Annotated in this window: 377 protein-coding genes, 11 tRNA genes, 3 rRNA genes, 2 other RNA genes, 5 pseudogenes and 1 other annotated feature (2 of these 399 cut by a window edge); of the genes and pseudogenes, 139 read left to right on the forward strand and 259 right to left on the reverse strand. The window is 54.5% G+C overall.

Annotated features, from left to right (window positions below; all coding sequences use genetic code 11):
• A protein-coding gene (gene ptsI, locus WH298_RS03750; RefSeq protein ID WP_007889058.1) for a phosphoenolpyruvate-protein phosphotransferase PtsI crosses the window boundary here: on the forward strand, positions 1-444 show its end. It extends 1,284 nt beyond the left edge of the window; only the last 444 of its 1,728 coding nucleotides appear in the window; its start codon lies off the left edge, out of view; the stop codon is at positions 442-444.
• Between the two features lie 41 nt (positions 445-485).
• Entirely contained in the window at positions 486-989 is a 504-nt protein-coding gene (gene crr / locus WH298_RS03755; protein WP_007889056.1) for a PTS glucose transporter subunit IIA, read from the forward strand.
• Between the two features lie 137 nt (positions 990-1,126).
• On the opposite strand, the gene WH298_RS03760 is transcribed toward crr, so the two are convergent.
• From WH298_RS03760 to WH298_RS03805, 10 genes are all read right to left on the reverse strand, one after another.
• Positions 1,127-2,488 carry an ATP-binding protein gene (locus WH298_RS03760; protein ID WP_049852945.1) on the reverse strand — a complete coding sequence of 454 codons (1,362 nt, stop codon included), beginning with the start codon at positions 2,486-2,488 and terminating at the stop codon, positions 1,127-1,129.
• Positions 2,485-3,165 (reverse strand): response regulator transcription factor, encoded by a 681-nt coding sequence (locus WH298_RS03765; protein ID WP_007889049.1) that lies wholly within the window; start codon positions 3,163-3,165, stop codon positions 2,485-2,487. The genes WH298_RS03760 and WH298_RS03765 overlap by 4 nt, the downstream gene beginning before the upstream one ends.
• Positions 3,166-3,341: 176 nt before the next feature.
• On the reverse strand, positions 3,342-4,223 hold the full coding sequence (cysM, locus tag WH298_RS03770; RefSeq protein WP_180822253.1) for a cysteine synthase CysM: 882 nt from the start codon (positions 4,221-4,223) through the stop codon (positions 3,342-3,344).
• 72 nt (positions 4,224-4,295) lie between these two features.
• The gene (gene cysA, locus WH298_RS03775) at positions 4,296-5,384 is read right to left on the reverse strand and encodes a sulfate/thiosulfate ABC transporter ATP-binding protein CysA (protein WP_007889043.1); all 1,089 of its coding nucleotides are present in this window, start codon (positions 5,382-5,384) and stop codon (positions 4,296-4,298) included.
• Entirely contained in the window at positions 5,374-6,246 is an 873-nt protein-coding gene (gene cysW, locus WH298_RS03780) for a sulfate/thiosulfate ABC transporter permease CysW (RefSeq protein WP_007889041.1), read from the reverse strand. Before cysW ends, cysA begins: the two co-directional genes overlap by 11 nt.
• The gene (gene cysT, locus WH298_RS03785; RefSeq protein ID WP_007889038.1) at positions 6,246-7,079 is read right to left on the reverse strand and encodes a sulfate/thiosulfate ABC transporter permease CysT; all 834 of its coding nucleotides are present in this window, start codon (positions 7,077-7,079) and stop codon (positions 6,246-6,248) included. Before cysT ends, cysW begins: the two co-directional genes overlap by 1 nt.
• A complete protein-coding gene (locus tag WH298_RS03790) occupies positions 7,079-8,095 on the reverse strand; it encodes a sulfate ABC transporter substrate-binding protein (RefSeq protein WP_007889036.1) in 1,017 nt (338 codons plus the stop codon). The genes cysT and WH298_RS03790 overlap by 1 nt, the downstream gene beginning before the upstream one ends.
• Positions 8,096-8,287: 192 nt before the next feature.
• On the reverse strand, positions 8,288-8,902 hold the full coding sequence (locus tag WH298_RS03795; protein WP_180822254.1) for an RpoE-regulated lipoprotein: 615 nt from the start codon (positions 8,900-8,902) through the stop codon (positions 8,288-8,290).
• Between the two features lie 63 nt (positions 8,903-8,965).
• Complete coding sequence (locus WH298_RS03800; protein ID WP_180822255.1) at positions 8,966-9,427, reverse strand: DUF2919 domain-containing protein; 462 nt, start codon at positions 9,425-9,427, stop codon at positions 8,966-8,968.
• Positions 9,427-9,852, reverse strand: coding sequence for a GNAT family acetyltransferase (locus WH298_RS03805; RefSeq protein ID WP_007889032.1), 426 nt, complete (start codon positions 9,850-9,852; stop codon positions 9,427-9,429). The genes WH298_RS03800 and WH298_RS03805 overlap by 1 nt, the downstream gene beginning before the upstream one ends.
• Positions 9,853-10,063: 211 nt before the next feature.
• Between WH298_RS03805 and amiA the strand changes: the two genes are divergently transcribed.
• From amiA to WH298_RS03820, 3 genes are all read left to right on the forward strand, one after another.
• On the forward strand, positions 10,064-10,921 hold the full coding sequence (gene amiA / locus WH298_RS03810) for an N-acetylmuramoyl-L-alanine amidase AmiA (RefSeq protein WP_180822256.1): 858 nt from the start codon (positions 10,064-10,066) through the stop codon (positions 10,919-10,921).
• A 48-nt stretch (positions 10,922-10,969) separates the two neighbouring features.
• Positions 10,970-11,881 (forward strand): oxygen-dependent coproporphyrinogen oxidase, encoded by a 912-nt coding sequence (gene hemF / locus WH298_RS03815; RefSeq protein ID WP_180822257.1) that lies wholly within the window; start codon positions 10,970-10,972, stop codon positions 11,879-11,881.
• A gap of 384 nt (positions 11,882-12,265) precedes the next feature.
• Positions 12,266-13,614, forward strand: a protein-coding gene (locus WH298_RS03820) for an IS3 family transposase (RefSeq protein ID WP_180822258.1) whose coding sequence is annotated in 2 segments (ribosomal slippage) — positions 12,266-12,722 and positions 12,722-13,614 — 1,350 coding nt in all. Because the reading frame shifts where the segments join, the coding sequence is not laid out codon by codon here.
• 147 nt (positions 13,615-13,761) lie between these two features.
• Here the strand turns inward: WH298_RS03820 and maeB are convergent.
• Positions 13,762-16,041 (reverse strand): NADP-dependent oxaloacetate-decarboxylating malate dehydrogenase, encoded by a 2,280-nt coding sequence (gene maeB / locus WH298_RS03825; RefSeq protein WP_049852950.1) that lies wholly within the window; start codon positions 16,039-16,041, stop codon positions 13,762-13,764.
• Positions 16,042-16,383: 342 nt separating this feature from the next.
• Here maeB and tal point away from each other — a divergent pair, with 342 nt between their 5' ends.
• The 3 genes from tal (at position 16,384) to ampH (ending at position 20,729) form a co-directional block, all read left to right on the forward strand.
• Positions 16,384-17,334, forward strand: a complete 951-nt coding sequence (tal, locus tag WH298_RS03830; RefSeq protein WP_007890880.1) for a transaldolase — start codon at positions 16,384-16,386, stop codon at positions 17,332-17,334.
• A 69-nt stretch (positions 17,335-17,403) separates the two neighbouring features.
• Positions 17,404-19,413 carry a transketolase gene (tkt, locus tag WH298_RS03835; protein ID WP_180822259.1) on the forward strand — a complete coding sequence of 670 codons (2,010 nt, stop codon included), beginning with the start codon at positions 17,404-17,406 and terminating at the stop codon, positions 19,411-19,413.
• 146 nt (positions 19,414-19,559) lie between these two features.
• On the forward strand, positions 19,560-20,729 hold the full coding sequence (gene ampH, locus WH298_RS03840) for a D-alanyl-D-alanine-carboxypeptidase/endopeptidase AmpH (RefSeq protein ID WP_007890873.1): 1,170 nt from the start codon (positions 19,560-19,562) through the stop codon (positions 20,727-20,729).
• A gap of 232 nt (positions 20,730-20,961) precedes the next feature.
• Here ampH and WH298_RS03845 read toward each other — a convergent pair whose 3' ends face one another.
• The gene (locus WH298_RS03845) at positions 20,962-22,035 is read right to left on the reverse strand and encodes a DUF1176 domain-containing protein (protein ID WP_049852951.1); all 1,074 of its coding nucleotides are present in this window, start codon (positions 22,033-22,035) and stop codon (positions 20,962-20,964) included.
• 491 nt (positions 22,036-22,526) lie between these two features.
• Between WH298_RS03845 and WH298_RS03850 the strand changes: the two genes are divergently transcribed.
• Genes WH298_RS03850 through WH298_RS03885 form a run of 8 tightly spaced genes read left to right on the forward strand, consistent with a single transcriptional unit; the run spans position 22,527 to position 30,454 of the window.
• A complete protein-coding gene (locus WH298_RS03850) occupies positions 22,527-23,357 on the forward strand; it encodes a DeoR/GlpR family DNA-binding transcription regulator (protein ID WP_007890868.1) in 831 nt (276 codons plus the stop codon).
• A gap of 12 nt (positions 23,358-23,369) precedes the next feature.
• Positions 23,370-24,353 carry a substrate-binding domain-containing protein gene (locus tag WH298_RS03855; protein WP_180822260.1) on the forward strand — a complete coding sequence of 328 codons (984 nt, stop codon included), beginning with the start codon at positions 23,370-23,372 and terminating at the stop codon, positions 24,351-24,353.
• Between the two features lie 2 nt (positions 24,354-24,355).
• Complete coding sequence (locus WH298_RS03860) at positions 24,356-25,861, forward strand: sugar ABC transporter ATP-binding protein (RefSeq protein WP_180823685.1); 1,506 nt, start codon at positions 24,356-24,358, stop codon at positions 25,859-25,861.
• Positions 25,854-26,843 (forward strand): ABC transporter permease, encoded by a 990-nt coding sequence (locus WH298_RS03865; RefSeq protein ID WP_180822261.1) that lies wholly within the window; start codon positions 25,854-25,856, stop codon positions 26,841-26,843. The genes WH298_RS03860 and WH298_RS03865 overlap by 8 nt, the downstream gene beginning before the upstream one ends.
• A gap of 17 nt (positions 26,844-26,860) precedes the next feature.
• Positions 26,861-27,910, forward strand: coding sequence for an ABC transporter permease (locus WH298_RS03870; RefSeq protein ID WP_180822262.1), 1,050 nt, complete (start codon positions 26,861-26,863; stop codon positions 27,908-27,910).
• The gene (gene alsE, locus WH298_RS03875; RefSeq protein ID WP_007890856.1) at positions 27,910-28,602 is read left to right on the forward strand and encodes a D-allulose 6-phosphate 3-epimerase; all 693 of its coding nucleotides are present in this window, start codon (positions 27,910-27,912) and stop codon (positions 28,600-28,602) included. The genes WH298_RS03870 and alsE overlap by 1 nt, the downstream gene beginning before the upstream one ends.
• Entirely contained in the window at positions 28,599-29,492 is an 894-nt protein-coding gene (alsK, locus tag WH298_RS03880) for an allose kinase (RefSeq protein ID WP_007890854.1), read from the forward strand. The genes alsE and alsK overlap by 4 nt, the downstream gene beginning before the upstream one ends.
• Positions 29,492-30,454 (forward strand): ribokinase, encoded by a 963-nt coding sequence (locus WH298_RS03885; RefSeq protein WP_180822263.1) that lies wholly within the window; start codon positions 29,492-29,494, stop codon positions 30,452-30,454. The genes alsK and WH298_RS03885 overlap by 1 nt, the downstream gene beginning before the upstream one ends.
• 88 nt (positions 30,455-30,542) lie before the next feature.
• Here the strand turns inward: WH298_RS03885 and nudK are convergent, their stop codons facing one another.
• From nudK to WH298_RS03925, 8 genes are all read right to left on the reverse strand, one after another.
• Positions 30,543-31,121 carry a GDP-mannose pyrophosphatase NudK gene (gene nudK / locus WH298_RS03890; protein WP_007890851.1) on the reverse strand — a complete coding sequence of 193 codons (579 nt, stop codon included), beginning with the start codon at positions 31,119-31,121 and terminating at the stop codon, positions 30,543-30,545.
• A 147-nt stretch (positions 31,122-31,268) separates the two neighbouring features.
• Positions 31,269-31,853 carry a cytochrome c-type protein NapC gene (gene napC, locus WH298_RS03895; protein WP_007890847.1) on the reverse strand — a complete coding sequence of 195 codons (585 nt, stop codon included), beginning with the start codon at positions 31,851-31,853 and terminating at the stop codon, positions 31,269-31,271.
• Between the two features lie 7 nt (positions 31,854-31,860).
• Complete coding sequence (napB, locus tag WH298_RS03900) at positions 31,861-32,292, reverse strand: nitrate reductase cytochrome c-type subunit (RefSeq protein WP_007890846.1); 432 nt, start codon at positions 32,290-32,292, stop codon at positions 31,861-31,863.
• An 11-nt stretch (positions 32,293-32,303) separates the two neighbouring features.
• A complete protein-coding gene (gene napA / locus WH298_RS03905) occupies positions 32,304-34,790 on the reverse strand; it encodes a nitrate reductase catalytic subunit NapA (protein WP_180822264.1) in 2,487 nt (828 codons plus the stop codon).
• Positions 34,787-35,065 (reverse strand): chaperone NapD, encoded by a 279-nt coding sequence (locus WH298_RS03910; RefSeq protein WP_180822265.1) that lies wholly within the window; start codon positions 35,063-35,065, stop codon positions 34,787-34,789. Before WH298_RS03910 ends, napA begins: the two co-directional genes overlap by 4 nt.
• On the reverse strand, positions 35,055-35,525 hold the full coding sequence (gene napF, locus WH298_RS03915) for a ferredoxin-type protein NapF (RefSeq protein ID WP_180822266.1): 471 nt from the start codon (positions 35,523-35,525) through the stop codon (positions 35,055-35,057). The genes WH298_RS03910 and napF overlap by 11 nt, the downstream gene beginning before the upstream one ends.
• A gap of 163 nt (positions 35,526-35,688) precedes the next feature.
• Positions 35,689-37,191, reverse strand: a complete 1,503-nt coding sequence (ansP, locus tag WH298_RS03920) for an L-asparagine permease (RefSeq protein WP_049852957.1) — start codon at positions 37,189-37,191, stop codon at positions 35,689-35,691.
• Positions 37,192-37,469: 278 nt separating this feature from the next.
• Positions 37,470-37,742 carry a YdgH/BhsA/McbA-like domain containing protein gene (locus WH298_RS03925; protein WP_049852958.1) on the reverse strand — a complete coding sequence of 91 codons (273 nt, stop codon included), beginning with the start codon at positions 37,740-37,742 and terminating at the stop codon, positions 37,470-37,472.
• 243 nt (positions 37,743-37,985) lie between these two features.
• On the opposite strand from WH298_RS03925, the gene narQ reads away from it, so the two are divergent.
• The 3 genes from narQ (at position 37,986) to acrD (ending at position 43,676) form a co-directional block, all read left to right on the forward strand.
• Positions 37,986-39,674 carry a nitrate/nitrite two-component system sensor histidine kinase NarQ gene (gene narQ, locus WH298_RS03930; RefSeq protein ID WP_180822267.1) on the forward strand — a complete coding sequence of 563 codons (1,689 nt, stop codon included), beginning with the start codon at positions 37,986-37,988 and terminating at the stop codon, positions 39,672-39,674.
• Between the two features lie 58 nt (positions 39,675-39,732).
• On the forward strand, positions 39,733-40,365 hold the full coding sequence (locus WH298_RS03935; RefSeq protein ID WP_007890835.1) for a response regulator: 633 nt from the start codon (positions 39,733-39,735) through the stop codon (positions 40,363-40,365).
• 194 nt (positions 40,366-40,559) lie between these two features.
• The gene (gene acrD, locus WH298_RS03940; RefSeq protein ID WP_180822268.1) at positions 40,560-43,676 is read left to right on the forward strand and encodes a multidrug efflux RND transporter permease AcrD; all 3,117 of its coding nucleotides are present in this window, start codon (positions 40,560-40,562) and stop codon (positions 43,674-43,676) included.
• Positions 43,677-43,870: 194 nt separating this feature from the next.
• Here the strand turns inward: acrD and ypfM are convergent, their stop codons facing one another.
• Positions 43,871-44,002, reverse strand: a complete 132-nt coding sequence (gene ypfM, locus WH298_RS23695) for a protein YpfM (protein WP_369410889.1) — start codon at positions 44,000-44,002, stop codon at positions 43,871-43,873.
• A 321-nt stretch (positions 44,003-44,323) separates the two neighbouring features.
• Here ypfM and WH298_RS03945 point away from each other — a divergent pair, with 321 nt between their 5' ends.
• The 3 genes from WH298_RS03945 to WH298_RS03955 are packed head-to-tail and all read left to right on the forward strand — an operon-like array spanning position 44,324 to position 46,030.
• Positions 44,324-44,692: an ArsC family reductase gene (locus WH298_RS03945; RefSeq protein ID WP_007884815.1), complete on the forward strand. Its 369-nt coding sequence runs from the start codon at positions 44,324-44,326 to the stop codon at positions 44,690-44,692.
• Position 44,693: 1 nt separating this feature from the next.
• Positions 44,694-45,821, forward strand: coding sequence for a succinyl-diaminopimelate desuccinylase (dapE, locus tag WH298_RS03950; RefSeq protein WP_180822269.1), 1,128 nt, complete (start codon positions 44,694-44,696; stop codon positions 45,819-45,821).
• A 20-nt stretch (positions 45,822-45,841) separates the two neighbouring features.
• On the forward strand, positions 45,842-46,030 hold the full coding sequence (locus WH298_RS03955; protein WP_007884817.1) for a YpfN family protein: 189 nt from the start codon (positions 45,842-45,844) through the stop codon (positions 46,028-46,030).
• A 118-nt stretch (positions 46,031-46,148) separates the two neighbouring features.
• On the opposite strand, the gene ypfH is transcribed toward WH298_RS03955, so the two are convergent.
• From ypfH to dapA, 6 genes are all read right to left on the reverse strand, one after another.
• Complete coding sequence (gene ypfH, locus WH298_RS03960; RefSeq protein ID WP_180822270.1) at positions 46,149-46,847, reverse strand: esterase; 699 nt, start codon at positions 46,845-46,847, stop codon at positions 46,149-46,151.
• A gap of 73 nt (positions 46,848-46,920) precedes the next feature.
• Entirely contained in the window at positions 46,921-48,879 is a 1,959-nt protein-coding gene (locus tag WH298_RS03965) for a tRNA(Met) cytidine acetyltransferase TmcA (RefSeq protein ID WP_180822271.1), read from the reverse strand.
• Complete coding sequence (ypfJ, locus tag WH298_RS03970) at positions 48,879-49,748, reverse strand: KPN_02809 family neutral zinc metallopeptidase (protein ID WP_049852966.1); 870 nt, start codon at positions 49,746-49,748, stop codon at positions 48,879-48,881. The genes WH298_RS03965 and ypfJ overlap by 1 nt, the downstream gene beginning before the upstream one ends.
• 166 nt (positions 49,749-49,914) lie before the next feature.
• Positions 49,915-50,628 (reverse strand): phosphoribosylaminoimidazolesuccinocarboxamide synthase, encoded by a 714-nt coding sequence (purC, locus tag WH298_RS03975; RefSeq protein WP_007884822.1) that lies wholly within the window; start codon positions 50,626-50,628, stop codon positions 49,915-49,917.
• Positions 50,629-50,964: 336 nt separating this feature from the next.
• Positions 50,965-51,993 (reverse strand): outer membrane protein assembly factor BamC, encoded by a 1,029-nt coding sequence (gene bamC / locus WH298_RS03980; RefSeq protein ID WP_007884823.1) that lies wholly within the window; start codon positions 51,991-51,993, stop codon positions 50,965-50,967.
• Positions 51,994-52,007: 14 nt separating this feature from the next.
• Positions 52,008-52,886, reverse strand: a complete 879-nt coding sequence (dapA, locus tag WH298_RS03985) for a 4-hydroxy-tetrahydrodipicolinate synthase (protein WP_007884824.1) — start codon at positions 52,884-52,886, stop codon at positions 52,008-52,010.
• Positions 52,887-53,029: 143 nt separating this feature from the next.
• Here dapA and WH298_RS03990 point away from each other — a divergent pair, with 143 nt between their 5' ends.
• Positions 53,030-53,596: a glycine cleavage system transcriptional repressor gene (locus WH298_RS03990; protein ID WP_036619762.1), complete on the forward strand. Its 567-nt coding sequence runs from the start codon at positions 53,030-53,032 to the stop codon at positions 53,594-53,596.
• 142 nt (positions 53,597-53,738) lie between these two features.
• Positions 53,739-54,206, forward strand: a complete 468-nt coding sequence (bcp, locus tag WH298_RS03995) for a thioredoxin-dependent thiol peroxidase (protein ID WP_007884826.1) — start codon at positions 53,739-53,741, stop codon at positions 54,204-54,206.
• Positions 54,207-54,240: 34 nt separating this feature from the next.
• Here bcp and WH298_RS04000 read toward each other — a convergent pair whose 3' ends face one another.
• The 4 genes from WH298_RS04000 to WH298_RS04015 all read right to left on the reverse strand — a co-directional run bounded on the left by WH298_RS04000 (position 54,241) and on the right by WH298_RS04015 (position 58,628).
• Positions 54,241-55,314, reverse strand: coding sequence for an AI-2E family transporter (locus tag WH298_RS04000; RefSeq protein ID WP_180822273.1), 1,074 nt, complete (start codon positions 55,312-55,314; stop codon positions 54,241-54,243).
• 91 nt (positions 55,315-55,405) lie between these two features.
• A complete protein-coding gene (locus WH298_RS04005) occupies positions 55,406-56,998 on the reverse strand; it encodes a sensor domain-containing diguanylate cyclase (protein ID WP_049852970.1) in 1,593 nt (530 codons plus the stop codon).
• 392 nt (positions 56,999-57,390) lie between these two features.
• Positions 57,391-57,999 carry a DsrE family protein gene (locus WH298_RS04010; protein ID WP_007884832.1) on the reverse strand — a complete coding sequence of 203 codons (609 nt, stop codon included), beginning with the start codon at positions 57,997-57,999 and terminating at the stop codon, positions 57,391-57,393.
• Between the two features lie 23 nt (positions 58,000-58,022).
• Positions 58,023-58,628 carry a DsrE family protein gene (locus WH298_RS04015; protein ID WP_007884834.1) on the reverse strand — a complete coding sequence of 202 codons (606 nt, stop codon included), beginning with the start codon at positions 58,626-58,628 and terminating at the stop codon, positions 58,023-58,025.
• Positions 58,629-59,269: 641 nt separating this feature from the next.
• Between WH298_RS04015 and bepA the strand changes: the two genes are divergently transcribed.
• Both bepA and arsC read left to right on the forward strand, forming a co-directional pair.
• The gene (gene bepA, locus WH298_RS04020) at positions 59,270-60,733 is read left to right on the forward strand and encodes a beta-barrel assembly-enhancing protease (RefSeq protein WP_049852971.1); all 1,464 of its coding nucleotides are present in this window, start codon (positions 59,270-59,272) and stop codon (positions 60,731-60,733) included.
• Between the two features lie 5 nt (positions 60,734-60,738).
• The gene (gene arsC, locus WH298_RS04025; protein ID WP_191322094.1) at positions 60,739-61,086 is read left to right on the forward strand and encodes an arsenate reductase (glutaredoxin); all 348 of its coding nucleotides are present in this window, start codon (positions 60,739-60,741) and stop codon (positions 61,084-61,086) included.
• Here arsC and hda read toward each other — a convergent pair.
• From hda to upp, 3 genes are all read right to left on the reverse strand, one after another.
• Complete coding sequence (gene hda / locus WH298_RS04030) at positions 61,083-61,784, reverse strand: DnaA inactivator Hda (protein ID WP_036619769.1); 702 nt, start codon at positions 61,782-61,784, stop codon at positions 61,083-61,085. The genes arsC and hda overlap by 4 nt on opposite strands.
• A 93-nt stretch (positions 61,785-61,877) precedes the next feature.
• Positions 61,878-63,161, reverse strand: a complete 1,284-nt coding sequence (gene uraA / locus WH298_RS04035; protein ID WP_180822274.1) for a uracil permease — start codon at positions 63,159-63,161, stop codon at positions 61,878-61,880.
• A gap of 123 nt (positions 63,162-63,284) precedes the next feature.
• Positions 63,285-63,911, reverse strand: coding sequence for a uracil phosphoribosyltransferase (gene upp / locus WH298_RS04040; RefSeq protein ID WP_007884850.1), 627 nt, complete (start codon positions 63,909-63,911; stop codon positions 63,285-63,287).
• A 241-nt stretch (positions 63,912-64,152) separates the two neighbouring features.
• Between upp and purM the strand changes: the two genes are divergently transcribed.
• Both purM and purN read left to right on the forward strand, forming a co-directional pair.
• On the forward strand, positions 64,153-65,193 hold the full coding sequence (purM, locus tag WH298_RS04045; RefSeq protein WP_007884851.1) for a phosphoribosylformylglycinamidine cyclo-ligase: 1,041 nt from the start codon (positions 64,153-64,155) through the stop codon (positions 65,191-65,193).
• A complete protein-coding gene (gene purN, locus WH298_RS04050; RefSeq protein WP_180822275.1) occupies positions 65,190-65,828 on the forward strand; it encodes a phosphoribosylglycinamide formyltransferase in 639 nt (212 codons plus the stop codon). The genes purM and purN overlap by 4 nt, the downstream gene beginning before the upstream one ends.
• Positions 65,829-65,973: 145 nt before the next feature.
• On the opposite strand, the gene pstB is transcribed toward purN, so the two are convergent.
• From pstB to WH298_RS04065, 3 genes are read right to left on the reverse strand one after another with little or no spacing between them, the layout of a single operon-like run.
• Positions 65,974-66,741, reverse strand: coding sequence for a phosphate ABC transporter ATP-binding protein PstB (gene pstB / locus WH298_RS04055; protein WP_007884855.1), 768 nt, complete (start codon positions 66,739-66,741; stop codon positions 65,974-65,976).
• Between the two features lie 12 nt (positions 66,742-66,753).
• Positions 66,754-68,352: a phosphate ABC transporter permease PstA gene (gene pstA / locus WH298_RS04060; RefSeq protein WP_180822276.1), complete on the reverse strand. Its 1,599-nt coding sequence runs from the start codon at positions 68,350-68,352 to the stop codon at positions 66,754-66,756.
• A complete protein-coding gene (locus WH298_RS04065; protein WP_180822277.1) occupies positions 68,349-70,442 on the reverse strand; it encodes an ABC transporter permease subunit in 2,094 nt (697 codons plus the stop codon). The genes pstA and WH298_RS04065 overlap by 4 nt, the downstream gene beginning before the upstream one ends.
• A gap of 182 nt (positions 70,443-70,624) precedes the next feature.
• Here WH298_RS04065 and ppk1 point away from each other — a divergent pair, with 182 nt between their 5' ends.
• The 6 genes from ppk1 to WH298_RS04095 all read left to right on the forward strand — a co-directional run bounded on the left by ppk1 (position 70,625) and on the right by WH298_RS04095 (position 76,988).
• Entirely contained in the window at positions 70,625-72,685 is a 2,061-nt protein-coding gene (ppk1, locus tag WH298_RS04070; RefSeq protein ID WP_049852975.1) for a polyphosphate kinase 1, read from the forward strand.
• 5 nt (positions 72,686-72,690) lie between these two features.
• Positions 72,691-74,214 (forward strand): exopolyphosphatase, encoded by a 1,524-nt coding sequence (gene ppx, locus WH298_RS04075; RefSeq protein ID WP_007884860.1) that lies wholly within the window; start codon positions 72,691-72,693, stop codon positions 74,212-74,214.
• Positions 74,215-74,241: 27 nt separating this feature from the next.
• The gene (tehB, locus tag WH298_RS04080) at positions 74,242-74,841 is read left to right on the forward strand and encodes a tellurite resistance methyltransferase TehB (RefSeq protein WP_007884861.1); all 600 of its coding nucleotides are present in this window, start codon (positions 74,242-74,244) and stop codon (positions 74,839-74,841) included.
• 152 nt (positions 74,842-74,993) lie between these two features.
• Entirely contained in the window at positions 74,994-75,179 is a 186-nt protein-coding gene (locus WH298_RS04085; RefSeq protein WP_007884862.1) for a YfgG family protein, read from the forward strand.
• Between the two features lie 120 nt (positions 75,180-75,299).
• Positions 75,300-76,733: a magnesium transporter gene (gene mgtE, locus WH298_RS04090; RefSeq protein ID WP_180822278.1), complete on the forward strand. Its 1,434-nt coding sequence runs from the start codon at positions 75,300-75,302 to the stop codon at positions 76,731-76,733.
• Between the two features lie 75 nt (positions 76,734-76,808).
• On the forward strand, positions 76,809-76,988 hold the full coding sequence (locus WH298_RS04095) for a hypothetical protein (protein WP_007884864.1): 180 nt from the start codon (positions 76,809-76,811) through the stop codon (positions 76,986-76,988).
• A gap of 27 nt (positions 76,989-77,015) precedes the next feature.
• On the opposite strand, the gene WH298_RS04100 is transcribed toward WH298_RS04095, so the two are convergent.
• The 3 genes from WH298_RS04100 to guaB form a co-directional block, all read right to left on the reverse strand.
• The gene (locus tag WH298_RS04100) at positions 77,016-77,792 is read right to left on the reverse strand and encodes a DUF3750 domain-containing protein (protein WP_180822279.1); all 777 of its coding nucleotides are present in this window, start codon (positions 77,790-77,792) and stop codon (positions 77,016-77,018) included.
• Between the two features lie 179 nt (positions 77,793-77,971).
• Entirely contained in the window at positions 77,972-79,552 is a 1,581-nt protein-coding gene (gene guaA, locus WH298_RS04105) for a glutamine-hydrolyzing GMP synthase (protein WP_007884870.1), read from the reverse strand.
• A 72-nt stretch (positions 79,553-79,624) separates the two neighbouring features.
• Entirely contained in the window at positions 79,625-81,091 is a 1,467-nt protein-coding gene (gene guaB, locus WH298_RS04110) for an IMP dehydrogenase (RefSeq protein ID WP_007884873.1), read from the reverse strand.
• Positions 81,092-81,260: 169 nt separating this feature from the next.
• Between guaB and xseA the strand changes: the two genes are divergently transcribed.
• The 4 genes from xseA (at position 81,261) to WH298_RS04130 (ending at position 84,304) form a co-directional block, all read left to right on the forward strand.
• Positions 81,261-82,631 (forward strand): exodeoxyribonuclease VII large subunit, encoded by a 1,371-nt coding sequence (gene xseA, locus WH298_RS04115; protein WP_180822280.1) that lies wholly within the window; start codon positions 81,261-81,263, stop codon positions 82,629-82,631.
• Between the two features lie 50 nt (positions 82,632-82,681).
• The gene (locus WH298_RS04120) at positions 82,682-83,707 is read left to right on the forward strand and encodes a M4 family metallopeptidase (RefSeq protein ID WP_180822281.1); all 1,026 of its coding nucleotides are present in this window, start codon (positions 82,682-82,684) and stop codon (positions 83,705-83,707) included.
• Complete coding sequence (locus WH298_RS04125; RefSeq protein ID WP_007884879.1) at positions 83,692-84,018, forward strand: protealysin inhibitor emfourin; 327 nt, start codon at positions 83,692-83,694, stop codon at positions 84,016-84,018. Before WH298_RS04120 ends, WH298_RS04125 begins: the two co-directional genes overlap by 16 nt.
• A gap of 103 nt (positions 84,019-84,121) precedes the next feature.
• Complete coding sequence (locus WH298_RS04130; protein ID WP_045814915.1) at positions 84,122-84,304, forward strand: con-10 family general stress protein; 183 nt, start codon at positions 84,122-84,124, stop codon at positions 84,302-84,304.
• Between the two features lie 84 nt (positions 84,305-84,388).
• Here WH298_RS04130 and WH298_RS04135 read toward each other — a convergent pair whose 3' ends face one another.
• The 13 genes from WH298_RS04135 to WH298_RS04195 all read right to left on the reverse strand — a co-directional run bounded on the left by WH298_RS04135 (position 84,389) and on the right by WH298_RS04195 (position 104,489).
• On the reverse strand, positions 84,389-86,827 hold the full coding sequence (locus WH298_RS04135) for a glucose/quinate/shikimate family membrane-bound PQQ-dependent dehydrogenase (protein WP_180822282.1): 2,439 nt from the start codon (positions 86,825-86,827) through the stop codon (positions 84,389-84,391).
• 327 nt (positions 86,828-87,154) lie between these two features.
• Positions 87,155-87,382, reverse strand: coding sequence for a zinc ribbon domain-containing protein (locus tag WH298_RS04140; protein WP_180822283.1), 228 nt, complete (start codon positions 87,380-87,382; stop codon positions 87,155-87,157).
• 45 nt (positions 87,383-87,427) lie between these two features.
• On the reverse strand, positions 87,428-88,918 hold the full coding sequence (der, locus tag WH298_RS04145; protein WP_007884883.1) for a ribosome biogenesis GTPase Der: 1,491 nt from the start codon (positions 88,916-88,918) through the stop codon (positions 87,428-87,430).
• Between the two features lie 178 nt (positions 88,919-89,096).
• On the reverse strand, positions 89,097-90,278 hold the full coding sequence (gene bamB / locus WH298_RS04150) for an outer membrane protein assembly factor BamB (protein WP_007884884.1): 1,182 nt from the start codon (positions 90,276-90,278) through the stop codon (positions 89,097-89,099).
• A gap of 19 nt (positions 90,279-90,297) precedes the next feature.
• Complete coding sequence (locus tag WH298_RS04155; RefSeq protein WP_007884886.1) at positions 90,298-90,915, reverse strand: YfgM family protein; 618 nt, start codon at positions 90,913-90,915, stop codon at positions 90,298-90,300.
• Positions 90,916-90,954: 39 nt separating this feature from the next.
• Complete coding sequence (hisS, locus tag WH298_RS04160; RefSeq protein WP_180822284.1) at positions 90,955-92,229, reverse strand: histidine--tRNA ligase; 1,275 nt, start codon at positions 92,227-92,229, stop codon at positions 90,955-90,957.
• Positions 92,230-92,335: 106 nt separating this feature from the next.
• Entirely contained in the window at positions 92,336-93,457 is a 1,122-nt protein-coding gene (ispG, locus tag WH298_RS04165) for a flavodoxin-dependent (E)-4-hydroxy-3-methylbut-2-enyl-diphosphate synthase (RefSeq protein WP_007884889.1), read from the reverse strand.
• Positions 93,458-93,495: 38 nt separating this feature from the next.
• The gene (gene rodZ, locus WH298_RS04170; protein WP_007884890.1) at positions 93,496-94,515 is read right to left on the reverse strand and encodes a cytoskeleton protein RodZ; all 1,020 of its coding nucleotides are present in this window, start codon (positions 94,513-94,515) and stop codon (positions 93,496-93,498) included.
• A complete protein-coding gene (gene pilW, locus WH298_RS04175) occupies positions 94,505-95,239 on the reverse strand; it encodes a type IV pilus biogenesis/stability protein PilW (RefSeq protein WP_007884897.1) in 735 nt (244 codons plus the stop codon). The genes rodZ and pilW overlap by 11 nt, the downstream gene beginning before the upstream one ends.
• A 75-nt stretch (positions 95,240-95,314) precedes the next feature.
• Positions 95,315-96,484, reverse strand: a complete 1,170-nt coding sequence (rlmN, locus tag WH298_RS04180) for a dual-specificity RNA methyltransferase RlmN (protein WP_007884898.1) — start codon at positions 96,482-96,484, stop codon at positions 95,315-95,317.
• Between the two features lie 186 nt (positions 96,485-96,670).
• On the reverse strand, positions 96,671-97,102 hold the full coding sequence (gene ndk, locus WH298_RS04185; RefSeq protein WP_007884899.1) for a nucleoside-diphosphate kinase: 432 nt from the start codon (positions 97,100-97,102) through the stop codon (positions 96,671-96,673).
• Between the two features lie 169 nt (positions 97,103-97,271).
• Positions 97,272-99,596 carry a peptidoglycan glycosyltransferase PbpC gene (pbpC, locus tag WH298_RS04190; RefSeq protein ID WP_180822285.1) on the reverse strand — a complete coding sequence of 775 codons (2,325 nt, stop codon included), beginning with the start codon at positions 99,594-99,596 and terminating at the stop codon, positions 97,272-97,274.
• 6 nt (positions 99,597-99,602) lie between these two features.
• Positions 99,603-104,489, reverse strand: a complete 4,887-nt coding sequence (locus WH298_RS04195) for an alpha-2-macroglobulin family protein (RefSeq protein WP_180822286.1) — start codon at positions 104,487-104,489, stop codon at positions 99,603-99,605.
• Between the two features lie 137 nt (positions 104,490-104,626).
• On the opposite strand from WH298_RS04195, the gene sseA reads away from it, so the two are divergent.
• Positions 104,627-105,466, forward strand: coding sequence for a 3-mercaptopyruvate sulfurtransferase (gene sseA, locus WH298_RS04200; protein ID WP_180822287.1), 840 nt, complete (start codon positions 104,627-104,629; stop codon positions 105,464-105,466).
• Between the two features lie 61 nt (positions 105,467-105,527).
• Here sseA and sseB read toward each other — a convergent pair whose 3' ends face one another.
• The 5 genes from sseB to trmJ form a co-directional block, all read right to left on the reverse strand.
• On the reverse strand, positions 105,528-106,295 hold the full coding sequence (gene sseB, locus WH298_RS04205) for an enhanced serine sensitivity protein SseB (protein WP_007886231.1): 768 nt from the start codon (positions 106,293-106,295) through the stop codon (positions 105,528-105,530).
• Between the two features lie 46 nt (positions 106,296-106,341).
• Positions 106,342-107,628: an aminopeptidase PepB gene (gene pepB / locus WH298_RS04210; protein ID WP_007886230.1), complete on the reverse strand. Its 1,287-nt coding sequence runs from the start codon at positions 107,626-107,628 to the stop codon at positions 106,342-106,344.
• Between the two features lie 62 nt (positions 107,629-107,690).
• Positions 107,691-108,863: an IscS subfamily cysteine desulfurase gene (locus WH298_RS04215; RefSeq protein WP_180822288.1), complete on the reverse strand. Its 1,173-nt coding sequence runs from the start codon at positions 108,861-108,863 to the stop codon at positions 107,691-107,693.
• An 89-nt stretch (positions 108,864-108,952) separates the two neighbouring features.
• Positions 108,953-109,450, reverse strand: coding sequence for a Fe-S cluster assembly transcriptional regulator IscR (gene iscR, locus WH298_RS04220; RefSeq protein WP_007886228.1), 498 nt, complete (start codon positions 109,448-109,450; stop codon positions 108,953-108,955).
• Positions 109,451-109,585: 135 nt separating this feature from the next.
• Positions 109,586-110,329 (reverse strand): tRNA (cytosine(32)/uridine(32)-2'-O)-methyltransferase TrmJ, encoded by a 744-nt coding sequence (gene trmJ / locus WH298_RS04225; protein ID WP_007886227.1) that lies wholly within the window; start codon positions 110,327-110,329, stop codon positions 109,586-109,588.
• Positions 110,330-110,450: 121 nt separating this feature from the next.
• Here trmJ and suhB point away from each other — a divergent pair, with 121 nt between their 5' ends.
• Entirely contained in the window at positions 110,451-111,254 is an 804-nt protein-coding gene (suhB, locus tag WH298_RS04230) for an inositol-1-monophosphatase (protein ID WP_036620143.1), read from the forward strand.
• A 36-nt stretch (positions 111,255-111,290) separates the two neighbouring features.
• Here suhB and WH298_RS04235 read toward each other — a convergent pair whose 3' ends face one another.
• The 3 genes from WH298_RS04235 to WH298_RS04245 all read right to left on the reverse strand — a co-directional run bounded on the left by WH298_RS04235 (position 111,291) and on the right by WH298_RS04245 (position 114,098).
• Positions 111,291-112,304: an MFS transporter gene (locus tag WH298_RS04235; protein ID WP_180822289.1), complete on the reverse strand. Its 1,014-nt coding sequence runs from the start codon at positions 112,302-112,304 to the stop codon at positions 111,291-111,293.
• A 193-nt stretch (positions 112,305-112,497) separates the two neighbouring features.
• Positions 112,498-113,481: a nickel/cobalt transporter gene (locus WH298_RS04240; RefSeq protein WP_180822290.1), complete on the reverse strand. Its 984-nt coding sequence runs from the start codon at positions 113,479-113,481 to the stop codon at positions 112,498-112,500.
• The gene (locus WH298_RS04245) at positions 113,472-114,098 is read right to left on the reverse strand and encodes a DUF1007 family protein (RefSeq protein WP_007886223.1); all 627 of its coding nucleotides are present in this window, start codon (positions 114,096-114,098) and stop codon (positions 113,472-113,474) included. Before WH298_RS04245 ends, WH298_RS04240 begins: the two co-directional genes overlap by 10 nt.
• 155 nt (positions 114,099-114,253) lie before the next feature.
• On the opposite strand from WH298_RS04245, the gene csiE reads away from it, so the two are divergent.
• Entirely contained in the window at positions 114,254-115,522 is a 1,269-nt protein-coding gene (csiE, locus tag WH298_RS04250; protein WP_049852998.1) for a stationary phase inducible protein CsiE, read from the forward strand.
• On the opposite strand, the gene WH298_RS04255 is transcribed toward csiE, so the two are convergent.
• Complete coding sequence (locus tag WH298_RS04255; RefSeq protein WP_049852999.1) at positions 115,519-116,658, reverse strand: 3-phenylpropionate MFS transporter; 1,140 nt, start codon at positions 116,656-116,658, stop codon at positions 115,519-115,521. The two genes, csiE and WH298_RS04255, sit on opposite strands and share 4 nt — an antisense overlap.
• A gap of 129 nt (positions 116,659-116,787) precedes the next feature.
• On the reverse strand, positions 116,788-118,041 hold the full coding sequence (gene glyA, locus WH298_RS04260) for a serine hydroxymethyltransferase (protein WP_007886219.1): 1,254 nt from the start codon (positions 118,039-118,041) through the stop codon (positions 116,788-116,790).
• Between the two features lie 339 nt (positions 118,042-118,380).
• Here glyA and hmpA point away from each other — a divergent pair, with 339 nt between their 5' ends.
• Positions 118,381-119,565 (forward strand): NO-inducible flavohemoprotein, encoded by a 1,185-nt coding sequence (hmpA, locus tag WH298_RS04265; RefSeq protein ID WP_180822291.1) that lies wholly within the window; start codon positions 118,381-118,383, stop codon positions 119,563-119,565.
• A gap of 50 nt (positions 119,566-119,615) precedes the next feature.
• Here hmpA and glnB read toward each other — a convergent pair whose 3' ends face one another.
• From glnB to purL, 6 genes are all read right to left on the reverse strand, one after another.
• On the reverse strand, positions 119,616-119,954 hold the full coding sequence (glnB, locus tag WH298_RS04270; protein ID WP_007886217.1) for a nitrogen regulatory protein P-II: 339 nt from the start codon (positions 119,952-119,954) through the stop codon (positions 119,616-119,618).
• Positions 119,955-120,029: 75 nt separating this feature from the next.
• Positions 120,030-121,361 carry a two-component system response regulator GlrR gene (gene glrR / locus WH298_RS04275; RefSeq protein ID WP_180822292.1) on the reverse strand — a complete coding sequence of 444 codons (1,332 nt, stop codon included), beginning with the start codon at positions 121,359-121,361 and terminating at the stop codon, positions 120,030-120,032.
• 2 nt (positions 121,362-121,363) lie between these two features.
• Positions 121,364-122,035, reverse strand: coding sequence for a two-component system QseEF-associated lipoprotein QseG (gene qseG, locus WH298_RS04280; protein ID WP_180822293.1), 672 nt, complete (start codon positions 122,033-122,035; stop codon positions 121,364-121,366).
• Between the two features lie 3 nt (positions 122,036-122,038).
• Positions 122,039-123,466: a sensor histidine kinase gene (locus WH298_RS04285; protein WP_049853002.1), complete on the reverse strand. Its 1,428-nt coding sequence runs from the start codon at positions 123,464-123,466 to the stop codon at positions 122,039-122,041.
• Positions 123,467-123,923: 457 nt separating this feature from the next.
• Complete coding sequence (locus WH298_RS04290) at positions 123,924-124,091, reverse strand: hypothetical protein (protein WP_180822294.1); 168 nt, start codon at positions 124,089-124,091, stop codon at positions 123,924-123,926.
• Between the two features lie 19 nt (positions 124,092-124,110).
• Positions 124,111-128,001, reverse strand: a complete 3,891-nt coding sequence (purL, locus tag WH298_RS04295; RefSeq protein ID WP_180822295.1) for a phosphoribosylformylglycinamidine synthase — start codon at positions 127,999-128,001, stop codon at positions 124,111-124,113.
• A gap of 270 nt (positions 128,002-128,271) precedes the next feature.
• Between purL and mltF the strand changes: the two genes are divergently transcribed.
• The gene (gene mltF / locus WH298_RS04300) at positions 128,272-129,729 is read left to right on the forward strand and encodes a membrane-bound lytic murein transglycosylase MltF (RefSeq protein WP_007886192.1); all 1,458 of its coding nucleotides are present in this window, start codon (positions 128,272-128,274) and stop codon (positions 129,727-129,729) included.
• On the opposite strand, the gene tadA is transcribed toward mltF, so the two are convergent.
• Both tadA and yfhb read right to left on the reverse strand, forming a co-directional pair.
• Positions 129,726-130,220 (reverse strand): tRNA adenosine(34) deaminase TadA, encoded by a 495-nt coding sequence (gene tadA / locus WH298_RS04305; protein ID WP_072093462.1) that lies wholly within the window; start codon positions 130,218-130,220, stop codon positions 129,726-129,728. The two genes, mltF and tadA, sit on opposite strands and share 4 nt — an antisense overlap.
• Before the next feature lie 65 nt (positions 130,221-130,285).
• A complete protein-coding gene (gene yfhb, locus WH298_RS04310; protein ID WP_180822296.1) occupies positions 130,286-130,924 on the reverse strand; it encodes a phosphatidylglycerophosphatase C in 639 nt (212 codons plus the stop codon).
• Between the two features lie 216 nt (positions 130,925-131,140).
• Here yfhb and WH298_RS04315 point away from each other — a divergent pair, with 216 nt between their 5' ends.
• Positions 131,141-131,980 (forward strand): MurR/RpiR family transcriptional regulator, encoded by an 840-nt coding sequence (locus WH298_RS04315; RefSeq protein WP_007886185.1) that lies wholly within the window; start codon positions 131,141-131,143, stop codon positions 131,978-131,980.
• A 55-nt stretch (positions 131,981-132,035) separates the two neighbouring features.
• Positions 132,036-132,284, forward strand: a complete 249-nt coding sequence (locus WH298_RS04320; RefSeq protein WP_007886183.1) for a YfhL family 4Fe-4S dicluster ferredoxin — start codon at positions 132,036-132,038, stop codon at positions 132,282-132,284.
• Here the strand turns inward: WH298_RS04320 and acpS are convergent.
• From acpS to rpoE, 11 genes are all read right to left on the reverse strand, one after another.
• Positions 132,281-132,661 carry a holo-ACP synthase gene (gene acpS, locus WH298_RS04325; protein WP_007886180.1) on the reverse strand — a complete coding sequence of 127 codons (381 nt, stop codon included), beginning with the start codon at positions 132,659-132,661 and terminating at the stop codon, positions 132,281-132,283. The two genes, WH298_RS04320 and acpS, sit on opposite strands and share 4 nt — an antisense overlap.
• Positions 132,661-133,392, reverse strand: coding sequence for a pyridoxine 5'-phosphate synthase (gene pdxJ, locus WH298_RS04330; protein WP_007886179.1), 732 nt, complete (start codon positions 133,390-133,392; stop codon positions 132,661-132,663). The genes acpS and pdxJ overlap by 1 nt, the downstream gene beginning before the upstream one ends.
• A gap of 70 nt (positions 133,393-133,462) precedes the next feature.
• A complete protein-coding gene (gene recO / locus WH298_RS04335; RefSeq protein ID WP_049853006.1) occupies positions 133,463-134,191 on the reverse strand; it encodes a DNA repair protein RecO in 729 nt (242 codons plus the stop codon).
• A gap of 3 nt (positions 134,192-134,194) precedes the next feature.
• Entirely contained in the window at positions 134,195-135,100 is a 906-nt protein-coding gene (gene era / locus WH298_RS04340) for a GTPase Era (protein WP_007886176.1), read from the reverse strand.
• Positions 135,101-135,149: 49 nt separating this feature from the next.
• The gene (gene rnc, locus WH298_RS04345) at positions 135,150-135,830 is read right to left on the reverse strand and encodes a ribonuclease III (protein WP_036620136.1); all 681 of its coding nucleotides are present in this window, start codon (positions 135,828-135,830) and stop codon (positions 135,150-135,152) included.
• A gap of 138 nt (positions 135,831-135,968) precedes the next feature.
• Positions 135,969-136,940 (reverse strand): signal peptidase I, encoded by a 972-nt coding sequence (gene lepB / locus WH298_RS04350; RefSeq protein WP_007886174.1) that lies wholly within the window; start codon positions 136,938-136,940, stop codon positions 135,969-135,971.
• A 9-nt stretch (positions 136,941-136,949) separates the two neighbouring features.
• Positions 136,950-138,749: a translation elongation factor 4 gene (lepA, locus tag WH298_RS04355; protein WP_007886170.1), complete on the reverse strand. Its 1,800-nt coding sequence runs from the start codon at positions 138,747-138,749 to the stop codon at positions 136,950-136,952.
• A 218-nt stretch (positions 138,750-138,967) separates the two neighbouring features.
• The gene (gene rseC, locus WH298_RS04360; protein WP_007886167.1) at positions 138,968-139,432 is read right to left on the reverse strand and encodes a SoxR-reducing system protein RseC; all 465 of its coding nucleotides are present in this window, start codon (positions 139,430-139,432) and stop codon (positions 138,968-138,970) included.
• Complete coding sequence (gene rseB, locus WH298_RS04365) at positions 139,429-140,385, reverse strand: sigma-E factor regulatory protein RseB (RefSeq protein ID WP_007886165.1); 957 nt, start codon at positions 140,383-140,385, stop codon at positions 139,429-139,431. Before rseB ends, rseC begins: the two co-directional genes overlap by 4 nt.
• Positions 140,385-141,041 carry an anti-sigma-E factor RseA gene (gene rseA, locus WH298_RS04370; protein WP_007886163.1) on the reverse strand — a complete coding sequence of 219 codons (657 nt, stop codon included), beginning with the start codon at positions 141,039-141,041 and terminating at the stop codon, positions 140,385-140,387. Before rseA ends, rseB begins: the two co-directional genes overlap by 1 nt.
• Positions 141,042-141,068: 27 nt before the next feature.
• Entirely contained in the window at positions 141,069-141,647 is a 579-nt protein-coding gene (rpoE, locus tag WH298_RS04375) for an RNA polymerase sigma factor RpoE (protein ID WP_007886161.1), read from the reverse strand.
• 441 nt (positions 141,648-142,088) lie between these two features.
• Here rpoE and nadB point away from each other — a divergent pair, with 441 nt between their 5' ends.
• A complete protein-coding gene (gene nadB / locus WH298_RS04380) occupies positions 142,089-143,702 on the forward strand; it encodes an L-aspartate oxidase (RefSeq protein WP_007886160.1) in 1,614 nt (537 codons plus the stop codon).
• On the opposite strand, the gene trmN is transcribed toward nadB, so the two are convergent.
• Entirely contained in the window at positions 143,691-144,440 is a 750-nt protein-coding gene (gene trmN / locus WH298_RS04385; protein ID WP_180822297.1) for a tRNA(1)(Val) (adenine(37)-N(6))-methyltransferase TrmN, read from the reverse strand. The genes nadB and trmN overlap by 12 nt on opposite strands.
• Before the next feature lie 141 nt (positions 144,441-144,581).
• Here trmN and srmB point away from each other — a divergent pair, with 141 nt between their 5' ends.
• The gene (gene srmB, locus WH298_RS04390) at positions 144,582-145,910 is read left to right on the forward strand and encodes an ATP-dependent RNA helicase SrmB (protein WP_007886155.1); all 1,329 of its coding nucleotides are present in this window, start codon (positions 144,582-144,584) and stop codon (positions 145,908-145,910) included.
• Positions 145,911-146,097: 187 nt separating this feature from the next.
• Here srmB and grcA read toward each other — a convergent pair whose 3' ends face one another.
• Complete coding sequence (gene grcA / locus WH298_RS04395) at positions 146,098-146,481, reverse strand: autonomous glycyl radical cofactor GrcA (RefSeq protein ID WP_007886153.1); 384 nt, start codon at positions 146,479-146,481, stop codon at positions 146,098-146,100.
• Between the two features lie 265 nt (positions 146,482-146,746).
• Here grcA and ung point away from each other — a divergent pair, with 265 nt between their 5' ends.
• Entirely contained in the window at positions 146,747-147,424 is a 678-nt protein-coding gene (ung, locus tag WH298_RS04400) for a uracil-DNA glycosylase (RefSeq protein ID WP_180822298.1), read from the forward strand.
• Between the two features lie 45 nt (positions 147,425-147,469).
• Here ung and grpE read toward each other — a convergent pair whose 3' ends face one another.
• Complete coding sequence (grpE, locus tag WH298_RS04405) at positions 147,470-148,048, reverse strand: nucleotide exchange factor GrpE (RefSeq protein WP_007886149.1); 579 nt, start codon at positions 148,046-148,048, stop codon at positions 147,470-147,472.
• 122 nt (positions 148,049-148,170) lie between these two features.
• Here grpE and nadK point away from each other — a divergent pair, with 122 nt between their 5' ends.
• From nadK to bamE, 3 genes are all read left to right on the forward strand, one after another.
• Complete coding sequence (gene nadK / locus WH298_RS04410; RefSeq protein WP_008101540.1) at positions 148,171-149,049, forward strand: NAD(+) kinase; 879 nt, start codon at positions 148,171-148,173, stop codon at positions 149,047-149,049.
• An 85-nt stretch (positions 149,050-149,134) separates the two neighbouring features.
• Entirely contained in the window at positions 149,135-150,796 is a 1,662-nt protein-coding gene (gene recN, locus WH298_RS04415) for a DNA repair protein RecN (RefSeq protein ID WP_180822299.1), read from the forward strand.
• A gap of 187 nt (positions 150,797-150,983) precedes the next feature.
• Entirely contained in the window at positions 150,984-151,331 is a 348-nt protein-coding gene (gene bamE / locus WH298_RS04420) for an outer membrane protein assembly factor BamE (RefSeq protein ID WP_007886144.1), read from the forward strand.
• A gap of 53 nt (positions 151,332-151,384) precedes the next feature.
• Here the strand turns inward: bamE and WH298_RS04425 are convergent, their stop codons facing one another.
• Both WH298_RS04425 and WH298_RS04430 read right to left on the reverse strand, forming a co-directional pair.
• Positions 151,385-151,675: an RnfH family protein gene (locus WH298_RS04425; RefSeq protein WP_180822300.1), complete on the reverse strand. Its 291-nt coding sequence runs from the start codon at positions 151,673-151,675 to the stop codon at positions 151,385-151,387.
• Positions 151,668-152,102: a type II toxin-antitoxin system RatA family toxin gene (locus tag WH298_RS04430; RefSeq protein ID WP_007886142.1), complete on the reverse strand. Its 435-nt coding sequence runs from the start codon at positions 152,100-152,102 to the stop codon at positions 151,668-151,670. The genes WH298_RS04425 and WH298_RS04430 overlap by 8 nt, the downstream gene beginning before the upstream one ends.
• Positions 152,103-152,261: 159 nt before the next feature.
• Between WH298_RS04430 and smpB the strand changes: the two genes are divergently transcribed.
• From smpB to WH298_RS04445, 3 genes are all read left to right on the forward strand, one after another.
• Positions 152,262-152,744, forward strand: a complete 483-nt coding sequence (gene smpB / locus WH298_RS04435) for an SsrA-binding protein SmpB (RefSeq protein WP_007886141.1) — start codon at positions 152,262-152,264, stop codon at positions 152,742-152,744.
• A gap of 44 nt (positions 152,745-152,788) precedes the next feature.
• Positions 152,789-153,151: a transfer-messenger RNA gene (ssrA, locus tag WH298_RS04440) on the forward strand.
• A 192-nt stretch (positions 153,152-153,343) separates the two neighbouring features.
• On the forward strand, positions 153,344-154,540 hold the full coding sequence (locus WH298_RS04445; RefSeq protein ID WP_180822301.1) for an integrase domain-containing protein: 1,197 nt from the start codon (positions 153,344-153,346) through the stop codon (positions 154,538-154,540).
• Between the two features lie 33 nt (positions 154,541-154,573).
• On the opposite strand, the gene WH298_RS04450 is transcribed toward WH298_RS04445, so the two are convergent.
• The 4 genes from WH298_RS04450 to WH298_RS04465 all read right to left on the reverse strand — a co-directional run bounded on the left by WH298_RS04450 (position 154,574) and on the right by WH298_RS04465 (position 159,557).
• Positions 154,574-156,472, reverse strand: coding sequence for an ATP-dependent helicase (locus WH298_RS04450; protein ID WP_180822302.1), 1,899 nt, complete (start codon positions 156,470-156,472; stop codon positions 154,574-154,576).
• The gene (locus tag WH298_RS04455; RefSeq protein ID WP_180822303.1) at positions 156,469-158,244 is read right to left on the reverse strand and encodes an ATP-dependent nuclease; all 1,776 of its coding nucleotides are present in this window, start codon (positions 158,242-158,244) and stop codon (positions 156,469-156,471) included. The genes WH298_RS04450 and WH298_RS04455 overlap by 4 nt, the downstream gene beginning before the upstream one ends.
• A 348-nt stretch (positions 158,245-158,592) precedes the next feature.
• Positions 158,593-158,844: an ogr/Delta-like zinc finger family protein gene (locus tag WH298_RS04460; RefSeq protein ID WP_180822304.1), complete on the reverse strand. Its 252-nt coding sequence runs from the start codon at positions 158,842-158,844 to the stop codon at positions 158,593-158,595.
• Positions 158,841-159,557 carry a hypothetical protein gene (locus WH298_RS04465; protein WP_180822305.1) on the reverse strand — a complete coding sequence of 239 codons (717 nt, stop codon included), beginning with the start codon at positions 159,555-159,557 and terminating at the stop codon, positions 158,841-158,843. The genes WH298_RS04460 and WH298_RS04465 overlap by 4 nt, the downstream gene beginning before the upstream one ends.
• Before the next feature lie 541 nt (positions 159,558-160,098).
• On the opposite strand from WH298_RS04465, the gene WH298_RS04470 reads away from it, so the two are divergent.
• Genes WH298_RS04470 through WH298_RS04495 form a run of 6 tightly spaced genes read left to right on the forward strand, consistent with a single transcriptional unit; the run spans position 160,099 to position 164,060 of the window.
• The gene (locus tag WH298_RS04470) at positions 160,099-160,356 is read left to right on the forward strand and encodes a helix-turn-helix transcriptional regulator (protein WP_180822306.1); all 258 of its coding nucleotides are present in this window, start codon (positions 160,099-160,101) and stop codon (positions 160,354-160,356) included.
• Positions 160,353-160,601: a hypothetical protein gene (locus WH298_RS04475; RefSeq protein ID WP_180822307.1), complete on the forward strand. Its 249-nt coding sequence runs from the start codon at positions 160,353-160,355 to the stop codon at positions 160,599-160,601. The genes WH298_RS04470 and WH298_RS04475 overlap by 4 nt, the downstream gene beginning before the upstream one ends.
• A 13-nt stretch (positions 160,602-160,614) precedes the next feature.
• On the forward strand, positions 160,615-161,142 hold the full coding sequence (locus WH298_RS04480; RefSeq protein WP_180822308.1) for a host cell division inhibitor Icd-like protein: 528 nt from the start codon (positions 160,615-160,617) through the stop codon (positions 161,140-161,142).
• Positions 161,139-161,405 carry a hypothetical protein gene (locus WH298_RS04485; RefSeq protein ID WP_180822309.1) on the forward strand — a complete coding sequence of 89 codons (267 nt, stop codon included), beginning with the start codon at positions 161,139-161,141 and terminating at the stop codon, positions 161,403-161,405. The genes WH298_RS04480 and WH298_RS04485 overlap by 4 nt, the downstream gene beginning before the upstream one ends.
• Positions 161,392-161,733, forward strand: coding sequence for a DUF5375 family protein (locus tag WH298_RS04490; RefSeq protein WP_180823687.1), 342 nt, complete (start codon positions 161,392-161,394; stop codon positions 161,731-161,733). Before WH298_RS04485 ends, WH298_RS04490 begins: the two co-directional genes overlap by 14 nt.
• Positions 161,734-161,747: 14 nt before the next feature.
• Positions 161,748-164,060 (forward strand): primase-like DNA-binding domain-containing protein, encoded by a 2,313-nt coding sequence (locus WH298_RS04495; protein WP_180822310.1) that lies wholly within the window; start codon positions 161,748-161,750, stop codon positions 164,058-164,060.
• Between the two features lie 99 nt (positions 164,061-164,159).
• On the opposite strand, the gene WH298_RS04500 is transcribed toward WH298_RS04495, so the two are convergent.
• Positions 164,160-164,966 carry a hypothetical protein gene (locus tag WH298_RS04500; protein ID WP_180822311.1) on the reverse strand — a complete coding sequence of 269 codons (807 nt, stop codon included), beginning with the start codon at positions 164,964-164,966 and terminating at the stop codon, positions 164,160-164,162.
• Between the two features lie 580 nt (positions 164,967-165,546).
• Here WH298_RS04500 and WH298_RS04505 point away from each other — a divergent pair.
• The 3 genes from WH298_RS04505 (at position 165,547) to WH298_RS04515 (ending at position 167,838) form a co-directional block, all read left to right on the forward strand.
• The gene (locus tag WH298_RS04505; protein WP_007886139.1) at positions 165,547-166,401 is read left to right on the forward strand and encodes a PA4780 family RIO1-like protein kinase; all 855 of its coding nucleotides are present in this window, start codon (positions 165,547-165,549) and stop codon (positions 166,399-166,401) included.
• Positions 166,402-166,698: 297 nt separating this feature from the next.
• Positions 166,699-167,055 carry a hypothetical protein gene (locus WH298_RS04510; protein ID WP_007886138.1) on the forward strand — a complete coding sequence of 119 codons (357 nt, stop codon included), beginning with the start codon at positions 166,699-166,701 and terminating at the stop codon, positions 167,053-167,055.
• A gap of 123 nt (positions 167,056-167,178) precedes the next feature.
• Positions 167,179-167,838, forward strand: a complete 660-nt coding sequence (locus WH298_RS04515) for an epoxyqueuosine reductase QueH (protein WP_007886137.1) — start codon at positions 167,179-167,181, stop codon at positions 167,836-167,838.
• 135 nt (positions 167,839-167,973) lie between these two features.
• Here the strand turns inward: WH298_RS04515 and mgtA are convergent, their stop codons facing one another.
• The gene (gene mgtA, locus WH298_RS04520; protein WP_007886136.1) at positions 167,974-170,697 is read right to left on the reverse strand and encodes a magnesium-translocating P-type ATPase; all 2,724 of its coding nucleotides are present in this window, start codon (positions 170,695-170,697) and stop codon (positions 167,974-167,976) included.
• Between the two features lie 797 nt (positions 170,698-171,494).
• Here mgtA and WH298_RS04525 point away from each other — a divergent pair.
• From WH298_RS04525 to speG, 6 genes are read left to right on the forward strand one after another with little or no spacing between them, the layout of a single operon-like run.
• A complete protein-coding gene (locus WH298_RS04525; RefSeq protein ID WP_049853015.1) occupies positions 171,495-173,063 on the forward strand; it encodes an ABC transporter substrate-binding protein in 1,569 nt (522 codons plus the stop codon).
• On the forward strand, positions 173,063-174,115 hold the full coding sequence (locus WH298_RS04530) for an ABC transporter permease (protein ID WP_007886439.1): 1,053 nt from the start codon (positions 173,063-173,065) through the stop codon (positions 174,113-174,115). Before WH298_RS04525 ends, WH298_RS04530 begins: the two co-directional genes overlap by 1 nt.
• A complete protein-coding gene (locus WH298_RS04535; protein WP_007886437.1) occupies positions 174,112-174,969 on the forward strand; it encodes an ABC transporter permease in 858 nt (285 codons plus the stop codon). The genes WH298_RS04530 and WH298_RS04535 overlap by 4 nt, the downstream gene beginning before the upstream one ends.
• Positions 174,959-175,792: an ABC transporter ATP-binding protein gene (locus tag WH298_RS04540; protein ID WP_049853016.1), complete on the forward strand. Its 834-nt coding sequence runs from the start codon at positions 174,959-174,961 to the stop codon at positions 175,790-175,792. Before WH298_RS04535 ends, WH298_RS04540 begins: the two co-directional genes overlap by 11 nt.
• Positions 175,785-176,477, forward strand: coding sequence for an ABC transporter ATP-binding protein (locus WH298_RS04545; RefSeq protein ID WP_007886433.1), 693 nt, complete (start codon positions 175,785-175,787; stop codon positions 176,475-176,477). The genes WH298_RS04540 and WH298_RS04545 overlap by 8 nt, the downstream gene beginning before the upstream one ends.
• Positions 176,474-177,019 (forward strand): spermidine N1-acetyltransferase, encoded by a 546-nt coding sequence (gene speG / locus WH298_RS04550; RefSeq protein ID WP_180822312.1) that lies wholly within the window; start codon positions 176,474-176,476, stop codon positions 177,017-177,019. Before WH298_RS04545 ends, speG begins: the two co-directional genes overlap by 4 nt.
• Before the next feature lie 83 nt (positions 177,020-177,102).
• Here the strand turns inward: speG and WH298_RS04555 are convergent, their stop codons facing one another.
• The 4 genes from WH298_RS04555 to WH298_RS04570 form a co-directional block, all read right to left on the reverse strand.
• Positions 177,103-177,522, reverse strand: a complete 420-nt coding sequence (locus WH298_RS04555) for a peptidase associated/transthyretin-like domain-containing protein (protein ID WP_049853018.1) — start codon at positions 177,520-177,522, stop codon at positions 177,103-177,105.
• 84 nt (positions 177,523-177,606) lie between these two features.
• Positions 177,607-178,542, reverse strand: a complete 936-nt coding sequence (gene mmuM, locus WH298_RS04560; RefSeq protein WP_180822313.1) for a homocysteine S-methyltransferase — start codon at positions 178,540-178,542, stop codon at positions 177,607-177,609.
• Complete coding sequence (mmuP, locus tag WH298_RS04565; RefSeq protein WP_180822314.1) at positions 178,532-179,947, reverse strand: S-methylmethionine permease; 1,416 nt, start codon at positions 179,945-179,947, stop codon at positions 178,532-178,534. The genes mmuM and mmuP overlap by 11 nt, the downstream gene beginning before the upstream one ends.
• A gap of 132 nt (positions 179,948-180,079) precedes the next feature.
• Positions 180,080-180,418 (reverse strand): DUF2002 family protein, encoded by a 339-nt coding sequence (locus tag WH298_RS04570; RefSeq protein WP_007886422.1) that lies wholly within the window; start codon positions 180,416-180,418, stop codon positions 180,080-180,082.
• 150 nt (positions 180,419-180,568) lie between these two features.
• On the opposite strand from WH298_RS04570, the gene WH298_RS04575 reads away from it, so the two are divergent.
• Positions 180,569-180,889 (forward strand): DUF883 family protein, encoded by a 321-nt coding sequence (locus tag WH298_RS04575; protein WP_180822315.1) that lies wholly within the window; start codon positions 180,569-180,571, stop codon positions 180,887-180,889.
• Positions 180,890-181,087: 198 nt separating this feature from the next.
• Here WH298_RS04575 and WH298_RS04580 read toward each other — a convergent pair whose 3' ends face one another.
• Positions 181,088-182,251 (reverse strand): IS481 family transposase, encoded by a 1,164-nt coding sequence (locus WH298_RS04580; protein WP_422616021.1) that lies wholly within the window; start codon positions 182,249-182,251, stop codon positions 181,088-181,090.
• Positions 182,252-182,638: 387 nt separating this feature from the next.
• On the opposite strand from WH298_RS04580, the gene nrdH reads away from it, so the two are divergent.
• From nrdH to emrB, 10 genes are all read left to right on the forward strand, one after another.
• Entirely contained in the window at positions 182,639-182,881 is a 243-nt protein-coding gene (gene nrdH, locus WH298_RS04585; RefSeq protein ID WP_007886413.1) for a glutaredoxin-like protein NrdH, read from the forward strand.
• A gap of 3 nt (positions 182,882-182,884) precedes the next feature.
• The gene (gene nrdI / locus WH298_RS04590; RefSeq protein WP_007886412.1) at positions 182,885-183,289 is read left to right on the forward strand and encodes a class Ib ribonucleoside-diphosphate reductase assembly flavoprotein NrdI; all 405 of its coding nucleotides are present in this window, start codon (positions 182,885-182,887) and stop codon (positions 183,287-183,289) included.
• The gene (nrdE, locus tag WH298_RS04595; protein WP_180822317.1) at positions 183,268-185,406 is read left to right on the forward strand and encodes a class 1b ribonucleoside-diphosphate reductase subunit alpha; all 2,139 of its coding nucleotides are present in this window, start codon (positions 183,268-183,270) and stop codon (positions 185,404-185,406) included. Before nrdI ends, nrdE begins: the two co-directional genes overlap by 22 nt.
• A gap of 8 nt (positions 185,407-185,414) precedes the next feature.
• Positions 185,415-186,374 carry a class 1b ribonucleoside-diphosphate reductase subunit beta gene (nrdF, locus tag WH298_RS04600; RefSeq protein ID WP_180822318.1) on the forward strand — a complete coding sequence of 320 codons (960 nt, stop codon included), beginning with the start codon at positions 185,415-185,417 and terminating at the stop codon, positions 186,372-186,374.
• A 459-nt stretch (positions 186,375-186,833) separates the two neighbouring features.
• Positions 186,834-188,024, forward strand: coding sequence for a glycine betaine/L-proline ABC transporter ATP-binding protein ProV (gene proV, locus WH298_RS04605; protein WP_007886409.1), 1,191 nt, complete (start codon positions 186,834-186,836; stop codon positions 188,022-188,024).
• Between the two features lie 2 nt (positions 188,025-188,026).
• On the forward strand, positions 188,027-189,211 hold the full coding sequence (gene proW, locus WH298_RS04610; RefSeq protein ID WP_007886399.1) for a glycine betaine/L-proline ABC transporter permease ProW: 1,185 nt from the start codon (positions 188,027-188,029) through the stop codon (positions 189,209-189,211).
• A gap of 63 nt (positions 189,212-189,274) precedes the next feature.
• The gene (gene proX / locus WH298_RS04615) at positions 189,275-190,270 is read left to right on the forward strand and encodes a glycine betaine/L-proline ABC transporter substrate-binding protein ProX (RefSeq protein ID WP_008101636.1); all 996 of its coding nucleotides are present in this window, start codon (positions 189,275-189,277) and stop codon (positions 190,268-190,270) included.
• 718 nt (positions 190,271-190,988) lie between these two features.
• Positions 190,989-191,519, forward strand: a complete 531-nt coding sequence (mprA, locus tag WH298_RS04620) for a transcriptional repressor MprA (RefSeq protein WP_007886395.1) — start codon at positions 190,989-190,991, stop codon at positions 191,517-191,519.
• Positions 191,520-191,667: 148 nt separating this feature from the next.
• Positions 191,668-192,840: a multidrug efflux MFS transporter periplasmic adaptor subunit EmrA gene (emrA, locus tag WH298_RS04625; RefSeq protein ID WP_007886393.1), complete on the forward strand. Its 1,173-nt coding sequence runs from the start codon at positions 191,668-191,670 to the stop codon at positions 192,838-192,840.
• 17 nt (positions 192,841-192,857) lie between these two features.
• Positions 192,858-194,393 (forward strand): multidrug efflux MFS transporter permease subunit EmrB, encoded by a 1,536-nt coding sequence (emrB, locus tag WH298_RS04630; RefSeq protein ID WP_007886391.1) that lies wholly within the window; start codon positions 192,858-192,860, stop codon positions 194,391-194,393.
• A gap of 36 nt (positions 194,394-194,429) precedes the next feature.
• Here emrB and WH298_RS04635 read toward each other — a convergent pair whose 3' ends face one another.
• A complete protein-coding gene (locus tag WH298_RS04635) occupies positions 194,430-195,572 on the reverse strand; it encodes a tRNA/rRNA methyltransferase (RefSeq protein ID WP_007886389.1) in 1,143 nt (380 codons plus the stop codon).
• A 156-nt stretch (positions 195,573-195,728) separates the two neighbouring features.
• Here WH298_RS04635 and trxC point away from each other — a divergent pair, with 156 nt between their 5' ends.
• The 6 genes from trxC to WH298_RS04670 all read left to right on the forward strand — a co-directional run bounded on the left by trxC (position 195,729) and on the right by WH298_RS04670 (position 202,286).
• Positions 195,729-196,148, forward strand: a complete 420-nt coding sequence (gene trxC, locus WH298_RS04640; protein WP_007886387.1) for a thioredoxin TrxC — start codon at positions 195,729-195,731, stop codon at positions 196,146-196,148.
• A gap of 94 nt (positions 196,149-196,242) precedes the next feature.
• Positions 196,243-196,935 carry a tRNA-uridine aminocarboxypropyltransferase gene (locus tag WH298_RS04645; RefSeq protein ID WP_180822319.1) on the forward strand — a complete coding sequence of 231 codons (693 nt, stop codon included), beginning with the start codon at positions 196,243-196,245 and terminating at the stop codon, positions 196,933-196,935.
• An 83-nt stretch (positions 196,936-197,018) separates the two neighbouring features.
• Entirely contained in the window at positions 197,019-197,789 is a 771-nt protein-coding gene (locus WH298_RS04650) for a YaeF family permuted papain-like enzyme (RefSeq protein WP_049853024.1), read from the forward strand.
• A 43-nt stretch (positions 197,790-197,832) separates the two neighbouring features.
• Positions 197,833-200,490 carry a bifunctional acetate--CoA ligase family protein/GNAT family N-acetyltransferase gene (locus WH298_RS04655; RefSeq protein WP_180822320.1) on the forward strand — a complete coding sequence of 886 codons (2,658 nt, stop codon included), beginning with the start codon at positions 197,833-197,835 and terminating at the stop codon, positions 200,488-200,490.
• A 116-nt stretch (positions 200,491-200,606) separates the two neighbouring features.
• Complete coding sequence (gene pssA / locus WH298_RS04665) at positions 200,607-201,962, forward strand: CDP-diacylglycerol--serine O-phosphatidyltransferase (protein WP_007886380.1); 1,356 nt, start codon at positions 200,607-200,609, stop codon at positions 201,960-201,962.
• A gap of 3 nt (positions 201,963-201,965) precedes the next feature.
• Positions 201,966-202,286, forward strand: a complete 321-nt coding sequence (locus tag WH298_RS04670; RefSeq protein ID WP_180822321.1) for a YfiM family lipoprotein — start codon at positions 201,966-201,968, stop codon at positions 202,284-202,286.
• On the opposite strand, the gene WH298_RS04675 is transcribed toward WH298_RS04670, so the two are convergent.
• The 9 genes from WH298_RS04675 to rluD all read right to left on the reverse strand — a co-directional run bounded on the left by WH298_RS04675 (position 202,287) and on the right by rluD (position 213,954).
• Positions 202,287-203,591 carry an MFS family transporter gene (locus WH298_RS04675; protein ID WP_180823688.1) on the reverse strand — a complete coding sequence of 435 codons (1,305 nt, stop codon included), beginning with the start codon at positions 203,589-203,591 and terminating at the stop codon, positions 202,287-202,289.
• Between the two features lie 245 nt (positions 203,592-203,836).
• Positions 203,837-203,952, reverse strand: a 5S ribosomal RNA gene (rrf, locus tag WH298_RS04680).
• Between the two features lie 100 nt (positions 203,953-204,052).
• Positions 204,053-206,959, reverse strand: a 23S ribosomal RNA gene (locus tag WH298_RS04685).
• Between the two features lie 201 nt (positions 206,960-207,160).
• Positions 207,161-207,236 (reverse strand) — tRNA-Ala (locus WH298_RS04690).
• Positions 207,237-207,384: 148 nt separating this feature from the next.
• Positions 207,385-207,461, reverse strand: a tRNA-Ile gene (locus WH298_RS04695).
• 73 nt (positions 207,462-207,534) lie between these two features.
• Positions 207,535-209,074, reverse strand: a 16S ribosomal RNA gene (locus WH298_RS04700).
• The 16S, 23S and 5S rRNA genes sit together here with 2 tRNA genes alongside, the layout of an rRNA operon.
• Before the next feature lie 474 nt (positions 209,075-209,548).
• Entirely contained in the window at positions 209,549-212,122 is a 2,574-nt protein-coding gene (gene clpB, locus WH298_RS04705) for an ATP-dependent chaperone ClpB (protein WP_180822322.1), read from the reverse strand.
• Between the two features lie 126 nt (positions 212,123-212,248).
• A complete protein-coding gene (gene yfiH, locus WH298_RS04710; RefSeq protein WP_180822323.1) occupies positions 212,249-212,977 on the reverse strand; it encodes a purine nucleoside phosphorylase YfiH in 729 nt (242 codons plus the stop codon).
• A complete protein-coding gene (gene rluD, locus WH298_RS04715) occupies positions 212,974-213,954 on the reverse strand; it encodes a 23S rRNA pseudouridine(1911/1915/1917) synthase RluD (protein WP_180822324.1) in 981 nt (326 codons plus the stop codon). The genes yfiH and rluD overlap by 4 nt, the downstream gene beginning before the upstream one ends.
• A gap of 130 nt (positions 213,955-214,084) precedes the next feature.
• On the opposite strand from rluD, the gene bamD reads away from it, so the two are divergent.
• The 4 genes from bamD (at position 214,085) to pheA (ending at position 216,836) form a co-directional block, all read left to right on the forward strand.
• Positions 214,085-214,825 (forward strand): outer membrane protein assembly factor BamD, encoded by a 741-nt coding sequence (gene bamD / locus WH298_RS04720; protein ID WP_180822325.1) that lies wholly within the window; start codon positions 214,085-214,087, stop codon positions 214,823-214,825.
• 277 nt (positions 214,826-215,102) lie between these two features.
• A complete protein-coding gene (gene raiA / locus WH298_RS04725; protein ID WP_007893325.1) occupies positions 215,103-215,429 on the forward strand; it encodes a ribosome-associated translation inhibitor RaiA in 327 nt (108 codons plus the stop codon).
• Positions 215,430-215,525: 96 nt separating this feature from the next.
• Positions 215,526-215,650: a sequence feature (Phe leader region), on the forward strand.
• Positions 215,527-215,574, forward strand: coding sequence for a pheA operon leader peptide PheL (gene pheL / locus WH298_RS04730; RefSeq protein ID WP_100703679.1), 48 nt, complete (start codon positions 215,527-215,529; stop codon positions 215,572-215,574). It overlaps the preceding feature by 48 nt.
• Before the next feature lie 22 nt (positions 215,651-215,672).
• Positions 215,673-216,836: a bifunctional chorismate mutase/prephenate dehydratase gene (pheA, locus tag WH298_RS04735; protein ID WP_007893323.1), complete on the forward strand. Its 1,164-nt coding sequence runs from the start codon at positions 215,673-215,675 to the stop codon at positions 216,834-216,836.
• Positions 216,837-216,869: 33 nt separating this feature from the next.
• Here the strand turns inward: pheA and tyrA are convergent, their stop codons facing one another.
• Both tyrA and WH298_RS04745 read right to left on the reverse strand, forming a co-directional pair.
• Positions 216,870-217,991: a bifunctional chorismate mutase/prephenate dehydrogenase gene (gene tyrA, locus WH298_RS04740; protein WP_007893321.1), complete on the reverse strand. Its 1,122-nt coding sequence runs from the start codon at positions 217,989-217,991 to the stop codon at positions 216,870-216,872.
• A 6-nt stretch (positions 217,992-217,997) separates the two neighbouring features.
• A complete protein-coding gene (locus WH298_RS04745) occupies positions 217,998-219,077 on the reverse strand; it encodes a 3-deoxy-7-phosphoheptulonate synthase (RefSeq protein ID WP_007893319.1) in 1,080 nt (359 codons plus the stop codon).
• A gap of 288 nt (positions 219,078-219,365) precedes the next feature.
• On the opposite strand from WH298_RS04745, the gene WH298_RS04750 reads away from it, so the two are divergent.
• On the forward strand, positions 219,366-219,887 hold the full coding sequence (locus tag WH298_RS04750; RefSeq protein WP_049852676.1) for a GNAT family N-acetyltransferase: 522 nt from the start codon (positions 219,366-219,368) through the stop codon (positions 219,885-219,887).
• A 56-nt stretch (positions 219,888-219,943) separates the two neighbouring features.
• Here WH298_RS04750 and rplS read toward each other — a convergent pair whose 3' ends face one another.
• From rplS to ffh, 5 genes are all read right to left on the reverse strand, one after another.
• On the reverse strand, positions 219,944-220,294 hold the full coding sequence (gene rplS, locus WH298_RS04755; RefSeq protein ID WP_007893316.1) for a 50S ribosomal protein L19: 351 nt from the start codon (positions 220,292-220,294) through the stop codon (positions 219,944-219,946).
• Positions 220,295-220,336: 42 nt separating this feature from the next.
• Positions 220,337-221,101, reverse strand: coding sequence for a tRNA (guanosine(37)-N1)-methyltransferase TrmD (trmD, locus tag WH298_RS04760; protein ID WP_049852675.1), 765 nt, complete (start codon positions 221,099-221,101; stop codon positions 220,337-220,339).
• A 35-nt stretch (positions 221,102-221,136) separates the two neighbouring features.
• On the reverse strand, positions 221,137-221,685 hold the full coding sequence (gene rimM, locus WH298_RS04765) for a ribosome maturation factor RimM (protein WP_007893314.1): 549 nt from the start codon (positions 221,683-221,685) through the stop codon (positions 221,137-221,139).
• 18 nt (positions 221,686-221,703) lie between these two features.
• Positions 221,704-221,952: a 30S ribosomal protein S16 gene (gene rpsP / locus WH298_RS04770; RefSeq protein WP_007893313.1), complete on the reverse strand. Its 249-nt coding sequence runs from the start codon at positions 221,950-221,952 to the stop codon at positions 221,704-221,706.
• A gap of 142 nt (positions 221,953-222,094) precedes the next feature.
• The gene (ffh, locus tag WH298_RS04775; RefSeq protein ID WP_007893312.1) at positions 222,095-223,456 is read right to left on the reverse strand and encodes a signal recognition particle protein; all 1,362 of its coding nucleotides are present in this window, start codon (positions 223,454-223,456) and stop codon (positions 222,095-222,097) included.
• 167 nt (positions 223,457-223,623) lie between these two features.
• Between ffh and WH298_RS04780 the strand changes: the two genes are divergently transcribed.
• Both WH298_RS04780 and WH298_RS04785 read left to right on the forward strand, forming a co-directional pair.
• Positions 223,624-224,418, forward strand: coding sequence for a cytochrome C assembly family protein (locus tag WH298_RS04780; protein WP_007893311.1), 795 nt, complete (start codon positions 223,624-223,626; stop codon positions 224,416-224,418).
• 10 nt (positions 224,419-224,428) lie between these two features.
• On the forward strand, positions 224,429-225,715 hold the full coding sequence (locus WH298_RS04785; protein WP_007893309.1) for an HlyC/CorC family transporter: 1,287 nt from the start codon (positions 224,429-224,431) through the stop codon (positions 225,713-225,715).
• 64 nt (positions 225,716-225,779) lie between these two features.
• Here WH298_RS04785 and luxS read toward each other — a convergent pair whose 3' ends face one another.
• From luxS to tam, 16 genes are all read right to left on the reverse strand, one after another.
• Positions 225,780-226,295, reverse strand: a complete 516-nt coding sequence (gene luxS, locus WH298_RS04790; RefSeq protein ID WP_007893307.1) for an S-ribosylhomocysteine lyase — start codon at positions 226,293-226,295, stop codon at positions 225,780-225,782.
• 150 nt (positions 226,296-226,445) lie between these two features.
• Positions 226,446-228,053 carry a glutamate--cysteine ligase gene (gene gshA / locus WH298_RS04795; RefSeq protein WP_180822326.1) on the reverse strand — a complete coding sequence of 536 codons (1,608 nt, stop codon included), beginning with the start codon at positions 228,051-228,053 and terminating at the stop codon, positions 226,446-226,448.
• Positions 228,054-228,084: 31 nt separating this feature from the next.
• Entirely contained in the window at positions 228,085-228,513 is a 429-nt protein-coding gene (locus WH298_RS04800; RefSeq protein WP_180822327.1) for a DedA family protein, read from the reverse strand.
• Positions 228,510-229,076, reverse strand: coding sequence for a fructose-1-phosphate/6-phosphogluconate phosphatase (gene yqaB, locus WH298_RS04805; protein ID WP_049852673.1), 567 nt, complete (start codon positions 229,074-229,076; stop codon positions 228,510-228,512). Before yqaB ends, WH298_RS04800 begins: the two co-directional genes overlap by 4 nt.
• Before the next feature lie 242 nt (positions 229,077-229,318).
• Positions 229,319-229,395, reverse strand: a tRNA-Arg gene (locus WH298_RS04810).
• Positions 229,396-229,439: 44 nt separating this feature from the next.
• Positions 229,440-229,516, reverse strand: a tRNA-Arg gene (locus tag WH298_RS04815).
• Between the two features lie 44 nt (positions 229,517-229,560).
• Positions 229,561-229,637 (reverse strand) — tRNA-Arg (locus tag WH298_RS04820).
• 189 nt (positions 229,638-229,826) lie between these two features.
• A tRNA-Arg gene (locus WH298_RS04825) sits at positions 229,827-229,903 on the reverse strand.
• Between the two features lie 85 nt (positions 229,904-229,988).
• Positions 229,989-230,065: transfer RNA gene (locus WH298_RS04830), tRNA-Arg, on the reverse strand.
• An 8-nt stretch (positions 230,066-230,073) separates the two neighbouring features.
• Positions 230,074-230,166, reverse strand: a tRNA-Ser gene (locus WH298_RS04835).
• A gap of 306 nt (positions 230,167-230,472) precedes the next feature.
• Positions 230,473-230,658 carry a carbon storage regulator CsrA gene (csrA, locus tag WH298_RS04840; protein ID WP_004155916.1) on the reverse strand — a complete coding sequence of 62 codons (186 nt, stop codon included), beginning with the start codon at positions 230,656-230,658 and terminating at the stop codon, positions 230,473-230,475.
• Positions 230,659-230,907: 249 nt separating this feature from the next.
• Complete coding sequence (gene alaS / locus WH298_RS04845; RefSeq protein WP_007893276.1) at positions 230,908-233,535, reverse strand: alanine--tRNA ligase; 2,628 nt, start codon at positions 233,533-233,535, stop codon at positions 230,908-230,910.
• A 135-nt stretch (positions 233,536-233,670) separates the two neighbouring features.
• Positions 233,671-234,126, reverse strand: a complete 456-nt coding sequence (locus WH298_RS04850; RefSeq protein WP_180822328.1) for a regulatory protein RecX — start codon at positions 234,124-234,126, stop codon at positions 233,671-233,673.
• 175 nt (positions 234,127-234,301) lie between these two features.
• On the reverse strand, positions 234,302-235,372 hold the full coding sequence (gene recA / locus WH298_RS04855) for a recombinase RecA (protein ID WP_007893274.1): 1,071 nt from the start codon (positions 235,370-235,372) through the stop codon (positions 234,302-234,304).
• A 92-nt stretch (positions 235,373-235,464) separates the two neighbouring features.
• Positions 235,465-235,959 carry a nicotinamide-nucleotide amidase gene (gene pncC / locus WH298_RS04860; RefSeq protein WP_180822329.1) on the reverse strand — a complete coding sequence of 165 codons (495 nt, stop codon included), beginning with the start codon at positions 235,957-235,959 and terminating at the stop codon, positions 235,465-235,467.
• Positions 235,960-236,061: 102 nt separating this feature from the next.
• Complete coding sequence (gene tam / locus WH298_RS04865) at positions 236,062-236,838, reverse strand: trans-aconitate 2-methyltransferase (RefSeq protein ID WP_180822330.1); 777 nt, start codon at positions 236,836-236,838, stop codon at positions 236,062-236,064.
• A gap of 169 nt (positions 236,839-237,007) precedes the next feature.
• Here tam and WH298_RS04870 point away from each other — a divergent pair, with 169 nt between their 5' ends.
• Positions 237,008-237,895 (forward strand): dihydrodipicolinate synthase family protein, encoded by an 888-nt coding sequence (locus WH298_RS04870; protein WP_180822331.1) that lies wholly within the window; start codon positions 237,008-237,010, stop codon positions 237,893-237,895.
• A 38-nt stretch (positions 237,896-237,933) separates the two neighbouring features.
• Here the strand turns inward: WH298_RS04870 and WH298_RS04875 are convergent, their stop codons facing one another.
• Together WH298_RS04875 and mltB are read right to left on the reverse strand one after the other, a co-directional pair.
• Positions 237,934-238,269, reverse strand: coding sequence for a zinc ribbon domain-containing protein YjdM (locus WH298_RS04875; RefSeq protein ID WP_007893266.1), 336 nt, complete (start codon positions 238,267-238,269; stop codon positions 237,934-237,936).
• Positions 238,270-238,354: 85 nt separating this feature from the next.
• Positions 238,355-239,437, reverse strand: coding sequence for a lytic murein transglycosylase B (gene mltB, locus WH298_RS04880; RefSeq protein ID WP_007893263.1), 1,083 nt, complete (start codon positions 239,435-239,437; stop codon positions 238,355-238,357).
• A gap of 563 nt (positions 239,438-240,000) precedes the next feature.
• On the opposite strand from mltB, the pseudogene WH298_RS04885 reads away from it, so the two are divergent.
• A pseudogene (locus WH298_RS04885) lies at positions 240,001-240,613 on the forward strand (Fic/DOC family protein).
• A gap of 285 nt (positions 240,614-240,898) precedes the next feature.
• Here the strand turns inward: WH298_RS04885 and WH298_RS04890 are convergent.
• The 5 genes from WH298_RS04890 to WH298_RS04910 all read right to left on the reverse strand — a co-directional run bounded on the left by WH298_RS04890 (position 240,899) and on the right by WH298_RS04910 (position 246,998).
• On the reverse strand, positions 240,899-241,066 hold the full coding sequence (locus WH298_RS04890; protein ID WP_180822332.1) for a hypothetical protein: 168 nt from the start codon (positions 241,064-241,066) through the stop codon (positions 240,899-240,901).
• Positions 241,067-241,303: 237 nt separating this feature from the next.
• A complete protein-coding gene (locus WH298_RS04895) occupies positions 241,304-242,113 on the reverse strand; it encodes an HNH endonuclease family protein (protein WP_180822333.1) in 810 nt (269 codons plus the stop codon).
• Positions 242,113-243,714 carry an AAA family ATPase gene (locus WH298_RS04900; RefSeq protein ID WP_180822334.1) on the reverse strand — a complete coding sequence of 534 codons (1,602 nt, stop codon included), beginning with the start codon at positions 243,712-243,714 and terminating at the stop codon, positions 242,113-242,115. The genes WH298_RS04895 and WH298_RS04900 overlap by 1 nt, the downstream gene beginning before the upstream one ends.
• Positions 243,715-243,723: 9 nt before the next feature.
• Positions 243,724-245,463: a restriction endonuclease subunit S gene (locus WH298_RS04905; RefSeq protein WP_180822335.1), complete on the reverse strand. Its 1,740-nt coding sequence runs from the start codon at positions 245,461-245,463 to the stop codon at positions 243,724-243,726.
• Positions 245,463-246,998: a class I SAM-dependent DNA methyltransferase gene (locus tag WH298_RS04910; protein ID WP_180822336.1), complete on the reverse strand. Its 1,536-nt coding sequence runs from the start codon at positions 246,996-246,998 to the stop codon at positions 245,463-245,465. Before WH298_RS04910 ends, WH298_RS04905 begins: the two co-directional genes overlap by 1 nt.
• 345 nt (positions 246,999-247,343) lie before the next feature.
• Between WH298_RS04910 and WH298_RS04915 the strand changes: the two genes are divergently transcribed.
• Complete coding sequence (locus WH298_RS04915; RefSeq protein ID WP_180822337.1) at positions 247,344-249,473, forward strand: helix-turn-helix domain-containing protein; 2,130 nt, start codon at positions 247,344-247,346, stop codon at positions 249,471-249,473.
• A gap of 66 nt (positions 249,474-249,539) precedes the next feature.
• Here WH298_RS04915 and WH298_RS04920 read toward each other — a convergent pair whose 3' ends face one another.
• Both WH298_RS04920 and WH298_RS04925 read right to left on the reverse strand, forming a co-directional pair.
• Positions 249,540-250,739 carry a hypothetical protein gene (locus WH298_RS04920; protein WP_180822338.1) on the reverse strand — a complete coding sequence of 400 codons (1,200 nt, stop codon included), beginning with the start codon at positions 250,737-250,739 and terminating at the stop codon, positions 249,540-249,542.
• Positions 250,740-251,055: 316 nt separating this feature from the next.
• Complete coding sequence (locus tag WH298_RS04925; protein ID WP_180822339.1) at positions 251,056-251,241, reverse strand: helix-turn-helix transcriptional regulator; 186 nt, start codon at positions 251,239-251,241, stop codon at positions 251,056-251,058.
• A gap of 376 nt (positions 251,242-251,617) precedes the next feature.
• On the opposite strand from WH298_RS04925, the gene WH298_RS04930 reads away from it, so the two are divergent.
• Positions 251,618-252,103, forward strand: coding sequence for a hypothetical protein (locus tag WH298_RS04930; RefSeq protein ID WP_180822340.1), 486 nt, complete (start codon positions 251,618-251,620; stop codon positions 252,101-252,103).
• Between the two features lie 20 nt (positions 252,104-252,123).
• Here WH298_RS04930 and WH298_RS04935 read toward each other — a convergent pair whose 3' ends face one another.
• From WH298_RS04935 to WH298_RS04955, 5 genes are all read right to left on the reverse strand, one after another.
• The gene (locus tag WH298_RS04935; protein WP_180822341.1) at positions 252,124-253,053 is read right to left on the reverse strand and encodes a tyrosine-type recombinase/integrase; all 930 of its coding nucleotides are present in this window, start codon (positions 253,051-253,053) and stop codon (positions 252,124-252,126) included.
• Between the two features lie 46 nt (positions 253,054-253,099).
• Positions 253,100-253,552: a RadC family protein gene (radC, locus tag WH298_RS04940; protein ID WP_180822342.1), complete on the reverse strand. Its 453-nt coding sequence runs from the start codon at positions 253,550-253,552 to the stop codon at positions 253,100-253,102.
• A gap of 1 nt (position 253,553) precedes the next feature.
• Positions 253,554-254,015 carry a hypothetical protein gene (locus WH298_RS04945; protein ID WP_180823689.1) on the reverse strand — a complete coding sequence of 154 codons (462 nt, stop codon included), beginning with the start codon at positions 254,013-254,015 and terminating at the stop codon, positions 253,554-253,556.
• A gap of 119 nt (positions 254,016-254,134) precedes the next feature.
• Complete coding sequence (locus WH298_RS04950; protein WP_180822343.1) at positions 254,135-254,557, reverse strand: DUF2787 family protein; 423 nt, start codon at positions 254,555-254,557, stop codon at positions 254,135-254,137.
• 462 nt (positions 254,558-255,019) lie between these two features.
• Positions 255,020-255,589: a hypothetical protein gene (locus WH298_RS04955; protein ID WP_238344410.1), complete on the reverse strand. Its 570-nt coding sequence runs from the start codon at positions 255,587-255,589 to the stop codon at positions 255,020-255,022.
• Positions 255,590-255,625: 36 nt separating this feature from the next.
• Here WH298_RS04955 and WH298_RS04960 point away from each other — a divergent pair, with 36 nt between their 5' ends.
• From WH298_RS04960 to WH298_RS04985, 6 genes and pseudogenes are all read left to right on the forward strand, one after another.
• Complete coding sequence (locus WH298_RS04960) at positions 255,626-255,904, forward strand: helix-turn-helix domain-containing protein (protein WP_180822344.1); 279 nt, start codon at positions 255,626-255,628, stop codon at positions 255,902-255,904.
• A 2-nt stretch (positions 255,905-255,906) separates the two neighbouring features.
• A pseudogene (locus WH298_RS04965) lies at positions 255,907-256,434 on the forward strand (hypothetical protein).
• Positions 256,435-256,446: 12 nt separating this feature from the next.
• Positions 256,447-256,806, forward strand: coding sequence for an acyl-CoA dehydrogenase (locus WH298_RS04970; protein WP_180822345.1), 360 nt, complete (start codon positions 256,447-256,449; stop codon positions 256,804-256,806).
• A gap of 24 nt (positions 256,807-256,830) precedes the next feature.
• Positions 256,831-257,040: a DNA translocase FtsK gene (locus WH298_RS04975; protein ID WP_180822346.1), complete on the forward strand. Its 210-nt coding sequence runs from the start codon at positions 256,831-256,833 to the stop codon at positions 257,038-257,040.
• 446 nt (positions 257,041-257,486) lie between these two features.
• Positions 257,487-257,711 carry a hypothetical protein gene (locus WH298_RS04980; RefSeq protein ID WP_180822347.1) on the forward strand — a complete coding sequence of 75 codons (225 nt, stop codon included), beginning with the start codon at positions 257,487-257,489 and terminating at the stop codon, positions 257,709-257,711.
• A gap of 277 nt (positions 257,712-257,988) precedes the next feature.
• Positions 257,989-258,912, forward strand: a pseudogene (locus WH298_RS04985) (IS5 family transposase).
• Between the two features lie 335 nt (positions 258,913-259,247).
• On the opposite strand, the gene WH298_RS04990 reads toward WH298_RS04985, so the two are convergent.
• Both WH298_RS04990 and WH298_RS04995 read right to left on the reverse strand, forming a co-directional pair.
• The gene (locus WH298_RS04990; protein WP_180822348.1) at positions 259,248-260,360 is read right to left on the reverse strand and encodes a hypothetical protein; all 1,113 of its coding nucleotides are present in this window, start codon (positions 260,358-260,360) and stop codon (positions 259,248-259,250) included.
• A gap of 30 nt (positions 260,361-260,390) precedes the next feature.
• Complete coding sequence (locus WH298_RS04995; protein ID WP_180822349.1) at positions 260,391-261,884, reverse strand: hypothetical protein; 1,494 nt, start codon at positions 261,882-261,884, stop codon at positions 260,391-260,393.
• Between the two features lie 464 nt (positions 261,885-262,348).
• Between WH298_RS04995 and rdrA the strand changes: the two genes are divergently transcribed.
• Entirely contained in the window at positions 262,349-264,970 is a 2,622-nt protein-coding gene (gene rdrA / locus WH298_RS05000; RefSeq protein ID WP_180822350.1) for an antiviral RADAR system adenosine triphosphatase RdrA, read from the forward strand.
• A complete protein-coding gene (gene rdrB / locus WH298_RS05005) occupies positions 264,970-267,717 on the forward strand; it encodes an antiviral RADAR system adenosine deaminase RdrB (RefSeq protein WP_180822351.1) in 2,748 nt (915 codons plus the stop codon). The genes rdrA and rdrB overlap by 1 nt, the downstream gene beginning before the upstream one ends.
• A 198-nt stretch (positions 267,718-267,915) precedes the next feature.
• Here rdrB and WH298_RS05010 read toward each other — a convergent pair.
• Positions 267,916-268,169 (reverse strand): annotated as a pseudogene (locus tag WH298_RS05010) (IS110 family transposase); the annotation flags it as partial.
• 82 nt (positions 268,170-268,251) lie between these two features.
• Here WH298_RS05010 and WH298_RS05015 point away from each other — a divergent pair.
• Positions 268,252-268,556: pseudogene (locus WH298_RS05015) on the forward strand (integrase core domain-containing protein); the annotation flags it as partial.
• A 93-nt stretch (positions 268,557-268,649) separates the two neighbouring features.
• Here WH298_RS05015 and WH298_RS05020 read toward each other — a convergent pair.
• Positions 268,650-269,930: a tyrosine-type recombinase/integrase gene (locus WH298_RS05020; RefSeq protein WP_180822352.1), complete on the reverse strand. Its 1,281-nt coding sequence runs from the start codon at positions 269,928-269,930 to the stop codon at positions 268,650-268,652.
• Between the two features lie 217 nt (positions 269,931-270,147).
• Here WH298_RS05020 and mutS point away from each other — a divergent pair, with 217 nt between their 5' ends.
• Entirely contained in the window at positions 270,148-272,703 is a 2,556-nt protein-coding gene (gene mutS / locus WH298_RS05025; protein WP_180822353.1) for a DNA mismatch repair protein MutS, read from the forward strand.
• A 112-nt stretch (positions 272,704-272,815) separates the two neighbouring features.
• On the opposite strand, the gene rpoS is transcribed toward mutS, so the two are convergent.
• From rpoS to cysG, 18 genes are all read right to left on the reverse strand, one after another.
• Positions 272,816-273,814 carry an RNA polymerase sigma factor RpoS gene (gene rpoS, locus WH298_RS05030; RefSeq protein WP_007893257.1) on the reverse strand — a complete coding sequence of 333 codons (999 nt, stop codon included), beginning with the start codon at positions 273,812-273,814 and terminating at the stop codon, positions 272,816-272,818.
• A 48-nt stretch (positions 273,815-273,862) separates the two neighbouring features.
• Positions 273,863-274,978: a murein hydrolase activator NlpD gene (gene nlpD / locus WH298_RS05035; RefSeq protein WP_007893255.1), complete on the reverse strand. Its 1,116-nt coding sequence runs from the start codon at positions 274,976-274,978 to the stop codon at positions 273,863-273,865.
• A gap of 172 nt (positions 274,979-275,150) precedes the next feature.
• On the reverse strand, positions 275,151-275,777 hold the full coding sequence (locus tag WH298_RS05040) for a protein-L-isoaspartate(D-aspartate) O-methyltransferase (RefSeq protein WP_007893253.1): 627 nt from the start codon (positions 275,775-275,777) through the stop codon (positions 275,151-275,153).
• Positions 275,774-276,532 (reverse strand): 5'/3'-nucleotidase SurE, encoded by a 759-nt coding sequence (gene surE / locus WH298_RS05045; protein ID WP_180822354.1) that lies wholly within the window; start codon positions 276,530-276,532, stop codon positions 275,774-275,776. The genes WH298_RS05040 and surE overlap by 4 nt, the downstream gene beginning before the upstream one ends.
• 230 nt (positions 276,533-276,762) lie before the next feature.
• Positions 276,763-278,607, reverse strand: coding sequence for a glycoside hydrolase family 9 protein (locus WH298_RS05050; RefSeq protein ID WP_180822355.1), 1,845 nt, complete (start codon positions 278,605-278,607; stop codon positions 276,763-276,765).
• 27 nt (positions 278,608-278,634) lie between these two features.
• Complete coding sequence (locus WH298_RS05055; RefSeq protein WP_180822356.1) at positions 278,635-280,014, reverse strand: OprD family outer membrane porin; 1,380 nt, start codon at positions 280,012-280,014, stop codon at positions 278,635-278,637.
• A gap of 80 nt (positions 280,015-280,094) precedes the next feature.
• Complete coding sequence (locus tag WH298_RS05060; protein WP_180822357.1) at positions 280,095-281,462, reverse strand: PTS transporter subunit EIIC; 1,368 nt, start codon at positions 281,460-281,462, stop codon at positions 280,095-280,097.
• A gap of 30 nt (positions 281,463-281,492) precedes the next feature.
• Positions 281,493-282,563, reverse strand: coding sequence for an SIS domain-containing protein (locus WH298_RS05065; protein WP_180822358.1), 1,071 nt, complete (start codon positions 282,561-282,563; stop codon positions 281,493-281,495).
• 157 nt (positions 282,564-282,720) lie between these two features.
• Positions 282,721-283,764 carry a LacI family DNA-binding transcriptional regulator gene (locus WH298_RS05070; RefSeq protein ID WP_180822359.1) on the reverse strand — a complete coding sequence of 348 codons (1,044 nt, stop codon included), beginning with the start codon at positions 283,762-283,764 and terminating at the stop codon, positions 282,721-282,723.
• 15 nt (positions 283,765-283,779) lie between these two features.
• A complete protein-coding gene (gene truD / locus WH298_RS05075; RefSeq protein ID WP_180822360.1) occupies positions 283,780-284,823 on the reverse strand; it encodes a tRNA pseudouridine(13) synthase TruD in 1,044 nt (347 codons plus the stop codon).
• Positions 284,820-285,302, reverse strand: coding sequence for a 2-C-methyl-D-erythritol 2,4-cyclodiphosphate synthase (gene ispF, locus WH298_RS05080; protein ID WP_049852682.1), 483 nt, complete (start codon positions 285,300-285,302; stop codon positions 284,820-284,822). Before ispF ends, truD begins: the two co-directional genes overlap by 4 nt.
• Positions 285,302-286,018, reverse strand: a complete 717-nt coding sequence (gene ispD, locus WH298_RS05085; protein ID WP_049852660.1) for a 2-C-methyl-D-erythritol 4-phosphate cytidylyltransferase — start codon at positions 286,016-286,018, stop codon at positions 285,302-285,304. Before ispD ends, ispF begins: the two co-directional genes overlap by 1 nt.
• A 3-nt stretch (positions 286,019-286,021) precedes the next feature.
• On the reverse strand, positions 286,022-286,339 hold the full coding sequence (gene ftsB, locus WH298_RS05090; RefSeq protein WP_007893240.1) for a cell division protein FtsB: 318 nt from the start codon (positions 286,337-286,339) through the stop codon (positions 286,022-286,024).
• Positions 286,340-286,510: 171 nt separating this feature from the next.
• Positions 286,511-286,831 carry a DUF3561 family protein gene (locus tag WH298_RS05095; RefSeq protein ID WP_007893238.1) on the reverse strand — a complete coding sequence of 107 codons (321 nt, stop codon included), beginning with the start codon at positions 286,829-286,831 and terminating at the stop codon, positions 286,511-286,513.
• Between the two features lie 55 nt (positions 286,832-286,886).
• Positions 286,887-287,492, reverse strand: a complete 606-nt coding sequence (gene cysC, locus WH298_RS05100; RefSeq protein WP_007893235.1) for an adenylyl-sulfate kinase — start codon at positions 287,490-287,492, stop codon at positions 286,887-286,889.
• Positions 287,492-288,919: a sulfate adenylyltransferase subunit CysN gene (gene cysN, locus WH298_RS05105; RefSeq protein ID WP_049852659.1), complete on the reverse strand. Its 1,428-nt coding sequence runs from the start codon at positions 288,917-288,919 to the stop codon at positions 287,492-287,494. The genes cysC and cysN overlap by 1 nt, the downstream gene beginning before the upstream one ends.
• 10 nt (positions 288,920-288,929) lie before the next feature.
• Positions 288,930-289,838, reverse strand: coding sequence for a sulfate adenylyltransferase subunit CysD (gene cysD / locus WH298_RS05110; protein ID WP_007893231.1), 909 nt, complete (start codon positions 289,836-289,838; stop codon positions 288,930-288,932).
• Between the two features lie 9 nt (positions 289,839-289,847).
• On the reverse strand, positions 289,848-291,263 hold the full coding sequence (gene cysG, locus WH298_RS05115) for a siroheme synthase CysG (RefSeq protein WP_180822362.1): 1,416 nt from the start codon (positions 291,261-291,263) through the stop codon (positions 289,848-289,850).
• 248 nt (positions 291,264-291,511) lie between these two features.
• Here cysG and WH298_RS05120 point away from each other — a divergent pair, with 248 nt between their 5' ends.
• Complete coding sequence (locus tag WH298_RS05120; protein ID WP_180822363.1) at positions 291,512-292,534, forward strand: aminopeptidase; 1,023 nt, start codon at positions 291,512-291,514, stop codon at positions 292,532-292,534.
• 9 nt (positions 292,535-292,543) lie between these two features.
• Positions 292,544-292,828 carry a YciI family protein gene (locus tag WH298_RS05125; protein WP_180822364.1) on the forward strand — a complete coding sequence of 95 codons (285 nt, stop codon included), beginning with the start codon at positions 292,544-292,546 and terminating at the stop codon, positions 292,826-292,828.
• A gap of 174 nt (positions 292,829-293,002) precedes the next feature.
• Here WH298_RS05125 and WH298_RS05130 read toward each other — a convergent pair whose 3' ends face one another.
• Genes WH298_RS05130 through cysJ form a run of 3 tightly spaced genes read right to left on the reverse strand, consistent with a single transcriptional unit; the run spans position 293,003 to position 297,260 of the window.
• Complete coding sequence (locus WH298_RS05130; RefSeq protein ID WP_007893224.1) at positions 293,003-293,737, reverse strand: phosphoadenylyl-sulfate reductase; 735 nt, start codon at positions 293,735-293,737, stop codon at positions 293,003-293,005.
• Positions 293,734-295,458 carry an assimilatory sulfite reductase (NADPH) hemoprotein subunit gene (gene cysI, locus WH298_RS05135; RefSeq protein WP_007893223.1) on the reverse strand — a complete coding sequence of 575 codons (1,725 nt, stop codon included), beginning with the start codon at positions 295,456-295,458 and terminating at the stop codon, positions 293,734-293,736. The genes WH298_RS05130 and cysI overlap by 4 nt, the downstream gene beginning before the upstream one ends.
• Positions 295,458-297,260, reverse strand: coding sequence for an NADPH-dependent assimilatory sulfite reductase flavoprotein subunit (gene cysJ, locus WH298_RS05140; protein ID WP_180822365.1), 1,803 nt, complete (start codon positions 297,258-297,260; stop codon positions 295,458-295,460). Before cysJ ends, cysI begins: the two co-directional genes overlap by 1 nt.
• A 297-nt stretch (positions 297,261-297,557) precedes the next feature.
• Here cysJ and queD point away from each other — a divergent pair, with 297 nt between their 5' ends.
• Positions 297,558-297,917, forward strand: a complete 360-nt coding sequence (gene queD, locus WH298_RS05145) for a 6-carboxytetrahydropterin synthase QueD (RefSeq protein ID WP_007893219.1) — start codon at positions 297,558-297,560, stop codon at positions 297,915-297,917.
• Positions 297,918-298,000: 83 nt separating this feature from the next.
• Here queD and queE read toward each other — a convergent pair whose 3' ends face one another.
• The 6 genes from queE to rlmD form a co-directional block, all read right to left on the reverse strand.
• The gene (gene queE, locus WH298_RS05150; RefSeq protein WP_007893217.1) at positions 298,001-298,672 is read right to left on the reverse strand and encodes a 7-carboxy-7-deazaguanine synthase QueE; all 672 of its coding nucleotides are present in this window, start codon (positions 298,670-298,672) and stop codon (positions 298,001-298,003) included.
• Between the two features lie 149 nt (positions 298,673-298,821).
• Positions 298,822-300,120 carry a phosphopyruvate hydratase gene (eno, locus tag WH298_RS05155; protein WP_049852653.1) on the reverse strand — a complete coding sequence of 433 codons (1,299 nt, stop codon included), beginning with the start codon at positions 300,118-300,120 and terminating at the stop codon, positions 298,822-298,824.
• A gap of 75 nt (positions 300,121-300,195) precedes the next feature.
• Complete coding sequence (gene pyrG, locus WH298_RS05160; RefSeq protein WP_007891723.1) at positions 300,196-301,833, reverse strand: glutamine hydrolyzing CTP synthase; 1,638 nt, start codon at positions 301,831-301,833, stop codon at positions 300,196-300,198.
• 241 nt (positions 301,834-302,074) lie between these two features.
• Positions 302,075-302,866 carry a nucleoside triphosphate pyrophosphohydrolase gene (gene mazG / locus WH298_RS05165; RefSeq protein ID WP_180822366.1) on the reverse strand — a complete coding sequence of 264 codons (792 nt, stop codon included), beginning with the start codon at positions 302,864-302,866 and terminating at the stop codon, positions 302,075-302,077.
• 95 nt (positions 302,867-302,961) lie between these two features.
• Complete coding sequence (relA, locus tag WH298_RS05170) at positions 302,962-305,193, reverse strand: GTP diphosphokinase (RefSeq protein WP_007891725.1); 2,232 nt, start codon at positions 305,191-305,193, stop codon at positions 302,962-302,964.
• A gap of 32 nt (positions 305,194-305,225) precedes the next feature.
• Positions 305,226-306,542: a 23S rRNA (uracil(1939)-C(5))-methyltransferase RlmD gene (gene rlmD, locus WH298_RS05175; RefSeq protein WP_180822367.1), complete on the reverse strand. Its 1,317-nt coding sequence runs from the start codon at positions 306,540-306,542 to the stop codon at positions 305,226-305,228.
• 90 nt (positions 306,543-306,632) lie between these two features.
• Here rlmD and barA point away from each other — a divergent pair, with 90 nt between their 5' ends.
• Positions 306,633-309,362: a two-component sensor histidine kinase BarA gene (gene barA / locus WH298_RS05180; protein ID WP_180822368.1), complete on the forward strand. Its 2,730-nt coding sequence runs from the start codon at positions 306,633-306,635 to the stop codon at positions 309,360-309,362.
• 84 nt (positions 309,363-309,446) lie between these two features.
• Here barA and WH298_RS05185 read toward each other — a convergent pair whose 3' ends face one another.
• The 6 genes from WH298_RS05185 to WH298_RS05210 form a co-directional block, all read right to left on the reverse strand.
• Positions 309,447-310,586, reverse strand: coding sequence for a glycerate kinase (locus tag WH298_RS05185; RefSeq protein WP_180822369.1), 1,140 nt, complete (start codon positions 310,584-310,586; stop codon positions 309,447-309,449).
• 84 nt (positions 310,587-310,670) lie between these two features.
• A complete protein-coding gene (gene garR, locus WH298_RS05190) occupies positions 310,671-311,555 on the reverse strand; it encodes a 2-hydroxy-3-oxopropionate reductase (RefSeq protein WP_180822370.1) in 885 nt (294 codons plus the stop codon).
• Positions 311,556-311,574: 19 nt separating this feature from the next.
• Positions 311,575-312,342, reverse strand: coding sequence for a 2-dehydro-3-deoxyglucarate aldolase (gene garL, locus WH298_RS05195; RefSeq protein WP_007891731.1), 768 nt, complete (start codon positions 312,340-312,342; stop codon positions 311,575-311,577).
• A 52-nt stretch (positions 312,343-312,394) separates the two neighbouring features.
• The gene (gudD, locus tag WH298_RS05200; protein ID WP_180822371.1) at positions 312,395-313,726 is read right to left on the reverse strand and encodes a glucarate dehydratase; all 1,332 of its coding nucleotides are present in this window, start codon (positions 313,724-313,726) and stop codon (positions 312,395-312,397) included.
• 16 nt (positions 313,727-313,742) lie between these two features.
• Positions 313,743-315,083 (reverse strand): enolase C-terminal domain-like protein, encoded by a 1,341-nt coding sequence (locus WH298_RS05205; protein WP_049852646.1) that lies wholly within the window; start codon positions 315,081-315,083, stop codon positions 313,743-313,745.
• A 9-nt stretch (positions 315,084-315,092) separates the two neighbouring features.
• Positions 315,093-316,439 carry an MFS transporter gene (locus WH298_RS05210; protein ID WP_007891734.1) on the reverse strand — a complete coding sequence of 449 codons (1,347 nt, stop codon included), beginning with the start codon at positions 316,437-316,439 and terminating at the stop codon, positions 315,093-315,095.
• Positions 316,440-316,946: 507 nt separating this feature from the next.
• On the opposite strand from WH298_RS05210, the gene garD reads away from it, so the two are divergent.
• Positions 316,947-318,506, forward strand: coding sequence for a galactarate dehydratase (garD, locus tag WH298_RS05215; RefSeq protein WP_180822372.1), 1,560 nt, complete (start codon positions 316,947-316,949; stop codon positions 318,504-318,506).
• A 47-nt stretch (positions 318,507-318,553) separates the two neighbouring features.
• On the opposite strand, the gene WH298_RS05220 is transcribed toward garD, so the two are convergent.
• From WH298_RS05220 to syd, 4 genes are all read right to left on the reverse strand, one after another.
• Positions 318,554-319,000, reverse strand: coding sequence for a flavodoxin (locus WH298_RS05220; RefSeq protein ID WP_007891736.1), 447 nt, complete (start codon positions 318,998-319,000; stop codon positions 318,554-318,556).
• Positions 319,001-319,012: 12 nt separating this feature from the next.
• Positions 319,013-319,792, reverse strand: a complete 780-nt coding sequence (truC, locus tag WH298_RS05225; protein WP_007891737.1) for a tRNA pseudouridine(65) synthase TruC — start codon at positions 319,790-319,792, stop codon at positions 319,013-319,015.
• Positions 319,792-320,118 carry a YqcC family protein gene (locus tag WH298_RS05230; protein ID WP_049852643.1) on the reverse strand — a complete coding sequence of 109 codons (327 nt, stop codon included), beginning with the start codon at positions 320,116-320,118 and terminating at the stop codon, positions 319,792-319,794. The genes truC and WH298_RS05230 overlap by 1 nt, the downstream gene beginning before the upstream one ends.
• Positions 320,119-320,708: 590 nt before the next feature.
• Positions 320,709-321,257: a SecY-interacting protein gene (syd, locus tag WH298_RS05235; protein WP_180822373.1), complete on the reverse strand. Its 549-nt coding sequence runs from the start codon at positions 321,255-321,257 to the stop codon at positions 320,709-320,711.
• A gap of 62 nt (positions 321,258-321,319) precedes the next feature.
• Between syd and queF the strand changes: the two genes are divergently transcribed.
• From queF to xni, 3 genes are all read left to right on the forward strand, one after another.
• Complete coding sequence (queF, locus tag WH298_RS05240; RefSeq protein WP_007891740.1) at positions 321,320-322,165, forward strand: NADPH-dependent 7-cyano-7-deazaguanine reductase QueF; 846 nt, start codon at positions 321,320-321,322, stop codon at positions 322,163-322,165.
• Between the two features lie 186 nt (positions 322,166-322,351).
• Positions 322,352-323,716, forward strand: coding sequence for a nucleotide 5'-monophosphate nucleosidase PpnN (ppnN, locus tag WH298_RS05245; protein WP_007891741.1), 1,365 nt, complete (start codon positions 322,352-322,354; stop codon positions 323,714-323,716).
• Positions 323,717-323,754: 38 nt separating this feature from the next.
• On the forward strand, positions 323,755-324,513 hold the full coding sequence (xni, locus tag WH298_RS05250; RefSeq protein ID WP_180822374.1) for a flap endonuclease Xni: 759 nt from the start codon (positions 323,755-323,757) through the stop codon (positions 324,511-324,513).
• A gap of 304 nt (positions 324,514-324,817) precedes the next feature.
• Here the strand turns inward: xni and rlmM are convergent, their stop codons facing one another.
• The 4 genes from rlmM to WH298_RS05270 all read right to left on the reverse strand — a co-directional run bounded on the left by rlmM (position 324,818) and on the right by WH298_RS05270 (position 327,907).
• Positions 324,818-325,918 carry a 23S rRNA (cytidine(2498)-2'-O)-methyltransferase RlmM gene (rlmM, locus tag WH298_RS05255; RefSeq protein ID WP_180822375.1) on the reverse strand — a complete coding sequence of 367 codons (1,101 nt, stop codon included), beginning with the start codon at positions 325,916-325,918 and terminating at the stop codon, positions 324,818-324,820.
• Positions 325,911-326,306: a DUF423 domain-containing protein gene (locus WH298_RS05260; protein ID WP_007891744.1), complete on the reverse strand. Its 396-nt coding sequence runs from the start codon at positions 326,304-326,306 to the stop codon at positions 325,911-325,913. Before WH298_RS05260 ends, rlmM begins: the two co-directional genes overlap by 8 nt.
• A gap of 50 nt (positions 326,307-326,356) precedes the next feature.
• Entirely contained in the window at positions 326,357-327,274 is a 918-nt protein-coding gene (locus WH298_RS05265) for a transcriptional regulator GcvA (RefSeq protein ID WP_007891745.1), read from the reverse strand.
• 408 nt (positions 327,275-327,682) lie between these two features.
• The gene (locus WH298_RS05270) at positions 327,683-327,907 is read right to left on the reverse strand and encodes a YgdI/YgdR family lipoprotein (protein WP_007891746.1); all 225 of its coding nucleotides are present in this window, start codon (positions 327,905-327,907) and stop codon (positions 327,683-327,685) included.
• A gap of 205 nt (positions 327,908-328,112) precedes the next feature.
• Between WH298_RS05270 and csdA the strand changes: the two genes are divergently transcribed.
• Both csdA and csdE read left to right on the forward strand, forming a co-directional pair.
• Positions 328,113-329,318: a cysteine desulfurase CsdA gene (csdA, locus tag WH298_RS05275; protein WP_180822376.1), complete on the forward strand. Its 1,206-nt coding sequence runs from the start codon at positions 328,113-328,115 to the stop codon at positions 329,316-329,318.
• A 4-nt stretch (positions 329,319-329,322) separates the two neighbouring features.
• Positions 329,323-329,778 (forward strand): cysteine desulfurase sulfur acceptor subunit CsdE, encoded by a 456-nt coding sequence (gene csdE, locus WH298_RS05280; protein ID WP_049852638.1) that lies wholly within the window; start codon positions 329,323-329,325, stop codon positions 329,776-329,778.
• Here the strand turns inward: csdE and tcdA are convergent.
• Positions 329,766-330,572, reverse strand: coding sequence for a tRNA cyclic N6-threonylcarbamoyladenosine(37) synthase TcdA (tcdA, locus tag WH298_RS05285; RefSeq protein ID WP_049852637.1), 807 nt, complete (start codon positions 330,570-330,572; stop codon positions 329,766-329,768). The genes csdE and tcdA overlap by 13 nt on opposite strands.
• A 28-nt stretch (positions 330,573-330,600) precedes the next feature.
• The gene (gene mltA, locus WH298_RS05290) at positions 330,601-331,749 is read right to left on the reverse strand and encodes a murein transglycosylase A (protein ID WP_007891750.1); all 1,149 of its coding nucleotides are present in this window, start codon (positions 331,747-331,749) and stop codon (positions 330,601-330,603) included.
• 204 nt (positions 331,750-331,953) lie between these two features.
• On the opposite strand from mltA, the gene WH298_RS05295 reads away from it, so the two are divergent.
• The 3 genes from WH298_RS05295 (at position 331,954) to WH298_RS05305 (ending at position 332,288) form a co-directional block, all read left to right on the forward strand.
• A tRNA-Met gene (locus tag WH298_RS05295) sits at positions 331,954-332,030 on the forward strand.
• Positions 332,031-332,083: 53 nt separating this feature from the next.
• Positions 332,084-332,160: transfer RNA gene (locus tag WH298_RS05300), tRNA-Met, on the forward strand.
• Positions 332,161-332,211: 51 nt separating this feature from the next.
• Positions 332,212-332,288, forward strand: a tRNA-Met gene (locus WH298_RS05305).
• 73 nt (positions 332,289-332,361) lie between these two features.
• Here the strand turns inward: WH298_RS05305 and amiC are convergent.
• Complete coding sequence (gene amiC / locus WH298_RS05310; protein WP_180822377.1) at positions 332,362-333,597, reverse strand: N-acetylmuramoyl-L-alanine amidase AmiC; 1,236 nt, start codon at positions 333,595-333,597, stop codon at positions 332,362-332,364.
• 233 nt (positions 333,598-333,830) lie between these two features.
• On the opposite strand from amiC, the gene argA reads away from it, so the two are divergent.
• Entirely contained in the window at positions 333,831-335,159 is a 1,329-nt protein-coding gene (argA, locus tag WH298_RS05315; protein WP_007891884.1) for an amino-acid N-acetyltransferase, read from the forward strand.
• Between the two features lie 97 nt (positions 335,160-335,256).
• On the opposite strand, the gene recD is transcribed toward argA, so the two are convergent.
• The 12 genes from recD to rppH form a co-directional block, all read right to left on the reverse strand.
• Positions 335,257-337,095, reverse strand: coding sequence for an exodeoxyribonuclease V subunit alpha (recD, locus tag WH298_RS05320; protein WP_180822378.1), 1,839 nt, complete (start codon positions 337,093-337,095; stop codon positions 335,257-335,259).
• On the reverse strand, positions 337,092-340,631 hold the full coding sequence (gene recB / locus WH298_RS05325; protein ID WP_180822379.1) for an exodeoxyribonuclease V subunit beta: 3,540 nt from the start codon (positions 340,629-340,631) through the stop codon (positions 337,092-337,094). The genes recD and recB overlap by 4 nt, the downstream gene beginning before the upstream one ends.
• Positions 340,628-343,525, reverse strand: a complete 2,898-nt coding sequence (gene ptrA / locus WH298_RS05330; protein WP_180822380.1) for a pitrilysin — start codon at positions 343,523-343,525, stop codon at positions 340,628-340,630. The genes recB and ptrA overlap by 4 nt, the downstream gene beginning before the upstream one ends.
• 107 nt (positions 343,526-343,632) lie before the next feature.
• On the reverse strand, positions 343,633-347,013 hold the full coding sequence (gene recC, locus WH298_RS05335; RefSeq protein WP_180822381.1) for an exodeoxyribonuclease V subunit gamma: 3,381 nt from the start codon (positions 347,011-347,013) through the stop codon (positions 343,633-343,635).
• 115 nt (positions 347,014-347,128) lie between these two features.
• Positions 347,129-347,401: a prepilin-type N-terminal cleavage/methylation domain-containing protein gene (locus WH298_RS05340; protein ID WP_238344411.1), complete on the reverse strand. Its 273-nt coding sequence runs from the start codon at positions 347,399-347,401 to the stop codon at positions 347,129-347,131.
• Position 347,402: 1 nt separating this feature from the next.
• A complete protein-coding gene (locus WH298_RS05345; protein ID WP_049852631.1) occupies positions 347,403-347,822 on the reverse strand; it encodes a DUF2509 family protein in 420 nt (139 codons plus the stop codon).
• On the reverse strand, positions 347,819-348,358 hold the full coding sequence (locus WH298_RS05350) for a prepilin peptidase-dependent protein (protein WP_180822382.1): 540 nt from the start codon (positions 348,356-348,358) through the stop codon (positions 347,819-347,821). The genes WH298_RS05345 and WH298_RS05350 overlap by 4 nt, the downstream gene beginning before the upstream one ends.
• Positions 348,349-348,819 carry a prepilin-type N-terminal cleavage/methylation domain-containing protein gene (locus tag WH298_RS05355; RefSeq protein ID WP_049852629.1) on the reverse strand — a complete coding sequence of 157 codons (471 nt, stop codon included), beginning with the start codon at positions 348,817-348,819 and terminating at the stop codon, positions 348,349-348,351. The genes WH298_RS05350 and WH298_RS05355 overlap by 10 nt, the downstream gene beginning before the upstream one ends.
• A 198-nt stretch (positions 348,820-349,017) precedes the next feature.
• Positions 349,018-349,812 (reverse strand): thymidylate synthase, encoded by a 795-nt coding sequence (gene thyA, locus WH298_RS05360; RefSeq protein WP_180822383.1) that lies wholly within the window; start codon positions 349,810-349,812, stop codon positions 349,018-349,020.
• Positions 349,809-350,690 carry a prolipoprotein diacylglyceryl transferase gene (gene lgt, locus WH298_RS05365; RefSeq protein ID WP_007890935.1) on the reverse strand — a complete coding sequence of 294 codons (882 nt, stop codon included), beginning with the start codon at positions 350,688-350,690 and terminating at the stop codon, positions 349,809-349,811. Before lgt ends, thyA begins: the two co-directional genes overlap by 4 nt.
• Before the next feature lie 112 nt (positions 350,691-350,802).
• Positions 350,803-353,049: a phosphoenolpyruvate--protein phosphotransferase gene (ptsP, locus tag WH298_RS05370; RefSeq protein WP_180822384.1), complete on the reverse strand. Its 2,247-nt coding sequence runs from the start codon at positions 353,047-353,049 to the stop codon at positions 350,803-350,805.
• 12 nt (positions 353,050-353,061) lie between these two features.
• Positions 353,062-353,589: an RNA pyrophosphohydrolase gene (gene rppH / locus WH298_RS05375; protein ID WP_007890933.1), complete on the reverse strand. Its 528-nt coding sequence runs from the start codon at positions 353,587-353,589 to the stop codon at positions 353,062-353,064.
• A gap of 682 nt (positions 353,590-354,271) precedes the next feature.
• Here rppH and mutH point away from each other — a divergent pair.
• From mutH to WH298_RS05390, 3 genes are all read left to right on the forward strand, one after another.
• The gene (gene mutH, locus WH298_RS05380) at positions 354,272-354,958 is read left to right on the forward strand and encodes a DNA mismatch repair endonuclease MutH (protein WP_007890931.1); all 687 of its coding nucleotides are present in this window, start codon (positions 354,272-354,274) and stop codon (positions 354,956-354,958) included.
• A gap of 104 nt (positions 354,959-355,062) precedes the next feature.
• Positions 355,063-355,281, forward strand: a complete 219-nt coding sequence (locus WH298_RS05385; RefSeq protein WP_007890930.1) for a YgdI/YgdR family lipoprotein — start codon at positions 355,063-355,065, stop codon at positions 355,279-355,281.
• Between the two features lie 144 nt (positions 355,282-355,425).
• Positions 355,426-356,466, forward strand: a complete 1,041-nt coding sequence (locus tag WH298_RS05390) for an NADP(H)-dependent aldo-keto reductase (RefSeq protein ID WP_180822385.1) — start codon at positions 355,426-355,428, stop codon at positions 356,464-356,466.
• Between the two features lie 143 nt (positions 356,467-356,609).
• Here the strand turns inward: WH298_RS05390 and lplT are convergent, their stop codons facing one another.
• From lplT to WH298_RS05440, 10 genes are all read right to left on the reverse strand, one after another.
• Positions 356,610-357,800, reverse strand: coding sequence for a lysophospholipid transporter LplT (lplT, locus tag WH298_RS05395; RefSeq protein ID WP_180822386.1), 1,191 nt, complete (start codon positions 357,798-357,800; stop codon positions 356,610-356,612).
• Positions 357,797-359,947, reverse strand: coding sequence for a bifunctional acyl-ACP--phospholipid O-acyltransferase/long-chain-fatty-acid--ACP ligase (gene aas / locus WH298_RS05400; protein ID WP_180822387.1), 2,151 nt, complete (start codon positions 359,945-359,947; stop codon positions 357,797-357,799). The genes lplT and aas overlap by 4 nt, the downstream gene beginning before the upstream one ends.
• 215 nt (positions 359,948-360,162) lie before the next feature.
• Positions 360,163-361,326 (reverse strand): IS481 family transposase, encoded by a 1,164-nt coding sequence (locus WH298_RS05405; RefSeq protein ID WP_422616022.1) that lies wholly within the window; start codon positions 361,324-361,326, stop codon positions 360,163-360,165.
• A 505-nt stretch (positions 361,327-361,831) separates the two neighbouring features.
• The gene (locus tag WH298_RS05410; protein ID WP_180822389.1) at positions 361,832-363,235 is read right to left on the reverse strand and encodes an efflux transporter outer membrane subunit; all 1,404 of its coding nucleotides are present in this window, start codon (positions 363,233-363,235) and stop codon (positions 361,832-361,834) included.
• Positions 363,236-366,340, reverse strand: a complete 3,105-nt coding sequence (locus tag WH298_RS05415; protein WP_180822390.1) for an efflux RND transporter permease subunit — start codon at positions 366,338-366,340, stop codon at positions 363,236-363,238.
• Positions 366,337-369,504: an MdtB/MuxB family multidrug efflux RND transporter permease subunit gene (locus tag WH298_RS05420; protein WP_180822391.1), complete on the reverse strand. Its 3,168-nt coding sequence runs from the start codon at positions 369,502-369,504 to the stop codon at positions 366,337-366,339. The genes WH298_RS05415 and WH298_RS05420 overlap by 4 nt, the downstream gene beginning before the upstream one ends.
• Positions 369,501-370,742, reverse strand: a complete 1,242-nt coding sequence (locus WH298_RS05425; RefSeq protein ID WP_180822392.1) for an MdtA/MuxA family multidrug efflux RND transporter periplasmic adaptor subunit — start codon at positions 370,740-370,742, stop codon at positions 369,501-369,503. The genes WH298_RS05420 and WH298_RS05425 overlap by 4 nt, the downstream gene beginning before the upstream one ends.
• 142 nt (positions 370,743-370,884) lie before the next feature.
• Entirely contained in the window at positions 370,885-372,285 is a 1,401-nt protein-coding gene (locus WH298_RS05430) for an efflux transporter outer membrane subunit (RefSeq protein ID WP_180822393.1), read from the reverse strand.
• Positions 372,286-372,919: 634 nt separating this feature from the next.
• Entirely contained in the window at positions 372,920-376,051 is a 3,132-nt protein-coding gene (locus WH298_RS05435; protein ID WP_180822394.1) for an efflux RND transporter permease subunit, read from the reverse strand.
• A gap of 9 nt (positions 376,052-376,060) precedes the next feature.
• The gene (locus tag WH298_RS05440; RefSeq protein ID WP_180822395.1) at positions 376,061-377,197 is read right to left on the reverse strand and encodes an efflux RND transporter periplasmic adaptor subunit; all 1,137 of its coding nucleotides are present in this window, start codon (positions 377,195-377,197) and stop codon (positions 376,061-376,063) included.
• Positions 377,198-377,807: 610 nt separating this feature from the next.
• On the opposite strand from WH298_RS05440, the gene WH298_RS05445 reads away from it, so the two are divergent.
• Both WH298_RS05445 and WH298_RS05450 read left to right on the forward strand, forming a co-directional pair.
• Positions 377,808-380,366, forward strand: coding sequence for an Ig-like domain-containing protein (locus tag WH298_RS05445; protein WP_191322096.1), 2,559 nt, complete (start codon positions 377,808-377,810; stop codon positions 380,364-380,366).
• 375 nt (positions 380,367-380,741) lie between these two features.
• Complete coding sequence (locus WH298_RS05450) at positions 380,742-383,249, forward strand: Ig-like domain-containing protein (protein WP_180822396.1); 2,508 nt, start codon at positions 380,742-380,744, stop codon at positions 383,247-383,249.
• Between the two features lie 584 nt (positions 383,250-383,833).
• On the opposite strand, the gene WH298_RS05455 is transcribed toward WH298_RS05450, so the two are convergent.
• Both WH298_RS05455 and WH298_RS05460 read right to left on the reverse strand, forming a co-directional pair.
• Positions 383,834-385,564 (reverse strand): penicillin-binding transpeptidase domain-containing protein, encoded by a 1,731-nt coding sequence (locus WH298_RS05455; protein ID WP_180822397.1) that lies wholly within the window; start codon positions 385,562-385,564, stop codon positions 383,834-383,836.
• A gap of 380 nt (positions 385,565-385,944) precedes the next feature.
• On the reverse strand, positions 385,945-388,218 hold the full coding sequence (locus tag WH298_RS05460; protein ID WP_180822398.1) for a molybdopterin-dependent oxidoreductase: 2,274 nt from the start codon (positions 388,216-388,218) through the stop codon (positions 385,945-385,947).
• A 196-nt stretch (positions 388,219-388,414) separates the two neighbouring features.
• Here WH298_RS05460 and galR point away from each other — a divergent pair, with 196 nt between their 5' ends.
• The gene (gene galR / locus WH298_RS05465) at positions 388,415-389,416 is read left to right on the forward strand and encodes an HTH-type transcriptional regulator GalR (RefSeq protein WP_036622264.1); all 1,002 of its coding nucleotides are present in this window, start codon (positions 388,415-388,417) and stop codon (positions 389,414-389,416) included.
• Between the two features lie 83 nt (positions 389,417-389,499).
• Here the strand turns inward: galR and WH298_RS05470 are convergent, their stop codons facing one another.
• Complete coding sequence (locus WH298_RS05470; protein WP_180822399.1) at positions 389,500-389,949, reverse strand: GNAT family N-acetyltransferase; 450 nt, start codon at positions 389,947-389,949, stop codon at positions 389,500-389,502.
• Complete coding sequence (gene lysA / locus WH298_RS05475; RefSeq protein ID WP_180822400.1) at positions 389,949-391,202, reverse strand: diaminopimelate decarboxylase; 1,254 nt, start codon at positions 391,200-391,202, stop codon at positions 389,949-389,951. The genes WH298_RS05470 and lysA overlap by 1 nt, the downstream gene beginning before the upstream one ends.
• 110 nt (positions 391,203-391,312) lie before the next feature.
• Here lysA and WH298_RS05480 point away from each other — a divergent pair, with 110 nt between their 5' ends.
• Positions 391,313-392,233: a LysR family transcriptional regulator gene (locus tag WH298_RS05480; protein ID WP_007894149.1), complete on the forward strand. Its 921-nt coding sequence runs from the start codon at positions 391,313-391,315 to the stop codon at positions 392,231-392,233.
• Here the strand turns inward: WH298_RS05480 and WH298_RS05485 are convergent.
• Positions 392,230-393,393: an MFS transporter gene (locus WH298_RS05485; protein ID WP_049852609.1), complete on the reverse strand. Its 1,164-nt coding sequence runs from the start codon at positions 393,391-393,393 to the stop codon at positions 392,230-392,232. The two genes, WH298_RS05480 and WH298_RS05485, sit on opposite strands and share 4 nt — an antisense overlap.
• Before the next feature lie 363 nt (positions 393,394-393,756).
• Between WH298_RS05485 and WH298_RS05490 the strand changes: the two genes are divergently transcribed.
• On the forward strand, positions 393,757-394,383 hold the full coding sequence (locus WH298_RS05490) for a hypothetical protein (protein ID WP_007894153.1): 627 nt from the start codon (positions 393,757-393,759) through the stop codon (positions 394,381-394,383).
• Positions 394,384-394,574: 191 nt separating this feature from the next.
• Here WH298_RS05490 and WH298_RS05495 read toward each other — a convergent pair whose 3' ends face one another.
• The 9 genes from WH298_RS05495 to prfB form a co-directional block, all read right to left on the reverse strand.
• Positions 394,575-395,246 (reverse strand): DUF1989 domain-containing protein, encoded by a 672-nt coding sequence (locus WH298_RS05495; protein ID WP_007890262.1) that lies wholly within the window; start codon positions 395,244-395,246, stop codon positions 394,575-394,577.
• A 13-nt stretch (positions 395,247-395,259) separates the two neighbouring features.
• A complete protein-coding gene (locus tag WH298_RS05500) occupies positions 395,260-395,925 on the reverse strand; it encodes an amino acid ABC transporter permease (RefSeq protein WP_049852608.1) in 666 nt (221 codons plus the stop codon).
• Positions 395,925-396,575 (reverse strand): amino acid ABC transporter permease, encoded by a 651-nt coding sequence (locus WH298_RS05505; protein ID WP_180822401.1) that lies wholly within the window; start codon positions 396,573-396,575, stop codon positions 395,925-395,927. The genes WH298_RS05500 and WH298_RS05505 overlap by 1 nt, the downstream gene beginning before the upstream one ends.
• Positions 396,576-396,578: 3 nt before the next feature.
• Positions 396,579-397,226, reverse strand: coding sequence for an urea carboxylase-associated family protein (locus WH298_RS05510; RefSeq protein ID WP_180822402.1), 648 nt, complete (start codon positions 397,224-397,226; stop codon positions 396,579-396,581).
• Entirely contained in the window at positions 397,210-397,842 is a 633-nt protein-coding gene (locus tag WH298_RS05515) for a DUF1989 domain-containing protein (protein WP_007890266.1), read from the reverse strand. The genes WH298_RS05510 and WH298_RS05515 overlap by 17 nt, the downstream gene beginning before the upstream one ends.
• Before the next feature lie 2 nt (positions 397,843-397,844).
• The gene (locus tag WH298_RS05520) at positions 397,845-398,681 is read right to left on the reverse strand and encodes a transporter substrate-binding domain-containing protein (RefSeq protein WP_049852605.1); all 837 of its coding nucleotides are present in this window, start codon (positions 398,679-398,681) and stop codon (positions 397,845-397,847) included.
• 262 nt (positions 398,682-398,943) lie between these two features.
• On the reverse strand, positions 398,944-399,795 hold the full coding sequence (locus WH298_RS05525; protein ID WP_180822403.1) for a MurR/RpiR family transcriptional regulator: 852 nt from the start codon (positions 399,793-399,795) through the stop codon (positions 398,944-398,946).
• A gap of 299 nt (positions 399,796-400,094) precedes the next feature.
• Positions 400,095-401,615, reverse strand: a complete 1,521-nt coding sequence (gene lysS / locus WH298_RS05530; protein WP_007890269.1) for a lysine--tRNA ligase — start codon at positions 401,613-401,615, stop codon at positions 400,095-400,097.
• A gap of 9 nt (positions 401,616-401,624) precedes the next feature.
• Positions 401,625-402,723, reverse strand: a protein-coding gene (gene prfB / locus WH298_RS05535; protein WP_152929142.1) for a peptide chain release factor 2 whose coding sequence is annotated in 2 segments (ribosomal slippage) — positions 401,625-402,647 and positions 402,649-402,723 — 1,098 coding nt in all. Because the reading frame shifts where the segments join, the coding sequence is not laid out codon by codon here.
• Positions 402,724-403,275: 552 nt separating this feature from the next.
• Between prfB and WH298_RS05540 the strand changes: the two genes are divergently transcribed.
• Positions 403,276-406,023, forward strand: a complete 2,748-nt coding sequence (locus WH298_RS05540) for an autotransporter domain-containing protein (protein ID WP_180822404.1) — start codon at positions 403,276-403,278, stop codon at positions 406,021-406,023.
• Positions 406,024-406,124: 101 nt separating this feature from the next.
• On the opposite strand, the gene recJ is transcribed toward WH298_RS05540, so the two are convergent.
• The 3 genes from recJ to xerD are packed head-to-tail and all read right to left on the reverse strand — an operon-like array spanning position 406,125 to position 409,488.
• Entirely contained in the window at positions 406,125-407,849 is a 1,725-nt protein-coding gene (gene recJ / locus WH298_RS05545) for a single-stranded-DNA-specific exonuclease RecJ (RefSeq protein WP_007890272.1), read from the reverse strand.
• 9 nt (positions 407,850-407,858) lie between these two features.
• Positions 407,859-408,572 (reverse strand): bifunctional protein-disulfide isomerase/oxidoreductase DsbC, encoded by a 714-nt coding sequence (dsbC, locus tag WH298_RS05550; RefSeq protein ID WP_180822405.1) that lies wholly within the window; start codon positions 408,570-408,572, stop codon positions 407,859-407,861.
• Positions 408,573-408,594: 22 nt separating this feature from the next.
• Positions 408,595-409,488 carry a site-specific tyrosine recombinase XerD gene (xerD, locus tag WH298_RS05555; protein ID WP_007890274.1) on the reverse strand — a complete coding sequence of 298 codons (894 nt, stop codon included), beginning with the start codon at positions 409,486-409,488 and terminating at the stop codon, positions 408,595-408,597.
• A gap of 99 nt (positions 409,489-409,587) precedes the next feature.
• Here xerD and fldB point away from each other — a divergent pair, with 99 nt between their 5' ends.
• Complete coding sequence (fldB, locus tag WH298_RS05560; RefSeq protein ID WP_007890275.1) at positions 409,588-410,106, forward strand: flavodoxin FldB; 519 nt, start codon at positions 409,588-409,590, stop codon at positions 410,104-410,106.
• On the opposite strand, the gene WH298_RS05565 is transcribed toward fldB, so the two are convergent.
• On the reverse strand, positions 410,103-410,495 hold the full coding sequence (locus WH298_RS05565) for a protein YgfX (protein ID WP_191322097.1): 393 nt from the start codon (positions 410,493-410,495) through the stop codon (positions 410,103-410,105). The genes fldB and WH298_RS05565 overlap by 4 nt on opposite strands.
• A gap of 1 nt (position 410,496) precedes the next feature.
• Positions 410,497-410,763 carry an FAD assembly factor SdhE gene (sdhE, locus tag WH298_RS05570; RefSeq protein WP_007890277.1) on the reverse strand — a complete coding sequence of 89 codons (267 nt, stop codon included), beginning with the start codon at positions 410,761-410,763 and terminating at the stop codon, positions 410,497-410,499.
• Positions 410,764-410,981: 218 nt separating this feature from the next.
• Here sdhE and ygfZ point away from each other — a divergent pair, with 218 nt between their 5' ends.
• Positions 410,982-411,965 (forward strand): tRNA-modifying protein YgfZ, encoded by a 984-nt coding sequence (gene ygfZ / locus WH298_RS05575; protein ID WP_180822406.1) that lies wholly within the window; start codon positions 410,982-410,984, stop codon positions 411,963-411,965.
• Between the two features lie 98 nt (positions 411,966-412,063).
• Here ygfZ and trhA read toward each other — a convergent pair whose 3' ends face one another.
• The 9 genes from trhA to WH298_RS05620 form a co-directional block, all read right to left on the reverse strand.
• The gene (trhA, locus tag WH298_RS05580) at positions 412,064-412,717 is read right to left on the reverse strand and encodes a PAQR family membrane homeostasis protein TrhA (RefSeq protein WP_180822407.1); all 654 of its coding nucleotides are present in this window, start codon (positions 412,715-412,717) and stop codon (positions 412,064-412,066) included.
• A 485-nt stretch (positions 412,718-413,202) separates the two neighbouring features.
• Positions 413,203-413,946 carry an SDR family oxidoreductase gene (locus WH298_RS05585; protein ID WP_180822408.1) on the reverse strand — a complete coding sequence of 248 codons (744 nt, stop codon included), beginning with the start codon at positions 413,944-413,946 and terminating at the stop codon, positions 413,203-413,205.
• Positions 413,947-414,133: 187 nt separating this feature from the next.
• Positions 414,134-417,007: an aminomethyl-transferring glycine dehydrogenase gene (gcvP, locus tag WH298_RS05590; RefSeq protein ID WP_180822409.1), complete on the reverse strand. Its 2,874-nt coding sequence runs from the start codon at positions 417,005-417,007 to the stop codon at positions 414,134-414,136.
• Between the two features lie 99 nt (positions 417,008-417,106).
• Positions 417,107-417,493 (reverse strand): glycine cleavage system protein GcvH, encoded by a 387-nt coding sequence (gene gcvH / locus WH298_RS05595; RefSeq protein ID WP_007890282.1) that lies wholly within the window; start codon positions 417,491-417,493, stop codon positions 417,107-417,109.
• A gap of 22 nt (positions 417,494-417,515) precedes the next feature.
• The gene (gene gcvT, locus WH298_RS05600) at positions 417,516-418,613 is read right to left on the reverse strand and encodes a glycine cleavage system aminomethyltransferase GcvT (RefSeq protein ID WP_049852598.1); all 1,098 of its coding nucleotides are present in this window, start codon (positions 418,611-418,613) and stop codon (positions 417,516-417,518) included.
• Between the two features lie 422 nt (positions 418,614-419,035).
• On the reverse strand, positions 419,036-420,238 hold the full coding sequence (ubiI, locus tag WH298_RS05605) for an FAD-dependent 2-octaprenylphenol hydroxylase (RefSeq protein ID WP_049852597.1): 1,203 nt from the start codon (positions 420,236-420,238) through the stop codon (positions 419,036-419,038).
• 20 nt (positions 420,239-420,258) lie between these two features.
• Positions 420,259-421,437 carry a 2-octaprenyl-6-methoxyphenyl hydroxylase gene (ubiH, locus tag WH298_RS05610; protein WP_180822410.1) on the reverse strand — a complete coding sequence of 393 codons (1,179 nt, stop codon included), beginning with the start codon at positions 421,435-421,437 and terminating at the stop codon, positions 420,259-420,261.
• Positions 421,434-422,756, reverse strand: a complete 1,323-nt coding sequence (gene pepP / locus WH298_RS05615; RefSeq protein WP_180822411.1) for a Xaa-Pro aminopeptidase — start codon at positions 422,754-422,756, stop codon at positions 421,434-421,436. The genes ubiH and pepP overlap by 4 nt, the downstream gene beginning before the upstream one ends.
• A 50-nt stretch (positions 422,757-422,806) precedes the next feature.
• Positions 422,807-423,388 (reverse strand): YecA/YgfB family protein, encoded by a 582-nt coding sequence (locus WH298_RS05620; protein ID WP_008108255.1) that lies wholly within the window; start codon positions 423,386-423,388, stop codon positions 422,807-422,809.
• 170 nt (positions 423,389-423,558) lie between these two features.
• Between WH298_RS05620 and zapA the strand changes: the two genes are divergently transcribed.
• From zapA to WH298_RS05635, 3 genes are all read left to right on the forward strand, one after another.
• Positions 423,559-423,888, forward strand: coding sequence for a cell division protein ZapA (gene zapA, locus WH298_RS05625; RefSeq protein WP_007890288.1), 330 nt, complete (start codon positions 423,559-423,561; stop codon positions 423,886-423,888).
• 39 nt (positions 423,889-423,927) lie between these two features.
• A non-coding RNA gene (gene ssrS, locus WH298_RS05630) (6S RNA) lies at positions 423,928-424,111 on the forward strand.
• A gap of 190 nt (positions 424,112-424,301) precedes the next feature.
• Positions 424,302-424,898: a 5-formyltetrahydrofolate cyclo-ligase gene (locus WH298_RS05635; RefSeq protein ID WP_180822412.1), complete on the forward strand. Its 597-nt coding sequence runs from the start codon at positions 424,302-424,304 to the stop codon at positions 424,896-424,898.
• Between the two features lie 34 nt (positions 424,899-424,932).
• Here the strand turns inward: WH298_RS05635 and serA are convergent, their stop codons facing one another.
• Both serA and rpiA read right to left on the reverse strand, forming a co-directional pair.
• Positions 424,933-426,171, reverse strand: a complete 1,239-nt coding sequence (gene serA, locus WH298_RS05640) for a phosphoglycerate dehydrogenase (protein ID WP_007890290.1) — start codon at positions 426,169-426,171, stop codon at positions 424,933-424,935.
• Positions 426,172-426,450: 279 nt separating this feature from the next.
• Entirely contained in the window at positions 426,451-427,110 is a 660-nt protein-coding gene (gene rpiA / locus WH298_RS05645) for a ribose-5-phosphate isomerase RpiA (protein WP_180822413.1), read from the reverse strand.
• Between the two features lie 181 nt (positions 427,111-427,291).
• On the opposite strand from rpiA, the gene WH298_RS05650 reads away from it, so the two are divergent.
• Positions 427,292-428,197 (forward strand): LysR family transcriptional regulator ArgP, encoded by a 906-nt coding sequence (locus tag WH298_RS05650; protein WP_007890292.1) that lies wholly within the window; start codon positions 427,292-427,294, stop codon positions 428,195-428,197.
• A 38-nt stretch (positions 428,198-428,235) separates the two neighbouring features.
• On the opposite strand, the gene WH298_RS05655 is transcribed toward WH298_RS05650, so the two are convergent.
• Entirely contained in the window at positions 428,236-428,964 is a 729-nt protein-coding gene (locus WH298_RS05655; RefSeq protein WP_007890293.1) for an oxidative stress defense protein, read from the reverse strand.
• 219 nt (positions 428,965-429,183) lie between these two features.
• Between WH298_RS05655 and WH298_RS05660 the strand changes: the two genes are divergently transcribed.
• On the forward strand, positions 429,184-430,491 hold the full coding sequence (locus WH298_RS05660; protein ID WP_180822414.1) for an MFS transporter: 1,308 nt from the start codon (positions 429,184-429,186) through the stop codon (positions 430,489-430,491).
• Here the strand turns inward: WH298_RS05660 and WH298_RS05665 are convergent.
• Positions 430,478-431,176 carry an IclR family transcriptional regulator gene (locus WH298_RS05665; protein WP_049852592.1) on the reverse strand — a complete coding sequence of 233 codons (699 nt, stop codon included), beginning with the start codon at positions 431,174-431,176 and terminating at the stop codon, positions 430,478-430,480. The genes WH298_RS05660 and WH298_RS05665 overlap by 14 nt on opposite strands.
• 57 nt (positions 431,177-431,233) lie before the next feature.
• On the opposite strand from WH298_RS05665, the gene WH298_RS05670 reads away from it, so the two are divergent.
• Positions 431,234-433,492, forward strand: a complete 2,259-nt coding sequence (locus tag WH298_RS05670) for an FAD-dependent oxidoreductase (RefSeq protein WP_422616023.1) — start codon at positions 431,234-431,236, stop codon at positions 433,490-433,492.
• Here the strand turns inward: WH298_RS05670 and argO are convergent.
• The 6 genes from argO to tkt (WH298_RS05700) all read right to left on the reverse strand — a co-directional run bounded on the left by argO (position 433,489) and on the right by tkt (WH298_RS05700) (position 441,047).
• A complete protein-coding gene (gene argO, locus WH298_RS05675) occupies positions 433,489-434,112 on the reverse strand; it encodes an arginine exporter ArgO (RefSeq protein WP_007890297.1) in 624 nt (207 codons plus the stop codon). The two genes, WH298_RS05670 and argO, sit on opposite strands and share 4 nt — an antisense overlap.
• Positions 434,113-434,240: 128 nt before the next feature.
• On the reverse strand, positions 434,241-435,116 hold the full coding sequence (mscS, locus tag WH298_RS05680) for a small-conductance mechanosensitive channel MscS (RefSeq protein ID WP_007890298.1): 876 nt from the start codon (positions 435,114-435,116) through the stop codon (positions 434,241-434,243).
• 188 nt (positions 435,117-435,304) lie between these two features.
• Positions 435,305-436,384, reverse strand: coding sequence for a class II fructose-bisphosphate aldolase (fbaA, locus tag WH298_RS05685; protein ID WP_007890299.1), 1,080 nt, complete (start codon positions 436,382-436,384; stop codon positions 435,305-435,307).
• A gap of 104 nt (positions 436,385-436,488) precedes the next feature.
• Positions 436,489-437,652, reverse strand: a complete 1,164-nt coding sequence (pgk, locus tag WH298_RS05690) for a phosphoglycerate kinase (RefSeq protein ID WP_007890300.1) — start codon at positions 437,650-437,652, stop codon at positions 436,489-436,491.
• Between the two features lie 51 nt (positions 437,653-437,703).
• Positions 437,704-438,723, reverse strand: coding sequence for an erythrose-4-phosphate dehydrogenase (gene epd, locus WH298_RS05695; RefSeq protein WP_180822416.1), 1,020 nt, complete (start codon positions 438,721-438,723; stop codon positions 437,704-437,706).
• 332 nt (positions 438,724-439,055) lie between these two features.
• Positions 439,056-441,047 carry a transketolase gene (tkt, locus tag WH298_RS05700; protein ID WP_180822417.1) on the reverse strand — a complete coding sequence of 664 codons (1,992 nt, stop codon included), beginning with the start codon at positions 441,045-441,047 and terminating at the stop codon, positions 439,056-439,058.
• Between the two features lie 273 nt (positions 441,048-441,320).
• On the opposite strand from tkt (WH298_RS05700), the gene loiP reads away from it, so the two are divergent.
• Positions 441,321-442,076 (forward strand): metalloprotease LoiP, encoded by a 756-nt coding sequence (loiP, locus tag WH298_RS05705; RefSeq protein ID WP_007890303.1) that lies wholly within the window; start codon positions 441,321-441,323, stop codon positions 442,074-442,076.
• Positions 442,077-442,225: 149 nt separating this feature from the next.
• Here loiP and WH298_RS05710 read toward each other — a convergent pair whose 3' ends face one another.
• The 6 genes from WH298_RS05710 to WH298_RS05735 all read right to left on the reverse strand — a co-directional run.
• Complete coding sequence (locus WH298_RS05710) at positions 442,226-442,633, reverse strand: YidB family protein (RefSeq protein WP_180822418.1); 408 nt, start codon at positions 442,631-442,633, stop codon at positions 442,226-442,228.
• A 54-nt stretch (positions 442,634-442,687) separates the two neighbouring features.
• Complete coding sequence (gene speB, locus WH298_RS05715) at positions 442,688-443,608, reverse strand: agmatinase (protein WP_007890305.1); 921 nt, start codon at positions 443,606-443,608, stop codon at positions 442,688-442,690.
• Positions 443,609-443,872: 264 nt separating this feature from the next.
• Positions 443,873-445,099: an HlyD family type I secretion periplasmic adaptor subunit gene (locus WH298_RS05720; protein ID WP_049850714.1), complete on the reverse strand. Its 1,227-nt coding sequence runs from the start codon at positions 445,097-445,099 to the stop codon at positions 443,873-443,875.
• Positions 445,096-447,267, reverse strand: a complete 2,172-nt coding sequence (locus tag WH298_RS05725) for a type I secretion system permease/ATPase (RefSeq protein ID WP_049850713.1) — start codon at positions 447,265-447,267, stop codon at positions 445,096-445,098. The genes WH298_RS05720 and WH298_RS05725 overlap by 4 nt, the downstream gene beginning before the upstream one ends.
• Entirely contained in the window at positions 447,264-448,715 is a 1,452-nt protein-coding gene (locus tag WH298_RS05730) for a TolC family outer membrane protein (protein ID WP_180822419.1), read from the reverse strand. Before WH298_RS05730 ends, WH298_RS05725 begins: the two co-directional genes overlap by 4 nt.
• Before the next feature lie 74 nt (positions 448,716-448,789).
• Positions 448,790-461,373: the 3' portion of an Ig-like domain-containing protein gene (locus WH298_RS05735; RefSeq protein WP_180822420.1), read on the reverse strand. The gene runs 2,539 nt beyond the window's last position; only the last 12,584 of its 15,123 coding nucleotides appear in the window; its start codon lies off the right edge, out of view — the gene reads right to left on this strand; the stop codon is at positions 448,790-448,792.

Here is a 461,373-nt window from a genome sequence, read left to right on the forward strand (position 1 = left end):
ATGGTGGAAACGCCAGCCTCCGCAGTGATTGCCCGCCATCTGGCGAAAGAAGTCGACTTCTTTAGTATTGGGACAAATGACCTGACGCAGTATACTCTGGCGGTCGATCGTGGTAATGATTTGATTTCACACCTCTATAACCCAATGACGCCGTCTGTTCTTGGCCTCATTAAGCAAGTGATCGATGCATCACATGCCGAAGGGAAATGGACCGGCATGTGTGGTGAGCTGGCTGGTGATGAACGTGCTACACTACTGTTACTGGGAATGGGGCTGGATGAATTCAGCATGAGCGCCATTTCAATCCCAAGCATCAAGAAGATCATTCGTAATACTAATTTCGAAGATGCGAAGGCATTGGCGGAGCAGGCTCTGGATCAACCGACAGCGGATGATTTGATGAATTTGGTCAACAAGTTCATCAAAGAAAAAACGCTCTGCTGATCCACGGACGCTAGCCTCAAATTACTGCTTAGGAGAAGATCATGGGTTTGTTTTCTAAACTTTTTGGCGAAAAATCAGAGAGCGCGTCAGGCACTATTGATATCGTTGCGCCTCTGTCAGGCGAAATCGTAAATATCGAAGACGTACCTGATGTGGTATTCGCTGAGAAAATTGTTGGCGACGGTATCGCAATCAAACCAACCGGCAACAAAATGGTTGCACCAGTTGATGGTACTATCGGCAAGATTTTCGAAACTAACCACGCATTTTCAATCGAGTCTGATAACGGCATTGAGCTATTTGTTCACTTCGGTATCGATACGGTTGAGCTTAAAGGTGAAGGTTTCAAACGCATCGCTGAAGAAGGCCAGAAGGTTAAGAAAGGCGACGTGGTGATCGAGTTTGATCTGGCATTGCTGGAAGAGAAAGCTAAATCCACGCTGACGCCGGTTGTAATCTCGAACATGGACGAGATTAAAGACCTGATCAAACTCTCCGGTCAGGTAACGGTTGGCGAAACGCCGGTTATCCGTATCAGGAAGTAAGCTTCGGCTGATTCGTGAGAATTAAAAACGGCGCCCATTGGGTGCCGTTTTTGTTTGAGAGAATGGTTGAAGCTACCGGCCTCCTGCCTTTATCAGCAAACAAAATGCCTGAAGAGGTTGAACACCCACGTAAAATATTAATCCTGCTTCCAGCGCGGCAGCCTTAACGTCAACTCTAATCCCCCTTCCGGGCGATTTACCGCCTGTACTTCACCGTGATGCGCCAGAATCACTTTGCGTACGATGGAAAGCCCCAATCCATAGCCTTTACCCATCAGCGGTGAATTGACCCGGACAAAGGGATCAAAAATGCTCGAGAGCTTCTCATCATCCACGCCCGGTCCTTGATCGCGCACGCTAATCGCCAGCCACTGATTTTCCGCTTGTAAGCTCACGTTGATGTGTTGCCCTTTATGCGAGAAACGCAGCGCATTGCGCAGCACATTCTCTACGCCACGGCGGATCAGCTCGGCGTTGCCATGAACGGTATAATCCGCATTTTCATCAACATGAAAATCGACTTTCACACCCGGAATCTGCGCTTCGTAGCGCACATCTGTTACCACCGCATGCAGCAGCCCAGTCAGGTCGAAATACTGCTCGCCCGGCATACTCTCGTGCTCAGCACGCGAAAGTGTCAGCAACTCACCAATCATCTTATCGAGGCGGCGCGCTTCCTCATCAATACGATTGAGTGAAGATGCTACCGATTCTGGTGTCTGGCGCGCCAGTCCGGTCGCCAGCTGCAAACGCGCCAGCGGTGAACGTAGCTCGTGCGAAATATCATGCAGCAGCTCCTCACGCGCTTTTACCAGCGTATCAAGGCGCTCTACCATTGCGTCAAAGTCCTGCGCAACGTTCGAGAGCTCATCATGACGTTTACGCATCACCGGATAGAGTCGCACCGATAAGTCACCGCTGGAGACGCGCGCAAAGCCTTCGCGCAGTTGACGCATCGGACGCGTCAGGTTCCACGCCAGTAGCAGGCTGAACAGCAGCCCGAGCGCACCGGCGAAGGTGAACATCGGTTCAGGAATATTGAGGATACGGCGCGGCCCGCCACCGCCCATCGAACTGTCTTGCCGCAAGCCTTTAACGTCGTAGCGCAGTTCATACTGTTTACCGTCCTGCCCTTTCACCCAACGCACAATGACCTCGGGAAAAGGTCCATGGAAGGGTGCGCTAAAGGTTTCAGGCGGAGCATTACCTGACATGGCAGCAGGTTTATCGTGCTGAATAACAGAAAAGAATTGGCGGTCGTTCGGTTCCCAATCCGCCATCATGTCATCCAGCGAACTGAGTCCACCGCGTTCCAGAACCGAAACCGCTGATGCCATTTGCAGATTAACGATGCGGCGAATGGCGACGATTTCCGGCGGCTCATGACGATTACCCGATAGCGTAAAGCCAAGCCACAACAGTTGGCTGATGATGACAAACACAATCCAGAAGCCCAGCAAAATCTTCCAAAACATGCGGCCGCGGTAGCTGTGTTTCATCGAATGCGGTAACCAATACTGCGCACTGTTTCAATGTTGATGCTATCGGCAGTTAAGGCTGCCAACTTTTGGCGGATGTTACTGATATGCACGTCAACGCTGCGATCGTAGGCTTCGCGCGGACGGCCAAGCCCCTTTTCCGACAGTTCATCCTTTGACACCACGCGATCCGGCGCGCGCAGCAGCAGATCCAGCAAGTTAAACTCAGATGCTGTCAGATCGAACGCTTTACCCTGCCATTCGGTAATGCGTGTCGCGGGATTAAGGCTGAGATCGCCCCAGCGCAGTAGCTCTTTCTTGTCCGGAACCGGCGCCTGATCTTCAAAGCGACGCAGGACGGCGCGCAGACGGGCCACCAGCTCACGCGGGTAGCACGGTTTTGGCATGTAATCGTCAGCACCCATCTCCAGACCAATCACGCGATCGATATTGTCACCTTTAGCCGTGAGCATAATCACCGGCAAACGGCTGTTCTGCCGCACTTGGCGCAGCACATCAATACCGCTCATATCGGGCAGCATGATGTCGAGAATCATAGCGGTATAGTTGCCCGATAACGCGCCTTCCACACCGGCGCTACCGGTTAAAACCAGCTGCGTTTCAAAGCCTTCAGCAATCAGGTATTGGCTCAGCATGGTGCCAAGTTCTACATCATCATCAACAAGCAGAATTTTCATCTTTATCTCTCGCCTAAATTGCCGCTATTTTGTCCTGAGTCCGCAACGAACGCAGCCGATTTTACGCGATCCTTACGTTGCTAACGTCAAATGATTATTACGAAGACTATAGACAAAAATGGCCTGGACGCACCATGACAGTACATGCAGGCCAGATAACAGGCGGGAAAGAGGAATCAGTGGAAAACCCCGGTGGAGAGATAGCGGTCGCCACGATCGCAAATAATCGCCACCACCACGCTGCCAGGCTGCGCTAGCGCAATACGTAATGCGCCAGCAACGGCGCCGCCTGAGCTAACGCCACAGAAAATGCCTTCACGCTGCGCCAGCGCTCGCATGGTTTCTTCCGCTTCTTGCTGCGCCATGTCGATCACGTCATCGACTAAATCAGGACGATAAATGCCGGGCAAATAAGCCTCAGGCCAGCGACGAATACCAGGAATGCTACTGCCCTCTTGCGGCTGCAGGCCAATCACCTGCACCGCTGGCGCGAACTCTTTCAAGTAGCGACCCACGCCGCTTATGGTGCCGGTGGTGCCCATGCTGGAGACAAAATGCGTCATGCGACCGCGGGTTTGCTGCCAGATTTCCGGGCCGGTAGTGAGATAGTGACCCAGCGGATTATCGGGATTGTTGAACTGATCCAACACCCGTCCTTCGCCGCGATCGGCCATTGCCTGGGCGAGATCTCGCGCGCCCTCCATGCCCTGCTCACGCGTCACCAACAGCAATTCAGCACCGTAGGCGCGCATCGCGTCCTGGCGCTCCTGGCTCATGTTATCAGGCATCAGCAAACGCAGTTTGTAGCCTTTCATTGCGGCGATCATCGCCAGCGCAATACCGGTATTACCGCTGGTCGCTTCAATCAAGGTATCGCCCGGTTTAATCTCGCCGCGGAGCTCTGCGTGATGAATCATCGACCAGGCGGCGCGATCTTTTACCGAGCCGGCTGGATTATTGCCTTCCAGCTTTAGCCAGATTTCGCTGCCGTTGTCAGGCGTCAGACGCTGCAACTTTATCAACGGCGTATTGCCGATGGTATTTTCCAGTGTGGTCACGGTTTGATTCCAGACGAAAGAGAGGCAAATAAAACGGGCGGGAAAGTCCCGCCCGAAGGAGTGTCAAAAATATCAGGCGCTTTCGGCAAAGGCAACCGGGCGCAGCGGCGTAGTACCATGGTAAATTCGCGCCTGTTGCAGGCCGATAAATAGACGTTCGCCACGTATTGGCGCGGTATGGTCACCGTCGAACACCACGGAAAACGCTTCACCTTGCCAGCCACTCGGCTGTACCACCAGCTGCCAGAAGTGGCCGCGCGGGCTAATTTCCAGCACCTGCACCGGCAGCGGAGTTTCCAGGCTGCTCTGGCGCGATACATCAATTTCCCATGGACGCAGGAACAGCTCTACCTCGCCCTGATGCGCTGGCGTATAGCCTAGCGGCCAGCGATGCGCGGCAACATGGAACTGCGAGCCGTGCACTTCGCCATCAAAGCGATTCACTTCGCCGAGGAACTCGAGCACAAAGCGGGTAGCCGGATCGCGCCATACGTCATCTGGCGTGCCAACCTGTTCAATATTGCCCTGGCTCATCACTACCACCGTATCGGCCACTTCCATCGCCTCTTCCTGGTCGTGGGTGACGAACACGCTGGTAAACTTCAACTCTTCATGCAGCTGACGCAGCCAGCGACGTAGCTCTTTACGCACCTGCGCATCAAGCGCACCAAACGGCTCATCCAGCAGCAAGATTTGCGGTTCGACGGCCAGCGCACGCGCTAGCGCCACGCGCTGCTTCTGTCCGCCTGAAAGCTGGGCCGGGAAGCGATTGGCCAGATGGGCTAGCTGCACCATCTCCAGCAGACGCGTTACGCGCTTTTTGATCTCTGCCGCATTCGGCCGCTCACGGCGCGGCAGCACCGTCAGACCAAAGGCGATGTTGTCGAACACCGTCATATGGCGGAACAGCGCGTAGTGCTGGAACACAAAGCCGACCTGACGATCGCGCGCATGGATGCGGCTCACATCTTTACCATTAAAATGGATCTGCCCACTATTCTGATGTTCCAGTCCGGCGATAATGCGCAGCAGCGTGGTTTTCCCGGAACCGGACGGTCCCAGCAGCGCCACCATCTTGCCGGAAGGAATATCCAGAGAGATGTCGTTCAGTACCGACGTGCGGTCAAACGCTTTGTTAATCTGTTTAATCTCAATGCTCATGATTTTCCTCCTGTAGGCGCTTCTGCTGATGCTCTAAACGCCACTGCACCACGCTTTTCAGAAACAGCGTTACAATTGCCATCAGGGTCAGCAGCGCGGCGGCGGTAAAAGCGCCTACGGTGTTGTAATCCTGATGCAGTAATTCAACCTGAAGCGGCAAAGTATAGGTTTCGCCGCGAATCGATCCCGAAACTACCGAGACCGCACCAAATTCACCAATGGCACGTGCGTTGGTCAGCACCACGCCATACATCAGTGCCCAGCGGATATTTGGCAGCGTGACGCGACGGAACATCTGCCAGCCGGAGGCGCCAAGCAGCACCGCGGCCTCATCTTCATGACTGCCCTGGCTCAGCATCACCGGCACCAGCTCACGCACCACAAACGGACAGGTGACGAAGATGGTTGCCAGCACCATGCCCGGCCAGGAGAACATAATCTGAATATTGTGCGCATCCAGCCAGCCGCCTGCGGGACCGTTAACGCCCCAGAACAGCAGATACATCAAACCGGCGACCACCGGTGATACGGCAAAGGGGATATCAAACAGCGTTAACAGCAGCTGGCGTCCCGGGAAGGTAAAGCGCGTTACTAACCACGCCAGCAGCGTGCCGAACACCAGATTGACCGGCACGGTAATCAGCGCCACCAGGATGGTCAGCCAGATGGCGTGCAACATATCGCCATCTTTCAGGTTATTCAGCGAGGCAACCAAACCCTGGTTGAGCGCTTCCCAAAAGATCGACACCATCGGCACCACCAGCAGCAGGATGGAAACCAGCGCACCGATACCAATCAGCAGCCACTTGCCCCAGTTGATGGGCTGGCGTTCGGCGTGATTGATGTGTGAAATCTCCGCCATCAGTGACCTCCTAAGCGACGGCCAAAGCGGCTCTGCAAGGTGTTAATAGCGAACAGCAACAGCAGCGACGCTGCCATGATCACGGAAGCAATCGCGCTCGCCGCCGGGTAATCGAACTCCTGCAGGCGGACAAAAATCATCAACGAGGTCACTTCCGTTTTCCAGGCAATGTTGCCGGCGATAAAGATCACCGCGCCAAATTCACCAATGCTGCGGGTAAACGACAGCGCGGTACCGGCTAGCAACGCTGGCGCCACTTCTGGCAGCACCACGCGACGGAAACTCTGCCAGCGGGTTGCTCCCAGGGTTTCTGCCGCCTCTTCATATTCCGGACCAAGCTCTTCCAGTACCGGCTGCACGGTACGCACTACAAACGGGATACTGGTGAACGCCATGGCGACGGCGATGCCGAGCCAGGTGTAAGAAACTTTGATATCAAAATGCGCCAGCCATTGACCGTACCAACCGTTGACCGAAAACAGGCCCGCCAGCGTTAAACCCGCGACTGCGGTGGGCAATGCAAACGGCAGATCCATCAAACCATCCAGCAGCGTGCGGCCCGGGAAGCGATAACGCGTCAGAATCCACGCCATCAACATACCGAACACCGCATTGAACAGCGATGCGACGCCCGCCGCCAGAATCGTCACTTTGTACGCGGCAATCAGCTGCGGATGGGTAATCACATCCCAATACTGCGCCAGCGTCATCTGCGACAGCTGCATCAGCAACGCGCTGATCGGCAGCAGCAGAATCAGGCAGGTGAACAGCAAGCTGGTACCAAGGCTCAGTCCAAAGCCTGGCAAGACACGTTTTTGCGTCAGCGCGAACATTAACCGCGCCCCGCTGCCAGCAATTTATCCAGCTCACCGTCGCTGGCAAAATGCGTTTTCATCACGTTATCCCAACCACCAAACGCATCGTTAACATTGAACAGCTCGGTCTGCGGGAAACGATCTTTCTGTTCGGCCATCAGCTGCGGATTGTTCACGCGATAGTAGTAACGGGTGATAATTTTCTGCGCTTCAGGCGAGTAGAGATAATTAAGATAGGCTTTGGCGGCGTCAGTGGTGCCGTTGTGCTCGACGTTCTTGTCGATCCACGCCACCGGGAACTCCGCCAGAATGTTGTTTTTCGGTACGATGACTTCGTATTCGTCTTTGCCGTACTGATTACGGATGTTATTCACTTCCGATTCAAAGCTGATCAGCACATCCCCCAAACCGCGCTCGGCAAAGGTGGTGGTAGCGCCGCGACCGCCGGTATCAAACACCTCGACGTTTTTGAGGAACTTCGCCATAAAAGCTTCGGTTTTGGCTTTATCTTTGCCATCAGCCTGATCGGCAGCGCCCCACGCGGCAAGATAGGTATAGCGCCCGTTACCTGAGGTTTTGGGATTAGGGAAGATCAGCTTTACGTTGTCGCGCGCCAGATCGGCCCAGCTATGGATCTGCTTCGGATTCCCTTTACGCACCAGGAACGCCATGGTGGAGTAAAAAGGTGAACTGCTGTTGGGCAAGCGTTGTTGCCAGTCCGCCGGAATCAGCTGACCTTTATCATGCAGCACCTGCACATCCGTTACCTGATTGTAGGTCACCACATCGGCGCGCAGGCCTTGCAGAATCGCCAACGCCTGCTTGGAAGAACCGGCGTGCGACTGTTTGATAGTCAGCTTGTCGGTGGGATGCGCGGCGTCCCACTGCTTCTCAAAAGGTGCATTCAGGGCGACGAACAGTTCGCGTGAAACATCATAAGAACTGTTGAGCAATTCGGTCGCTTGCGCCGCACTCGCGATACTCAGCGAGAGCGCGATACCGCCAAGCCATTTTTTCGAAATCGGAAGTGTCATGCAGCACCCTGAAAGACGGCGATTAAGCCAATGTCATTAGATGCTGTCAGTGTATTTATAACTCAGGTGAAAGCTGTAACGGTTTTATATATCGTTTAGGGATTTCAAAGTCTAAAAAGGCATAAGACGGCGGGAGAGTTTATGCAGGAAGTGGAAATATTAGGGACGACCGGGTAGCCGTCCATGTGTCGCTTAGCGTTGCCAGACAAGTTTAGTGATTTTCCAGCTTTTCAAGGTATCGTCCGACGGCATCAAGCCTTCGGGACCATGCCATTCACCGCTATAAATGTAGGAAATGTGCTGGCTGCCCGGCGCACGGCACTCCACATCACGCGCATCCAGACCGCTGACCATTTTGCAGTTATTGAAGGCTTTGCTGAACTTAGCGCTGAACAGATCGCCGATTTTGCTGCCGTCCGCCGCTGTGGCATCGGTATCCTGCACCTCAATACGCTCAACACTGGTGCTGCCGTTAATCACCAATTTAACCTTGTCGCCATCCAGCGCCTGCCAGAAATCGACCACCTGACCATTCTGCGTGCGCATACCCTGACGCAGTTTGTAGTCGCCGTTCAGCGCTTTATTGATGGCCTCTTCCGACATCGAGGTGGTGCTCGTCAGCCCCGCGACGCCTTGTTCGGTCACTTCCAGCGATCCGCCAAACCAGCCCAGCGGGTTGAGCGCTGACCAGTGATAGCTGAGCGGATTGTACCAATGGCTTTCGTTGGCGCTGGTTGAGGAACCTGAACTGGCGCAGCCGGCCAGAACCATGCTGCTAACCAGCAATGCGTGACGAACAACTTTCATGAAAACTCCTTGATCTGCTAAGCCGATTGGCGTGCCTGTTGGAGTCGCAAACCGGCAAAAAGTTTACTCGATGTGCTGATGCTCCGGCAGAAAGCAGTCGCGCAGCCGCTGCTGGGTTTGCAGCCAGAACAGTGCGAGCAAATCGAATAGCGTCAATAACAGTGGCAGCGGGGAATCCGGGAAGGCGCCTTGCAGCAAACTGGAACCCTGCCACAGCAGGCTAATCAGCAACGATGCACTCAATACGTGACGCCAACTCTGCCACAGGCGCGGCCAGCGCTGACGATAGCCGGTCAGCAGCAAACCCATAGCGGCCGGAATGCCTAGCGCCAGTCCTAGCCAGAAGCTTTGGCGATCGGGATAGAACAGCGCCAGCAGATCATTACCCTGCTGACGTGATGCGCCCGCCATCACCAGCAGCAGCCAGGTGCGCGCCTGCAATAATAGAATCAGCCAGAAAAGAAACGGCAGCCGCAGCTGCCCTTTTGCATCGTACTCTTCAGGAAGGTATTTCAAACCGATCATTAATACTCACGATCTTCGATCAAACGTTTGCCCAGCAGCAGCGAATCCACCGGCTCGTACTCAAGCTTTTCATAAAACGCCACCACCTGATCGTTCTCTTCGCGCACCATCAAATTGATTTTTGGACAACCGCGCGCAATCAACTTCTTCTCCAGACGATTCATCAGCGCATTGGCAAAACCACGGCCCTGATAATCGGGGTGCACCGCCAGATAGTAGACGGAACCGCGGTGGCCGTCGTAGCCGCCCATTACCGTGCCGACCACTTCGCCGCCGACTTCCGCCACCAGAAACAGTTCCGGGTCGTGGTTCATTTTACGTTCGATGTCCAACTCTGGATCGTTCCAGGGGCGCAACAAATCGCAACGCTCCCAGAGCGTAATCACTTCTTCAAAATCTTCCTGGCGGAAAGAACGGATTTCCATCGACGTTACCCTGCTGTTAGGCACAATTCGCTGATTATCACGCATTCTTTGCCAGGCGCAACCCTCACGCGTAACAACGGCGCAAAAAAAGCGCGACATGGCTGTTCGTTAGTTGCAATAGAAAGTAAACAGTTGAAATAGTTACGAGGTCGCCGCCTGGCCATTGTTACGCTATAACACTGGGCAGGATTTACCTGCCAGGGACCCATTAATGAAGAAGATTTCACTGCTTAAGCGCCTTACCAATCGTCGCCAACTGATTCTTTCCGGTTTAGCGCTGGCGGTGTTATCGCCGCGCGCCGTGCAGGCAACGGAAGTGAACAGCACTCTGCGCGTCAACTCGCGCCACACGCCACCAAAACCGGCGAGCAGCGGCAAACGCATCGTAATGATTGATCCCGGCCACGGCGGCATTGATTCTGGCGCGGTAGGCGAAGAGGGTTCGGAAGAGAAACACATCGTACTGGCCATCGCTAATACCGTGAAGACGCTGCTGCAGTCGCATCCGCGCATTGAAGTGCGCCTGACGCGCGACAGCGACCACTTTATTCCGCTCTATCAGCGCGTCGAAATTGCCCACCAGCACGGCGCTAACCTGTTTATGTCGATTCACGCCGATGGCTATACCAGCCCGGATGCCAACGGTGCTTCAGTGTTTGCCCTCTCCAATCGCGGTGCCAGCAGCGCAATGGCGCGGTATTTGTCGCAGCGTGAAAACGATGCCGACAAAGTGGGCGGCGCCGAGGTGCAGGACAAAGATCATTACCTTAACCAGATCCTGTTCGATCTGGTGCAGACCGATACCATCCGCAACAGCTTAACGCTCGGCAAACACGTGCTGGATCAGATTCGTCCGGTGCATCATCTGCACAGCCAGCACACCGAACAGGCCGCCTTTGCGGTACTTAAATCGCCGTCGATTCCGTCAGTGCTGGTGGAAACCTCGTTCATTACTAACCCGCGCGAAGAGCAGTTGCTTGGCACTCAGGCGTTCCGCCAGAAAATCGCCAGCGCGATTGCCGATGGTATCGCCCGTTACTTTGATGAGGTCGATCGCCGCGAAGCGTAGCGTTTATCCTGTGGTAGAATCACGGCAAATTTCTGGAACGAGTGACTGATGAGCAATCCCGATATTTCCCGCGTCAAAGCCTTTTTGCTGGCGCTGCAGGATGATATTTGTGCCCAATTAGCGGCGGAAGATGGCAAGGCGAGCTTTGCCGAAGATGCGTGGCAGCGTCCCGGCGGCGGCGGCGGACGCAGCCGCGTGTTGCGCGATGGCGCAGTCTTCGAGCAAGCGGGCGTTAACTTCTCTCACGTGCATGGCGACCAAATGCCGGCTTCTGCCACCGCGCATCGCCCCGAACTGGCGGGCCGCAGCTTTGAAGCGATGGGCGTGTCACTGGTAGTCCATCCCTCCAACCCGTACGTGCCCACCAGCCACGCCAACGTGCGCTTCTTTATTGCGGAAAAGCCGGGCGCCGATCCGGTGTGGTGGTTTGGCGGCGGTTTCGATCTCACGCCCTATTACGGTTTCGAAGAGGATGCGCTGCACTGGCATCAAACCGCGCACGATCTGTGCCAGCCGTTTGGCGAAGATATCTATCCACGCTACAAAAAGTGGTGCGACGATTACTTTTACCTCAAGCATCGTGACGAGCAGCGCGGCATTGGCGGGCTGTTTTATGACGATCTGAACACCCCCGATTTTGACTACTGCTTCGATTTCATGCAGGCGGTCGGCAACGGTTTCGCCCAAGCCTATCTCCCGATTGTGGCGAAGCGCAAAGCGTTACCGTGGGGCGAACGTGAGCGCCAGTTCCAGCTCTATCGTCGCGGTCGCTACGTTGAGTTCAATCTGGTGTGGGACCGCGGCACGCTGTTTGGCCTGCAAACCGGCGGCCGCACCGAATCCATTTTAATGTCGATGCCGCCGCTGGTGCGCTGGGAATATGATTATCAACCGGAAGCCGATTCGCCCGAAGCCGAGTTATACCGCGATTTCCTGCCGGTGAAGGCGTGGTTGAAATAATCCGTGGGTCGCCATTCATGGCGTAATGCTCCTCAGTTAAGCAGCGCACTTGCTCTGCATGGGTTACCTGGTCGCCATGAATGGCGACCCTACAGGCGTTACAGCGATGATGATTCAGGAATAGGTATTGCTGCTGCAGCGCGGGTGTTGAGGCGACATCCCAGCCCGCTGAGCGAGTGAGGGATTCCAGGGCGAGCCGCAGGGATGCGGCGAGAGGCGGCGCTGAGCAGGAGCGAATCGCCGCCGGTCCGTCAGGAATCGCGAGGGAGCGAAGGCACCGCGAAGCGGCGGGATGGGCTGGCGCAGGGCCCGGAGTGCAGAGGGCGTGGCCATGAACTGAACCCCGGATCCTGGACTTATTATCCAGAATCCGGAGATTTAAAAATGAAGCATCCTTTTTCTGTCAGGCTTGCAGCCGTCACAGAGTATCTGTCCGGTAAATCCACTCTTGCCGAAACAGCGCTTCAGTTCAATGTTGGGCAAACACCGCTAAGACGCTGGGTACGTGCTCTCAAGCATCAGGGAGAGGAAGGACTGGTCCCCCGGCGTCCGCGTATTTATCCTCCTGAATTCAGGTTAAGCGTTGTTCGTTATGTTCTTGATAATCGATGCAGCAGCGCGGATGCTGCAGCACACTTTGGTATTCCTAATGAGACAGTGATCCAGAACTGGTTGCGTAAATACCGGGCGGGAGGCAGTGTGGCACTTACTCCATCCAGAACCGGCCCTGCCATGATGAAAAAGAGTGCTCCTGACGACAAACCCCTTACCGAAATGACGCACAAAGAGCTGCTCAAAGAGCTTGAGTACCTGCGGGCAGAGAACGCTGTTCTAAAAAAGTTGAAAGCCCTGAGAGAAGAAAAGGCGCTCGGGGCTCAGCAGAAAAAACAAAAATAGTGTGCTCATTACTGCCTGAACATAGGCTTGCCAGCCTGCTACGGGCTATCGGTCTGCCCCGCAGCTCGTACTACTACCATGTCTCAAAAGACGCTACTGAAACCGACCGGTATGCCGCTGTCATACCGGTGATGACTGCACTTCACAGAAAGCATTCCGCCCGTTACGGCTATCGGCGTATGACGATAATGCTCAGACGAGAAGGCTTCACGCTGAATCACAAAACGGTACGAAAACTCATGAAGCAACATGGGCTGACATGCCAGATTCGCCGCAGAAAATACCGCTCGTGGATGAATGATGGCAACAAATCTTCAGCCAATCTGCTTTCCCGCCACTTTGAGGCAGAAAGAAGTGGTATGAAATGGTGTACTGATGTCACTGAGTTCAGGGCTGGAGGGGAAACGCTGTATCTTTCGGTCGTTCAGGATCTGTTCAACAGGGAAATAGTGGCCTGGGAAATGTCGACAAGGCCAGCCCTTAGTCTGACGTGTAAAATGCTGGAGAAAGCGTTGAAAACAGGCCTCCAGAAAGAGGGGATAATGCTGCACAGCGACCAGGGTTGGCAGTATCGAACGCCGATGTGGCGTTCCATGCTGGCAGAAGGTCAGGTATTGCAGAGCATGTCTCGCAAAGGCAACTGTCTGGATAATGCAGTGATGGAAAACTTCTTCAGCCACCTTAAAGTGGAAATGTATCATCGTAAAAAGTATGAGTCTGTTAATGCACTGAAGCGGGATATAGACAGGTATATCCGGTATTACAACTGTGAACGCATTAATCTTAGGATGGGAATGAGCCCGGCAGAATACCGGGCAATGAAAGAAAACCAGTAAAAGGTGTCCAGGTTTTGGGGTTCAGTTCAGCCAGACGCCCTCTGCTCGGTCGCCGCACGACATAGCTGAAACTGCCACAGCCGATGGCGAACGAAAGTCGCTCAGTGCTTTACTAATCGGCATTATGCCATTCATGGCGACCTGGTTTTATAACGGCTCGGTCTGCGCCTCCACTACCGCTAACGCCACCATATTCACAATGCGCCGCACCGAGGCGATGCGCGTCAACACATGTACCGGCTTGCTAATGCCCATTAACACCGGCCCCACTGTTACGCCTTCGGAACAGGAGACGCGCAGCAGGTTATAGCTGATGCGCGCCGCCTCCACGTTTGGCATGATCAGCAAATTAGCCGTGCCTTTCAGCGGGCTATCAGGCATCAGCTCGCGGCGAATAGTCTCCACCAGCGCAGCATCGCCGTGCATCTCACCATCAATCTCTAAATTCGGCGCACGTTGCTGGATCAGCGCCAGCACTTCGCGCATCTTACGCGCGCCCGGCGCGTTTGAGGTACCAAAGCTGGAGTGAGACAGCAGCGCCACGCGCGGCTCAATACCAAAGCGGCGCACGGTTTCCGCCGCCAGCAGCGTAATATCCGCCAATTGCTCCGCGCTGGGGTCTTCATTGACGTACGTATCAGCGATAAAGGTATTGCCGCTCGGCAGTAACAGCGCATTCATCGCGCCCGCCACTTTCACGTCATCGCGCAGGCCAAACACTTTCTCCACCACGTCATAATGTTCCTGATAATCGCCAATGGTGCCGCAGATCAGCGCATCCGCTTCTCCGCGATGCACCATGATCGCGCCAATCAGCGTCGGATTGCCAATCACCGCACGCTGCGCAGTTTCCGGCGTGACGCCGCGCCGTTTCATGATCTGGTAATACTCGCTCCAGTACGCTTTGAAACGCGGATCGGATTCGTTATTAACGATCTCAAAATCCTTACCCGCTTCGATTTTTAATCCCTGCTTTTGCAGGCGCATAGCGATCACGTTGGGACGACCAATCAAAATCGGCTTCGCCAGCCCGAGCGTCACCAGCTCCTGGGTGGCATGCAGCACGCGCACCTCCTCACCTTCTGCCATCACCACGCGTTTCGGATCTTTACGCGCCTGCGAAAAAATCGGCTTCATAAACAGGTTAGTTTTGTAGACGAACTCGGTGAGCTGCTCGCGATAGGCATCAAAATCACTGATGGGCCGCGTGGCGACGCCCGACTCCATCGCCGCTTTCGCTACCGCTGGCGCAATCTGCACAATTAATCGCGGATCAAAGGGTTTAGGAATCAGATATTCCGGGCCGAAGCTTAAATCCTGATCGTCATACGCTGAGGCCACCACATCGCTCTGTTCCGCCTGCGCCAACGCGGCAATGGCGTGCACCGCCGCCAGCTTCATCTGTTCGTTAATGGCAGTGGCGCCCACGTCTAGCGCGCCACGGAAGATAAACGGGAAGCACAGCACGTTGTTCACCTGATTGGGGAAATCAGAGCGCCCGGTGCAGATAATGGCGTCGGGCCGCACCTGCTTCGCCAACGGCGGCATGATTTCCGGCTCAGGATTGGCCAGCGCCAGAATCAGCGGATCCTGCGCCATCTTCTGCACCATCTCCGGCGTCAGCGCTTTCGGGCCGGAGCAGCCAAGGAAAATATCTGCGCCGCCAATCACCTCATCCAGCGCGCGTGCGCCGCTATCGGCAACCGCATATTCGGCTTTGGTCGGTGTCATATTCGGTTCGCGATCGCGATAGATCACCCCTTTGGAATCGCATACCACAATGTTGTGCTTCTGCATGCCGAGCGCCACCAGCAGATTCAGGCAGGCGATGGCCGAGGCGCCCGCGCCCGATACCACCAGCCGCACATCGCTAATGGCTTTTTTGACGATGGTTAAACCGTTGAGTACCGCGGCGGTGCAGATGATTGCCGTGCCGTGCTGATCGTCATGAAACACCGGAATCTGCATGCGCTGGCGCAGCTGCTGTTCAATGTAAAAACACTCCGGTGCCTTAATATCTTCAAGATTAATGCCACCGAAGGTGGGCTCCAGCGCAGCAATCACCTCAATGAGCTTATCGGGATCGTGCTCATCAATTTCGATATCAAACACGTCAATACCGGCGAACTTCTTAAACAGCACGCCCTTGCCTTCCATCACCGGCTTGCTGGCCAGTGCACCAATGTTGCCGAGCCCCAGCACCGCGGTGCCGTTGGTGATCACCGCCACCAGATTGCCGCGCGCGGTGTATTTCCGCGCCGCCAGCGGGTCGGCAGCAATTTCCAGACAAGGCGCGGCCACGCCGGGCGAATAGGCCAGCGCCAAATCGCGCTGCGTAGCTAACGGCTTGGTGGGTGAAACCTGAATTTTTCCGGGGGTGGGAAATTGGTGAAAATCGAGAGCGCTTTGCTTGAGTTGATCGTCCATTAGGCATCCTGTGGCGCAGCTAAATGAGCGTTCAGTATAGGAATCTACGCCACAAAGAAGGGTGAAGGCGCTCAAAGAACCCGCAGTCTTAAAGGCACGGATTGCTACCGCTTCGCCTGCGGCTTTGCCACAGCCTGCTATCCTTATTGATGGCAAAAAGCGTAGCTGAACCGATTAAGGCCCGTCCTCCTTTCACTATCGCACCTCTTAAGCGCCACGACGGCACAATCAGAGAAAACGCATTTTCTTCGTGCAACGTCTGTAGCACTGTGTTGGACCACGACTTAACAGGAATGGGTGCAACACCTTTGCCCACATTATTGCTAATCAAGGAGTTAAGCGATGAACCAGCTAGACGCACTAAAACAGTACACCACCGTGGTGGCCGACAGCGGCGATATTGAATCTATTCGTAATTATCACCCGCAAGACGCGACCACTAACCCATCACTGATTCTGAAAGCCGCCGGTCTCGAGGGTTACAAACATCTGATTGATGACGCCATCGACTACGCGAAAAAACAGGGCGGCAGCAAAGAGACGCAAATCATCAACGCCAGCGACAAAGTGGCGATCAACCTCGGTATGGAAATTCTGAAAAGCATACCGGGCCGTGTTTCGACCGAAGTGGATGCGCGCCTCTCCTTCGATCGTGGCATGTGTGTCACCAAAGCTGAGAAACTGGTGCGCCTGTACGAAGAGTACGGCATTGACCGCTCACGCATTCTGATCAAACTGGCTTCCACCTGGGAAGGCATCAAAGCCGCTGAGGAGCTGGAGAAGAACGGCATTCAGTGCAACCTGACGCTGCTGTTCTCCTTCGCGCAGGCCCGCGCCTGTGCCGAAGCCGGTGTATTCCTGATTTCACCGTTTGTTGGCCGTATTTATGACTGGTACAACTCACGCAAGCCGATCGACCCGTATGTGGTCGACGAAGATCCAGGCGTGAAATCTGTGCGTCGCATCTACGATTACTACAAAAAGCACCGTTACAGCACCGTCATCATGGGTGCCAGCTTCCGTAAAGTAGAGCAAATTCAGGCGCTGGCCGGCTGCGACCGCCTGACCATTTCGCCTAACCTGCTGGAAGAGCTGGCCAACAGCGATGCGCCGCTGGAACGCAAGCTGGAGCCATCAACTGAAGGCTTCCATCAGCCGGCTTCACTGTCAGAAGCGGAATTCCGCTGGGAACATAATCAGGATCCGATGGCGGTTGAGAAGCTGTCAGACGGCATCCGCCAGTTCGCTATCGACCAGCAGAAGCTGGAAGACGTCCTCTCGTCACGTCTGTAACCCGCAATCACTCTTATGGCGGATGAGCAACGGCTTGTCCGCTATCGCCAAATCACAAGGGAGAACCTTATGTCTTCACGCAGAGAGTTGGCTAACGCCATTCGTGCACTCAGCATGGATGCGGTACAAAAAGCAAATTCCGGCCACCCCGGCATGCCGATGGGTATGGCTGATATCGCCGAAGTGTTATGGCGCGATGTGCTGAAACACAACCCGAATAACCCGGCATGGGCCGACCGTGACCGCTTTATTCTTTCCAACGGTCACGGTTCGATGCTGCTTTACAGTTTGCTACATCTCACCGGTTACGATCTGCCGATGGAAGAGCTGAAGAACTTCCGTCAGCTGCACTCAAAAACGCCGGGCCACCCGGAAATTGGCTATACGCCGGGCGTAGAAACCACCACCGGTCCGCTGGGCCAGGGCTTAGCTAATGCGGTGGGTTTGGCGATTGCCGAACGTACGCTGGCGGCGCAGTTCAACCGTCCCGGTCACGACATTGTTGACCATCACACCTACGTGTTTATGGGCGATGGCTGTTTGATGGAAGGCATCTCGCACGAAGTGAGTTCGCTGGCGGGTACGCTGGGCCTCGGCAAACTGATTGGTTTCTACGATCACAACGGCATCTCAATTGATGGTGAAACCGAAGGCTGGTTCACCGATGACACCCATAAACGCTTCGAAGCCTATAACTGGCATGTTGTGGGCAGCGCCGAAGGCATTGACGGCCACGACTCGGCAGCGATCGCCGCCGCCATCAAAGAAGCGCAAAGCGTCACCGATAAGCCGTCACTGATTATTTGCCGCACCACCATTGGCTTCGGCTCGCCGAATAAAGCCGGTAAAGAGGAGTCGCACGGCGCAGCGCTGGGCGAAGAGGAAGTGGCGCTGACGCGGCAGAAACTGGGCTGGCACTATCCGCCGTTTGAGATCCCAAAAGAGATTTACCAGCAATGGGATGCCAAAGAAGCAGGTGCGCAGCGTGAGAAATCCTGGGATGAGAAATTTGCCGCGTATAAATCGGCGCATCCTGAGCTGGCGCAAGAGTTCTCGCGTCGCCTGAACGGTGAAATGCCGGCGAACTGGGAGAGCGAAGCGCAGAAGTTTGTTGAACAGCTGCAGGCTAACCCGCAAAAAATCGCCAGCCGCAAAGCCTCACAAAACACGCTGGAAGTGTTCGGTAAACTGCTGCCGGAATTCCTTGGCGGTTCAGCCGATCTGGCGCCAAGTAACCTCACCATCTGGTCGGGCTCGAAATCGATCAAAGAGGATACCGCGGGTAACTACATTCACTACGGCGTGCGTGAGTTTGGCATGACGGCGATTGGCAACGGTATCGCCCATCACGGCGGTTTTGTGCCTTACACCGCCACCTTCCTGATGTTCGTTGAGTACGCGCGTAATGCGGTGCGCATGGCGGCGTTGATGAAAGCGCGTCAGGTATTGGTGTATACGCATGACTCGATCGGCCTTGGCGAAGATGGCCCAACCCACCAGCCGGTTGAGCAGATCGCCAGCCTGCGCGTGACGCCAAATCTCAGCCTGTGGCGTCCATGTGACCAGGTAGAAACTGCGGTGGCGTGGAAAGCCGCCGTTGAGCGCCATCATGGCCCAACCGCGCTGATCCTGTCGCGTCAGAACCTGCTGCAGCCGGAACGCAGCCAGGAGCAGGTAGCGAATATCGCACGCGGTGGCTATGTGCTGAAAGACAGCGCAGGCACGCCGGACGCAATCATTATCGCCACCGGTTCGGAGATCGAAATCGCGCTTGGCGCGGCGGAGAAACTGACCGCGGGCGGCCACAACATCCGCGTCGTTTCACTGCCGAGCACCGACGTGTTTGATAAGCAGGATGCGGCGTATCGCGAATCGGTGCTGCCATCCGGCGTGAAGGCGCGCGTGGCGGTGGAAGCCGGCATTGCCGATTACTGGTACAAGTATGTCGGTCTGGACGGCGCGATTGTCGGCATGACCACCTTCGGTGAGTCAGCACCGGCCGGCAAACTGTTCCCGGAATTCGGTTTCACCATGGAGAACATCGTTAGCCACACTGAAGCCTTACTCAAGCCGCACTAATCGATCTGGCCCTGCGTCTTTTTGGCGTAAGGGCCATTTTTTGATCACAGCCTGATACAGAAAAAAATCCGCTCTGCCCCCTTCACGCCTCGCTCAAACTGATTACTATAAGCTTTCCTCCGATTCTCATAGCGGACGCTTTCCCGTTGAAAAAACGTACTCCTTTTTTACTGGCCTTAATGGTTTCAGTGCTTCCATTAAAAAGCATGGCGCAGTCGTCACCCGATCCGCTGCTGGCATCGCAGATTGTTGATCGCTATGCCGAGCACATTTTCTATGGCAGCGGCGCAACCGGCATGGCGCTGGTCGCGATTGATGGCAATCAGCGTGTCTTCGCCAGCTTTGGTGATACGCGTCCTGGCAATAACGTGCGTCCGCAGCAGGATTCGGTGATCCGTATCGCCTCGCTAAGCAAGCTAATGACCAGCGAAGTGATGGTAAAGATGGCCGAGCGCGGTCAAATCCGTCTTGACGATCCGCTAAGCAAATACGCGCCGCCCGGAGCACGCGTGCCAAGCTATAACGGCCAACCGATTCGCCTGATTAACCTGTCAACCCACACCAGCGGCTTGCCGCGCGAGCAGCCTGGCGGCAAACCGCACCGTCCGGTGTTTGTCTGGCCGACCAAATCCGATCGCTGGCAGTGGCTCAGCGGTGCTGAACTGAAAGCAACGCCCGGCTCGCGCGCGGCTTATTCTAATCTGGGATTTGATCTGCTGAGCGATGCTTTAGCCAAAGCGGCGGGCACGCCTTATCCAGCGCTGCTGCAGCAGCTGGTGACGCGTCCGCTCGGTATGAAAGACACCACTTTCACGCCGTCACCGGATCAGTGTCAGCGTTTGATGGTGGCGGAAAAAGGTGCCAGCCCGTGTAACAACACGCTGGCCGCGATTGGCAGCGGTGGCGTTTACTCGACACCAGACGATATGGGGCGCTGGATGCAGCAGTTCCTCAATTCGGCGGTTAATCACCGCACGCCGCAGATCGATCGCCTGCAAACCCTGATTTACCGTCGCGACCAACTAACGAAAGTTGAAGGTATGGATGTACCAGGCCGCGCCGACGCGCTGGGCATGGGTTGGGTGTATATGGGGCCGAAGGAGGGTCGTCCGGGGATTATTCAGAAAACCGGCGGCGGCGGCGGTTTCATCACCTATATGGCGATGGTGCCACAGCACAACGTTGGTGTATTTGTGGTGGTGACGCGTTCGCCACTCACGCGTTTCACCCCGATGAGCGATGGCGTAAACAACATGCTAACCGAACTGGTGGGCAATCAGTCCGGTTCACCGATGACGGTGCAGGCGATTCGCTAATGGGTGAGTGGCGGTCGCCCGCCTTGGTTCGTGCTGGCTGCCCCCCACCTCGGTCCTCCCCCATAAATGGGGGAGGAAGACTCTGCTATATGTAAGTTTTGGAGCTGCATGTGGCAACGTCTCCTTCCCCCATTTATGGGGGAAGGCCGGGATGGGGGACAGCAAGCACATTTTAACTACAGTGAGCAAACTGTTACCCATCTGCACGATTTGTACCTTTATGCGCACCTGGTTAACGCGATTGCACCGGATTCTGCGGTTCGCTGATCCATAACGTAGGCCAATCCTCACTGCTGTGCCACGCATCGCAGGTTTTCTCTTCTGCATATTCTGCCAGCACAAACTCACTGCCGTCATACTGCCAGCGCGTCGCCACGCCGCAATCGCCCAATCCACGTCCTTTACTGAAGGTGTAGAGCAATCCATTGCTGGCATCGAATTCCGCATTCACCAGCTCCAGCTGCGTGTCGCTACGGGAAGGCGGGGTAAACGGCAACGTCAAACTCAAACCTCGCGATACATACGGCGCGCTGCGCGTCACTTCAAATGCCAGATCGATAACGTTGTAAGCGCCGGTTTCGCAGCTGACCAGCAGCAGCGCTTTGCTGTCGGTGAGCGGCGATACGCTCACTTCGCGCCGCAGCGGATCGAGCGAGCAGTTATCGGTATTCACGCGCCAGGTACCGTAATCAATCAATCCGCTGGTCTCTTCCTGGGTTAACGGCGCTGGCGACGGCAACGGTGCAGGGAGCTGCGGCAGCATCGGCTGTGGCGGCACATCCCATTGCACACGGTCGCCACGTTTCACCCAGGCACTGGCACCGTTAACCCTGCCCTGCACGTCATCCATGAGTAACAGCGCTGCCTTCATCCCGCTGAGGGGAACGGTAGCGCTCGCTTTATAGGTTAATTGCAGATTCTGCGCATCCAGCGTCTGCGCCAGGAACTCGTCGATGGCGATAGCATTGCTGGTTGCAAGATGATGGGGTTCCACCGTCCAGTGTTTGAGATCGGGTGTCAGCCGGCGCTGATCGAGCAGCAGGTTATCTTTCAGCGGACCGCCCGACAGATCGCCGCTGTAGGCGCTGCCGTAATCGATGCGCAGCAGCGGGCGATCGTTGACGCCAGCATGACGTGAGAGAGTCATCACCAGGCCATTATCCCCGGGGAAACTGCGAGCCACGCAAAAAGCCGCATTGTTGCAGGTCAGCTGCCAGTCAGAAAATGACTTTTGCAGTGGCTGAGCCTGCACGCACGCGACAAAGAGAAAAGGCAATAAAAGCAGTAATTTCATCCAATACGACATCAAAAAAATCGGTCCCCAAATTCCTGGAAAGAAAATGATAGCGCAACGGGAACGCTGTCAGCAGGCCTAAACTGTGAGCCGGCCCTAATAGTGAGGTTAACTGCTGGAAAAGCAGGCACCTTGTGGCGATCGGGTACTGGATGACGCAATGCCTTCATCATCCGTTTTGACCGATTACTGCTCAATCGGATTCGTCGCACTCTTGGTGCGCAATCACAAAACGGTCAAATACACACAAACGGTCATAACCGGTCATGCCGGCTTAATTGTATGCTGGCAGCGTTCAACGCGCGTAGCGCGTTACTCCCGGCGCTTTAGCGGTGTTTTTGTGATGAATATCACTTAATTTTGATAACCAGACATCTCATTTACATTAAATACAGATCCAAATCACTCTAATCAGCTCAGGCATTTTCACCTCCACGGACTCGTGTGCAGTCCACACTTTCCTGCGGCGCAATCCAGTAATTTATAATCATCGGAGGGCAGTTATGTTGCCGATTGAAAGACAGCAGAGAATTATTGACGAATTAAATTTAAATGGTCGGGTCATTGTCGCTGAATTAGTCACGTTATGTCAGGTTTCACAAGAAACCATTCGTCGTGATTTAACTCAGCTGGAGAAACGTGGGCTGCTGCAACGCAGCCACGGCGGTGCGGTACCAGCAAAACGACAGGCTGCCAACATTCAGGGGAATACACGTGGTGTTAACGAGTTTGAATTATCTTTCCGCCAGAGAATAAATGAACATGTTGATGCCAAGATGGCGATTGCCAAACGCGCACTCGATTTCATTAGCCCCGGCGATTGTATATTACTCGATAGCAGCACCACATGCTGGTATTTAGCGCGACAGCTACCGGATATTGAATTAACGGTATTAACCAATTCCATCAGAATTGTGCAAACCCTTGCGGCGCGGGGCAGTATCCGCACCATCTGTCTGGGGGGAGAATATTCTGACCGTTATGAAGATTTCCACGGCGTAGTCGCCGAGCAACCGCTCAGGGAATTTCAGATTAATAAGATCTTTTTTTCCTGTAGCAGTTTAGGCAATGACGGTTATTTACGTGAAGGTAACGAAAACAACGCACATTTAAAACAGCAAATGTTATTAGCAGCAGAAAGAAAACACCTGCTGCTGGATGGAAGTAAATTCCTGCGGCCCTCATTCGCGCGTATTTGCCACTATCGCGATGTGGACTTTCTCATTACTGACCAATTAAAAGACAAAGAGCTGGAACAAGAATTAGCGTGGAACGGCGTCAATGTTATTGATTGCTCCCAGCGCAGCCATTCTATGCAGCTAATAAAAAATTAAATCGGAGTCTTTATGAAAAAACATCTTATCGCCTGTTCTCTCCTCGCACTGTTTGCCGCCACCGGGGCGCACGCTGCTGACAAATTACGTATGGGCATCGTGGTGAAGATTGGCGGTATCCCGTGGTTCAACGCCATGGAGGCGGGCATCAAGAGTGAAGCGGCCAAGCGCGGTATTGACGCGTGGATGGTGGGTCCAACCGCAGCCGACCCCGCTTTGCAGGTGCGTGCTATCGAAGATTTGATTGCGCAGAAAGTCGACATCATTGGCGTGGTGCCGAATGACCCGAAAGTGCTGGAGCCGGTGCTGAAACGCGCGCGTGATGCCGGCATTGAAGTCATTACCCACGAATCACCAGATCAGAAAGGTGCCAACTGGGACTTTGAACTGGTGGATGCGCCAACGCACGGCATCAACCACATGAAAGCGCTGGCGAAGTGCATGCATGAAGAGGGCAAATATGCCATGTACGTCGGCAGCCTGACCGTGCCGCTGCATCAGCAGTGGACCGACGCCGCGCTGAACTACCAGAAAGAACACTACCCGAAAATGCAGATGGTGACTGACAAGTTCGGCGTGGGCGAATCGCTGGATGACTCGATTCGCACCACCAACGAACTGATGTCTAAGTACCGGGATCTGAAAGGCATTATGGCCTTCGGTTCACAAGGCCCAATTGGCGCCGGCCGCGCGGTAATGAACCGTAACAAGATTGACCAGGTTTGCGTAATTGGCGCCTTCAGCCCGGGCCAGGGCGCATCGCTGGTGCAGCGCGGTGCCATTAAAGGCGGCTATATCTGGAATCCGCAAACCGCTGGCGAAGTGTTTGTGCGCATCGCCGACATGATGCAGAAGAAAGAGGCTATCACCGACGGAATGACCATCGAGGGTTTGGGCAAAGTGAAGGTTGATGAGGCGACGCACACCATCCTCGGCAATAACACCGAAAGCCTGGACAAAGAGAATCTGCCAAAACTGGTGAAAATGGGGCTGTAATGATGAATGAGGTGATCCCACAGACGCTAATTGCGCTCGACAACCTGTCGAAAACATTTGGTGGCAATCGCGCACTGAGCGATATCTCGCTGACCCTACTGGCTGGCGAAGTGCACTGTCTCGCTGGCACCAACGGCTGTGGCAAAAGCACCTTAATCAAAGTCATTTCCGGGGTGCACGCCCCGGATAGCGGCAGCCGTATTACGCTGGGTGAAGGCCCCAGCTTCCCGCGTCTGACCACCCGTCAGGCGCGTGACTTCGGCATCCAGGTGATTTACCAGGATCTGTCGCTGTTCCCCAATCTCAGCGTGGCGGAAAACATCGCCTTTGAGCACAACCTGAATAGCCTGCTCGGCTGGCATCGCCAAGCCAAACTGCGTGCAACGGCACAGCGCATCATTGATGAACTGAAGTTCGAACTCAATCTGGATGAAAAAGTGTCGTCGCTGTCGATTGCGCAGCGCCAGCAGGTGGCGATTTGTCGTGCGCTGGTCGCCGATGCGCGGCTGGTGATTATGGATGAGCCAACGGCATCATTAACGCGTACCGAAGTGAATCAGCTGCTGCGCACCGTACGTTACCTGAAAGACAAAAACATCTGTGTGGTGTTTGTCAGCCATCGTCTGGATGAAGTGCTGGAGATCTCCGACCGCGTTACGGTAATCCGCGATGGGCGCAAAATGGGCTGCTGGCCCGCCAAAGAGATGACGCCGCACCATCTCACCGAACTGATGACCGGGCTGAAGCTCGACTATCAGCTAAAAACGCCGACCCGCAATGACGATCGCTTGATTCTCGAAGTCGAGAAACTGACGCGTGCCGGCCAATATCACGACGTTAATTTCAAACTCTATCAGGGCGAAGTGCTCGGCCTGTGCGGCCTGCTCGGCTCCGGCCGCACCGAACTGGCATTGTCACTGTTTGGCATGACCAAACCGGACAGCGGCAAGATCTGGCTCGACAGCAAACCGGTGCGCTTTCGTGGCCATGAAGATGCCATTAAAGCCGGGATCGGTTATGTCTCCGAAGATCGCCTCACCCTCGGTTTGGTGCAGCAGCAATCGGTGGCCGACAACATGGTGCTGCCGATCCTCGACAAGCTGCAGAACCGTTTTCACATTATTGATGAGTACCGCAAGAACAAGTTGATCCTGCAGTGGATTCAGCAGCTCGGCGTGCGCGTCGCCGATCCCAATCTGGCGATCTCCACGCTCTCCGGCGGTAATCAGCAGAAAATCGTGCTGGCGAAGTGGGTGCTGACGCAGCCACGTATTTTGATTCTTGATTCGCCGACGGTCGGCGTAGATGTCGGCGCTAAAGCCAGTATCTATCAGCTGATTCATGCGCTGGCGAAGGAGGGTCTGTCGATCATTCTGATTTCCGATGAAGTGCCCGAAGTTTGGTACAACTGCGACCGCATCCTGCACTTCCGTGATGGCACCGTTCACGCCGAATACCAACCCGATACCGTTGAGCAACACCAGCTGGCGGAGGTGATTAATGCCTGATTTTTCTTGTTTACGCCCGCACTCCAGCCAGGGCTGGCTCACCTGGGTACTGCTGGCTTTTATCCTGTTCTTCTCCGCCGCCAGCGACCAGTTCCTGACGGTGCAAAACCTGCTCGATCTGGCGGAAAGCTACGCCGTCACCGGCATCTTCGCGCTCGGCCTGTTTGTGGTGCTGGTGACCGGTGGCATCGACATCTCCTTCGCGGCGGTGGCGTCGGTGGTGCAATACCTAATCGCCTCGCTGTTTGTGCAGTTCCAGTTTGATAACGCCGTGCTCAGCATCTTGCTGGCAGTGGTGTGCGGCACGCTGTTTGGCGTGATTAACGCCCTGCTGATTACCACGCTGCGCGTGGTGTCGATCATCATCACCATCAGCATGCAGTCGCTGCTGTTTGGTCTGCTGATGTGGGTGACCGGCGGCAAAAGTCTCTATTCATTGCCGGATTGGTGGATCACCCTGCGCAGCGTGCTGCCGTTTACGTGGCAAGGCAACAGCTTCCAGCTTGGCTTGCCGCTGGTGACCATGTTGGTGATTGCCGGATTGACCGCGCTGCTGCTGAACAAAACCAATCTTGGTCGCCAGCTGTATGCGGTAGGCGGCGATGCCGAATCAGCGCGCCGTATCGGTATTCGCGTGGGTCTGATTCATCTGTTCGCCTACGGCTGGCTGGGTGCGATGGCGGCGATTGGCGGGCTGGTGCAGGTCTATCGCATGGGTGAAGTGGTGCCGAATGCGCTGGTCGGCGGCGAGCTGGATGTGCTGGCGGCCACCGTACTCGGCGGTGCCAGCCTGATGGGCGGCAAAGGCACGGTGAGCGGCACGCTAATGGGCGTCTTCCTTATCGCCATTCTGAAGAACGGCCTCAACCTGATTGGCGTCTCCAACTACTTCATGAACATCGTGGTGGGCGGCGTGATCATGGTGGCCATCGCCGTGACTCACTACAAAAAACGTAAAGAAACTGACGTCAGTTTCGTCTGACCACAGGAGCAAAAAATATGAAATCACTCTCTGCTCTGCGTCCGGACGGCACCAATATCGGCCTGATGCTGCTGATTGCGCTGGCGCTGGCGATCTTCACCGTCATGCTGCCCGGCCGCTTTCTCACCGACTCCACCTTTATGAGCATGGCGTTTCAGCTGCCCGAACTCGGTTTGCTGACGCTGGCGATGTTTATCGCCATTCTCAGCGGCGGCCTCAATCTGGCGATTATTGCCACCGCCAACCTGACGGCGCTGTTTATCGCCTGGACGCTGATGAGCGCCCTGCCCGCCGATGCTGGCACCGGCATGCAGCTGCTGTGGCTACTGATGGCAATTATTGGCGCAATGCTGATCGCCACGGTGATTGGCGTGATTACCGGCGTGATGGTCACGCGCATCGGCGCGCACCCGATTCTGGTGACGCTGGCCACCATGATGACGCTCAACGGTATCGGCATCTGGCTGACCAAAGGCGCGGCGGTGAGCGGCATGCCGTCGGTGGTGCAGGCGCTTGGTTCCGATACGCTGCTCGGCGTCCCGCTGCCGCTGTGGGTATTTTTGATTGCCGCCGCGCTGCTGGCGCTGTTCCTCGGCAAAACCCGCGCCGGTAAATGCATCTACATGGGCGGCAGCAACATCAACGCCACCTGGTTCAGCGGTATTAATACCCATCGTATGGTGATTCTGGTGTACGTCATCTCCAGCCTGCTGTGCGTGTTAGCCGGATTGATCATGATGGCGCGCTTTAATTCGGCGCGTATGGGCTACGGCGACGCTTACCTGCTGTTAACGGTGCTGGCGATCATCCTCGGCGGTACCGATCCCAACGGCGGTTTTGGGCGCGTCACCGGCGTGGTGCTGGCGCTGATCTCGCTGCAAGTGCTCTCCACCGGTTTCAACCTGATGAACATCAGCCAGCACGTCAGCCTGGCGATGTGGGGCGCGGTGCTGATTGTGGTGCTGGCCTTCAAACAATTTAAAACCCGCTTTAACGAACATCGTGCCGTCAAGCTCAGCAAACTGGCTGCGGCGCTTAACCCTTTGACCGAAAAAAAGGAAGTATGATGCGTATTCAAGTCTCCCCGTCGTTGATGTGTATGAATCTGATGGAGATCAAGCACCAGCTCGCCGTGCTGGACTCCCGCGCCGACTTCCTTCACATCGATATTATGGATGGTCACTACGTGAAAAATATCACGCTGTCGCCGTTCTTCATTGAGCAGATTCGCCCGTTTACCAAGGTGGCGCTGGATGTCCATTTGATGGTCGAGCAACCCACCGATTTCATTGAAGTGATTGCGAAAGCCGGTGCGGATTACATCTGCCCGCACGCCGAAACCATCAACCGCGACGCGTTCCGTGTGATCAATATGATCCGCAGCTTCGGCAAAAAAGTCGGCGTAGTGCTGAACCCGGCCACGCCGGTCTCGTTTATCCATCACTACATTCATTTGGTGGATAAGATCACCGTGATGACAGTCGATCCGGGCTATGCCGGACAGCCGTTTATTCCGGAAATGGTGCAGAAGGTGCAAGAGCTGAAAACGCTAAAGCAGACCAACGGTTATCACTATCTGATTGAGATTGACGGCTCCTGCAATACTCGTACTTACAACACGCTGGTTGGCGCTGGCGCAGAAGTGCTGATTGTCGGCACCTCCGGTCTGTTCAATATTCACGACGATCTGGAAACCGCCTGGAACATGATGCGCGAAAGCATTGATGAGGCTCAGGGATTGGCGCAGGTATCCGCATGAAAAAATGCTGGCTCGGTATCGACATTGGCGGCACCGGCACACGTCTGCAGCTGATGGAAGCAGGCCGTATCTGGTCGAGCTTCCGTAAAGTGCCGACGGCCAGCTGGGCGCAGCAGCCCGATGCCTTAAGCGCATTGGGGCAGTTGATCAGTGAAACGCTGGAGCAGCAGCCGGTCAGTGGCGTGATGCTTGGCTTGCCCGGCATTCTCAGCCGCGACCGCCAGCAGGTGATTTCGCTGCCGTTTATCCAGGCGCTGGATCAGCAACCGGTTGCCGCGCTGCTCACCGAGCGGCTTGGCGTACCGGTGGCGATGGACAAAGATGTTAACCACCTGATGCTGTGGGATTTACTGCAGCTGGAGCAGCTGCCGGACAGTGCCGTGGGCTTGTATCCCGGCACCGGCATGGGCAACAGCTTGTGGCTTAACGGCCAGTTTTATCACGGTCAGCACGGCGGTGCCGGTGAACTCGGCCACGTGCCGATTGCCGGTAACCATCTGCCCTGCCCGTGCGGCAATCACGGCTGTGCGGAAACGGTGACCTCCGGCCACTGGCTGAGCCGCTGGGCAGCCAGCAACGTGCCAGAAACCGGCATGTCAGCGCTGTTTAGCCAACATCGTGAACATGCGGAGTTGCAGGCTTTTGTACAGCGGCTGGCGCAGCTGATTGCCACCGAAATGAACATCCTTGATCCGGAATACCTGATTCTCGGCGGCGGCGTGCTGGCCATGGCCGACTTCCCGCTGGCGCAGCTGCGCAGCCAGATTCAGCAGCATTTACGTCCACCCGCTACGCGTGACGGCCTGAAGATCGTGTTTAGCCAATCCACCGATCACACCGGGTGCCGCGGTGCCTGTTTAGCCGCCGAACGTCTGTTCAGGAGTGCATGATGAAAGGAAAAGTGTGTGTGTTTGGCTCGTTCAACCTCGACGTGGTGGCGGTGATGAACCGTTTCCCGATGCCCGGCGAATCGCTCACCGCCCATACCAGCATGATGGGACCGGGCGGCAAAGGCGCCAACCAGGCGACGGCGGCGCTGCGTGCCGGGGCGCGCGTGCACTACATCGGCAAAATAGGTAATGATGACTTCGGCATGTTTGCGCGCCGTCATCTGGAAAAGACCGGTTTCGATGCCATTACCTTGTTTACCTGCAAAGAAAAACCGACTGGCAATGCGCTGATTTACGTGGCGGGCGACGATGCCGAGAACATGATTTCGGTCTATCCTGGCGCCAATACCACCGTGACCGCTGCGGAAGTGGCGCGCTGCCAACCCACGGTGGCTGCCGCCGATATTCTGCTGGTTCAGCTGGAGAATAACCTCAGCGCTATTCAGCGCATGATCGACAATGCGCGCGCCGGCGGCACCTTTGTGATTATGAATCCGGCGCCGTGGCAGAAAGTCACGGATGCGCTGCTGGCGAAGGTGGATTTGCTGACGCCTAACAGCACCGAAGCGATGCAGCTGACTGGCGTGAAGGTAACCGACTTCACCAGCGCGCAGCAGGCCGCAGAAGTGCTGCACCGCAAAGGCGCACGTCAGGTCATCATTACGCTGGGGATTGCGGGTGCCTTGCTCTCTGTTGCCGGACAACAGGCATTACGTATTCCGCTGTTTCCGGCTCAGCCGCTGGATAGCACCGGCGCGGGCGATGCCTTCAATGGCGCATTGGCGGCGCGTCTCGCTTCCGGCGATGAGCTGCCGCAGGCGGCGCTGTTTGCCGCGGCTTATGCTTCGCTGTGTGTGGAGCGTTCTGGTGCGGCACACTCGATGCCCCCTTACGCAGAAGCGCTGGCCAGGTTGCAGGCGTATCCGGATTGCATCCTGGAAGCGTTGGGTGAGTGTGTTTAAGGCAAGATGGCCACACATTCCTGTAGCGGCGCAATTTATTGCGCGATAAATCGCGCCGCTACGAAACTGTGCAATTTGGAGATTGTGTTTACGCCTGCAACCAGCCGGCGATCTGCGCATGCTGCAGCAGCATAATGGCTTTGCCATCGCGAATGCGGCCATCTTTTACCATCATCAGCGCTTCCGGGAAACTCAGCTCCAGCACGGTAATCTCTTCATCTTCGACGCCGCCGCCCTTGTTGGCACGCTGCGCATCGCTGTATTCCGCCGCGAAGAAGTGGATCAGTTCGGTTACGCCGCCCGGCGACATATAGGCTTCAAAAATTTTCTCCACTTTTCCCACTTGATAGCCGGTCTCTTCAATCGCCTCTTTACGAATGCAATCTTCCGGCGAATCGTCATCCAGCAATCCGGCACAGGTTTCAATCAGCTCGCCGCTGGTATTGCCATTAACATAGGTGGCGATGCGGAACTGGCGAACCAGCAGAACGGTATTTTTTTCAGTGTTATACAGCAGGATAGTTGCGCCGTTGCCGCGATCGTAGACTTCGCGTTTATGACGCACGACTTCGCCGTTGTTGCGGGTGAGTTCATAGGTGAAGTTGCGCAGCACAAACCAGTTTTCTGACAACAACTTATCTTTGATGATGTTGATCTTTAACGACATAGCCGCTCCACTGCAGATTTGAGGGAGCCTGAGATAATAGGCCGAAGCGGTACGGAAAACTATCTGAATTGTGAGGTTGGACGTTTGATAAAAAACCAGGTCGCCATAAATGGCGACCCTACGGTTGAAGCTTGCACGGTTTACCTATTAAAAACCGTTGGGCTGGTCTTTCATATCCGGCAAATGGTGGGCAATGCCTTTATGGCAATCGATACAGGTTTTCCCTTCCTCAATGGCTTTGGTGTGCATCTTCGCCGCCACGGTTTTCTGCGCGGTTAAATCCATATAATCGAAGTTGTGGCAGTTACGACACTCCTGCGAGTTGTTGTTTTGCATCCTGCGCCATTCGTTTCTCGCCAGCTCAATGCGATGATCCTCGAACTTTTGCGGCGTATCAATGATGCCGAAAATCTTGGCGTACACCTCTTTGCTCGCCTGAATTTTACGCAACATCTTCGGGCCCCACTCGTGCGGCACGTGACAATCCGGACAGGTGGCACGCACGCCGCTGCGGTTGTTGTAGTGCACCGTCTGCATATACTCCTGGTAGACGTTATTGCGCATCTCATGGCAGCCAATACAGAACTGCTCGCGGTTGGTCATCTCCATCGCGGTGTTGAAGCCGCCCCAGAAAATAATGCCGCCGGCAAAGCCCAGAATCAGCAGCGTGCCCAGCGCCAGACGGCTTGGACGTCGCCACCAGCGCCAGATGCGCAGAAGTTTCTCTTTCATCATTTCCTCACTTACCGAAGCCATCAGCCGGTTTGAAGGTGTTCTCCACCACCGGCTTAGCATCGGTTTGCGGCACGTGACACTGCAGGCAGAAGTAGCGACGCGGCGATACGGTGCTGCTCACCAAACCATCGCGATCGGTGAAGTGCGTTGGGCTAACGCGCGGCGCGCCGGTGGTGAGGTAGCTCTGCGTGCCGTGGCACTGCAGGCAGCGGTTAACGTTTTTCGTCACCTGATAGCCATCCACGCTATGCGGGATAACCGGCGGCTGATTCACGTAGTTGAGCGGCTTACGGCTCTGCTCTTTGGGCTGATGAATGGTGCCCTGCTGCGTAGCGGTCACTTCCGGTGACTGATTGAGATCGACGCCGTTATTAGCGTAGACCGTGCCGCCGAGCATCAGGGCGGCCAACGTAACGAGTGTGATTAAGGGTTTCATTGCATCCTGCCTTAAATTTTAACCAGCTTGACGGCGCATTTTTTGTAATCGGTCTGCTTCGATAGCGGATCGGTAGCATCCAGGGTGACGTTATTCGCCAGCACGCCGGCATCGAAGAACGGCATAAACACCAGGCCTTTTGGCGGCTGATTACGACCGCGCGTTTCGACGGTGGCAATGGTTTCACCACGGCGTGACACCACGCGAACCTTTTCACCGCGACGGAAATTGCGATCTTTGGCATCAAGCGGATGGATATAGAGTAGCGCCTGCGGCACCGCACGGTGCAGTTCAGGTACGCGACGCGTCATGGTGCCGGTGTGCCAATGCTCCAGCACGCGGCCGGTACAGAACCACAGATCGAACTCGTCATCCGGTGATTCCGCTGGCGCTTCGTACGGCAGGGCGAAAATGGTCGCTTTGCCATCCGGCTTGCCGTAGAAACGCACACCTTCACCGGCTTTAACGTAGCTGTCGTAACCTTCGCGATAGCGCCAGCGCGTCTCTTTGCCGTCAACCACCGGCCAGCGCAGACCACGCGCTTCGTGGTAAGCATCAAACGGGGCGAGATCGTGGCCGTGACCCCGACCAAAGCTGGCGTACTCTTCGAACAAGCCTTTCTGGATATAGAAGCCGAACTCGCGGGCTTCGTCATTCAGTCGATCATCCGCCACTTCGCTCAGCGGGAACTGGTTGACCTGGCCGTTGGCGTACAGCACGTCAAACAGTGTTTTGTCGCGCAGTTCCGGATGCTGCTCAATCAGCGCTTGCGGCCAGACTTCAGAGACGTTGAAACGTTTGGAGAAGTTCACCAGCTGCCACAGATCGGATTTCGCCTCGCCCGGCGCCTTCACCTGCTGATGCCAGAACTGGGTACGACGCTCGGCGTTGCCATAGGCGCCCTCTTTCTCTACCCACATGGCGGTAGGCAGAATCAGATCGGCTGACAGCGCGCTCACGGTTGGATAGGGATCGGACACGACAATGAAGTTGCGCTCATCGCGCCAGCCCGGCATACGCTCCTGCGTCAGGTTCGGACCGGCCTGCATGTTGTTGTTGCACATCACCCAGTAAGCGTTGAGCTTGCCATCTTTCAGCGCGCGATCCTGCGCTACGGCGTGCAAACCAATTTTGGCGGGCACGGTGCCCTGCGGCAGCTTCCACAGCTTCTCGGCAGTGGCGCGGTGTTTGTCATTATTGACCACCATGTCAGCTGGCAAGCGGTGCGAGAAAGTACCGACTTCACGCGCCGTGCCGCACGCCGACGGCTGACCGGTGAGCGAGAACGGACCGGTGCCCGGACGCGAAATTTTGCCGGTTAATAAGTGCAGGTTGTAGCACAGATTATTGGCCCACACGCCGCGCGTATGCTGGTTGAAGCCCATGGTCCAGTACGACACCACGTTAACTTTTGGATCGGCATACAGTTGCGCCAGCGCGATCAGCTGATCCTGCTCGACGCCGCTCATTTCGCTGGCTTTTTCGACCGTGTACTCCGAGACAAATTTGGCAAATTCATCAAAGCTCATTGGCGTCGATTCGCCGCTGTCGGGGTTTTTCGCCGCAGCCTGGCGCGGATCGGTTGGACGTAAGCCGTAGCCGATGTCGGTCACGCCTTTGCGCAGCGTCACGTGATTCTGCAGGAAGGCTTTATCGACCTTGTTGTTCTGAATAATGTAGTTGGCGATAAAGTTGAGGATCGCCAGATCGCTCTGCGGCGTGAACACCATGCCATTATCGGCCAGCTCAAAGCTGCGATGACGATAGGTGGAAAGCACTGCGACTTTGACATTGTCACTGCTGAGACGACGCGCCGTAATGCGTGACCAGAGGATCGGATGCATCTCGGCCATGTTGGAGCCCCACAGCACAAAGGCGTCGGCCTGCTCGATATCGTCATAGCAGCCCATCGGCTCATCCATGCCGAAGGTGCGCATAAAGCCCACCACCGCCGAAGCCATGCAGTGACGCGCATTCGGATCGAGGTTGTTGGTGCGGAAACCGGCTTTCATCAGCTTGGATGCGGCGTAGCCTTCCCACACCGTCCACTGGCCAGAACCGAACATGCCAACCGAATCCGGGCCGTTGGCTTTCAGCGCGGCTTTAAACTTCTCTTCCATAATATCGAAGGCCTGATCCCAGCTCACCGGGGTGAATTCGCCATCTTTAGCAAATTTACCGTCGGTCATGCGTAACAACGGCTGAGTCAGACGATCTTTTCCATACATGATCTTCGGCAGGAAATAGCCTTTGATGCAGTTCAGACCCCGGTTCACTTCTGCTTGCGGGTCGCCCTGCGAGGCCACCACGCGGCCATCCTGGGTACCAACAAGCACGCCGCAGCCGGTGCCGCAGAATCGGCATGGCGCTTTTTCCCAGCGTATCGGTGCAGCCAACGACGTAGCGGCTTTGGTGACGGTGGGAATGGTGAGTCCTGCAGCCGTGGCAGCAGCCGCCGCCGCATTGGCCTTCATAAAATCACGACGACTTATGCTCATGATGCTTCCTTACAAGGTTCTTCAATTTCGTCCTGCTGGTGATACACCAGCGATACCGCTAACACGCCAGCGATGTTGCGGCTCTCTTCAATATTGCGCAGCAGCGCGGCGCTATCTGCCGCACCGAGTGTCACCGCCAGCGTGCCGCGTGCGGCGTCTTCGGCCGCAATGTCGCAATCGGCAAAGGCCAGCAGCGCACGTTTTACGCTGGGAATCGACGCCGGTCGCGCCTGAATCACCAGGCCGCAAACGTGCCAACTGTTTTCATGGTTCATGATGTAATCCTGTGGCTGAAACCGGACATGGCGCGATACACGCGCCGCAACCGGTGCAGTGCTGCGGTAAGGTTTCAGGCTGTGCGATGCCGTTGGGCATCAGTTGGAAACGAATAGCTTGCTGCTCACAACTCTCCTGACAGCTGCGGCAATTCACGCCGAGCAGAGTGATGCAGCGATTGTCGATGCGAATACGCTGGGGAAAGGGTGCGGTATTACGTGCGTTGAACAGCGGCTGTGGACAGATTTCCACGCAGGCCGCGCAGAAGGTGCATTCGCCCTGCATAAAATCGAGGTGCGGCTCTTCTGCGCGATTAAGGCGGATAATGTGGGTTTCGCAGGCAGCCACGCATTTACCGCAGCCGTCACACCCTTTCTCTCCCCGCCACCACGGCAAAGCAATGACGTCAGCAGACGCTACGCGCTGCCCGGTAAAGAGTTCACGTCGCGACAGCGCCATCGGTTCACCTTAAACGGAGGAAAGAGAGATGGTGCGTAAAATAACCTGACGCTAATGAGGGCTATATCACCCCAAAGGGTTAAATCCCGATGTGGGATCAAGGGAAGGTGAATTGAAATAAAAACGGGGGCCAAAAGGCCCCCGCAGATGAGAATGGCTACGATTAACGCGCGTTATCGTCCGCCAGCGTTGGCGCTGCATCATCCTGATCGTCAGCATGATGTTCATGCTCTTTCATCGCTTCAGCATTGACGCGTTTACGTACGCCAAACCAACCCAGCACCAGCACCACGGCAATCAGCGGGATCGATGCAATGGTATAAGTGCCGTTCGGATAATCGAATGCCATCAGCACCAATACGCTCACCAGGAACAGCAGCGTTAGCCACGAGGTGAACGGTGCCCACGGCAGTTTGAAGCTGACATCTTCCGCCTTGCCCTCTTTAATCGCCTTGCGCAGACGCATCTGGCACACCACGATAAAGCCCCACGACGAGATGATGCCGAGTGATGCTACGTTCAGTACGATTTCAAACACCTGCGACGGCACGTAGTAGTTCAGCACCACGCCGATAACGTAAACGGCAATGGTCACCAGGATACCGGCAAACGGCACCTGCTGTTTGCTCATCTTCGACATGAACTGTGGCGCAGATCCGCCCATCGACATCGAACGCAGAATACGCCCGGTAGAGTAGAGGCCTGAGTTGAGGCTCGACAGCGCGGCGCTCAGCACCACGATGTTCATTACGCTACCAATATAAGGCACGCCGAGTTTGGAGAAGAAAGTCACGAACGGACTTTGTCCCGCCTGATAAGCATTCCACGGCAGCAGCAACACCAGCAGCACTACGGAGCCAACGTAGAACAGACCGATACGCCAGATAACACTGTTAATGGCTTTCGGCAGCATGGTTTTGGGATCTTTACACTCCCCCGCCGCCGTCCCTACCAGCTCAATCGAGGCGAAGGCGAATACGACGCCCTGCACCAGCACCAGCGCGGGCAGCAAGCCATGCGGGAAGAAACCGCCGTTATCGGTGATCAGATGGAAGCCGGTGGTGTTGCCGTCCAGCGGTTTACCGGTACCGAGGAACACCACACCCACGATCAGGAACACCACGATAGCCAGCACTTTCACCAGGGCGAACCAGAACTCCATTTCGGCAAACCACTTCACGCCAATCATGTTCATGGTACCGACAATCGCCAGCGCGCCGAGGGCAAACACCCACTGCGGTACATCGCCAAACGCGCCCCAATAGTGCATGTAGAGCGCGACCGCGGTGATATCAACGATACCGGTCATCGCCCAGTTAACGAAGTACATCCAGCCCGCAACGTATGACGCTTTTTCCCCAAGGAATTCACGCGCATAAGAGACAAAGCTGCCGCTGGAAGGACGGTGTAACACCAGTTCGCCCAGCGCACGGAGGATAAAGAAGGAGAAGATACCGCACACCAGATAAACCAGTGCCAGTGCCGGACCGGCCATTTGCAGGCGCGCGCCAGCACCGAGGAACAGACCGGTACCGATAGCACCGCCGATGGCGATCATTTGTACCTGACGATTACCCATAGCTTTGTGGTAACCGCTGTCGTGAGAGTTGAGCCAGCGTCTTTTCGCAGCGCGTTGTTCGGCTGCGGTTTTTTTAGTTGATTTCATAGCTATCCTGTTTGTCCTGACCATCAATCACCGCCTAACCAAACGATTGCGTATGGCGGTGCGAAATGGGGTAAAACCCGGTGCCAGCGCGGCGGAACGATGTCGCGAGACGGGGCGGGAATTTACGGCGATGAATCCTACCCGTTCTGCATGAACGAAGCAAAAAATACCGCCAGGCTGCACGAGTTGAATTGTAATAATCCGTCGCGGTGCACAAAAAAACCGGCCAGAGGGCTGGCCGGAAAAGGGATTGCTACAGGGATAACTACTGGAGGGAATTAACGGTAAATCTCTGCGGTGCCGCTCCACAGGCTGGAATCGCCTGGGTTTTGCACACCGATAACGCGATAGTGGCTGGCACCTTGCTCTTCTGCTTTTTGCGACAAATGGCGTGTTGCATCATCCAGCGAACCGCGCACGCCGCTTATGGAAACGGTGCCCGCGCTTTGCAGGTTTTGTGCCTGAGTGGCGCTCAGTGGATCGGCTGCCAGCGTCGAGAAACTTGCGGTGGCAAGCAGTGCAGCAGTCAGAACGGCATAACGTGTCTTCATGAGATGCTCCTGTTGTCTTCCGTAGGGTTTAAGCGTGACAGGACTGATTATCACGCACGCAATGAAAACCAGGTTGAGCATGCGGTAAAGCCGTTCAATAATTCGCCAGCTAACCGCGAGTTTTCCAGGGAAAGGTAAAGAGAACTGGTTTTCTCTGCTAAAAGTAACCTGATGTGACGAGATCTGACTCGCCGTCACCGCGCGGCTGCCCTATAATCCCCCGCTCTTAAAAGGGTTATTACCGTGATTGTGAAACGTCCCGTTACTCGCACCATTGCGCGTGCGCTCAGCGTTATTGTGCTGTTATCGCTGCTGACCACCGGGCTGGCGCTGATGACGCTCTCCAGCAGCCTGCGCGATGCCGAAGCCGTCAACGTTGCCGGCTCGCTGCGCATGCAGATTTACCGCCTGGCGTGGGATAGCGCGCGCGATCCACAGCAATTGGCACTTCACACGCAACTCTATCGGCAAACGCTAGACTCTCCAGCCTTACGGCATCTTGAGCGCTCGTGGGTGCCGCTGGAAGTCAGCAGCCGTTATCGCTACCTGCGCGACAGCTGGCCAATGCTCCAGCAGACATTGCAACCCGAACGGGCGCAGATTTATCAGCAACGCGTTGCCAGCTATGTCAGCGAAATCGACCGCTTTGTGTTGGCTTTACAGCACTATGCTGAGCTGAAAATGCATCTGGTGGCCGCCAGCAGCCTGTTTGGCTTTTTGGCGATTGTCGCACTGGCGCTGTGGACGATTCGCTTCATCCGCCGTAACGTGGTACGACCGCTTAATTCGCTGGTTACCGCCAGCCAATATGTCGAGCAGGCGAATTTCAGTTTTCCGGCGTTGCAGGTGGAACAGCCAAACGAGCTCGGCGTATTGGCGCAGGCTTTCACCACCATGGCGGAGCGGCTGCATTCACACTATCGCCTGCTGGAGTGCGCGGTACGGGAAAAAACTGAAGATCTTACCGCTGCTAATCGCACGCTCTCCCTGCTGTATGAGAGCTCACAAATTCTCACCAGCAGCCCCCCTAATCCGGAACTTTTCCAGGGCCTGCTGCGCCTGGTGCAACGCCGTGAAGCGTTAACGGTGCTGAAAATCTCCAGCGAGGGCATTGAATTTCAGGCCGGCGTGGCGGCGGATGATGTGAGCTGGCAGCGTTTGCCGCTGCTGCAGGAAGAGCAGCGACTGGGCGAGCTCTGCTGGCAAACTCGCCGGGCACCGCCTGCCGATGAGCTGATGCAGAGCCTGGCGAACATGCTGGCGCGCGCACTGTGGATTTGGCAGACGCAGAAACAGTATCAGCAGATGCTATTAATAGAAGAGCGCGCCACCATTGCGCGTGAACTACATGATTCGCTGGCGCAATCCCTCTCCTTCCTGCGCATCCAATTGGCCCTGCTGCGCCGTAATGTTGATGACACGCAGCCGCAGGCCCAGGCGATTATTGCCGATTTTGATCGCGCGCTGTCGGAAGCCTATCAGCAGCTGCGCGAGCTGCTGACCACTTTCCGCCTGACGATCGAGCAAGCAGATTTGGTACAGGCGATGCAGGCGATGATTGCGCCGTTACAAGAGCAGTCGCAGGCGGCGATCGATTTTGATTATCAACCCGGCCTGCAGATGCTGGATGCCCAGCAGCAGGTGCATGTGCTGCAGATTGCGCGCGAAGCGCTGCTCAATGCGATTCGCCATGCCCAGGCGCAGCACATTCAGATTCACTATCAGCGTGTCGCTGAAGAGGACCACTTGCTCACCATTGAAGATGACGGCTGCGGCATTAGCAGCCTCGAAGAGCCGCCGGGACATTATGGTTTGACCATTATGGCGGAACGCGCCGCGCGGCTCTCTGGCACGCTGATGATTACCCCGCAGCCGCAAGGCACGCGGGTTACGCTGCGTTTTCCGCCACGCCCCGCGCACCGGCTGAGTTAACATTGCGCATCAGGTCGCCATGCATGACGACCCTACGAAATTTGATACTGGAGACCTTATGGCTAACCCTTCCCTGACAATTATGATTGTTGACGATCATCCGCTGATGCGCCGAGGTATTCGCCAGCTGCTGGCGCTGGAGCCACGCCTGGAGGTGGTGGCCGAAGCCAACAACGGTACCGAAGCGCTGGCTGAAGCGCGCCGTTTGTCGCCGGATGTTATCCTGCTGGATCTCAACATGAAAGGCATGTCCGGGTTGGATACGCTGAAAGCACTGCGTAATGAAGGCATTGCCGCACGCATTCTGGTGTTGACCGTATCTGATGCGCGCAATGATATTTATGCCATGGTAGATGCGGGCGCCGACGGCTATCTGCTGAAAGACAGCGAACCCGAATGGCTGCTGGCGCAGGTGATGCGCGGCGCGAAAGGTGAGAATGTGTTTAGCGCAGCGGTGGCCGACTATCTCGCTACGCGTCAGCCGACGTCGAATCCGTTTAAACAGCTCACCGAACGTGAACTGGATGTGCTGCAGGAAGTGGCGCGTGGCTTATCCAATAAGGAGATCGCCGCCACGTTGCATATCTCGGAAGAAACGGTGAAAGTGCACATTCGCAATCTGCTGCGCAAACTGGATGTGCGTTCGCGCGTTGCCGCGACGGTACTGTGGCTGGAGAGCCGCCATGTGTAGCTGCGTACAAAAATCCGTCATTGCATTTACACTTTCTCCATAATTTACTCACGATTCTCTAATTTACGCCGCGTAAAGTAACTGCAGCAGGCGTTTTCGAGAGAGCACCTTGCACTCCGCCAGCGTGAAGCCTTCCGTGCATCACGCTCATCATAATAAAAGTAAAAAATACGCAGTTGAGGAGTGTCGGTTCCATGTCGAATTTTTTTATCGACCGCCCCATTTTTGCCTGGGTTCTGTCTATTTTACTCTGCCTGTGCGGCACGCTGGCGATCATCTCGCTACCGATTGAGCAATATCCCGATCTCGCGCCGCCCAACGTGCGCATCACCGCTAACTATCCCGGCGCATCAGCGGAAACGCTGGAGAATACCGTTACGCAGGTTATCGAACAGAACATGACCGGTATCGATAATTTGATGTACATGTCCTCGAACAGCAGCAATACCGGCCAGGCGCAAATCACCCTCACCTTTACCGCCGGCACCAATCCCGACGAAGCGCGTCAGCAGGTGCAAAACCAACTGCAAAGTGCGCTACGCAAACTGCCCGCGGCGGTACAGTCACAGGGCGTGACGGTCAATAAAACCGGTGATAGCAATATCCTGATGATTGCCTTTGTCTCTACCGATGGCAGTATGGACAAACAGGATATTTCAGATTATGTCGCCAGTAACATTCAGGATCCGCTCAGCCGTATCGATGGCGTCGGCCAGGTAGATGCCTACGGCTCACAATATGCGATGCGTATCTGGCTCGATCCTAACAAGCTGATTGCCTACGCGCTGACCACCGAAGATGTGGTGAGCGCCATTGAATCGCAGAATGCGCAGGTTGCGGTCGGCCAGGTCGGTGGCTTGCCGTCGGTGGATAAGCAGGCGCTTAACGCCACCGTGAATGCGCAGTCGATGCTGCAAACCCCCGAACAGTTCAAAGCGGTCACGCTGAAGACCAATAGCGACGGCTCGGTGGTGACGCTCGGCGATGTGGCGGAGGTGGCGATGGGCGCAGAGAAATATGACTTCCTCAGTCGCTACAACGGCCAGGCAGCATCCGGACTCGGCATCAAGCTGGCTTCCGGCGCCAATGAGATGAACACTGACAAACTGGTGCGTGCGCGTATTGCCGAGCTGTCGAACTATTTCCCGCACGGGCTGGAAGCCAAAGTCGCCTACGAAACTACCCCGTTTGTTAAAGCCTCGATTAAAGACGTGGTGAAAACCCTGCTGGAAGCGATCCTGCTGGTTTTCCTGGTGATGTATCTGTTCCTGCAAAACTTCCGCGCCACGCTGATTCCCACCATTGCGGTGCCGGTGGTGCTGCTCGGCACCTTTGCGGTGCTCTACGCCTTTGGCTACAGCATCAACACCTTGACCATGTTCGCGATGGTGCTGGCGATCGGATTATTGGTGGATGATGCCATCGTGGTGGTGGAGAACGTCGAGCGCATCATGAGCGAGGAAGGCCTGTCGCCGCGCGCTGCGACGCGCAAATCGATGGGGCAGATTCAGGGCGCGCTGGTCGGCATTGCGCTGGTGCTGTCGGCGGTGTTTGTGCCGATGGCGTTCTTCGGCGGCACCGTTGGCGCCATCTATCGCCAGTTCTCGATCACCATCGTGTCGGCCATGGTGCTCTCGGTGTTGGTGGCAATGATTCTGACGCCCGCGCTCTGTTCGACGCTACTGAAACCGCTGCAGCAAGGCCATCATCACGGTCATCGCGGTTTCTTCGGCTGGTTCAACCGTACCTTCAACGCCAGCGCAGAGCGCTACGAGCGCGGCGTGGCCAAAATCCTGCGCAAAGGCGGCCGCTGGCTGCTGCTCTATCTCGCGATTATCGGCGTAATGGCCTTTCTGTTTATCCGCCTGCCAACCTCGTTCCTGCCGCTGGAAGATCGCGGTGTGTTCCTGACGCAGGTGCAACTGCCCGCCGGGTCAACGCTGCAGCAAACCTCGGACGTGGTTGCCAAGGTCGAGAATTACTACATGACCGCCGAGAAAGATAACGTGGTTTCGGTGTTCTCCACCATCGGTGCCGGCCCTGGCGGTAACGGCCAGAACGTGGCACGCCTGTTCGTCCGTTTGAAAGATTGGGAAGAGCGTCCAGGTAGCGATCGCACTTCTTTCGCTATCATCGAGCGAGCCACCAAAGCCTTCCACAAAATTAAAGAGGGTCGCGTCATCGCCAGCAGTCCACCGGCGATTACCGGCATGGGCAGCTCGTCCGGCTTCGATATGGAGTTGCAGGATCACGGCGGCATCGGCCACACCCAGCTGATGGCAATGCGCGATAAGCTGCTGGAAATGGCTGACAGCAATCCGGCGCTGTCGCGCGTGCGTCACAACGGCCTCGATGACAGCCCACAGCTGCAGATCGATGTCGATCAGCGCAAAGCGCAGGCGCTTGGCGTGTCGCTGGATACCATCAATGACACCTTAACCACCGCGTGGGGCTCAACGTACGTCAATGATTTCCTCGATCGTGGACGCGTGAAAAAAGTCTACGTGCAGGCTGCCGCAGAGTTCCGCATGCTGCCGGAAGACGTGAATAAATGGTACGTGCGCAATAATAGCGGCGGCATGGTGCCCTTCTCCGCGTTCGCGACCAGCCACTGGCAAACCGGTTCGCCGCGTCTTGAGCGTTACAACGGTTACTCGGCGCTGGAAATTGTGGGCGAAGCGGCTAACGGCGTCAGCAGCGGTACGGCGATGGACGTGATGGAAAAACTGGTGGGCCAGCTGCCGCTCGGGGTTGGCTTCCAGTGGACCGGCGCCTCCTATCAGGAACGTTTGTCCGGCTCGCAGGCACCGGCGCTGTATGCGATTTCGCTGCTGGTGGTGTTCCTGTGCCTGGCGGCGCTGTATGAGAGCTGGTCAATTCCCTTCTCGGTGATGCTGGTGGTGCCGCTCGGCGTGGTCGGTGCGCTGGTGGCGACCTGGATGCGCGGGCTGGAAAACGACGTCTATTTCCAGGTCGGTTTGCTGACGGTCATCGGCTTGTCGGCGAAGAATGCCATTTTGATCGTTGAGTTCGCTAATGAGATCAACAGCAAGGGCCGCGAACTGCTGGAATCGACGCTGGAAGCCTCGCGTCAGCGCCTGCGACCAATTCTGATGACCTCGCTGGCGTTTATCTTCGGCGTGCTGCCGATGGCGATCAGCAGCGGCGCGGGTTCCGGCAGCCAGCATGCGGTCGGCACCGGCGTGATGGGCGGGATGATTTCGGCCACCGTGCTGGCCATTTTCTTCGTACCGCTGTTCTTTGTGGTAGTACGTCGTCGCTTCCCGCTGAAAGAGAAGCCGCACGATTAAGTTTATTAGGTCGTCATAAATGACGCCCCTACGTCCGTGCATACCCCAACCGTAGGGGCGCCATTTATGGCGACCGTTTTAAAGGCCCGTGACGACGCAATAAAAAAGCCGCCATTGCATACATGGCGGCTTTATTGTTGTGTGTGGTAAGAATTACAGCAAGTTGGGAAATGCCCTGCTTTTCTCTTCACGCGTTACTTACGTAACATCGCTTCGATAAATTCTTTCCAGTTTCCCATTTCGGTGTCGACCATAAAACCCTCTCTTATTGTAGTGGCGATTCTACGCCGTTTTTTTCTACAGGTGAATACGCTTCCACCTCTCATCACTATCGGCAAACGCGCGCAAAAGCTGTAATTTTCTGAAATTGCGTAGTGACGCACATTTCAGCAACTGCATAATGCGTCAGGAAAAAAGCCCAACTTAAATCGCGTAGCACAAATTGCCGTTTAGGATAATCCTTAGTGGTCTGATGATGCCGTGGGCAATTACTGATGGGATAGATGAAAGCGTTTTCTGGATCTAAGTAATAAAATTTATAACGGCAAAAGTGTCATGAAAAAAAGCGGCAATCGCCGTCAGCGCTCACGACACTTAGATCGCTGTGGTAAACTCGCGCTTTATTTTTAACAAAATGGGAATAAGCGATGACAGCGCAGTGGGTGATGTACGGAATTAAAAATTGCGACACGATTAAAAAAGCACGCAACTCTTTAGAGGCTTCCGGCATCGACTATCGTTTTCATGATTATCGCGTGGATGGCATTGACGACGCGCTGCTGCAATCGTTCATTGACCAGCTTGGTTATGAAGTGCTGTTAAACACGCGCGGAACCACGTGGCGCAAGCTGCCGGAAGCCGATCGCGCAGCGGTTAACGATGCGGCCAGTGCCAAAGCGGTGATGCTCGCGCAGCCTGCCATCATCAAGCGCCCCGTGTTAGCTGCACCTAATGGCGATCTGCTGGTCGGCTTCAACGATTCTCTTTATTCCGCGTTTATCCAGGAGAAGTCATAACATGTTCTGTCCGGTCATTGAGCTGGCTCAGCAGCTTATCCGTCGCCCCTCTCTCAGCCCAGATGATGCCGGTTGCCAGGCGCTACTGATTGCGCGTCTGGAAGCCATCGGCTTTAAGGTTGAGCCGATGCACATTGGCGATACGCTCAACTTTTGGGCGACGCGCGGCCAGGGCGAAACGCTGGCGTTTGCCGGACATACCGATGTGGTGCCGCCGGGCGACGCCAATCGCTGGATCAGCCCGCCGTTCGAGCCGAGCATCCGCGACGGCATGCTGTTTGGCCGCGGTGCGGCTGACATGAAGGGCTCGCTGGCCGCAATGGTAGTGGCAGCGGAGCGCTTTGTTGCCGCCAATCCACAGCATAAAGGTCGTCTGGCGTTTCTGATTACCTCCGATGAGGAAGCCAGCGCGGTTAACGGTACGGTAAAAGTGGTTGAGCGTTTGATGGCGCGCAACGAGCGCATGGATTACTGCCTGGTCGGCGAACCGTCGAGCACCGAAATCGTTGGCGACGTGGTGAAGAATGGTCGTCGCGGCTCAATGACCGCCAATCTTACCCTTCACGGCGTGCAGGGCCACGTGGCTTATCCGCATCTGGCGGACAATCCGGTACATCGCGCCATGCCTGCGCTGAATGAGCTGGTAGACACCGTGTGGGATGAAGGCAATGAATTCTTCCCGCCAACCAGTATGCAGATCGCCAACGTGCAGGCCGGTACCGGCAGCAATAATGTGATCCCCGGTGAATTCTTTGTGCAGTTCAACTTCCGCTTCAGCACCCAGCTCACCGATCAGATGATCAAAGATCGTGTGGCGGAACTGCTGGATCGTCATCAGCTGCGTTATACGCTGGAGTGGAATGTTTCCGGTCAACCATTCCTGACTTCACGCGGCAAGCTGGTTGATGCCGTGGTAAACGCCGTGGCGCACTATAATGAGATTAAGCCACAGTTGCTGACCACCGGCGGCACTTCGGATGGGCGCTTTATCGCGCGCATGGGGGCGCAAGTGGTGGAACTGGGCCCGGTGAACGCCACCATTCATAAGATTAATGAGTGCGTGAAAGCGTCAGATTTGCAGATGCTGAGCCGTATGTATCAGCGCATCATGGAACAACTGATCGCCTAAACGCGCCGAAGGAGCAAGGGATGGAATTCTTTAAAGAGTACTGGTGGATCCTGGTGATCCTGCTGATGGTCGGTATTTTGATGAATGTTTACAAAGACCTAAAACGTATCGACCATAAAAAGTTCATGGATAACAAACCGACTTTGCCGCCGCATCGAGATTTTAACGATAAGTGGGACGATGAAGAGGATTGGCCGAAGAAGAAATAACCACAGTTAAATCAGTCTCCTTACCCGTAGCGGCGCGATTTATCGCGCGTGTTTAGCAGCAGTCTCGCTGTAACAATGCGCGATAAATCGCGCCGCTACGAAGTGTGCAGATATAAATTTAGATCATCATCACCACATCATCATCGCCGGGCTTAGCGCCGCTCAGCGCTTCATCGAAGTAACGACGCGGCACGGTATAGCGCAGATGATTGAGCGCCAGCTCCATGCTGCGATCGTCAATGGCGTGCGGCAGATCCTCAACCACATCCAGCGTCACATCGCCACCTAGCGACATAAGGCGTTGCTTCGCCTCCTCTGCGTACTTGAGCGGAATCTGCTCATCGTAATCGCCATGAATCAGATGGATAGTGTTGCGGGTAGATGCGCGCTGCGGCAGCGTGGCATAGCGGCCGCTAAACACAATTGCTCGCCCGGCCAAATCTGGCTGCGCCTTAACGCCTTCCAGCACCATGGTGCCGCCCTGTGAAAAACCGACCAGCGCAGTTGCTTCGGCGCGTACCCCGCTTTGCTGCTGCCAGTGACGCACCGATTCCACGAATTCCGGCATCACCGCATCCACGCCCTGCTGCTCCGAGCGATCGTGCGCCGGAATATCGGCAAACCATAGGCGTCCCTGAGGAACGCTGCTGGCAGCGTAAGGTGCGCCAACGGAAATCACCAACGCTTGCGGGAACGCCTTAGCGAACCAGCTGCCAATCTGTGCCATCGAATCCGGGTTGTCGTTTACGCCGTGATACAGCAGGAACAGCTGCGCTGCACTGCTGGGTTGCTGAACAATTACATATCGTAGTGCCATAAGATCCTCCTCAAATCACTATACGCCGCTGCTCGCACAGAGATACCGGGAAAATTTGAATGAGATAATGGATTTATTGCAACGAAGGGGTCTGCGGTGCCGCGTCAGGATTGAGCTGAATCAGGGCCTCGGCAACCTCAGATCGCAGCTTGTGCAGCAACGCCTTGCGCCCGCTAAGTCCCGCATTTTGCGCCGCGCTGCTCAGCGACTGTTTTTGCAGCAGAATGGCATGCAACAAGGGTGTAGAAGCGTGGCGCACCAGACGCTGTAACACCGCATAGCTGGCTTCAAAAGGGCGCTGTGCCCAGGCGAAACCCGCCAGCAGCGCCCAATCGTCATCATTGAGCAATTGGCTGTCATCGTTTGCCAGCGATAACGGCAGTTCAATGATCTGCTGCAGCCACGGCCAGTCGCGCGCCAGGCGCTGCGCTGCCTGCTGTTGTAGCCCTTCGCCTTTTGCAGTCATCGCCAGCATCGCCATCGCGGCATAGCAGCCGCTGCTGGCTTCGCGCTGCGAACCCATCCGCACCAGCGTAAAACCGCAGGCGCGCCAGAAGTGCCACAGGGATTCGGTGTAGCCGAAGCTAACCGAAAGATAATCACAGCCCCGCGCCTGCTGGCGTGCCGTTGCGACTAAAGCTTTGCCGATACCGCACTGGCGCTGTGCCGCCTGCACCGCAATCCGGCTAATGCGTTGTGAACGCAGCGTCGCCGCCTGCGCAAAACCTGCATGCGCCGCCAGCGATTGCGCCACCAGATTGCCACGCGGCCGGCGGTAACCCGCCCATATCGCTTCTGCTAGCGCTTGATCTAATCCGCCCTCCTCCACCAGCCACAGCGCGCCGGTGATGTGTTCACCTTCTCCGGCTAACCAAAAACGCATGCCAGGTGCATCCAGCATGCGGCGTAAATCCAGCGGTGACGTGCGGTAGTGCGCGCTGGCCAGCAGGCGGTAACCCGCTTCCAGCGCAGAAAAGTTTTGCTGTGGTGTCGCCGGGAAAATTGCGACGTCGGCGTTTACGCGGCTTTCCTGCGCATCCTCAAACAGCAACGCCTGAGTGAGCCACTGCTCCAGCGGATCGTTGGGTGCCCAACGCAACGGCTCGTCGAGCTGGAAGTAACGGACATCGGGCAAGGTGGCGCAGAAGCGCAGCATAAAACCGCGTCCGGTGCCTTCATACCCTTGCACGGTGGTGGTGAGCAGCACACGCGGAAAACGCTGCACCAGCTGCTGCAACAGCGGCGTGGGAATCGCTGCCGCTTCATCGACAATCAGCCATTGCGCCGGCGGCGCCTGTTCCAGCGCCAGAATGGCATCCGGTGCCATAAAGCGGAAATGCTCACCCGCAAAATCGGCCAGCACCTCGGTTGAGACTTTGCCGGGCGCCGTTACTAAACAGTGCTGATTCTGCTGCGCCAGCATGCCCGCCAATGCAGATTTGCCGCGACCGCGCGCGGCGGTGATCACCGCGACGCCGGCAGGCATCGTTTCGAGCTGTTGCAGGATTTGCGCCTGCTGCTGTGGTGCCTGGCAGTGCCATTCGGGCAGATCAATGTCGGCGGGATAACGCACAGGTTGATGCTGACGCTGCAACATTACCTGCGCATCGTCGAGCAGAAGAGATTGGAGATGATGGATAAAATGCGGTGTGGCGATCGGTTCGGCGACATCGGCCCAACGCAGGCTGTCAGCGTCCGTTTGCGTTGGCCAGCTTTTCCAGGCGGGCGTCAATAGCAATAACCAGCTGCCTGCACGCAAGGTTCCCGCCAGCGCCGCGAAGGCTTCGGCATGAAAACCTTTACGTGCATCAAATATCGCGTGCTGGAATTCACGGCCCAGTAACGTGCGCAATGCGGTTGGCGCGACCGCATGCGGCAAATCATCGCTATCGCTGAGCGTCAGCCAATCGCCTTGCAACTCCGCTCGCCATTGCGAGGCTTGCTGCCGGGCCCAATCCGCTTCGCCAGCAATCACACTCAGGCGGCGAATGCCTGCACGCTGCATCGCCGCCGTCGGTTCAATCAAGGACATCACTTGCTAGCGAAGGTGTTGCACTGACCGGGATCGCCGCTATCGAAACCGCGCTTCAGCCAGGTGTAACGCTGCTGGGATGTACCGTGCGTGAAGCTGTCCGGCACCACGCGGCCCTGACCTTTTTGCTGCAGGCGATCGTCGCCAATGGCTTCTGCCGCATTTAGCGCTTCCTGCAGATCGCCAACTTCGAGAATATTTTGCTGCTGCATATAATGGCCCCAAACACCAGCAAAGCAGTCAGCCTGCAGCTCCATCTTCACCGACAGTTGATTAGCCTGCGCCTGACTCGCGCCCTGCTGCATCTGGCGTACTTTCGGCTCAATACCGAGCAGTTTTTGTACGTGATGGCCAACTTCGTGGGCAATAACATAGCCCTGCGCAAAATCGCCGCCGGCACCGAGTTTGGTTTTCATATCATCGTAAAACGACAAATCGATATACACGGTTTGATCGGCCGGGCAATAAAACGGCCCCATCGCCGATTGGCCGGTACCACAATTGGTGCGCGTCGCACCGCGATACATCACCAGTTTCGGCGGCACGTACTGTTTGTTCATCTGCTGGAACAACTTGCTCCAGGTATCTTCCGTGGTTGCCAGAATCACCGAGGTGAATTTGGCATCTTCATTACTCTGCGCGGTGTTCACCTGACGCTGCTGCGAAGTTGGCGCGACGCTACCGCCGCCTTCCAGCAGCGCGGTGAGGTCGTAGCCGTAATAGCCTGCAACAGCGACAACCACTAACAAGATTAGGCCACCTTTGCCGCGCGGAATGCGGATTTGCCGTCCGCCACCGCTGCCAATGCCCGGTGAATCATTGCGTCGATCTTCTACATTGTCGCTTTCACGACGCCCTTGCCAGCGCATGGCCTACTCCTTTAAACATGTTTTGGCATGATTTTAGTTGGCGGCGCAGGTTAGCACCAGTGTTGTAGTCACATAACACCGTAGGGTCGTCATTAATGACGACCTCTATTACGGGCATAAAAAAAGGTCGTCATAAATGACGACCCTCCAAGATAGGTGGACAGACTTAATCCAGCTTCACACCCAAACGCTGGGCGACTTCTTCGTACGCTTCAACCAGGCCGCCGAGGCTCTGACGGAAACGGTCTTTGTCCATTTTGTCCATGGTGTTTTTGTCCCACAGGCGCGCGCCGTCTGGCGAGAACTCATCGCCCAGCACCACTTCGCCGTTGAACAGACCAAACTCCAGCTTGAAGTCGACCAGGATTAAGCCCGCGTCATCAAACAGCTTGCTCAGCACGTCGTTGGCTTTAAAGGTCAGCTCTTGCATACGTGCCAGATTGGCTTTGCTCACCCAACCAAAGGTTTCGCAATAGGATTCGTTCACCATCGGGTCGTGTTTGGCGTCATCTTTCAGGAAGAGATCAAACAGCGGTGGATTGAGCACAATGCCCTCTTCCACGCCCAGACGTTTTACCAGCGATCCTGCCGCACGGTTGCGCACCACGCACTCGACCGGCACCATCTCCAGCTTTTTCACCAGCGCTTCGTTATCCGACAGCAGCGCTTCCATCTGGGTCGGAATGCCCGCTTCCTGCAATTTGGTCATGATGAAATGGTTGAACTTATTGTTTACCATCCCTTTGCGATCAAACTGCTCGATTCGTGCACCGTCTCCTGCTGACGTATCGTTGCGGAATTCAAGTACCAGCAGATCCGGATTATCGGTGCTGTATACGGTTTTCGCTTTACCGCGATACAACTCAGCTCGCTTTTGCATCTTGTTAACTCCAAACATGAAAGAACCCGTGTTCAGCGGTGTTTCACCGCGCGCCGACTGCGTGACGCAATCGTTTACTTCGCCGGGCGCTATTATACACAAAATCATTCGAGATGCAGGAAGGCGGCAAACGAATGACAAATCGGCGAGCCGATTTGAACAGCGCTTGCGCTGGCCCACAGGGTGAATCTTCTTAGAAGATTCATAATCCCGATGAGCTTACTCAAGTAAGTGATTCGGGTGAATGAGAGCAGCCAACGCATCTGCAGCTTGAAGGATTTGTGTATATGACAAATCAAAACAAAAAGGCCGGGTAATCTCCGGCCCTTTAGCAATTTATTTCAGCGCGCCTTGAATCACTGATACCAGCGCATCATTCTGCGTCTGGGTTAGCACGTGACCTTTCGGATCGATGAACTGCAGACTGCTGCGGTTATCCAGATCGCCAACCTGCAATTTGTAATCGCCGTTTGGTAATTCCGGATCTTTCGCACCGATCTCATCCCACACGCCGCTGCCCGGCTGTTTGTAGGTGACTTTCAGGCTGCCCTGCGAACGGTTGTCGTCAGTGACTTCCATGCCCACGCGTTTCAGCGCCGCTGGCAAACGCTGCCAGGTCACGTTGAACGGTGCACGCAGAATCAACAGCGGTAAACCGGTATCGTCCGCGCCGCTCTGGACATCAATTTGTCCGGTAGCACGGTTTGCTGCGGCATCCTGGCTGGCAGAATCCACTTTATCCAGACCGGTGCTGATGTCGTTCAGCATCTGGCCGGTATAGCGTTGGATCTGCGCCGGAGAAGTGACGGCCTGACCTGACTGCTGCAGTTCGAGCAGACGTACCGTCAGCACTTGCTGATAGCTCTGATTCTGCACGCTGATCTGATAGCGACCGCGATACTGGTTATCTTCGTCAGCACGGTTCCACTGCACCCAATCGGTAGTCAGCTGCTGTGAAGCATCATCACGCTGCGCAATCGGGAACTTGTAAGACTGGACTACGCCAACCACTTGCGACCAGATCGAACCCCGGCTGCTTTCCACGGCCAGCACACCGGTGTTACCGGTGAACTGCGCACGCGTGCCGTTCAGCAATGCCAGCGGCTGGGCTGGCGGACGAATATCCAGCTCTTTACCAACTGCGCCTTTGGCGACGCTATGCGGAACATCGTAATCACCATTCTGCAGTGGCAGAATCATGCCGGCGGGCGCTTTTAAATCCTGCAGCTCAGGCGCCTGCAGGTAAGATTCGTCGCCGCTGACCTGGCGCTTATAACGCTGATCGTTGGAACACGCTGTTAGCAGCATCAGGGTGGAAAGGCCCACTACCGTTGCCAGCGTCGAGCGCTTAACTGAATAACTCATTGATTCTCCCTAAATTATCGCAGACCCGCTTTAATCAGCGCCTGAGCCGTTTTCGCCTGACCCGCTTCGGTCAGTGGCGTCATTGGCAAGCGCAGCGTGTCATCCGCGATTAATCCTAGCTGTTTTGCTGCCCATTTCACCGGGATTGGATTGGGTTCACAGAAAAGCGTCTGGTGCAAATGCATCAGACGCTGATTCAGGCGACGCGCTTCGGCGAATTTGCCCTGTTGCGCCAACGCACAGAGTTCAACCATTTCACGTGCCGCAATATTAGCCGTTACCGAAATGACGCCTTTGCCGCCCAGTTGCATGGAGTCCAGCGCCGTGGCGTCATCACCGCTGACGATGATGAACTCATCATTAACCAGCTCTTGGATCTGTGAGATGCGCGATAAGTTCCCGGTAGCCTCTTTGATCCCGATAATATTTTTAATTTCGGCCAGACGCGCGACGGTTTCCGGCAGCATGTCGCAACCGGTACGCGAAGGAACGTTATACAGCATCTGCGGCAGATCGGTGCTTTCCGCAATGGCTTTAAAGTGCTGGAACAAGCCTTCCTGGGTTGGACGGTTGTAGTAAGGCGTCACCGTTAAACAGCCCACAACACCGCTGCCGGTAAAGCGTTTTGTCAGGGAGATGCCTTCAGCTGTGGCATTGGCGCCGGTGCCAGCGATAACCGGAATACGGCCATCAGCCAGTTCCAGGGTTTGCATTACTACATCACCGTGCTCGTCATGGCTGAGCGTGGCTGATTCGCCGGTGGTGCCAACAGAAACAATCGCCGCGGTGCCGCTGGCAACATGATAATCAATCAGTTTTTTTAGACTTTCGCGGCAGACATTACCTTTTTCATTCATTGGCGTAATGAGCGCAACAATACTTCCGGTGAACATGGGCTATCCCCTCGACAAACAAGTGCCTCATGTTACGTTTTACATTGAAAGAAAAGCAAGTGAGCCACGCCATTCCCGCGCTTGTCAGCAGTTTTTTTTATGTTTACCTTATAGTTATTAGCGAACGTACAGGAAATGCCATTTTGTCGCAGTCACAGCCTCACCATCTGGTGATCACCGCACTGGGCGTTGATCGTCCGGGTATCGTCAATACCATCACCCGCCACGTCAGTAGCTGCGGCTGTAATATCGAAGACAGTCGTCTGGCGATGCTCGGTGATGAGTTCACCTTCATCATGCTGCTCTCCGGCAGCTGGAATGCGATAACCCTGATTGAATCTACGCTGCCAATGAAAGGTGCCGAGCTGGAGTTGCTGATTGTGATGAAGCGCACCAACGCACGCGCTACGCCACCGATGCCCGCCACCGTGTGGGTGCAGGTTGAAGTCCCGGATTCTCCGCACATCATTGAGCGCTTCACCGATCTGTTCGATAAACACCAGATGAATATCGCCGAATTGGTCTCGCGGATTAAACCGTCGCAGGATGGCGTAGCCCCGACGCTCTATATTCAAATGACGGCGCACAGCCCGGCCAATCCGGTCAGCGCCCCTATCGAGCAGGCTTTCAATCAGCTGTGCGAAGAACTGCATGCACAAGGCTCAATTCGTCTTTATAGTGTGACCGACGATGCCAACAGCAGCGTTTAATCAGGCTCCGGGTTATTTCGCCACACACTCTGCCGCGGCGGCAAACCGTGTAGTGAAATAACCCTGACGGTAAACACCCCCTGGCACTTTTGTTCCTGATGGTGTATTACCCACAGCATGTAAAAAATAATGGAGAGTTGTGATGAATCCACTGAAAGCCGGTGATACCGCACCGAAATTTAGCTTGCCCGATCAGGACGGCGAACAAGTAAATTTGGCCGACTTCCAGGGACAGCGCGTTCTGGTCTATTTCTATCCGAAAGCCATGACGCCGGGTTGCACCGTTCAGGCCTGCGGTCTGCGCGACAACATGGATGAGTTGAAAACTGAGGGTGTCACAGTACTGGGCATCAGCACCGATAAAGCCGAGAAGTTGTCGCGCTTTGCCGATAAAGAGATGCTGAACTTCACGTTGCTATCCGATGAAGATCATCAGGTGTGTGAGCAGTTTGGCGTGTGGGGTGAGAAAACCTTTATGGGTAAAACCTACGACGGCATTCACCGCATCAGCTTCCTGATCGATGGCGAAGGCAAGGTAGAGAAAGTGTTCGACGATTTCAAAACGTCTAACCACCACGACATCGTGTTGGATTATCTGAAATCAGCCTGATAGTAACGGGTGCGCAAGCCGCACCCGTTCTCTTTTACTCTACTCGCGGCCCATCAAGCGCCGGTGTTTCAGGCCAGGCATGCACCACGGCTTTTACCAACGTTGCCAGCGGAATCGCAAAGAACACGCCCCAAAATCCCCACATCCCGCCAAAAATCACCACTGACAGAATGATCACCAGCGGATGCAGATTCACCGCTTCAGAGAACAGAATCGGCACCAGCACGTTGCCATCCAGCGCCTGAATCACCAGATAGATGGCGATCATGGTCCAGAAATCGCTGCCTAGTCCCCACTGGAACAGGCCAACGCCAATCACCGGAAGGGTCACCACCATCGCGCCAATATAGGGAATCAGTACTGAAATTCCTACCAGCACCGCCAGCAACAGCGAATAGTTGAGGCCCAGCATCAGAAACGCCAGCCAGGTTACAAAGCCTACCGCCACCATCTCCAGCACTTTGCCGCGAATGTAGTTCGTGATCTGCTGATTCATCTCTTGCCACACCACGCCCGCCAAACCGCGATTGCGCGGCAGCACGCGACGCACCGCGCTCAGCATCTGCTCTTTATCTTTCAGCAGGAAGAACACCATCAGCGGCACCAGCACCAGATAGATCATCAGCGTCATCAAGCCCACCAGCGACGCTAGTGAATACTTCACCAACGATTCGCCTAAACCAGTCAGGCGGCTGCGCAGATTCTCCACGATGATGTCGATGATGCCAGCATCAACCAGTGCCGGATAACGTTTCGGCAAGCCAGCGGCAAAGAGATAGAGTTTATTCAGCATATTGGGCAAGTCGCGGGTCAGATTAATGCCCTGCTGCCAGGCCACCGGCGCCACAATCAACACCATCACCAATAAGATGCCCGCGAACACCACCAGCACCGCGCTGGTGGCCCAGGTGCGGCTACAACCGGCGCGCTGCAGGCGTACCGTTGGCCACTCAAGCAGGTAGGCGAGCACTAACGCCACCAGCAGCGGCGCCAGTAAACCGCTTAAGAAGAACAGAATACAAAACGCCGCCAGCAGAATCACCAGCAGGCCGATAGCCTGCGGGTCGCTGAAGCGGCGTTTGTACCATTGATAAAGCAGAGCGAGCATGCAAAACATCCTTGAAACGAAAACAGAAAAGCGCACGTTCCGTAGCGGTGCCATAAATTACGTCGCTACGGAACGTGCATGATAGGGAGGGTTAATGCGTAATACTACTCACCAACGCATCCTGACCGGAGATCATTACGCAGTTGCGCCCGGCATTTTTCGCCTGATAGAGCGCGGCATCGGCTTGCTTGAGGCTCTGTTCCTGCGCCCCGCCATCCGGCTGCCAGTCAGCAATCCCCACCGACAGCGTGACATTGCCAACCTGATCAATCCAGTTTTCCGCGATGCTGATACGCACGCGTTCGGCAAGAATGCGCGCATCTTCAACCGAGGTGGCGGGCAACAGCATCAGAAACTCTTCCCCGCCGTTACGGCACACCACATCGGTTTGCCGTGCGCTGTGACGCAAGGTGCGCGCCACGTGTTTGATCACCTCATCACCCACATCATGACCAAAGGTATCGTTGACGCGTTTGAAGTGATCGATATCCAGCGCCAGCACGGAAAACGGTTGGCGCATGGTAGAGAAATAGTCGAGCACGGCGCTTAAACCGCGGCGATTGAGCAGGTTGGTCATCGGATCGGTCTGGACTTCAGATTTCAGCCGGCCAATTTTGTCCTGCACTAAACCAATGCCGGTCAGCAACGCGCGCTTCACCTGCGCCGCTTCAAAATACCAGGCGCGAATGCCGCCAATCTCAGTTGATACGCCCTGCGAATCCATCTGGCTGGCTTTACGCGCCAGCTGCCACAGCGGCAAGGCAATCAGCCGCGCCAAAATCACCGCCACCAGCAAGGTCAGCAACGCGAACGGCACCGAGTTTTTCAGCACTTTTAATAACAAGCCAGAGAGCGGCGCCAGCGTGGCATCGGTCGGTTTCAACGCCACCACCATCCAGCCGGTGGTGGGCACGATGGCATAACCGGCCAGTTTGGCTTTGCCCTCTTCGCTTAACTGCACTTCGCCGTTGGTTTGTTGCTGGCGCTGGCGCTCGCTAATGATGGCTGGCGCACTTTTGCCAATCAGCTGGCTATTCTGGTGATACAGCACCTGATTATTACGATCCATAACGTAAACCTGGGTGCCGTCGCGATAGAACTGTTCGCCGAGCAGCGCGTTCAGGATGCTTTTCTTTTTCAGATAGATAGTACCGCCCACATAGCCAAGATAGCGCCCGTCTTTGCTCCAGATTGGCCAGGAGACAAACACAATCAGGTTGTTAGCGGCGGAAATGCTGGGTCGGCTGACCATCGGCTGACGCTGCGCTAACGCTTCTCGCGAAGACTGGCTGGTCAGACGCATGCCTTTCAGCATCAACGATTCCGGTGAAATCGCCTTCACGATACCGTTACTGTCGACCACCGCAACCGAGTTAAAGCTGTTGGTTTGCTCACGCAGGCGATTCACTTCCTGCTGCGCCAGATCGTCATCATCAAAATCATTGCCTAACTGCGTCGCGCTGTAGTGCAGCTGCGACTGAGCCAGCTGAAAGAAGACTTCCGTGGTGGCGGCCAGTTTGGTGGCGTAAGCGCGATTAGCTTCGAGGGTGCTTTCGATCAGGACCATACGTTGCACGCGCCAGGTGGCGTACAACGCATTGGCGAGCGTGATGACGATGCTGGTGATTGCTAACAGCGCGATCAGCGTGCGCAGGTCAGTTTTTGGCCGCAGGCGCGTTAGCATGGCGCACCTGCTTTAAAGCGTAGATTCATAGATTTGTGTGCCTGACAGTCTTGTTATTGTTGGTTGCACTTGCCCTGGTGAGGGAACGAGCAATTGTACACCCACAACTCAAATTGAGCACGAAGCATCCTGTCAGCCACCGACAATTCTTTCTCACTGCTGGTGCTAATCGATCAAGCCATTGGCATCGTAAAACGGCCACGGGCCGGGATAATCGCCGATGTTTATTTGCGTCAGCTGACATTGCAGACATGCGCTAAGGATATTGAGTGACGAGCCATCAGCCGCAACTCCACTTGCAGCTGGCGCTTAAACCAGACCTAACTGTGACAGCAACATCGCGGAAAAATGACGAAGAGATGACAGCAGCGCGGGCTGCTGTCAGGCAGGCATTACAACATCAGGAAAGCGTAACCTTCGTTTTGCAGCGAAGCCACGGTGGTGCCACTCGACAGCGTGTGGGTAACGCGGGTATCGATCCAGTCGCGCTCCAGCTGATGGAATGCTACCGACTGATCGCAAATGGTTACCTTGACGCCCGCGCTTCTGAGCTCATCAATTAGCTTGAGGTTCGGGTTATCGGTGCCGTAGGTTTTGCGGAACTGTTCATTATTTAGCGCCGCGGGTACCGCATCGCTGTTGATCGACACCACAAACTTCAGCTGATTCAGTGGAACGCCCGCTGCGTAGTAGAGGTTGGTGACGCGCGCAACGCGCTCCAGACCGAGATTCGGCTGGCGAACATCCCCTTCATTACGGTTGATCTGGAAGACGATTTTGTTGCTTAAACCCGGCGTGTTGGCCGGATTGTAGTCCGGCACACTCACAAAGTGGATTTTGCCGTAACCGGCAATGGCGGGCGTGCTCCAGAAATCGGCGGGCTCGCTCTTTTTATCTGCAAACTTGTCGCTGACTTTATCAATCAGTTCCGGAAGCTGTAACACATTACCGCCGACAAAACCTGCCAGTGCCGCGATAACAATATAGGATGCTGGACGCATTTCACTTCTCCTGTGCCTGAGATTTACATCTGTAAGAGTGCATAACCCTGATTTTCCAGCGTCGACACGGTGGTCGGACTGGAGAGCGCATGAATCACCGATTGGTCGATCCACGCTTTCGGGAAGTGATGGAATGCCACCGACTGATCGCACACCGATACCTTCACGCCCAACTTATTCAGTGCGCCTATCAGCGCCAGATTAGGGTTATCTGCTTTATAGAACTGTTGGAAATGCGCGTTATCCAGCATCGCCGGAGTGGCGTCACCGGTGACCGAGACGACAAAGTGCAGGTCATCAGCCGGCACGCCAGAGGCGATATAAAGATTAACCACGCGCGCGACGCGCTCCAGACCGAGGTTCGGCCGCTTCATATCCCCTTCGCTGCGGGTAATCTGGAATACCACTTTGTTACTCAAGCCAATCACCGGCTTAAAGGCGGCGTCCGCTTCATAATGGATTTTGCCGTAGCCCTCCACGGCGGGTGTACTCCAGAAACCGTCCGGATCGGCTGGCTCGGCAGAAAAATGGCTCACAACACGCTGATACAGGTCATCACCCTTGCTCACGGTGGCGCCCACAAATCCACCCACAATGGCGATGAGGGCGTATGTGACAACAGAACGCATAGAAACTCTCCGGCATGCACTGCGCGTCAATTCACAGTCCGTTTGAATAAAGTGCCTTATCTATACCACAGCGTGCGCAGGGCAAAACGCCTGTAGTAACGGGCTGTCCGGCGTTTTGATTGCGCGAAAAATAATTAGCAGGGTTAATTGAATAAGAGTTTCGATTGTTGTGTGGCAGGAAGTGAAGAAATGATTGGCCGTGAAATTGTGACCCCAACTCCAGTAGAATAAGTTGACGTGCGTTTAAAATATAGCCGCCATTTACTGTTCCAGAGGCCATGCGCAGCGTGAGCACGATTAAAATAACTGATGGATAAAGCGGGCCAAACCCGCTGATTTGCCACTGCTTTTCAGAGTAAACCTATAAAAATTCATGCCAAACTCAATAATTTTGAGCAACTTTACGTAACTTTAACTTTTGGCGGCCTACAGCCCGGTTTATGCCGCAATGCCCTATTCAATTTTTTGCTGCATTTTTGCGATGCTGTAACCGATTTTTCATTTATAGACCATTAAGCTTCATCATTTGCTTGTCGCAACAGTGTGGTTAAGATAGAGCGCGCGGTACCCATGCAAAATAAGCGCAGAACATTTGAACAACTTACCTGTCCAATTTCGGGTGACTTTTACAGGATCAAGGCATGTTTAACCGGTTGAAAAAATCAGTACTGGCGGCCCTTATTCCTGCGCTGCTGCTCACGCCTGCGCTGAGTGCGCGCGCCGACATTAGCGATACGCTGCCCGATATGGGCACCACCGCCGGTGCTACGCTGTCGATTAATCAGGAATTGCAGATGGGCGACTTCTATGTGCGCCAGCTGCGCGCCAGTGCGCCTCTGATAAACGACCCGCTGTTGAACCAATATATTAATGAGCTGGGTCAGCGCCTGGTGGCCCACGCCAACTCGGTACGCACGCCGTTTCACTTCTTTCTGATTCAGAACGACGAGCTGAATGCCTTCGCCTTCTTTGGCGGCAATGTGGTGCTGCATTCGTCGCTGTTTCGCTACACCGATAATGAAAGCCAGTTAGCCTCGGTGATGGCGCACGAAATTTCGCACGTTACCCAGCGCCACCTGGCGCGCGCGATGGAAGAGCAGAGACGCAATGCGCCGCTCACCTGGGTGGGAGCACTGGGATCTATTCTGCTGGCGATGGCCAGCCCACAAGCGGGTATGGCGGCATTGACCGGCACGCTGGCGGGCACGCAGCAGGGTATCATCAGCTTTACTCAGGGCAACGAACAGGAAGCCGATCGCATCGGTATTCAGGTACTGCAACGCGCCGGCTTCGATCCGCAAGCAATGCCCACTTTCCTGCAGAAGCTGGCGGATCAGAGCCGTTTCTCCTCCAAGCCGCCGGAAATTTTGCTGACGCACCCGTTACCGGATAGCCGCCTGGCCGATGCGCGTAACCGCGCCAACCAGATGCGTCCAGTGGTGGTGCAGTCGTCGCAGGATTTCTATATGGCGAAAGTGCGTTCACTCGGCATGTATTCCACCGGTCGCAATCAGCTGACCGATGATTTGCTCAACGACTATGCCAAAGGCAACGTGCGCGAACAGCAGGCTGCGCAATATGGCAAAGCGGTGCAGTTCCTGCAGGCCAAAAGCTTTGATAGCGCCAAACGGGTGATCGCCCCGCTGCTGGCGAAGCAGCCGGATAACGTCTGGTTTCTCGATATCATGACCGATATCGACATCGGCCTGAATCAGCCGCAGCAGGCGATCACCATGCTGAGCAGTAATAAAGCCAGCAGCAGCAACCCGGTGCTGCAGTTGAACCTGGCTAACGCCTATGTTGAAGCGAAGCAACCGGCTAACGCCAGCCGCATTCTCAATCGCTACACTTTCGCGCATCCGGACGATCTCAACGCCTGGGATTTGCTGGCGCAGGCCTCCGCAGCCCAGGGTTTACGCGATGAAGAGCTCTCCGCGCGCGCCGAAGGTTTAGCGCTCAACGGACAACTCGATCAGGCGATCTCGACGTTAAGCAGCGCCAGTGCGCAGGTGCCGCTCGGCAGCCTGAAACAGGCGCGTTATGACGCACGCATCGATCAGTTCCGTGAACTACAGAAACGCTTCAAGGTGTATCAAAAAGGATAAGAAACATGGTGAGCATTTATCACAACCCGCGCTGCAGCAAGAGCCGTGAAACGCTAGCGCTGTTGCAGGAAAACGGTGTTGAACCTGAAGTGGTGTTATATCTCGATACGCCGCCCGACGTGCCGACATTGAAGCGCCTGCTACAACAGCTCGGCATGCACAGCGCGCGTGAACTGATGCGTCGCAAAGAAGATCTTTATAAAGCGTTAGCGTTGGCGAATGATGAGCTGAGCGAGGATCACCTGCTGCAGGCGATGGTGGCTCATCCAAAACTGATTGAACGTCCGATTGTGGTTAATGGCGAGCAGGCGCGCATTGGACGTCCGCCCGAAGCGGTGCTGGAGATTATTTAAAGCTCCAGCGCTTCCTTAACAAAGGGAATGGTGAGTTTGCGCTGCGCGCTAATTGAAGCGCGATCGAGGCGATCCAGCGTATCAAACAGCGTGCGCATCTCACGATCGAGGCGTTTCAGCAGGAAGCGCCCAACATCTTCCGGCAGCTCAAAGCCACGCAATCCGGCACGCAGCTGCATCGCCTGTAATTTGTCGTCATCCGACAGCGGCTGTAAGCGGTAAATCTGCCCCCAATCAAGGCGTGAAGCCAGATCCGGTAAGCCAAGATTCAGCTGGCGCGGCGGTCGATCGCCGGTGATCAGCAACCGCGTTTTACCGATTTCCAGAATGCGATTGTAGAGATCAAAGATCGCCATTTCCCACTCCGGATCGCCCGCAATACATTCGATGTTATCGATGCACACCAGCGCCAGATTCTCCATCCCTTCCAGAACTTCCGGCACAAACCACGTGCGTTTATCCAGCGGCACATAGCCCACAGCTTCGCCGCGCGCCGAGAGTTCAGCACAGGCTGCATGCAGCAGATGACTGCGGCCACCGCCTTCGCGCGACCAGAAATAGAGATAGCTGCCGTGTTGCTGTGAGAGTGCGCCTTGCAGCGCCGCCAGCAGAGACGCGTTTTCCCCCGGCCAGAAACTGGCGAAGGTTTCATCATCGGGTAAATAGAGTGGCAGTGAGAGCTGTGCCGGCGTGTTCAGAAGTACCTCAACGGATGAGCGGGCAGAAAACCGCGCAAGTTTATCACGATCTTTGTCGGAGATGAACCGGGCTTCCCTGCCCGGTTTGTCGCCTTAACTTTCGCGCTTCTCTTCCTCATCCAGCACCACTTCTTCTGGACGTAATACGCTGATTAGACGGAAGATCAGAGCCAAGCCAACGCCAACGATGGTCGCCAGCGCCATGCCTTTCAGCTCGGCGGCACCAATGTGCACTTTGGCGCCGCTGACGCCGATGATCAGGATCACCGAGGTCAGGATCAGGTTTTGCGCCTTGTTGTAATCCACTTTGGATTCGATCAGCACACGAATACCCGACGCGCCGATCACCCCGTACAGCAGCAGCGACACGCCGCCCATGACCGGCACAGGAACCGCCTGAATCGCTGCCGCCAGCTTGCCAACGCATGAGAGCAGGATGGCAAAGATTGCCGCGCCGCCAATCACCCAGGTGCTGTACACGCGGGTAATCGCCATTACGCCGATGTTCTCGCCGTAAGTGGTATTGGGCGTTGAGCCGAAGAAGCCGGAGATCATGGTCGACAAACCGTTGGCGAACATGGAGCGGTGCAGGCCAGGATCGCGGATCAGATCTTTCTTCACGATATTGGCGGTGACCACTAAGTGGCCGACGTGCTCGGCAATGACCACCAGCGCGGCCGGCAGAATGGTCAGCATCGCCACCCACTCAAAACGCGGCGTATAGAAGGTTGGCAGCGCAAACCACGGTGCATTTTCCACCGCAGTCCAGTCCACAATTCCCATGCCGTAAGAGAGCGCATAGCCGACCAACACGCCGACTAAAATCGGGATGATGGCGAGGAAACCGCGGAACAGCACCGAACCAAAGACCGTGACCGCCAGCGTCACCATGGAGATGATCACCGTTTTGCTGTCTGGCGAAGTACCGTCAGCAGGCAGCAAGCCAGCCATATTCGCCGCTACGCCCGCCAGTTCCAGACCGATAACCGCCACAATCGCGCCCATCGCCGCCGGAGGGAACATCACGTCAAGCCAGCCGGTACCGGCTTTTTTCACGATCAACGCCACCACGCAGAACAGGAAACCACAGAGGATAAAACCGCCGAGCGCCACTTCATAACCGAGCGGCAACAGCAGCAGCACCGGCGAAATAAAGGCAAAGCTTGAACCGAGATAAGCGGGGATTTTTCCTTTACAGATAAACAGATACAGCAGCGTGCCGACGCCGTTAAACAGCAACACCGTGGCCGGGTTGATGTGAAACAGAATCGGCACCAGCACGGTGGCGCCGAACATGGCGAACAGGTGCTGCAGGCTGAGTGGAATGGTTTGCAGCAGCGGTGGGCGTTCACTAACGCCGATTGCACGACGAGTCATTGTTATCCCCTATCCTCTTCGTTATTCGCGCCATGGCTGCGTTGCCCTGGCGTGAATAACTCAAGGATGACATTGTTGTGTTTTTAGACAAAAAAAAGCCGACTCTCTGGCCGGCTGCTTTCTTTATTTGGTTCCGAAAATCTTGTCGCCGGCATCGCCGAGCCCGGGGATGATGTATCCCTTTTCGTTCAATCCCTGATCGACAGATGCAGTGTACAGCTCCACATCCGGATGCGCTTTTTCTAAAGCCGCAATCCCTTCTGGCGCGGCCACCAGCACCAGCACCTTAATACTGGTACAACCGGCTTTCTTCAGCAGATCGATGGTGGCAATCATCGAACCACCGGTTGCCAGCATCGGATCGACCACCAGCGCCAGGCGCTCTTCAATGTTCGATACCAGCTTCTGGAAATAGGGTACCGGCTCCAGCGTCTCTTCATCACGATACACGCCGACCACGCTGATACGCGCGCTCGGTACGTGCTCAAGCACCCCTTCCATCATGCCGAGGCCAGCACGCAGAATCGGAACAACCGTGATTTTTTTACCTTTGATCTGATCGATTTCGACCGGACCGTTCCAGCCTTCGATGGTGACGCGCTCGGTTTCCAGATCGGCGGTGGCTTCATAGGTCAGCAAGCTGCCCACTTCCGAGGCCAGCTCGCGGAAACGCTTGGTGCTGATATCATGCTCACGCATCAGGCCCAGTTTATGTTTGACCAGCGGGTGTTTGACTTCCACGATCTTCATGATTGTTCTCCCGGAATTGAGTTGAGCTAAAAAAAAATCGCCGGATTATACCGCCTTTTCGCCGCCGCGCCACATGTCATCGGTCAATGGCTTGCCTGAATCTGCTCAAGAGTAAGGATTGGCGAAAATCTGACGCTGTGCAAAGGCAGCGTGAGATGGGACTCGCAAACGTTTGCCTGCGCTGTTAGAATTGCCGCGCTTAATTTTTGCCACCAACCGCAACTCGCGTGGGGATTCCGCAGTGACCGACAAAACCTCTCTCAGCTACAAAGACGCCGGTGTTGATATCGATGCTGGTAACGATCTGGTTGACCGTATTAAAGGCGTAGTGAAAAAAACTCGCCGCCCGGAAGTGATGGGTGGATTGGGTGGATTCGGCGCGCTCTGTGCGCTGCCGCAGAAGTACCGCGAGCCTGTGCTGGTCTCCGGAACCGATGGCGTCGGCACCAAGCTGCGTCTGGCGATGGATCTCAAACGCCATGACAGCATCGGCATCGATCTGGTTGCGATGTGTGTCAACGACCTGATCGTGCAAGGTGCAGAGCCGCTGTTCTTCCTCGATTATTACGCGACCGGCAAGCTGGATGTAGACACGGCTTCCTCGGTGATCACCGGCATTGCCGAAGGCTGCTTGCAGTCTGGCTGTGCGCTGGTGGGCGGCGAAACCGCTGAAATGCCTGGCATGTACCACGGCGAAGATTACGATGTGGCCGGTTTCTGCGTCGGCGTGGTGGAAAAATCAGAAATCATCGACGGTTCGAAAGTGCAGGACGGTGACGTGCTGATCGCGCTGGGTTCCAGCGGTCCACACTCGAACGGTTACTCGCTGGTGCGCAAGATTCTGGAAGTCAGCCAGACCGATCCTGAAACCAAGCAGCTGGAAGGCAAATCATTGGCCGATCACCTGCTGGCGCCGACCCGCATCTACGTGAAAAACATCCTTAGCCTGATTGAACAGGTTGATGTGCATGCGATTTCACATCTGACTGGCGGCGGCTTCTGGGAAAATATCCCACGCGTATTGCCAGACAATACTCAGGCCGTGCTGGAAGAGAGCAGCTGGCAGTGGCCTGCGGTATTCACCTGGATGCAGCAAGCGGGTAATGTTAGCCGCTTTGAAATGTACCGCACCTTTAACTGCGGCGTGGGCATGGTGATTGCGCTGAGCCCGGCAGACGCAGATAAAGCGGTGCAACTGATGAGTGACGCTGGCGAAAAAGCGTGGAAAATCGGTGTGATTAAAGCGTCTGATGCTGAAGAGCGTGTGGTTATCAACCCATGAAAAAACTGGTTGTACTGATCTCCGGCAACGGAAGCAATCTTCAGTCCATCCTCGACGCCTGCGCAAGCGGGCGTATTAACGGCAGCGTCGCTGCCGTTTTCAGTAATAAAGCCAGCGCCTACGGTTTGACGCGTGCGCGGGAAGCCGATGTCGCGCAGCATGCGTTAGCCGCCAGTGATTTTGCCGACCGTGCAGCCTTCGATCACCAGCTAATGCAGGAGATTGACGCGTACGCACCGGATTTGGTGGTGTTGGCTGGCTATATGCGCATCCTCAGCAGCGCTTTTGTCGCGCACTATCACGATCGTTTGGTGAATATCCATCCGTCGCTATTGCCGAAATATCCGGGCTTGCATACCCATCGGCAGGCGCTGGAAAACGGCGACGAGGAGCATGGCACCTCGGTGCATTTTGTGACTGACGAGCTGGATGGCGGACCAATTATTTTGCAGGCGCGCGTGCCGGTGTTTGCGGGCGACAGCGAAGATGAGATCAGTGCGCGCGTGCAGCATCAGGAACACGCGATTTATCCGCTGGTGATCAGCTGGTTTGTCGATGGGCGTTTGCAGATGCGTGAGGGTAAAGCGTGGTTGGATGGTGAACCATTGCCGCCGCAGGGTTACGCCCACGACTGATTTCCCCGTCATACTTCAAGTTTCAGGAGCGTTGGCTTCACTTGCTCACCCCAGTCACTTACTAATGTAAGCTCTTGGAGATTCTCAAGCTTGCCGCCTTCCTGAAACTTGAATTATTTAGGGGAGCGGTTTCGACAAAACGTCATCAACCAAACCTTCCCGTAATGTAATCTTCGGTGCGTCGCGCTTTTGGCGAGGTGAAGATACGATCGGTTTCATCAAACTCCACCAGCTGGCCGTTGTGCATAAACGCGGTGAAATCTGACACGCGCGCCGCCTGCTGCATGTTATGCGTCACCAGCACCAGCGTGAAATGCTGCTTCAGCGTGGTCATCAACTCTTCTATCACCAAGGTTGAAATCGGATCGAGCGCCGATGTCGGCTCATCCAGCAGCAATACCTCGGGTTCAATAGCAATAGCGCGCGCAATCACCAAACGCTGCTGCTGACCGGTAGAGAGCGTTAGCGCATTCTGTCCCAGCTGATCTTTGACTTCGCCCCACAGCGCCGCGGCACGCAGCGCACGTTCGCAGGCTTCATTCAGCACGCGTCGATCGCGCACGCCCTGCAAGCGCAGGCCGTACACCACGTTTTCGTAGATCGATTTCGGGAACGGATTCGGTCGCTGAAACACCATGCCAATGCGGCGACGCAACGCGGGAAGATCCTGGTTGGCCTGCATTACCGCATACCGATCGAGCAGAATTTCACCCTCAATGCGACAGCCATTAATCACGTCATTCATGCGATTAAAGCAGCGCAGCAGCGTCGATTTTCCGCAGCCGGACGGCCCAATCAGCGCCGTGATGCGGTTTTTCGGGATCTGCAGATCAATGTTATTCAGTGCCTGGCGGTCGCCGTACCACAGCGACAGCTGATTCACGCTTAAGGCAATGTCGTAATCGGGCGTCATCAAAAAACCTTTTTAGTGCGTCATGAGCCGGTAACGCTCACGCAACCGATGACGCAGCGCCATGGCCAGCAGATTGAGCGACAGGATGATCACCACCAGCAGCAAGGCGGTGGCGTAAACCAGCGGTCGGTCAGCATCGATGTTGGGACTTTGGAATGCCAAATCGTAGATCTGAAAACCGAGGTGCATGAATTTGCGATCGAGGTGCAGATAAGGGAACACCGCATCAACCGGCAGTTCGGGCACCATTTTCACCACGCCCACCAGCATCAGCGGCGCGGTTTCTCCCGCCGCGCGCGCCACGGCCAGAATCAGACCGGTCAGCATCGCCGGGACCGCCAGCGGCAATACCACGCGCCACAGCGTTTCTGCCTGGGTTGCGCCCAGCGCCAAGGATCCCTGACGCAGATTATCAGGAATACGTGACAATCCCTCTTCGGTGGCGACGATCACCACTGGTAGCGTCAGCAGCGCCAGCGTTAGCGCGGCCCACAGCAAGCCCGGCGTGCCAAAGGTCGGATTGGGTAACGCGCTGGAGAAGAATAACTGATCGAGCGTGCCGCCAATCAGCCAGACAAAGAAACCGAGCCCAAACACGCCGTAAACAATCGACGGCACGCCTGCCAGATTGACCACCGCGATGCGCACCAGCCGCGTCAGCGCATGGCGTCCGGCGTACTCATGCAGCCACACCGCAGCGATAACGCCGAGCGGCATGACGATAATCGACATCAACAACACCATCAGCACGGTGCCAAAAATCGCCGGAAAGGCCCCGCTTTCACCACCACCGGAGGTCGGTGAATCACTGATGAATTGCCAAATCTGACTGAAGAAGTGCAGCGTTTGGGTGGTTAATGTCATGGCATTGGGGTACCAGGCATCCACCACCTGTGCCAGCGGGATAACGTGATCCTGTCCCTGCACATCACGCAGCACCAGCGTATCGCGCTGACTTTCGTGTTGTAGATGAGTTAACTGCTGCGCCAGCGCGTTAAAGCGGCGCTGTAGTGCGCTGCGATTAGCATCAAACTCTGACTGCACTTCGAGGTTGAAGGTGCCGTTACGCTGCTGTTCATCGGCCTGTTGCTGCAGGCTTTCCAGCTGCGCGTTGAGGCGTGCCATCTCAATACGGCGAATTTTACTCGCCTGGCGCAGCTGCTCATGCACCTGCTGCAAACGCTGATGCAGCAAGGCATCGCGGCTGTGCGCCGTCATCACTTCATTATCCTGGCGCAACTCCACCAGCCAGCCATAGGCATTGCCGCCGTTGCGGCGCTGCAGCACTAACACATCTGCAGGACGCCGGGTTTTCGCCTCGCCCTGGCTGTACAGCACGCGGAAATCTGGCGCAGCAAAATCGCGGTTGCCAGTTTTCACTACATAGCGCCACTGCGCGCCCTGCTGCTGCTTTTGCAGCGTTTCACCCAGCACCATCACCGCATGACCTTCCGGCGGCAGGAACTGGTATTGATCAACCGGCTGCGGCCAGAAAGCGCGAACGCCCTGCCAGCCCAGCAAGCCAATCAGCAAGGTAAACGCCAGCAGGCACACCGCAACCGCCCCCGCAGTAAGCCAGCGCCAGCGATCGTTTTGTTGCATCGCCTTCATCCCTGGCCCTCATGCTGGCTGTAGCGTTGGCGTAACCGCTGACGAATCAACTCGGCAATGGTGTTGATCACCAAGGTAAACATCAACAGCAGTAATGCGCTGAGGAACAGAATGCGATAGTGCGCGCTGCCAGCGGCGGCTTCAGGCATCTCAATCGCGATGTTAGCGGAGAGCGCACGCAGGCCAGCAAATAAACCGCCTTCGCTGACGGGCGTGTTGCCCGTCGCCATTAGCACAATCATCGTCTCGCCGACGGCGCGGCCAAAGCCAATCATCAAGGCGGCAAAAATGCCCGCCGAAGCGCCCGGCAGCACGACACGCGTCAGGGTTTGCCATGGCGTAGCGCCCAATGCCAGTGAGCCCTGCCCGAGCGCGCCCGGCACGCTGAATAACGCATCTTCCGATAAGGTGAAAATCAGCGGCACCAGCGCAAAGCCCATCGCCAGCGCGGCCACCAGCAGATTACGCTGTTCGTAATGCGCTAACCGCTCGCCCACGTCCGGCCAAAACAGCGTCGGCAGCCAGAGCGTGAGTAACGTCATGACTAAAAGCACCGGCAGCAGCAGAATCACTTCAAACCCTGGACGTCGCCAGTTGGCCGGCAAACGCGGACTCAGCACGCCACACAATAATAGGGTGGCGGCGAGCACCAGCGGCAATAGCAACACGCCAACCAGCGCGCTGCTGATATGCGGTGCCAGCCAGACGCCCGCGATTAAACCAATCACTACGCTCGGTAGCGCGCCCATCATCTCGATGCCAGGTTTAACCCAACGGCGTAAACCCGGCGACATAAACCACGCGGTGTACATGGCGGCAGCCAACGCTAGCGGGGTGGCGAACAGCAGCGCCAGACTGGCCGCTTTTAGCGTGCCCAGCACCAGCGGCATCAGGCTGAACTTGGCCTGATAGCTGTCACCCGCCGCGGTGGATTGCCACACCCAATCGGGCTGCGGATAGTTTTCATACCAAATCTTCTGCCACAGGTTGCGCCAGGTGAAGTCCGGCCACGGATTATCCAGCGCGAACTGTTGCCATTGCCCGGCACGTTCAATAATCAGGCCATCCCCACGCGGCGCGAACGCCAGCGCCTGAATGCCTGGCGCCAGCTGCCGCGTCAAAATCGCGCCCTGCTGCTTGCTGGCAAATAGTTGAACCTTGCCCTGCTCATCAAAGGTGGCAAAGACGCGGCGCTGCGATTCGGGCGTAATGCCGGCCAGTTTTTGGCTGCCGTTAAAGGTATGAATCTGTTGCAGGCGTGGTCCTTTATCACCCGCAATGGCAAACCATTGATGTATGCCCTGCGCATCCTGAATCAGCAAAGTACGTCCACCGGCCAGCATATGCAGGCTTTGCGGCGGCAGGTTGAGGGTTTGGGTTTCGCGTAATTGCGCGCCTTGCGGCGTGATTTGCCAGACACGCAGCAAACGCCCGCTGCTGGCGTAGAGCAGCGTCCCATCCGGCGACAACAGCAGATGTTCGGCCTGCTGCTGCGGCAACACGATCTGGTTAACTTTTTGCTGATTTTCCAGCGTCAGCAAGCTTATACCGGCTGCGGTTTGCGCGGCGATAAGCCACTGATTGTCGCTGAGCGACGTCAGCGTCATGTTACTCACCGCACCTTGCGGTAAACGCATTGGACGATCGCCGAGCGGGAAACGCCATTCGCCGCTGCCGTTGCGGATAACCGGTTGCATTAACAGCAGCTCGCCCTGCATATTGAGCAGCACGCTGCGGTTATCGCTGCTGGTGACGGCCGCATCAGGTTTACCGTTGAGCGCCAGCGCAGGACCCGCAGGTTGACCATCCAGCGGGATAAAGCGCGCTTCGTTGCGGCTAATGCGCCAGCCCAGATGACCGTCGCTGCCCATCGCCAGCATCGGCGCTTTATCCCACAGCTGCAGATTAGTGGTGGCATGCATGCCCGGCGCGCTAAATAGCGGTAATACCACCCAGATCAACCAGAAGAACAGCAGTAACATCAACAGTAAAATTCCCACGCCACAGGCCGTGACTATGCGGCGCACTAAATTATCAGTGGCGCGTCGACGACGGTCGCTAAAGTGGACGGGAATGCGATTTATGCTCATGCAGGCCAGGTTACCGGTGGAAACAAGTCGCTATGTTGCCCGTAGCTGATTGATAAGACAACCTTTGACGTTGGACAAGCCTGCCATACTCTCGCCATAATGGTGACGGACACTGAGCGGTACCGCATTTTTGCGTTTTTTCCGCCGGACATTCCGTCCAGCATCAGCATCTCGGAGTCAGAATGGGTCAGGATAAGCTGTATATAGAAAAAGAATTAAGCTGGTTAAGCTTCAATGAACGTGTGTTACAGGAAGCCTCGGATAAAAGTAATCCGCTGATTGAGCGCATGCGCTTTCTGGGAATCTATTCCAATAACCTCGAAGAGTTCTATAAAGTGCGCTTTGCCGATCTCAAGCGGCGAATTCTGATCAGCGAAGAGCAAGGCAAACCGACCTCTTTGCGGCATCTGTTAAAGAAAATTCAGCTGCGGGTGCAGAAATCAGATCAAGAGTTTGATGCACTCTATAACGATCTGCTGTTGGAAATGGCACGTAATCAGATCTTCCTGATCAACGAACGCCAGCTGTCACCGAATCAGCAAGAGTGGCTGCGCTACTACTTCAAACATCAATTGCGCCAGCACGTTACGCCGATTCTGATCAACCATGACACCGACCTGATCGAATTCCTGAAAGACGATTACACCTATCTGGCGGTTGAAATCATCCGCGGCGACGATGTGCGCTACGCGCTGCTGGAGATTCCTTCGGATAAAGTGCCGCGCTTCATTAACCTGCCAGCTGAATCACCCCGTCGCCGCAAGCCAATGATTCTGCTGGATAACATTCTGCGTTATTGCCTGGATGAAATTTTCAAAGGCTTCTTCGATTACGATACGCTGAATGCCTATTCAATGAAGATGACGCGCGATGCCGAGTACGATCTGGTGACGGAGATGGAATCAAGCCTGCTGGAGCTGATGTCATCGAGCCTGAAGCAGCGTCTTAATGCCGAGCCAGTGCGCTTCGTTTATCAGCGCGATATGCCGGATGCGATGGTGGAAATGCTGCGCCATAAGCTGTCGATTTCGAACTACGATTCGATTGTGCCCGGCGGCCGTTATCATAACTTCAAAGATTTCATTGGTTTCCCGAACGTCGGTAAAAGTAATCTGGAAAACCGCCCGCTGCCGCAGATTCGCCACATTGGCTTTGATGGCTTCCGCAACGGCTTCGATGCCATTCGCAATCGCGATGTGCTGCTCTATTATCCGTATCACACCTTTGAGCACGTGCTGGAGCTGCTGCGCCAGGCTTCGTTTGACCCGAACGTGCTGGCAATTAAGATCAACATTTACCGCGTGGCGAAAAACTCACGCATCATGGATGCGATGATTCACGCCGCCTATAACGGCAAGAAAGTCACGGTGGTGGTTGAGCTGCAGGCGCGCTTCGATGAAGAAGCCAACATTCGCTGGGCGAAACGCCTGACCGAAGCCGGCGTACACGTGATCTTCTCCGCGCCGGGTCTGAAAATTCACGCCAAATTGTTCCTGATTTCGCGCCGCGAAGGTGAAGAAGTGGTGCGTTATGCGCACATCGGCACCGGTAACTTTAACGAAAAAACCGCGCGCATTTATACTGACTATTCATTGCTGACCGCCGATGCGCGCATCACCAATGAAGTGCGTCGCGTGTTCAACTTTATTGAGAATCCGTATCGTCCGGTCACCTTCGAGCATCTGCTGGTGTCTCCGCAGAACTCGCGCGACATGCTGTACAAGTACATCGATGCGGAAATCGCCAACGCGCAGCAAGGCAATATTGCCGGTATTACCTTGAAGATCAACAATCTGGTGGATAACGGATTGGTTGATCGGCTGTACGCGGCCTCGTCGGCTGGGGTGAAAATCAATCTGCTGGTGCGCGGCATGTGCTCACTGATTCCGGATTTACCGGGCATCAGTGAAAATATTCGCATTACCAGCATCGTTGACCGCTATCTTGAGCACGACCGCGTCTATATTTTTGAGAACGGCGGCGAGAAAAAGGTGTTCCTCTCTTCCGCGGACTGGATGACGCGTAACATTGATCACCGCATTGAAGTTGCCGTGGCGATTCTTGATCCGCGCGTGAAGCAGCGCATACTGGACATCATTGCCATTCTGTTTAGTGATACGGTGAAAGCCCGCATCGTCGATAAAGAGCTGAGTAACCGTTATGTGCCGCGCGGCAACCGTAAAAAGGTGCGTTCGCAGCTGGCCATTTACGACTACATCAAGAAACTGGAACAACCCGAATAACGCCTATGCCAATCTCACATAAAAGTACGCCGAAACCTCAAGAGTTCGCGGCAATCGACCTCGGCTCGAACAGCTTCCATATGGTCATTGCCCGCGTGGTGGATGGCGCTTTGCAAGTGCTGGGACGCCTGAAACAGCGCGTGCATCTGGCTGATGGCCTGGATGCACACAATCGCCTGAGCGAAGAGGCGATTGAGCGCGGTCTGAGTTGTCTGGCGTTGTTCGCGGAACGTTTGCAGGGCTTTAGTCCCGCGAACGTCACCATCGTCGGCACCCACACGCTACGTATCGCCAGCAACGCGGAAGAGTTCTTGCAGCGCGCGGCCGAAGTGATTCCCTATCCCATCGAAGTGATTTCCGGCAACGAAGAAGCGCGTTTAATCTTCATGGGCGTGGAGCATACGCAGCCGGAGAAAGGTCGCAAGCTGGTGATTGATATCGGCGGCGGATCAACCGAACTGGTGATTGGTGAAGACTTTGAGCCGCAGCTGGTGGAGAGCCGTCGCATGGGTTGCGTCAGCTTCGCCAACCTCTTTTTCCCGAAAGGGGAAATCTCGTCGGAAAACTTCCGCCGTGCGCGCCTCTCAGCTGCGCAGAAGCTGGAAACCATGGCGTGGCAATATCGTCTGCACGGTTGGCAATATGCGCTGGGTGCATCGGGCTCCATCAAAGCGGCCTGTGAAGTGCTGCTGGCAATGGGCGAAAAAGAGAAGCTGATCACGCCAGAAACGCTGGAGTTACTGACCAGCGAAGTGCTAAAGCATAAATCCTTCAATGCGCTGAGCCTGCCGGGCTTGTCGGAAGAGCGTAAAGCGGTGTTTGTACCGGGATTAGCGATTTTGTGTGGCGTGTTTGATGCGCTCGCGATTCGTGAGCTGCGTCTTTCTGACGGCGCACTGCGCGAAGGCGTGCTGTATGAGATGGAAGGCCGTTTCCGCCATCAGGACATTCGCAGCCGCACTGCGCAGAGCCTGGCCAATCATTACGCCATTGATAGCGATCAGGCGCGGCGCGTGCTGGAGACTACCGAGCAGCTCTATTTACAGTGGCAGGAGCAGAATCCGAAGCAGGCCAATCCGCAACTCTCGGCGCTGCTGAAATGGGCGGCGCTGCTGCACGAAGTGGGATTGACCATCAACCACAGCGGCATGCAACGTCACTCGGCGTATATCCTGCAGAACTCCAATATGCCGGGCTTTAATCAGGATCAACAGATGCTGTTGGCCACGTTGGTACGTTATCACCGTAAAGCGGTGAAGCAGGATGAGATGCCACGTTTCACCTTGTTCAAAAAGAAACAGTTTCTGCCGATGGTGTTCCTGCTGCGTCTCGGCACGCTGCTGAATAATCAGCGCCAGGCAACCACCAAACCGGATTCGCTCAAGTTAAGCACCGACGATGGTCACTGGACGTTGACCTTCCCGGCGGGCTTCCTGAGCCAAAACACGCTGGTGCAGTTGGATCTGGAGCGCGAGCAAGCTTACTGGAATGATGTCACCGGTTGGAAACTGATGCTGGAAGAGGAGTAAAGCGGGCTGCTGGCCCGTTGTATGGTTATGACAACACGCCCCGATAACTATTTCGCTGAAAAGTACGGTCTGACACCGACCCATTCTGAAGTCCTGGCGGCCCTTCCCCACCTTGAAGTGGGGAAAGCGCTGGATTTGGGATGTGGTCAGGGCCGCAATAGCCTGTTTCTCAATCAGCATGGCTTTGAGGTCACAGCATGGGACAGCAATCCGGCCAGTCTCGAACGCCTGAACAGCATTATCGCAGAAGAGAATTTGCAAAATATTCACACCGAGTTGTGCGATCTCAATAGCGTACGCTTTAACGGCGCCTACCAGTTTGTGTTCTCAACGGTGGTGATGATGTTCCTGCAACCTGACACCATCCCGCAGCTGATTGCTGATATGCAGGCCAGCACGCGCAAATATGGCTACAACCTGATTGTGGCGGCGATGAATACCGCTGATTATCCCAATACGCAGAACTTCCCTTTCGCTTTTAAATCCGGTGAGTTAAGCCACTATTACCGCAACTGGCATATTGTGAAGTACAACGAAGATATCGGTGAACTGCACCGCCGTGACGAAAACGGCAATCGCATCAAATACCGTTTTGCCACGCTGCTGGCGCAGAAAGCCAGCTACTGATGTAACGGCCGCCCTGTGCGGCCGTTATTGTCTGATGTCGATCAATACCTTGAACCTTTTCTGCTCATTTTTCACACAGCGATTGCTTTAGCGATCTAAGTGTGACTAAATATTGCCTCCGCCCAATCGGGTAACTATAGGAACCACCCCGCGTGAACAGCGCCATTTCTGCACGAAGACGTCCCAAAACCAGCACCATGAGCCGCATTATTTTGCTGATCAGTTTCTTTATTTTGGTTGGCCGTCTGATTTTCATCATTCCCGGTGCCATTGAGCATCATCAGCAAAAGCAAGTCATCTCTGAACCGGTCACGCTGAGCACCAGCGATTCGCGCTAACGCATCTGCGGGTCCTTTTCGCTGCGACACATTATCCTTTGAGACAATGCTGCTTTTTACGCTCTGTTACCCGCAACGCGCTACACTGTGAGCTGACTTTACAGACACAAGGAACGCGTTATGTCTGCTTCGCATTCACAAAAATTAGCTGAAACTCGCCATCACATTCTTAATCTGCTGCTTAACGAGCATGATCTCGTTGATGTCCTGCTGGATAAATCTGTCGATCTTAATGCTGCCGAGCTGCGCGATATTACCGACTGGCGCCATGAATTAGAGAGCGAACTCCAGCAGTTACATGCGGCGGATTTAGCCGACATCCTCGAAGCCTTGCCAGAAGAAGAGCGTCAGGCGCTGTGGCGTTTAGTGCCCACCGCACAGCGCGGTCACGTGTTGGTTGAGGCTTCGGAAACCGTTTGGGCTAGCCTGACGGAAGAAATGTCTGATCGCGATATTCTGCATGCTATTGAGCCGCTGGATATCGACGATCAGGTATATCTGGCGCGCTACTTGCCGCGCGATTTGACCGGACGTCTGCTCACTACGCTGGAACCCGGTCTGCGCGCGCGATTGATGAGCGTGATCGAACTGGATCGCGATCGCGTCGGACAGATCATGGATTTCAACATCCTGACGGTGCGCTCGGACGTTACCTTAGCCACGGTGCAACGCTATCTGCGTAAAGGCAAAAAAATGCCAGACGGCACCGATAAGATCTTTATCACTGATGAGCAAAATCAACTGCTGGGTGAGTTGACCCTCACCGATATTCTGCTGAACAAACCGAAGATGTTAGTGGCCGAGGTGATGAATTCCCATCCCACCACCTTTCAACTCAACGATAAAGCGGAGGACGCCGCCAGCGCGTTCGAACGTTATAACCTGATCTCCGCCGCGGTAACCGATGCACAAGGCAAGCTGATTGGCCGTATCACCATTGAAGACGTGGTCGATTTGGTGAATGAAGAGAACGAAAGCAACATCCGTAAAATGGGCGGTATCAGCCAGGGTGAAGACGTGTTTGCCCCGGTGCGCAAAGCGGTTGGCAAACGCTGGGCGTGGCTGGCAGTAAATCTGTGTACCGCTTTCGTTGCGTCGCGCGTGATAGGTCTGTTTGAAGCGACGATTTCACAGCTGGTTGCACTAGCAGCGCTGATGCCAATCGTTGCAGGCATCGGCGGCAATACCGGTAACCAAACCATCACCATGATCGTGCGTGCATTAGCGCTGCATCAGGTTGAACCGGGTAACTTCTCGTTTCTGATTATGCGTGAACTCGGCGTGGCGATAATTAACGGCCTATTTTGGGGCGGCATTATGGGCGGCGTCACCTGGCTGATGTACGACAACCTGCAGCTGGGCGGCGTGATGATGCTAGCGATGGTGCTGAATCTGCTGCTCGCGGCTCTGATGGGCGTGCTGATTCCGTTAATCATGACCAAAATGAAACGCGATCCCGCCGTGGGTTCCAGCGTACTGATTACCGCGATCACCGATACCGGTGGATTCTTTATCTTCCTCGGCCTGGCGACCCTATTTTTGCTGCATCACTAAGGCACAAAATCAAGCGCACAGTCAGTGAAGTACATATAAACTCTGTAAATATCACTGACCTGATGGAGAAAAAGCATGTTTAAGGTGGATGATTTTGTACAGTCGAAGACCGGTGGCCCAAAGATGCAGGTGCTGCGCGTGGAAGGCGATATGCTGTGGTGTGCTCGCGTTGACGATCACATCAAACGAGAAATTGAAGTCCGAGCCGATACCGTGAATCTGTATCACGAAGACGGCGATTTCGGCGTCTGCTAAAAAAATGGCCCCATTTCGGGGCCATTTTTACGGATTGTAGCGCTGAACATTATTCTGCCCGATGCCACCGATAAATGGCAGACGCAGCCTGAATGGGGTGAAATCCAGTCCCATATTCAGACCCAGCACATTCACCTCTAATCCCTCTTCCGCTCCCACCGTTACGCCAAGCACACCGAGTACAGAGAGCTGTACGCCGCGTCCTGAAGGCGGTAACCCCACCGGATTCAGCAGTGAGCGATAATCCTTGCCGAGCGCATTGGCTGGCAGATCCAGTTTCAGCGCGGGCACTTCACGGCCAATATGCGCCATGAAGGTATTGCTGTTGGGCCCCGGCCAGGCGTGATAGGTGGTTGGCCAGGGATACGATTTAATCGCCGCTTCGATCTGCGGAATCATTGCCTGTGCCGCGCTGCCGCGATGATCTACCAGCAGACGTGGTCTGGCACCGTACCAATAGCCATCCGGCAGATTACTGTTACGCCGCACTTTATCGCCGCTGCCCCAGCTGATGACTTCATAGCGATTGTAGTGGGTCTCCCCGGCGCGCTTGAAGATAATCCACGGATGCACCGCCACTGCGCCTTTCCAGCCATACGTTGGCGCGGCATAGACCTGTACGATAGCTTCGGATGCGTAACGCTGCGGATCGGGTGCGATACCGGCAGAATCGCGCCGTGCAGACGCCCAGCCGCCACGTTCCGACGTTAACTCACCACCACGCGTTGCCTGCGCCAGACTGGCGCCTAATGAGAGCAAGATGATGCATAGAAAAGAGATCAGTACGGCTTTGAAAGGCAACATCGACGGCATCCTGATGAGTAAAAATCATTCGCTATATTGCAACTAAACGGGCGAGTTTGTATTCACGAACTATGCGATAGAACTTTATTGAATGAACGCCCTATTACCAACCAAAATACAAATATAAAAAAGCCCGCAGTTAAGCGGGCTTCGTTTTTACGCATGATTCAGAGTAGGATTTATTCCCACTCAATCGTCGCAGGTGGTTTACCCGAAATATCATAAACCACGCGGGAAATGCCGTTCACTTCGTTGATGATGCGGTTGGAGACGCGGCCGAGGAAATCGTACGGCAGGTGCGCCCAATGCGCGGTCATGAAGTCGATGGTTTCTACTGCACGCAGTGAAACCACCCAATCGTATTTACGACCGTCGCCCATCACGCCGACAGAACGCACCGGCAGGAATACGGTGAATGCCTGGCTGACTTTGTTGTACAGGTCGGCTTTATGCAGCTCTTCAATGAAGATGGCATCGGCACGGCGCAGCAGATCGCAATACTCTTTCTTCACTTCGCCCAGCACGCGTACGCCCAAACCTGGACCCGGGAATGGGTGGCGATACAGCATGTCGTACGGCAGGCCGAGTTCCAGACCAATTTTGCGCACTTCATCTTTGAACAGCTCTTTCAGCGGCTCAACCAGGCCCATCTTCATCTCTTTCGGCAAACCGCCCACGTTGTGGTGCGATTTGATCACGTGCGCTTTGCCGGTCGCAGAAGCGGCAGATTCGATCACGTCAGGATAGATGGTGCCCTGCGCCAGCCACTTCACGTCTTCCAGACGCAGTGCTTGCTCGTCGAATACTTCTACGAACACGCGGCCGATGATTTTACGCTTGGCTTCTGGATCGTTCTCGCCCGCCAACGCATCAAGGAAACGCGCTTCAGCCGCAACGTGTACGATGTTCAGGCCGAAGTGGTCACCGAACATGTCCAGTACCTGCTCAGCTTCATTCAGACGCAGCAGACCGTTATCGACGAACACGCAGGTCAGGCGATCGCCGATGGCGCGGTGCAGCAGCATCGCGGTCACAGAAGAGTCGACGCCGCCAGACAGGCCGAGGATAACTTTATCGTTGCCAACCTGCTGACGAATACGCTCAACCGCGTCTTCGATGATTTTGGCTGGCGTCCACAGCGCTTCACAGCCGCAGATGTCACGAATAAAACGCTCCAGCATACGCAGCCCCTGACGCGTGTGCGTCACTTCCGGGTGGAACTGCACGCCGTAGAATTTCTTCTCTTCGTTAGCCATGATGGCGAACGGACAGGTTTCGGTGCTGGCAACGGTTTCAAAACCGGCTGGGATGGCGGTGACTTTGTCGCCGTGGCTCATCCATACGTCCAGCAGCGGTTTTCCTGCTGCGCTAATCGCATCTTCGATGTCACGCACCAGCGCGCTCTGGGTCAGCACTTCTACCTGCGCATAACCAAACTCACGCTCGTTGGAGCCTTCAACCTTGCCACCCAGCTGCATCGCCATGGTCTGCATGCCATAGCAGACGCCCAGTACCGGCACACCGGCGTTGAACACGTATTCCGGCGCACGTGGGCTGTTCTGCTCGGTGGTGCTTTCCGGACCGCCAGAAAGGATGATGCCGTTCGGGTTGAACTGGCGAATTTGCTCTTCGGTGACATCCCACGCCCAGAGTTCGCAGTAGACGCCCAGCTCACGCACGCGGCGCGCCACCAGCTGCGTATACTGAGAACCAAAATCGAGGATCAAAATACGATGTTTATGAATATTTTCAGTCGTCATTGAGGCGTTTCCATTGGGATGGACTTAATAATAAAAGCGCCCGGCTGGTACCGGGCGCTAAATTTTACGGGATTATGAACCCATGCGGTAGTTTGGTGACTCTTTGGTGATGGTCACGTCATGCACGTGGCTTTCGTTGATGCCCGCGCCGCTGATGCGCACGAACTCCGCTTTGGTGCGCAGATCGTCGATGGTGCCGCAACCGGTCAAGCCCATGCAAGAGCGCAGGCCACCCATCTGCTGGTGCACGATCTCTTTCAGGCGACCTTTATAAGCAACGCGACCTTCAATACCTTCCGGTACCAGTTTGTCAGCGGCGTTATCGCTCTGGAAATAACGGTCTGAAGAGCCTTTGGACATCGCGCCCAGTGAACCCATTCCGCGATAAGACTTGAACGAACGGCCCTGATACAGCTCGATTTCGCCCGGAGACTCTTCGGTGCCGGCCAGCATTGAACCGACCATCACTGCTGCTGCACCTGCGGCGATCGCTTTAGCGATGTCGCCAGAGAAGCGGATACCGCCATCAGCGATAACCGGAATCCCGGTGCCTTCCAGCGCAGTAACCGCGTCAGAAACCGCAGTGATTTGTGGCACGCCGACACCGGTAACAATACGCGTGGTACAGATTGAACCAGGACCGATACCGACTTTCACCGCGCTCACACCCGCTTCAGCCAGCGCCAATGCACCTGCGCCGGTCGCCACGTTGCCGCCGATGATTTCCAGGTTCGGGTATTTTGCACGGGTTTCACGGATACGCTGCAGCACGCCTTCTGAGTGGCCGTGTGATGAGTCAATCAGCAGCACGTCAACACCGGCAGCAACCAGCGCATCAACGCGCTCTTCGTTGCCTGCACCCGCACCAACCGCTGCGCCGACGCGCAGGCGACCTTCCGCATCTTTACAGGCGTTAGGTTTACGTTCGGCTTTCTGGAAATCTTTAACGGTAATCATGCCCAGCAGGTGGAAGCTGTCATCCACAACCAGCGCTTTCTCAACACGCTTTTCGTGCATTTTGTGCAGCACCACTTCACGCGCTTCGCCTTCCTTAACGGTAACCAGACGCTCTTTCGGTGTCATCACCGCAGAAACGGGCAGCGTCAGGTCAGTGACAAAACGCACGTCGCGACCGGTGATGATCCCCACCAGCTCGTTCTCGGTGTTCACCACAGGATAGCCAGCAAAACCGTTACGTTCGGTCAGCTCTTTTACCGCCGCCAGCGCGGTGGTTGGCAGCACGGTTTGTGGATCGGTAACGACGCCACTTTCGTGTTTTTTCACCTTACGAACTTCATCCGCCTGACGCTCAATTGACATGTTTTTGTGGATAAAGCCCAAACCACCTTCCTGCGCTAGCGCAATAGCCAGACCCGCTTCAGTTACGGTGTCCATTGCAGCGGAGAGCATTGGGATGTTCAGACGAATGTTTTTTGTCAGTTGCGTGCTGAGATCAGCGGTGTTGGGTAAGACAGTGGAGTGAGCGGGAACGAGCAGAACGTCGTCAAATGTGAGGGCTTCTTTCGCGATTCTTAACATTGCAATATCTCCACCTGGGGGCGATTAAAACAGATAAAATATTGCCGCGGCATTATACAGGCCGAAACCGATTGCCTCCAGTGTTTTTTCAGAAAAAGTCTTGATCCTCCGGGTGAGCAATGTAGTATCAGTTGATTAACCCTCTGATTTAAAATTTGATCTACATCACATGTCGCTACCGCCAACCGCCAATATTTTTACTGTCAGCCGCCTGAACACCACGGTGCGCCAACTGCTGGAAAATGAGATGGGCCTGGTATGGCTCAGCGCTGAGATCTCGAATTTTACCCAGCCCTCTTCCGGTCATTGGTACTTCACGTTGAAGGATGATGGTGCACAAGTACGCTGCGCGATGTTTCGCAATAGCAATCGTCGCGTCACCTTCCGTCCTCAGCATGGTCAGCAAGTTTTAGTACGCGCCAGCATCACGCTGTATGAGCCGCGCGGCGATTATCAGCTGATTATCGAAAGCATGCATCCGGCGGGCGAAGGCCTGTTGCAGCAGCAGTTTGAGCAGCTAAAAGCCCGGCTTGCCGCAGAGGGCTTGTTCGATCAGCAGTTCAAACAGCCGCTGCCGGATCCGGCGCGTCAGGTGGGCGTGATTACTTCCGCCACCGGCGCGGCGCTGCACGACGTGCTGCGCGTGCTGCATCGACGCGACCCGTCATTGCCGGTGATCATCTATCCTACGGCGGTGCAAGGCGTGGATGCGCCCGCTGGCATTGTGCGAGCCATCGAGTTGGCCAACCAGCGTGATGAGTGTGACGTGCTGATTGTTGGTCGTGGCGGCGGTTCGCTGGAAGATTTGTGGAGCTTCAATGACGAACGCGTGGCACGGGCGATTTTTGCCAGCCGCCTGCCGATCGTCAGCGCCGTTGGCCATGAAACCGATGTCACCATCGCCGACTTCGTTGCGGATTTACGTGCGCCAACGCCTTCTGCGGCGGCTGAGCTGGTGAGCCGTAATCAGCTGGAACTGGTGCGCCGTTTGCAGTCGCAGCAGCAGCGCATGGAGATGGCGATGGATTTTTATCTGGCACAGCAGCAGCGTCGCTTTACCCGCATCCAGCACCGATTACAGCAGCAGCATCCGCAGCTGCGTCTGGCACGTCAACAAACCGCACTGTTTCAGCTGCAGCGCCGTCTTGGCGAAGCGATGGATCAGCGTATGCGCGTAGCGAATCGTCAGCAGGATCGCCTGCTGCAGCGTCTCAACGCACAGCAACCGCAGGGACGGATTCTGCGCGCTCAGCAGCAGCTCCAGCAGTGGCACTATCGTCTGCAACAGGGCATGGAAAAACAGCTTAATCACAATCGTCAGCGCTTTGGCACATTAGCCGCACAGCTGGAAGGCGTAAGCCCTTTGGCGACGCTGGCGCGTGGATTCAGCGTCACCACCGATACGCAAGGTCAGGTGGTGAAGAGAACTCAGCAGCTCAGCAAAGGTGATTTGCTGCGTACCCGACTGGATGATGGCTGGGTGGAAAGTCAGGTTACCGCGCTTGAACCGCAGAAATCCCGGGGCCGTAAAGCGCGTTGATAGGATGAAAACTATACTTTTGACATAATCATTTATGATCAGGAGTTAGTATGCCTTTTAGCGTTATTCCTCCCTACATGCTGCGCAATATCATTGATAACTGCACCGGTGCGCAGCAAGACTATGCGCGCCGCACTCTCACCCACGTGCAACACTTGATGGAGAAACACAGCCATCAAGCCACCAGCGCCGCCATTGCCAAACCAGGCACCGTTCAGCGCGCTATTTACGACGCCGAAGGCACGCAAAATCTACCCGGCACGTTAATCCGCGAGGAAGGCCAGCCGGATAATGGCGATGTCGCCGCCCAGGAAGCCTGGGATTATCTCGGCATTACCTACGATTTCTTTTGGCAAACTTACCAACGCAATTCACTCGACAACAAAGGCCTCAAACTCGATGGCACCGTGCATTACGGCAAGGAGTACCAGAATGCCTTTTGGAACGGCCAGCAGATGGTATTTGGCGATGGTGATGGCCAGATATTTAATCGCTTCACCATCGCACTCGATGTGGTGGCGCACGAACTGACGCATGGCGTAACGGAAACCGAAGCCGGGCTGATTTACTTCCAGCAGGCAGGCGCGCTGAACGAATCAATGTCGGATGTTTTTGGCTCACTGGTGAAGCAGTTTCATCTTAAGCAGAGCGCCGATCAGGCTGACTGGATCATCGGCGAGGGTTTACTGGCGGGCGGGATTAATGGCCGCGGGTTGCGCTCGATGTCGTCACCCGGCACCGCCTACGACGATCCGGTGCTGGGAAAAGATCCGCAACCCGCCGATATGGATCACTACATTGAGACGCGGGACGATAACGGCGGCGTGCATCTTAATTCTGGCATCCCCAATCGCGCATTTTATCTCGCGGCTAAAGCGCTGGGCGGCTTTGCCTGGGAAATCGCGGGCCAGGCGTGGTACGACACGTTATGCGACAAAACGCTGCCGCAGGATGCCGATTTCAGCACCTTTGCCCGCTTCACCGTGCAGCACGCCAAACAACGATTTAACACTTCAGTGGCGGAGAGCATTCAATCCGCCTGGCAGCAGGTGGGCGTAACGTGGACATCCAACTGACCGATGACGCTGTCATTAAACTGGCGCGTGAAGGCGGTATCGCCTTTATTCCTAAGCTACGCGGTGAACGACGCTTTGCCTTGTCAGAGCTGCCAGAACCACAAAAACAGCGGGTTTGTGAAGTATTAGAACAGGCTATGCCCCTTGGCGAACCGGAAGATCAGGCGGCAAATATCGGTCGTGGCGATCAGCGCTATTACCGTATTCAAATCACCTACGCTACCCATCGCGAGGCGGGAACTTTGGTGCTGTTAATTCCTGAGCAACTCGCGCCACCTGAGTTGCAATCTCTCTGGCGCGACGGGGAATAGGTTATAAGAGATCTCTCAAGGAAAGTCATAACTGATTGACTATACTCATTATGTGGCTAGCTAGTCCACGTCGAAGAAAACACCCTTAGATGAGGTCTCTGCTATGACACAAAAAAAGCAACGAGGTGGTGCCGGGAACTTTGCAGAGGACCCGGAGCGCGCCAGGGAAGCAGGTAGCGCTGGCGGCAAAGTCAGCGGGGGTAATTTCAGAAACGATCCTGAAAGAGCCAGGGAAGCTGGAAGAAAAGGAGGTCAAAAAAGCCGCCGCCCTTCCAAGCAGCAGTGAATAAGGTACCTTGAGGGATAAAGTGCGCTAAGGATGGTAAAAAAAAGGCCGACATCATGATGTCGGCCTTTCTCATTAGGGCACTTACTTGCTGTCTGGCAGCGCGTAAGCAATCACGTAATCACCACGGTCTGGTGACTGACGTGCGCCGCCCGCGGAGATCAGGATGTACTGTTTGCCGGTTTTCGGCGATACATAGCTGATAGGACCGCCCTGGCTGCCGACTGGCAGACGTGCTTTCCACACTTCTTTACCGGTTGAGCTATCGAACGCGCGCAGATAGTAATCTTGCGTTCCGGCGATGAACACCAGGCCGCCCTGCGTCGCCAGCGTGCCGCCCAAGGTCGGCATACCAATTGGCATTTTCGCACGCATTTTGATACCAAACGGACCGGTATCCTGCACGGTACCCACTGGCACCTGCCAAACGATTTGGCGGGTTTTCATATCAATCGCCGACAGCGTACCGAACGGCGGTGCCTGGCACGGAATGCCCAGTGGCGACATGAAGCGGTTTTTGTTTACCGCGTACGGTGTGCCTTTCAGCGGAACCGCACCCATGCCGGTGTTGATCGCTTCACCACCATTGCTGGCCGCAGTTTTGCTGGTGTCTTGCGGCACCATCTGTACCCACAGACCCAGACGCATGTCGTTAACGAACATATACTGGTTGTTCGGATCAAACGAGATACCACCCCAGTTCATACCGCCCAGTGAACCTGGGAAGCTGAGGGATTTATCGGTATCCGGTACGGTGAACAGACCATCGTAACGCATGCCTTTAAAGGCGATGCGGCACGCCAGCTGGTCAAACGGTGTTGCACCCCACATATCCGCTTCAGTCAGCTTCTGGTTGCCAATGTTTGGCATCTCCACCGAGTGCGGCTGCGTTTTGGTGTACTGCTCGTTCGGAATGTGGCCCTGCGGCATCGGCAGCTCTTCAACTTTGGTCAAAGGCTTGCCCGTCAGGCGGTCCAGCACCCAAATCATGCCGGTTTTCGCCCCGATGACCACGGCTGGCTTAGTGGTGCCATCCTTCATCGGGAAGTCTACCAGGCTCGGCTGCATTGGCAGGTCGAAGTCCCACAGATCGTTATGAACGGTCTGATACACCCACTTCTGCTTACCGGTGGTGGCATCCAGCGCCAGAATTGATGCGCCGTAGGTGTGATCCAGTTTGGTACGGTTCGCACCCCACAGATCGACAGACGGGCTCCCCATCGGCAGGAACACGGTGTTCATCGCTGGATCGTAGGACATAGGTGCCCACGAGTTCGGCGTACTACGCGTGTAGTCTTTACCCGGCATTAACACCGCATTAGGATCGTCGTTGCCTGGGTCAAACGCCCAACGCATCTGGCCAGTGATCACGTCAAAACCACGCAGCACGCCGCCTGGCATGTCAGTCTGCACGTTATCCGCGATGCGACCGCCAACCACAACGGTGGTTCCGGCCATCGCTGGAGGTGAAGTCAGCTGATATTGCGGATCTGGCGCTTTGCCCAGACCGGTTTTCAGATCAACCACACCGTGCGTACCGAAGCTGTCACACAGCTCACCGTTATCGGCGTTAATCGCAATCAGGCGCGCGTCAATGGTGTTCATCAGAATACGGCGCTGACAGGTATCACCCGCCGGCAGCACAGCTGCAGTAACCGGCGTTGAACCCGGCTGCGTAGGCTGCTGCAGCGGTTTGGTCGCATCGAAATACGCTAAGCCACGGCAGCGGTTCCATACTTCCGCCTGAGCGTTAATTTCGCGTTTCCAGATCTGCTTACCGCTGTCTGCGGCTACCGCAATCACGTTGTTGTGTGGCGTGCACAGATAGAGCGTGTTGCCGATTTGCAGCGGAGTCTGCTGATCTTCCGCACCGTTACCGGTTGGGCTGATTGGCGTATCACCCGTGTGGAACGTCCAGGCAACCTGCAGATCTTTTACATTGTCGCGCGTGATTTGATCGATGGCGGCGAAACGGTCGCCGCCTGGCGTACGGCCATAGCTGCTCCAGTCCTGCTGTGGTTTCGATTTATCGACAGGAATCAGCGGCAGCTGTTTACCGTCAAACGCGACGGTAGGATGCGGCTGGAACATCTGCACGAAGGTTGCCACCATGCCTACCGCGATAACCGCCGACAACACGTAAGAGACTTTCGCCAGAGAGCTTTTGCCTTCGCGTTTACGCAGTGCTGGCCAGGTAATGAATGCCAGCAGCATCAAGCCAGCCGGAACCATCAGGCGTGATACCAGCGGCCAGAAATGCCAGCCAGCATCAAACAGTGACCAAATCAGCGTACCGGCAAACACCAGAATGAACAGGGTGACGGCAGATGATTTGCGGCGGAAGAACTGAATGGCCGACAGCAACATAGCGATACCGGCGATGAGGAAGTACCAGCTGCCGCCCAGCGCTACCAACTTGCCGCCGCCGATAGCGAAGAACAAGCCGATTGCCAGCAGGACCAGGCCTAACAGTACAGACCAGATGCTCAGCCCTTTGCCGGGACGAGCGGAATTTTCTGCCATAACAAAAACTCTCCTGAAAAAATAACGCGCTGGTGCCGGTAAGCCTGAGGCAGCCGGTATTGAGGCTCCTGCCGAAGCGGGAGACAAGACATATCCGTTACGCTTTATTTTAATCTATTGGTACGGGAGCAAGGCCCGTGATTCGTCGCTTGTGAGCGAGGACACAATGCAGATGAGAGTGATTCTCGCCCCAAGGCGGCAGGATTGTACCACCTGGTACAATAAAAAGTGAATATCCATAACGCAGCAGTTACTGGTTAATAGCATTTTTGCTACAAAACCAGTCGTAACCCATTAATAACTATGACGGCGTGCGGTGGAAAATTGTTACTGAGCAGTAAGGTCGGGGACGAATTCAACACGCTTCTTCGAGATCAGACCGTCACCGTGCTGACAAAAGTAATCAACCGCTCCACAAGCTTTTAGCACCTGCAGCGGTTGATGGCAGTCGGGGCATAACGCCAGATGCGCAAAATGGCTGGCACAGTGAGCACACATAAAACCATCTGGGTTGTGAGTAAGCGGTTGCTGGCAGTTGGGGCAAGGGATGTGCATCGATCCTCCGACATAAAAAAAGGGCCCGCCTGGGCCCTTCTCATCTTAACGCTTGTTCTTCTTCAGATGCGACATCAAACGCTGACGTTTACGCTGCTGAGTTGGCGTCAGCAGGTTGCGTTTGCCCGCATACGGGTTATCGCCTTCTTTAAACTGAATACGAATCGGCGTACCCATTACGTTGAGTGAACGACGGAAGTAGTTCATCAGGTAACGCTTGTACGAATCCGCGAGATCTTTCACCTGGTTACCGTGGATCACCACGATTGGCGGGTTATAACCACCGGCGTGCGCATATTTCAGCTTCACGCGGCGGCCTCGCACTAGTGGCGGCTGATGATCGTCGGCTGCCATGGTCATGATACGCGTCAACATCGCCGTGCCCACACGCTTGGTGGAGCAGTCGTAGGCTTCAGTCACGGATTCGAACAGGTTACCCACGCCGCTGCCGTGCAGTGCTGAAATAAAGTGGATGCGCGCAAAATCGATAAAGCCCAGACGGAAGTCTAGCTGCTCTTTGACTTCGTCTCGCGCTTCCTGAGTCATGCCATCCCACTTGTTGACCACAATCACCAGTGAGCGCCCACTATTGAGGATGAAGCCCAGCAGCGACAGATCCTGATCGGAAATTCCGGCACGCGCATCAATCACCAGCATCACCACGTTAGCGTCTTCAATCGCTTGCAACGTTTTGATAACGGAGAATTTTTCTACGGTTTCGGTGACTTTACCGCGCTTGCGTACACCCGCCGTATCAATCAGAACATACTCGCGTTCGTCACGTTCCATTGGAATGTAGATGCTATCGCGCGTGGTGCCAGGCATGTCGAAGACCACAACGCGATCTTCACCAAGAATACGGTTGGTAAGCGTTGATTTACCTACATTAGGGCGGCCAACGATAGCCAGTTTGATCGGCAGTGTGGTTGGGTCGAAATCTTCTTCTTCCTCTTCCTCCAGCGCCTTCTCGCCCTCTTCTTCTAATGCGGCCCAATAGGCGGCATTCTCTTCTTCTTCCGTGAGTTCCGCTTCTGGAACGATTTCGTCCATCCACGGCAGCAATGCGGTTTCCAGCAAGCTGTTAACGCCGCGGCCATGCGAAGCAGCAATCGGGTGAATTTCACCTAAGCCCAGCGCATAGAAATCCAGTACGGCCGCTTCCGGGTCGATGCCATCCGTTTTGTTAGCGACAACAAAGGTGGCTTTCTCACGTGCACGCAGATGATTAGCGATTTGCTGATCCGCCGGCATCACGCCCGCGCGCGCATCGACCATAAACAGCACCACATCGGCTTCTTCAATCGCCAGCAGCGACTGCTCCGCCATGCGGTTTTCTACGCCTTCTTCGGTGCCATCAATACCGCCGGTATCAATAACAATGAATTCGCGCCCTTCCACTTCGGCGCGACCATATTTGCGATCGCGAGTCAGTCCAGGAAAATCCGCCACCAGCGCATCACGCGTGCGTGTTAAACGGTTAAATAGCGTAGATTTTCCCACATTGGGACGCCCAACCAGCGCGACCACAGGTACCATAACACTTGCCTCAGTTTTGAAAATAGTTCGCTCGAATGGCGTGATTATAACGACATTTGACGCCAGGCGTCAGGCAGAAGGCGCACAGAATACCATGCCTGACCAAAAACGAAACGGCCCCTGACGAATCAGGAGCCGTGTAAGCGAGCGGAAAATGGATTTCCGCAGAGCCAATGACTTAACGCGAGATGGCGTAAACTTCTCCGCCTTTCGCCTGGATCAGCAGCTTATCACCGGCAACAACCGGTTCAGTCTGGAAGCCATCGCTATCCAGTTTCTGCTGCGCCACGAAGCGGCCATCAAGCGTATTAATCCAGTGCAGATAACCTTCGCTATCGCCTACCACCAGATAACCGTTGAACAGCACGGGTGAAGTCAGATTGCGGTGCAGCAGATCGCTTTGACGCCAGATGGCCACGCCACCGTCAGCATTCAGCGCAATCACACGGTCATCCTGATCGACCAGATAGATACGACCGGCATCCACCACCATGTCTTTGACGCCACCAATCTCACGTTTCCACAGCACCTGGCCAGAACGCAGATCCAGTGCGGTAAGATTGCCATTATAGGCCAGCGCATAGACCACACCGTTTACGACCACTGGCGTGGTATCCACATCGCTCAGACGATCGATTTCAGTCGCGCCGCTTGGCTGCGAAATACGCTGCTGCCAGATCAGTTGGCCTTGATTGATGATAACCGCGCTAACACGACCATTGTCACCGCCGACGATGGCACCACCAAAGGCAACAGTTGGCGCTGATTCGCCGCGCAGTGATAGCGCAGGCATATCAAGATTGACGCTCCACTTAATCGCGCCAGTGCTCTGGTCAAGTCCCTGCAACATACCGTTGCTGGTGTGCACCAGAATCAAACCATCGCTGACAACCGGACGCGACAGCGCTTCACCGGCGACTTTAGTCTGCCAGGCAATGCCACCATCGCTGGTGTTCAGCGCAAATACCTGACCACGCTCGCTACCGATGTAAATGCGATCGCCGCTGGCCGTTACGCCACCAGACAGCAGTGCGGAGATATTTTTCGAGAAGAAGCCGGTTTTCTCAGAGAGATCGACTTTCCATTTCTCTTTGCCATTGCTGGCATCTAGCGCTTTAACCACGCCAAAACGATCCGCAGCATACACGGTACCGTCCAGCCAGGCTGGATGCAGGTTGGAATAGAAATCACCCACGCCGTCCCCGACAGAGGTGCTCCACGCGGTCTGCGGCGTAAACTGGTTTTCCACTTTTGGCAGCGGGGCCATTTTCACTACATCTTCTTCGCCGCTGAACAGCGAGCAACCGCTGAGCAGAGTGACTGAAATCAGCCCTGGCAGCAGGTATTTACGTAATTCCATGTGCGCTCTCTTGACTGGCTTAACTTAAGTTATTCATCTTCATCTGCAGCATTTGCTTCAGCGCAGGAGAGGCCTGCGATTCGGCACCTTTGCTCCAGGCATCACGTGCGCCCTGCTTATCGCCTTTGCTCAGCAGTGCTTCTCCGCGAATATCCGCCACAATGGCTGTCCAGCCATCACCTTTAACATTGTTAAGGGTAGAAAGTGCGGCATCGGCCTGACTTTGCTGCAACTGAATGCGTGCCAGACGCAGGTTAATTACTGCCTGCAGGTTGGCATCTTTGGTATCTTTTAGTCCGCTCTGAAGCAGAGCGATAGCTTTATCCAGCTGATTAGCTTCAACATATTGCTTAGCCAGATCCAGCGACGCCAATGCGCCGTAGGTGTTGTTGTTTTCGCTAGCGAAAGTGGCCACTGCTTCCAGCGTATCAGGCTTATCGGCCTGCATGGCGCTGGTCAGTTGCTGATACTCAGCGGATGCCGCTTTATCGGTTCCTTCCTGATGGCTGGCCCAGAAACGCCAGCCACCCAGCGCAGCGATACCGATGATTACGCCAACGGCCAGAAATTTACCATTGTTGGTGAAGAACTGACGCAGCGCGTCAACTTGTTCGTTTTCGTTGCTGTAAACTTCCACGCAATCCCTCTCTTTGATATGGCTGTTGCAGTGCTGCGCTTACTGCAGCAGCGTGCGCAACGTCGCAGTGGCGTCGCTCTGAGCCAGCGTCTGTTGAGCGCCGGTACGCAAGTCTTTAACCACGACCTGACCCGCGTTCACTTCATCTTCGCCCAGCACCAGCGCAATGCGTGCGCCCCACTTGTCTGCACGGGCAAACTGCTTCTTGAAGTTACCGCCACCGAAGTTGGTCATCAGCTTCAGTGCGGGATCAGCATCACGCAGTTTTTCCGCCAGTTGCATCGCGGCAGACTGAACGCCCTGCCCCGAAGCGATAACATAGACATCAACAATGCGCGTCGGTTCAAATTCTGGATTAACCGCTTGCACCAGCAACACCAAACGCTCCAGGCCCATAGCAAAACCGACGGCTGGCGTAGCGCGACCACCCAGCTGTTCGACCAGGCCATCATAACGTCCACCGGCACATACGGTACCCTGCGAGCCGAGGCTGCTGGTAACCCACTCAAAAACGGTGCGGTTGTAATAATCGAGGCCGCGCACCAGACGCTGATTCACGCGATATTTGATACCCGCATCGTCCAGCAGCGCGCACAGGCCGCTGAAGTGCGCGCGCGAGTCTTCATCAAGGAATTCACCCAGCGTCGGCGCATCGTTCAGCAGTGTCTGAATTTCAGGATTTTTGCTGTCGAGTACGCGCAGCGGATTGGTATACATGCGGCGCTTACAATCTTCGTCCAGCGCTTCTTTATGCTGCTCAAGGAACGCCACCAGCGCGTTACGGTAGTCGGCGCGCGCTTCCAGTGAACCGATAGAGTTCAGTTCCAGCTCAACGTGATCGGCGATGCCCAGCGCTTTCCACCAGCGCGCAGTCATCATGATCAATTCGGCATCAATATCCGGACCCTGCAGGCCAAAAACTTCCGCACCAATCTGATGGAACTGACGATAGCGACCTTTCTGCGGACGCTCGTAGCGGAACATGGGGCCAACGTACCACAGACGCTGCTCCTGGTTGTACAACAGACCGTGTTCGATTCCGGCGCGCACGCAACCCGCGGTGCCCTCCGGACGCAACGTCAGGCTTTCGCCATTGCGGTCTTCAAAGGTGTACATCTCTTTCTCAACCACGTCGGTGACTTCACCAATCGCACGGCTGAACAGCGGGGTGTGCTCAACGATCGGCAGACGGATTTCACTGAAACCATAGCTGGCCAGAACCTGCTTCAGAGTGCCTTCAATACGCTGCCAAATTGCGGTATCCGCTGGCAGGTAATCGTTCATTCCGCGAATCGCTTGAATATTCTTCGCCACGTTAGAATCTCTTTAAGACAAAAAAACCTGAGCGGCATCATACCTTATGAGGATGAAACCGCACAGGTTCAATCACAAACTGGTACGCGGCCTGCGCGCACCTTGATTATTTTTCAAGCTGCTGCACGTTGATGCGACGGCTTTCATCCAGCATGGTGGCCTTGGCGCGAATACGCGCTTCCAGCTGATCGATCATGTCGTTGTTATCGAGACGATCGCGCTGACGCACGCCATCTTCATAGAAGCCGCTTTTCTTAGCGCCACCGGTCACACCGAGGGTAGAAACCGTGGCTTCACCCGGACCATTCACCACGCAGCCGATAATCGAAATATCCATGGGCGTGATGATGTCTTCAAGGCGCTCTTCCAGCGCATTGACGGTGCCGATGACATCAAACTCCTGACGCGAGCAGGTCGGGCAGGCAATAAAATTGATGCCACGCGAACGGATGCGCAGGGATTTGAGGATGTCATAGCCCACTTTCACTTCTTCAACCGGATCGGCCGCCAGTGAAATGCGCAGCGTATCGCCAATGCCTTCGGCCAGCAGCAGGCCCAAGCCGATGGCAGATTTCACTGAACCCGCACGTGCGCCACCCGCTTCGGTGATGCCGAGATGCAGCGGCTGATCGATAGCTTTCGCCAGCAGACGATAAGATTCAACGGCGAGGAAGACGTCAGAGGCTTTGACGCTCACTTTGAACTGATCAAAGTTAAGACGATCGAGATGATCCACATGACGCATCGCGGATTCGAGCAGCGCCTGCGGCGTTGGCTCACCGTATTTTTCCTGCAGATCTTTTTCCAGCGAACCGGCATTCACGCCGATGCGGATCGGGATATTGTAATGACGCGCACAATCCACCACCTGGCGGATACGCTCATTATTGCCGATGTTACCGGGATTGATACGCAGACAATCCACGCCATATTCGGCGACTTTCAGTGCGATGCGATAGTCAAAGTGAATGTCCGCCACCAGCGGCACGTTGACCTGTTGCTTAATCAGTTTGAAGGCTTCAGCCGCATCCATGGTCGGAACGGAAACGCGGACAATATCAACCCCGACGCGCTCAAGCTGGCGAATCTGGTTAACGGTTGCGTCCACGTCAGTGGTGCGGGTGTTGGTCATTGACTGAACGGCGATGGGCGCACCATCGCCAACTGGCACCTTGCCGACGTAAATCCGTGTTGATTTGCGACGGATAATGGGTGCTTCGTTATGCATATTCTCTCTCCACAATTACCCGGAAAGCGCGCTGCGCGTTATTGCGCACCCAGCGTCAGACGGGCAACCTGGTTATTACGGATAAAACGACTTAAATCAACGGGCTGATTCTGATATTGCACGTCAACCGCACTCGGAGCGCCAATTTTCAGACGATACGGAGCCGTGCCGGACAAACTCAGCTTGCCGCCGCTACGTTGCAAACCACTGAACAACTTCTTGCCGGTGGCATCGCTCACTTCCAGCCAGCAGTCGGCTTTGAAGTTCATCACGATGGCATTCGGATCGCCAGCCGGTTGGCTGACCGCTGCGTTTGCGGTAGGCATTTGGCCGGCCGGAACGCTATTAGCCGGTGCCGGAGACGTGGCCGCTGGCGGCGTGGTGTCAATCGGTGCCTGGCTAGGCGAAACCACGGCATTCTCGCTGCCGTTGGTTTGCGCAGTCGTGCTTGCAGCAGGTGCGCTGCTCGCGGTGTTGCTGCTCTCTGGCGTCGCAACCGCACCCGCACCGTTATCAACCGGCGTACCGGCTGCATTCGTATCCGCATCAGCATTGCTGTCGGTGCTGTTGTCACCCAGCGGAATAGACTGGCTATTATCGCCGCTGCCGTTTTGATCGGCCATCGACACCAGATCAGCCTGTGATGCCTTATGATTTTGCCACCACCAGGCACCGGTCAAACCGACGACAACAAAGATCACCAACCAGGTGAAAATCATCAGCCAGCCATCGCGTTTTTTACGACGCTTACCCAATGAAAAGCTCTGCATTGGCTCGATTTTGGCCGCGCGCACCGGAGCCTGTTTTGCCATCATCGGCAGCAGGTCATCTTCCGGCACATGCACCAAACGGGCATAAGAACGAATGTAACCGCGCAGGAATGTCGAAGCTAAATCAGCAGGTGATTTGTCCTCTTCAATATCACGTACGGTAGAAACTTTCAGGCACAGGCGCTCAGCGACGTTTTGCTGGGTCAGCCCCATCTGCTCACGGGCCAGACGCAGGCGTTCACCTGTGGAATGTACTGCAGAATTATCTTGAGTGGCTTCAGTATTCATTAGCTAAATAACGCTGGTACTGTATCGATTGTGGAAAACTTCGCGCCAACCGGTCGCCATAACGTGTAACGTCAGCAGCGTTTCCCTGTTGCGCGGCGAAACGTATCTGTAACCATAGGCTCTCTGCCGTTGCGGGCAAACGCTGATGGTACACTTCTAAAAGCAGCGGAACGGATTGCTGTTCCTGCTGTTCAAGCCGCCTTTCCACTTCCCTTAGCAGTTGATTGCCCTGCTCCGGTGCGGCATCCAGCGCGTAACCTAATTGCTCGCGCGCTGCGGCACTCTCATCAGCCTGCAGGTAACAATAGCCCGAAAACAGAAATGCATCCTGACGGGCATCGATTTCCTGCGCCTCAATTGCCAGCTTAAACTGTTGATGCGCTTCGTCATACTGCCTTAAACCGCAGAGAAACGCACCGTAATTGTTAGCGACATAACCATTCAGCGGTGCTAACTGCTGAGCGCGTTGATAGTGCCAGCGTGTTTGCGCGCTATTCTGTTGCGCCTGCGCCACGCGGGCAAGAGCTAACGGCACCCGATAATCATCCGGTGCCGCCTGCTGCGCACGCAACAAATTGCGCTGTGCGGCGGCAAAATCCTTGACTGCAAGATAGTGCAATCCCAGCTGCAAGCGGATATCCGCTGCGCTCTGTCGGGCGGGGTGATTGACACAACCGGTTACAACTAAGCTGGCCAGAATCGCCGCAGGTATTCCTTTACGCATATCAGTTTCTCCCTAAAAAATGTGCGGAGAGACTGACATGAGTTACGCCCGGTGAATATCACCAGGCGCTGGCTTTCAGAGCGCCTTCACAGAGATGGCTTCACCCGCCATTTTCTTACGCAGCGTACGCTTGGTACGGTCAATCACATCGCCCGCTAACTGACCACATGCGGCGTCAATGTCATCACCGCGCGTTTTACGCACGATAGTGGTGAAACCGTAATCCATCAGTACTTTAGAGAAGCGATCAATACGGCTGTTGGAGCTACGGCCATACGGCGCGCCCGGGAACGGGTTCCAAGGGATCAGGTTAATTTTGCACGGTGTCTCTTTCAGCAGTGCCGCCAGCTCATGTGCGTTATCGGTGCTGTCATTGACATGATCCAACATCACATACTCAATGGTCACACGGCCCTGATTCGCGTTGGACTTGCCGATATAGCGTTTAACCGCCGCGAGGAACGTTTCGATGTTGTACTTTTTGTTGATCGGCACGATTTCGTCACGAATGGCATCGTTTGGCGCGTGCAGCGAAATCGCCAGCGCTACGTCGATCATATCGCCCAGCTTATCCAGCGCCGGCACCACGCCTGACGTTGACAGCGTAACGCGACGTTTTGACAGACCAAAACCGAAGTCATCCAGCATAATATCCATCGCCGGTACCACGTTGTTCAGGTTGAGCAGCGGTTCGCCCATGCCCATCATCACCACGTTGGTGATAGGACGTTGACCGGTGATTTTCGCCGCGCCGATGATTTTAGCGGCACGCCATACCTGGCCAATAATTTCAGACACGCGCAGGTTGCGGTTAAAGCCCTGCTGCGCCGTCGAACAGAATTTGCACTCCAGCGCACAGCCTACCTGCGAAGAGACGCACAGCGTTGCGCGATCCGCCTCCGGAATGTAGACAGTTTCCACCAGCTGATCGCCGACGCGAATCGCCCATTTAATGGTGCCATCGGTGGAACGCATCTCTTCCGCCACTTCCGGCGCACGGATTTCAGCGCGCTGCATCAGTTTGCCGCGCAGCACTTTATTGATGTCGGTCATCTGCTCGAAATCATCGCAGCAATAGTGGTACATCCACTTCATGACCTGATCGGCACGGAACGGCTTTTCGCCCATTTCGAGAAAGAATTCGCGCATCTGCTGACGGTTAAGATCCAGCAGGTTAATTTTTTCGTTTTTTGGGGAAACAACCACGGGGGAAGCGGACGACGGCGTCACAATCTGTTCGGACATAATGTTCTCTGGCCTCGTTGTTACACGTTACGGCTCTGGTTAATAGTAGGAAAAAACAGCGCCCTTGCTGAGTCAGACTCAACAAGGGCGCATAATTGTACTACATCTGCTGCATGATGCCAGGGGAACCGTTTCACAGATGTTGAACAGCTGTAAAGACGTGTGTCCGCCTGGCCCTCAATGTACTTAGCGAGTGCGTGGGCAGACTTCGTTTTCTGCGAAGAAGTACGCGATTTCGCGTGCTGCAGATTCAGCTGAGTCAGAACCGTGGGTCGCGTTCTCGGTGAAGCTGTCCGCGTAGTCAGCACGCAGAGTACCTGCCAGCGCGTTGTCTGGGTTAGTTGCACCCATCAGATCGCGGTGACGCTGAACGGCGTTTTCGCCTTCCAGTACAGAAACCACAACTGGACCAGAAGTCATGAATTCAACCAGACCATCAAAGAATGGACGACCTTTGTGCTCAGCGTAGAAGCCTTCAGCCTGCTCTTTGGTCAGGTGCAGCATTTTTGCGCCAACGATTTTGAAGCCCGCGCTTTCAAAACGGTTATAGATTGCACCAATCACGTTCTTAGCGACGGCGTTTGGTTTCACGATTGAGAAAGTACGTTCGATTGCCATGTTGACCTCTAGTTAGCATCCTGAAGAATCCGGGAGCCTGCTCCCGGTAAGAAAACGCGCCGATTATAGGGACATCATCGGGCGTTGCCTATTGGCGATTGGTGGAATTATTGAAAATAATTGATTTTTGTCGGGGCAAGCAGGCAAAAAGTATGCCATATCCCTGCACTCAACCGCGGGTAAACGCTAGCGAGGACAACTGCCCCGCTTCATCCATTACGACCAGTTGATAGCTGCCGGGTTCATCCAGCACCAGTGCTGCACTCTTTTTCCCGGCATCCTGTTCAAGCGGCTGTCCATTCAAAAACCACCAGCGCTGTTCGCCTTGTCCGCCCTGCACCGCCACCGGCATCACCAACACCACTTTGCCCGGCAGCGGTTGCACACGCTGGCCATTGATCACGCCGGTGATCACCAGCGGCGGCGCATTGCCCTGCTTCAGTGGCGGACAGGCGGGATCGATGGGCGGCAATCGCTGTGCACGCCGTTCAGCAGGCGCTAGCCAGGGCTCAAGCGGCAGCGGCCACATCAACCGCTCACGGCTCTGCGCATCAGGACAATCGGCCGCCACGCGCAATCCATCACTATTCTGCCAGTATTGCTGTCGCAAGCCATTAACGCTCTCCTGCCCCGGCGCGAGCAGCGTTGGCGGCACGGTTTGATTCAACACCCAACTCTGACGGCGCTGACGGCAATTCTCATCGCCCAATGGCAACGGCTGGCCGCCTGGCCAGCAGATGCTCATGGCGCTGACCGATGGCGGACGCGGATCGCGCACGGCACCGTTCACCGGCATATGTCCCGCCAGCAGATTATTCACCTGATTCATCACCGGCACCGCTGAGGCAAAGCCAAATTGGCCAGCCACCGGCGTCGCATCTGGCCGTCCCACCCACACGCCAATCAGATAGCGCGGAGTGATACCAATCGTCCACGCATCGCGATAGCCGTAGCTGGTGCCGGTTTTCCACGCCAGTGGGGCAACATCCGACACCGCGCCGCTGGCGGGGGGTTGCGCAGCGCCTGCCAGAATACGCCGCACAATCCATGCGGCACCTGGCGACAACAACGGCCTTTCCTGTAACGGCTGTGTCGACAGCCAGCGCAGTTGCGCCGCGTTACCGTGACGGGCAAAGGCGCTATAGGCCGCGACAATGTCATCCAGCCGCGCGCCGGTACCGCCAAGCACCAGCGAGAGATTCGGTTCTGCGCCCGCCGGGAAGCGCAGATTTAATCCCACATTACGCAGACGCGCCGCCAGCGTTTTTGGCCCCAGAGCAGCCAAAAGCTGCACCGCAGGCAGATTAAGCGATCGCTCCAGCGCTTCACTGGCGCTTACCGGGCCGTGGAAGCCTGAATCAAAGTTGCCGGGACGATAGTCGCCAAAGCGGCGCGGCACATCCTGTAATAACGATTCTCCATGAATCAGCCCCTCATCCAGCGCCATACCATAGACGAAAGGTTTTAGTACCGATCCCGGCGATCGCACGCTGGCGATCATATCGACATGACCAAAGCGGCTGTCGTCGTTGAAATCTACCGAACCTACATAGCCGCGCACCTTCATACTTTGGTGATCCACCACCAGCAGCGCCAGCGAAGTGCGAGCAGGTAAGTTGCTTTTTAGCGACGACGCCAGATTCTCCAGTTCGCGCTGGAGCGACAGATCAATTGTGGAGGTGATTTTGTTGTCGGGTGACAACGTCAATAAGCGCCGGGCGAGCAGCGGCGCACGTTGTGGCATTTGGCGCGGCGGCAGCCAAACGGCTTCCTGTTTAATATCGGCGACATCCTGCGGCGACCAAACGCCATATTCCGCCAGACGATCCAGCACCTTATTACGCGCCGCTTCGGCGCGTTGCGGCCAGCGATCCGGACGCAAGCGGCTCGGCGCCTGAGGCAGCACAGCCAACAGTGCCGCCTCGCCTTTAGTGAGCTGTGACGGCGGCTTGCCCAGCCAGATCCAGCTCGCCGCACCCACGCCCTCAACCGTGCCACCAAACGGAGCGCGATTGAGGTACAACGTCAGGATGTCTCGTTTGGAGAGATGATATTCCAGCTGTAGCGCACGCCACGTTTGTACCACTTTGCCACGTAAGGTGCGCGGTTGGGGATCGATAAGCCGTGCCACCTGCATGGTCAGCGTACTGCCGCCGGAAACCACGCCGTGATGCAGCACGTTCTGCCCGATAGCGCGCACAATCGCCATTGGATTAATACCGGGATGATGCCAGAACCAGCTATCTTCATAGGTTAGCAGCGCGTCGATGTAGGCTGGCGACACTTCGTCCAGCGACACCGGATAGCGCCACACGCCTTGTCTATCAGCAAAGCGCCACAGCGGCGTGCCATCTTCGGCCACCACCACGCGCGCCGGTTGTACCTCATGCAGCGGTAAAGGTGTCAGTCGATCCAGCAGCCACAGCGCGGCCAGCGATGCCAGTAAAAAAAGCGGTAGCCAGCGCCACCGCTTTAGTCGGTTTCTTATCGGCATCAATACTTAACGCACGTTGATTTTTTCTGGCGTGCTACCAATCGCACGCCACTCAGGTACATACATCGATTCCACCTGCGGTGGTGGCAGGTGATAGCTGCCCGGCGTAACCGCCCGCGCCAGATACAGCAACGTGCCCGGCGTGTAGCCGTCGAGCGCCAGCGCGGCAACAAAACGATCGTCCCGGAATTCGATATGTTTAATATTGGCCTGCTGCATATCCATCATGCTCTCTTTCAACGCATCGGCACTGTCGCCTAAACTGGCGCTGCTGTCGCTGAGGTTCTGGTTCTCCAGCTCAAGGCCAGCAGGCAGCAAGTCCACCACTAGCGCATCACTCACGCGCTCGCTGGCTTCGACTTTCAGCCGTACCACCAGCAACTCGCCACTTTTCAGATTGGCGAGATCTGCAGGCTTACCGTCCAGCGTGAAATATTCACGACCGATCTTCAGCACGTTGCTGATAGGCGACGGTGCGGTGCGGGGATAGCCCACCACATTTAGCGTGCCGTAGAGCGGCGACGCATTGTCGCTTTTCACCGAAACGCCTTGTCGCAGCTGATCTTCCGTCATGCCAATGTTAAGCGGCTGATTACTGCTCAGCGGTTCCGCTTTACCCTGCAGTGTCGCCTGCCAGCTTTCGCCTTTGTGCTGCTGCAAGGTGCGGGCGGCGAGGAACAACGCGTTGTTTTCCTGGGTGGAGAACCAGCGCTGGCCATGTACCGCTTTCGCCAGATCGATCAGCAGCGGACCTTGCATATCCGGCAGCAGTTGGTTTTCGCTTAACAGCGACAGAATCAGCGCGCGGTCGCGCACCGGACTGCCGTAATCGCCGAGCCAGCTGTTGGACTTACGTTCCAGACCAATCCCCTGCGCCAGCGCCAACTGTGCACGCTGCTGATCGCCCATCAGCTTCAGCGCTACGCCAAGTTGCACCATCGCCAGGCCCGATTTGGCCTGCTCGCGTTTTTCATACAGTGCACGCAGGGCACCAAGCGGTGCCTGCTGCTGGCGCGCCAGTACTAATCCGGCATAGGCCTGCACGCTGAAACGTAAACCATCGGCATCGCTGCTCCAGCTGGTTTCGATCTGCGCAGGGTCCTGTAGATAGCGCAGCAGACGTTCGTCAGAGCGGGTAATCACGCCATCCGGCACGCTATAACCCGCTTCGCTGGCGCGCAGCAAGAAATCGGTGACGTAAGCGGTCAGCCAAAACTCTTCCTGACTCTCTTTGCTCCACAGGCCAAAGCTCCCGTTGCCGCGCTGCATGCCGGCAAGACGCGCAATGCCGGTATCAATTGACGCACGGCGCACCTCATCACTGCTGGTTTTGATGCCCATCGCCGTCAACTGCGCATGGTTGGTGAACACCGATGGCCAAATGCCGCTGGCGGTCTGCTCAAGGCAGCCGTATGGGTAGGCGTAGAGCGAGCTGATAAAGCTGGCGATGTTCAGCGGCGGACGGTTACTGAGCGACAGCTGTCCGCTCAGCGTATCCTGCTGCAAACCATTAAAGGCACTCGCCAACACCTGCCAGTTTTGGCCGGTTTGCATCACGTTATCGAAGCTCAGCGTTTGTGCCGGATAAGCCGGACGCACGCCAATTTTCCATTTTCGCTCGCTCGGCGCCAGGGTTTCGCCCGGCAAACTCATGCCGGAGACATTCACCTGCACAGCGCCGTCACCAAAACCTCCCTGCGCTTTCACCGGAATGGATAAGGTGCTACGCGCGCCCTTCGCTAATTGCACGCTGGCCGGGATTTGGCCATTCAAGGCGAGCTGACCGCTGGCAGTAACACGGATTTTCAGCGTCTGGGCGCGATCGGTGAGGTTAGTGAGATCCAGCGCCAGCGTAGCTTGATCGCCGCTAGCAAGGAAACGCGGTGTCGCCAGTTCGCTAATAAGCGGTGCAGCAACCACCAGCTTGCGCTCGGCCGATCCGAAGCTGTCGTCGCTCCAAACCTGCGCCATCAAACGCAGTTCACCATTAAAAGCAGGGATTGGCAGCTCCAGCGTGCCTTCGCCATTGGCATCCAGCGTCACTGGCTGCAGCTGTTGTGCCACGATCTGCACATCGGTGACCGGCTTTTTACCGCCGCGCGACAGGGCATCCGCATCGTCGCCGTCACCGCCAAAGCGCAGCGCGGCCAGCTTGCCGCCGCCTTCAATTAATTGACCAAACACATCGTATTGATCGGCGTTATAGCGCTTGCGACCGAAAAACGCCTCCCACGGATTCGGTGTTGAGTAGTCAGTGATGCTAAGTACGCCGCTGTCTACCGCCGACAGCAATACCTGAACCCGCTTCGGCAACTCGCCGCATTCGCGGCTGGCTTTCACCTTCACTTTCAGGGTCTGTTCTGGGCGGATTTTATCGGGTGCGTCGAGCGTCAACGTGAGTCGACGTGCTTCGGTCGCCATCGGCAGATGCAGCAAGCCCACCGCGCGTTTCGGCGTGACGCCGCTGGCCTTGTCGCCGTCGCGCACCACGATAGCGCTGAGATAGAGATCGTGTCGCTTCCAGCTGTCGCTAATTGGCACATCAATGGTTGCGCCACCTGCCGGAACATCCAGCGTCTGCCACCACAGCGTGCCGCTGCTGGATTCCACCATCAGGTAGCCTTTGCCCGCTGCGGGCGACTCTACCTGCACATGTGCAGTGTCGCCCGGTTGATAAGCGGTTTTATCAATTTTCAGCTTCACCTGATCTGGGCGCAGCGCGCCGGTGCCATTGGTGTTGTCCTGCCACCCATATCCCGCCTGGAATCGTACGCTGCTGACGATGTTGTCACCCGCATGCACTTCCAGTCGATAGGTGCCCCACTCCACCGGGAAACTCACTTTCTGGCTGCCACCGGCAGCAATAGTGATGTGCTGTTGCTCTTCCTGCAGATCTTTTTGATCGTAGCGCGACTGCCAGCCTTCGCTGTCAGAGAAGCTCCAGTAATAGTCGCGGCGCTCGTGGATCAGGCGAACATCCAGATCCTGCGCCGCCAATTTTTCACCCTGCGGGTTGGCGTATACCACGTCGAATTCAGCAAGGCTGTTTTCCGCGACGGTTGGCTCATCGTGATAACGATCGGTGCGGTAGTCATACACCGATTCACTGTTAAACAGCGGACGAATGCCCGGCAGCGCCGGTGCGGGCCAGATCGCCTGAGTAGCACGACGCGTTACCGGACGTCCACCGGTTTCCAGCAGGCTGGCTTGCAGAATCAGATTGAGCGGCGAATGGCTCTCTTTCCAGCTGCTCTCCACGCTGAGCTGCAACTTACCGCTCTCATCCAGCTTCTCATCGACATCGTCCAGCGTGCGTTTCAGTTCTTCGGTGATGTCACCGAACTGATAACCCGGCAGCGCCGTAACCGCTTCACGCGCGGGGCGCAGGAACAGCTGCCCTTGTAGCTCATTACCTGCGGCAGGTGCGCCGTACAAATAGCGCCCTTCCACATCAAATTGCACCGCGGCATCCGGCGCCACCGGCTGTGCGCTGTTGCTCAGCGCCAGCGCCATACGTTCCGGCAAAAAATCCTCCACGTGGAACGGCCAGCTGCGCGGCTGGTTGTCGCCACTGTTAATGCGCAGCGTCCACTCTCCGGTCATGGCAGAGGCCGGCAGCGGGAAGCGTTGTTGATAGACGCCATTTACCGGCTGCCAGACGAAGGTTTGCGCCACTTCACCGTTCGGCTGCACCACTTCGGCTTTTACTGGCTGCGGCGGCAGCGGTTTACCATCGGCATCACGCAGCAGCGCGTTGACGATCACCGTTTCGCCGGGACGATAGAGATCGCGCGGACCAAAGACGAAGAACTGTTTGTCGTAACCTTGCGGACCATCAATCGGAAACTCAGCCAGATCGAGCGCCGGGCGAGTGAGATCGATCAGCGAGGTTTGCCCTTTTTGTGTCGCCAGCAGCAACTTGCCTTTGGCATGCGCGGGTAAGCGCAGATGACCGTTACTGTCGCTGGCGCCACTGGCCAGCTGTTTGCCCTTTTCATCCAGCAGCTGCACGCTGACGTCATCCAGCGGTGCGCCGCTGGCCAGGCTTTGAGCGAACAGCTCCAGCTGTTCAGGGAATTGGTGCAGCGACAGACCGATGTCGCTTAGGGTAAACAGCGTTGCTGGCTGTGTGTAGTTATAAGTCCCGGCCTGTTTCATCACCGCCAGATAGACGCCAGATTGTTTCAGGGCATCCACATCGCCGAGCGGCAACTGCATTTTTTCGCGCGTGTTGCGCGCCGGATTGAGATCAAAACGTCCGCTGTAAACCAGATCGGCATTTTTCAGCAGATCGCGGGATTCCCAGTACGACATATTGTTGCCGTAGTTCCACTGAGCCAGAAAATCGGCCAGTGTGGCACTTTTTACCCGGAAGAAATCGACGTCGACACTGTTTACATTCAGCGCCAGCAGCGGTAAGCCCTGCGTCAGACGTAGCGGCAGCAGCGAGCCGCGACTGGCAAAGCCGACCATCGGCTGGATATCACGCGTGGTCAGCGTTTGGCTAAAAGGCGTGGATAAGGTCGTGCCATCGGCGGCTTTAAGACCGGCATCGACGTTAATCGTCAATTTGCGCGACGGTTCCGGATGACGAAAACGCAACGCTTTACCGTTTTGCGCCAGCTCCCAGCCGCCGTCGACCTTGCCACTTTTATCGTCAGTAATTTGCACGCGCGAAGCAAAATCCTGTTTGCTATCGAGCGGGGTATTAAAGGTCAGCACCAAGGCAGCAGCACCGTCGAGCTGCAGTTCGGAGAGATCGATAACCGCGAGTGATTGCTGCGTGGCTGCTGCGGCTGTCGTTTCCGCCGCGTGAGTCGTCGACGTTGCGCTGCCCAGTAATACCCCCCCGATCAGCGCGCTGAGCAGTAGCCGGTTAAAACATTTTGCCATGGTAAATCCCTCACCAGTCCCAGAAGTTAAGAAAGAGTAATGCTGCGCATTTTCGACAACTTTAGCAATCATGCCCTTGAGATAGCCTTCACATTCCCGGAGACTGGACGTTTCACGATTGCTAAGAAGAGGTTGCTATGACAGCCATATTTGTCTCCGCTGACTGGTTGAAAGAACACTACACAGAAGAAACTTTGCAGGTGATTGATGCCCGCATGTTACCGCCCGGGCAGGAAGCGGTGCGCGATCTCCAGGCGGAATATCTTGCCGGCCATCTGCCGCATGCCCCCTTCTTTGATATCGAAGCGCTATCCGATCACACCAGCCCCTATCCGCACATGATGCCGCGCGCCGAGACCTTTGCAGTGGCCATGCGTGAGTTGGGCATTAGCCAGGACAAACATCTGGTGGTGTATGACGAAGGCAACCTGTTTTCGGCGCCGCGCGCGTGGTGGATGCTGCGCGCTTTCGGCTGCGAGCAGGTGTCGATTCTTGCTGGGGGATTACAAGGCTGGAAAGCCGCCGGTTATGACGTGGTAACCGGACCGGTTAGTCTGCCGGAAGCTGAGTTCGACGCTAAATATGATAGTACACAGGTAAAACGCCTGACCGATGTGCTGCTGATTAGTCATGAAGGTGGTGCGCAGATTGTGGATGCACGCGCGGCAAACCGCTTTAATGCCGAAGTGGATGAGCCACGCCCCGGCCTGCTGCGTGGACATATCCCTAACAGCCTGAACCTGCCGTGGAACAGTTTGGTGGCGAACGGTGAACTGAAACCGGCAGCGGAACTGCGCGATTTGTTTGATAAAGCAGGCGTGAAGCTGGATCAGCCAGTGATTGCCAGCTGCGGTTCCGGGGTGACTGCGGTGGTATTGATTTTGGCGCTGACATCGCTCGGGGTACGTGACGTGACGCTGTACGACGGCTCGTGGGGCGAATGGGGAAGTCGCGACGATTTACCGATTGAGAAATGATGGTAGGGTGCGCATTAATGCGCACCTGGCCAAACGCTGCACCGTTCGTAACGGTAATACATCAAATAATCCGCTGACTGCCTTTAAAGTCGCGCAGGAAACTGCCCCAGCGGCGTTCATAGAATGGCGTGATGTGGGCAGTAAAAAAATGGCTAACGCCACGATCTTCACTCACCACTTCACAGATATCAATTGGCGCATCATCGGCAAGCGTATCGGTTGCCACACCGCCCGCCGCCTGAATGATCTCATCAATATCGCTATCAGCTTCGATGCCAATCAGCAGATTCGGCGCTTCCGTTGCGCTTTCACGAATGCTGGCGACGTAAGCACGGCGCACCTGCTTATACTTGGCAAACAGCTGCGTCAGAGAATCAATCATCTGCGCCGGTGGCTCTGCCACTTCAGAGAGCAGCAGCGCTTGTCCCCCTTCCAGCACGGTTTGTTGACTCAGCGCACTGCCCTCTTCACTCATCAAATGAGCGATTTCGCCTGGCGAAAACTCTTTGCCGGCAGGCAGTTTCGGATTGAGAAACAGCGTTTCGCCCTGCGTAATCTCAAACAGCGTACGCACCGGCATGCGCAGATAAGGCTGTTCATCTTTGATCGCCTCGCCCATCGCTTCTTCGGAGGTGAAGAAAGGAATCACGCTGCCGCCGCCCTCTTTTTCCCAGTGCTGCAGTTCCACCGGTGACGTGGCATCAAACTGTTCGGCCGGGCTTTCGCCAGGTACCCAAACATCGGCTTCCAGCAGCAGTTGGAAAAATTCCGGACGGTGCGCAGGCTCAGTGGCTGCCAGTTTTAGCACCTCTTCAAGACGGTTACTCATTTAGTCATTTCCAAAAAAAGCAGGCCTGCGCCTGCCGTGATGAGGATTATTTCAGCAGAAGATTGGCAACGGTGCGCACACCCAAACCGGTTGCACCGGCAGACCACTGATCCACCGCGCCTTTGCGGTAGGTGGCAGAGCAGTCAATATGCAGCCAGCCCTGTTGATATTTGCTGACAAAATGCGACAGGAACGCGGCCGCGCTGCTGGCTCCGGCAGCATGCGACGGGCTGGCGATGTTATTCAGGTCGGCGAAGTTCGAAGGCAAATGGCTGCGATGGAATTCGGCCAGCGGCAGGCGCCAGAAAGCTTCGTTTTCACCGGTCGCACTGCCAAGCAGCGATTCCGCCAGCACGTCGTCAAAAGTAAACAGCGCGTGGTAATCGTTGCCCAGTGCCGTTTTCGCTGCACCCGTTAGCGTTGCTGCATCAATCAGCAGCTCTGGATTCTGCTCGCTGGCATCGATCAGGCCATCAGCCAGTACCAGACGACCTTCCGCATCGGTATTCATCACTTCAACGGTTTTACCATTGCGATAGCGGATGATGTCGCCCAGACGGAATGCGTTGCCGCTTACCATGTTGTCTGCGCAGCACAGGAACAGCTTCACGCGCTTATTCAGACCACGCGAAATCGCTAACGCGAGTGCGCCGGTCAGCGTTGCCGCGCCGCCCATGTCGGACTTCATCGAGTCCATAAAGGCGCTCTGCTTCAGGCTGTAACCGCCGGTATCAAAGGTGATGCCTTTACCGACCAGACACGCATATACCGGTGCAGCTTCATCACCGGTCGGGTTGAAATCGAGCGCCAGCAATACCGGTGCGCGGGTTGAACCACGGCCAACGGTATGGATGCCGGTGTAACCCTGGCCGCGCAAATCATCACCTTTGGTGATGCGATAGCTCACCGCTTTGCCGCCGACTTCGTTGATCAGATCAACGGCGTTATGCGCCAGCTGCTCCGGACTGAGATCTTCCGCTGGCAGGTTGATGGTGTCGCGCACCCAATCGATGATCTTCAGACGACGATCAAATTCACTCTGATCGGCTTCACTAAACTCTGGCCACTCGACCTGACGTTTGCCTTTCGGGCTGCGATAGCCTTGCCAGAATGCCCAGCATTTTTCCAAATCCCAGCCTTCGCCTTGCAGTGCTACGTGACGAATGCCCTGACCGTCCAGCTTGCGGCCCGCGCGCTGGATGCTCATCAGCGCATCTGCGCCCGTCAGGTGAAGGGTCATGCCACTTTCGTTGCTGCTCAGCAAAGCTTTGTCACCCCAGCGCGCGTCGGCGGCCTGGGAGCTGAGCGTAATTATCATCGGTTGTGTTGTCATCGCGTGGCTCCGTTTGCGTTAGGTGTCACCTTGCGCCAGAACCGGCGCAAGGGGTGCATGAATTAGCGGGACGGTGCTGCAGGCGAAACTGCCCGCAGACGCGTCACCGCTTTGTTGACCAGCTCGATAGCGTACTCAATCTCTTCTGTGCTGGTGAAGCGTCCGAGCGAAAAACGCAGCGAGCTGTGTGCCAGCTCCTGCTCAACGCCCATCGCGCGCAGCACATAAGAGGGTTCGAGACTGGCCGAGGTACAGGCGGAACCGGATGACAGCGCCAGATCTTTCAGCGCCATGATCAGCGATTCGCCATCGACGTGGGCAAAACTGATATTGAGGATGTTCGGTGCGCCCTGTTCGAGCGAACCGTTGAGGTTCACATTACCCAGTTTACTGATACCGCTCCACAGACGCTGGCGCAGCTCAGCCAGACGTGCCATTTCGCCGCTCATCTCTTCACGCGCAATGCGATAGGCTTCGCCCATGCCGACAATCTGATGCACCGGCAACGTACCCGACCGCATGCCGCGTTCATGACCGCCACCGTGCATCTGCGCATCAATTTGCAGACGCGGTTTACGTCGCACCCACAGCGCGCCAATGCCCTTCGGCCCATACAGCTTGTGTGCCGAGAACGACATCAAATCCACCGGCAGCTCACAGACGTCAATCGGCAGTTTGCCGACACTTTGGGTGGCATCAACGTGAAACAGGATGTCACGCGCACGGCACAGCGCACCGAGAGCGGCGATATCCTGAATCACACCGGTTTCATTATTAACCTGCATTAGCGACACCAGCACCGTATCGTCGCGCAGCGCAGATTCAAGCATCTGCGGCGTGACAATGCCGTCGCTGCCCGGCTGTAAGAAGGTGACATCAAAGCCCTCATTCGCCAGCTGCAAGCAACTGTCGAGCACCGCTTTGTGTTCAGTTTGGCTGGTAATGATGTGTTTGCCGCGCGCCTGATGGAATTGTGCCGCACCCTTAATTGCCAGGTTGTCAGCTTCGGTCGCGCCAGAGGTAAAAACGATTTCACGCGGATCGGCATTGACCAGCTCAGCAATCTGATTGCGAGCAACATCAACGGCTTCTTCAGCCTGCCAGCCAAAACGGTGGGAACGGGAAGCGGGGTTACCGAAGGTGCCATCCAGGGTGAGGAACTGCATCATTTTGGTGGCAACACGCGGATCAGCAGGCGTGGTGGCTGCGTAATCCAGGTAAATCGGTAATTTCATTGCGCTAAAACTCCGTATAAAAAATCATACGTCTTTATAGCACGCTTGGACCTTTCCTACCTTAGCAGGAAAGGCCGAAGTGAGATCAATTACGCGCGAAGATTAACGTTGATGGTTTCTTGCACACGATGCTGCTGGAAGCGACGATTATCGACGGTGTTCTGACGATCGGCGACATCAAGGATTTCCTGATTATTGACCAGCTCTGCCAGCGTGATGTTGTTGAGGAAGTCGCTGATGCGCTCACTCAAATCACGCCACAGCACGTGCGTCAGGCAACGTTCGCCGCCCTGGCAGCCTTCTTTGCCCTGGCATTTGGTGGCATCGACAGATTCATCAACCGCGGTGATCACCGCGCCTACGGCGATAGCGCCTGAATCTTTGCCTAACAGATAACCGCCGCCTGGACCACGTACGCTGGCCACTAAGCCGTGCTTACGCAGACGTGAGAATAACTGCTCCAGATAGGACAGCGAAATGCCCTGACGCTCAGAAATATCAGCTAGCGGCACCGGGCCCTCGTGTGAGTGCAGTGCAACGTCCAGCATAGCGGTTACGGCATAACGTCCTTTGGATGTCAGTCTCATAGCATACAACCTCGTAAGCGTCCGTCCGGTTATCGGCGGGTTATCTGATGAATTGAGGCCAGTCTGACATTCCCGAGTAAAACGGTCAACTATTTAACCAAGTAATTTACTCAACTATTTAACCAACTGTTTCACTCAACTATTATCCACATTACCTTTGCGTTTTTCGAACGAGGCCATCATGCCGCGCAGGATATTGAGTTCATCACGTTCCGGGCGCGCGCGGGTGTATAAACGACGCAGCTTGCTCATCACCTGGCTGGGCGTGCCTTCACGAATAAAGCCACTGTTCAGCATCATCTGTTCGATGTGCTGATAGAAACGCTCCAGATCGTCGACCAGTGGATACGGCGACTCCTCAGGCTCCGCAACCGGTGCGGCTTTTTCCTGCGCTTCCAGCCACGCCATGCGCACTTCGTAAGCGATGATCTGTACCGCCATCGCCAGATTCAACGAGCTGTACTCTGGATTGGCCTGAATCGCGACATGATAATGACACTTCTGCAGCTCTTCGTTAGTCAGGCCGACACGCTCACGCCCAAAAACCAGGGCAACTGGCGCCTGCTGGCCCTCTTCCACGCTTTTAATGCCGCACTCGCGCGAGTCAAGCATGGGCCACGGCAGCGAACGCGAACGTGCGCTGGTGCCGACCACTAAACTGCAACCGGCAATGGCTTCATCCATGGTATCAACAATGCGCGCATTGCCGATCACATCACTGGCACCGGCGGCGAGGGAAATAGCCTGTGAATCAGGTTTTACCAGCGGGTTGACCAGATAGAGGTTAGTTAAGCCCATGGTTTTCATCGCGCGTGCGACAGAGCCCATGTTGCCGGTGTGTGACGTTTCAACCAATACGATTCGGATATTTTGCAGCATAATTAGAGGCGGTCAGGGAAATGATGGCGCGCATCCTAACATAAAAGTAGGACATTTGCTGAACACGCTGATATACTCCGCGCCGTTTTCCCCGTTCTTTAACATCCAGCGAGAGATACCGATGCATCCGATGCTCAACATCGCCGTGCGCGCAGCGCGCAAGGCCGGAAATTTAATTGCCAAGAATTACGAAACCCCGGACGCTGTCGAAGCCAGCCAGAAAGGCAGCAACGACTTCGTTACCAATGTTGACCGCGACGCAGAACGTCTGATTATCGAAGTAATTCGTAAATCGTACCCGAAACACACCATCATCACCGAAGAAAGCGGTGAACTGGCGGGCGAAGATCAAGACATTCAATGGGTAATCGATCCGCTGGATGGCACCACCAACTTCATCAAACGTTTACCTCACTTCTCAGTATCTATCGCTGTGCGCATCAAAGGCCGCACCGAAGTGGCGGTAGTTTACGATCCAATGCGCAACGAACTCTTCACCGCTGTACGCGGTCAGGGCGCACAGCTTAACGGTTATCGCCTGCGCGGCAGCACCGCTCGCGATCTGGATGGCACCATTCTGGCGACTGGCTTCCCGTTCAAGTTGAAGCAGCATGCAACGCCTTACATCAATATCGTTGGCAAACTGTTCACCCAGTGTGCAGATTTCCGTCGCACCGGTTCTGCCGCGCTGGATCTGGCTTACACCGCCGCGGGTCGCGTAGATGGTTTCTTTGAAATTGGCCTGAAGCCGTGGGATTTTGCGGCGGGCGAACTGCTGGTACGTGAAGCGGGCGGCCTGGTGACTGACTTCACCGGCAACCACGGCTACGTCTTGTCAGGTAACATCGTCGCGGGTAACCCACGCGTGGTTAAAGCGATGCTGGCATCAATGCGTGAAGAATTGAGTGAAGCGCTGAAGCGCTAAAGAAGAAAAGGCGGCTGAATCAGCCGCCTTTTTTTATTACCGACGTTCGTGACTTAATACCTGACGCGGCTGGGTCTTACGACCAACCCGCCCCAGCAATGCCGCCAACACCGCTTCAATGACCAGCATAAAGAAGGTGAACCAGCTGGCTTTCGCCGTCGCAGCTGCTGCTTGCTCAGCAACCTCACGCGCTTTCTGTTCCGCCTGCTGTTTTAACTGCTGATATTGTTGTACGGCTTTTTTGTAGCTCTCTTCCGTTTGCGTAACGATCTGCTCAACTTCCTGATCGCTTTTACCGGTACGCGCCTTGATAATATTTTTCAGTGCATCACGATCGGCAGACTGCAAAGTATCGGAATGACGACTGACAACGCCTTTCAACCAATTAGCCAGGTCATCATCCGCATTTTGTGGATTCTGCGCCGTTTGCTCTGCCTGATTCTGCGCATTATTGGCTTCGTTATTTACATCCTTCTGCAGATTCTCCGGTTGTAATTCCGACTTACCCGTCTGTCGCAGTGTGGTTTGCAGTTCATTTTTTAAATCGTCCAGATTGATATTACTTTCCTGCAGCTTTTCTTTTGCCATATTGGTAAGGGATGGCGCCGCAGCGGAAATTCCATTACCCACAGCATTAACGCCTGCGCCGAGAATATTAAAGGCGCCACCAATAAGGCCAGTAGCTAAGGTAATCGCCAACCACAATGTCAGGATGGTACTGACACCAAACATTAATAATCCGTGCATCGCGCCTTCGCGCTGTGCCAAACGCCCCGCGACGTAACTACCTACGCCCATGGCGATTAGCATACTGACGCCGGTCCAGATTAATGCGCCGGTCCCCAAATGCTGGAGTGGATTTTGTTCCTGTTGCGGATCGATGGTTGTCGCGCCAATTGCGGTGCCTAATACACCTAATAAAATATGGATGATTAGCGCAGCGATGACGCCGGCAAATACTGCGCTCCAGGAAATACGTTTCAACGGTAAACCGACATGAGCTTCATGAACAGTTTCTACGCCGCCATTATTAAGCCGGGTTTCAGGCATCACATTTTCCTCGCAAAATATTACGATAAATAATTATTGTTACTGAATGGACCAGAAGCCTGACTGGTAATAATCAGCGTAGACGGTGAACGCTATTTCCACCAGATAAGCACAGAGGAGATATTTAATTATATGAAGTGAATAACGTTTTAAACGCAGCCGATAATGTTACCGCTGCGTTTATTATTTTAGATTATATGAAAGGACGAATTCCGCCCCCGCTACCCGGGGAAGCGCTCTGCCATAATGCAACGCCCGCGATCATTAATAACACGCTGCCCAACAGGGCGAGTACGGGCAGCAGTAGCCTGGTCGACGCATGCGTCCCGCTGGCTCGCCCTAACTTCATCGCCAATATGCGGGAACGTTGCACCAGCAAACCGAGGGCGGAAACGGTCAGTGCGGTACCCACCGCCATGGCGACTGCAGACGCCACGCCCCAGGCATAGACCCCAATCACTTTGGCGAACAGCAGCATCATAATGGCACCGGAACAGGGCCGCAGTCCCATTGAGAACACCACCAGCGCCTGAGTTTTAGCGCTTACCGCCTGGTCCATCTGCTCGGCACTTGGCATGTGCGCATGGCCACAGCCGCAGTGCTCGTGGTGCTGATGCTGCGGCCGAATAGCGTGAATCTGCATCTCTACTGCAGGTTTCAGTTGCTGGCGCAGCGATCGCAACGCACGCCACCCGACCCAAACGCCGAGCGCAATCACCAGCAGATAACTGCCCTTCTCCAGCCAGTAGCTGCCGAGATGAAGCTGGCGCGACGAAGTTTGTAGTACCACCAGCATCAGCGTCACCAACCCAATCGCTACCCCGCCTTGCAGCAAGGCCGCCAGCAGCGTCAGCTTCATACTGGTCTTCAGTTTCGCCGAATGGGTGGCGAGAAAAGTCGCGATCACCACTTTGCCATGCCCTGGGCCGAGCGCGTGTAGCACGCCGTAGGCCAGGCTAAATAGCATCAGCGTCACGCCCGCCTGCTGCGGTTGCTCAGCGACCTGCTGTAATAGCTGGGTCATTTCGCGATTGAGAACCTTTTGCCACAGCACGCTTTGCAGCAAAATCTGCGACCAGTGCTGCCAGAGCATCACTCCCGCCAGCAACAACAATGCCGCCAGCAGCCATAGCGGCCACAAGCGGCGTGAGCGTGAAGGAATAGAAATCAATGACATGTCAGCATCACCGTTTGCGCGAACTGTTGGCCGAGATCCATATCTTCCGGTGGCGCATCGGCCTTATCCAGCGACAGCGCATATTGCTTTAGGGAGTCATCGGGTTTCGGTGTGTGGAGATCAATTTGGCAATGGGATTTAACGCTATCGTCCATGGTTAATGCCTGCGGATTATCGTAATACATATCAACGAAATAAGTGGGATCAAACGTCTGAATACGATACTGCTTCGCGCTTAGCGACTGCGGTTCGCCAAACGGCACAATAAACTCCAGCACCGCTTTATTACCCTCGCGCGACAGATGGTACTCTTTCGGCAAATTAAGGAATTTCACCCGGTTTTTGTCCTGCCACACTTCGGTAAAATAGTGCTGGCCCAGCACATTGGCCATCACCTGTGCCGCCAGTTTTTTCCACACCACATCGCCCGGTTTAGCCTTTCCCGCGTCGTAAAGCAGGTCAGCGGAGGTGATTTCATCCATGGTCCACACCATTTTCATGCCACTCAAGCGATCGTTTTCACTGATGAACTGAGTTTTCATATCAATAAAGCTATGTGGATGTGACCAGGCTGCCGTGCTGAACAATAGCGTAAAGATAATGAGTGCAATTTTCATGTGTTATAAAGTAACAATTTTAGAGTGAAGTGTGGAGTGGTACAGAAAAATTGTGACCCGCCTTAAAGCTCTGAACAAAAGTCACGACAAAGAGCAGGGATACCCCAAGGAGTTAGCTATTCTTAGCTGAAAAATGACCTGCGGATAAACCTTTGATGAGTTCTGCACCTTCTTCTGCACCACTCTTCAGCCGCTCCCAGCGTCGTTGTCATCTATTACTGCTGCTCTTTCTGCCCGCTCCCGCATTGACGCTTGAAAAGCTCTGCCAGTTAAATGGCGTGGCACCTGTTGTCGCCCGACAGGATATCGCGGATGTGGGAGAGGAGATACAGCGATACCATCAACTGGAGCTACACCAGATGGTGGATGGCAGCTTCCGCATTCATGGGACGGAACTGGACAGGCGACTGTGCCTGATCCACTGGCTGCGACGCGCGCTGCGTTTGTCGCAGGATTTTGTCTGCGAGCACTTTGCCCCCATTCTTCGCCAGCGCCTGAAAGTGCTAAAGATTGAGAAAGCGCTGTGGGATGAGACCAACCTTCAGGCACTGATTCAACACTGCAGCCTGCGGCTAACGCGTGACTTCAGCCCGCGCGATCGCCTGTTTTTGCAAATCTTCATGAAGTATTCACTGTGTCAGCGGCAAAACGCCCTCTTCAATCAGGGACAGCGCGCGTGGCTGGCAGAGAAAGCAGAGCGCGCCGCCGCCGACGATGTGATTCATCATTGGCAGAAACGCTGCCACTTAGCGCCCGATGCCAGCGAAACTGACTTCTGGACGCTACTATTCAGCCTGATTCATGCACCGAACGGTGCGGAACTCCATCATCCTCAGGCCATTAAACTGATGCAAGCAGTGCAAGCACTGGTTGTACGTTTTGAACAAATGGCACAGACGCGCTTCAAAAATCAGCAAGAGCTCACCCAGCAGCTGTTTACGCATCTGGCGCAGGCGCTGGATCGTAGCCACTTTTCCATCGGCATTGATAACAGCGTGGCGCTGGATGTTGCGCGGCTCTACCCGCGCCTGCTGCGCACCACCGAACGTGCACTCCACCCTTTCAGCACGGACTTTGGTACGCGCTTTAGCGCGGAGGAAGTGAGCCTGGTGGCGGTGCTGTTTGGTGCCTGGCTAATGCAGGAGAGTGCGTTGCAGGAAAAGCAGGTGCTGCTGCTGACCGGCGCCGATGCGGCGCTGGAACAGTTGCTGGAGCAACAGCTGCGGGAAATGACGCTGTTACCCATTAACATCAGCTATCAGGATGTGATGCATTTTCAACGGGAAGGCGCACCACGGGATATCGCGCTGGTGATCACGCCATACGCCATTTCACTGCCGCTGTTCTCACCGCCGCTGATTCAGGCGGAGCTGCCGCTGAGTAGCCATCAGCAGCAGCGCATCCGCCAATTGCTCGAGAGCTAGGCGGTTCGCGGACGCAGGAACAGCGCCGGCAGCGCCACCAATGCCATTACCCAGAACAGATGTCCTTGCAGATGGGCAAACAGCACGCCACAAATCATTGTCATCACCGCGATACCGCCGCCCATTGCCAGCGCCGAATAAAGCGATTGCAGACGAATCACTTCTGCACCTTTGCGTGCGGCAATAAAACGCATCGCCGCTAAATGACAAACGGTAAAGCTGCCGCAGTGCAGAATCTGCGCCACAATCAGCAGTGGCAGCGCGGTGCTGGATCCCAGCAGCGTCCAACGCACGATGGCACATGCTCCGGATAACAGCAGCAGGTCGCGCGCGGTCCAGCGGCGGAACAGCCGGCCACTGAGCGCAAAAATAATGATTTCGGCGACAACGCCTAATGACCACAAATAGCCAATAATCGACGCAGAATAACCGCTTTCCTGCCACCAGATGGCGCTGAAGCTGTAATAGGCCGCGTGCGCGCCCTGCAGCAGCGTTACGCATAACATAAAGCGCCACACTGCATTTTCGCGCAGCAGCTCACGCCACGCCTGCCAGCCGCCGTCTGTTGACGTCTGACGTTCACTGCCCTGCGGCCTGGTCGCCGGTGTTAACATCATTCCACCCAGCATGCCGATCGCGCCTAATGACAGCAGCACCAAAATCGCCTGAGACGAGAACGCAGTGACTAACATGCCGGTTAAGGCGGAACTGATAACAAACGCCAGCGAACCCCAAAGACGAACCGGCCCATAGGCCAGGCCAATTTGCTGCGTCCAGGTAGCGGCCAGCGCATCGCTCAGCGGCACCAGCGGTGAGAAAAACAGGTTGAAGCCGATCATCACCAATAGCAGCCACATCCACTGTTGCCCAAGCCAATAACCGATGGCGAACAGACAGGTCATAAGCGCCAGCAGGCGCAGAGCAGTGATCAACTGTGCCGGATTTTTAACCTGTGAGGCAATCAGCAAGCTCCCCACGAAGCGGGCCACCATGCCGCAGCCGAGCAGCAGGCCAATCTTTTCGGCATCAAGGCCTGCACCTTTCAGCCAAACGCTCCAGAAAGGCAGGTAGATGCCATAACAAAAGAAGTAAGTGAAGTAGCCCAATCCGAGCCATTTGGCCGAGCCGATTGCCATATTCCCTCCAGCAAAGATGCTGCTCTGCAGCACGAGTGGTCGCTACTTTGTCAGAGCGCTATAGCGACGGCAATAAAAAAGGATGGCCTAAGCCATCCTTTTTCCTGCTGCATCGACAGACGTAAAAACTTACGCGTATACCGGCAGACGGCTGCAGATTTCCAGCACTTTCTGTTTGGTACGTTCGATGGTCGCTTCGTCGTTGATGTTGTCCAGCACGTCAGCAATCCAGCCCGCTAGTTCACGAACTTCAGCTTCTTTAAAGCCGCGACGCGTCACCGCTGGCGTACCGATACGGATACCTGAAGTTACGAACGGGCTCTTCGGATCGTTTGGAACGCTGTTTTTGTTCACGGTAATGTTAGCGCGGCCCAAAGCGGCATCAGCTTCTTTACCGGTCAGGTTTTTGCTCACCAGATCGATCAGGAACAGGTGGTTGAAAGTACCACCAGAAACGATGTTGTAACCACGCTCCAGCAGAACTTCCACCATCGCTTTGGCATTCTTAGCAACCTGCTGCTGATAAGTCTTGAACTCTGGCTCCATCGCTTCTTTGAATGCAACGGCTTTACCGGCGATCACGTGCATCAGAGGACCACCCTGGCCGCCCGGGAACACCGCGGAGTTCAGCTTTTTATACAGATCTTCGTCACCGTTTTTCGCCAGGATCAGGCCGCCGCGCGGACCCGCCAGGGTTTTGTGGGTGGTAGAGGTTACGATGTGTGCATGAGGAACCGGGTTCGGATAGACGTCTGCGGCGATCAGGCCAGCAACGTGGGCCATATCAACGAACAGGTAGGCGCCAACGCTGTCAGCGATTTCACGCATTTTGGCCCAGTCGCACACGCCAGAGTAGGCGGAGAAACCACCGACGATCATTTTCGGCTTATGGGTTTGCGCCAGTTCAGCCAGTTCGTCGTAATTGATTTTGCCGGTTTCATCGATGCCGTAAGGGATAACCTTGTACAGCTTGCCAGACAGGTTAACCGGAGAACCGTGCGTCAGGTGACCACCGTGCGCCAGGTTCATACCCAGAATGGTGTCGCCCGGCTGCAGCAGTGCCGTGTACACCGCGAAGTTAGCCTGCGAACCTGAGTGCGGCTGTACGTTAGCGTAATCAGCGCCGAACAGTTCTTTAGCACGATCGATCGCCAACTGCTCAACGATATCAACGTATTCACATCCGCCGTAGTAGCGTTTGCCCGGATAGCCTTCGGCATATTTGTTGGTGAGTTGTGAACCTTGTGCCTGCATTACGCGTGGGCTGGTGTAGTTTTCAGAAGCAATCAGTTCAATGTGCTCTTCCTGACGCACTTTCTCTTGCTCCATAGCCTGCCACAACGCGGCATCATAATCGGCAATGTTCATATCACGCTTTAACATCCGGACTCTCCTGACTCAGCTAACTTTTTAACGGCAGTTTAGGCCCCGGCTAAGGGGCGAAGGCGAACAGTGTAAACGGTTTTGACAGGGGACGGTAGCGCCAATCCCCTCTTTTTGCGCAATCGATTGGCATGGCGCTGGAACGGCTTTTTTACGCTTTTTTGCCAGCGTGAAAATCGCGAGATTTGTTCACTTTGCACGGGAATAAATTTCAGCTTTGCGGGCCAGCGCGCACCTTTTTTGCCTAATCCTTAATCACAACGAGGGATTTACAGGCGCTTCGATTAACCATAAGATGCATTTAAAATACATGTTTAAATTCACTCTGAGGATTTCACCATGCTCGACGCGCAAACCATCGCTACCATTAAATCCACCTTGCCTGCCATCGCTCAAATCGGTCCCCAGCTCACCGGTCACTTTTATCAGCGTTTGTTAACCCAGCATCCTGAACTGAAAAACGTCTTCAACATGAATAATCAACGCAGCGGCAATCAGCGTGAAGCCTTGTTCAACGCGATTGTGGCCTATGGCAGCAATCTGGAAAATTTGGCGGTGCTGTTGCCGGCGGTGGAGAAGATCGCGCAGAAGCATGCCAGCCTGAACATTCAGCCTGAACAATACGCGATTGTGGGCGAAAACCTGCTGGCAACCATTGATGAGTTGCTGCACCCGGGCGAAGAGGTGCTGACCGCATGGGGAAAAGCTTATGGCGTGCTGGCCGATGTGTTTATTCAGCGTGAAGAAGCGATTTATTCTGCGTCCGAAGAGAAAGCCGGCGGCTGGCGCGGCGCGCGTGATTTCCGTATTCGCGCCATCAACCAAGAAAGCTCAGTGATTAAGAGTTTTGAGCTGGTGCCGAACGACGGTCAGCCAGTGGCAACATTCTTGCCTGCCCAGTATCTGGCCATTAGCCTGCAACCTGCAGGCTACGAAAATATCCAGCATCGCCAGTATTCGCTGACGCATCAACCGAACGGCACCTTCTATCGCATTGCAGTAAAACGCGAAGCGCTGGGCAGCGTATCGGGTTGGCTGCATGACAATGCACAGGTCGGAGATATCGTGCAGTGCGCCGCTCCAGCGGGCGATTTCTTCCTGCAGGCTGACGCGGCGACACCCATCACCTTAATCTCTGCTGGCGTGGGACAAACTCCGATGCTGGCGATGCTGGCTAATCTGGCGGAGCAGCAACATCCTGCAGCAGTTAACTGGCTACACGCGGCTGAAGCCGGTTCCCAACATGCCTTTGCTGAAGAGGTAAAATCGTTTGGCACACGTCTGCCAAACTTCGCCAGTCACGTTTGGTATCGCCAACCTGAAAGCGCAGATGCAGGACGTTATAACGATGTGGGATTGATGGATCTGGCGGGCGTATCTTCCGCGCTAAATCAGCCCGAGCGCCAATTCTGGATCTGCGGTCCACTGCCGTTTATGCAGTTTGTCGCGCGTCAGTTAGTCGATGCGGGTGTGAGCGGCGATCGTATCCATTACGAAGTGTTTGGTCCGCACAAGGTGCTGTAAAACAGAAAGCCTGCACAAGGCAGGCTTTCTTAGACAATGCGCGAAGGGGCTTAAATCGCCTCTTCGTCCTCTTCACCGGTACGAATACGCACCACGCGCGCTACGTCGAAGACAAAAATTTTGCCGTCGCCAATTTTGCCGGTCTGCGCAGTTTTCATTATGGTTTCTACGCAGGTGTCGACGATGTCGTCACCGACCACCATTTCAATTTTCACTTTTGGCAGAAAATCGACCATGTATTCCGCGCCGCGATACAGTTCCGTGTGGCCTTTCTGACGGCCAAAGCCTTTGACTTCACTGACCGTCATCCCGGTGATGCCCACTTCCGCTAACGCTTCACGTACATCATCGAGTTTGAATGGTTTGATAATTGCATCGATCTTTTTCATGACAGATCCTTTTTTACTCCCTCCATGATGGACGGATACCGTTAGTATAAGTGTTCCTGACACCGCCGCAGCACGCTACTCTTTAAATTCGCTGGCGTCTAGCTCATGGCGCGACAGCAGCTTATAGAATTCAGTGCGGTTACGTCCAGCCAGACGCGCGGCGTTAGTGACATTTCCTTTGGTCATCTGCAACAGTTTACGCAGATAGTTCAGCTCAAACTGATTACGCGCCTCGACGAAGGTTGGCAACGCGGTATTTTCTCCTGCCAGCGCCTGCTCCACCAGCGCATCGCCGATCACCGGTGCAGTACTCAACGCTACGCACTGCTCAATCACGTTCACCAATTGCCGCACATTGCCCGGCCATGCTGCGCCAACCAGTCGTTTCATGGCATCCACCGAGAAGCTACGCACGGAAGGTTTATGGCGATCGGCGGACTGGCGCAGCAGATGATTCGCCAGCAGCGGAATATCTTCGGCACGCTCATGCAGCGCAGGAATTTTCAGATTCACCACGTTGAGGCGATAGTAGAGGTCCTCGCGGAAACTCTTTTTCTCCATCGCTTTCGGCAAATCACGGTGCGTCGCGGAAATGATACGCACGTTGATCTCCAGATCGCGGTTACTGCCCAGCGGGCGCACCTTGCGCTCCTGCAGTACGCGTAGCAATTTCACCTGCAACGCCTGCGGCATATCGCCGATCTCATCCAGAAACAGTGTGCCGCCCTCAGCCGCCTGGAACAGCCCTTCACGCGCGCTGACTGCTCCCGTAAAGGCACCTTTGGCGTGGCCAAACAGTTCAGATTCCAGCAGTTGCTCTGGCAAAGCGCCACAGTTGATGGCAATGAAGGGCTTGGTCGCACGGGGGCTGGCCGCATGAATCGCTTGTGCCAGCACCTCTTTACCGGTGCCGCTTTGGCCATTGATCAAAATACTGACGTCCGATTGCGCTACCATGTGCGACTGATCCAACAGGCGCAGCATCTGCGGATTGCGCGTCACAATCGCTTCGCGCCAGCCGTCATCGCTCATCGGCGCGCGCTGTGCCAGCGCTTCATCAATCGCTTTGTACAACGCATCACGATCGACCGGTTTGGTAAGAAAACTAAATACGCCTTGCTGCGTAGCGGACACGGCTTCAGGAATTGAACCATGCGCGGTGAGAATGATCACCGGCAAGCCCGCATGACGTTTCTGTACTTCGCCAAACAGCGCCAGACCGTCCATCTCATCCATGCGCAGGTCGCTGATGACTAAATCGACCTTCTCTTTCTGCAGATGACGCAGTGCTTCTGGTCCGCTGGCTGCCGTCGCCACCTGAAAACCTTCGCTACTCAAACGCATGCCAAGCAGTTTCAGTAAGCCAGGATCGTCATCTACCAGCAGTAAGCGTGCGCTCTGTTTCATGATTACTGATCCTCAGTTTGCACATCACTGGCACCGTGCGATGCGTCGCTGCTGTCGGGCGCTTTGCGCGATGACAGTTGGCGCTCAATGTCGGTTAAACGCTCGAGCTTACGTTGGGTGTCTGCCAGCGCCTGGCGCATTTTGCTTTGCTGCTGGCGTAGGTTGTCCATTTCAGCGTCGTTGCTTTGCTGCAGGGCGGCGTAACGTCCACGCGCTTCACTCAGCTCCAGCTGAGCGGCCTGATTACTGCGCCACAGCTGTAGTAACGGGCGCACTGCCGCCGGATAAGACGCGCTATAACCGTCCAACGTGGTGACGTAATCACGGCGTTCGACCGGCGTGACGTTACCGTTAGCGAGCAGAATGCCTTGCTTAAAGGCGCGTGCCCAGCCTTGCACCGGCCAGCGACGCGCTTCGGCGCGAGCTTCGGCAGGGGATAAGCGCTCGGCACAATCAACGGCGCGCTGCCAGTAAAGCGGATTACTCACGGCGGCTGGCGTTTCGATTTGCCACACGCTTTGACAATCGATCGCCAGATAATCCGGCAGGCGCACGTCGGGTTCCGGCACGCTCACGCTAGTGTGTTGGGTACGTTGCTGTGACGGTGCCTGGCAGGCACTCAGGCCGAGCGCCATCAACGCACAGGTCACAAATTTAAATCGGGGTAATTTCATTAATCAGGCATTCCCGGCGCTGGTAGTCAGAATGATACGAAAACAGACATCCGCATCCTTGCGTGTTACCAACTGCAAATCGCCTTGCATCCTGCGCAGGCAATCTTTGGCGATGCTTAACCCCAGACCGCTGCCTTTAACCGGCCCCTTGCGCTGTTGGCTGCCTTGATAAAAAGGCTCAAAAATCATCGCCTGCTCTTCAGCCGGAATCGGTGTGCCGGTGTTTGCCACCTCAATCCACACCTGGTTGCCCTTCTGCTGGCTCTGCAGCCAGATGTTACCGGATTCGGCGCCGTAGTTCACGGCGTTCGAATAGAGGTTATCAATCACCCGCTGTAGCAGCGTGGCTTCCGCCAGACAGTGATTCACCTGCAGATCAACGTGCGTCGTCATCTCACGCGCACTGGCAGGCAACGAGTGCACTTTTACTACGGAATCAATGATGTCATTTAATACCACCGGTGCCAGCGTCATCGGGCCATCTGCCAGCTTACGGTTGTAATCCAGCAACTGCTCAATCAGCCGCTGTAAATGACGGCTGCTGGTATCGAGAATCGCGACCACTTCCTGCTGCTCAGCGTTCAATGGCCCGGCGACCTGATCGGCCAGCAGCTCAGTGCCTTCCCGCAGGCTGGCAAGCGGTGTTTTCAGCTCATGCGACAGGTGACGCAGAAACTCATGGCGCTGCTCTTCCAGCCAGCTCAGACGTTCACTCAACCAAACGATGCGCTGTCCCAGCGAGCGAATTTCACGTGGGCCGCGAAAGCTGCCGCTATCGCCCAGCGATTTGCCCTCGCCTAAGCGATTGATCATGCGCTCAACGCGTTTTACCGGACCAATAATCATGCCGGTGAACAGCAAAACCAGCACCAGACTGATCAGGAACAGAATTAGCGCCTGCCAGCCAAAAAACTGGCCGCGATCGGCAATTTCACGTTGCAGTTGTAGGCCGCGCGAAAACACCACTTCGCGCGTTGCCTGCACCATTTGCGTATTGGTATCGGAAAAACGCTCCAGCGCGCTGGCAGCTTGTGCTTGCGGATTTCCATTATCGCACTTTACCTGCTGCAGCTGCGGCAAGGTGGTTTGCAGCACTTTGAAGGAGGGCAGATCGGGCAAGCTGGCTGCGTGGCTGCTGAGCATTTGACCGTAGCGCGTCCACTGCGTTTGATACAGTTTGGCCAGCGACGCATCGCCTAATACGCAGTATTGACGATAGCTTCGCTCCAGCTCCAGCGCGGTGCGCGCCATCGCTTCACTGCGCCGTACATCGGTAAAGGTATTGCGATTGGTATCTGCCGCCTGGTTGCTCAGCGCCGAAAGGCTTTCCCATGCTTGCCATGCCAGCACCAGTAACGGCAGCAGCACCAGCAGAAAGGCCATTAAGACTAACTGTCGCAGGGATCGGGGAAACAGACGCCATTTATTCACAACCGCGCTTCCTTAAATATGAGCTGCAGGCATGCTAGCGAAGTATCAAAACGGAAGAAAGGAGAGATATGAAAACGGCAGGCCTTTTGGCCTGCCGTGAGAGCGACGCCGCAGCATCGCTTGCAAAATAGGTGGAGCCTAACTCAACGTTGCGTCCGATGCTTGATAACGTTGCAAAGCAAGCGATTATCGGTGAGGTGGACGACAGGCTCCGTTTGGTGCGTCATTCAGTTTTTATGAGCTCTGCCGCGAAAAGCGGGGCAATCATAAACAGGCGAATGAGCCACGCAGAGAGTATAGCAAGTATCATGCCAACAAATAAATAGTGTTTATTATCAGAGGAATGCCAGATAGAAGGCGAAGACAGGAAGGAAAGCGGACCGGGCGGTCAGGGAAAAGTGTCGCTGATTAGCAACGGGTTTAGAGCGCTAACTTCCTTGCATTACAAATCAACGAGTTAAATGTCACCTTTTGACGACAGCATAAAGTCAGGATTGTCGCCTTTTTCCGACAGCTTGCATACTTGTGCGGTTTTTAGCCAGGTCGCCATTAATGGCGACCCTACAAAAAAATAAAGGCCGCGGTTAGGCGGCCTTGTAAGGTGCGCATTGATGCGCACCAGCATAACAACTCAAGATTAACGCTTAGCCCAACTGCTTACGCGCATTGCGGAAGATACGCATCCACGGGCTATCTTCGCCCCACTCTGCCGGATGCCACGAGTTGCTGACGGTACGGAACACGCGCTCTGGGTGCGGCATCATAATGGTGACGCGACCGCTTTCGTTAGTTACCGCAGTGATGCCGTTTGGTGAGCCATTCGGGTTCGCCGGATAGCTTTCCGTCACTTTGCCGAAGTTATCGACGAAGCGCAGCGCTACCAGACCTTTGCTCTCCAGCTGCGCCAGATGCGCACCGTCACGCACTTCAACAAAACCTTCGCCGTGCGATACTGCGATTGGCATATGCGATCCTGCCATGCCCTCCAGCAACAGCGATGGGCTCGCCGCCACTTCGACCAAGCTGAAACGCGCTTCGAAACGCTCGGACTGGTTACGCACAAAGCGTGGCCACAGTTCGCTGCCTGGAATCAATTCACGCAGGTTCGACATCATCTGGCAGCCGTTACACACGCCCAGCGCCAGCGTTTGTGGACGATGGAAGAAGTTCTCAAACTCATCACGTACGCGGCCGTTGAACAGGATCGATTTCGCCCAACCTTCACCCGCGCCCAGCACGTCACCGTATGAGAAGCCACCACACGCAACCAGTGCCTGGAACTCTTCCAGACCGCGACGACCGGCGAGCAGATCGCTCATGTGTACGTCAACTGCAGTAAAGCCAGCGCGATGGAAAGCAGCCGCCATCTCCACGTGGGAGTTCACACCCTGCTCACGCAGCACCGCCACACGCGGACGTGCGCCAGTGGCGATCATCGGTGCCGCCACATCCTCTTCTGGCTTGAAGGTCAGATGGACGTTCAGACCAGGATCGTTATCGTCTTTCTTCGCTTCATGCTCCTGATCGGCACAGGCTGGGTTATCACGCAGACGCTGCATCTGCCAGGTGGTTTCTGCCCACCAGGTACGCAGCGTGGTGCGGCTTTCGCTGTACACCGTACTGTCGCCAGAACGGATCACGAAGCGGTCGCCCGGCAGCGCTTTACCCATCACATGCACGTTAGCGCTCAGGCCGTGATCGGCGAAGACTTTCTCTACTGCCACGCGATCCGCTGCGTTGATTTGCAGCACCGCGCCCAGCTCTTCGGTGAACAGCGCTGCCAATGCATCACTGCCCAACGCGGCGATATCGGCTTCGATACCGCAGTGACCGGTAAAGGCCATCTCCGCCAGCGTGACCAACAGGCCGCCGTCAGAACGGTCGTGATAGGCCAGCAGTTTCTGCTCGGCCACCAGCGCCTGAATAGCGTTAAAGAAGCCCGCCAGCTGCGTAGCATCACGCACGTCGGCAGGCTTGTCACCGAGTTGACGATAAACCTGTGACAGCGCGGTAGCACCCAGCGTGTTAGCGCCGTTACCCAGATCCACCAGCAGCAGCAGGTTATCTTGATCGGCCTGCAGCTGCGGCGTAACGGTGCGACGTACATCCTCAACGCGCGCAAACGCGGTAATCACCAACGACAGCGGCGAGGTCATTTCACGCTGCTCGGTGCCTTGCTGCCAGCGGGTTTTCATCGACATCGAGTCTTTACCGACGGGAATCGTGATGCCCAGCGCCGGACACAGCTCTTCACCTACCGCTTTAACGGCGGCGTACAAACCAGCATCTTCGCCTGGGTGACCGGCGGCGGCCATCCAGTTCGCGGAGAGCTTGACGCGCTGCAGCGAACCAATTGAGGTCGCAGCGATATTGGTCAGCGCTTCACCCACCGCCAGGCGACCGGAAGCGGCGAAGTCGAGCAATGCGACTGGCGCGCGTTCGCCGAGAGAGAACGCTTCACCGTGATAGCTATCCAGGCTGGCCGTGGTGACGGCGCAGTTCGCGACCGGAATTTGCCACGGACCGACCATCTGATCGCGCGCGACCATGCCGGTTACGCTGCGATCGCCAATGGTGATCAGGAAGGTTTTTTCCGCCACGGTTGGCAAATGCAGCACACGATTCACCGCATCAGCAACGGTAATCCCGTCGCGCTGCAGGGCATCGCCTTTGGCTTGCTGGCTGGCAACATCACGTGTCATCTTCGGCGTTTTGCCCAGCAGCACGTCGAGCGGCATGTCGATTGGCTTATTGTCGAAATGGCTGTCGGCGAGGTTCAGATGCAGCTCTTCAGTCGCTTCACCAATCACCGCATAAGGCGCGCGTTCACGCTGGCACAACTCATCGAACAGCGCCAGTTTCTCAGGCGCCACCGCCAGCACATAACGTTCCTGTGATTCGTTACACCACACTTCCAGCGGACTCATGCCCGGCTCGTCGCTCAGGATGTCGCGCAGGTTAAAGTTACCGCCGCGGTTACCATCACTTACCAGCTCTGGCATCGCGTTCGAGAGACCGCCCGCGCCCACGTCATGGATAAACAGAATCGGGTTGGCTTCGCCCAGCTGCCAGCAGCGGTCGATCACTTCCTGGCAGCGACGTTCCATCTCTGGGTTGTCGCGCTGTACTGAAGCAAAGTCGAGATCGGCATCCGATTGGCCGGAAGCCATCGACGAAGCGGCACCGCCGCCCAGACCGATGTTCATCGCCGGGCCACCCAGCACGATCAGTTTGGCCCCCACCACAATCTCGCCTTTCTGCACGTGATCGGCACGAATGTTACCGATGCCGCCCGCCAGCATAATCGGCTTATGGTAGCCGCGCAGCTCCACACCATTGTGGCTGTTGACGCGCTCTTCATAGGTACGGAAGTAGCCATTCAGGGCAGGACGACCAAATTCGTTGTTGAATGCCGCGCCGCCCAGCGGGCCTTCGGTCATGATGTCTAAGGCGGTGACAATACGATCCGGCTTACCGAAATCCTCTTCCCACGGCTGTTCGAAGCCTGGAATGCGCAGGTTCGATACCGAGAAACCGACCAGACCGGCTTTTGGCTTCGCACCACGTCCGGTTGCGCCTTCATCACGAATTTCACCACCGGAACCGGTCGCAGCACCCGGCCATGGCGAAATAGCGGTTGGGTGGTTATGGGTTTCCACTTTCATCAGGATATGCGCTTCTTCCTGATGGAATTCATATTCGCCCTTCTGCGCATCTGCGTAGAAGCGGCCAACCTCGGAACCTTCCATCACTGCGGCGTTGTCTTTATACGCCGACAGCACGTGCTCAGGATTATGTTCAAAGGTGTTTTTGATCATTTTAAACAGCGACTTCGGCTGCTTTTCGCCGTCGATAATCCAGTCGGCGTTGAAGATTTTGTGACGACAGTGCTCAGAGTTTGCCTGCGCAAACATATAGAGCTCGATGTCGTTTGGATTACGCCCCAGCTTGGTAAAGGCATCAAGCAGGTAATCGATCTCATCATCGGCCAGCGCCAGGCCCAGCGTGGCATTGGCCTGCTCCAGCGCGCTGCGACCTGCGCCCAGCACGTCGATGCTTTTGAGCGGCTGCGGCTGATGATGGGCAAACAGCTGCTGCGCATCGCTGAGGTCAGCGAACACGGTTTCCATCATGCGGTCATGCAGCAGGCTGGCAAGTTGCTGCCACTGCGCTTCCGTCAGCTCAGGGGCCTGCACATAGAAAGCCATGCCGCGCTCAAGGCGTAACACCTGTGGCAGATCGCAGTTGTGCGCGATATCGGTGGCTTTCGAGGACCACGGAGAGATGGTGCCGGGACGCGGCGTTACCAGCAACAGACGCCCTTGTGGCGCATGTTCGGCGAGAGAAGGACCGTATTTCAGCAGACGTTGCAGGCGGGCGTGCTCATCCGCGCTGAGCGGTGCGCTGACATCGGCAAAATGGACGTACTCGGCGTAAATATCACTCACCGGAAGGTGAGCGTCCTGAAAGCGGGTCAGCAGTTTGTTTACACGAAATGCCGACAGAGCGGGCGAACCACGCAGAATTTCCATCATTAAAGATCTCTCGTCTTTGAAGTGCCGGGCGACGCTTCATTGGGCGCAACAGGGGAAAACGGGCGGTATTATAGAGAAACAGCACGGGATACGAAACCGTTTGCGCATAAATTCTGGCACCTGGCGTTTGGCTGAATTTTGCACAATTCTTGCTATAAAAGTTGCCCTGCCCCTTTTTGTTGCGCAAAATGCCCCTCGCTCTGGGAGTTAAAACAACATAAATACTGCCTTTAAAAGACAGAGGCCTGTGAGCCATTACGAGACAACTATTTGAAACGCCTAAAAATAAACTATCTGTTTATCGGTCTGATCACCGTGCTGCTTGCGCTAGCATTGTGGCCTTCAATCCCGTGGTACGGGGGTGGAACAGACGCGCTATCACAGATCAAATCACGCGGAGTGCTGCGCATCAGTACCGTTAACTCTCCGCTGACTTACTACACCATTAACAATGCACCAGCCGGTATGGATTACGAGCTGGCGAAGCGCTTCGCCGATTACCTTGGCGTAAAACTGGAAGTTGAGGTGCGTCCAAACCTCGGCGACCTGTTTGATGACCTGGATGACGGCAAGGCGGATTTGCTGGCTGCCGGCCTGATCTACAACAGCGAGCGCCTTGCGCACTACCAAAGTGGCCCGAGCTACTATTCGGTGTCGCAACAGCTGGTGTACCGCATTGATAAGCCACGGCCGAAAAATCTCGGCGATCTGAAAGGCCGCCTGATTGTGCAGTCCGGTTCGGCATATCTGTCAACTTTACGTTCCGCCAAAGCCGACAGCTATCCCGATCTCGACTGGGCGATCTCGACCGATCAAGGGCAGAAAGCGCTACTTGAAGCGGTTGCTGACGGCAAACTGGATTACACCGTGGGCGACTCAGTCACCATTGGCCTGCTACAGCGCATTCATCCGCAGCTGGCAGTAGCGTTTGATGTGACGGATGAAGAGCCGGTCACCTGGTATTTGCCGCGTAACGAGGACGACAGCCTGAACGCGGCAATGCTCGACTTCTACAGCCAGATGGGCGAGGAAGGCGCGATGGCGCGACTGGAAGAGAAGTATCTCGGCCACGTCGGCACCTTTGATTATGTGGATACCCGCACCTTCCTGCGCGCCATTGATAACACGCTACCGGACATCAAACCGCTGTTTGAGAAATATTCGGCCAGCATGGATTGGCGATTGCTGGCGGCGATCTCTTATCAGGAATCGCACTGGAATCCGCAGGCCACTTCGCCGACCGGCGTCCGAGGCATGATGATGTTGACGCGCAATACCGCTGACAGCCTTGAAGTCAACGATCGCCTCGATCCTGAACAGAGCATTCGCGGCGGCAGTGAATATCTCAAGCGCATGATGGAAAAGGTGCCGGAGACGATTCCTGAAGATGAGCGCATTTGGTTCGCGCTGGCGGCGTACAACATGGGCTACGCGCACATGTTGGATGTGCGCAAACTGACGGCGAAACAGGGCGGCAATCCTGATAGCTGGGCGGATGTGAAGCTGCGCCTGCCGATGCTGAGCCAGAAGCGCTACTACACGCAAACTACCTATGGTTACGCGCGCGGTCACGAAGCTTATAACTACGTCGAGAATATCCGTAAGTATCAGATAAGCCTGGTGGGCTATCTGCAGGAGCAGGAGAAGCGGTTAGCGCAGCAATCGGCGCTAGAAGCGGAGTTAGGTGCCGGCTACCCGGCGGTCGAACCGAAAATTGCCATGAATTAATCTGCGCGCTGCGCCTGACGCAGTGCCTTCTTCTGCTCGCGACGCATGCGGAAGAAGTCACTCAACATCCCAGCGCACTGTTCCGCCAGCACACCGCAATCAATCTGAATTTGATGATTCATGCCGGGATGGCCAATCACATCCAGCAGTGAACCGGCCGCGCCGGTTTTCTCATCTTTGGCGCCATACACTAACCGCGTGATGCGGCTGTGCACCATCGCGCCAGCGCACATCACGCAGGGTTCCAGCGTGACATACAGTGTGGTATCCAGCAGACGATAGTTTTCCAGCACTTTGCCACCCTGACGCAGCGCCATGATCTCAGCGTGCGCGGTGGGATCGTGCTGACCAATCGGTCGATTCCAGCCTTCGCCGATCACTTTATCGCCCTGCACCAGCACCGCACCGACCGGCACTTCGCCCTGCTCCCACGCGCGCTTAGCCAGTTCCAGCGCATAACGCATCCAATATTCATCAGTTTGTGGGTTCACCGGGCAACTCCTGCGGGCATCAAAAGGCGGCGCATTATAGCGATGCTGCTGCCGGAATCGAAGCGTTATTCCAGCTGTTGCAGCTCACCGCGCGGCGTGACGCGCCAGCGGTGCTGACAGAAGAACAGCAGCGGGTTGTCCTGCTTGCTGTCGCTGTAGCCGCTATACAGCTGCAGCGGCGTGCCGATTTTCTCCTCCAGCTGTGCCACCTTCTCATGGCCGAGGCAACGCATCGCCAACAGGCGGCCGCCGCGGCCCGGTTTCATCTGGCTGGCGATCAGCTGCACGCGCGGTAAGAAGGCGGAATCGAAATAGACTTTCTCCACCAGCGATTGCGGCGAACCGGTGATCAGCCAGACATCGGCATCACTGCTGCTGAGATAATCAGTGAGCCGCTGCTGCACCACCGGAAAGGCGGTAACGCGCTGGCGGAACCAGTCAGCGAATTCGGCTTCGCGCTGGCGTAGACGCGTTTCGCTATGGCCGAAGGTAATCGCCCATAGCAGCAAACTCATTGGCCAGCGCGCCGCGCGACCTTTGATCAGCATGCCGAGACCAATCACCGGTAACAGCGGCACCACCAGCAGCAGATTGATCGGCTGACGTCGCAGCAGATAGCGCATATAGGTGCCAAACATGTCTTGCTGATGCAGCGTGCCATCGAGATCGAAAAACACCACGCGTCGTTGCGTACCCTTTGTCAAACAGCACTCCTTCTCTATCCTTCGTGGTTTCTGCACTACAGTGTAGCCAGCTTCAGCGTTTGGGGCGAAAGCTGCTATTTTTAATTCCAATGACTACAATGCCAGCTGAATAGTTTATTCTCTGTGCCCGCGCGCTGTCATCTGGCGGCAATCGCCCGACATCCTGCGCGTAACCGCACTACGCTCTATCTGGAAAGATGAATTAAGGATCGAACAATGAGTTCATTGCTGCGCATTCGCCAACTTTATCCTCGACTGGCGCTAAATGAGCGTCGCCTGGCGGATTTTTTGCTGTCGCAGCCGGACCGTGCACGGCATCTGAGTTCACAAAAACTGGCTGAGGAGTCGGGTGTCAGCCAGTCCAGCGTGGTGAAATTTGCCCAGAAGCTGGGCTATAAAGGCTTCCCGGCGCTGAAGCTGGCGCTGAGCGAATCAATGGCCGATCGCGATGCTATTACCGTGCATAACCATATTCTTAGCGATGACCCACTCAAAGTGGTGGGTGAAAAGCTGCTGACGGAAAAGATCTCGGCGATCCGCGCCACGCTGGATATCAATAGCGAAGAGAAGCTGCTGCAAACCTTACAGCTGCTGAAAAATGCCAACCGTATTCTTCTGGTCGGCATCGGTGCATCGGGTTTGGTGGCGAAAGATTTCTCATGGAAACTGATGAAAATCGGCATTAACGCAGTTGCGGAACAGGATATGCATGCGCTGCTGGCCAGCGTGCAGGCGATGGCGCCGGGCGATGTGTTGCTGGCGATCTCCTACACCGGCGAACGTCGCGAAATCAATCTGGCGGCGCAGGAAGCGGCGCAGGTTGGCGCCGATGTGCTGGCTTTTACTGGCTTCACGCCGAATGCCCTGCAGCAGTGTGCGACGGTTTGTCTCTACACCGTAGCGGAAGAGCAGAGTACGCGCAGTGCGGCAATTTCATCAACCAGTGCGCAACTGGCACTTACCGATTTGCTGTTTATGGCGCTGGTGCAGAACGATCCGGAACGCGCATCCAGCCATATTCGTCACAGCGAAGAGTTGGTGAAAAAGCTGGTCTGATGAGATGAGGCGCGTATAATACCCGCGCCTTTTCTGCTGTTATTGGATTTCCGCTATGGCCCTGCTCATCACCACTAAATGCATCAATTGCGATATGTGCGAACCTGAATGCCCAAACCAGGCAATCAGTTTAGGCGACGCGATCTATGAGATTGATGTCGACCGCTGCACTGAGTGCGTGGGCCATTATGATGTGCCGACCTGCCAAAGCGTCTGCCCGATTGATAACACCATTATTGCGGATCCACAGCACCTGGAGAGTCGTGAGGCGCTGTGGGAGAAATTTGTGGTGTTGCACCCTTAGTTCTCGATAATCACCGTCGCGCAAGCGTAGTGGCGTTCATCCGCTAATGTCACATGCACGTGCTGCACACCGAGCTGGCTGGCAATCACTTTCGCCTGCTCAAAGAAACGTAATCCCGGCTTACCCAGCGCATCGTTGTACACTTCAAACTGATTGAACGCCAGGCCACCGCGAATGCCGGTGCCAAACGCTTTCGCTGCCGCCTCTTTCACCGCAAAGCGTTTAGCAAGAAAGCGCACCGGTTGCTGGTGCGCCTGATATTGCTGCCACTCGGCTTCGCTCAATACGCGGCGCGCCAGGCGATCGCCGGAGCGCTCAATCACGCCCGCAATGCGCTCGATCTCTACGATGTCGCTGCCGAGTCCGAGAATCGCCATTAGCGACGCGCTTCCCGCATCAGCTGCTTCATTTCACTGACCGCATCGGCCAGGCCGCTGAACAGTGCGCGACCAATAATCGCATGGCCGATATTCAGTTCGTGCATTTCCGGCAGTTCAGCAATCGGCTGCACGTTGTGGTAGGTCAAACCGTGGCCAGCATTCACTTTCAGGCCAAGGCTGGCGGCGAAAGTCGCGGCTTTACGAATGCGCGACAGTTCAGCCTGGCGCGCCAGACCTTCAGGCGCTTCGGCGTAGGCGCCGGTGTGAATTTCAATATAGGGTGCGCCGCTGGCAACGGCGGCTTCAATCTGGCGGTGATCGGCATCGATAAACAGCGACACCAGAATGCCGGCGTCGCTCAGCAGGCGCACCGCGGCGTTAATTTTATCCTGCTGACCGGCCACATCCAGCCCACCTTCAGTGGTCACTTCCTGACGCTTTTCCGGCACCAGGCAAACGAAGTGAGGTTTGATTTCGCAGGCGATGTCGATCATCTCGTCCGTGACCGCCATCTCCAGATTCATGCGCGTCTGAATGGTGTCACGCAGAATGCGTACATCGCGGTCAGTAATGTGGCGGCGATCTTCACGCAAATGCACGGTAATGCCGTCGGCACCGGCCTGCTCGGCAACAAACGCAGCCTGCACCGGATCGGGATAGTTTGTGCCACGTGCGTTACGTACGGTGGCAATGTGGTCAATGTTGACGCCTAACAGCAACTCAGCCATGACAATCCTTAAATGTGTTCAGTGTGTTTGCAGTGTACTGCGCTGAATATATCAGGCGGTACGACCAGCGCTAGTCGTTTGCCACATCGGGTCTCTTTTTTGGCACGAACTGGCGAAACAGTTCCTGACTCTTCAGCGGTTTGCCGCCCAGATAGGGCTTCAGCGCCATCCGCGTAAAGCGTTTGGCGGCGCGCAAAGTATCGGCATCGGGGAATTCACGTTCCCATAGCGCTCGCAGCTGGCGGCCAGTGAAGCTGCGCTGATTGACCACCAGGCTGGCGATAAAGCCCTTCTCTTCGCGGTAACTGTAGGTCATGCCATCGGCAACCTCTTCGCCGCTGCCGGCACAATGCAGGAAATCGACGCCGTAGCCGAGATGACCCAGCAGCGCCAGCTCAAAACGACGCAGCGCCGGTTCAGGCGAGCCGTTGCCTGCTGCCAGCGTTTGGATGCAATTCAGGTAATCGAAGAACATGTCCGAGAAGGGGATTTGCTGCTCCAGCACGCGCGACAGCAGTTCATTGACGTACAGCCCGCAGTAGAGCGTGATGCCGCTGAGCGGCAATGCCAATGAAACGGCTTCGGCATTACGCAGCGTTTTGACGTCGCCACGACCGCCCCAGCGCACCAGCAGCGGCGTGAAGGGTTGTAGCGCACCTTTCAGTTGGGAGCGGCGCGAACGGGCGCCTTTGGCAAGGACGCGGACGCGCCCTTCGCTTTCGCTGAACAGATCGAGGAGCAGGCTGGTTTCGCTGTAAGGGCGACTATGCAGCACAAAGGCGCGTTGCCAGCCTTCCATCGATTACCCTTCGTCAGAGTAACCTAAGCTGCGCAGCGCACGTTCATCGTCCGCCCAGCCAGATTTCACTTTAACCCACAGTTCAAGATGCACTTTCGCCTCAAACATCTCTTCCATGTCTTTACGCGATTCAATGCCGATGGTTTTGATCTTGGCGCCTTTATTGCCGATGACCATCTTCTTCTGGCCTTCGCGCTCAACGAGGATCAGGCCATTGATGTCATAGCCGCCGCGCTCGTTAGAGACAAACTGCTCAATTTCTACGGTGACGGAATAAGGCAGCTCAGCGCCAAGGAAGCGCATCAATTTTTCACGGATGATCTCAGATGCCATAAAGCGCTGCGAGCGGTCGGTGACATAATCTTCTGGGAAATGATGCTCAGATTTTGGCAAGCATTTGCGCGCAATCGCCGCAATAGCGTCAACATTTTTGCCACTCTCAGCAGAGATCGGTACAATTTCGAGGAAGTTCATCTGCTGGCTGAGGAACTGCAGATGGGGCAACAGAATGCTCTTATCCTGAATGTTGTCGACTTTATTGATCGCCAATACCACAGGAACTTTGTTATCCCGCAGCTTGTTAAGCACCATCTCGTCGTCTGGCGTCCAGCGCGTGCCTTCAACCACAAAGATCACCAGCTCAACATCACCGATGGAGCTGCTGGCCGCGCGGTTCATCAAGCGGTTGATAGCCCGCTTCTCTTCCATATGCAGCCCTGGCGTATCCACGTAGATCGCTTGATAAGCGCCTTCGGTGTGGATGCCCATAATACGGTGACGCGTGGTTTGCGGTTTGCGTGAAGTGATCGACACCTTCTGCCCCAGTAACTGGTTCAGCAAAGTGGATTTACCGACGTTTGGTCGGCCTACAATCGCGACAAAGCCGCTATATGTTTCGAGTTCGCTCATTCGAGTCCTGACTTGGGCAGCGCCGCTTTCGACGCTGCGATGTGACTATTTATTCGAGGCCAAGCTTGATTAACGCCTGTTCGGCGGCTGCTTGCTCGGCTTTACGGCGGCTGGAGCCAATGCCCACCACCGGTTCTGCCATGCCACTCACCTGACAGTGAATGGTGAATTCCTGATCGTGGGCTTCGCCACGCACCTGCACCACCAAATAAGAGGGCAGCGGCAGATGACGTCCCTGCAAATACTCCTGCAGGCGCGTTTTCGGATCTTTCTGTTTATCACCCGGACTGATCTGTTCCAGTCGTGAGTGATACCAATCGAGAATTAACTTTTCGACGGTCTGAATACTGCTATCAAGGAAGATGCCGCCAATTAAGGCTTCAACGGTATCCGCAAGAATCGATTCACGACGGAAACCGCCGCTTTTCAGCTCGCCCGGACCGAGGCGCAAACACTCGCCGAGGTCGAACTCTCGCGCCATCTCCGCCAGCGTATTGCCGCGCACCAGCGTGGCGCGCATGCGGCTCATATCGCCTTCATCCACGCGTGGGAAGCGGTGATACAGCGCATTAGCAATCACATAGCTGAGAATAGAATCGCCAAGAAATTCAAGACGTTCATTGTGTTTGCTGCTGGCACTACGATGCGTCAATGCCTGCTGCAATAAATCCGGATGAGTAAAAGTGTAGCCCAGTTTGCGCTGCAGCTTGTTAATGACGATGGGGTTCATGCGATTCCAGTTGTTCAGTGCGTCTGTCACTCTGCATACGAAACAGGGCTGAGGTGCCAACCTGTTCTGTTTCGTGTGCACTGGCCCCCAAAAGGAGGCCAACCATTGCTGTTCAGCCAAGGCTAAACAGCGCTTTTATCAATGAATCCCACCAATGCGGCTAAAGCGCACGCCGGTCGGCCACTGTCCTTCTTGTTTCTCGAAGCTCATCCAGATAGCAACCGCTTTACCGACCAGATTCTTCTCGGGCACAAAGCCCCAGTAGCGGCTGTCGGCGCTGTTATCACGGTTGTCACCCATCATGAAATACTGCCCTTGCGGCACAATCCATGTCGATTGCGGCTGGCCAGGCTGCTGATAATACATGCTTGCCTGACTTTGCGCTTCGTTTACCAGCAAGATATCGTGCGTTACGTTGCCCAAAGTCTCTTTACGGGTGCCGAGACGCAAACCGCCCTTCATGGTTTCACCCTGCGGAGCCTGGAAGAAGCCGTTACCGGTTTCATTGCCATCAAAGCCGCTGAAGGTTTGAATGAAGTTGCTTGGCTCAACGTTAGTGTACGTTACCGGCAGCGCGGTACTGCAATTGCCGCTGCTGCAACCCGGATTGATGGTCAGGGTTTTGCTGTAAGGGTCAAACACCACTTTGTCGCCTGGCAAGCCAATCACGCGCTTGATGTAATCCACGCTCGGATCTTTCGGATATTTGAATACCGCGACATCACCACGCTGCGGATGACCGGTTGGAATCAGCGTGGTTTGGGTAATTGGATCTTTAATGCCGTAAGCAAACTTCTCCACGAGGATGAAGTCACCAATCAGCAGCGTTGGCATCATTGAGCCTGAGGGAATCTGGAACGGCTCAAAAATGAACGAACGCACAATCAATACCACCGCCAGCACCGGGAACACCGATGCCGTGGTTTCTACCCAACCCGGTTGTGCGGCCACTTTCGCCAGCGTTTTGCTGTCGAGTGCGTTGCCAGCCTGCGCTTGCGCTGCAGCCTGCTTAGCACGACGTGCCGGTGCCCATTTAAAGCGATCGATACACCAGATAACGCCAGTGACCAGCGTTGCGATCACTAAAACCAGGGCGAACATGTTAGCCATTAAAAATCCTTATTTGCTGTCTTTACCGACATGCAGAATGGCAAGGAATGCTTCCTGCGGCAGCTCAACGTTGCCGACCTGCTTCATTCGCTTCTTACCGTCTTTCTGCTTCTGCAACAGTTTCTTCTTACGGCTCACGTCGCCGCCATAGCATTTCGCCAGGACGTTTTTACGCAGCTGTTTGACCGTTGAGCGAGCGATAATGTGGTTGCCGATTGCCGCCTGAATCGCAATATCAAACTGCTGACGAGGGATCAGATCTTTCATCTTCTCCACCAGATCGCGGCCACGATATTGTGAGTTATCACGGTGAGTAATCAGCGCCAGCGCATCAACACGTTCTGAGTTAATCATCACGTCGACACGCACCATGTCAGAGGTTTGGAAACGTTTGAAGTTATAATCCAGCGATGCATAGCCGCGCGAGGTTGATTTCAGACGGTCGAAGAAGTCGAGCACCACTTCAGCCATCGGAATTTCATACGTCAGCGCAACCTGCTTACCGTGGTAAACCATGTTGGTTTGTACGCCACGTTTTTCGATACACAGCGTAATGACGTTACCGAGGAACTCCTGCGGCAGCAGCATATGACACTCAGCGATCGGTTCACGCAGCTCTGCAATATTATTCAGCGGTGGCAGTTTCGACGGGCTATCGACGTAAATCGTTTCACCATCGGTGGTTTCCACTTCATAAACTACGGTCGGCGCGGTGGTGATCAGGTCGAGATCGTATTCACGCTCCAGACGTTCCTGAATGATCTCCATGTGCAACAGACCGAGGAAGCCGATGCGGAAACCGAAGCCCAGCGCCGTTGAACTCTCTGGCTCGTAGAACAGTGACGCATCGTTCAGGCTCAATTTGCCCAGCGCATCACGGAACGCTTCATAGTCGTCGGAACTGATCGGGAACAGACCGGCATAAACCTGTGGCTTCACTTTTTTGAAGCCAGGTAACACTTTCTCCGCCGGATTGCGCTGCAAGGTCAGCGTATCGCCTACTGGCGCGCCGAGGATATCTTTAATCGCACACACCAACCAGCCTACTTCACCGCAGTTCAACTCGTTGCGATCAACGCGTTTCGGCGTGAAGATACCCAGGCGGTCAGCGTTATAGCTTTGGCCAGAACTCATGACCTTCACTTTGTCGCCTTTGCGCAGCGTACCGTTTTTGATACGAATCAGCGACACCACACCAAGGTAGTTATCGAACCATGAATCGATGATCAGCGCCTGCAAAGGACCTTCTGGATCGCCTTCTGGCGGCGGAATGTCGCGCACCAGACGTTCCAGCACATCGGGCACGCCGACGCCAGTTTTCGCCGAACAACGTACCGCATCAGTAGCGTCGATGCCGACGATATCTTCAATCTCTTCCGCAACGCGCTCTGGATCGGCGGCAGGCAGGTCGATTTTGTTCAATACCGGTACCACTTCCAGATCCATTTCCATTGCGGTGTAGCAGTTTGCCAGCGTCTGCGCTTCAACGCCCTGCCCTGCATCGACCACCAGCAATGCTCCTTCACACGCCGCCAAAGAGCGGGAAACTTCATAGGAGAAGTCAACGTGTCCGGGAGTATCGATAAAATTGAGCTGGTAAGTTTCACCGTCCAGCGCTTTGTAATCGAGCGTTACGCTCTGCGCTTTAATGGTAATGCCGCGTTCACGTTCCAGATCCATTGAGTCGAGAACTTGCGCAGCCATCTCACGATCGCTCAGGCCACCACAAATTTGAATCAAACGGTCAGAGAGCGTTGATTTGCCGTGGTCAATGTGAGCGATGATGGAGAAATTTCTTATGTGCTTCATTTATATGAATATCTTCACGTAGAAAATCAGTGGGAAACTTGAGCACAGACACATTCAGGAAAGTCAGCTTTACCCGGAACCCTGTCGGCCTCATTAATGACGACGCATATTACACTGTTAACGCCGCGCGTTAAAGAATGGAACTGTGGGGAATCGCAACAGATTTCAGCGGTTAAGCAGAATAGAGGAAGCCGCATCCGATGCGGCCCTGACGGGGATCAAACTTCGCTTTCCACACGCAGTGCATCGGGAGGTAACGCAACACTGAGAATCACAGGCTGAAATGCCTCGCGATCGCCGAATACGTTAGAGACACCTTTCGCCACGATAAAGCCGCCAATGCCGCCTAACAGTGCGCCACAGGCCGCAGCAACATCGCTGTGGAACAACATCTGGAAGATACCTGCAACCAAAAACAGGCCAAACAGCGGCGTCATATAAACCAGCAACGCCGATCCCAGTAAACTGCTTTCACGAATGCCTAATTCGATACGCTGCCCAGGTTGCAACGGCTCCGCGCTGGCGATAGTCATAACGTGAGCATTTTTGGGTCCCAGCTGATTAAGCGCGTGGCTGCCGCAGCCTTTGCGCGCCGAACAGCTGTTACAGGAGGTTTTTGCTTCCGTATGCAACGTAGCAATGCCTTCCTTCCACGCCACGACGGTGGCCCATTCTCTCATCATTTTGGTGAACCCGAATCTATGCTGTCCGCAATACGTTTGGCAGTAGCTGGCGGCAATTCGCCCACCACCGTGATTTCACTATTATTGCGCACTTCTGTCTGCACCGTACGACGCCCAGTGCGCAATGCCTGCACGCTGCTGCTTTTATCTGCTGGAGTAATATTGATAGCGAAGCTGAATAAGCCGTCGCTATACAGGCGAGATTCGACAGTTTTGTTCATCGACGGAATATTGCGTCGACTTTGTGAAATCAACTTCATGCCTGCCGGAAGCCAGCCTGGCTGCCAGCTAAGTTCAACTTTATCTCCCGCCGGCAGTGACAGCGACGGTGGCAGATTAGCCTTTTCCAGACCTTGCATCAGATTACGCACGCCTTCATCAACGGCAAAACTGATCACCCGGAACTGCTCCAGCGTTTCTCCGTCACGATCGAGCAGATCAATACGCAGCGGCAATTTGGTATCCACATCCAGCCACACCACATAGCTGTAGCGTGTGCCATCGCGCGACACGATACGCACCACTTCGCACATCTGATCGGCCATCCGCGAGCGCCCCACGGGGATGAAATCGTAAGACTCGCCCAAACGGGAGAAGTCCGCGAACATCAACGCAGGAAGTGCATCAATAATGTGATTGCCCGGCAGCGAGAATGGATCTAATCCCGGCTCGAAATAGCTGATGTCGTTACCGCGCTGAATCACTTCACGGCGCGGCCCATCCATCTGCAGAAGTTGAGCGAAGATACGATTGTCGATTACCGCGTGACGATAGCGTAGAGATTCAATGCCGAGACGCGAGACATTGATGTAGGCAAATTCGTAGTTGAGGTTCTGGCTTGCCTGCTCCATCTGCTGTAACAACGCCCCGGACGCAGATGTCTGCGCCGAGGCGATAGATGAGCAAAACAGGCTGCCTGCCAGCAGGCTAACGGCACACCAAAGCTGCTTCATTACTGCTGCTGAGTTCCTAACGACTGGTTTCCAGGAACATTAGCCTGTGCCTGTTGCGGATCGTTCTTTTCAAACTGAACCTGATCGGCATGCAGACGACGTTGCAGTTCATAATCCTGCAGCATGGCATTCACGCGACGACGCTGTTCCTGCACCTGCTGATTAGAACTATTGGTGTCGAACGCTTCAGACGGCACACCTAAGCTAACCGGCGACGCTTTACCCATCATTGGCAAGGTATTAAACGCGGGTGAGTCAGAGGCTTCCGTTGCACTGCCGGTTGGTGAACTGTTGTAGTGCTGAACACCCACAATCACCGCCAGTGATACACAGGCAGCGACACCAACCTGAGTCAACTGTGCAGCCCAGCTGCCACCACGACGCCAAAACGGCATCTTTTCATAGCGTGACGGCTCAGGCTGCGCTTCAGGGATCAGCGGAGTGACTTTGCGCGTCGGCTCATTTTCGATGGCCGCAGCTACACGTGCGGAGATATCAAAATGCAGCACTTCACCGATATCACCTCGTAAGGTGTCACGGATGAGATGGTAGCTTTCCCAGCTTTGCTGAAGATCCGCATCCTTTGACAACGACGCCAACAGCTCGTTATCTAAAGTTTCACCATCCATTAAAGCGGAAAGTTTTTCTTTCTGCATGCCTTGGTACCCTTCCAGTAGCCGTTATCACTGACGTTGGATAAGCGGTTGAACTTTATTATCAATAGCCTCTCGTGCACGGAAGATACGCGAACGTACGGTACCAACCGGACAATCCATGATGACGGCAATCTCTTCGTAACTTAAGCCATCTAATTCCCTAAGGGTAATGGCCATACGAAGATCTTCGGGAAGCGCCTCAATGGTGCGAAAGACGATTTGTTTCAGTTCCTCAGACAACATTAAGTTCTCAGGGTTCGAAATTTCTTTTAACGCACCTGCACTTTCGAAATTCTCGGCGTCGATAGCATCCACATCACTGGATGGCGGACGTCGCCCCTGAGCAACCAGATAATTTTTTGCTGTATTCACCGCGATGCGGTACAGCCATGTATAAAAAGCGCTGTCGCCACGGAACGACTCCAGTGCGCGATACGCTTTAATAAAAGATTCCTGAACCACATCAGGCACATCGCCTGAGGGAACATAGCGTGAAACCAGGCTCGCCACTTTATGCTGGTATCGAATCACCAGTAAATTAAAGGACTTTTGATCTCCCTTCTGAACCCGCTCAACGAGAACCTGATCCGTTAACTGCTCGCTCATCCGAGGTAATATCTCCCCAAAACTTTTTTATGCGTAAGTGAACTGCCAGCACATCTCATTGTTCTGAGCAAGCATGCGCTTAGAGTGATCTGCTGGCCTAAAGTTCACAACGACCTGAATATTTCCGTATCGGAACCACGACATCATTGTTGTTGATGGTCTTTCAGTGTAGCGACTTGCCACGCCGGTGGTGTCTTTTGCGGCACCGATAATCGCTGGCAGAGTACCTTATGATGCGGTCATTTTCACCTTTATTACCTGAATTTTCAGAGTGTTTACTATAAAAAACACATTCTACTTATTTTAAACGTTAACCTACTGATATCGCGTTACTATCCTGAGAGGCTGGATAATTTTCCGGCGTAATTTGTTCAAAATACTTCACAGCATCGCTATCCAGGCTTATGCTCAAGCGACCTTTTGTTTAGTAAATTAAACATCATGACCTCTCTTCCTGATTATCAGTGTGATGTACTCATCGTCGGCAGCGGTGCGGCAGGTTTATCTTTAGCACTGCGACTGGCACCGCATTATCAGGTGACTGTGCTCAGTAAAGCCCAGGTCAATGAAGGCTCAACGCTGTATGCGCAGGGCGGAATTGCCGCAGTGTTTGATGAAACGGACAGCATTGAATCTCACGTAGAAGACACGCTGGTGGCCGGAGCGGGCTTATGCGATCGTCAAACAGTGAGTTTCATCGCCAGTAATGCGCGTCACTGTGTGCAATGGTTAATTGATAATGGCGTAGCATTCGATAAAGAGCCGCAGGTTGACGGCGAAGCACGTTACCATCTCACACGCGAAGGCGGCCACAGCCATCGTCGTATCCTGCACAGCGCCGATGCCACTGGTCGTGCGGTTGAAACCACGCTGGTAAGCCAGGCGCTGAGTCATCCCAATATCCGCATTATCGAACGCACCAATGCGGTGGATTTAATTCTCTCCGATAAGCTCGGTTTGCCGGGCAAACGCCGTGTGGTTGGCGCGTGGATCTGGAACCGCAATCGCGAACAGGTAGAAACCTGTCGCGCGCGCGCCGTGGTTTTAGCCACCGGCGGCGCAGCGAAAGTGTATCAATACACCACGAATCCGGATGTGGCGTCCGGCGATGGCATCGCGATGGCATGGCGCGCCGGTTGTCGCGTGGCCAATCTGGAATTCAATCAATTCCACCCTACCTGTTTATTCCATCCGCAAGCACAGAATTTCCTGTTAACCGAAGCATTGCGCGGTGAAGGTGCCTGGCTGCTGCGACCAGATGGATCGCGCTTTATGCCTGACTTTGACGAGCGAGCCGAACTGGCCCCGCGCGATATCGTCGCGCGCGCGATTGACCATGAGATGAAACGCCTGGGCGTCGATTGCATGTATCTCGACATTAGCCACCAGCCGGAAAGCTTTGTGCGCGCCCACTTCCCGATGATCTATGAAAAGTTATTGACCTTCGGCCTGGATCTTACCAAAGAGCCTATTCCCATCGTGCCCGCGGCGCATTATACCTGCGGCGGTGTGATGGTTGATCAGCAGGGACGAACTGACGTAGACGGGCTCTATGCCATCGGCGAAGTGAGCTACACCGGCTTGCACGGTGCCAATCGCATGGCATCAAATTCACTGCTGGAGTGCCTGGTTTACGGTTGGTCAGCCGCGGAAGACATGATCGCTCGCCTGCCCGATGTCGCGGCGGTGGAACATCTACCCGCATGGGATGAAAGCCGCGTTGATGATGCCGATGAGCGCGTGGTCATTCAACACAACTGGCACGAACTGCGGCTGTTTATGTGGGATTACGTGGGCATTGTTCGCACCACCAAACGGCTGGAGCGCGCACTGCGACGCATCAATTTGCTACAGCAGGAGATCGATGAGTACTACGCGCATTTCCGCCTATCAAACAATCTGTTGGAGCTGCGTAATCTGGTTCAGGTCGCCGAACTGATGGTGCGCTGTGCACTGCAACGCAAGGAGAGCCGCGGGTTGCACTTTACCCTCGACAATCCCGACCTGCTTGCGGAAGCCTTACCGACCATCCTGCAGCCAACGCTAACGGAATAGGTAAAACGCTTTGACCAGGCTGAGCCAGTCTGCCGAATAGCTTTTATCTTCATCGCGAATGGCGAGACGCTCCAGCAGCGTTTCGCCTGCGGTTGGAGAAAAGCCTAAGACCACCCGATTCGGTGGACGCTGCGCATAAGCGGCAACGTCGTAGCGATAGCGCAGATGCCAGCCGTCGGCTTCTGCGAGTGCAATCAGCGCTTCTCCTGCCTCTGCGGGCAGCACCACGCAAAAAAGTCCCTCTTCCTCAATCAACTGCGCCGCGCAACGCAGCAGGGTGAGATGATCGAGTGTGGCGGTACTGCGTGCGGTATCTCGCTCTATGCTGCCAGAAGCCATACCTGGTGCAAAAAAAGGTGGGTTACTAACGATCAGCGAATAGCGTTTTTCGCACTGCTCGCTCCAGCTAACAATATCCTGATGATAAACCGTAATGCGATCCGCCCACGGCGAAGCCTGCATATTTTCCTGCGCCTGCTGCGCAGCGCTGGCTTCCAGCTCAACCGCATCAATCTGTACCTGAGACGACGTGCGCTGCGCCAACATCAGCGCAATCAGTCCGCTGCCGCAGCCTATATCGAGGATGCGACGGGCATCTGCAACGGGCGCCCATGCGCCAATTAACACGCCATCGGTGCCCACTTTCATCGCACAGCGATCGTGTGCGACGAAGAATTGTTTAAAGGTAAAACCATCTTTTCTTAACGTTTGCCGCGCCTGCGGCTGGTGCTGAGACATTCTTCACTACCATTGAATTTTTTACTGCCGGAAGTGTAACGTGGTGAGGATGGGAATTCACCTGCGCCCGTAATACCTACACAAACAGATGAAGATTATATTCGTTCTGTCTATAATCAGCGCCCCAAACTGAGGTAGACCATGACCGTAACCACATTCTCCGAACTCGAACTCGACGAAAGCCTGCTACAAGCTTTGCAGGAAAAAGGCTTCACTCGCCCTACTGTTATTCAGGCCGAGACCATTCCTGCCGCGCTGGAAGGCCGTGACGTTCTGGGTTCGGCTCCAACCGGGACGGGGAAAACTGCAGCGTTTTTGCTGCCCGCTTTACAGCATTTGCTCGATTTCCCGCGCAAGAAATCAGGCCCGCCACGCATTTTGATTGTCACCCCAACGCGCGAACTGGCGATGCAGGTTGCCGATCACGCACGCGAACTGGCTAAACACACGCATCTGGATATCGCCACCATCACCGGTGGCGTGGCGTATATGAACCATGCCGAAGTGTTCAGCGAAAACCAGGACATCGTCGTCGCGACCACCGGCCGTCTGCTGCAATACATCAAAGAAGAGAACTTTGACTGCCGTGCTGTGGAGACACTGATTCTTGATGAAGCTGACCGCATGCTCGATATGGGCTTTGCGCAGGACATCGAAACCATCGCCGCAGAAACCCGCTGGCGCAAGCAGACGCTGTTGTTCTCGGCGACGCTGGAAGGCGAGCACATCAAAGACTTCGCCGAGCGTTTGCTGAACGAGCCAGTCTTTATCGAGGCCGACCCAAGCAAAAGCGAACGTAAAAAAATTCAGCAATGGTATTACCGCGCTGACGATCTTGAGCATAAAAATAAGTTGCTGATTCATCTGCTGAAACAGCCCGATGCCACGCGCGTCATCGTGTTTGTGCGCAAACGCGAGCGTCTGCATGAGCTGGTCACATGGCTGCATGAAGCTGGTATTCGCACCAGCTATCTTGAAGGCGAAATGGTGCAGGTGAACCGTAACGAAGCGATCAAACGCATGAATGATGGCCGCGTTAAGGTGATGATCGCCACTGACGTTGCCGCTCGCGGTATCGACATTGACGATATCTCACACGTTATCAACTACGACTTGCCGCGCACTGCCGATACCTATCTGCACCGCATCGGTCGTACCGCGCGTGCGGGCCGTAAAGGTACAGCAATTTCGCTGGTTGAGGCACACGATCACGTGCTGCTGGGTAAAATCACCCGTTACATCAACGAGCCGTTAAAGGCGCGTGTGATTGATGAACTGCGTCCAGAAAGCCGTGCGCCAAGCGCTAAAGTGACGGGAAAACCGTCGAAAAAGGCCCTTGCGAAGCGCAAAGAGAAGAAAGAGAAAGAAGAAGAGAAACCACGCGTGAAAAAACGCCATCGCGACACCAAAAATGTCGGTAAACGCCGCAAGCCAAGCGGTAGCGATGCACCAGAATCCGGTGCGGAATAAAACAGCACCGCCTGAAACTGATCGCCTCTTTTGAGGCGATTTTTTTGTTTTAAGCGTAGCGAAATAGCGCTTTCGTTATGAACGTCCCTTCAGAAGCCTCTCTTTTTCAACGCACAATATAAAAAAGCCGCGCCAATCAACATTGGCGCGGCTTGTATTGCTGTGTGTCTTTTCGTCAGCGCTGCAATTACAGGCTTTCGGTAAATGTACGAGTAATAACATCACGCTGCTGCTCTGGCGTCAGCGCGTTAAAGCGCACGGCATAGCCGGAAACGCGAATGGTCAACTGTGGATATTTTTCCGGATGGTTCACGGCATCTTCCAACGTTTCACGACGCAGTACGTTTACGTTCAGGTGCTGACCACCTTCAATACGCACCTGCGGTTTCTGCTCAAGTGGAATTTCACGGTAAGCAATTTCACCCAGATCGCTGATAGCAACGACCTGGTCTTCAGAGAAATCACCTTTAGCACACAGGCAGCGTGCTTCAGCTTTCTCATCGTCCAACAGCCAGAATGAGTTCATCAACTGTGGATTACTTGCCTGAGTAATTTGAATTCCGGTAATCATAGTGGGCCTCCAGGGCTTTAGGCTGCCGCACAGGGACAGCGTTTATCAATCGGTTATGGAATGCTCTGGTATATCACTCAAAGAAATCCTTGGTTTTGACCTGTATCAATTTTGTCCAATCACTTTAAACGCGTCAAAAGCTAACAAATTGATTCACAACAATTTTTAAAGTTAACTTTTTACGTAAATTTTCAAATTATTTTTACCCTTCTGCTGCTGTGCCTGACACGTTAAGCTAGGCGTATTAATTTGCAGGGAGTCAATGATGGCTGAGAAGCTAACCTGGCACGATGTGCTGGCTGAAGAGAAAGAGAAACCTTACTTCGGGGAAACCCTTAAAGCGGTTGCCAATGAACGCGCTGCTGGCGTAACGGTTTATCCGCCGCAAAAGGATGTTTTTAACGCCTTCCGCCTCACTGAACTGGGCGATATCAAAGTGGTTATTTTGGGCCAGGATCCGTATCACGGTCCAAACCAGGCGCATGGGCTGGCATTTTCCGTGCTGCCCGGCGTGGCCATTCCACCGTCGCTGCTGAATATGTACAAAGAATTAGAGTTGGATATTCCCGGTTTTGTACGTCCTAAACACGGTTTTCTCGACAGTTGGGCAACGCAAGGCGTGATGCTGTTGAATACCGTATTAACGGTGGAAGCCAGCAAGGCGCATTCGCACGCGCGCTTTGGCTGGGAAACCTTTACGGATAACGTTATTAGCGCCATCAATCAGCACCGCGAAGGGGTGATTTTCTTACTCTGGGGTTCACATGCGCAGAAGAAAGGCAGCATCATTGATACGCAGCGTCATCATGTCCTAAAAGCACCGCACCCTTCTCCGCTCTCGGCCCATCGCGGCTTTTTTGGTAGCAAACACTTTTCACAGGCTAACGCGCTATTAAGCCAATCGGGTCAAACCCCGATCGATTGGATGCCGCAACTGCCATAAAAACAAACGGCCGCATTATGCGGCCGTTGTCATTACAGCAAGGGATTAGCCTTTGGCTTTGGTCACTGCCACCATCGCCGGACGCAGCAGACGACCGTTGAGGGTGTAACCACGCTGCATTACCATCAACACGTGATTTGGCGCCATATCATCAGACTCCATCATCGACATTGCCTGATGGATTTCCGGATTGAACGGCACATTGGTGTCGCCCACCACTTCCACGCCAAACTTACGCACCGCGCCCAGCAGCGACTTCAGCGTCAGCTCGATGCCTTCAATCATCGAAGCCAGTTCAGCGTTCTCTTTATCAGCCACTTCCAGCGCACGCTCCAGGCTATCGATCACTGGCAGCAGTTCGTTGGCGAATTTTTCTAGCGCAAACTTGTGCGCCTTTTCCACATCCATTTCGGTACGACGACGGATGTTTTCGATCTCCGCCTGAGCACGCAGCTGTGCATCACGAACGCCGGTTTGTGAAATGGCTAACTCGGCTTCGAGTTGCGCGATACGCTCATCACGTGGATCCACCTCAGCGGCTGTCTCTGCGTCCACGTGCTGTTGATCCTGTTGAATTTCGTCTGAGACTTGCTCGTTTGGGGTGTTCTGTTCTTTACTACTCATGAATTTCTCCGCGTTTTGCACATTCATCTCGCTGGTTGGCTTATTATGGGGATCAGTTTGACGGTTTCAAGTAAACCCATCACATTGCCTGGCCGTTTTGGCTTATAAGGAACTCGCGCTAAATGAACAAACACTTTAACTGCATCGGGATTGTCGGCCATCCGCGCCATCCTACTGCGTTAACCACCCATGAAATGCTCTGGCGCTGGCTAACGGCAAAGGGTTATGAGGTGATTGTCGAGCAGCAGATTGCGCGCGAACTGGATTTGAAAAACGCTGAAACTGGCAGCCTGGCGGATATTGGTCAACGTGCCGATTTAGCCGTGGTTGTCGGCGGCGACGGCAACATGCTCGGCGCTGCTCGCGTGCTGGCGCGCTATGACATCAAAGTCATTGGGATCAACCGTGGCAACCTCGGTTTTCTAACCGATCTCGATCCGGACAACGCACAACAGCAACTTGATGATGTGCTGCAGGGTGATTATTTCGTCGAAAGCCGCTTCTTGCTGGAGGCGCAGGTTTGCAAAGAAGATTGCTCGCCGCGCATCGGTAGCGCCATTAATGAAGTGGTACTTCATCCCGGAAAAGTTGCGCACATGATTGAATTCGAAGTCTATATTGATGAGGTGTTTGCCTTCTCGCAGCGCTCTGATGGCTTAATTATCTCCACACCAACCGGTTCAACTGCCTACTCGCTTTCAGCTGGCGGCCCGATTCTTACGCCGTCGCTGGACGCGATTACGCTAGTGCCCATGTTCCCGCATACGCTCTCCGCACGTCCGCTGGTAATTAATAGCAGCAGCACCATCCGTCTGCGCTTCTCCTCCTTACGCAGCGACCTTGAGATCAGTTGCGACAGCCAGATTGCCCTGCCGATTCAGGAAGGTGAAGATGTACTGATTCGCCGCAGCGCCAATCATCTCAATCTTATTCACCCTAAAAATTATAACTATTTTAATACGTTAAGCTCAAAGCTGGGTTGGTCGAAAAAATTGTTCTGAAAATCATCGCCGACTACTTTACTGTATAAAAAACCAGGATATACTGTATGTAAAACCATATCTGTTTTTACATACAGGTGATTCTATGCTGGCACAACTGACCATCAGTAATTTTGCTATCGTTCGTGAACTGGAGATCGACTTTCATCGTGGTATGACAGCGATCACAGGTGAAACCGGCGCAGGTAAATCCATCGCTATCGATGCGCTGGGCCTGTGTTTAGGCGGCCGCGCTGAAGCAGATATGGTGCGTCAGGGCGCCAGTCGTGCGGATATCTGCGCCCGCTTCCAACTGAAAGCCTCGCCTTCCGCACAACGCTGGCTGGTTGAGAATCAGCTGGATGAAGGTAATGAATGCCTGCTGCGCCGCGTGATTAGCGCGGATGGCCGTTCGCGTGGCTTTATTAACGGCACCTCAGTGCCGCTGTCGCAGCTACGTGAACTCGGCCAGTTGCTGATTCAAATTCACGGCCAGCATGCTCACCAGCTCCTGCTCAAAGCCGATCACCAAAAGCACCTGTTGGACGCTTACGCAGCACATGACAATGTGCTGTGCGACATGCGCCAGCACTACCAGCGCTGGCACCAGAGTTGCCGTGCGCTGGCACAGCATCAGCAGTTATCGCAAGAGCGGGAATCACGTCGTGAGCTGCTGCAGTATCAGCTGAAAGAGCTTAATGAATTTGCCCCTCAGTTGGGCGAATTTGAACAGATTGATGAAGAGTACAAACGTTTGGCGAACAGCGGCCAACTGCTTTCAACCAGTCAGCAAGCGTTGCAAATCCTCGCCGATGGTGATGACACCAATCTGCAAAGCCTGCTGTACAGCGCCCGCAATATGTTAGGTGAACTGTTAACGCTGGATAATAAAGTTAGCGGCGTTTTCAACCTGCTGGAAGAAGCAGCCATTCAAATCAGTGAAGCCAGCGATGAACTGCGCCACTATTGCGAACGGCTGGATCTCGATCCTAATCGTCTGCATGAACTCGAGCAGCGCCTGTCACGACAGATCGCCCTTGCGCGCAAACATCACGTTTCGCCTGAAACCTTACCTGTGCTTTATCAGCAATTACTGGATGAAGCGGAGCTGTTGTCACAGCAAGAGAGCGATCAGGAAGCGCTACAGTCAGACGTGGTGGCTCACCATAAAGCCGCGTTAGTCAGTGCTGAAAAGCTGCATCAATTGCGCGAGCATGCAGCACAAGAGTTGAGTCATCTGATTACCGAAAGTATGCGCACGCTGGCGATGCCGCATGGCCAGTTTGCCATTGTTCTGGAGTTCAATGCAGATCAACTCACCGCTGAAGGTGCGACACGTATTGATTTTCGCGTTACCACCAACCCTGGCCAACCGCTTCAGCCATTGAGCAAAGTCGCGTCGGGCGGTGAACTATCGCGTATCGCACTGGCCATTCAGGTGATCACCGCACAGAAAATGGAAACCCCAGCAATGATCTTCGATGAAGTGGATGTTGGAATCAGCGGTCCAACCGCCGCTGTGGTTGGCCAGATGCTGCGTCAGTTGGGTGAATCAACTCAGGTGATGTGCGTAACGCATCTGCCGCAGGTTGCTGGCTGCGGACATCATCATTTCTATGTCAGCAAAGAGACCGATGGCGCGATGACTGAAACCCATATGCAGCCGCTTGATAAGCGTGCGCGCTTGCAAGAGTTGGCGCGACTACTGGGCGGCAGTGAGGTCACTCGTAACACGCTGGCAAACGCGAAAGAACTTTTAGCCGCCTGATACAGCACTTTTTTCCCGGCTGGTGGTCATATGCTTGCTCTGTAGAGGTTTTAAATAGCGGAAAGGTTTATTATCATCGGCAGTTATATAAATCGAATGATAAAGCCTGCCGCAGGCAGAGTTCAGAATTTGATGGCAAAAAAATAGCCTGCTGAAAGGCGTTTGGCCCCAGAAAAGGAATGTATAGATGCGCTGTAAAACGCTGACTGCCGCGGCAGTAGTAATGTTGATGATGACCGCTGGATGTTCCACTCTTGAGCGCGTTGTGTATCGTCCGGATATCAATCAGGGGAATTACCTGGTCGCCAACGATGTGTCGAAGATTCACAACGGCATGACGCAGCAGCAGGTCGCCTACACGCTTGGCACGCCGATGATGCACGATCCCTTTGGCAGTAACGTTTGGTATTACGTGTTCCGTCAGGAACCTGGCCATGAAGGTGTGAAACAGCAGACCTTGACGCTGACCTTTGATAGCAACGGAACGCTGACCAACATCGATAACAAGCCCAAGCTCACTGGCAAAGAAGGCTAAGTGGACAGCAATAAAAAAGGCGCTTTAGCGCCTTTTTTAGTTTTCCTACCCGACTATTTCTTATCTGCCGCACGCTCTGCGCGTTGACGCCGCATCTCTTTTGGATCGGCAATCAGCGGCCGATAAATCTCGATACGGTCACCATCCTGCACAGCATCAGTCAATTTCACTGGGCGGCTGTAGATACCGACTTTATTGGTGCTAAGGTCAATATCCTTGCGCAGCGACAATAAGCCCGACGCCTGAATGATCTGCTCAACCGTCGCGCCCTCTTCAATAGTGACTGAGCGCAAATATTGCTTATCGGGCAGCGCGTATACCACTTCCACGCTGATATCAGGCACGATAAACCTCTTTCGCGCGCTGACTGAATGCCTGCACCATGCTGTTAGCGAGCTCTTTAAAGATGCGACCAAACGCCATTTCTACCAGCATATTGGTGAACTCAAAATCAAGGCTCAACTCAACTTTACAGGCATCATCACCTAACGAAGTGAAATGCCAGCCGCCGGTCAATTTTCGAAATGGACCATCAACCAACTGCATTAAAATGCTTTGATTACTGATCAACGTATTACGCGTAGTAAATGTTTTACTGATGCCTGCTTTCGAGACATCAACGGCGGCGGTCATTTGATCTCCGCTGTTATCCAGCACACGGCTGCCGGTGCAGCCCGGCAGAAACTCAGGATAAGCATCCACATCATTCACTAGACGGTACATCTGCTCAGCGCTATAAGGGACCAGCGCTGAACGGCTAATCTGGGCCATAATGGTTCCTGTTCATCACAAAACCCTTGAATAATACCATTTTCAGTCACCAAACAAAAATTCACGGCTTTGCTTGCTGTGCTAAAATGGAGTGTTTTTTACCGCCCTGCAGGACAGGGGATGCGCCCATAAACTGAGTGATGTAGACTACGCCGCACTATGACAAAGAAAAAAGTTAACAAACCCGGTTCAGCCACTATTGCCCTCAATAAACGCGCACGTCATGAATACTTCATTGAAGAAGAGTTCGAGGCGGGTATGTCGTTGCAAGGATGGGAAGTCAAATCACTCCGTGCCGGTAAGGCTAACATCAGCGATAGCTACATTCTGCTGCGCGATGGTGAAGCTTACCTGTTCGGTTCTACCTTCCAACCGCTGGCAGTGGCTTCAACGCATGTGGTGTGTGATCCCACGCGTAGCCGCAAGCTGCTGCTGAAACAACGCGAACTCGATTCCCTCTACGGACGCGTTAACCGTGAAGGCTTTACCGTGGTTGCGCTGTCGATGTATTGGAAAAATGCCTGGGCCAAACTGAAAATTGGTGTGGCACGCGGCAAGAAAGAGCACGACAAGCGTGACGACGTTAAAGAACGTGAATGGAAGATGGATAAAGCACGTATTATGAAGAATTCAAAGCGTTAAGTACTGGATTTGAACATCTGTTTTCTGTAGTATTGAAATTTCTTGGGGCTGATTCTGGACTCGACGGGATTGTGAAGCCTTAGGAGCATGCCGAGGGGCGGTTTGCCTCGTAAAAAGCCGCAAAAAAATAGTCGCAAACGACGAAAACTACGCTTTAGCAGCTTAATAACCTGCTTTGAAGCCCTCTCTCCCTAGCTTCCGCTCTTAAGACGGGGATCAAGAGAGGTCAAACCCAAAAGAGATCGTGTGGATGCCTTGCCTGGGGTTGAAGCACTAAATCTAATCAGGCTAGTTTGTCAGTGGCGTGTCTGTCCGCAGCTGGCCGGCGAACGTAAAGACTGACTAAGCATGTAGTGCCGACGGTGTAGTAATTTCGGACGCGGGTTCAACTCCCGCCAGCTCCACCAAAATCCTTCGAAGATGATTCCAGAGTCATCCGTAGAAGTCCTGAAAGCCCGCACGGCACAAGCCCTGCGGGCTTTTTTGTGTCTGTAACCTTCCGAGACGTTCCGCCTAAATCCAGAGATAATTGGTACACGAATTGGTACACGTTATAATGTGTACCAAAAACGTGTACCAATTATGGACGGAAACCAGTCATGGCGCGGATGACACGCCCTCTCACCAATAACGAAATCCTCAAAGCTAAGCCTCAAGAGAAAGACTTCACGCTGCACGATGGCGATGGCCTTTTCCTGCTTGTCAAAACCTCAGGTAAAAAGCTGTGGCGTTTTCGCTACCAGCGGCCAAATAGCATTAGCCGCACAAATCTCAGCCTAGGCTCTTACCCTGCCCTGACGCTCGCCGTCGCTCGCCAAATGCGTGACCAATATCTTTCGCTGCTTGCTCAAGGGATTGATCCGCAGAAGCAGCAAGAGGAAGTATCGGAACAACGCCAAATCGAGCTGGATAGCATTTTTTCAGTTGTGGCTGGGGGATGGTTCCAGCTTAAGAGCAAAAGCGTCACCGAGGATTACGCGAAGGATATTTGGCGATCACTGGAAAAGGACGTTTTTCCGGCTGTTGGTGCAATTCCTGTTCAGCAGCTCAAGGCTAGGACGATCGTTGAAGCACTGGAGCCGATTAAAGCCCGAGGTGCGCTTGAGACTGTTCGGCGGTTGGTGCAGCGTATTAACGAGATCATGATTTATGCAGTCAACACAGGGTTGATTGATGCTAACCCTGCTTCGGGGGTTGGTATGGCTTTTGAAAAACCTAAAAAGCAAAACATGCCGACATTACGACCGGAAGAACTGCCAAAGCTAATGCGTTCATTAGTGATGTCCAATCTCTCAATCGCCACCCGCTGTTTGATTGAGTGGCAACTACTCACGCTTGTTAGACCATCAGAAGCCACGGGGACAGAGTGGGCAGAAATCGACTTCGATTCGAAACTTTGGGTTATTCCAGCAGAGCGCATGAAGGCCAAGCGTGAACATGTCGTTCCTTTATCGAAACAAGCTTTGGACATTCTCGAGGTTATGAGGCCTCTAAGCGCAAACCGGCAACATGTTTTTCCAAGCCGTAACGATCCCAAACAACCAATGAATAGCCAAACTGCGAATGCAGCGTTAAAGCGCATGGGTTATGGCGGTAAGTTGGTTGCTCATGGTCTTCGTTCCATAGCAAGTACAGCACTTAACGAAGCCAGCTTTAATCCTGATGTCATCGAGTCAGCTCTTGCGCATTCAGATAAAAACGAAGTTAGGCGAGCCTACAACCGTTCTACCTATCTCGAAAAACGCAAAGAGATGATGAGTTGGTGGGGTATAACAATAGAAAAATCCAAATATTAAATCAGCACCGTGTGATTACGATGCTGATTTACATTATTTCATTTCTTCGAAAAATCTTGATGCTGCGTGGTATTTAAAATCGCCCCAAGGCATCATTCTTTTTTCAGGGTATGAGATAAATATCCAGCGACGTGAGCGTGTAACAGCAACAAAGGCGCTATTTCTTTCTTCTTCAATTTCAGCTTTAGTTTTAGCCCTGTAATCAGGAAAAACTCCTTCACACATTCCAACAAGAAAAACTATATCCTTCTCTAATCCTTTCATTGTGTGAACAGTGCTTAGCATAACCCCCTTATTAATTCCATCTCCACTCAGCTGCCCAAGAGAGAGTGCATTTTTGAAAGATAATAAACTGTCACCTAATCCTTTCCTTTTAAATTGGAGCCACATTGAATTTAACTGCTCAATATCTTTTATTCCAAGTGCAATTTCTTCAGCTTTTGACGAGTCTTTTTCATTGACACCTAACGAGTTCAATTCTGATTTAAGATCAGAGCAAAATTTAATTAAATTTGGATAATCTAAATCTAAATTACTTATGGCGTTCAAAGCTAACAAGATAACATCTTTATTCTTGACTTGTGAAATTTTAACCTTGCCAAGTATTTCATCAATTAAAAATAAATCTTTAGCCTCTGATTGATTTAGTAAATCAATTAGATTGAATAATTTTTTTGCATCAACCCAGTCTTTCGGATTTATCTTAACCCTCATAGCAAGATCAATGACCCTTCCAATCAGTGATGCTGGCATTTCATTTCTGTCACTTCGTTTAAGATAAAATGGAATCTTCCTGATTTTCATTTCCTTTTCTATCGCTTTGAATACAAATCTATTCCTACCAATCACAACAAAATTAGAATAATCGACAGCACCCTCAATTTCAGAAAGACTTTCGGAGTTAATAATCTTCTCTATTTTGTTACAAACCCAAGTAGCCTCCGCCTCTTCATCCGGTAGTGCAATAAGCTTCTTGATTCCGTCTAATGCTGCGATAACACCGACCTGACTATTAGGTTTGATCTTATTAGCCAATTGAATTATGGCTTTTGATGACCTATAATTTTCAATCAGATGATATACAATAGGTGAGAAATCTTCTTTAAATTTTTTAATAAAAAAATCAGATGATGAACCATTAAAACCATAAATCATTTGATTACTATCACCGACCATCATCACATCTTTAATTTTATTTCCACAAAGAACTTTTATGAATTCATATTGTGCTCTATTTAAATCTTGAGCTTCATCAACAAAAACAGCAATGTATTTCTTTTGATATATTCTTGAAACCGGCTCTTGGTTTAATAAAATCTTATGTGCATATAGCAGTATATCGTCAAAATCAACCCCTCCGCTTTCCAATAATGCAGACTGATAGTCTTGAAATACACTCCACATGCGAGGGGTATTTGAATACAAGTTATTAACATCTTCCTCTGTCAATAATTCCCTCTTAATATATGAGAAAGCCGTGAGGTATTGACTCATTATTTTCTCACGGTTACGCTTCTCTCTCTCATCATCAATATTTAAATATTCATCGATATTTATCCCTTGTTCTCTTAACGAGTGAATAAATACTTCCATTCTATCCTGATCGCGTTCATATATATGTAATTCTTTTGGTAGTCCGATAGTATAACCGTAGCTTTCAAGAATGCGCTGAGCAACTGAATGAATAGTAGCAATCCATGTTCTTTCTTTTATGAACAATCCTTCATCTAATCTTTCCATCATCTCATCCGCTGCTTTATTTGTGAAAGTGAGAGCAATGACCCCACCCCTGGGAGCAGATTGAATAATAAAACGGACTCTTTCGGTCAATACTCTTGTTTTTCCTGACCCCGCAGAGGCTAGAACCTGCAAAGCATTTCCAAGAGGTGCCCTAACTATATTACTTTGAGCTATAGATAGTTGTTCAATCATAATTCGAGCCATCCTCTAACATCTGTAAATGCATTAATTATAGAAGAAGGGATCATATCAGATACTGCTTTCCCATTTGCATTACTATTTAAAATAATGCTTAGATACCCGGCATAACTTGCTTTCGAATCGCGCATCATTTTAATGATTGCGTCGTCACTTAAACGTTCAATTTCAGTTCTCTTACTTTCGATATATCGTTGATTTGTGCTAGCTTTGGTTTCACTAAGAACTAGCGAGTCAATTATTTCACTTCTAATACCTAGTTCATTATACAATTCAGCTTCGATATCGTTAGATGCATTCAAAAAATTCAAAGAGAAACAGTCAGCACCAAGACTAAGACCTTCATTTGTTCTCAACTTTTGAACTTGCCGTTCAATTTCACCCCTGGTATCGCCATCACAATCACTGACTATGCAAACTGGAATACCCAAATTATTGGCAAGTTTGATAAATGGTGGATAATTTTTACCATTAACGCTAATGCAGTTAACACCAACACTAAACATTGTTTTGTTAAAGTATAATTCAAACATTGATGGGATAAGCTGTTCTTCAGTAACACCTTCACACAAAATCAATGCTCGTGAAAATAATAATTCTCCACGAGTTAACATTATTTCTCTTTTTAGGGAATTTCTTTCATCATCTCGAATTTTTGTCTTTAGTGAGTTAACTCGAACACCATCAGTTCTTTTTATAAATGACTTAACATCCTCAATTTCAGCCATCGCACTTAAGTATGGAGAATGAGTGCTTAGTATTACTTGTCCCTTTGATGATATGAGCTGTTTAAATAGCGTTCGTTGCGCATTAGGATGTAGATGTGCTTCAGGCTCTTCTGCTCCAATGATCGGATACAAAGCCTTACTTTCACCTTGATATCTCTCTTGCATAAATCCTAAGAAAGATTGAACAGTCAGCATCGATGCCCAACTTCGCGTGCCAGTACCATGATATTCCATAGAAAATGAGTTATTTTCTTGATCACCAAAATGAACAGTAAACTGTTTTGAAAGATCTCTTATTTTCTTTGGAAAGGGTGTTATTTCAGTATAATTTGAGCCTAAAAATGAATCATTTAATCCTTGGAGTGATGCTTTTAAGCTCTGTAAAGGCTCACTTCTATTAACAGCAGCCTCATTAATATTACTGATCATACCTTCTAATAAGGAGACATCTCCTTCATCGTACTTAATGTAAGATAAAACCTTACCAATATATGATGACTTATCTTTTAATTCGTTATGGATATCTCTTTGAGCATCTATAGAAATGTAAGGCATCGCTTCTATTCTAGAGCGCAATTTCTTTCTTTCATTCGTTGCTATTGTTTTCCATCTATCAATTGTTGCCCACTCTTCAAGATAATATCTCAAAGTGCTAAAACCGCCCTTAATATAATCTGGCTGCACTTTCGTTCTTATCACAACAAATTCTTTACCTTCAGCATCTAACGCTGTATTGTCTCCAAAGACATCTATCCATTGCTCATCAAAATCATCAGCTCTATTATTTTGCTCATCCACAGGAACTATTTTTACATCTATCAAAACCTCGGAAACCTTATGCCCATAAATGTCTATATGCAAATCCTCATCACCGAAATAGCGTTGATAATCTCCGAGTGCAAGCTGTAACGATTTAAGAAAAGATGTTTTACCCGCGTTATTAGTACCTAATAAAATGGTAATACGTCCCATCTCAACTTCGATTTCTTTTAATCCTCTAAATCCTGATACTCTGACGCAATTGATTAAGATAGACATATAACCATCCCCTCCATGAAATAATTTATGTGTTGATTCTTCTAGGAAACCTTGATTGCTCAGATTAGCACCATAAACATGCAAAATAAATTGTTTAAGGTGTCAGCGCGCAATGCTATCCCCCCCTCGCCTGCCCGCTTTATGCACCGCTTTTCATGCAGGTGCATAAAGCCACTTTCGCCACGCCATGTATGGCTTCAACACATTCCGCTGACGCATCACTTTGCATGCAAATCCATGAACTCTAGGCATGCGCGGCTCTTTACAAACCGGCTTGCCAGAAAAAAGGCCTTCGAATGACGAAGAGCAGATACAAAAAAGCCGCTGTTTGATTAGCGGCTTTGAGAGTTAGTGAGTAATACGAAATGCTGAGCCGTATCGGCCTAGTGTCTGCCTTTCTTTAACCGGCATTGGCGCAACTTCCTCAACTGTTTCCTGTGGCGGCGGCGAGGTTATGACTTTCGTGATGCTTTCGTTCGTCTTAAACGTGCAGGAACAATCCAGATTTGTGCACTGGTGATAGCGCTCTTTTACCTGCTCGGACATATAGCGGCTAGATTTCGCGTGCGCCGGGCTTTTGCAGTAAGGACAGTGCATCATTTCTGATCTCCTCCTTGCAGTTCTGCACGCTGATCACGGATTGATTTGGCCAATTTGCTGCGGCGCGCTGGAGAATTGTAGAGATCCATATCAACGCCCGTGAGTGCGGGACGATATAACCCAATATTTTCCAGCAGTGGAGCCTCATGCAGAACAGTCTCTGGTAGCGCCTCCGCCGCCTGCGTCAGCGCTTCACCGACAAGCCTAGAAATGTCGCGGATTGTATTGCGATCGTCGCCAACAAATGTCGGTGCGATTGTTTCGCGCTGAATGCGCAGCTTGATTGCCCATAGCAGCGAAGGGCTTACGTTTCGCAGCGCCGACTGCCAGTGTGAATCCGCAAATTCCGTAAAGGCCGCACTGTGTGACTCGACTAACTCTCTACCACTAGTGCAGCAACACAACATGGCGTATTGCTTATCCAACTCCAGTTCTTTCAACAATCCCGCAAACTCATCGGCCAGCTCGCGGCTGGCGATGCGTTGCGTATGTTCGGCGCGAAGTTCGTCAGTGAGATTACCGCGCAGTTTTCGAAAATTAGTGCGCCAGTTGATCTCGGCTTCCTTACCCGCCTCAATGGCAGCCTGACGCTCTTTTTCGCAACGAGTGATGTTAGCGGCAACACTATTAAATTCTGTCATCTGCGCAGTGTGTTCCGCTCGCGCTTTTTCAAATCGAATCAGTGAAATTGGTTTATTTTCTGCAGTGCTCATCGTGGTCTCGCATCATCTGTAAAGGATGAGGCCATTCTGTCGTGCACCAACGGACAAATCATTTGATTGCTTTCTGCCTGTCGCTCAGCAAACAAACCAAAAATTGAGACCGGAACATTTCCCAAAAACTTTAAGTTCTTATATAACTATTCACTACTGTTCACTAAAGTAAAAAAGTTAGTAAATACAGTAAGTAAAATCGTGAACAGTTATAGGTTAAGTCTTCACTCGTTGTTCACTAGTATTCACTGCTCTTAAAAATCCAGCCTTATTCTGGCAAGCCTATTCAACAGTTTTTTCCTATTAATTTGTCGAAACCAATTGCTCTTACTTCTTAAGTAGAGATCTGAAAGAACTCAAATACCTGCATACACCTATATATACCTATATTAACCGACTGGTGACTTTTTAATCGTTTTTTAGCCAGAGGCCACCGTGCAAGGGGTTGTTTACATTAGGTAAAATATTCTCAAAATAGGGAGTTACCTAAGACACACCCGGAACCGGACAGCACCGGCCGGACTCATTATGAGGTAACACCATGCACGCAGTTTCATCCGTTCCAACTCCTACGACGTCTCTAACTGGCAACATTTCTTATCCTCGCGATCGCTTCATGCGCCTACCGGAAGTTATCAACATCTGCGGCCTGTCACGCTCGACCATTTATGACTTAATCAGCCGTGAGCAGTTTCCGTCACAGATTTCCCTTGGTGGTAAAAACGTTGCATGGCTGGCATCAGAGATCGACGCCTGGATGCAATCACGTATCGCTCATCGCGCCGGAGGTGCAGCATGATTACGCTTAATTTCGGCATCAATTCATTTCCTCTAACCAAAGACGAAGCAACCTTCATCGCTGAAAGTCTTATAAGCGTGGTCAGTGGTAAGTCGGCAACCTCACCTTCTTTTAACAGCGGGATGCACGGGCATATTTCGATTCTGGGCAAAAAAGCTCAGGCGGGAAAACTTATAACGGGTAAAGCTGACAGCGAACGCCGATCAAATCCGCAGCAGTCCGATCAAGTCCTGACCGATTGCTAGGGTAAACGTCCAAATGAACCAAAAAAGCCTTTTCTCTGGCGAGCGGCCGTTATACAGTTTTCCTGTTGCCGCAAAATCGGCAACCGGGCGTAGGAACCCGTGTTTCTCAATGGCGACACCAGACGCGCCATGCGTCTTTTTTTGTGTCTATGCCTCTGTGCACCCATTATTCGGGAAATGGTTATTAAACCATTTATCCGTCAAAATAATGGTGGCTCGGGCGGGGCAGCCTTCGGGCTGGCCGGTATCCATTGAGGCCGGTATTCCTACCCCCGTTCGGGCTACCACCCTTGAGCGTAGGAACTCCGGTGGTAGCAATAACCGCTACTCAATGGAGATTGTCGTCATGACAACGGTTCTTACCGCCTCTCGCCCCAAATTCATTTTTATTTTCGCTGCCGTGCACTGCACTGATCGCGCTGCCCGTCCCTGCAAGCTTCGTTTTGCGGCGAAAGACGAGCGCACGACCCGTGCCAACTTCATTCGTGACTATGTCCTATGCTTCGCTGGCCGCGTGCCGGTACAGGCGGTGACTGCATGAATACTCTTGCCGCTCGCACCAACAGCAACAGCACCTATTCAATTCCACACGCCGATTATCTACGCCTGCTGCATGCTCATTCCGTCGGCGTAACAGTGCTTGATATGTTCGATTCCGTTCATTGCCTCAGCGCCCAAGGCTGCGTGCCAAACAGCGCCGCGCTAGCTTCTGTCGTTGCCCTTCTCACCGATCAGCTCGGCAAAGTCCTTGAAACCTGCGATTCCCTGATTCTTGCCACGGAGGCTCGCCATTATGACCGCTAATAATTCCTGCTTACCTGTTGAAGTCCGTACTGCCGTTTACCGTCGTGCGCTGGCGCAGGGTTATCTCAACGCCTGCAAAACGCTGGGCATCACCGTTTCGGCAACGCTCGACGAACTACAGATGACTATCGCGCTCGAGCTGGAAGGATTTTACGTGCGTCGCCATGGCGCAGAAGCCGGAATGGAAATGGCATGCACCATGCTGGGCGATATGGTTGAACCTGACCTGCTGACCGCGCCGCCGCGCCTGACCCGTCTTGGCGCGACCATGATGGATGAGCTTTTCTGCAGCCAGCTTGGCGCTACTCGCCGCGCCACGTTGCACTGAAGGAGATCCAGCAGATGAAACACATAGTCTCTGACACGGTAAAAGCGGCCGCCGGATTCTGGCCGCAACTTCTACCCGCGCTGGGCATCAGCATTCACGCCAGCGGCAGACACGGCGCATGCCCTGTTTGCGGCGGTAAAGATCGTTTCCGCTTTGATAATCGGGACGATCGTGGGACGTGGCACTGCAACCAGTGCGGAGCCGGTGACGGCCTGAATCTGGTTGAAAAGGCGCTCGATGTCAGCGCCAAAGAGGCGGCAATCAAAATCGCCGATATGCTCGGCGCGCTGCCACCGGTATCAACAGCACCGGTGAACATCGTTGATAAAGCCCTCGCACAATCCGAGGCCGCCGCGCGGGCTCAGAAGTTGCTCGCCGCCGCCTTCAGCCGCACGGATAACGCCTACCTTTTATCGAAAGGGCTGCACAGCACTCAGGCGTTAACGCTGGCTGCCGGTTTGCGCTGTGGCGGTATCAGTTTTGCGGCTGGCGATCTGCTTGTGCCGCTGACCGACGAAACCGGTAACGCCGTTAACATCCAGCTAATCAGCGCTGCTGGCGACAAGCGCACCCTGCCCGGCGGACAGGTGAAAGGCGCTTATCACCTTGCAGGCGAACCTGACAGCAAAACGCTGTGGCTCACCGAAGGTTATGCAACCGGCCTGACTGTGCAGCGCCTGACGGGGCAACCGGTCTATGTGGCGCTCAGCGCAAATAATCTGCCGGCGCTTGCCGCGCAGCTTCGCAAAACCAACCCTGATGCGCTGATGCTGGTTGCCGCAGATCGCGACGAAAACGGCACAGGCCAGCTTAAGGCCGAGGAAGCCGCGAAAACCTGCAAGGGCAAAGCCGCTTTACCGCCGGAAACCGGCGACTGGAACGACGTCTGGCAGGCACAGGGCGACATTGCGACGCAGGCGCTACTTACCGCTTTCACTCAACCCCACAAGCCAAGCCCGTTTGAGTCGGTGAGCGAGGCCGATCTCAAAGCCATGAGCGCCAGTGAAAAGGCGGAGCTACTGGTCGATCATTACGGGCAGGCGCTGGCCGTGCCGCCCGTTGGAGAGGAAATCTGCCGCTACGAGAACGGCGCGTGGCAGGTGATGCCGGTACAGACGCTGCGCCGTGAGATCGCAGCGCTGTTTCAGAAGGTGCGCGCACCGTTTTCAGCCGCCGGGATTGGCAGCGTGCTCGATACGCTCAAGCTGATGGTGCCCCAAATGGGTGAACCGGCGCGCCGCCTGATAGGTTTCCGAAATGGGGTATTTGATACGACTAACGGCACATTCAGCCCGCACCGCCGTGAGAACTGGCTGCGCACGGCAAACAGCGTTGATTACTCCGCGCCGCGCCCCGGTGAAAATCTCGCAGATCACGCGCCTAACTTCTACAGCTGGTTAACGCGGGCTGCCGGATATAATGACGACAAGCAGGAACGCATCCTCGCGGCGCTATTTATGGTGCTGGCAAACCGCTATGACTGGCAGATGTTCCTTGAGGTGACTGGTCCAGGTGGAAGCGGGAAAAGCATATTAGCCTCGATCGCCACGCTGCTCGCTGGCCGCGATAACACCACGTCCGCCACCATCGACACGCTGGAATCATCGCGCGAGCGTGCCAGCGTAGTGGGATTTTCGCTGATTATTCTGCCCGATCAAGAGAAGTGGAGCGGCGACGGCGCGGGCATTAAGGCGATTACCGGCGGTGATGCGGTAGCCATCGATCCCAAATATCGCGATCCCTACTCAACTCAAATTCCGGCTGTTATTTTGGCGGTCAACAATAATCCGATGCGTTTCAGCGATCGCAGCGGTGGCGTTTCACGTCGCCGAGTAATCCTGACCTTCCCGGAGGTTATACCGGCGAAAGAGCGCGACCCGCAGCTGTTGGATAAAATCAGCGTCGAGCTGGCCGTCATTGTTCGTCATTTAATGCAGCGCTTCGTGTTACCCGATGAAGCGCGCGAGCTGTTGCAGGCGCAGCAATCATCCGGCGAAGCGCTGGAGATAAAGCGACAGGCCGATCCTCTGGTCGATTTCTGTGGCTACCTGATGCCGCTGAGCACGCCGAACGGGCTGTTTATTGGAAATGCCAACATTCGCCCGATAAACCCGAAGCGCTATCTCTATCACGCGTATTTGTCGTTTATGGAATCTCGTGGCCATCAGCACCCGCTCAGCCTGACGGCTTTCGGCCAAGCAGTGCCACAGACGCTGAAAGAGTATGAGCGCGTGTTACTGAAGCGCCGAACGAATAACGGCATACAAACCAATCTAACATTACATGAGGACAGTGAGACCGATTGGCTACCAGCATGCAGCGCCTGATAATCTCACAAGCACATAAACCGGCTCAGGCCGGTTTTTATAAAAGACCAATATCATTGCTCGAAAAATTATATTTAAAAACACATTAACTCATAAGAATCATTCAAAACCAGCGATTAAATCGTTTCTTTTTTCATCGGAAAGATAGGGCAAATTTATATTTATATACTTAGCAATTTGGCGAGAGCGCTTTGAACTGTTAGGCTGATTTCTTATCTTGGTAAACCGCTCATCAGCATCTAACTCTTCAGAATAGGCTTGATTATTCAATTTTGATATAGAGGCAATATAATGCTCATCTATTTTTCTACAACATTTTATTAAAAAGGTAATTAGAGTAGTCGCCTCTTTAAGGGTAACTTTATCCGCAGAATAATCCTTTAAGGTCTTAATTACATCAAAATGGTAAAAATTGTCATATAGATCGGAGCTTTTCGACTCCAGAAAAATTTTATCTGAAGAAGATAACTCAGCATTTGAAGTACTAGCATGAACGATACGATTGCGCCAATGGCACATGAGCTCGACTAACAAATACCATTCTTTTTCAATACCAGGTATAGATTTGCAATAATCTGAAAACCGCTTCCCTTTCGAGTCATTCGATGAGCGCTGAGTTTTAAAATCCAAATTAATACTGGCTTTCTTTCTTATTAAATCACTACTAATGCTCCCCATATATTCAAAAAGAGCTTCAACAGCAAATACCAATGACGATCTAACCGCAAACCTACGGGCTGAAACGCAGGATTGCTCTAGTCCTTTAGGCTCCCATTTAATATTTAACGAAGGATCTCTTACCGAATTAGAGGGCAAGTTTGATAGGGCGACGGCTATAGTATTAAGATTGTGCACACTATACCCAATTTCATCTAAAATAGATCGAAGATACTTACTCTCAGTCATTTAATTAAACCTTGGTGGCATTGTCAGGATTCGAACCCGCATTTCCAGATTTCAAAAGGCTTTTAGTTTCTAGTGTCTTAACCGATTAGACGATTATGCCGACGCGTTAAATTTATACCCTTAGTGTTGATTTAGTCAATCAACAAGGGCTGCATTATTTGCCTTTGGCACAAAGCTTACTGTTGTGCACCTTAAGTGCACACTGGTGTACATCCCATCTCAAACCATTCACAACCTAACACAATGAATTTAATAAACAAAAATCAAACGTGAACAGTGTGAACACTTTTCCCTAAAATCATTTTATTTTGGATTTAGCGCCGTGCATTCGTTATCATTGCTCTGCCGTTCCGGGGTATGGGATTTAATAATTGGTACACGTTTAGGTACACAACACAAAGTTGAATTAGATAAAGCCACCTAAATACATGAGCTTGCGGATTAGGTTCAGATTCCGCCAGCCCACCAAAATTCTCCATCGATGACACCAGAGTCATTCGATGAAGTCCTAAGAGCCCGCACGGCGTAAGCCTTGCGGGCTTTTTTGTATCTGTACTCGTACTCTTTCAAGGCGACTGGAATGAAAATCCCAAACAGACTCCAACCTCTCGTCGATGATGGCTTGATCGACGAAGTACTTCAAAGACTTAGAAGCGGCAAAGAAGCTGACGTATACACAGTTTTAAGTGGCGGTAAAATTCAATGTGCCAAAGTGTACAAAGAAGCCACGCAGAGAAGCTTTAAGCAGGCGGTGAATTATCAGGAAGGACGTAAAGTTCGTAACTCGCGTAATACGCGTGCCATGCAAAAAGGCTCGAAATTCGGACGTAAGCAACAGGAAGAGACCTGGCAAAGCGCGGAGGTCGATGCGCTATTTCGTCTGGCTAATGCTGGCGTGCGCGTTCCGCAACCCTATATCTGCATCGACGGTGTGTTGTTGATGGAACTGGTCACGGATGCAGAAGGCATGGTTGCTCCACGTCTGAGTGACGTGATGCTTTCGGCAGAGGATGCCGCTGTTGATTTCGCAACCATGATCCGCAACATCGTGCGCATGCTGTGTGCCGGCATTGTTCATGGTGACCTGTCAGAGTTTAACGTGTTACAGGACGCGAACGGGCCAGTGATCATCGACCTGCCACAAGCCGTTGACGCCGCCGCTAATAATCATGCCGAATCCATGTTTGAGCGCGACGTCAATAATATTACCGCTTACTACGGCCAGTTTGCCCCGCAGATACTGCAAACCCGCTATGCGAAAGAGATCTGGCAGCTGTACGAAGATGGAAAATTAACGCCAGAAACACCGTTAACCGGCCTGTTTACCGAAGAGTTGCATAGCGTAGATGTTGATTCGTTGATGGACGAAATCATCGCCGCAGAAGATGAGTTTTATGCCCGTCAGCGGGCCGCCAAAGAGCGTGACGATGAGTAAAAGTTGCTCCAGATTTTAGGTGACCTAGTCAAGCAGATCCCACTGAGGATAAGTGATGACAGTACAACCATTCAGGACGGGGTAACGTTGGCATGCAGGCTTAATCTTTGTTGCTGAACGTAAAGCACGTCATTTGCGCTTGCCCCCTGTAAAAGCCAACGGCTTAAAATGCTATCTGCAGGTGATTTCACCAGCGAAACTAGACCTTTTTCATTCCTGGTTTATTCTTAAATCTTTCCATCGTGGCTTATGCCAGGATGAATACCTGAGACGACATATTTCAAGAAAGAGGGAATTATGAAAAAGACAATTATTGCAGTATCGGCTCTTCTGTTGGCTTCTTCGGCTTTTGCCGCTACTACACATGCTACTGATGACACCGTCGCTAACGCGCAAGCCGGTGCTAACACCGCTAAAGAAAAACTGCATCAGGCGCAGAACGAAGGTAAAGAGCAGCAGCTGAAAGCTAAACATGCTGCTGAAGGCAAAAGCGATAACCTGAGCAGCAAAGCGAGCGAAGGCACGCAAAAAGCCTGGAACAATACTAAAGAAGGTTCCGAGAAAGGTTGGGATGCCACGAAAGAAGGCACGCAGAAAGGCTGGAATAAAACCAAAGAAGGTGCCAGCGATCTGAAAAAGAAAGTGACTGAATAACGCTGTTTGCCCAATCCAGAGGCCGCGCTTGCGGCCTTTTTTATTGCCCCGTTTTCGTCAATTTTGCATCTTCAGCCTAATCACCTTAGACTTTACGCAACACTCTATTAACCAATAATTCTTATGTCTGATACCTTCACACGCCAGCCGCTACCTTTACCCAACGGTCACAATAAAGTACTGCTGCACTCGTGCTGTGCGCCCTGCTCGGGCGAAGTGATGGAAGCCATGCTGGCTTCCGGCATTGATTACACCATTTTTTTCTACAACCCAAACATTCATCCGCTGAAAGAGTACGAACTGCGTAAAGAGGAGAACATCCGCTTTGCCGAGCAGTTTGGCGTCCCGTTTGTGGATGCCGATTATGACAAAGACAATTGGTTTGCTCGCGCACGCGGCATGGAGTGGGAACCGGAACGCGGCGTGCGCTGTACCATGTGTTTCGATATGCGTTTCGAGCGCACCGCGCTGTATGCACATGAAAACGGTTTTCCGGTGATCACCAGTTCACTTGGCATTTCGCGCTGGAAGAACATGCAGCAGATTAACGATTGCGGCGTGCGTGCGGCTGCACACTATCCCGATATGCTTTATTGGCAATTTAATTGGCGTAAAGGCGGCGGATCGTCACGCATGATTGAGATCAGCAAGCGCGAACGTTTCTATCAGCAGGAGTATTGCGGCTGCATCTATTCACTGCGCGACAGCAATCGCCATCGCGTTGCCAGCGGTCGCGAGCGCATTGAAATCGGCGTGCAGTATTACCAACCGGATGAAGAGTAAAGAAAAGGGCAGGATTTCCTGCCCTTCATGTGATTAACGCAATACCAGCGTCAACACCACGATGACCACCATCATCAGCAGCAGATGGAAGACCACCTTATTAAGATTTCTGTTGCGCATGTCACCTCCATCGTCTTAGAACCACTGACCAAAGCGCTTGATGTAGAGCATTTTCATGCCCTGCGCGACGACGCAATAGCCGAGCAGCGTTGCCACCAGCCATGGGAAGTAGGACCACGGCAGCGGCACTAATCCAACCATGGCACCCAGCGGTGAGAACGGCAGCAGAATGCCGGCGATCATCACGCAGGCCGTGGTCAGCAGCACCGGCAGCGCAGCGCGACTTTGGATAAACGGAATCTTTTGCGTCCGCAACATATGTACCACCAGCGTTTGCGACAGCAGGCCTTCAATAAACCAGCCAGACTGGAACAGCGACTGCATCTCTGGCGTATTCGCCGCAAATACGTACCACATCAGGGCAAAGGTGGTGATATCGAAAATGGACGACGTTGGTCCAATCCATAGCATGAAGCGTTTGATATTACGCGCGTCCCATTTACGCGGTTTACGCAGGAATTCACGGTCCATTTTGTCCCACGGCAGCGCCAGCTGAGACAGATCGTACATCAGGTTCTGAATCAGCAGATGAATCGCCAGCATCGGCAGGAACGGAATAAAGGCGCTGGCCACCAATACCGAGAACACGTTGCCAAAATTAGAGCTGGCGGTCATGTTCAGGTACTTTATGATGTTGCCGAAGGTTTCGCGCCCCGTCATCACGCCCTCTTCCAGCACCATCAAATCTTTTTCCAGCAGGATGATATCGGAAGATTCTTTCGCGATATCCGCCGCGCTATCGACGGAAATCCCCACATCAGCATCACGCAGCGCCGGAGCATCATTAATACCATCGCCCAGGAAACCAACGGTGTGACCAAGCTGCTGCAGCGTACTCACCAGACGTGATTTTTGCAGCGGCGTAAGTTTAGCGAACACCGAACTTTGTGCTGCAGCCGCCGCCAATTGCTCATCGCTCATTAATGCAATTTGGTCGCCGGTAACGATCGCGCCGCTATCGATGCCAACCTGCTGGCAAATGCGCGCGGTAACCACCGGATTATCGCCGGTTAATACCTTGACGCTGACGCCATTGTCGCGCAGTGCGCTAATGGCTTTCGCGGCGCTCTCTTTTGGCGGATCGAGGAAGGTCAGCAGTCCTTCCACCGTCAATCCCTGCTCATCCGCCACGCTCAACGGCTGCTGTAAACCCGGCTCCGCCAGCACGCGACTGGCCACCAGCAACACGCGGAAACCCTGCTCATTATATTGATGTGCTAGCGCCAATAGTTCTGCACGGCGCGTTTCGTTCAGCGGCTGCACCAGTTTGCCTTCGCGCTCGGCGGTAGCGATGCTCAGCATCTCTTCCACTGCGCCTTTGCAGATCAGCATCTGTTGATTCAGGCGACGATCGCGCACCACCACCGAGACACGGCGCCGGATAAAATCAAACGGCAGTTCATCCACTTTGATGTAGCTGTCGCCAACCGCCTCGCTAACCCGGTTTTTACCGTACTGCAAAATGGCGCGATCCATCAGGTTCAGCGTACCGCTTTGATAATGGCTGTTGAGCCAGCTCAACATCAGCACGCGTGAGTTTTCCACCCCAGCACAATCCAGATGATGCTCCAGAATGATGTTGTCCTGCGTCAGCGTACCGGTTTTATCGGTGCAAAGGATGTCCATTGCCCCGAGGTTTTGAATCGCGTTCAGGCGCTTAACGATCACTTTGCGCCGCGACATGGCAATGGCGCCTTTCGCCAGATTTGAACTGACAATCATCGGCAGCATTTCCGGCGTTAATCCGACCGCCACCGCCAGCGCAAACAGCGATGCGTCGAGCCAGTCGCCTTTGGTGAAGCCATTGATCAGCAGCACCACCGGCACCATCACCAGCATGAAGCGGATCAGCAGCCAGCTCACGCTGTTAACGCCGCGGTCAAAGGCGGTTTGTGAGCGGTTACCAACAATCGATTTCGCCAGGCTACCAAAATAGGTTTCGCTGCCGGTCGCCACCACTACTGCTTTAGCACTGCCGCTGGAGACGTTGGTACCCATCAGGCAGACGCTACCCAGTTCCAGCAGCGACGTGCCCTGCTCGCTGGCACCGCTGCTTTTGCTGGTGACATGGCCGGTAACGTCATACTTTTCAACCGGTAACGATTCTCCAGTTAAAATTGCCTGGCTGATAAACAGATCGCGCGAATCCAGCAGGCGCACATCGGCGGGCACCAAATCCCCCGCGGAGAGATAGATGATGTCGCCAGGCACCAGCGTAGCGATGTCCACTTCCTGTTTGCTGGGCGCGTGCTGCGCTGATTCACGACGTAATACGGTCGCGGTGGTGCGCACCATCGACTTCAGCGCCTGTGCCGCTTTATTGGTGCGGAACTCCTGCCAGAAGCGCAGCAAACCGCTGAGCGTTACCATCGTCACAATGATGATGACACCGGTCAGATCGGTCTCCTCGCCGTTGCGCATCGGCAGCCAGAAATCAGTGAAAAAACTCACCGCAGCCAGCGCCATCAGGACATAGATAAACGGATTGTTGAACGCGTGCAGCAGCTGCACCAACGCCGGCGGCGCTTTATCGTGTTCAACCTGATTACGGCCATACACCGCTAAGCGCGCCTCGGCTTCACGCTCATTCAGGCCCAGCGCATCACTACGCAGGCGCACCAGAGTTTCATCGGCAGTGAATCCGGCTTCATCTTCAATCAGGTAGCGCGGCGTTTTATGACGCTGCGGACGTGTGGTATTCCAGGCTTTTTTGTCCTGGTTGAGTTTCATGTCAGTCATGATGACATTCCTCTGTTTTACGGCAATAGATATCCCTGCATGCCATGCACACAAAATGGATGTAATTAAATTAACGGCAATGCGTTATTAAATTAAAAATAACCTGTCGGGAATTTCCATATCACCTCCCGGAAATTAAAGACGAAAAAAGTCGCTCGTTAAATAACGAGTAATAGATAATGACGAGGGAAAACACCACGCAGTCGAACAGCGAAGAGCTGTCTAACGCGCAGCGTAAATCAGCACGCTGAGGTTCAGCGCGCGCATCGAGGCGGAGGGAAAAGTGTGTTAAAAATCATGTGCATGATGATGTTCCCACGAGCTTCGGCCCGTTACAGTGTCGTTGTGAGGGAACAATCATCAGAAGAGAGGAGGATTGCTGCCCGCCGTGTTGGCAAGCAGCGACAAAAAAGTTCGCGCGTCAGCTTGCCTTGTGTTGCCATCTAAAAGGGTGACTGTCCAACTGAACTCTCCTGCTTTGAAATTGCGGCTATTATATTCCGGGACGTAACGAAGTAAAGTTAATTATCTGTAACTCAACACTCATTTAAATTCCGTTGTGGTTGAGTTGATATTAACTATTCCGATCGCCATTAATGGCGACCCTACAATTATCGCTGAGCTTTTGTCGGCTACGCATTTATGCGTACCGCGTAACCCGCGCTGCACTTACCGCCAGCCTTATAACTGAACCACACGACTTAGATCATTAATGCATATGCATAGCCTGAAATTGACTATTCTTCACTGCTGCGCTCTCGTAAACTCGCGTTACTTTTTTTAGGCAAGGAAACAACATGAAAAAAATTATTCCCTCACTGCTGGTGCTATCGCTGGCAGCCGCCTTCTCTGTTCAGGCAGCGACGCCGAAAGATACCTTGGTTATTGCCCAGTCAACGGATGATGCCGACAGCTTCGATCCCGCGCAGGGCTTTGAGCTCACCACGGTGCAAGCATTCACTAACATTTATCAGCGCCTGGTCCAGTCTGATCCTACCAACCCTACCGATTTGAAACCCACGCTGGCCACCTCATGGAAAGCCGGTGACGATAATCGCAGCCTGACCTTTGAACTGCGTAAAGGCGCACAGTTCGCCAGCGGCAATCCGCTGCGTCCGGAAGATGTGATCTTCTCGCTCGGTCGCGTGGTTAAACTGAATCTCGATCCCTCCTTTATTCTTACGCAGCTCGGTTGGAATAAAGACAATGTTGATACCTTCCTGAAAAAGGTCGATGACAACCATGTGCAGATCAGCTGGAGCGCCAACGTCAGCCCGGCTTATGTTCTGAGCCTGCTGTCTGCGCCGGTATCCTCAATTGTGGATGAGAAAACCGCGCAGGCGAATGCCAAAAACGGCGACTTTGGCCACGCCTGGCTTGGCACCCACTCGGCCGGCAGCGGACCGTACCAGATTCGCAAAGTGGTGCTGCATGAAGCGATTCTGCTCTCGGCCAACCCGACTTCCCCGGCGGGCGCACCGAAGCTGAAAAACATCCTGATCAAAAACGTACCGGAACCGGCTGCGCGTCGTCTGCTGCTGGAACAGGGTGATGTAGACATCGCGCGTAACCTCGGCGCGGATCAGATCGCCTCGCTGAAAGGGAAAGCCGGCGTGAAGACCGAAGCGATCCCCATGGCATCGCTCTACTACATCCAGTTCAACATGGGTGAAAATCCGGTGCTGAAGAATCCGGCGCTGTGGGAAGCGGCTCGTTACCTGTTCGACTATAAAGGTATCGCTAACGACCTGCTGAAAGGCCAGTTCGACGTGCATCAAACCTTCCTGCCGAAAGGTTTCCTCGGTGCCATCAACGACACGCCGTACAGTTACGATCCTGAAAAAGCCAAAGCGATTCTCAAGAAAGCCGGCCTGACCAACGTCAGCTTTACGCTTTCCACCAGCAACCAACCGCCGTATCTCGATATCGCCCAGGCGCTGCAGGGCAGCTTCGCCAAAGGTGGCGTGAAAGTGGAAGTGCAGCCGGGCCTGAGCTCTGAAGTTTCCACCCGCGTGAAGGCGCACAAATACGAAGCCACCCTGAACGCCTGGGGCGCAGACTATTTCGATCCCAACACCAACGCCGCGTCCTTCGCGTACAACCCGGAAGATGGCAGTAAAACCGTGGCTTACCGTTCTGACTGGCACATTCCAGAGCTGAACAAGCAAACGCTGGCGGCCACCGCCGAGAGTGATACGAACAAGCGCGTTGAGCTGTATCAGGCGATGCAGCGTGAAGTGCTGAAGAACTCACCGTACGTGATTGGCTTGCAGGCAAAAAACCTGATTGCGCTGCGCGACAATCTGCAAGGCTATGTGCAAGGCATCAATCCGGACATGGTGTATTACTCGCAGGTTTCTAAGTAATGGCAGTGTCAGCTTCACAGGCCGGGTTCGCCCGGCCGCTCTGGCAACGCGTTAGCCACCTCGTCACTAGCCTGCTGTCGCTGCTGGTGACGTTGATCGGTTTGTTAGCGTTCACTTTTATGCTGTCGCACCTGTCGCCGGTCGATCCGGTGCAGCAGATCGCTGGCGATCACGCCAGTGAAGCCACCTATGCGCAGGTGCGCCACGATCTCGGTCTCGATCAGCCGGTGCTGGTGCAGTTCTGGCGCTACATCAGCCATCTGGCACGCGGTGATTTGGGCTTGTCACACCTGACCAATCAGCCGGTCAGCGCCGACCTGATGCGCACCTTCCCTGCCACCCTTGAGCTGGCAACCTGTGCAATGATTTTTGCCGCGGTGTTCGGCATTGCCTTAGCGCTGCTGGCGGCGTGGAAGCCAGGCAGCATCATCGATAACGTCGCACGTTTTGTTTCGCTACTCGGTTACTCAGTGCCGGTGTTCTGGCTCGGTTTGCTGGGTTTGCTGCTGTTTTACGCCGTGCTGCACTGGTCGGCCGGTCCGGGCCAGCTTGACGACATCTGGATCTACACGCTGGAGCCGAAAACCGGCTTTGTGCTGATTGATAGCTGGATGTCCGGCGATCCTGAGATGTTCCGCAATGCGATTGCCCATCTGTGGCTGCCGGTGGTGATTCTTGGTCTGCTGGCGATGGCGGGCATTACGCGCCTGCTGCGTGCCGCGCTGCTGGAAGAGAGCAACAAAGAGTATGTGGTACTGGCACGCGCCAAGGGCGCAAGCCGTGGCCGCATCCTGCTGCGCCATATTTTCCCTAACGTGCTGGGCACGCTGATTACCGTTATCGCCCTCTCCTACGCCACGCTGCTGGAAGGTTCGGTATTGACTGAAACGGTATTTGCCTGGCCGGGCGTCGGTCGCTACATGACTAACGCACTGTTTTCCTCTGATGTACCGGCGATTCTCGGCTCAACTCTGCTGATTGGCAGCTGCTTCATTCTGCTCAATGCGCTGGCCGATGCCCTGACCTGGTTAACCGATCCGAGAACCCGATGACTCAACAACTCTCTGAACTGGAAACGCTGCGCCCGCGTCGCCGTCGCGCCCGCATGACTTCCCTCACCATTGGCTTGACGCTGGTGCTGATTGTGGTGGCGATGGCGCTGTTCGCGCCCTTGCTGGCGCCGTTTGATCCCAATGCGCAGATCATCTCCCAGCGTTTACAAGCGCCGTCGGCACTGCACTGGTTCGGCACCGATGGCTTTGGCCGCGATTTGCTGTCGCGCGTCATCTACGGCGCACGACCGACGCTGCTGCTGGTATCGCTGATTCTGGTGCTGACCATTCCGGTTGGCCTGTTGGTCGGTATCACCGCCGGTTACGTCGGCGGCTGGACCGAGCGCGTATTAATGCGCATCACCGATATCTTCCTGTCGCTGCCGAATCTGGTGATCGCGCTGGCGCTGGTCGCCATGCTCGGTCCGGGTTTGATGAATGGCGCGCTGGCGCTGGCGCTCACCAGCTGGCCGCCGTTTGCACGCCAGGCGCGTGCAGAAACGCTGGCGCTGCGCCGCAGTGATTATCTTGCTGCCGCGCGGATGCAGGGCATCACCGGCTTGCGCCTGATGTTTGGCCATATTCTGCCGCTGTGTATGCCAACGGCGGTGGTGCGCGCCGCGCTGAGCCTCGGCGGCATTATTCTGTCTGCCGCCGGATTGGGCTTCCTCGGCATGGGCGTGCAACCGCCTACCGCTGAATGGGGGTCGATGGTGGCCGAAGGCAGTAAAGTCATTTTCGACCAATGGTGGGTTGCCGCCGCGCCCGGTGGTGCCATTCTGTTCGCCAGCCTGGCGTTTAACCTGACAGGCGATGGCCTGCGTGACCGACTGGATACTCGCCATGCCAAATGATCTGTTAATTGACGTACAGGGCCTGACGATCCGTAGCGATGATGCGCTGCTGGTCGATAACATCGGCTTTCAAATTGGCCGTGAGCGTGTGGCGCTGGTGGGGGAATCCGGTTCCGGTAAATCGCTAACGGCCCGCACGCTAATGGGCTTGCTATCGCCTTCGCTGCAGCTGCAGGCCGACCGTTTGCAGATTGTCGGCACCGATGCATTGAGCCTACGCGAGCGCGACTGGATCCAGCTGCGCGGCAGTAAAGTGGCGATGGTGATGCAGGATCCGAAATACGCGCTCAATCCCACGCGCACCATTGGCTGGCAGGTGGAAGAGCCGCTGGTGCTGCACCACAAACTGAGCCGTGCCGAGCGCCAGGAGAAAGTGTGCGAGATGCTCGATGCGGTCGGCTTGCCCGATCCGCGTCAGCTGATGAAGCGCTACCCGCATCAACTCTCTGGCGGCATGGGACAACGCGTGATGCTGGCGATCGCCCTGATTACCGATCCCGAATTGCTGATCGCCGATGAACCGACGTCGGCACTTGATCATGCCATGCGCGATCAGGTGTTGGCGCTCATTCGTCGTCTGGTAGAACAGCGCAACATGGGTTTGCTGCTGATCAGCCACGATCTGCAACAGGTTGCCGAACACTGCGAGCGCGTGATGGTGATGTATCAAGGCCGCGTGCTGGATACCTTGCCGGCCGCCGAGCTGGCTAATGCCAGCCATCCCTATACCAGCACCTTGTGGGCCTGTCGTCCGAGCAAAGCCACCCACGGTGAACGTTTACCGGTACTCGATCGCGCCGCGCTGGAGAGAAATTATGATTGAGTTATCCAACCTGAGCGTGTCGCATAAGCAAGGGTACGAGTTGCGTACCGTGGTGCACGACGTGTCGCTAAAGGTCGCGGCCGGTGAATGCTTTGGTCTGGTGGGCCCATCCGGCTGCGGCAAGTCGTCGCTGCTGTGGGTGCTGGCCGGGTTAAACCCACACTGGAGCGGCGCCATGTCGCTGGCAGGCAGCGCAGTGCAACCCGGCAAAGCTTTCACCGGCCAGCTGCGCCGTGACGTGCAAATGGTGTTTCAGGATCCTTATGCCTCGCTGCATCCGCGTCATCGTCTGCGTCGCACGCTGGCGGAACCACTGAAAATGCTGAAGCGTGATAGTATCGACGACCGGATTAATGCCGGTTTCCGCCATGTCGGGCTGGATCCGGCGCTGGCGGATCGTTATCCGCATCAACTTTCGGGCGGCCAGCGTCAGCGCGTAGCCATTGTGCGCGCGCTGCTGCTGGAACCGAAGATCCTGCTGCTGGATGAGCCGACCTCGGCGCTGGACATGTCGGTACAGGCCGAGATCCTCAACCTGCTCAACGATCTCAAGCAAAAAGATGGTTTAACCATGGTGCTGGTCAGTCACGATCCCGACGTGATCGATCACATGTGCGATCGCGCGGCGCGCATGGCGCAGGGCCGCATCGTGGAGCAACACTCAACAACAAGGAACACCGTATGACGGTTAAGTTACGTCCGCTGGAGCGCGAAGATTTGCGCTTTGTGCACCAATTAGATAACAACGCCAGCGTGATGCGTTACTGGTTTGAAGAGCCGTACGAAGCGTTTGTCGAGCTTTCAGACCTGTATGACAAGCATATTCACGACCAAACCGAGCGTCGCTTTGTCGTGGAGCACGACGGCCACAAAGCCGGCCTGGTGGAGTTGGTCGAGATTAATCACGTGCATCGCCGTGCTGAATTTCAGATCATCATCGATCCTTCACATCAGGGCAAAGGTTTAGCCACCAAAGCGGCGAAGTTAGCGATGGATTACGGCTTTTCGGTGCTGAATCTCTACAAACTCTATCTGATTGTCGATCAGGAGAATAAGAAGGCGATTCATATTTACACCAAGCTGGGTTTTGAGGTGGAAGGCGTACTGAAGCACGAATTTTTCATCAACGGCGAATACCGCAACACCATCCGCATGTGCATTTTCCAGCAGCAATATCTGGCGCAGCATAAGCCCGCCACTACGATGGTGAAGCCTACCGCGCAGTAATGACGATTTGGTCGCCATGAATGGCGACCTTACGTTAATGTAGCCGGGTTTTCGTAGGATGCGCATTCATGCGCACCTGTATATCAACCGCGCGCACCCACCACGTTCAGCTTCGGCTGCGGATGTTCAGGCTTCAGATCGTACATGCCGCCATAGAAGGGATCGACCAGCAGCCAGCCGGGGAAGCCCAACAGCGGGATATTGCCGATCAAATACCACAGATTGGCATTGGCCTCGATCGGCAACGTCACCGGCACGTAGCCCGGGCTCTCCAGCATCACCTGATAGTGCTTCTTACCAAAATAGTTACCGGTGGATTTTGCCAGCTCGACGGTTTGTGGCGTATAACCCTGCGCTACCGCGCGGCCGTTCTCATCCTGCACGGTGAAACGTGCGCCTTGCGGCACGGAGTCGATTTTTACCGGTTGCGTTTCAGTGCCGACAATGGTGGCACAGCCGCTCAGCAGCAGCGCACAGGCAGGAAAAAGGAGTCGCAGGTTCATAGCAGGTCCGCTTCAGCATCAGAAAGGAGAGTTTACCTCGCCCTTCTGTGCTTAATCGCGCTATCACTGATGGTTTTCTGCGCTTTATTGCGGTTGACAACAGGCGGCAATCGCCGCGATATCCTGCGGCGTGGTGCGGCAGCAGCCGCCAATCAGACGCGCGCCGGCCAGCTGCCATTCGTGGAACTTGTCGTGCAGCGTGCAACCCGACGGTGCCGAGTGCCAGGTTTTGCTGCTGGCATCATATTGCTCACCGGAGTTGGGATAGACCAGCAGCGGCTTATCGCTCTGCGCCTGCAAGCTGCGCAGGGCCGGCGTTACGCTCTCTAGCGCTACGCAGTTGATGCCAATCGCTACCACCTGCGGCGCGCCATTCACCAGCTCGGCCACTTGGCTCAGCGGCGTTCCGTCGCTGATGTGCTCAGCATCGCGCAAAGTAAAGGAGAACCACGCGCTGCTGTCCGGGAACTCGGCCAATAAGCTTATCAGCGCCTGCGCTTCGGCAAACGACGGCAGCGTTTCACATGCCAGCAGATCAACTCCCGCCTGCAGCAATGCCGTCACGCGCGGACGATGGAACGCTTTCATCTCCTCTTCTGGCAGCGCGTAATCACCGCGATACTCGGCGCCATTGGCCAGAAACGCACCATATGGCCCGACAGAACCGGCCACCAACAGCGGTGCTGTGCTGGCAGATGATGCGCGATAATCGTCGCGCGCACGCTGCGCCAACTGCACGCTCTGTTTGATCAGTGCCAGCGCCTGCGCATCATCTAATCCGCGCGCGGCAAACCCCTGCGGCGTGGCCTGATAGCTGGCGGTGATTGCCACATGTGCGCCTGCGGCAAAGTAGTCGTGATGCACCTGATAAATCAGCTCTGGATTTTCCATCAGCACTTTGGCCGACCACAGCGCATCAGCCAGATTGCAGCCGCGCGCCTCCAGTTCAGTCGCCAATGCACCATCCAGAATCAGCGTGTCAGTGTGGGTTAGTGCCTGCGCGATGGGATTACGCGACATCGTTGGCCTCCTCAGCCTTGTGAGATGATTTACGTCGTTGGGTGACATGGTAGGCGGCATAGCAGAACAGCACAAATGGAATGCCGCACCACAGCGCAATGCGCTGCGACGGATCGAACGCTAAACCGATGCATGCCAACAGGCACAGCAGGAAGCCGAGAATCGGCGTTAGCGGGTAAAGCGGTGCGCGATATGCCAGCTGTTGCAAAGTACCGCCCGCCTGCAGATGACGACGGCGGAACACATAATGTGAGGCGCAAATGCTCAGCCACACTGCCACTACGGCAAAGCCGGAGATCGCCGACAGCGCGACAAACACCGTATCCGGTGCAATGACGCTGGAGAACAGCGCCAGCAGCCCGCCAATCATACTGACCGTTAGCGCCAGCACCGGAATGCCACGCCGGTTCACGCGCGCAAAACAGCGCGGCAAGGTGTTCTCATTGGCTAGCGACCACAACATACGACCTGAAGCATACAGGCCCGAGTTGGCGGCCGAAAGAATCGCCGTGAGGATCACGAAGTTGAAAATATCCGCTGCATACGGAATGCCGATCTTTTCAAACACCAGCACAAACGGACTTTTGAAGATCCCCGCCTGATCCATCGGGATCAACGCCGCCAGCACGAATACCGTGCCGATAAAGAAGATGATCAAACGCGCGACCGTCGTGCGGATCGCCAGCGGCAGCGCTTTTTGTGGCTGTTCGGTTTCACCGGCGGCGATACCGATCAATTCCGTGCCCGAGAAGGCGAAGTTTACCGCCACCATGGTCATCAGAATCGGCAAAGTGCCGTGCGGCAGCCAGCCCGAAGCGGTGAGATTGTGCAAGCCGGGCGCGGCGCTGCCATCTTTCATCGGGATAAAACCGAAGATGGCACCGGCCCCGAGAATGATAAAAGCGATGATGGTGATCACTTTAATGATGGAGAACCAAAACTCGCCTTCGGCAAAGAAGCGCGTCGAGACAATATTCAGCAGATAAATGGCGATGCAGAACACCAGACACCATAGCCACACCGGCACGCTCGGGAACCAGTACTGCATACAAAAGCCGGCGGCAGTCAGGCTGGATCCCAGCGCAACCGTCCAGGTGAGCCAGTAGAGCCAGGCGACGGTATAACCGGTTGCCGGGCTGAGATAGCGTGCGGCATAGACATGAAACGCGCCGGTTTCCGGCATCGCTACAGCCAGCTCGCCGAGGCACACCATCACCAGCCATACCACCAGCGCGCCAATCAGATAAGCCAGCAAGGTGCCAGCCGCGCCGGTAGTTGAGATGATGTAGCCGGTGTTGAAGAACAAGCCGGTACCAATCACACCGCCGAGCGACAGCATCACCAGATGCCGTACTTTCATGGTGCGCTTAAAATTTTCCTGCGGGGGCGAATCCTGAGTTTGCATCATTTTTATCCGTATGGACGTCTGAACATCTATATGGACACAGGGTTATACGCGTCGGCGTGGCGATTTGCAACGTGGTAGAAGGTAAGGATTTGGGTAAGGTGTGCGGCCCCGCAACCACGGGGCGCAGCATCAGGCGCCGAAAACGCCCTGCAGATAACGCTCAAGCGCCACGCGCGAGCTGAAGCCGTGCGGAATGCCGTAATGCTCCTGCGAATCGCCCATTAAGTAGAGCGGGAATTGCGTGTAGTGATCGCAGGTTTTCATTTCCGACGCCGGTTCAGCAAAGCCGTGGCTTTTCTCTTTCAGCGTAGGGTGAATAATCAACGCAGTACGTCCCATGCGCGCTTCGCGATTAACGTAGACATAGTTTTCGCCGCGGCGATAACCGTAAATTTTTGGCGTCTGGGTATCCATTTCGAAGCCCGCTTTCTCTAGTACGCGTGCTACCTCATCGGGTCGTAAATACATGCTTGCTCCTCTCTTCTCACAGCCCCGCAACCTTACAACAGCAGGATGGCATGGGCATTCGGAATTTTCCCTAAAGCCTGGCACATCCCTGCGTTTAATCACGCTTCGTCTACACTGAGTATTACGTTTTAAATCAAAGGGAGCTAAAAAATGTTTAATCGAAGCGCAAAAAACGATGACATTGATATCAATCAGGATGTAAACGAACTGGCCGATTCGCTAGAGGCGTTACTTAAATCTTATGGCAGTGAAGCCAAAGACGAGGTTGATAGTGCACGCAGCCAGGCGCAGGCGCTGCTGAAACAGACGCGTGCCAAACTGAGCGGCGGTCAGAGTCGCGTGTCACAAGCGGCACGTGATGCGGGTACTCAGGTTGATGCTTATGTGCATGACAAACCGTGGCACGGCGTTGGTGTTGGTGCTGCAGTAGGTCTGGTGCTCGGCGCGCTGTTGGTGTCTTCTCGCCGATAAGCGTGTCATTGCATGCAAACAGCCTCGCCTTGTGCGGGGCTTTTTTGTGGGTGCGATCTGTGCGCGCTTTCCCTCATCCCAACCTTCTCCCGCAAGCGGGAGAAGGAGCCGATCGCGCTCCGTAAAAAAACTATTGAGTACCACCTAATTATCCCCTCGCCCGCTTGTGTACGGTCCGGGGACATGGTAAACGGGTGTTCAGGGACATGGTGAACACTTTTTAACATTCTTACCCATGGTGATCGACTTATTCTTCAGGTCGATCACCCCCACCTTTGTGCTGTACCACCACACTTCGTAGTAACCGTCTTCCCGCGTCTCCTTCAGCCCAACCCGCTCTCCCCTGAACGCCTTGCCTGCCTTCAGGCTGACGCCTTTTACGCTCAGCTTCCCGCTGATATCCACCTTCCTGACCATCACGCCCTCGTCGTATTCCGGTGACGTTACGCGGGCGCTGTACTGCCGCGATGATGGCTGATAGCGCGACGCCGGCACCGCCATATCCAGCGCCTCATGCGGGCGTTCAAGGTTGTAGACTGCCCGCCAGTGGTCGAAGGCGCGCTGCAGCTCTCCGCTATCCGCGAACCACTTTCCCTGCAACACTTCCGCCTTCAGACTGCGGTGAAAGCGCTCCAGCTTGCCCTGCGTCTGCGGATGGTAAGGCCGGGAGTGGCCCACCCGGATACCCTGCCGCATCAGCCACAGCTCCACTGCCGTCCAGGTCCCGGTCGTGTTGCCCCACGGTGAGCCGTTATCCATCGTCATCCGGTCCGGCAGGCCGTAGCGCTCAAAGACGCTGACCAGCTGCTCCTGTACCGTCTCGCGCCGTTCGTCAGCGCAGTGCACAAGGCACAGCGAGAACCGGGAATGGTCGTCCAGCAGGGTAAGCGGATGGCAGCGGCCGCCGCCAAAGGGAAAGTGGCCCTTAAAATCCATCTGCCAGAGCTGGTTCGGGGCCGCGTGTTCAAAGCGCCCCGTGACCGGGATACCCGGAGCCAGTCCCGGCAGCAGGCCGTGGCGGGCCATCCGGTTATGGACGGTGCTGAAGGCGGGCATGCGGTGTCCGCGTTCTTCGAGCCAGCGCTTAATCTTGCGTGCTCCCCAGCGCTGATGAAGCTCATGCGCCATACGCAGCAGGTCAGTGATGTCGTCGGGCGACCTGCCGGGGGAATGACGGGGCGTGCGTGAGCGGTCCTGAAGACCGGACGGCCCTTCCTCAGCCCAGCGGCGAAGCCACTTATAGGCGGTGGCGGGAGAAATGCCGTAGCGGCGGCACAGCTCGCGGATGTTCGCCCCGTCTTGCGAGGCGAGCAGAACAAACTCAGTACGTAATGACATGGTATCTCTCGCATCCCAGGGCATAAGCGACTCCATAAACGGGTTCTTATGCCTTAGTTGTAAGTGTCTACCATGTCCCCGAACAAGTGTTCACGATCTCCCCGGACTGAACACTTGCGGGAGAGGGTTAGGGTGAGGGCCAAACCGAACAAAATTCAACCAAAACTTTTCCCTCAATCCCTTTACAAAAAATTTTTCCGGCCTGGAAGGCGCATGATCTCTGGCCTTAGCAATTATCCGACGTTCAAAATCACAAAACCCTATATCTGGTGGGCTTGACCACCAGAAGCACTACATCTAGTATTCAACCCATCAACCAGCTACCAAATGTCGTCACGGACGAAGTTCGATGCAAACAGGATTTTGCTTCGTATCTCGCAATCTGACCGCAATCAAAGGGAAATACGAATCATGCGCATTATTATTTACACCAAAGACAACTGTGTCCAGTGCAATGCGACAAAAAATGCCATGGACCGCAAAGGTATCGACTACCAGCTGATTAACCTGGATAGCCAACCTGAAGCCATCGACAACCTCAAATCCCTTGGCTATCGCCAGGTGCCGGTGGTGATGACGCAAGACGATCACTGGAGTGGTTTCCGCCCCGACAAAATCGCCGGCCTGCGCCAGCTCGCAGCGGTCGGGGGATAAGCCATGTTTCCACTGGTCTATTTCTCTAGCCAGTCGGAAAACACGCACCGATTCATCACTCGTCTTGGGCTGCCTGCCCGCCGCATTCCGGTTGACGGCACGCAGCGCCTGCATATCGAACAACCCTACATTTTAGTGGTGCCGAGCTACGGCGGCGGCAGTTCGCGCGGTGCGGTGCCGAGACAAGTGATTCAATTCCTCAATGATGATGCCAACCGACGCGGGATTCGCGGGGTGATTGCTGCCGGTAACCGCAACTTCGGTGAAGGCTATTGCCTGGCGGGCGACATCATTGCGCAGAAATGTCAGGTTCCCTATCTCTACCGCTTTGAGCTAATGGGAACCCCCGACGATATCGCTAATGTAAAAGCGGGAGTGACCCAATTTTGGCAACGACAGACACCCTGAACAGCACGCAGCTGGACTATCACGCGCTGAACGCAATGCTGAACCTGTACGACGCCGATGGCCGTATTCAGTTCAGCAAAGATCACGAAGCTACGCGCCAGTTCTTCCTGCAACATGTGCAGCCCAACACCGTGCAGTTTGCCTCTGCGGGCGAGCGCCTGCGCTATCTGGTGGCCGAAGGCTACTACGAAGCCGATGTGCTGAATCAGTACCCATTCGATTTCCTGTGTCAGCTGCATGACGACGCCGACGCTGCAGGTTTTCGTTTTCACACCTTCCTGGGTGCGTGGAAGTTTTACACCAGCTACACGCTGAAAACCTTCGATGGCAAACGCTATCTGGAAACCTTCGAACAGCGCGCCTGCATGGTGGCGCTGACGTTGGCACGCGGCAATGAAAGCTTAGCGCGTGAGTTGCTGGCAGAGATGCTTAGCGGCCGCTTCCAGCCCGCTACGCCAACCTTCCTCAACTGCGGTAAGCAGCAGCGCGGCGAGCTGGTCTCCTGCTTCCTGCTGCGCATCGAAGACAATATGGAATCGATTGGTCGCGCGGTGAACTCAGCGTTACAGCTGTCAAAACGCGGTGGCGGCGTGGCGTTCCTGCTCTCCAACCTGCGTGAATCGGGTGCGCCGATTAAGCGCATTGAGAACCAATCGTCCGGTGTGATTCCGGTTATGAAGATGCTGGAAGATGCGTTTTCCTACGCTAATCAACTTGGTGCGCGTCAGGGCGCGGGCGCGGTGTGGCTGAATGCGCATCACCCGGATATTTTCCGCTTCCTCGATACCAAACGCGAAAATGCCGACGAGAAAATCCGCATTAAAACGCTATCGCTTGGCGTGGTGATCCCGGATATCACCTTCCAGCTGGCGAAAGAGAATCGCGATATGGCGCTGTTCTCGCCCTACGATGTCGAGCGCATCTACGGCAAAGCGTTTGGTGATATCAGCATTAGCGAGCATTACGACGAGATGCTGGCGGACGATCGCATCACTAAAACCTACATCAAGCCACGCGACTTCTTCCAGACGCTGGCGGAGATTCAGTTTGAATCGGGCTATCCGTACATCATGTTCGAGGATAGCGTTAACCGCAGCAACCCGATTGCCGGCCGCATCAACATGAGCAACCTGTGCTCCGAGATTTTGCAGGTCAACAGTGCCAGCGAGTTCTATGACGATCTCAGCTATCGCCGCGTCGGCAAAGACATCTCCTGCAACCTCGGCTCACTCAACATTGCGCATGCCATGGATTCACGCAATCTGGCGCAGACCGTGGAAACCGCGGTGCGCGCGCTGACCGCCGTCTCGGAGATGAGTGAAATTAACTCGGTGCCATCGGTGGCGGAAGGTAATCGTCGTTCGCACGCTATCGGCCTCGGTCAAATGAATCTGCACGGCTATCTGGCGCGCGAAGGCATGGCGTACGGTTCAGAAGAAGCACTGGACTTCACCAATCTCTACTTCTACTGCGTCACCTACTACGCTGTGCGCACCTCGAATCTGCTGGCGCAGGAGCATCAGACAAGTTTCGACGGTTTCGCCGAGTCACAATACGCCAATGGCAAATATTTCGATAAGTATGTCGAGCAAGCCTGGCAGCCACGCACCGCGCGTGTAGCACAACTGTTTGCCGATGCCGGGATTGCCCTGCCGTCGCAGGCCGACTGGCAAGCGCTGCGCGAAGCGGTAATGCAGCATGGGTTATACAACCAGAACCTGCAGGCGATTCCGCCAACCGGTTCGATCTCGTACATCAACCACGCCACTTCAAGCATTCACCCGATCGTGTCGCGTATTGAGATTCGTAAAGAGGGCAAAACCGGCCGCGTCTATTATCCGGCGCCGTTTATGACCAACGACAATCTCGACCTCTATCAGGATGCGTACTCGATTGGTCCGGAAGCAATTATTGATACCTACGCCGAAGCCACGCAGCACGTCGATCAAGGCCTGTCATTGACGCTGTTCTTCCGCGACGACGTTACTACGCGCGATATTAACAAAGCGCAGATTTACGCGTGGAAGAAAGGCATCAAAACGCTCTATTACATTCGTCTGCGCCAGATGGCGCTGCAAGGCACCGAGGTACAGGGCTGCGTCTCCTGCTCACTGTGATGAAAACTATGCAACTAAAACAAATTCAAGCGATTAACTGGAACCGCATTCAGGATGAGAAAGACCTCGAAGTGTGGAACCGTCTGACCAGCAACTTCTGGCTGCCGGAAAAAGTGCCGCTCTCCAACGATCTGCCTGCCTGGCAGTCGCTGGACCACCAGCAGCAGCAGCTGACGATTCGGGTATTTACCGGCTTGACGCTGCTCGACACCATCCAGAACGTGATCGGCGCCCCGGGCCTGATGGAAGATGCCATTACGCCACACGAAGAGGCGGTGCTATCGAACATCTCCTTTATGGAAGCGGTGCATGCGCGCTCGTACAGTTCGATTTTCTCCACGCTGTGTAATACCGCGGATGTCGATGCGGCCTATCGCTGGAGCGAAGAGAACGAAGCACTGCAAAACAAGGCGAAGATTGTGCTGGAGCACTATCGCGCCGAGGATCCGCTGAAGAAAAAAATCGCCAGCGTGTTCCTTGAATCGTTCCTGTTCTACTCCGGTTTCTGGCTACCGATGTATTGGTCGAGCCGGGGCAAGCTGACCAACACCGCCGACCTGATTCGTCTGATCATTCGTGACGAAGCAGTGCACGGCTATTACATCGGCTACAAGTACCAAAAAGCGCTGGAAAAGGTCGATGCAGGCCGCCGCGAAGAGCTGCAGCAGTTCGCGATTGATTTACTGCTGGCGCTGTACGAAAACGAAGTGGTGTATACCGAAGCCTTGTACGGCGAAGTGGGCTGGGCGGAAGAGGTAAAAACCTTCCTGCACTACAACGCCAACAAAGCGCTGATGAACCTCGGCTACGAAGCGCTGTTCCCGGCGGAGCTGACCTCGGTGAATCCGGCGATTTTGTCCGCGCTATCGCCCAACGCCGATGAAAACCACGACTTCTTCTCAGGTTCCGGCTCTTCCTATGTCATGGGGAAGGCTGTTGAAACCGAAGACGAAGACTGGAACTTTTAATACGCGTCATACTTCGCACCACAGCTGCGTTGACTGCGCCCACTCTTCCCAGTCACATAGTGAACTATGCTCCTGGGTCGAGCGGGCTTGTCGCCTTGCTGCAGCACGAATTATTTAGCGTATTAATCCGGTGATGATTATTTTTTAAACCAATTTTATTTCCGCTCATTTTAGTCATTTATTTCACTTATATTTCTTCATTTCGAATTGATTTTCGGCCACTTTGTACCAGAAACAGACCGAAACACGCCTAAATTCAATTATCAAACGCAAAAAATTAATCCACGCGCATCCCTTGTGAGCACTGGAGATTTTAGCTATTCGTGCAGGCGCGCATCGGCGAATATCGCCATTCAGGGTTGTCAGATAATTTCACTATGCTAGGGTATAGGGCGCTTAAATTTAATCAGGACCACAACAAGAAATAGTTAAACATTTAACCGGGAAATTAATTACTGCATGGCAATTAAACTCGAAGTAAAGAATTTATATAAAGTATTTGGGGATAATCCCGAAAAGGCATTTAAGCTGATTGATAAAGGCGAAAGCAAAGAGAGTATTCTGGCGAAAACCGGTCTCTCTGTCGGCGTCAAAAATGCCAGTCTGGCCATTGAAGAAGGCGAGATCTTCGTCATCATGGGGCTTTCAGGTTCAGGTAAGTCCACCATGGTTCGCCTTCTCAATCGTCTGATCGAGCCCACCCGCGGCCAGGTAATCATAGACGGTGTCGATATTGCTAAAATATCGGATTCAGAACTGCGTGACGTCCGCAGAAATAAGATCAGCATGGTATTTCAATCCTTCGCGTTAATGCCGCATATGACGGTACTAAATAATGCCGCCTTTGGCATGGAATTAGCCAACGTGCCGTTGCAGGAGCGCCAGGAAAAAGCGCTGGAAGCGCTGCGTCAGGTTGGCCTGGATAATTATGCCCACTCCTATCCGGATGAACTTTCTGGCGGTATGCGTCAGCGCGTTGGATTAGCCCGCGCGTTGGCTATTAATCCCGATATTTTACTGATGGATGAAGCCTTCTCAGCACTCGATCCGCTGATTCGTACTGAAATGCAGGATGAGTTGGTAAAACTGCAGGCTAAGCATCAGCGTACCATCGTATTTATTTCTCATGACCTCGATGAAGCGATGCGCATTGGCGATCGCATTGCCATTATGCAAGGCGGCGAAGTCGTACAGGTCGGCACGCCGGATGAAATCCTTAATAATCCCGCCAACGATTATGTACGCACCTTCTTCCGTGGCGTCGATATCAGCCATGTATTTAGCGCCAAAGATATTGCCCGTCGCAGTGCGGGCTCCCTGATTCGCAAAGCCGCCGGTTTTGGTCCGCGATCGGCCATCAAGCTGTTGCAGGATGAAGATCGTGAATATGGCTATGTGCTGGAGAAACAGAAATTTGTCGGCGTGGTGTCCACCGATTCGCTGAAAGCTGCGCTGGCAGCCGGTGAAGGGCTGGATAGCGCGCTGCTGGAGACGCCGTTAGCGGTTCCTGCCGATACCTCGCTGAACGATCTGCTCTCCCATGTGGCACAAGCGCCCTGCGCCGTGCCGGTGGTCAGTGAAGAGAATCAGTACGTCGGTATCATTTCGAAAAGCATGCTGTTGCGCGCTTTAGATCGTGAAGGAGCCTAATCATGAGTGAACAAACATCTAATCCGTGGGAAAGTGCCAGCCAAACTACCCAGCAACCGGCCACCTCCGATACCAGTGCCGCCGCCAGCAGCAGCGATCCCTGGGCAAGCGGCAGTGCTGCACCGGCTGATAGCGGTTCGGCTAGCGGCTCGGCCGATGCGTGGGGCGATCCCTCCGCGGCCAGCAGCGGTGGCCATGATGCCGCCAGCAATGCCGCCAGCAGCAGTGACTGGCTCAGCAGCGCACCCGCTCCCGCACCTGAGCATTTCAACATCATGGACCCGTTCCATAAAACCTGGATTCCGCTCGACAGCTGGGTGACCGAAGGCATCGATTGGGTGGTGAGCCATTTCCGTCCGGTATTCCAGGGCATTCGTGTGCCGGTGGATTACATCCTCAGCGCCTTTCAGCAGTTACTGCTCGGCATGCCTGCGCCGGTGGCAATTGTGGTGTTTGCGCTGATTGCCTGGCAAATTGCCAGTCCAGCGATGGGGATTGCTACGCTGATCTCATTGATTGCGATTGGCGCGATTGGTGCCTGGTCGCAGGCGATGGTGACGCTGGCATTGGTGCTTACCGCCCTGTTCTTCTGCATTGTGATCGGCTTGCCGCTCGGCATCTGGCTGGCGCGCAGCGAACGTGCCGCACGCATTATCCGTCCGCTGTTGGATGCGATGCAGACCACACCGGCCTTCGTTTATCTGGTGCCGATCGTGATGCTGTTTGGTATTGGCAACGTACCGGGCGTAGTGGTGACCATCATCTTTGCGCTGCCGCCGATTGTGCGTTTGACCATTCTCGGCATCAAGCAGGTGCCTGCTGATCTGATCGAAGCAAGTGAATCCTTCGGTGCCAGCCCGCGTCAGATGCTGTTTAAAGTGCAGCTGCCGTTGGCAATGCCGACCATCATGGCCGGCGTAAACCAGACGCTGATGCTGGCACTGTCGATGGTGGTGATCGCTTCAATGATTGCCGTTGGTGGCCTCGGCCAGATGGTACTGCGCGGTATTGGTCGCCTCGATATGGGGCTCGCCACCGTGGGCGGCGTAGGCATTGTCATCCTCGCCATCATCCTCGATCGCCTGACGCAGTCGATGGGCCGCGACAGCCGCAGCCGTGGCAGCCGCCACTGGTACAGCACGGGCCCGCTGGGTCTACTGCTCCGCCCTTTCAGTAAAAAAGCCTGATTTTAATGAGCGGTCCGCTGGGGCCGCTCGTCTCCGACGTAACACGTAAAATAAGGAATGACTATGCGCAAGACAGCTCTAATTGCTGCCGTCCTGACGACGTTCGCCGCGACGCACGTGTCCGCCGCCGACCTGCCCGGTAAAGGCATCACCGTTAAACCGACTCAGAGCACCATTTCTGAAGAGACCTTCCAGACGCTGCTGGTGAGCCGCGCGCTGGAGAAACTCGGCTATACCGTCGAGAAGCCAAGCGAGATTGATTACAACGTGGCGTACACCACCATCGCTGCTGGCGATGCCACTTTTATTGCCACCAACTGGAAACCGCTGCACGACGACATGTATAAAGCAGCGGGCGGCGATGCGAAATTTTATCGCCAGGGCACCTACGTCGGTGGCGCCGCACAGGGTTATCTCATTGATAAGAAAACCGCTGAGCAATATCACATCACCAATATCGAGCAGTTGAAAGATCCGAAGATCGCCAAACTGTTTGATACCAATGGCGATGGTAAAGCCGATTTGACCGGCTGTACGCCAGGCTGGGGCTGTGAAGCGGTGATTAACCATCAGATTGATGCTTATAAGCTGAGCAACACCGTAGAGCATAATCAGGGCAACTACTCGGCGATGATCGCCGATACCATCACACGCTTTAAGCAGGGCAAACCGGTGTTCTATTACACCTGGACGCCTTATTGGGTGAGCGACGTGCTGAAGCCGGGTAAAGATGTGGTGTGGCTGCAGGTGCCGTTCTCTTCTCTGCCAGGCGAGCAGAGCAAAGTTGATACCAAGCTGGCAAATGGCGCCAACTACGGCTTCCCGGTGAACACCATGCATATCGTGGCGAACAAAGCCTGGACCGAGAAGAACCCGGCCGCGGCGAAGCTGTTTGCTGAGATGAAGCTGCCCATTGGTGATATCAACGCCGAAAACGCGGCGATGCATGCCGGTCATGCTTCTGAAGCCGACATCAATGGACACGTCGACGGCTGGATTAAAGGTCATCAGGCGGAATTTGATAAATGGATTCAGGACGCATTAGCGGCAGCTAAGTAACCGCATTACATTAGCGTTAGTATTGTAGCGGCGCGATTTATCGCGCCGTTTTTCATCCTACCCATGGCACCCTGGCCACAAGCGCATGAGATTGCACCGCTACAGCAGGTTCCTGACTCGCCCTTTCCTTCCCTTGAATAACCTCTCGATAAGCGAAGCGTGCGCTATAGCGTACTGGTACGTCCTGTTAATTAACACACCAATGAAATAATTTTTTGGGTTATTATTACCCTCAAATGATTATCTCTCTCATCCTCACGCTCTGAATGCTTCCCGTTTGGCGATCGAATTCCATCATTATGGCTGGTATTCCTATGGCGCGAGCGTTGTTAAGATAATGTTAATCAAAGCATTGATTTACTTAGGCAAGATGCGCTGTAAAAGTGTTTAGAAATCGTAAAGGTCAGGCCAAACTGGTGAGCAATACTGTTCATTGATGATTGGCTTTGTTATGGTTAGCAGCGCAGTTATTCACCAGAGTTATTTTTTCTCGCGAAATTATTTATCTGTAAAAAGGTTTCCCGGGATGAATTGATGGCATCGGCCGCGCAGGTTTTCAGGCGGAATGTCAGGGCGAAATGCCCAGGGTTAAGGAACAACCTGGAATGTCAGATGTTGACAATGTGATCGTGCGAACAATCACCTGCGGAAAATATGACTACGCTTTATCTGTCACCATCATTACTATACCAGTTGCAACTAAGAGGTTTTTTTAAAAATGGAAAGTTCGTTTACTCCCATTGAACAGATGCTAAACATCCGTGCTAACCGCCATAAAGATTTTCCGCTGCAGGAGATCATTCTGACCCGCCTGTGCATGCACATGCAGGGAAAACTGCTGGATAATCGCAACAAAATGTTGAAGGCGCAGGGAATTAACGAGACCTTATTCATGGCGCTGATCACCCTTGATGCCCAGGAAAATCAGAGCATCCAGCCATCAGAATTGAGTTCTGCATTGGGCTCCTCACGCACTAACGCAACGCGTATCGCCGATGAGCTGGAGAAGCGCGGCTGGATTGAACGCCGTGAAAGCGAGAACGATCGCCGCTGCCTGCATCTGCACCTGACTGAAAAAGGCAACGAATTCTTGCGCCAGCTGCTGCCACCACAGCATCAGAGCCTGCAATATTTGTGGTCTTCGCTCTCCACTAATGAGCAGGATCAGCTGGAAACCATCACCCGTAAGTTACTTAACCGTCTCGATAAAATGGACGAAGATCAGGTTATCGCCTCTCTGTCACGTTAATAGCAAGAAGTGCGACACAATCACCTTCCGAAATCGCTATTTTAATCCCCTTTTATCCGGCCAGCGCTTAAGCGCTGGCTTTTTCGACTCGGGCAACCGTGTTGATGGATCAACACATCCCGACTAAATGGAAAACGTGGAGAACAACATGAGTGCGACAGCGGAAGCTCAAAGCCCGCAACAGCCAGCAAATAAAAAGAAGAAGCGCAAAGGTGTGCTGATCCTGCTGGCTATCGTGTTTGTCATTATTGGTGTTTCGTATCTGGCTTACTGGTATTTGGTGCTGCGCCACTTCCAGGAAACCGATGATGCGTATGTGGCGGGTAACCAGGTGCAGGTGATGGCACAGGTTTCTGGCAGCGTAAATAAAGTTTGGTTTGATAATACTGACAGGGTCAAAAAAGGTGACGTGTTGGTTTCGCTTGATAAAACCGATGCGCAGCAGGCGTTTGAAAAAGCGCAGACCGCATTGGCCACCAGCGTGCGTCAAACCCACCAGCTGATGATCAATGGTAAGCAGTATCAAGCCACGATCAAGCTGCAGCAAACCGCGCTGGATCAGGCTGAAGCTGACCTGAAACGCCGCGAGCCGCTGGGTGCCTCAAACCTGATTGGCCGCGAAGAGCTGCAACACTCGCGTGATGCCGTCGCCACCGCGAAAGCACAGTTGGATGTCGCCGTTCAGCAATACAATGCTAATCAGGCGATGATTCTCAACACCTCGCTGGAAAATCAGCCTGCGGTACAACAGAGCGCAGCTGAACTACGTGATGCCTGGCTGGCGCTACAGCGCACCGACATCCGTAGCCCGATTGATGGCTTTATTTCACGTCGTAGCGTTCAGGTGGGGTCACAAATTTCCACCACCACACCGCTGCTGGCGGTGGTTCCGGCCACCAACCTTTGGATTGATGCCAACTTCAAAGAGACTCAGCTTTCTGGCGTACGTATCGGTCAATCCGCCACGGTGGTAAGTGATATTTACGGGGATGACGTGGAGTATCACGGCAAAGTGGTTGGACTGGATATGGGTACAGGTAGCGCCTTCTCGCTGCTGCCAGCACAGAACGCCACCGGTAACTGGATCAAAGTAGTGCAGCGTCTGCCAGTGCGTATCGAACTGGATCCGAAACAGGTTGCCGAGCATCCGCTGCGTATCGGCCTCTCCACGCTGGTGAAAGTTGATACGCAGAACAAAGAGGGGGCAACGCTGGCGAGTGTGGTGCGTCCGCAGGCCGCCTACGAAAGTAATGCGTTGGCAATCGACCTTGCGCCGGTTAACCAGCTGATTACTGACATCGTTCGTGCCAACGCTGACTAACGCCGCGGGAGGCTGTTGTGGCACAAAAACCGCTTGAAGGTGCGCCGTTAGTCCTAATGACCATCGCCCTGTCGCTGGCGACGTTTATGCAGGTACTCGACTCCACCATCGCTAATGTGGCGATTCCGACCATCGCCGGTAACCTCGGTGCCTCGAACTCACAAGGCACGTGGGTGATTACCTCTTTCGGGGTGGCGAATGCCATCTCGATCCCCATCACCGGCTGGCTGGCGAAACGCATCGGTGAAGTTAAGCTGTTTACCTGGTCGACCATCCTGTTTGTGCTGGCGTCCTGGGCTTGCGGCATGTCCGAAAGCCTGGAGATGCTGATCTTCTTCCGCGTCATTCAGGGTGTGGTCGCAGGTCCGTTGATTCCGCTGTCGCAGAGTTTGTTGCTCAATAACTATCCACCGGCAAAGCGCAGTGTGGCGCTGTCGCTATGGGCGATGACGGTGATCGTGGCGCCGATCTGCGGTCCGATTCTCGGCGGCTGGATCAGCGATAACTATCACTGGGGCTGGATCTTCTTTATCAACGTACCCATTGGTTTGGTGGTGGTGTTACTGACGCTGCAAACTTTGCGCGGACGTGAGACCAAAACCGAGATCCGTCCGATCGATATGGTCGGCCTGGTGCTGCTGGTGGTCGGGATTGGCTCGCTGCAGGTGATGCTCGATCGCGGTAAAGAACTTGACTGGTTCAGCTCCACCGAAATCATTGTGCTCATGGTGGTCGCCGTAGTGGCGCTACTGGTGCTGCTGGTATGGGAGCTGACCGACGATCACCCGATAGTCGATTTGTCGCTGTTCAAGATGCGCAACTTCACCATTGGCTGTTTGTCGATAAGTCTGGCGTATATGCTCTACTTCGGCTCGATAGTATTACTGCCGCAGCTGTTGCAGGAGGTATATGGCTACACCGCCACCTGGGCCGGATTGGCGTCAGCGCCGGTAGGTATTCTGCCGGTAATCCTGTCGCCGATTATTGGTCGCTTCGCACATAAGCTGGACATGCGTAAGCTGGTGACCTTCAGCTTTATCATGTATGCCGTCTGTTTCTACTGGCGCGCCTACACGTTTGAGCCGGGCATGGATTTTGGCGCATCGGCGTGGCCGCAGTTTATTCAGGGCTTTGCGGTGGCGTGCTTCTTTATGCCATTGACCACCATTACGCTGTCGGGCTTACCGCCGGAGCGCATGGCGGCAGCATCAAGCCTGTCGAACTTCGTACGAACGCTGGCCGGTTCTATCGGCACCTCGATCACCACCACCATGTGGAGTAATCGGGAATCGATGCATCATAGCTATTTGTCGGAGTCGGTGAATCCGTACAACGTCAATTCACAGCAGATGTACGACCAACTGGAAAGCATGGGGATGACCCAGCAGCAGGCATCGGCGTATATCGCACAGCAAATTACCAATCAGGGGCTGATTATCTCGGCGAATGAGATCTTCTGGGCGTCGGCGGGTGTGTTCTTGATCTTGCTGGTGCTGGTGTGGTTTGCGCGTCCCCCCTTCGGTGCCGGCAGTGGCGGCGGCGGTGCGCACTAAGCGATAAAACAAAAACGGGCCTTGCGGCCCGTTTTTTTATGCGTTCTGACGCCACCATTCGGCGAGCAGAATACCGGTTGCCACTGACACGTTGAGGCTTTCAACGTTGCCAGTACCGCCGATTGACAGGCTGAGATCACCCTGCTGGAAAGCGCTGTCGGACAGACCTTCACTCTCCTGGCCTAATACCAGCACCATTTTAGCCGGCAGTTCAGCTTTCGCTAATGGCGTACCTTCGTGACTGGAGGTGGTAACGATGGTGTAACCTGCTTTACGGAACGCTTCCAGGCCATCAGCAAAGCTTTCGCCGCTGATCGCCTGTACGTGCTCAGCGCCACCTTCGGCGGTACGAACTGCCGCACCCGATTCCAGCAGCGAAGCATCATTCACCAGCAAACCTTTCACACCGAAGTGCGCGCAGCTACGCATAATGCCGCCGAGGTTGTGCGGGTTGCTGACATCTTCCAGTGCCAGCACGCAATCTTTGGTCGATGCCTTTGTCAGCCACTCAGTAACCGGCATGCCCATACGTTTTTTAATGATGAAGCACACCCCGCCGTGGTGTTCAGTACCTGAAGCTTTCGTCAGCTCGGCATCTTCCACTACGTGATAGGCTTTACGGTTGGCCGCCAGCCAACGCAGGGTTTCACGGAAACGCGGCGTTACGCTCTGCACAAACCAGGCGCGCACGATGCTTTCCGGACGGCTCAGGAACAGCGCCTGACACGCATTTTCACCGTATACGCGCGTCTCTTCCTGACGCTGACGGCGAATCTGCTCGGGATCGATTACCGGCTTGTTGCTGGCTGCGTCATCCAGCTGGCTGTCATCAGCCACGGGTGGACGTGAAACGGTACGCCACGGTGAATCACCGAAGCTGCGGCTGTCGCCACCACGATCGTCTCGCTGACCAAAGCTGCGGCCACGCTCACTGTTACGTGCATCACGCGGGGCAGAACCACGACCGCCCGCTTCGCTGCGTGCGCCACGCGGTGCGCCGCTACGGCCACCCTCTTCATTAGTACGTGCACTGCGAGGACCAGAACGACGATTATCTTCCTGGCGCGCAGCAGGACGGCCGCCTTTGCCGGTACGGGGATTAGGCTTTTGACCACCCTCCTCATCACGTACATACATCACTTTTACCTTGCCGCTTTTGCCTTTAAATTCGTCGTTCATCTGTTCCTCCAGCATTGAGAGCGCGAAGATTACCTGATGTGTCGGTGCTTAGCTATCAACTATTGAACCTATTGGGCAATCCAGATTGAGCATAGCACTCAACCTTTTCATAATGTCCGGCAATCATCAGATTTACAGGTCCGGGTTGAGGTAAATATGAATACAGTCTGTGCCTCCTGTCAGGCAACCAATCGCGTGCCCGAGTCGCGTATTGCCGATGGAGCAAAATGTGGGCGTTGCGGCGGTGAGCTGTTTAACGGTGAAGTCGCCAACGCGACATCCGCCACGCTGGATAAATATCTGCAGGACGATCTGCCGGTAGTGATCGACTTCTGGGCACCGTGGTGCGGCCCGTGCGTAAACTTTGCGCCCGTATTTAAAGATGTCGCCGACGAGCGGCGCGGCAAGGTGCGTTTCGTGAAGGTAAACACGGAAGCGGAACCGGCGCTGAGCTCGCGTTTCCGCATTCGCAGCATTCCTACCATTATGCTGTTCAAGAACGGCGAGATGGTCGACATGCTGAATGGCGCCATGCCGAAAGCGCCGTTCAATGAATGGCTCGACGAATCGCTGTAAATCGCTGATGGCCAGCCGCGTGCTGGCCTTCCTTATTATTACCTTTCCCGGCTAATTCCATTACACTGACGTTTTTCCTCCTGCCAGCGAATCTATGTTTGAAAATGCCGTCCTGCGCTTACGTGCGCAACGTTTAGCACGCGCTACGCGCCCGTTTCTGGCGCGCGGTAATCGTGTCATACGTTGCCAGCGCTGTTTGCTACCGCAGAAAAATTGTCTGTGCGCGACCATCCAGCCACAGCAAGCGCGTAGCCGCTTTTGCCTGGTGATGTTCGATAACGAGCCGATGAAGCCAAGCAATACCGGCAGGCTGATTGCCGATGTGCTGCCAGATACGCAGGCGTTTGGCTGGTCACGTACCGAACTTGATCCTGCATTGCTGGCAGCGGTTAAAAATGAGCATTATCAGCCGCTGGTCGTGTTTCCTGCTGCTTATGCTGATGCCGATCGTGAAGTACTCACCTTCCCACCGCTCAGCGGTAAACCGCCGCTGTTTATCATGCTCGACGGTACCTGGACGGAGGCGCGTAAGATGTTTCGCAAAAGCCCGTGGCTGGATGCGCTGCCGGTGATGTCGCTCAACGTCTCCACTCCATCACGCTATACGCTGCGTGAAGCCCATGGTGAAGGTCAGCACTGCACTGCAGAAGTCGCCGCCGCGCTGCTGGAACAGACGGGCGATCTTGCCGCCGCCGCGGAACTGCAGCACTATTTCGCACGCTTCCGTCACGCTTATCTGGCGGGAAAGCCGCACCATCCCGTGCATAGCCTCGAAAATGTCCTTTAAGGATTTGCAGCTTTTGTAACCAGCCAGTTTGATTTATAGTCGCGCATCGCCACGGAGTTGGCCTTATATGCAAAGGATGCACGATGAAAATTTTCTGGCTGCTGATGCTGCTGCTCACCGGCTGCAGCACCGCCCCACAACCCGACCGCGCTTTTCCGCCGCAGCTGCAATCTGCCAGCACCCGCCCAACCGCACTGATTTCAAGCAGCGCTTTGATGCCTGGCGATTTGTTGCTCTCATCCGCCACGTCACCACAATCGTGGGGAATTCGCCTGTTTACACTGACTGGCGTAAGCCATGCAGCGATTTATCTTGGCGATGAACAGGTCGCGGAAGCGGTTGGCAGCGGCGTTAAAATCATTCCGCTAAATCATGCTATTGATGAAAGCAATAGTCTGTTGGTGCTGCGCGTGCCCGGCATGACCAGCGAGCAGATGCTGCGCTTACGGGAGTTTGCCGATTTACAGCAAGGCAAAAAATACAACTTCAAGGGCATTGTAATGTTTATGCCGTTTATGGTGTCACGCCGTCTGTGTGAACTGCCGCTCGTCAATGAAGAGGTTCGCAGTGCCTGCCTTACCGCAATGGCCCGCGTGCAGTTAGCTGATGTTGACGATCCTCAAGCCAATCGCTTCTTCTGTTCCGAATTTGTATTGGCGGGCTATCGTCACGCGGGTATTGAACTGTTGCAGGGGCAGGCCAATTGGGTCAGCCCGGCGGATTTACTGCATTTACGTGACGGCGATGTCTCTGCATGGCAGGCGCAGCAGAATATGCAGTATGTCGGCCATTTAAAACGCTGGAATTTAAAAGAGATCCTCGGCCTGCGATCGGCGAATCGGCAAGTGCGGTAAAAAGCGTTTACAATCATGCCAATCTTGATAGCAGGAGCGGATGATGAGCCAACGCGGACTGGAAGCGCTGTTACGACCTAAATCAATCGCGGTAATCGGTGCCTCGATTACACCGGGGCGCGCCGGCTACTTTATGATGCGTAATCTGCTGGCCGGCGGATTTAGCGGTCCGGTGTTGCCGGTGACGCCGAAGTATAAAGCGGTGAGCGGCGTGCTGGCCTGGCCCGATATCGCCAGCCTGCCCTTCGCGCCCGATCTCGCCATCATCTGCACCCACGCCAAACGTAATCTCGAACTGCTGCAACAGTTGGGTGAAAAAGGCTGCAAAGCGTGCATTATTCTTTCGGCACCGGCCAGTCAGCTGGAAGAGCTGAAAGCCTGTGCCAGCCAATGGCAAATCCGCCTGCTCGGCCCGAACAGCTTAGGTTTGCTGGCGCCATGGCAAGGGCTGAATGCCAGCTTCTCACCGGTGCCGATTGCGAAAGGACGTATTGCCTTTATTTCACAATCGGCTGCGGTCTCTAATACCATCCTGGATTGGGCGCAGCAGCGAAACCTCGGTTTCTCATGGTTTATCGCCTTGGGTGACAGCCTGGATATCGACGTCGATGACCTGTTAGATTTCCTCGCGCGCGACGGTAAAACCAGCGCCATTTTGCTGTATCTCGAACATCTGAGCGATGCGCGCCGCTTTGTTTCCGCCTCACGCAGCGCCTCACGCAATAAACCCATTTTGGTAATAAAAAGTGGTCGTAGCCATCAGGCGCAGGCGATGATCGGCACCCGTAGCGGATTGGATGCTGCCTGGGATGCGGCGATTCAACGCGCTGGTTTACTGCGCGTGCAGGATACGCACGAACTCTTTACGGCGGTAGAGTCGCTCAGCCATATGCGCCCGTTACGCGGCGATCGGCTGATGATTATCAGCAACGGCGCGGCACCGGCTGCGCTGGCGCTCGATGAGCTGTATGCGCGCAACGGCAAGCTGGCGACGCTGAATGATGAGACATTACAGGCGCTGGCGGCGCTGCTGCCGGAAGGTGTCGGTCGCGGTAATCCGCTCGACTTAAAAGATGATGCAACACCTGCACGTTATGTAGCCTGCATTGAACGGCTGCTGGATAGCCATGAACTGGATGCGCTGATGATCATTCATGCGCCAAGTGCCGTATCGCCTTCCAGCGAAACCGCCGAGCAGATTATCGCTGCGGTTGCCAAACATCCGCGTGGCAAGCAGGTCACGCTACTGACCAACTGGTGCGGCGAATACTCCTCACAGGCTGCGCGGCGCGCCTTTACGCAAGCCGGCATTCCCACCTGGCGTACGCCTGAAGGTACCGTCACCGCATTTATGCATCAGGTGGAGTACCGTCGTAACCAGAAACAGCTGCGCGAGACGCCCGCCTTACCGCTTGGTTTGACGCAGAACAGCGCGCAAGCGCACCAGCTGATTCAACAGGCGCTGGATAAGGGCATCACCATGCTGGATACCCATGAAGTGCAGCCGGTGCTGCAGGCTTACGGATTGGCAACGCTGCCGACCTGGATTGCCAGCGATAGCGCAGCCGCTGGCAAAATCGCCGATCAGATTGGCTATCCGGTGGCGCTCAAGCTGCGTTCACCGGACATTCCGCATAAATCTGAGGTGCAAGGCGTGATGCTTTATCTGCGAAGCGCTGCGGAAGTGGAACAAGCCGCTGAAGCCATTTTCGATCGCGTGCGCGAAACCCATCCACAGGCGCATATAGACGGCCTGCTGGTACAGAGTATGGCGAATCGTGCCGGCGCCCAGGAATTGCGTGTGGTGGTTGAGCAGGATCCGCTGTTTGGTCCCATCATTCTGTTAGGCGAAGGCGGCGTGGAGTGGCAGCCAGATAAACAAGCCGCCGTGGCTTTACCGCCTTTGAATATGACGCTGGCACGTTATCTGGTGATTCAGGCGATGAAAAGCGGCAAAGTGCGCAGCCGTAGTGCGTTGAGGCCGCTGGATATCGCCGGACTTAGCCAGCTGCTGGTGCAGGTTTCCAACCTGGTGGTAGATTGCCCGGAGATTCAGCGACTGGATATTCACCCGCTGCTGGCGTCGGCCAATGAATTCACGCTGCTGGATGTCACGTTACAGCTGGCGCCGTTTGTTGGTGATAACGAAACACGCCTGGCGATCCGTCCTTATCCCCATCATCTGGAAGAGACGGTGCAGTTGAAAGATGGGCAATTTTGCCTGTTCCGGCCGATTCTGCCAGAAGATGAACCGCAACTGCGCGCCTTTATCGCTCAGGTAACCAAAGAAGATCTTTACTATCGCTACTTCAGCGAAATCAATGAGTTCACCCATGAAGATTTGGCGAATATGACGCAAATCGATTATGACCGGGAAATGGCCATAGTTGCGGTCCGCCAGCGCAACGGCGTGGATGAGATTATCGGCGTGACGCGTGCGATTTCTGATGCCGATAATATCGACGCAGAATTTTCCGTTCTGGTGCGTTCTGATCTGAAAGGGTTGGGCATGGGCAGGCGCCTGCTGGAGAAGATGATTCGGTATACGCGCGATCATGGCCTGCAACAATTGAACGGTATCACCATGCCACACAATACCGGCATGATCACGCTGGCTCGAAAACTCAATTTTCGCGTGAATATTCAACTGGATGATGGCATTGTCAGCCTGAATTTACCGCTGAGCGATGTCATCAGCTAACCTGTACAGAAAGGTAAAAATCCTGCTCTGCAGGCCGGTTGATGGTATTATTTAACGTTAGGATCATGATTTGATGGCAAAAGGCCATGCAATGAACAGAGAAGAAGTGCACTGTGATGTTGTCTAAATTTAAACGTAATAAACACCAACAACACCTCGCACAGCTGCCTAAACTGTCACAATCCGTGTCGGATCTGACGACGCTTTACTCGCCCGCCGAGTTTCGCGAAACCCTGCTGACGAAAATAGCCACGGCAGAAAAGCGTATCTGCATCACGGCGCTGTATCTGGAAAATGATGACGGCGGCCGGGGAATAATGCAGGCGCTGTACGCGGCGCGTCAGGCTCGTCCAGAGTTAGATGTCTGCATTCTGGTCGACTGGCATCGTGCGCAGCGTGGTCGTATTGGCGCCGCACGCGGCGTGACCAATGCTGATTGGTATTGCGAAATGGCGGCTCAGCATCCCGATATCGCCATCCCGGTTTATGGCATTCCGGTGAATACGCGTGAAGCGCTCGGCGTGCTGCATCTCAAAGGTTTCATCATTGATGATACGCTGCTCTACAGCGGTGCGAGCCTGAACGATGTTTATCTCCATCAGCATGATAAATATCGTTATGATCGCTATCAGTTGATCCGTAATCCGCAGCTGACCGATACCATGTATGCGTGGATCTGCGAAAATCTTAAAGAATCTGACGCGGTCAACCGCCTCGATAAAACTGAGCGCCCTTCCAGCCCGGAAATAAAGAACGAAACGCGTCAATTTCGTCAGGAGCTGCGCAGCTTTAATTATCAGTTCACGGGCAATGCAGATAATGAATCCCTTGCCGTCACCCCACTGGTTGGCTTGGGTAAACGCAGTCTGCTGAACAAAACCATCTTCCATTTGATGCCCTGCGCCGAGCGTAAGCTAACGCTGTGTACACCCTATTTCAACTTGCCGGCTATTCTGGTGCGCAATCTGATTCATTTACTGCGCCAGGGTAAGGAAGTGGAGATCATCATCGGCGATAAAACCGCCAATGACTTTTATATCCCGCCAGAACAGCCGTTCAAGATTATCGGTGCTTTGCCGTATCTTTATGAAATTAACCTGCGTCGCTTCCTTAGCCGTCTTCAGTATTACGTGAATAATGGTCAGCTGACCGTGCGCTTGTGGAAAGATGGCGAAAACAGTTATCACCTGAAAGGCATCTGGGTTGATGACGAATGGATGATGATTACCGGTAATAATCTCAATCCACGCGCGTGGCGACTTGATCTGGAAAACGCGGTGCTGATTCACGATCCTCGCAATGAGTTAGCTGAACAACGTGAGAAAGAGTTGGCGTTGATTCGTGAGCATACGTCTGTGGTGCAGCATTTCCGCGAGTTGGAAAGCATCTCAGATTATCCAGCTAAGGTACGTAAACTGATTCGCCGCCTGCGTCGTATCCGTATTGACCGCTTGATTAGCCGTCTGCTCTAGCCGATGCGTGCGCTTATCCTCTGCGTGGTTTTGCTGTGTAGTGGATGCGCGCACGTTGCGCAGGATAACTGGACGGGCAAAGATAAAGCAGAACACTTCTTCTCATCTGCGGCGCTGGCCGCGGCAGGCAGCGAGATATCTCAACATCAGCATCAAAGCCGTGGGAAAAATTTGCGCTTCGGCTTTCTGTTTTCATTAAGTTTTGGTGTGGGTAAAGAGTTATATGACAGCCGCTCAACGGGGAGCGGCTGGAGTTGGAAAGATCTTAGCTGGGATGTTGCCGGCGCTGCCAGCGGTATCGCGCTTTGGAATTTAAGCCAGTAACTACAGCGCAATCCCCTTCCCTTTTCGATGCAGCATAAGCGAGACCAGAAACGCCAATGCTCCCATCGCCGAGACATACCAGAAGAAACTGGTTTCAATGCCTTCCCGCTTCAGCAGTAGTGCCACGTACTCTGCAGAACCACCAAAAATCGCATTCGCGACCGCATAGGATAGCCCAACCCCCAGTGCGCGGACTTCTGGCGGGAACATTTCGGCCTTCAAAATGCCGCTGATGGCGGTATAGAAGCTGGTAATGATCAGCGCCAGCATAATTAATACAAATGCCAGCCAACTGCTCTGTACATTTTGCAGCAGCATCAGAATGGGGACGGTACAAATTGCCGCGCCAGCGCCAAAAATCATCATTGATGCGCGGCGGCCAATTTTGTCTGACAATGCGCCAACAATCGGCTGAATTAGCATGAATACCAATAATGCGCCGGTCATTAAGCCACTGGCGCTGCGGGCGTCCATTCCCGCGGTATTGACCAGGTATTTTTGCATATAAGTGGTGAAGGTATAGAAGCTGAGCGAACCGCCTGCAGTGAACCCTAGCACCATCAGAAAGGCACGCGAGTGATTACGCAGCAACCCCATAATACTGCCGGCATCTCGGTGTTCTCGGTGTTTTTTCTCTGATGTTTCATTGAGAGAACGACGCAACCACAGTGCAACGACAGCCAGGATAGCGCCGAGGAAGAATGGGATACGCCAGCCCCAGCTGCGGAGCTCTTCATCGCTAAGGATTTGTTGCAATACTACGACAGTCAGCACTGCCAGTAATTGACCACCAATTAACGTCACATACTGGAAAGAGGCGTAAAATCCTTTTCTTCCTTCCAGCGCCACTTCGCTCATATAGGTGGCGCTCGTACCATACTCGCCACCAACCGATAAGCCCTGGAACATACGCGCCAGCAGGAGAATGACTGGGGCGGCTATTCCAATTTCGCTAAAGCCCGGTAAACAGGCGATGACTAACGACCCCAGACACATCATGCACACTGAGATCAACATTGAGGCTTTACGGCCGTGGCGATCGGCAATGTATCCAAACAACCATCCACCGATCGGACGCATTAAAAAGCCCGCTGCAAAAACGCCCGCAGTTTGCAGCAGTTGCGTGGTGGTATCACCGCTAGGGAAGAAGACGTGGGCAAAATAGAGTGAGAAGAAAGAATAGACATAGAAATCAAACCATTCGACTAAATTGCCGGATGAAGCGCCAACAATCGCCCAGATGCGCTGTTTACTGTCGGCTGCTGCTTCAGATAGTGCCACTTTTTGTTGTTGTGAGTTTGTCATGCTTACCTCTTTTCCTTGCGAAGAATTAACGCCAAAGGATTTAGTAAAGCATCTATCTGCTGCTTGCGGGGATTGTCGCTGCCTGTGGATGGAAAATTGTGACAAGGAGAGAATTTTGCAGAGGAATTCTTTCAGTTTTTCAGTTAATTCGGGGATCTAATGAGGTCTTCAATTAGTAAAACTTACCGGACTCAAGACGAAAAAAAGCCCTGAACTTCCGTTCAGGGCTTCTTCACCTAATTAATGCCTGGCAGTTCCCTACTCTCGCATGGGGAGACCCCACACTACCATCGGCGCTACGGCGTTTCACTTCTGAGTTCGGCATGGGGTCAGGTGGGACCACCGCGCTAAAGCCGCCAGGCAAATTCTGTTTCGTTCGCGTAGCCCTCAAAGGCGCCGCAAACCAGTCCGTGAACAAGCTGAAAATCCGGTCTCTCAGACCAAAACGCCTCTGGCGTTGTAAGGTTAAGCCTCACGGGTCATTAGTACCGGTTAGCTCAACGCATCGCTGCGCTTACACACCCGGCCTATCAACGTCGTAGTCTTCAACGTCCCTTCAGGACTCTCAAGGAGTCAGGGAGAACTCATCTCGGGGCAAGTTTCGTGCTTAGATGCTTTCAGCACTTATCTTTTCCGCACTTAGCTACCGGGCAGTGCCATTGGCATGACAACCCGAACACCAGTGGTGCGTTCACTCCGGTCCTCTCGTACTAGGAGCAACCCCCCTCAATTCTCCAGCGCCCACGGCAGATAGGGACCGAACTGTCTCACGACGTTCTAAACCCAGCTCGCGTACCACTTTAAACGGCGAACAGCCGTACCCTTGGGACCTACTTCAGCCCCAGGATGTGATGAGCCGACATCGAGGTGCCAAACACCGCCGTCGATATGAACTCTTGGGCGGTATCAGCCTGTTATCCCCGGAGTACCTTTTATCCGTTGAGCGATGGCCCTTCCATTCAGAACCACCGGATCACTATGACCTGCTTTCGCACCTGCTCGAGCCGTCACTCTCGCAGTCAAGCTGGCTTATGCCATTGCACTAACCTCCTGATGTCCGACCAGGATTAGCCAACCTTCGTGCTCCTCCGTTACTCTTTGGGAGGAGACCGCCCCAGTCAAACTACCCACCAGACACTGTCCGCAGCCCGGATCACGGGCCTACGTTAGAACATCAAACATTAAAGGGTGGTATTTCAAGGTTGGCTCCACGCAGACTGGCGTCCACGCTTCAAAGCCTCCCACCTATCCTACACATCAAGGCTCAATGTTCAGTGTCAAGCTATAGTAAAGGTTCACGGGGTCTTTCCGTCTTGCCGCGGGTACACTGCATCTTCACAGCGATTTCAATTTCACTGAGTCTCGGGTGGAGACAGCCTGGCCATCATTACGCCATTCGTGCAGGTCGGAACTTACCCGACAAGGAATTTCGCTACCTTAGGACCGTTATAGTTACGGCCGCCGTTTACCGGGGCTTCGATCAAGAGCTTCTCCTTGCGGATAACCCCATCAATTAACCTTCCGGCACCGGGCAGGCGTCACACCGTATACGTCCACTTTCGTGTTTGCACAGTGCTGTGTTTTTAATAAACAGTTGCAGCCAGCTGGTATCTTCGACTGGCTTCGGCTCGGGGAGCAAGTCCCTCTACCTACGCGCCAGCGTGCCTTCTCCCGAAGTTACGGCACCATTTTGCCTAGTTCCTTCACCCGAGTTCTCTCAAGCGCCTTGGTATTCTCTACCTGACCACCTGTGTCGGTTTGGGGTACGATTTCGTGTTACCTGGAGCTTAGAGGCTTTTCCTGGAAGCAGGGCATCAGTTACTTCACCACCGTGGTGGCTCGTCGTCACGCCTCAGCCTTAAGACACCCCGGATTTACCAAAGGTGTCAGCCTACACGCTTAAACCGGGACAACCGTCGCCCGGATAACCTAGCCTTCTCCGTCCCCCCTTCGCAGTAACACCAAGTGCAGGAATATTAACCTGCTTCCCATCGACTACGCTTTTCAGCCTCGCCTTAGGGGTCGACTCACCCTGCTCCGATTAACGTTGAACAGGAACCCTTGGTCTTCCGGCGAGCGGGCTTTTCACCCGCTTTATCGTTACTTATGTCAGCATTCGCACTTCTGATACCTCCAGCATGCCTCACAGCACACCTTCGACGGCTTACAGAACGCTCCCCTACCCAACAACGCATACGCGTCGCTGCCGCAGCTTCGGTGCATGGTTTAGCCCCGTTACATCTTCCGCGCAGGCCGACTCGACCAGTGAGCTATTACGCTTTCTTTAAATGATGGCTGCTTCTAAGCCAACATCCTGGCTGTCTGTGCCTTCCCACATCGTTTCCCACTTAACCATGACTTTGGGACCTTAGCTGGCGGTCTGGGTTGTTTCCCTCTTCACGACGGACGTTAGCACCCGCCGTGTGTCTCCCGTGATAACATTCTCCGGTATTCGCAGTTTGCATCGGGTTGGTAAGCCGGGATGGCCCCCTAGCCGAAACAGTGCTCTACCCCCGGAGATGAGTTCACGAGGCGCTACCTAAATAGCTTTCGGGGAGAACCAGCTATCTCCCGGTTTGATTGGCCTTTCACCCCCAGCCACAAGTCATCCGCTAATTTTTCAACATTAGTCGGTTCGGTCCTCCAGTTAGTGTTACCCAACCTTCAACCTGCCCATGGCTAGATCACCGGGTTTCGGGTCTATACCCTGCAACTTAACGCCCAGTTAAGACTCGGTTTCCCTGCGGCTCCCCTATACGGTTAACCTTGCTACAGAATATAAGTCGCTGACCCATTATACAAAAGGTACGCAGTCACCCCATAAATGAGGCTCCCACTGCTTGTACGTACACGGTTTCAGGTTCTGTTTCACTCCCCTCGCCGGGGTTCTTTTCGCCTTTCCCTCACGGTACTGGTTCACTATCGGTCAGTCAGGAGTATTTAGCCTTGGAGGATGGTCCCCCCATATTCAGACAGGATACCACGTGTCCCGCCCTACTCTTCGAACTCACAATCTGTGCACTTTCGTGTACGGGACTATCACCCGGTGTCGTGCGACTTTCCAGACGCTTCCACTAACGCACAAACTGATTCAGGTTCTGGGCTGTTCCCCGTTCGCTCGCCGCTACTGGGGGAATCTCGGTTGATTTCTTTTCCTCTGGGTACTTAGATGTTTCAGTTCCCCAGGTTCGCCTCGCAACACTATGTATTCATGTTGCGATGATGCACTGAGTGCACCGGGTTTCCCCATTCGGACATCGTCGGCTGTAGCGGTTCATATCACCTTACCGACGCTTTACGCAGATTAGCACGTCCTTCATCGCCTCTGACTGCCAGGGCATCCACCGTGTACGCTTAGTCGCTTAACCTCACAACCCACAGGCGTTTTGCAACGCTCGGGACTGTAAGCATTTGAGAGACTCGAACGCATCGTGATTTCATTCCTATTACGGAGAATGAAAACAACACGTCGTTTCAATTTTCAGCTTGTTCCGGATTGTTAAAGAGCATAATACTTCGCAGCACACCGTTTCCGGTACGCTCTGAAGTATTGTTTTGAGTCACTGTAATGGTGGAGCTAAGCGGGATCGAACCGCTGACCTCCTGCGTGCAAGGCAGGCGCTCTCCCAGCTGAGCTATAGCCCCATACAGTTACTGCAGAGACCACTACTACCACTCACCAGGAGTCACATTCATCAAATGAGAAATGTTAATTTCTTCTCAGGCAAGGCATGCGTAAGGGAAGTTTACTTTCGTAAACGACCGCGCGCATAACGCAGCATGAGGAGAAATTTGGTAGGCCTGAGTGGACTTGAACCACCGACCTCACCCTTATCAGGGGTGCGCTCTAACCACCTGAGCTACAAGCCTGTAGAGGTTTTTTCTGCTCGTTACTTTCTATCAGACAATCTGTGTGAGCACTTCGCGGGAAGGTATCCTCAGGTAAGGAGGTGATCCAACCGCAGGTTCCCCTACGGTTACCTTGTTACGACTTCACCCCAGTCATGAATCACAAAGTGGTAAGCGCCCTCCCGAAGGTTAAGCTACCTACTTCTTTTGCAACCCACTCCCATGGTGTGACGGGCGGTGTGTACAAGGCCCGGGAACGTATTCACCGTAGCATTCTGATCTACGATTACTAGCGATTCCGACTTCACGGAGTCGAGTTGCAGACTCCGATCCGGACTACGACGCACTTTATGAGGTCCGCTTGCTCTCGCGAGGTCGCTTCTCTTTGTATGCGCCATTGTAGCACGTGTGTAGCCCTACTCGTAAGGGCCATGATGACTTGACGTCATCCCCACCTTCCTCCAGTTTATCACTGGCAGTCTCCTTTGAGTTCCCGGCCGGACCGCTGGCAACAAAGGATAAGGGTTGCGCTCGTTGCGGGACTTAACCCAACATTTCACAACACGAGCTGACGACAGCCATGCAGCACCTGTCTCAGCGTTCCCGAAGGCACCAAAGCATCTCTGCTAAGTTCGCTGGATGTCAAGAGTAGGTAAGGTTCTTCGCGTTGCATCGAATTAAACCACATGCTCCACCGCTTGTGCGGGCCCCCGTCAATTCATTTGAGTTTTAACCTTGCGGCCGTACTCCCCAGGCGGTCGACTTAACGCGTTAGCTCCGGAAGCCACTCCTCAAGGGAACAACCTCCAAGTCGACATCGTTTACGGCGTGGACTACCAGGGTATCTAATCCTGTTTGCTCCCCACGCTTTCGCACCTGAGCGTCAGTCTTCGTCCAGGGGGCCGCCTTCGCCACCGGTATTCCTCCAGATCTCTACGCATTTCACCGCTACACCTGGAATTCTACCCCCCTCTACGAGACTCTAGCCTGCCAGTTTCGAATGCAGTTCCCAGGTTAAGCCCGGGGATTTCACATCCGACTTGACAGACCGCCTGCGTGCGCTTTACGCCCAGTAATTCCGATTAACGCTTGCACCCTCCGTATTACCGCGGCTGCTGGCACGGAGTTAGCCGGTGCTTCTTCTGCGGGTAACGTCAATCGGTGAGGTTATTAACCTCACCGCCTTCCTCCCCGCTGAAAGTACTTTACAACCCGAAGGCCTTCTTCATACACGCGGCATGGCTGCATCAGGCTTGCGCCCATTGTGCAATATTCCCCACTGCTGCCTCCCGTAGGAGTCTGGACCGTGTCTCAGTTCCAGTGTGGCTGGTCATCCTCTCAGACCAGCTAGGGATCGTCGCCTAGGTGAGCCATTACCCCACCTACTAGCTAATCCCATCTGGGCACATCCGATGGTGTGAGGCCCGAAGGTCCCCCACTTTGGTCTTGCGACGTTATGCGGTATTAGCTACCGTTTCCAGTAGTTATCCCCCTCCATCGGGCAGTTTCCCAGACATTACTCACCCGTCCGCCACTCGTCACCCAAGAGCAAGCTCTCTGTGCTACCGTCCGACTTGCATGTGTTAGGCCTGCCGCCAGCGTTCAATCTGAGCCATGATCAAACTCTTCAATTTAAGTTTGATTTGCTTAAACAAGTTAAGCGATGCTCATCTGTAAAACGTCATAATGAATTTCATTATGTGTTCACTCGTGAGACTTGATATTTTTTTGCGTCCGGAGACGCTGATATCAATCCTGCGAGTGCCCACACAGATTGTCTGATAAATTGTTAAAGAGCGTTGCGAACAGCGGGTTAACCGCCTGTCGCGAGGTGGCGTATATTACGCTTTCCTCCTTCAGAGTCAAACACTTTTTTCAGCGTTTTCATCCGGCGGGATGAATTTCTTCACTCCCTGCTGAGCCGTCTGCGTTGCCGCTTTGCCGTCTCAGTGGTGGCGCATTATAGGGAGTTATTCGGAGGTGACAAGTGCAAATTCAAAGTTTTTGCACGACCGCTCACTTTTCAGGCTATACGTTGTAAAAACCAGCTAATTCTTGCGATAAGACCAAAAAAAATGGGCCCGAAGGCCCGTTTTAATCACAATGGATTATTGGTCAGCAACAATCACATCGTCTTTAACATCCATTTCAATAGTTTTACCCGGAACCAAAGCACCAGAGAGAATCTGCTGCGCCAGCGGGTTTTCAATCTGTTGCTGGATTGCACGCTTCAACGGACGCGCACCATAAACCGGGTCATAACCATTTTCGCCAAGCAGCTTGAGCGCCGCCTCAGAGATATGCAGTTGATAACCGCGCTCCTCGAGACGATGATACAAACGCTGCAGCTGAATCTGCGCAATAGATGCAATGTGTTTTTCGCCCAACGGGTGGAAAACTACCATGTCATCTATACGGTTGATAAATTCAGGACGGAAATGCTGTCCAACAACCGTCATCACCACCTCTTTCATTTCCGGATAATCCAGAGAACCAAAACGTTCCTGAATGAGATCGGAACCGAGGTTCGAAGTCATGATGACTACGGTATTACGGAAATCGACCGTACGGCCCTGTCCGTCAGTTAAGCGGCCATCGTCCAGTACTTGCAACAAGATGTTGAACACATCAGGGTGCGCCTTCTCAACCTCATCCAGTAAAATAACTGAATAAGGACGACGACGTACCGCCTCCGTCAGATAACCGCCCTCTTCGTAACCAACATATCCTGGAGGAGCACCCACCAGACGCGACACCGAGTGTTTTTCCATAAACTCGGACATATCAATGCGTACCATCGCATCGTCACTGTCGAACAGGAAGTTAGCCAGCGCTTTACACAATTCGGTTTTACCCACGCCGGTTGGTCCGAGGAACAAGAAGGAACCAATCGGACGGTTTGGATCCGACAAACCTGCACGACTACGACGGATTGCATTCGATACCGCTTCCACCGCTTCGTTCTGACCGATCACTCGAGCGTGCAGCTCTTGCTCCATGCGCAGCAACTTCTCACGTTCACCTTCCATCATGCGCGCGACAGGAATACCGGTCCAACGTGCCAGCACATCGGCAATCTCCACATCCGTCACGCGGTTGCGTAGCAGCTTCATGGTCTTACCTTCAGACTGCGTAGCGATGGCTAACTGTTTTTCCAGCTCTGGAATTTTACCGTACTGCAGCTCAGACATCTGACCAAGGTCGCCAACACGACGCGCTTGCTCCATCGTCAGGCGTGCTTGCTCCAGCTCTGCTTTAATGTTCTGCGTGCCGGTTAAGGAGGCTTTTTCCGCTTTCCACTCCTCTTCCAGTTCAGCGTATTCACGCTCTTTCTGATCGAGTTCGCTTTCCAGCATTTCCAGGCGCTTCAGGCTGGCGTCATCCGACTCCTTCTTCAGCGCCTGCTGCTCCAGTTTTAACTGGATGATGCGACGCTCCAGACGATCAAGCGACTCCGGCTTAGAATCCATCTGCAGACGAATGCTGGATGCCGCTTCGTCGATCAGGTCAATCGCTTTATCCGGCAGCTGACGATCGGAAATATAACGATGCGACAGCGTTGCCGCAGCCACAATCGCGGGATCGGTGATCTGCACGTGGTGGTGCAGTTCATAACGTTCCTTAAGACCGCGCAGAATTGCGATGGTATCTTCCACGCTCGGCTCAGCCACGAATACCTTCTGAAAACGACGTTCCAGCGCGGCATCTTTCTCAATGAACTGACGATACTCATTCAGCGTGGTAGCACCAACGCAGTGCAGTTCACCGCGCGCCAACGCCGGCTTCAGCATGTTACCCGCATCCATTGCGCCGTCCGCTTTACCGGCGCCAACCATCGTGTGCAACTCGTCGATAAACAGGATGACGTTACCTTCCTGTTTCGCCAGGTCGCTAAGCACGCCTTTAAGACGCTCTTCAAATTCACCGCGATATTTGGCACCCGCCACCAGCGAGCCCATATCTAAAGCCAGTACGCGACGCCCCTTCAGCCCTTCCGGAACTTCACCATTAATGATGCGCTGTGCTAAGCCTTCAGCGATGGCGGTTTTACCTACGCCGGGCTCACCAATCAACACCGGGTTGTTTTTGGTACGACGCTGCAACACCTGAATGGTGCGACGGATCTCTTCGTCACGACCAATGACCGGATCAAGCTTGCCTAGCTCGGCACGCTCTGTAAGGTCAATAGTGTATTTCTTCAATGCCTGACGCTGATCTTCAGCACCTTGATCGTTCACGTTATCTCCTCCCCGTAATTGGTCGATGGCCTGAGAGAGTTTTTCCGATGTCGCGCCAACTGACTTCAATAGATCAGCCAGTGAGCCACGTGAATCGAGGGCCGCCAAAACAAATAATTCGGATGATATAAAGTTATCGCCGCGCTTTTGCGCCAGCTTGTCGCACAGATTAAGCACCCGAATAAGATCGGCGGATGGCTGGACGTCACCATCGGTACCTTCTACCTGCGGCAGTCGATTAATTGCTTGTTCGATACTGGTACGCAGACCAGCTACATCGGCACCCGCTGCGCTTAGCAACGGACGCACCGATCCGCCTTCCTGATTGAGCAACGCGCTCATCATATGAAGGGGTTCAATGAATTGATTGTCATGTCCCAGAGCAAGGGACTGTGCATCGGCAAGAGCCAGTTGAAATTTGTTAGTAAGACGATCCAGACGCATAATTCCTCCCATTACAGGTCAAAATGCTACTGGAGATTAAATGAGGTCATCCCTCAAATTTTTCAAGGTTAATGACCTGAGTTGTGAGCAAAAAATACGCTAACTGGACCGTCTTGTGGCGTAAGGTTATCTCAGCCAAATCAAAGTTGCCATACGCCCGGTGATGCCGTCGCGCCGGAAGGAGAAAAAATCATCACGTTCATGGAAGGTACAACGCGTTGAACCACTTATGGAGTGCACGCCGGCGGCCTGCAGACGCTGGCGTGCCAGCATCCAAATATCGGCAAAATATTTGCTACCCACCGGGCGAAAAGCCTCTTCAGCTTGTTCGGAGTGAGCCATAAATGCCGATTTGACCTCTGGCCCAACTTCGAATGCCTGCGGACCAATTGCCGGGCCAAGCCAGGCATGGATGTCATTCGCCGAACAATGAAACTGCGATAAGGTCTGTTCCAGCACGCCATTACAGAGTCCGCGCCAGCCAGCATGTGCCGCTGCTACTTCACTGCCATCTCTGCTGCAAAACAGCACCGGCAAGCAATCCGCCGTCATCACTGCGCAAACCACCCCGTTTTCACGCGTAATTGCAGCATCCGCAGGAGGTAGCGTCTCCGTTGAAGGTAAACGCGCGACGACCTGACCATGGATTTGATTTAGCCATTGCGGCATCGCCGGTAACGCCAGCTGCTCAACTAAACGTTGCCGATTAAGCGCAACATGCTCTGCAAGGTCGCCGACGTGTCCACCAAGATTCAGCGAATCCCATGGTGCATGGCTTAAACCGCCAAAACGTGTGGTGGAACATGCCCGAACACGCTGCGGTGCAGGCCAGTCCGGGATGATCCATTCACTCATAGCCAATCCATCTGATCGCGGAACTCATGGGTATCGGCTTTCAGGGCATCAATCAAATCCACCATATCCTGCGGCAATGGCGCATGCCATTCCATCTCGATACCGGTAATCGGATGATAAAGACGTAACATTGTGGCGTGCAGCGCCTGACGATCAAAACCGCGCAGCGTATTGATGAAGGCTTCAGAGGCACCTTTTGGTGGACGTGGACGGCCACCGTACAACGGATCACCCACCAGCGGATGGTTGATATGCGCCATATGCACACGAATCTGATGCGTACGGCCGGTTTCCAGGCGCAAACGTAAACGCGTATGGGCACGGAAGTGTTCCATAATGCGATAGTGCGTGGTTGCCGGTTTACCCATTGGATGTACTGCCATGTGCGTGCGTTTAGTTGAGTGGCGCGCCATTGGCTGATCCACCGTACCGCCTGCGGTCATGGTACCGATGGCTACCGCTTCATATTCACGCGTAATTTCACGCAGCTGCAGCGTTTCAACCAGGTGAGTTTGTGCAGGCACGGTTTTCGCAACCACCATCAAACCGGTGGTATCTTTATCCAGACGATGAACAATACCTGCACGAGGTACGTCAACGATCGGTGGATAATGATAAAGCAGTGCGTTAAGCACCGTGCCGTCAGGATTACCGGCGCCTGGATGTACCACCAGACCACGCGGCTTGTTGATCACCAGAATATCGTCATCTTCATAAACGATGTTTAAGGGGATATTTTGCGCTTCCCAGCGTTGCTCTTCTTCGATCTCAGCATCGATCGCGACATGCTCACCGCCAAAAACTTTTTCTTTTGGTTTATCGATGATGGTGCCGTTTACGCTGACTCGACGCTCGAGAATCCACTCTTTTATACGAGAACGTGAATAATCAGGGAACAATTCTGCCAAAGTCTGATCTAAGCGTTGTCCAAGTTGTGCTTCGGACACCGTTGCGGTGAGTTGAACTTGTTGTGCCATATACAGCTTCTTCGTTAACGTTGGGTTTTCACGGCGATGCCGTTTAATATAATGTGCTATCGTACCTAGCCATAATTGGGAGCTATACGGACAGCTTCTGCTATAACACTTTGAGGATAATCATTTCGTCATGACGCGTATGAAACATCTGGTGGCTGCTGCCACACTGAGCCTGAGCCTGGCGCTTGTGGGCTGTTCCGGCTCATCGGATCCCGTCCCGGACAGCCCGCCGTCTGAAATTTACGCCACGGCTCAGCAAAAGCTGCAGGACGGTAACTTTAAAGCGGCGATTAAGCAACTGGAAGCACTGGACAACCGCTATCCGTTTGGTCCTTACTCGCAGCAAGTACAGCTGGATTTGATCTACGCGTATTACAAAAATGCCGATCTGCCACTGGCGCAAGCCGCTATTTCACGCTTTATGCGTCTGAATCCAACCCATCCGAACGTCGACTATGTCATCTATATGAAAGGTCTCACGGATATGGCGCTGGATGATTCAGCATTGCAGGGCTTCTTCGGTATCGATCGTTCCGATCGCGATCCGACGCACGCTCGTGATGCTTTCCGTGACTTCTCGCAGCTACTGCGCGGTTATCCAAACAGCCAATATGCTGCGGATGCGCAGAAACGTTTGGCGTTCCTGAAAGAACGTCTGGCGAAGTATGAACTCTCGGTGGCGCAATTCTATACCAAGCGCGGTGCGTATGTCGCTGTAGTTAATCGTGTGGAAACGATGATGAAGGATTATCCGGACACCGAGGCAACTCATGAAGCGTTGCCGTTGATGGAAAATGCTTACCGTCAGCTTCAGTTAACGACTGAAGCCGATAAAGTGGCGAAAATCATTGCGGCTAATAATCAATCCTGATTATTACACCCACAAAAAAAGCAGCCCGCGCGGCTGCTTTTTTTATGTCATTTTTTGGTTAACTCAATAATTTTATAGATTTATCGCTAATGTTATCCATTCAATAATGCGCCCTTCTCCGCTCATCTTCAAGAGTTACCCGCCACTTTCCCGGCCTTTCTCACAATTAAGCGGCATTGACAAAATGTGACATTTCAATGTGATCTAGATCACACATTTTCTTAATATCCGCGGTATGCTGGTCCTACCCAGACGGAAATGACAGAGAGGTTTAACTATGATTCTGAACATTACCAGCAAACAAATGGAAATCACCGAGGCTATCCGTAATCACGTTGAAGAGCGTCTCGCCAAGCTGGAAAAATGGCAAACACATCTGATAAACCCTCACATTGTGTTATCGAAAGAGCCGAAGGAGTTTGTGGCAGATGCCACCATTAATACGCCTAACGGAACGCTGGTTGCCAGCGCGAAACATGATGATATGTATACGGCCATCAATGACTTGATTGCCAAGCTGGAGCGACAACTCAATAAAGCGCAACATAAACCCGAAGCCCGTCGCGCCAACAGCAGTGTGAAAGATTTCATGCCAACGGAATAAACATACATCTTCAGTAACGCGCCTTCGGGCGCGTTTTTTATTGACAGCTTTAAATCACTGCGGTTACTCTCAAACCACCTCATCTATGGAAACAACCATGAAACATCTACCGTTCTTCTTCGCATTCTTTTTTACCTTCCCCTGATTGGGAGGCGATTCGTCATGTGAAAATGAATGCGAAGACGAACAACAAAGCCTCCCAAATGGGAGGCTTTTTTATTGGACATTTTACAGGTGAGCCCTATGAATCCCGAAAATCCACTACTGGCGTTACGCGACAAAATCAGCGCAGTTGATGAAAAACTATTAGCGCTATTGTCGGAGCGTCGCACCCTGGCCGTTGAAGTCGCACAAGCCAAACTTGCCACACATCGCCCTATTCGCGACGTTGAACGTGAACGTGCTTTACTGGAAAACCTGATTTCTCTGGGTAAAAAACATCAGCTTGATGCGCACTATATTACCCGCTTATTCCAACTGGTAATTGAAGATTCCGTTCTTACCCAACAGGCTTTACTGCAGAAAAACCTTAATCATCCACATGCGCACGCTCCGCGTATTGCATTCCTGGGCCCGAAAGGTTCTTACTCGCATCTTGCAGCGCGTAAATATGCCACACGTCACTTTGACTCCATGGTGGAGATCGGCTGCCTGAAGTTTCATGACATCATTCATCAGGTGGAAAGTGGTCAGGCGGATTACGCGGTGATGCCCATCGAAAATACCAGCTCTGGCTCTATCAACGACGTTTACGATCTGCTCCAGCAAACCACTTTATCAATTGTTGGCGAACTGACCATTCCCATTGAGCACTGTGTATTGGTAAATGGCACCACCGATCTGCAGCAGATAGAAACGGTTTACAGCCATCCACAGCCGTTCCAGCAATGCAGCCAATTTATTAATCGCTTCCCGCAGTGGAAAATTGAATACACCGAAAGTACTGCTGCTGCGATGGAAAAGGTTGCAGCGTTGAATTCACCGAAGGTTGCCGCATTAGGCAGTGAAGCGGGCGGTGAACTGTATGGATTGCAGGTTTTAGAGCGTAATCTGGCCAATCAACAGCAGAACCATACGCGTTTCATCGTGCTGGCTCGTAAAGCGATTGAAGTATCCAATCAGGTACCGGCGAAAACTACGCTGATTATGGCGACTGGCCAACAAGCCGGTGCACTGGTTGAAGCACTGATGGTGCTACGCAATCATGGTCTGATTATGAGCAAACTGGAGAACCGCCCAATTAACGGTAATCCATGGGAAGAGATGTTTTACATTGATGTGCAGGGCAATCTGCAATCTGAAAGTATGCAGTTAGCGTTGGCTGAGTTAAGCGGCTTAACCCGTTCATTAAAAGTACTCGGCTGTTATCCGGGCGAGAATGTGGTGCCAGTAGAACCACGTCTCTAAGTAAAAAAGGCATCCATCTGGATGCCTTCTGTTTTACTGACGGCTGTCGTTAGCCGATCGCAGCATGCTTCTACTTTCAACCAGGAAACGCTTAGCGTAATCACCAAACCAATGCTCGACACGCTGGAAGCTGTCGATGAAAGCTTGTTTATCGCCTTGCTCCAACAGTTTGATGGCATCGCCAAAGCGCTGATAGTAACGTTTAATCAGTGCCAGATTGCTCTCAGAAGACATAATAATGTCAGCATAAAGCTGCGGATCCTGTGCAAACAGACGTCCAACCATTGCCAATTCGAGGCGATAGATGGGCGAAGACAGCGCTAATAGCTGATCCAGATTGACGTTCTCTTCGGCCAGATGCAGGCCATAAGCGAAGGTCGCAAAGTGACGCAACGCCTGGATAAACGCCATATTCTGATCATGCTCGACCGCACTGATGCGGTGTAAACGCGCGCCCCAGACCTGAATCTGCTCAAGAAACCACTGATACGCCTCCGGCTGGCGACCATCACACCAAACCACAACCTGCTTCGCCAGGCTGCCGCTATCCGGACCAAACATCGGATGCAGGCCAAGTACCGGCCCAGTGTGCGCGGCAAGCATGGCCTGCAACGGCCGATTTTTCACCGAGGCCAAATCGACTAGAATGCAGTCTTCTGGCAACTTCGGTAATTCACCGATAATTTGTTCTGTGAGATGGATCGGCACACTGATGATCACCATGCCTGCATCTCGCAGCAACGCGTCTGATCGATCCCAATCGCCTTTGTCCAGAATGCGCACCTGATAACCAGACAGCGTAAGCATCTTTTCGAACAGACGTCCCATCTGGCCACGACCACCGACGATCACCACTGGACGCAATGTTGGGCAGAGTGTTTTGAAGCCTTTATCATTCTCATGCGCGTAGGATTCGCGCATTAAACGACGCAGCACATCTTCAATCAAATCCGGCGATACGCCGAGTGCCTCAGCTTCCTGACGGCGTGAAGCCAACATGCTAGCCTCACGCTCAGGAACATAGATTGGCAAACCGTAGCGGCTTTTGACTTCCCCTACTTCGGCAACCAGCTCTAGTCTTTTTGCCAGTAAGCCAAGCAGGGCTTTATCTACTTCATCAATTTGATCGCGTAGCGCGGTCAGTTCAGCCACCATGACTCATTACACCTCGTGTGACAGACGCGCCGACAGCACTCCCTGCAGATCCTGATGGATTTCACGCAGCAAGGTTTCAGTGGTTTCCCAGTTAATGCAGGCATCAGTGACGGACACACCGTATTTCATGTCACTGCGTGGCTGCTCGGAAGACTGGTTACCTTCATGAATATTGCTTTCCAGCATCAGGCCAATGATGGAACGGTTGCCATCTTTAATCTGCGCGATAGCCGATTCGGCTACGCCAGGCTGGCGGCGATAGTCTTTGTTAGAATTACCATGGCTGCAATCTATCATTAAGGCCGGACGCAGTCCCGCTTTCAGCATCTCTTTTTCACACTGAGCGACATCTTCTGGGCCATAGTTTGGCGCTTTTCCGCCGCGCAGAATCACGTGTCCGTCAGGATTACCCTGCGTTTGCAACAGACAAACCTGCCCGGCCTGGTTGATACCGACAAAACGGTGCGGCATCGCGGCGGCGCGCATCGCATTAATAGCGGTACCGAGGCTGCCATCCGTGCCATTTTTAAAGCCAACTGGCATAGAAAGGCCCGATGCCATCTCTCGGTGGGTTTGTGATTCGGTGGTACGCGCACCGATAGCCGACCAGCTGAACAGATCGCCAAGATATTGCGGGCTGTTTGGATCCAGCGCTTCAGTCGCCAACGGTAAACCCATTTCCACCAGATTAACCAGCAGCTGACGCGCAATGTGAAGCCCGGCTTCCATATCAAACGAGTTATTCATATAAGGATCGTTGATTAACCCCTTCCAGCCGACGGTGGTACGAGGTTTTTCAAAATAAACGCGCATAACGATGTACAGCTGATCCTTCAACTGTGCAGAGAGAGATTGCAACTGACGGGCATAGGCAAGTGCAGCTTCGGTATCGTGAATCGAACAAGGACCACAAACCACCAACAGGCGCGGATCGCGGCCCGCAATAATGTCAGCAATGGTTTGGCGAGAAGACGCAATTTGCGCTTCCTGCGCCGCAGTGAGCGGGAATTTTGCTTTCAGCTCTTGCGGAGTGATTAAAATCTGTTCGTCGGCGATATGCACATTGTTCAGCGCGTCTTTTTGCATGATTGCGATCCTTTTTTACTCGTTTATGCGGTTTGGGATCCTCACTGAGGATGGCGCTCACTTTATCACACTCTGTACATCATGCAATCCATATATGTACAGTTTTGTTACCACCAAAAATACACAATCATGATTAAATATAAATGATCATATATATCAGCAACATATAAATGCGCGCGCAACTCAGTAATGTAAACCAATGGTTACACCAATCTTTTTACCAACTGTATTTATTATTCAACGTGCAGCTAACATTTTGTTATTCTGACATTTTTCAGGAGCCGTACGATGCCTATTCCCATTGTGAAATTACGTCCCTTTACCCTGCAAGATATCGATGCTTTTACTGAGGCCGTTAATGAATCCTTGAGCACTCTTAAGCCCTGGTTGGCGTGGGCGCATGATGATTATCTTTTAGAGGAAGCGGTTAGTTGGATCAATTTCACGCACATCCAGCGAACCAAGGGTGAGGCTGAAGAGTTCGCCATTGTCGATGACAAGGATCGGTTATTGGGTGGCGCCGGTATACGCTTCGCCAGGCATCCGGGCGAATTTAGCGCATTAGGATATTGGGTACGAAGTGATGCTCAGCGGCAAAGCGTAGCAACCCGCGCGGTAGCGCAGTTAGTCGAGTTTGGCTTTCAGCATCCACATATTAATCAGCTTGAGATTCTGGCTGCAGAAGAGAACCACGCGAGTCGTGCAGTGGCATTACGTAGCGGCTTTTCGTTTGTCGATTATCGCTACGGATTGATCGTATTAGCCAATGGCGCGGTCAATACGGCGATTTATCATTTAAAACGACCATAAAAAAGGGGCTGACCAAATGGCCAACCCCTTGTTTGCTATTAACTTTGAGAAGTCGCTTACGCGCCAAGACGCTCTTTGATACGAGCAGACTTACCGGTACGCTCACGCAGGTAGTACAGTTTGGCTTTACGCACAGCACCACGACGTTTAACAGCAATGCTGTCAATTACTGGTGAGTGAGTCTGGAATACACGCTCAACACCTTCGCCGTTAGAAATCTTACGAACAGTGAATGCAGAATGCAGACCGCGGTTACGAATAGCGATAACCACGCCCTCGAATGCCTGCAGACGCTTCTTAGAACCTTCTACGACCCATACTTTCACTTCCACGGAATCACCCGGACGGAATGAAGGTACGTCCTGCTTCATCTGCTCTTGTTCAAGTTGCTTGATAATGTTGCTCATAATTAAATCTCTTATCCTGGGTAAACTGATAGTGAGGGAAGATTACTCTCCCGCCTCATCGTTTTGTTGCTGCTGATGTTCACGCTGGAACTCATTTAGCAACCGTGCTTGCTCTTCAGTCAGAGCCAGGTTTTCCAGAAGTTCAGGTCTTCTTAGCCAGGTACGGCCTAACGACTGTTTCAGACGCCAGCGGCGAATATCGGCATGGTTGCCCGACAGTAGAACTGGCGGAACCTCCATCCCTTCTAACACTTCAGGTCGGGTGTAGTGCGGGCAATCCAGCAAACCGTCCGAGAACGAATCCTCATCGGCTGACGCCTGTTTCCCCAATACGCCGGGAATAAACCTGGCGACTGAGTCAATCAACGTCATGGCTGGTAGCTCACCGCCACTGAGAACGTAATCACCGATTGACCATTCTTCGTCAATCTCAGTGTGAATTACGCGCTCATCTATCCCTTCGTAGCGACCACAAACCAGAATCAACTTCTGATTCGTCGCCAGTTCGCAAACGCCCTGTTGGTCCAGTTTGCGACCCTGAGGTGAAAGATAAATCACCTTAGCGCCTTCTCCCGCCGCCGCTTTCGCTGCGGAGATGGCGTCCCGTAAGGGTTGCACCATCATCAACATTCCCGGTCCGCCGCCGTAAGGACGGTCGTCCACGGTACGGTGCCGGTCATGCGTGAAGTCACGAGGACTCCAGCTTTGAATGTTGAGCAGGCCATTTTTTACTGCCCGGCCAGTTACCCCGTACTCGGTAATAGCGCGAAACATCTCTGGAAACAGGCTAATAACACCAATCCACATCGCGTTCGCCGTTACGTTACCGGATTGTCCGGAGATCAAAAACCAGGATCCCAATCTACTTCAATAAGGCCAGTAGAGAGATCGACTTTCTTGATAACCTGTTCATCAAGAAACGGAATTAACCGCTCTTGCGCACCGAATGCATCCTTCAGGTTTGCCTTAACGACGAGAACGTCGTTCGATCCGGTTTCCATCAAATCAATGACTTTGCCCATCTCGTAGCCTTCGAGGTTAACGACTTTCATACCCATAAGGTCTTTCCAGTAGTAATCACCTGCTTCCAGCGCTGGCAGCTGCGTGGAGTCAACCGTAATTTCGCAATTGGTCAACTGCGTTGCAGCGTCCCGATCGTCAATGCCTTTGACTTTGATGATCAGGTCCTGATTGTGGTGCTTCCAGCCCTCGAGTTCGACCTGCTGCCATTTACCGGCGCGCTGGATAAACCAGGGTTGGTAGTCGAAGATGCTTTCAGCGTCTTCAGTGGAGGAAAACACTTTGAGCCAACCTCGAATGCCGTAAGCCGCGCCCATTTTTCCCAATACGATCGGGTTAACGGGAGGCTGCCCGGCAGGTTTAATGCTCATGCTCACCACCGTGACAGATTAAGCTGCTTTTTTTGCTTCTTTGATCAGCGCGTTAACGCGATCAGAAAGCGTTGCGCCCTGGCCAACCCAGTGCTCAATACGGTCCAGATCCAGACGCAGACCTTCAGCCTGACCAGAAGCGATCGGGTTGAAGAAACCTACGCGCTCGATGAAACGACCGTTACGAGCATTGCGGCTGTCAGTAACGACGACCTGATAGAACGGACGCTTTTTAGCGCCGTGACGTGCCAAACGAATTGTTACCATAACATCCTCATTAGTTAATAAAGCGCTCGGGCCCCATCGAGGAACGGGGCCCGAGCGCGATATAAAAAGCCCGAAAATTTTACTCATTTTGGCGCAAAAAGCAACCTAAGCGTGCCAAATTTCCGGCTTTTTGACGGCCGCATTAGCGACCAGGGAATCCAGGTGGCATCATGCCTTTCATGCCACGCATCATTTTGGCCATGCCACCTTTCTTCATTTTCTTCATCATGCGCTGCATATCATCGAACTGTTTCAGCAGTCGATTGACGTCTTGCACCTGCATGCCCGAGCCCAGCGCAATACGACGTTTGCGCGAACCCTTGATAATTTCTGGCTTCTCACGCTCTTTACGCGTCATCGAATTGATGATGGCTTCCATGCGAACCAGCACTTTGTCATCCATCTGCGACTTCACGTTATCAGGCAGTTGACCCATGCCCGGCAGTTTGCCCATCAGGCTCGCCATACCGCCCATGTTGCGCATCTGCTTCAACTGCTCAAGAAAATCATTGAGGTCAAAACCGTCGCCGGTTTTCAGTTTTTTCGCCAGCTTCTCAGCCTGATCGCGGTCAACTTTGCTCTCGATATCTTCGATCAGCGACAGAACATCGCCCATGCCGAGAATGCGCGAGGCGATACGTTCTGGATAGAAAGCTTCCAGCGCTTCGGTCTTCTCGCCCATCCCCATGAATTTAATCGGCTTGCCGGTAATGTGACGAATCGACAGCGCCGCACCACCGCGCGCATCACCGTCGACTTTCGTCAGGATGACACCGGTCAGCGGCAGCGCTTCATTGAAGGCTTTTGCCGTATTCGCGGCATCCTGACCGGTCATGGCGTCGACCACAAACAGGGTTTCCACCGGATTAATCGCGGCGTGCACCTGTTTGATTTCGTCCATCATCGCTTCATCGACGTGTAAACGACCGGCGGTATCCACCAGCAGCACATCGTAGAATTTCACTTTGGCTTCTTTCAGCGCGTTCTGAACAATATCGACCGGCTTTTGGCTCAGATCGGACGGGCAGAAATCGACGCCAACCTGCTGTGCCAGGGTTTCCAGCTGCTTGATCGCCGCAGGGCGATAGACGTCAGCAGAAACAACCAAAACTTTCTTTTTATGCTTTTCGCGTAAAAACTTACCCAGCTTCGCGACGCTGGTGGTTTTACCGGCACCTTGCAAACCCGCCATCAACACCACGGCCGGTGGTTGCGCATTCAGATTGAGCGCATTATTTTCAGCCCCCATCGCTGCAACCAGTTCATTGCGAACGATTTTGATGAACTCCTGACCTGGCGTCAGGCTTTTGTTCACATCGTGGCCAACTGCAGCTTCTTTCACGCGATTAATAAAATCACGCACTACCGGCAGCGCAACGTCAGCTTCCAGCAGCGCCATGCGCACTTCGCGCAGCGTGTCTTTAATGTTGTCTTCGGTCAGCCTTCCGCGGCCGCTGATATTGCGCAGGGTTTGCGACAAACGATCGGTTAAATTATCAAACATGCTCTCTCACTTAGAACCGTAGCGAGGCCGCCCCAGGCGACACAATACGGCGGATTATAACACGAAGACGGAGCGATCTCTGCAATTGACCTTCAGATCGTTTGGAGCCTGCTGCTGCTGGCGCTATACTGCTTTTTTCCTTATCTGACCGATACCTGAAAGGATCTATGTTCGTTTTCGCGATCGTGGCGCTGTTCGCCTACTCCCTCAGTCTTGCACTCATCATTCCCAGCCTGCTTAAACGCAACGGTGGCTGGCGCCGTTTTGCCGTGCTTTCTGCCTGCGTGGCGCTGATTGCGCACGCCGTTGCCCTGCAGCAGCGCATTTTTGCCGTAGATAACGGGCAAAATCTCAGTCTGCTCAATATCGGTTCGCTAGTTAGCCTGCTGATCTGCGCCATCATGACGATTGTTGCCTCACGTAATCGTGGCTGGCTGCTGCTGCCCATTGTGTACGGCTTCGCATTGATTAACCTGGCCTTCGCCACTTTTGTGCCGAATGCCTTTATTACGCATCTTGAAACCACGCCGGGCATGATGGTTCACATTGGTCTGTCGCTGTTTGCCTATGCCACGCTGATTATTGCCGCGCTCTATGCGTTACAACTGGCGTGGATTGATTACCAGTTGAAAAACAAGAAGCTGGCTTTCACCCAGGATATGCCACCGCTGCTGAGCATTGAGCGCAAAATGTTTCACATCACGCAAATTGGTGTCGTGCTGCTGACGCTGGTGCTGTGCACCGGACTGTTCTTCATGCATAACCTGTTTAGCGCGGAGAATGTAGATAAAGCGGTTCTCTCCATCATTGCCTGGTTTGTCTACATTGTTTTGCTCTGGGGGCACTATCACGAAGGCTGGCGCGGACGCCGCGTCGTGTGGTTCAACTGTGGCGGTGCGCTGCTGCTAACCATGGCCTACTTCGGCAGTCGCGTACTTCAGCACCTGCTCACATCTCACTAAGGATTTTGTGTTGGAACACGTTTCAACCACCACGCTGATCATTACGCTGGTCATCATGGTGCTGGTCTCTGCGTATTTCTCCGGTTCAGAGACCGGCATGATGACGCTCAATCGTTACAAACTGCGCCATAAAGCCAAAAGCGGTAACCGCGGTGCGCGTCGGGTGGAAAAACTTCTGCGTCGGCCGGATCGCTTGATCAGCCTGGTTTTAATCGGCAACAACCTCGTTAATATTCTCGCCTCCGCACTCGGCACCATCGTTGGCATGCGCCTGTATGGCGATGCCGGCGTCGCGATTGCCACCGGTATTCTGACATTTGTGGTGCTGGTCTTTGCCGAAGTGTTGCCCAAAACGGTCGCTGCGCTCTATCCGGAAAAGGTAGCGTATCCCAGCAGTGTGTTATTGGCCCCGTTGCAATATGTCATGCTGCCACTGGTATGGCTGCTGAATACCATCACAAGGATTTTGATGCGCATGGTGGGCATTAAAACCGATGGTTCTATCAGCTCAGCATTAAGTAAAGAAGAGCTACGCACCATTGTGTATGAATCACGCTCACTGATGTCACGCCGCAATCAGGACATGCTGCTGTCAGTGCTCGATCTGGAAAAAGTTAGCGTGGATGACATCATGGTGCCGCGCAATGAGATCGTCGGCATCAACGTCAATGACGACTGGAAATCCATCGAGCGCCAGCTCAGCCATTCTCCACATGGACGCATCGTTCTGTTCCGTGATTCATTGGATGATTGCGTCGGTATGCTGCGCGTACGCGAAGCCTGGCGCATGATGACCGAGAAGAAAGAGTTCAACAAAGATCGTCTGTTGCGTGCTGCCGATGAAATTTACTATGTGCCTGAAGGTACGCCGTTAAACGTACAGCTGGTAAAATTTCAGCGTAATAAAAAGAAAGTCGGTTTGGTGGTCGATGAGTATGGCGATATCAAAGGGTTAGTGACCATTGAAGATATTCTGGAAGAGATTGTGGGTGATTTCACCACCTCAATGTCACCGTCGCTGGCAGAAGAAGTCATGCCGCAGAATGATGGTTCGGTACTGATTGAAGGCAGCGCCAACGTGCGTGAAATCAATAAAGCCTTTAACTGGACGCTGCCGGAAGAGGATGCGCGCACCATTAACGGCATGCTGCTTGAAGCTCTGGAGGAGATTCCGCTGGTCGATACCCGCATAACGCTTGGCGCCTATGATATCGATATTCTCGATGTGCAGGATAATATGGTGAAGCAGGTGCGTATCACGCCGCATCACGCACTGAAATCCTCAATCGGCTCCTGAAGCCTGCACACAAAAACGCCGCGATGATCGCGGCGTTTTTTTATGGTGCCTAAGCAACAACTAACTAGATATGCAGCTCTTTCAGCTTTTCAGCAGGGAGCTTCAGATCTTCGTTGCGGTTAACGCCAATGTCGTGAGCCAGCACATTACGCGCGATCTGCTGCGCTTCATCCAGTGAGTGCAGCTTGTAGCTACCGCACTGATACTCGTTCAGCTCTGGAATCTGGCCCTGCTCTTTCACTTTCAGCACATCTTCCATCGCGCCTTTCCAGGCTTTCGCCACGCGCTGCTCGTCAGGCGTGCCAATCAAGCTCATGTAGAAGCCGGTACGGCAACCCATCGGCGAGATGTCGACGATTTCTACGCCATCACCATTCAGGTGATTGCGCATGAAGCCGGCAAACAGGTGCTCCAGCGTATGAATGCCACGCTCAGTCAGAATTTCAATATTCGGACGGCAGAAACGCAGGTCGAAGACGGTGATGGTATCGCCATGCGGAGTCTTCATGGTTTTTGCTACGCGCACTGCAGGCGCGCCCATGATGGTGTGATCAACAGTAAAACTATCCAGTAGTGGCATACGTCACCTCCTGTTTTGAGATTTTTTTTAAAACAATGAAACTTTTCTGTTCGCCCAACGTCTGAATATATGAAAGACGCGCATTTGTTATCATCATCCCTGACAACAGAGATGTTTATTTTGGCCACATTGATGTGGCCATTTTCTTTTCTAGCCTTCGCGACCTGCAAGGTAGCTTTCGAAATCCAGCGTATCGCTCTGTTCCAGCTGCTCTTGCGCTTGCAGCGACTCACGCGCCTGACGACTAAAATCATCTTCAGTCAGAATCTCTAACGACTCCTCGCACAGCAGATGACGATATTGCTCCGCTAATGCCACGCCTGCGCCGGTCAAACCATTTTCTTTAATGGCATGAAGGATGCGCGCCGAATAGGTTAGCTCAGGATCGTCAAAGGATGCCACCAGTTGATCGCAAACCTGTTGATATTGCGTATTGCCGTGATTACTGTCGAGCACCTCGGCTACGCGACGCAGATCGGCAAACAGCGCTTTACCCACTTCAACCAACGTATGCTCAGTTTCGCTACAACCCACCGCGATAACCTGACCCGGCTTACGTCCTTCCATCACCACACGGTTCCAGTTTTTACGCGTACACAACAGCTCATCGGCGCTCATTTCCGGCGCATCAGCCAGCGTACACCAAATCAGGAACAGGTCGAGGAAGCGAGCCTGATTGGCATCAACACCAATCGCCGAGAACGGGTTGATATCCAGTGAGCGCACTTCAATGTATTCGATACCACCGCGCAGCAGCGCATCGGATGGCGCTTCGCCTGAACGCGTAACACGCTTTGGACGAATGGGCGCATACAGCTCATTTTCAATCTGCAGAACGTTGGTATTCAGCTGTAGCCAATTGCCATCGGCATCTTTAGTGCCCATTGCCGCATACTCTTCCGACGGCGTTTTGATTGCCGCTTTAAGCGCCGCAACGTAGCCTTCCAGCGAGTTAAAGGTAATCCCTAATCCACTCTGCGATTTATTGGTGTAACCAAGATCGCTCAGGCGCAACGACGTGGCGTGCGGCAGCCACAGCGTGCCTTTACCGTCAGTTTCAAACGGCAACTTGCTCTCTTCGCGCCCTTGCAGGAATGAGGAACAGATAGCAGGTGATGCTCCGAACAGATAAGGAATTACCCAGCCAAAGCGATAATAATTTCGAATCAAACGCAGATAGCCGGCGGATATGGTCTCTTTGCCGCTTTCCAAATCTTTCACATCTGCCCACTCTTGCCAAAATGACAAAGGCAGCGAGAAATTGTAATGCACGCCTGAAATAATCTGCATCAGCGCGCTATAACGATTTTTGAGGCCCTGACGATACAGGGTTTTCATTTTACCGATATTGGAGCTGCCGTACTGCGCTAGCTCAATACTATCAACGTCATCGATATAGCCAGGCATACTAAAGGGCCACAAACGCTCTTCGCCCAACTCACGCGCGACATGGCGGTGAATATCACGCAGGAACGCCAGTGAACGATCGATGCTCTGATCAACAGGCGTGATGAACTCCATCAGCGTTTCGGCAAAATCGGTAGTAATCCAATCATGCTTGAGTGCCGAACCCAAAGACTCGGGGTGCCCTGTGGTTGCCAGGTGACCATCGGGTTTAACGCGTAATGATTCGCGCTCAATACCACGGCCGATACCCTTTAACGCGTCAGGATGCGCTTCCAGCCAGGAAAGTGCCTTAGATACGTCCGGGATCACATTAACCTCCCGCTGTGTGAATAATTTATTTTTGTTCAGCATAATGTTAACCGTAGCCTCGAATCTGTGCGAATCAATGCCACCATTGCAATGTTTGTAATGTGGCGGTCGCGATAACGATATAACGCAGCGTTTTACCGATGGCGAGGAACAGCACCGAGGGCAGCAAGGCAAAGCGCAACCAACCCGCGAGCACGCAGAGTAAGTCGCCCACTACCGGCAGCCAGCTAAAGATCAGTGCTGCAGGTCCCAATCGATGTAACCACGTCATTGCTGTGTCGTGCCATCGCCCTTGCCTTTTCAGCGGCATCAGGCGACCAAGAAGAATGTTGGTCAGGCCACCCAGCGTGTTTCCCACTGATGCAGCCAATAACAATCCATAAACCGAACCCTTTTGGGCGATCAGCAGTGCAATCAGCACCGCCTCCGAGCTCCCCGGTAACAGGGTTGCACTCAGGAAGCTACTGCCGAATAACGAACCATAGGTCAGAAATTCATTCACAGTAAACGGACATCAACCACGTCCATGCCTGCTGCTTTTGCCGCTTGTACGCCAAAGTCAGCATCCTCAAACACCACACAGCGCTCGGGCGCAATCCCCATCATTTCAGCGCAGCGTAAAAAGGTATCCGGTTGCGGTTTATGACGCTGTACGTCATCAGCCCCGACAACCGCATCAAACAGGTGGTAAACGCCCAACTCTTCGAGCAGTGCTTTCGCCAGGCTATGTTCACTGCCGGTGCCCACCGCCATCGGACGGCGACCATGATAGGCTTTGACGACGTCCATTAGCGGCAGCGGACGTACGTCATCCAGCAGCATTACCTTTAGAGCCGCGGTTTTTTCTGCTGCCAACAGATGCGGATCATGCGTGGCATTGTTTTGCTCAAGAATAAACTGCGCCAGCTGCCAGGTGGGTGCGCCGTTGAAGCCCACCATTTTTTCTTCATCCATGGTGAAACCGTAGCGGCTAAGCACCTGCTGCCAGGCTTTTCGATGTGTCGGCTCAGTATCGAGAATTGTGCCGTCCATATCGAAAATCAGGGCATCATATTGGTCGTACATTGTCACTCCGTCGAGTACCACAAAATGAGCCATTACTTTAGCGTAATGCGCTCAGGTTGTCGCCAGGCGCGCTTAACCGCAAATGCTTTGAAAGCATTAGCATTTTTCGTTTTAGGAAAAAGGTCATAGCGTAATACCGGTGATAAACGGCGGTAATTACAACGTTTTTTAGTGGATGTAGAGATTGTCGTTGGAGGATTCAGAAACTAAGTGTCAAAAACTGAGAGATATCGAAGAAGTGATGGTGCATCCAGGAGGATTCGAACCTCCGACCGCTCGGTTCGTAGCCGAGTACTCTATCCAGCTGAGCTATGGATGCATCGAGTTACTGCTGAGGTAAATTTTGAGAAGTTTGAAGAGGAATGGTGCATCCAGGAGGATTCGAACCTCCGACCGCTCGGTTCGTAGCCGAGTACTCTATCCAGCTGAGCTATGGATGCATCGAGTTACTGCTGAGGTAAATTTTGAGAAGTTTGAAGAGGAATGGTGCATCCAGGAGGATTCGAACCTCCGACCGCTCGGTTCGTAGCCGAGTACTCTATCCAGCTGAGCTATGGATGCATTGAGGTTTTCTTACGATGGACTAACTGAAACAACCTGAGGATGATACGAAGAATGGTGCATCCAGGAGGATTACTCGGCTTTCGCCTCGCCCTACGGGCCGTTGCTAAAGCAACGTTATCCTCCTTAGTGCGGCCTGAACGTTTATAACGACATGACACACTGAGGCACTTTCCATATTCGAGAATATGGTGCATCCAGGAGGATTCGAACCTCCGACCGCTCGGTTCGTAGCCGAGTACTCTATCCAGCTGAGCTATGGATGCATCGAGTTAATTCTTGTACAACGCAGGGTGCTAACAACTCACCATGAAAGGAACTGCTCGTTCACTCTTACTTCATCTTTCCGAATGGTGCATCCAGGAGGATTCGAACCTCCGACCGCTCGGTTCGTAGCCGAGTACTCTATCCAGCTGAGCTATGGATGCATCGGAAATGGCGGTGAGGCGGGGATTCGAACCCCGGATGCAGCTTTTGACCGCATACTCCCTTAGCAGGGGAGCGCCTTCAGCCTCTCGGCCACCTCACCTTACGCGTTCTTCCGAACCGTGCTTCTGAACTTTGTTTCTGCTCATCGGCACTGCGTGGCGCACATATTACTTTCCCGGACTTATAAGTCAAACATTTATTTTCAGCCATTTGTTTGATTGCACAAATGACGCTCAATTCGGCTGCTTTAGCGACAAAAAGAGTGATTAATCAACAAAGAAAGCCTGCCAGAGAACACAAATCGGCGCTAAATGAATTGAGAGAATGAGAAAGAAAAACAGGAGATGGGCACTACAGGAGGAGAAAAACCGGTAGCGCCTCGCTGGAGAGCGAGGCGCTGAATCCGTTAGTAACTCGTTTGCTGAGTTTTTTCGGCTTGAATACGCTGATAGATCTCTTCGCGATGTACCGAAACTTCTTTAGGCGCGTTAACACCAATGCGGACCTGGTTACCTTTAACACCCAGCACCGTTACAGTCACCTCATCGCCAATCATGAGGGTTTCACCAACTCGACGAGTTAGAATAAGCATTCTTTGCTCCTTGAAAGATTAAAAGAGTCGGGCTTCTTTGTTCTCCCGGCCGTATCCATCATATAACGCTGAACAATGCCTATGACAAATACACCATTGTGCTTCGCCATGCCAATACATTCTGCTGATAGTTAGTTTAGCCGAAATACACTACATCAACCGGACTTTGTCATTACCTGGTGTGCACCGCGTTAAAAAAGCGCCAGAAAACGGGCTTCTGGCGCTTATCACAATGCGAAGTTTTATACGTTACAGTCGGTTACTGACCCATTCCTGCACGCCTTCCAGCGCGCCAGCCAGCGCCTGCGGATTTGTACCGCCGGCCTGAGCCATATCTGGACGACCCCCGCCTTTACCGCCAACCTGAGAGGCGAGTTCGCCAATCAGTTCACCGGCTTTTACGCGGTCAGTGAGATCTTTGGTCACGCCAGCAATCAGTGAAACTTTACCTGCCTCAACGGTTGCCAGCACAATGATGGCAGAACCTAGTTGGTTCTTCAGATCATCGACCATGGTACGCAACATTTTTGGCTCAACGTTGCTCAGCTCACTCACCAGCAACCTGGTGCCTTTCACTTCAACGGCTTTGCTGCTCAGGGAAGCACTCTCCTGCGCAGCTTGCTGATCGCGAAGTTGTTGCAACTCTTTTTCCAGTGCACGAACGTGATCAACCAGACCGCGCACCTTCTCATTAAGATTACTGCTGTTGGCTTTCACCAATTGCGCTACATCCAGCAGCTGCTGGCTCTGCGCGTTAACTTGCGCCAACGCACCTTCACCGGTTACGGCTTCAATACGACGAACACCTGCTGCCGTACCAGACTCAGACTGAATGCGGAACAGGCCGATATCTCCGGTACGTACTGCATGGATACCACCACACAGCTCGGTGGAGAAGTCACCCATGGTCAACACGCGAACACGCTGATCATATTTCTCGCCAAACAGCGCCATTGCGCCCTTTTCTTTTGCATCATCGAGATCCATGATTTCGGTCTCAACGGCAAGGTTACGGCGAATCTGCGCGTTAACAATATCCTCAACCTGACGGATTTCCTGCGGTTTCATGGCTTCAAAATGAGAGAAGTCGAAACGCAGATATTTATCGTTAACCAGCGAGCCTTTCTGTCCTACGTGATCACCCAACACTTGACGCAGTGCGGCATGCAGCAGGTGCGTGGCAGAGTGGTTTAAACGGATACGCGCACGACGAGTTTCATCCACCTGCGCATGCAAACGATCGCCAACGCGTAACTGGCCGCTGCTCAGCTTACCGATATGACCAATCGCTTTACCATACTTCTGAGTATCCTGAACGCTAAATTCAGCATTCTGCCCAGCCAGCACACCAGTATCGCCAACCTGTCCACCTGACTCACCATAGAACGGCGTTTCGTCAAGAACCACAACCGCGTCCTGACCTGCGCTAATCTGCTCAACCTGCTGACCGTCTACAAATAGCGCCTGCACAACCGCGTTCAGTTCCAGATGGTCATAGCCTTTAAAGTCGGTTGCGGCATCAATGCGAATGACATTGTTATAGTCGGCGCCAAAACCACTGGCTTCACGCGCGCGTTGACGCTGCTGTTCCATCGCGGCTTCAAAGCCCGCTTCATCAATCTTTAAATTGCGCTCACGGCACACGTCAGCCGTCAGATCCGCCGGGAAACCGAAGGTATCGTACAGACGGAAGACTGTTTCACCATCAAGCGTATCGCCCTGCAGCTTCGCCAGCTCTTCATCCAGTAGCGCAAGTCCACGCTCCAGAGTTTTAGCAAACTGCTCTTCTTCGTTTTTCAGCGCGTTTTCAACATGCTTCTGCTGACGCTTCAGATCTTCACCTGCAGCACCCATCACATCAATCAGTGGCGCAACCAGCTTATAGAAGAACGCCTCTTTCGCACCCAGCATATTGCCGTGACGCACTGCACGACGAATGATGCGACGTAATACATAGCCGCGGTTTTCATTCGAAGGAATCACCCCATCTGCAATCAGGAAGGCGCAAGAGCGAATATGGTCAGCGATAACGCGCAACGATTTATTATTCAGATCGGTCGCACCGGTTACCTGAGCAACGGATTGAATCAATTTGGCAAACAAGTCGATTTCGTAGTTGGAGTTTACGTGCTGCAATACGGCTGCAATACGCTCCAGGCCCATACCGGTATCCACGGAGGGTTTGGGCAGCGGCTGCATAGTACCGTCAGCCTGACGGTTGAACTGCATGAAGACGATGTTCCAGATCTCAATGTAACGGTCGCCATCCTCTTCCGGGCTGCCCGGAGGGCCACCCCAGATATGATCGCCGTGATCGAAGAAAATCTCGGTACAAGGGCCGCAAGGACCGGTATCGCCCATCTGCCAGAAGTTATCTGATGCAAAAGCGCTGCCTTTGTTGTCACCAATACGGATAATGCGCTCACGCGGCACACCAATATCGTTGGCCCAAATTTCGAAGGCTTCATCGTCAGTTTCATAGACGGTCACCCACAAACGCTCTTTTGGCAGCTTAAACCACTGCTCACCCGTCAGCAGTTCCCATGCATAAGCGATCGCTTCTTTCTTGAAGTAATCACCAAAGCTGAAGTTGCCCAACATTTCAAAGAAGGTGTGGTGACGTGCCGTGTAGCCCACGTTTTCGAGGTCATTATGCTTGCCGCCGGCACGCACACAGCGTTGAGACGTGGTTGCACGCGCATAGTCGCGCTTATCCTGACCAAGGAATACGTCTTTAAACTGGACCATTCCGGCATTGGTAAACAGCAATGTCGGATCGTTGTTCGGTACGAGGGAGCTGCTGGCTACAACCTGATGTCCCTTGCTATGAAAAAAGTCGAGAAACGCTTGACGGATCTCAGCAGTGCTCTTGCTCATAAAATTCCTGGAATCACGCTAACGAACGTTCCCTTTCGCTGGCAAACCACATCCATCCGGCCTGCCGCTGACTGAGGAACAAAAAGTGGGAATAAGATAAATTTTCTTCAGTGGGAAGTAAAATCACATCGCCTTTCAGTCGTCACTATTTCTGAAAACAGCCTGAATATCTTCCATCATAAAGCCTTTCGACATTAAAAAACGCTGTACCTTACTTTTCTCGGCCCAGGTTTGCGGTAAGGGCTCGCCAAATTTGCGTTTGGCAAGATCGGCGGCGCATAGGCTCCAGTTAATGTCGGTATCGAACAGCGCCTGATTTATCTCATCGCGGCCAATGCCTTTTTGCTGCAACTCCATACGCACGCGCTGTGGGCCATATCCCTTCCGGGCACGGCTTTGAATAAAGCGTTCGGTAAAGCGTTCATCGTTGAGCCAACCGCTCTCCTGACACCAGTCGAGCACTTTTTCCAGCAGCTCATCGGGAATGGGCGTGTTTTCCTGCTGCTGCAAATAGGCTGCACGCTGTGCAGAGAGCTGCAATTTACGTTTCAGCTCTTCGCGACTGTGATCGCGCTGCGTAAGGATACGCATGGCGCGGTCCAGCAAACGGGAATATGTTGGCACAGGTGCCACAGATGGTGACGATGACATATGATCAACCTTGTTCTAACAGTCGTGCAGGGTCGCAGGGTAAAGCAAGAAGGCGAGGAGGAAAAGCGCTGGCGGGGAAAAGCAAAACGGGAGCATCTCTGCTCCCGTTAATATTTTAGAAATCTTCGTTAGTTTCGCTGGCTTCTTCGCGATCTTCAGCCGAGATTTTCGCGGTGTCTGCTGCTACTGCATCACCGCTCAACAGCAAGTCACGCAGCTTTTTGTCGATCTCATTCGCAATCGCTGGATTCTCTTTAAGGAAGTTGGTTGAGTTAGCTTTACCCTGACCAATCTTCTCACCGTTGTAGCTGTACCAGGCACCGGCTTTCTCAACCAACTTGTGCTTCACGCCAAGGTCCACCAGCTCGCCAAAGGTGTTAATGCCTTCGCCGTACATGATCTGGAATTCAGCCTGCTTAAACGGTGCAGCAATTTTGTTCTTCACTACCTTCACGCGGGTTTCGCTACCTACTACTTCGTCGCCCTCTTTGATCGCACCGATACGGCGGATGTCCAGACGAACAGAAGCGTAAAATTTCAGCGCGTTACCACCGGTCGTGGTTTCCGGGTTACCGAACATCACGCCAATCTTCATACGAATCTGGTTGATGAAGATCAGCAGCGTATTGGACTGCTTAAGGTTACCTGCGAGCTTACGCATTGCCTGGCTCATCATACGCGCGGCCAGACCCATGTGCGAATCACCGATCTCACCTTCAATTTCCGCTTTCGGCGTCAGAGCCGCCACGGAGTCAACGATGATAACGTCCACTGCGCCCGAACGCGCCAAGGCATCACAGATCTCCAGCGCTTGTTCACCGGTATCCGGCTGTGAGCACAGCAGGTTATCGATATCAACGCCCAGTTTTTTCGCGTATACCGGATCCAATGCGTGCTCAGCATCGATAAAGGCACAGGTTTTACCTTTGCGCTGTGCTGAGGCAATAACCTGCAGAGTCAGGGTGGTTTTACCCGAAGATTCCGGTCCGTAAATCTCAACGATACGTCCCATCGGCAAGCCACCCGCGCCGAGCGCGATATCCAGTGACAGTGAACCGGTAGAGATGGTTTCGACATCCATTGAGCGGTCTTCACCCAAGCGCATGATGGAGCCTTTACCAAATTGCTTCTCAATCTGGCCCAGTGCGGCAGCTAAAGCCTTCTGTTTGTTCTCGTCGATCGCCATTTCCACTCCTAATCATGCTGGGTGAGCAGACACCAAATATGTCGCTCGTTCTGTTGCTGCTAATTATACTGTATGGTCATACAGTATCAAGTTTAATTTGTCAGAAATTCATCAAGCAGCGTTTGTAGCGCCCAGGCCACAGACTGTCGGCGTACCGCATCCCGGTCACCGGCAAAAATCTTGCGCTGCGCTAATACGCGGCCCTCAGGGCCCGCGATAGCAAACCACACGGTGCCAACCGGTTTATCTGGCGTGCCGCCATCCGGCCCCGCAATACCGCTCACGGCAATGGCATATTCTGCCGCCGCCGCTTTCCCCGCACCGACTGCCATCTCACGCACGGTTGGTTCGCTCACTGCACCATGCTGCTCCAGCGTGCTAACCTGCACACCGACCATTTGCTGTTTAGCTTGATTGCTGTATGTCACGAAACCGCGCTCAAACCAGGCGGAGCTACCGCTAATATCGGTAAATATCTTCGCAATCCAGCCACCGGTGCAGGATTCCGCTGCGGTGATTGTTGCCTGACGAATTTTTAGCTGTTCGCCAATGCGGTAACTCAACTGCTGCAATTGTTCATCGTTCATCGCCTTCTCCCGTTGTGGCGCCTCACGTTAGCAGTAAATGGTGCGCTGAAAAGCCCTTTTCAACCTTCAGCGACCCATTCTGCGTACTTGCTTCCAGTTACCTCAGCCTGTTTTCACTGCAACCATGAACAAACGTGGGAAAGCTAACAAAACCTTGCCATCGCTACGAGCGGGATAAGCCGGAATGAGCGCCTGGTGATAATCATGGAGAAAAGCCGCTTGCTGCGTATCATTCAGCTCCGCGAGGAAAGGACGCAGTCCTGTCGCACGTAACCAGGTAATAACGCCCTGAGCATCGGTCATTGGATGATAATAGGTGGTGCGCCAGATATCGACCTGACAACCCGCATCGCTTAACAGATCGTAATACTGGTCGGTGGTCAACAGACGCTTGCGATCTGCCGCCTGGGGCGAAATCAGTCCCTGCCAGTTTTCACGCTCCGCCACGTCTCGCATTAAACGGTGCGACGGCTCTTCAAGATTGTCCGGCATCTGAATCGCTAATGTGCCACCCACAGCCAATTGACTCACCAGATGCGGCAGCAATGTGTGGTGTTCAGTCAACCATTGCAGCGAGGCGTTTGCATAAATCACCTGTTGCGGCTGCTCGGCCTGCCAGGTGCGAATATCCGCCTGCTGAAAGCGGCAAGAAGGCAGTCGTTCTCGGGCCTGCTGTAACATCGCTTCAGAACTATCAATCCCGGTTATCTGCGCATTCGGCCACGCTTGCACCAACAGCTCCGTGCTGTTGCCCGGCCCGCAGCCAAGGTCAGTGGCAAAGCGCACATCAGCTTGTGGAATGCGCTCCAATAACTCTCGCGCCGGACGCGTACGCTCCGATTCGAATTGACGATACAGCTGGGGATTCCAGTCTTGCATGGCAAAGCTCCTGTCTTGGCTGAAGAGCCACACACTACCTGTTTTTGCCGTCTTCACAGAAAGAGAATAGTGCGATACCTCACCTTTTTGTCTTTGGTGACTGGTGAGTATGCGCAGTTACCATTAACTTAAAACAACGTTTCATTTTTTATAAATTAAGGAACCTGGCATGTCTGCAAAACCGCTATTGTCCGGCGTATGGTGTCCCTCAGTAACGCCTTTTGATAATAAGAATAATTTGGACATTGAAGCACTTGGACGCCATTTTTCACGCCTGAGTCAATCGGGCATTGATACCCTGCTGTTAATGGGCAGTATTGGTGAATTTGCATCGCTTACTCAACAGGAAAGACTACTGCTCATCCACGAGGCACGCCAACTTTCGCCACTGACTATGGTGGCAAATGTCTCCAGTACCTGCATTCCCGATATGCTGCAGCTGGCGGACGCCGCCTGGCAGAACGGCTTTGATGCGGTGATGGTGCTGCCTCCTTATTATTACGGGCAGACACAGAAGCAGCTGCTGAACTATTTCAAAACGCTGGATAAACAGCTAGGCGGCAAGTGGTTCGCCTATAATTTTCCGGCACGCACCGGTTGCGATTTAACGCCAGCGCTAGTAGCGGAACTGGCAGCCGAGTTGCCCAATTTTATTGGCATCAAAGACACCATGGATTGTTTGTCGCACAACCGCGCGATGATTGATGAAACAAGGAGAGTTCGCGCTGATTTTACCGTACTTTCTGGCTACGACGAATATCTGCTGCCCAATCTACTGGCTGGTGGTTCAGGTGTGATTTCTGGATTGAACAATATTGTGCCGGAGCTTTTTGCCCGAGCGATGCAGGCATGGCGTGCTGGGGATGTAACGCAGCTCGCCGAGATTCAACAGCGCATCGGAAAGCTGATGGCGATTTACACTATTGGCGATGATTTTGTTACCACCATTAAAACGGCTGTCGCCCGCCGATTTGATTCGATGAGCAGCTACTCGCGTAATTATGGTGGCGAGCTGACAGCGGAACAGTGCGCGGAAGTGGATCGTTTGCGGAGTTAAAACAGGCAGGACGGCGCGGTGCCGTCCAGTCATTAATTCTAGTTCTTTTTTACAAATTCAGATTTGAGTTTCATCGGACCAAAACCCTCGATCTTGCAATCAATATTGTGATCCCCTTCGACTAAACGAATGCTTTTTACCTTGGTGCCGATTTTTAACGTGGAAGAACTGCCTTTAACCTTGAGATCTTTGATAACAGTGACGCTATCGCCATCCACCAATAAATTACCGTTGGCGTCGCGTACAACTAAACCATCCACTGCATCATCGCCACTTGCCGTCCAGATATGACCACAAGATGGGCAATTTAGATTATCGCCATCTTGCCAGGTGTAATCGGCCTGGCATACAGGACAGGCAGGTAAGGTACTCATAAGCGCTCCTCAGAAGTAGGATGCGGTGAAGATGGCACCGCAAAAGGGCCGCCATCTTATACCCTCACACTTTACAAGGACAGCATTAAAAGACACTGCCCTGACGCGCTTTAGCGACGGCTTCACCCAGTTGCCACACCGCCATTGCGTAGTGCGTGCTGTGGTTATAGCGGGTAATTGCATAGAAATTTGGCAGGCCATACCAATACTGGTAGCTGGTGCCGAGGTCCAGACGCAATAAACTTACCTGATTATTACCGTCCAGCGATCCTTGCGGCGTCAGGCCACTTGCCGCTAAGGTGCTGACGGGATATTTAGTTTTGAAGCCATTCTCTAATGCTGGAGCCTGGCCGCTCGCAGGAACCGCAACATTTTCTCCAGCACGCCAGCCGTGTTCTTTAAAGTAATTGGCCACGCTGCCAATCGCATCAACCGGATCCCACAGGTTAATGTGGCCATCACCATTAAAATCAACCGCATATTGCTTGTAAGAGGATGGCATGAACTGCCCATAACCCATCGCACCGGCAAAGGACCCGCGTAGATCCAGCGGATCATCTTGTTCTGTACGCGCCATCAGCAGGAAGGTCTCCAGCTCACCGCTGAAGTAGGCCGAACGACGTGGATAGCTAAATGACAGCGTTGCCAGCGCATCCAGCAAGCGCGTTTTGCCCATCACCCGGCCCCAACGCGTTTCGACACCGATAATACCAACAATGATTTCCGGCGGCACACCGTAGACCTGCTGCGCACGCTGCAGTGCATCCTGATACTGATTCCAGAATGCCACGCCGTTCTGCACGTTATCCGGCGTAATAAACTTATTGCGATAGCGAATCCACGCGCCATTCGGTCCGGTTGGCGGCGTATAGCTTGGAGCTTGCTGGTCCATTAAACGCAGTACGTAATCGAGACGCTTCGCCTGGCCAATGACCGCGTGCAGCTGCTCACGATTAAAGCCGTGCTTTGCCACCATTTGGTCAATGAACTGCTCAGCAACTGGATTACCGGCAAAATCGCCAAACATAGGCTGAATCGCGTGGGAAGGCTCCAGTAAAAAACCGCCTTTAGGTGCAGGAACAACGGCGGGTTGCTGATGAGATGCAGGCTTACTGCTGCAAGCAGCAAGCAGAGTGATAAGCGGAAGAAGAGCAACCTTAAAACGCATTGGATATCCATAAGCCAGGTGAAACCGGAAGCACTCATGGTAATCGTTCATTGAAGTGACATACAGAGCAATATCTTAAAATTTAGCCCTTTGCCGCCGGTTTCAGCCAGTTACAGGGTGAATTTGCGAAACGGCTCCACACTTTACCTTTTTCGTTAAAATTTGCTTTTTACCGCTTAAGGCAATTTGTTATGGTCGGCAGCCAGAAAGCCCTACTGGCGGATGAAGGTATTGTGGCAAAAATGGTAATATCCCGCTTTCGTTATTTATCCACGATAACGGGACTTCCAGGCTGCATTGACCCAGCCTCAGGCAATTAAAAGAATGAATGTTGAGTGAGAATACGATGAAAGGAGCAGAGCAAATGGACTTTAGTGGCCATACGCCGATGATGCATTGGTGTGTTATCACTGATTACTAAGGATTATATTCCACCAGAGCATAAAAACCATACTTTAACCTACACTTATGTAACAGCATGATTTTACGGATATTGTTTGCCATGCTCATCCAGCGTTTTAATCTCTCTGTTTTTCCATCCCTCTAATAACACAGGGCATCCCATGAACCGATACCAGGTATCCAGTAGTGAAGGACAGTATGCGAAAGACACTGGCGAGTAGGTTTTGGCTAATAAACTGGGTATCTCTGCTTCCGATGAGATGGATGAGGCTGAACTTGTCCTGTTAGAACATCTCTACCAGTCCGTTTTTGAAGAACAGTTCCCGGATGGATAGCTCAGCGTAGCCATGCTAAAAAGCTGGGACTGCCGCTGGTTAGGTAACATCTACGAGTGGGCTGGACAAGAAAGAGCGGTCAATATCAGCAAAAGCGGCTTTATGTTTGCCCCTTCAACACAATTGCCAAAACTGCTGAACGAATTTGATACCAGGTATCTGGCTCAATACACACCGTTTAGCGGCATCGACGAAAAACAACTCGTCACCGCTATCGCCATCACCCATGTAGAGCTAATACTCATCCATCCATTCAAAGAGGGAAACGGACGTTTGTCGCGACTATTAGTCGACGTGATGGCCGTTCAGGGAGGATACAAACCGCTGGATTATCAAAGCTGGGAGTAAAACAAAAACCCAGTATATCTTGGCTATTTATGCAGGCGTGTTAATGAACTACGAGCCGATGAGACACTGGGTCAGAGAAGCATTAAGATAGGGTTAAACCGCAAGACATAAATGAGCGAACTTTTTGCGCGTCGCTTCAAGGGAAGCTTCGATCCTCTCCGAGGACTGCTCTGTTTCAACCGCCGTAGAAGTTGCTACTGAGCGAACGATATCGGCCCGAGATGGCTGAGCGTAGCTTGGCTGAGTTTTTTGTTATTGCTCGTAGTTACTCCTGAAAAGTAGAGTCTAGGCTAAAGACATCGTACGGACAGTATACCGAAACTTCTACGCAAATTCATAACAAGCCCCGTCAAAGACTAACTCATCGGCCAAGCCCTTAAAGTAAGACATTATGTATGAAACGGTTGGCTAAACGGGCAACATCCTTATCAGACAGGTAAACAACTGAATGTTTCTCAAACGCCCCCATGCTTTCAATGACAGCATTCTGTAAGGCATCCCCAAGCATAATTTGCTCGATATCGTTATGGCGAAGTTGATCCACCACTGAATCATTTTCGGAAATTTTAGCCGCAATACCATCATGCAATACCAGTTTGTCAGCATTGGTCGATTCTTCGCTCCTAAACGCATCAACTTAAGTTGGTCCCGCAGAGATTGAATGTTTAGCAAGAATTCATTCATGTATATTGGTTTTTGTTAATCCATCCTTGAGGCTAGGGTGTAAGCAACGCTCAACGAATTGCGCTTAAATGCTCGCCTGGTCCAATAAATGCTTGCGCTAATCCAAGTTCAATATTTCTTTTACTTCAGGGATCTCTCTATGCGCCCGCAAGTACACAACGGCTGCGCGCGATAACTTTTCAGTATCTTTTACCATTCGACGCAGCTTAGCTTTGGCTTCTTGCACATCATCATTAGCCTTTATTTTCCTAACCTGCCTCTCTACCTCTAAGCGTATTATGTTCCTAGCCCGTACTATTCTGCTTTCGTGGAGGTGAAAAATTTCAATAGAATTTTGTACTTTTGTTTGCTGCTCAACTGTTGCTGATGGCTTAGCGAGTGGCAGCCCATCGTTATCAAACCAAAGCAACTTTTCATCATCGGGGTTAAAAGGATCAAGAAAGTATGGTCGTTCATTGCTCAGATTTCTTTGGTCCGCAGGTGTAAAGGCCCTCTCCCCTGGGTTTTCAAGTGGGAAACGACAAGCTTTACCACCCTCAGTTTCATCAAAAACTCTACGGCTATTACAAAACGTGCAAGCGCACCGATAATTTTGCCAATCGAATGCTAACCACCAGTAGCCATCATGTTGCTTATCATCTTCAACCTTATTCTTTGGTCTGAAATGATCAACTGGCATATCTGACCGGATCTCTTCAGCTTCGCAATACCAACATTTTCGCTTTAAAGAGTCAGGTAACAATTTATAGAATTCACGCCAAACATTTGAGGAAGCGACTCTTTTTAATATCGCCTTCCTTGCTTCTTCGTCCGGAGCGGCAATTAATTCAGCTTTAGCTTGGTCAGCCATATCTTCCCACGCCTGGGTCAAGCATTCCTCAATCTCATCCTTACAAATCCAACGCATTAATGATTTTCCTCATGTTTAGCGTGGTACTTATTACGAAGAAACTCAAGGTAATCTGGGTCATCTGTTGCTAAGTTGAACCCCAAATGCTCGAGCTGCGCATTAAGCCTGGCTAAGTATTGCTCTTCATCCTCAGGTGGAAATCCTTGCTCGCGAACTAACTTCTCTTTAGATAAAATTTCCTTTGCAGCGAGTGCATTCCTACTGGTAAGCCTATGGTTAGTATCATCGTCGAGCGTTGTCTGCAGACCAAACATATCGCTACGCAAAATTAAGTTGATCCCCATTCCTCGCGGGTTTTCATCAGGCATCTTGGCAGATATTTGCTTTTCATTATCGCGTTTCATAACCTGAACTTGCTCTTTCTTAAGCTCTGCAATAGCTAGAGGATGATGAGTAACCATCAGTAAGTGACTCGTTTCGTGATTAGGTACAAAATCACGCAGGAATTTAAGGTATTTAACAGCCCATGACGGGTTCAGGTGGGTATCAGGTTCGTCGAGCAAAAACAAGGAATCTTTACCGCCAGTGAACTTGAGCAGACCCAATACGGTTAGTAGTTGTTGTTCACCTTCACTTAGTTCACGGAAAGTAAGAGGATCTTTGCTGCTAGAAACTTTCACTCGTATGCTAACTTCGGAGATAATTTCCGACAGAAGAGTACTTTCGAGCATTTTAAATAGCTCGTCGGCACTGAGATCACTTGCAAATTCGCGTAGCGCGTTTACATCTGGTAAAAATAGGTGAAAAAATTCATTACGAATATTATTACCGGTTAACGAGGTATCTTCTTGGCGAACCACTTTTATTGGCGCGAGGGTGTGTTGTATCAGTTCATCCAAAAAGCGACGAACAACGCCTCGTGCTCCCCAAAATAATTCGCCCTTCTGTTTAGCCCACCCAGGCTGACGCATCACAAAATGAATACTATCCAATCCTTCAATGCCTAAGTGTTCTCGCAAAAACGCCTTTTCTGTGCTGTCATGCTCTGATAAGAAAAAAGCAAGTAATACAAATTGGCTATGATGAGGTTTAGCATAAAATAATGGTCGAATATCACCTTTTAGATCCAGCTTATCTTCTAGTAGCCTACGATAAAAATCGGTACGGTGTTTTTTAAAATGGTTTTCGAGACGATCACTTGGGCCTGAGTAGTACGCAAAAACATAGTTCGGCAAGTATGGTGCATTACCATTTTTATCCCGTTTAAATTTTGAAAATGGGATGAGGGTACCTGAAGGCAGCTCATCAAAAATATCCTTTGGTGTAGCGTCAATTAAAAGGTCACGCACACGAACTTCATATTGTTTTGCTAAAGTGCCGCGATCTGGATCGGCATCAATGATTATTTCCAACCATCGTTCACTGGGCTGATTGGGTTTGTGGCACTCACCCAATCGATAAATTAGCTCGTAAGAAAAAGGTGGAGTTTCACCAAGGTCAACGTTACGAAATATAGCCACTAAGGCTTCAAGCACGTTGGATTTACCTGAACCATTACGGCCCACCACTACTGTCATCAGATGGTCTTCGTCAAAGTCCACTTTCACATTTTCAAGATTTTTAAAGCGTGAGCGAATATGTAGTTTGTCGACTTTCATGAGCAATCCTTAGCTCTTAGCTTTATTCATAGGTGGTTTAGCTAAGGCAAACCAATCCTGGCTGTCGTCACCGCGCTCAAGCTTTACAATAGACTCTTCAATGATAAGAGCTTCACGGACATCCAAAAAGAACTGTTCCAATTGATCGGTACTGCTGTCGCTGGGGTAGCCAGCCGCGGCTAACAATTGCTGGCCACTAAGAGGTTCTCCAGCCTGTTTTAAAGCTTCAACCACTTTTATGATCTGTCTGCTCATACGGCTACCTGTCTTCTTTTTTATAACGCAACGTTTTGGTTTAGGTTGTCTCTCGATGGCTTCACGTTTGGCCTTAATTTTTTCAAGCAAAGCTTTAGCACTGTTGTCGCCACTGATTAACTCTGGGTTAGCTGCGCGCCAGTCAGCAGTGAGTTCACCACGAAAAGCTTTAGCCAGAATGGATTGAGTTAGATTATTGACCCGCTCTAACCCATAGATGATTTTTTGTTCTATTTTTTCAGCATAAGCGAAAAGTTCTTCCACACGGCGAGCAATTTCGATCTGTTCATCGATGGAGGGAATAACTGCAAACAAAGAATAATGTGCTGTAATAGGAACAAAATCTCTCGTTGTTTGGGATTTAATGGCATCTACTTGTGACGTAAACGCGTAAGACTTGAGCATAAGCGAATAATAGCTGTTCGAAATATATTTCTGGTTTAATCTTATATACGTGGTTTGAGGACTTAAAACAGACGCTCTATCTGCGATACTTACCCTACCTACTGTACCCTTATGGGAATAAATGACATCTTCAGCTTGGGAAAAACCTACTTTTAGCTTCTCCAAGGGTTTTCCAGAAATCTTTGGAGCGCCAGCATAATCAATTTTTCCATGCTCACTCATCTGAGCGGCGGTAATGAAAGGAAGTCCTTCTTCAGTAAACTCTAAAGACTTAGGATGATTGGCCCCATGATTACCATCTTTAATGTCAATTATTGCGCCTTTGCGTAACAATGATGCTACGGACAGTACATCCCAGCTCTCAGGAAAATTAGATTCATTTAGTGCATCAGGGAAAGCTACCCTATCCGGTAACCCTCTTCGCGTCTTATTGTTTTCTGGCAATTCACGAACCTTTGATTCAAGTTTTGAATTTAAAGTTCTCCACGCCTCCGTTAACTTCCCATTTACTGCGGAGGTGAGGACTGATTGGCGGAAAATTTTTAGAATTTCAGGGATGCGTTCGAGACGGGCTTTAGAACTTCCCACTTTAGCCAACAGCATGTCGAGTTTATCAGCTATAACTTTTTGTTCGGCTAGCGGAGCTAGAACAAATGGGGCAACTAATCCATCCTGAGTTCCAAGCCGGGGCATATTCACCCCATAGCTTACAGAGTTTACATAATCTATAAACTTATCGTTTTTTAACCAGTAAAAAAGATATCGGTTGCAAATATTTGGTTCAGCATTTAGAGGTATGATTTCAGTCGAACAAACACCAGAGTTGTCAGCAATGACAACTTTATTTAAGTAAGGTCGCAGTTTTCCGTAAAGGACATCGCCTTTGCTGAATTTATTTTTTGTGCTCTTAAATGGTCGTGCACTTGCATCTAACCGTTGAATAATCTTCGAGCTATCTTTTTCTATATCTTCAAGCTCAAGTATCCAAGTGTCGCTCGTCACGTCAGATAATTCACATTTTTCAGTTTTACCGTAGGGAACTACTTCACCCAGCTGAACTATCAGCCATGGTAGAGAAGTCGCAACCATTATTCAGCCCCTTCCAATGCGACCAGTAAACCACTCAGCTCAATCAGTGCAGCTTCCAATTCTTCTTTTGCCGCCCGTGCCAATAGGTCCGGTTCGGGTAAACCAGCTGCATCTACGCTGTTGTTGTCTTTCAACCAAGAGATATCCAGTGAGTCGCCTTTGTTGTTGGCAATCCACTCACGGCTAAAGCAGCGCCAACGAGAATGGGCGAGGTACTCATCAATATCCTGGTTTACTTCTACGGCCTCTTCATCTACTTCAATCTCTTGTGCACCAAAGCTGTATTCACCTTCATTACGCTTGCTGGTTCCATCATTATTGCCACCAAATACTTTTTCGAATGCTCCGAGATGTGGGTCTGTGCCAAAATCTTCTGGCGCAAAGCCAATATCAGAATTACCAAAGGGTGTTCGCTTACCAAAATTGGGCATATTAGTTCGCAAGTCGTACACCCAGATGCTCTCAGTACAGTTTTCTTCCTGATATTTATTTTTGGCAGAACCTTTGGTGAAAAACAACACATTAGTTTTGACGCCATGGGCATAAAAAATACCAGTTGGAAGGCGCAAGATAGTATGCAAGTTGCACTTATTCATTAAATCTTGACGAACATCGGTACCGACACCAGATTCAAATAACACGTTATCAGGTAACACAACAGCAGCTCGGCCGCCAGCTTTAAGACTCAAATAAATATGCTGCAAAAAAGCGAGTTGCTTGTTTGCATTAGGAAATGGAATGTCGTTTCGTAAAGGACGCTGCCCCCCAGCTTTATTTCCAAAGGGGGGGTTGGCAACAATTACATCTGCCTCATCCAACGCCGTTGCATCTTCGGTCAATGCATCGCCATAAATAATGTTCGCGTCTAAATCATGCAAGAATGTATTCATTAAGCAAATTCGACGAGTATTTTTCTCTATTTCTACCCCTTGATATTTGGGAGGGTTAGCATGGTACTCTTCACGAGAGCATTTGTTTCGAATATAACTATCAGCAGAAACTAAGAAACCACCACTTCCTGTAGCAGGGTCTTGGATTAGCTCCCCTAGGTTCGGTTGTATTAATCTTACTATAGTGTTAACCAAAGGACGTGGTGTGAAGTACTGCCCTGCTCCAGAACGAGTGTCCTGGGCACTTTTATCAATTAAACCGCTGTAGAGGTCACCAAACCCATCTTTCCCTATTTGGTGCCACTCTATTTTTGAAATACCATCTACAACAGCTTTTAGATTTTCGGAATGGGAGAAAACTGTCGTAGGAAACGCGTAGATCGCTCTTACAACTTCATTTTCAACATTTGCTCCCAAATGGGTTAGCATTTCTTGATAGAAGCCTAATAATCCTGCTTCTGAATGAGACTCGAGATCAGCCCATCGATAGCCTTCTGGTATCAGTTTTTCTGAACCATTTTCCTGAGCAATCTTAAGAAACAACAGGTAGCTTAGTTCAGATACATACTGGTAATAGGTGATACCGTCACCTCTCAGTATGTTACATAGATTCCAAATTTTTTGAACGATTGTTTCTTGCTTCATAATGTCAATTAACTCTGGATAAAAATATGCTCACTATAAACGACGTTACACCATAACATCATGAAAATATACAAATAATTTCCAGTAATCTTCTCAAATCTGTGTGGCCTGAATAATTCCTAACATCAATACTTAGCGTGTTGGCAACCTACCAATCTATGGATGGTAATTTAGCGGCCCCCATAGTTATGATGTAGCTATCAAGATCTCACTATAAAATATAAATATATTATTTATCAATGATATAAAATCAATCCAGCCATACCAAAAAAGCATTTCACTACATTCGATTGATTTTAGTGAAACGTTGCTGCATCATTTCATCATTGAAAATGGAGCACTGTGATGAAAAAAAATATTTCCCCTTTAGAGTTGGGCCAGCATCTAACACTCGTTCGTGAGCGTGCCGGTATCAAGCAAGCTGAACTTGCCCGTAAGGTAACTTGGAGTGCAACAGTTTTATCTCGTATTGAAAGCGGAGATCGTTCGGTTGATGCCGGCGAGCTATCCATGTTATTAGAGGCTATAGATACTCCAGAAGCCCTAAGACTACGCACAATTATCGAGCGAGACTGGCAGGTAATGGAACGTCCAAGCTTGGATCATCCAGATCAAGATCTTTTATGGTCTGCAGAAGAAGTAGCTAAACAATTAATAGAGTTAGCCCAAAGGCCCGATACGAAGCATGCTTTTGAACGTCGTTTATCTACTTACGTAGATGAGCTAAAGGCTTCAGCAAGTCTGTTGCTCAAACGCGAGCATCAGGTTGCTTTTATAGGAAGTATTGGTATTGGCAAATCTACTGCAATCTGCAGACTTACAGGTCTTGAGGTATCAGTGACTGAAACAAGCCCTCTAGCCCCCGTACTTGAGGCTGGTGCTGGCGGTATTACTGTTTGTGAAGTACATCTAAGACAGGGGCCGGGTTACGGTCTTCTAATTGAACCAACATCAGATGATGCCATTCGCTCCCATGTATCTGATTTTGCAGAATATATTAAAGGCAATGTCTCCCAAGGCATTACCGGAGAAGAATCACAGGGCATTTCAAAAGAAATAGAAAGGGCTATTCGTAACTTAGCAGGATTACGCATTAGTAAAAGCAAGGGAGAAGACGGAAAAGTTGTCCGTAGCGATGAAGCTAAAGAGCTTGCGAAAACACATGGAAGCACCCGCGAGGTTGTAGTCGAAATACTTTCTAGAATGGAACTGCCTCGCCGTGACCGTCGAGATGTCTGGTACGATGCCAGCACAGGAAAAGAGCCTTTAAATTGGTTAAAAGATACATTTGAGGAAGTTAATAATGGGCGTCATCCGGAGTTTACACTCCCTGCTCGTATAGAGGTAATTGTACCGAAGCAGTTGCTTCCTATTAATGATCTATCGGTGCGCTTCATTGATACTAAAGGCATTGATCGCACCGCTGCACGATCTGACCTTGAAGGCCTGCTTTATGATCCTCATACGCTGGCAATCCTTTGTTCTGGCTTTAACAATGCCCCAGCAGCGGAGGCCAGATTACTGCTAGAGCGAGCCAAAGATGCTGGTGTTCGCGATCTTATCCAAAAAGCAGCTTTACTAGTCCTCCCTCGTTCTGGTGAAGCACTTGAAGTAAAAGATGAAGTAGGATTGAAAGTTGAGAGTGTTGAAGAGGGCTATGAGCTAAAACATGAACAAATATCTATGAGTTTAGCTCCTCTAGGATTATCTGAATTAGCAGTTGGCTTCTTTGATTCTCGTCAGGATGATCCAGCACTGTTCCAATCTTTCCTCTCAGATCAATTGGACAATGTACGCCGATCTTTCGGTCAACAATTAGACGAAATTATCAGCAACGCCAAAGTTCTTCTGCAAAACTATGAGCAGGCGCAAACCCAAGAAGTCATCCGTCAAGCAGCTCAACAATTGAGAACTTGGATAAATCGTCATCGTTCACCTGAACATTTGAATCTACGCGTGCAAGATAGTCTTATTGAGCAATTGGGTCACGCTTACGCCGCAACAATAAGAGCTTCTGTAAATCGAGATGGTGATTGGTACAACTTGAACTTCGGTCATCATTTAGGATACGGGGCTAGAAAAATTGCAGTTCAATCACTTCACTCTGCAGTATTAGGGTTTACTGAAATTTGTCAGAACATGGCCGTCACTCCTGATCTAGAAGAGGCAGCAGAATTACTTGGGCAATCCCAGCGCTTACTTCAGACAGCCTATGATGAATTGCTTACAAAAATCCAGATCATGGGCCAAACCTCCTTCCGTGAAGAGTTAAAGCAGGATAGAGATTTCTGGACCAGTTGCCAGAGAGAGTGGGGGCTGGGAAGTGGCTATAAGGTTAGAATTGTTTCGCATAGTGGAAACTGGTTTAAAAATCCTGAGAAAAAGCAATTAGAGGATGAACTGTGGTCAATGATTCAACGCGAATGGAACTTAGCTCTTAATCGGGTTGAATCGTTGCTCGTTACTGATGAATAACAATCGAGATAATTGTGAAAGGTGTTATTAGCTTTATGGCGGTCATTTGACCGCCATAATTGCTATTTAACGCCTGCGCTCACGCCGAGAACGAGCGCCAGATAACCTTCGTTTTTTCCGCTCAATCTTGGCTTGTGATTCTGTCTGGTTGCTTGCTGGTCTCTTCCCAGTTAGGCCAGCCAGTATCTTGCCCATAGCGTCAACACAGTCGGACCAACAGCTCCATACCTCGTTTGCACTAAACAGCTCAACCTTTCGACGCTCAAAGATGCGTTCAGCTGCCCGACCTATATGTTTCCCGGTGTTGCGGTAGAGAAGATTAACTAGCCCCTTGCTACTGTTAGTGTCAGACCGATCGACTTTGTACCACTCGTTGAACATGTCAGACATTAATGCACGATCAAATATTTGAAGGCGGTGTAGGGGATTCTTCATACTTTTTAGTTTACTGAGCATGACGACCTTCCCCTCTTTGGAATATTTCCCCGTTTTGTTCTTCTTCTCCTGAACTCGAAACTCAGCACGCAGCAGTCCCGGATACTGCTCCTTTTTAAGGTCTATCAACAGCTCTTTACGTATCCTGTCTTTGCCGCGATGATCTTTCTCAAAAACATGGAAAATAGCTCGCTTAAGCCCTTCAACCTTGGCATTGCTAGCGTCTACTTTCTCGTAAAGATTTAAGCTTAGCGCTGATTTTTTCCCTATCTGCAACCCCGGTAATCCATATGGCTCACAAAAATCTTCATAAGCCTTAGCCCAGCTTAGCCACCAGAAATAATCATCCAGCTTGCATCCATAGATGTCTAACGCTATGTCTACACGTGTAACCCAAGCACGGGACAATATCGGGAACAACAGCCCACCAAGTGCAGCATTCAATTTATTCAACAAAGTATCCATCCCCACACCTGTAGTACGCTGAGGATGAATCTGAATAGAGATTCCTCCAATATTTTTGAACCGTGGATTTGTACAGATAGTTAACAGCTTGGGCGAACCAGTCCCACACTCCGAAATATGAAGACCTTTCCGGTACGGAGGTTTCTTCTTACTCCGCTTATCCATATTCCTGTGCTTAACTTTATACTCCCCCTTTAATTTCTTTTTCAGAAGCAGCAAACAAGCTTCGAAAATCTCCTTCTCATCCTCACTACCATAGTCAGAAACTGCAGTTAGCCAATCAATATGCATAGCCATAGGATAACGACCATATGTTTGACCAACGAGCATTCCTTTATTCATTTTAATATTCTTAACATTAAGCATATAAACTCCGATTTGAGTCTAATGCTCAGCGAAGCTTCTAACCTGTATATCAAGTTGATGGCAGGCTAACCGTATTCACCTGCAATTTACGAGATAGGGATGCAGATATTTGCTTGCAGCCATCCGACCAGATTAGATACTCACCCAACGATTTACATGCGGAGAGTTAAGCAGTCACCCACACTAATACGCATATGAGACATACCAATCTGATTAGCTGGTGACAATAGCTATCACCGTAAGCATCTATGTGGATCTGAAGTTAGTTCTGAAGCTGTGCTGAGCTGTGTAACTTGACTGATGTTATAAGCGCCAATTACTTGACGCGCTTACGCTCATCCAGCCATTGATTCACTTCATGCTCGTAGAAGCCTACAGACCGCGTGCTGAGGCGAACCTGCACCGGAAATTCTCCGCGCTCCAACAAGCGATAAAGTGTCGCCCTGCTCAAAGCACAACGCTCAAGAACTTCCGGGACTTTGATGATACGAATTGTGGTCATGGCACACCTGTTTTGGTTACGCATCGGCTGATGCGAACAGGCTTTTACAACCAAACTTATCTATTAATATTCAACAGCTTAACCACTAACACTGCGCGTAAAAACGTGACCGCAACAACATTTTCATCAAAACCGCCCGTCGTGACCATCACGAAAATCAAATTCATTCTCTTTCAGGCAATAGTGATGACACACATCGAAAACTGTGACCAACACATTACAATATATGGAAACATAAACGTGACAGTCACGATTCTCTCATCATATATTTGTGTGAAGTGAATTGAAGCTTCCATTGACCATCAAGGGGGAGTAGATATTGACAATCCTCAAGAAAACCATAAAGTGATATAAAATCTTATGAGGTAAAGGTGATATGAAAAAAGAGAGTCGAGCTAAGTCTAATGCGGAAAGACAACAAATTCGCCGTGAAAAACTTAAAAAGGAAGGAAAACGAAAAACAATTTATTTAAACAGCAACACCCTTGAACATCTCAATGAAATAGTTAAGCGCACAGCAAATAGCCGCAACCAAAGAAATGACACTGAAAAAAACAGCTCTGCCATTGATGAATTGATTAATCAATATTATCTTGATCACATTTTAGAATATGAGCATGAGTCTTCAGAAAATCTTGTTGAAACTTACGGGCAAATTTGGGATAAGATATTTGAAGGGGAAAGCAATGGAGACATTGCACGAAAATTCAACGAAGAAGACATTCCTTTACCTCTATTTTCTGATGGGAAAACTGGCATTCACTTTAAGGCTATAGCATGGACAGAAAAGTACGTTATAAAATGCTCAACCGCGAGCATCATAATAAAAGCAGTAAAAGACAATGAAAGCAAAAACGATTAAAGTACTTTGCCTTATATATTTTAAAAAATATTTATAGACTTACTTGCATTACACTGCGTGACTTTATTACGAAAGTCATATCGAATAGTTGTTGAAATATCTCGATGCCCTGCCAATTGTCGCACGATATTAATATCAACACCCTGATCTAGTAGACGGGTGATAAATGTGCGTCGCATGTCATGCGGGGAAAAACGTGCTATGTCTGACGTTTGCTGTAATTCCGCCAGAATACCCGTTAAGCCGGTCGTAGTCAGGGAAGAACTGACGGCTTTGCCATTACGCTGAATACGGCTGAACAGAGCGTTTTCAGCTTCGTTTGCGCTGACTTTCAACCACGCGCGGATGGCTTTATCTACCGCTGCCGCCACATGAATTTCCCGGTATTTCCTCCCCTTACCCTGCCTCACCGTCAGTATGCCGTTGTCATAGTCCCGGCGCTCAAGTTTAACCAACTCCCCGGCCCGGAGGCCCGTTCCGCAAAGTGTCAGCACAATGGCGACATCTCGGCAGCGACGTACCGGTAGCGGATGCTGTTTTGCTGTCTGAATCAGTGCCCGGATTTCCTGCTTGTTTAACGCCCTCCCCTTACGCTGAATATCGCCGTTCACGCGCTTAACTGACCGGATACGTGCCAGCGTTTCGGCATTCATGCAATTCAGGTTAAAAGCCGTCTGCGCCACACCCCGCAGCGCTGATAACGCCATGTTGACCGACGACACGGCGTAACCGTCATCCAGTAGTGCCGCGCGCACTTTGGCGACGGCGGCGAAGCTAAGCTGCTCCCATTGGTAATTATCTGCATCCGCACCGCGTTTAAGTATACTGGCGCTGCGGTTTAACAGGCTGGTGATCCCACGTCGTCCATAGGGAGCAAGACCGTTGATATACGCTTCAAACACGGTTGTTTGCACTACCGGCACGACCTGATGTAACGCAGCCCCGCTCATGCGTTTAGCCCGTGATAACGTACATTAAACCAAGTAACTGTTCGCATCAGACCAGCCCCCGCTCAGCCATTGATACAGTTTCAGCGCCAGCTACGATGAAGTGATCTAACAATCGCACGTCCAGCATCTCCATCAGTGCCTTTAGTTCTTTAGTTAAACGGATATCACTACGGCTGGGTTCAGGCTCGCCGCTGGGATGATTGTGAACGAGGATAGCTGCGGCGGCGTTGTGTTTCAGCACAAGCTTGATCACTTCGCGGGGGTGAACGCTGACCGTATTCAAAGAGCCCCTAAACAAAGTTTCCCGATGTAACAGCTGGTTCTGGTTATTGAGCAGGATGATGCCAAACTCTTCATGTTCAAGCGTTGCCAGCTCAACCATTACGCACCGTCTGACATCATCAGGACAGGATAGCTGTACGCCATGCTGATAATACCTGCTGATAATGTCACGCGCCTGATCGAGGATGCGGGTTTCACGTTTGGTAAACATCATCATGTTAGAACTCCCGTTCAATAAAATAGATAGCGTCTGCAAACAGCTGGCGGCGGGTTACGCCAGTACGCAGGGAGAAAGCTTTACGGGGCATGGTGGTTCGCCCGTTGCTGTCGAAGAAGCAGAGCATTTCTTCATCCATTTTGACCAAAAGGGACCAGTGAAACTGGTCGCTGAGCATAATCAGGCGGGAATGGTCAGTGACGTCAAGGAACCGCTGCATTTCCCTGAAAAGCCGCCCGTCTGTTAATCCCCGCTTCCCGGCAAAGGGTTTGGTTATTTCAACCGGGAACTGGCGGCTGTAATGCCCTTTTTGCAAAACCTGAGCCATCAGCCAGTCGAGGCGATCTTCCTCAATTCCTTCGGTCAGCCATTCCTTTAAAGGCCAACGCTGCTGGTAGGTCTGAATAAGTCGGTTCATTAGTGGGCGTCGCTTAACTTTGCCGTCGTATAACCAGCTCAACATATTAACCACGCAATAAGCACCACAAAGACAGTCCAGTTCGCCCTGTTGAGACGCACGTATTCCTCTGTAAGTTGTCACAGATAGTTCTCCATTAATTAGTGATATTCAGTGCGGAGGGATCAGCTTTCCCAGAGGATTTGCGGGGTGTAAATGCCCATCTGCCAGTAGTTAACAAAGTTGGACTGCCACAGCTCAAATAATTCACAACCTTCTGCATGGGATAAATCCCCAACTCCTGCACAGAAAACGTAACGTTGTGACCAGCTGAAATCTAATTGCTTTTCCAGTTCGGAATAGATACGTCCCATATAAGCGAAATCAGTAATGTAATCGAACCAGAACTGGTCATTTTTATGAGTAAGCCTGATTTCTACCGGGTGATAGCCGCCCTCATCATGGCTGTAGTGCATATCCCTGAAGATAAGTGATACTGCTAACAACTTTGACTTCATGGGGGGACGCTCACCCATTTCTTTAAATAATAAGTTAATCAATGCCTGATTAACCGGAAGGGAATAACCTTCCTGATATATTTTATCCATATAAATCTCTCGCCTTACTTAACTATAGGTAATGGGTTTAATTGATGAATTATATTGCACCCATTCATTGTAAGTTATGTATTAAAGATCATTCATCAACTACGTAACAGTGACATGCAGAGTCACCTCAGCGCCTTTCAAGTTCATATTCAATAAACAAAAAACTCATATAAATGGAACAGCATCACTTACTGAGCACTATTAATAAAGCAGTGGAAACACCATTAATATAAAGAAATAACCAGCATGATGGTGTTTTGTATACAGTCACCCCTCCTAGAAAGGATGATTTAAATTTTAAAGTCAGTTAAATAAATGGCTGGCAACTAATAATAGCTTTCCAGTAATGACATTATATCAAAGTGATATATATCGATCAAATAATACCAGCAAGAAACTATTTTAATTGAAACGAAATGAAAGGTATGAAATTGAGAGAGATAATATCCAATATATCGACATTTACTTCGAAATACCTTCCAGCAATTGTTTACGCTGTTCTTCTGATAAAGCCATTAACTGATGGGCCAGTGAAATCACTTCCGCCGGCATTGAGTGATGTGTCAGCGAAAGATCGTCAGCTGCTTGTTGAAGAGCCTGTTGCAGCAAGCGGTCTCGTGAATGAGGTTCCATGCTCTTAAACAATTGAACCCAGAGATTGAGTTGTTCATCAGCACCGTGGGGAGATGCTATTGATTGAATAGCCTGCTCTGCCCGCTCACTTTTCAGCGACATTCCCGCAGCACGAATATGATACTCAAAGCCTTTATGCCCGGTTCTCTTTCTTTTGATTTCAGGGTGCATTACTGCCAGCTTCTCAAGACGCAGGCGGCAACCCTTTGCCGTACCCGGCATTCCCGCTATTCCAACGAATGCCTGTGCTGAAAGCCACTGTTCGCTGTCACCTTCATTCTCGGCAGTAGATGAAACGTCCAAAATATTTTTCATAAATTTAATCCAGAATATCAATACGTTAAAAAAAGGAACATACAAAACCATAAAGAGAACTTGATAAGTTCCTTTTATTCGCATTTAATATCCTTGTACTGATACAGAGGAGTTAACACTGTGAATAACCACGTAGCATCGCAAAAAAAGCGAACTAAAGGAAGGGCTAAGGACTGGCACAGGGCCGACATTGTGGCTGCACTACACAAACGTGGAGTAAGTCTGGCGCAGTTATCCCGCGATCAGGGATTAGGTTCCCGTACATTGAACAATGCTTTCAGTCAGCACTATCCGAAGGCAGAACGGTTGATCGCAGCAGCGCTGGGCATGATGCCCGAAGATATATGGCCCAGCCGTTATTTTGATAAACAACCTTCAATACATTCCGGCAAGGATTAGCCATGGCGACCACCATCACTTCGGTGACAAAAAGCTTTGAGTACTTCTTTCATTCCCTTTACCGCACTGAGTTTGTAAAAACACTACGCCTGAATGAGTGTAGTTAAAGGGAACTTCTACCTCTGGTTCGTTGCTACCTTTTAGGCTGTTTCTCCGACGATGTATCGCCTGAAGTGAAAGGGAAACTTCCGGGCTCTATTACGGGAAACGGCTATATCGACTTTGTAATAGATGATGTGGCTGTTGAGTTTGCCGTCCGTAAACCCACCGCAGCCAAATCAACGGTATCAGCCACAGTCAACAGCACTGAAATGAAGAAACTGATGAAGTATGACGGCAAAGCATTGCTGGTACTGTTCGACTTCTCTACCACGCCCTATTCGGAAGCCCAGATTGAGGCTTTCCGCGACTGGCCTTCTCTCGGCAAAGGCAATCACAAAAAGTCGGCGTTTAATGTTGCTTATTTTTATGTCGAAAAACGCAGACCGCTCACTTTCGGGAAAATCACCAAAAATATTCGTATTAACTGACAAGGAGTAACGATGAAAAGGGTCATTTTAGCCACCCTAGTATTGAGTACATCAGCTCTGGCTACCGCCGCAGAGTATTTCAAACCGAACGGATCACTATCACTGGTAGCGGGAGGTAATGGTGTGGAATTCAGCATTAATGCAGCAAGTAAAGATGCTTCAGGTATCTGCAATATGGAAGGCTCAGCGCAATCTATTGGTCCCGGTAAAAATCAGAAGCATCGCTGGGTTTATAACGATAAATCGACCCAATGCGTAGCAGCCATCAGCGAGCAGAACAACGGCAGAGTGACGGTAATAACAAAGGGGTGTGAAGGCTATTGCGGCATGACCTCCATTGGAGCAATGGATGGGATTTACCAGAAAAAATAGCGAGGAAATGCAGGGAGATGGAATGTGAGTGAGCAGGAACGGGATGATCTTAACCGTAAAATGGACGCGGAGCTTTACGATAAAACGCTTCAGCTGATTATTCATGAAGGGCTAACAGAAATTAAAGTCAAAACGGTACAACTTTATTTTCGCGTGGGGTATAACCGTGCAGCCCGAATAGTTGAACGTCTACGTCTGGAAAAAATATTAAATCATGCAATTAACAAGGATTAATCAAATGATATCAAAATTAGTTTTATTAACCATCTCTGCAAGCCTGCTGACTGGTTGTGGGGACAACACACCAAAATGTAATAGTGATGATGCTAAAAGTCTAGTAGTTGATATTTCGAAAAAAAAATCAAGAAACAATTTGACCAAATCAGGAACTCACAGATGGCAGGGATGGTGCCTAAGGATGCAGATAACATTCAATTAGCCGTTATTAATGTCAGAACTATAAAGCATGACTCCTTGCTAGATGCCTACTCATGCTCTGCCGACTTGAAAATGACTTTACCAGACAAGACAACTAAATTACCGATAACTTATAATATCCAAAAGTCGGATGACAGTAACGGGCAGTTTTACATAAACGTATTTGGCTTGTAAAACGCTTAGGCAATATCAGGGATTCCTTGGGTTAAAATAATTGAAATTTTAACCCAAAAGGAAAGTTGATGAAGAAGATCACCATGTTTGCCATTATCACTATGACTTTAATTTTTTGGCTCATCATATATAAGGCATCTGAACCTGAAAAAGATCTCCCTATTAATACTCCCCTCATCATTAAATCTCACTTACCAGGTGCATGTAAGGCCACAGTTTTTGAAACTGCTGGCAATATCATACGAAATGCTTCTATCGTCGCGTGCAGGGTGCAGTTTTATACACATTACTAATTTTACTGCATTCTCTAACTGCGCGCAGGTGCAGTATACGCCATCGAAAAATATATTTGATGTCAAGATCTGTATTCACCAACCCTTGCTTTTCCTGTTCAATTGAAGAAAATTCCCATATACAACCAAGGGCCTTGCCCATGTGGAAAGGGCTGAAAAAATCAGACAGAATGGCACCATGTTGACGGACAAAACAGCAAGGCTTTGTTGAATAAATCGAACTTTTGGCCGTAATCAGGATCAGATCACCACATTCCCGATCCTGTAGCGGTATCACGTGGCAAAACAAACGTTCAAAATCACCAACTGGGCTGAATACAACAAGGCGCTCGTCAACCGGGGTTCACTGACATTCTGGCTTGATGAGTCGCCCATCCAGGCCTGGTATGACGAGCCAGGCACGTCTTCACATGGTCATCCGCAACGTTATTCTGAGCTGGCTATTACCACCGTACTGATGCTCAAACGCGTCTTTCGCCTCACGCTGCGCGCCGCGCAGGGATTTATTGACTCCATTTTTACCCTGATGAAGCTCCCGCTCTGTTGCCCGGATTATTCCTGTGTCAGCAGGCGGGCTAAGTCCGTCTGCATCCCTTTAAAAAACCCTACACGTGGCGAGATTGCCCACCTGGTTATCGACTCCACCGGATTAAAATTCTTCGGTGAAGGTGAGTGGAATGTGCAAAAACACGGCCAAGAAAAGCGCCGCATCTGGCGTAAACTGTACCTGGCGGTAGACGACGGTACACATGAGGTTATCTGCGCTGACCTTTCCCTGAACAACGTGACGGATGCAGAGGCCTTCCCGGGGCTTATTCGCCAGACCCACCGGAAAATCAGAACCGTCTGCGCCGACGGCGCTTATGACACCAGACGGTGCCACGATGAACTGCGGCGTAAGAAAATCAAAGCACTGATCCCACCGCGAACTCGCGCAGGTTACTGGCCGGCTGAATATGCCGACAGAAATTAGGCGGTTGGCCGGCAACGGCTGACGGGAAGCAATGCGTACTGGAAATGGCACACGGTTTACAACCGGCGTTCGGTGGCTGAAACGGCAATTTACCGTGTCAAGCAGCTGTTTGGTGGGCATCTTACGCTGCGGGATTATGATGCGCAGGTTGGGGAGGCTATGGCCATGATCCGCGCCTTAAACAAAATGACGCGCGCAGGGATGCCAGAAACTGTCCGGATTGCCTGAGGGAGTCAGCGATGAGGAGAGCTTTTATCTAAATCCGATTTATTCAACAAAGCCGCATGAATGCTGTGGGTTCGATGGATGGCCTCTATAACCAATAACACAAACAAAAATGAGACATCCATCAAAAATTGCTGGATGTCTTTCACCAACAAAGCATTAAAAACCACAAACGTTAAGCAACGACACCGCTTCTGAAATACCTACTATTTCGGTACAAAGTCGGAGCAGAGCCTCAGTAAGCTATGAGCGAAAAGGAAGATAATCGACGTCACCACTGACAATAAAGACCTGTCCGGGAGACCTCATATCAAATTCGGTTTCGCGCTATCCAGATACTAGCGCGCAAGGTAAAATTTATCAGACAATACCAAGATAGCCTGCTCCCGTTCTTCTGCCGTATCTGGCAATGACGAGGCGCGCATTTTCAGGTTCTCAATACTCTCCAGCATATTAAGAATTTCCGTTATCGCACAATGCAGATTCTCATCTTGAGACACAGGAGAATCACCTTTCACACGCCCTCTTACCGCTAGTTGATCAGACGAAAACTCGCTGAAATAGGCACGCAAGCGTTCTGCCTCTGGGTTGCCACGAAATTTGAGCCGCTGAACGTCATTATAATCGGGGCAGAGCTGGTAGCACATATCTCGGAAACCAGGGTATCCCTCGACGAATTCCTTTTGCAGATCTTCCACGGCAAGCGTTTTCAGTAATCGCATCAGTTCGTTCTTTATCCCCTCTAGATTAGTCAAATAGTCTGGCGTGTTACGACCTCGGTGAACCAAACTTAGGATGTTCAAACTGTTGAGCATCTCCAAAAAAGCATTGGTATAAACCTCTGCAGAAGAGCCTTTAAAACGCGGATATTCCACAATGCCTCTGGATCGCCAGTAGAATTTATCTTTATTCGCTTCCCCCCATTTAAATTCACCATAGGTCACGGCGCAGTCAACATTGTAGCCGTTTCGGCACGTCATACCATCAATATACTCACCCATGAACTGACGCAATTTTTGTGCGAGCAAAGCTGCCGTTTTCCCTCCGTTTACTAGCAGTTGCATTGCGCGTTCACTGTCATCTTTATCGAGATCAGCGACCTCGGAGAAAAAAAAGTTCACATCTGCATTGAGCCTGTCCATATCATTTTTTATCACTTGGTCCAGTTTGCGCTCAATGCGGAATAATTTTTCACTCTGCTCACGAAACCCTGAGCGTATATCGCGATTGATAACTGACAAAGTCACCAAAAACTCATTCTGAAATTGCACCATCAGCGCCGGTGAATATTTGAGATCCTCTTTCACCATGAGTGTGTTTAGTGGCGTAGTAAATCTCCCGCGAGAATCACGTAATTGTAACCCCTCTATCTTCACCATACCGTCATCAATCTGTTTTTTGATCGTGTCGGTCAGTATTGCCTTGATGCTCATTTCCTCAAGATTAGCCATACGTAAATTCCTCATCGGCGTTATGCCAGCTTAGTCAGTAAAAATGGTCACTTTGCCCTGTTTATAGCCGAGTTGGTGCATAAACTTTTCCGCTATCCTCGGTAAAGACTGATAGGTTTCAATACCGCTGAATCTGAGATATTCAATCAGTTGGGTATCAACCCGCAGTTCCCACTCAGCAATGGACAACATTTTCTGGAAACCATCATCGACTTGCTTTGATAATAGCGCTTCCACTGCCATGTGATAACGCATATCCCAATAAAGTAATAACGCCTCAGGGTAACGCCGCAGATCAGGATAGTTGCCTTCAGGATCAGATCTGGCATATCGCTCTGCGTCTTTCAAAATAGAAGTTACAGATTGCTGAACATTCCCCGTTCCAGTCATCACCGATGGAATACGAACGCCTAACTTTTCGTCATGCAGGATCAGCGCTTTTATTATCTGCTTATTCATTTTGGGCAAAGGCCCTGTGAGATCGCGAGCGTAATGGAGAACTATACTTTCGACAAAACCGGCCTGCTTCTCCAGCGAAGGTTTAACGCGGGTAACAGCTTTTCCGGTAAGGAAAGTGAGAACATCTTTATCAGAAAACGAAGGCACCTTTGCACAACGCAATGTTCTCAACTGTAGCTGGTTTTTATAAACGGCTTGCATAACAAGATGGTTCGAATTTTTCCGCACTGAATATTCCTGCAGCGCCAGCGAAGCATAGAGCAAAAAATCGAGACGATCATAGGCGGGTTCAATTGCTTTTTTTTCCAGTATCATTCCTAGGGCTGCGTTAATGTTATTACGTGAATAATGGTCTGGGTCATGCCGTTCACCATCGATTTCACTTTTTACATAAACAGCCATCTTTTCACATGTAAGTGTGAGATTACTCGAAATACGCCATGCCTCTTCTGCGTAAGTTTTTGGCATGGAAAAGGTTAAATGGCCAAGGATTTCCGCCAGTACAGCAGAGTTTTCCTCACTTTGCTCATGCTGCTGCGGGAACGCGGATCTGAATTCAAAATTCGCTTTATCGGTACTTTCAACTTTCAGTAAACGGAAGATCTGCGGACGGTAAACCCGGCAAATACGATAGAAAAGTGTGACCACCTTAAACGCCAGATTACGGTCTTTCTCAAGGAAAACCTTAAAAGGAATACCGGTCAGTACAGCGATATTCTTCTTTATCTTTTTCACCAGATCGGCGACATCAGCACCTCCATAAGTTTGTGCAAGGTAGATATGAAACGCTTTCTCGCTGGAATCAGGAATAGGTTGTGAGCTACCGATTTCATAGCCACTGCCGTAGATCACTCGCTTTTGTTCATCGGACAGATAACGATGGTAGATATACTCCTGCGTTTGCAAGGTTACACCGCCACCAATGACGCTCCCGCCCAGTACGCTGCGCTGTAAAAGAGTGTCTTTATGCTGCAATAGGGTTTTCAAACCATTTTCGTCAAAAGTAAACCCCATCTGCTCAAGCATGTGCTTTATCTGTAATTCCGTAAAAGTCTGTGCAGCCATGATCCGTTCCTTATTGATTCTTCATCGGTTCTACGTTTTGAATAGCGACCAGCTTAGTCGGATTACTTTAAGCAAATAAGGGGAGAAATTTATAAAGTTCCTGCACCCGTCTGTAAGTACCAGATGTGAGATCGACTTTCCACAACGGAAGATCACGTAACCAGTTCACAAGTCACTCCAACTATAGAGCAGGGTCGTCTAACGGGGTGGGGTCAGTCCATTTAGCGCCTTGATGGGACACTATAACAAGCGCCTTAGGCGCATCTTTCAGTTAACCTTTCTCTTATAGAGTACCGTTCGTTTATGGCACGGTGAGCACCACGAGAGAGCCAGCCCCTTTACCCCTCTCAAATAATTTAGTTTTAAGGGTTACAGGTACGGTTCAGTAAATGTCTTTTGCATTTGTCGTGATAGAATAAGGTCCTAATTTTGCCCTATAGAAATCCGCTAGCCAGGTGCCGATCATGAGCCAGAACAAGCGATACATCCCCCTCAATACTGGCGAATCCGCCGTTTTGCCCGACGCTAACACCCTTCTGCCTCGTGGTGAGGTTTATGAACCGCTGGCACGGATGATTATTGAAGCAGTTCAAAAGGCAAAAGCCGCCACAGGCAGATCGCTAAATGAGCTGCGCGAACATAATGCCATCTCGATAGATGGCGCACGCGGGACTGGTAAAACTGCTGTATTGGTAAATCTGAAAAGCTATCTAAAAGATCGGGACGTCTTGAAAGATGTCCACATTCTTGACCCGGTAGACCCGACTCTGTTGGAAAATGGCGACTCGTTATTCCTACACATCATCGTCGCCGCTGTGCTTCACGATAATGATGTCAAAGAACAGCAGCGGATTACACCGAATAATGCCCGTAGCCTGAACCAGACGCTGGAGAAGCTCGCCCAATCGCTGGAATCGGTCGAGACACAACAAGAACGTCACGGCATGGACAAGGTACGTGCCATGTACAGCAACAAACAGCTAGCCGACTGCGTGCAAGATTTTTTCCGCGAAGTGTTGAGCTTGCTGGACAAACAGCTGTTGATCCTTCCGATCGACGATGTCGATACCTCGTTGAATCGTGCATTTGAAAACCTCGAAATCGTACGACGTTATCTAGCTACACCTCATGTGTTGCCCATCGTCTGTGGCGATCGATCACTTTACGATGAGGTAACCTGGCGCGATTTTCATGGCCGCCTCACCAAAGATTCCAGCTACCGTCGCACAATAGCCTATGAAAGGGCCGTAGAATTAGCAGCAGAGTATCAACGCAAGATCCTGCCTTTCCCTCGCCGTTTGACCATGCCGGAAGTCAGCAGTTATTGGCAGTGGGGGCCAGTTGGAGAAGAGGCGGCTGACACTAGAGTTACTCTCGGCAATGCAAATGATGCAATGCCTTTGGCTAACTTCATTTCTTGGCTGGAGATCTTTTTGACTGGCCCGGTGAATGGATTTGAAAGTAGTCGTCCCTCGTTGCCAATACCTTCTATCCGTGCCTTGTCGCAATTAATCAGGCATTGCCATGATCTTATTCTGGAATTGCCAGCTGAAATTCGTACTGCTAAGGATGAACTGAAGGTGCGGATTAGTTGGCAAATGCCTCCTAAGCTTCAGGATGAGGCTGATAAAACAACGGAGCTTCAGGATGAAGCTGATAAAGCAGCGAAGCAGAAAAGAAATGAGTTTGCACATAATCTGGTGAATTACTTCTGCTTTGAACCTAAAGCTGGTGCAGCCTATCTGATATTGCTTGCCAAACTGCATTGGCAAGAGTGTTTCGAATCCTCATCCTCACAACATCGCAGCCTTCTTGACACCCCCTTGTTCCAGCCCCTTAAACATGCTACTGCCAACTTTGAGCTTTTCGACAAGGCGGATGACCTTTCTGCTTGGCCGATTTTATTGGATGGACGGTTGCCTGAAGAGTGGTTGGCCGGTATCAAATCTCAGAAAACTATTCTGCCGTATCCAGTGGCAGAAGTTGGGGTAAATTCAAGCAAAGGGTGGGATTACATCAAGGAGATTCAAAGCCTTTCAATACAAGGTTTGCAAGTCGAGCAAAGGAAAAAGGCAAGCTTTTTGATTTCCTTGCTGGCACAGAATAATTTTTACACCAACGCCAAGAAAACCATGCTGCTGAATATAGGCCGGGTGTTTGAGTTGTTAATTTCCAGCATTGTCGGTCCGCTATCGGTCGAAGAAATTCATGCAATCATGGGGCGGGCTCCTTTCTTTTCTACGGCAGCACTGGCACCTACTAAAACAATCACTTTTAACGAAAAAGAAAATAAGTCCAATGGTGGTGATGAAGGGTCGGAAGAGTTTCAAAACGCAGAGTACGATATAAATTTGATAGCAGAGAGACTACATCAAGAAATAGAAATGTGGCGGCAGACCTGTCATGTTAATCAAATTGATCTTGCGCCATGGTTGGTTTACAAGGTGTTTAATAAAGTTTATAGCCAAGTGGCGAGTGATGAGTATGTGCCAAATGGCATGAAACGTATCAGAACGGCGCTAAATATGGTAGCTCACAGTTTCTATGCAACTTGGTTTGCCTTTGGTAGTTTTGAAAAGGGTGAGCTGTTTGGCTTGCCTAATGTAATAGCAACGACCAACATTAATCCTGAAAATCTAAAAAATTACACAAGCAATGACCAGTTTAATGTCAACGTCAAACCAATACTGGAAGCTTTTGATAAAAATAATTCTTTAAGGGCTGTCAGCATTGTGCTTGCAGAGCACCCGTTGAAGAAGTGGATTGATGAGGTAATCAATTTGGATTGGCCTAAGTCTGAGGAAAATCTTGAGGCTAAAGCTGAAAAACATTTGAGAGAAGAGCTTGGCATCACCGCCAAGAATATAAATAAAACGACAATAAAAACACAAGCTAGAAAACAAATAGAAAAATTAGGTTCGATATATGATCATATGGCAGCTAATTTCGGAGGTGATAGCAAGTACGCAAAACTCCTAAAAGAGATTTTTGATGAATTGTCTAAAGAACCAGCGCCAAATTCGTCAAATCAGCCGCAACCTAATATACAGCTGACAGGACAAGGTCAGGACAAGGAACCAGAGTAATGCTCCAGCGCACCTTGACTGAACACGCCGCTGAGTGTTTTTTTGGCGATGAAAGATTAGCCGCACGACTGTGGCAGCACTTGCTAAAGTCAGCTGACGGTCTGGAGTCTGACCATTGGCATCGACTGCAGGATGATTTATATCATTTGCTAGTAGAGGGCTTGGAGGCGCGCCATCCTCGCGAGCACCGGCTGACCGATGTGCGCCAGTTGATGGGGCGCATACTTGATGGTGACTTGTTGCTGACGCCAAAACTGCCGTGGCTGGACGAGCTACAACAGAGGCTATTGCAGCGCAATGGCGACTTGCTGTGCTACCTTGAGAGTGAGGTGCAGGCGTATGTGCGCCTTGCAGCGGGGCTGGACCCTACGTTGTTGGCCGGCTGGCATTTAGCACAGTGGCTGAATGACATGCCTCTGCCACCGATACACGACATCCGCCGCGTGGTGTCCGCGCAGACTGCATTTTTCGCCCCATCTGGAAACCCATCACTACCGTTTGCCGAGGGGCATGTGCATTTCTGGGGCATCACAACCGATTGCGCGATTCTCGACGATTATCTGCTGTCGGGTGACGAGTTAAGACTCGGCAACAATGCAAGTCAGTGGCAGAGAGAGCAGCACGACAACTTGGAGACTCTGTTGCAGCGCGCGCGGCAACTGTTGGTGTTGTTGCTGGAATCCGACGAGCAGACCAAGCGGCCCCAAAATACTAAGGACAATCAGCCATGTTGTTCGGAAGGTTGGCCGCAGCATCTGGCGCGGCTCAATCTTGCCATGCACTCCTCTACCCTCAAGCCAGACTGGGATTTGCTTGCCGCTAGCCTACATACTACCAACGTTGGTAGTGCGGATTGGCTACTGAGCGAGTTTGCATTGGCAATGAAGCGTGGCGATGCCAATCGCTGGTTGTGGCTGTATGTCTATCTTTGTCGCCGCTATTGCCAACCTGATACCCATCCACTGCAACGCGCGGCCATCTTGTGTTTCTGGCAGACCGTGAACCAGCTGCGTAGTAATCTGATAATGGACGGGCAAGGGCTGACACGCTTTGCCGAGCGCTACTATCAATCAGGGCTCGGTAGGGGTGGCGACTATCAAGGGAATATGCGCCGATTGTGGGCAGGTCGTGCTGATGTGGCAGAGATCAAGTCAGCGCCGCTGGCATTTAAGCCGGCGTTTGTCGGCAAGATCGCTGGCGGCCTGCTTGCAAATGCCAGTTTGTCCTTGCCAAGCCCCCCCTACATTTTTGGTGAATCTGATATCCTGCTGGATATGCAAGCTTTGGCCGCCATGCAGGCGCTGGAACGCTGGCAATTCTGTGGCCACTTTTTTCGTTCACAAACTCACAAGCAAAATCAGCGCCCCAGGCCGGATCTTAAGAAGTTGTGGAAAGAGGCTGAAAAGCTGATACGCAATCTACAAAGTGCTTCCGGCTGGAACGCACCCGAGTTTTTAGGCGGCAAACAGAATCAAAATTTCCATTTCCAACCGGCTAGATGGTTTCGTGGGTTAGATGTGGCAGGTGATGAAAACGCATTAAAAATTGAATGGTTTGCGCCAGTACTGCGTTGGCTGCGTAGCGGCTTCAAACCACTGTCGGATGGCGAACGTGCCAGCACCGGCTTTCATCTGAGTATTCATGCCGGTGAGGATTACGCCCATCCGGCATCGGGCATGCGCCATATAGACGAGACAGTACATTTTTGTAAGATGCGTGAAGGCGACCGGCTGGGCCACGCCTTAGCGCTGGGCATAGTCCCGAAAAAGTGGGTTGCACGGCAAGGCGAGATGATACTGCCACTGGACGAGCATCTGGATAATCTGGTGTGGCTTTGGCATCACGCAAGTGTGCTGAGTGCCGTACTGCCGCTGGCGCAGCAGGTATTGCCCCTGTTCGAGCGTCGTATTGCGCGTTTCTGGCGCTTGTCGCGCTGGTGGCAGGTGCCGGATTTGATGGACGTAGATGCGTCTAGCCAGCAGGCGGGGCTGAATTCTGCTGCCGGTTGCGATGATGCGCCTTTGCGTCATGCGACACCGGATGATCTGTATCAGGCATGGTGGCTACGTCGTAATTGTCACTTTCGCCTAAATGAGGTTGGTGATAGCTGGCAAATCACTTCGCAAGAGCTGTGCGCTTTGCCAGATCATCAAGAATTGAGCGAGAGCAGTACGCTGGCGAGCCAGCTTTATAAGGAACGGCATAAATGGCTGGAGAAAATTACAAATGTGCCTTTGGTGATTGTATGCATGGGAGATGAAGCGGCTGCACATGGTGGATTTAATTCCAAGTTTGGCCGTAAGATTGATGAAGACATTCTGAAAGATATCGACACCCCGGCCGAGCTGGACTTTATGCACGCGCTGCAAGACTGGCTACTAACTGAATACGATAAGCTGGGGCTGATCATCGAGGCGAACCCGACGTCCAATGTCTATATCGCACGACTGAAATCACACGCCGAACACCCGATTTTCCGCTGGTATCCACCAGACGAATCGGTGCTGGAAAGCGGCGCTTCGGCCAACCTTTATGGATTGCGCCGAGGACCTGTGCGTGTTCTAGTGAACACCGATGACCCCGGCATCATGCCGACGACACTACGCACCGAGTTTTTGCTGCTGCGCGAGGCTGCGCTTGAGCTTAAGGTAGGCCGCACATTGGCCGAACGCTGGTTGGAGACCTTACGGCAGTACGGCATCGAGCAATTTCATCGCAATCATTTTCCGGTATTCGAGCCAATTTAAAGGAGAATAATTGTCGGAAAAAATGCACATTTTGCGAAATAGTGAGTCGCCCCGCTTTTTTATATAGCTTCACAGTGGCTGTTGATACAAAAGCCGACTGTGCGCTTAACCGAACGGCTAATGGAAGAGCATGCCAAGGCCGATGACTTTATTCTTCACCGTTACTTAACACAATTAACGGTGTCGCAGGTTTAGCCGTTGGACCGCCCTGAGCTGGGACCACCATGCGATGTTGCGATGATAATCAGAGGTATGTTCAAAGGCAGCGATAATACTGTCATGGGGTGAAGCGGTGAGAGCAAGCAGTCGGTTGAACCCTTCCAGTGTGTTTTCGATACGCAGATAAAACGCTCGTCCATCAGGGTACCGAATTTTCGCATCATGATGTTTTTTAGAGATATCCAAGGCAATCAGTGTCCCCAAATGCTGACATTGCTAACAGGAGTGTTCATTGATTTTCTCCACTTGTGACAGACACTACAAGTTGTCGAAAATGGCTGACTTAAACGCTAACCAGATACATTCAATAGGTATCACGGCCCGGAATTTATCTCCCTGGCACTGGCTGAATGGGCAGAGAAACATGCAGTAAGACTGGAGTTTATCCAGCCGGGTAAGCAGACGCAGAACGCTTTTATTGAGCATTTAACCGGACGTATCGTACAGAAATACTCGATTTTTATCTGTTCAGAACGCTGAATGAAGTGCAGGAAATCACGGAAAGGGGGTTGTCAGAATATAACTGTGAACGCCCGCATGAATCACTGAACAATATTACGCCGGAGGAATATCGACAACACCATCATTTGGCTGGGATCTCAAAAAATGCCTGGAACTAAAACGGGCCTATTAAAGTTTTAATTCCTTCACCCATCATAACATGTTGATTTAAAATAGAATCTTGTACATCTAGAAAAAATATTAGACCAAACTTATTGCAGACTATCTAAATAATCAGCCCATACCTGCAACCACTTCCGACACTCAGCATCATACTTATACAAATTATAAATCCCTTCAACGCCGCCACGTGTATGCCCCAATACGGCCTCTGCTACCTCATTTGGACACTGCAAACGAGATAAGCCCGTTCGTACTGTACGACGCAGGTCATGCGGCGTCCAATGAGGAATATCAAGCATTTGACCGCTTTCACGCAAACGCCATGAGTTTTCAGTTAGATACTTCTGCTGGATTGGCTTCTTAGTGGCTTGCGAAGGGAATAGATATTTATCAGAGGTAAGGCGTAGAACCTTGAGAAAGTCGATCGCCTGATCCGATAACTGAACGTAACGCTCTACTCCAGTCTTGGTTTCTCTAAGATGAATGGTGCCTTTATCAAGATCAACATCCTTCCATACCATATTGCAGACTTCACCGGTACGACATCCGGTCCAGAGAGTCAGACGTAACACGTTTTTGATCGTTGGCGTGTAAGCCGAGCCCGGAAGCCATTTAAGGAATTTTGCAAGCTCGTCCTCACTCAGTACCCGTGTTCCACGTCCATTTGTGAGCTTGATTCTTGTCTGTCGTAAGCTGGATTTTGCTAACAATGCTGGATTCGCAAAACTGTCATCAAAGCGCCCAAGGCCAATTGCAAATTCATATGCGAGTGAAAGCTCCCTCAGTACATTCCCTGCCTGTACGGTTGCACCTCGAGCTACAATGCCATTGATTAAATTAATGACATCCTGGCGCGTAATCTCAGCAGCATTTCGTGTTCCTAAGCTTTTAACAGCGTCACCATAGAGAGTACGACGAACCTCGGCCTGCCCTTTCGGCTTTCTGGCACCGGGAATGATTTTTCCGTCCTTCGTTTTTCGATCCTCAATACGTTCGGTAAGATACAGTTCAACTAGTCCCTGTACGGTCAATTCAGGGATCTTAGCCTGTTCAGCTTCAATCGCACGCTGGAGCTTATCTTGCTTAAGCTCAGACGCAGGACACCGGCCTTCCTGTCGGAGAAGCTTTAATTCGTGAAGTTTAAGACGTGCAGCGGCGAGAGAAATTTGGGGGAAGTTACCAATTTTAACCTGTGCGAGCTTGCCAGTCAGAGGGCTTGTGTAGCGGTAGAAAAAAGACTTAACCCCAGTAGCACCACAAGAGACACGTAAGCCTCGATTTTCGCCTACATCAGCCTTATCTTTGTCGCCAGGCTTCATCATTTCTACCGCTTTAAACGAAAGTGGTTTTCCCTCTTGTTTTCCTGCCATAAAGACTCCGTTATCATGCACCTTATGCAGTCATGAACATAAATGTAGGTTGCGCTGTATGTGCCCATATTTTACCAGGCCATAGGTTGATAAGCTACACTTTAACCTACATTTAAATGTAGGATTTCATGATATCCGATGAGACAACGTGAAATCTAATGATAACCATAAAAATCACTAAATCATTAAAAATGAAGAGAATGGACATCACAAACCGATGAGTGCAATAGAAAATTTAGACTCGCACACCCCAATGATGCAGCAATACCTGCGCCTGAAGGCCGATCATCCTGACATCCTGCTGTTTTACCGCATGGGCGATTTCTACGAGCTGTTTTACGATGACGCGAAACGCGCCTCGCAGCTGCTGGAAATATCTCTGACTAAGCGTGGCGCATCCGCGGGAGAACCCATCCCGATGGCGGGTGTGCCCTATCATGCGGTTGAAGGTTATCTGGCGAAACTGGTCCAGCTCGGCGAATCAGTCGCGATCTGCGAGCAGATTGGCGATCCCGCCTTGAGCAAAGGCCCGGTTGAGCGCAAAGTCGTGCGTATCGTTACACCCGGCACCATCAGCGATGAAGCTTTACTGCAAGAGCGCCAGGATAATCTTCTGGCCGCTATCTTTCAGAGCCAGCGCGGCTTTGGTTACGCGACGTTAGATATTAGCTCTGGTCGATTCCGCCTGAGTGAACCGGGCGATGTGGAAACAATGGCGGCGGAACTGCAGCGTACCAATCCCGCTGAGTTACTCTATCCCGAAGATTTCCAGGCGATGACGCTGATTGATCAACGTCGTGGTCTGCGTCGCCGTCCGCTGTGGGAATATGAAATCGATACGGCGCGCCAACAGCTCAATCTGCAGTTTGGCACCCGCGATCTGAGCGGTTTTGGTGTCGAGCAGGCCCACCTGGCACTGCGTGCCGCCGGATGTTTACTGCAATATGTCAAGGATACGCAACGCACCTCGCTGCCGCATATCCGCTCGCTGAGCATGGATCGTCAGCAGGATAGCGTGATTATGGATGCCGCCACACGCCGAAATCTGGAGATCACTCAGAATCTGGCGGGTGGAATCGAGAATACGCTGGCGGCAATACTGGATAAAACCGTCACGCCTATGGGCAGCCGTATGCTTAAACGGTGGCTACATATGCCTCTGCGTGATGTCTCTACTATTGCTCGTCGCCAGGAATCTATCGCTGAGCTGCAATCACTCAGCCAGGAATTGCAGCCGGTGCTGCGGCAGGTGGGCGATCTGGAACGTATTCTGGCGCGCCTCGCGCTGCGTACTGCTCGCCCCCGCGATTTGGCGCGCATGCGTCACGCCTTCCAACAATTGCCAGAGTTAAACCAGCAGCTTGCAGGCGTTGAGGCTACGCAGCTAATTAACCTGCGGTCTCAGATGGGTGAGTTCAACGAGCTGCGTGAGCTGCTCGAGCAAGCCATTATTGAATCACCGCCGGTGCTGGTGCGCGACGGTGGCGTGATTGCCCCAGGATACAATGCTGAGCTCGACGAATGGCGCGCCCTGGCGGATGGCGCCACCGATTATCTTGATCGCCTGGAGATTCGCGAGCGTGAAAAACTCGGGCTGGATACGCTGAAAGTCGGCTTTAATGCGATTCACGGCTATTACATTCAGGTAAGTCGCGGGCAAAGTCATCTGGTACCCATTCACTATGTTCGCCGTCAGACATTGAAAAATGCTGAGCGTTACATCATCCCCGAACTGAAAGAGTATGAAGACAAGGTTCTGACATCAAAAGGGAAAGCGTTAGCCCTTGAGAAAGGCCTCTATGAGGACCTTTTCGACCGTTTGCTGCCGCACCTTGAAGCGCTGCAAAACAGCGCAGCCGCGCTATCAGAACTGGATGTATTAGCCAATCTGGCCGAGCGCGCCTGGACGCTAAACTACTGCCGTCCGGTGCTGCAAGAAAAAGCGGGGATTCGCATTACCGCAGGACGCCATCCGGTGGTTGAACAGGTGCTGAAAGAACCCTTTATCGCCAACCCGCTGTCGCTCTCTCCGCAACGGCGCATGCTGATTATTACCGGCCCCAATATGGGCGGTAAAAGTACCTATATGCGCCAGACCGCCTTGATCGCTTTGATGGCGTGGATTGGTAGCTATGTGCCCGCAGAAGAAACGGTCATCGGCCCGATCGATCGTATATTCACTCGCGTCGGCGCTGCAGATGACCTGGCTTCCGGTCGCTCCACCTTCATGGTTGAGATGACGGAAACCGCCAATATCCTGCATAACGCCACCGAAAATAGTCTGGTGCTAATGGATGAAATTGGTCGCGGTACCTCAACTTACGATGGGCTGTCGCTGGCATGGGCTTGTGCAGAGAGCCTGGCGAATCGTATTAAAGCCATGACGCTGTTCGCTACCCACTATTTCGAGTTGACTACGCTACCAGAGAAAATGGAAGGTGTGGTGAATGTGCATCTGGATGCGGTGGAACATGGCGATACTATCGCCTTTATGCATAGCGTACAGGATGGCGCGGCGAGCAAAAGCTATGGTCTCGCGGTAGCTGCGCTGGCGGGCGTGCCGAAAGAGGTGATCAAGCGTGCACGTAACAAGCTGAAGGAGTTAGAAGCACTGTCCGGTAGCTCTGCAGCATCAACGGTGGAAGGTTCGCAAATGCAGTTGCTGGTGACAGAAACCTCACCAGCGATGGATGCGCTGGAAGCACTGGATCCTGATAGCCTCACACCTAAGCAGGCGCTGGAATGGATTTATCGCCTCAAGACGCTGGTCTGAAGTCACTAAATGACTGCTGGCAGCAACTATATTGCAAGCAGTCAGAAAACCTGACCTGCAGGCGAAAAAAAACGGTGACCATCAGGTCACCGTTTTTCATTATCGGTAAAAATTATTCGCGAAACAGTGCTTCAATGTTCAGGCCCTGTGTCTGCAGAATCTCACGCAGACGGCGCAGCCCTTCCACCTGGATTTGACGTACGCGTTCACGGGTCAACCCGATTTCACGACCTACATCTTCCAGCGTTGCCGCTTCATAGCCTAACAGGCCAAAACGACGCGCCAGCACTTCACGCTGCTTGGCATTCAATTCAAACAACCACTTAACGATGCTTTGTTTCATATCATCATCTTGCGTGGTGTCTTCCGGACCGTTGTCTTTCTCATCGGCCAGGATATCCAGCAGCGCTTTTTCGGAATCGCCACCCAAAGGTGTATCAACCGAGGTAATGCGCTCATTGAGACGCAGCATACGGCTTACGTCATCAACTGGCTTGTCTAACTGCTCGGCAATCTCTTCAGCACTCGGCTCATGATCAAGCTTGTGCGAAAGTTCACGCGCGGTACGCAGATAAACGTTTAACTCTTTAACGATGTGGATTGGCAAACGAATGGTACGGGTTTGATTCATGATCGCCCGTTCAATAGTCTGTCGAATCCACCACGTGGCGTAAGTTGAGAAACGGAACCCACGTTCTGGGTCAAACTTCTCTACGGCGCGAATCAAGCCGAGATTACCCTCTTCAATCAGATCCAGCAGCGCCAGACCACGATTGCTGTAACGGCGGGCAATCTTTACTACCAAGCGTAAGTTACTTTCAATCATGCGGCGGCGAGAAGGAATATCACCCCGCAATGCACGGCGTGCAAAGAAGACTTCTTCTTCTGCCGTCAGCAATGGTGAGTAACCAATCTCTCCGAGGTAAAGCTGCGTCGCATCCAAAACGCGTTGCGTCGCACCCTGTGACAACAGCTCTTCTTCCGCTACGTCGTTGTTATCACCAGGTTCGTTCTCAACGAGAGCCTTCTCATCAAAAACCTCAGCTCCGTTGTTTTCCTCGAATTCCGCATCTTCATGTAAATCGTTAACTTTCAGCGTATTCTGGTTCATTAGCGGCTCCTACCCGTGATCCAAGGGCAGAACCAAGGTTCTGCCGGATTATCGCTGCGGTAAATAACGCAACGGGTTTACGGATTTCCCCTTGTAACGAATTTCAAAGTGCAATCTTACTGAACTGGTACCGGTGCTACCCATGGTAGCGATTTTTTGCCCCGCCTTAACTTCCTGTTGTTCCCGGACCAGCATAGAGTCGTTGTGGGCGTAGGCGCTCAGGTAGTCATCATTGTGTTTGATGATGATTAAATTACCGTACCCACGGAGCGCGTTGCCTGCGTACACCACTCTTCCCGAAGCTGTGGCGACAACAGGTTGTCCACGCGAACCGGCGATATCGATACCTTTATTTCCGCCTTCCGCAGCGGAGAAGTTATCGATGATCTTCCCATCAGTCGGCCAACGCCAGCTTCCCACTGGAGTTGTGCTATTAGTCGTGCTGCTGACTGTAGGGGGTGCGACAACCGGAGCTGTGGTCGTTGCCACATTATTTGCTCCTTTCGACGGCAGCAATTTGCTACCCGACGAATTACCCGAATCATCAGAATACGTAATAACAGGTTGCTGTGCAACAGGGGTCGATTTAATTTGCGTTTGACTCGGTGTAACAGGTACGCCGCCCTGTGTTGCATCCGCTACGGTTATCGCATTACCACCGGTGATGGTCTGGCCGTTGCCGTTGCCAACCTGCAGCGTTTGCCCGGCGTTCAAGCCATACGGCGCTGCGATGTTGTTGCGTTGCGCCAGATCGCGGAAATCGTTGCCGGTAATCCAGGCAATATAGAACAGGGTGTCGCCACGTTTAACGGTGTAGGTCTCGCCGCCGTAGCTGCCTTTCGGAATATTCCCATAGTTGCGATTGTACACAATGCGACCATTTTCGGTGGCCACATTATTATTACCACTAACCATTCCGCCGGACGGTTGCGCTGAAGAAGTGCCGCCGCTTAACATTCCGCCACTCGGCATCGCAGGCACACCGCTACTTTGCGAGGAGATCATGCCGCCACTGGGGGCTGAAGCCATTCCACTGTCGCCGCTGTTACTACCAACCTGGCTAATGGGTGCCTGCGTGTTATCGCCTGAACTACAGCCCGCCAGCCAAAAACCTACCAAAGAAAGTGCCGCCAAACGGCGTAATTGAAATGCTGTGCTTCCCATGCTCACTGATCCCCCGTGATGGCAACCCTGAATATAAATGTGTAACGGCGTTAACCGCATTATCCACTGCGCGTAACGTTTAAAACGGTTTTTAGCATTGATAAACAAGGATAGTAACAATATCAACTGTGCCGTGCCATGTAACAGTTGTGAAGAATTGCGTAGTGACGGTTCAGGCAAGATCGCCCTGAACCAACGGCACAAAGCGGACGGGCTCGATGATTTCTTCTATCAACTCATCGCCCTGACGACGCAAACGCTTTAACACCTGTTGATCCTCACCTACCGGCAGCACCATTTTGCCGCCCTCGCCCAATTGCGCTATCAGCGAAGTCGGAATTTCAGGTGGCGCTGCGGTGACAATAATGGCATCGAACGGACCACGCGCCGCCCATCCCTGCCAGCCATCGCCGTGACGCGTTGAGATATTGTGCAAATCGAGTTGCTTGAGGCGGCGCTTAGCCTGCCACTGCAAACCTTTGATACGTTCTACGGAGTAAACATGATTGACCAGATGCGCCAGAATGGCGGTCTGATAGCCAGAACCGGTGCCAATTTCCAGCACGCGCGATTCTGGAGTGAGCTCCAACAAGGCGGTCATCCGCGCCACCATGTAGGGCTGTGAAATGGTCTGCCCCATGCCAATCGGCAACGCGACGTTTTCCCACGCTTTGTGTTCAAACGCCTCATCGATAAAACGCTCCCGAGGCACATCAGCAATGGCTTTCAGCAGAAATTCATCATGAATGCCCTGCGCACGTAGCTGCTCCAAAAGCGTTTCGATGCGGCGGTTTATCATGCCAGCTTTACCTCAGCCTGGAGCAGCCAGTCACTTAATACTTCTTGTGCGGCATGCGCGGTCAAATCAACATGCAACGCGGTTAGCGAAACATAGCCCGCATCCACCGCTGCGAAGTCGGTATCCGGGCCCGCATCCAGCTTTTGCCCCGGCGGACCAATCCAGTAAAGCGGCTGGCCACGCGGATCTTCAGTGCAGATCACCTGATCGGCCGGATGGCGGCTGCCACAGCGCGTAACGCGAAACCCTTTGATTTCTGCTAAAGGCAAATCGGGCACGTTGATATTGAGAATACGCCCGGTACGCAGCGGTGCACGTGATAGCGCACGCAACAGCGTACAGGTTATGGATGCGGCAGTATCGTAATATTGATGCCCATTAAGCGAAACGGCGAGCGCCGGCAGCCCAAGATGACGCCCTTCCATCGCTGCAGCCACCGTGCCTGAGTAGATGACATCGTCGCCCAGGTTCGGCCCGGCGTTGATGCCCGAAACCACGATATCGGGACGCGGCTGCATAAGCTTGTTCACGCCGAGGAACACACAGTCTGTCGGCGTTCCCATTTGCACCGCAATATCGCCATTTTCATGGGTAAAAGTGCGCAGTGGCGTTTCTAATGTCAGAGAGTTTGATGCGCCGCTACGATTGCGATCGGGCGCAACCACCTGCACCTCAGCAAACTCACGCAGTGCGCGAGCCAGCGTCTGGATGCCGGGAGCATGAATTCCATCATCATTGCTAAGCAATATCCGCATCTATTCCTGACCTTTGTTCATTCAACTGGTCCTCGACCTGTTTGCCGAACGCAATTTTGGCGCCGCAAAAGAGGCGTCTGGCGGGACAAGGATGTTTGCATTCTAGCGGCGAGGCGCTGGAAGTGGTAGGCGAAAATCAAGGAACTCGCGGTGTTTGCCGTAACAATATGCAATTTGAGATGGCGCACAAAATAAAAATGCCCGGCACCAAAGCCGGGCAACAGCGAGGATTATTGGCGGTCTGGCAAGCTCACCGCGTACAAATACCAGGCCGAATGAGGCAGCCAACCTTCCGCCCAGCGCCAGTCATCATCTTTCCGCGTGACGGCATAACCTTCATCGAAGGCGATACCCTCAGCGACCTGGTTGGATGCTCCGGTAATGCCGTTAACAATGCCGCCTGGCAGCGTGGTGTATTTCCATGAATTAAAGAACAGATAGCTGATATGGCGGTAACCACTGCCGGTCAGCATGCTGACATCATAAGGATTGTTGCCCAAAATCCAGTTTAGCTGATTCCAGGCGTAACCCTGCAGCTGCTGGGTGAAGGTTTTATCATCGGCAAACAGCGGCATGGCCTGACGTGCAGCCGCCGCCAGCGAGGCGATACGCGCATTCTCACCCTGCCACCACGGCGCAGCTTCGCTGTCATGCGGGAAGAAGAAGCTGGTACGTTTATCACCATTTTTCAATTGAATCAGCTGGCGTGCGTAGCCAAACGGATTATTGGTTTCTTTGGTCACCGCCAGTTCAAAGCCCAGCGAGCGTTTCACCGTATCTTTGATTTTCGTCTGCTGCTCTTGCGGAGCAATGCGCGCATACTCCAGCAGCGCGATCACAGGCAGCCCGGCATCTGACGGATGGAAGAAGGGGCGTCGCTGCGTATCGGCGCGCCAGTAATCATGCCAGTTATCCAGCGAGGTCAATCGTGCCATCAGGCTTTGCGCGCGTTGTTGTGCCGCCGTCAAATAGACCGCTTTGTGCGAAGCGCGATACAGCTCTGTCGCCGCCAGCAGCGCGGTATAGTCATCAACGATATTCTCTTTACCGTCATTCACCATGTGCGCATTGTTTTTTTGCAAAAAAGCGAAGGCGTCTTCGGCCGTTTGCAAATACTGCTTGCGGCTGAAATTACCGTCATTTTCCATGGTGCTGGCCAATGCCAGCGCGGCAATCGACATACCCGCTCCTGAACGGAAACTCGCCTGCCATGCCAGCCGCCCAACGGCTTCCTCCTCGACAATAGTGGAATCTGACTCTTTCTCCTTAATCTGCGTACGCCAGTTTGGGTTGGCAATCACGCGATCCTGCGCCCGTTTCTCTTTACCGGGCGAAGAGATCGCCTGGAAGAAAGATTCGCCCGGACGTTTCATCCGCACCAGAAAATCGGCGCCGTACAGGCCTTCGTCCAGCATCCGGCGGCGATACTCATCAAAATTTTGATTTTGGCGCGCACCCAGGTTCTGATAGCCGCGCAATAAGCTCCAGGCCACCAGCGGCGCCTGCTGTGGATTGAAATAGGAGGTCAGATTTTGATGTGAAAGATGCACCCCGTAATCGCCGGTGGCATCGTACCAGCCGCCGTGCACATCAACGGTGCCAGAGCCTGTACCAGCCGGCAGCGGCAGTTTGCGATCGGACTTATCAAACAACCCGGTGACGCGCTGGCTTTTGAAGTAAGCAATCACATCGGAAAGCGTGTAGCGCTCCAGCAGATCGGCGCCGATGATAAATGGCCCGGAACGAACGTCGCCGTCGCTACTGGTGGTTTGCAGCACGTAGCGTCCCTGTTTTTTCCAAGCGGAAAAATCCGCGCGGTAGAAGGTGCGATCGCCCCAGCCCTGCACTTCGCCCTGCGGCTGTAAAGTGCCACTCAGCACCTGCTGATTGGTTTCACTGTCTAGCAGCACAAAGTTTACTGGTGGCTTAGCGCGTGACTCGCCGGTCAATTGAACAACGGCGGTTTTTGGTGCAGCAATGTCGTAACCCACCTGATTAATCAACACGTGAGTTTCAGCGTGTGCCAGTCCAGCCATCAGCAGCGCGGCGGTAAGTGCGGAGAAACGAATCCTCATGGTCATCATCCTTAGTGTATTGAGTGATTAAAACAGGCTAAAAGGGGCAATCATCAGGAATTTGATGTCCTTTTCATCCTGGAAAACGTTGCCATAGCCACCGCCCCAGCTCGGGTTATCGCTATGATTATTGAACGCGGTGAGATGGAGTTTGAACACGGTGTTTTTGGCCCAGCCGGATTGCACCTGCCACACCAGATCGCCGTTAATGGCGGTTTCGGTCAGACGTTGATCCTGTGACCAATCGCCACCGCGCGCCGGTTTGCCGTCCCAACCCCAGGCAAAGGAGCCGCCGATACTGACGCCTGGCCAGACAATATCGCTGAGATCAACCATCATCCCGGCAAAGATTGCCTTCTCACCGTCGGCATTGAAGTCAGAGCGAGAATCCCACCACATATCAATACGGCCAGCCGAGTTCGGGTAAATCGGCGTCATCGCCACGGTGTAATAACCCTGCTTGCCCGGCGCGTGCACCACGCTGCCTTCCAGCCGGAACTGATAGCGATCAACCTGATAAGCCAGCGTTAATCCCTGTTGCCAGGCGAATTCGTCATAAACATCATGACGGCCGGTACGATCCTGCGAACCGTAAAACTGCCAGCTCAAACTTAGCGGATTGTCCCAAAGCACAGTCTGACGAGCGGCCTTAGCGAAATATTTATCGAGGTAGTGCGGTGATTCCCCCCACGCCAGCTCCAGCGTGTTACCGTTTTTGAAGTCGTACTTGCCGCCTAACGAATGCAAATAGGGAATACGCGTCTGGCGATCGATTTCGCGAAACTCGTACATTTTGCGATACCACGGCGCCTTATATTTGTTGGCGCCCATCCACGACAGCGACAGCGCACCAGCGGAGCCATAGTCATAAACCGCTCCCACTTCCAGGCCCTGATAGGTGCCTGGTAAGAATCCCCACTGTGTACCGAGCAGCGTTTGGCCACTCGGCTGGATGTAACCCGCTCGCAGCCAGTAATCACCCGCCTTCAGTTTCAGCGCCGCACGATAGAGATCGAGACCATTTTTTTCGCCCACGCCGCGGTCTTCCCACATCGATGGACCATGACTGAAGCTGATTTCATTGGGGTGCGCCGGGCTGCCCTCAAACAGATCCCAGGTGGCGAAGGCGGCGAGATCCACGCCGACAACATCAGCCAGATAGCCTGATTGATACTCCAGCGCGCCGGTCAGCGTGCTGTGATGCAGATTGGTTTGATAGTGCTGATAATGGCTGCTGTCCGGATTGAGATCCTTACGCTCGCGGTGACGTTGCCAATAGTAGAGCGTGCCATCTACTTTGCTGTCTTCAATGAAACCTGCCGCATTAGCCGCAGGCGGTGCTGCACACAGCATCAACGTTGCCAGTGGCAGCAGCGCCACTTTTTTTCCCTGAGTTAAAGCATTCATTGCATTTCCTTAAGGTGCACGCAGCCCTGCGATAGCAGCCGCATACCTGGTCCCTGTTAGTCAGTATTGAAAGTTGCGCGTCAGGCGCTGGGTTTAGTCACACCGGGCCGCGTCCAGCGGCCATAGATCAGTGTCAGGACAAAGGGGACGATGAAAGCCACTGCAATCGCCGCCACTTCATAAATCATTTTGGAATCGGGTCCTGCAAACAGACCGAGTTCGAAGACGTTGAGTACCGGAAGAAAACTGTAAGTTTTTACCTGTAACAGCCCGGTAATTGCACCGCCTAATGCGGCACCGATACAGCCGAAGATGAACAACATGCGGAACTTGAGATTGACGCCATACAGCGCCGGTTCGGTTATGCCGAAAAACGCCGATAGCGACGCTGAGAGGGCAATTTGGCGGTCACGCAGATTGCGAGCGATAAAGATGGCGCCACTCACCGCACCAAATTGCCCCATTACCGCCGACATGAACATCGCCATGATGGTGTCGTAGCCCTGCACCTGAATGTTAATCAGCGCGAGGGGAATAATGCCCCAGTGCACGCCAAACACCACGAACAGCTGGCCAATACCCGCCAGCAGCGCGCCGGAGATCATGGGACTGAGCTGATAGAGCGCGCTGTAGCCATTGGCGATGCCGACACCGGCATAATCTGCCAGTGGACCAATCAGTGTGAATACCACAAAGCCGCAGATAATCAGCGAAAGACACGGCACAAATACCAGCGCCGCGACGTCCGGAATCCACTGCTTCAGCTTGCGTTCAACGTTGCTCAGCAGCAGCACCGCCAGAATCGCTGGGATCACCGCGCCGCCATATATTTTCAGGCTAATGTTCAGACCCAATACGGTGAAGTGCTGCGGCAAGTCAGGCTGCGTGAGTGGAAATACCATCGCTGCCGTTAATGCCAGTGCAGTGAAACGGCTGGCGCCAAAACGATCGGCGGCAGTCACCGCGATAAACAGCGGCAGGAAGACAAAAACGCCACTGGCGAGCGCATTAAACATGGCGAAAAGCAGATCATCGCTAGCCACCAGGCCCTGAGTTTGCAGCAGCACCATGATGCCTTTAATTACCCCGATGCCGGCCAGGACCCCAATATAGGGCGTAAAAATCGCACCAAGCGTTGCCAGCATTTTTCCCGCCAGACCACGTTCGTCAGAACCCGGTTTGACCGGTTCAGCAGCCGGTTGCGACCCGAGCTGCATCGCCTGATACAGCTGCTCCACCTGCGGGCCCACCACCACCTGCAACTGCCCGGATGCATTCACTACGCGGATCACCCCCGGCAAGCCGGTGATAGCCGGGATGTCCACGTTTGCCATATCGTGGATGGCCAGCCGCAGACGGGTGGCGCAGTGCGAAATATGGCTGATGTTGTCATCTCCGCCGACCTGCTCCCGGATAGCCTGGGCCAGCTTCACGTAATCGAGTTTCATTATGGTTATCCTTTTTCAACGCGCCCGATGTTAGTCGTAATCGCCCGGTTTGGTTTTGCTCTTCATCGACACGCCAAAGTCGGTGAAGATGCGCTGCGGCAGATTGTTACCCTTCGCTTCCGCAATGTGATGCGCCAGAATCTGGAACGGAATCACCAGCAGCAGCGGCGCCATCCCCTCGCTCACTTCCACCCCCAGCGCCAGCGTGCGTTCATCATCGCTTTCGCCGAGGCAAAGGCTCCAGACGTGTGGCGTAACGCGCTGTTCATAGTCGCGCAGCAGACGCAGGCGCTCGCGTACCGGCGCATCAACATCAACAAAGAACAGACGGTGTTGTGGGTTTATCTCGAAATACGGGCCGTGCATGAATGCTTCGAGCTCAATGCCCTGCGATGGTACGCGCACCGTTTCACTGAACTTGGTCTCCATCTCCTTGATCACACCCAGTGCCGGTCCAAAGCCGATGGAGATAAAACGTGGTGCGGCGGTGAGATCCGCCTGCCAGCGCTGCCAGAAAATTTCAGTACGTTCAATAATGTCTGGAATCGCCGTCGCGCCGCGCTGCAGCATCGCAAACTCCTGCTGCTCCTGTTGCGCGGTGATACGGCCGCTTTGACGCGCGCTGTGCAGGCCGATCAGCATCAGCGTCATCACGGTGGCTAAATAGCCTTTGGTGACGTAACCGACGCGCTCTTCGCCACTTTTAATCTCCACCGCATGATCCACCGCCAGCGCCAGCGGACTGGCCAGCTTGCCGGTGATGCCCCAGGTTGCCACGCCATGCTGCTGCTTGAGGGCGGCAATTGCTGCCAGGGTTGAAGTGCTCTCGCCGCTTTGTGAAATGGCGATTACCAGATCGATGGCCGGATCCCACTGCTCGTAATGCTGGAAATGAAATGGCTCCTGCACGCTAATCCGCACGCCTGTTAGACGCTCCACATAATATTTAGCGCTGAGGGCGGCATTGATGCTGGAACCCGTGGCGAGCACCAGCACCGATTTTGCTGCACCGAGCGCGGGCAAATCATCTGGATAGCATGCCAGCAGGTGGCTGAGCACCTCAGGCTGCTGGTGGATGTAAGTCATCATTGTGGGTTTCATTACTGCTCCTTAAACAGTTCTCCTGAAAAACTGAAAACGTTTTCAGGTTGCAGGCAAACTTATTTAATGGCGCAGATTAAGTCAACGCAGGAATGGTGAAAATGAGATCGCGATTACAAAGCGTAACTTATTTAAAATTAAGGGATTAAGTTACTGGTTAAGCTGATTCGCCGAGGATTAATACCGGCGTTGGCGGGACAATTTGTTGATTTTCTTGAGATGATTTTCCGTCGAGCTGCGCCATCATCATAGTGATAATGTTCTGCCCAAGCTGCGGGTTCTGATGATCTACGCTAGTGAGGCGGGGAATGAAAAATTCGCTGCCGGGGAAACGTTCGCAGCTGATAACGGCCACCTGATGAGGTACCTGAATAGCGCGATCGCTAAGCGCACGAATGGCCCCCATCGCCACGCGATCGTTGATGGCGACCAGCGCCTGCGGCGGTTGTGGCAGATCCCACAGCGTTTCAATCGCTTGATAGCCATGTTGCGGATAGAAGTTATTCAAGCAAATCCACGCGTCGTTCGGCGTGATTCCCGCCTGCTGTAGAGCCGCACGGAAATGATTGACGCGTTCGCGTGTCACCCACACTTTGCGTGAGCCGCCGATAAAAGCGATGTCACGCAGGCCACGCGCAAGCAGGTGATTAACCGCTAGCTCAACACAATGCTGATGATCGCGCATTACGCATGGCCAGCGACGATCGGGATGGGGCTGGCCGACCACCACCACCGCCATTTTGCTCATCAGCGTCTCCAGCATCGTCAGATAATCTGGCGGAATCGGCGCAAAGTCGCTGTGGCCGCCAAGCACGATGACGCCATCAATTTGGCTATCAATGATCGATTGAAAAATTGCGCTTTCATCGCCTGACGTACCATCACTGCGGTTGGCGGATTGTGTATCGTATAGCGTGATTTTATAGCCAATGGCCAGGCAGGCTTGCTGAATCTGCGCCACTAAGGTGACGAAGTAGGGATTGGTGATATCGGAAACGATCACCGCAAGGGTGTAACTCTGACGCGAAATCATGCCGCGCGCCATCAGGTTGGGGCTGAACTGATGCTCAGCAATCACTTTATCGACGCGCGCACGGGTCTTTTCAGACACCCATGCATGCTTGTTAAGCACGCGTGAAACGGTGGTAATAGAAACACCGGCGAGCAGCGCAATATCCTTAATGGTAAGATTTTTGCTCATGATCGCCGAATGTACCTATTCGTCGCCAATCGGTGCTGCTGCGCCGTTGCTTAGCAGCTCGCGCACCACGCTGGTAGCAAAACTGCCCGCCGGCAGCCAGAACTGCATCTCTAGCGTGACGTCGTCCCACCAGCTCCAGCGCAGATCTTTCGGCACCACCAGCACCGCACGCCGCGAGGCATCAACGCGTTCACGATCGAGTAAAGCCAGCAGATCGCCCGACGACGCCAGCTGCTCCCGCTCGAACGCCAGCACTTCGCCTTGGGTACCGAGCTCGCCGCGTCCGGCCAGCGGTGCGGTGATACGCAGTTCATGGTTATCGACACGCTGCTGCAGTTCCGCTAACTCTTCCGCCTGCGCGACAAACCAGCTGCCACGTCCTGCCAGCTGTAACGCATCTCCCGCCTGAACACGATCCAGTGCGCCATCACGCTGTAAACGGGCGCTGGTGAGCTGGTTAAATAGCTGGCTGCGCGCTGCCGAGAGTAAAATGCCTTTCATGCTGCGATCGCGCGGGCGGAATTTATCTTCAGCCCACAATTTTGCCTGCGTCAGGTTGTTACCGCCGCGACCAAAGCGCTGCTCGCCAAAATAGTTGGGTACGCCGCGCTGTTGAATCTGCTGCAGACGCGTTTCAACGTCGCTACGATCGGAAATTTGGCGCACGATTAAACGGAAGGCATTGCCCGCCAGCGCGCCGGTGCGCAGTTTGCGCTTGTGACGGATCACCTGCAGGATTTCGACGCCTTCCAGCTGAAAACCGGCCAGATTCGGCATCGCATTGCCTGGCACTCGGAAGCACAGCGTCTGCTCGGTGACCGCATGACGATCTTTCATGCCGGCATAGCTGAGATCGCGTACCGGCACCTTAAGAAATTTGGCGATGGCTTCGGCAACAAAGCGGGTGTTGCAGCCAATTTTACGAATGCGGACTAAAACCTGTTCTCCCTCGCCATCATAGGGATAGCCAAGATCTTCAATCACGACAAAATCTTCGGGATTGGCTTTAATCACGCCGCTGGCATTGGGCACGCCGTGCAGGTAATGCAGCTCACTCATGCCCGATCGGCCTTAATCAGCAGCGCAACCGCTTCACAGGCAATGCCTTCACCGCGACCGGTAAAGCCGAGCTTTTCGGTGGTGGTGGCTTTCACGTTGACGTCATCCATATGGCAACCGAGATCTTCGGCAATATTGACGCGCATCTGCGGCACGTGCGGCAACATTTTCGGTGCCTGCGCAATAATGGTCACATCAACGTTACCGATGCGATAGCCTTTTTGCTGGATACGACGCCAGGCTTCGCGCAGCAGGCCGCGGCTGTCCGCGCCCTTAAACGCCGGGTCGGTATCTGGGAATAGCTTGCCGATATCGCCCATCGCCACGGCGCCGAGCAAGGCATCCGTCAACGCATGCAGCGCCACATCGCCGTCAGAATGGGCGATAAAACCGTGTTCGAAGGGAATACGCACCCCACCAATCACTAACGGACCTTCGCCGCCAAAAGCGTGAACGTCAAAACCGTGACCGATACGCATCATGCGCTCTCCTGTAACTGAATCTGAGTAAGATAGAAGGCCGCCAGCGCCAGATCTTCTGGTCGCGTTACCTTAATGTTGTCGCTGCGTCCGCTCACCAACTGCGGATGATAGCCGCAATACTCTAATGCCGACGCTTCATCGGTAATGGTAGCGCCTTCATTGAGTGCGCGCGTTAGACACGCGGTGAGCAGTTGATGCGGGAAAAATTGTGGCGTCAACGCGTGCCATAAGTCTTCGCGTTCAACAGTATGAGCAATGACCGCTTTGCCTGGTTCGCCGCGCTTCATGGTGTCGCGCACCGGCGCCGCCAGAATCCCGCCGACGTTGCTGTACTCGCGTACCGCCAGCAGGCGCGCTAAATCGTCCGGATGCAGGCACGGGCGCGCGGCATCATGCACCAGCACCCATTGGTGATGCTGAATGGCCTTTAATCCCGCCAGCACAGATTCAGCGCGCGTGTCGCCACCGGTCACTCTTACCACGCGGGAATCCTGCGCCAGCGGCAGTGAATCGAACCAGCCGTCATCGCTGCTTACCGGCACAATGACCTGTTTTACCGCCGGATGAGCCAGCAAGCGCGCAACGCTATGTTCAAGAAGGGTAAATTGACCAATGGTCAGATACTGTTTTGGGCAGGCAGCTTGCATACGGCTGCCCACACCTGCGGCGGGCACCACGGCAATCACATCCGCAAGGATCGGGCGCTTGTTCATGGCTTATCGTTGTTGATTTTGCGCAGCTTGTTGCGCGTTACGTTTGTTCTGGTCTGGCACCAGACGATAGAAAGTCTCACCGGGCTTAATCATGCCCAGTTCATTGCGTGCGCGTTCCTCGATCGCTTCCGAGCCGCCATTGAGATCGTCAATTTCGGCAAATAGCTGATCGTTACGCGCTTTAAGTTTGGCGTTATTCGCCTGTTGTGACGCGACGTCTTCGTTGACGCGCGTGTAGTCATGAATACCGTTCTTACCCAGCCACAGGGAATATTGAAGCCATCCCAGCAGCACGAGTAGCAGTAACGTCAGTTTTCCCATCCCCGCCCCCTGAAAAACGGCCCAATCATCCCATAACTTGGCGCTGGACTCCACTGCGGCGGCGAAAATGCCGCGCACCAGCAGTTATCGGCGCAAATAATGACAGAGAGAGGCGCGAGACGGCAGGTAAAGTTTTGTAACCAGCCGATGCGTTTGCACATCAGGTGGGCGTTACCAACCCGAGAGAAATGAGAACAGCAGCCAGAACAGGCACACCACCACGATCGCTGTGGCGATGCCGCTCCAGAATAAATGCGTACGAATCACCAGGCTCAGCACGATACCAATCAGCACTGAAACCGGTAACAGCGCGAGGAAGAACGGCCAGGTGTAGAGGAAGAAGAACAGCGTGTTGGAGCCGTAGAGCATGAACGGAATCGCCAGCGCGCACCAGTACGAGAGAAAGCCAAACACGCCGCCCGGCAGCGACGAGCGAGGCTCATCCGGGGTGCGTTCATCTTTACGGGCTAGCATGGGCGTTACGTTCTGCATAGAGATCCTGTTGACGCTAAGCGCGGCAAACCCGGGAGGATTTGCCGCTGTCGATTCAGGATTTGATGATATCGCGGTGACGCAGCAGGTCTAACAATTGGCCGGTCAGTTTTGTAACCAATTGTTCGCCATCCAGGTGGATTTCAGGGGCTTCTGGCGCTTCATACACGCTGTCGATACCGGTAAAATTACGCAGTTCACCGGCACGGGCTTTTTTGTAGAGACCTTTGGGATCGCGCGCTTCACACACCGCTAACGGCGTATCGACAAACACCTCAACGAACTGCCCTTCGCCCAGCAGATCGCGCACCATCTGGCGCTCGGCACGATGCGGCGAGATAAAGGCGGTCAACACCACTAAACCGGCATCAACCATCAGCTTCGCCACTTCACCCACGCGACGGATATTCTCTTTACGATCGCTATCGCTGAAGCCGAGGTCACGGCACAGGCCGTGACGCACGTTATCGCCATCCAGCAGATAGGTATTCACCCCGGCGCGATGCAGCGCCTGCTCCAGCGCGCCGGCCACGGTGGATTTGCCCGATCCGGAAAGTCCGGTGAACCACAGCACCACGCCTTGATGGCCATGCTGCTGTTCGCGTTCCTCACGCGTTACCGGATGATCGTGCCACACCACGTTTTCATCGTGCTGCGCCATTACTGACCGCCCAGCAGATCGCGTGCGTTCCAGTGCGGGAAGTGACGGCGCACCAACGCATTCAGCTCCAGCTCGAAATCGCTGAACTGGCCCGCTTGTGCACGCACATTGCTCAGCGGCTGATTGATCATGCCCGCGCCGACCGTCACGTTGCTCAGACGATCGATAAAGATCATGCCGCCGGTAACCGGATTCTGCCGATAGGCATCCAGTACCATCGGTTCGTCAAAGGTCAGTTCGACCAGACCGATGCCGTTGAGCGGCAGGCTATCCACCGTGCGCTTCTCCAGCGAGTTAATCTCCACCTGATGGATGACTTTCTCCACGCGCGCGCGGGTTTTCTTACCGGCAATCTTCACTTCATAGCTTTGTCCCGGCTGCAGCGGCTGCTCAGCCATCCACACCACGTCCGCCGTCGCGGATTGCACCGCTTGCAGATCGGCGGCGGCATCCACCAGCAGATCGCCACGACTGATGTCGATTTCATCTTTCAGCACCAGCGTAATCGCTTCACCAGCGCCCGCTTCCGGCAAGTCGCCATCAAAAGTGACGATGCGCGAGATAGTCGATTCCACGCCTGATGGCAGCACTTTTACGCGCTGGCCCACTTTCACTACGCCAGAGGCCAGCGTACCGGCATAACCGCGGAAGTCGAGGTTGGGACGATTGACATACTGCACCGGGAAACGCATCGGCTGATGATCCACCACGCGATTCAGCTCCACGGTTTCCAGTACGTCGAGCAGCGTTGGGCCGCTGTACCACGGCATGGTCACGCTCGGCGTCGCCACGTTATCGCCTTCCAGCGCTGACATCGGCACAAAGCGAATATCGAGGTCTTCCGGCAACTGCGCGGCGAAATCGAGATAATCCTGTTTGATCTGCTCGAAGGTCTCTTGCTTGTACTCCACCAGATCCATCTTGTTGATGGCGACCACCAGATGCTTGATGCCCAACAGCGTGGAGATAAAGCTGTGACGACGCGTCTGATCCAGCACGCCTTTACGCGCATCGATCAGCAGGATCGCTAAATCGCAGGTAGAGGCGCCGGTCGCCATATTGCGCGTGTACTGCTCGTGTCCCGGCGTATCAGCGATGATAAATTTGCGCTTCTCGGTGGAGAAGTAGCGATAAGCCACATCAATGGTAATGCCCTGCTCGCGCTCGGCTTGTAAACCATCAACCAGTAAGGCGAGGTCAAGCTTCTCACCCTGAGTGCCGTGACGTTTGCTGTCATTGTGCAGCGATGACAGCTGGTCTTCATAGATTTGACGCGTATCGTGCAGCAGGCGACCAATCAGCGTACTTTTGCCGTCGTCAACGCTACCGCAGGTGAGGAAACGCAGCAGGCTTTTGTGTTGTTGCGCGGTCAGCCAGGCTTCTACACCGCCCTGATCGGCAATCTGTTGTGCAATAACGGTATTCATCTGCGTCTCCTTAGAAATAACCCTGACGTTTCTTCATTTCCATCGAACCGGCCTGGTCGCGGTCAATCACGCGTCCCTGGCGTTCACTGGTGGTGGAGACCAGCATCTCTTCAATGATTTCCGGCAGCGTCTGCGCTTCCGATTCCACCGCGCCAGTCAGCGGCCAGCAGCCGAGGGTACGGAAACGCACCATACGCTGTTTGATCACTTCGCCTGGCTGCAGATCGATACGATCGTCATCAATCATCATCAGCATGCCGTCACGCTCCAGCACCGGGCGCGGTGCGGCGAGGTACAGCGGCACGATCTCGATATTTTCCAGGAAGATGTACTGCCAGATATCCAGCTCGGTCCAGTTGGAGAGCGGGAACACGCGGATGCTTTCGCCTTTGTTAATCTGGCCGTTGTAGTTGTGCCACAGCTCAGGACGCTGATTTTTCGGGTCCCAGCGGTGGAAGCGATCGCGGAATGAGTAGATGCGCTCTTTGGCGCGCGACTTCTCTTCATCACGCCGTGCGCCACCAAAGGCTGCATCAAAGCCGTATTTGTTCAGCGCCTGCTTCAGGCCTTCGGTTTTCATGATGTCGGTATGCTTGGCACTGCCGTGCACGAACGGGTTGATGCCCATCGCCACACCTTCCGGGTTGCGATGCACCAGCAGCTCCGCGCCCATCGCTTTTACGGTGCGATCGCGGAACTCGTACATTTCCCGGAATTTCCAGCCGGTATCAACGTGCAGCAGCGGAAATGGCAACGTGCCCGGATAGAAGGCTTTGCGCGCCAGATGCAGCATCACCGAGGAGTCTTTGCCGATGGAGTACATCATCACCGGATTGCTGAACTCGGCCGCCACCTCGCGGATGATATGGATACTCTCTGCCTCCAGCTGGCGCAGATGAGTAAGACGATTTTGGTCCATAATTTTTCCTCAAGCCAAATTGACAACGGCGGACTCGCGAGCCCCCTGCTGTGCCGAATGTTGGAACCAGGCCAATTGCCCGTGCAAATTCACTACTTCGCCAATCACTAACAGTGCTGGCGTGGGCGCGGCCGCAGCCAGCGCTTCCAGTTGATCTAATGTACCGGTCAGCACCTGCTGATCCTGACGCGTGCCGCGGCCAATCACCGCCACCGGCGTGGAGGCCGCGCGCCCATGTTCGATAAGCCCGGCGGCGATTTCCGCCGCTTTCACCGTGCCCATATAAATCGCTAAGGTTTGACGCGCGCGCGCCAGCGACGGCCAATCGATGCCGTTGCCGTCGGCCTGACAGTGACCGGTGATAAACAGCACGCTCTGCGCGTAGTCACGATGGGTAAGCGGAATTCCGGCGTAGGCGGTTGCGCCCGCTGCCGCGGTGATGCCGGGCACCACCTGGAAGGGAATTCCGGCGGCCTGCGCCGCCTGCAACTCTTCACCGCCGCGACCAAAAATAAACGGATCGCCGCCTTTCAGACGCACCACGCGTTTACCCTGCTGCGCCAATGTCACCAGCATCTGATTAGTCTCTTCCTGCGGCACCGAATGCGCACCGGCGCGTTTGCCAACGCAGATGCGATCGGCGTCGCGGCGCACCAGTTCTAACACTTCGTCGCTGACCAGATGGTCATACAGCACCACATCGGCCAGCTGCATCACCTGCAAGCCACGCAGCGTCAGCAAACCGCTGTCGCCCGGACCGGCGCCCACCAGCGTGATTTCACCCTGATTATCGCTGTCGTTATCCAGTTCGCGATCCAGCGTACGACGCGCTTCATTCACATTGCCCGCCGCCATCTGGCTGGCGAACAGCCCGTTAAAGGCACGCTCCCAGAAACGACGACGTTCAGACATGCGGTGATAGCGCTGTTTTACCTTGTCGCGCCACTGCCCCGCCACTTCGGCCATCTGCCCGAGATTAGCGGGCAGTAACGCTTCAATTTTTTCACGCAGCAGACGCGCCAGCACCGGCGCGGTGCCGCTGGATGAGATGGCGACGACCAGCGGCGAGCGATCGACAATTGATGGGAAGATAAAGCTGCATTTCGGCTGATCGTCTACCACGTTCACCAGCTTGTGGCGCGCGTTAGCCGCCTCAAATACCTGTGCATTGAGCGCGTTGTCATTGGTGGCAGCTATCACGAGGAATACGCCGTCCAGCTGTGCCGGATCAAAGCTGTGGGCGATCCATTCAATCGCCTTAATATCCAGCAGCGCCTGCAGCTCATGCCCGAGTTCGCGCGCCGCGACCAACACGCGCGCACCCGCACGCCGCAGCAGTTCAATTTTGCGCGCAGCAATTTCGCCACCGCCAACAACCAGCACCGGACGGCTTTTGAGATCGGCAAAGAGGGGCAGATAATCCACGTTAACCTTGCTAGTTTTACAATAAGTTAACGCGACTATACGTCCCGCCCTTCCGACAGATGAAATTACGAATTGGAATGAGTAGTTACCGAATGGAATAACGACCCAGGATTGCTGATAACATTTTGTGCTTAACAAATGATATTGCTGGTGTTTCGGAGCAATTCAAATTGTGCAAGCGTCATCACAGTTTCATACTATCTCGGATTTTTTTTAGCATGACGGGATGTCAGAAAAGGACCCTAACTATGTTTGCTAATTTCCGCCGCACTGTGCTGGCTGCACTGCTCGCGGGCGGTTTGCCTCTCTTTGTTCAGGCTGCGAGCATCAGCGCGCCTGGACACTTTGCCGAACAGCAACTTCGCCACATCGCTACCTATTTCCCCGGCCGCATGAGCGGCAGCCCAGCCGAGTTGCTCACCGCCGATTATTTGCAGCAGCAATTCAGCCAGCTGGGTTATCAGAGTAATACCCGCCAGTTCAATACCCGCTATGAATGGCTAGAGAAAAAGGGTGAAAGCCGCACACATAAAGTCACCGCCACCTCGGTGATTGCTGCGCGCGCAGGTGCGGTGCCACAGGAGATCCTGATTGTGACGCATCTGGATACCTGGACGCCGCTCAGCCGCCATGAAGCCGATAACAATCTCGGCGGCCTGCGTTTGCAGGGCGTGGATGACAATGCGTCCGGACTTGGCGTGATGCTGGAGCTGGCGCAGGCGTTGAGCAAAACGCCGCTGCACTACGGCGTGCGCTTTGTCGCGCTGAGCGCCGGTGAAGCGGGCCTGCACGGCATGGATGATTATCTGGCACGCATGAGCGAGCAGGAGAAGAAGAACACGCTGCTGGTGATCGATCTCAACAGTCTGATCGTCGGCGATCATCTCTACTTTAATAGCGGCATCAATACGCCCTCGGCAGTGCGCAAGCAGACCAGCGCACGCGCCGTGCAGCTGGCACACCGTTACGGTATCTCCGCAGCCAGCCACGCTATGACAGCGCGCGATTATCCGGGGGTGAATCCGTTTGATAAGGCCGGCATGCCGTTAATGGATGTCACCGCCGCTAACTGGACGCTGGGCAACAAAGATGGACAGCAGCAGCGCGCGCGTTCCCACCATTTTCCGGAGGGCAACGTGCGCCATCAAACCGAGCGCGATAACCTCAGCTATATCGATCGTTGGCTGCCTGGCCGCATCACCCAACGCACGCGTGACAGCGTGAAAATCTTGCTGCCGCTGCTGACCGAGCTGGCTAATCCGACAACCTAAGGATCTATTATGTACGTGGTATTTCTGAACTATTTTCGTCCGGTAGAGGAAGTGGAAGCGTTACTGGCGCCGCATATCGAATGGCTGGATCGCTACTTTGCTAATGGCGTATTTATCGCGGCGGGACGTAAAGATCCGCGCACCGGCGGCATGATTATGGTGAAAGATATCGATCGCGCCCGGCTGGATACCATCCTCGCGGAGGATCCCTTTGTCGCGGTGGCGCATTATGAGGTGACGAAGGTGAATGTGACGCGTGCGGCAGAAGAGTTTGCGGGGCTGCAAGGGGTTTGATGGTGCCCGCTGTCCCCCATCCCGGCCTTCCCCCCCTAGCGGGGGAAGGAGACGCTGCCACATGCAGCACCAGAACGCACATATGGCAGCATCTTCCTCCCCCGCTCGCGGGGGAGGACCGAGGAGGGGGACTGCGAGCACGGACCGAGGAGGGGGACAGCGAGCACCTAATTATCACCCTTCATGCAACCCGCACTCGCGCTTCAGGCCGAAGAAGCGTGTCTCCTCTTCTGCCATGCCCGGCTCCCACTTTCTGGTGGTGTGCGTATCGCCCACGGATAGATAACCTTCATCCCACAGCGGATGGTATTTCAGTCCATGCTGCTGCAGGTATTGATGCACCTGACGGTTATCCCAATCGATAATCGGCAGAATCTTCAACACGCCGCGCTGCACCGCCAGCACCGGCAAACTGGCGCGGCTGCCGGATTGATCGCGGCGCAGGCCGGCAAACCAGGTTTGCGCACCCAAGGTTTCCAGCGCGCGGTTCATCGGTTCCACTTTGTTGATCTGGTTGTACTGCTCAATTCCTTCAACGCCCTGCTCCCACAGTTTGCCGTAACGCGCTTCCTGCCATGCTGCTGAGGTCTCAGCGCGGAAGATTTGCAGGTTGAGATTGAGCTTGTCGGTCAGCTCATCAATAAAGCGATAGGTTTCCGGGAACAGATAGCCGGTATCGGTGAGGATCACCGGAATGTCCGGTTTCTGCTGCGTCACCATATGCAGCAAAACCGCCGCCTGAATACCAAAGCTGGATGACAGCACAAACGCGCCAGGCAGATGCTCCAGCGCCCAGCTGACGCGCTCTTCAGCCGAGCGCTTCTCCAGCTGCACGTTGCTTTCTGCCAACGCCATAATGCGATCAACTTTTGATGAACCATTCAGTGCTGCGAGATCGAGTACCGTCATACTGCCTCCGAGTCCCAAAAATCACGGGCGGGATCAACCACGGCTTTGATGATGCCAGTGCGAATCACGAAGTCGCCGAAGCCTTCATTGGCCTGACGCTCGGTTGCCCAGCGCGCCACCAGCTCGTCGATGCTGGCGAGGATTTCGCCTTCGTTGATATTCTCGCGGTACATGCGTGGAATGCGCGTACCTTCGCGGTTGCCGCCAATGTGCAAGTTGTAACGGCCCGGCGCTTTACCCACCAGACCCAACTCAGCCAGCAAAGCACGGCCACAACCATTCGGGCAACCGGTAACGCGTAACACTATGTGCTCTTCACCCACGCCATGCTTATGCATGATCTCTTCCACTTTGGTGACGAACGATGGCAGGAAGCGCTCGGCTTCGGCCATCGCCAGCGGACAGGTCGGGAAGGCCACGCACGCCATCGAGTTTTCACGCTGCGCCGTTACCGCTTCCATCAAACCGTGTTCACGGGCGATGGCTTCGATCTGCGCTTTTTGCTTCTCAGGCACGCCAGCCACAATCAGGTTCTGGTTGGCGGTCAAACGGAAATCGCCCTGATGGACTTTGGCGATTTCGGCGATGCCGCGCTTCAACGGACGACCCGGATAATCCAGCAGACGACCATTCTCGATGAACAGCGTCAGGTGCCACTTCTTATCGATGCCTTTCACCCAGCCAACGCGGTCGCCGCGCGAGGTGAACGCATAGGGACGAATCGGTTCAAACGTCAGACCGGCACGTTTTTCCACTTCCGCTTTGAAGGTTTCGACACCGACGCGTTCCAGCGTGTACTTAGTCTTGGCATTTTTACGATCGGTACGGTTACCCCAATCGCGCTGCGTGGTCACCACCGCGGCCGCCACGTCGAGAATCTTCTCTACCGGCAGGAAGCCAAACTCGCTGGCGGTGCGTGCGTAGGTGGCTTTGTTACCGTGATCAATCGACAAACCACCGCCTACCAGCAGGTTAAAGCCAATCAACTTGCCGTTCTCAGCGATAGCGATGAAGTTCAAATCATTGGCGTGCAGATCGACATCGTTATGCGGCGGCACCACTACCGTGGTTTTGAATTTACGCGGCAGATAGGTCTCACCGAGGATCGGCTCTTTATCCGTGGTGGCTACTTTCTCTTTGTCCCACCAGATCTCAGCGTATGCACGGGTTTGCGGCAGCAGATGTTCGGAGAGCTTTTTCGCCCACTCGTACGCTTCCTGATGCAGCTCTGATTCCACCGGGTTCGAGGTGCATAACACGTTACGGTTAACGTCGTTGGCGGTCGCCAGTGCGTCGAGTCCGACTTCGTGCAGCATCTGGTGCGTCGGCTTCACGTTCTTCTTCAGAATGCCGTGAAACTGGAAGGTCTGACGGTTAGTCAAACGGATGCTGCCGTAAATGGTTTTTTCGCTGGCAAATTTATCAATCGCCAGCCACTGCGTTGGCGTGATGATGCCGCCCGGCAGACGGCAGCGCAGCATCATAGCGTGGCGCGGCTCGAGTTTCTGCGCCGCGCGTTCGGCTCGAATGTCGCGGTCATCCTGTTGGTACATACCGTGAAAACGGATCAGCAGGAAGTTATCGCCGGTGAAGCCGCCGGTCAGGCCATCGTCGAGATCGTCGAGGATGGTGCCGCGCAGGTAGTTACTCTGTTTTTTCAGACGCTCAGCGTCGACCAGCTTGCCTTCAACGACCAGCGGTCCAGGATGTTTTTCGCTCATTAGTAAACGTCTCGCTGATAACGGCGCTCAATGCGCAGCTCACTTAAAAATTCATCAGCCGTTTCACGATCCATGCCGCCGTGTTCGACCACCACATCCAGTAATGCTTGCTCAACGTCTTTTGCCATGCGATTGGCATCGCCGCAGACGTAAAGGTGCGCGCCTTCCTGTAACCAGCTCCACACCTCCGCACCTTTGGCGCGGATTTTATCTTGTACGTAAATTTTCTCGGCCTGATCGCGCGACCATGCCAGATCAATATTAGTCAGCAAGCCATCTTTGACGTACTTCTGCCACTCTACCTGATAGAGGAAATCATCGGTGAAGTGCGGATTGCCGAAGAACAGCCAGTTTTTGCCGCCTGCGCCATCGTTATCGCGCTGCTGCATAAAGGAGCGGAACGGTGCGATGCCGGTGCCCGGACCAATCATAATTACCGGGGTTTCCGGATTAGCAGGCAGGCGGAAATTGTCGTTATGCTCGATGAAGACGCGAATTTCGCCCTCTTCTTCAATGCGATCCGCCAGCCAGGTAGATGCACCGCCACCGCGCTGGCGACCGTCGATCTCAAAGCGCACCGCACCGACGGTAATATGCACTTCGGTTTCGTTTTCTGCCTGCGAAGAAGCAATCGAGTAGAGGCGCGGCGTCAGCGGACGCAGCAGGCTGGTTAATTGCTCTGGATTCAGTTCAGTCGGCGCCTGACGCACCATATCGACAATCGGGAAGCTCTGCGCATAGCTCTGCAGCTTTGGCTTGTCACCCGCTAATGCCAGCAGCGCATCGTTGCGCGACAGGGCGGCATATTGTTCAACGATTTGTGGCGTATTAACCGTCAGTTCGAAGTGTTTTTGCAGCGCCTCAGTGAGCGCCAGCGTTTTGCCCTGCACCTCAACCTGCTCGTCGCCTTTCAGCCACACCAGCTGCAGCAGTTCCTGCACCAGTTCAGCATCGTTTTCAAACCACACGCCCAGCGCGTCACCCGGCTGGTAACGCAGGCCAGAATCGCCGAGATCGATTTCAATGTGGCGCACATCTTTATCCGAGTCGCGTCCGGTGATTTTCTGGTTTGCAGCAAAGCTGGCCAGCAGCGGCTCTTCTTTAGTGTACGGGCTGCTGTCGACCAGGTTGACGCTGCCTGCCGCTGTGATGGCGGCCTGGGCTGGCGATTCGCTCGGCACGCGCGCTTTTAATATCTCGGTGATCTGCTGACGCCAGGCCGTTGCCTGCTCTTTGTATTCAACGTCCGCATCCACACGATCCAGTAGACGTTCGGCACCGAGTTCCGCCAGACGCTCATCAAAGTCTTTACCGGCTTTGCTGAAAAACTCATAAGAGGTATCGCCAAGACCGAACACCGCAAAGGCGGTGCCGGTAAACTTCGGCGCCTTCTTCGACAGCAGGAACTTGTGCAGCGCCACGGCTTCTTCCGGCGGCTCGCCTTCACCTTGGGTGGAGGTCACCACCACCAGCAGCTTTTCCTGGCCGATCTGTTTGAATTTGTAATCGCCAGCGTTAACCAGATTGACGCTCAGCTTCGCTGCCAGCAGGTCATCACGCAGCTGTTCAGCCAGGCGACGCGCATTGCCGGTCTGTGAGGCGGAGATCAGCGTGATGGTCGGTGTTTCAGCCTGAACAGGCGCTGGCACGGCAGCCGCACCCGGCGTCTGGTTGACCATGCCCCAGAAATAGCCTGAGAGCCAGGCCATCTGCGTGGTGTTGAAATCCGTGGTCGCCGCCTGTAAGCGCGCGAGTTGCTCCGGGGATAACGGAAGCAGTGAACCTGGTGCCTGAGTCGTCATTGCGTTAAAAATTCCAGTGTCAGAAGTCCGGATCAATATGTTGCGAAAGAGTGCGTAGGTTACCGGGCTGTATATTAACGATTAAATACGCCTTCGACATATTAAATAACCAAAATGACTAAGTGGTTTTTCGGGTAAAGTTAATCGGCAAAAGTGGTAAATGAAGGCGATATGATTCAATGAGTTAATTAGGCGTTTTAGCAGGATTGCGTCGTTTAATGCCCTTTTCATGGCGAGCGGGTGCGAAAAATCTGCAATTCAGGTAGACTTCAGCGGTTTTTAAGTCTGAGAGCCATTATGTCTACCACGTTATTTAAAGAGTTCCAGTTTGAATCTGCCCATCGCTTACCTCACGTGCCGGAAGGCCATAAGTGTGGGCGTTTGCACGGCCATTCTTTCCTGGTGCGATTAGAAATCACCGGCGAAGTGGATGCGCATACCGGTTGGGTAATGGATTTTGCCGAGCTGAAGGCAGCGTTTAAGCCTCTGTACGATCGCCTCGATCATCACTATCTGAATGACATCCCAGGTTTAGAAAATCCCACCAGCGAAGTGCTGGCAAAGTGGATTTGGGATCAGATGAAGCCGATTCTGCCTGAGTTGAGTGCGGTGATGATTAAAGAGACCTGTACCGCTGGTTGTGTTTATCGCGGTTGAGACCAGGCAAGTGAAGCAGTAATCGTTGAGTGAGGTCGCCATGAGTGGCGACCCTACGCATCTAAAGTGCGCACCGTGCCAAATCAGGCAATATTCAAATACTTGTGCGTCTGCATTGAAAGCCGCCAGTTGCGGGCGATACAGGTTTCAATACAGAGTTTGGTGGCAGCATCGCCACGGCTGATCGGCTGTAACGCCACAATACGCTTTTTCTCGTCATGCAGGCCCGACAACAACGCATCCAACGCTTCGACATCACGCTCACGCGCCACCGGATGTTTAATCTCATCCGCGCGTTGCAATGCCTGCGGCAATACGTCATAACCGCCGCGCATATTCACCTTCGGTGAAACCGTCACCCAGGTGGCTTCTGAGCACTGCACTTCGTGCGTGCCGCTGGTTTCGATTTGGCACGCAAAGCCCGCCGCTTCTAATGCTTGCGTCAGCGGACGCAGATCGAAAATCGCCGGTTCACCGCCGGTAATCACCACGTGACGTGCGGTCCAGCCCTGGCGCTGAATAGAGTCGAGAAGCATCGCGGCATCGGCGTTGCCCCAGGCATCGCTCTCCACGGTTTTCACCAAAATATCACCCAGCGAGGTCTCCCGATCTGCCCGCGTTTCCCAGGTATGTTTGGTATCACACCAGCTACAGCCCACCGGACATCCTTGTAAGCGGATGAACAGCGCCGGAACGCCGGTGTAGAAACCTTCGCCCTGCAGCGTCTGGAACATTTCGTTAATCGGGTAGAACATTTTTCACTCACGTCTAAAATTTGAGGCGCAGATTATGGCAGATCTTGCGCGCCGAGTAACAGCTGCTTCGTGCCAAATAAAAGCAAAAGCCCCGCACAAGGCGGGGCTTCATTCGGACGATGCTGCCCGCAGGCAGCATACTCAGGCGATTACGCCTGGCCTTTAACTTCTTTCAGACCGTTGAACGGTGCTTTGCTGCCCAGCGCTTCTTCGATACGAATCAGCTGGTTGTACTTAGCAACGCGGTCAGAACGGCTCATAGAACCGGTTTTGATCTGGCCTGCTGCAGTACCTACTGCCAGGTCAGCGATGGTTGCATCTTCGGTTTCACCTGAACGGTGTGAAATCACCGCGGTGTAGCCAGCATCTTTCGCCATCTTGATTGCAGCCAGGGTTTCGGTCAGTGAACCGATCTGGTTGAATTTGATCAGGATGGAGTTAGCGATGCCTTTCTCGATACCTTCTTTCAGGATCTTGGTGTTGGTTACGAACAGATCGTCACCCACCAGCTGGATTTTGTCGCCCAGCACTTTGGTCTGGTATGCGAAGCCAGCCCAGTCAGATTCGTCCAGACCATCTTCGATAGAGACGATTGGGTACTGTTTGGTCAGGTCTTCCAGGAAGTGCGTGAACTCTTCTGAAGTGAAGGCTTTGTTACCTTCGCCAGCCAGCACATATTTGCCGTCTTTGTAGAATTCAGATGCTGCGCAGTCCATCGCCAGAGTGATGTCTTTGCCCAGCTCGTAGCCTGCTGCTTTTACCGCTTCAGCGATAACAGCCAGCGCTTCGGCGTTAGAACCCAGGTTTGGCGCGTAGCCACCTTCGTCACCGACTGCAGTGCCCATACCTTTTGACTTCAGCACTTTTGCCAGGTGATGGAAGACTTCAGAACCCATGCGAATGGCTTCTTTCAGGGTTGGCGCGCCAACCGGCTGAATCATGAATTCCTGGATGTCGACGTTGTTATCGGCATGCTCGCCACCGTTGATGATGTTCATCATTGGCAGTGGCATAGAGTATTTGCCCGGGGTGCCGTTCAGTTCAGCGATGTGCGCATACAGCGGCAGGCCTTTAGAGGCAGCAGCCGCTTTAGCAGCAGCCAGTGAAACGGCCAGAATGGCGTTAGCACCGAAGTTAGATTTGTTCTCAGTACCGTCCAGCTCGATCATGATCTTATCGATGTTCGCCTGGTCTTTGGCATCTTTACCGGTTACCGCGTTAGCGATTGGACCGTTAACCGCTGCAACCGCTTTGGTTACACCTTTGCCCAGGAAACGAGATTTGTCACCGTCACGCAGCTCCAGTGCTTCGCGAGAACCGGTAGATGCACCTGATGGCGCAGCAGCCAGACCAACGAAACCGCCTTCCAGATGCACTTCTGCTTCTACAGTTGGGTTGCCACGGGAGTCGATGATTTCGCGACCGATGACTTTTACGATTTTGGACATTCGATTTTCCTCAGTACAAGTTAGTCAATCCTAAGACAAACAACGCGCGAAAAGTTCGCGCGTTGCTCGTGAAACTTACTTCGCTAAACGCTTCTGGTGCTCCTGCGCGGCTTTCACAAAGCCAGCGAACAGCGGATGACCATCACGCGGGGTCGATGTGAATTCCGGGTGGAACTGACAGGCAACAAACCACGGGTGATTCGGGATCTCAATGATCTCAACCAGCTGATCGTCGCCGGAACGACCGGCAATATGCAGACCCGCCGCTTCAATCGGCTTCAACAGCATATTGTTTACTTCGTAACGATGACGGTGACGTTCGGTAATGATTTCAGAACCGTACAACTGACGCACCTTGCTTTCCGGCGTCAACTGGCACTGCTGGCTACCCAGACGCATGGTGCCGCCCAGATCGCTCTGCTCAGTACGCTGCTCAACGTTGCCCTCTTCGTCACGCCATTCGGTGATAAGCGCAACCACCGGATACTTACAGTCTGGCACAAATTCAGTAGAGTTCGCGCCTTCCATACCGGCAACGTTGCGGGCAAATTCCATCAGCGCAACCTGCATACCGAGGCAAATCCCCAGATATGGCACGTTGTTCTCACGGGCGTATTGCGCCGTCATCATTTTGCCTTCCACACCGCGGTAGCCGAAGCCGCCGGGGATCAGAATAGCATCCAGATCTTTCAGTAATTCGACACCGCGCGTTTCCACATCCTGCGAGTCAATCAACTTGATGTTCACGGTCACGCGATTTTTCAGGCCGCCGTGTTTCAGCGCTTCAATCACTGATTTGTACGCATCTGGCAGTTCGACGTATTTGCCGACCATACCAATGGTCACTTCGCCGCCCGGATTGGCTTCTTCGTAAATAACCTGTTCCCATTCGGCCAGGTTCGCTTCCGGCGCGTTCAGATTGAAACGCTTGCAGATGTAATCATCCAGACCTTGCGACTTCAGCATGCCTGGAATTTTGTAGATGGAATCCACATCTTTCAGGGAAATAACCGCTTTTTCCGGCACGTTACAGAACAGCGCGATTTTGGCGCGTTCGTTCGCAGGCACCGCGCGGTCAGAACGGCAGATCAGCACATCCGGCTGGATCCCGATCGACAACAGCTCTTTCACTGAATGCTGGGTTGGCTTGGTTTTCACTTCGCCTGCGGCCGCCATATACGGCACCAGCGTCAGGTGCATATACATGGTGTGTTCACGACCAACATCGACCGCCATCTGGCGAATCGCTTCGAGGAACGGCAAAGATTCGATATCACCCACCGTACCGCCGATCTCAACCAGAACGACGTCATGACCTTCACCGCCTTCAATAATGCGCTCTTTGATCGCATTGGTGATGTGCGGGATGACCTGAATCGTGGCGCCCAGATAGTCTCCACGACGCTCTTTGCGCAGCACTTCTGAGTAAATACGACCGGTAGTAAAGTTGTTGCGGCGCGACATTTTGGTGCGGATGAAGCGCTCGTAGTGACCTAAATCCAGATCGGTTTCGGCCCCATCATCGGTAACAAACACTTCACCGTGCTGCGTAGGGCTCATGGTACCCGGATCGACGTTGATGTACGGATCGAGTTTCATGATGGTCACATTAAGACCACGTGCTTCAAGGATAGCTGCGAGGGAGGCTGCGGCAATGCCTTTGCCCAGAGAGGAAACGACCCCGCCGGTCACAAAAATATAATTCGTTGTCATGCTGAACCTGAGAGTTTAGGTTTAAAGACGATGGAATAACCAAGACGGGAAAATAGTATACTTGAAGTCGTCTTCAGCCACAATTGATGAATCACACCATCATCCTCCACAGGTCAGCCGGTAACATAGCGGATAGCAGGGGGTGAAATGTTGATGTACGTCACAAAGTCACCGCAAGGCTGAATCGAGTAAGCTCAAGCGGTGAAATTATGCGCAGCGCTGGAATAATCGCCAGATTGGCTTAGCTCTTGTTCTCGCTGGCTTTCACCTGCTGCCAGGCCTCTTCCATCTGATCCAACGTGGCATCGCTCATCGCTAAACCTCGTGAGGCGATGATGTTCTCAACCTGGCGGAAGCGGCGCTCAAATTTATCGTTGGCTTTCTGCAGGGCGGTTTCCGCTTTGCTGCCTAAATGGCGCGACAAATTGACGGTGGCGAAGAGTAAATCGCCGATTTCCTCTTCCAGCTTGTCGTTATCGACCACCGCTTGCTGCGCTTCATGCATCACTTCATCAATCTCTTCATGCACTTTATCCAGCACCGGTCCGAGATTGTTCCAGTCGAAACCGACCGTGCTGCAACGCTTCTGAATTTTGTGCGCGCGCATTAAGGCGGGCAACGCTTTGGGAATGTCATCTAAAACTGAATGCTGCGATTTTTCCGCGCGTTCATTGTGTTTGATCGCTTCCCAGTTTTTCAGCACTTCGTCGCTGGTCTCTGCCTTAACATCGCCAAAAATATGCGGATGGCGGCGCTCAAGTTTGTCGCTGATGGCGTTGCAGATGTCGTCAAAATTGAAACGCTGCTGTTCGTCGGCCATTTGAGCGTAGAACACCACCTGAAACAGCAGATCGCCCAGCTCACCGCGCAGATCGTCAAAATCTTCGCGCTGAATGGCATCGATGACTTCGTAGGTTTCTTCCAGCGTGTAAGGCGCGATGGAGGAGAAAGTTTGCTGACGATCCCACGGACAGCCACGTTGCGGATCGCGCAAGGTTTGCATGATGGTGAGCAGGCGGTTTAAGGCGGTCATGAAATGATCCTTTGGGGCTGGTATGTAAAAAGGTCGCCATGAATGGCGACCCTACGGCGTAATTTGTAGGGTCGCCGTTCATGGCGACCTGGAAATCAATGCAAACGGCGCGCGTCAATAATATCCGGCACCTGATTGAGACGTGCCAGCACGCGGCCGAGCACCTGCTGGTTATAGATCTCAATATCCATATCGATGGTTGCCAGCTGTTTTTTGGTATCGCTGCGGCTGGAGACGCCAAGCACATTGACCTTCTCGTTAGCCAGAATAGTGGTGATATCACGCAGTAAGCCGCTACGATCGTTGGCGGTGACGCGCACCACCAGCGAGTAACCGCTGGAGTAATCTTCGCCCCACACGGCATCAACGATACGTTCCGGCGCGTGAGAAATCAGCTCAGTTAACTGATCGCAGTCGGCGCGGTGAATAGAGATGCCGCGCCCCTGAGTGATAAAGCCCACGATATCGTCGCCCGGAATCGGCTGGCAGCAGCGTGCAATGTGGTGCAACAGATTACCCACGCCTTCCACCACCACACGACCGCTCTCTTTGCGGGATGAAGGTGCATGCGACTTTTGCGTCAGCTGGCGCAGCGCTTCGCGATCCTCCTCTTCGGCGCTCGGTTTATTGAGCTTGCCTTGCAGGAAATTCACCATCTGATTGAGGCGAATATCGCCGCCGCCGATCATCGCCAGCAACTCATCCTGCGAGCTGACGTTATAGCGCGGCAGCAGCAGTTTTTCCGCCTCGCGCATGCTGATATCCATCTGATTCAGCTCGCTTTCGAGGATCTGACGGCCGGCAATAATATTTTTGTCACGATCCTGTTTACGGAACCAGGCGTGAATTTTCGAACGGCCGCGGCTGGTGGTGATATAGCCAAGATTTGGATTGAGCCAGTCGCGACTAGGATTCGGTTGTTTCTGGGTGATCACTTCTATCTGATCGCCCATTTGCAGTTGATAGGTGAACGGCACGATGCGTCCGCTGATCTTGGCGCCAATGCAGCGGTGACCGATATCGCTGTGAATGTGGTAGGCGAAATCGAGCGGCGTTGAACCCGCAGGCAGATCAACCACATCGCCTTTCGGCGTAAATACGTAAACGCGATCGTCAAACACCTGGCTGCGCACCTCTTCCAGCATCTCGCCAGAATCAGCCATCTCTTCCTGCCAGGTAATCAGCTTGCGTAGCCAGGCAATGCGCCCTTCATGCCCCGCTGCGCCGCGCGCGTTGCTGGAGGTTGGGCCCTCTTTGTACTTCCAGTGCGCCGCGACGCCCAGCTCTGCATCTTCGTGCATTTGCCGCGTACGAATCTGGATTTCAACCGTTTTGCCCTGCGGCCCCAATACCACGGTATGAATCGATTGATAGCCGTTGGGTTTCGGGTTCGCGACGTAGTCGTCAAACTCACTCGGCAGATGTCGATACAGCGTGTGCACCGTACCGAGCGCGCCATAGCAATCCTGCAGACGCTCAGCCACGATACGCACCGCGCGCACGTCAAACAGCTCATCAAACGCCAGCGACTTCTTCTGCATCTTACGCCAGATGCTGTAGATGTGTTTTGGCCGGCCGTACACTTCTGCACGCACGCCCTCTTTCTGCATCTCGGCGCGCAGGTTATCGACGAAGTTCTCGATATAGCTTTCACGATCGATACGACGTTCATGCAGCAATTTAGCGATGCGCTTGTATTCGTCGGGATGCAGATAGCGGAAGCAGTAATCTTCCAGCTCCCATTTGAGCTGGCCGATACCCAAACGGTTGGCTAACGGCGCGTAGATATTGGTGCTCTCTTTCGCCGCCAATACGCGCTCATCTTCTGGCGCGTCTTTCATTTCGCGCAGATGAGCGATACGTTCGGCAAGCTTGATGACCACACAGCGGAAATCTTCCACCATCGCCAGCAGCATACGGCGAACATTATCCACCTGCTCTGAAGCCATCGAATCGTTGTGGATCGCTTTCAGTTGCCGAATAGCATCCATGTCGCGCACGCCGTGCACCAACATCACAATCTCTTTGCCGAACGCTTTCTCGAGGTCTTCCTCGCTCACCACATCCGCGTTGGCTAACGGGAACAACAGCGCAGCGCGCAGGCTATCGATGTCCATGCTGAGCATGGTGAGAATTTCCACCATCTCAATGCCACGCCACAGCAGCAGAGCTTGATCAGGATGGTTGTGCGTTTCGGCTTCACAGTAGCGCCACGCATCCGCCAGTCGCTGACAGGATTGCGGATTGTTGATACTTAAACTGGCGATCCACTGGTCGAGGGCAAATTCGCCCGCCGTATTTAAATGCGCACTTCTAACCGCAACCATATCCTCTCCTGCCACAGCGATGTGGACATCGCTTATGTTCTGCTAAACAGCACCATGGACTCGAGATGACTGGTATGAGGGAACATATCCAGCATCGCGACCCTTTCCAAATGGTAGCCCGCGGACAGCAATGTCTGGCTGTCACGTGCAAGCGTTGTTGGGTTACAGGAAACATAGACCACGCGTTGCGGCGCAAGTTTAACCACATGCGCCATCACGCCCGCAGCCCCAGCGCGTGCTGGATCCAGTAACACCTTATTAAATCCCTGCGTCGCCCACGGCTGACGCGTAACGTCTTCCTCCAGGTTATGCTGGAAAAAGCGAACATTCTTGAGATTATTCTGCTCAGCATTATACGCTGCCTGTTGCACTAATGCTGCAACACCCTCCACACCTACAGCATTTTGTACGAATTTTCCTACTGGCAAAGTGAAGTTGCCCATGCCGCAGAACAGATCCAGCACACGATCGTCTGGCTGCAAATCCAGCCACTCAATAGCTTTAGCGATCATTTGCTGATTCACGCCATCGTTCACCTGAATAAAATTCTGCGGACTAAAGGTGAGCTGCAAATCAAATGCGCGATAAAACGGCTCACGTGCACTTAACGGCTGCAAACGCTCACTGCCATCAGCCAGCCACATCGACAGTTGCTGCTCATGCGAAAAACGTTCCAGTTTTGCGCGGTCGCCTGCAGATAATGCATCAAGATGACGCAGCACCATCAGCGGGCCATTATCCGCCAGTACCAACTCAACGTGCCCCAGGCGCCTAACCGCCTGCAAATCGCTAAGACATTGGTGCAGCGGTTGCAGTAGCGCTTCAAGTTCGGGCACCAAAACCGGGCATTGCTTCAACTCCACCAGATCGTTGCTGCCTGCCTGGCGGAATCCCATCTGCAAACGCTGCTGTTTAGGCTGCCATTGCAAACCTAAACGCGCACGACGACGATAGCCCCACGCGCTGCCGCTGATGATCTCATCAACCGCCACCGGCAGCGGCGCATCGCGACTTAACATGCGGCTTAAGGCGCGCGCTTTACTCTCTTGCTGCAGTGCCACCGAGGCGTGCTGCTGCTGGCAACCGCCGCACACGCCGAAGTGGATACAGCGCGGTTTTTCCCGCTGTGGGCTGGGATTGAGAATCTTGTTCGCTTTGGCGCGCGCGTACTTGCTCTTATCCTCGAATACCGTCACTTCTGCCTGCTCTCCGGGCAGCGCGCCGCTGACAAACATCGCCTTGCCTTTATGGCGCGCAACACCTTGTCCAAAGGGATCAAGGTCTTCAATGGTGACGGATATGCGAGCCTTAGTCGTCACACGCTGTTTTGCAGAGTAAAATTGCGCCATAGTATTGTGAAATCTCTACTTTATTGGGTGTGCAGCCCCTAACCGAGCTTGCACAGGGATAAAAATGCCAGGAGTCGCCAGGCCACAATTATGACCAAATACAGCCTGCGGGCGCGAATGATGATTTTGATACTGGCGCCAACGCTGATGATTGGTCTGCTGCTCAGTACCTTCTTCGTGGTGCATCGCTACAACGAATTACAGCATCAGGTGCATGACGCAGGTGCAAATATTATCGAACCGCTGGCGGTTTCCAGTGAATACGGCATGACGTGGCATAATCGCGATGCGATTCGCGAGTTAGTCAGTCTGCTGCATCGTCGTCACTCCAATATTGTCCGTGCCATCACCATTTTCGACAACAACAATCACGTCTACGTCACCTCGAATAACAATCAAAATCTGGCGCTGCTGCAAAAAGAGGACATCTCGACATTGGAAGATGGCGTCTCCGTCGAGCGGCAAGGCAATTTGATGATTTTGCGCACGCCGATCATCTCTGAGCGCTACTCGGTAGATGAGTTGCCGGGCGAGGACGCCAAGCCGGCAGGCAATCCGTTAGGTTATGTGGCCATCGAGTTGGATCTGCAATCGGTACGACTGGAGCAGTACAAAGAGGTGTTTGTCGCCACGCTGCTGCTGCTGTTCTGCCTGTGCATCGCCATGCTGTTTGCCTATCGCCTGATGCGCGATGTCACCGGGCCGATTCGCAATATGGTAACCACCGTTGACCGCATTCGCCGTGGTCAGCTCGACAGCCGCGTGGATGGTTACATGCTCGGCGAGCTGAGTATTCTGAAGAACGGCATTAACGCCATGGCGATGTCGCTCACCGCCTATCACGAAGAGATGCAGCAGAACATCGACCAGGCCACTTACGATCTGCGCGAAACGCTGGAACAGCTGGAAATTCAGAACGTTGAGCTGGATCTGGCGAAAAAGCGTGCGCAGGAAGCGGCGCGCATCAAATCAGAGTTTCTCGCCAACATGTCACATGAGCTGCGCACGCCGCTGAATGGCGTCATCGGCTTTACCCGTCAGATGCTGAAAACCGGGCTGAGCACCAACCAGCGCGACTACATGAGCACCATCGAGCGCTCGGCCAATAACCTGCTGAGCATCATCAACGACGTGCTCGACTTTTCGAAACTGGAAGCCGGTAAGCTGGTATTGGAATCCATACCGTTCCCGCTACGCGCCACGCTGGATGAGACGCTGGTGCTGCTGGCGCCCTCCGCCCATGACAAAGGTCTGGAAATCACCGTCTGCCTGGAAAAACAGGTGCCGGATAATGTGATTGGCGATCCGTTGCGCCTGCAGCAGATCATGATCAACCTGATCGGTAACGCGATTAAATTCACCGAGCACGGTCATATCGATCTGCGCGTTGAGGTGCGCAGCCTTAGTGCCACGCGCGTCGAGCTGGAGATTCAGGTGCATGACACCGGCATTGGCATCTCCGAACAGCAGCAGTCGCAGCTGTTCCAGGCGTTCCGGCAAGCTGATGCCAGCATTACGCGGCGTCATGGCGGCACCGGGTTAGGACTGGTGATCACCCAGAAACTGGTGAGCGAAATGGGCGGTGAAATTGCCTTCCATAGCCGTCCGAACCAGGGTTCGACTTTCTGGGTGCATATTCATCTCGATCTCAACCCGAACGCGCCCGCCATTCCGCGCATGCTGGACGATTTGCGCGCCACACCGCTGGCCTATATTGAACCGCATCCGGCGGTGGCCAAAGCGGTGCAGGAGATGCTTAGCATCACGCCATTACAGGTACAGCACTTCTCCAGCCTCGAAGAGCTGCCCGATACGCACTTCCCGCTGCTGCTGATGGGTTTACCGGTCACCGAACCACATCCTGCTACGTTACCGGATGCGCTTATCCAACGCCTGCGTGGGCATGCCGATTCGGTGCTGCTGGCGCTGCCCAGCGACATGATGCTGTTTGCCGACGACCTACGAGCTCGCGGCATTGCCGGGTGTATCGCCAAGCCGGTTTCACTGACGCGTCTGCTGCCGATGCTGTTGGACCTGCATGACTGGCAACGCGATGCGCTACCGCGCGGTGCCCGTCAGCCGTTAACGGTGATGGCGGTGGATGACAATCCCGCCAACCTGAAACTGATTGGCGCGCTGCTTGAGGAGCAGGTGCAGCACATCATTCTGTGCGATAACGCCGAGCAGGCGATTCGTCAGGCGCGCCTGCACAAGCTGGACGTAATTTTGATGGATATTCAGATGCCGGATATTGATGGCATTCGCGCCAGTGAAATTATCCGCAGCCTACCGCTGCATGCCACCACGCCGATTGTCGCGGTTACCGCACATGCGCTGGACGGCGAACGGGCGCAGTTGATCAACGCGGGCATGAATGATTATCTGGCGAAGCCGATTGATGAGGACAAACTGAGCCAGCTGCTGCAACGCTATGCACCGCATCGATCCGCTGCGCAGCCGCTGCAGCCGGAGGTTGCGCCTTCACTGGATTGGAGCTTAGCGCTGCGCCAGGCCGCGAATAAGGCCGATTTAGCCCGCGACCTGCTGCAAATGCTGCTCGATTTTCTGCCGGAAGTGGAAGAACGCGTTGACCACGCGATGGCGAGTAATGATGTGGTTGGATTGCGCGAGATTATTCATAAGCTGCACGGCAGCGCCAGCTACAGCGGCGTGCCACGTTTGAAGCAGCTGTGTCAGCAATTAGAGAAAAGTTTGCATCAGGAGAGCGATATTGAGGCGCTCGAACCGGAGTTGCTGGAGCTGAGCGATGAGATGGCGAACGTCGCGCGGGAAGCGAGGAAGCTGCTAGCGTTGGGTTAATGCGCTGCGGTGATGGATCCGGTCGGCATAAATGCCGCCCCTACGGCGGCATTTGTAGGGGCGCCATAGGGGCGACCAAACTTCTTACAGCGCTTTACCCGCCTTTATCGTCGCCGCCACATTGCGCGCCGTCAGGCGCACATTCTGCGCCGCATTGGCCAGTGCTTCTTCCAGGGAACAGATGCTAAACAGCACGCTGAACACCGCATCCAGCCCATGCTGATGCACCACGCCAACATCGGCCGTCAAACTCCCGGCGATGCCAATCACCGGCTTGTGATACTGCTTAGCGACTTTCGCAACGCCGACCGGCACCTTGCCATTGACGCTTTGGCTGTCGATGCGCCCTTCGCCGGTAATCACCAGATCGGCATCTTTCACCTGCTCGGCCAGGCCCAACGCTTCGGTGACAATCTCAATGCCGCTGCGCAACTCGGCCTGACAAAACGCATGCAAAGCCGCGCCCATGCCACCTGCCGCGCCGCCGCCGTCGATATGCAGCACATCAATATCCAAATCGCGATGAATAATCTGCGCGTAGTGTTCCAGGGCCTGATCCAGCTGCTGGACCAACGCTGGCGTCGCGCCCTTTTGCGGGCCGAAAATCGCCGACGCTCCTTTTTCACCGGTCAGCGGATTGGAGACATCGCAGGCAACCTCAAAACGGCACTGCTTAATACGGGGATCCAGCTGTGCGATATCAATCCGCGCCAGCTGCGGTAGCGCCCCGCCACCGTAAGCAATTTGCTGACCCTGATCGTCCAGCAGATGCGCGCCCAGCGCCTGCATCATGCCGGAACCGCCATCATTGGTGGCGCTGCCGCCAATGCCGATAATGACGTGATCGACTCCGCGGTCGAGTGCATCTTTAATCAGCTCGCCGGTGCCAAATGAAGTGGTAATCAGCGGATCGCGCTGCGCGGCGGGCACTAACTCCAGCCCGCTGGCCGCCGCCATTTCAATGAACGCGGTGCGCTCATCACCTGACAAACCGTAGAACGCATCCACCGGCTTGCCGAGCGGTCCGGTGGCCGTCAGTCGGACAATGTTTCCCTGCGTTGCCGCCACCATCGCTTCAACCGTGCCTTCACCACCGTCGGCAACCGGTATTTTCACGTAGTCAGCTTCAGGAAAGATCTCGCGGAATCCCGCTTCAATCGCCGAAGCCACTTCCAGGGCGGATAAACTCTCTTTATATGAATCCGGTGCGATGACAATTTTCATAGGCAATCCAGCGCGGTTGATGACGGACATCCGTCCTGCAAAGGCAGTGAGCCGTCCGGCATGCGCAGATGCCGGACGCTTGCACTACCGGGTGATCTCAACTTTCGCTAATTTTTCATAATAGCAGGCCAGCGCGCTATGGTCGGAAGTGCCCTGTCCGTCCACCTTCAGCGCCTGCATCATCTCCATCACCGCGGCGGTCAGCGGCAGATGCGCGCCAATTTCGTGGGAAGTATCCAGCGCGTTGGCCAGATCTTTGATATGCAGATCGATACGGAAACCCGGTTTAAAGTTGCGATCCAACACCATCGGCGCTTTGGCATCCAGCACCGTACTGCCTGCCAGGCCGCCACGAATTGCCTGATACACCAGCTCAGGATTCACACCCGCCTTGGTCGCCAGCGACAGCGCTTCCGACATCGCCGCGATATTCAGCGCCACAATCACCTGGTTCGCCAGTTTGGTGACGTTGCCCGCGCCGATATCGCCGGTATGTACTACCGAACCCGCCATCGCTTTCATGATGTCGTAGCACTGATCGAACACCGCTTTATCGCCGCCGACCATCACCGACAAGGTACCCTCAATCGCCTTCGGCTCGCCGCCGCTTACCGGTGCATCGAGCATTTTGATGCCTTTGGCTGCCAGCGCATCGTGCACTTCACGGCTGGATAAGGGCGCGATAGAGCTCATATCGATAACAATCAGGCCCGGCTTTGCGCCCTCAATGATGCCGTTGGCGCCCAGGCAGGCTTCTTTCACCTGCGGCGAGTTCGGCACCATGGTAATTACCACGTCAACCTGCTCAGCCACCTCTTTAGCGCTTTTCGCCACGGTAGCGCCCAGCTCAACTAACTCTGCTTCGTTGCTGGCATTGTGGTCACGCACCACCAGCGAATAACCGGCTTTCACCAGGTTTTTACTCATCGGTTTGCCCATGATACCGAGGCCGATAAATCCAATTTTCATTGCCTTTCCCCTACGTCAGTTATTTTTTGAATTTGTCACACAGCGCCTGCGTGGCATTGCGGAAAACACCCAGATCGCTGCCGACCGCCACAAAGCTGGCACCCCACTCAAGGTAGCGACGCGCATCGGCTTCAACCGGCGCCAAAATGCCGCTCGGTTTACCCGCGGCTTTCGCGCGTTCAAACACGTGTTTAATCACTTTCAATACTTCGGGATGCGCTGGCTGGCCGAGATAGCCCAGCGCCGCTGACAGATCGCCTGGCCCGACGAAAATGCCATCAACGCCATCTACCGCAGCGATAGCATCAATGTTGTCCACCGCCTGCTGGGTTTCGATCTGCACCAGAACGGTGATGTTGTCGTTGATGGTGCTGTTGTAGTCAGGCAGCGTGCCGTACATGTTGCTGCGATGCGAAACCGAGACACCGCGAATCCCAGCTGGCGGATAACGAGTTGAGGCAACCGCGCGAATCGCCTCCTCTTCGGTTTCCACAAACGGCACCAGGAAGTTGTAGAAGCCGATATCCAGCAGACGTTTGATGATGATCGGTTCGTTGCACGGCGGACGCACTACCGGCGCACTGTGGCTGCCCTTCAGCGCCATCAGCTGCGGCACAAAGGTAGTGATATCGTTCGGCGCGTGTTCGCCATCCAGCACCAGCCAGTCAAAGCCCGCCAGGCCCAGCACTTCGGTGGTCAGTGGATTAGCCAGCGCACACCAACTGCCAATCAGGGTTTCTCCTGCCAGCAAACGGCGACGAAAATTGTTCGGCCAGGCATTGCTCATTGTCTTCACTCCTGTCGGTTACAGCAGGCTCCCGCGCGGGGAGCCGGAAAAGTTAGCGCACCAGGCACGGACGTTTGTTATCAAAGGTCCAGTTCGGTACGAGGAACTGCATGGCCTGCGCATCATCGCGCGCGCCTAAACCGTGTTGCTGATACAGCGCGTTGGCCTTCATCACCTGATCCATATCCAGTTCGACGCCAAGCCCCGGTTTCTGCGGCACTTGCACCATGCCGCCTTTAATCTGGAACGGCTCTTTCGTCAGACGCTGATTGCCTTCCTGCCAAATCCAGTGCGTGTCGATAGCGGTAATCGCACCCGGCGCGGCAGCGGCCACATGCGTGAACATCGCCAGTGAGATATCGAAGTGATTGTTTGAGTGCGAGCCCCACGTCAGGCCGAAGTCATGGCACATCTGCGCCACGCGCACTGAGCCCTGCATCGTCCAGAAGTGTGGATCCGCCAGCGGAATATCGACCGATTGCAACGACAGCGTGTGGCCCATCTGACGCCAGTCGGTAGCAATCATATTGGTGGCGGTCGGCATGCCGGTGGCGCGGCGGAATTCAGCCATCACTTCGCGACCGGAATAGCCCTGCTCAGCACCGCATGGATCTTCCGCATAGGCCAGCACGCCTTTCAGCTGCTTGCCGAGCAGAATCGCTTCGTTCAGTGACCAGGCACCGTTGGGATCGAGCGTTACGCGCGCCTGCGGGAAACGCTTCGCCAGCGCCGTTACCGCTTCAGCCTCTTCGCCACCGCGCAGCACGCCGCCTTTCAGTTTGAAATCGTTAAAGCCATATTTTTCGTAGGCCGCTTCCGCCAGACGCACCACCGTTTCCGGCGTTAACGCCTCTTCATGGCGCAGACGATACCAATCGCATTTGTCATTTTCCTGGCTCTGATACGGCAACGCGGTTTTCTTGCGATCGCCGACGTAGAACAGGTAGCCCAGCATCTCAACGCGATCGCGCTGCTGGCCATCGCCAAGCAGTGATGCAACGTTGACACCTAAATGCTGGCCCAGCAGATCGAGCAGTGCCGCTTCAATGCCGGTTACCACATGAATGGTGGTACGCAGATCAAAGGTTTGATTGCCGCGGCCGCTGGCGTCGCGGTCAACAAAGGTGCTGCGCACCAGATTGAGGATATTTTTGTATTCGCCAACGGTTTTCTGCACCACCAGCGCCGCCGCATCTTCCAGCGTCTGACGAATCTTTTCGCCGCCTGGAATCTCACCCACGCCGGTATGTCCGGCATTGTCTTTAATAATGACGATATTACGGGTGAAAAAGGGCGAATGTGCGCCGCTCAGGTTAAGTAACATGCTGTCGTAACCGGCCACCGGAATGACCTGCAGCGCTGTAATTTTCGGTGTCTGACTCATTTCCTGCTCCTTTGACTTAGCCGCGACCGAAGGCCGGACGCTTGCGGTCGAATGACCAATTGGGAACCAGATACTGCATAGCGGTGGCGTCATTACGCGCGCCAGCCGGCAGCGATTTATACAAAGCATTGGCCTGATGCAGACGATCCCAATCCAGCTCAACCCCGAGGCCTGGCTTATCCGGCACGGCGATTTTGCCGTTGCGGATTTGCAGCGGCTCTTTGGTCAGACGCTGATCGCCTTCCTGCCAAATCCAGTGGGTATCAATGGCGGTCGGTTTGCCGGGCGCAGCCGCGCCCACGTGGGTGAACATCGCCAGTGAAATATCGAAGTGGTTGTTGGAGTGGCATCCCCAGGTTAAGCCCCAGTCATCGCACAGCTGCGCCACGCGCACCGCACCGCTCAGCGTCCAGAAGTGCGGATCGGCCAGCGGGATATCGACCGAGTTGAGCATTACCGCGTGGTTCATCTCGCGCCAGTTGGTGGCGATCATATTGGTTGCCACCGGCAAACCGGTGGCGCGGCGGAATTCAGCCATCACTTCGCGACCGGAGTAGCCTTGCTCGGCACCGCACGGATCTTCGGCGTAGGTCAGCACATCGCCCATGCCCTTACATAAGCGAATCGCTTCGTCGAGCGTCCAGGCACCGTTGGGATCAACGGTGATGCGCGCATCGGGGAAGCGCTTTTTCAACGCCGCCGCCGATTCGATCTCCTGTTCACCGGGCAGCACGCCGCCTTTGAGTTTGAAATCTTTGAAGCCGTATTTGTCCTGTGCTGCTTCCGCCAGACGCACCACGGATTCTGGCGTCAGCGCTTCCTGATGGCGTAGGTGATACCAATCGTGGCTGGCACCTTCGCCGGTCAGATACGGTAAGTCGGTTTTACGGCGATCGCCGAGATAGAACAGATAACCGAGCACCGTCACTTCATCGCGCTGCTGCCCCGGACCGAGCAGTTCCGCCACCGGCACACCAAGGCATTGACCGAGCAAATCGAGCAGTGCCGCCTCCAGCGCCGCGACGGCATTGACGCGCAGTTCGAAGGTCCAGGCGCCTTTACCGAAGGTATCGAAATCCGCCGACTGATTGCCTTTGTGCACTTGCTGCACCAGACGGTTCATGCGGGCCACCTGCTGGCCTTTAACCTGCGGAATCGCCTCGACAAGGGTTTGGTAGATGGTTTCGCCGCCCGGCGCTTCCCCCACGCCAGTGTGTCCGGCGCTGTCGGTGAGCACCACGATATTGCGGGTGAAGCAGGCGCTGTGCGCGCCCCCGATGTTGAGCAGCATGCTGTCGTAACCGGCAACCGGAATCACCTGCATTTCGGTGATGACCGGCGTACTTTGCGTAGTCATATTCCGTCCTTATGGCCTGGTTTTCAGTTCGACGCGCTTAATATCGCCCGCAATCACCAGGAAGCTAAAGGCGGCGACAAAGGCATGGATACCGACATAAACCAGCGCGCCTTCGAACGATCCGCTGGTGGCGATGATGTAACCGATGGCAATCGGCGTGACGATGCCGGAGAAGTTACCGAACATGTTGAACAGACCGCCGCTCAGGCCGCTGATCTCTTTCGGTGCGGTATCCGCCATTACTGCCCAACCCAGCGCACCAATGCCTTTACCGAAGAACGCCAGCGCCATGAAGAACACCACTACCCATTCGGTGTCAGTGTAGTTACACATCACCATCGATATGGAGAGCAGCATGCCGAGCACAATCGGCGTTTTGCGCGCGATATTCAGCGAGCCGGTTTTACGCATCAGGTAATCGGAAATTACCCCGCCCAACACGCCGCCAAGGAAGCCGCACACCGCCGGAATCGAAGCAATAAAGCCGGCTTTCAAAATCGACATGCCGCGCGCCTGCACCAGATAGACCGGGAACCAGGTAATAAAGAAGTAGGTTAAGGCGTTGACACAGTACTGGCCGAGGTAGATGCCCAGCATCATGCGTGAGGTCAGCAGCTGTTTAATCTGGAACCACTTCTCGCTCCAGCTGACTTTGCGATCGTCTTTTTTGGCGTCCATGTTGATCAGCGCACCGCCCTGCTCCATGTACTCCAGTTCGGCTTTGTTCACGCCCGGGTGATCGGTGGGATCGTGGATCACTTTCAGCCAGATAAAGCTGAGGATGATGCCCAATCCCCCCATGAACCAGAACACGTGCGCCCAGCCCACTTCAGAGACCAGCCAACCCATGATCGGCGCGAAGATCACTGTGGCGAAGTATTGCGCCGAGTTGAAGATCGCCACGGCCGTACCGCGCTCCTGCGCTGGGAACCAGGCAGCTACAATGCGGCTGTTGCCGGGGAAGGATGGCGCCTCGGCCAAACCGACCAGGAAACGCAGCATAAACAACGAAACGATGATGCCGAAGCCGCTGAACACGTCGACGAAGCCTTGCAGCAAGGTGAACAGCGACCAGGTAAAGATGCTCCAGAAATAGACGCGTTTGGAGCCAAAGCGGTCAAGCAGCCAACCACCTGGAATCTGACCAATCACGTATGCCCACGAGAAGGCGGAGAAGATATAGCCCAGTCCGACCGAATCGAGGCCGATATCTTTGGACATCGCCGAACCGGCAATCGAAATGGTGGCGCGGTCACCGTAGTTGAATGAGGTGACGATAAATAACATCACCACAATCCAGTAACGGGCATTGGTGCGTTTCTGCACCGCTTCCGCTGTCTGGCTAAAACTATTCATGATGCACTCCTGAAATATAGCGCGAGCTACATTCGCTCTGACTGCATACACATCGCGTTGGGTATCAGAGAGAAGTTGGGTTAAACACGGCGATTTTTATTTTGGCAATACGATGATGCGTCGTGACGAATAACCTAACGTTGAAGAACGAGAATCAGTATAGGAACAGCCTTGAGGCGAAACACTGGAAGAAAGCATGAGGATTAAGGGCGATTGACACTGTTTTTATGGCATCTGCACATAACGCTGCGGGGTGGCTCACGGAACCGTTTTTTGCAGCCGTGTTTTGCCTGGTAAACGTACAGGCCGACTGCACTTTGTGAGTCCCTTCTCTTGTGTTTGGTTAAACGAACCAAATTGCCGACATAAAACCACTTAAAGCCAGTCATTTGCACAATGCGTTACGCAAATACCCCTGCATATACTGAGGCTGGCAAAATACGATGACGTGATGAACACATTTAAACCGCGCTGCCATGTACAGTGCGACGAACTGGAAGGTGAGCAATGAACCGTCCTCTGACAGAAAAACCGCTCTATATCAAAGTGCACGATGCCGATAACGTGGCGATCGTGGTCAATAATCAGGGATTGCCGTCCGGCACGCGTTTCGACGACGGACTGCAGCTAACCGAACATGTGCCGCAGGGGCATAAAGTTGCACTTTGCGATATCCCGCAAGATGGCGCGATCCTGCGTTACGGTGAAGTGATTGGCTACGCGTTGCGCCCGATTGCGCAAGGCAGCTGGATTGAAGAGTCGCTGGTGGCGCTACCCGAAGCGCCGCCGCTTAACAGTTTGCCGCTGGCAAACAATGTGCCGCCCGCACTGCCAGCGCTGGAGGGTTATACCTTTGAAGGTTATCGCAACGCCGATGGCAGCGTAGGAACACGCAACCTGCTCGGTATTACTACCAGCGTTCATTGCGTGGCTGGCGTAGTGGATTATGTGGTGCAGATCATCGAACGAGATTTGCTGCCGCGTTATCCCAATGTCGATGGCGTGGTGGCGCTGAATCATCTGTATGGCTGCGGGGTAGCGATCAATGCGCCTGCCGCGGTGGTGCCGATTCGTACCATTCATAATCTCGCGCTCAATCCCAATTTTGGCGGCGAAGTGATGATCGTCAGCCTCGGCTGCGAGAAATTACAACCGGAGCGTCTGCTGACCGGCACGCCGGACGTACAGGCCATTTCGCTCGATGATAACGACATTGTGCGACTGCAAGATGAGCGTCTGGTAGGCTTCGGTGCGATGGTGGATGAAATCCTGCAGGTCGCCGAACGCCATCTGAAAAAGCTCAATCTACGCCAGCGGGAAACCTGCCCGGCGTCCGATCTGGTGATCGGCACGCAGTGCGGCGGCAGCGATGCCTTCTCGGGTGTGACGGCGAATCCCGCCGTGGGCTTTGCTTCCGATCTGCTGGTGCGCTGCGGCGCAACGGTGATGTTCTCTGAAGTGACTGAAGTGCGTGATGCCATTCATCTGCTGACACCGCGTGTGGTGGATGAAGCCGTGGGTAAACGGCTGCTGGAAGAGATGGCGTGGTATGACGATTACCTCAGCCAGGGCCAAACCGATCGCAGCGCGAATCCCTCACCGGGTAATAAAAAAGGTGGGCTGGCAAACGTGGTAGAAAAAGCGCTGGGCTCGATTGCCAAATCGGGACGCAGTCCGATCGTAGAAGTGTTGTCGCCTGGTCAACGTCCAACCCAACGTGGGCTGATTTATGCCGCGACGCCCGCCAGCGATTTTGTGTGCGGTACCCAGCAGATGGCATCGGGCATTACCTTGCAGGTGTTTACTACCGGGCGTGGCACGCCTTACGGTTTGGCAGCAATTCCAGTGATTAAGATGGCAACGCGCAATGCGCTGGCCGAACGCTGGCATGATTTGATGGATATCAATGCCGGAACCATTGCCACGGGCGAAGAGAGCATTGAGCAGGTGGGCTGGAGATTGTTTGAGTTGATTCTGGATATTGCCAGCGGACGCAAGCAGACCTGGTCGGATCGATGGGGAATTCGCAATCAGCTGGCCGTGTTTAATCCTGCGCCGGTGACGTGATTGCCCTCACCCTCTCCCGCTTGCGGGAGAGGGTGAGGGCAAAGCAATTACAGCAACTTACCCCAGCTCTCCACCCACGGCGAAGTCACCGATTCTGGTTCAGGATGTTCCGTCGCATCCACCAGCAACATCTCTCCAACACGCTTGGCGCTTTGATCCTGCAAGGTGACATCGAAGGTTTTACCGGCACCGCAGAAATTGTCATAGCTGCTGTCACCCAGACCAATCACGCCATAGCGCAACTCGGGCTGATAACCGAGATCATCACGTACCGCGACATACAGGCGGGCAATGTTGTCCGGAAAATCACCCTGGCCAGTCGTTGAAGTCACAATCAGCACCACATCTTTGCTGTATGCCTGCCAATCCGCCAGCGACGGATCTTCAAATACCTGTACCTCGTGGCCCTGCTCTTCCAGCACCGTCTGTGCTTCTTCAGCCACCAGCAGTGCATTGCCGTAAACCGTACCTGTAAAAATGCCAATCTTTGCCATCTTGCCGCTCCTTTATTCTGTTGGATTATCCTGGACTGCATCAATGGCAAACTCAACCCTGGGAACATCAGGGATCTGATCCTGCCAGCCAAACTGCTGCAGCATCTGCTGCCAGACGCGATCCAATCCCGCGCGAATCACTAACGGCTCGCCGGTTACCGGATGCGTGAAGCTCAACGCACTGGCATGCAGCATCAAGCGGTTAAGCCCAAAATGCGCCGCCGCGCCGCGATTCTGCCGGAGATCGCCATGCGCGCTATCGCCGATAATCGGATGACGCAAATGCACCATATGGCGGCGCAGCTGGTGTTTGCGGCCGGTGTGCGGCGCCATCTCCACCAACGTATAGCGTGCGGTGTTATAACGACTGATGGCTACCGGCATTTCAACATGTGCCAGCGCCTGATAATCCGTTACCGCCGGTTGTGCCACAGGTTCTTGCGTGGCGAATTTGTCGGCAATCTTATCCAGCTCTTCCACCAGCGGATAATCGAGCGTTGCGCCGCCTTCCAGCCAGCCACGCAGCACCGCGTGATAGGTTTTCTGCATCTGGTGCTGCTCAAACTGCTGTGCCAGCAAATGCGCGACTTCGCTCGATAATCCCATCAGCAGCACGCCAGAGGTTGGACGATCGAGACGATGCACGGTGAAAACGTGCTGGCCAATCTGGTCGCGCACCGTTTGCATCACCACCACTTTCTCGTTGCGATCGAGCCAACTGCGATGCACCAGCCAACCGGCCGGTTTATTCACGGCGACCAGCCATTCATCTTGATAGAGGATTTCGAGCATCAGGCGGAGGGTTCCTGGAAGAGCGCATCAAAGTGGTTGATTGTCAGCAATAACGCCGCATAACCCGGCGTGTCGGCTGGCAATGCCACTTCATAATAGGGTGCGATAGCGAAATTTTGCGGTAACGGCGCACCGCTCTCAAGCAGCGCGTAAAAACGCGGCATCAAAACCCATTGCAGCCATTGCAACGGCTCCATGGTATCAAGACAGAAAGGTTCGGTGCTGGCGAAGGCGCTCGCCTCAGGCGCTTGTGCCTGCCAATGGTCGTGTTCGCGCATTACCGCCTCGACCTGCTGCAGACGCTGAATAATCATTTGCGACGACATGCGCCACCTCCAGAGCAAAAATGGGCGGCAAGCATATCATCAGTCACGCCTTGCGCAAAAAAGCATAAAAAAAGGGAGCACTGTGATTACAGTGCTCCCGGTTTTCGTTCGCAGCATTCCCGCCACAGCTGTGCTCCCTGCTCATCCATGACAACTGTTCCTGCGCTTTCCATCGCTTGTCATCGTGACATTAATCCTTAGCGTCCTGGCCCGCCACATTCCGCGTGGCTCTCATTCTCCATCCTGGAGGTGTCCCTTAACTCACTCCTGAGTGTCCTGCTTCTTCCTGAAGCCTTCCGTGTGCCGTAAATTCCGTTACGTTCCCGCCGCGTGGCTGATGTTCTCCTGAACATCTCTTAATCCCCAGCATCCTGCCAGTGGTGACTATTCTCTCAGAAACCATCGCAATAACAAGCCAGTAAGAAGCATTAATGGATTAAGCCTGGTCTTAATTTTCAGAATGATGCCATAAGTTCATGATTCACAATATTTTTACATTAGCGACGTGCAGATGCCTGCGAAATGATCTGGCGATCTCTCACACATCGCGTGAGAGATCTCTCACAGAGCACAGGCGAAAAATCTGCAACTCAGCCACTAACCGGTTGTAAAGCATTGAGAAATGTCTTAACGGAAGTGGCCAGTACTTCACGCTTTTTAGTACCGGGCTCCTCAATAATTACTTCGCCGGTAAGATTACATAGCGCAACGACCTCATTATCAAAGTCGGTCGTTGCTATAAATAAGGTCGGAGCTTGTCTTAAGCGGCGCTTCATCACCAGATGACCAATCAGGTTCTCCTGCAGGCGGGTAAAATCGGCTTCGCTCCAGACCTGCAGCAAGCAAAGTGGTCGCTGCTCAAAGGTTGCCATCATGTCGCCAGCAAATTGCGCGGTGTAAAAGGCGGTGATTTCGGGCTGCAGCTGAATATCCAGCGCGCGCTCCACTGCCTCAAGCGTGGCGGGCAACGTAAACGGCTGCGGCTGCCATAATACACGGTCATCCAGGGTGCTAATAATGCAGTCTGATGGTACGCCAAGCAGATCGGCGCTGGCCGGAAAATGTCCGGTTTGCTGCTGCCAATGTTGAACATAGCGGGCGGTAAACTCGCGCAGAGCCTCTGCGGTTTGCTGCATCATTCATATTCTCGTCGGTGATGGGTTACACTTAGCCACTTTGATGAAATTCAATGGTAACCGTTATGTCTTCTGAAAACCGGGACCAGGCATTAAGCGGCCTGACCTTAGGTAAGCCCACGGCTTATGTCGATCGCTACGATAGCACGCTGTTGCAATCGGTGCCGCGCAGCCTGAACCGTGAGCCGCTTGGGCTCTATCCAGACAATCTGCCCTTTTCCGGCGCTGATATCTGGACGTTGTACGAACTTTCCTGGCTCAACAGCAAAGGCGTACCGCAGGTAGCCGTTGGTGAAGTGGTACTTCGCGCCGACAGCCAAAACCTCATCGAGTCAAAGAGCTTTAAGCTTTATCTTAACAGTTTTAATCAGACCGTTTTCGCCGACTGGGGCGAAGTGCGCCAGACGCTGGAGCGCGACCTCAGCGCCTGCGCCAATGGCCACGTCACCGTGGCGCTGTTCCGTCTCAGCGAAGTCGAAGGACAGCCGATCGGTCACTTCAGCGGTGAAGTGATTGATGAACAGGATATTGAGATTCATGATTACGCCTTCAATGCGGATTACCTGGCGCAGGCTGCGGGTCGTGAGATGGTTGAGGAAACGCTGGTCAGCCATTTGCTGAAATCCAACTGTTTAATCACCAATCAACCCGACTGGGGTTCAGTGATGATTCGCTATAAAGGGCCGCGTATCGATCGTGAAGCGTTACTGCGATACCTGATCTCTTTCCGCCAGCACAATGAGTTTCACGAGCAGTGTGTTGAGCGCATTTTCAACGATGTTCAGCGCTTTTGTCAGCCAGAGTCGCTGACGGTCTACGCGCGCTATACCCGCCGTGGCGGTCTTGATATCAACCCATGGCGTAGCAACGTGCCCTTCTCTCCGGGATATTCCCGCCTGGTGCGCCAGTAACAGATTGCGAGACGCCTCGCAGGCCGCTGCATGGATGCACGGTTCCTCTTGAGCATCCACGGCGGACAACGTTACTCTGTTGAAGGCGCGATCGTCACAGCATGCGCGGCCAGGGATTTTCGTCTCTGCGCTCAATACGTTAAGCGCAGCGTCATCAGTCACGCATTTGCGTGTAAAGGAGTTCTCTTGATTACACATATCAGCCCGCTTGGCTCGATGGATTTGCTCTCCCAATTAGAAGTCGACATGCTGAAGCGCACGGCCAGCAGCGACCTTTATCAGCTGTTTCGTAACTGTTCGCTGGCGGTGCTCAATTCCGGTAGCCAGACCGACAGCAGTCATGAACTGCTTTCGCGCTTCGAAAATTTTGATATCAACGTGTTACGCCGTGAGCGCGGCGTAAAGCTGGAGCTCATCAACCCGCCGGAAGAAGCCTTTGTTGACGGCCGCATTATCCGCTCGCTGCAGGCCAACTTGTTTGCGGTGCTGCGCGATATTCTGTTTGTGAATGGCCATCTTTCAGCGATTGAACGTTTCCAGCCTGAAGATACCGAAGACTCCGCGCACATCACCAACCAGGTGTTTTCGATACTGCGCAACGCGCGCGCACTTCATATCGGCGAGTACCCGAATACCGTGGTGTGCTGGGGCGGCCACTCAATTAATGCGGTGGAATATCAATATTGCCGTAACGTCGGCACCCAAATGGGCCTGCGTGAACTCAACATCTGTACCGGCTGCGGGCCAGGTGTGATGGAAGCGCCAATGAAAGGTGCTGCTGTTGGTCATGCGCAGCAGCGCTATCACGACAGCCGTTTTATCGGCCTGACTGAACCGTCGATCATCGCCGCGGAGCCACCGAATCCGCTGGTCAATGAGCTGATCATCATGCCGGATATCGAAAAACGTCTCGAAGCTTTTGTGCGTATGGCTCACGGTATTGTGATCTTCCCTGGCGGCGTCGGCACGGCAGAAGAGTTCTTGTATTTGCTGGGTATTCTGATGAATCCGCACAACAGTGAGCAGGTGTTGCCCCTGATTCTGACCGGCCCCAAAGAGAGCGCCGATTACTTCCGTGTGCTGGATGATTTTATTGTTAACACGTTGGGCGAAGCAGCACGTAAGCACTACAAAATCATCATTGATGACGCCGCTGAAGTCGCGCGTCTAATGAAAAAAGCCATGCCGCAGGTGAAGGAATATCGTCGCGAAACCGGCGATGCGTATAGCTTCAACTGGTCGATTCGTATTGCACCGGAATTACAGGTTCCCTTCCTGCCCACGCACGAGAATATGGCTAACCTGAAGTTGTTCCCGGATCAGCCCGCCGAACTGTTGGCGGCCGATCTGCGTCGCGCCTTCTCTGGCATTGTGGCCGGAAACGTTAAGGAGATTGGGATTCGTGAAATTCGCGAAAAAGGCCCGTATAAACTGCATGGCGACGCCAATCTGATGCACCGCATGGACGAACTGCTGCAGGGCTTTGTTGCGCAGCAGCGTATGAAGCTGCCGGGCAGCGCTTACACGCCCTGCTACGAAATCATCAAATAACTCATCAGGAAGGCAGCCTGCGGGCTGCCGCTATCGCTATGTCGTTTCATCTTCTTATCATTGATGCGCTTAACCTGATCCGCCGCCTGCACGCCGTGCAAGGCTCGCCGTGCCGTGACAGCTGCGTTGCCGCCTTACATCAGTTATTAGGCCATACCCAGCCCACGCACGTGGTGGCAGTTTTTGATAGCCATGAACGTCAGCCGGGTTGGCGCCATCAACTCCTGCCAGATTACAAAGCCGGTCGCCCGCCGATGCCGGAAGATTTACAGCGGGAGATGCCGGCGCTGCAGGCTGCATTTCACGCTGCGGGCGTCAACTGCTGGGTAGCGGATTTAGACGAAGCCGACGATCTTGCTGCCACGCTGGCAGTAAAAATGGCGGATGCCGGTCATCAGGCAACGATTGTGTCCACTGATAAAGGCTATTGCCAGTTGCTGGCACCGAATATTCGCATTCGCGACTATTTCCAGAAACGCTGGCTGGATGTGCCCTTTATCGAACAGGAGTTCGGCGTCTCGCCTGCACAGTTACCCGATTACTGGGGATTATGTGGTATCAGCAGCAGTAAAATCCCCGGTGTGCCAGGCATTGGACCCAAAAGCGCCCGTGAATTGCTAATGCAGTTTGGCTCACTTGACGCGATCTACCAGCAATGGGATCAAGTGCCGAGTAAGTGGCAGGGAAAATTGCAGGAACAGCGGGAAATGGCAGAAATTTGTCGTAAAGTCTCGACGTTAAAACGAGATTTAGTGTTGCAGGGCAACCTTAACACGCTGAGATATAACGCTAAATAGCGGTCGCCATTAATGGCGACCCTACAAAAAAACTGCGTTATGAAACATATCCGCCAAAATAATTTGTGCTACAGCAAGGCGGCAAGCACGCGAGTCCCCGGTCACATACATCAGTATGTGACCGGGGCGAGCAAACGCAGCCAACGCCGCTGTAGTGCAAAGTATGACGGCGGCAGGCATCCGCCAAAATAATTTGTGCTACAGCAAGGCGGCAAGCGCGCGAGTCCCCGGGAGCATACATCAGTATGTGATCGGGGCGAGCAAACGCAGCCAACGCCGCTGTAGTGCAAAGTATGACGGCGGATTAGCGCTCGTCGCGACGGCCGCCTACAGCCGCCCAGAGCCGTCGTACGTGAACAGTGACTTCTTCACGGTCGTGATACAGCTGGCGCGCCTGAATTTGTGCATTAATGCCCTGCGCCTTCAGTGCATCGTCAATCATTTTCAGGTTCTGCGTGACCTCTTCATAGCGCTTCTTCATTGGCAACTTGAGGTTGAAGATGGCTTCGCGGCACCAGCCATTCACCAGCCATTCAGTCATCAGGCTCGCTACGCGCACCGGTTTTTCTACCATGTCGCATACCAGCCAGCTGATGTTGGTGCGCGGCGGACGGAATTTAAATCCATCTTCACGGCAGTGCGTGACTTGCCCAGTGTCCATCAGACTTGGCGCCATCGGGCCGTTATCCACCGCAAACACCCACATGCTGCGTTTCACCAGTTGATACGTCCAACCGCCCGGACAAGCGCCGAGATCGACAGCGTACATGCCGCTGGCCAAGCGCTCATCCCACTCATCGGCGGGCACAAACACGTGAAACGCCTCTTCGAGTTTAAGCGTGGAACGGCTCGGCGCATCAGAAGGAAACTTCAGGCGCGGAATCCCCATATAGAAAGGCGAGTTGTTTTCCGGCAGCGAATAGCCGACATAGCAGGTGCCTGGCGCAATAAAGAAGACATGCACTACAGGACGCTTCGGCGTTTCGTAATTCAGCAGGATTTTGCTTTCACGTAGGCTGGCACGCAGCGGCACGGTTAATTTGCGACAGAACTTGGTGAGCTCTTTCGCTTCGTTGGTGTCCGGCACTTCAACCCGCAGTTCGCCGCCCTTTTCCACTACACCGGTCAGCATGCCGACAATCGGAGTGATGCGATCTTCCTGCGGCAAATCGCGCAGCAGTTCACCGACTACCAGCATCTGGCGTGCAAAAATAAGCTCGGTAAACGGCAGCGTTTGGATCAGCTTCTCTGCATCTTCCTGCTGATAGCATTCATAGAGCACGTAACCCGAGTCATCTTTTACGCGTGGAAAGCCGTAAATCTCACGCTCAGCGGCTTTGGCACTGATTTCCGCCGCGCACTCTTTCTCAAATCCCGGACGGCAATAGAGTAAAACTTTATTCATGGCGATCTGCCTTTCGTTTCAGACGCAGTGCGCCAATCAACATCAAGAACCAGCCAATAAGGAAGCACAAGCCGCCCACTGGCGTAACAAAAACCCAAAACTTCATGTGCGACAGCGCCAGACAATACAGGCTGCCACTGAACAACACGGTACCGAGCGCCATCGCAGCGCTACTCCAGTAAAACCAGATATTGGCGCGGCGCAGCATGGCGGCACCCAGGCCGATCACCGCCAGCGTGTGATACGCCTGATATTCGAGGCCGGTGTGCACCCACGCCATTTCAGCTGGGCCGAGTGATTTGCTCAGCACATGCGCCCCGAAAGCACCAAACGCCACCAGCAGAAATCCACTAATGGCGGCAAAAACGAACATGGCACGACTGGACATCAAAAGAATCCTCAAGGTAATGCGCACATCACTGTGCAGCCATCAACGCATTAGTGATCGTAGCGAAAACGGAATTTTTCTTGTTCATTAGCCGCTTTTTCCAGGATCCACTGGCGAAAGGCGGCTATTTTACCCAGTTCTGCCTGACTGTCATGACAAACCAGATAAAAAGCATTTTTACTGACTAAGACGTCATTAAATGGACAGACCAGACGCCCGGCTTCAATTTCACTCTGCGCCATCACATTATTGGCCAGCGCTACGCCCTGACCGTGAATCGCCGCCTGCAACACCATCGCGCTGTGGCTAAAAATCGGTCCCTGCTGCACATTGATATGCTGCAAACCGAGCTGACGAATATAGGATTGCCAGTCGCGGCGCGACGCATCATGCAGCAGTGTACAGTGCGCTAAATCGGCAGGCGATTTGAGCGGATGATCGCCCGTAAGCAGCATCGGTGAGCAGACCGGCAGCAAATATTCCGCGTACAACTTTTCCACGCGCAGGCCCGGCCAATTACCGCGACCGTAGAAAATCGCCACGTCGACATCGTCGGCCAATTTCTCTTCATCACGGTCTACCGCCTGAATACGCACGTCGATGCCCGGATAAGCCATATTAAAGCTGGAAAGACGTGGAACCAGCCACTGAATCGCAAAACTCGGCAGCAAACTGACGGTTAACGCACCTTTAGCGCTGCGCGCCTGTAGCTTGCGCGTCGCATCATTGATGGCGGAGAAAATCTCCTTGATATCTAAATAGTAGCTTTGACCTTCTTCCGTCAATAAAAGCGAACGATTCCTCCGGCGAAACAGCTTTAGACCAAGGAAATCTTCCAGAGATTTTATCTGATGGCTGACAGCAGCCTGGGTAACAAACAGCTCTTCAGCGGCTTTGGTGAAGCTTAAATGACGGGCAGCAGCATCGAAGACGCGTAATGCATTTAGCGGCGGAAGGCGTTTTGACATGGTTTTCCGTATCCGGATTGACAAGGTAATACTTCAACTTATACAAAGTCGCTACGTATTAGTTTTTTTAATCCGAGACATTATAATTTGTCCGTTGAGGAAGCTCCAGCAAATACCTATAGTTGCCGCACTTCCTGAGCCGGAACGAAAAGATTTCTAGAAACGTGCGAGAGATCGCAGACTTTTGGAGAGCTTTTGGCTTGTGGTCGTGATGTTGTGTTTGCATTTTGATCTGACGCTTGCAGATCAAGCTTTTAATTCCTGTAGATTTACCCTGTCTGTCCATAGTGATTTTAAATGGCACCGCTCATTGCGGTGCTTTTTTTTATGCCACACATCCTTGTGCGTACCCTTCCGAGCTGTCGCTGCAACGACGCGACAAAACTAATCCCGGAAATCGTTATTCAGTTACTGCCCCATCTCCACCATCTCTTTGACGTCAGAGCGGTTAATTTGCTGCTTGTTGCCATTGGCATCCTGATAGCTGATCATACCGGTTTCGTCATCAACTTTAGGTTTGCCATCTGCAACAATGGTGCGACCATCGTTAGTGTGCATCACGTAATTGCTTGAACATGCGGCCAGGGTAAAGGCCATGGTGCACACGGCCAGCACTGCGGTGAGTTTATTCATCTTCTATCTCCTTGCAGATTGATTGCATTAAACCACCCGCAGGCGCGACTAAAGATAGCGCCAGTAGAATCGACCAGGAATCGCGACTCGTTATGCGGGTTTCGGTTCAAACCTTGCATTAATTAGCATAACGCGCTTTTCACGCTTTGCCAGGCAACGGGCCAGCTTTCGTCCTGGTCCTAACATTATTAACAGTAGGCTGAGTATGACCCTTTTTTCCTCTACCGCCTTTCGCCAGCAGTTTCCTGCGCTGAATGATGCCGGCATCTATCTCGATAGCGCCGCCACCGCGCTGAAGCCGCAAGCCGTCATTGATGCGACCGCCCAGTTCTATAGCTTGAGCGCGGGTACCGTGCATCGCAGCCAGTTCGCCGCCGCACGTGCGCTGACGGAAAAGTATGAACAGGCACGCGGTTTAGTGGCGCGCTGGCTTAACGCCGCAGACGACCGGCAAATTGTCTGGACGCGCGGCACCACCGAAGCCATTAATCTGGTCGCCAATAGTTGGCTGGCACCACGCCTACAAGCGGGCGATGAGATTGTGGTTAGCGAAGCGGAACATCATGCCAATTTAGTACCGTGGCTGATGGTGGCACAGGCCAGCGGTGCGAAAGTGGTGAAATGGCCATTGGGTGCCGATCGCCTGCCCGATATCGCCCAATTGCCCGCCTTGCTTAACGCGCGTACTCGCTTGCTGGCCGTTGGCCAGATGTCGAACGTCACCGGCGGCTGTCCGGATCTGGCCCTGGCGATCCGCCTGGCCCATGACGTTGGTGCCAAAGTGATGGTCGATGGCGCGCAAGGCGTGGTGCATTGCCCGCCGGATGTGCAGGCGCTGGATATCGATTTCTATGGGTTTTCGGGTCACAAGCTTTATGGCCCGATGGGCATTGGCGTGCTATATGGCAAAGCCGAACTGCTGGAGGCTATGCAACCGTGGCAAGGCGGCGGCAAGATGTTAACGCAGGTCGATTTTAACGGTTTCACGCCGCAACCGGTGCCCTGGCGTTTTGAGGCCGGCACGCCAAACGTCGCCGGCGTGGTGGGTTTGAGTGCCGCACTGGAATGGCTGGCGCAACATCATGCCGAAAAAGCCGAAATGTGGAGTCAGCAGCTGGCGAGCCTGGCCGAAGAACAGTTGAGCGAAATACCCGGCTTCCGCAGCTTCCGCTGTGGCAATGCCAGTCTACTCGCGTTTGATATTGCCGGTATTCATCACAGCGATATCGTCACGCTGCTTGCCGAGCAAGGCATCGCACTGCGCGCGGGACAACACTGCGCACAACCGCTGATGGCGGCGCTCGGCGTTAGCGGTACGTTGCGCGTCTCGTTCGCCCCCTATAATAATTTGCAGGACGTGGATGCGCTGGTGCGCGCCATGCACCATGCTGTCGACTTACTGAGTGAATAAGCTAATGACATCAACCTTGCTCGCCCCGCATCCGTTCGGCGATCTGATCACCGAAGCTAGCCTGACGGAAAAATTCACCCATTTTCATCAATGGGAAGATCGCTATCGTCAGTTGATCCAACTCAGCCGCCAGCTGCCCGCGTTAGCGGAAGAATTAAAGACAGCGGATATCGAGCTAAGCGGCTGTGAGAACCGCGTGTGGCTAAGCAGCCAGTTGCTGAACAACGGCACGCTGCACTTTTATGGCGACAGTGAAGGACGCATCGTGCGCGGTTTGCTGGCGGTGTTATTGACTGCAGTGGAAGGGAAAACGCCAGCCGACTTGCTAGAGCAAGATCCGCTGGCGTTGTTTGATACCTTAGGCCTGCGCGCGCAATTGAGCGCATCACGCAGTAGCGGATTACAGGCGCTGGCAGATGCCGTACAACGCGCCGCGCGCCAGCACACTCAGGCTGTTTGACGCGCCGCCTTCGCGAGGAATTTCTTCAACGCATGAGAGACCGCAACAAACCCAAAGGTAGCGGTCACCATGGTGGCCGCACCGAAACCAGCGGCACAATCCATGCGTTTCGGGCCTTCGGCGGTTGAGCGTGAGGTGCACACGCTGCCATCCGGCTGCGGATACATCAACGCTTCCGTCGAAAACACGCAGTCGATGCCGAGCTTTCCTTTGCTGTTCTTCACCACGCCAAAATCGCCTTTCAACCTTTCGCGCAGTTTCGCCGCCAGCGGATCCTGAATGGTTTTCGCCAAATCACTCACCTGGATCTGCGTCGGATCGATCTGACCGCCCGCGCCGCCGGTGGTGATCAGCGGGATCTTGTTACGCCGGCACCAGGCAATCAACGCCGCTTTAGGGCGCACGCTATCAATCGCATCAATGACATAGTCAAAACCTGCCGACAACAGCTCAGCGGTATTTTCTGGCGTGATGAAATCATCGATGCAAATCACTTCGCATTCGGGATTGATGGCACGCATCCGCTCTGCCATCACTTCGGTTTTCGCCTGACCAACTTTGCCCTGCAGCGCGTGAATCTGGCGGTTGGTATTGGTGATACAGACATCATCCATATCAATCAGGGTGATTCTACCAATGCCGGTGCGCGCTAACGCTTCAGCCGCCCAGGAACCCACGCCGCCAATACCAATTACGCAAAAATGGGCGTCGGCAAAACGCTGTAACGCATCCTGCCCATACAGACGCGCCGTGCCGCCAAAACGTTGTCGCCAGGCGTCGCTAACCACAGTCATAACCAAACCTTTCCGAAAAAACGGGACATTAATTAGAACCCAACAGCAGCGAACCGTTGTTGCCATTTTGTGGGTTGCTAAACACCGGCTGGCCAGTGCCCGGCGCGGCTTTCAGCACCCATACGCGGCCATAATGGTTGTAGAAACCAGCCAGATGCGCCGCATCTGGGCCAACGCCTTGATAGATATCGAAGTGCTGCCCTTTAATCGCGCCACCCACGTCCAGCGCGACCATCAAACGCATCTCATATTTGCCGTTGAACTTGCCCTTCTCATTCAGCTGCGGCACTTCCGCCAGCAATACCGTGCCCGCCGGAATAAGCGAACGATCGGACGCCACTGATGCCTTGGCAATCAGCGGAACTGCGCTGGCGCCGCGCACCGGCACGTACTCTTCCGGCTTAAAGAAGACAAAGGATTGGTTAGTTTCCAGCACCGAACGCACTTCCTGTGGCGAATGCTCTTGCGCCCACTGACGAATCGCCTGCATCGACATATCTTCGCGCTTCACTTCACCGCGATCGATCAGCTCTTTACCGACGCTGTGATAGGCCCAGCCATTTTTGCCGCCGTAGCCAAAGAAGCGCAGCGGCCGACCATCACCAAAATCGACATAGCCACTGCCCTGGACATCCATCATGAAGTTATCAATGAGCGAGTTGCTATAAGCAATGATGTAGCGGTCATCCAGTCCACCATTATAGATAGAAGCGCGGCTCGGCAGTTTTTGACCGCGGGTACGCGGTGGCATGCGGTAAATCGGATACTGGAATTCGCCCTGACGGGTATATCGCGCTTCCACCACCGGCGTGTAGTAACCGGTAAACTGCACGTTGCCGTAATTGTCAGTGCCTTCCATCTGATAGGCATTCAAGCCGAACTGGTTGAGCTGGCGAGTATCAGCGCCAGACAGCAGCCAGTTTTGAATCGCACTATAGGTCCCGTTGTTGCGGCCGAACAGACCAGAAGAGGCGGTTTGAATCTGCACCACCTGATCGCTAAAGTCCTTACCGTTCACCGGACGCCCTTTGGCATTCGGTTGGTTAACCAGCCCAAGCGGTTGCTCCAGCTTGCCATCTATATATTGCTGACCGCGATCGGTCGGTTTAGAACTACAGCCCGCTAGCAGCGCGAAAAAAGCGCCCGTCAGTGCATATTTGGCCCAATGTGCTTTCATAACTTTCTCTTTTTATCGATTGTTTGCCCGGCGACGATAGCAAAGGGGCAGCAAGATTGAAATCTGCGACAAGCCGCCACGCTCACATCTGTACAATAATCCATCCAATGGCGAGTTTATTCACCAACTGACTGTAAATTTGGCGCTTTGTCTCAAAAAGGGGTTGCATCGCCGCGCGTCCAGAGTATAGTGCGCATCCACGGACGCGGGGTGGAGCAGCCTGGTAGCTCGTCGGGCTCATAACCCGAAGGTCGTCGGTTCAAATCCGGCCCCCGCAACCAATTCTTCTTAAATGAAGAGACAATGTGAAGTGTCGTGTAACGCGTCAGTCGGACGCGGGGTGGAGCAGCCTGGTAGCTCGTCGGGCTCATAACCCGAAGGTCGTCGGTTCAAATCCGGCCCCCGCAACCAATTGTCTTAAGAAGAATACAATGTGAAAAGTCGCTTAATGCGACAGACGGACGCGGGGTGGAGCAGCCTGGTAGCTCGTCGGGCTCATAACCCGAAGGTCGTCGGTTCGAATCCGGCCCCCGCAACCAATCATTTAAACACCTTAACGGGTGTTTTTTTGTTTCTGGCATCCGACAAAAAGCGGCATTTCTGCCGCCCTCCTCAGCGATGTGCCAGCGCCGCACCCTTGTCAAAATACGCCTTAATGCCATGCAGAATCGCCTCAGCCACCTGATGTTGATAACGCGGCGTACGCAGCTTGCGCTCCTCTTCTACATTACTGATAAACGCGGTTTCTACCAGAATGGAGGGAATATCCGGCGCTTTCAGTACCGCAAACCCGGCCTGATCAACGGTACGCTTATGCAGATGATTGATATGTCCCATACGTGATAACACTTCTTTGCCAAACTTCAGGCTGTCACTGATGGTTTGCCGCTGCACCATATCGAACATGGTGTGATCGAGATAACGATCGCCGCTCATGCTGACACCGCCAATCAAATCGGCTTCATTTTGCGTTTGCGCGAGGAAACGCGCCGCCGCCGAAGTAGCGCCGCTGGTCGAGAGCGCAAACACTGAAGAGCCGCGCGCAGCCCGACTGGTAAAGGCATCGGCGTGGATCGAGATAAACAGATCCGCACGCTGCTTACGTGCTTTCGCTACCCTTACGCGCAGCGGGATAAATACATCCTCATTACGCGTCATATAGGCTTTCATATTGCGCTCTTTATCGATTAGCGCCTTCAGATAGCGACCAATCTTCAGCACAATGTCCTTCTCACGCGTTTTGTATTTTCCATGCGCGCCCGGATCTTCTCCGCCATGGCCAGGATCGATCATGATAATAATGGGTCGATCGCGCCCCGCTTTACCCGGCAGCGCCGCCTGCACCGGCTGATCGCGTTCAAGATCGCCCTGATTGTAATCCTGCAGTAATGCCAGTAGCGGATCCTCTTCCCGCGACTGCTGGCTAGGATAGAGATCGACCACTAAACGATGCTTGATACCGGCCACTGGCGCCAGGGTGAAAGTCTTCGGCGCGATGCTGCGTTTCAACTCCAGCACAAGGCGTACCGTGTTGGCGTCAAACTGGCCAACGCGTGCCGTTTTGATATAGGGATCATCCACACGCACCAGTTTATCCACGCCTTTCAGTATCGGATTGATGTGCATATTTTCGATATCAATAACCAGGCGATCGGGATGACTCAGCGTGAACTGCTTGTACTTGAGGGGAACATTCGATTCCAGGGTAACGCGGGAATACGTCGATGATGGCCAGATGCGCACCGCCACAATATGCTGGCTGGCTGCCAGCCCGGTGCGCGTGACGCTAAGCATTAATAGTGCGCCTGCACCCTGTAATAATCGTCGTCGTGTGAAAGCTTCGGACATGCCGCTCCAACTGCTGTGTAATGTCTAAAAAATCGTCACTTGATGGCAAGAAGGCGAAAACTTTATTCGATGAGAAATGTCTTGTCTTGCCGGAAAACCCAGATAATGCAGTCTGTTAGCGCGTGTTGCATCAGGAAAATCGTAAAGTAACGTCAGGCCCGGCGCTTGCATTAATGGGCAAAACAGCATAAAAATACGAAAATTACGAATAAAAATGCAAAGAGGGTTTTGCCGTGAAGGAACGTAGTACAGAACTGGTTCAGGGTTTTCGCCATACCGTTCCCTATATAAATACCCACCGCGACAAGACATTTGTCATCATGTTAGGTGGCGAGGCCATCGAGCATGAGAACTTCTCTAGCATCGTCAATGATATCGGTCTGCTGCATAGCCTTGGCATTCGTTTAGTGGTGGTCTACGGTGCGCGTCCGCAGATTGATGCCAGCATGGCCCAGCAACAGCTGGAACCGATTTACCACAAACACACACGCGTCACCGATGCGCAATCGCTCGAGCTGGTGAAGCAGGCCGCCGGCCGCTTACAGCTGGATATCACCGCGCGTCTGTCGATGAGCCTCAACAACACGCCGCTGCAAGGCGCGCATATTAATGTGGTGAGCGGTAACTTCATTATCGCGCAGCCGCTGGGCGTGGATGATGGTGTCGATTACTGCCACAGCGGCCGTATCCGTCGTATTGATGAAGAAGCGATTCATCGCCAGCTGGACAACGACGCCATTGTGCTACTCGGTCCGGTTGCGGTTTCTGTCACCGGTGAAAGCTTCAATCTGACTTCAGAAGAGGTGGCAACGCAGCTGGCGATTAAGCTCAAGGCAGAGAAGATGATTGGTTTCTGCTCCGAGCAGGGCGTGACCAATCGTGAAGGCGCCATTATTTCCGAACTGTTCCCGAATGAAGCACAGGCGCGTATCGACGAGATGGAGAGCGACGGCGATTTTCTCTCTGGCACCGTACGTTTCCTGCGCGGCGCGGTAAAAGCCTGCCGCAGCGGCGTGCGCCGTAGTCATCTGATTAGCTATCAGGAAGACGGTGCTTTGCTGCAAGAGTTGTTCTCGCGCGACGGGATCGGTACGCAGATTGTCATGGAGTCCGCCGAGCAAATTCGTCGTGCTAACATCAATGATATCGGCGGCATTCTGGAATTGATTCGCCCGCTGGAGCAGCAAGGGATTCTGGTGCGCCGTTCACGCGAACAGTTGGAGATGGAAATCGATAAATTCACCATCATTCAGCGTGATAATCTCACCATTGCCTGCGCAGCGCTCTACCCTTTCCCCGATGAACAGATTGGCGAGATGGCTTGCGTCGCGGTGCATCCGGATTACCGCAGCTCGTCACGTGGCGAACTGCTGTTGGATCGCGTAGCGTTACAAGCGCGCCAGATGGGTCTCAAGAAGCTGTTCGTATTAACCACGCGCAGCATTCACTGGTTCCAGGAGCGCGGTTTCACGCCGGTGGATATTGAATCGCTGCCTGAGAGCAAAAAGCAGATGTACAACTATCAGCGCCGTTCAAAGGTGCTGATGGCGGATTTGGGTTAGCACTTGCTGGTGGGCATTTATGCGCATCGGGAAGAGGTCGCCATGAATGGCGACCCTACGGTGCATTTGTAGGGGCGGCATTGATGCCGTCCTGGGTTTATTCCTCGCTTAACCGCTCGAGTAATCCGCTGCGTCGCTGGGTACGCAACTGCACCGCGCGGCGGAACACACTGTCATCGCTGTATAACGTCAGCTGCTTACGCGCACGGGTAATCGCGGTGTAAATCAGTTCACGGGTTAGCACCGGTAGAAACTGTGCCGGCATCACCAACGCCGTGTGATCAAACTCCGACCCCTGCGATTTATGTACCGTCATTGCCCACGCGGTATCGTGTGTGGGTAAACGACTTGGCTGTACCGCTTTAATGCTGCCATCCGGCAATGGGAAGAACACTTTTAGCAGGCCTTCATCGTCGAACAACGTAATGCCAATATCACCGTTAAACAGACCCAGCGCGCTATCGTTGCGCGTCACCATCACCGGACGTCCCTGATACCAACGACTGCCGCCGGTGGGACGACGAATCAACTGCAGTTGTATGAGTTTCTGCTCAATACGCTGATTCAACCCCTGCACCCCAAAGGGTCCTTCGCGCAGCGCGCACAGCAGCTGATAACGGCCAAACGCCGCAATAATCTCCGCCGCATCTGCCCGCTGGCTAATTAACCTGAGGAAAGGTTGATAGCCTGCGGCAATCTCCGTCAGCATCGCCTGATAAGCATCACTATCATTCAGCGGTTGACGGGTGATATCGCTGAATCCCGCCTGAAACGCCGCTTCCACGGCTTTTGCATCTCCCGCGTTGACGGCGCTGGCCAACTGGCCGATGCCGGAATTAGCGTCAAAGCGGTAACTTTTACGCAGCAGGCAAATCGCATCGCGCACAGCGGGGGCGCTGACATCATCATTGCCCGCCACCGCACAGCCGGTGAGTTCGCTGAGTTGTGCTGCACGCGTAGGGCTATAACCCGCTTCGGCACAGCGGCAGATATCACCCAGCACCGCGCCCGCTTCAACGGATGCCAGCTGATCGCGATCGCCAAGAAAAATTACCCGCGCCTGCGGTGGCAGGGCGGCAATGAGATTGGCCATCATGCCAAGATCCACCATCGAGGCTTCATCTACCACCAGCACATCCAGATGTAACGGATTTCCTGCGTGATAGCGCAAGCGCTGCGTTTCCGGCTGCGCGCCTAACAAACGGTGTAACGTGGTGGCATCAGCGGGGAAGCGCTGACGCTCCATCTCGCTGACCGGCAACTTCTGCAGCGCTTTACCGAGTGATTCGGTAAGACGCGCCGCCGCTTTTCCGGTTGGTGCGGCTAACTGAACCCGCAGCGCACCTTCGCTGAGACGGATCAGCGCGGCCAGCAGTTTTGCCACGGTGGTGGTTTTCCCGGTCCCTGGACCACCAGAAATCACCGCCGTTTTCTGCGTCAGCGCCACGGCAGCCGCAATTTTCTGCCAGTTATCCGGTTCGGTGCCAAATAGCTGATCCAGCACGGCTCTTACCTGCTGAGGTGCAAAAGGCTGTGCTGCCGACTGTGACTGAAAGAAGTGTGCTACCTGCCCTTCGTTGTGCCAGAGACGATGCAGGTAAAGACGATCTTCGCTTAATACAATCGGCGCCGCCTGCTCGCTATCACTGAGCGCAGACCAGCCGTTCAACAACGCAGGCCAATCCTGCGGCTCTCCCGCCGCTTGCCAGATAGCGTGCGCCAATTCTGGATGACGCCCCTTGAACAGATTGTCACGGCTGAGCTGCGTCAGCGGCAAACAGACATGCCCATCCCCGGCTTCGGCACTTAGGCATGCCGCCAGAAGCAAGCGCGCCGGCTGATCGTCATCGGCCAGCAGTTGGGCAAACTGAACGTCCAATGAGCGCAGCAAGCGCAGCTCAGCCGCCTGGGATAAAAGCGCTGTCATGCTGCTCATGCTGACTCTCCTGGCCCGCGAAACAGGCTATCCAGTTGTGATACAAAGTCGAAAGTGGGACGCGTGTGGAACACGCCGTTATTGGGCGAGCTGCCGTCCATGCCACGCAGGAAGAGATAGAAAACGCCGCCGAAGTGCTGCTCATAGTCGTAATCCGGCACACGATGCTGTAAATAGCGGTGCAGCGCCAACGTGTAGAGCTGGTACTGCAAATCATAGCGATGATCGATCATTGCCTGCGCCATTGCCTGCGGCGTATAAGCTTCGTGGCTGTCGCCAAGCCAGTTGGATTTATAATCCAGCAGATAGTATTTACCCTGCCAGCGGAAGACCAGATCAATAAAGCCCTTCAGCATGCCCTGCACCTGACGGAAATCCAGCGGCGGAGCCTGAGCCGATAACGCATCCTGGGAGATCAACGCGCTCAGTTCATGCGCGGTCAGCACATTATCAATCGGCAGATAGAACGCCATCTCCACCAAACGATCGCTGCTCTGCACCTGCGCCAAATGAATGCCCTGCGCATTCAGCGGCGTGCTCAGCACGCGCGTGATCCACTCGCTCAGCATCGGTTGCCAGTGCAGCGGATAGCCATTTTGTTGCAGATGCTGCGCCAGTTTCTCCTCGCTGGGCGGTTGCGGGAAATCCAGCGACTCGAACAACTCATGCAAAAATGTGCCGGGTGCGGCGCCGCGCGGAAAATGGTGTGGCGTCAAGGCGGCTTCCCGCTCTTCTTCAAGATCCTCTTCGCCCGCCGCTTCAACATCGAAGTTCGGCATCACATCGAGTAAGCGATGCGAACTGTGCTGCTGTAAACCGGAATAGCTGGTCACACGCCAGGGATCGGCCAGTACTCGCGTCACAGCACGTGCGCCCAGCGCGCTATCGGCGACCGCATCGACCTGCCAGCGCTCGGCATCAATGTCATCCGCCAGCACCACGTCAGTGCCCGCTGCGTCCATTTCATGCAGTAATGTAGCGAGCTGTTCAGCCGTCGCCGCCTCGCCGCGTTGCAGCAGGAACCCGAGCGCGCTTTTGTGCAAATCGCTCGCACCTTCTTTTTTGCGCGTGCCACGAAACAGTGTCGCCACGCCAACGCTGCAGTGAAAGATCGAGCGGGTCAACGCCACGTAGAGCAGGCGCAGATCTTCCGCCAGACGTTCCTGTTCAGCCAACGCCAGGCTCTCCTCATCGGCTTGCAGATCCAGTACTGCGTTGAAGTTCTCACGATCGTGATACAGCGCGGTATCCGCTTCACGGAACCCGGCGGCAAACGGCAGCCACACCAGCGGATATTGCAGACCTTTGGATTTATGAATGGTAACAATCTGCACCAGATGGCGATCGCTCTCCAGACGCAGCTGCTGGCTAGCCGACTGGCTATCCGGACGCGCAATCTGCTGTGCCAGATGGCGCACCAGCGCATGCGGGCTATCCAGCTGCGCAGCCGCCTCCTGCAACAATTCACCCAGGTGCAGTAAATCGGTCAGGCGCCGTTCGCCATTGTCCGAAGCCAGCAGATTTTCGGCCAGCTGACGCTCCAGCATCATTTCACGCAGCATCGGCAACACGCCGCGCTGCTGCCACACCAGTTGCCAACGGGCAAAGGTGTCAACCAGTTCGTCCCAGCCGCGCGCATCCTGATCCAGCGCATCAAGTTGTGAGGCATCAAAGGCAAACAGCGAGGTAGCCAGCGCGGTGCGCAGCATACGCTCCTGCTCCGGTGCCAGCACGGCTTGCAGCAGCCACAACAGTTCGCGCGCTTCCGGCGTGGTGTAGACGCTGTCGCGGTTCGAGAGGTAAACCGACGGGATGCCGAGAAGATTCAATGCTTCGCGAATCAGGTTGGCTTCGTTACGGCTGCGCACCAGCACCGTAATATCCGAGGCTTGCACCGGCCGCAACGCCGCTGCTTTACCCAGCATCGCGCGCTGCTGCTGTCCCGCCTGCAACCAGCGACTAATATCAGCAGCACACTGCTGCGCCATCCTTTGCTGATAATCGCCCACGCTGCAGCCGTCACCCGGCTGCAGCCAGAAGCGCAATGCCGCTTGCTCAACCTGGTCGATACTGAGCGACAGCTGCTGATTAGGGGGCGCGAAGTGCACCGGCAGGAACGGAATATCGGCAAACAAGAATGGCGCGTCGAGGCGCGCAAACAGCTGGTTGACGCTGTTGACCATTGCTGGCGAGGAGCGCCAGTTGGTATCCAGCGTGTAGTGCGCGCTCACTTCACTACGCGCGCGAATGTAGGTAAAGATATCCGCGCCACGAAACGCATAGATCGCCTGCTTCGGATCGCCAATCAGCAGTAGCGCATGGGCTGGCTGATTGATATACAGCGTGCGGAAAATACGGTATTGCAGCGGATCGGTATCCTGAAACTCATCGATCAACGCGACCGGAAAACGCTGGCGGATAGCCTGCGCCAGCTGCTCGCCGCCAGGCTGCTGTAGCGCTTCGTCAAGGCGGCTTAACAGGTCATCAAAACCGAGTAGCGCCTGCTGCCGTTTCTCTTTGCGTACTGCCGCTCGCACCTCGACCAGCGCTCGCGCAATCACTAAATCGCGCAGCGAAAGCGGCTGCGCGAGGAAGCTGTCGATGGCGTCGAATAAAGCATGATGCGGCGGATTGCCCTTCTTAGTCTTCTCTTCAAGCATGCGCTGGCCAAAACGCGCCAGTTCGGCGGGCACCTGATAGTCGCGCGTTTCGCTTTGCGCCCAGAAACTCACCTTGTTGACCCAAACCGGCAAATTTTTGCTGCTGTAGCTGCGCTTATCCACATCGGATTGACCGACCAGCGCCAGCACCTCTTCACCCGCCGCCTGCCATTGCGCTTTCATGGCGGCGATACGCGCCAGGTTTTCGCTGTGGCGCGAGGCCAGCGTTTCACTGTCGGCCGGCGGCAGGCGCAGGCCAGGTGATTCGCCCTGCAACCACGGACGCAACGTCGCCAGTAGCTGCTCCGGACCGCTCCATTCGCTGACGATCACGCGCGCCACATCCAGCGTTAGCGGATAGCAGTGACGACGCCAGAAATCGGCCGTCGCCTGACGCAGCAACAGCTGCTCATCTTCAATCAGCTGTTGTTCAAACAACATTCCCGACTCAAAGGCATTGAGATTGAGCATGCGCTGGCAGAAGCCGTGAATCGTGAAAATCGCCGCCTCATCCATTTGACGTTCGGCGGCCAACAGCAGCGAAGCCGCATCAGCAGGCTGCGGAATCTCCTGCAACAGTTGCATCAGCATCGGATTGCCGCTGACGCCGCGCAGGCAGGCCAATCGCAGCTCGTGGATGTTGGCACGAATACGTCCACGCAGCTCGGCGGTAGCAGCCTCGGTAAAGGTCACCACCAAAATTTCTTCTACCGACAGCGGACGGGAATACGCATTTTGTCCACCTAACCCGAGCAGCAGGCGCAGATAGAGCAGACCGATGGTAAAGGTCTTGCCTGTTCCGGCTGAGGCTTCAATCAGACGCTCACCGCGCAGCGGCAGCGTCAGGGGATTGAGGGTTTCAGGTAACAAACTCATTGCGCATCACTCTTCACTGGCAATGATTGCTGCAATTTCTGCACCTCATCCCAGGTGGTCCAGCCCGGCAATGGCGCGTAGTCATCTTTGGTTGAGCCATCATGGTTACCGCCAACCTGCGAAATCATCGCCATGCCTTGTTGCGCTAACACCGCCTGATGGAAGAAGTCGGCCAGACCCGCTGGCGTCAGCTTTTGAATTTGCTCAATCGCTTTTTCACGCGTATCGAAAGCAAAGTTCTGCCGCTTAAAGTCACGGTTAAAGCGGTTCGCCTCTTCATCCAGCGTCTGCGGGCGCTGCTTCATATCATTGATCAGCGCCTGCTGATACTGCGCGAAATCTTCCGATTTCATGTTGCGCAGGCGCTGTTCAGCCTGCGGATAAAATGCCTCGAAGCGTTGCAGTAAGAAGGCAGGTTGTTTGCTGTTGCTTTGCAATAAGAAACCGATCCCCCATTGGCGACCAATCGGCATCTGATAGGCAAACACGGCATAACCGAGCTGCTCTTCGGTACGCAGCTGATTGTAGAACCAGGGCTGCACAATCTGGCTGAGCATGGTGCTGTTCGCCATACTGGCATATTCGCTATACCCCAGCGGCACATAGAGCGCCGCCAGCGCCGAGTCGGTGCTGCTGCCCGCTTTCTGCAGGTTCGCTTTCATCGCTTTATCTACCAGCACATAATCACTGTGCCAGTAGCCGTGACCGTCGCTCTGCAACTGCTGTTTGAGTTCATCACCCAGCTGTGTAACGCGATCCGCTGAGAGATTGCCCACCACCATCATCTCTGGCGTGGCGTGATGAATCAGCGCATCGCGGTAATCAGTGACCTCTTTCAGCGTGATGTCTTTCACCAGTTTGCGGCGCGTTTCACGCTGGGTATAAGGCAGCTGCGACAGCATCTGCATCGGTTGAATGGCTTGCTCAAACGCTTTGCCTTTTTCGGCGGCTTCCAGGCGGTCCAGATACCATGATTTGGCCTGCTCCAACTGCTGTTGATCCGGCTTAAAGGTGGCATAGCCTTCCACCAGTTTTTTCAGCAACTCCGGCAAACGTTGGGTAAAGCCGCTGGCGCTAAACACGATGCCATCATCTTCGCCAGTGGAGAAGCTGATGCCGCCAACCGATGCCTGCGAGTTCAACTCATCCAGTGCCAGACTGGAGAGATAGTCATTCAAACCAAACAGCACCTGCTGACGGGCATCGCTAATCGCGGCTTTATTGCGCAGCGCTAAGGTGATGGCAGCTTTGGGTTCACTGGCGAAAATCTGGCTTGGCATCCAGTAGATGCGCATGCTGTCGCCATTGGTGAGCGCGACCGGATGATCGTAAGTTTTACCTGCGGAAGGCATGATGGCGAAATCAGACGGAATATAGGGATTCAGGGTTGGCATCGACAGCTGGAGCTGGCTGGCTCGCTGTTGCCAGTCACTGAACTGCGCGTCACTAATTTTATCCACCTGATACGGCGCATTCACAAAGTAAGCTTCTTTGTTATGCGGCTCCTGCGGGCTGATATACCAGATGCGCGCATTCTGCGGCGTCATTTCATCAAGACGCGCTTTGATGGCTGCGGGATCGAATTGATCGGCCAGATAGGGCGCATCCAGCGTGTGTTCAACCGGCACCCGCAGCATGGTATCCACCAACCATTCGATGTAATCCATATCGCGCGTGATCGACGGATAGCGGAAATCCAGCGCTAGCACGTGAGAAACTTCATCAAAGTAATCTTTGCTGATGCCCTTATTACGCAGCATATCGAGATAGTTAAATACGGCGGCGACCACCTCATCGCGCTGCGCCAGACCTTTATCGGTCAACGACACGCTGATGGCGAACACGCCGCTGTTACGCTCGGTCATGGGATCGGCACCGGCACTGACGCCGTCCGACAGGCCCTGCTTTTGCAGCCAGTCATTGAGGGTATTTTTGCTGCGATTGCCGAGGATATAGCTGATCAGCGTGTCGGTTTTACTGCGGAACCGATCGCTGTTATTAGGAATGCGGAACTCAATTTTTAACTGCTTGCGCGGCTGAGCCGGCACGTAGTGAATGATAATGCCCTTCTGCGCATCGGTCACCACCGGTACGTCGATCTTCGGTATCGTGGTCTGATGATTAGCGACAAGACCAAAAGTTTTTGCCGCAATGTCGGCCATCTCCGGCAGCGGTTTATTACTGTAAATCACCGCCTTCATCAGGTTGGCCGAATAATGGCTGCGGTAAAAATCGGTCAACGCCTGATGCAATTTGCTGTCTGGTTTATCACTTAACGTATCCAGATTACCGCCAGAATAGCGTGAGCCGGGATGGGCCGGATTAAGGGTTTCAGCCCCAACCTGCGCCATGCGCAAACCATCGCGTGAGCGGGCCATGGTGAGTTCGGCATTGACGGCATGGCGCTCACGATCGGCATTGACCGGATCGAGCAGCGGCTCAGCAATCGCATCGGCCAGACGATCTACCGCGGGCTGCAGCGCATCGTTCTCCACTTCCAGATAGAACGCCGTGCGATAGGACGCGGTGCTGGCGTTGTGGCTGCCGCCGTGTTTTTTCAAGAATTCGGCAAGGTTATCAGGCTGCGGATAACGCTTAGACCCCATCAGCACCATGTGCTCGAGATAGTGCGCCAGACCCAGTTGCTGATTGGGATCATCCAGCGAACCAATCGGCAACGTCAGTGCTGCCAGAGATTTCGGCGCGTCCTTGTCTGAGACCAGCAGTACGGTCATGCCGTTGCTTAAGGTAATCGCCTGGTAACTGCGTGGATCGTGATCGCTTTTACGAATGGTTTCATTGATGGGTTGCCAGCCGCGATCGGTATCGGCAAAGGCATTCAGCGCCAACGTGCTCAGCAGCAGCGCTCCTATACAGCGTGCGTAGATCCGCATTTAAACCCCTTACGTTACCCTTTTCCGCTGGCTGTGTGTCCAGCGGTGAAATAGAAAAACTTTTTTATAGTGTTGGGAACAGCTTCGAACCAAGCCGCGCCCGATTGCTAATCATCATGTTGATGCGCGAGACGCACCGGTAAATACCATTGGCGTGCGGCGGCAGTCATTGCCTCTACCGTCGCTTCATCCAGTGTACGGCTAAGGCGCTGCAGATAGGGATCGCTGCCCTCGCCTTCCACCTGGAAACCACCCTGCCAGGCTTGCAGCAGTTTGTTAAGTGCCTTTTTCTGCGTTGCTTCGTCTTCCAGCAGCTGGTGAGTCTTGCTATCAAAGCTCGCCTCCAGCCAGGCACCGCCAGACTTGTTCAGCAGCATCAGCGGCTGAACCAACCCGGCCTGATAACCTGCAACGTACTCATTGAGCAGCGCTAACGCCTGTTCGGATGCCAGCGCAGTGAAGCGCCAATGGCTTTGCTTGCGCCCGTACATGCGGCTTTCACCCGTACCGCCTAGCGCGCAATACACCAGATGCTCCAGCCATAACAGCAGGCCATCATTCATATTGAGTACGCCCGGACGCCAGCGTAGCAGCCCATCAGCTTGCACCTGAGTCAGCCAACCGGTCAATTGCACCTCAGCCAACTTCAGGTTGATCTCCCAACTCTCGGCCGGCTGGCGCTGACCACTCACTTCAGCCGCCACTTCCTGCATCTCTTCGGTCTGGCTCTGCCAGAAAAGTTCCCCGAATGGGCCATAAGGCAGATTGCCCGCGGCGCGATGGCGGGCATACAGCTGCGCCGGATCGTCACCGTTGACCAGCGTGTTCAACAGCTGGGCGTTAATTTGGTAGCGCTCCAGGCTGTCCGGCGCGAACGGTTCGCTGTCGGGCAGTTCACTCTCCTCCATCCAGAAGGCAACCCCTAAGCGCTGCTGGAACCAGGCGCGCACCGGATGTCGCCAGAAGCGTAGCAGTTGTTCCAGCGACAAGGTCTCTAACGGCACGGCAGGTAATGGCTGTACGAAATGCGGCTGCGCCACACCGCTGCCGCTGGCCGCTGGCAGCCACTCGGCGGCAAAACTTTGGCCTTGTGCGCCCGGCTGGAAGTTCTCAGCGGCAAAGGGCATACGGCTATGCAGCTTCTGCAGGTGTTCGCGTACGCGCTGCTCGCTGACATCAGGTTCACAGGCTTCATCGCCCGGCAAACGGAAACTCTGCCCAAGATAATCCACCAGCTCACTCACCAATACCGACGGATAGCGCTCCGTGTTGTCCTGAATTGCCCGGCCGATATAGCTGATGTACAGCTGCTGCTGCGCCGAAATCAGCGCTTCGAGGAACAGATAGCGGTCATCATCGCGGCGGCTACGATCGCCTTTACGCATCTGCTGCTGCATTAAATCAAAGCCCAGAGGCGCTAAGGTACGCGGGTAAACGCCGTCGTTCATTCCCAACAAGCACACTACCTTGAAAGGAATGGAGCGCATCGGCATCAGCGTACAGAAGTTGATTGGACCGGCGAGGAAACGCTGGCTAATTCGCTGCTGATCGAGGCGCGAACGCAGTTCATCACGCAACAACGTAACCGGAATGGGCTGTTGATAGGCCGCCTGCATGCCTTGTTCGATAATCTGCTGCCACTGTGTTTCGACCAGCAGCAGCGCGGCTTCACTTTCAGCATCACCGCTGAAGAAGTTTTCAATCAGTTCCCGACACAACGGCATCCACTCGGCTAACGAGCGCTCTTCGGCCAGACGGGCGCGCCACTGTTCAAGTCGCGACAGTAATTCGGCCAGATGCCCCGCCAGCTCGGCGATCAATCCACTGGATTCGTCATACGGCAGAATGCCTTGCCAGTCGCCATTTCTGCTCTCTAGCGCATAGCCCAGCAGCATGCGCTGCAGACCAAAGCGCCAGGTATGTTGCCCGGTAACCGGCAGTGCCAGTGCTTCAACGCTGGCATCATCTAATCCCCAGCGAATACCCGATTCCATCACCCAGCGACGCAGCAGACGCAGGCCGCTTTCATCCACTGAGAAACGCTGCGCTAACGCCGGAACTTCCAGCAGCGCCAGCACATCTTCCGAGGCAAAACGGCTCTCCGGCAGCGCCAGTAAACTGAGCAGGGCCAGAATCGCCGGGTGCGCCTGGCTGGCGCGCCGGTCCGAGATGGCAAAAGGTAAATAACGTTCACTCGGCGCGCTGGCAAAAGCGGCCTGAATGAAAGGTGCATAGCTGTCGATGTCGGCCACCATCACAATGATGTCGCGTGGCTTAAGCGCGGGATCGGCTTCCATTAGCGTCAGCAGATGATCCTGCAGCACTTCGACCTCGCGCTGAGCGCTGTGACAGACCTGCAGCGTGATCGAACGATCTTGCGGATCGAGCAGGCGCTTCTCGCGGCTGTCGGCCAGCTCTCCGGCGTTTAACCCGATCACCGCTTTATCATCCAGGTTGAGCAGGTCCGCTTGCAGGCTGTGAAGCAGGTTGTCCTGCGACATTTCCACGAAGGCATCAATATCGTTGGCAGCAGATTCCATCTGGCTCAGTAAAAACAGATTATCGCGCCCGAGTTTGCCCCAGGATGCCAGCAGTGGATTGGTTAACTGCTGCTCGCCGAGGTCATTAAACAGTGCTGAGGCGCCGGTCGGATCGCGGAAGAGTGGCTGCAATTCATCCGATTGAATGCGGCGCCGCTGGCGGCTTTGCAGCTTCGCCAGGAAGGCGTAATCCTGAATGTCGCCCCAGTAGTGGCGGCAGGGATTGGTGAACAGCAGATGAATATCGATGTGCCGACCTAGCGCCTCCAGCGCCTGCAAGTAGACCGGCGGCAGCGCGGAGATACCACAAATGAACACGCGTTGTGGCAGACCGGGCGGTGGCGTATCTGCCTGCTCAAGCTTATGGATAAAGCGAGCATAGAGATTGGCACGATGCCACATCGGCTGGCCCAGACTCTCCGTGAAGTTGACCAGATCGCACCAGAGCGGTGCCTGCCACTGTTGTGATTCGCCTAAGCCATCAATCAGCTCGCCGCGCTCCCAGCTGTTGAGCCAGTCCGAGCGATACACCAGATATTGGTCAAAGAGATCGGCCACGCGGGCGCTGAGCTGATACAGCTTGCGCTTGTCATCGTCGTCATTGAGATAGTGGCGCAGCGGCTGAAAAGCCTCTTGCTCCAGCAGTGTCGGCAGCCGATGCATTAGCTTCCAGCTCATGCTGGCTTTGGTGAAGGCGCTCTCCTCAGGAATATCAGGCAGCACCTTAACGAACATGTTCCAGATAAAACTGGCGGGCAGCGGGAAATCAATGTTGGCGGCAATACCGAAACTGTTGGCCAGCTCCATTTGCAGCCACTGTGCCATTCCCGGGCTTTGCACTAGCACCTGCTCAGCAGCAAGCGGATCGGCCAGCGGTTGGTTTTCAATCAGAATGCCTGCCAGATTTTTCAACAGATCAAGCTGATTGGAATGATAGACCCGGAACATAATTCTCCTTCAAAGATATACCCGTCATACTTCATGCCGCAGGTGCGTTGGCTGCACGCACGCAGCCGAGCCACTCTACCGTTTATCGCCATTGATGCCTACCGCTGAGGCCATCTCAGCGGCAATTGAGCTGCCCTAAAGAGGCCGAACGCTGTTGTGGTCCCGTAACCGTGACGCGCTCCAGCGTACAGCCACTGCCCAGGCTCTGCTGCTGGCGCTGGCTTTGCCAGCCCTCAACCTCATGGCCAAGCAGCGCCTGACCGGCAACATGCCAGGCTTGACGCTGCTGCCACTGTAGGCTGAAGCCCAGCGCCAGCGCGCGATGGTATTGCAGCAACGTGCTGATGGTCATCGCCAGCAATAACATCGCCACCAGCGTTTCTGCCAAACTAAAGCCCTGCTGCTGGCTGACACAGCTCCGGCTGCGACAGGGGACAGTAATCAATCCAGCCATGCTCTTGCGGCTGCGGCTGCGTGTTGCGCATCGATACCCAACGATAAAGCCACAGCGCCTGCCCTTCTCCATGTCCTGATAACAACGCATTGTCATCCTCCATTCTTAACAAGCAACTTTGCCACTGTTCTGCCGCCCACTGCTGGCATTGCCAGCCGGTTGCCAGCGGCCAGTTTTGTACGCTACCCCATGCTAATGCAGCCTGCGCCTGCCAGAAATCCTTACTGTGCTGCTGCTCATCAGCCACTAACACCATGCTTTGCGACAGCTGGCTGCGCGTCGCGTGCAGCGTCAATCCGCCCATCAGTAACATCATCAGCACCATGCCCAGCGTGCTATTGCCGCGTTGCTTCACAGATTGATTCCTTCAATCCAGTTTTCCAGCGCCACACTTTGGTTACCGACGTGTCCGGCCAGCTGCAGGATAAGGCGCGAGCCTTGGCGTTCGACTTTGAAGGCATCAAGCGTGAGAAAGGCCGGATCGGACAGTTTCTCCCAGCCGCTGCTGTTGCACTCATCCACGCCACGCTGCATTTCAAGCTGCCCACTGCGCAGTCGATAGCCGTAATAATCACTTTCGCTGTGGCCCACGCCCTCCCAGCGACCATTGCTGTTTTCATCCCAGCGCAGCAATACGCAGCTGCCGTTAGCGACCAGCGTCAATGCCGAACCAGTGCACTGACCGTGACAATAACCTGCACGGCGCAATGCCTTTTGCAGCGTATGGGCGATCTGCTGCAGTTCCTGTTGTAACTGCACGCGCTGTTGCAGGCGCAGATTCTGCTCGAGCAGCAGCGGCAAAAAACGCCCGACGCTAATCATCAATACCGCGCCAATCGCCATGGCAATCAGCATCTCCAGCAGACTGAAACCGCTCTGCGTTATTCGCATCCTTTCTCTCCCGGCTGGCAGGCGCGGATGCGTGCTCTGGCAGAGATGATTAAACGCCAGCGCCCGGCATCGCTGGCGAGATCGATGCTGCCAGGGCGCGCGACATCGCGCCGACCGTAGAAACCGACGTCACCGGTGATGGCGACGATACGCACGCTGTCATGCGGCGGCTTATACAGCCAGCGTGATGGCAGCGCGCAGCCCTCCGCGGGCTTTGCTCCTGCGCCAAGACAACCGTTCTCGCCTGGCTGCAACCACAGCGTAAGATCGCGATTATGCCAGTTGGCATGGGCACGCAGCCGCAGCAGGAATCCCTGCAATTGCAGCACGCTGTCGCGCAGCTGTTGGTACTGCTGCCAGCGCTGCCAGCCTTGTAAGGCACCCACGCTGAGGATGCCAGCGATCACCATCACTAATAACAGTTCAGGCAAGGTGAAGCCGTGGTTATCGTTTCTGTTCATGGCGGCTAATTTGCCCGCCGAGAGGATGCCCAACAAGCGGCAGAGTGACGCGTTGGGGAACGCTGCGCAGGGAATCGCTGGGATGTGCAGAGAGATACAGATTTTTGCGAGGCGGATTCAGAATTGAGGTGCGGTTGGGGATTGAGCTGCGGTTGAGTCGTGGTCGCCATGAAGGGCAACCACGACGGGTAAAAATAGTTAAATCGCTACGGGCGCTTTAATCGCTGGATGCGGATCGTAGCCTTCAATCTCGAAATCGTCGAACTGATAGTCGAAGATTGAGGCCGGTTTACGCTTGATCACCAGCTTCGGCAGCGGACGCGGTTCACGCGTCAATTGCAGACGCGCCTGCTCAAGGTGGTTGCTATACAGATGCGTGTCGCCGCCAGTCCAGACGAAATCACCCACTTCGAGATCGCACTGCTGCGCCACCATATGCACCAGCAGCGCATAGCTGGCGATATTGAAAGGCAGACCGAGGAAGATGTCGCACGAGCGCTGATACAGCTGGCAAGAGAGCTTGCCGTTGGCAACGTAGAACTGGAAGAAGGCATGGCAAGGCGCCAGCGCCATCTGATCCAGTTCGCCGACGTTCCACGCCGAAACGATGATACGGCGGGAATCCGGGTCGCGCTTCAGCTGCTCAATCACTTTGCTAATCTGATCAATCTCTTCGCCCGAAGCGCTGCCCCAGCTGCGCCACTGCTTACCGTACACCGGGCCAAGATCGCCGTTCTCATCCGCCCACTCGTCCCAAATCGTCACCTTGTTGTCTTTCAGATAACCGATGTTGGTGTCGCCTTTGAGGAACCATAGCAGCTCATGAATGATCGAGCGCAGATGCACTTTCTTGGTGGTAACCAGCGGAAAACCGTCCTGCAAATTGAAACGCATCTGGTGGCCAAAGATGGAGAGCGTGCCGGTTCCGGTGCGGTCGGCCTTTTCTGCGCCTTCATTCAGCACATGTTGCATTAGGTCCAGATACTGTTTCATTTTACCTCACGAGTTTGTTGCTGCGGACGACGACGATACGCCCAAATCATCATTATCACCCCGGCCAGAATCATCGGGATCGACAGAATTTGTCCCATGCTGACGCCGCCTTCGAACAGGCCAAGCTGCGCATCCGGCTGGCGGAAGAATTCAACGATGATGCGGAATGCGCCGTAGCCAATCAGGAACAAGCCAGAGACGCTGCCCATCGGACGCGGCTTGCGAATAAACAGGTTCAGGATGATGAACAGCACGATGCCTTCAAGGCATAGCTCATACAGCTGTGACGCATGACGCGGCAGCACGCCGTAGGTATTCAGCAAATCCTGGTACTGCGGATTATTCGCCGCCAGCGCGATATCTTCGCTGCGTGAGCCCGGGAACAGCATGGCGTATTTGAAGTCTGGTGCCACGCGGCCCCACAGTTCACCGTTGATAAAGTTGCCAAGACGACCAGCACCCAAACCAAACGGGATTAGCGGCGCAATAAAATCAGCCACCTGGAAGAAGGTACGTTTGGTACGGCGTGCGAAGATCAACATCACCACGATGACGCCAATCAAGCCGCCATGGAACGACATACCGCCATCCCAAACCTTAAACAGATACAGCGGATTCTCAAGGAATAGCGGCAAGTTATAGAAAAGCACATAGCCGATGCGGCCGCCGAGGAAGACGCCGAGGAAGCCCGCGTACAGCAGGTTCTCCACTTCTTCTTTTTTCCAGCCGCTGCCCGGTTTGTTGGCACGACGCGTCGCCAGCCACATGGCAAAGATAAAGCCCACCAGGTACATCAAGCCGTACCAGTGAAGCGAAACCGGTCCGATAGAGAAAATTACCGGATCGAATTGGGGAAACGAAATGTAGCCGTCAGTCATCTTTCACCATCGTTTTTTCTGCCCTGAAACGGGTCTGGCTAAGGGTTGATATAATAAAAGGCCGCGCATAATAGCACAGCCCGGGTATACAGAGTCCGGCAAGTTGTAACCGTTAACGCCCGCCGCGAATCAGGCCGCCTAAACCGCGACGCTCCATAAAGGTAGAGACTAAATGGCGCACTTCCGATGCCGTATGCGCCGCCTGTCCCTGCTCGCTGAGCTTCTGCGCTTCCTCAAAATCGAGATGGCGCAGCAGATATTTCACGCGCGGTACGTTTTTACCGTTCATGCTGAGATGGTGATAACCCATCCCCACCAGCAGCGCGACGCACATCGGATCGCCGGCCATTTCACCACACAAGCACAGCTCCAGTTTGGCCTGGCGGGCTTCACTGGCAATGGTGTGCAGCGCCCGCAGCATCGCCGGATGCAGTGAATCATACAGATTCGCCACGCGCGTATTGTTGCGATCAACCGCCAGCAGATATTGCGTGAGATCGTTGGTCCCCACTGAGATGAAATCGATACGATCCGCCAGATGCGGGATCATAAACAGCATCGACGGCACTTCAATCATGATGCCAATGCGCGGCTTGGGAATCACATAGCCCAGCATCTCTTCCACTTCACGACCGGCGCGATCGATCAGACGACGCGCTTCATCAATCTCGTCGATATGGCTGATCATCGGCAGCAAAATACTCAGGTTGCCGGACGCCACGTTGGCACGCAGCATGGCACGCACCTGCACCAGGAAGATCTCCGGTTGGTCGAGCGTCAGGCGGATGCCCCGCCAGCCGAGACAGGGATTCTCTTCGCTAATCGGCATGTACGGCAGCTGTTTATCGGCGCCGACATCGAGGGTACGCAGCGTGACCGGCTTGTCGTAGAACAGCTGCAACATGCCCTGATACTGCGCTACCTGCTCCTCTTCGGACGGGAAGCCGTTATGCAGCATGAAAGGAATTTCGGTGCGATACAGACCAATACCGTCAACCCAGCTGTCGAGCGCCCGCTCGTGTTCCGGGCTAAGTCCGGCATTCAGCATCACCTGAACCCGTTCACCGCTTTTCAGCTCGCCGGGCTGCTCAACGACACCTTCGGCCACTTTGCTCAGCGCGTTCTCTTCGCTGATCAAACGCTGATACTCCTGCACCAGCACCGGTTCAGGATCGATCAGCACTTCGCCACGATAGCCATCAACAATCAGCAATCGTTTGTTGAGCTGCGCCGGTAAAATATCCGCGCCCATCACGGTTGGAATGCCCATCGCGCGCGTCAAAATCGCCGCATGCGAGTTGGCTGCGCCATCGCGCACCACCACACCGGCTAAACGCTCCTGCGGCAGTTCAGCCAGCGTGGTGGCGGTGAGTTCATCGGCGACTAATACGAAGCGTTCCGGCCAGGCATTGGTGCCGACCAGCGAATCATCGAGGTGGAACAGCAGACGTTGACCAAGCACACGCAAATCGCCGGCGCGCTCACGCAGATATTGATCCTGCAGATTGGCAAACTGCTCGGCGAACTTCTCGATCACCTGCTTAACCGCCCACTCCGCCACGGATCCGCGTTCGATCTCATCAAACAGATCTTTTTTCAGCCGCGCATCGGTGAGCAAGTGCGAGTAGAGATCGAAGATCGCGGCGCTCTCTTTCTGCACGCTGGCGGCAAAACGTTTACTGAAGCGGCGGAACTCGTTACCCGCCTCGCCCATCGCCATCACCAGACGCTCACGTTCACGCTGTACATCAAGGGTGGAAGCGGCGGAGACCTGATCGAGCAGCGGCTGGGTTTCATCTACCCAGCCTGGCGCAACCGCCACGCCGGGTGACGCGGCAATGGCTTTGACGCGCGTCTGACGGAATTGTCCAAAAAGTTGGCCGAGCTGCGACTGCGACAGCAAGCCCGCCATTTGCGTGGCGAGCGTGACGAGGAAGGACTCTTCGCTCTCATCAAACTGACGGTGTTCGCGCTGCTGGATAACCAACACGCCAAGCAGCTGGCGGCGGCTGATAATGGGTACGCCGAGGAAGGAGCGGTAACGCTCCTCTTTAACAGAAGGAATGTATTTAAAGCTGGGATGGCTCTGCGCGTCGGCGAGGTTGATCGGCTCGGCTAACCGTCCGACGAGGCCAACAATGCCTTCGTCAAACGCCAGCGTGACCGTACGACCACGCGGCTTTTTTAGCCCGCGTGTCGCCATCAGGTAGTAGCAACGACGATCGTGATCGGCGAGATAAACCGAGCAAACCTCGGTTTCCATCGCAAGGCAAATTTCGTTTACCAGAATGTCGAGTGCTTCATTCAGACGTGGAGCACTCGCCACTTTCTCTACTATTTCGCGTAACTGAGTGAGCATAAAGGGCGTGGCCTATCCTCTTTTACGTCGTTGGGCGGCGTTATTGCGCTGCCCGGCACTCTCCTGCATAGACATCACCACGCCAGCGAACTCTTTCATGACGCGGCGATACACATCGCGCTTGAAAGAGACCACCTGACGCACCGGATACCAGAAGCTAACCCAGCGCCAACCGTCAAATTCAGGCGTGCTGCTGTGCTGCACATTGATTTCCGCGTCACTACACATCAACTGCAGAAGAAACCACTTTTGTTTCTGGCCGATACACACCGGCTTTGTGTCCCAACGCACCAAACGTTTTGGCAACTTGTAGCGTAACCAGTTTCGGGTTGAAGCAAGTATTCGAACATCTTTGCGGTGTAAACCCACTTCTTCGAACAGTTCGCGATACATCGCCTGTTCAGCGGTTTCACCCGGATTGATGCCTCCCTGAGGAAATTGCCAGGAGTGCTGTCCAAAGCGCCTGGCCCATAACACTTGTCCTTGCCTGTTACAGATTACGATACCAACATTCGGGCGGTAGCCATCATCATCGATCACTGGACTACCTCAAAGCTAAATTTGAATAGCCTGATTGTTTCACACTCCTTACAGGCGGTAAACCACTGGATACCGGGCTGCAAGCAGAATAAAAACAGGATAACTCACAGAGATGAGCCAAGTTATAAACAGCAAGGGGGATTTATCAGCGATCTTATTCACCTTTTCTGTGGATAGCTTTGTGCAGAACACGGGAATGACGTGAATAACCGCTTCGGAAAACTCTCATCAGCCAACCTTGGAATAACATTAAAATTGATATTTTTCATTGTGATAAACTCATATCACTATTAAATGCCCATGAAGATCCTAGGTTATGCTCGCGTCTATTTTTTCGATCGGTTAAAGATCCATCAGCGACGTTTTTATCCACAGAGAACGCCCTAAACCTGGTCAAAGAAAGGAAAAAAAGCGTTCAAAATGCGAAAGTCAAGGCTGTAAATGGAAACAGGGGTAGCCGTAACAGGGGGTTACCCCATTTTTCTGTGGATAACTTGGTTCAACACCTGTTCATTGTCGATAACAAGCTGGGATAACCTTGCGATAACCGCAGACGCCTGGTGGCTATACAATTAAAAAAGCATGCTGAATCATGCTATTATCTACGTTATTCACTTAACTGCCATGTGGACAAATCCAGGCCGCGTTTACTGTTCACTCTTCAACCAATGTGAGTTTTAGCATGCACTCCTCGCCCTTATTGTCATCGCCGCCTGAAAACGAAGCGGAATTACTGCAACGTGCCCAGCAGCTGGCAGGTCAGACATTTGCCGCGCTGGCGGCGCAGATCAACTTGCCCATTCCGGCGGATTTGAAGCGCGATAAAGGCTGGGTTGGCATGCTGCTGGAGCTACATTTAGGCGCCAGCGCCGGCAGCAAAGCCGAGCAGGATTTCGCCCATCTCGGCATTGAACTGAAAACCATCCCGGTGGATGCACAAGGCAAACCGCTGGAGACCACCTTTGTCTGCGTCGCGCCATTAACCGGCAATAGCGGCGTCACCTGGGAAACCAGCCATGTGCGTCACAAGCTGGCGCGTGTGCTGTGGATCCCGATTGAAGGCGATCGTGCGCTACCGCTGGCCGAGCGGCGTGTAGGTTCACCGCTGTTGTGGCATCCCAACGAGGAAGAGGAGCAGCAGCTGCGGGAAGACTGGGAAGAGTTAATGGATATGATTGTGCTCGGCCAGGTTGAGCGCATCACCGCCCGGCACGGCGCCTGGCTGCAAATCCGGCCCAAAGCCGCCAACAGCAAAGCCCTGACCGAAGCGATTGGCGAACATGGCGAGCCAATCATGACGCTGCCACGCGGCTTTTATTTGAAGAAAAGCTTCACCGGTCCACTTTTAGCGCGACATTTTTTACTGTAAACGCATATTGCTGCCGATAACTTTAGGAATGATGCGATTACTCCTGGCGATGAAAGCATTTATTACTACACTTTTGCAGTTGAAGTCGCGAGAAGGAGATAAGAATGAAAGGGTTGGTGAGTGCAGTGGGTTTGGCGTTGGTGGCGGTATTGTTGAGCGGTTGCAGCAGTGATTACGTCATGGCGACCAAAGATGGCCGTATGATCATGACGGATGGCAAACCGGCCATCGATAAAGAGACAGGATTGGTACAGTACACCGATGAGAAAGGCCATCAGATGCAGATCAATGGTGACGAGGTCTCGACCATCATTGAGCGTTAAGTGCCAAATCGCCAAGCCTGCACGCGTTTTCCCCTTGTGCAGGCGATTTCCCGAACTTTCCCCCCTTCCTTCCGCGCCGCTTGACACGTTATAGTCCCAAAGGACACAACATTCCCTTTCATAATGAAAAAAGGATGCCGGCAAATGCACTATCACCGTATTCCCCATAGCACGCTGGAAGTGAGTCAGCTGGGGCTTGGAACCATGACGTTTGGTGAGCAGAACAGCGAAGCCGACGCCCACGCACAACTCGATTACGCGGTTAGCAGTGGCATTAACCTGATTGATACCGCGGAAATGTATCCGGTGCCACCGCGCCCGGAAACCCAGGGATTAACCGAACAATATATTGGTAGCTGGCTGAAGAAGCGCGGCAGCCGTGACAAAATTATTCTGGCCAGCAAAGTTGCCGGACCGGTACGCGGCGCGGATGCCTCGATTCGCCCGCATCAGGCGCTGGATCGCAAAAATATCCGTGAAGCGCTGGATGCCAGCCTGAAACGCCTGAATACCGACTATCTCGATCTCTATCAGCTGCACTGGCCGCAGCGTCAGACCAACTATTTCGGCAAGCTGGGTTATCAATATACCGATTCCAGCGTACCGGTCACGCTGCTGGAGACGCTGGAAGCGCTGACGGAACAAGTGCGCGCCGGTAAGATTCGCTACATTGGCGTGTCGAACGAAACCGCGTGGGGCGTGATGCGCTACCTGCAGCTGGCGGAGAAGCATGAGCTGCCGCGTATCGTCACCATCCAGAACCCGTACAGCCTGCTGAACCGCAGCTTCGAAGTCGGTTTGGCGGAGATCAGCCAGCATGAAGGCGTTGAGCTATTGGCTTATTCAAGCCTGGCGTTTGGTACGCTGAGTGGTAAATACCTGAACGGTGCGAAACCGGCCGGTGCGCGCAATACGCTGTTTAGCCGCTTTACCCGCTACAGCGGCGATCAGTCACAGCAGGCGATTGCCGCATACGTGGCGTTGGCGAACAAGCACAATATGGATCCTTCGCAGATGGCGCTGGCCTACGTGCGTCAGCAGCCGTTTGTTGCCAGCACCCTGTTAGGCGCGACTACGCTGGAGCAGTTGAAGATTAACGTGGAGAGTTTCAATCTGACGTTGAACGCCGAGGTGTTAGAGGAGCTGGAAGCGATTCATCGCCAATATACTTATCCCGCGCCATAAATTGCATTCTGCATCCCTTGCGCAATAAATTGCGCCGCTACAAATATACGCACATTTCCGTAGCGGCGCGATTTATCGCGCGTAGTTTTAGCTTCATGCCAACTTTGCGCATAAATTGCGCCGCTACGGTATGTTGCGCTGCGTTACTTACGGCTTTTCCACCACAGCACCGCAATTGCCACGGCGAAAATCGCACCGAATCCCACACCAGTCGCCACCGCAGGCGCACCCAGCTTAATCGCCACGGTATACAACCCCAGCATCAGCAGCATGGCGCTGTTTTCACCCAGATTCTGCACCGCAATCGCGTTACCGGAACCCACGGACTCTTTGCCGCGCTCCTGCAGCAGCGCATTGAGCGGCACCACGAAGAACCCACCCAGCGCACCAATCAGCATCAGCACCAGATAAGCATTCAGCAAGCTCTGTTGTAACGCGAACACCACCACCATCACGCCAATCAGCACGCCCGCCGGCATGCAACGACGCACGGTTTGCAGCGTCACCAGTTTTGCTGCCGCAGCCGCGCCAATCACGATGCCAATCGCCACCATCGCATTCAGCGTGGTCGGGGTTTTATTGTCGCTGATGCCGAGCGCCACCGGCACCCACAGCACCAGCAAGAAACGCAGCGTCACGCCTGCGCCCCAGAACAAGCTGGTGCCGAGCAGCGAGAAACGTGTTTCGCCGTTGCGCCACAGTATTTTGGTCGCCACCACGAAGCTGCGCAGCATCGCGCCAAAATGCCAGCTCTGGCCCGGACGCGCTGCCGTCAGGCGCGGAATAAAGATATTCGCCACCACCGCCATGGCATACGTCATGGCACACACCACCAGCGCGGCGACCAGGTTCCAGTCCGCCAGAATACCGCCCGCCACCGAACCCAGCAGAATCGCCGCAATGGTCGAGCCTTCCATTAAGCCATTGGCTTTCACTAAGCGTTCACCGCTGGTGATTTCGGTCAGAATGCCGTACTTGGCCGGCGAGTAGGACGCCGCGCCAATTCCCACCAGCGTATAGCCTAGGAACGGATTGAAGCCAAAGCAGATGATCAGCGCGCCCAGCAGCTTGAGGCTGTTGGCGAACATCATTACCCGACCTTTGGCGAAGCTATCTGCCATCTGCCCAACAAAGGGCGCGAGCAGAATGTACGTGGCGACAAACAGCATTTGCAGGATTGGCTGGCTCCAGTCCGGATAGAACTGATTCTTCAGCAGCGCCAGCGTGGCGAACAACAGCGCGTTGTCGCCAAACGCCGAGAAGAACTGCGCCACAATCACCGCCAGCATGTTGCGCGATAACAGCGGTGCATCCTTATTTAACACCTGGCTCATGCTTGTTCCTCTTCCGCCAGCTGCTTCAGGCTGACATAGTCCGGTTTACCGCTGCCCAGCATCGGTAGCTGTTTCATCACGCGGATATCGCGCGGCACCGCCAGCTCCGGCGCACCGATCTCACGCGCCGCTTGCAACAAGGTGTCGCGGCCCAGTTCGCTATCGGTAGTGAACAACACCAACGCTTCACCACGATTACCATCCGGACGAAGCGATGCGGCATGCTGCTTCTCATGCGAGGCTTTCAGCGCGATTTGCTCAACGATTTCCAGCGATACCATCTCACCGGCAATTTTGGCGAAGCGCTTCGCACGGCCCTGAATCTGGCAGAAACCGCCTTCATCAAAGCTGACGATGTCGCCGGTGTCGTACCAGCCCGCTTCCATTTCGCCTTCGCCGTTATCGGCCACCGGCACTTCCAGCACGCCGGGATTCTCCACGCGCAGGTAACCGTTCATCACGTTTGGACCACGCAGTTGCAGGCGACCGCCCTGCTCAATGCCCGGCACCGAAATCAGACGCGAATCCATGCCGGGCAGAATACGGCCCACGGTGTGATTTTTTGCCGCCATCGGCACGTTAATCGCCACCACCGGCGCGCACTCGGTCACGCCGTAGCCTTCAAGAATGCGAATGCCGTATTTATCCATGTAGATCTGACGCGTCGCTTCCTGCAGCTTCTCCGCCCCGGCCACCACATAGCGCAGCCGCGCAAAATCATACGGGCTGGCGAAACGCGCGTAGTTGCCGAGGAAGGTCGAGGTGCCAAACAGCACGGTGCAGTTACGGTCATAAACCAGTTCCGGCACGATGCGGTAATGCAGCGGGCTTGGGTAGAGGAAGACCTGCGCGCCGGTCAGCAACGGCGTAAACAGGCCAACCGTCAAACCGAAAGCATGGAACAGCGGCAGCGCCGACATAAAACGGTCGCGCGGCGTGAAGTCCGCCACGGTACGAATCTGCTCTACGTTAGCCAGCAGGCTTTTATGTGAATGCACCACGCCTTTGGGATTGCCTTCTGAACCGGAGGTGAACAGCACCATTGCGGCATCTTCCGGCTGCTGCTTGACCTGCGCGCGGCGCGGCATCAGCAGATGCGCCACAATCCACAGTTTGTCTTTCAGCGTGACGGTATCTTTCAGATCTTCCAGGTAAATCCACTGCACTTCTGTCAGGCCCTGCGGCAGATGCCACAAGTTGCCCTTTTCGAGGAACTGGCGCGAGGTGAAGACGGTTTTTACCTGTGAAGCGGTGAGCGCCGCACGCATGCCATTGACGCCCGCGGTGTAGTTGAGCATCGCCGGAACGCGTCCGCGCAGCGATGCACCCAGGATCGCCGCCGCCGTCACCGTGGCGTTCGGCAGCAGCAGGCCCACGTATTCGCCTTGCTGACTATAGCGTTCAAGAATGCGCCCCACACCGAGCGCTTTCTTCAGTAAACCGGTGTAGCTATCCGGCTTGAAGTTGACGTCTTCGATGCACGGCTTCATCAGCCCATAACGCTGGCGCGCATCGAGAAACGCCTCGAACAGCGTTTCACGCGGACGCACCGCCATACGCGCTTCCATCATCACATGGTGTAAGTGCTCACCCGCCAACTGACGGCGATCGCGCGCGCGTTTGGCTTCGGGCATCGGGATCACCGTTGCCGGCAGCACCGTCAAGGTGATGCGCGGGAACAGGCGGCGCTTAAACACGCCCGCCAGCCGACCAAACGGCGTATATTCCGCGCCCTCGATACGCATCGGCACCACGGTAGCGCCAGATTTCGCCGCCACAAAACCGGCGCCGCTGTAGATCTTCATCAGCGAGCCGGTCACGGTAATGCGCCCTTCCGGGAAGATCACCACCGGACGCCCTTCATTGATCATCCGCACCAGATGTTTAACCGACATCGGCTTGGTGGGATCGAGCGGCACGAAGTCGATAATTGGCTTCAGCAGGCGCATATACCACTGTTCGCTGATCGACGAGTAGACGGCAAACACCGGTTTGATCGGCAGAAACAGCGCCACCAACACCCCGTCGAGAAACGACATGTGGTTGGGGGTAATCAGCACTTTTTCTTTATGTAATGCCGTGAGATCGCCGCGCAACTCCACACGCCACAGCAGGCGGAACAGGAAACGGAAGAAGGTGAGTAACATGCCAGCTCCTTAGCATTCGCAAAAAATGGCTCTTACGATGCAGGATCTCAGGTTTTTCGACAAGTGGCGCGGTGATTTAAACGCAATTGCGGATGGCGGGACGGTGCGCTGTCTCACATCTCGGTCCGTGCTGGCTGTCCCCCACCTCGGTCCGTGCTGGCTGTCCCCCTCCTCGGTCCTCCCCTGTACGGTCCGGGGACATGGTAAACGGGTGTTCAGGGACATGGTGAACACTTTTTAACATTCTTACCCATGGTGATCGACTTATTCTTCAGGTCGATCACCCCCACCTTTGTGCTGTACCACCACACTTCGTAGTAACCGTCTTCCCGCGTCTCCTTCAGCCCAACCCGCTCTCCCCTGAACGCCTTGCCTGCCTTCAGGCTGACGCCTTTTACGCTCAGCTTCCCGCTGATATCCACCTTCCTGACCATCACGCCCTCGTCGTATTCCGGTGACGTTACGCGGGCGCTGTACTGCCGCGATGATGGCTGATAGCGCGACGCCGGCACCGCCATATCCAGCGCCTCATGCGGGCGTTCAAGGTTGTAGACTGCCCGCCAGTGGTCGAAGGCGCGCTGCAGCTCTCCGCTATCCGCGAACCACTTTCCCTGCAACACTTCCGCCTTCAGACTGCGGTGAAAGCGCTCCAGCTTGCCCTGCGTCTGCGGATGGTAAGGCCGGGAGTGGCCCACCCGGATACCCTGCCGCATCAGCCACAGCTCCACTGCCGTCCAGGTCCCGGTCGTGTCCCCCCACGGTGAGCCGTTATCCATCGTCATCCGGTCCGGCCGGCCGGAGCCCCCCAAGACGCTGACCAGCTGCTCCTGTACCGTCTCGCGCCGTTCTCCAGCGCATTGCACAAGGCACCGCGAGAACCGGGCATCGTCGTCCAGCAGGGTAAGCGGATGGCAGCGGCCGCCGCCAAAGGGAAAGTGGCCCTTAAAATCCATCTGCCAGAGCTGGTTCGGGGCCGCGTGTTCAAAGCGCCCCGTGACCGGGATACCCGGAGCCAGTCCCGGCAGCAGGCCGTGGCGGGCCATCAGGTTATGGACGGTGCTGAAGGCGGGCATGCGGTGTCCGCGTTCTTCGAGCCAGCGCTTAATCTTGCGTGCTCCCCAGCGCTGATGAAGCTCATGCGCCATACGCAGCAGGTCAGTGATGTCGTCGGGCGACCTGCCGGGGGAATGACGGGGCGTGCGTGAGCGGTCCTGAAGACCGGACGGCCCTTCCTCAGCCCAGCGGCGAAGCCACTTATAGGCGGTGGCGGGAGAAATGCCGTAGCGGCGGCACAGCTCGCGGATGTTCGCCCCGTCTTGCGAGGCGAGCAGAACAAACTCAGTACGTAATGACATGGTATCTCTCGCATCCCAGGGCATAAGCGACTCCATAAACGGGTTCTTATGCCTTAGTTGTAAGTGTCTACCATGTCCCCGAACAAGTGTTCACGATCTCCCCGGACTGAACATCCCCCGCGAGCGGGGGAGGAAGATGCTGCCATATGTTAGTTCTGAAGCTACATGTGGCAGCGTCTCCTTCCCCCACTTGTGGGGGAAGGCCGGGATGGGGGGCAGCGAGCACAATTCAGCTACAGCGAGCACATTTTAACGACAGCGAGCAAACTGTTACCCATCAGCCCGGTTTGTACCTGAATGGCGACCTGGGTTACTGCGAACCCGCCTGCCAGCCGCCGCGAGCGGGGGAGGAAGATGCTGCCATATGTTAGTTCTGAAGCTGCATGTGGCAGCGTCTCCTTCCCCCACTTGTGGGGGAAGGCCGGGATGGGGGGCAGCGAGCACAATTTAGCTACAGCGAGCACATTTTTAACGACAGCGAGCAAACTGTTACCCGTCAGCCCGGTTTGTACCTGAATGGCGACCTAGGTTACGGCGAACCCGCCTGCCAGCCGCCGCCCAGGGCGGCGATCAGCGCCACGCTGCTGACCCACTGGGTGCTCTGCAATGACAGCAAACTCTGCTGCGCGCCCAGGCTGCTGTTCTCGGTGGTGGCGACGTCGAGATAGTCGATCATCCCGGCATCATACTGATTGCGCGTTACCCGCGCCGATTCCTGCGCCGCGTCGGTGGCGCGCTGCTGCGAGGCGATCTCGCCCTGCAGGGTATTCAGCTGCACCAGATAATCTTCCACTTCGCCCATGCCCGTCAGCACCGCCTGGCGATAGCTGGCGACGCTGGCATCATAGGCGGCGCGCGCCTGCTCCACCTTCGACGAGGTGGCCCCGAAGTCTAACAGCGTGCCGCTCAGCTCCGGCCCCAATGACCAGACACGATTAGGCAGCGAGAACAGGCTATTGATCGCCGATGAACTCACGCCGCCGCTGGCGCTCAGCGTCAGATCGGGATAGTAACCGGCAATCGCCACGCCCACCGCCGCATTGGCCGCCGCCACGTTACGTTCGGCGTAGGCGATATCGGGACGACGCTGCAGCAGCTGCGAGGGCAGGCTATTGGGGATGGCAGGTAACGCGGCATCCAGCTTCGCCACCGGCAGTGAAAAATCAGCCGGTGCGCGGCCCAGCAGCAGCGCAATCGCGTGCTCCATCTGCGCGCGCTGCCACTGATAATCCTGCGCCGAAGCGCGAGCGCTCTCCAGCTGCATCTGTGCCTGCGCTAAGGTGGCGCGCGATTCGCTGCCAGCGGCATATTTGTTTTCAATCACCGTCAGATAGCGCTGATACGCATCAATGCTGCGCTGATAGAGCGCGATTTTCTCGTCGATGATGCGCAGCTGGAAATAGTCCTGCGCCAGTTCGGACTGCGCGCTCAGGGTGATATTCGCCAGTTCGGCTTTGCTGGCCTCGGCGCTGGCGTTGTTCTCCTCCAGCGTGCGGCGCAGTTTGCCCCACAGATCCAGCTCCCAGCTGGCGCTGAGATCGGCGGCGTGGCTGTTGCTGACGCTGCGTTGTCCACTGGTGCTGGCGCGGCTGCCGCTGCGCGTGCTGCTGGCGTCATAACCCACCGACGGCAACAGCGCGGCGCGTGATTGCGCAGTCAGCGCCTGCGCTTCACGGTACTGCGCGGCATAGCTGGCGACGTTCTGATTGGAGATACTGACCTGTTTCAGGAGGCTATCCAACGTGGCGTCGTGATACACCCGCCACCACTCGCCTTTACTGGCGGTATCCTGCGGCGTCGCCTGCTGCCAGCCTTTAGCCTCTTTAAAATGGGTCGCCATCGCCATGGTGGGGCGCTGATAATCGGGGCCAACGGCACAACCGGCCAGCAATAGCGCCAGCAGGACGGGAGTTATTTTCACGGACATTTTCATCTATCGGGATTCCACATGACGCAACCGCAGCCACTGACGCTGCGTGGCACGGCTTAAACGATCGAGCCAGAGATAAACCACCGGCGTAGTAAACAGCGTCAGCAGCTGGCTCAGCGCCAGACCACCGACAATCGCCATGCCGAGCGGGCTGCGCAAGTCAGCATCACCACCGCTGCCCAGCGCCAGCGGCAGCGCGCCGAAGAAGGCGGCCAGCGTGGTCATCATGATCGGACGGAAGCGCATCAGACAGGCTTGGGTAATCGCCTGCTGCGGCGACATGCCCTGCGTGCGCTCGGCGTGAATGGCAAAGTCGATCATCATAATGGCGTTCTTTTTCACGATACCGATCAGCAGGATGATGCCGATCAGCGCAATCACCGTCAGCTGCGTATTGGTGAGCAGCAGCAGCAACAGCGCCCCGACGCCCGCCGACGGCAGCGTTGAGAGAATAGTGATTGGATGGATATAGCTCTCATACAGCACGCCGAGCACGATATACACCGCCGCCAGCGCCGCGATGATTAGCCACGGCATGGTGGCGGTGAGCTGGGCAAACGCCGCCGCCGTGCCGGCAAAACCGGCCTGAATGGTGGACGGCAAACCGAGCTGCGCCATCGCCTGCTTGATCAGCGCCTGCGCCTGCTCCAGCGATACGCCATCGTTAAGGTTGAAGGCCACGGTGCTGGTGGCCGATTGGCCCTGATGCGCCACCGACAGCGGCGCGTTGCCGCCTTTAAAGCTGGCGAACGCTGCCAGCGGCACGCGATCGCCGCTGTCGTTAATCACATACAGCTGCTGGAGAATCGCCGGATCGCGCGTGTAACTATCCTGCAGCGACATCACCACGTGATACTGATTGAGGGTGTGATACAGCGTGGCGACCTGGCGCTGGCTGAAGGCGTTATTCAGCATGGTATCAAGCATCTGCACGTTAACGCCGAGCCGGGTGGCGCGATCGCGATCGATGTTGATCACCACTTCCTGGCCGCCGGTTTGCGCATCGGAGTCGACGCTGTTGAGCTGCGGGATGGCTGCCAGCGCCGCCTGCACTTTCGGCGTCCAGGTGCGCAGCAGATCGAGATCGTCGGCCTGCAGGCTGTATTGATAGGTGGCGTTGGCGCTGCGCCCGCCGATATGCAGATCCTGCGCCGCCATCAGGAACATCTGCGCCCCAGCGATATGGCTGGTCTTCAGACTCAGGCGGTTGGCCACTTCGGTGGCGGTGGCATCGCGCTGATCAAAATCCTTCAGCCGCACAAAGAAGTTGGCGCTGTTGCGCGAACCAAACATGCCGCTGCCCATCGACGACATCACGCTTTCTACCGCCGGATCGGACTGGATAATTTTGGTGAACTGCAGCATTTTCGGCTTCATCGCCTGAAAAGAGATGTTCTGATCGGCCCGCAGCGCGCCCATCAGCAGGCCAGTATCCTGATTGGGGAAGAAGCCTTTTTGTACCACCGAGAACAGGAACAGATTGAGCAGCACGGTCAGCACCAGGCTGAACATGGTCAGCTTTTGGTGCGCCATCACCCAGGTTAATCCGCGCGAGTAGGCCGCCAGCAATCCATTGAGCCGGTTTTCGATAAACTGATACAGCGGATGCGGCCGCTGAGTGACTTTCGCTTTTGGCTTGAGTAAGCGCGCACACAGCATCGGCGTCAGGCTCAGCGACACAAACATCGAGATCAGCAGCGACACCGTCAGCGTCACGGCAAACTCGCGGAACAGGCGGCCGACGATACTACCCATCAGCAGAATCGGGATGAACACCGCAATCAACGACATGGTCATCGACAGCACGGTAAAACTCACTTCCTGCGCGCCACGCAGCGCCGCACGCAGCGGACTAAGTCCCTCTTCGATATGGCGCGTAATGTTCTCCAGCACCACAATCGCATCGTCGACGACAAAACCGGTGGCGATAATCAGCGCCATCAGCGACAGGTTATCGAGGCTGTAGCCGAGCAGATACATCACCGCGCAGGTGCCAATCAGCGACACCGGCAGCGCCAAAGCCGGAATCACCACCGCCTGCACGTTGCGCAGGAAGACAAACACCACGGCGATCACCAGCAGCATCGCCACCAGCAGCGTCTCCTCGGTGTCGTACAGCGAGGCGCGCACCGTCGGTGAACGGTCAACCACCACTTTCAGCTGGGTATCGGCGGGCAGATCTTTCTCCAGCGCTGGCAGCTGCGCTTTGATGGCATCAATAGTGTCGAGCATGTTGGCACCGGCCTGGCGTTTGATGCCCACCATCACCGATGGCATCGAATCCAGGAAACCGGCCTGATACTGATCTTCCACCGAATCGTAAACCGTGGCGACATCGTGCAGGCGCACCGCTTTGCCGTCCTGATAGCTAACGATCAGATCCTGATACTGCGCGGCTTTATCCAGCTGGCCGTTGCTGTCCACCACCCAGGATTGGCTGCTGCCCTGCAAAATGCCCTTCGGCTTGTTGGTGGTGCCGTTGGCGATGGCGCTGCGCACCGTGTCGAGCGAAATGCCGTACTGCGTCAGCTTCAGCGGCTGCAGGTCGATGCGCACCGCCGGCAAGGCGCTGCCCATCAGCGACACTTCGCCCACGCCTTTTACCTGGCCCATCGCCTGCTCAATTTTGCTTTCGGCCAGATCGTAAAGTTCGCCCGGGGTGCGCGTGGCGGAAGTCAGCGCCAGCATCACAATCGGCGCATCCGACGGGTTGGCTTTGCGGTAAGTCGGCAGCGACTCCATGGCGCTCGGCAGCAGGCTCCGCGCGGCGTTGATCGCCGCCTGCACGTCACGCGCCGCGCCGTTGATGTCGCGATCGAGATCAAACTGCAAAATCACGCTGGTCGATCCCTGCGAACTGGTCGAGGTCATTTCGCTAACGCCAGCAATTTGCCCAAGCGAACGCTCCAGCGGCGTCGCCACGGTCGCCGCCATGGTTTCCGGGCTGGCACCGGCTAAGCTGGCGCTCACCATAATGGTGGGGAAATCCACCTGCGGCAGCGGCGCCACCGGCAGCAGCCGATAACCCAGCGCCCCGAGCAGCAGGATCGCCAGCGTCAGCAGCAGCGTGGCAACCGGACGGAAGATAAACAGCCGGGTTAAGTTCATCGATCGCCCCGCGCCTGTTGCTGCTTGCGCTGCATATAGCGCTTGCCGCGCTGCGCGATGCCATCAAACCACAGGTAGATCACCGGCGTGGAGAACAGCGTCAGCACCTGGCTGACAATCAGGCCGCCGACAATTACCAACCCGAGCGGCTGGCGCAGTTCGGCACCGGAACCGGACGCCAGCATCAGCGGCAGCGCGCCGAGCAGCGCCGCCATGGTGGTCATCAGAATCGGGCGGAAGCGCAGCAAACAGGCCTGATGAATCGCCTCGCGCGCGCTCATGTGCTGCTTGTTCTCCGCCTCGAGCGCGAAGTCGATCATCATAATCGCGTTCTTTTTGACAATGCCGATCAGCAGGATCACGCCAATCAGCGCGATTAGGCTGAACTCGCTGCCCGCTAGCAAGAGCGTCAGCAAGGCGCCAACCGCCGCCGACGGCAGCGTTGAGAGGATGGTCACCGGGTGGATAAAGCTCTCATACAGAATGCCGAGCACCACGTACATGGTGATCAGCGCCGCCAGAATCAGCCACAGCGTGTTGCCGGTAGCGCTCTGGAACGCCGAGGTTTCGCCCTGATAACGCAGGGTAATGCTCGACGGCAGATTGAGCTGCTGCGTCACCTCGGCAATCGCCTTCTGCCCATCCTCCAGCGAATAACCGCTGTTGAGGTTGAACGACACCATCACCGCCGGGAACTGATTCAGCCGCATGTGCATCAGCGAGCCGGTGCGCTGATGAATGGTGGCGATCGAGGTCAGTTTCACCATGCCGGTCGTTGTGCTGGTCTCATCCGACGACGACGTGCTGCTGTCGTCGCTGGATGAGCTGGTGCTGCTGGTCACTGGCAAATAGACATCATCAAATGACGCTGGAGATTGCTGGTACTGCGGCGCCACTTCCAGCACCACGCGATACTGATTGGCCTGGGTAAAGATGGTGGAGACCAGCCGCTGGCCGAAACTGTTATACAGCGCGGTGTCGACATCGGCGGCGGTAATGCCGTAGCGCGCCGCCTTATCACGGTTCAACTCCACGTAGGCCACGCGGCCCTGATCCTGCAGATTGCTTACCACGCCGTTAAACTCCGGTCGCTGCTGCAACGCGGCGACCATCTTCGGCGTCCAGCTCACCAGGTTTTCGCTGTCGGCATCATCGAGTGTGAACTGATACTGGCTCGGCGAGACCTGATCGTTAACGGTTAAATCCTGCGCCGGTTGCAGATAGAGCTGAATACCCGCCACCTGCGCCGCCGCTTGCTGCAGCTGGGTGATCACCACGTCGGCTTTATCATCGCGATCGTCAAACGACTTGAGGTTGATCTGGATGCGCCCGCTGTTCAGGCTGGTGTTGCTGCCGTCGATGCCGATGGTCGATGACAAACTCTCCACCGACGGGTTTTGCAGAATCACTTTCGCCAATGCCTGCTGGCGCTTCGACATCTCGCTAAACGACACATCCTGCGACGCCACGGTAACGCCCTGAATCAGGCCGGTATCCTGAGTCGGGAAGAAGCCTTTCGGGATGGCGATATACAGCAGCGCGGTGAGCGCAAAGGTCGCCAGCGCCACCAGCAGCGTCAGCTTTTGATGATTCAGCACCACCGTCAGCAGGCGATCGTAACCGCGCACCAGCTTGTCGAACAGTTCGCCGCCTTTGCGCGAAAAGCGCGACTGTTTCTCCGGCGGAATGTGCTGCAAAAGATAAGCGCACAGCATCGGCGTGAGCGTCAGTGACACCACCATCGACACCAGAATCGACACCGCCAGCGTGATGGCGAATTCGCGGAATAGCCGTCCGACCACATCGCCCATAAACAGCAGCGGGATCAGCACCGCAATCAGTGAGAAGGTCAGCGAGATAATGGTAAAGCCAATCTGCTGCGAGCCTTTCAGCGCCGCCTGCATCGGCGTTTCGCCCTCCTCCAGCCGCCGCGAAATGTTCTCCACCACCACAATCGCATCGTCGATAACGAAGCCGGTGGCGATGGTCAGCGCCATCAGCGACAGGTTATTCAGGCTGAAGTCGGCCAGATACATCACGCCGAAGGTGCCAATCAGCGACAGCGGCACCGCCACGCTCGGAATCAGCGTCGCCGCCACGTTGCGCAGGAACAGGAACGTCACCATCACCACCAGCGCCACCGACAGCATCAGCTCAAATTGCACGTCGCTGATCGAGGCGCGAATGGTTTGCGTGCGATCGGACAGAACGCTCATCTTCACGCCGTCCGGCAGCGCCGCCTGCAGCTTCGGCAGCTGCGCTTTGATGCTGTCCACCACCTGAATCACGTTGGCACCGGGCTGGCGCTGCACGCTGACCACAATCGCCGGGCTGTTATTCGCCCACGCCGACTGAAAGCTGTTCTCCGGTCCTTGTTCGATATGCGCGATATCTTTCAGCCGCAGCGCCGCGCCGTTTTGATAGGTGATGATCAGATTGCCGTACTCATCGGCGGTGCGCAGCTGGTCGTTGGCGTCGATGGTCACCGAGTGATATTTGCCGTCGAAGCCGCCTTTCGAGCCGTTAACGTTGCTGTTGCTGATGAGCGTATTGACGTCTTCCAGCGACAGCTTATGCGCCGCCAGCGCTTTCGGATCCATCTGCACGCGAATCGCTGGCTGATGGCCGCCCGCCAGCGTCACCATGCCGACGCCGTTAATCTGCGACAGCTTGAGCGCCACGCGCGTATTAACCAGATCCTGCACCTGGGTCAGCGGCAGCGTGTCGGAGCTTACCGCCAGGGTGATCACCGCGGTATCGGCCGGGTTGACCTTTTTATAGGTCGGCGGATTCGGTAGATCGCTCGGCAGCAGATTATTGGCCGCGTTGATCGCCGCCTGCACTTCCTGCTCGGCGACATCCAGCGACAGATCGAGGCTGAACTTCAGCGTGATGATTGACGATCCGCTCGAGCTGGTCGAGGTCATCTGACTCAATCCGGCCATCTGCCCCAGCTGGCGCTCCAGCGGCGAGGTGACCGATGACGCCATCACATCCGGGCTGGCGCCGGGATAGAGCGTGGTGACCTGAATAGTCGGGTAATCCACCTGCGGCAGCGCCGAAGTCGAGAGAAAGCGATAGGAGAAAATCCCGGCGATCAGCACGCCGACCATCAGCAGAATGGTGGCGACCGGACGCTGGATAAACAGGCGCGACGGATTCATTGGCTTGCCGCGCTCGCGCCGGTTTTGCTCTCATCGGCCAGCTGCACTTTGCTGCCGTTGGTCAGACGATCAATGCCCTCGGTCACCAGACGATCGCCCGGTTCTACGCCTTTAAGGATCGCCTGCTGATCGTCACCGAACGTTGGCCCGCTGGTGACGGCTTTACGCGTCACGGTGTTGTCTTTATTAATCACAAACACAAAGCTGCCGTCGCTGCTCAACTGCAGCGCCTGCGCCGGAATCACCGTGGCATTTTTCAGGATGCTGGTTTGCAAACGCAGGTTCACGAACTGGTTGGCGAACAGCGCTTCATCTTCGTTCGGGAAGGTGGCTTTCAGCGCGATGGTGCCGGTTGCTGTATCAATCTGGTTGCTGATGAACTGCACCTCGCCCTGCGCCAGCGGGGTGCTGTTGTCCTGATCGAAGGCGGTGGCCGGTAAGCTTTGTCCACCGTGCAGCGCTTTGGTCAGCTGCGGAATGTTGCTTTGCGGCACGCTGAAGGTGACGGCGGCGGGCTGCATCTGCGTCACTACCACAATGCCGGTGGTATCGCTGGTTTGCACCATGTTGCCGGGATCGACCAGGCGCAAACCGACGCGTCCGCTAATCGGCGAGGTGATGCGCGCGTATTCGATATCCAGCTTGGCGCTGGCGATCTGCGCTTCATCGGCGGCCACCGCACCTTTATATTGCCCCACGGTGGCGGTTTGTGTGTCGAGATCCTGACGCGACAGCGAATCCTGCGCCGCCAGTTTCTGATAACGCACCAGCGTTAACTGCGCGCTTTTCAGCAACGCCTGGTTCTGATTGAGATCGCCCTGATATTGCGCCAGCGTCGCCTGATAGCTGCGCGGATCGATCTGCGCCAGCAGCTGACCGGCGCTGACTTTCTGCCCTTCGGTGAAGAACACTTTTTCCAGCTGACCGGCCACGCGGCTGGTGACCGTGACGCTGGCGTTGGGGATCACCGTGCCGAGCGCATTCAGATACTGCGGCACATCTGCCGTACTGGCCACGCCGCTGTGCACCAGCGTAGCGCCGCCCATCATCGCCATGCCCGGCGGGCCGCCCGCGCCCGCGCGATGTCCCCCGCGCGCGCCCTTCTCTGCGCCGGGCGGCATGCCGCCGTGCCCGCCAACCACGCGCCAGATCACGCCCGCTACCAGTAACAGCACAAGCAAAAGAAGCAGCCATTTCAGCCAGCGGAAAGAGGAGGAGCGGGAAGCGTTGTTAGTCATCAGAGTCTTCAGGTTAACAAGGAAACGGAAAATCCCCTGTAAAACAGGGGATTATTTCAATGGGAAATCATCACTGCGCGCATTATCGGCTGAATGCCCGCGCGAATTCCATACGCGAACCGTAAGGGTTTCGTTAAGAGATTCAGGATTGCCAGCCGCCGCCCAGCGCCTTGTAGAGGGTGATTTTCTGGCTGAGCTGGCCGAGATGCGCGCCGATCAGTGACTGCTGCGAACTGTAAAGCGATCGCTGGGCCACTAACACATTGAGATAATTGTCGACGCCCTGCTTAAAGCGCAATTCGGAATAGTCGTAGTCGCGCTGATTGGCATCGACCTCCTGCTGCAGCGCCGTCAGCTGATCCTGCCAGGTGTCCTGACCGGCCAGCGCATCATTCACCTCTTTAAACGCGGTCTGGATCGCCTTCTCATAGTCAGCAATTTCAATGCGTTTCTCGATATGCGCGATGTTGAGGTTAGCGGTATTTTTACCGCCGTCAAAAATCGGCAGGTTAATCGACGGCATAAACGACCACGCGCCGGTGCCGCCGCCCAGCAAACTGCCGAGCGAGCTGCTGGTGGAGCCACCGGACGCCGTCAGCGTGATGCTAGGGAAGAAGGCGGCCCGCGCCGCGCCGATATTGGCGTTGGCCGCTTTCAGCGTATGCTCAGCGGCCATGATATCCGGACGGCGCGTCAGCAGATCTGACGGCAATCCGGCGGGCGTGGCCGGGAACTGCCAGTGGGCATCGAGCGTGGCGTGTGACAGCAGCGTGGCGGGCAGATCGGTGCCGACCAGCAGGCGCAGCGCATCAACATCCTGCCGCACCTGGCGCGTGTAGCTCGCCACGTCAGCCTGCGCCGCGCGCACCGTGCTCTCGGCCTGCGCCAGATCCATCGCGCTGCTGGCGCCGCCGTTATAGCTGAGTTGGGTGATGCGATACGACTCCTGCTGGCTTTGCGCAGTACGTTGCGCCAGATGTAGCAGATCGTTATCCGAGCTCAGCGTCAGCCACGCCGTCGCCACTTCCGAAATCAGTGAAATGCGCGTAGCGCGTTCGGTGGCGGCGCTCGACAGGTAGGTTTCCTGCGCCTGATCGCTCAGGCTCTGCAGGCGGCCAAAGAAGTCCAGCTCCCATGAGGTGACGTTCAAACCGCTGTTGAGTTCGTGATAGGTCACCGCGCCGGTGCTTTTGGTGTTGTAGAGATTGGCCGGTTCATGCGCCGAGGTCTGGCTGGCGCTGGCGCTGATTGACGGCATCATCGCCGCGCGCTGCACCGTCACGCCCTGCTGCGCCTCTTCGACATTCAGCGCCGCCACGCGCAGGTCGCGGTTGTTGTCGAGCGACAGCTGAATCAGGTTGCGCAGCGTGGCATCGGTGAAGAAGTTCTGCCACGGCAGATCGGCGACGTTGCCGACCGGCGTTGGCTGGTCGTATTTGGCGTCCACCGGCATTGCCGGACGCTGATAGTGCGGCGCCAGCGTACAACCGGCCAGCACCAACGCCAGCGGCAACAGCGCCAGGCGGAGATTTTTACTGTTCATTGTCAATATTCTCAATATGTTATGCCGTGCAGTTTGCCAGGTGCGCATTAATGCGCACCCTACTAATACGAGCACGCTTCCGTAGCGGCGCGATTCATCGCGCTCCTTGATGCCCGCATCTTGCCCATCCCGGCATTGCGCAATAAATTGCGCCGCTACAAGTACTCGCGCGCTTGATTTATGCCGCGACTCTTTGCGCCGTGCAGTTTGCCAGGTGCGCATTAATGCGCACCCTACTAATACGAGCACGCTTCCGTAGCGGCGCGATTCATCGCGCTCCTTGATGCCCGCATCTTGCCCATCCCGGCATTGCGCAATAAATTGCGCCGCTACAAGTTCTTGTGCGCTTGATTTATGCCGCGCCTCTTTGCGCCGTGCAGTTTGCCAGTGCGCATTAATGCGCACTCTACTAATACGAGCACGCTTCCGTAGCGGCGCGATTCATCGCGCTCCTTGATGCCCGCATCTTGCCCATCCCGGCATTGCGCAATAAATTGCGCCGCTACAAGTACTCGCGCGCTTGATTTATGCCGCGACTCTTTGCGCCGTGCGATTTGCCAGGTGCGCATTAATGCGCACCCTACGTAACACCTCACTGCGTCTCACACGTAGGGTCGCCATTCATGGCGACCGCTTAACGCTCTTGCGCGACCTCTGGGGATGTTTTTTTCTTGCGCGCAAACAGCTGTGAAACCACCACGTAAAACATCGGCACAAAGAAGATGGCGAGGAAGGTGGCGGTGATCATGCCGCCCGCCACTGCGGTGCCGATCGAGTGCTGGCTGCCCGCGCCTGCGCCGTTAGAAATGGTGAGCGGCAGCACGCCGAGGATAAACGCCATTGAAGTCATGATGATTGGCCGGATACGCAGCCGCGCCGCTTCTACCGCCGCTTCCACCAGCGTTTTGCCTTCGTGCTCATGCAGCTCTTTGGCGAACTCGACGATCAGGATGGCGTTTTTCGCCGCCAGCCCCACCGTGGTCAGCAAGCCCACCTGGAAGAACACATCATTCTGCAAACCGCGCAGCAGCACCGCGCTGATGGTGCCGAGGATGCCGAGCGGCACCACCATGATCACCGAGAACGGAATCGACCAGCTCTCATACAGCGCCGCCAGACACAGGAACACCACCACAATCGAGATCAGATAGAGCTGGGTAGTTTGGCTACCGGACGCGTGCTCCTCATAGGAAATGCCGTACCACTGCACGCGGAAACCGTGCGGCAGCTGTTTCGCCAGCTGTTCTACCGCTTTCATGGCTTCGCCGGTACTTTGGCCCGGCGCAGGTGACCCAAGGATCTCCTCGGCGGTTAAGCCGTTAAAGCGTTCGAAGTGTGGCGATCCGTACACCCATTTGCCCGAGGCAAAGGCGGAGAATGGCACCATGCTGCCGCTGCTGTTGCGGAAGTACCATTTATCCAGATCCGATGGCGTAACGCGGGAATCCGCTTTGCCCATCAGATACACCTCTTTCACGCGGCCGTTGTACATGAACTGATCGATGTAGCTGGAGCCCCACGCCACCGACAAGGTGTTGTTGATATCGGTCATGCTCAGGCCGAGCGCGCTGGCCTTCTCGTCATTGATCTCCAGTTGATACTGCGGTTCATCCTCCAGCCCGTTGAGGCGCACCTGCGCCAGATGCGGATCGTTGTTCGCCAGCGTAATCAACTGATGCGTGGCATCCATCATCTGCTGATGGCTGTGCGCGCCGGTGTCCTGCAGATAGAGATCGAAACCGGTGGCGTTGCCCAGCTCCATCACCGCTGGCGGCACCATGGCGAAGATTTTGGCGTTCTGATAGTTGGCGAAGTGCGCCATCACGCGGTTGGCGAGATCCTGCACGCTTTGCCCGCTGTGGGTACGATCGCCCCAATCTTTCAGCCGCACGAAGGCCATGGCGTTGCTCTGGCCGCGACCGGCAAAGTTAAAGCCCGCCACGCCAAAAGTGGTGGTCACCACCGAGGCTTCGTTCTGCTCCAGATAGGCGTTGAGATCGTTAATCACCTGCTGGGTACGCTGTGACGAGGCGTTCACCGGCAGCGTCATCTGCACCATCATCAGGCCCTGATCTTCCGCTGGTAGAAAGGTGGTGGGTACGCGGGTGAACAAAAAGCCCGTCACGCCGACGATAGCCAGATAGATCACCAGAAACAGGCCGCGACGGGAGATCACTTTGCTGACGCCATTGGTGTAATGCATTGCGCCGCTATCAAACTTGCGGTTGAACCAGCCGGCGAAGCCAGTGGTTTTGTGCTCCGCCGCCGCCGGTTTCAGCAGGGTGGCGCACAGCGCCGGGGTGAAGATCAGCGCCATGATCACCGACAGCGCCATCGCCGAGACGATAGTGATGGAGAACTGGCGGTAGATCACACCGGTTGATCCGGAGAAGAACGCCATCGGCAGCAGCACCGCCGACAGCACCAGCGCGATGCCAAACAGCGCGCCCTGAATCTGCTGCATCGATTTGATAGTGGCGGCTTTTGGGTCGAGCTGCTCTTCGTGCATTACGCGCTCGACGTTCTCCACCACCACAATCGCATCATCCACCAACAGCCCGATGGCCAGCACCATGCCGAACATGGTTAAGGTGTTAATGCTGTAACCAAACGCCGACAGAATGCCGAAGGTACCGAGCAGCACCACCGGCACCACCAGCGTGGTGATCAGCGTAGCGCGCAGGTTTTGCAGGAAGATCAGCATCACGAAGAACACTAAAACTACCGCTTCAATCAGCGTTTTTACCACCTCTTCAATCGAGGCGCTGACCACCGGCGAGGTGTCGTACGGGTACTGAATCTCGACGTTATCCGGCAGCGACTCTTTTAAGTCGGCGATGGTTTGCCGCACCGCTTTGGCGGTATCCAGTTCGTTAGCACCGGTTGCCAGACGCAGCGCGATACCGGCGGCGGGCTTGCCGTTCAGCGTGGCATCAATACCGTAGCTCTGCGGCCCCAACGCCACGCTGGCCACATCTTTCAGCCGCACCTGCGAGCCATCGCTGTTCACTTTCAGCAGCACATTCTCAAACTGCTGCACGCTAGTGAAACGGGTTTTGCCGAGGATCGTCGCCTCGGTTTTCGCGCCCTGAATGGTCGGCAAACCGCCGAGCGAACCGGACGAGACCTGCACGTTCTGGTTATCAATCGCGGTGGTGACATCGCTGGGGATCAGGTTGTATTTGTACAGCCTGGCCGGATCGAGCCAGATGCGCATCGCGTACTCCGATCCCAGCACCATAAAGTCACCGACGCCCGGCGTGCGCGAGATCGGATCTTCCAGCTTCGACACCAGCATGTCGGCGAGATCGCCGTTGGTCAGCTTGCCGTCTTTTGAGATCAGCCCGATCACCATCATGAAGTTTTTCTGGTACTTACGGATGCGGATCCCTTGCTGCGTCACGTCGGTGGGCAGCTGCGACTCCGCCAGCGACACGCGATCCTGCACCTGCACCTGAGCGATATCGGGATTGATGCCCTGATTAAAGGTGGCGATGATCTGCGCGCTGCCGTCCGAGGCGCTGCTTGATTCCAGATAGCGCAAACCATCCAGACCATTGAGCTGCTGCTCAATCACCTGCACCACGGTGTTTTGCGTGGTTTCGGCGCTGGCCCCCGGATAGGTCACCGAAATAGAGACCGCAGGCGCGGAGATATTGGGATATTGATTGACCGGCAGGCTGATGGCAGCAATGGCGCCCACCAGCATCACGATAATCGCAATAACCCAGGCAAAGATCGGACGTTCAATAAAAAACTTCGACATGCCGCCCCCTTATTGCGCTGCTGCGTCGGTCATTGACAGACTGACCGCATTGGCGGATGGCGTGTCGTTGGTGTTGGCGGCGGCGGTGGTGACTTTCACCCCGCTGCGCACGCTTTGCAGGTTATTCACCACCACGTTTTCCCCCTGCTGCAGGCCCGACGTCACCAGCCATTCTCCTTTGATCATCTCGCCGGTGTGGATGCTGCGCTGCTCGATGGTGTTGTCGCTTTTCACCACGAAGACATACGGCTGACCTTTGCTGTCATGCATGATCGCCTCCTGCGGCAGCAAAATGCCCTGCTGCTGAATGCCCTGCGGGAAGCTGGCGTGCACGTACATGCCGGGCAGCAGTTCGTTGTGCGCGTTGGGGAACACCGCGCGCAGCACCACGGTGCCGGTGGCGGTATCGACGTTCACTTCTGAAAACGCCAGCTTGCCCTGCTCGCCGTACTGGCTGTTGTCTTCCAGCGTTAAGCCCACCGCGGCGGTATTGTCATCCACTTTGGCAATTTTGCCGTCGGCCAGCGCGCGGCGCAGACGCAACAGATCGGTTGCCGATTCGCTGACATCGACGTAGATCGGATCGAGCTGGGTAATGGTGGCGAGATAGTCGGTTTGACCGTTGGTGACCAGCGCACCGGCGGTATACAGCGAACGGCTGATGTGGCCGGCAATCGGCGCTTTCACCAGCGTGTAATCGAGGTTGACCTTAGCGGTTTCCACATCGGCCTGCGCTTCGCGCGCGGCGGCGACGGCATCGTCGTAAGTTTGCTGGCTGATGGCATGCGCGCTGGCCAGCGGCTGATAGCGTTTCACCACCATCGCATCGTTTTGCCAGGTTGCCATCGCCTTGTCGTAGGCCGCTTTGTAGGTGGCGGGATCGATCTGATACAGCGGCTGACCGACTTTCACTTCGCCGCCTTCGGTGAACAGGATTTTCTCAATCACGCCGCTGACCTGCGGACGCACCTGCGCGGTACGCACCGCCGTGGTTCGGCCCGGCAGTTGAGTGACAAGCGTAACGGGTTGCGCTTTCAGGTTCACAACACCAACCTGCGGCGTTGCGGGTGCGGCGGGCTTGGCTCCGCCCTGGTCACAGGCTGCCAGTAAAAACACCGCGCTGGCAGAAAGAAGTTTCAGGCGCATAGTTATTCTCTAAAAGATAGGAGGTGAATAGTCACGAAGGGAATGACTCTGGAGTGTCATTGTAGGGAGGCGGGAAACGCGCGGTTGTTAAGGTTGCGTAAAATATATTTTCCAAAGGAAAATGGTAAACCTTCCGTGCGATAAATCGTTGGAATTTTTAGCGTTTTGTGGGTTTCACAGCGTACGACCATCATCCCATTCGGACTCACCGGTTTTGTATTACGACAATCATCACATCCGGACTCACCGGTTTTGTAGGGGCGCCATTAATGGCGACCGGCAAACTGCTCGGCACGACTTTCGTTCGCCCTCGGCGGAGGTCAGCCTGAAATTTTGCATATGCTCGCTGTCCCCCATCCCGGCCTTCCCCCGCCAGCGGGGGAAGGAGACGCTGCCAGATGCCGCTCCCCAACGCACATCTGGCAGCGTCTTCCTCCCCCATTTATGGGGGAGGACCGAGGAGGGGGATAGCGAGCACCAGATTTATCCCCTTCAGGAGCAGACGTTTCTCATACGTCCTTTGCATCGTTTTTAGGCATTCTCCTAATCCAGGTCACTAGCGGCCGCTAAATCCACAACTTTTACCCATTCCACATCAGGTAACGCATGTATGAAAATCAATAAGCTTTTCGACCCGATCGAAACCTTTGTTGCAGAGTTCGCCACCGGCAAGATCGCCTTTGAATCCCAGGAGGATGCTCGCGATCCTGACGAAGCAGGCGTCGTGGTGCACATCATCATCAACGATCAGCACTTCTCCACCGTCATCGAGGAAGACGGCAACTGGCACTGGACCGCGCCGGAAGACTTACCGGACGGCACCTACAACGCCGTGATGTACAACGTTGACAAGGGCGGCTTGCAGTCGGAAGACTACACCCCGCTCAGCATCGTGGTTGATACCAAGCCGCCCGTCGCACCAACCCTGCTTAATCTGTTTGATGACGTCGGCGAAACCGGCAGCTTCGATAAAGGCGGCATCACCGATGACACCCGTCCAACCCTGACCGGCGTGGCGCAAAAAGGCACCACCGTTTATCTGTTGGATGAAGCAGGCAACAAGCTCGGCAGCGCCGTGGCGGATAAAGAAAGCGGTATCTGGACCATCGAGCCGTCCGCAGACCTGAAAGAAGGTGCCAATTCCCTGCGCCTGCGTTCTGATGAGATGTTCGCGAACAAGCTGCGTGAAGGCGTGATTTCGGATGCGTTCGTGATTAACGTCGAGGGCGGCACGCCACAACCGGTGACCGTTGAGATTACCGGCGCAGAGGACAACTTCGGCACCGCCACCGGTGACCTGAAAAACGGCGCCATCACCGATGACCAGACGCCAATCCTCAAAGGCACCGTCACTGGCGGCGACAGCGTTACCGTTTACTACCGCCTTACAGGCACGTCCGGCGCGTGGATCCCCGGCGGCGCGGCCACCGTGACCGGCGACAGCTGGAGCTGGGAAGCGGGCAGCAACATCGCCGCCGGTAAGTACGATTTCGAGGCGCGCAACGGCGACGTCAGCTCGGCGCAGTTTGTGCTGGAGCTGGTCGAGAGCAGCAATATCGGTACGAAAACCACCATCGTTGACGCCTGGGATGACGTGGGCACCACCGGCAAGCTGGCGAGCGGCGCGATCACCGACGACTTCAAACCTACCCTGCGCGGACGCGGTGAAGCCAACAGCATTGTTTATATTGATGCGGACCATCCACTGCTGACGACCCCAAGAAAATACTCGGCAAAGGTTAATGCATCTGGCAACTGGGAATTTACGCCAACCAGTAACCTGACTACCGGCAGCTGGTCATTCCAGGTGAAGAAAGACGCCAACGCGACACCGGGCACTGCATTTAAGTTGATTCTGGAAGGCGCGGGGGCTGCGGGACCAGATATTGAGAAAGCCCATGATGACTTTGGAACAAAAAAAGACCTGATAAGCGGTGAAACCACCGACGACCTGACGCCGACACTCAGCGGTACTGGCACGGCGAACACCACCATTACGCTGCGCACCACTCTTAACGGCAAAAATACCAATTACAACGTTGAAGTTAATGATGAGGGCGAATGGAATTGGACGCCGAAAAAAGATCTGGCAGAAGGTGACTGGACATTTAAGGTTAAAAAAGAAGGCGGAACCAAATGGGAAAGTGCCTTTGATTTGACACTTAAGAGCGGAGGTTCTAATTCGGGAATTATCGATTTTGAACATCCACCAGAAGATTTTCCTGTTGTCATTGCGGATCTTAAATACTATGATGAATATATAATATTCTTATCTTATTACCCTAATTTAGCTAAAATTGTCGAGATTGATTCAGGCCCATTAAATTTCGGGAGTAAAGTTCTTGAATTTACGCCACGACTGTCCAATCATTCTTTCGGAATAGCTACCAGCTATACTCCTGATTTAATTCCAAAGCCGAATACAAAAAAAATAACAAGCTTTAATTTCCAAGTTTACAATCCCACAGGATCAGATTTACAACTCATCATTGATTCACATACAGGAGCAAAAAATCAATATTCCGGCAGATTTACTTTTACCATACCCGCAGGAAAATCAGTTAATATTAGTGAATTAAGCTTTATTAACGTAGATTTTAAAGTTGGTCTTACTGAACTTGTTTTTCACGCACCTATAAACGGAAAAGAAAATATTTTCTGGATTGATAACATAAATTATGGTTTTGCTAGCCGAGATACTTCAAGCCAATTTACTGCTGAAGACGACGACACCGTCCACACCCTCGCCGCCATCGACGATCTCACCTCGTCCGCCATTATCGGCCACGAAGGTCAGACCGACGAACTGTATCTGACCGGCCACGATCAGCTGCTGGATCTCAGCGCGCACAGCGCTCAAATCCAGTCGGTTGAAGTGTTCGATATCAGCGGCGACGGCGATAACACCCTGGTGGTGGATATCAACAGCCTGCTGCAGCACGGCGAGAAAAACCTGTTTATCGACGACGGCAAAACCCAGCTGCTGGTGCGCGGTGATGCGGGCGATACCGTGCAGCTGAAAGATATCCTGCCGGAAGGCAGCGACGTCAGCGAGTGGGTGCATCAGGACGGCACCGTCACCGTTGCCGGTGTTGAGTACAACGTTTATAGCCACGGCGATAACGCCGAGCTCCTTATCCAGCAAGGCGTTAAAACCGAACTGGTGTAATAAAGCAGTACCCTTAACTTCGTTTATGTATTCAGACGCACACAGCAATAACCCAAAGCCACACTTCGGTGTGGCTTTTTTTATTGATATTTGCACCAACCGTAGCGGCGCAATTTATTGCGCAATACCCGGATGGGCACGGTGCCACCATAAATACGCGCGATAAATCGCGCCGCTACAAAACCTGCGGTGACTGAATTGCGCACCAAACTGAATGCGATTACGCCGTTAATGGCGACCTGCCCACATCTCCCCGCAAGGAGCAGACATTTCTCATACGTCCTTTGCGCCGTTTTTAGGCATTCTCCTAATCCAGGTCACTAGCGGCCGCTAAATCCATAACTTATTACCCATTCCACATCAGGTAACGCATAGATGAAAATTAATAACCTTTTCGACCCGATCGAAACCTTCGTTTTAGAGTTCGCCACCGGCAAGGTCGCTTTTCAATCCGACCCGAAGCACCTCCACCCTGAAGATGCGGGCGCCGAGATACACATCTTTATCAACGATCAGCACTTCACCACCATCATCGAGCCAGACGGTAACTGGCACTGGACCGCACCGGAAGATTTACCGGACGGTATCTACAACGCCGTAATGTACACCGTTGATACCGGTGGCACCCCCTCGGATGACGTCACCCCGCTCAGCATCGTGGTTGACAGCACGCCGCCGGATGCGCCGAAGCTGCATAACCTGTACGACGATGTCGGCGGCAAAGTCGGCAGCTTTGACAAGGGCGGCACCACCGACGACAAAACCCCACAGCTCACCGGCGTGGCGCAGAAAGGCAGTAAAGTGCTGCTGAAAAACGCGGATGGCGAAACCATCGGCAGCGCGGTGGCTGACAAAGATAGCGGTGAATGGGTGATTACCCCCACCGTTGAACTGCAAGACGGCACCAACAACCTGACGCTGACCACGGTGGAAAAATTCGCCGGTCAATTCCGTGAAAGTACGCCTTCTGAGGCATTCGTGATTAACGTCGCGCCGGATGCCGATATCGGCACGCTGCCGCCGGATACCATTCTGATTAACCATGCGTTCGATAATGCGGGCACCAACACCGGCATCCTGAAAAACGGCGCGCTGACCGATGACGATATGCCTGAACTGCGCGGCTTCGCCTCGGCGGGCAGCACCGTGGTGATTATGTACCGTGAAGTGGGCAGCAATAACTGGGCAGGCAGCGCCACCGCCACCCTGACCGGTCAGCAGTGGACATGGACGCCATCTGCGGCTCTCAGCAGCGGTAACTACGAGTTCCAGGCCAGCATCGGCGACACCTCCTCTGCGCTGTTTAATCTCGAGATATATGGACCGGACGATTACGCCCGTTCCGCGCGCATCGTCTCAGCCTATGATGACGCAGGTACGGCCACCGGCTCGCTCGGTAACGGCGCCTACACTGATGACCTGACGCCAACCCTGCGCGGCCGTGCGGAAGCCAACAGCCATGTTGTGCTGCGCTATACGCTGCTGGATGGCTCTGAAGCATCGGTTACTCTGGATGTTGACGGTAAGGGCAACTGGAGCTGGACGCCGCAAGAGGATCTGGGCATTGGCCGCTGGGAGTTCTTCGTTCAGCCGGTCGGCGAAACCGAGTGGAGTGATGCGTTTGTGGTTAACATCACTGACGCAGATAGCTTTGAGCCAACCATTGATTACGCCTATGACGATGTCGGCGCCTCCGGTAAACGTGCCAGCGGTGAGCCAATGGACGACCTGACGCCAACCCTGCACGGTCACGGCGAACCCAACAGTATTGTTTATTTAAATGCCCAACATGGAACCGATGCGGCACAGATTTACAGCGCTAAGGTTGATGCAAACGGTGAATGGCAATGGACGCCAGACAATAATCTGTTAACGGGTGATTGGTCATTCCAGGTGAGTAAAAATAAAGATGGGGATTGGGTGAATAACTTTGATGTGAAATTGGTTAATCCGGTGGAAGCCGGGCTTGTCGATTTTGAAAACATCCCAAGCAACTGGCCAAAGAAATTTATATATGAAAAATTTTATGCTTACAATGATATTGTAAGCATAAACTCCATTGGTAATATTAGCATTGAAAATAATAATAATTCTTTTAAAGAGTCCTTTGGTAATACATCGTTAGCTATCAACAACTCTTGGCTACAAGTCGAGCTTGGTACTTTCGGCAGCACCAGAGATATAAAAATTAAAAATGTTAGCTTTGAATTATTTGGCGCAAATTATTTAACCAACGTTAAAGTTTTAGCATACGATTCAGCTGGTAATGTCTTACCTGAAACAAGCTATAGTTTGAATCGTGACTCAGTCTTAAAAATAAATTTACCTGCTCATGATATTTATAAATTCAATATTACAACGAATGGCTATATTCACTTGGATAATATTAGATACGACATCGAAAAAACTCCTGAAACTGAGCCGCCAGTATCAGAACCGGATAATAATATACATGCACTGAATGATATTGATGATTTAATCACTAATGATATTATCGGTAATACTGATAAGATCGATACGCTTCAATTAACTGGCAAAGACCAGATATTGGACCTAAATATTCATAGCGACCATATTCAGTCAGTTGAAATTATCGACCTCACCGGCACCGGAGATAAAACTCTGAAACTGGATCTCGCTGCGCTGTTGGCGCACGGCGAAAAAGGCCTGTTTATCGACGACGGTAAAACTCAGCTGGTAGTACAAGGTGACGAAGGTGATGTGGTTCAACTGGCCGATATCCTGCCGGAAGGCAGCGACGTCAGCGAGTGGGTGCATCAGGATGGCACCGTCACCGTTGCCGGTGTTGAGTACAACGTTTATAGCCACGGCGATGACGCCGAGCTCCTCATCCAGCAAGGCGTTAAAACCGAACTGGTGTAACAAAGCAGTACCCTTAACTTCGTCTATGTATTCAGACGCACACAGCAATAACCCAAAGCCACACTTCGGTGTGGCTTTTTTTGTTTTTCAGGTGGGTGCTGGCTGTCTCCTACCTCGGTCCGTGCTGGCTGTCCCCCTCCTCGGTCCTCCCCCGCGAGCGGGGGAGGAAGATGCTGCAAAATGTGAGTTTAGAAGCGGCATGTGGCAGCGTCTCCTTCCCCCGCTTGCGGGGGAAGGCCGGGATGGGGGGCAGCGAGCACATTTTAACTTCAGCGAGCACATTCTAACTACAGCGAGCAAACTGAAACCTATAAGCCCGGTTTGTCACTGCATGGCGACCCGCTCACACATCCAACCCACAACACCCACCAAATTACAGGCAAAAAAAACCCACGCATCTGCGTGGGTTGGTGTAATAACAGGGGTGCTGCACGGCAGCGTTGTTTTCACACCCATCAATACCTCTGGGATGACCATATTGGCACTGATGAGCCGCTGAAAGACAGGTGCAAAAAGCAACGGTGTTCGGCGAAGTGAAACGAGGTGTGAATATTCTCCACAGCGCAATTACACTTTTGATTTAACTAGGATTTATCCGAGGTCGGTTTGCTGTAAATCGCGTCCGGCGCCACGTTCATGTGTTTCAGCACCGGGCCCATGATATTGCCGAAAATTGGTGCCGCCACCGAACCACCGAAGTGATCGCCCGCCGTAGGATGGTTAATCATCACCACCAGCGCCACTTCCGGATGGCTGGCCGGTGCGATACCGGCGGTGTAGTTGATATAGCCGCCATCGTACTTGCCGCTGCTGCCCATCTTCTCGGCGGTACCGGTTTTGGTCGCCAGACGATAACCCGGCACCGCCGCGCGCACCCCGGTGCCGCCCGGCAGCACGTCGCTCTCCAGCATATGCACCACGGTTTGTACCACCTGCGGATTCGCCACCTGCTTGCCCAGCACCGGCGGCGTCACTTTGGTGATCGACAGCGGACGATACACGCCGTAAGAACCGAGCGTGGCGTATTCACGCGCAATCTGCAGCGGCGTCACGCGCAGGCCGTAGCCGAAGGCAAAGGTCGCGCGTTCGATATCCGCCCAGCGCTCGCGGTGCAGCGGGAAGTAGCCAACGCTTTCGCCGGTCAATCCCAGCCCGGTCGGTTTACCCAAACCAAACGCCTGATAGGTATTCACCAGCGCTTCGGCGGGCATCGCCAGCGCAATGTGCGATACGCCGATATCACTCGATTTCTGCAGAATGCCGGTCATGGTGAGGCGCGGCCAGTGGCCGACGTCACGGATCAGGTGGCCATTGACGCTATACGGCGTGGTATCGATCACCGAATCGGCGCGCACCAGATGGCGCTCCAGCCCTTCCATCACCACCAGCGGTTTTACCGTGGAGCCGGGTTCGTAGCTGTCGTTGATCGCCGAGTTACGCATCTGCGCTGGCGTGGCGTTTTCATAGTTATTCGGGTTGAACGACGGATAAGAGGCCATCGCCAGAATCTCGCCGGTATCGATCTTCACCAGCACCGCCGCGCCCGAATCGGCTTTGTTCAGCAGCACGCCGTCGCGCAGTTTGCTGTAGAGCGTGAACTGGTCGAACTTATCGATGCTGAGCTGCACCGTCGGCGGCTGCTGTGGCGGCTGGTAATCGATCATCGCGATGATGTTGCCTTCACCATCCTGACGATAAACCTCTTTGCCCGGATCGCCCTGCAACACATGGTCGAAGCCCTTTTCGATGCCGTTCAGGCCGTTGCTATCGGCGCCAACAATGCCAATCAACGGCGCCGCCGCTTCACTCATCGGATAGAAACGGCTGTCGTTATACACCGAGCTGATGCCTTTCAGTTTCAGCTCGGCGATGTCTTTGGCGATGCCAAGTTCGATTTTACGGCCCAGATAGAGGAAGCGCTTTTTCGGGTTGGCGGTGATGGCCGCGCGCAGATCTTCCGGCCGCTGATTGAGCGCCGCCGCCAGATAAGCCCATTTAGCGCTGGTGAAATCAGGATTGGCCTCCAGCACGCGCAGCGGATCGGCGATGATATCGCGCGCCGGTACGCTGAGCGCCAGCGCCTGGCCGTCACGATCCAGCAGCGTGCCACGGTTGGTCGGCAGCGTTACGGTGCGCAGCGAGCGCTGATCGGCTTCGTGCTCCAGCATCGGATGCTTGATCAGCTGCAGATCGCCCACGCAGATCAGTAATAGTACCAGACAGCAGAAAACGCCAAGGCAGATCAGGCGAAAACGAAACGGGTTGAAGGGCGCTTTTATCTGGTCTTTTCCCAGAAGTTTTTTAATAGGGGCCATAACAATCCACTGCAATCAAAATGGTAATACCCTTCATACTTCGAGCTGTAGCTGCGTTGGCTGCGCGTGTCCACCCCAGTCACTTACTTCAGTAAGCTCCTGGGGATGAACCCACTTGCCGCCTTGCTACAACTCGAATTATTTTGGGTATGAATGGTTTCTCTTATAAAGAAACGTAAAGAAAGTTGACAGAAAAAGTGTGTATCAGTTCGTTAAGCAAAAAAAAACCTGCGCATCTGCGCAGGTCGGTGTAATCAAGAAAACTTTTTGATGTTCACCCATCAATACCTCTGGGACCCTGACTGTAGCAAGGCGGCACGATGAGAAACCATCGCCTAAACGCAACAGTTACCCGCAAAATGTAACCAGCGGTGAGATTGTTAACCGTTTGTGCAAATCCGATGTTTTTTGATTTCCACCAGGCAACTCATGGCGTTCGGCCCCTGAGTTAACGACGAGGTGCCGATATCCAGCGTCAGCACATTGGGGTTGCCGGCGCGATCCCACGGCTGCCACGCGCGACCAAATCCGGGATCAAACCAGGCACCGGTGGCGATAATCACCACGCCCGGCGTTAAACCGTCGGTGAGGCGCACGCCAGCCAGCATGCGGCCCCGCGCGTTGCTGACTTCAATCTCATCGCCGTCCTGAATATCACGTGTTGCCGCATCCTGCGGATGCATATACAGCGTTTCATGGCCGGCGGTTTTATTGCCCTGCACCGTGGCGGTGGCGTCCATCTGGCTGTGCAGACGATCTGACGGCTGAATGGAGATCATATGCAGCGGGAACTGCGCGCTGAGCGGCGCACCGAGCCACTCCTGCGGCTCGCGCCATTCGGGATGTCCGGCGAAATCGTCCAGCTGATAATCGGCGATGGTCTGGCAGAACAGCTCAATCTTGCCGCTGGCGGTTTGAATCGGGTGCGTTTCTGGATTGGCGCGGAAATCATCCATAAACACGAACGGCTTGCCGCCTGCGGGGATCTCGACAAAACCGCGATCCCAAAATTCTCCAAACTCCGGGAAATGGATATCCCGGCGCGCATGCGCGGTGGCGCACTGCTGATACAGATGCTCAATCCACTGCATCTCGTTGCGGCCTTCGGTAAACACATCGCGATAGCCGAGACGATCGGCGATATCGGCAAAAATATCGAAATCGTTACGCGCCTGATGCTGCGGCTTGATCGCCTGATGCATCGCCAGCACGAAGCGATCGCGCGACGATCCGCCGATGTCGTTGCGCTCCAGCGTGGTGGTGGCGGGTAACACGATATCCGCCATCTGCGCCGCTGGCGTCCAGACAATATCCTGCACAATCACGGTATCCGGACGCTGCCAGCCCTCCACCAGACGATTGAGCTGCTGGTGATGATGGAACGGATTGCCGCCCGCCCAGTGCACTAAGTGAATATCCGGATAGTGCTGGGTTTCGCCCTGGAAGTGATACGGCTGGCCGGGATTGAGCAGCATGTCGCTGATGCGCGCCACCGGAATCGACAAATTGCCCGGATTCGGGCCGGTGCTCATCATCGGTGCCGGGCCATCCTGACGCGGATTGCCGACGCTGTTCATCGAACCGTGACCAAACGAGAAGCCGCCGCCCGGCAAGCCCGGCTGCCCGAGCATCGACGACAGCGCAATCATCATCCAGTACGGCTGCTCGCCGCGATGGGCGCGCTGCACCGAATAGGAGCAGGTAATAAAGCTGCGTTTGCCCATCAGCTGCTGCGCCAGCAGAGCGATGCGCGCCGCCGGAATGCCGGTAATCGCGCTCGCCCACTCCGGCGTTTTAGCCATGCCATCGCTTTCGCCCAGCAAATAACCGCGCAGCTGCGGCCAGCCGGTGCAGTGGCTAGCAAGGAAGCCTTCATCAATGCCGTTGCGGCGGGTGATTTCATAACCCAGCGCCAGCATCAGCGCCACGTCGGTGTTCGGGCGAATGGCAATCCACTCGGCATTAACGAACGCCGGACAGTCATCGCGCATCGGGCTGATGTTGATGATCGGCGTGCCTTTGGCGCTAAGCTGCTCCAGCGCCGGTTTCAGGCTGTGCTGCCCTGCTCCGCCGGACGCCACCTGGGCATTTTTCAGCGCCAGACCGCCAAAGGCGATGAAGATCTCGGCGTGCTCCACCACTTCCGGCCAGTCGGTGACGCGTCCGGTCAGCGGCATGTAGGTGCCAATCACATACGGCAGGAAGAACTGCGCCGCGCCCCAGCTGTAGTTGCCTTGCTGATCGACCCCGCCGCCGCCCTGAAAATAGAAGCGACGAATCAGCGTGCGCGCGTGATTGACGCGGCCCGCCGATGACCAGCCGTAAGAGCCGTTGAAAATGCCCGATGCGCCGTAGCGATCGCGCACGCGGCGATTCTCTTCCGCCACCAGATCCAGCGCGGTATCCCAATCCACCGCCACGAAATCTTCCCGACCGCGCAAGGTGCGATCGCTGTTCTCGCGTGACTTGAGCCACGATCGGCGCACCATCGGCTGACGAATACGTTTATCCGAATAGACCAGTTCAGGAATGGTGTTAAGCATTGGCGACGGATCGGCATCGGCGAAGAACGGTTCACAGCCAATCAGGCGATGGTTTTCGGTGACGGCGGTAAAAGCGCCCCAGTGCGCCAGATGTGGCACGCGAGTTTTCATGGTTTTGGGTCCGGCAGGCAGGTGTGATGATGTCTGGCAGCATAACATGAGCCTGTGACTGAGCTAAAGCGCGGCCGTGAGCGCCTGATTTTCCGTGCTTTTGCGACAGCGCTGGCATTCTGGCGGGTTGCTACAGGGTGGCTTTTCCGTAACACTGATGGCATGTGTAAACGTTTTCCCGGATGTCGATAATCGCATGGCTACCATTAAGGATGTTGCCCGCATGGCGGGGGTTTCGGTCGCGACCGTTTCCCGCGTCATCAATAATTCGCCCAAAGCCAGCGAGAGTTCGCGCCTCGCCGTAACCCAGGCAATGGAGCAGTTGCAGTATCACCCGAACGCCAATGCGCGCGCCCTGGCGCAGCAATCTACCGAAACCCTCGGTTTAGTGGTGGGCGATGTGTCCGATCCGTTTTTTGGCGCGATGGTCAAAGCGGTGGATGAGGTTGCAGGCCAGACCGGCAACTTTTTGCTGATTGGTAACGGTTACCACAATGAGCAAAAAGAGCGTCAGGCCATTGAGCAGCTGATGCGTCATCGCTGCGCCGCGCTGGTGGTGCACGCCAAGAAAATCCCCGACGATGATTTAGAGATGCTGATGAAGCAGGTGCCAGGCATGGTGCTGCTGAATCGCCTGTTGAAAGGTTTTGAAACGCGCTGCATCGCGCTGGATGACCGCTACGGCGCGTGGCTGGCAACCCGTCATCTGATTCAGCAAGGCCACACGCAGATCGCCTTTATCTGTTCAACGCACACTATTTCGGATGCTGAAGATCGCCTGCAGGGTTATTACGATGCGCTGAAAGAGCACGGTTTGCCGTGTAACGATCGTTTAGTGGCGTGGGGCGAACCAGACGAAGTCGGCGGCGAGCAGGCGATGACCGAGTTGATGGGACGCGGCAAGCAGTTTACCGCAGTGGCCTGCTACAACGATTCAATGGCGGCCGGTGCGCTAGCGGTGCTAAGCGATAACGGCATTCGCGTGCCGGAAGAGATGTCGCTGATTGGTTTTGATGATGTGCTGGTGTCGCGCTATGTGCGTCCAAGATTGACCACGGTGCGCTATCCGATTGTCACCATGGCGCAACAGGCCGCGCAGCTGGCGCTGGCGTTAGCCAATGGCGGCGAGATGCCGGAAGTGACGAATATGTTTAGCCCGACGCTGGTGAGACGGCATTCGGTGAGTGGGCCGGGTTAAGCAAGATTGCGCGCCGCACAATTTGTAGCGGCGCAATTTATTGCGCGATAAATCGCGCCGCTACGATTCAGTGCGTTGTGCAACTACAAATCCCGCGCGTACACCTTCACCCGCACATCCGGGAACTCCAGCGCCTCGCACTGATACTGCCAGCCAAAACGTTCGTAATAACCACCAAACGTCGACCATAACCACAACTTGTCATAACCACGCTGCTGCGCGAACGCAATCACATGCTGCTGCAGCGCTTCGCTCAATCCCTTGCCGCGCGCCGACTCCTCGACGTACAGCGCCGCCACCCACGGCGTCAGATCCTGACGGCTGATCAAATCGCAGCGCCAAAATCCCACCGTACCCAGCGGCGTATCGCCGTCGAGCGCCACAAAAGTCACCGGGAAATCGGCGCCGTTGAGGCTGCTGCGCACGATGCTGTCGTAAAACTCGCGCGAGGTGCCATCGCCAAACGCCTGCCACAGCCAATCGGTGATCTGCGTGGCGTGATGCGGCACCGCGCTGAGCGCAACGATCTTCATCAGTTCAGTTCCAGCGCCAGCAGCTCCTGAATGGTCTGCGCACGACGAATCTCCCGCGCCTCACCGTTCTCAAACAGCACTTCAGGAATCAGCGGGCGGCTATTGTAGTTCGACGACATCGACGCGCCGTACGCACCGGTATCGTGGAACACCAGATAATCGCCCACCTGCGCCGCAGGCAGCGCGCGGGTTTCCACTTTGCCGCCCTCCAGCTGCGTAAATACATCGCCCGATTCGCACAGCGGACCGGCCACCACGCTTTCAATCGTTGCGTCACCCAGCGCGCGACCGTCAACCGGCAGCAGCGAAATGTGGTGATAGCTGCCGTACATCGACGGACGCATCAAATCGCTGAAACCGGCATCGACCAGCACAAAGTGACGGCTGCCCATCGCTTTCACCGCCCGCACCTGTGACACCAGCACGCCCGACTCAGCCACGAGGAAACGGCCCGGCTCAATCTCCAGCTTCACGGGATGACCAAGATGCGCGGCAATACGCTCGCGCGCGCCGTTCCACAAGCCGTAATAGTGCTGGGTATCAATCGCTTCTTCATCGTAACGATACGGAATCGACAAGCCGCCGCCTGCCGAGATCGCTGTCAGATCCTGACCAAATGCCACCACCTGATCGACCATCGCGTCGCACACCTGCTGCAGATGGCCGTAATCAACGCCGGAACCGATATGCATATGCAAACCAACCAGACGCAGGCCGTGCTGCTGAATCGCCGCCAGCGCCAGCGGCAGATCGCTGTGCCAGATGCCGTGTTTGCTGTTCTCACCGCCGGTGTTGGTTTTCTGGCTGTGGCCGTGACCAAATCCGGGATTGATGCGCAGCCACACCGCGTGGCCCGGCGACACGTCACCTAACTGATGCAGCATATCTACTGAACCGGCGTTAACCGGCACCTTCAGCTCGGCAATGCGCGCCAGCGTAGGCTGGTCGAACACGTCGGCGGTGAAAACAATATCTTCGCCACCCGGCTGATAACCGGCGGCAATGGCACGCTCGATCTCACCCAGCGAAACCGAATCGACTTTGACGCCGGCCGCGCGCATCAGGCGCAGGATGTGAATATTTGAGCAGGCCTTCTGCGCAAAACGCACCACGTCGAACGCGCTCAGCTGGGCAATGCGCTGCTGAATAATCGCCGCATCATAAGCCCAGAATGGACCGCTATAACGCTGCGCCAGCGGCAGTAAATGGGCGGCGGTTAACGCCGTTTCGGTGTTGTTCAGTGGACGTGGCATCTCAATTCTCCTGTGTCATTACCCCTATTTAGCCATAGCGCAGCGATTCAGAAAAATATCTGTTTTAGCGACATCTATACAAATATGATATGGCTTTAGCGGAGGGCGCAATGGCAAAAATTAACTGGCGACATATCGAAATTTTTCACGCGGTGATGACCAGCGGCAACCTGACGCAGGCGGCGACGCTGCTGCACACCTCGCAGCCAACGGTAAGCCGCGAGCTGGCGCGGCTGGAGCAGCAGCTCGGCTTGCAGCTGTTCGAGCGAGTGCGCGGACGTTTGCAGCCGACGGTGCAAGGCCTGCGGCTGTACGAAGAGGTGCAGCGCTCGTGGTATGGGCTCGATCGCATTATGGATGCCGCCGAAGGGCTGCGGCAGTTTCGTCAGGGCGAACTGTCGATCGCCTGTTTGCCGGTGTTTTCCCAGTCGCTGCTGCCGCCGCTGCTGCAGCCCTTTATGCAGCGCTATCCGCAGGTCAGCCTGAATATCATTCCGCAGGAGTCGCCGCTGCTGGAAGAGTGGCTGTCGGCGCAGCGCTACGATCTCGGTCTGACCGAAACCCAGCATGCGCCCGCCGGCACCGAGCGTCTGCCGCTGCTGACCTGCGATGAAGTGTGCGTGCTGCCGCCACAGCATCCGCTGTGCCAGCGCGCGGTGCTGACGCCGCAAGATTTCCACGGCGAGAATTACGTCAGCCTGTCGCGCAGCGATAGCTATCGCCAGCTACTGGATTCGCTGTTTCATGAGCAGGAGGTGGAGCGGAGGTTGGTGCTGGAGACGCACAGTGCGGCGTCGGTGTGCGCGATGGTGCGCGCGGGCGTGGGGATTTCGATTGTGAATCCGCTGACGGCGCTTGATTACGCCGCCAGCGGGGTGGTGATGCGTCGCTTCAGTATCGCCGTGCCGTTTACCGTCAGTCTGGTGCGGCCACAGCATCGGCCGGCTTCAGCGCTGGTCGATCACTTCTGCGACCACCTGCAACAGCAAGTGGCCGCGTTTCCACAACGTATTGCCGAGCAATTAGCTTAAGCGTTAACCGCTTCGCCCTGCCCGCCCGATTTGCGGAAGGTGATCAGGCAGATCACTAAACCGATGACTGCCAGCGCGGCTGCAGCAACCGGCACCGACGTCAGGCCGTAACCTTTCTCGATCACCGCGCCGCCGACCCACGCGCCGAGCGCGTTACCGACGTTGAAGGCGGAGATGTTGAGCGTGGAAACCAGGTTTGGCGCATCTTTACCGTGGCGCACCACGTTAATCTGCAGGCCTGGCACGGTGGCAAAGGTCGCCATCGCCCACAAGAACAGGGTGATCTCCGCCAGCCAAAGCGCATGGCTGGTCCAGCTGAACAGCAGCGAGAACAGCGCAATCAGCACAAAGCTGAGGATCAGGCTGAACGACACTTTCCAGTCGGCCAGCTTGCCGCCGAGGATATTGCCGACGGTTAAACCGGCACCGATCAGGAACAGCGTCCAGCTCACACCACGATCCGAGATGCCGGTCACTTGCAACAGCAGCGGGGCGATGTAGCTGAACAGCGCAAACATCGCGGCGGCAAAGAACACCGTCATCAACAGTGAAAGCCACAGTTTGCCATTCGCCAGCGCGCTGATTTCACTCGCCAGGTGCACCGGCTTCTCTTCTTTGTTGTTCGGCAGGCTAACAATCAGCGCGATAAAGGCGAAGATGCCGATAATCGCCACGCCCCAGAAGGTGGCGCGCCAGCCAAACATCTGACCAAACCAGGTGCCGAGCGGCACGCCAAGCACGTTAGCCAGCGTCAGGCCGGTGAACATCAGCGCCACGGCAGAAGCCTGACGACTCGGTGCCACCAGGCTCGCCGCGACCACCGCGCCAATGCCGAAGAAGGCGCCGTGACACAGCGCGGTCACCACACGCGCCAGCATCAGCAGGTTGTAGGTGTAGGCCAACGCACAGAGCACGTTGCCGATGATGAAGATAATCATCAGCAGAATCAGCGTCTTTTTCCGCGGCAGTTTGGCGGTCAGCAGCGCCATGATCGGCGCGCCGATGGCCACGCCCAGCGCGTAACCGCTGATCAGCCATCCCGCCGAAGGAATGGTCACCTGCAGATCGCCCGCCACGTCCGGCAGTAATCCCATGATGACGAACTCCGTGGTGCCGATGGCGAACGCACTCAGCGCCAGCGCCAGTAATGCAACAGGCATAACACACTCTCCCAAATATTTTTTGCAGGCAGGCCGCACGGCGAACGCAGTGCGGTTACAACGGACGCTTATTAAAATTTGAACTGCGTCACATTGTTATTAAAGCATAGCCTTTTCACCGCAACCACCCCGCGCGCCGCAAGGCTATGTTGCGCCTGCAGCAATAATCGCAGTGCGGGAAAATGACGGCAGCGAACCATTGAGACAGATTGATGTTTCCGCGCTACGCTTGAAGCAGGTTGTGATCGCTGTCACAGCAGCACAGCTTTTGGCGCTAAATCAATCAGTAAAGGATGGACGAGCACTGCCGATACCTCAATGGATTGCCCGGTTATGCGGTGTCAAAAATCGAGGGGAGAGCGTATGCGATGGCTCATCGCGCTAACGGTTGGCTGCCTGAGTGGCTGCTCTGTTGGGCACTACGAATACAGTAAAGAAGCAGCAAAACGCGTTGATATGACCGTGACCGGCATTCCCACGGTGCTGGGCATTGGTGCGCTCGGCACCACCATTCCTCTCACGCCCGAATACAGCCTGACGGCGGCGCACGTGGCGAAGTATTCGCTGTATCGGGTGAAAGCCTGGCATCCTGAGTGTGATATTGCGGTGGTGTACCACAAGAACAGTGAAGCCAATCTGCCGCCGCCGTTTCGTAATAGCCATATTGGCGACAACGTGAATTTATATGGCTACAGCTTTATTTCGGCGATGCCGGTGGCATCGAGCGGTAAGAATCTGATCAATACCACGCTGGCGAATGACTGGAATAAGGCCAGCTGTGTGGTGGTAGCGGCTAATGCTGGCGTGGTGAAAGGCATGTCCGGCGGTGCGGTGTATAACGCCAGCGACGATACGCTGGCGGGAGTGATTGTCGGTTATAGCAGCCAGATTGATGACAATAAGAGCGGTAAGACGCTGTTTAAGAATGTGGCGCTGTATGTGCCGTATGCGCGGTTCCAGGCCTGGCTGGATGGGGTGGTGAAGTCGTAGATTTGCTTCGGGCTGATTGAGATTGTGCTGGCTGTCCCCCATCCCGGTCGGTGCTGGCTGTCCCCCTCCTCGGTCCTCCCCCATAAATGGGGGAGGAAGATGCTGCAATATGATAGTTGGGGAGCTGCATGTGGCAGCGTCTCCTTCCCCCATTTATGGGGGAAGGCCGGGATGGGGGACAGCATGCACAGTCAAGCGGGAACCCACGCGCCCTGCAGCTGCACCTGCGGGAAGCCATCGGTCAAAATGCGCAGTTCAGCATCGCGCGGCGTGTTGTCGCCCTGCCCCTGAATGCTGACGATATCCTGCGGGCAGGCGGAGAACGCCACCAAACAATCCATCTCGGCGCGCAGCACAATATAGTCGCCCGGCTTAGTCACCACCGGCAGCGTCTTCAGAGTGATGCCGTCCGGCTGCACCTGAATATTCATAAAAATATTAAACGATGCCAGATTGCCGTGCGGCAGCGTCACGCCCAGCTCGCTCATGCCTTCAAACAGGTTGTCATGGCAGTTGCGATGCGGTTCAGTGCACCCCAGCAACTCATAACGTCGCGCATCGCAGGCGGCCATAAAGGTGTCGTGCACGCCCGGCGAGGTATCCGCCACCAGCGTCAGAATCGGGTGGCGCTGGCTGGTGATAAAGCTGTCGCCCACTTTCGGATTGAGACGCTGATTCCACACCCGCGTCGCCTCCATACACATATATTCACTCACATCCTCAGCGTTATACGCCCAGCAATCCACCACCTGGGTGCCGTGCAGGTTAATCACCTGTACCGCTTCACCCTTCTTCAGTCGCACCGCTTTACCAAAGCGCGCCGGGATAGTTATCACTTCACGATGCTGAAATTCCGCTGACATGTTGTTCTCCAGATTAGTGCTGCATGGCGCGACGATAGCGCGTCATGCGAGATTCAAGGCCGCGCGCCAGCCAGTCGATCGCGCTGTTGAGCAGCCAGTAACAGAGCGCCACGGTGAGATAGATCTCCAGCGGCGCGTAGGTATCCGAAATCGCCTGTTTGGCGGCGTACATAAACTCCTGCACCGAGACAATCGACAGCAGCGCCGAGTCTTTAATCAAACCGATCATCAGCCCCACCAGCGGCGATAACATCTGCGGCAGGGTTTGCGGCAGCACCACATCGCGCAGCTGTTCGCTACGGCTTAAGCCGAGCACGCGGCACGCTTCCCACTGCCCTTTCGGCAGCGCATCAATGGCTGAGCGGATCACCTGCGCGATATAGGGCGCGTAGTAGAGCGTTAGCGCCAGCACGCCCACCACCGGCGACGACAGCGTGATGTCATATTCCGGCAGCACAAAGTAGAGCAGATAGATCACCACCAGCAGCGGCAGCGCGAGAGTTAAGCCGCTGTAAAGATTGAGCAAACGCAGCCAGAACGGCGAGGCGCGCATCAGCAGTACGGCCAGCAGCGCGCCCCACAGCAGTGAACAGAGCGCCGCCACCAGACAGAGCTGCAGGGTAGCGACCAGGCCGTCAGCCAGCGACGGCAACGAGGTGGTAATTGCCTGCCAATCCATTACGCCATCCTCCGTTTCGCTTCCAGACGCCGCGCCGCCGCAATCAACGGCATGGCGATTAGCAGGTAACCCGCCGCCACCAGCAGCAACACCTGAGTGGCTTCGTAGGTGCGGGCGATAACGATCTGTCCGGCATAGGTCAGTTCGGTCAGCGCCACCACTGAGGCCAGCGGCGTGGTTTTCAGCAGAATGGTGAATTCATTGACCAGCATCGGCAGGCTGGCGCGCATCACCTGGGGATTAATCACATACCACCAGCTGAGAAAACGGCTCAACCCCAGCGTGCGCGCGGCTTCAAGCTGGCCGCGCGTCACCAGGCTGCGATTAACGCGCAGGATTTCTGCCACGTACGCACCGCTGTTGAGGCCGATGGCAATTACCGCCGCCAGCATCGGCTGCCCACCCAATCCCAGCCGTGGCAGCGTGAAAAACACCACAAACAGCTGCACGATCGCTGGCGTGCCGCGCATCACACTGACGTAGCTGCGGCCGATGGCGCGCCAGATCCAGGCTCGGCGCAGCTGCAGGTAGCAGCCGAGCTGCCCCATTACCACGCTGACTAACGACGCCAGCACGGTGAGCATCAGCGTCATTATCAGTCCGCGTCCGAGTTCCGGCAGCGCGGCCACCACCTGTTGATCCAGCCCCATGCGTTACTCCGCGTTAAATTCGTGCAGGTTTTCCGCCACCGACAGCAGCAGCGGCGCGGGCTTATCGTTACCCTCAATGCCGGTGTTGCAGGCAGAGACGATGAATTCCGTATCCATCACCACGCGACAGGTAATGCTGTCGCCGGCTTTGGTCAGATTGGTTTCCGGCAGAATATCGCCCTCGCGCGTGAGCTTGACGTGCATAAACAAGTTGATCGGATCCGGCAGCTTCGGCACCACCCGCCCAAGACGCGCCAGCTCGCCGCGCACACCCTCAAGGCAACCTTCGCCCTGATAGCCGCGCTCGGCGAGAAACGCGGTGGTAGACGCCGGTAGCAGCAGGTCGTGACGCTTTACGCTGTCTTTGCCCAGCACCATCATCGGACGGCGACGGTTATTCACCAGACGCATACCGGAACCCAGCAGATAACTGTTGCTGAACACCCGCGTATGGTGCACCGACAACCATACGGCGGAATCGGCAAGGCTAAAGCCAAACAGCGACGCAACGGCACCTTCGCCCAGCGCGGTGATGCGCAGCAGCTGACCGCGCAGCACGCGAATCGAACCCACGCTGCCCGCCGCAACCTGCACCGGTTCAGCCAGCGTGCGCACGGCGGTTTCTTCATAACTTTCACGCATTAACAGCATGATTCATCTCCTGAGCGTGAAAATGGTCGCTGACCACGATGTCAATTGGCGTCACCTGCAGGCCGTTACCGGGAATGATGTCCTGCGGGCAGGATGACACCGAGCAGATCAGGTCGCACAGCGCTTCAAAGGTGATGCTATCGCCCGCAACGCTGTTGGGATCGGTGACTTCCATGCGGCCATCGGCGGTGACCGGGCCGTTCTGGAACAAGTTGAACGGTTCCGGCAGCGAGAAGTAGGTCACGCCAAATGCCTTCATCCCCTCCAGCAGGTTATCAACGCAGTTGCGATGCCCTTCTACGCCGAAATCGACGCTAAAACGGGTGCGATCGCACGCCGGTACGTTGGCATCGTGAATGCCGATGCTGTCGGCAAGAATGCGCAGCATCGGGCGGTTTTCACTCGACCACAGCGCATCGCCGGGTTTAAAGAACAGCGAACGCAGCTGCTGGCGCGTATGGACCGGCGACAGCTTCTCGTTGAGGTCGTCGGCGTTTACCGCGACGAAATCGGCTGCCTGCTGCCCTTCGCTATCAATCACGGTAATGAACTGGCCTTTGCGCACGCGGAAGGTTTTGCCAAAGCCGGCGGGCACCGTCAGGTTGGACTGGCACATAATTACTCCTGCGGAATGAAGTCGCTGGCGGGTACGGTGAAGGTGGTGCCGAGATACTGCTGCTGCAGTTTGGTCAGCTCGCCATCTTTCTGCATCGCCAGGATATGCGCGCTAATCGCCTGGTTCAGGCTGCCATCTTCTTTACGCGTCGCCCAACCCATCCACTGCGACGGGCCGACTTCGCCCACCTGCGCCACTTTACCGGCGTATTTTTTCGCTACTGGCGCCAGTACCGAGATGTCGTCATAGACGAAATCGGCGCGTTTAGTCATCAGCGTGCTGACGGTTTGATCCAGCGAATCAACGTTAATGATGGTGATCGGTTTTTTGCCCTCTTTCTTCAGCTGCTCGTTAAAGCCTTTCAGCAACTGCTCCGGCACGCTGGCGGTTTTCACCGCGCCACGCAGGCCTGACAAGCTTTCCGGGCTGAGGGTTTTGCCACTGAACGCTTTGGCTGCGTCTTCACGCACCAGCACGCCGTTAACGGTTTTGCTGTACGGCACGGTGAACAGCACTTTCTTCGCGCGTTCAGCAGTGACGTTAAGGGAAGAACCTTCGGCGTTGAACGAACCAGAGATCAGCCCCGGCAAAATGCCACTGAAGGCAGTTTTCTGAAACTCCAGTTTCACACCGAGATCTTTTGCAAAGGATTGCATGATCGCCACGCTGTAGCCGGTGATCTCACCTTTGTCATCGGTGTATTCATAGGGAGGAAAGGTTGGATCGATACCGACGGTGATTTTGCCGCTGCTTTTGATGTCGGCCAGCGTATCGGCTTGCGCCTGCGCCATGGTGCCAACGGAAAGAAGTGCGGCGATCAGCAGTGCTGTTTTTTTCATTATGGTGTTTCCCTGGTGTTGGTGAAATGTCTTTTTCTACTGAGCATGTTTTGTGCCAGTTTTTTCACCACTGCGCAGAGTGCATAACGCCAGGTCAATCTTTAGTGAATAAAATCAACTGGAAACAATTGTTTCTTTGTTTTTATTTTTAATTTCTTAGGTTTCACTGACGAGCGGGACGGCGGCTATTGCTGGAGAGAGAGTTGGCAGGATTGCACTGTTTTGGGGCGATTTCTGGCGCAAAATGCGCCAGCACGGCGCACTATTCAAGCTCGTCGAGGGATTGGTGCAGCGCTTCAATTTGCGCGAGATGATCGTTGCTGGCTTTACCCATTTGTCGGGCCACCAATGAACAGAGCAGATTGCACACGCCAGAGAGCGCGGCTGTGCTGTCGAAGATCAGGCTGCTGTCGGTGTGGCAGCGGATCACCCATTGCGCGTGGCGCACCGGTTTGCCGGAGAGCACATCGGCGATATACAGCATCGGGACATTGCGATCGGCCAGCGCGTTCATCGCCGCTTCCAGCGCCGGCATGCGTCGCCGCAGACCGACGCAAATCACCACATCTTCCGCCGTCAGCGCCGCCATATGCTCCGCCAGCGAATCGCCGGGACGCGGCAGCAGACGGACATCGGAATGAATATGGATCAGGTCGCGGTAGATCAAATGGGCGATGGTTTGGCTATGGCGCCAGCCCATCACCACCACGCGCCGCGCCGCGCTGATGGCGGTAACCGCTTGCTGCAGCTGTTCGCTATCCAGCGTGCGATAGCTGTTGACCAGGTTGGCGATCTCTTTTTCCAGGTGCTGCTGCATGATGCTGGCCAGCGGTGATGCGCTGGGCGCCGGTTGCAGATAGAGCGGCGATCCGCTGCTCTGCATCTCACGCGCCTGGCGACGTGCGGCTTCATAGCTTTCATAGCCAAGATGGCGGAAGAAACGCGTGGTGGTGGCTTTCGAGACGCCGGCGCTGTGCGCCAGTTCGGTGGCGGTGTTCATGGCTAACTGGCCAGGTGCGGCAAGAAGCACATCGGCTAAGCGCTGTTCATGGCTGGAGAGTTGATCCCAGTGCTGACGAATCCGGCCCTCTAACGTTGCCGCTTTTGCACTCATGGTGATTCCCTGAAAATGAAAAAAACCATCCTGCACAGAGCGTGCCGGGTTGTCATCAGGAATTTTGTGTTGGGGGGAGTGTGCTGGCTGTCTCACTACTCGGTCTGTGCTGGCTGTCTCACTACTCGGTCTGTGCTGGCTGTCCCCCATCCCGGCCTTCCCCCGCAAGCGGGGGAAGGAGACGCTGCCACATGCAACTCAGAACTAACATGTGGCAGCATCTTCCTCCCCCACTTGTGGGGGAGGACCGAGGAGGGGGACAGCAGGCACCGACCGGGATGGGGGACAGCGACGCCGAATTACTTCCCGGTCGGGCGCAGTGCCGGGAACAGGATTACGTCGCGGATGGTGTGGCTGTTGGTAAACAACATCACCATACGGTCAATACCAATACCCAAACCTGCGGTTGGCGGTAAACCGTGCTCCAGCGCGGTGACGTAGTCTTCGTCGTAGAACATCGCTTCGTCATCACCGGCATCTTTCGCATTCACCTGCTGCAGGAAACGCTCAGCCTGATCTTCTGCATCGTTCAGCTCCGAGAAGCCGTTACCGATTTCACGGCCGCCGATGAAGAACTCGAAACGATCGGTGATTTCCGGGTTCTCGTCGTTACGACGCGCCAGCGGGGAAACCTCAGCCGGATATTCAGTGATGAAGGTTGGCTGAATCAGGTGTGCTTCGGCGGTCTCTTCGAAGATCTCCGTGACCACGCGGCCCAGGCCCCAGCTCTTCTCAACTTTGATATGCAGCGATTTGGCAATCGCCACCGCTTTATCGAAGTCTTCCAGATCGCTCAGGTCGGTTTCCGGACGGTATTTCTTGATCGCTTCACGCATGGTGAGCTTCTCGAACGGCTTACCGAAATCGAAGCTGTGATCGCCATACGGCACTTCGGTGGTGCCCAAAACATCCTGCGCCAGAGTACGGAACAGGCTTTCGGTCAGCTCGATCAGATCTTTGTAATCCGCATACGCCATATAGAGTTCCATCATGGTGAACTCTGGGTTATGACGCGGCGAAATACCTTCGTTACGGAAGTTACGGTTGATCTCGAACACGCGATCAAAACCGCCTACCACCAGACGCTTCAGATACAGCTCTGGCGCAATACGCAGGTACATATCGATGTCGAGCGCATTGTGATGGGTGATGAACGGACGCGCAGAAGCACCGCCAGGAATCACCTGCATCATCGGGGTTTCCACTTCCATAAAGTCGCGGTTAACCATGAACTGGCGAATGCCGGCCATGATTTTTGAGCGTACTTTGAAAGTGTTACGCGATTCGTCGTTGGAGATCAGATCAAGATAACGCTGACGATAACGGGTTTCCTGATCGGCCAGGCCGTGGAATTTATCCGGCAGCGGACGCAGCGCTTTGGTCAGCAGACGCAGCTCAGAGATGTGGATCGACAGCTCACCGGTTTTGGTTTTGAACAGCTTGCCGCGCGCACCGAGGATATCGCCAAGGTCCCACTTCTTAAACTGCTCGTTGTAGACGCCTTCTGGTAGATCGTCGCGTGATACGTAGATCTGAATCTGGCCGCCAACATCCTGCAGGGTAGCGAAAGACGCTTTACCCATGATGCGGCGCGTCATCATACGACCCGCCACGCTCACTTCGACGCCGAGCGCTTCCAGCTCTTCGTTCTCTTTGGCGTCATAGCTGGCGTGCAGCAGATCTGACGTGGTATCACGGCGGAAATCGTTAGGAAACGCCACGCCTTTTTCACGCAGCGCGTTGAGTTTTTCGCGACGCGCTTTCAGTTCGTTATTTAACTCAAGGGCGGCATCAGCGCTCTGCGGTTGTTGTTCAGACATGTCGGTTCCTTATAGCCCTGCTTTTAAACTTGCTTCAATAAAACGATCGATATCGCCATCCAACACCGCCTGGGTGTTGCGGGTCTCTACGCCGGTGCGCAGATCCTTGATGCGTGAATCGTCGAGAACATAAGAACGGATCTGGCTGCCCCAGCCGATATCAGACTTGTTATCTTCCGCTGCCTGCTTGTCCGCGTTTTTCTTCTGCATCTCATATTCGTACAGCTTGGCGCGTAACTGCTTGAAGGCCTGATCTTTGTTCTTGTGCTGTGAACGGTCGTTCTGGCACTGCACCACAATGTTGGTCGGCAAGTGGGTAATACGCACCGCAGATTCGGTTTTGTTGACGTGCTGGCCGCCCGCACCGGAGGCGCGGTAAACGTCGATACGCAGATCGGCGGGGTTGATATCGATATCGATGTTGTCATCCACTTCCGGGTAGATAAACACCGAACTGAATGAGGTATGACGACGGCCACCGGAATCGAACGGGCTCTTACGTACCAGGCGGTGCACGCCGGTTTCGGTACGCAGCCAGCCAAACGCGTAGTCGCCGATGATTTTAATGGTGGCGGATTTGGTTCCGGCCACCTCACCGTCTGACTCTTCGATGATTTCGGTTTTGTAGCCTTTGGCTTCGGCCCAACGCAGATACATACGCAGCAGCATGCTGGCCCAATCCTGCGCTTCGGTGCCGCCGGAACCGGCCTGAATATCCATGTAGCAGTCAGCGCTGTCATATTCGCCGGAGAACATACGACGAAACTCCAGTTCGCCCAGCTTCACTTCCAGTGCATCCAGCTCGGCCACGGCTTCATTGAAGGTCTCTTCGTCGTCGGCTTCTACCGCCAGATCCAGCAAGCCCTGCACATCTTCCAGGCCCTGACGCATGTGATCTAAGGTTTCTACCACCGCTTCCAGAGAAGCGCGTTCTTTACCCAGCGCTTGTGCGCGCTCAGGTTCGTTCCAGACGTCAGGCTGTTCCAGCTCGGCGTTTACTTCTTCAAGGCGTTCTTTCTTGGCATCGTAGTCAAAGATACCCCCGAAGAACGTCGCTGCGCTCACTGAGGTCCTGAATACGATTTTTGACCGGATTAATTTCAAACATGGCTTTTCAGTCTTTTTTGACGATTCGGTGAAAGGAGATAAAAACTAACGCGCTAGTTTACCCGAAAGTGTGCGTACTTTGTAGCATTGCACGCGGCTGACGAAGGTATCTGTCAGCGAAAAGAAAAAAAGTTCGCCCACTTCTGGAAAGCTCCCCGCGCGACCCTTTCCAAAAATCCTCCGCTGGCCCAACAACTTCAGACATCGCTTAAGAAATTTCGTATAAATCCCGGATAATTAATGCCGAATGCATTTATTAAAGACCATGATTTTTAAGGCAATTTCATCAAAAATACTGCGTGAGAAATTTCCTGCAATAAAGCAGAAGCGTCTCAAATAACGCCATTAAGCAGCTGATACTCCGACCATCGAATTGTGCGTCCGCCTTTATCATTTTGCTCAGTGACTATCCCCTATCCAGCATCACTACCGTCCCGATCGTTTGTCACCACGCCCGCCAGGAACGCGCCGCCCCGACAAGGAACGACACCGTAATCAGCGCCCGTTAATGTGAGCGGGCACGACATGTCCTGAGAGACATGAAGGAGCATTGATGTATACCGGTTTGCGCACTTCACCACGCTTACTTGCCTGGTTAATTCCCTTGTTACTCGCCGCCTGTGGCGGCGGTGGAGGCGGCGGCGGCAATTCAGCCCCCTCACCCACCACCGGCACGCCTAAACCGCCGGAGCAGCCCAGCAGCGCGGCTAATGCCAGCAAAGTGGGCATTATTGATTCGGGATTGTCGCCGGATCGCAGCGAAATCAACTACGCCAACGTGCATTTCGCCAGCTATGTCGGCGGTGGCTCCGGCTTAAATGATAATCAGGGGATCAACGGCCACGGCACAGTTGTGGCGCTGACGCTGCTGGGTTTGTCGTCCAGCAGCGCGCTGTATGTGGCTCAGGGATCGCAGAATAATCTGTTTAACTATGATGACACCGAGCGCGCGGTTAACGGCCTGCTGAGTCAGGGCGTGCGCGTTTTCAATATGTCGTTTGCCTCAACCGAGCGCCTGACCACGGCGCAGGCGTTAACTGATGCACAGCCGCGCTATCAGGTGCTGGTGCAAAGCCTGCGCGCTATTGCCGCCGCTGACGGTCTGGCGGTAGTGATCACCGGCAACGGAGGTACCTCAACCCCTTCCCCTAATGCCCAGCTACCGCTGATTTATCAGGAGAGTACGCTGCAAAAAAACATGCTGGCCGTCACCGGCGTGATGGACAGCACTTCCTATGACACGGCAAATCGCGCTCCATTAACCGGCCCGTTTGATGCCTGCGGCAATGCTGCGGCCTGGTGTCTGAGTGCGCCCGGTTATACCGATTATCGCTTCCAAAATACCGATGGCAGCGGGTCAAACGTGCGTAGCTACGGCACCTCGTTTGCTGCACCACGTGCCGCAGCGGCGGCCTCGCAGGTGTTACAGCGCTTTCCGTGGATGAGCGGCTACAACCTGCAGCAAACCCTGCTAACGACCGCCAGTTACCGCAGCGATGCTTACGCGAACGTGGCGGATAGCGCCAACGGGCGACCTTACAACGACACCTTCGGCTGGGGCGATCTCAACCAGGCCAAAGCGCTGAACGGTCCGGCGATGTTCTGGGCCGATGATTTTCATGCCAGCCTCGATGGCGGTCGTTATCAATTTGCCAATGCGATTAGCGGCGACCATGGATTAGTGCTGGACGGCACTGAGCGTGGCGGCGTACTGCAGTTAACCGCGAATAACAGCTATCTCGGCCAGACGCGCGTCGCAGCCAACACCTTGCTGATCGCGGGGGCTATCGCCGGAAGTGCCAGCGTCAGCGGCAGCGGCACCCTGGGCGGCAGCGGCGTGATTGGCGGCAACCTGCTGAATCAGGGCTCGGTTAACGGCGGCTTACAGGTACAAGGCGATTATCAGCAAGGCAGCAACGGCGCACTGAATATCGCGCTGGATAGCCCGCTGCGCGTCGCAGGCCACTCGACGCTGGACGGCACGCTGAATCTTGCGCCGCCCTCATCGGCCTATGTGGTGAAACAGCAGGAGACACTGCTGACCAGCGATGCGGGCGTCAGCGGGCAGTTCAGCCAGGTGAACACCGGCGTATTCCTTGAGGGTTCCGTCAGCTATAACGCCACTAGCGTTAGCGGCCAACTTACTCGCAAAAATACCGCTGCTACTGCGGCGGCACTCGGCTTAAGCGCTGCCAGCACGCAGCAAACGGCGGCCAATCTGGAGCAGGCATTCAGCGTGGCGGATAACTGGCAGCAACAGGGTTCGCTCAGCCGCTCACAGCAGAGTGCGCTGGGTGCCGCTGGTGCATTCCAGACGCTGGCCGATGCCAGCAGCGCGCAATCTGCTATCAATTCGCTTTCCGGCCAGGCGCACGCCTCCAGCAACGCGGTGCTGTTTAATGCGCTGGATTATCAAACGCGTCTGCTGAGCAACCGCATCGCCGATGCCAGCGCCGATAAGCGTTACGGATTCTGGCTGGAGAGCGGCCAACTACGCGGTTCACTCAATCAGGATGGCTATCTCGGCAGCGATTATCGCAATACTTTGACGGCCTTAGGCGTGGACAGTGATTTGGGCATTTCCGGTCTGCGCGTGGGTGTGGCCTGGACGCAGAATCAGATCGATTCAACATACGATCAAACCGGCGGCACCAGCCGCAACCGCCTGCAGGGCGCCATGCTGTATGGTCGTTACGACCTGACGCAGGCATGGTATCTGCAGGGCAATCTTAGCTACCAACACGGCCGCGATGAGTTAAAGCGTCTGGTGCTGCTGGATGAGGCCGCACCGGTCTCCTCCACCACCAGCAGCAACAGCTGGCAGGCGGCGCTGCAAAGCGGCTATCGCTGGATGATTGAGGATAATTATCGCCTGGAACCGTATCTCGGCTGGCGCGAAACCGGGCTGGAAACCGGCGCGTTTACCGATAAAGGCAGCGCGTTCGGCTTGAGCGGCGACGGCGATAGCTATCATCGCAGCGTCGGTTACAGCGGCTTGAATCTCAGCGCACGACAGGATTGGTCGGCGAATTGGTGGAGCATGTTGAGTCTGTATGGCGAATATCAGTACGCGCTGAACAATCCGTCAATGGATGTCAGCGCGCGCTGGAGCGGTTTTGGCGCTGAACAGAACAGCTTCCAGATTACTGGCATGCAGCTCGATCGCCGTTCGCAGTGGTTAGGCGTACGGTTGGACGTGGTGCAAGCGGCGCGCGCGCGGCTGTTCTTGCGTGCCGATCAGCACTTCGCCGATCGCGGTGACGAGAAAGTGCTGCGCGGCGGCGTGGATGTGAGTTTCTGAAAAGCGCTATGAAGGTCAAAAGAGCGCGATAAAACGCGCCGCTACAAATACGTGCAAATATTGTAGCGGCGCAATTCATTGCGCGATGCAACTGATGCAACCTACATCGGCCAGATGTGATCGATGATCAACTGTACTGAACGGTTGCCGCGGTACTCGTTAATATCCAGCTTATAGGCCAGCTGCACCTGACGCACGCTGCTGTCCGGCCACAGCGTGGTATCCACGTTGAAGGCAATGCCATCTAATAGCGGGCCTCCACCGAGCGGCTCGACCATCACTTTTAAATGGCGCTCGCCCACCAGCCGCTGTTGCAATAGCTTGAACTTGCCATCAAACACTGGTTCCGGGAACGCCTGGCCCCAGGGACCGGCTTCGCGCAGCATCTCAGCGGTGTGCAGCGTAAACTCCTGCGCGTGCAGCTCGCCATCAGACCAAATCACGCCCTGCAACGCTTCACCATCCAGCCACTCATCAATCAGTGCGGCAAAACGCTCACGAAATTGCTCATACTTTTCGCTTTGCAGTGACAAACCGGCCGCCATGGCGTGGCCACCAAACTTGATCATCATGCCGGGGTAGAGCGTATCGAGACGCTCCAGCGCATCGCGCAGATGCAAACCGGCGATCGAGCGACCGGAGCCCTTCAGCGTGCCGTCACCGGCGGGTGCGAAGGCGATCACCGGACGATGGAAACGCTCTTTGAGACGCGACGCGAGGATGCCCACCACGCCCTGATGCCACTCCGGATGGTAGAACGCCAGGCCCAGCGGCAGATCGGTGTGCTGACGTTCGAGCTCATCACATAGCGCCAGCGCTTCGCTCTTCATGCCCTGCTCAATCTCTTTACGCGTCTGATTGAGCGCATCAAGTTCATTAGCCAGCATGCGTGCCTGAGAAATATCCTCGGTGAGCAGCAGCGCCACGCCGACCGACATATCATCCAGGCGACCGGCGGCGTTGAGGCGCGGACCGACGGCAAAGCCAAGATCACTGGCGGCGAGCTGGCGGGCATCGCGGTTGGCGATCTCCAGCAGCGCGCGGATACCGGCGCGGCATTTGCCCGCGCGGATGCGACTTAAGCCTTGCCACACCAGAATGCGATTATTGGCATCCAGCGGCACCACATCCGCCACCGTACCCAGCGCCACCAGATCGAGCAGTTCCGCCAGGTTCGGCTCCGCGCGGCCATCGCTAAACCAGTTTTGCTGACGCAGATGCGCACGCAGCGCCAGCATCAGATAGAAGGCAACGCCGACACCCGCCAGCGAGCGCGAAGGAAATGCGCTGTCATGAAGATTGGGGTTCACAATCGCTTCGGCGGCAGGCAAGGTTTCGCCCGGCAGATGGTGATCGGTAACCAGCACCGGAATACCATGCTGATGTGCGGTATCAACACCGGCATGCGAAGAGATGCCGTTATCGACGGTGAGGATCATCTCCGCACCGCGCGCTTTGGCCTGCTCGACCACTTCCGGACTTAATCCGTAGCCATCTTCGAAACGGTTCGGCACCAGGTAATCAACGTTGCCGCCCAGGCTGCGCAACGCCAGCACGGTTAACGCCGTACTGGTGGCGCCATCGGCATCGAAATCGCCCACCACCACAATGCGCTTGCCCGCTTGCAGCATCTGATGCAGCAGCGTTACTGCGGCTTCAATCCCCCCCAGCGTTTGCCACGGTAGCAAGTGTTTGGCGCCGCGCTCCAGCTCCTGCGCGTCTTTAACGCCGCGCTGCAGATATAAACGACGCAGCAAGGGCGGTAAATCAGCGGGTAAGCTGGCGTCGGCCTCGGCTTCACGCCGACGCAGTTCAACAGAGTGCATCACTGTGCGTTAACCGCCACGCTTCTGACCGTCGAGCACTTGCTTCAGCTCTTGCGGTCCCTGATAGCCAGGAATCATCATGCCGCTATCGGTAAGAATGGCTGGCGTGCCCTGAATCCCAAACAGGATGCCGAGTTTGTACTGCTGCTCAATATTGATTTTGCAGGTAGCCGGCGCATCCATCTGCGGCGCATCGCCTTTCATCGCGGCATCAAAGGCTTTTTTACGATCGGCGCTGCACCAGATGGCGCGCATGGCTTTTTCCACCTGGCCGTTCAGACCTTCACGCGGGAAGGCGAGATAGCGCACGGTGATGCCAAGCGCGTTGTAGTCCGCCATCTGCTCATGCAGCTTGCGGCAGTAGCCGCAGGTGATGTCGGTGAACACGGTGATTACGTGCTGCTCTTTCGGCGCTTTGTAGACAATCATGTCTGGCGCCAGCGCGCTGACTTTTTTGTCCAGCAGCTGGTTGGTGACGTTGACCGGCTGGCTGCCGCTGACATCATACAGCGGGCCCTGAATCATATGCTTGCCGTCTTCGGAAACGTACAGCACGCCGCTTTCGGTCAGCACGGTTTTCATGCCTGGCAGCGGTGACGGCTGGATTTCCGCCTGCTGCAGCCCAATTTTCTTCAGGGTTTGCTGAATGGCATTGTCATCGGCGTGTACCAATCCAGTGAATGCACTGACCAGCAGAGCCAGCATCGTAAGCTGCTTTTTCATCTTAAATCCTTGTTACCGCAACTCAAGCGCGCGGATGATGCTGTTGATGTAACAGACGCAGACGCTCGGTAGCGACGTGCGTATAAATTTGCGTAGTCGAGAGGTCGCTGTGGCCCAGCAACATCTGTACGACGCGTAAATCGGCGCCGTGGTTCAGTAAATGTGTGGCAAATGCGTGGCGCAGCACGTGCGGCGACAGTTTTTCGCTATCGATACCGGCAAGGGTCGCATAGTGTTTAATGCGATGCCAGAAGGTCTGCCGCGTCATTTGCTGCGCGCGCTGGCTGGGGAACATGACGTCCAGCGTTTGCCCATTCAGCAACCACGGCCGGCCATGTTCCATATAGTATTCAATCCAGTAAACCGCTTCTTCACCTAACGGCACAAGGCGCTCTTTGTTGCCTTTACCGATTACGCGCACCACGCCCTGGCGCAGGCTAATATCGCTGATGGTTAGCCCGACCAGTTCCGTGACGCGCAATCCGGTGGCGTACAGCAGCTCCAGCATCGCTTTGTCACGCAGTTCAAGTGGTACATCAATACTCGGCGCCTGCAGCAGGCGCTCGACCTGATTCTCGCTGAGATCTTTCGGCAAACGCTGCGGCAGCTTTGGCGCGGCAAGCAGCGCGCTGGGATCGTCGCTGCGCACTTTTTCCCGATAGAGATATTGGCAAAGGCGGCGGATGGCGCTGAGGGTGCGCGCCGAGCTGGTGGCCTTATAGCCGCCCTCAACGCGCTCGGCGAGAAACTGCTGCAAATCAAGCGCTTCCAGCGTTAGCAGCGTGCGATCGTGATGATGCAGCCAGCCGGTGAGCGTCTGGAGATCTTGCCGGTAGGAGGCGAGCGTGTTCTGCGCCAGATTACGTTCAATCCAAAGCGCATCGAGAAACTGTTCGATCAGATCGCTGTCCTGCACTGTTATCTCCGCCGTGTGAAATCGTGCTCATTATGCCTGAATGTAGCCTGCTTCTGGTACAATTGCCCCCGAGTCAGTTTCAGTCAGAGCATTAATTGCATGAATATTGGTCTATTTTACGGTTCCAGTACCTGTTACACCGAGATGACGGCGGAGAAGATTCGCGACTTTATCGGCGAAGAATTAGTCACGCTGCACAATCTGAAAGATGACGACCCATCGCTAATGGAGCAGTACGATCTGCTGATCCTCGGGATTCCAACGTGGGATTTTGGTGAGCTGCAGGAAGATTGGGAAGCGATTTGGCCGCAAATCCCGGCACTGAATCTGCGCGGTAAAATCGTGGCGCTATATGGCATGGGCGATCAGGGCGAGTACGCCGAATGGTTTCTCGATGCGCTAGGCATGTTGCACGAATTGCTGCAGCCGATGGGCGTGCAGTTTGTCGGCTACTGGCCGCTGGAAGGCTACGAGTTCACCAGTAAAAAACCGCTGACCGCTGACGGCTCGCAGTTCGTTGGTTTAGCGCTTGATGATGTGAACCAATTCGACCTGAGCGATGAGCGCGTCGAACAGTGGTGCGAACAGATTCTGACCGAAACCGCGGCGCTGCTTTAAGGCAGCGTTTGCCCATCACGCAGAAAACAGCAGGCGCGCAGCGTGCGCCATTCACCGGGCGGCAGGCTATCGTGCATCAACCACAGCCGCCAGCGTTTCCCCTGCTGATTACGCAATACCAGCAACACGCCGTACGGCAGCCAATCCGCTTTACGTTGGGCTTGCCAGCGCACGCCGCGCCACAGCCAATCGCCCTTTACGTCCAGCGTCAGGCAACCCACGCGCTGCACTAAGCGCCGTTCGTTACGCCAGCACTCCGCCAGCAGTAACAATAAGATGGCCGCTTTGCCCCACGCCCATTCGTCTGGCCAACTCAGGCTCAGCAGCAAACCGGCACACAGCAGCGACAGCGTCACATTCAGCGCGCGCGCACTGGGTGACGCCCGCAAATTACATTGCCACCGGACCGCGTTCACGGTTGCGCTGCTGAATCAGTTTCACCATACGTTTGAACTCGGGATCCACCGGTTCGCCGTGATTCATCAACCAGTTGAACAGATCCGGATCGTCACTCTTCAGCAGGGCAATAAACACCTGCTTATCGGTATCATTCAGCGAATCATATTCGTATTTGAAAAACGGCATGATAGCGATATCCAGCTCCAGCATGCCGCGACGGCACGCCCACTGGACGCGGGCTTTGTCATTAATTTCCATGTCTCTCATTCCATGGCTAAAAACAGTGGGGCTCAGTGTACCTGCTTTTTTTTCTCGCTGCAGGCGCTGTGCTTATCCCTGTGCAATGTCACGGCGTTACGGCCCCTGATTTGCAAAGGACATCACGCGATTTGTGCGCCAGATTCAGTAAACAGGTTGCAAAGCCGCACTGCTCTTTTACCATTGCTACCTATTACCTCATTAATCAGGAAAGACATATGTCGATTTTTACCCTTCCACCCCGCCAGCCCGCTGCTTCGTCACGCCTGCCTTTAACCCTGATTTCGCTCGACGAATGGGCGTTGGTTAAGGTGCAGGGCAACGACAGCACGTCTTATCTGCAAGGTCAGTTAACGTTGGACGTCGCCGCCATGGGCGCAACGCAACATCGCCCGGCCGCGCACTGCGATGCCAAAGGCAAAATGTGGAGCAATATTCGCCTGTTCCATCGCGGCGAAGGTTACGCTTACACGGTGCGTCGTAATCTGCGTGAACAGCAGCTTACCGAACTGAAAAAATACGCGGTGTTCGCCAAAGTGACCATCGTGGCCGATGATGATGCGGTACTGCTGGGCGTCGCCGGTTTTCAGGCGCGCGCCGCGCTGGCGAATCTTTTCAGCACCCTGCCCGATGCAGAAACACCGGTTGTACAGCACGGCGAGAGTACGCTGCTGTGGTTTGCACATCCTGCTGAGCGTTTCATGCTGGTGACGACGCCAGAGCAAGCGAATGTGTTGAAAGAGAAGCTGGCGGGGGAAGCGCAGTTCAACGACAGCCTGCAATGGCTGGCGCTGGATATCGAAGCTGGCATTCCAGTGATTGAAAGCACCACCAGCGCGCAACTGATTCCACAAGCCACTAACCTGCAGGCGCTGGATGCCATCAGCTTTAAAAAAGGCTGTTACACCGGCCAGGAGATGGTGGCGCGCGCCAAATTCCGCGGTGCGAACAAACGTGCGCTTTACTGGCTGGCAGGCAAAGCCAGCAAAGTGCCGGAAGTGGGTGGTTCACTCGAGCTGCAGATGGGCGATAAGTGGCGCCGCACCGGCACAGTCTTGAGTGGCGTGCAGCTGGATGATGGCAATGTGTGGGTGCAGGTGGTGATGAACAACGATCTGGAACCGGATAGCGTACTGCGCGTGGAAGGTGACGAAAGTGGCCAACTGACGATTCAGCCACTGCCGTATTCATTGGCTGATTGATTGCCGCTGTTTTAATCCGGGTGCGCCTGAATGCGCACCCGACGAAATCCGCGCGGTTCTATTGTAGGGTCGCCATTCAGGGCGACCGGGACCACAAACTACATCACATAAAAATAGATAGCGCAGAAGTGCAGCACGCTGCCGCCCAGCACGAAGCCATGCCAGATGGCGTGACTGTATGGAATACGGCGCGAGACGTAAAAAATCACGCCGAGCGAGTAGACAACCCCTCCGGCTGCCAGCAGCCAAATCCCGCCCGGCGACAGCTTAATCGCCAGTTGATAAATCACCACCAATGACAACCATCCCATACCCAGATAGGTCACCAGCGACAGCGCTTCAAAGCGATGGGCAAAGGCGATTTTGAACAGGATGCCCATCAGCGCCAGGCCCCAGATCACCGCCATCAATCCCTGTGCCAGCGGCGAATTGAGCCCGACCAGCAAAAATGGCGTGTAGGTGCCCGCAATCAACACGTAGATGGCGCAATGGTCAAATTTCTTCAGCCAATATTTGGCTTTCTGATGTGGAATAGCGTGATAAAGAGTTGAAGCGAGATACAGCAAAATGATGCTGCCGCCGTACAAACTGTAACTGGTAATTGCGGTAAGGTTAGCTTGAGATTCAACGGCTTGGGTCAGCATTAGCACCAAGCCGATGATGCCGAAAATGCAGCCAATTCCGTGACTAATACTATTGGCGATCTCTTCAGCCAATGAATAGCCCTGGGCCAAAATTCGGTTTTGTGCCATGAAGGGGATTCCTGAACAACGGAAAAAGCGAGTGTGCTATTTCTGAGCAATCAGAGTAACGAAGATAAATTTCAGTGTACACATGTACGCTAAAATAAATCTGTCAGCGGGTGTGAACGACTTGAACTCAATTTTGGCTGCATTGACTGACATCGGTCGCCATCAATGGCGTAATGCCGATTAATTAAGCGCTGAGCGACTTTCGTTCGCCATCGGCTGGGGCAGTTTCAGCTATGCCGTGCGGCGACCGAGCAGAGGACGCCTCAACACCCGCGCTGCAGCATCGATGCATATTCCTGAATCATCATAGCTGTAACGCCTGTAGGGGCGCCATTCATGGCGACCAGGTAGCCCCCGCGGAGCCAGAGCGCTGCTTAACTAACGGGCATTACGCCATAAATAGCGCCCCTACGATGTTTGGATGCGTTTTTTGATACAGGGTTATGGGCTGCTTTTTCAGATCGGCATTTGTGCCGAGCAGGTAATTATCTGCCGCCAGCGGCGTCAATAAAGGTGCCCGTCACGTACGACGCAGCATCGCTCGCCAGCCAGACAATCGCTTCGGCGATCTCTTCAGCCTGGCCGCCGCGCCCCATCGGCAACGCGCTGGCAAGACGATCCACTCGGCCCGCTTCGCCGCCATCGGCGTGCATTTCGGTATAAATCAGGCCCGGTCGCACGCTGTTAACGCGGATTCCGTGCGCCGCCACTTCCAGCGATAAGCCTTTGGTTAGCGTATCCATCGCCCCTTTTGACGCGGCATAATCCACATACTCACCCGGCGCACCGAGACGTGACGCGGCGGATGATACATTGACGATGGCGCCACCTTTTCCGCCATGATGCGTACCCATGCGTTTTACCGCCTCGCGGCAGCAAATAAAGGTGCCGGTGACGTTGGTGGCGAACACGCGCTGAATTCGCTCGGCATCTAACTCTTCTACCCGACATTGAGTAAACAAAATACCGGCATTATTCACCAGCACCCGCAGCGCGCCGGCTTGCTCATCCAGTTGGGCAAACATGCGCATCACCTGCACCTCATCAGCGATATCGGCCTGCAGCGCAAAGGCGCTTCCGCCCTGCGCTTCAATTTCTGTCACTACCGCAGCCGCTTCAGCTACACGCTGGCGAAAGTTAATCGCTACACGATAACCAGCCTGCGCCAGCAATAAGGCGGTTGCACGTCCAATCCCGCGACTGCCGCCCGTTACCAAAGCCAGATCCATTTTTGCCTCCAAAACAAAAGGGCCGAATAATCGGCCCTTTTCATAAATACTCCCCATAACTTTAGCCTAAATAATTTGCGCTGCAGCAAGGCGGTAAACTCGTTCATCCCCGGAAGCTTACTTCGGTAAGTGACCGGGGTGAATGAGCGCAGCCAACGCCGCTAAGGCTCAAAGTATGACGGCTAAATTACTGGTATTCGCTCATGGGTACACACGAACAGAACACGTTGCGGTCACCAAATACATCGTCCAGACGTTTAACGGTCGGCCAGTATTTGTTAGCGCTGCCTGCAGGGAACACCGCCAGCTCGCGGGTGTAAGGATGTGCCCAGTCGCCGACGATTTCCGTCTGCGTGTGCGGCGCGTTAACCAGCGGGTTATCTTCCAGCGGCCATTCGCCATCGGCTACGCGGTCGATCTCCATGCGGATTGCCAGCATCGCATCGATAAAGCGATCCAGCTCGATTTTGCTTTCCGATTCCGTTGGCTCAACCATCAGCGTGCCCGCTACCGGGAATGACATGGTTGGGGCGTGGAAACCGTAATCGATCAGACGCTTGGCGATATCCAGTTCGCTAATGCCGGTTTGCTCTTTCAGCGGACGAATGTCGAGAATACATTCGTGTGCCACGCGACCATCGCGGCCAGCATAGAGAATGGGATAAGCCGATTGCAGACGGCTGGCGATGTAGTTGGCGTTAAGAATCGCTACCGAACTCGCTTGCTTCAGGCCTTCCGCGCCCATCATGCGGATATACATCCAGCTAATTGGCAGAATCGATGCGCTGCCGAAAGGTGCCGCAGAAACCGCGCCCTGCTGCGTCAGTACGCCATCAATTTGTACCACGCTGTGGCCCGGAACAAACGGCGCCAGGTGCGCTTTCACGCCGATTGGCCCCATGCCTGGACCGCCACCGCCGTGTGGGATGCAGAAGGTTTTATGCAGGTTGAGGTGCGAGACATCCGCGCCGATGTAACCTGGCGTGGTGATTCCCACCTGCGCATTCATGTTAGCGCCGTCAAGATACACCTGGCCGCCGTGCTGATGCACAATCTGGCACACTTCGCGAATGGTCTCTTCGTAAACGCCGTGTGTTGACGGGTAAGTCACCATGATGCACGACAGCTGCTCGCCGACCTGTGCGGCTTTCTCACGCAGATCGCCGAGGTCGATGTTGCCTTGTTTATCGCATGCCACCACCACAACGGACATACCGGCCATTTGTGCAGACGCCGGGTTGGTACCGTGTGCCGAGCTTGGAATCAGGCAAACATTGCGGCCGCCTTCATTGCGGCTTTCGTGGTAACGACGAATCGCCAACAGACCCGCATATTCCCCCTGCGCGCCGGAGTTTGGCTGCATGCACAGCGCGTCGTAGCCGGTTAGCTGTACCAACCATTGCGACAGCTGAGCAATCATCTGCAGGTAACCCGACGCCTGCTCAGCCGGGCAGAACGGATGCAGCTCAGCAAATTCTGGCCAGGTGATCGGAATCATTTCCGCCGCGGCGTTGAGCTTCATGGTGCACGAGCCGAGTGGGATCATCGCCTGGTTCAGCGCCAGATCCTTTTTCTCCAGGCTGTGCATATAACGCATCATCTCAGTTTCGCTGTGATGACGATTGAACACCGGATGCGTCAGGAAGGCGCTCTCACGCACCTGACCGGCTGGGATGGCACTGTTTTCCGCCGCAACTGCTGTATCCAGTGCATCAATATCCTGGCCATGCGCATCGCCCAGCAGGATGGCGAACAGCGCCAGCACGTCTTCACGCGCGGTGGTTTCGTCCAGCGTAATGCCCACGGCATTATGGATGTCACTGCGCAGATTGACGCCAAAGCTCAGTGCACGGTTCAGCACCGCTGCTTTATCAGCGACTTCTACCGTCAGCGTATCGAACCAGCTGTTGTGGCGCAGTTTCAGACCGCCATTTTGCAGGCCAGCGGCCAGAATGCTGGTCAGACGGTGAATGCGGGAAGCAATGCGCTTCAGGCCAACCGGGCCGTGATACACCGCATAGAGACCGGCGATATTCGCCAGCAGCACCTGCGATGTACAGATGTTGGAGTTGGCTTTTTCACGACGAATATGCTGCTCGCGGGTTTGCATCGCCATGCGCAGCGCGGTGTTACCGGCGGCATCGCGTGATACGCCAATGATACGTCCAGGCATTGAGCGCTTGTGTTCGTCGCGGCTGGCGAAGAACGCAGCGTGTGGTCCGCCGTAACCCATTGGCACGCCGAAACGCTGGGCCGAACCAAAGACGATATCTGCGCCCTGCTTGCCTGGCGCTTCTAACTGCACCAGCGCCATAAAGTCTGCCGCGACGCTCACCACCACTTTGCGGTTTTTCAGCTCGGCAATCAGTGAACGGTAATCGTGCACTTCACCGTGCGTACCAACCTGCTGCAGCAATACGCCGAACAGATCGTCGTGATCTAATACTTTATCAACGCTATCGATAATCAGTTCAAAACCAAAGGTTTCGGCACGCGTGCGCACCACATCCAACGTCTGGGGATGGATGTCATTGGCGATAAAGAATTTAGTGGCGTTTTTCAGTTTGCTAACACGTTTGGCCATTGCCATGGCTTCTGCAGCGGCGGTGGCTTCGTCCAGCAGTGATGCGGAAGCGATGTCCAGACCGGTCAGATCCAGCGTCAGGGTTTGGAAGTTCAGCAGCGCTTCAAGACGCCCCTGCGACACTTCTGGCTGATACGGCGTATACGCGGTGTACCAGCCCGGATTTTCCAGCATGTTACGTAGGATAACCGGCGGCGTAATTACCGCGCTGTAGCCCATGCCGATCCAGGATTTGTAGCGTTGATTCTGACTGGCAATGGCCTTCAGCTCTGCCAGCGCTTGCTGCTCGGTCGCGGCGTCGCCAACCGCAGGCGGGCCTGGCAGCTGGATGTCGGCCGGGACGATAGAGCTAATCAATGATGAGAGCGAACTGGCACCAATCGCTTTCAGCATTAAGGCCTGTTGTTCCGGCGTAGGACCGATGTGGCGCTCAATGAAAGCACCGTTATGTTCGAGCTGGCTGAGAGTCTGGGTCATTTGCAGTAAATCCTGAATCGGGCTGGGTTACAAAAATGGCGTTAAGTCAGGCAGATAAAAAAGAAGGTGCCGCTGTGCGCCACCTTCTGCAACTACCGGTTACTCGTCGATCGCGGCTTTGTAGGCATCGGCATCCAGCATGGAGTCGAGCTCTGACTCGTCGCTGGCTTTGATGCGGAACAACCAACCATCGGCATACGGCGCGCTGTTAACCAGCTCCGGTGAATCGCCTAGCTGATCGTTCACCTCGACGATTTCACCGCTCAAGGGTGCATAGATGTCAGAAGCGGCTTTCACCGATTCCGCCACCGCGCAATCATCACCGGCCGCGAAGGAGGCGCCGACGTCTGGCAGATCGACAAATACCATGTCGCCCAGCAGTTCCTGCGCATGTTCGGTGATACCTACCGTGAAGGTGCCGTCGGCTTCTTTACGGACCCACTCGTGGCTATCGCGGTATTTCAATTCACTTGGCACATTGCTCATTGGCCATTTCTCCTGAAAAAAATTACTGGGCGACCGGCTTACCGGCGCGAACAAAAATCGGTTTTGTCACTTTCACTGGCATTTCACGGTTGCGGATTTCCACAATCGCCTGCTCGCCAATCCCCGCAGGCACACGTGCCAGCGCGATGCTGTAACCCAGCGTTGGCGAGAAGGAGCCACTGGTAATAATACCTTGCTGCGGCTGACCTTGTTCATCGGTGAAACGCACAGTCAAACCGTTACGCAGCACCCCTTTTTCGGTCATCACCAGACCAACCAGCTTCTCGGTGCCCTTTTCGCGCTGCGCTTGCAGTGCGTCACGACCGATGAAATCGCGGTCGGCAGGTTCCCAACTGATGGTCCAGCCCATGTTGGCAGCCAGCGGCGACACGCCTTCATCCATCTCCTGGCCGTACAGGTTCATGCCCGCTTCCAGACGCAGCGTGTCACGCGCACCCAGACCCGCCGGCTTAACGCCTGCAGCTAGCAGCTGCTGCCAGAAAGCGGCAGCTTCAGTGGCAGGCATAGCAATCTCGTAGCCCGCTTCGCCGGTGTAGCCGGTAGTAGCAATGAACAGGTTTTCTGCCTGCACGCCAAAGAACGGCTTCATGCCAGCAACGGCGTCACGCTGAGCGGCACTGAACAGCGTTTGCGCTTTTTGCTGCGCGTTCGGGCCCTGCACCGCAATCAGCGCCAGATCGTCACGCTCGGTCAGCTCGACGCCAAACGGTTGTGCATGCTGTTTAATCCAGGCCAAATCTTTCTCACGCGTGGCGGAGTTCACCACCAGGCGGAAGAAATCTTCGCTCATAAAGTAAACAATCAAATCATCGATGACGCCAGCGGAGGCATTCAACATGCCGGTGTAAAGTGCTTTGCCCGGCTGGGTCAATTTAGCGACATCGTTGGCTAACAGATAACGCAGGAATTCGCGGGTACGTGCGCCGCGTAGATCGACGATGGTCATGTGGGAAACATCAAACATGCCGGCATCGTTACGCACCGCGTGATGCTCATCCATTTGCGAGCCGTAATGCAGCGGCATCATCCAACCGTGGAAATCCACCATGCGTGCACCACATGCCTGATGCTGTTCGAATAGAGGCGTTTGCTGAGTCATAACCATCCTGTGAAAACAAGTGAGTGTGACGCGCCTGCGTCGCCTTTGCTGGCTGACGCAAACGTTCTCTTTGTGCTGAAGTTATCACCTAATGCGGCAATTAACCATGAGGAAAACGAGGGTGAAACACTACCACCTTTCATCAAAGCACCGAACAGCGACCAGCATAAATCACTACATTATTGTGATTAGCCTCGCACAAAATACGACTAAATTACTTTCATGCAGCAAAATGAAGGAATAGACGCCGCAGGATTAAGAAATGGTCCGGTGTTCGCATTGTCATAACATGAATTAATCTAATGCGAATTAAGGGGTGAAATTAGAATAAATCAAACGAGGCGCAATTGCGGTGCAGTGCTGCATCATGGCGGTGCAGCAAAGAAAAACGGCGCCCAGTTGGGCGCCGTCAGCGGAAAAGATTAACGTATCCAGCTGGGTAGATCGTTGAGCCCCATCGCCTGCTTCAGCATCAGCGGTTTAACGCCCGGTAAAGTATCGGCTAGCTTGAGGCCGACATCACGCAACAGCTTTTTCGCCGGATGCGTGCCGGCAAATAGCTCGCGGAACCCCTGCATCCCCGCCAGCATCATCGCCGCGCTGTGTTTGCGGCTACGTTCATAGCGACGCAGATAGAGATGCTGACCAATGTCTTTGCCTTCCTGGTGCAGACGGCGAATTTCACCAATCAGTTCGGCCGCATCCATAAAGCCAAGATTGACGCCCTGCCCGGCCAGCGGATGAATGGTGTGTGCGGCATCGCCAACCAGCGCCAAACGGTGCGCGGCGAAGTTACGCGCATAACGCGCCGTCAGCGGGAAGGTTTTGCGCTCGCTCTCGACCTGACACAGGCCAAGACGCATATCAAACGCTACCGACAGCTGCTGGTTGAACAGCGCTTCCGGCATCGATTGCATGCGCGTCGCTTCCTGCGGCGAGAGCGACCAAACGATCGAGCAGAGATGAGGATCCTGCATCGGCAGGAATGCCAGAATGCCATCGCCGTGGAATACCTGACGCGCGATGGCATCATGCGGCATATCGGTGCGGATATTTGCCACTAACGCATGATGCTCGTAATCCCAGAAGGTCAGCGGGATATCGGCTTTGTCACGCAGCCACGAATTAGCGCCGTCAGCAGCAACCAGCAAACGCGCGCTCATCATGCTGCCATCCTGCAAGGTAATGAAGGCTTCGTTGTCGCCAAACGCCACCTGCTGCAACTGCGCCGGAGCGAACAGCGTGATGTCGCTGCTGTTGCTGGCTCGTTGCCACAAGGCACTATGAATCACTTCGTTTTCAATAATATGACCGAGATGCGACAGGCCCTGCTGCTCATCATCAAAACTGATGGAGCCGAAGCTGTCCTGATCCCACACTTCCATGCCGTGATAGGCGCTGGCGCGCAGGGCCAGAATGCTCGACCAGACATCGAGCTTTTGCAGCAGACGTTCACTGGCAGCGTTGATGGCGGAGACGCGAATCGACGCGTTAGCCGCCGGATCAAATTGTGGCTCGGGTGCTTTTTCCAGCACGGCAACGCGTAAGCCGCTGCCCTGTAATCCGCAGGCGACGGCCAAGCCCACCATGCCGCCACCGGCGATTGCCACATCGAAAGTTTGCATTGCTGCCCCTTAATTGGTGCTTAACGCTTAACCCAGCCGAGCGTTCGCGCGGCAAGTGGGTTTCGCAGCCATGGCAGATGGTCCATTGCCACCAGCCCAAGATTTCGTCCCGCCACTAATGGCGCATAACGGTTAGCAAACAGTTTGACTAAACCGTCGGTGACGCCAATGGTGGCGGCACGATCGGGTTGACGCCGCGTGGCAAAATGCTGCAATACCGCGTAGCTGCCTGGGTCCTGCTGCTGACGCCATGCGCCCGCCAGCGTTTCTGCCAGCGACATCACATCGCGCAGGCCAAGGTTAAAGCCTTGTCCGGCAATCGGATGCAGCGTTTGCGCCGCATTGCCCACCAGCGCCAGCCGATGCGTGACCTGACGTTCGGCGGTTTGCAGCGCCAGCGGATAAAGCTCGCGTTGCCCTGCGTGCGCAAAGCGCCCAAGGCGCCAGCCAAATGCCTGCTGCAGTTCTTGCAGGAAGGTCGCATCATCCCACTGTTTAATCGTTGCTTGCGCGTCAAGCGGATGGCACCACACCAATGACATGCGGTTACCGGACATCGGCAACAGCGCCAGCGGGCCATGCTCGGTAAAACGCTCAAATGCGCGTCCCTGATGCGGCAGCTGGGTCGAGACATTGGCGATAACCGCTACCTGATGATAGTCGTTGCGCTGCCAGGTCATACCGCAGGATGCGCCTAAAGGCGATCGCGATCCATCGGCGGCCACCAGTAAATCACCGGTTAATTGCTCACCGCTGTTGAGTGTAACCAGCACGCTATTGGCGCTACGTGACACCGCCGTGGCGTGATCCGGGCAGCGCACGCTGATGCCCGGTGCCTGTTGTAAACGCTGGAACAAGCGCTGGCCGACATCGAAAAGTTCCACGACCTGACCCAGTGCGGGCAACTGGTGATCTTGCGCTTTGAGCGAGACGAAACCGGTATGGCCGCGATCGGAGACGTGGATATCAGTGATAGGCGTGGCGCAATCCACCAGCGAGCGCCACACATCGATATCGGCTAACTGCTGGCAGGTGCCCGCCGCCAGGGCAATCGCGCGTCCATCGAAGCCGGGATGTGCACGGCTGTCGGGCTGGCTACGCTCAATCAGCGTTACCGGCAGCTGACCTTGCGTCAGGTGCGAAATCGCCAGCGCCAGGGTGGCGCCGGTCATACCGCCGCCAGCAATTAAAATGCTCATGCCTGACGTGCCGCCGCCATCAGGGCTTCAATCGCATCGGCGTCTTTCACCACGCTGTCGGTGAGATTCTCGTTGCCGTCCGCGGTGATGACGATGTCATCTTCAATGCGAATACCAATGCCACGATATTGCGGCGGCACGTTGGCATCTGGCGCGATATACAAGCCAGGCTCAACGGTTAGCACCATGCCCGGCTCAAGAGTGCGATCGCGGCTCGGCGTGCCGTAATGTCCCACGTCATGCACATCAAGCCCCAGCCAGTGGCTTAAACCGTGCATAAAGAACGGGCGGTGTGCCTGCTCTTCAAACAGCGTATCGATATTGCCATCCAGAATGCCGAGGTCGACCAGGCCGGTAATCATGATGCGCACCACTTCGTCGTTAACATCATGGATGCTGATACCCGGGCGGAACATCGACAGCGCTTTGTAGAGCGAAGCCAGCACGATGTCGTAGATGGCACGTTGCGGCTCGCTGAACTTACCGTTGACCGGGAAGGTGCGGGTGATATCGCCCGCATAGCCGTGGAATTCACAGCCAGCGTCAATCAGCACCAGGTCGCCATCGCGCATCTCACATTCGTTTTCGGTGTAGTGCAGAATGCAGCCGTTTTCGCCAGCACCGACAATGGTGCTGTAAGAGGGGAAACGCGCGCCGTGGCGATTGAATTCGTGGTGAATTTCGCCTTCCAGCTGATATTCGAACATGCCCGGACGGCAGGTTTGCATCGCTCGGGTATGCGCCAGTGCGCTGATTTTTCCGGCACGGCGCAGAATCTCAATCTCTTCCGCGCTTTTGAACAGGCGCATCTCATGCACCCACGGACGCCAGTCAGTGACCGTATTCGGTGCGCTAAGATTTTGGCGGAAGCCGCGACGCAGTTTTTCCAGCGCGCTAAACACCCGTTGATCGGCTTCGGCGTATTCGCCCTGTGCGTGATAAACCACATCAAGGCCGTTAAGCAGTTGATGCAGCTGCTCATCAATGTCATCCCACGGCAAAGCACGATCGACACCCAGCCTGGCCGGAGCGGCATCCTGGCCAAGGCGGCGACCAAACCAGATTTCCGCGGTTAGATCGCGCACACGATTGAACAACACGCTGTGATTGTGCTTGTCATCGCTTTTGATTAAAACCAGCAGCGCCTGCGGTTCGTTAAAACCGGTGAAGTACCAGAAATCACTGTTTTGCCGAAAGTTATATTCAGTATCGTTGCTGCGCGTCACTTCAGGTGCAGCAAAAATCAAAGCGGCACTGCCTGGCGCCATGCGGGCAATCAGCGCCTGACGACGTTGCTGGAACGTTTCCAGAGTAATCATGTTTGCACTCCCTGTTGAAGACGGGCCACAACGTACCCGCATTGACGCGCTTAGTGTAACGTAGGTTTTTGTACTTCAGGTGCCGTTGGCTGATGCTGACGCGTGAAGGTGTCGTGGCACAGTAAGGCGGCAACACGCACGTACTCGATCACCTCTTCCAGCGACTGCTCCAGCTCTTCCTGGTCTTCATCTTCGTCATAGCCGAGCTGCGCGATGGTGCGCAGATCGTCAATCGCTTCACCGGTTTCGCCGGTTACTTTCTCAAGCTTAGGCTGCGTAACGCCCAAACCGAGCAGGAAGTGATTGACCCAGCCGGCCAGCGCATCGGCGCGATCGAATACCGTGATGTCATCATCTTCCGGCAACATCAGCTGGAACATAAAGCCTTCGTCTTCCAGCGTGGTCGCCAGGCTCTCGTGCAGCGCCTGTAACGGCTGAGACAGGCTCTGCGAAAACGCCATGCCTTCGTTGGTGAGATCGTGAACCATGGTTTTCCAGCTGGTATCCTGATTGCCACCGCACAGAATCCCGGAAAGGAGTCCGTGCATTTCGGCCGGCGTCATGCCCACGCCCTGCTGAGAAAGGGCCGCGGCCAGCGCGTTGTAACTAGGCGTTGCGTTCTGTAAAGACATAAGCTTTGGTCGTCGTTGGCGGAATAAGTTCGTGTTATGCTACCACCAGGTGCCTCTGGGTTTCCAGAAAAGGGGTTGTAACTTATAACTCGGGTATATATAGTTTCGCACCTCCCAACCCATTGACCGGTAAGGGAGATGCGATCGAAGTAATCAGTCAGGATGGTGGCATGTCTGCACAACCAGTAGATATTCAAATTTTTGGTCGTTCATTGAGAGTGAATTGTCCGCCTGAACAGCAAGATGCGCTGAATCTGGCCGCAGAGGATCTCAATCAACGGTTGCAAGATTTAAAAGTTCGCACTAGAGTCACCAATACAGAGCAACTGGTGTTCATCGCCGCGTTAAACATCTGCCACGAGCTGGCACAAGAGAAAGGTAAGACGCGCGACTATGCAGCAAACATGGAACAACGTATCCGCATGCTGCAGCAGACCATTGAACAAGCGTTAGTTGAGCAAGGTCGCATAACTGACCGCCAGGGCCCTAATTTTGAATAACACTTCATGGTCCTCATGCTAGAGTGACGGTGAAGTAAATTTTCTCTGAGATGTTTGCAAGCGGGCCAGTCCCCTGAGCCGATATTTCATACCAACAGAATGTGACGCTCCACAATTTGTGCGCATGCTCGGTCCGTCCGAGAAGCCTAATAGTTGTGACGGCATGTTCACCTTGAACCAAGGGTTCAAGGGTTACAGCCTGCGGCGGCATCTCGGAGATCTCCACTTAGTTTTACTCGCTAAATAATTCAGTCTGCAGCAAGGCGGCAATCGAGAGAATCCCAGTGAGCTTACTTAAGTAAGTGATTCTGGTGAACGAGAGCAGCCAACGCGGCTGCAGATTGAAGTATGACGCGAATCCCCCGGTTCGCATGATATAGTGGCTTGCAACAGCCCACTCTGCCGGGGATATCATGTCAGCACCCTCCTTTCTCGACCGTCAAGACATCCGTCAGCATGTGCGCCATTTGCGCCGTAATCTCACGTCTGAGCAGCAAGAACAGGCCGCCGATCAGCTGGCTGAACACGCCATCAATATCGCGCCGATCGCCAATGCCCAACGCATCGCGCTGTTTTTGTCTGTCGATGGTGAAATCAACACCCGCCCGCTGATCGCCAAACTGTGGCAGCAAAAAAAGCAGGTTTATCTACCCGTGCTGCACCCCTTCTCGCCAGGCAATCTGCTGTTTATCCGCTATACGCCCGCGAGCGCGCTCACGCCAAATAAACTGCGTATTCCCGAGCCGCCGTTAGATATCACGCAGCTGGCCACGCTAGACCAATTAGATGTGATGCTGGTGCCGCTGGTAGCGTTTGACCACCAGGGCCAACGTTTGGGGATGGGCGGCGGATTCTACGATCGCACGCTGCAAAACTGGCAGCAGCACGGTTTTCTTCCGGTGGGCATTGCGCATGATTGCCAGCGCGCGGATACACTTCCCGTCGCCGCATGGGACGTCCCGCTGCCGGCGATACTGACGCCATCAAAACTGTGGCAATGGGAAACGTAAGCAGAAAAAAGGGCGCCAGTGGCGCCCTGATTGATTAGTAGAGCAGACGGGCGCGAATGGTGCCCGGAATGGCTTTCATTGCCTGAAGCGCTTTATCCGCCACTTCTTCTGTCGCATCAATATCGATCACCACGTAGCCCATAATTGGCGTGGTTTGCAGATACTGCGCGGCAATGTTAATGCCCTGCTCAGCAAAGATCTGGTTGATAGCCGTCAGCACACCTGGACGGTTCTCATGGATATGCAGCAGACGACTGGCGCTCGCTGCATGCATTGGCAGCGAAACTTCCGGGAAGTTGACCGCAGACAGCGTAGAACCGTTGTCTGAGTATTTCGCCAGCTTGCCAGACACTTCCAGACCGATGTTTTCCTGCGCTTCCTGGGTTGAACCACCAATGTGCGGAGTTAAAATCACGTTGTCGAATTCGCACAGCGGAGAGTTGAACGGATCGCTGTTAGTCGCCGGCTCGACCGGGAACACGTCGATAGCGGCACCAGCCAGATGTTTGTTCGCCAGTGCTTCACACAGCGCCGGGATATCAATCACGGTACCGCGCGCGGCATTAATCAGCAGCGAGCCCGGCTTCATTAATGCCAGCTCCTCAGCACCGATCATGTTCTGCGTGGATTGGGTTTCAGGCACATGCAGGCTGACCACATCGCTCATATTGAGCAAATCGGAGAGGTGGCGAACCTGCGTGGCGTTACCCAGCGGCAGTTTGCTTTCGATATCGTAGAAGAACACGTGCATACCCAGGCTTTCTGCCAACACACCCAGCTGCATGCCGATGTGACCGTAACCAATGATGCCCAGTTTCTTACCACGCGCTTCGAATGAGCCGTTGGCAACTTTATTCCAGATGCCTCGGTGCGCTTTGGCGTTCGCTTCTGGAATACCGCGCAGCATCAGCAGCATTTCGCCAATCACCAGCTCAGCAACGGAGCGGGTGTTGGAGAACGGTGCGTTAAACACCGGCACACCGCGTTTCGCCGCAGCAGCAAGATCAACCTGGTTAGTACCGATACAGAAGCAGCCAACTGCAACCAACTTTTCAGCGGCAGCAAAGATCTCTTCAGTCAGTTGGGTACGGGAACGGATACCAATGAAGTGCGCATCGCGGATGGAGGATTTCAGCGACTCCGCATCCAGCGCCCCTTTGTGAAACTCGATGTTGGTGTAGCCTGCTGCACGCAGGTTTTCCAGCGCACTCTGGTGAACGCCTTCCACCAGCAGGAACTTAATCTTGTCTTTTTCCAGTGATACCTTTGCCATTTCCCGACCCTATTCAGAATTCAATGAGGACTACCATAAGGTAGCCTTCTGTCAAAATATCAAAAATTTCGTGCGCAGCAATACAAACGATTGCCTGCGTGCCAGCACGCGCCCACGCGGAGGCAGCACAATGCCGTACAAAATCGTGGCATCTATGTTGGACGGAGTACGAACCCACTGCTGATGAATCTTTTGTGACATAAGTCACCAAATTTCAGCCTGGCGAGAAAAGATGTTTTGCGGATGGAAATAACCGGCGCATGTCGGGCGCCGGACAGATCATTTTACGATGGTTTTTACGCCGTCAGCGGTGCCAATCAGCGCGACGTCAGCACCTCGTCCGGCAAACAGACCCACGGTCACCACGCCCGGCAGCGCGTTAATGGTTTTTTCCAGCTCGATAGGATCAAGAATCCGCAGATTATGCACGTCGAGAATAATGTTACCGTTATCGGTGATGACGTTCTGGCGATACTCCGGCAAGCCGCCCAGCTTCACCAGTTCACGAGCCACAAAGGAACGCGCCATGGGAATGACTTCAACCGGCAGCGGGAAGTGCCCCAGCACATCAACTTCTTTCGATGCATCAGCAATACAGACGAATTTTTTTGCGACCGCCGCAACGATTTTCTCACGCGTTAGCGCTGCACCACCGCCTTTGATCATCTGCATCTGCGGATTGATTTCATCTGCGCCATCCACATACACCGACAGTTCGTCAATTTCATTGAGATCGAAGACGTGGATACCTAAAGCTTTCAGTTTTTCTGTCGACGCTTCCGAACTGGAAACCGCGCCTTCAATCTGATTCTTCATGGTGCCGAGCGCATCAATGAAATGCGCGGCAGTGGATCCCGTTCCCACGCCAACCACCGTGCCGGGCTCTACGTAATGCAGCGCTGCCCAACCTACCGCTTTTTTCAGTTCATCCTGGGTCATGGTATGTTTAAAACCTGTGCGACATCGAAGTGCGCGTAGTATAAAACAAGGCGTCGTAAAAAAGCGCGACTGTTGAACAGCCGATTTAAGTCTTTGGAAGCCAGCCCGCAAAAAAGCGCCACAGCACTATTTGAGCGTTTTATGGCATAGTAATGTCCACCCTGAACGAGAGAGAACAACAATGAAACGCCCGGATTATCGAACGCTTCAGGCGCTGGATGCTGTGATTCGCGAGCGCGGCTTCGAGCGCGCCGCGCAAAAACTCTGTATTACGCAATCTGCGGTTTCGCAGCGTATTAAACAGCTGGAAAATTTATTCGGTCAGCCGCTGTTGGTGCGCACCGTGCCGCCGCGCCCCACCGAACAGGGACAAAAACTGCTGGCGTTATTGCATCAGGTTGAGCTGCTGGAAGAGGAGTGGCTGGGTGACGATAACGGCGGTACCACGCCGCTGCTACTGTCGCTGGCGGTTAACGCCGACAGTCTGGCAACCTGGCTGCTGCCCGCCCTGAAAGATGTGCTGGCCGATTCGCCGGTGCGCCTGAATTTACAGGTAGAAGATGAAACCCGCACCCAGGAACGTCTGCGTCGCGGTGAAGTGGTTGGCGCGGTGAGTATTCAGCCACAACCCCTGCCAAGCTGTTTGGTTGATCAGCTGGGTGCGCTCGACTATCTGTTCTGCGCCTCGCCTGATTTCGCCGCACGTTATTTCCCCAACGGCGTGACCCGCTCCGCATTGCTGAAAGCACCGGCGGTAGCATTTGATCATTTAGATGATATGCATCAGGCGTTTTTGCAGCAGAACTTTGACCTGTCGCCAGGCAGCGTGCCCTGCCACATCGTTAACTCGTCAGAAGCCTTTGTGCAGTTGGCGCGCCAAGGTTCGGTGTGCTGTATGATTCCGCATCTGCAGATTGAGCGCGAGCTGGCGCAAGGTGAGCTGGTAGATTTGACGCCAGGTTTGTATCAGCGTCGCATGCTGTACTGGCACCGTTTTGCCCCAGAAAGCCGTTTGATGCGCAGCGTAACGGATGCGCTGATTGCGCACGGACATCGCGTGCTGCGCCAGGATGTTTTGCCTGCATAATGATCAGGTCGCCATAAACGGCGACCTGACTCAAAGCCTTACGGCGTATTCGGTTTAATCTCGAACACCACATCCACCTGATCGTCAAAGTGAATGCTCTGCTGCTCGTAAGTTTGCTGTGCGGTGGTGTCAGCCGGCGCTGCCGCGGCTTTGTACATCCGCGCCATCGGCATTGGTTGGTAGTTAGCAACGTGGTAACGAATGCTGTAGACCGAACCCAGTTTAGCGTTGAAGCCTTCAGCCAGCGCATTGGCCTGCTGCGTGGCGTTAGCAATCGCCACTTTACGCGCCTTCTCTTTATAGCTGTCAGGATTGGCCACACCCAACTCTACCGACCGAATTTCATTCAGGCCGGATTTTAGCGCGCCATCCAGCAGCTCGTTCAGCTTATCCAGCTGACGCAGCGTCACCTGTACCTGACGCTCCGCACGATAACCTTTCAGCACCGATTTGCCTTCTTTGGTGTAGTCATACTCCGGTTGGGTGCTGAGGTTTGCCGCATCAATATCTTTTTTCTCGATGCCATTCTTTTGCAGGAAATCGAAATATTGCGCCACGCGGTCATCAGCCTGTTTCTTCGCTTCCGCCGCGTCTTTCGACGAAACATTCACCACAATAGCGAGCGTGGCGATATCGGGCGTGGCATCAACGCTTGCCTGTCCTGACGTCACCACATGCGGTCCATTTGGTAATTCACCCGCGTGGACTAAACCGGACAGTGCGCCGGTGCTCATTACGGCGGCCAGCGCCAGTGCTTTCAGTTTCACGAAAGTCCTCCTTGAGGGATTCAATTTACAGGTCGCCACTATGGCTAAACCTAAAACACATTAACATGTGTGCTTATCTGATTTTTAAACTGACTAAAAGTTCGGGCATGCTGCGGTTTAAACCTGGCCGCGATCGCAAATTTTAATGAACAGGTTGGCCGAAACCTCATTTAAACGTTTCTATTAAAGAAACACCTCTGCATTCGGGAGAGTTGCATTATGACAGAACAGCCGCTGAGCCAAACCGCTGCCAGCCTTCCCGCCGGACGTACGCGCTTTCTGATGCTCGGCCTGGTGTTTATCAACATCATCATCAACTATATGGATCGCACTAACCTGTCGGTTGCCGCCACGGAAATGGCCGGAGAGCTGCGCTTCACGCCGCTGGAAATGGGGTTAATCTTCTCAGCGTTCGGCTGGATTTACGCCGCCCTGCAGATCCCCGGCGGCTTCCTGATTGATCGCCTTGGCGCGCGCGTGGTGTATGGCGTTGGTCTGTTCGTCTGGTCTTTAATCACCGCGCTGCATGCGCTTGCCAACAGTTTTACTGCGCTATTTGGCCTGCGGCTCGGCGTGGGCGCGTTTGAAGCGCCAGTGATGCCCGCCAACAATCGGGTGATCTCCAGCTGGTTCCCAGAACAGGAGCGCGCCAGCGCCATTGGTATCTACTCTTCAGCGCAGTTTGTTGGCCTGGCCTGCATGACACCGCTGCTGTTTCATGTGCAGGCTGCGTTTGGCTGGCGCGGACTGTTTTTGATTACCGGTTTGGCGGGCATGATTTGGTCGCTGGTGTGGTATTGGCTTTACCGCGAGCCAAACCACCATAAAGGTGTGTCCGACGCTGAACTGAACTACCTGCGCAGTAACGGTGCGCTCCTGGAGAGTGAGCATAAGAATCAATCACCGCAAGCGCGCTGGAGCGATTTGGCGCAGATGTTCCGCAGCCGCAAATTGGTCGGCATCTATATTGGTCAGTTCACCATCTCTGCCACCTTCTGGTTCTTTCTCACCTGGTTCCCGACCTATCTGGTGGAATATCGCCATATGGGATTCATCAAAAGCGGCTATGTCGCCTCAGTGCCCTACTTCGCCGCCTTCTGCGGAGTTTTGCTGGCCGGCTTTGCCTCAGATCGTATGATACGACGCGGCGTGTCCGCCAGCGTGGCGCGTAAGCTGCCGGTAATTCTTGGCCTGTTCCTGACGCTGTTTATCCTGGGTGCCAATTACACCAATGATTCCGCGCTGATCATTCTGTTTATGTCGCTGGCGTTCTTCGGTAACGGTCTGGCAACCATCACCTGGGTGTTTGTGACGGCGCTGGCGCCGCGTCATTTGATTGGCCTGGCGGGTGGGGTGTTTAACTTTACCGGCGCGCTGTCATCGATCGTCGTGCCGATTGCCATCGGCGCGCTGATTGATGGCAACAACTTCGCGCCAGCACTGGCATTTATTGCGGTTCTGGCCGCGATTGGCATCTGCAGCTATCTGTTTATCGTCGGGAAAATCGACCATGTTAGCGCGGGCTGACAACTATCTGCGCCAGCGATTGCAGCTGTTGCAACCGCTGCGCGAGATGCGCCTCATCGTGCTGCCAGATTTTGGCAAAGGCCAGCGCCGCGCGATTGTGATTAATCGGCTGCGCCATGCTGATTTCACCGTCATCACGATGCCAAATCAGATGATCTGCCGCACGCTTGCGTGCCAGCAGCGGCGCAATCTGCTGCCACTGTTCGTCGCTAAAACGCGGGCGCAGCACCTCATCACTTTCGGCAGCCAGCAACGACACGCCAATCACCGACTGCCACGCAGGCAGCATGCGGAAACCCGCCAGCGCCTGGCTGGCGTTGGTGCGCTCACCCGGCTCGGAGTGCCAGATATAGATCACCTGATCTTCCCACAGCACGCCCAGCGCCACCACAATGTCGCGCGGCGCGTGCATTTCCAGCTGCGGCAGCGCCTGAGCAAACAGCGAGGAGCCGCGAATCGCCTGCGCCGCCAGCGCGTGAATGCCGGGACCGGGCAGATAGCGCCGGTGCTCATCCTGCGTCGTCAATCCGATGGAAGCCATGGTCATCAGCAGGCGATTAACGCGCGTACTGTTCATCCCCATCTGACGCGCCAGTTCGCGACAGCCCACGGCTTTATCGCTGGAGACCAGATATTGCAGGCAGCGAATACCGTCGATCAGGCTTTGGTTGGGTTGAGAAGACATAGATCACCTGCGGCGGGGAAAACTCAATCTTAGCCTTAGAGTTAGAGGAATGAAATGATGCAAACTTTCTCTTCGCAAAATGCGCGTCACTTTCCGCAGCAGCGATTACATGCGGACTTACTGATTGCTGGCGGTGGATTAGCGGGCGTGTGTGCGGCATTGGCCGCCGCGCGTGATGGCCTTAGCGTAATATTGATACAGGATCGCCCGGTATTAGGCGGCAACGCCTCCAGCGAAGTGCGTTTGTGGGCCAATGGCGCCACCTCGCACATGGGTAATAATAATCGCTGGGCGCGCGAAGGCGGTATCATGGGCGAGATCATGGAGGAGAACCTGTGGCGCAATAAAGAAGGAAATCCGGTGCTGTTCGATATGGTGCTGCTGGATATCGTACAGTCGCAGACCGGTCTAACGTTACTGCTTAACACCGTGGTTACCGACATCGAAAAATCCGGCCGCAGCCTGCAGGCGGTGCGGGCTTTTAACGCCATTAATCAAACCCAGTATCACGTCTCGGCGGCGCAGTTTATCGATGCCAGCGGCGATGGCGTGTTGGGGTATCTGGCTGGCGCGGCGCATCGCGTGGGAGCAGAATCCATTGAAGAGTTTGGCGAGAAGATGGCACCGGGCGAGAATTTCGGTCACAAGCTCGGACACTCGATCTACTTCTACACCAAGCGCTCTTCCCAGCCGGTGCGCTTCGTGCCGCCCTCTTTCGCGCTAAAAGAGATCAACGCGATTCCGCGTTACAGACGCCTGACCTCAGCACTGAACGGCTGCGACTTATGGTGGCTGGAATGGGGCGGACGGCTTGATACCGTGCATGAGAGCGAAACCATCAAATGGGAGCTGTGGAAAATCGTTTGGGGCGTGTGGGATTACATCAAAAACTCCGGCGAATTCCCCGATGCCGACAACCTCACCCTCGAATGGGTTGGCCTGATTCCCGGCAAGCGCGAAAGTCGGCGTTTTCTCGGCGATACCCTGCTCTGCCAGCAGGATATTATCGAGCAGCGCGATCATTACGATGCGGTCGCGTATGGCGGCTGGTCGATTGATCTGCATCCAGCCGATGGCGTATACAGCGAGCACGATGGCTGCCGCCAGTTTCACAGCAAAGGCACCTACACCATTCCATTCCGCGCGTTGTACAGCCAATCACTGGATAATCTGTTGTTAACTGGCCGGCTCATCTCCGCCACTCACGTCGCTTTTGGCAGCGCACGCGTGATGTGCACCTGCGGCGTGCTGGGTGAAGCCGTGGGTCGCGCGGCGTCGCTCTGCCAGCAACAGCAGATCACCCCCGCCGAACTGGCACAGCCGGAGCGCGTGGGGCAGTTGCAGCAGCATCTGCTGCGCGCCGGCGCGTTTATCCCGCGACATCGGCTAGAGAATCCGGCGCGCAATGCCCACGTCACCGTCAGCAGTACTTTTGAACTCCGCGCCCTGACCGCCGATGCCGGCTGGCAACCCCTGCAATCACGCTGTGCGCTACTGCTGCCGTTGAAAGCCGGTGAGCGCTTGCCAGCGATCGGGGTGCAACTGCGTGCCGCACAGACGCAGAAGCTGCAGGTATCGCTGCTTACCAGCGAGAATCCTGCCAATACCTGCGGCGATCGCCCGATCGCCACGCAGCATATTGAGGTCAACGATCAGGGCGCTTATCGTCTGAGCTTTGATTACCTCGCCGATTGCGATCGCTATCTGTTTATCGCTTTCGCAGAAAACCCAGCGATTGAGATAGCGCTCACCAGTCAGCGCTTGCCGGGTGTCATGATGGTGTTCAATAGCCTTAACCCGCGCGTGGCGAAACGCACGCGTCAAATTAACGATGGCGATTACGGCGTCGACGAGTTTGATTTTTGGCTGCCGCGCCGAGCGCCACAGCAGATCCTGCTGGCCTTTGCGCTGGAAACGCCGCTGCAGTTGTGGCACCGCGACTATCTGCTCAACGGCAAGTTACGTCCGGAACAGCACACCAACTGCTGGGTACCCGCACCGGATGACCCGCATCCCAACGTCAGCTGGCAATGGCCGCAGCCGCAGCAGGCCCGCCAGATCACCCTGCTGTTTGATAACGATTTTGATCATGCAATGGAAACGGTGCAGATGGGCCATGCGCAGGCGGTTACGCCGCACTGCACCACGCATTATCGCCTGTGGCTGGATGAGATGTTGCTGGCCGAGGTGACGGAGAATCACCACTCGCTTTGCCATCACCGGGTTCCGCAGGATGCGACCTTCCAGCAGATTCGGCTCGAGCTGCTGGCCAGTGCAGGCGCGCTGCCTGCACTGTATGGCCTGCATCTGGATTAAAAGGCAGCCATGCCCTGACGCGCCAGCTGAATGGCGATAAACCACATCACGCCGCCGACTAACAGATTGATAATCCGCTGCGCCCGTACGGTACGCAGGCGCGGTGATAGCCATGCCGCCAGCAAAGCCAGGCCGAAGAACCAGATGATCGATGCACTTACGGTGCCCAGAGCAAACCAGCGGCGTGCATCCGCGGAGGGCAGCTGGCTGCCGAGGCTGCCGAGCACCACAAAGGTATCGAGATAGACATGCGGATTAAGCCAGGTGACCGCAAGGATAGTGGCGATGATGCGCCAGCGCCCCTGCTTCAACTCCGCGTCAGACGTTAGCGACACATCACCTTGCCAGGCACTGCGCAGCGCACCCCAGCCATACCACAGCAGAAACGCGACGCCCGCCCAGGTAATCAGCATCAGCAGCATCGGTGATTGATTGAGCAACGCGCTACCGCCAAAAATACCGCCGCAGATCAGCGCAATATCGCTGAGGGTACAGAGCGAAGCGGTCATCAGATGGTAGTGGCGCTTAATGCCTTGATTCATTACGAAAGCGTTTTGCGGACCTAGCGGCAGAATAAGCGCAGCACCTAAAGCAAGCCCTTGTAAATAAACAGATAACACAGCGATATTCCTGAAAATTGGGGAGATGCTGTGCAGTATAGTGACGCGAGGTTATTAGAGGAAATTGAAAAAATTAATTGGGTATTAGCTTAATTAATAAGAAAGGCACCCGCAGGTGCCTTGCTCAGTTACTCGGTGCGGGCGGGCAGCTGTTGCTCGCTCTTCACCTGATGCAGATGCACATCCATCTGCGGGTAAGGAATACCGATGCCGTTCGCGTCCAGCGTACGTTTGAAGTTCTTCATCAGATCCCAGTAGACGTTCTGCAGATCGCTACTTTTGCTCCAGCAGCGCACCACGAAATTGAGCGACGATGCAGCCAGTTCATTCAGGCCAATCTGGATGCCCAGATCTTTTAATACGCGCTCATCCGCTTCAACCACTTCCTTGAACAGCGCAATCACTTGATCGACATCCGCATCGTAGGCCACGCCAATAATGAATTCATTACGGCGGATCGGCTCACGCGAATAGTTAATGATATTGCCGGCGATGATTTTACCGTTTGGCACCACCACGATTTTGCCATCGGCGCTTTTCAGCGTGGTAGAGAAGATCTGCACATTCTGTACGGTACCCATCACGCCGCCAAGATCAACAAACTCACCGGTTTTGAACGGACGGAAAGTAACCAACAGTACGCCCGCCGCGAGATTCGACAGCGAACCTTGCAATGCCAAACCGACGGCCAAACCGGCGGCACCCAGCACGGCGATCACCGACGCGGTTTGCACCCCGACGCGGCCCAGTGCGGCAATAATGGTGAAGGCGATAATGCCGTAACGCACCATGGCAGAGAGAAAATCGGCCACTGTGGCATCAATATGACGCGCCAGCAGCACGCGGTTAATCGCATTAGAGATGATGCGGGCGATGAACATACCGATAATGATGGTAATGATTGCCGCCACAATATTTACCGCGTAGCTCAGGATCAGTTCCTGATTGCGTACCAGCCATCCACCGGCACTGTTAATGCCATTAACGACATCTAAGTCTTCCATTTGTTAGCCCTGTTAGTGAGTTTCCCGCAGGAAAATGCAAAAAACTGCCAGATTGACTCCGACACTCCGACTACAAGGGTAAACAATAATGGAGCGAAGCGCCAAAAATGGCCTGAATTTACGGGCTTTTCCAGATGAGACGCATAAAAAAAGGCCCTTTCGGGCCTTTTTTGTACTGTAAGGAAAAATTACAGTACGTCGACAGCGTTAAGCTCTTTGAAAGCTTGCTCGAGGCGAACAACCATTGATGCCTGAGCAGAACGCAGCCATACGCGTGGATCGTAGTATTTCTTGTTCGGGCTATCCACGCCGTTAGGGTTACCCAACTGCGCTTGCAGATAGTCTTCGTTCTTTTTGTAGTACTGCAGAATACCGTCCCATGTTGCCCATTGGGTATCGGTATCGATGTTCATCTTGATCACGCCGTAGCCGATAGACTCTTCGATCTCTGCAGCAGAAGAACCTGAACCACCGTGGAACACGAAGTCCAGCGCGTTATGCGGCAGATTGTGTTTCTTAGTTACGTATTCCTGAGAATCACGCAGGATGGTTGGGGTCAGTTTCACGTTGCCTGGCTTGTACACACCGTGCACGTTACCGAAGGAAGCAGCGATGGTGAAACGTGGGCTGATTTTGCTCAGCTCGGTGTAAGCGTAATCAACGTCTTCTGGCTGGGTGTACAGTGCAGAAGCGTCCATGTGGCTGTTGTCCACGCCGTCTTCTTCGCCACCGGTGCAACCCAGTTCGATTTCCAGCGTCATATCCAGCTTGGCCATGCGCGCCAGATACTTAGAAGAAATCTCAATGTTCTCTTCCAGTGACTCTTCAGACAGGTCGATCATGTGTGAGGAGAACAGCGGCTTACCGGTTTTCTTGAAGTGCTCTTCACCCGCATCCAGCAGACCATCGATCCACGGCAGCAGTTTCTTCGCGCAGTGGTCGGTGTGCAGGATAACTGGCACGCCGTATTGTTCCGCCATCAGATGCACATGGTAAGCACCCGCGATAGCGCCGAAAATTGCCGCGCCCTGTGGTTTATCGGTTTTGAAACCTTTACCGGCGATGAAGGCAGCACCACCATTGGAGAACTGAACGATGACCGGCGCTTTCACTTTGGCCGCAGCTTCCAATACTGCATTGATGGAGTCCGTGCCGACGCAGTTAACTGCTGGCAGAGCGAATTTGTTCTCTTTCGCTACCTGGAAAATTTTCTGAACGTCGTCACCAGTGACAACGCCGGGTTTTACGAAATCAAAAATTTTAGACATGGTTGTGTCCCGTTTCGTTACCGTTCATCCCCGAAGGGATTGCGATTTGATTGCCCAAGAAAGGGCTAGCCTTCAGGCGACGCCAAAGCGCCGCCCCCAAAGAATTACTGCTTCGCGCGCTCTTCCAGCATAGCAACAGCTGGCAGTTTTTTGCCTTCCACGAACTCGAGGAATGCGCCGCCGCCGGTAGAGATATAAGAGATCTTATCTTCGATACCGAACAGGTCGATAGCGGCCAGCGTATCGCCGCCACCTGCAACAGAGAACGCTTCGCTATCGGCGATGGCGTTCGCCACGATCTCGGTGCCTTTGCGGAAGTTCGGGAATTCGAACACGCCAACCGGGCCGTTCCACAGGATGGTTTTCGCGCCTTTCAGGATCGCTGCCATTGCCTGAGCGGTTTCGTCGCCGAAGTCCATAATCTCTTCGTTATCCGCCACTTCAGAAACCTTTTTCACGGTTGCCGGTGCAGTTTCAGAGAATTCCGTGCCTACGCGGGAATCGGTAGGAACCGGAATGCCGTGCTCGTCACGCAGCTTTTTGGCCGCTTCGACGAAGTCTGGCTCATATAGAGATTTACCGACGTTATTGTCGATGGCCACGAAGGTGTTGGCGATGCCGCCGCCCACAATCACGGTGTCGGCGATCTTAACCAGCGACTGCAGCACATCAAATTTGGTAGAAACTTTAGAGCCGCCAACCACAGCAACCAGCGGACGCTCTGGATTGCTCATCACTTTACCCAGCGCTTCCAACTCAGCTGACAGCAGCGGACCCGCACAAGCGATTGGTGCGAACTTGCCCACACCGTGAGTCGACGCCTGCGCGCGGTGCGCGGTACCGAACGCATCCATGACGAAGACGTCGCACAGGGCGGCATATTTCTTCGACAGGGTTTCTTCGTCTTTTTTCTCGCCTTTGTTGAAGCGTACGTTCTCCAGCACCACCAGTTCACCCGCGCCCACTTCTACGCCTTCGAGATAGTCTTTCGCCAGGGTGACATTGGTGCCGTTCAGTTTGTCTTTCAGGTAGTTAACAACCGGCAGCAGGGAGAACTCTTCGTTGTATTCACCTTCGGTCGGACGACCCAGGTGAGAGGTAACCATCACTTTCGCGCCCTGTTTCAACGCCGCTTCGATGGTAGGCAGAGAAGCACGAATACGTGCATCTGACGTCACTTTCCCTTCTTTCACTGGCACGTTGAGATCGGCACGGATCAGAACGCGTTTACCAGCAAGATCCAGATCGGTCATCTTAATTACAGACATGGTGAACCCTCTCGTTGATTCTCATAAGTTTTGCCAGACGCAGTCCGCGTCTTACCTGAAACCGCTTGCGGCCATTGCTAACGTGGTGTCGATCATGCGATTAGCAAAGCCCCATTCGTTGTCACACCAAACCAACGTTTTGATAAGGTGATGACCACTAACCCGCGTTTGCGTGCCATCGACTATGGCACTGTGCGGATCATGGTTAAAATCTACTGAGACTAACGGTAATTCCGTAAAGTCAACTATACCACGAAACGCCCCTTCTGACGCGTTTTGCAGCAACGCATTGACCTCACACGCCTTCACCGCTTCGCGCACAGACACGCTCAAATCAATGGCTGTCACGTTGATGGTGGGCACGCGCACCGCAATCGCTTCAAAGCGATCGTTAAATTTCGGAAAAATACGGGTAATGCCAGCAGCAAGACGCGTATCTACCGGGATGATCGATTGGCTGGCGGCGCGGGTACGACGCAGGTCGCTGTGATAGGCGTCAATCACCTGCTGGTCGTGCATCGCCGAATGAATCGTGGTCACAGTGCCCGATTCAATGCCAAAGGCGTCATCCAGCAACTTGATCACCGGAATAATGCAATTGGTGGTGCAGGATGCGTTGGAGACAATGCGGTCAGTTTGTTTAAGAGCCTGTTCGTTTACGCCGAACACGACGGTGGCATCGAGATCGTTGCCGCCCGGATGCGAGAACAACACCTTCTTCGCGCCCGCCTGCAGATGCGTTTCACCATCGGCGCGGCTACCGTAAACACCGGTACAATCCAGTACGATATCCACATTCAGTTCGCGCCACGGCAGCACATCAATTTCGGCCTGATGCAGGATGCGGATGGTGTCATCGCCCACAAACAGCTGATCGCGCTCCTGGCGCACATCAAAGGCAAACCGGCCGTGGCTGGTGTCGTACTTCAGCAGATGCGCCATACCGGCAGCGTCTGCCAGTTCGTTAATCGCCACGACGGTGATCTCGGCGCGGCGGCCGGTTTCATACAGGGCTCGCAACACGTTGCGCCCGATACGGCCAAAACCATTTATTGCTACGCGAACGGTCATCTCTACCTTCAACCACACCCGAAAAAACGTGCCGATTAGCCTGAGCGTTTCACACCGTTTTGTACAGGGAATTATTGTCCGTCAGCACTGGCCAGATGCAGTCTTTCGCTTACAACTGAAACGGTTCAGCTAGAGTAATGCATGCGCGGAATAACGGGAATGATTGCGATCAATTGAGTGGCGGAATATTGGATCTGCGTCACAAATTTTACGCTGAGGGATTATTACTGCAGGAATAATTGAACCGTTTCACCCTTAAGTTACAAAGCGGATAAAACGAGGGCAGCTCAATTGAGCTGCCCTGTAAGGTCGCCATTCATGGCGACCGCCTATTACAGAATGGATTTCGCCGTTTTAACCACGTTCTCAACGGTGAAGCCAAACTCTTTAAACAGCTGATCCGCTGGCGCTGACTCACCGAAGGTGGTCATGCCGACGATCGCGCCGTTCAGGCCGGTGTATTTGAACCAGTAGTCCGCGATACCCGCTTCGATCGCCACGCGCGCCGCCACCGCTTTCGGCAGCACCGATTCACGGTACGCCGCATCCTGCTTGTCGAACGCGTCGGTGGATGGCATGGAGACCACGCGCACCTTGCGGCCTTCGGCCGTCAGCTGCTCGTAAGCGCTCACCGCCAGCTCCACTTCCGAACCGGTGGCGATCAGGATCAGCTCCGGCGTGCCGTTGCTGTCCTTCAGCACGTAACCGCCGCGCGCCACGTTAGCCAGCTGCTCAGCGCTACGATCCTGCTGCGCCAGGTTCTGACGCGAGAAGATCAGCGCCGACGGGCCGTCAACGCGCTCGATGGCGTACTTCCACGCCACCGCCGACTCAACCTGGTCGCACGGGCGCCACAGGCTCATGTTTGGCGTCACGCGCAGGCTGGCCATCTGCTCAACCGGCTGGTGCGTCGGGCCATCTTCACCCAGGCCAATCGAGTCGTGGGTGTAGACCATGATCTGACGGATTTTCATCAGCGCGGCCATACGGGCGGCGTTGCGCGCGTACTCGACGAACATCAGGAACGTCGCGGTGTACGGCAGGAAGCCGCCGTGCAGCGCCAGGCCGTTGGCGATGGCGGTCATACCGAACTCGCGCACGCCGTAGTGAATGTAGTTGCCGGCTGCGTCTTCGTTGATCGGCTTCGAGCCGGACCACATGGTGAGGTTGCTTGGCGCCAGGTCAGCCGAGCCGCCCAGATATTCCGGCAGGATTTTACCGAAGGCTTCGATGGCGTTCTGCGAGGCTTTACGGCTGGCGATTTTCGCCGGATTGGCCTGCAGCTGCTCGATAAACGTCTGCGACTCGCTGGCCCAGTTAGCCGGCAGTTCGTTGTTCACGCGGCGTGTGAACTCGGCAGCCAGCTCCGGGTGCGCGGCGGCGTAGGCGGCAAACTTTTTGTCCCACGCGGACTCTTTCGCCTGGCCGGCTTCTTTGGCGTCCCACTGCGAGTAGATGTCTGAGGGGATTTCAAACGGACCGTGGTTCCAGCCCAGCTGCTTGCGGGTCAGCGCGATTTCGTCGGCGCCCAGCGGCGCGCCGTGCGAGTCGTGCGTGCCGGCTTTGTTCGGCGAGCCGAAGCCAATCACGGTTTTGCACATCAGCAGCGAAGGCTTGTCGGAAACCGCTTTGGCTTCTTCAACGGCTTTCCTGATGGCGTCCGCATCGTGACCGTCCACGCCGCGCACCACGTGCCAGCCGTAGGCTTCGAAACGTTTGGCGGTGTCGTCGGTGAACCAGCCGTCGACGTGACCGTCGATGGAGATGCCGTTGTCGTCATAGAAGGCGACCAGTTTGCCCAGCTTCAGGGTGCCGGCGATGGAGCACACTTCGTGTGAAATACCTTCCATCATGCAGCCGTCGCCCATAAACACGTAGGTGTTATGGTCTACGATGTCATGGCCCGGACGGTTGAACTGCGCCGCCAGCGTGCGCTCGGCAATGGCGAAGCCAACGGCGTTAGCGATGCCCTGGCCCAGCGGGCCGGTGGTGGTTTCAACGCCTGCGGTGTAGCCGTATTCCGGGTGGCCTGGAGTTTTGGAGTGCAGCTGACGGAAGTTCTGCAGCTCGCTCATTGGCAGATCGTAGCCGGTGAGGTGCAGCAGGCTGTAAATCAGCATTGAGCCGTGACCGTTCGACAGCACAAAGCGGTCGCGATCTGCCCACAGCGGGTTAGTAGGGTTATGGTTCAGGAAGTCTCGCCACAGCACTTCGGCGATGTCCGCCATGCCCATCGGGGCACCCGGATGTCCCGAATTGGCTTTCTGTACTGCATCCATACTTAACGCGCGAATGGCGTTGGCAAGCTCTTTACGAGAGGGCATCTTCTACTCCAGGTCGGATTAATGCTCCGCCGCGCTTAACTTATTGTAATTAATCAGTTATAAGGCGAAGCGAGAAAAAAGTCGCACATCAATGTACATGAAAATCAGGGCAAAAGTACATGCATCGGGGTGCTAAATAGCGGGTAAACGGTTGCATTTCCGGCCTTGTCTGCTAGCCATTGAATAAGTTGCGAGCTATAACCAATGCGTTTAAACACCTGCGACGGTTTCAGGTGTTTGTTTTCTTTACCTTGTTACCTAAAGGATGCGGATATGAAAATGAGAGCCACGATTGTTGCTCTGGGCCTGGCTTCGCTGCTGAGCGGCTGCGAAGGATTCGACAACAACGCGCTGCTGCAATCTGGCGCGCAGGCTTATCAAGCCTATGCGCTGAACGATTCACAAGTGAAGGAGTTGAGCGACCAATCCTGTGCGCAGATGGATAAAGACAACCAGCTTGCGCCCGCCAACAGTGAATATCAGCAGCGTTTGAATAAAATCGCTGCCGCGCTCGGCGACAATATCAACGGCGTACCCGCCAACTACAAGGTGTATCAAACCAAAGACGTCAACGCCTGGGCGATGGCCAATGGTTGCATCCGCGTGTATAGCGGGCTGATGGATATGATGACCGATAACGAAGTGGAAGGCGTGCTCGGCCATGAAATGGGCCACGTTGCGCTGGGTCACACACGTAAAGCTATGCAGGTCGCGCTGACCACCACGGCGACACGCACTGCGGCGGCATCGGTAGGCGGCGTGATTGGCTCGCTGTCACAATCGCAGTTGGGTGAAATGGGCGAGAAGCTGGTCAATGCACAGTTCTCGCAAACCCAGGAGTCACAGGCCGATGATTACTCTTACGATCTGCTGAAAAAACGCGGCGTGAATCCAATGGGCCTGGCGACAAGCTTTGAGAAGTTGGCAAAACTGGAACAGGGGCGCCAGAGTTCGATGTTTGATTCTCACCCGGATTCTGAAGCACGCGCGCAGCATATACGCGAACGTATTGCCGCAGACGGGAAGTAAATAGTGCTCGCGGTCCCCCATCCCGGCCTTCCCCCGTTAACGGGGGAAGGAGACGCAGCCATATGCAGCTTCTGAACGCACATATCGCAGCATCTTCCTCCCCCGTTAACGGGGGAGGACCGAGGTGGGGGGCAGCCAGCAAAGAACGATTAACGCTTAAACAAACCATCCACCATCGCGCCCAAATCCTGCGTGCTGGACGTATCGATGTGGCCCTGCGGCGATAACTTATCAATCACCTGCGGCAGCAACGCCGCCAACGTACCGGATGCGCCATTCACATCGGTGCCCAACTTGTCCGCCAGCGACTGGAGCTGCCCAGGCTCAAGTGCATTTTGAATATCGCCGCCGCCAATCGACTGATTATCGCCGCTGCCGATCCAGGTATTCAGCACCTGCCCCAGTCCGCCCTGTTGAAACTTCTGCAGCAGTACTTCCACGCCGCCCTGCTCCTGCACCCAGTTCCAGATAGCCATCAGCTGCTGGAGCTGATGGCCCTGTCCACTTGCGCTGTTGCCATTGCCCAGCGATCCCACTAAATCGTCTAGCAAGCCCATAAAAGCCTCCGCAGATTAATTAACCGCCACTAAGTGTAGCCACAGGCGCAAGGATTAACCTTTATTCGCCGCCTGCACGTGCAGCATATCCAGCGCCAGTGTGGCCGCCGCCAGCGAAGTGAGATCGGCGTGGTCGTAACCCGGCGCCACTTCCACCAGATCCATACCAACGATATTCATGCCCTGCAAACCGCGAATCAGCTTGGTGGCTTTATCGCTGCTCAGGCCGCCAATCACTGGCGTGCCAGTGCCCGGCGCATGGGCAGGATCAAGGCAGTCGATATCAAAGGTCAGATACACCGGCAGATCGCCGACGGTGCGCTTCACTTCCGCCAGAATATCGTCAACGCTGCGATCGTTGACCTGAGCTGCATCCAGCACGTTGAAGCCAAGGCTCTTGTCGAACTCGGTACGAATACCGATCTGCACCGAATGCTGCGGATCGATCAAACCTTCTTTCGGCGCGGTGAAGAACATGGTGCCGTGGTCGAAGGTTGGACCGTTAGAGTAGGTATCGGTATGCGCATCGAAGTGCACCAGCGCCATTTTGCCGAAGTGTTTAGCGTGCGCGCGCAGCAGCGGCAGCGTCACGTAGTGGTCGCCGCCGAAGGTCAGCATGCGTTTACCGTTCGCCAGCAGCTTCTCGGCGTGCGCCTGCAGTTTGTCCGACAGATCCTGTGAATCGCCGAAGGCATACACCAGATCGCCACAGTCGACGACGTTCAGACGCTGACGCAGATCGAAATCCCACGGCCAGCGACAGCCTTCCCACGCCAGATTAGTGGAAATCTGACGAATCGCGCCCGGCCCTAAACGGCTGCCCGGACGGCCTGATGTCGCCGCATCGAAAGGAACACCGGTAATCACCCACTCCGCATCGCTGTCGTAAGGTTGGAAGTTCAGCGGGAAGCGCATGAAACCGAAAGCGTTAGAAACCAGGGAGTTATCGTACTGATTGCCCAGGGTGTTATACATAAATCGTCCTCTTTATAAACTTATTCAAGCTAAGTTTAATACCTTAAATAATTCCAGTTGTAGGAAGGCGGCAAACCAGCGAATCCCGCTGAGCTTACTCAGGTAAGTGATTCGGGTGAACAAGAGCAGCCAACGCACCTACCGCATGAAGTATGACGGGTATAGATGAAAAAAATCCCCTCCGCGTCGTTAAGCCCGACGAGGAAGGGATGATGGGCGCGATTATCGCGAAGATTGCAGCACCCTGCAATCGGGCAGCAAAAATCAGCGCTCGCGCATCGCCTCTTTGCCTTTATTAAACGGTTTAATCAGATAATCCATCACCGTTTTCTCGCCGGTTTTGATATCCACGGTAGAAACCATCCCAGGACTGATGGAGAAGCGCTTACCGGCTTTATTCTGTACGTAGTCGTTATCGGTACGGATAAACACGCGGTAATAGTAGATCTCCGGTTTGACCTCATCCTGAATGGTATCCGGCGAAATGCTCTCCACCACGCCGTTGAGGCCGCCATAAATGGCGTAGTCATAGGCGGAGATCTTCACCACCGCGCGCTGGCCGGGATGAATAAAGGCGATATCACGCGGCGACAGGCGCGCTTCAATCAGCAGACGATCGTTCATTGGCACGATGTTCATCAGCTCACCATTCGGTGGCACTACACCGCCGACGGTGGAGACTTTGATGTTTTTCACAATGCCGCGCATCGGTGAACGAATGGTTAAACGCGTTACCGTGTCTTCACGCCCTTTCACCACCTGCGCCATGCTGTCGGCTTCGGCGTTGGCCTTCGCCAGCTCTTCGCGCGCCTGCACGTAATATTGCGAGCGCATGTCGGTAAGCTTCAGCTCCAGATCCGATTTATCACGCTGCAAACGCAGCACCTCCACGCTACTGGCGGCACCGGTTTTCGCCAGGCGCTGCGTGATGGCCAGTTCGCGGTTGGCCAGCGCCAGCGACTCTTTAAACTGCGCGGTGGCATCGGAGAGCTGAGCGCGGCGGGTTTTGTACAGCCGGGTTTCTGAGGCCTCCAGCTCGGGAAACTTATCCAGCTCCGCCGGGAAGGTGAGCGGCTGATCGTTCACTTCCGCCGTCAAACGGGCCGCCGCTGCCAGCGCCGCACGATAGCGCGCTGCACTCTCACCGACGTTGGATTGCGAACGCGTGGCGTCAAGCTTGGCCACAATCTGTCCGGCCTGCACCTGATCGCCTTCATGCACATACAGCTCGGTCAAAATGCCGCCCTCCAGCGATTGCAGCACCTGATCGCGCGAGCTGGGGATCACTTTGCCGGTGCCGGTTGAGACTTCATCCAGCACGCCAAACCACGCCCAAATCACCGTGACGAGGATCAACGCGGTGCTGATGACAATCAACCGCACGGCACCGGTGTAATGGGTTTCGGATCGCAGCTCGCCCAGCAGATCGTCGGAGGAGTCCACCTCTGCGGCGGTCACCAGCCGCAGTCTTGCCGGTAATTGTTTGATCATGATTGCGCCTCCGGTTGACTACCGTTAGCGCGCGGCGGCGGCAAGGCGTTCTCTTTGGGGCTATCCATCACCAGCTGTCCCTCTTTCAACACCAGCACACGATCCACCAGCGCCAGGATCGCCGCGCGATGCGTGGCGACGATCAGCGTGCGACCATTCAGCCACTGGCCAAGACGTTCGATAAACTCCTTCTCGGTGTGATCGTCGAGCGCCGCCGTCGGCTCATCCAGCAGGATAATGTTGGGATCGCGCAGCAGCATACGCGCCAGCAGCAGCGACTGGCGCTGGCCGCCGGAAAGTCCGGTGCCACCTTCCATAATCGGATGATCGAGACCGAGCGGCAGACGACGAATAAAATCTGCCCCGCCGCTGACGGTCAGCGCGCCAAAGATGGCATCATCGGTGGCGTGCGCCGCGCCGAGAGTCAAATTTTCACGCAGCGTACCGTGGAACAGGCGCGCATTTTGCGTCAGCAGGCCGACGTTGCGTCGCACGTCGGCAACATCGATATGCGGCAAACTGAGATTATCCAGCCGCAGCTCGCCGCCGACTAAATCAATGCCGCCGCACATCGCCTGCAGCAGGGTCGATTTGCCGGAACCGTTGCGCCCCAGCACCGCAATACGCTCGCCCGGTTTAATCGTCAGGCTTTTAATGCGCAGTGCGATAGTCATCGAATCGGTGTAGTAACGGAACATGGCGTCGGTGAACTGATAGTGACCAAACAGCACCGGCGTGTGAATGCGCGTCTCGTCCTTGCTGTTTTCCACCGGCAAGTTCATCAGCGCATCGAGACTGCCTTTCGCCGCTTTCACCTGCTGCCAGCGCGCCAGCACGCCGCACAGCGTCGCCATCGGCGCAATCATGCGTGAAGAGAGCAGCGACGCGGCCACGATGGCACCGGTGGTGATATCGCCGTCGATCACCATCGGTGCGCCGATGACGATCACGCTGGCATACACTAACCCTTGCACCGTCACGCCCCAGGTGATCAGCGAGTGCATCACTTTGCGCATCTCGACGCCGGATTGCGCGGTGATACGAATGTAGCTGTTCCACTGCTGCAGGAAGCGATCTTCCGCCTGCATTAGCTTGATGTCCTCCAGCCCTTGTACGCTCTCCACCAGCACCGCGTTACGCAGCGTCGACTCTTTCAGGTTTTGCTGCGCCAGCTTCGACAGTTTTTTCTGGCTCAGCACCCCCGGCAAGATCATCAGCAGCACCGCCACCGGCGCAATCCAGGCCAGCTGCGGCGCGATGATTGCCATCACCAGCAGGAACAGCAGGAAGAATGGCATATCGACAATCGCCGTCACCGTGGTGGAGGTGACCATTTCGCGGATCGACTCCAACTCGCGCAGCTGCGAGATGAAAGTGCCGGTCGAACGCGGCACCGCGCTGCTCCGTAGCCGCAGCGCGTGACCAAAGACGCGATCGGAGACGCGCATGTCGGCGCGTTTACCCAGCAGATCGGTGACATGATCGCGCCCGACGCGCAGGATATAGGTGAACACCACCGAAATAATCACCCCGATATACAGCACATACAGCGTCGGGTAGGACTGCGCCGGAATCACCCGGTCATACACCTGCATCGAGAAGATAATGCCGACCAGCGCCAGCAGGTTGATCAGAAACGATCCCAGCATCACGTAGCCGTAAGGACGCAGATCGTGCAGCACCAGGCGGCGCAGCCAGTCCGGTTTCACCGTCGACAGATAGCGATCAACGCGGCTGTCTTTGGCCGCCGTCACCGGCCGCAGCGCGGCGGCAAAGCGGATTTCCGGTAGCAGCGTTGCCAGTGCAATCGGCGCTGGCTGTTCATCACCGGCAAAGTGCACCCGCACCTCATCGTCACCGTCAAACTGGGTGATCACGCCCACCTGACCATCGGCCAGCTCTACCGCCAGCGGCAGCCGCCAGCTGGTGATCTCCCACTTATTCTCTTCATACAGCTGCAGCGATAAACCGGCCTGGCGCGCCAGATGGCGCAACGCTTTGTCACGCGTCTGTTTGCCTTGCCACTCCGCAGCGGCCATGATCATCCCCGGCGAACAGGGCAAGCGATAATGACCGGCGATCAAGATAATGGCGGTGGCCCATCCGTGCAGGGGCACATTTCCCCCGGAGGCGCTATCGGGCGCATCGGGAAGTTGTAGTTGCGTCATGGCTGGATCTCCACGGACTGGATCCGCTGGTTATTCAGGGCAAACGCCGACCGCATATGCCCGGTGCTGTAGAGGCAATCGAGCTGCAGTGAGCGTAACTGGCTGATGGTTTGCTGCAGCGTGAAACGGGTCTGGAACACCTCCTGCTCGGCGTTGAGCACGTCCAGCAGCGGACGCGTGCCAAGCTGCAGATACTGATCCTGATACAGCGACTGGGTTTTCTCACCCAACGTCTGTTGCCGACCCATGATGGCGAGGCTGAGCGCCAGGCTTTGCGACTCGTTCTGCGATTCGCTCAGCTGCTGCCGCGCTTTGAGCCGCGCCGAGTTGACGGCCGCATTGGCGGCGCGCAGCGCATTGGCGGCCGCGTCACGGCTGGCGGTGATGCCACCGCCCTGATAGAGCGGCATCTCGACTTTGACAAAGGCGGAATATTGCGTGCGATCCAGACTTTCGCTGCCGGAGTAGTGATCGTTGAGATAATGCGTCACCTGCGGTTCCAGCGAGATGGTGGGCATATTTTGCGCATTCGCGTTATCGAGTTTTGCCTGCGCCTGATTGGCCTGCGCCCAGGCCGCCAGCACCGCAGGATTGAGCTTGTCATCGGCTTTCGCCATCTGACAGGATTTGGTGAGATTGGAGGGGAAATCATCGCTGACTTTTTTCACCAGCGGCCAGCCCAGATAGGTCGCCAGCGTGGCGCGCCAGCGGTTAAGATTGGCCTGATACTGCGTCAACGTAGTACGCGCGCCTTCGATACGCGCATCGGTTTGCGTCGCATCAGACAGTGACGCCGCGCCCTCTTCATTCCGCTGGCGCGCCAGATCGCCAATTTTACTCAGCGCCGCCAGCTGCTGCTGCGCAATCGTCACCAGTTGCTGATAACCCTGCACTTCCACCAGCGCTGCAGCGGTATCGTGCGCTACGGTGTCAATACTCACCAACACGTTGGCCTGCTCCTGCGCCACGCCCGCTTCGGCAGAACGCACCGAGCTGCTGACCTTGCCAAAGTCATACAGCATCTGCGAAACCGACAGCACAAACGATGGGCTGAAGCCCTTTTCGCTATAGGCGTTACTGTAGCCGTTATTCATCCCGGCACTAATTTGCGGATAGTATTTGGCTTTCGCCACATCAACCTGATTGGCCTGTTCCAGCATCTTGCCAACGGCTTCGGCAATATCCGGATGCCACTGAATGGCGCGCTGCACGGCCTGGTTGATGGTGAGAGAGTCGGGTACGTTGGCAAGGGCCGGTTCAGCCACCTCGCCGGCTAATGAAGGGAGTTCCTGTTGTTGCGCCAAACCTGCTGAAGTAATACGCCCCGCGTTGGTTAACGCGTCACTGGCCGCTAAAAGTTGAGAACTGTAAAGTAAAGCTATGCCCGCACAGAGAACGCTGAGCTTAAACGAACGGCGAAAAGTTGCGCCTGAGTGCATCAGTTCCATCGATAGTCCACCAGTCAATAAAGAGAAAGGGGCACATCCCTGTGCCCTTACTGCATCCCTGCGTCACATAGCCGTTAGACCGTGTGGTTTTGGTGCGGTTGTTGCAGCAGCTCCTCCAGAGAAACGTTCACGCCTTCCAGCGTAATCAGTTGAGTCGCGCTGTAACCCGTACCGGTACCGTCACGGTCAATTGAGAGCACCGTATTGCCATCTGAAGTATGGTCCACTTTCACGAAATCATTAATATTACTTGTGGAATCATTCCAGCCGATAAGCAAGTTACTGACATCAATTTTGTCGCCTTGCGCAACATTGAAGTCGGTCCAGGTATCGTGACCGTTACCGCCGGTGGCATCCGCGCTCGCCAGTAAGTGATACACCAACGTATCTGCGCCGGCACCGCTGGTGATGGTGTCGTCGTAGGCACCGCCGGTCAGCGTGTCAGCCCCCGCTGTGCCTGTGATGGTTGGATGCAGCTCAATGGTGAACGACTGACTGGTGATGGTGCCGTCATTCGCGGCCAGGGTATAACTGAACACCTCTTTGTGGGTGAGCGATTGTCCATCCACGCCGGCATTCAGCGCATAGGTATAGCTACCGTTGGCGGCAATACTCAGCACACCAAAGTCCCCGGCAATCGCCGTGGTACCCACGCTGTGAACCGTAGTGATATCACCGTGTTCATTAGTGATACTCAAGGTTCCCGTATGGCTCGCCGTTGATGAACCGTAGATGCTGCCGCTGGCATCGTGGTCGCCGCTGGTGGTGTCAGCAAACAAGCTGTTAGCTGCCAACAACGAGGTCGCCGACGCACCATTGTGCAAATTCACCGTCAGGCTGGCCGAGGTCAACGCACCGCTCGCATCCCTTACCGAGTAAGTAAAAGTATCCGCCGCTGGCAGGGTATCGATATTCAGACCCGCCTTCAGTGCATAGGTGTAGTTACCGTGTGAATCGATGGTCAGGGTGCCGTAAGTGGTATTGATCACGGTGTTGCCCGTCGCCGCCACCACGTTGCCCGATACCGCCGTCACTGCTGTGCCATTAGGAATGGTGCCCGCCAGCGAACTGGTGTCGTTGGTCAGCAAGTTACCGGTGACCGTTGCCGCGACTGTCACTGCCAGCGTCGTGATGTCTGACACCGTGCTAATCGTGGAGGTTGGCAGCAGACTGACGTTAACGGTTGAAGCGACGATCACCGCGTAGTTGCCGGTACCCAGATTGTTATAGGTCACGTTGGCACCTTTCAACGTTCCCAGCGACAACACGGCACCGAGGTAGTTAGTGGTGCTGTTAATCAGCAGCCAGGTACCATTACTTTGCTGCTCATACAGATTCAATGAATAGTTGGTTAACAAACCCACGCTGCTGATTGAACCGTTCAGCGTTACCGTACGCGTGTCATCCGGCCCCACGTTAAACATGTAGGCGTTACCATTGGTCAATACGCTGGCTTGCAGCACATTGCCGAGCCCAACCGTAAGCAGCGCGGTGTGCGACACACTGGTCGTGCCATTGTTCAGCGTGCCGGTTTGGGTGGTGTAATCCACTTCGTTGACATCGTTGGCCGCCACGATACGAATCGCGCCGGTCAGCGGGCTGCTGGTGGAGACGTTACCCGCGCGGTCAGTCTGAATCACCGACAGCGAGGCTCCGGTGGTCTGCGCGGTACTCAGGCTAACCGACCAGGTGCCGCCCGTGCCGACGGTCGCCGTGCCGAGGGCGTTGCCGCCCGCATCACGCACGGTGACGATGGCGCCCACCTCACCGCTACCGGTGACGGTGGTACCGGCATCGTTAATCGCCAGACCACTAACCGCCGCCGGTGGCACCGTATCGACATTGACGGTCACCGCCGTATTGCCGGTACTCACGTTGCCCGCCGCATCAGTTACCGTCACGCTCAGCGGATGCGCACCGTTCGCCAGCGCTGCGGTGGTGTAGGTCCAGGTTCCTCCTGCGCCCACCGTCACGGAACCCAGCGCAGTGGTGCCATCATAGATGGTGACAATCGCGCCAACTTCCGCCGTACCGTTGAGGACCGGCGTGGTATCGCGAGTGTAAGCACCGTTAACCAACGTCACTGGCGTGCTGCCCGCATCGTCGGTGATGGTGAGTGAACTGGCCGCTGGCGCCACCGTGTCAACGCGCAAGGTAGTCGAGGCGTTCGGGCTGACGTTGCCCGCCGCATCGGTTGCCGTCACGTTCAGCGTGTGCGTGCCGTTGCTCAGCGGAGTAGAGATAAAGCTCCAGCTGCCGTTGCTGCCTACTGTGGTGGTGCCGAGCAGCGTGGTGCCATCGTAAACGCTGATCCTTGCCCCCACTTCGCCGTTACCGGTCAACAGCGGTGTGCTGTCGTTGGTCGCGCCGTTATTCGGGATAGCGATCGCGGTGCTGCCGTTGTTGTTAGCGGCAACAAGGTTGGTTACCGCCGCCGGAGCCACGGTATCGATCGTCACCGAGGCCGTGGTGGTGCCGCTGACGTTACCGGCCGCATCGGTCACCGTGACGCTCAGCGGATGGGTGCCCTGAGCGAGCGTGGCGGTGGTGAAGCTCCAGGTCCCGCCGCTGCCAACGGTCACGGTACCTAACAGCGTGCCGCCATCGAAGATCGACACTCTGCTGCCCACTTCCGCCGAACCGCTCAGCGTTGGTGTGGTGTCGTTAGTGGCACCGCCGCTCGGCACCACGGTGCCGCTGACGTCGTTGGTAATCACCAGCGTTGACGCCGCTGGCGCAACGGTATCGACGATGATAGAGACCGTCGCCGAAGCCGCGCTGGTGTTACCTGCCGCATCTGTTACCGTTACGCTGAGCGGATGGGTGCCGTTGCTCAGCGTCGCGGTAGTGAAGGTCCATGCGCCAGTACTGCCCGCCGTCACGGAACCGAGAACGGTGGTGCCATCGTAGACAGTGACAATGGCGTTCGCTTCCGCCGTGCCGCTCAGCGTTGGCGTGGCGTCATCGGTAGAGGCGCCGTTGGCCAGGGGGCCCTGAATCGTCCCGACATCATCGGTGATCACCAGATTGGTGACCGGATTCGGTGCCACGGTGTCAATGCTCAGGGTGGTGGACGTGGTTGGGCTGACGTTGCCCGCCGCATCCGTCGCCGTCACATTCAGCGTGTGGGTGCCATTACTCAGCGCAGTGGAGACGAAGCTCCATGTGCCGTTGCTGCCCACCGTGGTGGTGCCGAGCAACGTTGTCCCGTCGTAAACGCTGATCTTCGCACCAATCTCACCCGAACCGGTTAACAGCGGCGTACTGTCGTTGGTCACGCCATTGTTCGGAATGGTCACCGCCGTACTGCCGTTGTTGTTGGCTGCCACCAGATTGGTGACCGCCGCCGGTGGCGTGGTATCGATAATCACCGAGGCCGAGGTGGTGCCGCTGACGTTACCCGCCGCATCCGTTACCGTGACGCTCAGTGGATGCGGGCCGGTGGTCAGTACACCGGTCGTGAAGGTCCAGCTGCCGTCGCTGCCGGCAATCGCCGTACCCAGCGGCGCAGCGCCATCGTAAATCGTGACTCGACTGCCCGCTTCGGCCACGCCGCTCAGCGTTGGCGTGGTGTCGTTGGTGGCTCCTCCGCTCGGCACCGTGGTGTTGGTGACGTCGTTAGTGATCACCAGCGTTGATGCCGTCGGTGCTACCGTGTCTACGGTGATGGAGACCGGCGTGGTAGCCGCGCTGGTATTACCCGCGGCATCTTTCACCGTTACGCTGAGCGGATGAACGCCGTTGCTCAGTGTGGCGGTGGTGAAGGTCCAGGCACCGCCGGCTCCAGCAGTCACCGAACCCAGCACCGTGCTGCCGTCATAGATGGTGACAATTGCATTGGCTTCCGCCGTGCCGCTCAGCGTTGGCGTGGCATCATCGGTTACCGCACCATTAGCCAGCGGTCCCTGAATCGTGCCGACGTTATCGTTGATCACCAGGTTAGTCACCGGTGACGGTGCCACGGTATCAATCGTCAGGGCGAACGCAGCATTCGGGCTGACGTTGCCCGCTGCATCGGTCGCCGTGACGTTAAGGGTGTGTGCTCCGTCCGCCAGGGTTGGCGTAGTGAAGCTCCAGCTGCCGTTGCTGCCTGCGGTGACCGAACCGATAATCGCCGTACCATCACGGATGATCACCAGACTGCCCGCTTCTGCGCTACCGCTGAGGGCTGGCGTATTGTCGTTGGTGCTGCCACCCGCGTTAATCGCTACCGGCGTGCTGCCGTTGTTATTGGCCGCCGCCAGCCCGGTGATCGCCACCGGCGCTACGGTATCAATATTCACCGTCGCCGCGGTGCTGCCACTGACGTTACCGGCCGCATCGGTCACCGTCACGCTCAGTGCATGCGCGCCCTGGGTCAGAACATCGGTGGTGAAGCTCCATGCCCCGCCGCTTCCTGCCGTTGCGGTGCCCAGCAGCGTTGTGCCGTCATAAATCGAAACGCGGCTGCCCGCTTCCGCCGTGCCGCTCAGCGTTGGCGTGCTGTCGTTGGTCGATCCACCATTCGGCACCGTGGTACCGTTGGTATCGTTAGTGACCAGCAGCGTTGCGTTGGCCGGTGCCACCGTATCCACATTGACCGTGAAGTTGGTCGCGGTGCTGGTGTTGCCCGCCGCGTCGCGCACCGTCACGCTCAATGGATGCGATCCATCACTCAGTGCGGCAGTGGTGAAGCTCCATGCGCCGTTGCTGCCGGCAACCGCAGAACCCAGCACCGTGCTACCTTCCGAGATGATCACCACGTTGCCCGCCGTGGCGGTTCCGCTCAGCGTTGGCGTGTTGTCATCGGTTGAAGCGCCGTTGCTAAGGTTACCGGTAGTGGCACCCACGTTGTCAGAGACCAGCAGATTGGTGACGGGCGTTGGTGCCGCGGTGATCACCGTGAGGCTGATCGAGGCATCTGGGCTGACATTGCCTGCTGCATCGGTCGCCGTCACCGTCAGCGTATGCAGACCATCAGCGAGCGTTGGCGAGGTGAAGCTCCACGCACCGTTGCTGCCTGCAGTAACTGAACCAATCTGGTTGGCGCCATCGAAAATTTTAACGATGCTACCGGCTTCCGCCGTACCGCTCAGCGCTGGCGTGCTGTCGTTGGTAGTGCCGCCAGCGGCAATCGCCACCGGTGAGCTGCCGTTGTTGTTAGCCGCAGCCAGACCGCTGACGGCTGCAGGAGCTGCAGTATCAACGATCACCGTTGCCGTGCTGGACGCTACGCTGGTATTCCCTGCAACATCGGTCACGCGCACGGACAGCGCATGGCTACCGTCACCCAGTACTGCGGTGGTGAAGTTCCAGTCCCCGCCCGCGCCGGCAGCCACTGAACCCAGCAGCGTGGTGCCATCGTAAATAGTGATGACGCTGCCCACTTCCGCCGTACCGCTCAGGGTTGGCGTATTATCGTTGGTCGCGCCGCCATTCGGCACCACCGCACCGGTCTCGTCGTTGTTGACCACCAGCGTTGAGGCGTTTGGCGCAAGGGTATCCACGGTGAGATTCACCACATCCGAGCGCGGTCCAACGTTGCCCGCCGCATCGGTGACGGTAACACTCAGCACATGCCCGCCCTGGCTGAGGGTTGGCGCGGTGAAGGTCCACTCACCGCTAGCGTTGGCGACCGTAGAGCCAATCACCGTGTTGCCATCATAAACCGTGACAATACCGTTGGCTTCGGCCAGTCCTGCCAGCCGTGGCGTGCTGTCGTTGGTGATACCGTTGTCAGCAATCGGTACTGTGATGCCGTCGTTGTTATTGGCGGCAGACAGATTGGTGGCGGCGAGCGGTACTCCGGTATCGATAGTGAAGTTCACCGGCGGTGAAGATTCTCCCGGATTACCGGCTGAATTTACTGTCGTGACATAGATGCTGTGAGTTCCGTCGGCTAGCGTAGGCGTAAAGCTCCACTGCCCAGTGTTGCCAACGGTAACGCTGCCCAGCACGGTAGCGCCATCATGGATGGTGATCACATCCCCTTCCTCAGCGGCACCGGTTAAGACCGGCGTGCTGTCATTGCTGTTGGCACCGTTGCTCAACTCAACCGGCGTGGTGCCGTTGTCATCGGTGATCACCAGCGTGCTGGTGGCGGGTGGCAGATCGGCGGCAATGTTCAGCGTAAACGCCGGACTACTCACCGCGCTGACGTTACCCGCCGCATCGGTTACCGTGAAGGTGAAACTGTGCCCGCCGTTAGAGAGCCCGGTACCCGGCGTATAGCTCCAGTTACCGCCAACCGCGTTGACGGTAGCCAGCAGCGTGGTGCCATCATAAATCGAGATTCGACTGCCCGCCTCTGCTGTACCGCTAAAGGTTGGGGTGTTGTCATCGGTGGTGACGCCGTTGGTCAATGGACCGGTGCTGCCGCCTACGTTGTCGTTTACCGTCAAATCAGCGAGGGTGATCGGATCCGGCACCGACGTATCGATATAGACGGTAATCGGCGTCGCTTCAGGCCCGGTGGTACCCGCCGCGTTAGTGACCGACACGGTGAAGCTATGCTGGCCATCCGACAAGGTCGTGGTTTGGAAGCTCCATGTGCCGTTATCACCCACCGTAGTGGTGCCGAGCAGGGTAGGTCCTTCGTAAACATTGATGGTGGTGCCCGCCACACCGGTACCGCTTATCACTGGCGTGTTGTCGTTGGTATCCCCTTCATTCGCGACCTGCACCGGCGTGGTATTAGCATCGTTATAGACAGCAAAGCTCGGCACTTGTGCTGGCGTTGAGGTGTCCACCGTCAGCGATACCGAGGCATTGGAACTGACGTTACCCGCTGCATCCGTCACGCTGACGTTCAACGTATGCGTGGCATTCGAGAGCGCCGTGGTGGTGATGCTCCACGCACCATTGCTGCCCGCTATCGCCGAACCCACCAGCGTGGTGCCGTCGTAGACTCTAACCACGGCATTGGCTTCAGCCGTGCCGCTGATGGCTGGCGTGCTGTCGTTGGTGATGCCGCCGTCAGCAATCGTGACCGGCGTGCCGCCATTGTTGTTCTGCAGCAGCAGATCGTCAGCCGGCTGCGGTGGCGTAACATCCACCACCACGGTAAAGCTGGCGGAAGGCGCGCTGACATTACCCACTTCATCGGTCACTGTCGCGGTCAGCGTGTGCGAACCATCCGTCAACACAGGCGAACTGAAGCTCCAGCTTCCGTCGCCCAGCGCCGTGGTGCTGCCAATCACGATATTACCGTCGTAAATGGTCACCAGACTGCCCGCTTCTGCCGCCCCGCTCAGCAGCGGTGTGTTGTCACTGGTGCTTGCGCCGTTAGGCACCAGCACCGGCGCACCGCTGTTGTCATTACTCACCACCAGCGTGGCTGGCGTAGGTACGGTGGTATCAACGGTAAACTCGATCGCCGTGGAAGCGGGGCCCGCGTTACCTGCCGCATCGACAACGGTGGTGGTCAGACTGTGCTCGCCATCATCAAGCTGCGGTGAACTAAAGCTCCACTGCCCGTTGCTACCCACCGAAGCGCTGCCCAGGATTTCAGTGCCATCACGAATAATGATGGTGCTGCCCGCTTCTGCCGTACCGCTCAGGAACGGCGTGTTGTCATTGGTGAAGCCACCGTTGGTGATGGCAACCGGTGAAGTGCCTTCATCGTTGCTGGCGACAATATTCCCCGCGACTGCCGGCGGAGTGGCATCGATCACTACGCCAATGGTGGCAGGTGCGCTGACGTTACCCGCCGCATCACTGGCCGTAACGCTGAAGGTATGCGTACCGTCCGCCAGTGCCGTTTGCGGCGTAAAACTCCATGTACCGCCCGCTCCCACGGTGGTGGAACCCAGCACGCCATTTTGATCGGCAATGGTAATGATACTGCCCGCCTGGCCCGAACCGCTCAGCACTGGCGTGTTGTCATTGGTGAGGCCGCCGTTCGGGATAGTGACTGGCGTGCCGATATCGTTAGTCAGCGTCAGTCCGGTTGCGGCTGGCGGTGCTACGGTATCGACGGTGACGGTAATCGCGCTGCTTGCCGGGCTGGTATTCCCCGCCGCATCGCGCACCGTCACGCTCAGATTATGCGTACCGTCAGTCAGGGTGGGTGAGAAGCTCCAGTCGCCCTGCGCATTGGCGATGGCGCTGCCCAACACCGTGGTGCCATCAGAAACGATAACGATGCTGTTGGCTTCCGCCGTACCGCTCAACAGCGGCGTGCTGTCGTTGGTGGTGCCGTTGTTGGCAATCGGCACCGGCGTGCCGCCGTTGTTATTGTTGAGTTCAAGGCCCGTCGCCGCCACCGGCGCAACGGTATCCACGGTAAAGGCAATCGCGCTGGATGCGGGACCCACGTTGCCAGCTGGATCGGTCACCGTCGCCGTCAGGCTATGGCCGCCCTCACCCAGCGTTGGCGTGGTGAAACTCCACTGGCCATTACTGCCAACAATCGCGCTGCCTAGCACCTGCGTGCCATCTCGTACCGTGACGGTGCTGCCCGCTTCGGCGGTGCCGCTGAGCAGCGGCGTGGCATCGTTAGTGGTGCTATTGCCATCAATCCCCACCGGCGTGCTGCCGTTGTTATTACTCAGCTCCAGCGCGTCTGGTGCTGCCGGCGGTGTGGTATCGATGCTGAAGTTGAGCGCCGCCGATGGCGCGCTAACGTTACCGGCGGGATCGGTCACCGTGGTGGTCAGACTATGCGGCCCCTCGCCGAGCACCGTCGAAGTGAAGCTCCAGTTGCCGCTGCTGCCTACCACCACCGAACCCAGCACGTTGCTGCCATCAGAGATAGTCACCGTGCTGCCCGCTTCGGCGCTACCGCTCAATACCGGCGTGGTGTCGTTGGTGGAACCGCCTACGGCGATGGGCACCGCGGTGCCGCCTGAATCATTGCTCAGCTGCAGACCGGTGGCTGCCGACGGCGCTTCGGTATCCACAGTAAAGGTGATGGCCGTGGACGGTGCGCTGCTGTTGCCTGCGGCATCGGTGACGGTCGCCGTCAGGCTATGCTCGCCCTGGCTCAGCGCCGGTGTGGTGAAGCTCCAGGCTCCGTCGTTTCCGACAATCACCGTGCCGAGCACGGTAGTGCCATCGCGCACGACCACGATACTGTCCGGATCCGCGTTCCCACTCAGCACCGGCGTGGTGTCGTTGGTCGCGCCGCCGGAAGCAATTGGCGCTGGCGTGTTGCCCTGATCGTTATTGAGTTCCACGTCAGTAGCTGCTGGCGGTGCTTCGGTATCAATGGTCACCGTCACCGCCGGTGATGCCGGGCCGACGTTACCCGCCGTATCGGTCACCGTGGTGGTGAGACTATGTCCACCCGCATCCAGTGGTGTGGTTGGTGTGAAGCTCCATTTGCCATCGGTGCCAACCGTGGTGCTACCCAGCACCGCGCCATTATCACTTACCGTCACCACGCTGCCCGCTTCGGCGCTGCCGCTCAATACTGGCGTGGTGTCGTTGGTGCGGCCACCGGTATCAATCGGTACCGCTGTGCCGCTGCTGTCATTGCTGAGTTGCAGATCGGTGGCGGCGGCTGGCGGTGTGGTATCCACGGTAAAGGCGATCGCTGTGGAAGCACCGCTGCTGTTGCCAGCCGGATCGGTCACGGTGGTGGTCAGGCTGTGCGCGCCCTCACCCAGCGCGGTAGCTGGGGTGAAGCTCCAGTTGCCGTCAGTGTCCGCGGTTGCTGTGCCCAATACGGTTGTGCCATCACGCACCGTGACGGTGCTGCCCGCCTCCGCGGTGCCGCGCAGGATAGGAGTGTTGTCGTTGGTGATGCCGCCGGCAGCGATGGTCGTGCCGCCATCATTGCTCAGCTGCAGCCCGGTTGAGGTGGCCGGTGGCTGCGTATCCACCGTAAAGGCGATCGCCGTAGACGGATCGCTGACGTTGCCCGCCGGGCTGGTCACGGTGGTGGTCAGGCTATGCGCGCCTTCGCTCAGGGCTGGCGTGGTGAAGCTCCAGGTTCCACCGCTGCCCACCGTCACCGTGCCCAGTACCGTGGTGCCATCCAGCACCGTGACGGTGCTACCTGCGGCTGCTGTGCCGCTGATCACCGGCGTGGTGTCGTTGGTCGCGCCGCCGGAGGTAATCGGCACTGGCGTGCCGCCATTGTCATTGTTGAGCGCCACGTCGCCTGCTGCCGGTGGCTGCGTGGTATCAATGTTGACGGTGATCGGCGTTGAGGTTGGCCCAACGTTGCCAGCCGGATCGGTGACGGTGGCGGTGAGCGTATGCTCGCCTGCCGCCAGCGGTTGGCTTGGCGTAACGCTCCAGCTGCCATCGCTGCCTACGGTGGCGCTGCCAATAATGTCTGTGCCATCACGTACCGTTACGATGCTGCCCGCTTCGGCCGTACCGCTCAGGGCTGGCGTGGTGTCATTGGTGGTGCCGCCAGCGGCAATCGGTAGCGGCGTCGCACCGTCGTTATTGCTCAGTTGCAGACCCGTAGCCGCAGCTGGCGGTGTGATATCTACCGTGACCACAATCGGCGTCGATGGCGCGCTGGTATTGCCCGCCGGACTGGTTACCGTCGCGGTTAAACTGTGGTTACCCTCGTTCAGGGCTGGCGTTGTAAAGCTCCACTCGCCGCCGCTGCCGACGGTAACGGTGCCCAGCACGGTGCCGCCATCAGAGACGGTAATAGTGCTGCCCTCCGCTGCGGTACCACTCAACACCGGCGTGGCATCATTGGTCGCCGCGCCTGAGTTAATCGGAACTGGCGTGCCGCTGGTGTCGTTGCTGAGCTGCACACCGCCGGGTGCTGGCGGCGTGGTGACATCGAGGGTAAAGGTCAGTGGCGTACTCGCCGCGCCGGTATTGCCCGCCGCATCGGTCACCGTGGTGGTCAGGCTGTGTGCGCCCGGATCCAGCGCGGGTGACGTAAAGCTCCAGTTGCCATCGTTGCCGACGGCCACCGAACCCAGCACGCTAGTGCCGTCGAGAATCGTCACGATGCTGCCCGGTTCAGCGCGCCCGCTGAGTACCGGCGTCAAATCATTGGTGGTGCCACCATCGGCTATCGGTACCAGCGTGCCGCTGCCATCATTGCTGAGCTGCAGATCGCTGGCAACGGCCGGTGCCGTGGTATCGACAATCACTATCACCACCGACGATGCTGGACCAACGTTGCCCGCCGGATCGGTGACGGTGGTGCTGAGGTTGTGCTGCCCTTCGCTCAGTGGATCGGTTGGCGTAAAGCTCCAGTTGCCATCGCTGCCGGTAGTCGCCGTCCCCAACTCGGTGGTGCCGTCGCTGACGGTTACGGTGCTACCTGGCTCGGCGGTGCCGCTCAGCGTTGGCGTGGTGTCATTGGTGGTGCCGCCTGCGGCAATCGGCGTGCCGTCATCGTTACTGAACTGTACATTGCCTGCCGCCGCTGGCGGTTGGGTATCGACGGTGACGGTGACCGGCGGTGACGCTGGGCCGGTATTGCCCGCCGGATCGGTGACGGTTGAGGTCAGGCTGTGATTACCATCGCTTAGCGGAGGCGTGGTGTAACTCCAGTTGCCATCGTTGCCCACCGTGGTGGTACCGAGCACGGTGGTGCCATCGGAGACGGTGACCGTACCACCGGCTTCACCGGTTCCGCTCAGCGTTGGCGTATTGTCGTTAGTGCTGCTGCCGGCAGGAATCGGATCGCCTGCATCATTGGTCAGCGCCACATCCGCTGGCGCGGTTGGCACCACGGTATCAATGGTGATGTTGATGGTCGGCGTATCGGTTTCAACACCGGTTGTTGGATTGGTGGCCGTGGCGTGGAACGCGTAGTTGCCATCAGCCAACGCCGCTGGCGTGAAGTTCCACTGCCCATCGGTGCCCGCCACCACGCTGCCAATAATCGTGGTGCCGTTGTACAGGGTGATCAGATCGCCCTCGCTTGCCTGGCCACTCAAAATTGGCGTGGTGTCATTGGTGCTGGAATTGTTTGGCAGTTCCACCAGCGTGCTGCCGCTGTCGTCGCTGACAATCAGCAAGCTGTTGGTGGCCGGTACGCCAGCATCGACATTGAGTGTAAATACCGGCGAAGAGGGACTGACATTACCCGCCGCATCGGTCACCGTGGTGGTCAGACTATGCTGGCCATTGGTCAGCGCGGCATCTGGCGTGAAGCTCCAGCTGCCGTTGCTGCCAACCGTCGCTGAGCCGAGCAGCGTGGTGCCGTCATAGACGCGCACCACCGCTCCCGCTTCGGCTGTGCCGCTCAGGGTTGGCGTGCTGTCATCGGTAATGGTGCCGGAGGTTAACGGGCCGGTGCTGCTGCCAACGTTATCCGTGACGACCAATCCGCTGGTCGCCGCTGGCGCGACGGTATCAACACTAAAGGCGATCGGTGCCGTGGCCGGGCTGACGTTGCCCGCCGCATCGGTCACCGTGGTGGTCAGGCTGTGATTGCCTTCCGCCAGCGTTGGCGTGGTGAAACTCCAGTTGCCATCGCTGCCCACCGTCACGGTTCCCAGCACGGTGGTACCATCCAGAATCGTGACGGTACTGCCCGCTTCCGCGCTGCCGCTCAACACCGGCGTTGCATCATTGATGGCGTTGCCGGAGGTGACGGGTTGCGTAATGCTGCCAGCATCATTGGTGAGTGCCACCCCGCTCGCCGCATCCGGCACCACGGTATCAACGGTGATGTTGATGGTGCCGGAATTGGTCACGTTGCCGCTGGTATCCGTGGCAACCGCGTGGAAGGCGTAAGTGCCGTCGGCCA

Origin of the sequence: Pantoea nemavictus (genome assembly GCF_037479095.1) — a bacterium.
GTDB classification, from domain to species: domain Bacteria; phylum Pseudomonadota; class Gammaproteobacteria; order Enterobacterales; family Enterobacteriaceae; genus Pantoea; species Pantoea nemavictus.

Bases quoted from the DNA above. Each gene is read 5' to 3' on its own strand.
- crr (WP_007889056.1), top strand. From the start codon at position 486: ATGGGTTTGTTTTCTAAACTTTTTGGCGAAAAATCAGAGAGCGCGTCA.
- WH298_RS03760 (WP_049852945.1), bottom strand. From the start codon at position 2,488: ATGAAACACAGCTACCGCGGCCGCATGTTTTGGAAGATTTTGCTGGGC.
- WH298_RS03765 (WP_007889049.1), bottom strand. From the start codon at position 3,165: ATGAAAATTCTGCTTGTTGATGATGATGTAGAACTTGGCACCATGCTG.
- cysA (WP_007889043.1), bottom strand. From the start codon at position 5,384: ATGAGCATTGAGATTAAACAGATTAACAAAGCGTTTGACCGCACGTCG.
- cysW (WP_007889041.1), bottom strand. From the start codon at position 6,246: ATGGCGGAGATTTCACACATCAATCACGCCGAACGCCAGCCCATCAAC.
- cysT (WP_007889038.1), bottom strand. From the start codon at position 7,079: ATGTTCGCGCTGACGCAAAAACGTGTCTTGCCAGGCTTTGGACTGAGC.
- WH298_RS03790 (WP_007889036.1), bottom strand. From the start codon at position 8,095: ATGACACTTCCGATTTCGAAAAAATGGCTTGGCGGTATCGCGCTCTCG.
- WH298_RS03795 (WP_180822254.1), bottom strand. From the start codon at position 8,902: ATGAAAGTTGTTCGTCACGCATTGCTGGTTAGCAGCATGGTTCTGGCC.
- WH298_RS03800 (WP_180822255.1), bottom strand. From the start codon at position 9,427: ATGATCGGTTTGAAATACCTTCCTGAAGAGTACGATGCAAAAGGGCAG.
- WH298_RS03805 (WP_007889032.1), bottom strand. From the start codon at position 9,852: ATGGAAATCCGTTCTTTCCGCCAGGAAGATTTTGAAGAAGTGATTACG.
- amiA (WP_180822256.1), top strand. From the start codon at position 10,064: ATGAAGAAGATTTCACTGCTTAAGCGCCTTACCAATCGTCGCCAACTG.
- hemF (WP_180822257.1), top strand. From the start codon at position 10,970: ATGAGCAATCCCGATATTTCCCGCGTCAAAGCCTTTTTGCTGGCGCTG.
- maeB (WP_049852950.1), bottom strand. From the start codon at position 16,041: ATGGACGATCAACTCAAGCAAAGCGCTCTCGATTTTCACCAATTTCCC.
- tal (WP_007890880.1), top strand. From the start codon at position 16,384: ATGAACCAGCTAGACGCACTAAAACAGTACACCACCGTGGTGGCCGAC.
- tkt (WP_180822259.1), top strand. From the start codon at position 17,404: ATGTCTTCACGCAGAGAGTTGGCTAACGCCATTCGTGCACTCAGCATG.
- WH298_RS03845 (WP_049852951.1), bottom strand. From the start codon at position 22,035: ATGTCGTATTGGATGAAATTACTGCTTTTATTGCCTTTTCTCTTTGTC.
- WH298_RS03850 (WP_007890868.1), top strand. From the start codon at position 22,527: ATGTTGCCGATTGAAAGACAGCAGAGAATTATTGACGAATTAAATTTA.
- WH298_RS03855 (WP_180822260.1), top strand. From the start codon at position 23,370: ATGAAAAAACATCTTATCGCCTGTTCTCTCCTCGCACTGTTTGCCGCC.
- WH298_RS03860 (WP_180823685.1), top strand. From the start codon at position 24,356: ATGAATGAGGTGATCCCACAGACGCTAATTGCGCTCGACAACCTGTCG.
- WH298_RS03865 (WP_180822261.1), top strand. From the start codon at position 25,854: ATGCCTGATTTTTCTTGTTTACGCCCGCACTCCAGCCAGGGCTGGCTC.
- WH298_RS03870 (WP_180822262.1), top strand. From the start codon at position 26,861: ATGAAATCACTCTCTGCTCTGCGTCCGGACGGCACCAATATCGGCCTG.
- alsE (WP_007890856.1), top strand. From the start codon at position 27,910: ATGCGTATTCAAGTCTCCCCGTCGTTGATGTGTATGAATCTGATGGAG.
- alsK (WP_007890854.1), top strand. From the start codon at position 28,599: ATGAAAAAATGCTGGCTCGGTATCGACATTGGCGGCACCGGCACACGT.
- WH298_RS03885 (WP_180822263.1), top strand. From the start codon at position 29,492: ATGAAAGGAAAAGTGTGTGTGTTTGGCTCGTTCAACCTCGACGTGGTG.
- nudK (WP_007890851.1), bottom strand. From the start codon at position 31,121: ATGTCGTTAAAGATCAACATCATCAAAGATAAGTTGTTGTCAGAAAAC.
- napC (WP_007890847.1), bottom strand. From the start codon at position 31,853: ATGAAAGAGAAACTTCTGCGCATCTGGCGCTGGTGGCGACGTCCAAGC.
- napB (WP_007890846.1), bottom strand. From the start codon at position 32,292: ATGAAACCCTTAATCACACTCGTTACGTTGGCCGCCCTGATGCTCGGC.
- napA (WP_180822264.1), bottom strand. From the start codon at position 34,790: ATGAGCATAAGTCGTCGTGATTTTATGAAGGCCAATGCGGCGGCGGCT.
- WH298_RS03910 (WP_180822265.1), bottom strand. From the start codon at position 35,065: ATGAACCATGAAAACAGTTGGCACGTTTGCGGCCTGGTGATTCAGGCG.
- napF (WP_180822266.1), bottom strand. From the start codon at position 35,525: ATGGCGCTGTCGCGACGTGAACTCTTTACCGGGCAGCGCGTAGCGTCT.
- ansP (WP_049852957.1), bottom strand. From the start codon at position 37,191: ATGAAATCAACTAAAAAAACCGCAGCCGAACAACGCGCTGCGAAAAGA.
- WH298_RS03925 (WP_049852958.1), bottom strand. From the start codon at position 37,742: ATGAAGACACGTTATGCCGTTCTGACTGCTGCACTGCTTGCCACCGCA.
- WH298_RS03935 (WP_007890835.1), top strand. From the start codon at position 39,733: ATGGCTAACCCTTCCCTGACAATTATGATTGTTGACGATCATCCGCTG.
- acrD (WP_180822268.1), top strand. From the start codon at position 40,560: ATGTCGAATTTTTTTATCGACCGCCCCATTTTTGCCTGGGTTCTGTCT.
- ypfM (WP_369410889.1), bottom strand. From the start codon at position 44,002: ATGAGAGGTGGAAGCGTATTCACCTGTAGAAAAAAACGGCGTAGAATC.
- WH298_RS03945 (WP_007884815.1), top strand. From the start codon at position 44,324: ATGACAGCGCAGTGGGTGATGTACGGAATTAAAAATTGCGACACGATT.
- dapE (WP_180822269.1), top strand. From the start codon at position 44,694: ATGTTCTGTCCGGTCATTGAGCTGGCTCAGCAGCTTATCCGTCGCCCC.
- WH298_RS03955 (WP_007884817.1), top strand. From the start codon at position 45,842: ATGGAATTCTTTAAAGAGTACTGGTGGATCCTGGTGATCCTGCTGATG.
- ypfH (WP_180822270.1), bottom strand. From the start codon at position 46,847: ATGGCACTACGATATGTAATTGTTCAGCAACCCAGCAGTGCAGCGCAG.
- WH298_RS03965 (WP_180822271.1), bottom strand. From the start codon at position 48,879: ATGTCCTTGATTGAACCGACGGCGGCGATGCAGCGTGCAGGCATTCGC.
- ypfJ (WP_049852966.1), bottom strand. From the start codon at position 49,748: ATGCGCTGGCAAGGGCGTCGTGAAAGCGACAATGTAGAAGATCGACGC.
- purC (WP_007884822.1), bottom strand. From the start codon at position 50,628: ATGCAAAAGCGAGCTGAGTTGTATCGCGGTAAAGCGAAAACCGTATAC.
- bamC (WP_007884823.1), bottom strand. From the start codon at position 51,993: ATGAGTTATTCAGTTAAGCGCTCGACGCTGGCAACGGTAGTGGGCCTT.
- dapA (WP_007884824.1), bottom strand. From the start codon at position 52,886: ATGTTCACCGGAAGTATTGTTGCGCTCATTACGCCAATGAATGAAAAA.
- bcp (WP_007884826.1), top strand. From the start codon at position 53,739: ATGAATCCACTGAAAGCCGGTGATACCGCACCGAAATTTAGCTTGCCC.
- WH298_RS04000 (WP_180822273.1), bottom strand. From the start codon at position 55,314: ATGCTCGCTCTGCTTTATCAATGGTACAAACGCCGCTTCAGCGACCCG.
- WH298_RS04005 (WP_049852970.1), bottom strand. From the start codon at position 56,998: ATGCTAACGCGCCTGCGGCCAAAAACTGACCTGCGCACGCTGATCGCG.
- WH298_RS04010 (WP_007884832.1), bottom strand. From the start codon at position 57,999: ATGCGTCCAGCATCCTATATTGTTATCGCGGCACTGGCAGGTTTTGTC.
- WH298_RS04015 (WP_007884834.1), bottom strand. From the start codon at position 58,628: ATGCGTTCTGTTGTCACATACGCCCTCATCGCCATTGTGGGTGGATTT.
- bepA (WP_049852971.1), top strand. From the start codon at position 59,270: ATGTTTAACCGGTTGAAAAAATCAGTACTGGCGGCCCTTATTCCTGCG.
- arsC (WP_191322094.1), top strand. From the start codon at position 60,739: ATGGTGAGCATTTATCACAACCCGCGCTGCAGCAAGAGCCGTGAAACG.
- uraA (WP_180822274.1), bottom strand. From the start codon at position 63,161: ATGACTCGTCGTGCAATCGGCGTTAGTGAACGCCCACCGCTGCTGCAA.
- upp (WP_007884850.1), bottom strand. From the start codon at position 63,911: ATGAAGATCGTGGAAGTCAAACACCCGCTGGTCAAACATAAACTGGGC.
- purN (WP_180822275.1), top strand. From the start codon at position 65,190: ATGAAAAAACTGGTTGTACTGATCTCCGGCAACGGAAGCAATCTTCAG.
- pstB (WP_007884855.1), bottom strand. From the start codon at position 66,741: ATGACGCCCGATTACGACATTGCCTTAAGCGTGAATCAGCTGTCGCTG.
- pstA (WP_180822276.1), bottom strand. From the start codon at position 68,352: ATGAAGGCGATGCAACAAAACGATCGCTGGCGCTGGCTTACTGCGGGG.
- WH298_RS04065 (WP_180822277.1), bottom strand. From the start codon at position 70,442: ATGAGCATAAATCGCATTCCCGTCCACTTTAGCGACCGTCGTCGACGC.
- ppk1 (WP_049852975.1), top strand. From the start codon at position 70,625: ATGGGTCAGGATAAGCTGTATATAGAAAAAGAATTAAGCTGGTTAAGC.
- ppx (WP_007884860.1), top strand. From the start codon at position 72,691: ATGCCAATCTCACATAAAAGTACGCCGAAACCTCAAGAGTTCGCGGCA.
- tehB (WP_007884861.1), top strand. From the start codon at position 74,242: ATGACAACACGCCCCGATAACTATTTCGCTGAAAAGTACGGTCTGACA.
- mgtE (WP_180822278.1), top strand. From the start codon at position 75,300: ATGTCTGCTTCGCATTCACAAAAATTAGCTGAAACTCGCCATCACATT.
- WH298_RS04095 (WP_007884864.1), top strand. From the start codon at position 76,809: ATGTTTAAGGTGGATGATTTTGTACAGTCGAAGACCGGTGGCCCAAAG.
- WH298_RS04100 (WP_180822279.1), bottom strand. From the start codon at position 77,792: ATGTTGCCTTTCAAAGCCGTACTGATCTCTTTTCTATGCATCATCTTG.
- guaA (WP_007884870.1), bottom strand. From the start codon at position 79,552: ATGACGACTGAAAATATTCATAAACATCGTATTTTGATCCTCGATTTT.
- guaB (WP_007884873.1), bottom strand. From the start codon at position 81,091: ATGTTAAGAATCGCGAAAGAAGCCCTCACATTTGACGACGTTCTGCTC.
- xseA (WP_180822280.1), top strand. From the start codon at position 81,261: ATGTCGCTACCGCCAACCGCCAATATTTTTACTGTCAGCCGCCTGAAC.
- WH298_RS04120 (WP_180822281.1), top strand. From the start codon at position 82,682: ATGCCTTTTAGCGTTATTCCTCCCTACATGCTGCGCAATATCATTGAT.
- WH298_RS04130 (WP_045814915.1), top strand. From the start codon at position 84,122: ATGACACAAAAAAAGCAACGAGGTGGTGCCGGGAACTTTGCAGAGGAC.
- WH298_RS04135 (WP_180822282.1), bottom strand. From the start codon at position 86,827: ATGGCAGAAAATTCCGCTCGTCCCGGCAAAGGGCTGAGCATCTGGTCT.
- WH298_RS04140 (WP_180822283.1), bottom strand. From the start codon at position 87,382: ATGCACATCCCTTGCCCCAACTGCCAGCAACCGCTTACTCACAACCCA.
- der (WP_007884883.1), bottom strand. From the start codon at position 88,918: ATGGTACCTGTGGTCGCGCTGGTTGGGCGTCCCAATGTGGGAAAATCT.
- bamB (WP_007884884.1), bottom strand. From the start codon at position 90,278: ATGGAATTACGTAAATACCTGCTGCCAGGGCTGATTTCAGTCACTCTG.
- ispG (WP_007884889.1), bottom strand. From the start codon at position 93,457: ATGCATAACGAAGCACCCATTATCCGTCGCAAATCAACACGGATTTAC.
- rodZ (WP_007884890.1), bottom strand. From the start codon at position 94,515: ATGAATACTGAAGCCACTCAAGATAATTCTGCAGTACATTCCACAGGT.
- pilW (WP_007884897.1), bottom strand. From the start codon at position 95,239: ATGCGTAAAGGAATACCTGCGGCGATTCTGGCCAGCTTAGTTGTAACC.
- rlmN (WP_007884898.1), bottom strand. From the start codon at position 96,484: ATGTCCGAACAGATTGTGACGCCGTCGTCCGCTTCCCCCGTGGTTGTT.
- ndk (WP_007884899.1), bottom strand. From the start codon at position 97,102: ATGGCAATCGAACGTACTTTCTCAATCGTGAAACCAAACGCCGTCGCT.
- pbpC (WP_180822285.1), bottom strand. From the start codon at position 99,596: ATGCCGATAAGAAACCGACTAAAGCGGTGGCGCTGGCTACCGCTTTTT.
- WH298_RS04195 (WP_180822286.1), bottom strand. From the start codon at position 104,489: ATGGCAAAATGTTTTAACCGGCTACTGCTCAGCGCGCTGATCGGGGGG.
- sseA (WP_180822287.1), top strand. From the start codon at position 104,627: ATGACAGCCATATTTGTCTCCGCTGACTGGTTGAAAGAACACTACACA.
- sseB (WP_007886231.1), bottom strand. From the start codon at position 106,295: ATGAGTAACCGTCTTGAAGAGGTGCTAAAACTGGCAGCCACTGAGCCT.
- pepB (WP_007886230.1), bottom strand. From the start codon at position 107,628: ATGACAACACAACCGATGATAATTACGCTCAGCTCCCAGGCCGCCGAC.
- WH298_RS04215 (WP_180822288.1), bottom strand. From the start codon at position 108,863: ATGAAATTACCGATTTACCTGGATTACGCAGCCACCACGCCTGCTGAT.
- iscR (WP_007886228.1), bottom strand. From the start codon at position 109,450: ATGAGACTGACATCCAAAGGACGTTATGCCGTAACCGCTATGCTGGAC.
- trmJ (WP_007886227.1), bottom strand. From the start codon at position 110,329: ATGCTGCAAAATATCCGAATCGTATTGGTTGAAACGTCACACACCGGC.
- suhB (WP_036620143.1), top strand. From the start codon at position 110,451: ATGCATCCGATGCTCAACATCGCCGTGCGCGCAGCGCGCAAGGCCGGA.
- WH298_RS04235 (WP_180822289.1), bottom strand. From the start codon at position 112,304: ATGCCTGAAACCCGGCTTAATAATGGCGGCGTAGAAACTGTTCATGAA.
- WH298_RS04240 (WP_180822290.1), bottom strand. From the start codon at position 113,481: ATGTCATTGATTTCTATTCCTTCACGCTCACGCCGCTTGTGGCCGCTA.
- WH298_RS04245 (WP_007886223.1), bottom strand. From the start codon at position 114,098: ATGAAAATTGCACTCATTATCTTTACGCTATTGTTCAGCACGGCAGCC.
- csiE (WP_049852998.1), top strand. From the start codon at position 114,254: ATGAGTTCTGCACCTTCTTCTGCACCACTCTTCAGCCGCTCCCAGCGT.
- WH298_RS04255 (WP_049852999.1), bottom strand. From the start codon at position 116,658: ATGGCAATCGGCTCGGCCAAATGGCTCGGATTGGGCTACTTCACTTAC.
- glyA (WP_007886219.1), bottom strand. From the start codon at position 118,041: ATGTTAAAGCGTGATATGAACATTGCCGATTATGATGCCGCGTTGTGG.
- hmpA (WP_180822291.1), top strand. From the start codon at position 118,381: ATGCTCGACGCGCAAACCATCGCTACCATTAAATCCACCTTGCCTGCC.
- glnB (WP_007886217.1), bottom strand. From the start codon at position 119,954: ATGAAAAAGATCGATGCAATTATCAAACCATTCAAACTCGATGATGTA.
- glrR (WP_180822292.1), bottom strand. From the start codon at position 121,361: ATGAAACAGAGCGCACGCTTACTGCTGGTAGATGACGATCCTGGCTTA.
- qseG (WP_180822293.1), bottom strand. From the start codon at position 122,035: ATGAAATTACCCCGATTTAAATTTGTGACCTGTGCGTTGATGGCGCTC.
- WH298_RS04290 (WP_180822294.1), bottom strand. From the start codon at position 124,091: ATGCTGGTGCGCATCAATGCGCACCTTACAAGGCCGCCTAACCGCGGC.
- purL (WP_180822295.1), bottom strand. From the start codon at position 128,001: ATGATGGAAATTCTGCGTGGTTCGCCCGCTCTGTCGGCATTTCGTGTA.
- WH298_RS04315 (WP_007886185.1), top strand. From the start codon at position 131,141: ATGAGTTCATTGCTGCGCATTCGCCAACTTTATCCTCGACTGGCGCTA.
- WH298_RS04320 (WP_007886183.1), top strand. From the start codon at position 132,036: ATGGCCCTGCTCATCACCACTAAATGCATCAATTGCGATATGTGCGAA.
- acpS (WP_007886180.1), bottom strand. From the start codon at position 132,661: ATGGCGATTCTCGGACTCGGCAGCGACATCGTAGAGATCGAGCGCATT.
- pdxJ (WP_007886179.1), bottom strand. From the start codon at position 133,392: ATGGCTGAGTTGCTGTTAGGCGTCAACATTGACCACATTGCCACCGTA.
- recO (WP_049853006.1), bottom strand. From the start codon at position 134,191: ATGGAAGGCTGGCAACGCGCCTTTGTGCTGCATAGTCGCCCTTACAGC.
- era (WP_007886176.1), bottom strand. From the start codon at position 135,100: ATGAGCGAACTCGAAACATATAGCGGCTTTGTCGCGATTGTAGGCCGA.
- rnc (WP_036620136.1), bottom strand. From the start codon at position 135,830: ATGAACCCCATCGTCATTAACAAGCTGCAGCGCAAACTGGGCTACACT.
- lepB (WP_007886174.1), bottom strand. From the start codon at position 136,940: ATGGCTAACATGTTCGCCCTGGTTTTAGTGATCGCAACGCTGGTCACT.
- lepA (WP_007886170.1), bottom strand. From the start codon at position 138,749: ATGAAGCACATAAGAAATTTCTCCATCATCGCTCACATTGACCACGGC.
- rseC (WP_007886167.1), bottom strand. From the start codon at position 139,432: ATGATGAGAGAATGGGCCACCGTCGTGGCGTGGAAGGAAGGCATTGCT.
- rseB (WP_007886165.1), bottom strand. From the start codon at position 140,385: ATGAAGCAGCTTTGGTGTGCCGTTAGCCTGCTGGCAGGCAGCCTGTTT.
- rseA (WP_007886163.1), bottom strand. From the start codon at position 141,041: ATGCAGAAAGAAAAACTTTCCGCTTTAATGGATGGTGAAACTTTAGAT.
- rpoE (WP_007886161.1), bottom strand. From the start codon at position 141,647: ATGAGCGAGCAGTTAACGGATCAGGTTCTCGTTGAGCGGGTTCAGAAG.
- nadB (WP_007886160.1), top strand. From the start codon at position 142,089: ATGACCTCTCTTCCTGATTATCAGTGTGATGTACTCATCGTCGGCAGC.
- trmN (WP_180822297.1), bottom strand. From the start codon at position 144,440: ATGTCTCAGCACCAGCCGCAGGCGCGGCAAACGTTAAGAAAAGATGGT.
- srmB (WP_007886155.1), top strand. From the start codon at position 144,582: ATGACCGTAACCACATTCTCCGAACTCGAACTCGACGAAAGCCTGCTA.
- grcA (WP_007886153.1), bottom strand. From the start codon at position 146,481: ATGATTACCGGAATTCAAATTACTCAGGCAAGTAATCCACAGTTGATG.
- ung (WP_180822298.1), top strand. From the start codon at position 146,747: ATGGCTGAGAAGCTAACCTGGCACGATGTGCTGGCTGAAGAGAAAGAG.
- grpE (WP_007886149.1), bottom strand. From the start codon at position 148,048: ATGAGTAGTAAAGAACAGAACACCCCAAACGAGCAAGTCTCAGACGAA.
- nadK (WP_008101540.1), top strand. From the start codon at position 148,171: ATGAACAAACACTTTAACTGCATCGGGATTGTCGGCCATCCGCGCCAT.
- recN (WP_180822299.1), top strand. From the start codon at position 149,135: ATGCTGGCACAACTGACCATCAGTAATTTTGCTATCGTTCGTGAACTG.
- bamE (WP_007886144.1), top strand. From the start codon at position 150,984: ATGCGCTGTAAAACGCTGACTGCCGCGGCAGTAGTAATGTTGATGATG.
- WH298_RS04430 (WP_007886142.1), bottom strand. From the start codon at position 152,102: ATGGCCCAGATTAGCCGTTCAGCGCTGGTCCCTTATAGCGCTGAGCAG.
- smpB (WP_007886141.1), top strand. From the start codon at position 152,262: ATGACAAAGAAAAAAGTTAACAAACCCGGTTCAGCCACTATTGCCCTC.
- WH298_RS04445 (WP_180822301.1), top strand. From the start codon at position 153,344: ATGGCGCGGATGACACGCCCTCTCACCAATAACGAAATCCTCAAAGCT.
- WH298_RS04450 (WP_180822302.1), bottom strand. From the start codon at position 156,472: ATGATTGAACAACTATCTATAGCTCAAAGTAATATAGTTAGGGCACCT.
- WH298_RS04455 (WP_180822303.1), bottom strand. From the start codon at position 158,244: ATGTCTATCTTAATCAATTGCGTCAGAGTATCAGGATTTAGAGGATTA.
- WH298_RS04460 (WP_180822304.1), bottom strand. From the start codon at position 158,844: ATGATGCACTGTCCTTACTGCAAAAGCCCGGCGCACGCGAAATCTAGC.
- WH298_RS04465 (WP_180822305.1), bottom strand. From the start codon at position 159,557: ATGAGCACTGCAGAAAATAAACCAATTTCACTGATTCGATTTGAAAAA.
- WH298_RS04470 (WP_180822306.1), top strand. From the start codon at position 160,099: ATGCACGCAGTTTCATCCGTTCCAACTCCTACGACGTCTCTAACTGGC.
- WH298_RS04475 (WP_180822307.1), top strand. From the start codon at position 160,353: ATGATTACGCTTAATTTCGGCATCAATTCATTTCCTCTAACCAAAGAC.
- WH298_RS04480 (WP_180822308.1), top strand. From the start codon at position 160,615: ATGAACCAAAAAAGCCTTTTCTCTGGCGAGCGGCCGTTATACAGTTTT.
- WH298_RS04485 (WP_180822309.1), top strand. From the start codon at position 161,139: ATGAATACTCTTGCCGCTCGCACCAACAGCAACAGCACCTATTCAATT.
- WH298_RS04495 (WP_180822310.1), top strand. From the start codon at position 161,748: ATGAAACACATAGTCTCTGACACGGTAAAAGCGGCCGCCGGATTCTGG.
- WH298_RS04500 (WP_180822311.1), bottom strand. From the start codon at position 164,966: ATGACTGAGAGTAAGTATCTTCGATCTATTTTAGATGAAATTGGGTAT.
- WH298_RS04505 (WP_007886139.1), top strand. From the start codon at position 165,547: ATGAAAATCCCAAACAGACTCCAACCTCTCGTCGATGATGGCTTGATC.
- WH298_RS04510 (WP_007886138.1), top strand. From the start codon at position 166,699: ATGAAAAAGACAATTATTGCAGTATCGGCTCTTCTGTTGGCTTCTTCG.
- WH298_RS04515 (WP_007886137.1), top strand. From the start codon at position 167,179: ATGTCTGATACCTTCACACGCCAGCCGCTACCTTTACCCAACGGTCAC.
- mgtA (WP_007886136.1), bottom strand. From the start codon at position 170,697: ATGACTGACATGAAACTCAACCAGGACAAAAAAGCCTGGAATACCACA.
- WH298_RS04525 (WP_049853015.1), top strand. From the start codon at position 171,495: ATGAAAAAAATTATTCCCTCACTGCTGGTGCTATCGCTGGCAGCCGCC.
- WH298_RS04530 (WP_007886439.1), top strand. From the start codon at position 173,063: ATGGCAGTGTCAGCTTCACAGGCCGGGTTCGCCCGGCCGCTCTGGCAA.
- WH298_RS04535 (WP_007886437.1), top strand. From the start codon at position 174,112: ATGACTCAACAACTCTCTGAACTGGAAACGCTGCGCCCGCGTCGCCGT.
- WH298_RS04540 (WP_049853016.1), top strand. From the start codon at position 174,959: ATGCCAAATGATCTGTTAATTGACGTACAGGGCCTGACGATCCGTAGC.
- WH298_RS04545 (WP_007886433.1), top strand. From the start codon at position 175,785: ATGATTGAGTTATCCAACCTGAGCGTGTCGCATAAGCAAGGGTACGAG.
- speG (WP_180822312.1), top strand. From the start codon at position 176,474: ATGACGGTTAAGTTACGTCCGCTGGAGCGCGAAGATTTGCGCTTTGTG.
- WH298_RS04555 (WP_049853018.1), bottom strand. From the start codon at position 177,522: ATGAACCTGCGACTCCTTTTTCCTGCCTGTGCGCTGCTGCTGAGCGGC.
- mmuM (WP_180822313.1), bottom strand. From the start codon at position 178,542: ATGTCGCGTAATCCCATCGCGCAGGCACTAACCCACACTGACACGCTG.
- mmuP (WP_180822314.1), bottom strand. From the start codon at position 179,947: ATGCAAACTCAGGATTCGCCCCCGCAGGAAAATTTTAAGCGCACCATG.
- WH298_RS04570 (WP_007886422.1), bottom strand. From the start codon at position 180,418: ATGTATTTACGACCCGATGAGGTAGCACGCGTACTAGAGAAAGCGGGC.
- WH298_RS04575 (WP_180822315.1), top strand. From the start codon at position 180,569: ATGTTTAATCGAAGCGCAAAAAACGATGACATTGATATCAATCAGGAT.
- WH298_RS04580 (WP_422616021.1), bottom strand. From the start codon at position 182,251: ATGCCCTGGGATGCGAGAGATACCATGTCATTACGTACTGAGTTTGTT.
- nrdH (WP_007886413.1), top strand. From the start codon at position 182,639: ATGCGCATTATTATTTACACCAAAGACAACTGTGTCCAGTGCAATGCG.
- nrdI (WP_007886412.1), top strand. From the start codon at position 182,885: ATGTTTCCACTGGTCTATTTCTCTAGCCAGTCGGAAAACACGCACCGA.
- nrdF (WP_180822318.1), top strand. From the start codon at position 185,415: ATGCAACTAAAACAAATTCAAGCGATTAACTGGAACCGCATTCAGGAT.
- proV (WP_007886409.1), top strand. From the start codon at position 186,834: ATGGCAATTAAACTCGAAGTAAAGAATTTATATAAAGTATTTGGGGAT.
- proW (WP_007886399.1), top strand. From the start codon at position 188,027: ATGAGTGAACAAACATCTAATCCGTGGGAAAGTGCCAGCCAAACTACC.
- proX (WP_008101636.1), top strand. From the start codon at position 189,275: ATGCGCAAGACAGCTCTAATTGCTGCCGTCCTGACGACGTTCGCCGCG.
- mprA (WP_007886395.1), top strand. From the start codon at position 190,989: ATGGAAAGTTCGTTTACTCCCATTGAACAGATGCTAAACATCCGTGCT.
- emrA (WP_007886393.1), top strand. From the start codon at position 191,668: ATGAGTGCGACAGCGGAAGCTCAAAGCCCGCAACAGCCAGCAAATAAA.
- WH298_RS04635 (WP_007886389.1), bottom strand. From the start codon at position 195,572: ATGAACGACGAATTTAAAGGCAAAAGCGGCAAGGTAAAAGTGATGTAT.
- trxC (WP_007886387.1), top strand. From the start codon at position 195,729: ATGAATACAGTCTGTGCCTCCTGTCAGGCAACCAATCGCGTGCCCGAG.
- WH298_RS04645 (WP_180822319.1), top strand. From the start codon at position 196,243: ATGTTTGAAAATGCCGTCCTGCGCTTACGTGCGCAACGTTTAGCACGC.
- WH298_RS04650 (WP_049853024.1), top strand. From the start codon at position 197,019: ATGAAAATTTTCTGGCTGCTGATGCTGCTGCTCACCGGCTGCAGCACC.
- WH298_RS04655 (WP_180822320.1), top strand. From the start codon at position 197,833: ATGAGCCAACGCGGACTGGAAGCGCTGTTACGACCTAAATCAATCGCG.
- pssA (WP_007886380.1), top strand. From the start codon at position 200,607: ATGTTGTCTAAATTTAAACGTAATAAACACCAACAACACCTCGCACAG.
- WH298_RS04670 (WP_180822321.1), top strand. From the start codon at position 201,966: ATGCGTGCGCTTATCCTCTGCGTGGTTTTGCTGTGTAGTGGATGCGCG.
- WH298_RS04675 (WP_180823688.1), bottom strand. From the start codon at position 203,591: ATGACAAACTCACAACAACAAAAAGTGGCACTATCTGAAGCAGCAGCC.
- clpB (WP_180822322.1), bottom strand. From the start codon at position 212,122: ATGCGTCTGGATCGTCTTACTAACAAATTTCAACTGGCTCTTGCCGAT.
- yfiH (WP_180822323.1), bottom strand. From the start codon at position 212,977: ATGAGTGAATGGATCATCCCGGACTGGCCTGCACCGCAGCGTGTTCGG.
- rluD (WP_180822324.1), bottom strand. From the start codon at position 213,954: ATGGCACAACAAGTTCAACTCACCGCAACGGTGTCCGAAGCACAACTT.
- bamD (WP_180822325.1), top strand. From the start codon at position 214,085: ATGACGCGTATGAAACATCTGGTGGCTGCTGCCACACTGAGCCTGAGC.
- raiA (WP_007893325.1), top strand. From the start codon at position 215,103: ATGATTCTGAACATTACCAGCAAACAAATGGAAATCACCGAGGCTATC.
- pheA (WP_007893323.1), top strand. From the start codon at position 215,673: ATGAATCCCGAAAATCCACTACTGGCGTTACGCGACAAAATCAGCGCA.
- tyrA (WP_007893321.1), bottom strand. From the start codon at position 217,991: ATGGTGGCTGAACTGACCGCGCTACGCGATCAAATTGATGAAGTAGAT.
- WH298_RS04745 (WP_007893319.1), bottom strand. From the start codon at position 219,077: ATGCAAAAAGACGCGCTGAACAATGTGCATATCGCCGACGAACAGATT.
- WH298_RS04750 (WP_049852676.1), top strand. From the start codon at position 219,366: ATGCCTATTCCCATTGTGAAATTACGTCCCTTTACCCTGCAAGATATC.
- rplS (WP_007893316.1), bottom strand. From the start codon at position 220,294: ATGAGCAACATTATCAAGCAACTTGAACAAGAGCAGATGAAGCAGGAC.
- trmD (WP_049852675.1), bottom strand. From the start codon at position 221,101: ATGTGGATTGGTGTTATTAGCCTGTTTCCAGAGATGTTTCGCGCTATT.
- rimM (WP_007893314.1), bottom strand. From the start codon at position 221,685: ATGAGCATTAAACCTGCCGGGCAGCCTCCCGTTAACCCGATCGTATTG.
- rpsP (WP_007893313.1), bottom strand. From the start codon at position 221,952: ATGGTAACAATTCGTTTGGCACGTCACGGCGCTAAAAAGCGTCCGTTC.
- ffh (WP_007893312.1), bottom strand. From the start codon at position 223,456: ATGTTTGATAATTTAACCGATCGTTTGTCGCAAACCCTGCGCAATATC.
- WH298_RS04780 (WP_007893311.1), top strand. From the start codon at position 223,624: ATGTTCGTTTTCGCGATCGTGGCGCTGTTCGCCTACTCCCTCAGTCTT.
- luxS (WP_007893307.1), bottom strand. From the start codon at position 226,295: ATGCCACTACTGGATAGTTTTACTGTTGATCACACCATCATGGGCGCG.
- gshA (WP_180822326.1), bottom strand. From the start codon at position 228,053: ATGCTGAACAAAAATAAATTATTCACACAGCGGGAGGTTAATGTGATC.
- yqaB (WP_049852673.1), bottom strand. From the start codon at position 229,076: ATGTACGACCAATATGATGCCCTGATTTTCGATATGGACGGCACAATT.
- csrA (WP_004155916.1), bottom strand. From the start codon at position 230,658: ATGCTTATTCTAACTCGTCGAGTTGGTGAAACCCTCATGATTGGCGAT.
- alaS (WP_007893276.1), bottom strand. From the start codon at position 233,535: ATGAGCAAGAGCACTGCTGAGATCCGTCAAGCGTTTCTCGACTTTTTT.
- WH298_RS04850 (WP_180822328.1), bottom strand. From the start codon at position 234,126: ATGCGTATCCTTACGCAGCGCGATCACAGTCGCGAAGAGCTGAAACGT.
- recA (WP_007893274.1), bottom strand. From the start codon at position 235,372: ATGGCGATCGACGAGAACAAACAGAAGGCTTTAGCTGCCGCACTGGGC.
- pncC (WP_180822329.1), bottom strand. From the start codon at position 235,959: ATGAACGATGAACAATTGCAGCAGTTGAGTTACCGCATTGGCGAACAG.
- tam (WP_180822330.1), bottom strand. From the start codon at position 236,838: ATGCAAGACTGGAATCCCCAGCTGTATCGTCAATTCGAATCGGAGCGT.
- WH298_RS04870 (WP_180822331.1), top strand. From the start codon at position 237,008: ATGTCTGCAAAACCGCTATTGTCCGGCGTATGGTGTCCCTCAGTAACG.
- WH298_RS04875 (WP_007893266.1), bottom strand. From the start codon at position 238,269: ATGAGTACCTTACCTGCCTGTCCTGTATGCCAGGCCGATTACACCTGG.
- mltB (WP_007893263.1), bottom strand. From the start codon at position 239,437: ATGCGTTTTAAGGTTGCTCTTCTTCCGCTTATCACTCTGCTTGCTGCT.
- WH298_RS04895 (WP_180822333.1), bottom strand. From the start codon at position 242,113: ATGCGTTGGATTTGTAAGGATGAGATTGAGGAATGCTTGACCCAGGCG.
- WH298_RS04900 (WP_180822334.1), bottom strand. From the start codon at position 243,714: ATGAAAGTCGACAAACTACATATTCGCTCACGCTTTAAAAATCTTGAA.
- WH298_RS04905 (WP_180822335.1), bottom strand. From the start codon at position 245,463: ATGGTTGCGACTTCTCTACCATGGCTGATAGTTCAGCTGGGTGAAGTA.
- WH298_RS04910 (WP_180822336.1), bottom strand. From the start codon at position 246,998: ATGAAGCAAGAAACAATCGTTCAAAAAATTTGGAATCTATGTAACATA.
- WH298_RS04915 (WP_180822337.1), top strand. From the start codon at position 247,344: ATGAAAAAAAATATTTCCCCTTTAGAGTTGGGCCAGCATCTAACACTC.
- WH298_RS04920 (WP_180822338.1), bottom strand. From the start codon at position 250,739: ATGCTTAATGTTAAGAATATTAAAATGAATAAAGGAATGCTCGTTGGT.
- WH298_RS04925 (WP_180822339.1), bottom strand. From the start codon at position 251,241: ATGACCACAATTCGTATCATCAAAGTCCCGGAAGTTCTTGAGCGTTGT.
- WH298_RS04930 (WP_180822340.1), top strand. From the start codon at position 251,618: ATGAAAAAAGAGAGTCGAGCTAAGTCTAATGCGGAAAGACAACAAATT.
- WH298_RS04935 (WP_180822341.1), bottom strand. From the start codon at position 253,053: ATGAGCGGGGCTGCGTTACATCAGGTCGTGCCGGTAGTGCAAACAACC.
- radC (WP_180822342.1), bottom strand. From the start codon at position 253,552: ATGATGATGTTTACCAAACGTGAAACCCGCATCCTCGATCAGGCGCGT.
- WH298_RS04945 (WP_180823689.1), bottom strand. From the start codon at position 254,015: ATGTTGAGCTGGTTATACGACGGCAAAGTTAAGCGACGCCCACTAATG.
- WH298_RS04950 (WP_180822343.1), bottom strand. From the start codon at position 254,557: ATGGATAAAATATATCAGGAAGGTTATTCCCTTCCGGTTAATCAGGCA.
- WH298_RS04955 (WP_238344410.1), bottom strand. From the start codon at position 255,589: ATGCGAATAAAAGGAACTTATCAAGTTCTCTTTATGGTTTTGTATGTT.
- WH298_RS04970 (WP_180822345.1), top strand. From the start codon at position 256,447: ATGAAAAGGGTCATTTTAGCCACCCTAGTATTGAGTACATCAGCTCTG.
- WH298_RS04980 (WP_180822347.1), top strand. From the start codon at position 257,487: ATGAAGAAGATCACCATGTTTGCCATTATCACTATGACTTTAATTTTT.
- WH298_RS04990 (WP_180822348.1), bottom strand. From the start codon at position 260,360: ATGGCTAATCTTGAGGAAATGAGCATCAAGGCAATACTGACCGACACG.
- WH298_RS04995 (WP_180822349.1), bottom strand. From the start codon at position 261,884: ATGGCTGCACAGACTTTTACGGAATTACAGATAAAGCACATGCTTGAG.
- rdrA (WP_180822350.1), top strand. From the start codon at position 262,349: ATGAGCCAGAACAAGCGATACATCCCCCTCAATACTGGCGAATCCGCC.
- rdrB (WP_180822351.1), top strand. From the start codon at position 264,970: ATGCTCCAGCGCACCTTGACTGAACACGCCGCTGAGTGTTTTTTTGGC.
- WH298_RS05020 (WP_180822352.1), bottom strand. From the start codon at position 269,930: ATGGCAGGAAAACAAGAGGGAAAACCACTTTCGTTTAAAGCGGTAGAA.
- mutS (WP_180822353.1), top strand. From the start codon at position 270,148: ATGAGTGCAATAGAAAATTTAGACTCGCACACCCCAATGATGCAGCAA.
- rpoS (WP_007893257.1), bottom strand. From the start codon at position 273,814: ATGAACCAGAATACGCTGAAAGTTAACGATTTACATGAAGATGCGGAA.
- nlpD (WP_007893255.1), bottom strand. From the start codon at position 274,978: ATGGGAAGCACAGCATTTCAATTACGCCGTTTGGCGGCACTTTCTTTG.
- WH298_RS05040 (WP_007893253.1), bottom strand. From the start codon at position 275,777: ATGATAAACCGCCGCATCGAAACGCTTTTGGAGCAGCTACGTGCGCAG.
- surE (WP_180822354.1), bottom strand. From the start codon at position 276,532: ATGCGGATATTGCTTAGCAATGATGATGGAATTCATGCTCCCGGCATC.
- WH298_RS05050 (WP_180822355.1), bottom strand. From the start codon at position 278,607: ATGAGGATTCGTTTCTCCGCACTTACCGCCGCGCTGCTGATGGCTGGA.
- WH298_RS05055 (WP_180822356.1), bottom strand. From the start codon at position 280,014: ATGAATGCTTTAACTCAGGGAAAAAAAGTGGCGCTGCTGCCACTGGCA.
- WH298_RS05060 (WP_180822357.1), bottom strand. From the start codon at position 281,462: ATGAAACTCGATTACGTGAAGCTGGCCCAGGCTATCCGGGAGCAGGTC.
- WH298_RS05065 (WP_180822358.1), bottom strand. From the start codon at position 282,563: ATGAAACCCACAATGATGACTTACATCCACCAGCAGCCTGAGGTGCTC.
- WH298_RS05070 (WP_180822359.1), bottom strand. From the start codon at position 283,764: ATGAGCAAAAATCTTACCATTAAGGATATTGCGCTGCTCGCCGGTGTT.
- truD (WP_180822360.1), bottom strand. From the start codon at position 284,823: ATGAGTGAGCTGCATTACCTGCACGGCGTGCCCAATGCCAGCGGCGTG.
- ispF (WP_049852682.1), bottom strand. From the start codon at position 285,302: ATGCGTATCGGTCACGGTTTTGACGTTCACGCTTTTGGCGGCGAAGGT.
- ispD (WP_049852660.1), bottom strand. From the start codon at position 286,018: ATGAACAAGCGCCCGATCCTTGCGGATGTGATTGCCGTGGTGCCCGCC.
- ftsB (WP_007893240.1), bottom strand. From the start codon at position 286,339: ATGGGAAAACTGACGTTACTGCTACTCGTGCTGCTGGGATGGCTTCAA.
- WH298_RS05095 (WP_007893238.1), bottom strand. From the start codon at position 286,831: ATGCAGAACGTAACGCCCATGCTAGCCCGTAAAGATGAACGCACCCCG.
- cysC (WP_007893235.1), bottom strand. From the start codon at position 287,492: ATGGCGCAGCACGATGAAAACGTGGTGTGGCACGATCATCCGGTAACG.
- cysN (WP_049852659.1), bottom strand. From the start codon at position 288,919: ATGAATACCGTTATTGCACAACAGATTGCCGATCAGGGCGGTGTAGAA.
- cysD (WP_007893231.1), bottom strand. From the start codon at position 289,838: ATGGACCAAAATCGTCTTACTCATCTGCGCCAGCTGGAGGCAGAGAGT.
- WH298_RS05120 (WP_180822363.1), top strand. From the start codon at position 291,512: ATGTTTGCTAATTTCCGCCGCACTGTGCTGGCTGCACTGCTCGCGGGC.
- WH298_RS05125 (WP_180822364.1), top strand. From the start codon at position 292,544: ATGTACGTGGTATTTCTGAACTATTTTCGTCCGGTAGAGGAAGTGGAA.
- WH298_RS05130 (WP_007893224.1), bottom strand. From the start codon at position 293,737: ATGACGGTACTCGATCTCGCAGCACTGAATGGTTCATCAAAAGTTGAT.
- cysI (WP_007893223.1), bottom strand. From the start codon at position 295,458: ATGAGCGAAAAACATCCTGGACCGCTGGTCGTTGAAGGCAAGCTGGTC.
- cysJ (WP_180822365.1), bottom strand. From the start codon at position 297,260: ATGACGACTCAGGCACCAGGTTCACTGCTTCCGTTATCCCCGGAGCAA.
- queD (WP_007893219.1), top strand. From the start codon at position 297,558: ATGTCTACCACGTTATTTAAAGAGTTCCAGTTTGAATCTGCCCATCGC.
- queE (WP_007893217.1), bottom strand. From the start codon at position 298,672: ATGTTCTACCCGATTAACGAAATGTTCCAGACGCTGCAGGGCGAAGGT.
- eno (WP_049852653.1), bottom strand. From the start codon at position 300,120: ATGTCCAAAATCGTAAAAGTCATCGGTCGCGAAATCATCGACTCCCGT.
- pyrG (WP_007891723.1), bottom strand. From the start codon at position 301,833: ATGACAACGAATTATATTTTTGTGACCGGCGGGGTCGTTTCCTCTCTG.
- mazG (WP_180822366.1), bottom strand. From the start codon at position 302,866: ATGACCGCCTTAAACCGCCTGCTCACCATCATGCAAACCTTGCGCGAT.
- relA (WP_007891725.1), bottom strand. From the start codon at position 305,193: ATGGTTGCGGTTAGAAGTGCGCATTTAAATACGGCGGGCGAATTTGCC.
- rlmD (WP_180822367.1), bottom strand. From the start codon at position 306,542: ATGGCGCAATTTTACTCTGCAAAACAGCGTGTGACGACTAAGGCTCGC.
- barA (WP_180822368.1), top strand. From the start codon at position 306,633: ATGACCAAATACAGCCTGCGGGCGCGAATGATGATTTTGATACTGGCG.
- WH298_RS05185 (WP_180822369.1), bottom strand. From the start codon at position 310,586: ATGAAAATTGTCATCGCACCGGATTCATATAAAGAGAGTTTATCCGCC.
- garR (WP_180822370.1), bottom strand. From the start codon at position 311,555: ATGAAAATTGGATTTATCGGCCTCGGTATCATGGGCAAACCGATGAGT.
- garL (WP_007891731.1), bottom strand. From the start codon at position 312,342: ATGAGCAATGCCTGGCCGAACAATTTTCGTCGCCGTTTGCTGGCAGGA.
- gudD (WP_180822371.1), bottom strand. From the start codon at position 313,726: ATGAGTCAGACACCGAAAATTACAGCGCTGCAGGTCATTCCGGTGGCC.
- WH298_RS05205 (WP_049852646.1), bottom strand. From the start codon at position 315,083: ATGACTACGCAAAGTACGCCGGTCATCACCGAAATGCAGGTGATTCCG.
- WH298_RS05210 (WP_007891734.1), bottom strand. From the start codon at position 316,439: ATGAATAGTTTTAGCCAGACAGCGGAAGCGGTGCAGAAACGCACCAAT.
- garD (WP_180822372.1), top strand. From the start codon at position 316,947: ATGAACCGTCCTCTGACAGAAAAACCGCTCTATATCAAAGTGCACGAT.
- WH298_RS05220 (WP_007891736.1), bottom strand. From the start codon at position 319,000: ATGGCAAAGATTGGCATTTTTACAGGTACGGTTTACGGCAATGCACTG.
- truC (WP_007891737.1), bottom strand. From the start codon at position 319,792: ATGCTCGAAATCCTCTATCAAGATGAATGGCTGGTCGCCGTGAATAAA.
- WH298_RS05230 (WP_049852643.1), bottom strand. From the start codon at position 320,118: ATGTCGTCGCAAATGATTATTCAGCGTCTGCAGCAGGTCGAGGCGGTA.
- syd (WP_180822373.1), bottom strand. From the start codon at position 321,257: ATGATGCAGCAAACCGCAGAGGCTCTGCGCGAGTTTACCGCCCGCTAT.
- queF (WP_007891740.1), top strand. From the start codon at position 321,320: ATGTCTTCTGAAAACCGGGACCAGGCATTAAGCGGCCTGACCTTAGGT.
- xni (WP_180822374.1), top strand. From the start codon at position 323,755: ATGTCGTTTCATCTTCTTATCATTGATGCGCTTAACCTGATCCGCCGC.
- rlmM (WP_180822375.1), bottom strand. From the start codon at position 325,918: ATGAATAAAGTTTTACTCTATTGCCGTCCGGGATTTGAGAAAGAGTGC.
- WH298_RS05260 (WP_007891744.1), bottom strand. From the start codon at position 326,306: ATGTCCAGTCGTGCCATGTTCGTTTTTGCCGCCATTAGTGGATTTCTG.
- WH298_RS05265 (WP_007891745.1), bottom strand. From the start codon at position 327,274: ATGTCAAAACGCCTTCCGCCGCTAAATGCATTACGCGTCTTCGATGCT.
- WH298_RS05270 (WP_007891746.1), bottom strand. From the start codon at position 327,907: ATGAATAAACTCACCGCAGTGCTGGCCGTGTGCACCATGGCCTTTACC.
- csdA (WP_180822376.1), top strand. From the start codon at position 328,113: ATGACCCTTTTTTCCTCTACCGCCTTTCGCCAGCAGTTTCCTGCGCTG.
- csdE (WP_049852638.1), top strand. From the start codon at position 329,323: ATGACATCAACCTTGCTCGCCCCGCATCCGTTCGGCGATCTGATCACC.
- tcdA (WP_049852637.1), bottom strand. From the start codon at position 330,572: ATGACTGTGGTTAGCGACGCCTGGCGACAACGTTTTGGCGGCACGGCG.
- mltA (WP_007891750.1), bottom strand. From the start codon at position 331,749: ATGAAAGCACATTGGGCCAAATATGCACTGACGGGCGCTTTTTTCGCG.
- amiC (WP_180822377.1), bottom strand. From the start codon at position 333,597: ATGTCCGAAGCTTTCACACGACGACGATTATTACAGGGTGCAGGCGCA.
- recD (WP_180822378.1), bottom strand. From the start codon at position 337,095: ATGAGCAGCATGACAGCGCTTTTATCCCAGGCGGCTGAGCTGCGCTTG.
- recB (WP_180822379.1), bottom strand. From the start codon at position 340,631: ATGAGTTTGTTACCTGAAACCCTCAATCCCCTGACGCTGCCGCTGCGC.
- ptrA (WP_180822380.1), bottom strand. From the start codon at position 343,525: ATGCGGATCTACGCACGCTGTATAGGAGCGCTGCTGCTGAGCACGTTG.
- recC (WP_180822381.1), bottom strand. From the start codon at position 347,013: ATGTTCCGGGTCTATCATTCCAATCAGCTTGATCTGTTGAAAAATCTG.
- WH298_RS05350 (WP_180822382.1), bottom strand. From the start codon at position 348,358: ATGCGAATAACGCAGAGCGGTTTCAGTCTGCTGGAGATGCTGATTGCC.
- WH298_RS05355 (WP_049852629.1), bottom strand. From the start codon at position 348,819: ATGAACAGAAACGATAACCACGGCTTCACCTTGCCTGAACTGTTATTA.
- thyA (WP_180822383.1), bottom strand. From the start codon at position 349,812: ATGAAACAGTATCTGGACCTAATGCAACATGTGCTGAATGAAGGCGCA.
- lgt (WP_007890935.1), bottom strand. From the start codon at position 350,690: ATGACTGACGGCTACATTTCGTTTCCCCAATTCGATCCGGTAATTTTC.
- ptsP (WP_180822384.1), bottom strand. From the start codon at position 353,049: ATGCTCACTCAGTTACGCGAAATAGTAGAGAAAGTGGCGAGTGCTCCA.
- mutH (WP_007890931.1), top strand. From the start codon at position 354,272: ATGCACTCCTCGCCCTTATTGTCATCGCCGCCTGAAAACGAAGCGGAA.
- WH298_RS05385 (WP_007890930.1), top strand. From the start codon at position 355,063: ATGAAAGGGTTGGTGAGTGCAGTGGGTTTGGCGTTGGTGGCGGTATTG.
- WH298_RS05390 (WP_180822385.1), top strand. From the start codon at position 355,426: ATGCACTATCACCGTATTCCCCATAGCACGCTGGAAGTGAGTCAGCTG.
- lplT (WP_180822386.1), bottom strand. From the start codon at position 357,800: ATGAGCCAGGTGTTAAATAAGGATGCACCGCTGTTATCGCGCAACATG.
- aas (WP_180822387.1), bottom strand. From the start codon at position 359,947: ATGTTACTCACCTTCTTCCGTTTCCTGTTCCGCCTGCTGTGGCGTGTG.
- WH298_RS05405 (WP_422616022.1), bottom strand. From the start codon at position 361,326: ATGCCCTGGGATGCGAGAGATACCATGTCATTACGTACTGAGTTTGTT.
- WH298_RS05410 (WP_180822389.1), bottom strand. From the start codon at position 363,235: ATGAAAATGTCCGTGAAAATAACTCCCGTCCTGCTGGCGCTATTGCTG.
- WH298_RS05415 (WP_180822390.1), bottom strand. From the start codon at position 366,340: ATGAACTTAACCCGGCTGTTTATCTTCCGTCCGGTTGCCACGCTGCTG.
- WH298_RS05420 (WP_180822391.1), bottom strand. From the start codon at position 369,504: ATGAATCCGTCGCGCCTGTTTATCCAGCGTCCGGTCGCCACCATTCTG.
- WH298_RS05425 (WP_180822392.1), bottom strand. From the start codon at position 370,742: ATGACTAACAACGCTTCCCGCTCCTCCTCTTTCCGCTGGCTGAAATGG.
- WH298_RS05430 (WP_180822393.1), bottom strand. From the start codon at position 372,285: ATGAACAGTAAAAATCTCCGCCTGGCGCTGTTGCCGCTGGCGTTGGTG.
- WH298_RS05435 (WP_180822394.1), bottom strand. From the start codon at position 376,051: ATGTCGAAGTTTTTTATTGAACGTCCGATCTTTGCCTGGGTTATTGCG.
- WH298_RS05440 (WP_180822395.1), bottom strand. From the start codon at position 377,197: ATGCGCCTGAAACTTCTTTCTGCCAGCGCGGTGTTTTTACTGGCAGCC.
- WH298_RS05445 (WP_191322096.1), top strand. From the start codon at position 377,808: ATGAAAATCAATAAGCTTTTCGACCCGATCGAAACCTTTGTTGCAGAG.
- WH298_RS05450 (WP_180822396.1), top strand. From the start codon at position 380,742: ATGAAAATTAATAACCTTTTCGACCCGATCGAAACCTTCGTTTTAGAG.
- WH298_RS05455 (WP_180822397.1), bottom strand. From the start codon at position 385,564: ATGGCCCCTATTAAAAAACTTCTGGGAAAAGACCAGATAAAAGCGCCC.
- WH298_RS05460 (WP_180822398.1), bottom strand. From the start codon at position 388,218: ATGAAAACTCGCGTGCCACATCTGGCGCACTGGGGCGCTTTTACCGCC.
- galR (WP_036622264.1), top strand. From the start codon at position 388,415: ATGGCTACCATTAAGGATGTTGCCCGCATGGCGGGGGTTTCGGTCGCG.
- WH298_RS05470 (WP_180822399.1), bottom strand. From the start codon at position 389,949: ATGAAGATCGTTGCGCTCAGCGCGGTGCCGCATCACGCCACGCAGATC.
- lysA (WP_180822400.1), bottom strand. From the start codon at position 391,202: ATGCCACGTCCACTGAACAACACCGAAACGGCGTTAACCGCCGCCCAT.
- WH298_RS05480 (WP_007894149.1), top strand. From the start codon at position 391,313: ATGGCAAAAATTAACTGGCGACATATCGAAATTTTTCACGCGGTGATG.
- WH298_RS05485 (WP_049852609.1), bottom strand. From the start codon at position 393,393: ATGCCTGTTGCATTACTGGCGCTGGCGCTGAGTGCGTTCGCCATCGGC.
- WH298_RS05490 (WP_007894153.1), top strand. From the start codon at position 393,757: ATGCGATGGCTCATCGCGCTAACGGTTGGCTGCCTGAGTGGCTGCTCT.
- WH298_RS05495 (WP_007890262.1), bottom strand. From the start codon at position 395,246: ATGTCAGCGGAATTTCAGCATCGTGAAGTGATAACTATCCCGGCGCGC.
- WH298_RS05500 (WP_049852608.1), bottom strand. From the start codon at position 395,925: ATGGATTGGCAGGCAATTACCACCTCGTTGCCGTCGCTGGCTGACGGC.
- WH298_RS05505 (WP_180822401.1), bottom strand. From the start codon at position 396,575: ATGGGGCTGGATCAACAGGTGGTGGCCGCGCTGCCGGAACTCGGACGC.
- WH298_RS05510 (WP_180822402.1), bottom strand. From the start codon at position 397,226: ATGCTGTTAATGCGTGAAAGTTATGAAGAAACCGCCGTGCGCACGCTG.
- WH298_RS05515 (WP_007890266.1), bottom strand. From the start codon at position 397,842: ATGTGCCAGTCCAACCTGACGGTGCCCGCCGGCTTTGGCAAAACCTTC.
- WH298_RS05520 (WP_049852605.1), bottom strand. From the start codon at position 398,681: ATGAAAAAAACAGCACTGCTGATCGCCGCACTTCTTTCCGTTGGCACC.
- WH298_RS05525 (WP_180822403.1), bottom strand. From the start codon at position 399,795: ATGAGTGCAAAAGCGGCAACGTTAGAGGGCCGGATTCGTCAGCACTGG.
- lysS (WP_007890269.1), bottom strand. From the start codon at position 401,615: ATGTCTGAACAACAACCGCAGAGCGCTGATGCCGCCCTTGAGTTAAAT.
- WH298_RS05540 (WP_180822404.1), top strand. From the start codon at position 403,276: ATGTATACCGGTTTGCGCACTTCACCACGCTTACTTGCCTGGTTAATT.
- recJ (WP_007890272.1), bottom strand. From the start codon at position 407,849: ATGCACTCTGTTGAACTGCGTCGGCGTGAAGCCGAGGCCGACGCCAGC.
- dsbC (WP_180822405.1), bottom strand. From the start codon at position 408,572: ATGAAAAAGCAGCTTACGATGCTGGCTCTGCTGGTCAGTGCATTCACT.
- fldB (WP_007890275.1), top strand. From the start codon at position 409,588: ATGAATATTGGTCTATTTTACGGTTCCAGTACCTGTTACACCGAGATG.
- sdhE (WP_007890277.1), bottom strand. From the start codon at position 410,763: ATGGAAATTAATGACAAAGCCCGCGTCCAGTGGGCGTGCCGTCGCGGC.
- ygfZ (WP_180822406.1), top strand. From the start codon at position 410,982: ATGTCGATTTTTACCCTTCCACCCCGCCAGCCCGCTGCTTCGTCACGC.
- trhA (WP_180822407.1), bottom strand. From the start codon at position 412,717: ATGGCACAAAACCGAATTTTGGCCCAGGGCTATTCATTGGCTGAAGAG.
- WH298_RS05585 (WP_180822408.1), bottom strand. From the start codon at position 413,946: ATGGATCTGGCTTTGGTAACGGGCGGCAGTCGCGGGATTGGACGTGCA.
- gcvP (WP_180822409.1), bottom strand. From the start codon at position 417,007: ATGACCCAGACTCTCAGCCAGCTCGAACATAACGGTGCTTTCATTGAG.
- gcvH (WP_007890282.1), bottom strand. From the start codon at position 417,493: ATGAGCAATGTGCCAAGTGAATTGAAATACCGCGATAGCCACGAGTGG.
- gcvT (WP_049852598.1), bottom strand. From the start codon at position 418,613: ATGACTCAGCAAACGCCTCTATTCGAACAGCATCAGGCATGTGGTGCA.
- ubiI (WP_049852597.1), bottom strand. From the start codon at position 420,238: ATGCAAACTTTCGATGTGGCAATCGCCGGTGGCGGCATGGTGGGCTTG.
- ubiH (WP_180822410.1), bottom strand. From the start codon at position 421,437: ATGAGCATTTTAATTGCTGGCGGCGGTATGACCGGCGCCACCCTGGCG.
- pepP (WP_180822411.1), bottom strand. From the start codon at position 422,756: ATGATTACTCTGGAAACGTTCCAGCAACGTCGTCAGGCGCTGATTGCC.
- WH298_RS05620 (WP_008108255.1), bottom strand. From the start codon at position 423,388: ATGTCTTTACAGAACGCAACGCCTAGTTACAACGCGCTGGCCGCGGCC.
- zapA (WP_007890288.1), top strand. From the start codon at position 423,559: ATGTCTGCACAACCAGTAGATATTCAAATTTTTGGTCGTTCATTGAGA.
- WH298_RS05635 (WP_180822412.1), top strand. From the start codon at position 424,302: ATGTCAGCACCCTCCTTTCTCGACCGTCAAGACATCCGTCAGCATGTG.
- serA (WP_007890290.1), bottom strand. From the start codon at position 426,171: ATGGCAAAGGTATCACTGGAAAAAGACAAGATTAAGTTCCTGCTGGTG.
- rpiA (WP_180822413.1), bottom strand. From the start codon at position 427,110: ATGACCCAGGATGAACTGAAAAAAGCGGTAGGTTGGGCAGCGCTGCAT.
- WH298_RS05650 (WP_007890292.1), top strand. From the start codon at position 427,292: ATGAAACGCCCGGATTATCGAACGCTTCAGGCGCTGGATGCTGTGATT.
- WH298_RS05660 (WP_180822414.1), top strand. From the start codon at position 429,184: ATGACAGAACAGCCGCTGAGCCAAACCGCTGCCAGCCTTCCCGCCGGA.
- WH298_RS05665 (WP_049852592.1), bottom strand. From the start codon at position 431,176: ATGTCTTCTCAACCCAACCAAAGCCTGATCGACGGTATTCGCTGCCTG.
- WH298_RS05670 (WP_422616023.1), top strand. From the start codon at position 431,234: ATGCAAACTTTCTCTTCGCAAAATGCGCGTCACTTTCCGCAGCAGCGA.
- mscS (WP_007890298.1), bottom strand. From the start codon at position 435,116: ATGGAAGACTTAGATGTCGTTAATGGCATTAACAGTGCCGGTGGATGG.
- fbaA (WP_007890299.1), bottom strand. From the start codon at position 436,384: ATGTCTAAAATTTTTGATTTCGTAAAACCCGGCGTTGTCACTGGTGAC.
- pgk (WP_007890300.1), bottom strand. From the start codon at position 437,652: ATGTCTGTAATTAAGATGACCGATCTGGATCTTGCTGGTAAACGCGTT.
- epd (WP_180822416.1), bottom strand. From the start codon at position 438,723: ATGACCGTTCGCGTAGCAATAAATGGTTTTGGCCGTATCGGGCGCAAC.
- tkt (WP_180822417.1), bottom strand. From the start codon at position 441,047: ATGCCCTCTCGTAAAGAGCTTGCCAACGCCATTCGCGCGTTAAGTATG.
- loiP (WP_007890303.1), top strand. From the start codon at position 441,321: ATGAAAATGAGAGCCACGATTGTTGCTCTGGGCCTGGCTTCGCTGCTG.
- WH298_RS05710 (WP_180822418.1), bottom strand. From the start codon at position 442,633: ATGGGCTTGCTAGACGATTTAGTGGGATCGCTGGGCAATGGCAACAGC.
- speB (WP_007890305.1), bottom strand. From the start codon at position 443,608: ATGTATAACACCCTGGGCAATCAGTACGATAACTCCCTGGTTTCTAAC.
- WH298_RS05720 (WP_049850714.1), bottom strand. From the start codon at position 445,099: ATGATCAAACAATTACCGGCAAGACTGCGGCTGGTGACCGCCGCAGAG.
- WH298_RS05725 (WP_049850713.1), bottom strand. From the start codon at position 447,267: ATGACGCAACTACAACTTCCCGATGCGCCCGATAGCGCCTCCGGGGGA.
- WH298_RS05730 (WP_180822419.1), bottom strand. From the start codon at position 448,715: ATGGAACTGATGCACTCAGGCGCAACTTTTCGCCGTTCGTTTAAGCTC.